Source organism: Micromonospora sp. CCTCC AA 2012012, assembly GCF_040499845.1.
GTDB lineage: Bacteria > Actinomycetota > Actinomycetes > Mycobacteriales > Micromonosporaceae > Micromonospora > Micromonospora mangrovi.
Genome location: NZ_CP159342.1, coordinates 5,351,256 through 5,801,621 on the forward strand (window position 1 = coordinate 5,351,256; position 450,366 = coordinate 5,801,621).

The 450,366-nt window shown below is 72.9% G+C and carries 438 protein-coding genes, 7 tRNA genes, 3 rRNA genes, 1 other RNA gene and 8 pseudogenes (2 of these 457 running past the window's edge); 217 read left to right on the plus strand and 240 right to left on the minus strand.

The genetic code is table 11. The features are described 5' to 3' along the window. On the minus strand, positions 1-1,334 hold the 5' portion of the coding sequence (locus ABUL08_RS23965; protein WP_350932222.1) for a glycosyltransferase 87 family protein. 109 nt of this gene lie to the left of the window's left edge; the window shows 1,334 of its 1,443 coding nt (coding positions 1-1,334); the start codon lies at positions 1,332-1,334; its stop codon lies off the left edge, out of view. Positions 1,335-1,537: 203 nt separating this feature from the next. Next, the gene (locus tag ABUL08_RS23970) at positions 1,538-2,083 is read right to left on the minus strand and encodes a DoxX family protein (protein WP_350932223.1); all 546 of its coding nucleotides are present in this window, start codon (positions 2,081-2,083) and stop codon (positions 1,538-1,540) included. Positions 2,084-2,230: 147 nt separating this feature from the next. Between ABUL08_RS23970 and ABUL08_RS23975 the strand changes: the two genes are divergently transcribed. Continuing rightward, positions 2,231-2,776, plus strand: a complete 546-nt coding sequence (locus ABUL08_RS23975) for a GNAT family N-acetyltransferase (RefSeq protein WP_350932224.1) — start codon at positions 2,231-2,233, stop codon at positions 2,774-2,776. A 31-nt stretch (positions 2,777-2,807) separates the two neighbouring features. Here ABUL08_RS23975 and ABUL08_RS23980 read toward each other — a convergent pair whose 3' ends face one another. The 3 genes and pseudogenes from ABUL08_RS23980 to ABUL08_RS30705 form a co-directional block, all read right to left on the minus strand. After that, the gene (locus tag ABUL08_RS23980) at positions 2,808-4,046 is read right to left on the minus strand and encodes an ATP-binding protein (protein ID WP_350932225.1); all 1,239 of its coding nucleotides are present in this window, start codon (positions 4,044-4,046) and stop codon (positions 2,808-2,810) included. A 137-nt stretch (positions 4,047-4,183) separates the two neighbouring features. Next, positions 4,184-4,600: an LppU/SCO3897 family protein gene (locus ABUL08_RS23985; RefSeq protein WP_350938811.1), complete on the minus strand. Its 417-nt coding sequence runs from the start codon at positions 4,598-4,600 to the stop codon at positions 4,184-4,186. A 481-nt stretch (positions 4,601-5,081) separates the two neighbouring features. Beyond that, positions 5,082-5,354: pseudogene (locus ABUL08_RS30705) on the minus strand (LppU/SCO3897 family protein); the annotation flags it as partial. A gap of 602 nt (positions 5,355-5,956) precedes the next feature. On the opposite strand from ABUL08_RS30705, the gene ABUL08_RS23995 reads away from it, so the two are divergent. Next, positions 5,957-6,976 (plus strand): EamA family transporter, encoded by a 1,020-nt coding sequence (locus ABUL08_RS23995; protein WP_350932226.1) that lies wholly within the window; start codon positions 5,957-5,959, stop codon positions 6,974-6,976. An 11-nt stretch (positions 6,977-6,987) separates the two neighbouring features. After that, entirely contained in the window at positions 6,988-7,680 is a 693-nt protein-coding gene (locus tag ABUL08_RS24000; protein WP_350932227.1) for an A24 family peptidase, read from the plus strand. Positions 7,681-7,688: 8 nt separating this feature from the next. Here the strand turns inward: ABUL08_RS24000 and ABUL08_RS24005 are convergent, their stop codons facing one another. The 5 genes from ABUL08_RS24005 to ABUL08_RS24025 form a co-directional block, all read right to left on the minus strand. Continuing rightward, on the minus strand, positions 7,689-10,883 hold the full coding sequence (locus tag ABUL08_RS24005; RefSeq protein ID WP_350932228.1) for a UvrD-helicase domain-containing protein: 3,195 nt from the start codon (positions 10,881-10,883) through the stop codon (positions 7,689-7,691). Between the two features lie 94 nt (positions 10,884-10,977). Next, positions 10,978-12,330, minus strand: a complete 1,353-nt coding sequence (locus ABUL08_RS24010) for a metallophosphoesterase (protein ID WP_377522511.1) — start codon at positions 12,328-12,330, stop codon at positions 10,978-10,980. An 11-nt stretch (positions 12,331-12,341) separates the two neighbouring features. Continuing rightward, the gene (locus tag ABUL08_RS24015; protein ID WP_350932231.1) at positions 12,342-12,587 is read right to left on the minus strand and encodes a MoaD/ThiS family protein; all 246 of its coding nucleotides are present in this window, start codon (positions 12,585-12,587) and stop codon (positions 12,342-12,344) included. 3 nt (positions 12,588-12,590) lie between these two features. Next, a complete protein-coding gene (gene moaA, locus ABUL08_RS24020) occupies positions 12,591-13,604 on the minus strand; it encodes a GTP 3',8-cyclase MoaA (RefSeq protein WP_350932232.1) in 1,014 nt (337 codons plus the stop codon). After that, a complete protein-coding gene (locus ABUL08_RS24025) occupies positions 13,601-14,515 on the minus strand; it encodes a fructosamine kinase family protein (protein WP_350932233.1) in 915 nt (304 codons plus the stop codon). Before ABUL08_RS24025 ends, moaA begins: the two co-directional genes overlap by 4 nt. A gap of 162 nt (positions 14,516-14,677) precedes the next feature. Between ABUL08_RS24025 and ABUL08_RS24030 the strand changes: the two genes are divergently transcribed. After that, a complete protein-coding gene (locus ABUL08_RS24030) occupies positions 14,678-15,733 on the plus strand; it encodes a DUF4192 domain-containing protein (protein WP_350932234.1) in 1,056 nt (351 codons plus the stop codon). Positions 15,734-15,792: 59 nt separating this feature from the next. Here the strand turns inward: ABUL08_RS24030 and fdhD are convergent, their stop codons facing one another. After that, positions 15,793-16,653: a formate dehydrogenase accessory sulfurtransferase FdhD gene (gene fdhD, locus ABUL08_RS24035; RefSeq protein WP_350932235.1), complete on the minus strand. Its 861-nt coding sequence runs from the start codon at positions 16,651-16,653 to the stop codon at positions 15,793-15,795. 84 nt (positions 16,654-16,737) lie between these two features. Between fdhD and mobA the strand changes: the two genes are divergently transcribed. The 3 genes from mobA to ABUL08_RS24050 all read left to right on the plus strand — a co-directional run bounded on the left by mobA (position 16,738) and on the right by ABUL08_RS24050 (position 18,780). Further along, positions 16,738-17,337 carry a molybdenum cofactor guanylyltransferase gene (gene mobA / locus ABUL08_RS24040; protein ID WP_350932236.1) on the plus strand — a complete coding sequence of 200 codons (600 nt, stop codon included), beginning with the start codon at positions 16,738-16,740 and terminating at the stop codon, positions 17,335-17,337. Continuing rightward, positions 17,334-17,591 carry a DUF6457 domain-containing protein gene (locus ABUL08_RS24045; RefSeq protein ID WP_350932237.1) on the plus strand — a complete coding sequence of 86 codons (258 nt, stop codon included), beginning with the start codon at positions 17,334-17,336 and terminating at the stop codon, positions 17,589-17,591. Before mobA ends, ABUL08_RS24045 begins: the two co-directional genes overlap by 4 nt. 85 nt (positions 17,592-17,676) lie before the next feature. Beyond that, positions 17,677-18,780, plus strand: a complete 1,104-nt coding sequence (locus tag ABUL08_RS24050) for a T3SS (YopN, CesT) and YbjN peptide-binding chaperone 1 (protein WP_350932238.1) — start codon at positions 17,677-17,679, stop codon at positions 18,778-18,780. Positions 18,781-18,856: 76 nt separating this feature from the next. On the opposite strand, the gene ABUL08_RS24055 is transcribed toward ABUL08_RS24050, so the two are convergent. Further along, on the minus strand, positions 18,857-20,716 hold the full coding sequence (locus ABUL08_RS24055; RefSeq protein ID WP_350932239.1) for a beta-propeller domain-containing protein: 1,860 nt from the start codon (positions 20,714-20,716) through the stop codon (positions 18,857-18,859). A gap of 55 nt (positions 20,717-20,771) precedes the next feature. Continuing rightward, a complete protein-coding gene (locus ABUL08_RS24060; RefSeq protein ID WP_350932240.1) occupies positions 20,772-21,230 on the minus strand; it encodes an Lrp/AsnC family transcriptional regulator in 459 nt (152 codons plus the stop codon). Positions 21,231-21,289: 59 nt separating this feature from the next. On the opposite strand from ABUL08_RS24060, the gene ddaH reads away from it, so the two are divergent. Then, a complete protein-coding gene (gene ddaH / locus ABUL08_RS24065) occupies positions 21,290-22,123 on the plus strand; it encodes a dimethylargininase (RefSeq protein ID WP_350932242.1) in 834 nt (277 codons plus the stop codon). A gap of 67 nt (positions 22,124-22,190) precedes the next feature. Here ddaH and ABUL08_RS24070 read toward each other — a convergent pair whose 3' ends face one another. Together ABUL08_RS24070 and ABUL08_RS24075 are read right to left on the minus strand one after the other, a co-directional pair. Beyond that, positions 22,191-23,384 (minus strand): ABC transporter substrate-binding protein, encoded by a 1,194-nt coding sequence (locus tag ABUL08_RS24070; RefSeq protein ID WP_350932243.1) that lies wholly within the window; start codon positions 23,382-23,384, stop codon positions 22,191-22,193. A gap of 48 nt (positions 23,385-23,432) precedes the next feature. Further along, positions 23,433-24,260 carry an alpha/beta hydrolase family protein gene (locus tag ABUL08_RS24075; RefSeq protein ID WP_350932244.1) on the minus strand — a complete coding sequence of 276 codons (828 nt, stop codon included), beginning with the start codon at positions 24,258-24,260 and terminating at the stop codon, positions 23,433-23,435. Between the two features lie 85 nt (positions 24,261-24,345). Here ABUL08_RS24075 and ABUL08_RS24080 point away from each other — a divergent pair, with 85 nt between their 5' ends. Further along, entirely contained in the window at positions 24,346-24,942 is a 597-nt protein-coding gene (locus tag ABUL08_RS24080) for a bacterial proteasome activator family protein (protein WP_350932245.1), read from the plus strand. Positions 24,943-24,982: 40 nt separating this feature from the next. Here ABUL08_RS24080 and ABUL08_RS24085 read toward each other — a convergent pair whose 3' ends face one another. The 3 genes from ABUL08_RS24085 to ABUL08_RS24095 all read right to left on the minus strand — a co-directional run bounded on the left by ABUL08_RS24085 (position 24,983) and on the right by ABUL08_RS24095 (position 27,561). Continuing rightward, on the minus strand, positions 24,983-25,795 hold the full coding sequence (locus tag ABUL08_RS24085; protein ID WP_350932246.1) for an HAD family hydrolase: 813 nt from the start codon (positions 25,793-25,795) through the stop codon (positions 24,983-24,985). Beyond that, positions 25,795-26,616 (minus strand): HAD family hydrolase, encoded by an 822-nt coding sequence (locus ABUL08_RS24090; RefSeq protein WP_350932247.1) that lies wholly within the window; start codon positions 26,614-26,616, stop codon positions 25,795-25,797. Before ABUL08_RS24090 ends, ABUL08_RS24085 begins: the two co-directional genes overlap by 1 nt. 186 nt (positions 26,617-26,802) lie before the next feature. Continuing rightward, the gene (locus ABUL08_RS24095; protein WP_350932249.1) at positions 26,803-27,561 is read right to left on the minus strand and encodes a hypothetical protein; all 759 of its coding nucleotides are present in this window, start codon (positions 27,559-27,561) and stop codon (positions 26,803-26,805) included. A 133-nt stretch (positions 27,562-27,694) separates the two neighbouring features. On the opposite strand from ABUL08_RS24095, the gene ABUL08_RS24100 reads away from it, so the two are divergent. The 3 genes from ABUL08_RS24100 (at position 27,695) to ABUL08_RS24110 (ending at position 29,432) form a co-directional block, all read left to right on the plus strand. Further along, positions 27,695-28,126, plus strand: coding sequence for an OsmC family protein (locus tag ABUL08_RS24100; protein WP_350932250.1), 432 nt, complete (start codon positions 27,695-27,697; stop codon positions 28,124-28,126). Positions 28,127-28,269: 143 nt separating this feature from the next. Continuing rightward, complete coding sequence (locus tag ABUL08_RS24105; RefSeq protein WP_350938813.1) at positions 28,270-28,614, plus strand: metallopeptidase family protein; 345 nt, start codon at positions 28,270-28,272, stop codon at positions 28,612-28,614. Positions 28,615-28,709: 95 nt separating this feature from the next. Beyond that, positions 28,710-29,432 carry an AIM24 family protein gene (locus ABUL08_RS24110; protein ID WP_350932251.1) on the plus strand — a complete coding sequence of 241 codons (723 nt, stop codon included), beginning with the start codon at positions 28,710-28,712 and terminating at the stop codon, positions 29,430-29,432. Between the two features lie 43 nt (positions 29,433-29,475). Here ABUL08_RS24110 and pheA read toward each other — a convergent pair whose 3' ends face one another. From pheA to ABUL08_RS24130, 4 genes are all read right to left on the minus strand, one after another. Then, entirely contained in the window at positions 29,476-30,432 is a 957-nt protein-coding gene (pheA, locus tag ABUL08_RS24115; RefSeq protein ID WP_350932252.1) for a prephenate dehydratase, read from the minus strand. 10 nt (positions 30,433-30,442) lie between these two features. Next, positions 30,443-30,973: a hypothetical protein gene (locus tag ABUL08_RS24120; protein ID WP_350932253.1), complete on the minus strand. Its 531-nt coding sequence runs from the start codon at positions 30,971-30,973 to the stop codon at positions 30,443-30,445. A 123-nt stretch (positions 30,974-31,096) separates the two neighbouring features. After that, positions 31,097-31,555, minus strand: coding sequence for a PAS domain-containing protein (locus ABUL08_RS24125; RefSeq protein WP_350932254.1), 459 nt, complete (start codon positions 31,553-31,555; stop codon positions 31,097-31,099). Between the two features lie 209 nt (positions 31,556-31,764). Beyond that, positions 31,765-32,502, minus strand: coding sequence for a hypothetical protein (locus ABUL08_RS24130; RefSeq protein ID WP_350932255.1), 738 nt, complete (start codon positions 32,500-32,502; stop codon positions 31,765-31,767). Between the two features lie 163 nt (positions 32,503-32,665). On the opposite strand from ABUL08_RS24130, the gene ABUL08_RS24135 reads away from it, so the two are divergent. Beyond that, positions 32,666-33,874 (plus strand): arginine deiminase, encoded by a 1,209-nt coding sequence (locus tag ABUL08_RS24135; RefSeq protein ID WP_350932256.1) that lies wholly within the window; start codon positions 32,666-32,668, stop codon positions 33,872-33,874. Positions 33,875-33,922: 48 nt separating this feature from the next. Here ABUL08_RS24135 and ABUL08_RS24140 read toward each other — a convergent pair whose 3' ends face one another. The 12 genes from ABUL08_RS24140 to ABUL08_RS24195 all read right to left on the minus strand — a co-directional run bounded on the left by ABUL08_RS24140 (position 33,923) and on the right by ABUL08_RS24195 (position 45,949). Next, positions 33,923-34,807: a DUF5926 family protein gene (locus ABUL08_RS24140; protein WP_350932258.1), complete on the minus strand. Its 885-nt coding sequence runs from the start codon at positions 34,805-34,807 to the stop codon at positions 33,923-33,925. Between the two features lie 96 nt (positions 34,808-34,903). Beyond that, positions 34,904-35,320 carry an ATP-binding protein gene (locus tag ABUL08_RS24145; RefSeq protein ID WP_350938815.1) on the minus strand — a complete coding sequence of 139 codons (417 nt, stop codon included), beginning with the start codon at positions 35,318-35,320 and terminating at the stop codon, positions 34,904-34,906. A 64-nt stretch (positions 35,321-35,384) separates the two neighbouring features. Beyond that, entirely contained in the window at positions 35,385-36,839 is a 1,455-nt protein-coding gene (locus ABUL08_RS24150) for a sensor histidine kinase (protein WP_350932259.1), read from the minus strand. An 83-nt stretch (positions 36,840-36,922) separates the two neighbouring features. Continuing rightward, positions 36,923-37,714 carry a glycerophosphodiester phosphodiesterase gene (locus ABUL08_RS24155; protein ID WP_350932260.1) on the minus strand — a complete coding sequence of 264 codons (792 nt, stop codon included), beginning with the start codon at positions 37,712-37,714 and terminating at the stop codon, positions 36,923-36,925. A gap of 15 nt (positions 37,715-37,729) precedes the next feature. Further along, positions 37,730-38,065 carry a rhodanese-like domain-containing protein gene (locus tag ABUL08_RS24160; protein WP_350932261.1) on the minus strand — a complete coding sequence of 112 codons (336 nt, stop codon included), beginning with the start codon at positions 38,063-38,065 and terminating at the stop codon, positions 37,730-37,732. Positions 38,066-38,092: 27 nt separating this feature from the next. Next, on the minus strand, positions 38,093-39,055 hold the full coding sequence (locus tag ABUL08_RS24165; RefSeq protein WP_449288910.1) for an LCP family protein: 963 nt from the start codon (positions 39,053-39,055) through the stop codon (positions 38,093-38,095). Between the two features lie 165 nt (positions 39,056-39,220). After that, the gene (locus tag ABUL08_RS24170) at positions 39,221-40,432 is read right to left on the minus strand and encodes an LCP family protein (protein WP_350932262.1); all 1,212 of its coding nucleotides are present in this window, start codon (positions 40,430-40,432) and stop codon (positions 39,221-39,223) included. Positions 40,433-40,638: 206 nt separating this feature from the next. Beyond that, complete coding sequence (locus ABUL08_RS24175) at positions 40,639-41,859, minus strand: LCP family protein (RefSeq protein ID WP_350932263.1); 1,221 nt, start codon at positions 41,857-41,859, stop codon at positions 40,639-40,641. A gap of 74 nt (positions 41,860-41,933) precedes the next feature. Further along, positions 41,934-42,914, minus strand: a complete 981-nt coding sequence (locus ABUL08_RS24180) for an NAD-dependent epimerase/dehydratase family protein (protein WP_350932264.1) — start codon at positions 42,912-42,914, stop codon at positions 41,934-41,936. A gap of 68 nt (positions 42,915-42,982) precedes the next feature. Then, positions 42,983-44,656, minus strand: a complete 1,674-nt coding sequence (locus tag ABUL08_RS24185; protein ID WP_350932265.1) for a solute symporter family protein — start codon at positions 44,654-44,656, stop codon at positions 42,983-42,985. After that, the gene (locus ABUL08_RS24190; RefSeq protein WP_350932267.1) at positions 44,634-45,002 is read right to left on the minus strand and encodes a DUF485 domain-containing protein; all 369 of its coding nucleotides are present in this window, start codon (positions 45,000-45,002) and stop codon (positions 44,634-44,636) included. Before ABUL08_RS24190 ends, ABUL08_RS24185 begins: the two co-directional genes overlap by 23 nt. A 194-nt stretch (positions 45,003-45,196) precedes the next feature. Further along, positions 45,197-45,949 (minus strand): flavin reductase family protein, encoded by a 753-nt coding sequence (locus ABUL08_RS24195; RefSeq protein WP_350938818.1) that lies wholly within the window; start codon positions 45,947-45,949, stop codon positions 45,197-45,199. 589 nt (positions 45,950-46,538) lie between these two features. Between ABUL08_RS24195 and ABUL08_RS24200 the strand changes: the two genes are divergently transcribed. Together ABUL08_RS24200 and ABUL08_RS24205 are read left to right on the plus strand one after the other, a co-directional pair. Continuing rightward, entirely contained in the window at positions 46,539-47,324 is a 786-nt protein-coding gene (locus ABUL08_RS24200) for a helix-turn-helix domain-containing protein (RefSeq protein WP_350932268.1), read from the plus strand. Further along, positions 47,321-47,518: a DUF397 domain-containing protein gene (locus ABUL08_RS24205; RefSeq protein WP_350932269.1), complete on the plus strand. Its 198-nt coding sequence runs from the start codon at positions 47,321-47,323 to the stop codon at positions 47,516-47,518. Before ABUL08_RS24200 ends, ABUL08_RS24205 begins: the two co-directional genes overlap by 4 nt. 192 nt (positions 47,519-47,710) lie before the next feature. Here the strand turns inward: ABUL08_RS24205 and ABUL08_RS24210 are convergent, their stop codons facing one another. After that, a complete protein-coding gene (locus ABUL08_RS24210) occupies positions 47,711-48,202 on the minus strand; it encodes an SRPBCC family protein (protein ID WP_350932270.1) in 492 nt (163 codons plus the stop codon). A 189-nt stretch (positions 48,203-48,391) separates the two neighbouring features. On the opposite strand from ABUL08_RS24210, the gene ABUL08_RS24215 reads away from it, so the two are divergent. Both ABUL08_RS24215 and ABUL08_RS24220 read left to right on the plus strand, forming a co-directional pair. After that, a complete protein-coding gene (locus ABUL08_RS24215) occupies positions 48,392-48,646 on the plus strand; it encodes a hypothetical protein (protein ID WP_350932271.1) in 255 nt (84 codons plus the stop codon). An 82-nt stretch (positions 48,647-48,728) separates the two neighbouring features. Further along, positions 48,729-48,986, plus strand: coding sequence for a hypothetical protein (locus tag ABUL08_RS24220; protein ID WP_350932272.1), 258 nt, complete (start codon positions 48,729-48,731; stop codon positions 48,984-48,986). A gap of 27 nt (positions 48,987-49,013) precedes the next feature. Here ABUL08_RS24220 and ABUL08_RS24225 read toward each other — a convergent pair whose 3' ends face one another. From ABUL08_RS24225 to ABUL08_RS24280, 12 genes are all read right to left on the minus strand, one after another. Continuing rightward, on the minus strand, positions 49,014-50,708 hold the full coding sequence (locus ABUL08_RS24225) for an ABC transporter permease (RefSeq protein ID WP_350932273.1): 1,695 nt from the start codon (positions 50,706-50,708) through the stop codon (positions 49,014-49,016). Then, positions 50,693-51,457 (minus strand): ABC transporter ATP-binding protein, encoded by a 765-nt coding sequence (locus ABUL08_RS24230; RefSeq protein WP_350932274.1) that lies wholly within the window; start codon positions 51,455-51,457, stop codon positions 50,693-50,695. The genes ABUL08_RS24225 and ABUL08_RS24230 overlap by 16 nt, the downstream gene beginning before the upstream one ends. Positions 51,458-51,537: 80 nt before the next feature. Then, the gene (locus ABUL08_RS24235; RefSeq protein WP_350932275.1) at positions 51,538-53,178 is read right to left on the minus strand and encodes a sodium/solute symporter; all 1,641 of its coding nucleotides are present in this window, start codon (positions 53,176-53,178) and stop codon (positions 51,538-51,540) included. A 1-nt stretch (position 53,179) separates the two neighbouring features. Then, entirely contained in the window at positions 53,180-53,620 is a 441-nt protein-coding gene (locus tag ABUL08_RS24240) for a DUF485 domain-containing protein (RefSeq protein WP_350932276.1), read from the minus strand. Positions 53,621-53,671: 51 nt separating this feature from the next. Beyond that, the gene (locus ABUL08_RS24245; protein WP_350932277.1) at positions 53,672-55,459 is read right to left on the minus strand and encodes a DUF4153 domain-containing protein; all 1,788 of its coding nucleotides are present in this window, start codon (positions 55,457-55,459) and stop codon (positions 53,672-53,674) included. Beyond that, positions 55,456-56,529 carry a HAMP domain-containing sensor histidine kinase gene (locus ABUL08_RS24250; protein WP_377522519.1) on the minus strand — a complete coding sequence of 358 codons (1,074 nt, stop codon included), beginning with the start codon at positions 56,527-56,529 and terminating at the stop codon, positions 55,456-55,458. The genes ABUL08_RS24245 and ABUL08_RS24250 overlap by 4 nt, the downstream gene beginning before the upstream one ends. Next, positions 56,526-57,203 carry a response regulator transcription factor gene (locus tag ABUL08_RS24255; protein WP_350932278.1) on the minus strand — a complete coding sequence of 226 codons (678 nt, stop codon included), beginning with the start codon at positions 57,201-57,203 and terminating at the stop codon, positions 56,526-56,528. Before ABUL08_RS24255 ends, ABUL08_RS24250 begins: the two co-directional genes overlap by 4 nt. A gap of 167 nt (positions 57,204-57,370) precedes the next feature. Then, a complete protein-coding gene (locus ABUL08_RS24260; RefSeq protein ID WP_350932280.1) occupies positions 57,371-58,063 on the minus strand; it encodes a DUF5701 family protein in 693 nt (230 codons plus the stop codon). Positions 58,064-58,129: 66 nt separating this feature from the next. Next, on the minus strand, positions 58,130-58,891 hold the full coding sequence (locus ABUL08_RS24265) for a LytR/AlgR family response regulator transcription factor (protein ID WP_350932281.1): 762 nt from the start codon (positions 58,889-58,891) through the stop codon (positions 58,130-58,132). A 31-nt stretch (positions 58,892-58,922) separates the two neighbouring features. Further along, entirely contained in the window at positions 58,923-60,146 is a 1,224-nt protein-coding gene (locus ABUL08_RS24270) for a sensor histidine kinase (RefSeq protein ID WP_350932282.1), read from the minus strand. A 33-nt stretch (positions 60,147-60,179) separates the two neighbouring features. Then, positions 60,180-61,691, minus strand: coding sequence for a sugar transferase (locus tag ABUL08_RS24275; RefSeq protein WP_350932283.1), 1,512 nt, complete (start codon positions 61,689-61,691; stop codon positions 60,180-60,182). A 328-nt stretch (positions 61,692-62,019) separates the two neighbouring features. Then, on the minus strand, positions 62,020-62,880 hold the full coding sequence (locus tag ABUL08_RS24280) for an Fpg/Nei family DNA glycosylase (protein ID WP_350932284.1): 861 nt from the start codon (positions 62,878-62,880) through the stop codon (positions 62,020-62,022). Between the two features lie 80 nt (positions 62,881-62,960). On the opposite strand from ABUL08_RS24280, the gene ABUL08_RS24285 reads away from it, so the two are divergent. After that, positions 62,961-64,235, plus strand: coding sequence for a glycosyltransferase family 4 protein (locus tag ABUL08_RS24285; RefSeq protein ID WP_350932285.1), 1,275 nt, complete (start codon positions 62,961-62,963; stop codon positions 64,233-64,235). A gap of 358 nt (positions 64,236-64,593) precedes the next feature. On the opposite strand, the gene ABUL08_RS24290 is transcribed toward ABUL08_RS24285, so the two are convergent. The 5 genes from ABUL08_RS24290 to ABUL08_RS24310 all read right to left on the minus strand — a co-directional run bounded on the left by ABUL08_RS24290 (position 64,594) and on the right by ABUL08_RS24310 (position 68,366). Further along, positions 64,594-65,316, minus strand: a complete 723-nt coding sequence (locus tag ABUL08_RS24290; protein ID WP_350932286.1) for a CDP-alcohol phosphatidyltransferase family protein — start codon at positions 65,314-65,316, stop codon at positions 64,594-64,596. Beyond that, positions 65,294-66,358, minus strand: coding sequence for an iron-containing alcohol dehydrogenase family protein (locus ABUL08_RS24295; protein ID WP_350932287.1), 1,065 nt, complete (start codon positions 66,356-66,358; stop codon positions 65,294-65,296). Before ABUL08_RS24295 ends, ABUL08_RS24290 begins: the two co-directional genes overlap by 23 nt. Further along, positions 66,346-67,077 carry a phosphocholine cytidylyltransferase family protein gene (locus ABUL08_RS24300; RefSeq protein ID WP_350932288.1) on the minus strand — a complete coding sequence of 244 codons (732 nt, stop codon included), beginning with the start codon at positions 67,075-67,077 and terminating at the stop codon, positions 66,346-66,348. Before ABUL08_RS24300 ends, ABUL08_RS24295 begins: the two co-directional genes overlap by 13 nt. Positions 67,078-67,158: 81 nt before the next feature. Beyond that, positions 67,159-67,920 (minus strand): hypothetical protein, encoded by a 762-nt coding sequence (locus tag ABUL08_RS24305; protein WP_350932289.1) that lies wholly within the window; start codon positions 67,918-67,920, stop codon positions 67,159-67,161. Beyond that, a complete protein-coding gene (locus ABUL08_RS24310; protein ID WP_350932290.1) occupies positions 67,917-68,366 on the minus strand; it encodes an NUDIX hydrolase in 450 nt (149 codons plus the stop codon). Before ABUL08_RS24310 ends, ABUL08_RS24305 begins: the two co-directional genes overlap by 4 nt. 113 nt (positions 68,367-68,479) lie before the next feature. Between ABUL08_RS24310 and ABUL08_RS24315 the strand changes: the two genes are divergently transcribed. After that, on the plus strand, positions 68,480-68,872 hold the full coding sequence (locus ABUL08_RS24315; protein ID WP_350932291.1) for a CBS domain-containing protein: 393 nt from the start codon (positions 68,480-68,482) through the stop codon (positions 68,870-68,872). A gap of 99 nt (positions 68,873-68,971) precedes the next feature. On the opposite strand, the gene ABUL08_RS24320 is transcribed toward ABUL08_RS24315, so the two are convergent. The 9 genes from ABUL08_RS24320 to ABUL08_RS24360 all read right to left on the minus strand — a co-directional run bounded on the left by ABUL08_RS24320 (position 68,972) and on the right by ABUL08_RS24360 (position 82,389). Then, positions 68,972-72,010 (minus strand): malectin domain-containing carbohydrate-binding protein, encoded by a 3,039-nt coding sequence (locus ABUL08_RS24320; RefSeq protein WP_350932292.1) that lies wholly within the window; start codon positions 72,008-72,010, stop codon positions 68,972-68,974. 217 nt (positions 72,011-72,227) lie between these two features. Further along, a complete protein-coding gene (locus tag ABUL08_RS24325) occupies positions 72,228-73,271 on the minus strand; it encodes a glycoside hydrolase family 26 protein (RefSeq protein WP_350932294.1) in 1,044 nt (347 codons plus the stop codon). A 146-nt stretch (positions 73,272-73,417) separates the two neighbouring features. Continuing rightward, positions 73,418-74,350, minus strand: a complete 933-nt coding sequence (locus ABUL08_RS24330; RefSeq protein WP_350932295.1) for a sulfotransferase family protein — start codon at positions 74,348-74,350, stop codon at positions 73,418-73,420. 28 nt (positions 74,351-74,378) lie between these two features. Beyond that, on the minus strand, positions 74,379-75,974 hold the full coding sequence (locus ABUL08_RS24335) for a lipopolysaccharide biosynthesis protein (RefSeq protein WP_350932296.1): 1,596 nt from the start codon (positions 75,972-75,974) through the stop codon (positions 74,379-74,381). Beyond that, a complete protein-coding gene (locus tag ABUL08_RS24340; RefSeq protein WP_350932297.1) occupies positions 75,971-76,834 on the minus strand; it encodes a sulfotransferase domain-containing protein in 864 nt (287 codons plus the stop codon). The genes ABUL08_RS24335 and ABUL08_RS24340 overlap by 4 nt, the downstream gene beginning before the upstream one ends. A 17-nt stretch (positions 76,835-76,851) precedes the next feature. Next, complete coding sequence (locus ABUL08_RS24345; protein WP_350932298.1) at positions 76,852-78,060, minus strand: hypothetical protein; 1,209 nt, start codon at positions 78,058-78,060, stop codon at positions 76,852-76,854. Continuing rightward, the gene (locus tag ABUL08_RS24350; RefSeq protein WP_350932299.1) at positions 78,060-79,541 is read right to left on the minus strand and encodes an O-antigen ligase family protein; all 1,482 of its coding nucleotides are present in this window, start codon (positions 79,539-79,541) and stop codon (positions 78,060-78,062) included. The genes ABUL08_RS24345 and ABUL08_RS24350 overlap by 1 nt, the downstream gene beginning before the upstream one ends. Next, on the minus strand, positions 79,538-80,539 hold the full coding sequence (locus tag ABUL08_RS24355; protein ID WP_350932300.1) for a DUF3048 domain-containing protein: 1,002 nt from the start codon (positions 80,537-80,539) through the stop codon (positions 79,538-79,540). The genes ABUL08_RS24350 and ABUL08_RS24355 overlap by 4 nt, the downstream gene beginning before the upstream one ends. Continuing rightward, entirely contained in the window at positions 80,536-82,389 is a 1,854-nt protein-coding gene (locus ABUL08_RS24360) for a Wzz/FepE/Etk N-terminal domain-containing protein (RefSeq protein ID WP_350932301.1), read from the minus strand. The genes ABUL08_RS24355 and ABUL08_RS24360 overlap by 4 nt, the downstream gene beginning before the upstream one ends. Before the next feature lie 498 nt (positions 82,390-82,887). On the opposite strand from ABUL08_RS24360, the gene ABUL08_RS24365 reads away from it, so the two are divergent. The 4 genes from ABUL08_RS24365 (at position 82,888) to ABUL08_RS24380 (ending at position 85,957) form a co-directional block, all read left to right on the plus strand. Next, positions 82,888-83,364, plus strand: a complete 477-nt coding sequence (locus ABUL08_RS24365; protein ID WP_350932303.1) for a UDP-N-acetylglucosamine--LPS N-acetylglucosamine transferase — start codon at positions 82,888-82,890, stop codon at positions 83,362-83,364. A gap of 97 nt (positions 83,365-83,461) precedes the next feature. Further along, positions 83,462-83,998: a glycosyltransferase gene (locus ABUL08_RS24370; RefSeq protein WP_350938822.1), complete on the plus strand. Its 537-nt coding sequence runs from the start codon at positions 83,462-83,464 to the stop codon at positions 83,996-83,998. Beyond that, the gene (locus tag ABUL08_RS24375) at positions 83,995-84,984 is read left to right on the plus strand and encodes a sulfotransferase family protein (RefSeq protein WP_350932304.1); all 990 of its coding nucleotides are present in this window, start codon (positions 83,995-83,997) and stop codon (positions 84,982-84,984) included. Before ABUL08_RS24370 ends, ABUL08_RS24375 begins: the two co-directional genes overlap by 4 nt. Before the next feature lie 52 nt (positions 84,985-85,036). Beyond that, a complete protein-coding gene (locus ABUL08_RS24380) occupies positions 85,037-85,957 on the plus strand; it encodes a glycosyltransferase family 2 protein (RefSeq protein ID WP_350932305.1) in 921 nt (306 codons plus the stop codon). A 57-nt stretch (positions 85,958-86,014) separates the two neighbouring features. On the opposite strand, the gene ABUL08_RS24385 is transcribed toward ABUL08_RS24380, so the two are convergent. Further along, a complete protein-coding gene (locus ABUL08_RS24385) occupies positions 86,015-87,694 on the minus strand; it encodes a hypothetical protein (RefSeq protein ID WP_350932306.1) in 1,680 nt (559 codons plus the stop codon). A gap of 103 nt (positions 87,695-87,797) precedes the next feature. Continuing rightward, the gene (locus ABUL08_RS24390; protein WP_350932307.1) at positions 87,798-88,682 is read right to left on the minus strand and encodes a 3'(2'),5'-bisphosphate nucleotidase CysQ; all 885 of its coding nucleotides are present in this window, start codon (positions 88,680-88,682) and stop codon (positions 87,798-87,800) included. A gap of 187 nt (positions 88,683-88,869) precedes the next feature. On the opposite strand from ABUL08_RS24390, the gene ABUL08_RS24395 reads away from it, so the two are divergent. Together ABUL08_RS24395 and corA are read left to right on the plus strand one after the other, a co-directional pair. Next, complete coding sequence (locus ABUL08_RS24395) at positions 88,870-89,964, plus strand: aminotransferase-like domain-containing protein (RefSeq protein WP_350932308.1); 1,095 nt, start codon at positions 88,870-88,872, stop codon at positions 89,962-89,964. A 323-nt stretch (positions 89,965-90,287) separates the two neighbouring features. Further along, complete coding sequence (gene corA, locus ABUL08_RS24400; RefSeq protein ID WP_350932309.1) at positions 90,288-91,436, plus strand: magnesium/cobalt transporter CorA; 1,149 nt, start codon at positions 90,288-90,290, stop codon at positions 91,434-91,436. Positions 91,437-91,517: 81 nt separating this feature from the next. Here corA and ABUL08_RS24405 read toward each other — a convergent pair whose 3' ends face one another. Next, positions 91,518-92,357, minus strand: a complete 840-nt coding sequence (locus ABUL08_RS24405) for a hypothetical protein (RefSeq protein WP_350932310.1) — start codon at positions 92,355-92,357, stop codon at positions 91,518-91,520. Positions 92,358-92,441: 84 nt separating this feature from the next. On the opposite strand from ABUL08_RS24405, the gene ABUL08_RS24410 reads away from it, so the two are divergent. Then, positions 92,442-92,972: a peptidylprolyl isomerase gene (locus tag ABUL08_RS24410; RefSeq protein ID WP_350932311.1), complete on the plus strand. Its 531-nt coding sequence runs from the start codon at positions 92,442-92,444 to the stop codon at positions 92,970-92,972. 25 nt (positions 92,973-92,997) lie between these two features. After that, positions 92,998-93,945, plus strand: coding sequence for a rhomboid family intramembrane serine protease (locus tag ABUL08_RS24415; protein WP_350932312.1), 948 nt, complete (start codon positions 92,998-93,000; stop codon positions 93,943-93,945). Positions 93,946-93,972: 27 nt separating this feature from the next. Here the strand turns inward: ABUL08_RS24415 and ABUL08_RS24420 are convergent, their stop codons facing one another. Then, positions 93,973-94,401: a PH domain-containing protein gene (locus ABUL08_RS24420; protein ID WP_350932314.1), complete on the minus strand. Its 429-nt coding sequence runs from the start codon at positions 94,399-94,401 to the stop codon at positions 93,973-93,975. A gap of 85 nt (positions 94,402-94,486) precedes the next feature. Here ABUL08_RS24420 and ABUL08_RS24425 point away from each other — a divergent pair, with 85 nt between their 5' ends. From ABUL08_RS24425 to ABUL08_RS24455, 7 genes are all read left to right on the plus strand, one after another. Beyond that, entirely contained in the window at positions 94,487-95,659 is a 1,173-nt protein-coding gene (locus ABUL08_RS24425; protein WP_350932315.1) for a thiolase family protein, read from the plus strand. A 75-nt stretch (positions 95,660-95,734) separates the two neighbouring features. Continuing rightward, on the plus strand, positions 95,735-96,874 hold the full coding sequence (locus ABUL08_RS24430; protein ID WP_350932316.1) for a phosphotransferase: 1,140 nt from the start codon (positions 95,735-95,737) through the stop codon (positions 96,872-96,874). Between the two features lie 180 nt (positions 96,875-97,054). Next, positions 97,055-97,567: a hypothetical protein gene (locus ABUL08_RS24435; protein WP_350932317.1), complete on the plus strand. Its 513-nt coding sequence runs from the start codon at positions 97,055-97,057 to the stop codon at positions 97,565-97,567. 69 nt (positions 97,568-97,636) lie between these two features. After that, a complete protein-coding gene (locus ABUL08_RS24440) occupies positions 97,637-98,329 on the plus strand; it encodes a response regulator transcription factor (protein WP_350932318.1) in 693 nt (230 codons plus the stop codon). Next, a complete protein-coding gene (locus tag ABUL08_RS24445) occupies positions 98,322-99,809 on the plus strand; it encodes a sensor histidine kinase (RefSeq protein ID WP_350932319.1) in 1,488 nt (495 codons plus the stop codon). Before ABUL08_RS24440 ends, ABUL08_RS24445 begins: the two co-directional genes overlap by 8 nt. Positions 99,810-99,864: 55 nt before the next feature. Further along, positions 99,865-100,467, plus strand: coding sequence for a hypothetical protein (locus ABUL08_RS24450; protein WP_350932320.1), 603 nt, complete (start codon positions 99,865-99,867; stop codon positions 100,465-100,467). Positions 100,468-100,764: 297 nt separating this feature from the next. Further along, the gene (locus tag ABUL08_RS24455) at positions 100,765-101,472 is read left to right on the plus strand and encodes a glycosyltransferase family 2 protein (RefSeq protein WP_350932322.1); all 708 of its coding nucleotides are present in this window, start codon (positions 100,765-100,767) and stop codon (positions 101,470-101,472) included. Between the two features lie 69 nt (positions 101,473-101,541). On the opposite strand, the gene ABUL08_RS24460 is transcribed toward ABUL08_RS24455, so the two are convergent. Continuing rightward, complete coding sequence (locus ABUL08_RS24460) at positions 101,542-102,438, minus strand: transketolase family protein (RefSeq protein ID WP_350932323.1); 897 nt, start codon at positions 102,436-102,438, stop codon at positions 101,542-101,544. A 1-nt stretch (position 102,439) separates the two neighbouring features. Then, positions 102,440-103,123 (minus strand): transketolase, encoded by a 684-nt coding sequence (locus ABUL08_RS24465; RefSeq protein ID WP_350932324.1) that lies wholly within the window; start codon positions 103,121-103,123, stop codon positions 102,440-102,442. 46 nt (positions 103,124-103,169) lie between these two features. Here ABUL08_RS24465 and soxR point away from each other — a divergent pair, with 46 nt between their 5' ends. Beyond that, positions 103,170-103,634 (plus strand): redox-sensitive transcriptional activator SoxR, encoded by a 465-nt coding sequence (soxR, locus tag ABUL08_RS24470; protein WP_350932325.1) that lies wholly within the window; start codon positions 103,170-103,172, stop codon positions 103,632-103,634. A gap of 4 nt (positions 103,635-103,638) precedes the next feature. On the opposite strand, the gene ABUL08_RS24475 is transcribed toward soxR, so the two are convergent. Both ABUL08_RS24475 and ABUL08_RS24480 read right to left on the minus strand, forming a co-directional pair. Beyond that, positions 103,639-104,613, minus strand: a complete 975-nt coding sequence (locus tag ABUL08_RS24475) for an NAD(P)H-quinone oxidoreductase (RefSeq protein WP_350932326.1) — start codon at positions 104,611-104,613, stop codon at positions 103,639-103,641. Positions 104,614-104,622: 9 nt separating this feature from the next. Next, entirely contained in the window at positions 104,623-105,162 is a 540-nt protein-coding gene (locus ABUL08_RS24480) for an AAA family ATPase (protein ID WP_350932328.1), read from the minus strand. A 94-nt stretch (positions 105,163-105,256) separates the two neighbouring features. On the opposite strand from ABUL08_RS24480, the gene ABUL08_RS24485 reads away from it, so the two are divergent. Beyond that, a tRNA-Ser gene (locus ABUL08_RS24485) sits at positions 105,257-105,343 on the plus strand. Positions 105,344-105,369: 26 nt separating this feature from the next. Here the strand turns inward: ABUL08_RS24485 and ABUL08_RS24490 are convergent. The 3 genes from ABUL08_RS24490 to ABUL08_RS24500 all read right to left on the minus strand — a co-directional run bounded on the left by ABUL08_RS24490 (position 105,370) and on the right by ABUL08_RS24500 (position 107,068). Next, complete coding sequence (locus ABUL08_RS24490; RefSeq protein WP_350932329.1) at positions 105,370-105,912, minus strand: DUF6036 family nucleotidyltransferase; 543 nt, start codon at positions 105,910-105,912, stop codon at positions 105,370-105,372. Beyond that, positions 105,909-106,499 carry a helix-turn-helix domain-containing protein gene (locus ABUL08_RS24495; protein WP_350932330.1) on the minus strand — a complete coding sequence of 197 codons (591 nt, stop codon included), beginning with the start codon at positions 106,497-106,499 and terminating at the stop codon, positions 105,909-105,911. The genes ABUL08_RS24490 and ABUL08_RS24495 overlap by 4 nt, the downstream gene beginning before the upstream one ends. A gap of 158 nt (positions 106,500-106,657) precedes the next feature. Next, positions 106,658-107,068 carry a hypothetical protein gene (locus ABUL08_RS24500; RefSeq protein ID WP_350932331.1) on the minus strand — a complete coding sequence of 137 codons (411 nt, stop codon included), beginning with the start codon at positions 107,066-107,068 and terminating at the stop codon, positions 106,658-106,660. A 153-nt stretch (positions 107,069-107,221) separates the two neighbouring features. On the opposite strand from ABUL08_RS24500, the pseudogene ABUL08_RS24505 reads away from it, so the two are divergent. Next, a pseudogene (locus tag ABUL08_RS24505) lies at positions 107,222-107,329 on the plus strand (VapC toxin family PIN domain ribonuclease); the annotation flags it as partial. Between the two features lie 123 nt (positions 107,330-107,452). Beyond that, entirely contained in the window at positions 107,453-107,986 is a 534-nt protein-coding gene (locus tag ABUL08_RS24510) for a YbhB/YbcL family Raf kinase inhibitor-like protein (RefSeq protein WP_350932332.1), read from the plus strand. A 36-nt stretch (positions 107,987-108,022) separates the two neighbouring features. Here the strand turns inward: ABUL08_RS24510 and ABUL08_RS24515 are convergent, their stop codons facing one another. Further along, positions 108,023-108,733: a class I SAM-dependent methyltransferase gene (locus ABUL08_RS24515; RefSeq protein ID WP_350932333.1), complete on the minus strand. Its 711-nt coding sequence runs from the start codon at positions 108,731-108,733 to the stop codon at positions 108,023-108,025. Positions 108,734-108,942: 209 nt separating this feature from the next. Here ABUL08_RS24515 and ABUL08_RS24520 point away from each other — a divergent pair, with 209 nt between their 5' ends. Then, entirely contained in the window at positions 108,943-110,727 is a 1,785-nt protein-coding gene (locus ABUL08_RS24520) for a hypothetical protein (RefSeq protein ID WP_350932334.1), read from the plus strand. A gap of 9 nt (positions 110,728-110,736) precedes the next feature. Here the strand turns inward: ABUL08_RS24520 and ABUL08_RS24525 are convergent, their stop codons facing one another. Beyond that, positions 110,737-111,519, minus strand: a complete 783-nt coding sequence (locus ABUL08_RS24525) for a ferric iron reductase (RefSeq protein WP_350932335.1) — start codon at positions 111,517-111,519, stop codon at positions 110,737-110,739. A gap of 310 nt (positions 111,520-111,829) precedes the next feature. Here ABUL08_RS24525 and ABUL08_RS24530 point away from each other — a divergent pair, with 310 nt between their 5' ends. After that, complete coding sequence (locus tag ABUL08_RS24530) at positions 111,830-113,359, plus strand: peptide deformylase (protein ID WP_350932336.1); 1,530 nt, start codon at positions 111,830-111,832, stop codon at positions 113,357-113,359. 111 nt (positions 113,360-113,470) lie between these two features. Here ABUL08_RS24530 and ABUL08_RS24535 read toward each other — a convergent pair whose 3' ends face one another. Further along, complete coding sequence (locus ABUL08_RS24535) at positions 113,471-114,589, minus strand: globin domain-containing protein (protein WP_350932337.1); 1,119 nt, start codon at positions 114,587-114,589, stop codon at positions 113,471-113,473. Between the two features lie 206 nt (positions 114,590-114,795). On the opposite strand from ABUL08_RS24535, the gene ABUL08_RS24540 reads away from it, so the two are divergent. After that, positions 114,796-115,557: a CPBP family intramembrane glutamic endopeptidase gene (locus tag ABUL08_RS24540; protein ID WP_350938824.1), complete on the plus strand. Its 762-nt coding sequence runs from the start codon at positions 114,796-114,798 to the stop codon at positions 115,555-115,557. A gap of 4 nt (positions 115,558-115,561) precedes the next feature. Here the strand turns inward: ABUL08_RS24540 and ABUL08_RS24545 are convergent, their stop codons facing one another. Then, a complete protein-coding gene (locus tag ABUL08_RS24545) occupies positions 115,562-117,238 on the minus strand; it encodes a hypothetical protein (protein WP_350932338.1) in 1,677 nt (558 codons plus the stop codon). 134 nt (positions 117,239-117,372) lie between these two features. Between ABUL08_RS24545 and ABUL08_RS24550 the strand changes: the two genes are divergently transcribed. Continuing rightward, positions 117,373-117,463 (plus strand) — tRNA-Ser (locus ABUL08_RS24550). Between the two features lie 36 nt (positions 117,464-117,499). Next, positions 117,500-117,572 (plus strand) — tRNA-Arg (locus tag ABUL08_RS24555). 73 nt (positions 117,573-117,645) lie between these two features. Here the strand turns inward: ABUL08_RS24555 and ABUL08_RS24560 are convergent. After that, positions 117,646-117,901: pseudogene (locus tag ABUL08_RS24560) on the minus strand (non-reducing end alpha-L-arabinofuranosidase family hydrolase); the annotation flags it as partial. Between the two features lie 268 nt (positions 117,902-118,169). Between ABUL08_RS24560 and ABUL08_RS24565 the strand changes: the two are divergent. Beyond that, entirely contained in the window at positions 118,170-118,877 is a 708-nt protein-coding gene (locus ABUL08_RS24565; protein WP_350932339.1) for a GAF and ANTAR domain-containing protein, read from the plus strand. Between the two features lie 97 nt (positions 118,878-118,974). On the opposite strand, the gene ABUL08_RS24570 is transcribed toward ABUL08_RS24565, so the two are convergent. From ABUL08_RS24570 to ABUL08_RS24580, 3 genes are all read right to left on the minus strand, one after another. Beyond that, a complete protein-coding gene (locus tag ABUL08_RS24570; protein ID WP_350938825.1) occupies positions 118,975-119,772 on the minus strand; it encodes an SDR family oxidoreductase in 798 nt (265 codons plus the stop codon). Further along, on the minus strand, positions 119,747-120,361 hold the full coding sequence (locus ABUL08_RS24575; protein ID WP_350932340.1) for an STAS domain-containing protein: 615 nt from the start codon (positions 120,359-120,361) through the stop codon (positions 119,747-119,749). Before ABUL08_RS24575 ends, ABUL08_RS24570 begins: the two co-directional genes overlap by 26 nt. Positions 120,362-120,539: 178 nt before the next feature. Then, a complete protein-coding gene (locus ABUL08_RS24580; protein ID WP_350932341.1) occupies positions 120,540-120,977 on the minus strand; it encodes a protealysin inhibitor emfourin in 438 nt (145 codons plus the stop codon). Between the two features lie 288 nt (positions 120,978-121,265). Between ABUL08_RS24580 and ABUL08_RS24585 the strand changes: the two genes are divergently transcribed. Continuing rightward, the gene (locus ABUL08_RS24585; RefSeq protein ID WP_350932342.1) at positions 121,266-122,735 is read left to right on the plus strand and encodes a M1 family metallopeptidase; all 1,470 of its coding nucleotides are present in this window, start codon (positions 121,266-121,268) and stop codon (positions 122,733-122,735) included. Positions 122,736-122,858: 123 nt separating this feature from the next. Continuing rightward, entirely contained in the window at positions 122,859-123,221 is a 363-nt protein-coding gene (locus tag ABUL08_RS24590) for a VOC family protein (RefSeq protein ID WP_350932343.1), read from the plus strand. Between the two features lie 7 nt (positions 123,222-123,228). Here the strand turns inward: ABUL08_RS24590 and argS are convergent, their stop codons facing one another. The 3 genes from argS to ABUL08_RS24605 form a co-directional block, all read right to left on the minus strand. Then, positions 123,229-124,947 (minus strand): arginine--tRNA ligase, encoded by a 1,719-nt coding sequence (gene argS, locus ABUL08_RS24595; RefSeq protein ID WP_350932344.1) that lies wholly within the window; start codon positions 124,945-124,947, stop codon positions 123,229-123,231. A 280-nt stretch (positions 124,948-125,227) separates the two neighbouring features. After that, positions 125,228-126,286, minus strand: a complete 1,059-nt coding sequence (gene trpS / locus ABUL08_RS24600; RefSeq protein WP_350932345.1) for a tryptophan--tRNA ligase — start codon at positions 126,284-126,286, stop codon at positions 125,228-125,230. Between the two features lie 89 nt (positions 126,287-126,375). Further along, a complete protein-coding gene (locus ABUL08_RS24605; protein ID WP_350932346.1) occupies positions 126,376-126,543 on the minus strand; it encodes a hypothetical protein in 168 nt (55 codons plus the stop codon). A 96-nt stretch (positions 126,544-126,639) separates the two neighbouring features. On the opposite strand from ABUL08_RS24605, the gene ABUL08_RS24610 reads away from it, so the two are divergent. The 5 genes from ABUL08_RS24610 to ABUL08_RS24630 all read left to right on the plus strand — a co-directional run bounded on the left by ABUL08_RS24610 (position 126,640) and on the right by ABUL08_RS24630 (position 133,682). Then, complete coding sequence (locus ABUL08_RS24610) at positions 126,640-126,924, plus strand: SCO4848 family membrane protein (protein WP_350932347.1); 285 nt, start codon at positions 126,640-126,642, stop codon at positions 126,922-126,924. Positions 126,925-127,586: 662 nt separating this feature from the next. Further along, positions 127,587-129,100 (plus strand): 16S ribosomal RNA (locus tag ABUL08_RS24615). 378 nt (positions 129,101-129,478) lie between these two features. After that, positions 129,479-132,592 (plus strand): 23S ribosomal RNA (locus tag ABUL08_RS24620). Between the two features lie 79 nt (positions 132,593-132,671). Then, a 5S ribosomal RNA gene (gene rrf / locus ABUL08_RS24625) occupies positions 132,672-132,788 on the plus strand. The 16S, 23S and 5S rRNA genes sit together here, the layout of an rRNA operon. Positions 132,789-133,055: 267 nt before the next feature. Next, entirely contained in the window at positions 133,056-133,682 is a 627-nt protein-coding gene (locus ABUL08_RS24630) for an NADPH-dependent F420 reductase (RefSeq protein ID WP_350932348.1), read from the plus strand. A 64-nt stretch (positions 133,683-133,746) separates the two neighbouring features. Here ABUL08_RS24630 and ABUL08_RS24635 read toward each other — a convergent pair whose 3' ends face one another. Then, positions 133,747-135,558, minus strand: coding sequence for a VanW family protein (locus ABUL08_RS24635; RefSeq protein ID WP_350932349.1), 1,812 nt, complete (start codon positions 135,556-135,558; stop codon positions 133,747-133,749). 208 nt (positions 135,559-135,766) lie between these two features. Between ABUL08_RS24635 and nudC the strand changes: the two genes are divergently transcribed. Continuing rightward, complete coding sequence (gene nudC, locus ABUL08_RS24640; protein WP_350932350.1) at positions 135,767-136,684, plus strand: NAD(+) diphosphatase; 918 nt, start codon at positions 135,767-135,769, stop codon at positions 136,682-136,684. Positions 136,685-136,704: 20 nt separating this feature from the next. On the opposite strand, the gene ABUL08_RS24645 is transcribed toward nudC, so the two are convergent. Together ABUL08_RS24645 and ABUL08_RS24650 are read right to left on the minus strand one after the other, a co-directional pair. Further along, the gene (locus ABUL08_RS24645; protein WP_350938827.1) at positions 136,705-137,847 is read right to left on the minus strand and encodes a polysaccharide biosynthesis protein; all 1,143 of its coding nucleotides are present in this window, start codon (positions 137,845-137,847) and stop codon (positions 136,705-136,707) included. A gap of 80 nt (positions 137,848-137,927) precedes the next feature. Continuing rightward, positions 137,928-142,346: an alpha-(1->3)-arabinofuranosyltransferase gene (locus ABUL08_RS24650; RefSeq protein WP_350932351.1), complete on the minus strand. Its 4,419-nt coding sequence runs from the start codon at positions 142,344-142,346 to the stop codon at positions 137,928-137,930. 169 nt (positions 142,347-142,515) lie between these two features. Here ABUL08_RS24650 and ABUL08_RS24655 point away from each other — a divergent pair, with 169 nt between their 5' ends. Genes ABUL08_RS24655 through ABUL08_RS24665 form a run of 3 tightly spaced genes read left to right on the plus strand, consistent with a single transcriptional unit; the run spans position 142,516 to position 146,345 of the window. Beyond that, the gene (locus ABUL08_RS24655; RefSeq protein WP_377521879.1) at positions 142,516-144,393 is read left to right on the plus strand and encodes a hypothetical protein; all 1,878 of its coding nucleotides are present in this window, start codon (positions 142,516-142,518) and stop codon (positions 144,391-144,393) included. A 7-nt stretch (positions 144,394-144,400) separates the two neighbouring features. After that, positions 144,401-146,113 carry a hypothetical protein gene (locus ABUL08_RS24660; RefSeq protein WP_350932353.1) on the plus strand — a complete coding sequence of 571 codons (1,713 nt, stop codon included), beginning with the start codon at positions 144,401-144,403 and terminating at the stop codon, positions 146,111-146,113. Positions 146,114-146,150: 37 nt separating this feature from the next. Next, the gene (locus ABUL08_RS24665; protein WP_350932354.1) at positions 146,151-146,345 is read left to right on the plus strand and encodes a hypothetical protein; all 195 of its coding nucleotides are present in this window, start codon (positions 146,151-146,153) and stop codon (positions 146,343-146,345) included. Here the strand turns inward: ABUL08_RS24665 and ABUL08_RS24670 are convergent. Both ABUL08_RS24670 and ABUL08_RS24675 read right to left on the minus strand, forming a co-directional pair. Continuing rightward, positions 146,330-147,526 (minus strand): glycosyltransferase family 4 protein, encoded by a 1,197-nt coding sequence (locus ABUL08_RS24670; RefSeq protein WP_377521868.1) that lies wholly within the window; start codon positions 147,524-147,526, stop codon positions 146,330-146,332. The genes ABUL08_RS24665 and ABUL08_RS24670 overlap by 16 nt on opposite strands. Before the next feature lie 88 nt (positions 147,527-147,614). Continuing rightward, positions 147,615-148,826: an acyltransferase family protein gene (locus ABUL08_RS24675; protein ID WP_350932355.1), complete on the minus strand. Its 1,212-nt coding sequence runs from the start codon at positions 148,824-148,826 to the stop codon at positions 147,615-147,617. Positions 148,827-148,937: 111 nt separating this feature from the next. On the opposite strand from ABUL08_RS24675, the gene ABUL08_RS24680 reads away from it, so the two are divergent. The 3 genes from ABUL08_RS24680 to ABUL08_RS24690 all read left to right on the plus strand — a co-directional run bounded on the left by ABUL08_RS24680 (position 148,938) and on the right by ABUL08_RS24690 (position 152,767). Continuing rightward, entirely contained in the window at positions 148,938-150,143 is a 1,206-nt protein-coding gene (locus tag ABUL08_RS24680) for a DUF3068 domain-containing protein (protein ID WP_350932356.1), read from the plus strand. Positions 150,144-150,524: 381 nt separating this feature from the next. Next, positions 150,525-151,130 (plus strand): DUF6230 family protein, encoded by a 606-nt coding sequence (locus ABUL08_RS24685; protein WP_350932357.1) that lies wholly within the window; start codon positions 150,525-150,527, stop codon positions 151,128-151,130. Positions 151,131-151,210: 80 nt separating this feature from the next. Further along, positions 151,211-152,767, plus strand: coding sequence for a DUF6114 domain-containing protein (locus ABUL08_RS24690; protein WP_350932358.1), 1,557 nt, complete (start codon positions 151,211-151,213; stop codon positions 152,765-152,767). A 63-nt stretch (positions 152,768-152,830) separates the two neighbouring features. On the opposite strand, the gene ABUL08_RS24695 is transcribed toward ABUL08_RS24690, so the two are convergent. Both ABUL08_RS24695 and ABUL08_RS24700 read right to left on the minus strand, forming a co-directional pair. Next, entirely contained in the window at positions 152,831-154,501 is a 1,671-nt protein-coding gene (locus ABUL08_RS24695) for a DUF885 domain-containing protein (protein ID WP_350932359.1), read from the minus strand. A 65-nt stretch (positions 154,502-154,566) separates the two neighbouring features. Further along, positions 154,567-154,716 (minus strand): hypothetical protein, encoded by a 150-nt coding sequence (locus ABUL08_RS24700; RefSeq protein WP_350932360.1) that lies wholly within the window; start codon positions 154,714-154,716, stop codon positions 154,567-154,569. Between the two features lie 162 nt (positions 154,717-154,878). On the opposite strand from ABUL08_RS24700, the gene ABUL08_RS24705 reads away from it, so the two are divergent. After that, entirely contained in the window at positions 154,879-155,865 is a 987-nt protein-coding gene (locus tag ABUL08_RS24705) for a DMT family transporter (RefSeq protein ID WP_350932361.1), read from the plus strand. A 96-nt stretch (positions 155,866-155,961) separates the two neighbouring features. Here ABUL08_RS24705 and ABUL08_RS24710 read toward each other — a convergent pair whose 3' ends face one another. Further along, complete coding sequence (locus tag ABUL08_RS24710) at positions 155,962-157,032, minus strand: PHP domain-containing protein (protein WP_350932362.1); 1,071 nt, start codon at positions 157,030-157,032, stop codon at positions 155,962-155,964. A gap of 78 nt (positions 157,033-157,110) precedes the next feature. Beyond that, positions 157,111-157,875, minus strand: a complete 765-nt coding sequence (locus tag ABUL08_RS24715) for a M23 family metallopeptidase (RefSeq protein WP_350932363.1) — start codon at positions 157,873-157,875, stop codon at positions 157,111-157,113. A 134-nt stretch (positions 157,876-158,009) separates the two neighbouring features. Between ABUL08_RS24715 and ABUL08_RS24720 the strand changes: the two genes are divergently transcribed. The 3 genes from ABUL08_RS24720 (at position 158,010) to ABUL08_RS24730 (ending at position 159,909) form a co-directional block, all read left to right on the plus strand. After that, positions 158,010-158,399, plus strand: a complete 390-nt coding sequence (locus ABUL08_RS24720; protein ID WP_377521866.1) for a hypothetical protein — start codon at positions 158,010-158,012, stop codon at positions 158,397-158,399. A 357-nt stretch (positions 158,400-158,756) separates the two neighbouring features. Beyond that, positions 158,757-159,284, plus strand: coding sequence for a tRNA adenosine deaminase-associated protein (locus tag ABUL08_RS24725; RefSeq protein WP_350932364.1), 528 nt, complete (start codon positions 158,757-158,759; stop codon positions 159,282-159,284). Between the two features lie 175 nt (positions 159,285-159,459). Further along, positions 159,460-159,909 carry a nucleoside deaminase gene (locus tag ABUL08_RS24730; RefSeq protein WP_350938833.1) on the plus strand — a complete coding sequence of 150 codons (450 nt, stop codon included), beginning with the start codon at positions 159,460-159,462 and terminating at the stop codon, positions 159,907-159,909. Between the two features lie 47 nt (positions 159,910-159,956). Here the strand turns inward: ABUL08_RS24730 and deoD are convergent, their stop codons facing one another. Continuing rightward, on the minus strand, positions 159,957-160,664 hold the full coding sequence (gene deoD, locus ABUL08_RS24735) for a purine-nucleoside phosphorylase (RefSeq protein ID WP_350932365.1): 708 nt from the start codon (positions 160,662-160,664) through the stop codon (positions 159,957-159,959). A gap of 75 nt (positions 160,665-160,739) precedes the next feature. Between deoD and ABUL08_RS24740 the strand changes: the two genes are divergently transcribed. Beyond that, positions 160,740-160,826 (plus strand) — tRNA-Ser (locus tag ABUL08_RS24740). A 53-nt stretch (positions 160,827-160,879) separates the two neighbouring features. Here the strand turns inward: ABUL08_RS24740 and ABUL08_RS24745 are convergent. From ABUL08_RS24745 to ABUL08_RS24770, 6 genes are all read right to left on the minus strand, one after another. Beyond that, a complete protein-coding gene (locus ABUL08_RS24745) occupies positions 160,880-161,362 on the minus strand; it encodes a hypothetical protein (protein WP_377521878.1) in 483 nt (160 codons plus the stop codon). A 32-nt stretch (positions 161,363-161,394) separates the two neighbouring features. After that, positions 161,395-162,009 (minus strand): hypothetical protein, encoded by a 615-nt coding sequence (locus ABUL08_RS24750; RefSeq protein WP_350932366.1) that lies wholly within the window; start codon positions 162,007-162,009, stop codon positions 161,395-161,397. 156 nt (positions 162,010-162,165) lie between these two features. Further along, entirely contained in the window at positions 162,166-163,944 is a 1,779-nt protein-coding gene (locus ABUL08_RS24755) for a glycosyl hydrolase (protein WP_350932367.1), read from the minus strand. A gap of 276 nt (positions 163,945-164,220) precedes the next feature. Next, entirely contained in the window at positions 164,221-165,123 is a 903-nt protein-coding gene (locus ABUL08_RS24760) for an alpha/beta hydrolase (protein ID WP_350932368.1), read from the minus strand. A 1,784-nt stretch (positions 165,124-166,907) separates the two neighbouring features. Continuing rightward, the gene (locus ABUL08_RS24765) at positions 166,908-167,603 is read right to left on the minus strand and encodes an HAD family hydrolase (protein WP_350932369.1); all 696 of its coding nucleotides are present in this window, start codon (positions 167,601-167,603) and stop codon (positions 166,908-166,910) included. Beyond that, positions 167,600-168,466: a GntR family transcriptional regulator gene (locus ABUL08_RS24770; protein ID WP_350932370.1), complete on the minus strand. Its 867-nt coding sequence runs from the start codon at positions 168,464-168,466 to the stop codon at positions 167,600-167,602. The genes ABUL08_RS24765 and ABUL08_RS24770 overlap by 4 nt, the downstream gene beginning before the upstream one ends. 409 nt (positions 168,467-168,875) lie before the next feature. Here ABUL08_RS24770 and ABUL08_RS24775 point away from each other — a divergent pair, with 409 nt between their 5' ends. From ABUL08_RS24775 to ABUL08_RS24835, 13 genes are all read left to right on the plus strand, one after another. Beyond that, complete coding sequence (locus ABUL08_RS24775; protein ID WP_350932371.1) at positions 168,876-169,121, plus strand: DUF6284 family protein; 246 nt, start codon at positions 168,876-168,878, stop codon at positions 169,119-169,121. Then, positions 169,121-169,495: an RRQRL motif-containing zinc-binding protein gene (locus ABUL08_RS24780; protein ID WP_350932372.1), complete on the plus strand. Its 375-nt coding sequence runs from the start codon at positions 169,121-169,123 to the stop codon at positions 169,493-169,495. The genes ABUL08_RS24775 and ABUL08_RS24780 overlap by 1 nt, the downstream gene beginning before the upstream one ends. Further along, entirely contained in the window at positions 169,492-170,490 is a 999-nt protein-coding gene (locus tag ABUL08_RS24785) for an ABC transporter permease (RefSeq protein WP_350932373.1), read from the plus strand. Before ABUL08_RS24780 ends, ABUL08_RS24785 begins: the two co-directional genes overlap by 4 nt. Positions 170,491-170,584: 94 nt before the next feature. Then, positions 170,585-171,055, plus strand: a complete 471-nt coding sequence (locus ABUL08_RS24790) for a DUF3307 domain-containing protein (RefSeq protein WP_350932375.1) — start codon at positions 170,585-170,587, stop codon at positions 171,053-171,055. A gap of 95 nt (positions 171,056-171,150) precedes the next feature. Then, positions 171,151-171,369 carry a hypothetical protein gene (locus tag ABUL08_RS24795; RefSeq protein WP_350932376.1) on the plus strand — a complete coding sequence of 73 codons (219 nt, stop codon included), beginning with the start codon at positions 171,151-171,153 and terminating at the stop codon, positions 171,367-171,369. A 250-nt stretch (positions 171,370-171,619) separates the two neighbouring features. Further along, a complete protein-coding gene (locus ABUL08_RS24800; RefSeq protein WP_350932377.1) occupies positions 171,620-173,788 on the plus strand; it encodes a P-loop NTPase family protein in 2,169 nt (722 codons plus the stop codon). 147 nt (positions 173,789-173,935) lie between these two features. Further along, positions 173,936-174,175 carry a hypothetical protein gene (locus ABUL08_RS24805; RefSeq protein WP_350932378.1) on the plus strand — a complete coding sequence of 80 codons (240 nt, stop codon included), beginning with the start codon at positions 173,936-173,938 and terminating at the stop codon, positions 174,173-174,175. Beyond that, positions 174,172-174,462, plus strand: coding sequence for a hypothetical protein (locus ABUL08_RS24810; RefSeq protein ID WP_350932379.1), 291 nt, complete (start codon positions 174,172-174,174; stop codon positions 174,460-174,462). Before ABUL08_RS24805 ends, ABUL08_RS24810 begins: the two co-directional genes overlap by 4 nt. Further along, the gene (locus ABUL08_RS24815) at positions 174,462-174,761 is read left to right on the plus strand and encodes a hypothetical protein (protein ID WP_350932380.1); all 300 of its coding nucleotides are present in this window, start codon (positions 174,462-174,464) and stop codon (positions 174,759-174,761) included. The genes ABUL08_RS24810 and ABUL08_RS24815 overlap by 1 nt, the downstream gene beginning before the upstream one ends. A gap of 29 nt (positions 174,762-174,790) precedes the next feature. Beyond that, positions 174,791-175,783, plus strand: coding sequence for a bifunctional DNA primase/polymerase (locus ABUL08_RS24820; RefSeq protein ID WP_350932381.1), 993 nt, complete (start codon positions 174,791-174,793; stop codon positions 175,781-175,783). Next, positions 175,780-177,339 (plus strand): hypothetical protein, encoded by a 1,560-nt coding sequence (locus ABUL08_RS24825; protein WP_350932383.1) that lies wholly within the window; start codon positions 175,780-175,782, stop codon positions 177,337-177,339. The genes ABUL08_RS24820 and ABUL08_RS24825 overlap by 4 nt, the downstream gene beginning before the upstream one ends. A gap of 481 nt (positions 177,340-177,820) precedes the next feature. Beyond that, entirely contained in the window at positions 177,821-178,030 is a 210-nt protein-coding gene (locus tag ABUL08_RS24830; RefSeq protein ID WP_350932384.1) for a helix-turn-helix domain-containing protein, read from the plus strand. 16 nt (positions 178,031-178,046) lie between these two features. Next, positions 178,047-179,258, plus strand: a complete 1,212-nt coding sequence (locus ABUL08_RS24835) for a tyrosine-type recombinase/integrase (protein ID WP_350932385.1) — start codon at positions 178,047-178,049, stop codon at positions 179,256-179,258. A gap of 59 nt (positions 179,259-179,317) precedes the next feature. On the opposite strand, the gene ABUL08_RS24840 is transcribed toward ABUL08_RS24835, so the two are convergent. The 3 genes from ABUL08_RS24840 to ABUL08_RS24850 form a co-directional block, all read right to left on the minus strand. Then, complete coding sequence (locus tag ABUL08_RS24840) at positions 179,318-179,797, minus strand: hypothetical protein (protein WP_350932386.1); 480 nt, start codon at positions 179,795-179,797, stop codon at positions 179,318-179,320. 36 nt (positions 179,798-179,833) lie between these two features. After that, complete coding sequence (locus tag ABUL08_RS24845; protein ID WP_350932387.1) at positions 179,834-180,031, minus strand: hypothetical protein; 198 nt, start codon at positions 180,029-180,031, stop codon at positions 179,834-179,836. A 510-nt stretch (positions 180,032-180,541) separates the two neighbouring features. Further along, positions 180,542-180,626 (minus strand) — tRNA-Ser (locus ABUL08_RS24850). A gap of 82 nt (positions 180,627-180,708) precedes the next feature. Between ABUL08_RS24850 and ffs the strand changes: the two genes are divergently transcribed. From ffs to ABUL08_RS24895, 9 genes are all read left to right on the plus strand, one after another. After that, an RNA gene (ffs, locus tag ABUL08_RS24855) (signal recognition particle sRNA small type) lies at positions 180,709-180,799 on the plus strand. A 107-nt stretch (positions 180,800-180,906) separates the two neighbouring features. Next, positions 180,907-183,717 (plus strand): DNA polymerase III subunit gamma and tau, encoded by a 2,811-nt coding sequence (locus ABUL08_RS24860; RefSeq protein WP_350932388.1) that lies wholly within the window; start codon positions 180,907-180,909, stop codon positions 183,715-183,717. Positions 183,718-183,826: 109 nt separating this feature from the next. Continuing rightward, a complete protein-coding gene (locus ABUL08_RS24865) occupies positions 183,827-184,135 on the plus strand; it encodes a YbaB/EbfC family nucleoid-associated protein (protein WP_350932389.1) in 309 nt (102 codons plus the stop codon). Between the two features lie 7 nt (positions 184,136-184,142). Further along, positions 184,143-184,736: a recombination mediator RecR gene (gene recR / locus ABUL08_RS24870; protein ID WP_350932390.1), complete on the plus strand. Its 594-nt coding sequence runs from the start codon at positions 184,143-184,145 to the stop codon at positions 184,734-184,736. Positions 184,737-185,007: 271 nt separating this feature from the next. After that, on the plus strand, positions 185,008-186,678 hold the full coding sequence (locus tag ABUL08_RS24875; protein WP_350932391.1) for an ABC transporter substrate-binding protein: 1,671 nt from the start codon (positions 185,008-185,010) through the stop codon (positions 186,676-186,678). Between the two features lie 101 nt (positions 186,679-186,779). Further along, entirely contained in the window at positions 186,780-187,787 is a 1,008-nt protein-coding gene (locus ABUL08_RS24880; protein ID WP_350932393.1) for an ABC transporter permease, read from the plus strand. A 76-nt stretch (positions 187,788-187,863) separates the two neighbouring features. Next, a complete protein-coding gene (locus tag ABUL08_RS24885; RefSeq protein WP_350932394.1) occupies positions 187,864-188,934 on the plus strand; it encodes an ABC transporter permease in 1,071 nt (356 codons plus the stop codon). 43 nt (positions 188,935-188,977) lie between these two features. Next, entirely contained in the window at positions 188,978-189,964 is a 987-nt protein-coding gene (locus ABUL08_RS24890; protein ID WP_350932395.1) for an ABC transporter ATP-binding protein, read from the plus strand. Then, complete coding sequence (locus tag ABUL08_RS24895; RefSeq protein WP_350932396.1) at positions 189,961-191,058, plus strand: ABC transporter ATP-binding protein; 1,098 nt, start codon at positions 189,961-189,963, stop codon at positions 191,056-191,058. The genes ABUL08_RS24890 and ABUL08_RS24895 overlap by 4 nt, the downstream gene beginning before the upstream one ends. Before the next feature lie 51 nt (positions 191,059-191,109). Here ABUL08_RS24895 and ABUL08_RS24900 read toward each other — a convergent pair whose 3' ends face one another. Together ABUL08_RS24900 and ABUL08_RS24905 are read right to left on the minus strand one after the other, a co-directional pair. Beyond that, positions 191,110-191,574 carry a hypothetical protein gene (locus ABUL08_RS24900; RefSeq protein WP_350932397.1) on the minus strand — a complete coding sequence of 155 codons (465 nt, stop codon included), beginning with the start codon at positions 191,572-191,574 and terminating at the stop codon, positions 191,110-191,112. Next, positions 191,556-192,212 carry an HNH endonuclease family protein gene (locus ABUL08_RS24905; RefSeq protein WP_350932398.1) on the minus strand — a complete coding sequence of 219 codons (657 nt, stop codon included), beginning with the start codon at positions 192,210-192,212 and terminating at the stop codon, positions 191,556-191,558. Before ABUL08_RS24905 ends, ABUL08_RS24900 begins: the two co-directional genes overlap by 19 nt. 108 nt (positions 192,213-192,320) lie before the next feature. Here ABUL08_RS24905 and ABUL08_RS24910 point away from each other — a divergent pair, with 108 nt between their 5' ends. Next, positions 192,321-193,760, plus strand: coding sequence for an MFS transporter (locus tag ABUL08_RS24910; protein WP_350932399.1), 1,440 nt, complete (start codon positions 192,321-192,323; stop codon positions 193,758-193,760). A 24-nt stretch (positions 193,761-193,784) separates the two neighbouring features. On the opposite strand, the gene leuA is transcribed toward ABUL08_RS24910, so the two are convergent. The 3 genes and pseudogenes from leuA to ABUL08_RS24925 all read right to left on the minus strand — a co-directional run bounded on the left by leuA (position 193,785) and on the right by ABUL08_RS24925 (position 197,208). Further along, positions 193,785-195,536, minus strand: coding sequence for a 2-isopropylmalate synthase (leuA, locus tag ABUL08_RS24915; RefSeq protein ID WP_350932400.1), 1,752 nt, complete (start codon positions 195,534-195,536; stop codon positions 193,785-193,787). A 277-nt stretch (positions 195,537-195,813) separates the two neighbouring features. Then, positions 195,814-196,338: pseudogene (locus tag ABUL08_RS24920) on the minus strand (nitroreductase family protein); the annotation flags it as partial. An 87-nt stretch (positions 196,339-196,425) separates the two neighbouring features. Next, entirely contained in the window at positions 196,426-197,208 is a 783-nt protein-coding gene (locus tag ABUL08_RS24925; protein WP_350932401.1) for a hypothetical protein, read from the minus strand. 248 nt (positions 197,209-197,456) lie between these two features. Here ABUL08_RS24925 and ABUL08_RS24930 point away from each other — a divergent pair, with 248 nt between their 5' ends. Then, the gene (locus ABUL08_RS24930; protein WP_350932402.1) at positions 197,457-198,722 is read left to right on the plus strand and encodes an aspartate kinase; all 1,266 of its coding nucleotides are present in this window, start codon (positions 197,457-197,459) and stop codon (positions 198,720-198,722) included. A gap of 4 nt (positions 198,723-198,726) precedes the next feature. Beyond that, positions 198,727-199,788: an aspartate-semialdehyde dehydrogenase gene (locus ABUL08_RS24935; RefSeq protein WP_350932403.1), complete on the plus strand. Its 1,062-nt coding sequence runs from the start codon at positions 198,727-198,729 to the stop codon at positions 199,786-199,788. A gap of 181 nt (positions 199,789-199,969) precedes the next feature. Here the strand turns inward: ABUL08_RS24935 and ABUL08_RS24940 are convergent, their stop codons facing one another. Further along, on the minus strand, positions 199,970-201,346 hold the full coding sequence (locus tag ABUL08_RS24940) for a GGDEF domain-containing protein (protein WP_377521864.1): 1,377 nt from the start codon (positions 201,344-201,346) through the stop codon (positions 199,970-199,972). A 231-nt stretch (positions 201,347-201,577) separates the two neighbouring features. On the opposite strand from ABUL08_RS24940, the gene ABUL08_RS24945 reads away from it, so the two are divergent. Next, complete coding sequence (locus ABUL08_RS24945) at positions 201,578-202,357, plus strand: phosphodiesterase (RefSeq protein ID WP_350932406.1); 780 nt, start codon at positions 201,578-201,580, stop codon at positions 202,355-202,357. Between the two features lie 696 nt (positions 202,358-203,053). On the opposite strand, the gene ABUL08_RS24950 is transcribed toward ABUL08_RS24945, so the two are convergent. Then, positions 203,054-203,860 (minus strand): alpha/beta fold hydrolase, encoded by an 807-nt coding sequence (locus ABUL08_RS24950; protein ID WP_350932407.1) that lies wholly within the window; start codon positions 203,858-203,860, stop codon positions 203,054-203,056. Positions 203,861-204,145: 285 nt separating this feature from the next. Between ABUL08_RS24950 and ABUL08_RS24955 the strand changes: the two genes are divergently transcribed. Continuing rightward, on the plus strand, positions 204,146-205,885 hold the full coding sequence (locus ABUL08_RS24955; protein WP_350932408.1) for a bifunctional metallophosphatase/5'-nucleotidase: 1,740 nt from the start codon (positions 204,146-204,148) through the stop codon (positions 205,883-205,885). Positions 205,886-205,959: 74 nt separating this feature from the next. Here the strand turns inward: ABUL08_RS24955 and ABUL08_RS24960 are convergent, their stop codons facing one another. After that, positions 205,960-207,243, minus strand: coding sequence for an MFS transporter (locus tag ABUL08_RS24960; protein WP_350932409.1), 1,284 nt, complete (start codon positions 207,241-207,243; stop codon positions 205,960-205,962). An 89-nt stretch (positions 207,244-207,332) separates the two neighbouring features. Here ABUL08_RS24960 and ABUL08_RS24965 point away from each other — a divergent pair, with 89 nt between their 5' ends. Next, a complete protein-coding gene (locus ABUL08_RS24965; RefSeq protein WP_350938837.1) occupies positions 207,333-207,827 on the plus strand; it encodes a hypothetical protein in 495 nt (164 codons plus the stop codon). Positions 207,828-207,837: 10 nt separating this feature from the next. On the opposite strand, the gene ABUL08_RS24970 is transcribed toward ABUL08_RS24965, so the two are convergent. Continuing rightward, positions 207,838-208,944, minus strand: a complete 1,107-nt coding sequence (locus tag ABUL08_RS24970) for a calcium:cation antiporter (protein ID WP_350932410.1) — start codon at positions 208,942-208,944, stop codon at positions 207,838-207,840. Between the two features lie 766 nt (positions 208,945-209,710). Between ABUL08_RS24970 and ABUL08_RS24975 the strand changes: the two genes are divergently transcribed. Beyond that, positions 209,711-209,851, plus strand: coding sequence for a hypothetical protein (locus ABUL08_RS24975; protein WP_350932412.1), 141 nt, complete (start codon positions 209,711-209,713; stop codon positions 209,849-209,851). 686 nt (positions 209,852-210,537) lie between these two features. Here the strand turns inward: ABUL08_RS24975 and ABUL08_RS24980 are convergent. Then, positions 210,538-211,281, minus strand: a complete 744-nt coding sequence (locus ABUL08_RS24980; RefSeq protein WP_350932413.1) for a hypothetical protein — start codon at positions 211,279-211,281, stop codon at positions 210,538-210,540. Between the two features lie 159 nt (positions 211,282-211,440). Between ABUL08_RS24980 and ABUL08_RS24985 the strand changes: the two are divergent. Further along, positions 211,441-211,725: pseudogene (locus tag ABUL08_RS24985) on the plus strand (tyrosine-type recombinase/integrase); the annotation flags it as partial. Between the two features lie 65 nt (positions 211,726-211,790). Here the strand turns inward: ABUL08_RS24985 and ABUL08_RS24990 are convergent. Together ABUL08_RS24990 and ABUL08_RS24995 are read right to left on the minus strand one after the other, a co-directional pair. Further along, positions 211,791-211,867, minus strand: a tRNA-Pro gene (locus tag ABUL08_RS24990). Positions 211,868-211,961: 94 nt separating this feature from the next. Beyond that, positions 211,962-212,855: a metallophosphoesterase gene (locus tag ABUL08_RS24995; RefSeq protein ID WP_350932414.1), complete on the minus strand. Its 894-nt coding sequence runs from the start codon at positions 212,853-212,855 to the stop codon at positions 211,962-211,964. 25 nt (positions 212,856-212,880) lie between these two features. Here ABUL08_RS24995 and ABUL08_RS25000 point away from each other — a divergent pair, with 25 nt between their 5' ends. Next, entirely contained in the window at positions 212,881-213,336 is a 456-nt protein-coding gene (locus tag ABUL08_RS25000; protein ID WP_350932415.1) for a GatB/YqeY domain-containing protein, read from the plus strand. Positions 213,337-213,400: 64 nt separating this feature from the next. Here the strand turns inward: ABUL08_RS25000 and ABUL08_RS25005 are convergent, their stop codons facing one another. Then, positions 213,401-215,854, minus strand: coding sequence for a penicillin-binding protein (locus ABUL08_RS25005; RefSeq protein WP_350932416.1), 2,454 nt, complete (start codon positions 215,852-215,854; stop codon positions 213,401-213,403). Positions 215,855-216,255: 401 nt separating this feature from the next. On the opposite strand from ABUL08_RS25005, the gene ABUL08_RS25010 reads away from it, so the two are divergent. Beyond that, entirely contained in the window at positions 216,256-216,576 is a 321-nt protein-coding gene (locus ABUL08_RS25010; protein WP_350932418.1) for a WhiB family transcriptional regulator, read from the plus strand. A 9-nt stretch (positions 216,577-216,585) separates the two neighbouring features. Here ABUL08_RS25010 and ABUL08_RS25015 read toward each other — a convergent pair whose 3' ends face one another. From ABUL08_RS25015 to ABUL08_RS25025, 3 genes are read right to left on the minus strand one after another with little or no spacing between them, the layout of a single operon-like run. Continuing rightward, positions 216,586-217,734: an ArsA family ATPase gene (locus ABUL08_RS25015; RefSeq protein ID WP_350932419.1), complete on the minus strand. Its 1,149-nt coding sequence runs from the start codon at positions 217,732-217,734 to the stop codon at positions 216,586-216,588. A 54-nt stretch (positions 217,735-217,788) separates the two neighbouring features. Next, positions 217,789-218,766: an ArsA-related P-loop ATPase gene (locus ABUL08_RS25020; RefSeq protein WP_350932420.1), complete on the minus strand. Its 978-nt coding sequence runs from the start codon at positions 218,764-218,766 to the stop codon at positions 217,789-217,791. 26 nt (positions 218,767-218,792) lie between these two features. Continuing rightward, entirely contained in the window at positions 218,793-219,377 is a 585-nt protein-coding gene (locus ABUL08_RS25025) for an Rv0361 family membrane protein (RefSeq protein ID WP_350932421.1), read from the minus strand. Positions 219,378-219,736: 359 nt separating this feature from the next. On the opposite strand from ABUL08_RS25025, the gene ABUL08_RS25030 reads away from it, so the two are divergent. From ABUL08_RS25030 to ABUL08_RS25060, 7 genes are all read left to right on the plus strand, one after another. Then, positions 219,737-220,228: a hypothetical protein gene (locus ABUL08_RS25030; protein WP_350932422.1), complete on the plus strand. Its 492-nt coding sequence runs from the start codon at positions 219,737-219,739 to the stop codon at positions 220,226-220,228. A gap of 54 nt (positions 220,229-220,282) precedes the next feature. Beyond that, positions 220,283-220,438 (plus strand): DUF4177 domain-containing protein, encoded by a 156-nt coding sequence (locus tag ABUL08_RS25035; protein WP_013736319.1) that lies wholly within the window; start codon positions 220,283-220,285, stop codon positions 220,436-220,438. 76 nt (positions 220,439-220,514) lie between these two features. After that, positions 220,515-220,976, plus strand: a complete 462-nt coding sequence (locus ABUL08_RS25040; RefSeq protein WP_350932423.1) for a RidA family protein — start codon at positions 220,515-220,517, stop codon at positions 220,974-220,976. A 120-nt stretch (positions 220,977-221,096) separates the two neighbouring features. Next, positions 221,097-221,930 (plus strand): MBL fold metallo-hydrolase, encoded by an 834-nt coding sequence (locus ABUL08_RS25045; RefSeq protein WP_350932424.1) that lies wholly within the window; start codon positions 221,097-221,099, stop codon positions 221,928-221,930. After that, the gene (locus ABUL08_RS25050; RefSeq protein WP_350932425.1) at positions 221,927-225,499 is read left to right on the plus strand and encodes an adenylate/guanylate cyclase domain-containing protein; all 3,573 of its coding nucleotides are present in this window, start codon (positions 221,927-221,929) and stop codon (positions 225,497-225,499) included. Before ABUL08_RS25045 ends, ABUL08_RS25050 begins: the two co-directional genes overlap by 4 nt. Positions 225,500-225,622: 123 nt before the next feature. After that, positions 225,623-226,114: a hypothetical protein gene (locus tag ABUL08_RS25055; RefSeq protein WP_350932426.1), complete on the plus strand. Its 492-nt coding sequence runs from the start codon at positions 225,623-225,625 to the stop codon at positions 226,112-226,114. A gap of 30 nt (positions 226,115-226,144) precedes the next feature. Then, complete coding sequence (locus tag ABUL08_RS25060) at positions 226,145-227,677, plus strand: serine/threonine-protein kinase (RefSeq protein ID WP_350932427.1); 1,533 nt, start codon at positions 226,145-226,147, stop codon at positions 227,675-227,677. Here ABUL08_RS25060 and ABUL08_RS25065 read toward each other — a convergent pair. Beyond that, a complete protein-coding gene (locus ABUL08_RS25065; protein WP_350932428.1) occupies positions 227,664-228,050 on the minus strand; it encodes a hypothetical protein in 387 nt (128 codons plus the stop codon). The two genes, ABUL08_RS25060 and ABUL08_RS25065, sit on opposite strands and share 14 nt — an antisense overlap. A 239-nt stretch (positions 228,051-228,289) precedes the next feature. Here ABUL08_RS25065 and ABUL08_RS25070 point away from each other — a divergent pair, with 239 nt between their 5' ends. Beyond that, on the plus strand, positions 228,290-230,080 hold the full coding sequence (locus tag ABUL08_RS25070; RefSeq protein WP_350932429.1) for an alpha/beta hydrolase: 1,791 nt from the start codon (positions 228,290-228,292) through the stop codon (positions 230,078-230,080). Between the two features lie 111 nt (positions 230,081-230,191). Here the strand turns inward: ABUL08_RS25070 and ABUL08_RS25075 are convergent, their stop codons facing one another. Next, on the minus strand, positions 230,192-231,073 hold the full coding sequence (locus ABUL08_RS25075; RefSeq protein WP_350932430.1) for an NAD-dependent epimerase/dehydratase family protein: 882 nt from the start codon (positions 231,071-231,073) through the stop codon (positions 230,192-230,194). 122 nt (positions 231,074-231,195) lie between these two features. Between ABUL08_RS25075 and ABUL08_RS25080 the strand changes: the two genes are divergently transcribed. Next, complete coding sequence (locus tag ABUL08_RS25080) at positions 231,196-231,876, plus strand: TetR/AcrR family transcriptional regulator (protein ID WP_350932431.1); 681 nt, start codon at positions 231,196-231,198, stop codon at positions 231,874-231,876. Here ABUL08_RS25080 and ABUL08_RS25085 read toward each other — a convergent pair. The 7 genes and pseudogenes from ABUL08_RS25085 to ABUL08_RS25115 all read right to left on the minus strand — a co-directional run. Next, entirely contained in the window at positions 231,870-233,033 is a 1,164-nt protein-coding gene (locus tag ABUL08_RS25085) for an acyl-CoA dehydrogenase family protein (protein WP_350932432.1), read from the minus strand. The two genes, ABUL08_RS25080 and ABUL08_RS25085, sit on opposite strands and share 7 nt — an antisense overlap. Continuing rightward, positions 233,030-235,051 carry an ATP-binding protein gene (locus tag ABUL08_RS25090; RefSeq protein ID WP_350932434.1) on the minus strand — a complete coding sequence of 674 codons (2,022 nt, stop codon included), beginning with the start codon at positions 235,049-235,051 and terminating at the stop codon, positions 233,030-233,032. Before ABUL08_RS25090 ends, ABUL08_RS25085 begins: the two co-directional genes overlap by 4 nt. A gap of 11 nt (positions 235,052-235,062) precedes the next feature. Further along, positions 235,063-236,664: an acyl-CoA carboxylase subunit beta gene (locus tag ABUL08_RS25095; protein WP_350932435.1), complete on the minus strand. Its 1,602-nt coding sequence runs from the start codon at positions 236,662-236,664 to the stop codon at positions 235,063-235,065. A 55-nt stretch (positions 236,665-236,719) separates the two neighbouring features. After that, entirely contained in the window at positions 236,720-237,916 is a 1,197-nt protein-coding gene (locus ABUL08_RS25100) for an acyl-CoA dehydrogenase family protein (RefSeq protein WP_350932436.1), read from the minus strand. Continuing rightward, positions 237,913-239,598: an acyclic terpene utilization AtuA family protein gene (locus tag ABUL08_RS25105; protein WP_350932437.1), complete on the minus strand. Its 1,686-nt coding sequence runs from the start codon at positions 239,596-239,598 to the stop codon at positions 237,913-237,915. Before ABUL08_RS25105 ends, ABUL08_RS25100 begins: the two co-directional genes overlap by 4 nt. Then, a complete protein-coding gene (locus tag ABUL08_RS25110) occupies positions 239,595-240,404 on the minus strand; it encodes a TIGR03084 family metal-binding protein (RefSeq protein WP_350932438.1) in 810 nt (269 codons plus the stop codon). Before ABUL08_RS25110 ends, ABUL08_RS25105 begins: the two co-directional genes overlap by 4 nt. Positions 240,405-240,544: 140 nt before the next feature. Next, positions 240,545-241,147, minus strand: a pseudogene (locus ABUL08_RS25115) (TetR/AcrR family transcriptional regulator); the annotation flags it as partial. Between the two features lie 131 nt (positions 241,148-241,278). Here ABUL08_RS25115 and ABUL08_RS25120 point away from each other — a divergent pair. Beyond that, positions 241,279-243,315: an aminotransferase class I/II-fold pyridoxal phosphate-dependent enzyme gene (locus ABUL08_RS25120; protein ID WP_350932440.1), complete on the plus strand. Its 2,037-nt coding sequence runs from the start codon at positions 241,279-241,281 to the stop codon at positions 243,313-243,315. Between the two features lie 23 nt (positions 243,316-243,338). On the opposite strand, the gene ABUL08_RS25125 is transcribed toward ABUL08_RS25120, so the two are convergent. The 7 genes from ABUL08_RS25125 to ABUL08_RS25155 all read right to left on the minus strand — a co-directional run bounded on the left by ABUL08_RS25125 (position 243,339) and on the right by ABUL08_RS25155 (position 248,551). Then, positions 243,339-244,109, minus strand: a complete 771-nt coding sequence (locus ABUL08_RS25125) for a class I SAM-dependent methyltransferase (protein WP_350932441.1) — start codon at positions 244,107-244,109, stop codon at positions 243,339-243,341. Positions 244,110-244,113: 4 nt separating this feature from the next. Continuing rightward, positions 244,114-245,187, minus strand: a complete 1,074-nt coding sequence (locus ABUL08_RS25130) for a radical SAM protein (RefSeq protein WP_350932442.1) — start codon at positions 245,185-245,187, stop codon at positions 244,114-244,116. Between the two features lie 28 nt (positions 245,188-245,215). Next, complete coding sequence (locus tag ABUL08_RS25135; RefSeq protein ID WP_350932443.1) at positions 245,216-245,998, minus strand: class I SAM-dependent methyltransferase; 783 nt, start codon at positions 245,996-245,998, stop codon at positions 245,216-245,218. Beyond that, a complete protein-coding gene (locus ABUL08_RS25140; protein ID WP_350932444.1) occupies positions 245,995-246,489 on the minus strand; it encodes a hypothetical protein in 495 nt (164 codons plus the stop codon). The genes ABUL08_RS25135 and ABUL08_RS25140 overlap by 4 nt, the downstream gene beginning before the upstream one ends. A gap of 2 nt (positions 246,490-246,491) precedes the next feature. Beyond that, positions 246,492-246,953, minus strand: coding sequence for a glycosyltransferase (locus ABUL08_RS25145; protein WP_350932445.1), 462 nt, complete (start codon positions 246,951-246,953; stop codon positions 246,492-246,494). Positions 246,954-247,018: 65 nt separating this feature from the next. Continuing rightward, the gene (locus ABUL08_RS25150; protein WP_350932446.1) at positions 247,019-247,762 is read right to left on the minus strand and encodes a metallophosphoesterase family protein; all 744 of its coding nucleotides are present in this window, start codon (positions 247,760-247,762) and stop codon (positions 247,019-247,021) included. 111 nt (positions 247,763-247,873) lie between these two features. Further along, positions 247,874-248,551 carry a Crp/Fnr family transcriptional regulator gene (locus tag ABUL08_RS25155; protein ID WP_007466162.1) on the minus strand — a complete coding sequence of 226 codons (678 nt, stop codon included), beginning with the start codon at positions 248,549-248,551 and terminating at the stop codon, positions 247,874-247,876. A gap of 143 nt (positions 248,552-248,694) precedes the next feature. Here ABUL08_RS25155 and ABUL08_RS25160 point away from each other — a divergent pair, with 143 nt between their 5' ends. From ABUL08_RS25160 to ABUL08_RS25185, 6 genes are all read left to right on the plus strand, one after another. Continuing rightward, positions 248,695-249,357, plus strand: coding sequence for an adenosylcobinamide amidohydrolase (locus ABUL08_RS25160; RefSeq protein ID WP_350932447.1), 663 nt, complete (start codon positions 248,695-248,697; stop codon positions 249,355-249,357). 88 nt (positions 249,358-249,445) lie between these two features. Beyond that, positions 249,446-250,633 carry a CapA family protein gene (locus ABUL08_RS25165; RefSeq protein WP_350932449.1) on the plus strand — a complete coding sequence of 396 codons (1,188 nt, stop codon included), beginning with the start codon at positions 249,446-249,448 and terminating at the stop codon, positions 250,631-250,633. Positions 250,634-250,685: 52 nt separating this feature from the next. Then, complete coding sequence (gene nth, locus ABUL08_RS25170) at positions 250,686-251,465, plus strand: endonuclease III (protein WP_350932450.1); 780 nt, start codon at positions 250,686-250,688, stop codon at positions 251,463-251,465. Then, complete coding sequence (locus ABUL08_RS25175; RefSeq protein ID WP_350932451.1) at positions 251,462-252,067, plus strand: TlpA family protein disulfide reductase; 606 nt, start codon at positions 251,462-251,464, stop codon at positions 252,065-252,067. Before nth ends, ABUL08_RS25175 begins: the two co-directional genes overlap by 4 nt. A gap of 58 nt (positions 252,068-252,125) precedes the next feature. Further along, positions 252,126-252,818 carry an NUDIX hydrolase gene (locus ABUL08_RS25180; RefSeq protein ID WP_350932452.1) on the plus strand — a complete coding sequence of 231 codons (693 nt, stop codon included), beginning with the start codon at positions 252,126-252,128 and terminating at the stop codon, positions 252,816-252,818. A gap of 63 nt (positions 252,819-252,881) precedes the next feature. Continuing rightward, positions 252,882-254,060, plus strand: a complete 1,179-nt coding sequence (locus ABUL08_RS25185) for a MarP family serine protease (RefSeq protein WP_350932454.1) — start codon at positions 252,882-252,884, stop codon at positions 254,058-254,060. Positions 254,061-254,120: 60 nt separating this feature from the next. Here ABUL08_RS25185 and ABUL08_RS25190 read toward each other — a convergent pair whose 3' ends face one another. The 4 genes from ABUL08_RS25190 to eccCa all read right to left on the minus strand — a co-directional run bounded on the left by ABUL08_RS25190 (position 254,121) and on the right by eccCa (position 261,123). Beyond that, positions 254,121-254,846: a phosphatase PAP2 family protein gene (locus ABUL08_RS25190; protein WP_350932455.1), complete on the minus strand. Its 726-nt coding sequence runs from the start codon at positions 254,844-254,846 to the stop codon at positions 254,121-254,123. Positions 254,847-254,876: 30 nt separating this feature from the next. Next, positions 254,877-255,689, minus strand: coding sequence for a phosphatase PAP2 family protein (locus ABUL08_RS25195; protein WP_350932456.1), 813 nt, complete (start codon positions 255,687-255,689; stop codon positions 254,877-254,879). 53 nt (positions 255,690-255,742) lie between these two features. Then, complete coding sequence (gene mycP, locus ABUL08_RS25200; protein WP_350932457.1) at positions 255,743-257,083, minus strand: type VII secretion-associated serine protease mycosin; 1,341 nt, start codon at positions 257,081-257,083, stop codon at positions 255,743-255,745. A gap of 74 nt (positions 257,084-257,157) precedes the next feature. Continuing rightward, a complete protein-coding gene (gene eccCa, locus ABUL08_RS25205) occupies positions 257,158-261,123 on the minus strand; it encodes a type VII secretion protein EccCa (protein ID WP_350932458.1) in 3,966 nt (1,321 codons plus the stop codon). Between the two features lie 100 nt (positions 261,124-261,223). On the opposite strand from eccCa, the gene eccD reads away from it, so the two are divergent. Next, positions 261,224-262,627, plus strand: coding sequence for a type VII secretion integral membrane protein EccD (eccD, locus tag ABUL08_RS25210; RefSeq protein ID WP_350932459.1), 1,404 nt, complete (start codon positions 261,224-261,226; stop codon positions 262,625-262,627). A 54-nt stretch (positions 262,628-262,681) separates the two neighbouring features. Here eccD and ABUL08_RS25215 read toward each other — a convergent pair whose 3' ends face one another. Beyond that, positions 262,682-263,185: an inorganic diphosphatase gene (locus tag ABUL08_RS25215; protein WP_350932460.1), complete on the minus strand. Its 504-nt coding sequence runs from the start codon at positions 263,183-263,185 to the stop codon at positions 262,682-262,684. Between the two features lie 201 nt (positions 263,186-263,386). Here ABUL08_RS25215 and dacB point away from each other — a divergent pair, with 201 nt between their 5' ends. From dacB to tilS, 3 genes are read left to right on the plus strand one after another with little or no spacing between them, the layout of a single operon-like run. Continuing rightward, positions 263,387-264,910, plus strand: a complete 1,524-nt coding sequence (gene dacB / locus ABUL08_RS25220) for a D-alanyl-D-alanine carboxypeptidase/D-alanyl-D-alanine endopeptidase (RefSeq protein WP_350932462.1) — start codon at positions 263,387-263,389, stop codon at positions 264,908-264,910. A gap of 57 nt (positions 264,911-264,967) precedes the next feature. Then, positions 264,968-266,035, plus strand: a complete 1,068-nt coding sequence (locus ABUL08_RS25225) for a zinc-dependent metalloprotease (RefSeq protein WP_350932463.1) — start codon at positions 264,968-264,970, stop codon at positions 266,033-266,035. An 8-nt stretch (positions 266,036-266,043) separates the two neighbouring features. Continuing rightward, complete coding sequence (tilS, locus tag ABUL08_RS25230) at positions 266,044-267,036, plus strand: tRNA lysidine(34) synthetase TilS (protein WP_350932464.1); 993 nt, start codon at positions 266,044-266,046, stop codon at positions 267,034-267,036. A gap of 22 nt (positions 267,037-267,058) precedes the next feature. Here the strand turns inward: tilS and ABUL08_RS25235 are convergent, their stop codons facing one another. Then, positions 267,059-267,541 carry a MarR family winged helix-turn-helix transcriptional regulator gene (locus ABUL08_RS25235; RefSeq protein WP_350932465.1) on the minus strand — a complete coding sequence of 161 codons (483 nt, stop codon included), beginning with the start codon at positions 267,539-267,541 and terminating at the stop codon, positions 267,059-267,061. A gap of 60 nt (positions 267,542-267,601) precedes the next feature. Here ABUL08_RS25235 and ABUL08_RS25240 point away from each other — a divergent pair, with 60 nt between their 5' ends. The 3 genes from ABUL08_RS25240 to ABUL08_RS25250 are packed head-to-tail and all read left to right on the plus strand — an operon-like array spanning position 267,602 to position 270,493. Next, complete coding sequence (locus ABUL08_RS25240) at positions 267,602-267,973, plus strand: VOC family protein (RefSeq protein ID WP_350932466.1); 372 nt, start codon at positions 267,602-267,604, stop codon at positions 267,971-267,973. A 39-nt stretch (positions 267,974-268,012) separates the two neighbouring features. Continuing rightward, positions 268,013-268,852 (plus strand): DNA-3-methyladenine glycosylase family protein, encoded by an 840-nt coding sequence (locus tag ABUL08_RS25245; RefSeq protein WP_350932467.1) that lies wholly within the window; start codon positions 268,013-268,015, stop codon positions 268,850-268,852. A 9-nt stretch (positions 268,853-268,861) separates the two neighbouring features. After that, the gene (locus ABUL08_RS25250) at positions 268,862-270,493 is read left to right on the plus strand and encodes a gamma-glutamyltransferase family protein (RefSeq protein WP_350932468.1); all 1,632 of its coding nucleotides are present in this window, start codon (positions 268,862-268,864) and stop codon (positions 270,491-270,493) included. On the opposite strand, the gene ABUL08_RS25255 is transcribed toward ABUL08_RS25250, so the two are convergent. Further along, the gene (locus ABUL08_RS25255; RefSeq protein WP_350932470.1) at positions 270,494-271,453 is read right to left on the minus strand and encodes a GlxA family transcriptional regulator; all 960 of its coding nucleotides are present in this window, start codon (positions 271,451-271,453) and stop codon (positions 270,494-270,496) included. It abuts the gene before it with no gap. 151 nt (positions 271,454-271,604) lie between these two features. On the opposite strand from ABUL08_RS25255, the gene ABUL08_RS25260 reads away from it, so the two are divergent. The 4 genes from ABUL08_RS25260 (at position 271,605) to folE (ending at position 275,513) form a co-directional block, all read left to right on the plus strand. Next, on the plus strand, positions 271,605-271,742 hold the full coding sequence (locus tag ABUL08_RS25260; RefSeq protein ID WP_350932471.1) for a hypothetical protein: 138 nt from the start codon (positions 271,605-271,607) through the stop codon (positions 271,740-271,742). Positions 271,743-271,841: 99 nt separating this feature from the next. Further along, positions 271,842-272,417: a hypoxanthine phosphoribosyltransferase gene (gene hpt, locus ABUL08_RS25265; RefSeq protein WP_242794821.1), complete on the plus strand. Its 576-nt coding sequence runs from the start codon at positions 271,842-271,844 to the stop codon at positions 272,415-272,417. Between the two features lie 388 nt (positions 272,418-272,805). Beyond that, positions 272,806-274,812, plus strand: a complete 2,007-nt coding sequence (gene ftsH / locus ABUL08_RS25270) for an ATP-dependent zinc metalloprotease FtsH (protein ID WP_350932472.1) — start codon at positions 272,806-272,808, stop codon at positions 274,810-274,812. A 35-nt stretch (positions 274,813-274,847) separates the two neighbouring features. Then, the gene (folE, locus tag ABUL08_RS25275) at positions 274,848-275,513 is read left to right on the plus strand and encodes a GTP cyclohydrolase I FolE (RefSeq protein ID WP_350938838.1); all 666 of its coding nucleotides are present in this window, start codon (positions 274,848-274,850) and stop codon (positions 275,511-275,513) included. Positions 275,514-275,577: 64 nt separating this feature from the next. Here folE and ABUL08_RS25280 read toward each other — a convergent pair whose 3' ends face one another. Both ABUL08_RS25280 and ABUL08_RS25285 read right to left on the minus strand, forming a co-directional pair. After that, on the minus strand, positions 275,578-276,279 hold the full coding sequence (locus tag ABUL08_RS25280; protein WP_350932473.1) for a hypothetical protein: 702 nt from the start codon (positions 276,277-276,279) through the stop codon (positions 275,578-275,580). A 117-nt stretch (positions 276,280-276,396) separates the two neighbouring features. Continuing rightward, the gene (locus tag ABUL08_RS25285; RefSeq protein ID WP_350932475.1) at positions 276,397-278,916 is read right to left on the minus strand and encodes an FtsK/SpoIIIE domain-containing protein; all 2,520 of its coding nucleotides are present in this window, start codon (positions 278,914-278,916) and stop codon (positions 276,397-276,399) included. Between the two features lie 175 nt (positions 278,917-279,091). Here ABUL08_RS25285 and ABUL08_RS25290 point away from each other — a divergent pair, with 175 nt between their 5' ends. Then, positions 279,092-279,655: an Rv0361 family membrane protein gene (locus ABUL08_RS25290; protein ID WP_350938840.1), complete on the plus strand. Its 564-nt coding sequence runs from the start codon at positions 279,092-279,094 to the stop codon at positions 279,653-279,655. 5 nt (positions 279,656-279,660) lie between these two features. Here the strand turns inward: ABUL08_RS25290 and ABUL08_RS25295 are convergent, their stop codons facing one another. From ABUL08_RS25295 to ABUL08_RS25315, 5 genes and pseudogenes are all read right to left on the minus strand, one after another. Further along, the gene (locus ABUL08_RS25295; RefSeq protein ID WP_350932476.1) at positions 279,661-280,260 is read right to left on the minus strand and encodes a hypothetical protein; all 600 of its coding nucleotides are present in this window, start codon (positions 280,258-280,260) and stop codon (positions 279,661-279,663) included. A gap of 13 nt (positions 280,261-280,273) precedes the next feature. Continuing rightward, complete coding sequence (locus ABUL08_RS25300) at positions 280,274-281,458, minus strand: M23 family metallopeptidase (RefSeq protein ID WP_350932477.1); 1,185 nt, start codon at positions 281,456-281,458, stop codon at positions 280,274-280,276. Next, the gene (locus tag ABUL08_RS25305) at positions 281,455-282,012 is read right to left on the minus strand and encodes a hypothetical protein (protein WP_350932478.1); all 558 of its coding nucleotides are present in this window, start codon (positions 282,010-282,012) and stop codon (positions 281,455-281,457) included. The genes ABUL08_RS25300 and ABUL08_RS25305 overlap by 4 nt, the downstream gene beginning before the upstream one ends. Then, entirely contained in the window at positions 282,009-283,952 is a 1,944-nt protein-coding gene (locus ABUL08_RS25310; protein WP_350932479.1) for an MFS transporter, read from the minus strand. The genes ABUL08_RS25305 and ABUL08_RS25310 overlap by 4 nt, the downstream gene beginning before the upstream one ends. Position 283,953: 1 nt before the next feature. Next, a pseudogene (locus ABUL08_RS25315) lies at positions 283,954-286,991 on the minus strand (ATP-binding protein); the annotation flags it as partial. A gap of 97 nt (positions 286,992-287,088) precedes the next feature. Here ABUL08_RS25315 and ABUL08_RS30710 point away from each other — a divergent pair. After that, entirely contained in the window at positions 287,089-287,334 is a 246-nt protein-coding gene (locus tag ABUL08_RS30710; protein WP_377521858.1) for a hypothetical protein, read from the plus strand. 343 nt (positions 287,335-287,677) lie between these two features. Here the strand turns inward: ABUL08_RS30710 and ABUL08_RS25320 are convergent, their stop codons facing one another. Both ABUL08_RS25320 and ABUL08_RS25325 read right to left on the minus strand, forming a co-directional pair. Beyond that, the gene (locus ABUL08_RS25320; protein ID WP_350932481.1) at positions 287,678-288,040 is read right to left on the minus strand and encodes a hypothetical protein; all 363 of its coding nucleotides are present in this window, start codon (positions 288,038-288,040) and stop codon (positions 287,678-287,680) included. Positions 288,041-288,053: 13 nt separating this feature from the next. After that, the gene (locus tag ABUL08_RS25325) at positions 288,054-288,368 is read right to left on the minus strand and encodes a hypothetical protein (protein ID WP_242794811.1); all 315 of its coding nucleotides are present in this window, start codon (positions 288,366-288,368) and stop codon (positions 288,054-288,056) included. Between the two features lie 355 nt (positions 288,369-288,723). Between ABUL08_RS25325 and folP the strand changes: the two are divergent. The 7 genes and pseudogenes from folP to ABUL08_RS25360 all read left to right on the plus strand — a co-directional run. Continuing rightward, positions 288,724-289,575 (plus strand): annotated as a pseudogene (gene folP / locus ABUL08_RS25330) (dihydropteroate synthase); the annotation flags it as partial. Between the two features lie 188 nt (positions 289,576-289,763). Next, complete coding sequence (gene folB / locus ABUL08_RS25335) at positions 289,764-290,123, plus strand: dihydroneopterin aldolase (protein ID WP_350932482.1); 360 nt, start codon at positions 289,764-289,766, stop codon at positions 290,121-290,123. Then, positions 290,120-290,647: a 2-amino-4-hydroxy-6-hydroxymethyldihydropteridine diphosphokinase gene (folK, locus tag ABUL08_RS25340; RefSeq protein WP_350932483.1), complete on the plus strand. Its 528-nt coding sequence runs from the start codon at positions 290,120-290,122 to the stop codon at positions 290,645-290,647. Before folB ends, folK begins: the two co-directional genes overlap by 4 nt. Positions 290,648-290,711: 64 nt before the next feature. After that, on the plus strand, positions 290,712-291,200 hold the full coding sequence (locus ABUL08_RS25345; RefSeq protein WP_377521876.1) for a DUF3180 domain-containing protein: 489 nt from the start codon (positions 290,712-290,714) through the stop codon (positions 291,198-291,200). A 118-nt stretch (positions 291,201-291,318) separates the two neighbouring features. After that, the gene (locus ABUL08_RS25350) at positions 291,319-292,539 is read left to right on the plus strand and encodes an ABC transporter permease (RefSeq protein WP_350932486.1); all 1,221 of its coding nucleotides are present in this window, start codon (positions 291,319-291,321) and stop codon (positions 292,537-292,539) included. Between the two features lie 57 nt (positions 292,540-292,596). Continuing rightward, positions 292,597-292,905, plus strand: a complete 309-nt coding sequence (locus ABUL08_RS25355; RefSeq protein ID WP_350932487.1) for a hypothetical protein — start codon at positions 292,597-292,599, stop codon at positions 292,903-292,905. A gap of 82 nt (positions 292,906-292,987) precedes the next feature. Then, entirely contained in the window at positions 292,988-293,488 is a 501-nt protein-coding gene (locus ABUL08_RS25360) for a hypothetical protein (protein WP_350932488.1), read from the plus strand. 42 nt (positions 293,489-293,530) lie between these two features. Here ABUL08_RS25360 and ABUL08_RS25365 read toward each other — a convergent pair whose 3' ends face one another. Further along, complete coding sequence (locus ABUL08_RS25365) at positions 293,531-294,532, minus strand: ABC transporter ATP-binding protein (protein ID WP_350932489.1); 1,002 nt, start codon at positions 294,530-294,532, stop codon at positions 293,531-293,533. Positions 294,533-294,534: 2 nt separating this feature from the next. Between ABUL08_RS25365 and ABUL08_RS25370 the strand changes: the two genes are divergently transcribed. From ABUL08_RS25370 to ABUL08_RS25385, 4 genes are all read left to right on the plus strand, one after another. Then, on the plus strand, positions 294,535-295,221 hold the full coding sequence (locus tag ABUL08_RS25370) for an ABC transporter permease (RefSeq protein ID WP_350932491.1): 687 nt from the start codon (positions 294,535-294,537) through the stop codon (positions 295,219-295,221). Next, positions 295,218-295,940: an ABC transporter permease gene (locus tag ABUL08_RS25375; protein WP_350932492.1), complete on the plus strand. Its 723-nt coding sequence runs from the start codon at positions 295,218-295,220 to the stop codon at positions 295,938-295,940. The genes ABUL08_RS25370 and ABUL08_RS25375 overlap by 4 nt, the downstream gene beginning before the upstream one ends. A 172-nt stretch (positions 295,941-296,112) precedes the next feature. Continuing rightward, complete coding sequence (locus ABUL08_RS25380) at positions 296,113-297,117, plus strand: glycine betaine ABC transporter substrate-binding protein (protein WP_350932493.1); 1,005 nt, start codon at positions 296,113-296,115, stop codon at positions 297,115-297,117. A gap of 125 nt (positions 297,118-297,242) precedes the next feature. Further along, positions 297,243-298,997 (plus strand): hypothetical protein, encoded by a 1,755-nt coding sequence (locus tag ABUL08_RS25385; protein WP_350932495.1) that lies wholly within the window; start codon positions 297,243-297,245, stop codon positions 298,995-298,997. An 11-nt stretch (positions 298,998-299,008) separates the two neighbouring features. Here ABUL08_RS25385 and ABUL08_RS25390 read toward each other — a convergent pair whose 3' ends face one another. Together ABUL08_RS25390 and ABUL08_RS25395 are read right to left on the minus strand one after the other, a co-directional pair. Continuing rightward, on the minus strand, positions 299,009-300,178 hold the full coding sequence (locus tag ABUL08_RS25390) for an NADH-quinone oxidoreductase subunit D (RefSeq protein ID WP_350932496.1): 1,170 nt from the start codon (positions 300,176-300,178) through the stop codon (positions 299,009-299,011). Then, on the minus strand, positions 300,175-301,416 hold the full coding sequence (locus ABUL08_RS25395; RefSeq protein ID WP_350938842.1) for an SAM-dependent methyltransferase: 1,242 nt from the start codon (positions 301,414-301,416) through the stop codon (positions 300,175-300,177). The genes ABUL08_RS25390 and ABUL08_RS25395 overlap by 4 nt, the downstream gene beginning before the upstream one ends. A gap of 236 nt (positions 301,417-301,652) precedes the next feature. Here ABUL08_RS25395 and ABUL08_RS25400 point away from each other — a divergent pair, with 236 nt between their 5' ends. From ABUL08_RS25400 to ABUL08_RS25445, 10 genes are all read left to right on the plus strand, one after another. Then, a complete protein-coding gene (locus tag ABUL08_RS25400; RefSeq protein WP_350932497.1) occupies positions 301,653-302,630 on the plus strand; it encodes a Rossmann-like and DUF2520 domain-containing protein in 978 nt (325 codons plus the stop codon). A 37-nt stretch (positions 302,631-302,667) separates the two neighbouring features. Next, entirely contained in the window at positions 302,668-303,516 is an 849-nt protein-coding gene (panC, locus tag ABUL08_RS25405) for a pantoate--beta-alanine ligase (protein ID WP_350932498.1), read from the plus strand. Positions 303,517-303,552: 36 nt separating this feature from the next. After that, positions 303,553-303,978 (plus strand): aspartate 1-decarboxylase, encoded by a 426-nt coding sequence (gene panD / locus ABUL08_RS25410; RefSeq protein WP_350932499.1) that lies wholly within the window; start codon positions 303,553-303,555, stop codon positions 303,976-303,978. Between the two features lie 87 nt (positions 303,979-304,065). Then, positions 304,066-304,959, plus strand: coding sequence for a septum formation family protein (locus ABUL08_RS25415; RefSeq protein ID WP_350932500.1), 894 nt, complete (start codon positions 304,066-304,068; stop codon positions 304,957-304,959). Positions 304,960-305,020: 61 nt separating this feature from the next. Continuing rightward, entirely contained in the window at positions 305,021-306,715 is a 1,695-nt protein-coding gene (locus ABUL08_RS25420) for an L-aspartate oxidase (protein ID WP_350932501.1), read from the plus strand. Further along, the gene (gene nadC / locus ABUL08_RS25425) at positions 306,712-307,608 is read left to right on the plus strand and encodes a carboxylating nicotinate-nucleotide diphosphorylase (RefSeq protein ID WP_350932503.1); all 897 of its coding nucleotides are present in this window, start codon (positions 306,712-306,714) and stop codon (positions 307,606-307,608) included. Before ABUL08_RS25420 ends, nadC begins: the two co-directional genes overlap by 4 nt. Before the next feature lie 9 nt (positions 307,609-307,617). Next, the gene (locus ABUL08_RS25430; RefSeq protein WP_350932504.1) at positions 307,618-308,376 is read left to right on the plus strand and encodes a type III pantothenate kinase; all 759 of its coding nucleotides are present in this window, start codon (positions 307,618-307,620) and stop codon (positions 308,374-308,376) included. Positions 308,377-308,480: 104 nt separating this feature from the next. Continuing rightward, the gene (gene lysS / locus ABUL08_RS25435) at positions 308,481-309,989 is read left to right on the plus strand and encodes a lysine--tRNA ligase (protein ID WP_350932505.1); all 1,509 of its coding nucleotides are present in this window, start codon (positions 308,481-308,483) and stop codon (positions 309,987-309,989) included. Positions 309,990-310,106: 117 nt separating this feature from the next. Then, positions 310,107-310,457, plus strand: coding sequence for a histone-like nucleoid-structuring protein Lsr2 (locus tag ABUL08_RS25440; RefSeq protein ID WP_350932506.1), 351 nt, complete (start codon positions 310,107-310,109; stop codon positions 310,455-310,457). Between the two features lie 525 nt (positions 310,458-310,982). Next, positions 310,983-313,514, plus strand: a complete 2,532-nt coding sequence (locus tag ABUL08_RS25445; protein WP_350932507.1) for an ATP-dependent Clp protease ATP-binding subunit — start codon at positions 310,983-310,985, stop codon at positions 313,512-313,514. A gap of 375 nt (positions 313,515-313,889) precedes the next feature. Here ABUL08_RS25445 and ABUL08_RS25450 read toward each other — a convergent pair whose 3' ends face one another. Further along, a complete protein-coding gene (locus ABUL08_RS25450; RefSeq protein ID WP_350932509.1) occupies positions 313,890-314,795 on the minus strand; it encodes an HhH-GPD family protein in 906 nt (301 codons plus the stop codon). Positions 314,796-314,891: 96 nt separating this feature from the next. Here ABUL08_RS25450 and ABUL08_RS25455 point away from each other — a divergent pair, with 96 nt between their 5' ends. The 3 genes from ABUL08_RS25455 to ABUL08_RS25465 all read left to right on the plus strand — a co-directional run bounded on the left by ABUL08_RS25455 (position 314,892) and on the right by ABUL08_RS25465 (position 316,834). Further along, positions 314,892-315,404: a glycine cleavage system transcriptional repressor gene (locus ABUL08_RS25455; RefSeq protein ID WP_350932510.1), complete on the plus strand. Its 513-nt coding sequence runs from the start codon at positions 314,892-314,894 to the stop codon at positions 315,402-315,404. After that, a complete protein-coding gene (locus ABUL08_RS25460) occupies positions 315,401-315,964 on the plus strand; it encodes a peptide deformylase (protein ID WP_350932511.1) in 564 nt (187 codons plus the stop codon). The genes ABUL08_RS25455 and ABUL08_RS25460 overlap by 4 nt, the downstream gene beginning before the upstream one ends. A gap of 105 nt (positions 315,965-316,069) precedes the next feature. Next, positions 316,070-316,834 (plus strand): hypothetical protein, encoded by a 765-nt coding sequence (locus tag ABUL08_RS25465; RefSeq protein WP_350932512.1) that lies wholly within the window; start codon positions 316,070-316,072, stop codon positions 316,832-316,834. A gap of 38 nt (positions 316,835-316,872) precedes the next feature. Here ABUL08_RS25465 and disA read toward each other — a convergent pair whose 3' ends face one another. The 4 genes from disA to ABUL08_RS25485 form a co-directional block, all read right to left on the minus strand. After that, positions 316,873-318,057 carry a DNA integrity scanning diadenylate cyclase DisA gene (gene disA / locus ABUL08_RS25470; protein ID WP_350932514.1) on the minus strand — a complete coding sequence of 395 codons (1,185 nt, stop codon included), beginning with the start codon at positions 318,055-318,057 and terminating at the stop codon, positions 316,873-316,875. Positions 318,058-318,199: 142 nt separating this feature from the next. Then, a complete protein-coding gene (gene radA / locus ABUL08_RS25475) occupies positions 318,200-319,654 on the minus strand; it encodes a DNA repair protein RadA (RefSeq protein WP_350932515.1) in 1,455 nt (484 codons plus the stop codon). 109 nt (positions 319,655-319,763) lie between these two features. Further along, the gene (locus tag ABUL08_RS25480) at positions 319,764-320,543 is read right to left on the minus strand and encodes a copper chaperone PCu(A)C (RefSeq protein WP_350932516.1); all 780 of its coding nucleotides are present in this window, start codon (positions 320,541-320,543) and stop codon (positions 319,764-319,766) included. A 136-nt stretch (positions 320,544-320,679) separates the two neighbouring features. Next, positions 320,680-321,519, minus strand: coding sequence for a UbiA family prenyltransferase (locus tag ABUL08_RS25485; RefSeq protein WP_350932517.1), 840 nt, complete (start codon positions 321,517-321,519; stop codon positions 320,680-320,682). Positions 321,520-321,564: 45 nt separating this feature from the next. Between ABUL08_RS25485 and ABUL08_RS25490 the strand changes: the two genes are divergently transcribed. The 4 genes from ABUL08_RS25490 to ABUL08_RS25505 all read left to right on the plus strand — a co-directional run bounded on the left by ABUL08_RS25490 (position 321,565) and on the right by ABUL08_RS25505 (position 325,303). Continuing rightward, complete coding sequence (locus ABUL08_RS25490) at positions 321,565-322,326, plus strand: class I SAM-dependent methyltransferase (RefSeq protein WP_350932518.1); 762 nt, start codon at positions 321,565-321,567, stop codon at positions 322,324-322,326. Between the two features lie 42 nt (positions 322,327-322,368). Further along, positions 322,369-323,535, plus strand: coding sequence for an acyl-CoA dehydrogenase family protein (locus ABUL08_RS25495; protein ID WP_350932520.1), 1,167 nt, complete (start codon positions 322,369-322,371; stop codon positions 323,533-323,535). 97 nt (positions 323,536-323,632) lie between these two features. Beyond that, a complete protein-coding gene (locus tag ABUL08_RS25500; protein ID WP_350932521.1) occupies positions 323,633-324,691 on the plus strand; it encodes a type III polyketide synthase in 1,059 nt (352 codons plus the stop codon). Positions 324,692-324,742: 51 nt separating this feature from the next. After that, positions 324,743-325,303 carry a hypothetical protein gene (locus tag ABUL08_RS25505; protein WP_350932522.1) on the plus strand — a complete coding sequence of 187 codons (561 nt, stop codon included), beginning with the start codon at positions 324,743-324,745 and terminating at the stop codon, positions 325,301-325,303. A 17-nt stretch (positions 325,304-325,320) separates the two neighbouring features. Here ABUL08_RS25505 and ABUL08_RS25510 read toward each other — a convergent pair whose 3' ends face one another. Beyond that, the gene (locus ABUL08_RS25510; RefSeq protein ID WP_350932523.1) at positions 325,321-326,043 is read right to left on the minus strand and encodes a hypothetical protein; all 723 of its coding nucleotides are present in this window, start codon (positions 326,041-326,043) and stop codon (positions 325,321-325,323) included. A 358-nt stretch (positions 326,044-326,401) separates the two neighbouring features. Here ABUL08_RS25510 and ABUL08_RS25515 point away from each other — a divergent pair, with 358 nt between their 5' ends. The 5 genes from ABUL08_RS25515 to ABUL08_RS25535 all read left to right on the plus strand — a co-directional run bounded on the left by ABUL08_RS25515 (position 326,402) and on the right by ABUL08_RS25535 (position 330,297). Then, the gene (locus tag ABUL08_RS25515; protein ID WP_089012187.1) at positions 326,402-326,887 is read left to right on the plus strand and encodes a CarD family transcriptional regulator; all 486 of its coding nucleotides are present in this window, start codon (positions 326,402-326,404) and stop codon (positions 326,885-326,887) included. A 53-nt stretch (positions 326,888-326,940) separates the two neighbouring features. Next, positions 326,941-327,636 (plus strand): 2-C-methyl-D-erythritol 4-phosphate cytidylyltransferase, encoded by a 696-nt coding sequence (gene ispD, locus ABUL08_RS25520; RefSeq protein WP_350932524.1) that lies wholly within the window; start codon positions 326,941-326,943, stop codon positions 327,634-327,636. Between the two features lie 16 nt (positions 327,637-327,652). After that, positions 327,653-328,135 carry a 2-C-methyl-D-erythritol 2,4-cyclodiphosphate synthase gene (ispF, locus tag ABUL08_RS25525; protein WP_350932526.1) on the plus strand — a complete coding sequence of 161 codons (483 nt, stop codon included), beginning with the start codon at positions 327,653-327,655 and terminating at the stop codon, positions 328,133-328,135. 39 nt (positions 328,136-328,174) lie between these two features. Next, the gene (locus tag ABUL08_RS25530) at positions 328,175-329,194 is read left to right on the plus strand and encodes a tetratricopeptide repeat protein (RefSeq protein WP_350932527.1); all 1,020 of its coding nucleotides are present in this window, start codon (positions 328,175-328,177) and stop codon (positions 329,192-329,194) included. Positions 329,195-329,256: 62 nt separating this feature from the next. Further along, the gene (locus tag ABUL08_RS25535) at positions 329,257-330,297 is read left to right on the plus strand and encodes an NAD(P)-dependent alcohol dehydrogenase (protein WP_350932528.1); all 1,041 of its coding nucleotides are present in this window, start codon (positions 329,257-329,259) and stop codon (positions 330,295-330,297) included. 52 nt (positions 330,298-330,349) lie between these two features. On the opposite strand, the gene ABUL08_RS25540 is transcribed toward ABUL08_RS25535, so the two are convergent. Beyond that, the gene (locus ABUL08_RS25540) at positions 330,350-331,516 is read right to left on the minus strand and encodes a homogentisate 1,2-dioxygenase (protein WP_350932529.1); all 1,167 of its coding nucleotides are present in this window, start codon (positions 331,514-331,516) and stop codon (positions 330,350-330,352) included. Between the two features lie 94 nt (positions 331,517-331,610). Between ABUL08_RS25540 and ABUL08_RS25545 the strand changes: the two genes are divergently transcribed. The 5 genes from ABUL08_RS25545 to ABUL08_RS25565 all read left to right on the plus strand — a co-directional run bounded on the left by ABUL08_RS25545 (position 331,611) and on the right by ABUL08_RS25565 (position 335,965). Beyond that, complete coding sequence (locus ABUL08_RS25545) at positions 331,611-332,477, plus strand: hypothetical protein (RefSeq protein ID WP_350932531.1); 867 nt, start codon at positions 331,611-331,613, stop codon at positions 332,475-332,477. Continuing rightward, positions 332,474-333,673, plus strand: a complete 1,200-nt coding sequence (gene fahA, locus ABUL08_RS25550) for a fumarylacetoacetase (protein ID WP_350932532.1) — start codon at positions 332,474-332,476, stop codon at positions 333,671-333,673. The genes ABUL08_RS25545 and fahA overlap by 4 nt, the downstream gene beginning before the upstream one ends. A 149-nt stretch (positions 333,674-333,822) precedes the next feature. Further along, positions 333,823-334,032 (plus strand): DUF397 domain-containing protein, encoded by a 210-nt coding sequence (locus ABUL08_RS25555; RefSeq protein ID WP_350932533.1) that lies wholly within the window; start codon positions 333,823-333,825, stop codon positions 334,030-334,032. A 110-nt stretch (positions 334,033-334,142) separates the two neighbouring features. Then, on the plus strand, positions 334,143-334,625 hold the full coding sequence (locus tag ABUL08_RS25560; RefSeq protein ID WP_350932534.1) for an SRPBCC family protein: 483 nt from the start codon (positions 334,143-334,145) through the stop codon (positions 334,623-334,625). A gap of 86 nt (positions 334,626-334,711) precedes the next feature. Beyond that, positions 334,712-335,965 carry an outer membrane protein assembly factor BamB family protein gene (locus ABUL08_RS25565; RefSeq protein WP_350932535.1) on the plus strand — a complete coding sequence of 418 codons (1,254 nt, stop codon included), beginning with the start codon at positions 334,712-334,714 and terminating at the stop codon, positions 335,963-335,965. A gap of 37 nt (positions 335,966-336,002) precedes the next feature. On the opposite strand, the gene hisC is transcribed toward ABUL08_RS25565, so the two are convergent. Genes hisC through hppD form a run of 4 tightly spaced genes read right to left on the minus strand, consistent with a single transcriptional unit; the run spans position 336,003 to position 340,045 of the window. Next, positions 336,003-337,106, minus strand: a complete 1,104-nt coding sequence (hisC, locus tag ABUL08_RS25570; RefSeq protein WP_350932537.1) for a histidinol-phosphate transaminase — start codon at positions 337,104-337,106, stop codon at positions 336,003-336,005. Next, on the minus strand, positions 337,103-338,095 hold the full coding sequence (locus tag ABUL08_RS25575) for an RDD family protein (protein ID WP_350932538.1): 993 nt from the start codon (positions 338,093-338,095) through the stop codon (positions 337,103-337,105). Before ABUL08_RS25575 ends, hisC begins: the two co-directional genes overlap by 4 nt. Positions 338,096-338,114: 19 nt before the next feature. Beyond that, positions 338,115-338,834 (minus strand): RDD family protein, encoded by a 720-nt coding sequence (locus tag ABUL08_RS25580; protein ID WP_350932539.1) that lies wholly within the window; start codon positions 338,832-338,834, stop codon positions 338,115-338,117. 11 nt (positions 338,835-338,845) lie between these two features. After that, on the minus strand, positions 338,846-340,045 hold the full coding sequence (gene hppD / locus ABUL08_RS25585; protein ID WP_350932541.1) for a 4-hydroxyphenylpyruvate dioxygenase: 1,200 nt from the start codon (positions 340,043-340,045) through the stop codon (positions 338,846-338,848). Between the two features lie 139 nt (positions 340,046-340,184). Between hppD and ABUL08_RS25590 the strand changes: the two genes are divergently transcribed. From ABUL08_RS25590 to ABUL08_RS25600, 3 genes are all read left to right on the plus strand, one after another. Further along, positions 340,185-340,670, plus strand: coding sequence for an Lrp/AsnC family transcriptional regulator (locus ABUL08_RS25590; RefSeq protein WP_350932542.1), 486 nt, complete (start codon positions 340,185-340,187; stop codon positions 340,668-340,670). Positions 340,671-340,848: 178 nt separating this feature from the next. Beyond that, entirely contained in the window at positions 340,849-342,246 is a 1,398-nt protein-coding gene (locus ABUL08_RS25595) for a hypothetical protein (RefSeq protein WP_377521875.1), read from the plus strand. Between the two features lie 66 nt (positions 342,247-342,312). Beyond that, positions 342,313-343,980 (plus strand): fumarate hydratase, encoded by a 1,668-nt coding sequence (locus tag ABUL08_RS25600; protein ID WP_350932543.1) that lies wholly within the window; start codon positions 342,313-342,315, stop codon positions 343,978-343,980. A gap of 65 nt (positions 343,981-344,045) precedes the next feature. Here the strand turns inward: ABUL08_RS25600 and ABUL08_RS25605 are convergent, their stop codons facing one another. Next, the gene (locus tag ABUL08_RS25605) at positions 344,046-346,445 is read right to left on the minus strand and encodes a DNRLRE domain-containing protein (RefSeq protein ID WP_350932545.1); all 2,400 of its coding nucleotides are present in this window, start codon (positions 346,443-346,445) and stop codon (positions 344,046-344,048) included. 212 nt (positions 346,446-346,657) lie between these two features. On the opposite strand from ABUL08_RS25605, the gene ABUL08_RS25610 reads away from it, so the two are divergent. Continuing rightward, positions 346,658-348,058, plus strand: coding sequence for a class II fumarate hydratase (locus ABUL08_RS25610; RefSeq protein WP_377521852.1), 1,401 nt, complete (start codon positions 346,658-346,660; stop codon positions 348,056-348,058). Between the two features lie 122 nt (positions 348,059-348,180). Then, positions 348,181-348,774, plus strand: coding sequence for a GNAT family N-acetyltransferase (locus tag ABUL08_RS25615; RefSeq protein WP_350932547.1), 594 nt, complete (start codon positions 348,181-348,183; stop codon positions 348,772-348,774). Here the strand turns inward: ABUL08_RS25615 and ABUL08_RS25620 are convergent. After that, on the minus strand, positions 348,741-349,286 hold the full coding sequence (locus ABUL08_RS25620; protein WP_350932548.1) for a CGNR zinc finger domain-containing protein: 546 nt from the start codon (positions 349,284-349,286) through the stop codon (positions 348,741-348,743). The two genes, ABUL08_RS25615 and ABUL08_RS25620, sit on opposite strands and share 34 nt — an antisense overlap. 86 nt (positions 349,287-349,372) lie before the next feature. On the opposite strand from ABUL08_RS25620, the gene ABUL08_RS25625 reads away from it, so the two are divergent. The 4 genes from ABUL08_RS25625 to ABUL08_RS25640 all read left to right on the plus strand — a co-directional run bounded on the left by ABUL08_RS25625 (position 349,373) and on the right by ABUL08_RS25640 (position 356,644). Further along, positions 349,373-350,338 carry an EamA family transporter gene (locus ABUL08_RS25625; RefSeq protein WP_350932549.1) on the plus strand — a complete coding sequence of 322 codons (966 nt, stop codon included), beginning with the start codon at positions 349,373-349,375 and terminating at the stop codon, positions 350,336-350,338. Between the two features lie 41 nt (positions 350,339-350,379). Continuing rightward, positions 350,380-351,069 carry an HAD family hydrolase gene (locus ABUL08_RS25630; protein WP_350932550.1) on the plus strand — a complete coding sequence of 230 codons (690 nt, stop codon included), beginning with the start codon at positions 350,380-350,382 and terminating at the stop codon, positions 351,067-351,069. Between the two features lie 89 nt (positions 351,070-351,158). Next, on the plus strand, positions 351,159-352,841 hold the full coding sequence (locus ABUL08_RS25635) for a S8 family serine peptidase (RefSeq protein ID WP_350932552.1): 1,683 nt from the start codon (positions 351,159-351,161) through the stop codon (positions 352,839-352,841). A 257-nt stretch (positions 352,842-353,098) separates the two neighbouring features. Next, on the plus strand, positions 353,099-356,644 hold the full coding sequence (locus tag ABUL08_RS25640; protein WP_350932553.1) for a hypothetical protein: 3,546 nt from the start codon (positions 353,099-353,101) through the stop codon (positions 356,642-356,644). 89 nt (positions 356,645-356,733) lie between these two features. Here ABUL08_RS25640 and ABUL08_RS25645 read toward each other — a convergent pair whose 3' ends face one another. After that, positions 356,734-357,720, minus strand: a complete 987-nt coding sequence (locus ABUL08_RS25645) for a hypothetical protein (RefSeq protein WP_350932554.1) — start codon at positions 357,718-357,720, stop codon at positions 356,734-356,736. 146 nt (positions 357,721-357,866) lie between these two features. Then, positions 357,867-358,535, minus strand: a complete 669-nt coding sequence (locus ABUL08_RS25650) for an IclR family transcriptional regulator (protein WP_350932555.1) — start codon at positions 358,533-358,535, stop codon at positions 357,867-357,869. A gap of 63 nt (positions 358,536-358,598) precedes the next feature. Between ABUL08_RS25650 and cysS the strand changes: the two genes are divergently transcribed. Beyond that, on the plus strand, positions 358,599-360,014 hold the full coding sequence (gene cysS / locus ABUL08_RS25655) for a cysteine--tRNA ligase (protein WP_350932556.1): 1,416 nt from the start codon (positions 358,599-358,601) through the stop codon (positions 360,012-360,014). Then, complete coding sequence (gene rlmB, locus ABUL08_RS25660; RefSeq protein ID WP_350932557.1) at positions 360,014-361,141, plus strand: 23S rRNA (guanosine(2251)-2'-O)-methyltransferase RlmB; 1,128 nt, start codon at positions 360,014-360,016, stop codon at positions 361,139-361,141. The genes cysS and rlmB overlap by 1 nt, the downstream gene beginning before the upstream one ends. 61 nt (positions 361,142-361,202) lie before the next feature. Here the strand turns inward: rlmB and ABUL08_RS25665 are convergent, their stop codons facing one another. Beyond that, the gene (locus ABUL08_RS25665) at positions 361,203-362,294 is read right to left on the minus strand and encodes an ABC transporter ATP-binding protein (RefSeq protein ID WP_242794747.1); all 1,092 of its coding nucleotides are present in this window, start codon (positions 362,292-362,294) and stop codon (positions 361,203-361,205) included. A gap of 362 nt (positions 362,295-362,656) precedes the next feature. On the opposite strand from ABUL08_RS25665, the gene ABUL08_RS25670 reads away from it, so the two are divergent. From ABUL08_RS25670 to ABUL08_RS25680, 3 genes are all read left to right on the plus strand, one after another. Further along, a tRNA-Thr gene (locus ABUL08_RS25670) sits at positions 362,657-362,730 on the plus strand. A 132-nt stretch (positions 362,731-362,862) separates the two neighbouring features. Beyond that, positions 362,863-363,870, plus strand: a complete 1,008-nt coding sequence (locus ABUL08_RS25675) for a tyrosine-type recombinase/integrase (protein WP_350932558.1) — start codon at positions 362,863-362,865, stop codon at positions 363,868-363,870. 570 nt (positions 363,871-364,440) lie between these two features. Beyond that, positions 364,441-364,623: a hypothetical protein gene (locus ABUL08_RS25680; RefSeq protein ID WP_350932559.1), complete on the plus strand. Its 183-nt coding sequence runs from the start codon at positions 364,441-364,443 to the stop codon at positions 364,621-364,623. A gap of 1 nt (position 364,624) precedes the next feature. Here ABUL08_RS25680 and ABUL08_RS25685 read toward each other — a convergent pair whose 3' ends face one another. Beyond that, positions 364,625-364,846 (minus strand): winged helix-turn-helix domain-containing protein, encoded by a 222-nt coding sequence (locus tag ABUL08_RS25685; RefSeq protein ID WP_350932560.1) that lies wholly within the window; start codon positions 364,844-364,846, stop codon positions 364,625-364,627. Positions 364,847-365,113: 267 nt separating this feature from the next. Between ABUL08_RS25685 and ABUL08_RS25690 the strand changes: the two genes are divergently transcribed. The 5 genes from ABUL08_RS25690 to ABUL08_RS25710 all read left to right on the plus strand — a co-directional run bounded on the left by ABUL08_RS25690 (position 365,114) and on the right by ABUL08_RS25710 (position 367,763). After that, complete coding sequence (locus tag ABUL08_RS25690) at positions 365,114-366,334, plus strand: helix-turn-helix transcriptional regulator (protein WP_350932561.1); 1,221 nt, start codon at positions 365,114-365,116, stop codon at positions 366,332-366,334. Positions 366,335-366,550: 216 nt separating this feature from the next. Continuing rightward, positions 366,551-366,709 carry a hypothetical protein gene (locus ABUL08_RS25695; protein ID WP_350932562.1) on the plus strand — a complete coding sequence of 53 codons (159 nt, stop codon included), beginning with the start codon at positions 366,551-366,553 and terminating at the stop codon, positions 366,707-366,709. After that, positions 366,706-366,900 (plus strand): hypothetical protein, encoded by a 195-nt coding sequence (locus ABUL08_RS25700; RefSeq protein WP_350932563.1) that lies wholly within the window; start codon positions 366,706-366,708, stop codon positions 366,898-366,900. Before ABUL08_RS25695 ends, ABUL08_RS25700 begins: the two co-directional genes overlap by 4 nt. Further along, positions 366,894-367,148: a hypothetical protein gene (locus ABUL08_RS25705; RefSeq protein ID WP_350932564.1), complete on the plus strand. Its 255-nt coding sequence runs from the start codon at positions 366,894-366,896 to the stop codon at positions 367,146-367,148. Before ABUL08_RS25700 ends, ABUL08_RS25705 begins: the two co-directional genes overlap by 7 nt. A 93-nt stretch (positions 367,149-367,241) precedes the next feature. After that, entirely contained in the window at positions 367,242-367,763 is a 522-nt protein-coding gene (locus ABUL08_RS25710; RefSeq protein WP_350932565.1) for a hypothetical protein, read from the plus strand. 134 nt (positions 367,764-367,897) lie between these two features. Here the strand turns inward: ABUL08_RS25710 and ABUL08_RS25715 are convergent, their stop codons facing one another. Further along, positions 367,898-368,179: a hypothetical protein gene (locus tag ABUL08_RS25715; protein ID WP_350932566.1), complete on the minus strand. Its 282-nt coding sequence runs from the start codon at positions 368,177-368,179 to the stop codon at positions 367,898-367,900. A gap of 60 nt (positions 368,180-368,239) precedes the next feature. On the opposite strand from ABUL08_RS25715, the gene ABUL08_RS25720 reads away from it, so the two are divergent. The 6 genes from ABUL08_RS25720 (at position 368,240) to ABUL08_RS25745 (ending at position 371,456) form a co-directional block, all read left to right on the plus strand. Next, on the plus strand, positions 368,240-369,538 hold the full coding sequence (locus ABUL08_RS25720; RefSeq protein WP_350932567.1) for a hypothetical protein: 1,299 nt from the start codon (positions 368,240-368,242) through the stop codon (positions 369,536-369,538). Positions 369,539-369,540: 2 nt separating this feature from the next. Further along, positions 369,541-369,690, plus strand: a complete 150-nt coding sequence (locus ABUL08_RS25725) for a hypothetical protein (RefSeq protein WP_350932568.1) — start codon at positions 369,541-369,543, stop codon at positions 369,688-369,690. Positions 369,691-369,764: 74 nt separating this feature from the next. Next, a complete protein-coding gene (locus ABUL08_RS25730; protein ID WP_350932569.1) occupies positions 369,765-370,109 on the plus strand; it encodes a hypothetical protein in 345 nt (114 codons plus the stop codon). Further along, entirely contained in the window at positions 370,109-370,345 is a 237-nt protein-coding gene (locus tag ABUL08_RS25735; protein ID WP_350932570.1) for a hypothetical protein, read from the plus strand. The genes ABUL08_RS25730 and ABUL08_RS25735 overlap by 1 nt, the downstream gene beginning before the upstream one ends. Beyond that, positions 370,345-370,956, plus strand: coding sequence for a hypothetical protein (locus ABUL08_RS25740; RefSeq protein ID WP_350932571.1), 612 nt, complete (start codon positions 370,345-370,347; stop codon positions 370,954-370,956). Before ABUL08_RS25735 ends, ABUL08_RS25740 begins: the two co-directional genes overlap by 1 nt. Continuing rightward, positions 370,956-371,456 carry a hypothetical protein gene (locus tag ABUL08_RS25745; protein WP_350932572.1) on the plus strand — a complete coding sequence of 167 codons (501 nt, stop codon included), beginning with the start codon at positions 370,956-370,958 and terminating at the stop codon, positions 371,454-371,456. Before ABUL08_RS25740 ends, ABUL08_RS25745 begins: the two co-directional genes overlap by 1 nt. A 63-nt stretch (positions 371,457-371,519) precedes the next feature. On the opposite strand, the gene ABUL08_RS25750 is transcribed toward ABUL08_RS25745, so the two are convergent. Next, positions 371,520-371,792: a hypothetical protein gene (locus tag ABUL08_RS25750; RefSeq protein ID WP_350932573.1), complete on the minus strand. Its 273-nt coding sequence runs from the start codon at positions 371,790-371,792 to the stop codon at positions 371,520-371,522. 112 nt (positions 371,793-371,904) lie between these two features. Between ABUL08_RS25750 and ABUL08_RS25755 the strand changes: the two genes are divergently transcribed. Together ABUL08_RS25755 and ABUL08_RS25760 are read left to right on the plus strand one after the other, a co-directional pair. Further along, positions 371,905-372,048 carry a hypothetical protein gene (locus ABUL08_RS25755; RefSeq protein WP_350932574.1) on the plus strand — a complete coding sequence of 48 codons (144 nt, stop codon included), beginning with the start codon at positions 371,905-371,907 and terminating at the stop codon, positions 372,046-372,048. Positions 372,049-372,156: 108 nt separating this feature from the next. Beyond that, positions 372,157-372,750, plus strand: coding sequence for a DUF4352 domain-containing protein (locus tag ABUL08_RS25760; protein ID WP_350932575.1), 594 nt, complete (start codon positions 372,157-372,159; stop codon positions 372,748-372,750). An 84-nt stretch (positions 372,751-372,834) separates the two neighbouring features. Here ABUL08_RS25760 and ABUL08_RS25765 read toward each other — a convergent pair whose 3' ends face one another. The 48 genes from ABUL08_RS25765 to ABUL08_RS26000 all read right to left on the minus strand — a co-directional run bounded on the left by ABUL08_RS25765 (position 372,835) and on the right by ABUL08_RS26000 (position 404,195). Next, positions 372,835-373,176 carry a hypothetical protein gene (locus ABUL08_RS25765; RefSeq protein WP_350932576.1) on the minus strand — a complete coding sequence of 114 codons (342 nt, stop codon included), beginning with the start codon at positions 373,174-373,176 and terminating at the stop codon, positions 372,835-372,837. Positions 373,177-373,218: 42 nt separating this feature from the next. Next, positions 373,219-373,572, minus strand: a complete 354-nt coding sequence (locus tag ABUL08_RS25770) for a hypothetical protein (protein WP_350932577.1) — start codon at positions 373,570-373,572, stop codon at positions 373,219-373,221. After that, the gene (locus ABUL08_RS25775; protein ID WP_350932578.1) at positions 373,551-373,988 is read right to left on the minus strand and encodes a hypothetical protein; all 438 of its coding nucleotides are present in this window, start codon (positions 373,986-373,988) and stop codon (positions 373,551-373,553) included. Before ABUL08_RS25775 ends, ABUL08_RS25770 begins: the two co-directional genes overlap by 22 nt. Continuing rightward, a complete protein-coding gene (locus ABUL08_RS25780; RefSeq protein WP_350932579.1) occupies positions 373,988-374,965 on the minus strand; it encodes a glycoside hydrolase domain-containing protein in 978 nt (325 codons plus the stop codon). The genes ABUL08_RS25775 and ABUL08_RS25780 overlap by 1 nt, the downstream gene beginning before the upstream one ends. A gap of 36 nt (positions 374,966-375,001) precedes the next feature. Continuing rightward, entirely contained in the window at positions 375,002-376,468 is a 1,467-nt protein-coding gene (locus ABUL08_RS25785) for a hypothetical protein (RefSeq protein WP_350932580.1), read from the minus strand. Positions 376,469-376,480: 12 nt separating this feature from the next. Then, a complete protein-coding gene (locus ABUL08_RS25790; protein ID WP_350932581.1) occupies positions 376,481-377,398 on the minus strand; it encodes a hypothetical protein in 918 nt (305 codons plus the stop codon). Beyond that, positions 377,398-378,588 carry a siphovirus ReqiPepy6 Gp37-like family protein gene (locus tag ABUL08_RS25795; RefSeq protein WP_350932582.1) on the minus strand — a complete coding sequence of 397 codons (1,191 nt, stop codon included), beginning with the start codon at positions 378,586-378,588 and terminating at the stop codon, positions 377,398-377,400. The genes ABUL08_RS25790 and ABUL08_RS25795 overlap by 1 nt, the downstream gene beginning before the upstream one ends. Positions 378,589-378,590: 2 nt before the next feature. Then, positions 378,591-379,547 (minus strand): phage distal tail protein, encoded by a 957-nt coding sequence (locus ABUL08_RS25800; RefSeq protein WP_350932583.1) that lies wholly within the window; start codon positions 379,545-379,547, stop codon positions 378,591-378,593. Then, the gene (locus ABUL08_RS25805) at positions 379,548-381,680 is read right to left on the minus strand and encodes a hypothetical protein (protein WP_350932584.1); all 2,133 of its coding nucleotides are present in this window, start codon (positions 381,678-381,680) and stop codon (positions 379,548-379,550) included. A 6-nt stretch (positions 381,681-381,686) separates the two neighbouring features. Further along, positions 381,687-381,935: a hypothetical protein gene (locus tag ABUL08_RS25810; RefSeq protein WP_350932585.1), complete on the minus strand. Its 249-nt coding sequence runs from the start codon at positions 381,933-381,935 to the stop codon at positions 381,687-381,689. A gap of 110 nt (positions 381,936-382,045) precedes the next feature. Beyond that, positions 382,046-382,612, minus strand: coding sequence for a hypothetical protein (locus ABUL08_RS25815; protein WP_350932586.1), 567 nt, complete (start codon positions 382,610-382,612; stop codon positions 382,046-382,048). Then, a complete protein-coding gene (locus ABUL08_RS25820) occupies positions 382,609-383,121 on the minus strand; it encodes a phage tail tube protein (RefSeq protein ID WP_350932587.1) in 513 nt (170 codons plus the stop codon). The genes ABUL08_RS25815 and ABUL08_RS25820 overlap by 4 nt, the downstream gene beginning before the upstream one ends. Continuing rightward, the gene (locus ABUL08_RS25825; RefSeq protein ID WP_350932588.1) at positions 383,118-383,318 is read right to left on the minus strand and encodes a hypothetical protein; all 201 of its coding nucleotides are present in this window, start codon (positions 383,316-383,318) and stop codon (positions 383,118-383,120) included. Before ABUL08_RS25825 ends, ABUL08_RS25820 begins: the two co-directional genes overlap by 4 nt. Positions 383,319-383,344: 26 nt before the next feature. Continuing rightward, positions 383,345-383,770, minus strand: a complete 426-nt coding sequence (locus ABUL08_RS25830; RefSeq protein WP_350932589.1) for a hypothetical protein — start codon at positions 383,768-383,770, stop codon at positions 383,345-383,347. Next, positions 383,767-384,165: a hypothetical protein gene (locus ABUL08_RS25835; RefSeq protein ID WP_350932590.1), complete on the minus strand. Its 399-nt coding sequence runs from the start codon at positions 384,163-384,165 to the stop codon at positions 383,767-383,769. Before ABUL08_RS25835 ends, ABUL08_RS25830 begins: the two co-directional genes overlap by 4 nt. Further along, complete coding sequence (locus ABUL08_RS25840) at positions 384,162-384,560, minus strand: DUF6093 family protein (RefSeq protein WP_350932591.1); 399 nt, start codon at positions 384,558-384,560, stop codon at positions 384,162-384,164. Before ABUL08_RS25840 ends, ABUL08_RS25835 begins: the two co-directional genes overlap by 4 nt. Further along, positions 384,560-385,120, minus strand: a complete 561-nt coding sequence (locus ABUL08_RS25845; RefSeq protein ID WP_350932592.1) for a hypothetical protein — start codon at positions 385,118-385,120, stop codon at positions 384,560-384,562. The genes ABUL08_RS25840 and ABUL08_RS25845 overlap by 1 nt, the downstream gene beginning before the upstream one ends. A gap of 64 nt (positions 385,121-385,184) precedes the next feature. Beyond that, a complete protein-coding gene (locus tag ABUL08_RS25850; protein ID WP_350932593.1) occupies positions 385,185-385,838 on the minus strand; it encodes a hypothetical protein in 654 nt (217 codons plus the stop codon). A 14-nt stretch (positions 385,839-385,852) separates the two neighbouring features. Further along, positions 385,853-387,037 (minus strand): SU10 major capsid protein, encoded by a 1,185-nt coding sequence (locus ABUL08_RS25855; RefSeq protein ID WP_350932594.1) that lies wholly within the window; start codon positions 387,035-387,037, stop codon positions 385,853-385,855. A 56-nt stretch (positions 387,038-387,093) separates the two neighbouring features. Continuing rightward, the gene (locus ABUL08_RS25860; RefSeq protein WP_350932595.1) at positions 387,094-387,831 is read right to left on the minus strand and encodes a hypothetical protein; all 738 of its coding nucleotides are present in this window, start codon (positions 387,829-387,831) and stop codon (positions 387,094-387,096) included. Between the two features lie 69 nt (positions 387,832-387,900). Next, on the minus strand, positions 387,901-388,248 hold the full coding sequence (locus ABUL08_RS25865; RefSeq protein ID WP_350932596.1) for a hypothetical protein: 348 nt from the start codon (positions 388,246-388,248) through the stop codon (positions 387,901-387,903). Next, complete coding sequence (locus ABUL08_RS25870) at positions 388,241-388,543, minus strand: hypothetical protein (protein WP_350932597.1); 303 nt, start codon at positions 388,541-388,543, stop codon at positions 388,241-388,243. The genes ABUL08_RS25865 and ABUL08_RS25870 overlap by 8 nt, the downstream gene beginning before the upstream one ends. Before the next feature lie 11 nt (positions 388,544-388,554). Further along, positions 388,555-389,613 carry a VG15 protein gene (locus ABUL08_RS25875; protein ID WP_350932598.1) on the minus strand — a complete coding sequence of 353 codons (1,059 nt, stop codon included), beginning with the start codon at positions 389,611-389,613 and terminating at the stop codon, positions 388,555-388,557. Then, positions 389,603-391,111 (minus strand): phage portal protein, encoded by a 1,509-nt coding sequence (locus ABUL08_RS25880; RefSeq protein WP_350932599.1) that lies wholly within the window; start codon positions 391,109-391,111, stop codon positions 389,603-389,605. The genes ABUL08_RS25875 and ABUL08_RS25880 overlap by 11 nt, the downstream gene beginning before the upstream one ends. A 3-nt stretch (positions 391,112-391,114) precedes the next feature. After that, positions 391,115-392,758 (minus strand): hypothetical protein, encoded by a 1,644-nt coding sequence (locus ABUL08_RS25885; RefSeq protein ID WP_350932600.1) that lies wholly within the window; start codon positions 392,756-392,758, stop codon positions 391,115-391,117. After that, entirely contained in the window at positions 392,755-393,378 is a 624-nt protein-coding gene (locus ABUL08_RS25890; protein WP_350932601.1) for a hypothetical protein, read from the minus strand. Before ABUL08_RS25890 ends, ABUL08_RS25885 begins: the two co-directional genes overlap by 4 nt. A 272-nt stretch (positions 393,379-393,650) precedes the next feature. Then, positions 393,651-394,046: a hypothetical protein gene (locus ABUL08_RS25895; RefSeq protein ID WP_350932602.1), complete on the minus strand. Its 396-nt coding sequence runs from the start codon at positions 394,044-394,046 to the stop codon at positions 393,651-393,653. Between the two features lie 182 nt (positions 394,047-394,228). Beyond that, positions 394,229-395,236: a hypothetical protein gene (locus ABUL08_RS25900; protein WP_350932603.1), complete on the minus strand. Its 1,008-nt coding sequence runs from the start codon at positions 395,234-395,236 to the stop codon at positions 394,229-394,231. Next, complete coding sequence (locus tag ABUL08_RS25905) at positions 395,233-396,300, minus strand: HNH endonuclease (RefSeq protein ID WP_350932604.1); 1,068 nt, start codon at positions 396,298-396,300, stop codon at positions 395,233-395,235. Before ABUL08_RS25905 ends, ABUL08_RS25900 begins: the two co-directional genes overlap by 4 nt. Positions 396,301-396,414: 114 nt before the next feature. Next, entirely contained in the window at positions 396,415-396,666 is a 252-nt protein-coding gene (locus ABUL08_RS25910; protein WP_350932606.1) for a hypothetical protein, read from the minus strand. Positions 396,667-396,668: 2 nt separating this feature from the next. Continuing rightward, positions 396,669-396,998, minus strand: a complete 330-nt coding sequence (locus ABUL08_RS25915) for a hypothetical protein (protein ID WP_350932607.1) — start codon at positions 396,996-396,998, stop codon at positions 396,669-396,671. Next, positions 396,995-397,714: a hypothetical protein gene (locus ABUL08_RS25920; RefSeq protein WP_350932608.1), complete on the minus strand. Its 720-nt coding sequence runs from the start codon at positions 397,712-397,714 to the stop codon at positions 396,995-396,997. Before ABUL08_RS25920 ends, ABUL08_RS25915 begins: the two co-directional genes overlap by 4 nt. Beyond that, entirely contained in the window at positions 397,711-397,989 is a 279-nt protein-coding gene (locus ABUL08_RS25925) for a hypothetical protein (protein WP_350932609.1), read from the minus strand. Before ABUL08_RS25925 ends, ABUL08_RS25920 begins: the two co-directional genes overlap by 4 nt. 55 nt (positions 397,990-398,044) lie before the next feature. Continuing rightward, the gene (locus ABUL08_RS25930) at positions 398,045-398,854 is read right to left on the minus strand and encodes a hypothetical protein (RefSeq protein ID WP_350932611.1); all 810 of its coding nucleotides are present in this window, start codon (positions 398,852-398,854) and stop codon (positions 398,045-398,047) included. A gap of 10 nt (positions 398,855-398,864) precedes the next feature. Beyond that, a complete protein-coding gene (locus tag ABUL08_RS25935) occupies positions 398,865-399,782 on the minus strand; it encodes a hypothetical protein (protein ID WP_350932612.1) in 918 nt (305 codons plus the stop codon). A gap of 121 nt (positions 399,783-399,903) precedes the next feature. After that, positions 399,904-400,095 (minus strand): hypothetical protein, encoded by a 192-nt coding sequence (locus tag ABUL08_RS25940; RefSeq protein WP_350932613.1) that lies wholly within the window; start codon positions 400,093-400,095, stop codon positions 399,904-399,906. Beyond that, entirely contained in the window at positions 400,092-400,394 is a 303-nt protein-coding gene (locus ABUL08_RS25945; protein WP_350932614.1) for a hypothetical protein, read from the minus strand. Before ABUL08_RS25945 ends, ABUL08_RS25940 begins: the two co-directional genes overlap by 4 nt. Continuing rightward, positions 400,394-400,603: a hypothetical protein gene (locus tag ABUL08_RS25950; RefSeq protein WP_350932615.1), complete on the minus strand. Its 210-nt coding sequence runs from the start codon at positions 400,601-400,603 to the stop codon at positions 400,394-400,396. Before ABUL08_RS25950 ends, ABUL08_RS25945 begins: the two co-directional genes overlap by 1 nt. Further along, positions 400,596-400,922: a hypothetical protein gene (locus ABUL08_RS25955; protein WP_350932616.1), complete on the minus strand. Its 327-nt coding sequence runs from the start codon at positions 400,920-400,922 to the stop codon at positions 400,596-400,598. Before ABUL08_RS25955 ends, ABUL08_RS25950 begins: the two co-directional genes overlap by 8 nt. Next, a complete protein-coding gene (locus ABUL08_RS25960) occupies positions 400,922-401,143 on the minus strand; it encodes a hypothetical protein (protein WP_350932617.1) in 222 nt (73 codons plus the stop codon). Before ABUL08_RS25960 ends, ABUL08_RS25955 begins: the two co-directional genes overlap by 1 nt. A gap of 1 nt (position 401,144) precedes the next feature. Then, the gene (locus ABUL08_RS25965) at positions 401,145-401,504 is read right to left on the minus strand and encodes a hypothetical protein (RefSeq protein ID WP_350932618.1); all 360 of its coding nucleotides are present in this window, start codon (positions 401,502-401,504) and stop codon (positions 401,145-401,147) included. Then, positions 401,501-401,803 carry a hypothetical protein gene (locus ABUL08_RS25970; RefSeq protein ID WP_350932619.1) on the minus strand — a complete coding sequence of 101 codons (303 nt, stop codon included), beginning with the start codon at positions 401,801-401,803 and terminating at the stop codon, positions 401,501-401,503. Before ABUL08_RS25970 ends, ABUL08_RS25965 begins: the two co-directional genes overlap by 4 nt. Beyond that, entirely contained in the window at positions 401,800-401,934 is a 135-nt protein-coding gene (locus ABUL08_RS25975; RefSeq protein ID WP_350932621.1) for a hypothetical protein, read from the minus strand. The genes ABUL08_RS25970 and ABUL08_RS25975 overlap by 4 nt, the downstream gene beginning before the upstream one ends. Beyond that, positions 401,931-402,143, minus strand: a complete 213-nt coding sequence (locus ABUL08_RS25980; protein WP_350932622.1) for a hypothetical protein — start codon at positions 402,141-402,143, stop codon at positions 401,931-401,933. Before ABUL08_RS25980 ends, ABUL08_RS25975 begins: the two co-directional genes overlap by 4 nt. Beyond that, on the minus strand, positions 402,140-402,736 hold the full coding sequence (locus ABUL08_RS25985) for a GGDEF domain-containing protein (RefSeq protein ID WP_350932623.1): 597 nt from the start codon (positions 402,734-402,736) through the stop codon (positions 402,140-402,142). Before ABUL08_RS25985 ends, ABUL08_RS25980 begins: the two co-directional genes overlap by 4 nt. Then, positions 402,736-403,485: a hypothetical protein gene (locus ABUL08_RS25990; protein WP_350932624.1), complete on the minus strand. Its 750-nt coding sequence runs from the start codon at positions 403,483-403,485 to the stop codon at positions 402,736-402,738. The genes ABUL08_RS25985 and ABUL08_RS25990 overlap by 1 nt, the downstream gene beginning before the upstream one ends. A gap of 174 nt (positions 403,486-403,659) precedes the next feature. Further along, the gene (locus tag ABUL08_RS25995) at positions 403,660-403,857 is read right to left on the minus strand and encodes a hypothetical protein (protein ID WP_350932625.1); all 198 of its coding nucleotides are present in this window, start codon (positions 403,855-403,857) and stop codon (positions 403,660-403,662) included. A gap of 89 nt (positions 403,858-403,946) precedes the next feature. Continuing rightward, complete coding sequence (locus ABUL08_RS26000) at positions 403,947-404,195, minus strand: helix-turn-helix domain-containing protein (RefSeq protein ID WP_350932626.1); 249 nt, start codon at positions 404,193-404,195, stop codon at positions 403,947-403,949. Between the two features lie 228 nt (positions 404,196-404,423). On the opposite strand from ABUL08_RS26000, the gene ABUL08_RS26005 reads away from it, so the two are divergent. After that, positions 404,424-404,990, plus strand: coding sequence for a helix-turn-helix domain-containing protein (locus ABUL08_RS26005; protein ID WP_350932627.1), 567 nt, complete (start codon positions 404,424-404,426; stop codon positions 404,988-404,990). A gap of 205 nt (positions 404,991-405,195) precedes the next feature. Here the strand turns inward: ABUL08_RS26005 and ABUL08_RS26010 are convergent, their stop codons facing one another. After that, a complete protein-coding gene (locus ABUL08_RS26010) occupies positions 405,196-405,660 on the minus strand; it encodes a carboxymuconolactone decarboxylase family protein (protein ID WP_350932628.1) in 465 nt (154 codons plus the stop codon). Positions 405,661-405,810: 150 nt separating this feature from the next. Here ABUL08_RS26010 and ABUL08_RS26015 point away from each other — a divergent pair, with 150 nt between their 5' ends. The 4 genes from ABUL08_RS26015 (at position 405,811) to ABUL08_RS26030 (ending at position 408,265) form a co-directional block, all read left to right on the plus strand. Further along, on the plus strand, positions 405,811-406,701 hold the full coding sequence (locus ABUL08_RS26015) for a sigma-70 family RNA polymerase sigma factor (protein ID WP_350932629.1): 891 nt from the start codon (positions 405,811-405,813) through the stop codon (positions 406,699-406,701). A 10-nt stretch (positions 406,702-406,711) separates the two neighbouring features. Beyond that, positions 406,712-407,113: an AraC family transcriptional regulator gene (locus tag ABUL08_RS26020; RefSeq protein WP_350932631.1), complete on the plus strand. Its 402-nt coding sequence runs from the start codon at positions 406,712-406,714 to the stop codon at positions 407,111-407,113. Positions 407,114-407,166: 53 nt separating this feature from the next. Beyond that, entirely contained in the window at positions 407,167-407,586 is a 420-nt protein-coding gene (locus ABUL08_RS26025) for a VOC family protein (protein WP_350932632.1), read from the plus strand. Positions 407,587-407,653: 67 nt separating this feature from the next. Then, entirely contained in the window at positions 407,654-408,265 is a 612-nt protein-coding gene (locus tag ABUL08_RS26030) for a histidine phosphatase family protein (RefSeq protein WP_350932633.1), read from the plus strand. Between the two features lie 128 nt (positions 408,266-408,393). On the opposite strand, the gene ABUL08_RS26035 is transcribed toward ABUL08_RS26030, so the two are convergent. Next, a complete protein-coding gene (locus tag ABUL08_RS26035; protein WP_350932634.1) occupies positions 408,394-409,053 on the minus strand; it encodes a type 1 glutamine amidotransferase domain-containing protein in 660 nt (219 codons plus the stop codon). A gap of 108 nt (positions 409,054-409,161) precedes the next feature. After that, on the minus strand, positions 409,162-409,623 hold the full coding sequence (locus ABUL08_RS26040) for a hypothetical protein (RefSeq protein WP_350932636.1): 462 nt from the start codon (positions 409,621-409,623) through the stop codon (positions 409,162-409,164). 170 nt (positions 409,624-409,793) lie between these two features. Here ABUL08_RS26040 and ABUL08_RS26045 point away from each other — a divergent pair, with 170 nt between their 5' ends. The 3 genes from ABUL08_RS26045 to ABUL08_RS26055 all read left to right on the plus strand — a co-directional run bounded on the left by ABUL08_RS26045 (position 409,794) and on the right by ABUL08_RS26055 (position 413,745). Continuing rightward, entirely contained in the window at positions 409,794-412,196 is a 2,403-nt protein-coding gene (locus ABUL08_RS26045; RefSeq protein WP_350932637.1) for a M4 family metallopeptidase, read from the plus strand. A gap of 99 nt (positions 412,197-412,295) precedes the next feature. Beyond that, positions 412,296-413,063, plus strand: coding sequence for an enoyl-CoA hydratase/isomerase family protein (locus tag ABUL08_RS26050; RefSeq protein WP_350932638.1), 768 nt, complete (start codon positions 412,296-412,298; stop codon positions 413,061-413,063). Between the two features lie 103 nt (positions 413,064-413,166). Then, complete coding sequence (locus ABUL08_RS26055; RefSeq protein WP_350932639.1) at positions 413,167-413,745, plus strand: hypothetical protein; 579 nt, start codon at positions 413,167-413,169, stop codon at positions 413,743-413,745. A 72-nt stretch (positions 413,746-413,817) separates the two neighbouring features. On the opposite strand, the gene ABUL08_RS26060 is transcribed toward ABUL08_RS26055, so the two are convergent. Both ABUL08_RS26060 and ABUL08_RS26065 read right to left on the minus strand, forming a co-directional pair. Further along, positions 413,818-414,261, minus strand: a complete 444-nt coding sequence (locus ABUL08_RS26060; RefSeq protein WP_350932641.1) for an HNH endonuclease — start codon at positions 414,259-414,261, stop codon at positions 413,818-413,820. A gap of 226 nt (positions 414,262-414,487) precedes the next feature. After that, complete coding sequence (locus ABUL08_RS26065) at positions 414,488-415,636, minus strand: hypothetical protein (RefSeq protein ID WP_350932642.1); 1,149 nt, start codon at positions 415,634-415,636, stop codon at positions 414,488-414,490. A 216-nt stretch (positions 415,637-415,852) separates the two neighbouring features. Between ABUL08_RS26065 and adhE the strand changes: the two genes are divergently transcribed. Then, on the plus strand, positions 415,853-418,441 hold the full coding sequence (gene adhE / locus ABUL08_RS26070) for a bifunctional acetaldehyde-CoA/alcohol dehydrogenase (protein WP_350932643.1): 2,589 nt from the start codon (positions 415,853-415,855) through the stop codon (positions 418,439-418,441). A 57-nt stretch (positions 418,442-418,498) separates the two neighbouring features. On the opposite strand, the gene ABUL08_RS26075 is transcribed toward adhE, so the two are convergent. Beyond that, positions 418,499-420,025, minus strand: a complete 1,527-nt coding sequence (locus tag ABUL08_RS26075; protein ID WP_350932644.1) for an FAD-dependent oxidoreductase — start codon at positions 420,023-420,025, stop codon at positions 418,499-418,501. Positions 420,026-420,069: 44 nt separating this feature from the next. Beyond that, on the minus strand, positions 420,070-420,549 hold the full coding sequence (locus ABUL08_RS26080) for an MSMEG_6728 family protein (RefSeq protein ID WP_350932646.1): 480 nt from the start codon (positions 420,547-420,549) through the stop codon (positions 420,070-420,072). Positions 420,550-420,635: 86 nt separating this feature from the next. On the opposite strand from ABUL08_RS26080, the gene ABUL08_RS26085 reads away from it, so the two are divergent. Continuing rightward, positions 420,636-422,417: a potassium channel protein gene (locus tag ABUL08_RS26085; protein ID WP_350932647.1), complete on the plus strand. Its 1,782-nt coding sequence runs from the start codon at positions 420,636-420,638 to the stop codon at positions 422,415-422,417. Between the two features lie 7 nt (positions 422,418-422,424). On the opposite strand, the gene ABUL08_RS26090 is transcribed toward ABUL08_RS26085, so the two are convergent. Beyond that, positions 422,425-423,669 carry an APC family permease gene (locus tag ABUL08_RS26090; protein ID WP_350932648.1) on the minus strand — a complete coding sequence of 415 codons (1,245 nt, stop codon included), beginning with the start codon at positions 423,667-423,669 and terminating at the stop codon, positions 422,425-422,427. 10 nt (positions 423,670-423,679) lie between these two features. Beyond that, positions 423,680-424,411, minus strand: coding sequence for a phosphatase PAP2 family protein (locus ABUL08_RS26095; RefSeq protein WP_350938845.1), 732 nt, complete (start codon positions 424,409-424,411; stop codon positions 423,680-423,682). A 141-nt stretch (positions 424,412-424,552) separates the two neighbouring features. On the opposite strand from ABUL08_RS26095, the gene ABUL08_RS26100 reads away from it, so the two are divergent. After that, entirely contained in the window at positions 424,553-425,764 is a 1,212-nt protein-coding gene (locus tag ABUL08_RS26100; protein ID WP_350932650.1) for a DUF4032 domain-containing protein, read from the plus strand. Positions 425,765-426,009: 245 nt separating this feature from the next. Here ABUL08_RS26100 and nagA read toward each other — a convergent pair whose 3' ends face one another. The 3 genes from nagA to ABUL08_RS26115 are packed head-to-tail and all read right to left on the minus strand — an operon-like array spanning position 426,010 to position 428,995. Then, positions 426,010-427,119 carry an N-acetylglucosamine-6-phosphate deacetylase gene (gene nagA / locus ABUL08_RS26105; protein WP_350932651.1) on the minus strand — a complete coding sequence of 370 codons (1,110 nt, stop codon included), beginning with the start codon at positions 427,117-427,119 and terminating at the stop codon, positions 426,010-426,012. A 32-nt stretch (positions 427,120-427,151) separates the two neighbouring features. After that, the gene (locus tag ABUL08_RS26110) at positions 427,152-428,069 is read right to left on the minus strand and encodes an ROK family protein (RefSeq protein ID WP_350932653.1); all 918 of its coding nucleotides are present in this window, start codon (positions 428,067-428,069) and stop codon (positions 427,152-427,154) included. Continuing rightward, positions 428,066-428,995 carry an SIS domain-containing protein gene (locus ABUL08_RS26115; RefSeq protein ID WP_350932654.1) on the minus strand — a complete coding sequence of 310 codons (930 nt, stop codon included), beginning with the start codon at positions 428,993-428,995 and terminating at the stop codon, positions 428,066-428,068. The genes ABUL08_RS26110 and ABUL08_RS26115 overlap by 4 nt, the downstream gene beginning before the upstream one ends. A gap of 190 nt (positions 428,996-429,185) precedes the next feature. On the opposite strand from ABUL08_RS26115, the gene ABUL08_RS26120 reads away from it, so the two are divergent. From ABUL08_RS26120 to ABUL08_RS26135, 4 genes are all read left to right on the plus strand, one after another. Then, a complete protein-coding gene (locus ABUL08_RS26120; protein ID WP_350932655.1) occupies positions 429,186-429,971 on the plus strand; it encodes a DeoR/GlpR family DNA-binding transcription regulator in 786 nt (261 codons plus the stop codon). 100 nt (positions 429,972-430,071) lie between these two features. Beyond that, positions 430,072-431,079 (plus strand): ABC transporter ATP-binding protein, encoded by a 1,008-nt coding sequence (locus ABUL08_RS26125; protein ID WP_350932656.1) that lies wholly within the window; start codon positions 430,072-430,074, stop codon positions 431,077-431,079. Next, entirely contained in the window at positions 431,076-432,089 is a 1,014-nt protein-coding gene (locus tag ABUL08_RS26130) for an ABC transporter permease subunit (protein ID WP_350932658.1), read from the plus strand. The genes ABUL08_RS26125 and ABUL08_RS26130 overlap by 4 nt, the downstream gene beginning before the upstream one ends. A gap of 132 nt (positions 432,090-432,221) precedes the next feature. Further along, positions 432,222-432,665, plus strand: a complete 444-nt coding sequence (locus ABUL08_RS26135; RefSeq protein WP_350932659.1) for a DUF3263 domain-containing protein — start codon at positions 432,222-432,224, stop codon at positions 432,663-432,665. 4 nt (positions 432,666-432,669) lie between these two features. On the opposite strand, the gene ABUL08_RS26140 is transcribed toward ABUL08_RS26135, so the two are convergent. Then, positions 432,670-432,882, minus strand: a complete 213-nt coding sequence (locus ABUL08_RS26140) for a hypothetical protein (protein WP_350932660.1) — start codon at positions 432,880-432,882, stop codon at positions 432,670-432,672. A gap of 133 nt (positions 432,883-433,015) precedes the next feature. Here ABUL08_RS26140 and ABUL08_RS26145 point away from each other — a divergent pair, with 133 nt between their 5' ends. From ABUL08_RS26145 to ABUL08_RS26200, 12 genes are all read left to right on the plus strand, one after another. Next, positions 433,016-433,909 (plus strand): hypothetical protein, encoded by an 894-nt coding sequence (locus ABUL08_RS26145; protein ID WP_350932661.1) that lies wholly within the window; start codon positions 433,016-433,018, stop codon positions 433,907-433,909. Positions 433,910-434,054: 145 nt separating this feature from the next. Next, on the plus strand, positions 434,055-434,564 hold the full coding sequence (locus ABUL08_RS26150; protein WP_350932662.1) for a GNAT family N-acetyltransferase: 510 nt from the start codon (positions 434,055-434,057) through the stop codon (positions 434,562-434,564). 296 nt (positions 434,565-434,860) lie between these two features. Continuing rightward, positions 434,861-435,322 (plus strand): hypothetical protein, encoded by a 462-nt coding sequence (locus ABUL08_RS26155; RefSeq protein ID WP_350932663.1) that lies wholly within the window; start codon positions 434,861-434,863, stop codon positions 435,320-435,322. Between the two features lie 2 nt (positions 435,323-435,324). Further along, entirely contained in the window at positions 435,325-436,539 is a 1,215-nt protein-coding gene (locus ABUL08_RS26160; RefSeq protein ID WP_350932665.1) for an SRPBCC family protein, read from the plus strand. After that, positions 436,536-436,964, plus strand: coding sequence for a gas vesicle protein GvpJ (gene gvpJ / locus ABUL08_RS30715; RefSeq protein WP_449288905.1), 429 nt, complete (start codon positions 436,536-436,538; stop codon positions 436,962-436,964). Before ABUL08_RS26160 ends, gvpJ (ABUL08_RS30715) begins: the two co-directional genes overlap by 4 nt. Before the next feature lies 1 nt (position 436,965). Then, positions 436,966-437,736 (plus strand): GvpL/GvpF family gas vesicle protein, encoded by a 771-nt coding sequence (locus tag ABUL08_RS26170; protein ID WP_350932666.1) that lies wholly within the window; start codon positions 436,966-436,968, stop codon positions 437,734-437,736. Positions 437,737-437,739: 3 nt separating this feature from the next. Beyond that, positions 437,740-438,078, plus strand: coding sequence for a gas vesicle protein GvpG (locus tag ABUL08_RS26175; RefSeq protein ID WP_350932667.1), 339 nt, complete (start codon positions 437,740-437,742; stop codon positions 438,076-438,078). Position 438,079: 1 nt separating this feature from the next. After that, positions 438,080-438,442 (plus strand): gas vesicle protein GvpO, encoded by a 363-nt coding sequence (locus ABUL08_RS26180; RefSeq protein WP_350932668.1) that lies wholly within the window; start codon positions 438,080-438,082, stop codon positions 438,440-438,442. A gap of 1 nt (position 438,443) precedes the next feature. Continuing rightward, positions 438,444-438,812: a gas vesicle protein GvpJ gene (gene gvpJ, locus ABUL08_RS26185; RefSeq protein WP_350932670.1), complete on the plus strand. Its 369-nt coding sequence runs from the start codon at positions 438,444-438,446 to the stop codon at positions 438,810-438,812. Then, positions 438,796-439,620 carry a GvpL/GvpF family gas vesicle protein gene (locus ABUL08_RS26190; RefSeq protein ID WP_350932671.1) on the plus strand — a complete coding sequence of 275 codons (825 nt, stop codon included), beginning with the start codon at positions 438,796-438,798 and terminating at the stop codon, positions 439,618-439,620. The genes gvpJ (ABUL08_RS26185) and ABUL08_RS26190 overlap by 17 nt, the downstream gene beginning before the upstream one ends. A 19-nt stretch (positions 439,621-439,639) precedes the next feature. Next, complete coding sequence (locus ABUL08_RS26195) at positions 439,640-439,930, plus strand: gas vesicle protein (RefSeq protein WP_350932672.1); 291 nt, start codon at positions 439,640-439,642, stop codon at positions 439,928-439,930. Continuing rightward, positions 439,927-440,280 carry a gas vesicle protein K gene (locus ABUL08_RS26200; RefSeq protein WP_350932673.1) on the plus strand — a complete coding sequence of 118 codons (354 nt, stop codon included), beginning with the start codon at positions 439,927-439,929 and terminating at the stop codon, positions 440,278-440,280. Before ABUL08_RS26195 ends, ABUL08_RS26200 begins: the two co-directional genes overlap by 4 nt. A gap of 22 nt (positions 440,281-440,302) precedes the next feature. Here the strand turns inward: ABUL08_RS26200 and ABUL08_RS26205 are convergent, their stop codons facing one another. Genes ABUL08_RS26205 through ABUL08_RS26235 form a run of 7 tightly spaced genes read right to left on the minus strand, consistent with a single transcriptional unit; the run spans position 440,303 to position 448,973 of the window. Continuing rightward, positions 440,303-442,645, minus strand: a complete 2,343-nt coding sequence (locus ABUL08_RS26205; protein WP_350932674.1) for an AAA family ATPase — start codon at positions 442,643-442,645, stop codon at positions 440,303-440,305. 46 nt (positions 442,646-442,691) lie between these two features. Next, positions 442,692-443,312: a hypothetical protein gene (locus tag ABUL08_RS26210; protein WP_350932676.1), complete on the minus strand. Its 621-nt coding sequence runs from the start codon at positions 443,310-443,312 to the stop codon at positions 442,692-442,694. Between the two features lie 45 nt (positions 443,313-443,357). Then, positions 443,358-444,140 carry a GTP-binding protein gene (locus ABUL08_RS26215; RefSeq protein WP_350932677.1) on the minus strand — a complete coding sequence of 261 codons (783 nt, stop codon included), beginning with the start codon at positions 444,138-444,140 and terminating at the stop codon, positions 443,358-443,360. Beyond that, the gene (locus tag ABUL08_RS26220; RefSeq protein ID WP_350932678.1) at positions 444,118-444,591 is read right to left on the minus strand and encodes a DUF742 domain-containing protein; all 474 of its coding nucleotides are present in this window, start codon (positions 444,589-444,591) and stop codon (positions 444,118-444,120) included. Before ABUL08_RS26220 ends, ABUL08_RS26215 begins: the two co-directional genes overlap by 23 nt. Further along, a complete protein-coding gene (locus tag ABUL08_RS26225) occupies positions 444,588-445,049 on the minus strand; it encodes a roadblock/LC7 domain-containing protein (protein WP_350932679.1) in 462 nt (153 codons plus the stop codon). The genes ABUL08_RS26220 and ABUL08_RS26225 overlap by 4 nt, the downstream gene beginning before the upstream one ends. Next, positions 445,046-447,817, minus strand: coding sequence for a sensor histidine kinase (locus tag ABUL08_RS26230; protein ID WP_350932681.1), 2,772 nt, complete (start codon positions 447,815-447,817; stop codon positions 445,046-445,048). The genes ABUL08_RS26225 and ABUL08_RS26230 overlap by 4 nt, the downstream gene beginning before the upstream one ends. Next, positions 447,804-448,973, minus strand: a complete 1,170-nt coding sequence (locus ABUL08_RS26235; protein ID WP_350932682.1) for a hypothetical protein — start codon at positions 448,971-448,973, stop codon at positions 447,804-447,806. The genes ABUL08_RS26230 and ABUL08_RS26235 overlap by 14 nt, the downstream gene beginning before the upstream one ends. 377 nt (positions 448,974-449,350) lie before the next feature. On the opposite strand from ABUL08_RS26235, the gene ABUL08_RS26240 reads away from it, so the two are divergent. Beyond that, positions 449,351-450,366, plus strand: the beginning of a protein-coding gene (locus tag ABUL08_RS26240) for an alpha/beta fold hydrolase (protein WP_350932683.1). 1,855 nt of this gene lie beyond the right edge of the window; the window shows 1,016 of its 2,871 coding nt (coding positions 1-1,016); the start codon lies at positions 449,351-449,353; its stop codon lies off the right edge, out of view.

The following is a 450,366-nucleotide window of genomic DNA, read 5'->3' on the forward strand; positions in this document are numbered from 1 at the left end:
GCCAGGGAGTTCTCCATCAGCGCGCCGAACAGCCCGTCCTGGTAGTGGGACACCTCGGGCAGCTGGTGCTCGTACGGCCAGATGGGCGAGATCAGGAAGAGCAGGTAGAGCCCGAGCGCGGCGGCACCGTGCCGCAGGCCGGTGAGCGTCGGGTACCAGATCGGTGGGCGCAGGGCGTTGACTCCGGGCACCCCACCGGCGGCGGCCGAGCTGACCCGGGGCAGCAGCCCGCGGCTCGCCTCGCGGCGGCGTACCGCGGCGTCGGCCAGCACGATGATCGCCGGGATGACCCACACCAGGTGGTGCGACCAGGAGATCGGGCTGATCACGTTGGCGGTGAGGCCGACCAGGGTGAACGCGGTCAGCTCGTCGCCGTCGGCCCGCGCGGTCGCCGCCCGGGACAGGCCCAGCGCGAGGACCAGCACGGCGAAGGCGAGCCAGAGCAGCTTGGGCGTCTCGATCGAGTCGTACAGGCGGGCCAGCAGGCCGGCGAGGGACTGGTTGGGGGTCATGTCGGCGGCCCCGACCCGCTCGGTCTGCCACAGCACGCTGGTGAAGTACGTCCGCGACTCCTCGCCGACCAGCGCGAACGAGCCGAGTGTGACGCCGATCGTGGTGCCGATCGCGGTCATCGCGGCCCGCCACTGGCGAGTGATCATGAGATAGACGACGAAGAGCGCCGGAGTCAGCTTGACGGCGGTGGCCAGCCCGATCCCGGCACCCGCCCAGACCCCGCTGTAGAGGAACCGGGTCGCCGCCGAGGTGGCCGTGTCGTGGTGGGTGCCCCGCTTCGCCCGCCAGCGCAGGCCCACCAGGTCTGCCATGATCAACGCGAAGAGCAGCAGGTTGACCTGGCCGTAGCCGAGGGTCTCCCGGGACGGCTCGATGGCCACCGCCATCGGCACCGCGATCGCCACGGTGAAGCGCAGCGACCAGCCCAGCCGGTCCACCACCGGGCGCAGCAGCGCGGTCAGGACGACCGCCAGCGCGGTGATGCTGGCCAGCGCGTTCAGCCAGCCGGCCGCCTCGACCGGCAGCCAGGACATCGGCAGCATGACCACGGCCGCGAAGGGCGGGTAGGTGAAACCCAGGGTCGTCGAGGGCGCGATGAAGTCATAGAGCTCGTTGCCGCTCGCCCACCACACCACCGCACCGTGATAGATCTTCATGTCGAAGAAGTTGTACGGCCGCCCGAATGCCCCGATGGCGAGCCATGCGGCATAGGCGACGGCGGCCACGATGCCGGTCCGTACGACTGTCCTGCGATCGATCCCACGCGTCACGCGATGGACTGGGGCGAGGCGGCTCATCCGTCTTGCGACGGTCGCCGGCATGACGTGGCCACCCCCGTACCAAGGTCGTACTACCCGTCCAGGTCCAGCACGGAGCCTAGAACGGCGCCTCACGTTGATGCCTCCCGCGTTATGCGACCGTGTCCGATCCCACACATGTTTGCGACGTTTCCACCGCGTTAACGGGTGTCTGGTGGTTCAGGTAATTCGCGGCCTTGCGGGGGTGGCGGCCGGATAGCTGCAGGTCAGCCGGGGAGTCGTCGGGCGGTGGCCGCCGAGCGTACGGCGATCTTCGCCTCTCGGCGGGCGGTCCGGACCGCCCGCTGCATCGAGCGTCGCGAGTGGCCGATCCGATGGCCGGTACGCCAGCGCAGCCCCGGCTTGCCCTCGGTGTCGGCGGCGGCGAGCAGCAGGCCGCCCACGAGCCCGAGGTTCTTGAGGAAGTGGATCTGGTTGTTGTTGCGCGACGCCGCGTCCTCGGAGTTCCAGAAGGGATGACCGGCGGCGGTGGTCGGCACCAGTGTCCCGGCGAGGACCAGGGCGGCCGGGCGGGTGAACTTCCCGGTGGCGAGCATCAGCCCACCGACGAGCTGGGTGGCCGCGTTGATCCGGACGAGGCTCTCGGTGTCGGTCGGGATGCGGGGGGAGAGGTTCTGGAGCAGCGGGGTCACCCGATCGGTGACCGGCTTCGCGGCGGGGACGAGCCGTCCGGCGTTCTGCAGATTGCGGGCGCCGCTGACCACGAAGATGCCGCTCAACAGGACACGGGCGAGGGAGCGCACGGGTTTCATGGATCAGTCATACCCCGCCGCGGACGCGGCTACCCCCGCAACACTCGAAAGGGATCGGCCGACATGGACGTCCGTCGGCGATGGTCGCCACGCCGAATTCCAGCGACCGTCGCGGATGGACCGGGTACGCGCGGTAACGTCGCGCGGGTGACGACGCTGCGGCTCCGCCCCGAGGACCCGGCCGACGAGGGACCGGTCGCCCGGGTGCTGGCCGCCGCCTTCGCCCGACCCGACGTGGCCACCCCGCCCGAGGTGGGGCTGGTGGAGGAGTTGCGGCACAGCGACGCCTGGGTTCCCGAGCTGGCCATGGTCGCCGAGTCCGGCGGCGAGGTGGTCGGCTACGCGCTGCTGACCCGGGTCCGGGTCCGCTCCGACGGCGGCTCGGCACCGGCACTCGCGCTCGGCCCGGTGGCGGTGGCCCCGCACCGGCAGCGGATCGGGCACGGCACCGCGGTGGTGCAGGCCGCCCTGGACGCCGCCACGGAGCTGGACGAGCGGCTGGTGGTGGTGCTGGGCGATCCCGCCTTCTATCGGCGGTTCGGCTTCGGCCGTGCCGACCGGATGGGGCTGACCAGCCCCTGGTCAGGGCTGGGCGACCCGTGGCAGGCGCTGGAGCTGCCGCCGTCGGTCAGCGGTGCGGGACCGGTGCCGCGCGGCGAGGTGGTCTTCCCGCCACCGTGGTCGAAGGTGTGAGCCGGCCCGGTTTCCGGGGCCGAGGTGCCGGTCAGGCCGGCTGGGTGCGCAGGTAGCGGCCGAAGTGCGGCACGGTGAACGCGACCGTGCCCCGCTCGCCGGAATAGATCAATCCCTTCTTGATCAACGCGTCCCGGGCCGGGGAGAGGCTGGCCGGCTTGCGTCCGAGGGAACGGGCGATCTCCGCCGTCGGGACCGCCGCGTCCATGTCGTCGCGGCCGGCGCTCTCCTCCCCCTCCACCAGCGAGAGCGTCGCCATCGCCCGCATGTACTCGCGCTCCGCCGGGGTGGCCCGCTCGAACCGGGAGCCGAAGAAGCCGACCGCCAGCTCCGCCTCGGCCTCGGGCGCGGCGACCCGGACGTCGGCGGCGGTGATCGGGGAGCGCGGCGCGTGGTCCCAGGTGGCCTTCCCGTACGCCTGCACGAAGTAGGGGTAGCCGCCGGACTTCTCGTAGAGCAGGTCGAGGGCCTTCTGTTCGTACTCGACCTCCTCCCGGTCGGCCGGCGCGCAGAGGGCCTGGTCGGCGGCGATCCGGTCCAGCCGGTCGATCCGCTGGTAGCGGAAGAGCCGTTCGGAGTACGACTTGGCGGCGCTGAGCACGGCCGGCAGGTGCGGCAGCCCCGCACCGACCACGATCAGCGGCGCGCCGAGCTGGGACAGCTCGTGGCAGGCGGCGCAGAGCGCCGAGACGTCCTCCGCACCGACGTCCTGCATCTCGTCGATGAAGACGGCGATCCCGGTGCCCACGTCGGCGGCCACCGCCGCCGCGTCGCTGAGCAGCTCGACCAGGTCGATCTCGATGTCCCCGGAGTCGGCCCGGCCGATGGTGGCCGGCACGTCGATGCCGGGTTGCCAGCGGTCGCGCAGCTTCGGGGCGGCCCCGGCCCGCCCGGTCGGCGCGGGCCGCTGCCCGAACGCCTTGAGCACGCCGAGGAACGCGTCGATCCGGTCCGGGGCGCGGTGTCGGGGAGCCAACTCCCGGACCGCCATGTGCAGCGCGGCGGCGATCGGGCGACGCAGTGACTGGTCGGGACGCGCCTCGATCTTGCCGGTGCCCCAGAGGTGGTTGATGGCCTGCGAGCGGAGGGTGTTGAGCAGTACGGTCTTGCCGACCCCGCGTAGGCCGGTGAGCATCAGGCTGCGTTCGGGGCGACCCCGGGCGATCCGCTCCAGCACCACGTCGAAGACGTCGAGTTCCCGCCCCCGCCCGGCGAGTTCGGGCGGGCGCTGGCCGGCGCCCGGAGCGTACGGGTTGCGGACCGGATCCACGTATCGCACCGTATCGGGCCGTCTAGCCGGAGGGCTAGAGATGGATAGATGCGGCTACCGGCGTGTCGGGGCTGTCGAGATGAAACTAGGGCTGTCTAGCGTCCACGCTAGACAGCCCTAGTTTTGGCTACGCCGGCTTACCTGCGCTTCTTCAGGCAGAGCACGAAGTCCAGCGAGTCCAGCGGGTTGTCGCTGACGTAGTTGGCCGTCGCCGTCGGCGCCGCCTTCTTGCACCGGTCACCGTCGGTGGTACCCGGAATCCGCAGCAGCACCTGGTACGTCCCCGGACCGCACTTCACCTTGCGCAGCGACGCGTCGGCGTCCGTACCGTCGTTGACCACGCAGTCGCCCTTGGCGAGGTCCTCCTCGGGGTCCTCGGTCGGGCTGGGCTCGGCGGTCGTGGGAGCCGCGGTCGGCTCGTCGGTCGGCACCACCGGGGCGCTCGTCGACGGCGTCGCGACCTTGTCCTTCTCCTGGCCCGCCTTCCACACCCCCCAGCCCGCCAACCCAAGGCAGGGGCAGAGCACGAGCAGCACCACCAGCGTGATGATCAGGGCGATCCGGCCGCCGCGCTTCGGCTTGGCCGGGGCGACCGGATAGCCCGGCGCGGCCGGAGCACCCCACGGCGCGGCATTCGGATCCCCGGCCGGCGGGAACGGTGCGGGAGCCGGACCGGCCGGCGGGAACGGCCCCGGGGGCGGGGGATAGCCGCCACCGGAGACGGGCGCCCCACCCGGCGGCGGGTAGCCGCCACCCGAGGGCGGATAGCCACCACCCGGCGGCGGGTAGCCGCTCCCCGGCGGCGGCGGGACCGCCCCACCGGGCGGGGGGTAGCTCCCCGCCGGGGGTGGCGGGTAGCCGGCGGTGGGCTGCTGGCCGGGGAAGGGAGTGGTCGGCGGCTCGGGGGGCGGCCCCCACTGCGGCAGCGTCGGGTCGACCGGCGGCGGACCGGCCGGGCGCTGGTACGGGTCGTCGGGGGGACCGGAGTCGTAAGGACCGTAGGTTGACATGCAGTTCCCAGGGGTGAGGGGCGGATCAGCGCTGCTTGAGGCAGAGCACGAAATCGAGGGTGTCCAACTCGCTGTCGAAGAAGTACCAGTTGGTGTAGCCGGTGACCTTGGCGCACTTCGCCTGGGCGTCCTTCTCACCGCTGGTGGCGCCGTCGAAACGCCGCAGCACCTGATAGGTCTTCGCCCCGCACGCGCTGATCAGCAGCTTCGGCTTGCCGCCGGCCGGACCCTCGTTGCGGACGCACTGCCCGACCTTGACGAAGCGCGGGTCGGCCGACGACTGCGGGGCGGGCGCGCTCGACGCCGGGGCGGCCGGCTCGGTCGCCGCCGCCGTCGGTTCCCCGAACACCGAGGGCAGCCCGGTCGGCGTCGTCCCCGCCGGCGGCGGGTCGTCCCGGCCGAGGAACGCCACGGCGGCCCCGCCGCCCAGGACCAGCACCGCCAGCGCGGCGAGCACCGCGATCAGCGGACCCCGCCCCCGCTTCGGCGGCGGCGTCGGCTCGGCGTACGGAGCCGCAGCCGGCCGGGCGTACGGGTCGGCCGGGTAGCCGGACTGTGGGCCGGTGGGGTAGCCGGACTGCGGGTCGGTCGGGTACGGCTGGTAGGGCGGGTACGCCGGGGCGGCGGCCGGCTGGCGGTCCGGTGGACCGGCGTCCCAGCCGTTGCCGGCGGCCGGCTCGTCCCAGCCCCCCGTCGACCGCTGGTACGGCGGCTCGTAGCGCGGGTCGGGTGCCGGGCGGCCGTACGAGTCGTCGGGCCGTCCGCCACCCCACGGCTCTCCAGAGCCGCCGGCCGGTGGTCCGAAGTTCGTCATCAACGCCCTCCCGGGTGCGCCAGTGTTGAGAGGCCGGCCACCAAGAGGCGACGCCGACGCCGAGGCCACCGTAGCGTGGTCCACCGATGAGCTCACGCCCCGCAAGTGCGACGCCGACCGGTCCCGGTTCCCTCGGAGCCGCGCCGGGGCAGGTCGCCACCCCCACCCGACCGGCCCTGATCTGGACCGGCCTGATCCTCGTCTACGTTCTCTGGGGTTCCACCTACCTGGCCATCCGGATCGCCGTCGAGTCGCTGCCGTCGCTCGCCTCGGCCGCCCTCCGCTTCGCCGCCGCCGCGCTCGTGCTGGCGGTCGTGCTGCTGCTCCGCCGGGGACCGGGTGCGCTCCGGGTCGACCGGCGCCAACTCGGCTCCGCCGCGCTGGTCGGGGTGCTGCTGCTCGCCGGCGGCAACGGCCTGGTCGTGCTCGCCGAATCCGGGCCGCCCGGCGTCGCGCTCCCCTCCGGGATCGCCGCCCTGCTGGTGGCGACCGTCCCGCTGCTGGTGGTGCTGCTGCGTACGCTCACCGGCGACCGCCCCCGACTCTGGACCTTCGCCGGGGTGACCCTCGGCTTCCTCGGCCTGGTGCTGCTCGTGCTCCCCACCGGTGGCTCCGGCGCGGTGCCGCTGGCCGGGGCGCTGACCGTGGTGGTGGGTGCCGCCTGCTGGTCGGTCGGCTCGTTCCTCTCCAACCGGATCCGGATGCCCGCCGACCCCTTCGTCGCCACCGTCTACGAGATGGTCGCCGGTGCCGCCGCGCTGGCCGTGCTCGCCCTGCTCCGCGGCGAGCTGCGCGACTTCTCCCCGGCCGAGGTGACCGGCCGGTCGTGGGGGGCGCTGGCGTACCTCATGGTGGCCGGCTCGCTGGTCGCCTTCACCGCGTACGTCTGGCTGCTGCACCACGCGCCGATCTCCCTGGTCTCCACCTACGCGTACGTCAATCCGGCGGTCGCGGTGGCGCTCGGCGCGCTCGTCGCGGCGGAGCCGGTCACCGCGCAGGTGCTGCTGGGCGGCGCGGTGATCGTGGCCGGGGTGGCGCTGGTGGTGAGCACCGAGCGGCCCCGCCGGCCGGTCGACGGGGCGGAACCGGCGGCGAACCGCCGGTAACATCCCGGCTCGTGTCCGCCGGACTGGTGACCGCCGTGGCGCTGCTCGGCGCCCTGGCCGGCGGCGCCGCTCCGACGGTGGCCCGCCGGTTCACCACCGCCCGGCCGCCCCACGCGACGCCGGACGGGCCACCGGTCCGGCCAGGGACGTCGCCGCCGACGGGGCGGCCCCGACCCGGGTGGACGGCGGTCGTCGGGGCAGCCGTCGGCGCGGTGGTCCTCGGTGGACTCGCCGCCGACCGGGGCGCCGACCCGGCGCTGCCGGCGTTGCTGCTGGTCGCGGCGGTCGGGCTGGTGCTCGTACCCGTGGATCTGGCCTGCCTGCGGCTGCCGGACCCGCTGGTGGCCGCGGTGGCGGTGGGCGGGGGTGCCGGGCTCGTCGGCGCGGCGCTGGTCACCGGCGCGGCCGACCGGCTGCCTCCGGCGCTGGCCGGCGCGGCGCTCTCCCTCACCGGTTACGTCGTGCTGGCGCTGCTGCCCGGCTCACGGCTCGGGTTCGGTGACGTGAAGCTCGCCGCCGCGCTCGGCCTGCCGCTCGGTTGGCTGGGCTGGCCGACCCTCGGACTCGGACTGCTCCTGCCGCACCTGCTCAACGGCGTGGCCGTGCTCGCGCTGCTCGCCACCCGTCGGGTACGCCGGGACACCCCGCTGCCCTTCGGCCCGGCCCTCCTCGCCGGTTTCTGGCTGGCGGTGCTGCTCGGCTGACCCGCCGCTCAGATAAGCCTGAGTTGCCGGTCCTTCGGGCGGCGCGGCTCCGCCTCACCGAAGCGTTCGAAGAGGCCGGGGTCGATCACGTCCAGGAACGGCGACGGGCGGCAGTCGCGTTCCGCCCCGTGCCGGACCCGGCGCGCGGCGTGGCTGACGTACAGCCGGTCCTGGGCGCGGGTCAGGCCGACGAAGAAGAGCCGCCGCTCCTCGGCGACCGCGTCCTCGTCCTGCTCGGTGCCGGGCCAGCGCAGCGGCAGCAACCCGTCCTCGGCCCCCACCAGGAAGACGACCGGGAACTCCAGGCCCTTCGCGGCGTGCAGGGTGAGCAGGGTGACCGCCTCGGCGCGCGGGTCGAGGGCGTCCACCTCCGCGCCGGTCGAAAGCTGGGACAGGAACAGCCCGAGGTCGTCGCCGCAGCGCCGGGCCAGCGGGGTGAGCAGGTCCACCGCCGTACGGACGTCCTCGGGGCGGACCGTGCCCGTGCCGTCCAGGGTCGGTACGGCGAACCGCTCCGCCAGCACCTGCCCGGCCAGCCGGACCCGGGCGGCCAACGCGCCGTCGAGGCCGTCGGCGTGCCGCAGTTCACGCGCGATGGCCAGCACCCCGGGCCGGTCCCGCAGCCGGTCGTGCGAGCGCTTCTGCACCGGGATGTTGGCCCGGGACAGGGCGTCCACGATGGGCGCGGCCTGGGAGTCGGTGCGGTACAGCACGGCGATGTCCGAGAAGGAGAGCGTGGTCGACCGGCCGTCGATCCGACCCGAGTCCAGCGACCGGTGGGACAGGCCGCCGACCAGCTCGTCGACGGTGCGGACCACGAAGTCGGCCTCGTCGGCGACGGTGGCCGCCGGATAGCGGCCGACCAGCGGGGCCTCCAGGTCGAGCCGGGCCGGGTCCAGTCGACGACCGCGCACCAGCGACGACGGCGCGATCGCCTGCACCGCCGCGGCCAGGATCGGCGCGGACGAACGGTAGTTGCGGTTCAGCCGGACCAGCCGGGCGTCGGTGAAGTCCTGCGAGAAACGCAGGAAGTAGCCGACGTCGGCACCCCGGAACGAATAGATCGCCTGGTCCGGGTCGCCGATCGCGCAGAGGTTGCCGTCGGCCGGGCTGAGCAGGCGCAGCAGCTCGTACTGCACGGCGTCGACGTCCTGGTACTCGTCGACGAAGATCCACCGCCAGCGGTCGCGGTACTCCTGGACCAGCTTCCGGTCCGCCTTCAGCAGCGCGACCGGCAGGGTGAGCAGCTCGTCCAGGTCGACCAGGTCGTCCTTGCGCAGCAGCGCCGTGTACCCGGCGTCGTCGGTGCCCGCCTCGGACCGGGCCTGCGCCCGTTCGGTGTCGTCGGCGATGCGGAAGTCCGCCGGCAGCCCCGCCGCCTCGGCGTTCTCCCGCAGGATGGCCAGCCCGAGGGAGTGGAAGGTGCCCACCGTGACGTCCTCGGCGACCGGCCCGAGCAGGCCGTCCAGCCGGTGCCGCAGCTCCTCGGCGGCCCGCCGGGTGAACGTGATCGCCAGGCACTGCTCGGGGAAGACGTTCAGCTCCGCGCAGAGATAGGCGATCCGGTGGGTCAGCGTCCGGGTCTTGCCGGTGCCCGGGCCGGCCACGATCAGCAGCGGCCCGCCCGGTGCCGAGGCCGCCACCCGCTGCATCGCGTCCAGCCGGTCCAGCAGGCCGGTGCCGACCTCCTCCATGCCGGCGAGCATCGGCTCGAACGGCTCGTGCGGGGAGGGCACCGGCGCGATCGGCGGGGGCGGTGGCGGCGCGGCCTTCCGCTTCGGCTCGGCCCGGGCCGCCGCCGGGCGCCCGGCCTTCGCCTTCACCGCCGGCTCCGCCGGTCGTCGCTGCGCCGGCACGGGTACGTCGAAGAGCGTGTCCTGGGTGCCCGAGGTCCCGCCACCGGCCAGCTCGGCCGGGTCGAAGAGGGTGATCACGCCGTACTCGCCGTCGTAGCCGGGAACTCGGCGCACGTCACCGCGGCGCAGCCGCCCGATCCCCTCGGCCAGCAGCTCCCCACCGACCCGGCCGATCTCGTCCAGCGGGGTGGCGGTGAGGATCTCCAGCTCCGGGCCGAGCGCGGCGACCAGGTCGTTGAGCTTCCCCTCGACCCGCTTCGACCGGGCGCCCACCTTGTTGAGCTCGCCGAGGATCTCGGCCAGCGGCACCAGGTGGGTGACCGGGCGGGCGTGCGCCGGCCGGTGCCCCTCGGGCCGGTCGGCCAGCTCCTCCACCCGACTGAGCACCCCCACGGTCAGCGGCTTGCCGCACTCCGGGCAGCGCCCACCCGCCGCGCGGGTACGCTCCGGCGCCCAGTTGACGCCGCAGAGCCGGTGCCCGTCGGCGTGGTACTTGCCCTCCTCCGGGAAGAACTCGATCGTCCCGGCCAGCCCGTCACCGGTCCGCAGCGCGTCCCGGATGGCGAAGTAGTCGCGGGCCGAGTCCAGGACGGTGGCCTCCCGGGCCAGCGCGGGCGGCGAGTGCGCGTCCGAGTTGGAGACCAGCTGGTAGCCGTCCAGGCTGCCGACCCGCCAGTTCATCTCCGGGTCGGACGACAGGCCGGTCTCCACCGCGAAGATGTGCTCGGCCAGGTCGGCGTAGCAGTCGGCGATCGCGTCGAAGCCGGACTTCGAACCCAGCGCCGAGAACCACGGCGTCCAGATGTGCGCCGGGACCAGGAAGCCGTCCGGGCTGGCGGTCAGGGTGATCTCCAGCAGGTCCCGCGAGTCCAGACCGAGGATCGGGCGGCCGTCCGAGCCGAGGTTGCCGATCCGCCCGAGCGCGGCGTTGAACCGGGCCACCGCGTCCAGGTCGGGCAGGTAGATCAGGTGGTGCACCTTGCGGGTCCGGTCGTCCCGCTTGTAGATGGTGGAGATCTCCACGCTCAGCATGAACCGGACCGGGTCGGCCTCGGCCGCGCTCGCCAGGCGCGGCGGCAGCCGGCGGGCGATGTCCCGCTCCGCGTCGGCGCTCAGCCGGTACAGCCCCGGCTCGGCCGGCTGGAGGGTCTCCCGGAGGTGGTCGTACCAGGCGGGGTGGGTGAAGTCGCCGGTGCCGAGCACGCCGATGCCCTTGCGCCGGGCCCACCAGCCGAGGTTCGGCAGGGTCAGGTCACGACTGCACGCGCGCGAATACCTCGAGTGGATGTGCAGGTCCGCGACGAACGACGGCAGGCCACCGGGGGGTACGGCGCTGAACGGAGGCACGCCGCATCCTGTCACGGCCGGTCCACTACCCGTGCGCCGCCACGCGTACGCGTGACCTGAGCAATCCGGTGCTGGACCGGGCGGCTCCGACACGCTATGGGGCGCGCAGCTCGACCAGGGTGACCTGCGGCGGCGCGCCGACCCGGACCGGCGGCCCCCAGAAGCCCGCACCGTTGGTCACGTAGACCTTGGTGCCGTCCACCTCACCCAGACCGGACACCACCGGCTGCTGGAGCTTCACGGCCAGGTTGAAGGGCACCATCTGGCCGCCGTGGGTGTGCCCGGAGAGCTGGAGGTCGACGCCGAACTTCGCCGCCTCGTGCGCCGCCACCGGCTGGTGGGCCAGCAGCACCACCGGGCGGCTCGGGTCGCGGTCGCCGAGCGCGGCGGCGTAGTCGGCCGGGGCGGCGAGACCGGTGCCGGCCGCGCTCACGTCGTTCACCCCGGCCAGGTCGAGCACGCCGCCCCGGGACCGGATCTCCAGCCGCTCGTTCTGCAGCACCCGCAGCCCGAGCCGGTCGACCTCCCGGACCCACTCCTCCACGCCCGAGTAGTACTCGTGGTTGCCGGTGACGAAGAAGCTGCCGTAGCGGGAGCGCAGGTCACGCAGCGGCTCCGCCGCCTCGCCCAGCTCGGCCACCGAGCCGTCGACCAGGTCACCGACGACGGCCACCAGGTCCGCGTCCATCCGGTTGATCATTTCGACGATCCGCTCGGTGTGCGCCCGTCCGCGCAGCGGTCCGAGGTGGATGTCGGAGACGGTGGCGATCCGCAGGCCGTCCATGCTGCGCGGCAGCTTGGCCAGCGGGATCCGTACCCGGTCGAGCTGCGGTGGGCCCATCGCGGTGCGGACGCCGTACCCGGTGACGCCGGCGGCGGTCAGGCCGGCGAAGATCGCCGCGCCCCGGGCCAGCAGCAGCCGCCGCGACGGGTCGTGGTCCGGCTGGTCCGCCGCCGCCCCTGCCGGCGCGGCGGGCGGCGGGTCTGCGGGGCCGGCGGTCCCGGCCGGCGCGGACTCGGCCTCGACCGGCGCGGACCCGGATCCGGGGCGGGCCGGTGCGGAGTCGGGGCCGGGTCGGGCCGGTGCGGACCCGGAGCCGACCAGGGCGAGCTCCGGCGCGGTGACGGCCGGCGCGGTGGCCGCCGCGCGGCGGCGCAGCACCAGCTTCGCCACCGCCACCGGCACCTCCAGCACCAGCAGGAGCACCAGCAGATAGAACATCAGCGCCAGCCAGAGGTAGCCCGGCCAGGCCAACCAGTACATGCCGCTGCGGGTGCCGGCCATGGTGGCCGGGACCAGCAGCGCCAGCAGCAGCGCCACGAGGCCGCCGAGGCGGCGCCAGCGGCCCGGCCCGGTGGTGTCCCGGACCAGCCGCTTCCACAGATAGAGGTGGATGAGGGCGGTGACGAGCACCGCGAAGCCCACGAAGGTCGCCATCGCCAACACCGTGCGCCTCCTCAGCCCCCGGCGAAGGGGGGCAGTACGTCCACCGTCGTCCCGGCCGGCAGCGGTGCCCGACGATCATGGCAGGCCACGCCGTCGACCAGGAAACTCGCCGCCTTCAGCACGGTGGCGAGTCGCTCGCCGTGCCGCTCGGTGAGTTCGTCGAGGAGTTCGTCCAGGCAGCGCCCGGCGGATGCGGACTCCTCGGAGCGACCGGCGGCGGCCCGTGCTCCGGCGAAGTAGCGGACGGTGAGTTCCACCGGTCAGCCTCCGATCGCCGACATCGGTCGGGCGGGTTGCAGGAAGGTCGGGTCGTCGATGCCGTGGCCGGCGCGCTTGCCCCACATCGCCGTACGCCAGCGGGCCGCCAGGTCGGCGTCGTCGGCGCCGGCCCGGAGCGCGGCGCGCAGGTCGGACTCGTCGGTGGCGAAGAGGCAGGCGCGCACCTGGCCGTCGGCGGTCAACCGGGTGCGGTCGCAGTCGCCGCAGAACGGCCGGGTCACGCTGCCGATCACGCCGACGGTGGCGGGACCGCCGCCGACCAGCCAGGTCTCGGCCGGCGCGGCACCCCGGGCGGCCGGGTCCGGCGTGAGATCGAACTCCCGGGCCAGGGCGGCCAGGATCTCGTCGGCGGTGACCATGGTGGCGCGGTCCCAACCGTGCTGCGCGTCGAGCGGCATCTGCTCGATGAAGCGCAGCTGGTAGCCGTGGTCCAGGGCGAAGCGCAGCAGCGCCGGGGCCTCGTCGTCGTTGACCCCGCGCATCAGCACCGAGTTGATCTTCACCGGGGTGAGGCCCGCCTCGGCCGCGCCGGCCAGGCCGGCGAGCACGTCGGCCAGCCGGTCCCGGCGGGTCAGTGCGGCGAACCGCTCCCGGTCGAGGGTGTCCAGCGACACGTTCACCCGGTCCAGGCCGGCGGCGCGCAGGGTCGGCGCGAGCCGGGCCAGCCCGATCCCGTTGGTCGTCACCGAGATCCGGGGGCGGGGCTCCAGTGCCGCCACGGCCGCCACGATGCCGACCACCCCGGGCCGGATCAGCGGCTCCCCGCCGGTGAACCGGACCTCGGTGATGCCGAGGTGCTGCACCGCGACCCGGACCAGCCGGACGATCTCGTCGTCGGTCAGCAGCTGCGGCCCGGCCAGCCAGGGCAGCCCCTCGGCCGGCATGCAGTACGTGCAGCGCAGGTTGCACTTGTCGGTCAGCGAGACCCGAAGGTCCCGGGCGACACGGCCGTACCGGTCGACGAGGACCCCGTCGGTGGTCGGGGCGGCGGTCACCTGTCGACCGTAGCGCGTCCGGCGCCACGCAGCGCGGCGCGGGCCGCGCTGCCCACCGCGTCCCGGTAGGCCCCGCCGAAGAGCGCGGTATGCACGAGCAGCAGGTGGAGTTGGTGCAGCGGCACCCGCGCCCGCCACCCGTCGGCCAGCGGCCACGCCTCGTCGTACGCGGCCAGGATCCGGTCCAGGTGCGGCGGGCCACCGAAGAGGGCGAGCTGGGCCAGGTCGGTCTCCCGGTGCCCACCGTGCGCCGCCGGGTCGACCAGCCACACCCGCTCGTCGACGCCCCAGAGCAGGTTGCCCGGCCAGAGGTCACCGTGGATCCGGGCCGGCGGCTCGTCGCCGCCGAACTCGGCGATCCGCTCGACGACCTCCTGCACCAGGTCGGTCTCGGCGGCGGTGAGGGCGCCGTTCTCCACCGACATCCGCAGGTACGGCTGGAGCCGACGCCGGGCGAACCACTCCCACCACGGGCCCTGCTCCGGGGTGTTGTCCTGCGGCAGCGCGCCGATGAAGCCGGTCCACTCCGCCCCAAACGCGGGCGCGCCGGCCCGGTGCAGCCCGGCCAGCTCCCGGCCGAACCGTTCGGCCGCCTCGGGCGTCGGCTCGCCGCTGTCCACCCAGTCCAGCGCCAGCAGCCCGGGCAGGGCCACCACCACCTCCGGTACGGCCACCGTGCCCGCCTCGCGCAGCCAGCGCAGCCCGGCCGCCTCGGTGGCGAAGAACCCCTCCGGCACCGGCCGTCCCGCCGTCTCCGGCCAGGTCTTGGCGAAGACCGAGTGGCCGTCGTCCAGGGTGAGCCGGGAGGCGGCACAGATGTCACCGCCGGACACCGGCGTCTCCCGGATCCGCTGATGGGTCAGGAAGGTCGGCAGGTGTTCCGGATGCGCCCGCAGATAGGCCAGGTCCATGAGCGCAACGTAGCCCGTCCCGCCCGGCGGCGTGGGTGGTGCCGCTCCGCGGCGGGTGCCGAATCGCTCCGACCTGCATCGATACTCTCCGTATCTGTGGACAACCAGCGTGTCGTCCACAGGGCCTGTCGGTGGGGCAGTTCCCCGTCGCAGGCTCCCGACATGACTCCGACCGACCGCCCCCGGCTCGCCGTCCGCTCGCCCGCCGACCTGATCGCCGCCGTGCCGTACCTGCTCGGCTTCCATCCCGCCGACAGCGTCGTGGTGGTGGCGATGCGTGGCCGGCAGGTCGTCTTCGCCGCCCGGGCCGACCTGCCCCCACCCGCGGCGGACCCTCAGCCGGCGGCGCGGCACCTCGCCGGGGTGATCTCCCGACAGGGCGCCGGCGCCGCCACCGTCGTCGGGTACGGCCCGGCCTCCCGGGTCACCCCGACGGTCGACGCGGTCGGCGAGGCGCTGGGCGAGGCCGGCCTGCTCGTCCTCGACGCGCTCCGGGTGACCGACGGGCGCTGGTGGTCCTACCTCTGCATCGAGCCGGACTGCTGCCCGCCCGACGGCACCCCGTACGACCCGGGGGCGAGCGAGGTCAGCGCGGCGGCCGTCTTCGCCGGGCAGGTCGCCCTCCCCGACCGGGCGGCGCTGACCGCGCAGGTGGCCCCGTTCGACGGGCCGGTCCGGGTCGCCATGCGGCAGGCCACCGCCCGGGCCCGCCGTCGGCTCGCCGCACTCACCGAGGAGGCGGACGAGACCCCGCCCGTCGGCGGGCGGTCGGTCCGCTCGGCCGGTGTCGCCGCGCTCCGGGTCGCGCTGCGGCGGCACCGGCGGGGCGAGCGGCTGACCGACGACGAGGCGGCCTGGCTGACCGTCCTGCTCACCCGGCTCCCGGTGCGCGACCACGCCTGGGAACGCACCGACGGGCGGGACGCCGACATCAGCCTCTGGACCGACGTGCTGCGCCGGGCCGAGCCGGAGCTGACCGCCGCTCCGGGCAGCCTGCTCGCCTTCGCCGCCTGGCGGGCCGGGTTGGGTGCGCTCGCGGCGGTGGCGCTGGAACGGGTGCTGGCCACCCACCCCGACTACTCGCTCGCGCTGCTCCTGGACGACCTGCTCCGCCGGGGCGTGCCCCCGTCCGAGCTGGACGGCTGGCCCGCGGTCGGCCTGCCCGGCGTGATCCGTCGACGGGCCCGCCGACGCGGTGTCTCCCGCCGGACGATCTGATGCCGACCCGGTGCCGCAGCGTGGCCCGGCGGCCGTCGTCGTGGCGTCACCCGGCCGGTTCAGTCGGTGCCGCTCAGCCGCTGCCCCCCGGTATAGACGTTCATCGTCCGGCCGCGCAGGAAGCCGACCAGGGTCATCCCCGCCTCGTCGGCCAGCTCGACGGCGAGGGTGCTGGGCGCCGAGACGGCCGCCAGCAGGGGCACCCCGGCCATCCAGGCCTTCTGCGTCAGCTCGAAGCTGGCCCGGCCGGAGACCAGCAGCACGTGCCCGGCCAGCGGCAGCCGGCGTTCCCGCACCGCCCAGCCGATCACCTTGTCCACCGCGTTGTGCCGGCCCACGTCCTCGCGGAGCACCACCAGTTCACCGGCGGCGGTGAAGAGCCCGGCCGCGTGCAGCCCACCGGTGCGGTCGAAGGCCCGCTGCGCCGCCCGCAGCCGATCCGGCAGCGCGACCAGCGTGTCGGCCGGCACGACCAGCGGGTCGTCGACGACGGCGAAGCGCGACCGGGTCCGCACCGAGTCGATGCTCGCCTTGCCGCAGACCCCGCACGAACTGGTCGTGTAGAAGTTGCGGGAGACGTCGGTGACGGGCGGCGGCACGCCCGGGGCGAGCACCACGTCGGCGACGTTGTAGGTGTTCGGGGTGTCCGCGCCCGCGCAGAGCTGGGCGGTGTGCACGTCGTCGGCGGAGCCGATCAGCCCTTCGGTGAGCAGGAAGCCGATCGCCAGGTCGAGGTCGTCGCCGGGGGTCCGCATGGTCACCGCGAGTGGCTTGCGCCGGCCGGGACCTCCCGGTCCCACCCGGATCTCCAACGGCTCCTCGACGGCCAGGGTGTCCTGGCGGCGTACCCGGGCGCGTCCGTCCCCCGCCGCGTCCAGGTCGATCCGCTGCACGCCCCGCCGGTCAGTCGCCCGTCCCATCCCGCCATCCTGCCCCGCCCACCCGGGGATCCGCACGGCGACCGTGGTCGGCGGCCACCGGGCGGCGCGGCTAGCGTGGGGCGGGTGACGACGTACGCGGCGGTGGTGCTCGCGGGAGGCGCGGCCCGGCGGATGGGCGGGGTGGACAAGCCCGCGCTCCCGGTCGGTGGCCGGCCGATGCGGGACCGGGTGCTGGCCGCGGTCGCCGACGCGGAACCACGCGTGCTGGTCGGGCCGGTGGACGGGGCGCCCCCGGGGGTGCGGGTGACCCGCGAGCAGCCTCCCGGCGGCGGACCCGTCGCCGCCACCGCCGCCGGACTGGCCCTGCTCGACCCCGGTACGACCACCGTGGCCCTGCTCGCCGGCGACCTGCCGCTGCTCACCGCCGATGCGGTGGCCGACCTGCTCCGGCGGCTCGCCGGGTCGACCGCCGACGGGGTCTGCCACCTCGATGGTGACGGCCGCCTTCAGCAGCTCTGCGGGGTGTGGCGGGTCGCCGCGCTGCGGGCCGCCCTGGACCGGCTCGCCGCCGAGCGCGGCGGGACGCTCGACGGGGCCCCGTTCCGGGCGCTGCTCGGCGGGCTGACCGTGCTGGAGGTGCCGTGGTCGGGCTCGGGTCCGCCGCCCTGGTTCGACTGCGACACTGACGAGGACGTACGCCGGGCCGAGGAGTGGACACGATGACGGTGATGGACGAGTGGGTCACGGCGGCCTGCGCCGAGCTGGAGCTGGACCCGGCCGAGGTGTCGGTGCCGGTGGTGCTCGACCTGGCCAAGGACGTGGCCCACCAGGTGCTGCGGCCCGGCGCCCCGGTCAGCGCCTACCTGCTGGGGCTCGCGGTCGGTCGGGGCGCCGACCTCGCCACGGCGGCCTCCCGGCTCAGTGGGCTCGCGGCGAGCTGGCCGGTGCAGCTCGACGGGACCAGCCTCGCCGGGTGACCCCGGGAGGGTGTCCGATCCCGGTCCGGGCTGATTCGACCCCCGTCCCCCGTGGGTAGGGTGGCGGTGACGGACGGAGGCGATCATGACGGCAGACCACCCCTCGGCACCTACCGATGACCGCGCCGGCGAGACGCCGGAGCAGTACGAGTCGATCCTGCTGGACGAGCCGACCACGGCCGACCTGCGGGCCAAGGTGACGGAGGCGTGGCGGGACTTCGCCCGGGCGCTCGCCGACCGGCTGCGGGCGCTGCCCACCGGCGCGCACGTCGAGCTGACCCTCGACCCGACCGCCTCCGGCACCGGGGACGCCGTCTATTCGATCAGCGTGGACGTCGGCGCGGAGGGGCGGCTCGCCGCGCGGGCGGTCGGCAACGCGACCCTGCCGCCGGGTTACCGGCTGGACCGGGCGGCGGTGGCCGACATGGTCGCGCTCGGCTGGTCCCCGCCCGGCGTGGTCGCGGGCTCGGGCGAGCACTTCGGCCTGGACGCTCCCACCAGCGAGTCGAGCCGGCTCGCGGCGGTGCTGTCCCGCACGCTCCGCGACGTCTACGGGGCGCCGCACCCGGCGTTCCTGGTCTATCTGGTGCACGACGCGGAGGGCGAGCCGCTGCCGGTGGAGCCGCTGGGCACCGCGCGCAGCGAGTTCGGCCCGGACCGGGACGTCGAGGCGGACCTCGACGAGGCGTTGGCCGCGGCGGCGACCGCGCAGGCCGGTGAGAACGACGTGCTGGCCTTGGAGGAGCGGGTCCGCACCGTCGTCTCCACCATGCTCAAGTCGCAGTCGGACCAGTTGCAGGTCGACTCCGACGGTGACATCAACATCCGGGCCGGCTCCGCGATGGTCTTCGTCCGGGTCCGCGACAATCCGCCGCTGGTGGACGTCTTCTCCCCGGTGCTCACCGAGGTCGAGCCGACCGAGCGGCTCTACGTCAAGCTCTCCGAGCTGACCAACCGGATGCCGATCGGCCGGCTCTACTGCGCCGACGACACGGTCTGGGCGTCGATCCCGGTCTTCGGGCGCAACTTCCAGGCCACCCACCTGATGCTCGCCGTGCAGGTGATGACCGGGTTGGCCGACGAGCTGGACGACCGGCTGCACGGCGAGTTCGGCGGCAAGCGCTTCTTCGGCGAGGGGGACAAGCCGACCCGTTCGTCGGACGAGCACCGCACCGGCATGTACCTCTGACCCCACCCGCACGAACCCCGACGCCACAGATTCAGCGAAAGCGCGTGTTTCGCTGGATCTGCGTGGGAGGTGTGCGTCAGGTCCAGGGGAGCCAGGCGAGGTCACGCGCGGTGGCCGGGTCGGTGGCCGCCAGCCCGGTCCCGGAGACGGTCCAGAGCGTGCCGTCCACCAGCAGCGACCGGGTGACCGCACCGCCCTGCCGGTGGGTGACCGTGCCGACCTGACGGATCGCCCGGTCGGTGACGGTGAGCAGGCGGAGGCCGCCGCCGGTGACGGGCAGCGCCACCAGGCCGGTGGCCGGCTCGAAGAGGAACGCGTGCGGGTCGAACTCGGCGGCCGAGGTGTCGTACGGCTGGTGGTGCCGGGCCAGCAGACCGGGGTGGGCGGGGTCGTGCACGTCGAAGAGGGAGAGCTGTAGTCCCTGTGCCCGCCCCAGGTCGTCGGCTTCCTGGCCGACGCCGAGCAGTCGGTCCCCGGGCACCGGGTGCAGGTACGCGGACCAGCCGGTGATCTTCAGTTCGCCGGTGAGCCGGGGCGCGGCGGGGTCGGTCAGGTCGACCACGTACAACGGGTCGGTCCGGCGGAAGGTCACCACGTAACCGGTGCCGCCGAGGAAACGGACGGAGGTGATCCGTTCACCCCGGCCGAGGTCGCCCAGTCGGCCCGTACCGGCGAGCCGGTCGCCGCGGCGGACGAGCACCTGCACGGCGGACCCGGTCACCCCGGTCCCCGGTTCGGTGGAGGTGGTCGCCACCCGCAGGTGGCCCCGCCACTCGGAGAGCGCGTACTGGTTGAGCAGCGTGCCGGGCACGCTGCCGGCGGCCACGTAGCGGGGGTGGCCGGGGCCGGTGGCGTCGAACTGGTAGATCGCGGTGCGTTCGGGCCCGGCCCGGCGTGGCCCCGTCCACCCGGGTTGCCGGACCGGCCCGGCCGGCCCGGCGAGGTAGAGGGCGTCGGTCGTGCCGTAGACGGTGTCGGCGTCGGCGGCGATGCTCACCGGGTCGCCGTCGCCGAGGCGACCGGTGGCGAGGTCGAAGCTGAGCACGGTCAGCAGCCCGACGCCGCTGCCGGTGGTCGGCCGGCTGAGCCGGTCGCAGCCGACCCGCCCGACGTGGCGTTCCCCGTCGGCGGTCCACTCGTAGCGGGGCAGCCAGGCGTCCAGGCCGGCGCGGGCGATCACCGCGCGGTTCGCGGCGGTCCGTTCGGCGTCGTCGCGCCGCTCGTCGTACGGGAAGGGGAATCGCGGCTGTGAGCTGACCACGACCCGGGCGGTCGCGCCGGTCTGCCGCGCGTCGAGCAGGCTCCCCTGGATCCGGTACGTCCCGACCACCGTGGGCCGGCCGGTCAGGTCGACCAGGAGCAGTTGTGGCCCGTCGGCGCGGGCGGGGCGACCTGCCGGGCCGTCGACCTCGGGTGCGCCCGGGCGGAGCAGCACCAGGGCGCGGTCGCCGTGCAGTAGCAGGTCGGCCTCGGGCCACCACCGGGCGGGCTGCCCGTCGACGAGGTCGAGTTGCCCGGTCTGTCGCCGGGTGGCCGGGTCGACCACCCGCAGCACGCCCCGGGTGACGGTGACGATCCGCCGACCATCGGTCTTCACCAGGTCCGGCTCGTCCGCGCCCGGCTCGTGACTGTTGGTCTGCGAGTGCTCGGGCGCGGTGCTGCCCGCCGCGTCGGGCCGGGCCGCGACGCCGGCCGGTGTGGCGAGGTCGTCGAGGAGGGCGGCGCGCCAGCCGGCGCCGAAGCCCCACGGCCCGACCGAGGCGGTGGCCGCCGCCCGCAGTCCGGCGAGCGCCTCCGCGCAGGAGTCGTAGGCGACGAGCCGGACGGTGGACGGGGCCGGGTCGGGTGCGGCCGTCCCGGGGGCGACGCCGCTGCCGGCGAGGAGGCTCAGGGCGAGCAGGGTTCCGGTCGCGGCGGAGGCGGTCACCCGTTTCATGTCCGGTTCGACGGCGTCCGACCCGCTCCGGTTCCCGTCCGCCCCGAGGCGGGGATCACGTGGTGGAGGGGCCGACGCCGGGCGACTCGACCAGCCGGGAGAGAACGATGGTGCTGCGGGACGAGGTCACGAAGGACTCCGCCCGCAGCCGTTCCAGCGCGTCCTCCAGGTGGGAGATGTCGGCGGCGCGGAGGTGGACGAGGGCGTCCGCCTCGCCGGAGACGGTGTACGCGCCGACCACCTCGGGGTGCCGGCGGGCCGCCGCGCCGATCTGGGCGGGGGTGGTCCGGCCGGCGCAGAACAGCTCGACGAAGGCCTCGGTGGTCCAGCCGACGGCGGCCGGGTCGACCACGGCGGTGAAGCCCCGGATGACGCCGGTGGAGCGGAGTCGGTCGACCCGTCGCTTGACGGCGGGGGCGGAGAGTGACACCCGGGTGCCGATGTCGGCGTACGACGCGCGGGCGTCCGCCACGAGCAACGCAATGATTCGCTGGTCGACCGCGTCTATCTGCAACGTTCCGCCTTCGGGAAGCAATGGTTGTGGCTGTTACCAAAGTTCTACCGTACCTACTCTTGGTGACCGTGAACCAGCAGCGAGTCCCGCGAAAGCGGACATATCTCATGTGCTCGCCTGAGCACTTCGCGGTCGAGTACGCCATCAACCCGTGGATGGACGTGACCGCGCCGGTCGACGCCGCGCTGGCGGTCAAGCAGTGGGACCGCCTGCGGGAGACGCTCGTCGGCCTCGGCCACGAGGTGCACCTGCTCACGCCCGAGGCGGGGCTGCCCGACATGGTCTTCGCGGCCAACGGCGCCTTCGTGGTGGACGGGACGGTCTACGGCGCCCAGTTCAAGCACGAGCAGCGGGCCGCCGAGGCCGCCGCGCACCGGGCGTTCTACGAGTCGCAGGACTGGCGGTTCATCGCGCCGAGCGAGACCAACGAGGGCGAGGGCGACTTCGCGTACCTGCCGGAGGCGCACGGCGGCCTGATCCTGGCCGGGCACGGCTTCCGGACCGAGCTGCCGGCGCACGCCGAGGCGCAGGAGGCGCTGGGCCGGCCGGTGGTGTCGTTGCGCCTGGTCGACCCGCGCTTCTATCACCTGGACGTGGCGCTCGCGTCGATCGACGACGAGAACGTCGTCTACTACCCGGGTGCCTTCTCGGCGGCCAGCCAGCGGGTGCTCACCCAGCTCTTCCCCGACGCGGTGCACGCCGACGACTCCGACGCCCTGGCCTTCGGCCTGAACCTGGTCAGCGACGGCCTCAACGTGGTGCTCAACAGCGAGGCCAGCCGCCTGGCGGGCAAGCTGAAGGCGGCCGGCTACCACCCGGTCCCGGTGGAGCTGGCCGAGCTGAAGAAGGGCGGCGGCAGCGTGAAGTGCTGCATCGCCGAGCTGCGCCACTGACCGACACGGCGAACGACGGGCCGGCCTCCGCGCGGGAGGCCGGCCCGTCGGCGTACGGGGGTCGCGCTCAGCCGAGCGTGGCCAACTCGCTGATCACCACGTTCGACAGCAGCTGGCCGTCCTTCTGCACCCGGCGCAGGTACCACTTCTGCTGGGGCGTACGCGGCTGGTTGAACTGCCAGGTGCCGCGCGGGCTGTCGATCTGGCCGACCTTGCCCAGCGCCAGGTTGAGCTGCTGGGGGTTGGGGTCCGCCCCGGCGATCCGGAGCGCCTTGTCCAGCACCTGTGCCGCGTCGTACGAGGCCATCGCGTAGGTGGTCGGCGAGTTGTTGTAGGTCTTGCGGTAGGCCGACGCGAAGAGCCGGTTGGCGTTGTTGTTCAGGTCGGCGGAGTAGTTCAGGGCGGTGTCGATGCCGTACCGCTCGATCGCGCTCGTCTCGCTCTCCAGCGCGTCGAGCACCGGGCCCTCGGTGAGGAACCCGGGGGCGAAGATCCGGCCCCGGTAGCCCTCGGCGTAGAGCTGCTTGATGAAGTTGACCGCCGCGGTGCCCGAGTAGTGGCAGAAGATCGCGGTCGGCCGGCGGTTCAGCGCGCGGACGATGTAGGGGGAGAAGTCGGCCTTCGATGTGCTGGTGCTGGTGAGGATCGGTGCCTCGGTGAGCCGCACCCCGCCCACCTCGTAGGCCCGCCGGAAGCCGGCGATCACGTCCAGGCTGCCCTGCCCCTCCGGCGCCATGATCATCAGCCGTTCGCCGGCCTTGAGGGTCTGCCGGAGGTAGTCGCCGAGCGCCTGACCGGGCTCGTCGAGCACGTACGACGTGCGCCAGATGTAGACGACGCTCTGCAGGCTGGCCGGGGAGGCGTTGGAGCCGATCAGCGGCACCCGGGCCTGCTCCACCATGTCGCGGATGCCGGACATCGCGGTCGAGCCGGCCACGCCGGTGAGGGCGATCACGCCCTCCTTGAGCAGCCGGTCGGCGGCGGACTGGGCGCTCTTGACGCTGGTGCCCTCGTCGGCGGGGACCAGGGTCACCGGGTGGCCGCCGAGGCGCTGGTCGTTGAGGGCGAGAAAGAGCTGGAAGCCGTTGGTGATCTCGTCACCGATCGGGTCGTTCCCGCCCGGCGCGATCAGCCCGATCTTGACGGGGCTGCCGGACTCCTTCGCGGCGCTTCCGGAGTCGCTGCCGCAGCCGGCGGCGAGTCCCGTGGTGCCGAGTGCGGCCAGCAGTTGGAGTGCCCGCCTACGGTTCATCTGCGACACCGGTTTCCTTCCACACGCGCTGGCAGGGCTGACCGCCCCACCGGCGTTCTACCTGCTTGGCGACGCTGCGTCAATGCCGGAAAGATCATCGTGCAGGGACCGCAACGCGTCGAGCACCGTCGGCCATGCCGTCGAGCCCGGTGCGATGAGCCCGAAATGCTCGGATTCGGGCAGCTCAACCAGCGTGACCGGGGAGCCCGCCGCCCGGGCTGCGGCGACCCAGGAACGGCTCATCCCGAGCGGGACCTGGCGGTCCAGCGCCCCATGCACGACTACTGTGCGTACACGGATCGGCACCAATGCCGATGGATCGGTCGCCGCGTACCGGTCCGGCACCTCGGCCGGGCCACCGCCGAGCAGCGCGGCCACCGCCCCACCGTCCAGGTCCAGCCGGTACGCCTCGGCCAGGTCGGCCACCGGGGCCAGCGCCAGCACCCCGCCGACCGTGGCCGGGGCCTGTGCCGCCGCGTACAGCGCCAGGTGTCCGCCGGCCGAGTGGCCGACCAGGATCGGCGGTGCGGCGCTCACCCGGCCGGGCAGCGCCTCGGCGGCCAGCCCGGGCAGCGCGGCCACCCCGGCGAGCACGTCGGTGAGCGTGCCCGGCCAGCCGCCGCCCGGTTGTCCGGTCCGGCGGTACTCGACCTGGGCGACCGGATGGCCCAGCGCGGCCAACGCCGCCGCCATCGGGCCGGTGTGGCTCCGGTCGTACTCCGTACGCCAGAAACCACCGTGCACGACGATCACCAGCGGGCGGGGCGGGCCGCTGCCGGCGGGTCGGCGCAGATCGGCAAGCTGGTCGGGGTGGTCGCCGTAGGCGACCGTCACGTCCGGCGCCGGGGCGGGCCGGGTCAGCACGGCGCGCGGGTCTGCGGACATGCCAGCGACGGTAGCGCGACCCGGGCGGGCCGGTCCGTCCCGGGAGCCGGTCCCGGCGGGTGTGCCGGGCGGGCGCTGGGTAAAGATGGTTCCCATGACCGACGCGCGCTCAGCTGGACAGAATGACGAGCCGGGCCAGGAGGGCATCCCCGGCACCGTGGTGGTGGTCGGCCCGGACGGCCGGCCGGTCGGCGCCGTGCCGACCGAGGAGGGCCACGGCGAGGACCCCACCCGCCTGGTCGAACAGCCGGCCAAGGTGATGCGGATCGGCAGCATGATCAAGCAGCTGCTGGAGGAGGTCAAGTCCGCTCCGCTCGACGACGCGAGCCGGCACCGGATGCGCGAGATCCACGAACGCTCGATCGTCGAGCTCAAGGAGGGCCTCGCCCCGGAGCTGCGCGAGGAGCTGGAGCGGCTCTCGCTGCCCTTCGCCGAGGACCAGGCGCCCAGCGAGGGTGAGCTGCGGATCGCCCACGCCCAGCTGGTCGGCTGGCTGGAGGGGCTGTTCCACGGCATCCAGGCGGCGCTGGTGGCCCAGCAGATGGCCGCCCGGGTGCAGCTGGAGCAGATGCGTTCCGGCCGGCAGGCGCTCCCCAGCGGGCCGGGCGGGATCATGCCGGGGATGCCCGGCATGGGCCAGCCGCAGGGTGGCGAGGGCCACAGCACCGGCCAGTACCTCTGACCTGGTCCGGGCGTCGCGCATCGCGCGGCGCCCGGCCCGCTCAGGCCAGCCCGAAGACCTTCTCCAGATACGCCGCCACCCCGTCGGCGGAGTTCGCCGCCGTCACCTCGTCGGCGATCTCCAGGACGGCGGGGTGCGCGTTCGCCACCGCCACCGCCCGACCGGCCCAGGTGAGCATCGGCACGTCGTTCGGCATGTCACCGAAGGCCAGCACGTCCCGCTCGTCGATGCCGAGCCGGGCGCAGTACCAGGCCAGCCCCGCCGCCTTGGTCACCCCGGCGGCGGAGATCTCGACCAGCCCGGAATACGACGAGTGGGTCGCCTCGGCCAGCCCCTGGAGCGCCCCGGCGACCACCCGGACGAACGCGTCCGGGTCCTGCTCACCCGCCCGCGCCAGCAACTTCACCGCCGGTACGGAGTGCAGCTCCTCCGGCGACCCGATCGCCCGGATGGCGTCGGCGTCGGCGTCCCAGCGCAGCGGATAGTGCGCCTCGTGCCGCATCTGCCGGCTGTCCACGATCTCCACCGCGAAGCTCACCCCGGGCACGGCGGCCCGCAGCCGGCGGGCCACCTCGGCGAGCAGTTCCGGTGCCAACGGGTCGGCCCGCAGCACCTCGTCGGTGACCGGGTCGTAGACCACCGCCCCGTTGGCGCAGATCGCCGGGAGCGGGGTGGGAAGCTGGTCGTACACGAGTTGCAGCCAGCGGATCGGCCGGCCGGTGACCAGCACGACGGGCGTGCCCGCCGCGGAGATCCGCTGCAACACCCCCGCGGTACGCGCGCTGAGCATCCGCTCGTCGTCGATCAGGGTGCCGTCGATGTCGGTCGCGACCAGCCGGGGTACCTCTCGCATCACCGGGACAGTAGTCGGTCCAGATAGACCGCGACCCCGTCGTCGTCGTTGCGCAGGGTCACCTCGTCGGCGGCGGCCCGGACGGCGGGGTGGGCGTTCGAGACGGCCACCCGGGCCCAGCCGGCCCACGCGAACATCGGCAGGTCGTTGGGCATGTCCCCGAAGACCAGCACCTCGGCCGGATCGACCCCGAGAGTGTGCGCGACCACGCTGAGCCCGGTGGACTTGTCCACCCCGGGCGGGCAGATCTCGACGAAGTCGAGGCCGGCCTGGGTGAGCGTGGCCACCTGCGGCGGCACGATCCGCCGGGCGACCTCCAGCAGCTCGTCGACGTGGTGGTCGGCGGTCCGGACGAACGCCTTGATCACGTCGCAGGACAGACACTCGGCCCGGCTGCGCGCCTCGAACCGGTCCTGGTAGGGCCAGCTCGGGTGGTAGTCGCCCCAGAGCGGCGCGTCGTGCTCGTCGGAGGCCTCCACCATCACGGTCAGCGGGCCGACCTCGGCCTCCAGGTCGGCCAGCAGCCCGGCGAGCACCTCGGCGGGGAGCCGTTCGTCGCGCAGCACCAGCGGGCCGGCCGGGTCGCTCTGGTCGACCACCCGGCCACCCCCGGCCATCACCAGGAAGTCGGCGGCGCGGATGTCGTTGCGGGTCAGTTCGGTGAGCCGCGGCCCCCGACCGGTGGCGCCCACCACCGGGATCCCGGCGGCCCGGACCCGGTCGAGCACCTCATGGGTGTACGCGGAGACGGTGTCGTCGCTGCGGACGAGCGTGCCGTCGAGGTCGGTGGCGATCAGCTTGGGCAGTCCCGGGCGGGTCATCGTTCCTCCTTCGCCCGCCGCCGTCACGCCGGCCGTGCTGGTCGTCGGTGCTCGGCCACGAACGGCGGGCAGCAACCGTACCTCGCGGAACGGGCCGCAACCACGGCTTCCCGACGAATCGGGCACCAACCCGGGGTGACCCTCCGGTGACCGGCGGGCGTCCCCGGTCCGTGGGCCGGTGAGCCGTCAGAGCGGCGGTTCGGGGCGGGCGAACGGCACCGTCGGCTGGACCGTCAGGTCGGCCGGCGCGGGCGGTCGGTCGTCGGCGCGCCGCCCCCGGCGACGCCGGTCCGGCACGGGCGGCTCGATCCCCCGGGCCCCCTCCGGCCGGTCGTCCGGCTCGCCGTCGGGCGCGGACTCCGCCGGGTCGACGGCGGACCGGCCGGACAGGTGCAGGGCCGCCGCCAGCAGCGCGGTCGCCAGGAAGGCGGTGACCAGGCCGCGTCCGTACTCGACCCGGAAGCCCTCCTCCGAGGAGTAGAACAGGGTGCGCTGGCCCGAGTCGTCCAGGGAGAGCGCGGTCGCGGCCAGGACGGCCAGCACGGCCGCCGCCAGACCGAGACCGGCCACCCGGGCGTTGCGCCGGACGGCGGCCGTCCCGCCGCAGAGCGCCAGCGCCACCGCGACCGCCAGGCCGAGCAGCCCCACCAGGTAGCCGACCCCGAAGCCGGCCACGTCGGAGACGCCGGCGGGCACCCGGATCGGGGTGTTGCCCTCGGGACCGCCGTTCGGGACCGTCATCACCAGCCACTCGCCGACCAGCGAGCCCACCGCGGCCACCGCGCCCAGCCCGGCCAGGACCGGGGGCAGCCGGCGGTCCCCGCGCAGGCCGGCGAGGGTACGCCCGAACCGGGCCGGGGGTGTCGCCCCGGTGTCCCCCCACTCCACGACGGTCGTGTCGTCGGACCGGCTGTCCTGCCTGGGAACGGGGAGATCCTGCGACATGGCCACCCTTCCGCGTGCGCGGGCCAGAGCCGAATCATGACACAGCCGTCAGGCGACCACAGGCACGGCAAGTCCGACGTGCGCGTACGTGCTGCCCGGTGCACCCGCGTCCGGTTTCGGCTAGCGTCGGGGCATGCCTATCCGTACCGCTTCCGCACGTTGGCAGGGCAACCTCACCGAGGGTGCCGGGACCGTCCGCACCGGTAAGGGTGGACTGACCGGAAACTACTCGTTCAAGTCGCGCTTCGAGGAGGGCGAGGGGACCAACCCCGAGGAGCTGATCGGCGCCGCGCACGCCGGCTGCTTCTCGATGGCGCTCTCCAAGCAGCTCGCCGACGCGGGCGCGACCGACACCTCGGTGGAGACCACCGCCAAGGTCCACTTCGACAAGACCGACGCGGGCATGACCGTGACCCGGATCGACCTGGAGACCGTCGGTCAGGTCCCGGGCATGGACGAGGCCCAGTTCGGCAAGCTGGCCGAGGCGGCCAAGGAGAACTGCCCGATCTCGCGGCTGCTCTCCCCGGGCGCCCAGATCACCCTGAACGCCCGCCTGGCCTCCTGACGTCGCGATCCGGGCGGGCGCGCGGCCCGCGCGGTTCCCGGGAGGGTGCCCGTCGCGATGTCGACGGGCACCCTCTTCCGTCCCGCTGCCCCGATCTTGGCGGGTACGCGCGACGCTGCGCGGGGGAGAATGGTCGGGTGGCCGTGGAGATGAGCCGTGAGCGGTTCGAGGAGCTGGTCGGCGAGGCCCTCGACGAGGTGCCCGAGGAGCTGCTCGGGCTGATGAGCAACGTGGTCATCCTGGTCGAGGACGACCCACCGCCCGGCGAGAACCTGCTCGGCCTCTACGAGGGGCACGCGCTGACCGACCGGGGCTGGGACTACTCCGGCGTCCTCCCCGACCGCATCCTGATCTACCGCAACCCCATCCTGCGCATCTGCGACACCGACGACGACGTCGTCGAGGAGGTCGCGGTGACCGTGGTGCACGAGATCGCCCACCACTTCGGCATCGACGACGACCGGTTGCACGCCCTCGGCTGGGGCTGACCGGGCCGGTCGGCCACCCCGCTCGGCCGATGCCACCCCTTGCGCAGGTCCCCTAACCTGCGGAACAGGCACACCCCGATGCAGGAGGAAGACCCATGCGCAGCGCGCTGTTCTCCGCGGAGAACCTTGAGAAGGAGTCCCAGCAGCCGGGCATGCGGCTGCAGAACTCCAAGATGCTGAAGATCGAGCTGAACGGCGAGGCGATGGCCCGGGTCGGGTCCATGGTCGCCTACCAGGGGCAGGTGCAGTTCCAGGCCCTCGGCTCCGGCGGCATCGGCAAGTTCATCAAGCAGCGCCTCACCGGTGAGGGCGTGCCACTGATGAAGCTCTCCGGCCGGGGCGACGTGTTCCTCGCCGAGCTGGCCAAGGACGTGCACATCATCGACCTGGAGCCCGGCGACGCCCTGTCGATCAACGGCTCCAGCGTGCTGGCCTTCGACTCCACCCTCCAGTACGACATCAAGATGGTCAGCGGGATGGGCATGGCGTCCTCGTCCGGCCTGTTCAACTGCGTCTTCACCGGCCACGGTCGGATCGCGATCACCACGAAGGGCACCCCGGTGGTGCTCAACGTGGACGCCCCGACCTATGTCGACCCGCAGGCGGCGGTCTGCTGGTCGGCCAACCTCCAGACCGGCTACCACCGGGCCGAGCAGCTCGGCCTGGGCACGCTGCTCGGCCGCAGCACCGGTGAGGCGTTCACGATGAGCTTCGCCGGTCAGGGCTTCGTCGTGGTGCAGCCGTCGGAGGAGCCGCCGGTGCAGGGCAGCGGCGTCCAGCAGCAGCAGGGTGGTCTGCTCGGCGGCCTGCTCCAGTGACCCCCGGCGCGTGGGACGCCCGGGCCGGGCGTCCCGCGCGCCGTCAGCTCAGCTCGCCGGTGCGCAGCCGGCCCAACCAGGCCGCCGCGTCGGCGTAGTCGGCGTCGGAGAGGCCGGCGGGCGCGGGCACCGGTCGGGCGGCCGCCGCCGTGCTCCAGCGGTGCCGGGGGTACGACCCCAGGAAGCGGACGTCCGCGCAGACCCGGCGCAGCCCCTGCAACGCCTCGCCCAGCCGGACGTCGGCGACGTGCCCGGTGCAGTCGAGGAAGAAGACGTACCGGCCGAGGGCCTCGCCGGTCGGGCGGGACTCGATCCGGCTCATGTTGACCCCCCGGACGGCCAGCTCCATCAGCACCGACAGCAGGGCACCCACCCGGTCGTGGGCGATGTAGACCGCCAGCGAGGTCATGTCGTCCCCGGTGGGGGGCGGGGGCGGGCCGGGGCGGGACACCAGCGCGAAGCGGGTCACCGCGTCGGGGTGGTCGGCGATCTTGTCGGCCAGCACGGTGAGCCGGTGTCGGGACGCCCCGATCGGGGCGCAGATCGCCGCGTCGTACTCGCCGGAGGCCGCGCCGGCCGCCGCGGCGCCGTTGGAGAGCACGTCGACCACCGTCGCGTCGGGCAGGTGGTCGCGGAGCCAGCCCCGGCACTGGGTGGACGCCTGCGGGTGCGCCGCCACGCCACGGACGTCGGCGAGGGACGTGCCCGCGCGGGCGGCCAGCACGAACTCCACCGGCAGGATCACCTCGCGGGTGATCACCAGTGGTTCCCCCTCGATCATCTCGTCGAGGGTCACCCCGACGGCACCGCCGATCGAGTTCTCCAGCGGCACCAGGGCCGCGTCCGCCTCCCCGGCCCGTACGCTGTCCAGCGCCTCGCCGACGCTGCGGGCGGGCGTACGGGTGCCGCGCTCGGCGGCGGAGACGGTGCGCAGCGCCTGCTCGGCGAAGGTGCCCTCGGGCCCGAGGTAGACGAAGCGGGTCGGCGGTGTTCCCGGCATGGCGACCAGCCTACGCACCCGGGGTGCCGTCGCAGGCTAAGGTCCGGATGCCGGGCGGCGCCGCGACGCGTACCTCCACCGCGCAGACGTCCGTCCCGGCGGTGACCAGCTCCAGTGCCGTCGACCGGCCCCGGGTGACCGCCTGGAGCTCCTCGTGCCCGGTCACCTCCAGCACGGTGTACTGCCAGTCGCCGGCGCAGAGCGGCCCGGTGCGGACGGTGACCCGTACCGCCGGGGGGAGGACCCCGTCGGGGCCGTGCAGCAGCCGGGTCACCTGCTTCCCGGTCGGGCCGTCGGTGCAGCGGGTGGCGATCAGGTCGGTCGGGGCGGACGCGACCGGCGGCGCGGCCGGAGTGGTCGGCGCGGGGGTCGGCGTGAGCCGGACGGGTGCGCCGGTGGCGGCCGGGGTGGTGGCCGCCGGGGGTGGCGGTTGCCGCAGTTCCGGCGGGGCGCCGCAGGCGGTGAGGGTCAGCACGGCGAGCAGCGCGACGGGGGCGGTGTGCCGGCGCGGACCGGCGGGGCGCGGTGCGGTGGGCGGCACGATCCGATCCTCGCATCGGCGGGTGTCGTTACGGCCGGAGGGCCGAGCCCATCGTAGGAGGATCACCGGGCGAGGTGAAGCTCGCTTGTGGAGGCACTGGGGACGGCTGACCGTCCCCGCTGGTCAGACCTTGGAGAAGAAGGTGAGCGACCCGGCCACGTCGCCGTCGGCGAGGACCGGTGTGGAGATCGCGTCGACGGTGGTGCCCGGGGCGTCGGTGTCCGGTTCCCGCACCCGCAGCAGTCCCCGGGCCAGCCGCCCGGAGTGCAGGGCGAGCAGCGGGGGGATCTTGTCGGACTCCTGCTCGGTCAGCTCGCTGCTGTAGGCGGTGAAGTCGACCAGGCGCAGCCCGCCGTCGAGCAGCGGCCGACCGATCACGTCCTCCGGGTGGCCGAGGCAGAGCAGCTCGCAGCCGGACGACGAGATCGCCACCACGGTGGTGTCGGCGTCGATCAGCAGGCAGGGCTCGGCGGCGTGGGTGACGGTGTGGGACCACTGCCCGAGGTTGTCGAACTCGTCCTCTGTCGGGGTACGCGCCGCAGGCACGAACACTTCAGAGAGCGAGAGTTCGACGTGGGCCACCGCGCCTCCTAGGTACACCGACGGTCTGTCCACGCTAGCCGGTCGCGGCGGCGACCGTGCTGGAGCCACCGGCCGCCGCTGTCGCGGAGGTGGCCGCGCCGGGCCGTGCCCTGGGGCGCCGATGCCCCGGTGGCCGGGCTGCTGGCGGCGGCGCGGACCGACGGAACTGCCGGGGCGGGGCTTCCGACCGCGTGGCGTCGTCGGAGACGTTACCGGCGGGCGGCCCGCTTGTCAGCGGCCGTTCGGCCCTCGTCGTACCACCGGTAGTCGGCAGTTGGACGGTACGTGCCGTTGAGCCACGTCCCGGGGTGCTGGGCGACCCGGGACAGCTTCTCGGCGGTGGCCGGGCTGATCCGGTTTCCCCCCGCGACGAGCAGGCGGTCCAGCTCCCGGTGGGTGGCCATGAGGCAGTCCTTCGGCAGGCCGTAGACGCTGATCACGCCGGAGCCGACGAAGGTCAGCACCGGCGTCACCGGGATCTGGAGCCCGACCGCGTCGGAGAGCGCCTTGCTGGCCCGCTTCGCGTCCCGGCGCGCCTCGGCCACATAGGGCGGGCGCTTCCCGTTGATCTGCACGACGTCACCGGCGACGAGCACCCGGGCCCGGCCGTGGTCGGCGATGGTGACCGCGAAGAGACCGCTCGGGCCGATGGCGAGGAACCCGGCGCGCTCCTCCTGGCCACGGTCCAGCAGGACGTCGGCGACGTCCGTGCGGGGCCACTCGATGACGTGCCAGGCGGGCCCGAGGTGGTCGAGCTGACCGAGGGCGCGGGCCCCGGCCGCCTCCAGGCGACGGGCACCGCGTTCGGCCCGACGGCGACGGGCCCACTCCAGGGGAGTGGGCCGGGCCGGTTCGAGCACCGAGGTGGGCTCGACCCGGGGGTGCGGCACCGAAGCGGGCGGCAGTGCCCGCGGGGGTACGGCTCGACGAGCGGGAAAGACAGTCATCGCGACCTCCGGCAAAAGGTCCCTCGAAGTTATGTCTCCACTACCCTACGTTGCCGACCCCGGTGTTCGGCAAGTTGGAGCGCCGGAGTGAGTGCGGATGAATGCCATATTCATCCACTGTTCTTTTCTCGAATGGTGCTGACGCCTGCCCTACGCTGCGAAGGTGACCCACTACGTGGACAGCGAGGTCGGTCGACTCGGCACGGTGCTGCTGCACCGCCCGGGGCCCGAACTCGCCCGACTCACCCCCCGCAACAACGACTCGCTGCTCTTCGACGCTATCCCATGGGTGGGACGGGCGCAGGAGGAGCACGACGCCTTCGCCGCCGCGCTGCGCAGCCGCGGCGTCGAGGTGCTCTATCTGGCCACCCTGCTCGCCGAGACGCTCGCCGTCCCCGATGCCCGGGCCGAACTCGTCGACCTGGTGCTCCGCTCGCCCCGGCTCGGCGACACCCTCCGCCGCCGGGTCAGCGACCACCTCGCCTACCTCGACCCGGTCGCCCTCGCCGACGTGCTGACCGCCGGGCTCGCCCACGAGGAGCTGCGGATCGGCCGGGACCGGCCGGGCGGTCTGGTCTGGACACTGATGGACCGGCACGACTTCGTCATCGACCCGCTGCCCAACCTGCTCTTCACCCGGGACTCGTCGGTCTGGATCGGGGACCGGGTCGGGGTGACCAGCCTGGCCATGCCGGCCCGCCGCCGGGAGACCACGCTGACCGACGCCATCTACCGGCACCACCCCCGGTTCGCCGGCACCGGGTTCGTCTACCACCCCGAGCTGGAGCACCTGGAGGGCGGCGACGTGCTGCTGCTCGCGCCGGGCGTACTCGCCGTCGGGGTGGGTGAGCGGACCACCCCGGCCGGTGCGGAGCGGCTCGCCCGGCAGGTCTTCGCCGCCGACCTCGCGCACACCATCCTGGTGGTGCCGATCGCCCAGGAACGCGCCACCATGCACCTGGACACGGTCTGCACGATGGTCGACGTGGACGCGGTGCTGATGTACCCGAACATCGCCAGCACGCTCTCGGCGTACACCGTGGTCGCCGGCGCGGACGGCGAGCCGCGGGTCGACGGCCCGGTGCCCTTCCTGCGGGCGGCGGCCGACGCGATGGGGCTGGACCAGCTCCGGGTGATCGACACCGGCCTCGACCCGGTCACCGCCGAACGCGAGCAGTGGGACGACGGCAACAACACCCTCGCCCTCGCGCCCCGGCTCTGCGTCGGCTACGAACGCAACGTGGAGACCAACGCCCAGCTGGAACGGGCCGGCATCGAGGTCATCCCGATCGCCGGGTCGGAGCTGGGCTCGGGCCGGGGCGGCCCGCGCTGCATGTCCTGCCCCCTGGTCCGCGACCCGCTCCGCGGCTGAACGGACGGTCCCCTGTCGACCTCGGGCGTCGACAGGGGACCGTCCGGCTCAGCGCAGGGTGAGTTGGCGACCGACGAGGCCCTGGCGGGCGCGGCGGCCCGCCGCGTCCAGCGGGTCGGTCTCCTTCAGGGCGGCGGCGTACCGCTCGGCGAAGGCGGCCACCGGCGCCTCCCACTCGGTCGCCGGGACGTCCTCGGGCAGGTCCCAGACCGGAACCAGCCGCCCGTGCGCCCGGAACATGCCGGCGAAACGGGTCTTCTCGCCGAGGGTCAGCGTGCCGGCCGCGCTCAACCGGGAGAGCGTGTCCAGCGCGGTGTCCTCGTCCTCCGGCAGCACCCAGCGCACGTGCGCCTTCTCCGGCACCTGGCACCAGTACGCCGCCCGGGCCGCCGCCAGCCGCACGGTCGGGTAGATCGCCGCGTTGGCCCGCTCCAGGGAGGCCTGCACGGTCGGGTCGTCGGTCGCCCCCGGGTCCAGCCAGAACTCGAACCCGTCGTGCATGGTGATCTCCAGCGGACCGTCCACCAGGACGTCCTGCAGACGCGGCCCCGGCCCGGGCAGCGGCGGCACACCGACCTGCCCACCCGGCTCGGTACGCAGCGCGCAGAGCAGCGCCTCGGCCAGGTCCCGGGAGACGTCGCCGGACTGCTGGTGGCGCTGGAGGCCGATGAAGACCCGCCCGTCCGCCTTCGTCATCGCCGGGGCGGCCATCGGCAGCACGGTCGCCAGGACGACCGGGCGGTCACCGTACTCCTCGATCAGCTCGGGGGTCAGCCGCAGCGGCGCGGAGGCGGCCGGGACCAGTTCGCGCAGCGCGATCCACTCCGGCTCGTCCACCAGCCCCTCGAACGGTCGGGGCACGAAGACGTCGCGCACCTTCTCCCGCTTCGGGACGGCCCCGGCGACCTGCTGGTTCTTCCGACGCTTGCTCATGCGGTCGCCCCGCTCCGTTCGCTCGGCTGGCTCATGGCGAGACAGCCTAGAGCCCGGCGCGGAGCCCGGTGGGGACGACCCGCCCCGACGGCCGGCTCAGCCGGCCGCGACCAGGTCCGGTCGCGGGTTGGCGGCCGGGTCGAACTCGGCCCAGACGCTCTGCCCGAGACCGTCCCGGTCGACGCCCCAACGGCTGGACAGGCCGGAGATGATGTGCAGGCCGCGCCCGTCGACGGCGTCGGGGCTGGCCGCCCGCATCAGCGGACCGGAGGTCGCGCCGCCGTCGGTGACCCGGAGCTGGACGCGCTGCCCGTCGGGCGTCGCGCGCAGCCGCCAGGCGACCCGGACCACCCCGCCGGGCAGCGGGTCGGCGTGCCGCACCGCGTTGCCGACCAGTTCGGCGAGGACCGCCACCAGGTCGGCCAGCAGAGCCGGGGGTACGAGGTCGGTCAGCTCGTCGGCGAGCCGGTGCCGGGCGAGGCGCGCACCGGTGGCGTGGTGGGGCACCACCACGCACCACGAACGCTCCGCCGAACCGGTCGACACCGTCGTCCCCTTCTCGCCCCCGCTGTCCGGGTCAGGCTCGCGGCAGGCGCACCTCTGCGACCGTACCGCCACCCGCTCTCGGTCTGAGGGATACCCATCCATTCTGCTGTTCAACGATCTGGCGGACGAGATAGAGACCGAGTCCCGCCCCCGGATAGCGCCGCCGGTCGCCGGACTCGCCCTGCCAGAACCGGTCGAACGCCCGTTCCACGTGCTCCGGGCGGATGCCGATGCCCCGGTCGGCGACCCGGAACGAGACCGTCCGCTCGTCCGCCTCGGCGGTCACCTCGATCGGGGTGTCCGGCAGCGAGTACTTCCCGGCGTTGGTGCTCAGCTCGGTCAGCACGGTGGCCAGGCTGCGCCGGTCGCCGAGCGCCTTGGCCAGGTTACCGGGGAGGTCCAGGACGATCCGGTGCCGGACGTCCGCCGGCAGGTCGGTCACCGCGGTACGGAGCGCGTCGGCGAGGTCGAAGGGGGCGGCCGGTTCGTTCCCGGGCCGGTGGTCGGTGGCCGCCGTGAGCAGTCGGTCCACCAGTCGGGCGAGTTCGTTGGCGCGCTGCCCGATGATCCGGGCCGCCTGGCGGCGGTCGTCGTCGCCGAGTGAGTTCCAGTGGTCGGTGAGGGTGTCCGCGTACCCCTTGATGACCGTGACCGGGGTGCGCAGCTCGTGGCTGGTCACCGCGACGAAGAGGTCCCGGTCGAGGTCGCGCCGCTGCTGGTCGGTGATGTCCCGGAAGGTGACCACCCGGAGCGTGCCCGGACCGGGCAGCTCGCCGGAGGTGATCCGCAGCCAACGGCCGTCCGGGAGTCGGTGGTCGAGCACCTGCCCGGAGGGAGGCAGCGGGAAGGGCAGCGGCCGGTTGAGCGCCTCGGTGGTGGGGCGGCCGGTGACCTGCGCGGCGGCCGGGTTCCACAGCCGCACGTGCTGCTCCCGGTCGACCACGGCCAACCCGTCGGCCAGCGCCGCGACGACCGGCCCGTCGCCGTGCACCGGCAGGCCGGTCTGGTCGCCGTACATGTGGGCGATGCAGGAGGCGACGTAGCCGACCACCGCCTGCTGGGAGCCGTCGAGCGAAGCACCGTCGGGATAGAGGGCGTGCAGGCTGCCGACGGTGAGCCCACCGATCTCGGCGCGGGCCACGATCATGCGACGCAGGCCCCGACCGGCCACCTCGTCGGCGAGCGGGCCGGGGATGCGGTCGACCCACACCTCGCGGACCGGCGGCCCGGAGAGGAGGCAGACGGTGGCCGGGTCGGTGGCGGGCAGCGGCCGGCCGATCGTCCACTCGGCGTCGCCGGTCGCGGCGATCACCCGGCCGCCGGCGGGGGCGAACTCCACGAACGCGAGGCTCTCCGCGCCGATCGCCGGTTGGACCACCTCGAGCAGGCGGGTGAGGACCGGCAACCCGGCCTCACCGCAGTTGATCATCTTGATCACGGTGGTGTGGCCGGCGATGAGGGCGGTGAAATCGGTCTGCTCCGGCATGTCCCGAGTGTGCCCCGCCGACCGGTCCACGGGACACCCCCGGCCGTCCGGCCCGCGCCGACCGGCGGTCCGGAGCGGTCCGCTCAGCGGCCCAGCCGGGCCAGCGCCCGGGCGGGCCGGTCGGTGATCACGCCGTCCACCCCGGCGTCGAGGACCAGCTCCAGGTCGTCCGGCTCGTTCACCGTCCAGACGTAGACCTGGTTGCCGGCGGCCCGGAGCGCGGGTACGAGCTGCGGGCGGGCCCGCACCAGCCCGACACCCGGCCCGGCGATCCGGGTGCCGAAGGGCAGCCGGCCCAGCGGCAGCCAGCGCGGCAGCACCTCCAGCAGCAGCACCGTCGGCAGGGCCGGGGCGAGTTCGCGGATCCGTCGCACGGCGAGCGGCGAGAAGGACATCACGGTGACCCGTACCGGGTCGTCGGGGCGCGGCTCGGCGAGCCCGTAGCGGCGCAGCAGGGTGATCAGCCGGCGTTCCACGTTCCGGCCGTACCGGGAGGGGTGCTTCGTCTCCACCAGCAGCCGGACCGGCCGACCGGCGGCCAGTACGGCGTCGAGCAGCCGCTCCAGCGTGAGCAGCCGGGTGCGCGAGTCGTCCAGCACCTCGTCGCCCTCGGCCGGCACGGCACCGGGGTGCCAGGAGCCGAAGTCGAGCGTCTCCAGCTCGGCGAGCGTACGCGCGCTGACCAGCCCGTGACCGTTGCTGGTCCGGTCGAGCCGGCGGTCGTGGACGCAGACCAGGTGCCCGTCCCGGGTGAGCCGGACGTCGCACTCCAGCCCGTCGGCGCCCTCGTCGAGGGCGCGCAGATAGGCGGCGAGGGTGTGCTCCGGCAGGTCGTACGAGGAACCGCGGTGCGCGAAGACCAGGGGGTGGTCCATCTGCCGCTCGGCCCGTTACGCGACCCGGCCCGGCTGCCCGTCGTCGGTGACCACGGGTCGACCGGCGGCGGCCCAGTCACCCATCCCGCCCCCGACGTTGCGCACCTGGTCCCAGCCGTTGCGCAGGAGATAACCCACGACCTGGGCGGAGCGTCCGCCGGAGCGGCAGATGACCGAGACCTCGCGGTCGTTCGGCACCTCGGCGAGCCGGCCGGGCAGCTCGGTCATCGGCAGGTGGTGGGCGCCGGGTGCGTGGCCGGCGCGCCACTCGTCGTCCTCCCGGACGTCGAGGAGGTAGGTGTCGTCGGGCACGGCCGACGCGGGCACGGTGGGAACCTGGGGTCCGAACACGGCTACGAGCCTAGCCCGGCCGCTCCGTCACAGGCGGGTGACCCAGCGGGGATTCGTGCCGGCCCAGTCCGGCATCCGGGTTCCCCGCACGGCCTCGAAGAGCCCGCCGCCGCCGTTGTCGAGCACCACGTAGGAGACCCCGTCGATGGTCTGCGGATAGGACGGCACCTGCACGCCCCGCAGGGCGTCCGCGGGCAGCGACCGGAACGCGAGGAGCAGGTCCTCCACGGGTACGCCGTTGGTGTCCACGGTCAGCGAGCCGCCCACCGCCCGCAGCACCCGGTCGAGCTTCACGGGGTCGCTGCGCAGGCGGGTCTCCCCCGCCTTGTCCAGCACGGCGCGGAGCATCTGCTGCTGGTGCCGCTGCCGGTCGTAGTCCCCGCCGGGCAGGTCGTAGCGCTGCCGGACGTAGTCGAGCGTGCGGGCGCCGTCCATCTGCTGACAGCCGGGGGTGAAGAGGGTCTTCGTGTGGATGGACCGGACCTGCGTGTCCACGCACATCCGGATGCCGCCCAGCAGGTCGATGACCTGCTTGAAGCCGGAGAAGTCGACCAGCGCGGCACCGTCGAAGCGGATCCCGGTGAGCCGGGTCAGGGTGGCCGAGAGCAGCCGCGCGCCGCCCGCCCCGCCGCCGCCGTGCTCGTACGCGGCATTGATCTTGTCCTGGCCGCCGCCCCACCCGCTGGCGGGCGGGATGGCGACCAGCAGGTCCCGCGGCACGGAGATCAGGTACGCCTGTTGCATGCCGGCCGGCACGTGCACGATGAGCACGGTGTCGGAGCGCTGGTCGTCCGGGTTGGCGCCCGGCCGGTGGTCGGAGCCGATCAGCAGGTAGTTCAGCGGGCCGGAGAGGTCGGTGCGACGAATCCGGGCGGTCGGGTCGAGGAGTTGCTCCTTGACCACCGTGCGGTCGTACCGGTTCGTCAGCCAGTGCAGTCCCGCCACGGCGACGCCGGCCAGCAGGGCGAGCACGAGGCCCGTGCCGAGCAACCAGCGGGGCCAGCGGGCGGGTCGACCCCGCCCGGGTGTGGTCCGTGCTGGCCTGGACGTGGCACCCTCCCCGCAGCCGTGACGTGAGACCCGCTCACGTCAGGCTACGGTCCTCGGTCGCCCGGCGGTGCCGCTTTCGCCGCAGCACCCGCCGGGCCACCGGGGTCACTTACGGGTGGAGAGCACGCTCGGGTTGGCCACCACGAACTCGGCGAGCTTGTCGTCCTTGACCGCCCGGAACATCTCCATGCTCAGCTCGTTGAGCGTCTCCCGGGTGTGGTCCGCATTGGGGCTGTACGTGCCGCCGTTGGTGCGCAGCGTGGTGAGGTCGTTGCCGTTGACGCCCTTCAGGGTGAAGATGAAGTCGTCGATCTTGGTGTTGCCCGTGTCCAGGACGAACGCCTTGCCGGCCGCCTTGATCAGCGCGTTCAGCTTGATCGGGTTGCTCAGCGTGCCGCTCTCGGTCGCCTTCTTCGCCATCGCCTTGATCAGCTGCTGCTGGTTCTGCTGGCGGTCGTAGTCGCTGTTCGGCAGGCCGTAGCGCTGGCGGGCGTAGTCGAGCGCCTCCCAGCCCTCCATCTCCTTGCAGCCCTTCTTGTGCACCACCGGGGTCATCGGCTTGCCGGTCTTCTTGGCGTCCGCGTTCCACATCGGCTTGCCGTCGACCCACGACATGTGGTGCGAGGGGACCTCGTGGCTGACGCAGATCCGGACGGTGCCGAGGGCGTCGATGACGTTCTTGAAGCCGCCGAAGTTGATGATCGCGGCGCCGTCGAAGCTGATCCCGGTCATCTTCTTGATGGTCTTGGCCATCAGCTGGGCACCGCCCTCCCAGCCGCCGCCGTTGCGGGCGCCGGCCTGGAAGGCTGCGTTGATCTTGTCGGTGCCGCCCTTGTAGCCGCTCTTCTCGAAGGCCGGGATCTGCGCCTCGGTGTCCCGGGGGATCGAGATCAGGTACGCCTGGTCGTGGCTGGCCGGGATGTGCAGGATGATGATCGTGTCCGAGCGGACGTCGTCGGCGGCCCAGCGGGCCCGCGCGTCGACGCCGAGCAGCAGCATGTCGATCGGGCCCTCGAGGCTGGCGCCGCCTTCGGCGTCGGTCTTGCCGGCGTCACCGAGCAGGTTGCGCTGGGCGATGTTGCCGGTGGCCTGGCCGATCACCGCCTTGCTGCCGACGATGGCGATGCCACTGGTCATCATGAGCACCGCGCCGAAGATCACCGTCAGGCGGGCCCAGAGCGGGTCCTTGCGACGCTTCTTCTTGGCGCCACCGTTCCCCCGACCGCCCGGGCCGGGCTGGGTGGGGATGACCGGCGGCACCCGGCCGGGTGCGCCGGGTTCCAGTGACTGTGGGCGACGGCTGGTCTGAACCGGCATGCGTGCTCCAGCTCGTGGATCGGGGGGCGGCACCACTGTACGTATCGCTTCCCGTTCTGGCGACCTCCTTGTCCGGCTATTCCCGCTTGTCCCGGCACTCGTTGCCGTGAATTGCCCGAACGGTCAATTGAAAGCATCCGGTCGGCGGTTGGCTCGCCATGGGACGAGCTTGACCGCCGACCGGTGAGGTGTTCCGCAGGGGTGCGTCAGTTGCCGTCGCCCGACTGGTTGGCCTTGACCCAGTCGGCCATCGTGTCCGCCGTCATCGCCTGGTACATCGCCAGCGCCTTCTGCCGGTCGGAGACCACCACCGACTCGCCGTTGATGGTCTGGCTGCCGACGTTGGGGCTGGTGATGAAGGTCAGGTTCTCACCGCGCAGGCTGCGGAACTGCACCGCCATGTCGACCACCGAGAATCCCTGGTCCACGGTGGCGGCGTCGGTGACCGACTTCAGGAATTCGTTCAGCTTCCTGGGGTTGGTCAATGTGCCACTGCTCGCCGCCTTGTCCATCAGCGCCTTGAGGAACTCCTGCTGGTGGCGCATCCGGGCGAAGTCGCCCTCGGGGAACTGCTTGCGCTGCCGGATCCAGTCCAGCGCCTCCGCGCCGTCCATGTGCTGCACGCCCTTGGTGAACTTCCGGTACGGCTTGTGGATGGAGGTGATGCTCTGCTCGACCTTCAGGTCGACCCCGCCCAACGCGTCGGTGACCTGCTTGAAGCCGGCGAAGTCGATCGCCATGACGTGGTCGATCCGGACGTCGCTGAAGCACTCCACGGTCTTCACCGCCAGCGGCAGGCCGCCGAACGCGAACGCCGCGTTGACCTTGGCCCGGCGGTCGGTGTCGCAGGAGGCACCCGGGTTCTCCGGGATCGGCACGTACAGGTCCCGCGGGATGGAGACCAGGTAGGCCTCCTTGTGGTCGGCGGGGATGTGCATGACGATCAGCGTGTCCGCGCGCCACTTGCCGGCGCTCTCCACCGGGGCGTCCGGGTCCCGGGAGTCGCTGCCGACGAGCAGGATGTTGAGCGCGCCGTCGACCGCCTTGGCCGGCCGTCCCCCGGTGATCTCCGAGAAGGGGTCGGTGCGGGCCAGGTCGCCGTTGAGGTTGCGGGCGTAGAACCAGGCGCCGGCACCGCCGAGCAGCGCCAGCACCAGCACCGCGATGCCGGCGACCAGGCCGATCCGGCCCCACCGGGGGCGGGGGCCGCGCGGTCCGGGGACACCGCCCGGACCGCCCGGACCGGCGGGCCCACCCGGGCCGCCGGGTCCGCCCCGGCGGGGCTCGTCGTCGTACGACGGGTACCACTGCGCCTCGGCGGAGCGGGCGCGCCCGGAGGCGCCCCGGCCGGGGCCGGGGACCTGGGCGCGACCCGCGCTCCGGTTCAGGCGGGGGAGGGGGACGCCGGCAGAGGTGCTAGCTGACATGTAACCGAGGGTAGGTCGCGTGGGCCACCACCGCCCTCAGGCGCGTCCCGGTGTCGGCGTGCCGCCGGCCGGGGTCAGTACCCTAGCCGCTCGCGGAAGTACGCGATCGTGCGTCCGAGACCGTCTTCGGGCGCCACGGTGGGCTCGTATCCCAGCAGCTCGCGGGCGAGGGTGAGATCCGGGCGGCGCATCTCCGGGTCGTCCGCGCTGCGGGTGATGTAGCTCACCTCGGACGTGCTTCCGGTGAGTGACACGATCGTCTCGGCGAGTTCCCGCATCGACATCTCGTGCTCGGTGCCGCAGTTGATCGGGCCGGTCTCGGTGGAGTCGAGCAGTAGCAGGATGCCGCGCACCAGGTCGTCGACATAGCAGATCGAGCGGGTCTGGTTGCCGGTGCCGTGCACGGTGATCGGCTCGCCGCGCAGCGCCTGCGAGATGAAGGTCGGGATGGCGCGGCCGTCGTCCGGGCGCATCCGCGGGCCGTACGTGTTGAAGATCCGCACGATCGCCGTGTCGGTGCCCTTGCTGCGGTGGTAGGCCATGGTGGCCGCCTCCGAGAAGCGCTTCGCCTCGTCATAGACGGCACGCACACCGATCGGGTTGACGTTGCCCCAGTACGTCTCCCGCTGCGGGTGCTCCTTCGGGTCCCCGTACGCCTCGGAGGTGGAGGCCATCAGGAACCGGGCGCCGTCCGCGGTGGCCCGCTCCAGCAGGTGCAGGGTGCCCACCGAGCCGACCCGCAGGATCTCCACCGGCAGCTTCTCGAAGTCGGTGGGGCTGGCCGGGGAGGCCATGTGCAGGATGGCGTCGAACCGCTCGGCCAGGGCCGGGTGGTCGGTCGGCAGGCCCTCGGAGATGTCCGCCTCGACCAGCGTGAAGGTCGGCTTCTCCAGCAGGTGGGCGACGTTGTCCTTGGAGCCGGTGACGAAGTTGTCCAGCACCACGACGGTGCAGCCACGGGCGATCAGGGCGTCGACCAGGTGCGACGGCACGAAGCCGGCGCCGCCGGTGACGAGGATGCGGTGTCCGGGTCCGAAGCGGGGCTCTACCTTCATGCCGGCCAGCCTACTCAAGGCGGTGGGCCGGAGCCGTTTGCGGCTCCGGCCCACCGGGTGCGGTGTCGTCAGTGGGCGCCGGCGCCGGTGAGGGCGCGCACCTCCAGTTCCGCGTACTTCTCCTCGTCGTGCTCCTTGGACACCAGGGTGCCGATCCAGCCGCAGAGGAAGCCGAACGGGATGGAGATGATGCCCGGGTTGGAGAGCGGGAACCACTGCCAGTCGTGGTCGGGGAACATGGCCGTCGGCGCCCCGGAGACCACCGGGGAGAAGAAGACCAGGAACACCGCGGCGAGCAGGCCGCCGTAGATGGCCCAGACCGCGCCGGAGGTGTTGAATCGGCGCCAGAAGAGGCTGTAGAGGATCGCCGGCAGGTTGCCGGAGGCGGCCACCGCGAAGGCCAGCGCCACCAGGAACGCCACGTTGAGGCTCTGCGCGTAGATCGACAGCGCGATGGAGACCGCGCCGATGACCAGGGCGGAGACCCGGGCCACCGTCACCTCCTGCCGCTCGGACGCCTGGCCGTCCTTGATGACGTTGGCATAGAAGTCGTGCGCCAGGCTGGACGAGGAGGCCAGGGTCAGCCCGGCCACCACTGCCAGGATGGTGGCGAAGGCGACCGCCGCGATGATCGCCAGCAGGGTCGCGCCGCCCAGGTCGCCGCCGAAGAAGTCCTTGCCGAGCGCCTCGGCGAGCTGCGGCGCGGCGGTGTTGCCGGCCTTGTCCTGCGCGGTGATCGCCTTGCCGCCGACCAGCGCCGCCGCGCCGAAGCCGAGGGCCAGGGTCAGCAGATAGAAGGCGCCGATGATGCCGATCGCCCAGAGCACGCTCTTGCGGGCCGCCCGCGCCGTGGGGACGGTGTAGAAGCGGATCAGGATGTGCGGCAGGCCGGCGGTGCCGAGCACCAGTGCGATGCCGAGCGAGAGCAGGTCGACCTTGTTGTAGAAGGTCTGGGTGGGATCACCGGCGACCTCCTTGCCGTAGCGGAGGCCGGGTTCGAGGAAGGCGCTGCCCTTGCCGGACGCGGCGGCGGCGTCGCCGAGCAGCGACGACAGGTTGAACTTGTACTTCGCCAGCACCAGCAGGGTCATCACGACCGCGCCGGTCATCAGCAGGAACGCCTTGACGATCTGGACGTACGTGGTGCCCTTCATGCCGCCCACGGTGACGTAGATGATCATCAGAGCGCCGACCATGATGATCGTGGCGACCTTGGCGGTGTCCGCGTCCATGCCGAGGAAGGTGGTGCCCGGCTTGATGCCGAGCAGGAGCGCGACCAGCGCGCCCGCGCCGACCATCTGGGCCAGCAGATAGAAGATCGACACGGTGATGGTGGAGACCGCCGCGGCCGTCCGGACGGGGCGCTGGCGCATCCGGAACGCCAGCACGTCGGCCATCGTGTACCGACCCGAGTTGCGCAGCAGTTCGGCCACCAGCAGCAGCGCCACCAGCCAGGCGACCAGGAAGCCGATGGAGTAGAGGAAGCCGTCGTAGCCGTACAGCGCGATGATGCCGGCGATGCCCAGGAAGGACGCGGCCGACATGTAGTCGCCGCCGATCGCCATGCCGTTCTGGAAGCCGGAGAAGGAGCGGCCGCCGGCGTAGAAGTCGGTGGCGGTCTTCGTCTGCCGGCTGGCCCAGACGGTGATCGCCAGCGTGATCGCCACGAAGATCAGGAAGAGCGTGATGGTGAGGTTCCGGGCGGTGGTGCCGCCCGCCTCAGCCGCGAGGACCGTGTTCATGGGTCACCTCCCCGATCTCGGCCCGGATCCGGTCGGCGACCGGGTCGATCCGCCGGTCGGCGAACCGCGCGTAGAGCCAGGCGATCACGAACGTCGAGACGAACTGGAGCAGGCCGAAGACGAGGGCGACGTTGATGTTGCCGAAGAGCTTCGTGCCCATGAAGCCGCGCGCGTAGGCGGAGAGGATGACGTAGAGCGCGTACCACAGGAAGAACGCGACGGTCATCGGGAAGACGAAGCCGCGCAGTGCGCGCCGCAACCCGGCGAACTCGTCCGACCGTTGTACGGCGAGGTACCGCTCGGCCGCCGACTCGGCGGGCGCGGACGCGGGTGTGTCCGTGGACATCTGTGGATCACCACCTTCACAGGCGTGGGGAGTTTCGCGCACGGTAGAGAGCGCGCTCCCCGCCGGGGAAGGCTGCGATCGAAGGAGGTCGACGGCTGCGCCGAACGGCGCTCCGGCTGCGCCGAGTGACCTGGGTCACTCCGTTGAGCGGTCGTCGCTGGTGGCGGCCCCGCTGAAGTCCCCGCCGGGCGGCCCTAGTCGGTCAGCTCGCGGTAACGGCCCCGGTAGTGCAGCAGCGGGGCGGTCTCCTCGGCCAGGTCGACCGCCTCGATGGTGGCCTCCACCAGCAGGCCCCAGCCGTACTCCCGGGCGGTGTCGAGCCGGCAGCCCGCCCACCCGCCGGCGTCCGACGGCACCGGGCCGTAGGGGGTCTCGGTCCACGGGCCGATGGCGAAGAGGCCACCGGGCGACGGGAAGAGGCCGGCGAAGCGGTCGGCGAGCTGCCGGTGCGTCGGCCCCAGCGGTGCCACCGCGAACCGTCCCGCCTCCTCGATCGCGGCCCACAGGTCGGCCTCAGGGTCGATCAGCCCGAGCAGCCGGTCCGGCTCACCCTCGGCTACCAGCGTGGACGAGACGGTCAGCCCGGCCGGCCCGGGCGCGGTCCAGAGCGTGACCGGGGCGGCGAGCCGCCCACGCAGCCGACGTACGGGGGACCGCTGCCCGGCGGGCACGGCGAACGGGTCGGTGTGGTGGATCTCGGCGCCCGGCTCATGATTCACGTGAAACATTGTGCCGCCCCGCGCCCGTGCCCAACCCAGGAAGCGCTCGTGCAGGTCGGTCGGGCGTCCGCCGAGCTGCGTGAGCTGGTCACCCGCCTCCGCCATCAGCATGCCCAGATGGAGCAGCAACGCCGTGCGATCGTGCCGGTACTCGGTCAGCAGCGCCAGTCGCGCCGGCTGGCACGGCCAGTGTGCACCGCACGACCGACACCGCCACAAGGGCCGCATCGCCACATGCGGCGCGAACCTCCTCACCGACCCCACCCCACCGTGCGAGCCGGGAGCCGATGAGATCGTGGACGATTCCGGCCCCTCCAGGGGTCCGTCTTCTCCACGATCGGTCGCCGGCTCACCAGCGGCCACCGTTCGCCCGCCAGGTCTGCGCCGGGGTCAGCCAGCCGGCGCGGCCGGGGCGCGGCACGGCCACCGTCGGGGCGTAGGCCCAGGCCGGTGCGGCGTTCACCCGGCTGACCGGGGGTGCCGGGCTCTTCCGGTACGACGCAGCGTCCGCCGGAAGCGGCGTGCCTTTCCGGTACGGCTGCACGTCTCCCGCCGGGGACGATGCGCCTCTCCGGTACGACTGCGTGGCTGCGTTCCTACGGCGGCGGAACAGGGCGAACACGGGCGCCTCCTCTGGTCGGGAAGGGGCCGCCCCGGTCGGGGGAGTGACCGGGGCGGCCCGCCGCAGGACCGACCGCCGGGTCGTCGCCTCCACCGGTCGGGCCGCGTGTCTCCACCCTGGACTCGCTGGCCCGGACAGGGGAGGATGCCAGGGCTTACTACGGAGCGCGGTCACGTACTTACCGGAGAGGTAAGGATGAACGTCGAGATGTGGATCAGGGCGTTGAAGGCCGCCCGGGCCGGTGCGGAGGTGTCCCAGGAGGGGCTGGCGACGCTGATCAAGTGGAGTCCGTCCACGGTGGCCGCCATCGAGACCGGCCGCAGGCGGCCGACGATGGAGTTCGCCGTCGCCGCCGACCAGGCCCTCGCCACCGGCGGCCTCCTCGCCGAACTGTTGACGGCGGCGGACCGGCAGCGCTTGCCCACCTGGTTCGTGCCGTGGCGGACGCATGAACAGCAGGCGGCGCGGCTGTGCGAGTTCGAGCCCTGCCTCGTGCCCGGCCTGCTCCAGACCGAGGACTATGCCCGGGCGGTCATCTCGGCGGGTGGGCTGCACACGCCGGGTGTGGTGGACGAGTTGGTCGCCGTCCGGATGGAGCGGCAACAGTTGTTCCTTCGTGACGAGCCACCGCTGTGTGTCTTTGTGCTCGACGAATCGGCACTGCTTCGACCGGTCGGTGGGCCGGCTGTGCTCGATGCACAACGGGGGCGACTGATCGAGGCGGCCGCCTTGCCCACGGTTCGCCTGCACGTGGTTCCGCTCGAGGTCGGGGCGCACGTGGGTCTCATCGGCGGGTTCCTGGTGGCCGAACTTCCCGACGGCGAGCGGGTCACCTATGTGGAGGACGTCGCTCGCGGGCACGTCATCGATGACCCGGAAGTCATCCGGTTGATCGACCGCAAGTGGGATAGCCTGCTGGGCGAAGCACTCTCCGTGAGCGCCTCGCTGGATTTGATCCGGAAGCTGAAGGTGACGCCATGACCACCACCGAGCCGCGTTGGCGCACGTCGACACGATCAGGTGACACGGGCGGCGCGTGTGTCGAGGTGGCGGACAATCTGCGCCGGGTGGTGCTGGTCCGGGACAGCAAGGACCGCACCGGTCCCACCCTCAGCTTCACCCCCCACGCCTGGCGCTCCCTGATCGAGGCCCTGCGGGCCCACCGCCCGATCTGACCCACAAGATCGCGCTCGATCCAGGAAGAAGTGCCTTCCTACCTGCGCCAATGCCACTGCTTCCGAGATCGAGCGTGATCTCGCAGGGTGACGGGGCCGAGCGCGATCGTGCCGGATGTTCGAGCCCGCTCTCTGCAGAATCGAGCGTGATCTTGCGGCTTGGGAGCGATCCTGCGGGGTGAGCGCGGGCGGTCAGTCGGCGGTGAGGGTGAGGCGGGCGGCGGCCAGCACCTCCGGGTCGGTGCAGCCGACGGCGTAGCCGGCGATGCGGCGGTTGATGTCCCGGCCGAGCAGCCAGACTCCGATGCGCTCGGCGATCGGGCGCAGGAATGCCGGACGGCAGCGGAAGTTGTATCGCCAGGTGGCGACCGTGTGGCCCGGCTCCGGGGCGGGTGCGAAGCGCCAGCCACCGGCGAACATCTCGAAGAACCAGGGGCCGCGCACCATCTTCATCCCGACGTGGCTGGGCGGGGCGAACGAGACGTACTCGCTGACCATCACGAGGCCGTGGCGGGACCGGGTGAACGTGCGGACGCCCTTGCCCGGGCGGGTGGCGCCATCGGCGAAATGCTGCTCGCGGACGAACGGATCCCAGCGGTAACGTACCGGCGCGACGGTCTGCGACACGGCGAACGCCAGCTCGGGCGGCACGGGAACGGTGGTCACCGCTTCGACGACGGGCATCGCCCCATTGTGTCGCCGCCCGCAAGGCACCACCCGCCCGCATGTGGCCAGAGGTGAAGGAGCGACATGCTCCCCGCCGAGGACCGCATCGGACTGGCGGATCAGCCGTCGGCGGGTCGTCCCCCGCCGCCGGCCGCTGCACCCCTGACCGTTCCGGGGCTGGTGCGTAGAGCGCCTATCGTGCCGGATATGGCACCCCTGACGGCGCAGAAGCTCGCCCAGACCCGGATCCTCGACGTTGACGCGCTGGCCCGCAACGAGGTGGACCTGCGGACCTACCCGCACCGGAACCTCGCCCTGATGGTCCAGCCCGGACTGATGGGCAGCGGCGTCACCCGGCTGCTGGAGGGCGTCGAATACCTGGGACAGTTCGGGTGGGAGCTGGTCAACGTCACCGACAACAGCCGGAACCCGTTCCTCTACGCGTTTCTGCGTCGCCGCTGACCGGGAGCGGCGGCACCCGGCCCCGCTACTGACGGGGATCGGCGGCGGGAGGACCGAGCGGGGACCGGCTAGCGTGTCGGGCATGTCGTTCGTGTCGCCGCAGCAGCTCGCGCAGGACCGGGTCGTCGGCGTCGAGGCCGTCCTCGCCGGTCAGGTCGACCTCCGTGCCTACCCGTACCGGCACCTCATGCTGAAGGCCCGCCACACCTTCAGCCGCAACGCCTTCCCCCCGCTCATGGAGGCGGTCGAGCACCTGTCGAACTACGGCTGGGAACTCGTCAACATCATGTCCGTCGGGGAGGGACACCACGTCTACGCCGCCATGCGCCGGACGGCCTGACCGGTCGACCCGCCCGGCCGAGCGGGGTCAGCGGCGCGGGGTGACCGCCGCCAGCAGCTCCGGCTGACGACGGTCCAGCACCTCGCCGGCCAGGTACGACCCGAGCAGCGCCGCGCCCGACCCGTACGCCAGCCCGACGGGCAGGGCCAGCCAGAGCCACAGGTCGCCGAGCAGCGCCGCCGCCACCACCAGTGGTGCCGCGGCCACCGCCGAGGCGAACATGGACAGCAGGGTGAGGAAGCCCTTCGCCACCCCGGCACCGCTGTTCATCGCGAACGGGTTGCTCGTCTCCGGCAGCGAGTACGCACCCAGCACCGAGACGAGCCCGTTGATCGCCAGCCCGGCCCCGTACGCGGCCAGCAGCGTGCCGGCCATCACGCCCAGCCAGCCGGGATGCCCCAGCAGCACCGCCAGGACGACCGCGACGACGGCCAGCATCGGCACCACGTACAGGGCGAAGGCGGTCATCCGGGCGCGTAGCTCCAGCCGACCCGGAACCCCGGCCACGACGTTCGCCGCGTAGGCGCTGCCGTCGAAGCCGAACTGGTTGGCCAGGGTGGTCGAGGCGAGCACCCCGACGAAGATCATCGAGAGGCTGACCAGGACCGGTGAGGTGTTGGCGGCAGCCTCGCCGAACGCCGCGTCGCCCTCACTGACGAACTCCGGCCCGCCCAGGTTGACCATCAGCGGCACGAAGATGCCCACCACCGCGATGGTGATCAGGTTCGCCCGGCGACGGGCGTCCCGCCACCAGTAGCGGCACTCGCGCGCCACCAGCGCCCCGAAGCGGTCCCGCCGGGCCCAGCCGACCGCGCGCGGGAAGAGCTGGGCGACGGCACCGCCGACCGGGCCACGTCGGTCGCGGGTCGGGCCGGCGCTGGACGCGCCCACCATCGCTGTCTCCAGCGAGCGGGACCACCAGAGCAGCAGCGCGCCGATGGTCGCCGCGGTGATCAGCAGCTTGACCGGGGCGGCCCACACCCGCCCCTCGGCCAGGTCGATGCCCGCCGTCCACGGCGCGCCGAGCGGGGTCCAGCCCAACACCCGGGCGACCCCGGTCAGCCGGTCCCAGTCGGCCTGGCGGACCGCCGCCAGCACCACGATCTGCAACGGGCCCAGCAGCGCGGCGACCACCGCCAGCAGCACGGCCGCCAGGTCGCGTACCCGGCGGGACCGGAGCATGGTGGCGAAGGCGCTGGTCACCGCGCGGGCGGTGGCGACGCAGAGGAGCAGCCCGGTGACCACCCCGAGCAGTTCGACGAGCGCGGCGGACCAGCCGCCCAGCAGGCCGGCGGTGACCACCAGCCCCGACATGGCCAGCAGGGTGGCCAGCACCGGCACGCTCACCAGGGCCGCCGCGAAGAGGCCGGTGACCAGGGTGCGGCGGCTCAACGGCAGCAGCGCGAACCGGGCCGGGTCGAGGGTCTCGTCCACGCCGAAGAAGACCAGCGGCAGCAGCAGCCAGCCGAGCACCAGCAGCCCCCCGCCAAAGGCGGCGGCCAGCAGGGCGAACCGGGGCTCGCCGGCCAGGCCGGGGGCGGCCAGCGCGAAGAAGCCGCCGGTGGCGAACCAGAGCCCGACCAGCACGCCGACCACGAAGAGTGCGATCCGCCAGCCCTGGCCACGGAAGTTGTTGGCGAGCACCCGCAGCTTGAGACGGACGAAGTGGCGGGCGGAGACCCGGCGGGCCGGTCCGGCCGGCGCGGTCACCGGGACAGCCACGACAACTCCTCACCCGTGGCGGTCCGCCCGCCGACCACCTCGACGAAGACCTCCTCCAACGAGCGGTCGCCGCGCACCTCGGCCAGGGTGCCGACCCGCTTGATGGTGCCGTCGGCCAGGATCGCCACGTGCGAGCAGAGCCGCTCGACGACCTCCATCACGTGGCTGGAGAAGACGACCGTGCCGCCGCCCACCACGTACCGGTGCAGGATGTCGCGGATCAGGGCCGCCGAGACCGGGTCGACGGCCTCGAACGGCTCGTCCAGCACCAGCAGCCGGGGACCGTGCAGCAACGCGCAGGCCAGGCCGATCTTCTTCTTCATGCCGGCCGAGTAGTCGACCACCAGCGTCCGGCCCGCGTCGCTGAGCGCCAGCACGTCGAGCAGCTCCGCCGCCCGCTGGTCGACCACCGCCGGGTCCATGCCCCGCAACAGACCGTGGTACGCCAGCAGCTCCGCCCCGCTCAGCCGGTCGAAGAGGCGTACGCCGTCCGGCATCACGCCGAGCAGGCCCTTGGCGCGGACCGGGTCGGCCCAGACGTCGTACCCGAGCACCCGGGCCTCACCGGCGTCGGGCCGCAGCAGGCCGACGGCCATCGAGAGGGTGGTGGTCTTGCCGGCGCCGTTCGGGCCGAGCAGCCCGTAGAACGACCCGGCCGGCACGTCCAGGTCCACCCCGGCCACGGCGACCTTGCTGTCGAACCGCTTGGCCAGGCCACGCAACGCGAGCGCGGAGTGCTCTTGGGTCATGTCCCGACGTTAGTCGCCCGGTGCCAACGCTTTCTCCCGCCGCAGGACGAGTCTGCTCTCCTCCCGGGGCAGGAGGACGGCTAGAGGCGCAGCGCCTCGGGGGCGTGCAGGCGGAGCATGGTGGCGCCGACGTCGGCGGGAAGGCGGCGTCGGGTGGCCAGCGAGACCGCGATCATCACGGTGAACGCCAGCGGCACGGTCCACGCCGCCGGCTGGGTGGTCAGCGTGGCCGGCCAGCCCGACAGCGGCGGCCCCAGCACCGTGACCAGCACCGCCCCGATCGCCGCCCCGCCCCCGACCAGCACCCCGGCGGCGGCACCGAGGTCGGTCAGTCCGCGCCACCAGATGCCCAGCACCAGCAGCGGGCAGAAGCTCGACGCGGCGACCGCGAAGGCCAACCCCACCACCTGCGAGACGTCCAGCCCGGAGACGTTCAGGGCGAGCACCGCCGGCACCCCGCCGGCGATGATCGTGGCCAGCCGGAAGCCGCGTACCGAGCCGCGACCGAGCACGTCCGTGGAGATCACCCCGGCGACGCTGGTGAGCAGCCCGGACGAGGTGGAGAGGAAGGCGGCGAACGCCCCGGCGGCGACCAGCGCGGCGAGCAGTCGCCCGGTCGGGCCGCCGCCGAGCGCCGCCCCCGGCAGCAGCACCACCACCGCGTCCGTCTGCCCGGTGACCAGCAGTTGCGGGGTGTAGATCCGACCGAGCACGCCGTAGATGGTGGGCAGCAGATAGAAGAGACCGACCAGGGCGAGCACCACCAGCGTGGTGCGCCGGGCCGCCGCGCCGTCCGGATTGGTGTAGAAGCGCACCAGCACGTGCGGGAGCCCCATGGTGCCGAGGAACGTCGCCAGGATCAGCGAGTACGTCGCGAAGAGGCCCCGGTCGTCGGCCCCGGCGGTGTCCGGCAGCAGCCAGTCGGTGGCCCGGGTCGCCGTGCCGGCGACCTCCGGCACCGGGTCGCCCGCCGCGAAGTCGAGGCGGTCGCCGGGGCGTACCTCCCGGATGTCACCGCCGGGCAGGGTGAGGGTCGCGCGGTGCTCGACCACGACGGTGGTCGCGGTCCGGAACGTCGGCCCGTCGGGCGGGGTCACCGCCGGGCGGGCGTCGGCCTGCCACTGCAACGCCAGGAAGATCGCGGGTACGGCCAGCGCGGTCAACTTGAGCCAGTACTGAAAGGCCTGGACGAAGGTGATCGCCCGCATCCCGCCCAGCGCCACGTTCGCGGTCACCACCACCGCGACCAGCAGCGCCCCCACCGGGTACGGCGAGCCGGCCACCGTGGCCAGGGTCAGCCCGGCGCCCTGCAACTGCGGCACCAGATAGAGCCACCCGATGAAGATCACGAAGACGGTGGCGAGCCCGCGCAGCCGCCGCGACCCGAGCCGCACCTCGCAGAAGTCCGGCAGGGTGAACGCCCCGGAGCGGCGCAGCGGGGCGGCCACGAAGAGCAGCAACGCCAGATAGCCGGCGGCGAAACCGACCGGGTACCAGAGCACGTCGACGCCGTACTTGAGGATCAGCCCGGCCACGCCGAGGAAGCTCGCCGCCGACAGGTACTCCCCGCCGATCGCGGCGGCGTTCCACGTCGGGCTGATCGCCCGGGAGGCGACCAGGAAGTCCGACGTGGTCCGGGCCAGCCGCAGCCCGTAGAAGCCGATCCCGACCGTGACCAGGGTGACCGCCACGATCGCCGGAACCACGTAGCCGTTGCCCACCTCAGCGCTCCGGCCGCTCGACCAGGTCGGTGAAGTCCTGCTCGTTGCGTTCCGCCCACCGCACGTGCGCCCAGCCGACCACGATCAGGAACGGGAAGGAGAAGACCCCGAGCAGCAGCCACGGCAGGTTCACGCCCAGCACGGTGACCCGGCCGACGGCGGGCGCGACGGCGAAGAGCCAGGGCAGCCCGCCGAGCGCGATCAGCACCACCAGGCTCAGCCGCAGCGCCAGCGCCAACTGGGCCCGTACCAGCCCCTGCACCAGGGCCTCGCCGACCCGGGTCTGCTGGGCGAGTTCGGTGCGGGTCCGGTCGGCGGGCCGGTCCCGGCGGGACACCTCGGCCAGCACGATCCGGGTACGCGGTTGCGGCGGGCGCGGCACCGGGACCGGGGCGGCCTCGGCGGCCCGCCCCGGTCGGTCGAGATCGTCCGCTCCGGCCATCCCCGGCAGTCTCGCCCGCCCGCCGGGAATGTCAAGAGGCGACGCTCAGGCTCACCAGCGTGGCAGCGGGCAGTACAGCGTCACCGGCTCGGCCCGCAGCAGCGCGCGGGCCCGCGCCCGGCCGAGGTTCCCGGTGCGCCACCCGTCGGCCGGCAACTGCCCGGCGATCTCCCGCAGCGCGCAGGACCGCATCGGTTCGGGCAGCCGGTCCAGCGCCGGTACGGCGTCCGCCGAGAGCTGCGCCAGGTAGTCCACGTCCAGCCGCTCGCTCCGCCGATAGCGGTCCACGTTCCAGTCCGCGATCAACCGGTCCGGGTTCACCACCGCCAGCCCGAGCAGCGCGACCACCGCCGCGCCGAGCACCAGTCGGGGCAGCCAGTCGCCCCGCAGGCGCATCGTGGCCACCCCGACGAGCACGAAGAGCAGCCCGAGCCACAGCTCGACCGTGGCCACCACCAGGCGCAGCCGGGTCGCCCCGTACGCGTCGATGTAGACCCGCATCCGACAGAGCGCGGAGGCGACGACCACCAGGCTCAACAGGGTGAGCCCGCCGATCAGCACCCGGATCAGCAGCCGGTCCGTACGGGTGCCGCGGGGTGCCCAGCGGTGGGCGCCCGCGATCACCAGCAGGGTCAGCGCGGAGACGGTGAGCAGCTGCCAGAAGCCGCCGCGGGCGTACTCGGCGTAGGTGAGGCCGGCGGTGCGCAGCACGTGACCGCTGCCGCCGAAGAGCACCGCGAGCTGCACCAGCACGAACGCGGCGAAGAGCGCGTCGAGCAGGGCCAGCGGCATCACCCACTCCAGCCGCCGGACCGAGCGGGCCGGTCCGGCGCGCAGCTCCAGGTCCGGCGGGGCGGCCAGCAGGTACGCCCCACCGAGCAGCACCCCGCCGACGAGCACCAGCCGGAACACCCAGCCGAACACGTCCGGTGGGGAGGCGGCCGGCAGCGCCCCGGTCACCAGGTCGGCGAAGACCGCGTCGGCGGAGGCGAAGAGCAGCCCGAAGAGCAGCAGCAGCGCGGCCGAGACGGCGACGCTGACCAGGGTCCGGCCGACGCCCGTACCGTCCGGGCGGGACCGGGACAGTCCGCGGGCCGCCCACGGCAGCGCCCGAAGGGCGGCGACCGGCGGCAACGCCCCCGCCGCCAGCATGCCGAGCGGGGTCCGGCCGCCGGAGACGGCGAGCGAGGCGGTGCCGACGGCGGCGAGGAAGCAGAGCGTGAAGAGCCAGCCGGCGGCGCGTACCGTGCCGACCGCGACCAGGGCGACGGTGGCCACGGCCCAGACCAGCCGGACCGCCCGGCCCGACGCCCCCGTGGCGCCGGGACGGACGGCCCCACCGGCCCCCGTCGTGGTCCCGCTCTTCTCCGGTACGCCCACAGCCGCCGGTGTCTGCTCCGCCGCCGGCATCGGGGTGGCCGCGCCTGCCGATGCCGGCGGCGTTGCCGTCGCGGTCGTGCCGAGCGGTGCCGGCGGGGCCGCGTCTGCCGGTGCCGCCTCCGGCCGGGTCGGCGTGGAGGTGGCCGACCCGGATCGGGGTGGCGCGACGGCGGCCGTGCCGAGGGCGGCGGCGCCGGCCAGGGCGGCCACCAGCCAGCCCAGCCCTGGCCGGTCGAGCGGCACCACCGACGCGGCCACCGTGGCGGCGACCGCCACGGCACCGAGCACCACCGGCCGGACCGTGCCGGTGGCCCCCGGCCACCGCCGCTCCCACGCCCACGGTTCCGCCGGTGGGCGGACGAGCGCGGGACGGGGCACCGGCTGCGGGTTCCCGACGGTGGGTCGGGGCAGCGCGAGACGCGGGTCGACCGGTGGTCGCGGTGGCGGTGCGGTGGTCATGCGTCCTCTTCTCGGGCGGAGGTGACATGGGGCAGGCAGACCCGGATGCGACAGCCGGGACGGGCACCGGGCGTGCGGGCCGGCGGATCGGCGACCCGGATGGTGCCGCCGTGCAGCTCCACCACCCAGCGGGCGATCGCCAACCCCAGCCCCGTTCCGCCGCCCGCGGTCCGTTCGCCCCGGGTGAAGCGTTCGAAGACCAGGGACCGTTCGGCGGGCGGGATGCCCTCGCCCTCGTCGGTGACCTCGACGTGCAGCTGGCCGGTCCGCTCCTCGGTGGTCACCAGCACCGTCCCGCCGGGCGGGCTGTGCCGGGCCGCGTTGTCCAACAGGTTCGCGAAGACCTGGTGCAGCCGCCACGGGTCGGCGTGCACGGTCAGCGGGGCGGCCGGCGGGCGGAGCCGGAACCGGACGTCGCGCCCGGCCCCGGCCGCCGTCGCGGTGGCGTGCTCCACCGCCTCGTCGAGGAAGTCCGCCACGTCCATCCGGACCCGGCGCAACGGCACCACACCCGCGTCCAACCGGGACAGGTCGAGCAGGTCGGCCACCAGGTGCCCGAGCCGTTCGGTCTGCGCGAGCGCCGCCCGCAGCGCTGCCGGCTCGGGGGTGGCCACCCCGTCCACCAGGTTCTCCAGCACCCCCTGGAGGGCGGTGATCGGCGTCCGCAGCTCGTGCGAGACGTTGGCGATCAGCTCACGCCGCCGCTGGTCGGCGGCGGCCAGGTCGGCGGCCATCTTGTTGAACGCCTGGGCCAGCTCGCCGACCTCGTCGCGGGAGGTGGCCCGGACCCGGCGGGTGTAGTCGCCCCGCGCCATCGCCCCGGCGGCGGCGGTCATCTCGCGCAGCGGGGAGGTCATGCCGTGCGCCAGCACCTGCGCGGTCACCAGCGCGATGCCGATGGCGGTCAACGCGGTGCCCGGCGGGAGCCAGCCGACGCCGTACCAGAAGTACCCCACCGCGACCGCCCAGGAGGCGACCAGCAGGACACCCAGCTTCATCTTGATCGAGCGGACCGGGTCCAGCGGCCGGGGCAGCACCCGGTTCAGCCAGTCGACCGTACGGGCGGTCACGCGGGCACCTCCAGGGCGTACCCGACGCCGTGCACGGTGCGGATCAGGTCGGCGCCGAGCTTGCGGCGCAACGCCTTGACGTGACTGTCCACCGTCCGGGTGCCGGCGCCGTCGGCCCAGCCCCAGACGTCGGCGAGCAACCGTTCCCGGGGCAGCACGGTGCGCGGTCGGCCGGCCAGGTGCACCAGCAGGTCGAACTCGGTGGGGGTCAGGTGCACCTCGACGCCGCCCCGGACCACCCGCCGTTCGGCCGGGCTGATCTCGATGTCGCCGAGCCGCAGGGCGGCGGGTGGAACGGTCGCGGCCCGTTCCACCCGCCGCAGCAGCACGTGCACCCGGGCGGCCAGCTCCCGCATGGAGAACGGCTTGGTCAGGTAGTCGTCGGCACCCACGGCCAGCCCGACCAGCAGGTCGGTCTCGTCGTCCCGGGCGGTCAGCATCAGCACCGGTACCGGGCGGTCGGCCTGGATCCGCCGGCACACCTCCAGGCCGTCGAAGCCCGGCAGCATGACGTCGAGGACGACCAGGTCGTACCGTCCGGCGCGGAACCGGTCCACGGCGGTGGGGCCGTCCCCGGCGATGTCGACGGCGAACCCCTCGGCGCGCAGGCGGGCCGAGACGGATTCGGCGATGGTCCGTTCGTCCTCGACGACCAGGACCCGGCGTTCGTTCATGGGTCCCGACTGTAGGGAGCAGCCGTGGAGATCGGTGGCTCAGCTTGTGAACAACCTGTGGAGAACGGCTCACCCCTGTGGATAACCCGGTGGATGAGCGGAGGTTCGCTGTGGACGACGCAGCGGGTGCGGGGGCGGGACCGGTCGGTTCCGCCCCCGCCGCCGGCTCAGTCGAGGCCGACGCGGACCGGGTGGGCGGTGGCGGAGCCGAGCCAGGTGTGCGGGTTGCCGTACCAGCACCAGCCGAGCTTGGGCGCGCCCTGGCTGATCCAGAGCGCCGGCACCCGCTTGTCCCCGCAGCGCGACCCGACCAGCGAGAAGCACCGGTTGGACGCCAGTGCCGCCGGGTGCAGCGTGACGAAGGCGATCCCCTCGTCGATGGTGAGCGGCAGCCGACCCCGGGCGGTCATCTGCTCCAGCGCGGTGGCCGGTGGCAGGTTGCGGAACTCCTCGCCCCGGTCGACGTCGAAGAGCAGGTACGCCGGGCCGGCCGGCACCTCCAGTTCCTTGATCGGCTGAAAGGTCGGCAGGTCGGCGGCGGGGAAGTTGCGGTCCAGGACACCGGGCCTGCGCTTCCCGGCCAGGGTGAGGAGCGGGAGGCGCTCCGGCACCGGCACCAGGTCACGGGTGACGACCAGCAGGAACGGCACCCGGGCGTCGGTGGGTGCCGCGGGGGCCGGGGCGGGGCTGCCCTCGGCGGCGGGCGGTCCGGCGACGGCTGCCGCCCGGAGCGGGGTGACCAGGTCGGTGAAGGCCTGCTCGGTGAGTCCGGCCAGGGCCGGGTAGCCGAGCCGGAGCAGCGTGCCGACCTGACGGTCGAACTCGGCTCCGGCGTCGAACGGGTCGGTGATGACGGGCACGGCGACCTCCACGCTTGTCGTACGGCTTACCGTACAGCGTACGACATCGCGCGGATTATTCCCGGCTCAGCGGTTCCAGTCCTGTTTCGCCGCCCGCACCAGCTTGTCCTTCAGCTCCCGGGTGTGCCGACGGCTCACCGGCAGCTCGGTCGAGTCGATCACCACCACGTAACCCGAGTTGACCAGGCGCAGCTCGGCGATCAGCTTCAACTGCACCAGGTACGACCGGTGCACCCGCACGAAGCCGGCATCCGCCCACCGCTCCGCGAGGGTGGCCAGCGAGACCCGGACCAGGTGGGAGCCCTCCGCGGTGTGCAGCCGGGCGTAGTCACCCTGCGCCTCCACCCAGCGCACCGCCGAGCGGGGCAGCATCCGGGTCGTCCCGGCCAGCTCGATCGGGATCGTCGGGTCCTCCTCCGCCCGCGCCAGCGCCGCCGGGTGCGACGGCACCACCCGGGCACCGATCACCCGACGCAGTGACTCGGCCAGCCGCTCGGCGCGTACCGGCTTGCGGACGTAGTCGGTGGCGCCCAGGTCGAACGCGTCCACCGCGCCGTCGTCGTACGCGGTGACGAAGACGATCGCCGGGGGCCGGGCGAACCGGCGCAGCACCCGGGCCAGCTCCATCCCGTCCAGCCCCGGCATCCGGATGTCGAGGAAGACCACGTCCACGTCACCGTCCCGCAGCACCCGCAACGCCTCGGTGGCGTCCCCGGCGGTGTGCAGCCGGGCCACCCGAGGATCCGCCCGCAGGTGGTACGCCAACTCGTCCAGCGCCGGCGGCTCGTCGTCCACCGCCAGCACCCGCAGGAATCCCGAGGCGTTCACCGTGCCGACCCGGTTCGCTCGCCGCGCCCGTTCACGAGCCCGCCCGTACGCCGGGGTGGAACTTCGGCACCCGCATGCTCACCCGCGTACCCGAACCGAGGCCTGTCTCGACGACCAGGCCGAACCGGTCGCCGAAGACCGACCGGAGCCGCTCGTCGACGTTCGAGAGGCCGACGTGCTGGCCCGGGTCCTCCGTCGGGTCGCTGCCGGCGCGGGCCAGCTCGGCGATCCCGGCGGTCAGCGTGGTCGGATCCATCCCCACTCCGTCGTCCTCCACCGTGATGTGGCACTCGGCGCCCGCGTCCCGGGCCTCGATGCTCACCATGCCGGTGCCCGGCTTGCGGGACAACCCGTGCCGGACGGCGTTCTCCACCAGCGGCTGGAGGCAGAGGAACGGCAGGGTCACCGGCAGCACCTCCGGCGCGATCTGCAGGCGCACTTGGAGGCGGTCGCCGAAGCGGGCCCGTTCGATGGTCAGGTAGCGGTCGATCGAGCGCAGCTCCTCGGCGAGGGTGGTGAACTCGCCGTGCGACCGGAACGAGTAGCGGGTGAACTCGGCGAACTCCAGGATCAGCTCCCGGGCCCGGTCCGGGTCGGTGCGGACGAACGAGCCGATCGCGGTCAGCGCGTTGTAGATGAAGTGCGGGCTGATCTGGGCGCGCAGCGCGCGTACCTCGGCCCGGGCCAGGCGCTCCCGGGACGAGTCCAGCTCGGCCAGGGCGAGCTGGTCACCGGCCCAGTGCGCGGTCTCCAGGGTGGCCTGCACCAGCCCGGGGGCGGGCGGTCCGTCGGCGATCGCCACCAGCGCCCCGACCACCCGGCCGTCGGCGCTGAGCGGGGCGACCACCGCGCCGCGTACCGGACAGTCCACCAGGTCGCACTGCAACTCCGACTCGCGCAGCACCGTCGACCGGCCCGCCGTGGCCGCCCGCCGGGCCGCCGCGAGCAGCTGGTCGCCGTGGTGCGCGCCGCGCCCGTCGAGGGCGAGCAGCGCCTCCCGGTCCGTCAGCGCCAGCCCGGCCGCACCCACCAGCGCCCGCAGATGGCGTACGGCCTTCGCCGCGCCCGCGCTGCTCAGGCCCGCCCGCAGCGGCTCGGCGGCCAGGCCGGCGGTGTGCAGCACCTCGTACGTGGCCCGCTGGGTGGCCGTGGCGATGCCCCGTCGGGCGCGCAGCCGGACCACCGCCCAGAGCGCCGCGGCCAGCGCGGTGACCAGTGAGACGACGCCGGCACCGGCGGAGAGGTTGCCACCCACGCAGCGATCCTGACGGGTGGCGACCCGTCCGCGCTAGTACGCGCCCTTGCGGGCCAGCACCACGCCCACCGTGCGCCACAGGATGCTCAGGTCGTACGCCAGCGACCAGTTGTCGACGTAGTAGAGGTCGAGCCGGACCGCCTCGTCCCAGGACAGGTCGGACCGGCCGGAGACCTGCCACAGCCCGGTCATCCCCGGCCGGACCAGCAGCCGGCGACGTACGTCACCGAGGAAGTCGCCGTCGTCGGCGGGCAGCGGACGCGGCCCGACCAGCGACATCTCGCCCCAGAGCACGTTGATCAGCTGCGGCAGCTCGTCCAGCGAGGAGGCGCGCAGGAAGCGGCCCACCGGGAAGACCCGGGGATCCTCCTTCATCTTGAACAGCATGCCGTCGGTCTCGTTCTGGTCGACCAGCCCGGCCAGCCGTTCCTCGGCGTCCACGTACATGGTGCGGAACTTCCAGACCCGGAAGGTCCGCCCCTCGTGGCCGACCCGGGGCTGGCGGAAGAAGACCGGCCCGGGGTCGGAGATCCGGATGGCGATGGCGATGGCGGCGAAGAGCGGCGCCAGCAGCAGCAGGCCCAGCCCGGCGGCGACCCGGTCCATCAGGTTCTTGACCAGCAGCGCCGGCCCGGAGAGGGTCGGCTCCTCGACGTACAGCAGCGGCAGGCCCTCGATGGGGCGGATGTGCACCCGGGGGCCGGCGATGTCGGTGAGCTGCGGGGCGACCACCAGGTCGACGCCGGAGCCCTCCAGCTGCCAGGCCAGCCGGCGCAGCTCGCCGGGCTCGGCGCTGGCCGAGCCGCAGACCGCGATGGTGTCCCCGCCGACCTCCCGGACCAGGGCCAGCACGTCCCGGCCGGCGTAGACCGGCACCGGAGTCTCGATGCCGCGCGCGGCGGCGTACCCGTCGGTGAGGTGGATGGCGACCGGGACGAGGCCCGCGCCGGTGTTACGGGTGACCGCGGTGTAGACCTCCAGCGCCTCCGGCAGGGTGCCCACCAGCACCATCCGGTGGCCGGCCTGACCCACCTTGCGGCGCACCAGGTGCAGCAGGAAACGGGCCATGAACCGCCCGAAGAGGATCAGCAGCAGCGTCCCGAGCAGCGCGAAGCCCACCGTCCACCGGGACAGCTCGGTCTTGGTGGCGAAGGCGATGAAGGAGACGGTCGCGGCGACCGCCACCCCACCCCGGACGACCCGCTTGAACTCGTCCGGGCCGAGGCCCAGATAGCGCCGGTCGTACGCCCGGTTGCCCCATAGGATGATCAACCAGCCGAGCGGCAGCAGCAGGAAGGACACGGTGTGGAACCAGGTCGGGTCCTCCTTGGTGCCGGAGAAGCCCGAGGCGGCCTGGTCGAAGGTCTGTACCGCGATCCAACTGGCCAGGGCGGCGGCGCCGAAGTCGACGACCAGGAGCAGCAGGATGTAGGGACGGTGCCAGCGCGACACCCGTCGACGGGCGCGGGCCCACGCCGACCGAGGTACGCCGTTGTGCGACGGCGGCGTCGGCGGCTGGATCTCGAAGCTGTCGACGTGCCGCACGCTCTTGCTCCGGCCTGTGTTGGTTACCGGGCGCTGGAGGCTTGTCGTCACCTCAACCCATGTCCTCCCGCATGACTCGGGCCGCTCACTCGCAGTGAGGGCCCGGGTCGCCCACCGTCCCAGTCTCCCACGCAGGTTCCGAACCGGGCGTTGTCCCGGGGGACAGCACCGTGCGTCGTCGCCTGCGAGGATCTGGCCGGCTCCGGATCGGTTGTGAAGCCGGGGACCGAGCCACTATACCGATGGATGGCGGCCCCGGTAGAGCCGTGGACTGGGAGCTTCGGCGATCGCGGGACGATTCCTCTCCGTAACCAGACCGTGTTGTTACTCACCGTACGAGTCGGGACAACCGACGGTCAGCGAGGGGCTTCCCGCCGGTCTGGCAGGTGGGGCAGTACTGGAGGCTGGAGTCGGCGAACGAGACCTCCCGCACCGAGTCGCCGCAGACCGGACAGGGCAGCCCGGTCCGGGCGTGCACCTTCAACCCCGACCGCTTCTCCCCCTTCAGCTCCGCGGCCCGCTGGCCGGCCGAGCGGCGCACCGCGTCGCCGAGCACCGCGCGGGTCGCCGCGTGCAGGGTGGCGAGCTGGTCGTCGGTGAGCCGGTCGGTGAGCGCGAACGGCGAGAGCTTCGCCGCGTGCAGGATCTCGTCCGAGTACGCGTTGCCGATCCCGGCGAGCACCGCCTGATCGGTCAGCACCCCCTTGACCTGCCCCCGCCGGCTGCGCAGCCGCTCGGCGAAGGTGGCCAGGTCGGCACCGAGCGCGTCCGGGCCCAGCTTGGCGACCCCGGGCACCTGCGCCGGGTCGGTCACCAGATAGGCGGCGAGCTTCTTCTGGGTGCCGGCCTCGGTCAGGTCGAACCCGGAGCCGTCGTCGAGGCGTACCCGCAGGGCGATCGGGCCCTTGCCGGGGCGCAGCGGCACCGTGGACGGGAACGCCTCCCGGTAGTGCAGCCAGCCCGCCCGGGCCAGGTGGACCACCAGGTGCAGGCCGCCGTCGAAGACCACGTCGAGGAACTTGCCGTGCCGGCCCGCGTCGACCACCGGCCGACCCGCGACCGCGCTCGGCGGCGGATCGTACGTCTTCAGGGCGTTGATCGAGGCGACCTCGACCCGGTCGACCCGCCGCCCCACGGCGCGCTCCCGCAGATAGCCGGCGAGCGCTTCCACCTCCGGTAGCTCAGGCATCACACAACGGTAGCCTTCTTTCCGGTGAGCGCGAGGAATGAGCTTGCGAGTCCCGCAGTCGCGAACGAAAGGCAAGCTCCGTGAGAATCGTGGTGGCGCACAACCGGTACCGGGAAGCCCAGCCGTCCGGCGAGAACACCATCGTCGACGCGGAGATCGAACAGCTCACCGCCGCCGGTGTGGAGGTGCTGCCGTTCCTGCGCAGCTCCGACGAGATCCCGTCGATGTCGAAGGCCGCGAAGGCACTGCTGCCGATCTCGCCGATCTGGGCGCCGAAGGCTCAGCAGGAACTCAGCGACCTGCTCGCCCGGCACCGGCCGGACGTGCTGCACCTGCACAACCCGTACCCCCTGCTCTCGCCCTGGGTGGTGCGGACCGCGCACCGGCACGGCGTGCCGGTGGTGCAGACGGTGCACAACTACCGGCAGGTCTGCTCCTCCGGGCTCTATTTCCGGGACGGGGTGATCTGTCAGGACTGCCGGGGGCGGGCGCTGGGCGTGCCGGCGATCGTGCACCGCTGCTACCGGGGCTCCCGGGCGCAGAGCGCGCTGATGGCCACCACGCTCGCGGTGCACCGGCCGACCTGGAAGTCCGTCGACCGGTTCATCGCGCTCACCTCGGCCGTCGCCGACCACCTGCGGGACTACGGCATCCCGGACGAGCGGATCGTGGTCAAGCCGAACGCGATCCCCGACCCGGGCTCCCCCGCGCCGCTCGGCGAGGGCTTTCTCTTCCTCGGCCGGCTCTCCCCGGAGAAGGGCCTGGACCTGCTGCTGGAGGCGTGGCGTCGGCACCCGGACGGCGCGCTCGGCCCGCTGCGGATCGCCGGTGACGGGGAGCTGCGGCCACTGGTCGAGGCGGCCGCCGCGGAACGGGCCGACGTGACGTTCCTGGGCCCGCTCGACCGCGCCGGGGTACGCGCCGCGCTGGACGCCAGCGCCGTGGTGCTGGCCACCTCCACCTGGCACGACGTGCTGCCGACCGTGATCATCGAGGCGCTGGCGAGCGGCCGGCCGGTGCTCGGCACCGCGCTCGGCGGCATCCCGTACCTGGTCGGCGCGGACGGCCCCCGCGAACCGGTCGGCACCGGTCCGGCCGCCGCCCACTCCGCCGTCGCGGGTTCCGGTGCCGCGCCGACCCCGCTGCCGGCCGGTACCACGCCGGGCGAGGCCGGCTGGGTCGTCGCCCCGGAGCCGGCCGCGCTGGCCGCCGCGCTGCCGGCGGCCCGGGCCGGTGCCGCCGCGTCGGCCTCCGCCGCGCGGGCCCGCTACGAGCGCACCTTCCACCCCGACGTGGTCACCAAGCGCCTCATCGACATCTACGCCGACGTGGCGCGGCAGGCGACCGCTCGCTGACCTCCCGTCCGGCGTGTCGTCGGGCCCCTCTCGCCCGGCGTGTCGTCGGGCCCTCCCATCCGGCGTGTCGTCGGCCCGGAAGGAACCCTGCTCCCCGCCTTTGCTCTGCTGCAGCGGACGCAACAGCAGGACCCGTCGAGTGTTGCGTCCGCTGCAGCAGAGCAAAGGGAGCGGGCAGGGGTGCCGTGCCGCCGACGCGGCTCGCCCGACGCGGCTCGCCCGACGCGGCTCGCCCCACGCGGCTCGCCCGACGCGGCCGAACTCCGGGACGCGGCCGAACTCGGGGACGCGGCCGAACTCGGGGGCGCGGGGGAACGACCGGGTGCCGCCGCCCGGCGGGACGCCGTCGGCGTGCGGATCAGCGCAGCGAGGCGCGGGCGGAGAAGGCGATGCTGGCCAGCAGGAAGCCGCCGTTGACGACGGTGAAGGCGACGATCACCCAGACCGTCAGCGCGGGCGCGAAGATCAGCACCAGGCCGGCCAGGAAGATGACCGCGCCATAGTCGCGGACCAGCTTCACCAGGCGTACGGGCAGGGAGGTCGAGGTGACCATGCTGGCCGCGTTGGGGCCGGCCTGCATCACCGAGGTGACCAGGTTGACCATCCAGGTGCCGGCGAAGACCGCCACCAGCCAGGTCGGCGTCGACGGACGCTGCGCCACGGCGGTCGCCCCGAGGGCGGTGACCAGGGCGATCTGGGCGGCCACGTCACAGAGCACGTCGACCCGCGCACCGGCCGGGCTGCCCTGACCGGTCACCCGGGCGAGCTGCCCGTCGGCGCAGTCCAGGGCGTACGCGACCTGCCAGCCGACCAGCGCGACCAGCCCGACCACCCAGGCCGGGACGGAACCGGCGGCGACCTCGGGGGCGAGCGCGACCACGGTGACCGAGGCGGCCAGGCCGAGCAGCAGGTTGGTGATGGTCAGCGCGGTCGGGCGCAGCCCGAGCCGCTGGGCGACCAGCGCGAAGACCGCGCCCAGCCACTGGCTGACCGACTCGCTGAACAGGCCGCCGCCCCGGTTCACCCGGTGGAAGTCGGTGACGGTGGGGCGGGACGGCTCAGCCAAGGTCGCGGAGTGCACCGGCGTAGTCTGCCAGCCGCTCCCGCGTCTCGGTAGGCGACATCGCCAGGTGCTCCAGGATGGTGTAGCGGTCCGGGCGGGTCGCCGGGGCGAACTGCACCGCCTCGACGAACTGGTCGTCGGTCAGTCCTACGTCGGCAGGGAGCCGGGGCAGCTGGTGCCGGGACAGGCAGGCCGACATCTCGGCGAAGCGGCGGTCGTCGCCCCGCAGGAACGTGCAGAAGAGCGCCCCCAGCCCGGCCAGCTCACCGTGCGAGGCGGTGCCGGGGAAGAGCGCGTCGATCGCGTGCATGATCTCGTGGCAGCCGCCGCTGGACGGGCGGCTCGTGCCGCAGACCGCCATCGCCAGGCCGCTGGAGATCAACGCCTCGGCGAGCACGGTGACGAACGCGTCGTCGGTCATGTCGCCCCGGTGCGCCAGCACCGCCTCCGCGCCCATCCGGGCCAGCGAGGCGGCCAGGCCGTCGACCGGCTCGCCGCGTACCTGCCGGGCCAGCTCCCAGTCGGCCAGCGCGCTGATGTTGCTCACCACGTCGCCGATGCCCGCCCGGTTGTGCCGCTCCGGGCCGGCCTCCACGAAGTCCAGATCCACGATCACCGCGATCGGGATGTGCACCCCGTACGAGCCCTTGATCCCGTCGGTGATCAGGCTCGCCACCGGGGAGGCGATGCCGTCGTTCGCCAGGCTCGTCGCCACGGTCACCATCGGTAGGCCGCGCCGGGTGGCGGCGTACTTCGCCACGTCGATGGTCTTGCCGCCGCCGATCCCCACCACCGCGTCGTACGAGCGGGCGCGCAGCTTCGCGCCCAGGTCGTCGGCGGCGTCCAGCGAGCCGCCGGCCACGGTGAACACGTCCGCCGAACGCAACGACGGCCGGATCAGCTCGGCGATCTGCTCGCCCTGCCCGGGGCCGACCACCACCGCCACGTCGCCGCCGGACGAGATCCGCCCGTCGACCAGGATCGCGGCCAGATCCGCCACCGCACCCCGCCGCACGTCGATGTGCAGCGGGGTGAGGATCGTCCGGGCTAGTAGCGGCACGCGATCTCCCGCGCCCGGGCCAGGTCGGCATGGTTGTCGACCTCGACCCAGGACACGTCACCGATCGGCGCCGCCCGCACCTCGCCGCCCCGCTCCGCGAACTCCTGGTAGCCGTCCTCGTAGTAGAGGTTCGGGTCGCGCCGCCAGGTCGCCTCCAGGGCGTCGGCCAGCGCACCGGCCACCTGCGGCTCGATCAGCGTCGCGCCGATGTACTCCCCGTACGCCTCGCCCGGGTCCATCAGCTTGGTGATCCGGGTGAGCTGACCGGCCGCGTCGAAGGTGGTCTTCATCTCCTCCTCGGCCAGCTCCTTGATGGTGTCGACGGCCAGCAGGATGCCCGGACCACGCTCGGCCAGCAGGGTCTTCTCCACGCTCACCGGGTGCACCGTGTCGCCGTTGACCAGCAGCACGCCCCGGGCGAAGTGCTCCCGGGCCAGCCAGAGCGAGTAGGCGTTGTTCCACTCCTCGGCCTTGTCGTTGTGCACCAGCGTGATGGTCACGCCGTACTTCTCCTCCAGGGCGGCCTGCCGCGCGACCACCGCGTCCGCCGCGTAGCCGACCACGATCACCACCTCGGTCAGCCCGACCTCGGCGAGGTTGCGCAGCGCGATGTCCAGGATGGTGATCTCACCGTCCACCGGCACCAACGCCTTGGGCAGGGTGTCGGTGTACGGGCGCAGTCGGCGCCCCGCACCGGCCGCGAGCACCATCCCGATCATGCCGGCACCTTCCTCAGTACGACTCCTCGTCACCGGTGGAGGATAGCGCCGCAGCACCGCCGGGCCGCCGCCAACCGTGCCTCACCCCGGCAGCGCCGCCAGGTCCGCCAGCATCGTCAGCCGCTCCTCGGCGGTCAGCACCACGTACGGGCCGGCGGCCCGCCGGTCGGTCTCCAACTCGATCGCCAGCAGCTCGGGCCCCGCCGGCAGCTCGGCGACGCTCGCCGCGGTGTGCCCCGCCGCACCCCACGCCGCCGCGTGCGCGTCCGCCCGGTGGTAGCGCAGCGTGCTCAGCCGGTTCAGCAGCAGCACCCCCGGCGGGGTGCCCTCCGGCTCGTGCGGTGGGGCCATCGTGCCGAACGCCCCCGGCCCCGCCGGCTCCGCCAGCACCAGCGCGTACGCGAGCAGCCGGCCGAGCGCCTCCACCAGGCGGACCACCCGGTCGTCGTGGCCCGCCCACAGCTCCTCGGTGACCTCGCCGTGCACCTGGTAGATCTCGGCCAGGAAGGCGATGCCCCGCTCGGTGGCGGCGAAGCCGCCGTCCGGCAGGCGGTGCACCATGCCGTGCGCCACGTGCCGGTCCAGCGTCCGCTGGCAGGCCGCCGGATCCCGGTAGCGGGTCACCGCCGCGAAGCCCGGCCCGTCGACCGTTCCGCCCGGCGCGGCCAGTCGGGTACGGAACTCGACGAGCAGGGCGGTCGCCGCCGGGCCGCCGTACCGTGAACTCAGCTCGGCACCGCCACCGTCGCGACCGGCGAGCATGCCGGCGACGAAGGCCCGGTCGACCGCCGGGGCGATCAGCCCGGCGAACCGGTGCGGCGCCAGCTCGACCTGGTCGTTCACAGACCGATCGAACGGAGCGCGGCGAAGGCGTCCTCGGCGATCCGCCGGAGCTGCCCGTCATCGACGTCCCGGTGCTCGTCCAGCACCCCCACGTCGCCCTCGCCCAACCAACGGAACTCGGTGTGCTTCCCCGCCTCCAGCCGCGGTCGGGCCAGGTCGCCGTCCACCCGGACGAGCAGATCCGTCTCCACCCGTTCCCGCCCGTCGTCGCCGGTCCAGCGGTATTCGCCCACCGTCCCGAGCACGTGGGAGACGCTCCAACCGGTCTCCTCGGCGACCTCCCGGCGCAGGGCGTCCTCGACGTCCTCGCCCGGTTCGAGGTGGCCGCCGACGATGTCCCAGCAGTTGGGGAAGAGGCGCCGCTCGGCGGACCGGCGCTGGAAGAAGAGGCGGCCGTCGTCGTCCACGATCAGCGCGCCGGCGCAGCGGAGAGGGTCGGTGGGCACGTCAAGACAGTAGCGAGCCGGGCCGATTCCGGCGATGCCCGGCCTTGTCCCGGTACGCATCGATGGCCCACCATGTCCGTACCGGTGCCGCGGTCCCAAAGGGGTGATGCGTGATGCAGGTTCGAGAAGCGATGTCCAGCGACGTGCTCGTGGTCGGTCCGGAGCACACGCTCCGCGAGGCGGCCCGGATGATGTCGGCCCGCGGTGTCGGGTCGGCGGTCGTGATCGACCCGGACTCCGAGGGAGTGGGGATCATGACCGAACGCGACGTGCTCAACGCGATCGGCGCCGGCCTGGACTGCGACGTCGAACGTACCGCCGCCCACCTGACCTGGGACGCGGTCTATGCCGGCCCGGACTGGACGGTGGAGGAGGCGGCCGCCGCCATGGCGCGTGGCGGCTTCCGGCACCTGGTGGTCCTGGAGGGCCGGGAGGTGACCGGGGTGATCTCGGTACGCGACCTGATGCGGGTCTGGGCCCGCGACCGCACCCCGACCCGGGCCTGAGCCGGCGCCGGCCGCCACGGCGGACGGCACCGGACCCCGGAACGGGCGATGGCCCGGCCGAATTCGGCCGGGCCATCGCGCTTCGTGCAGGTGTTCAGGTCACGGACCGACGAAGACCGCCGTGCCGCGCCAGTCCACGTCATCCACGCCCGGGCCGCTGCGCACCGTGGCGGCACCCGTCGGGGCCCCGCTCGACCAGCTCATCGTGGAGAGGTTGCCGGTGTTCCGGGAGACGACGTAGAGCGTGTCGCCGTCCAGGAAGACGCCACCGGCGTCGGCGAAGGCCGTGGTGCCCGTGACGGTGTTGCGCACCGCGCCGACGGTGCCGGTGTCCGGGGTGAACCAGCGCCAGAACAGGGTGCTCTGACCGGCCAGCGTGTAGTACATCCGGCCGGCGCTGTAGAACATGCCGGTCACGTTCGGGATCTCGGCGTAGAAGTTCGTGGTGACCCCGGCGTAGGTCTGCCCCTCGGGGGCCGAACCGGTCTGCACCAGGTCCCACTTGGCGTTGTGGTACGGGTCCAGCTTGGACGGGCTGCCGAAGTCGGTGCCGTCGAACGAGCGGCGGTAGAGCGCGCCGTTCATGCCGTAGAACAGGTCGCCACCCACCCAGAAGGCGCCCTTGACGGTGGACCAGGAGGTGCCGTCCGGGTTGGCGACCGTGGACGGCGAGCCGACCGTGGTCGTGCCGTCGTACGAGCGCTTGGTCACCGTGTTGGCCGTGGTGGCCGACGGGACGGCCGGGATCTTGACGATCTCGATGCCCTGGACCAGCGGGTTCTCGAGCACGCGACCGAAGTCGACGTCGACGTTGCCGTCACTGGTGACGGCGAAGGCGCGCATGGTGCCCCGGTTGGTGCCACCGGCCTCGGCGACCGGGTCGAAGTCGTTCAGCTTGAGTACGCCGTCGATGCTGACGTCGAACTTCCGCTTGCCCACCGTCGCGGTGCCGGCGTACCGGTTGGCGAGGTAGAGCCGCACCTGGACCTGCTGACCCGCGGGGACCGGGAAGTCCCACTCCATGTTCGGGTCGGTCACCTGGTCCCAGCGCTCGGCGTTGTAGAGCGCCACCGGGGTGCCCGCGGGCACCGTCGAGTCCAGCGTGGCGTTGGTGGTGTAGGCGGTCACGTCGCTGCCGGTGTTGTGGTAGGCGCTCGGCGCGGCGGTGGTGTCGCCGGCCCAGCTCGGCCCGCTGGACGCGGCCAGCGTGTCGCCACCGGCGTTGACCCGGTAGAGCACGTCGGACGCGGTCGGCGTCGGCGCGGTCTTGACCACCTCGATGCCCTGGACGAGCGGGTTCTCCAGGACGCGACCGAAGTCGACGTCGACCATGCCGTCACTGACCACCGAGAAGGACCGCATCGTGCCCTTGTCGGTGCCGCCCGCCGCGGCCACCGGGTCGAAGTCGTTCAGCTTGAGTACGCCGTCGATGCTGACGTCGAACTTCCGCTTGCCCACCGTCCCGGTGCCGGCGTACCGGTTGGCCAGGTAGAGCCGGACGTCGACCCGGGTGCCCGCCTGGACCGGCAGGTCCCACTGCATGTCCGGGGCGGTGTTCTGGTCCCACCGCTCGCTGTTGAACAGCGAGATCGGCGTGCTGCTCGGGACGGTCGAGTCGAACGTGGCGTTCGTCGTGTACGTCGAGACGGCGCTGCCGGTGTTGTGGAACGGGCTCGGCGCGGTGGCGGTGTCACCGGCCCAGTCCGGGCCGCCGTCGATGGCGTTGACCGTCGGGCCACCGGCGTTGATCCGGTAGAGCACCTCGGTCTGCGCCGCCCGGCCGGCCTGGTAGACGTTGCCCGGCAGGCCCTTGGTGCTGGTGGAGTGCGGGGCGTTGCCACCGGAGAGCGGGAAGAAGGCGATCTTTCCGCGCTTGGCGTCGAAGTTGCCGATCCAGTCCTGGTCGCTGCCGAGCCAGAGCCCCTCGGGGGTGACCAGCATCTCGGTCACGCCGTAGCCGCGGGGGTTGCGGCCCGGGTTCCACGACAGCGGCAGGCCGCTGGCCGGGTCGAGCGCGGCGATGCTGGCCCGGCCGACGGCGCCCGCCGCCGCCTGGTCCTTGCCGTACGGGTTGTTGGCCCAACGGAAGTGACCGCCGACGTAGACGGCCTCCTCGCTGATTCCGGTCGAGAGGAAGGTGTCGCCGCCGCTGTTGTTCACCCAGGTGGGCACCTGGCCGGCACCGGTGGCCGAGGTCTCCCAGCGGGCCGCGGAGTCGCAGAGCGTGCCCGGGTACGGAGCGCCGGTGGTCACCACGACGAAGAACTTGCCGCTCGGCGAGAACGCCACGTCCCGCACGTACGAGTCGAACGCGGCCGACTTGCAGGCGGGCGAGTAGCTGTCGGTGTTCCAGTCGACGATGCTGGTCGAGGTGTCGCCCAGCTTGATCCGGACGATCTGGTCGTGGACGACGCCGTCGGCCTTCTTGAAGTTGCCGATGACGACCAGTTGCGTGCCGTCCGGCGAGACCGCGAGCTTCTCCGGGCCGATGCCGGCGGAGGCACCGGTGCTGCCGGTGGTCCAGTTGTGGTGCTCGGTCAGCGACGTGGTGAGGTAGTCGTCCAGCGCGCCGGTGGTGGCGTCCACCGACGCCAGACCGTTGCGGGTGGCGGTGCCGGCGGTGCTGAAGATGCCGCCGACCAGCAGCCGGTCACCGACCTTGGCGATGTCGTTGACGGTGCCGTTGAACGCCGGCGCCTTGAAGGTGGTGACCAGCGAGCCGTCCGCGACGTTCAGCAGGGCGAGCTTGCGCTTGTTGACCCCGCTGATCGTGGTGAACTCACCGGCGACGTAGAAGGTCCCCGGGGTGGGACCGGCGATCACCGCGGTGACCGCCCGGTCGAGGACCGGCGCGAAGGCGGTGTCGATCTTGCCGGTCGCCTTGTCGAAGGCGAGCAGGTACTTCTGCGTCACGACGGGCTGCGAGGAGCCGCGGTTCTGCGCCTGGGTGAACGAACCGGCGGCGATGATCTTCGTGCCGGCGTCGTAGATCGCCACCACGTTGCCGTCGATGATGTTCGGCGACAGGCTGGACGAGACGTCCGAGACCAGCGTGTCGTGGCCGGGCCCCGCAGCGAGCGCGGGAGTGGGGGTGAACAGCGTGGCGATGCCGAGAATGGCGGCGCCGAGCGCGGACACCGAACGGTGTCTCAGTAACGAGGAAGCCACAGGCAACTCCGGGTGCACGTCGGAGACGCTGCGATCGGGACCGGAAATCGGCGCGGGGTGGGGCGCCCGGGCGGCCGACCGCAGACGTGAAAGCAACACCCTCTCGCATTCGGCCGCCCCGCGTCCACCCCGGAACGCCTTTTTGACCAAGCAATCCGTGCAGGTCACACGAAAAGACGAGGGGTGATCATCGAGCCGGGGTGGCCGACGCCCCGACGGACGGGGAGAGGTCGGGCGGCGGCTGCGTGAAGTACGGGTCGGTCGCCATCTCCCGGAAGACCTTCGCGCTCTCCGGGTCGTTGCCGAACGTGCTGTCGTACAGCGGTTTCTGGGTCTGCTTCGCGGCGAAGTAGAGGGCGGCCTTGATCTGCGGGTGCTTCTTCAGATAGGGCCCGACCTCGCGCAACCAGCCGGCCCGCTGCCCCGGCCGGCCCTCCTGGGTGAGACCGAACTCGCCGATCACCACGGGCCGGGGGTGCTTCTGGGCGAAGGCCATGAAGTGGTCCATCCGGTTGCTGAAGCTGTTCCACTCCGGGCTCGGATAGACGTCGGCGCAGAGCCAGTCCACCTGGTCGTCACCGGGGTAGTACGCCTCGGCGGCCCGCTCGTCCTCGGCGAAGCCGTCCGCGTGCGGGCACCACACCCAGCCGGCGTTGGTGACCCCGACCTCGGTGAAGATGGCCCGGATGTGCTTCCACGCGGCCACGTAGTCCTCCGGCGAGTGGATGCTCGCCGCCAGGTTGGGCCGGTCCATCTCCCAGCGGTACCGCAGCAGCACCGGCACGCCGAACGCCTTCAGCTCCTGGGCCCGCTGACGGATCATCGAGTCGTAGATGCCGCTGGTCGTGGAGCGGGTGTCGGTGCCCTGCCAGGAGATCATCTGGAGCTTGCCCAGGTTCTGGAAGGCCTGCTCCGTCGCGCCCGGGAACGGCTCGTTCCACTGGTGGAACATGTGCGCCAGCGCGAGCTTGCCGCCGGCGGCCCGGTCGAACTCCTCCAGCGCGGTGGCCCGCCCGGTCGCGGTGTGGAACTGCGGCTTCACCCAGGCACCCAGCCAGGCGCCCTCCGCCGGCGGCTCCGGTCCCAGCCCGGTGGTCCGCACCGGAGCCGTACGCGGCTCCACAGTGGGCGCCGTCGCCGTCGGGCCCGGCTGTTGCTGCCGGTCCGGCTGCTCCGAGTCGCACGCCGCCACCGCCGGGCCCACCAGGGCCAGAGTGAGCACAGCCGCCATCGTCCGCCGTAGTCGAGCCACCACCGCAACCTCTCCCCAGGATGGTCGTCGGCCCGGCTGTCAGGAGGCCCCGACCACCCCGCGACGGCGGGGTGCTCCGCCGGGGCGGGCGGACGACCTCATGCACTCTACTAGTGGGCCGGCGTTCACGTGGTGTAGCCGAGTTCCGTCAGCAGTGGTTCGGCCTGCGCCCGCACGTCGGCCAGGTCGTTCTCGTCGAGCCGGGCCCGCCACCGGCCCACCGAGTTCGGCCGGGCCTTGCCGAAGCGGGCGTGCAGCGCCTGCCGCCCCGCCGCGTCCTCGACCTGCAGGAAGTCCGCGACCACCTCGGCCGCCTCCGCGGGGCGGCTGACGATGTCCTCGTAGCGCAGGTGGCGCACCCGGTCGGCGGGCAGCTCGGCCAACTGGGTCAGCGCGCTGCCGGTGAACCGCCGCCACATCCAGGCCGAACGGGCCAGGTCGGAGACCCGGCTGAACTCCTCGTGCCGCTCCGGCTCCACCCAGAACCGGGGTGCGGCGCCCCACGGCGTACCGCCCCGGCCACTCCTGCCGGTGCCGGTGGAGGAGGCGTTCAGCCACGGCTGCTCGGCGTGCGACACCGCCACGTCCCGGCCGTCCCGGTAGACGTGCAGGAAGACCGCGTCCGGGAAGACCTCGGTGAGGAACGGCACGATGAAGCAGTTCTCCGGGTCCTTCTCCGCGAACCGCAGCCCGCCGTGCCCGGAGGCGGCCAGCAGCGCCCCGTAGTAGCCGCGGAAGTAACGGGCCGCCCGCTGCGGCGTCCAACTGCCCTCGTAGACGCAGCGCGCCACGGCCTTCGTCAGCCGCGGCTCGAAATGGTAGGACACCTCCGGCAGCGCGCCGACGCAGCTGCCCAGGAAGGTGGTGCCGGAGCGCGGCGCGCCGAGGATGAAGATGGGCCGCTCGACCTTCAGGCTCAGCTTCCGGTTGGTGGCGGGAACCGGCCGCTCCAACTCGCGGCGTTCCTTCCGGTCCGCCACCAGACCGACGGCGGCGAGCTTCGCGGCCTTCACCGCGGAGAGGCCGGTGTGCGGGGCGAGGGGCGTGCTGCTGGTCATCGGTGTCCCATCGGTACGCAGGGGCAGGTCACGACTGTGCGGCGGGCGTCGGGCCGGAACGGTTCCGGCCGCGCCGCAGCGTGCGGAGCGCGTCGAGGTGCAGGGTGGTCCGCCAGCGCCAGGCACCGGCCAGGTACGCCGCCGCGCCGGCCACGGCCACCACGGCGAGCAGCGGTGCCCCGGCACCGAGCAGGCTGGCCAGCCCCAACGGGAGGCCGAAGCAGACGACGGCGAGGGCCATCGCGGTACGGGTGCCGCGGCCGAACGGGTGCAGCCGCAGCGACCACCAGAGCTGGGCCAACGGCACCAGGTTGGTGACCAGGATGGACGCGGTCCAGGCCAGGGCGGCGCCGAGGACGCCGTACACCGGGATGAGCGCGACGTTGGTGACCACGTTGACCACCGTGCCGGCCATCGCGTTGTAGAAGGTCCACGCGGTCCGCCCGGCCATGTTGAGCACCATGTCCACCATGCCGCAGCCGGTCGCCACCAGCATGGTCAGCGCGAGCAGCAGCACCACCCGGCGGCCCGCGCCGTAGCCGGAGCCGAAGAGCGACAGCATCGGCCCGGCGAACGCCGCGAAGATCAGGTACGCCGGCCAGGAGAGCAGCACCAGCCAGCCCGTGGCGGCCTGGTAGAGCTGCCGCGCCTCGGCGGTGTCGGAGCGGGCGAAGGCGGCGGCCATCCGGTGCTGCACCGAGCCGGCCAGCGCCACGCTGGAGAGTTGGCCCAGCGCGAGGAACCGGGTCGCGGCCGTGTAGACCGCCGCGTCGGCCGGCCCGCGCAGCGCGCTCAGCAGCACGATGTCGAGTCGCTGCACGATGATGGCCGCCAGGCTGCTCAACGCCCGGGGCCCGGTGAACCGCCAGAAGGGCCCGGCCAGCTCGGCCGTCGGCACCGGCCGGGAGACCTCCCGTTCGGCGCGCCGGACCAGTCGACCCAGCCAGGCCAGCGCCACCGCGGCGGCGAACAGATAGGGGACCGCCCAGGCCAGCGGCAACGCGCGGGTGGCCGACAGACCCAGCCAGGCGGCCGTCGCGACCGCCACGAACTGGATCAGCGTACGACCGAGCCGCTCCACGGTGAGCAGCGGACGCATCTGCCCGAAGCCCCGGCAGGCGGCGAGCGCGTAGTCGCTGAGCGCGGCCAGCGGCACGAAGGCCAGCAGGACGCGCAGCGCGGTCACCGCGCCCGGACCGGCCTCCGGCATGGTCAGCCGGGCCAGCGCCGGCGCGGCCAGCCAGCCCACCCCGGCGAGCAGTGTCCCGACGGCCAGCACCGGCAGCAGCCCGACCAGGATCGTGCCCCGGATCCGGTCCCGCTGGCCGAGCGTGCGCTGCCGACTGACGAAATAGACGGTGCCGACGTCGGTGCCCAGCCGGGCCGCCGACACGGCGATCATGAAGGCGCTCGTCGCGGCGAAGAACATGCCCGCGTCCCGGACCGACCAGCCCCGGGTGATGACGATGTTCAGCCCGAAGCCGGCCACCGCCGCGATGCCGACCCCGACCAGGTTCGCGAAGCCCTGCCGGGCCGCGCCGCCCAGGCCCGCGCCGGGCGCGGCGGGTCCGCCGACGGCCGGCAGGATCACCGTCGGGGCGTCACCGGCGTCCGTCCTTGTCACCGCCGCCACGACGGCACGCGTCCCCACCAGGAGGCCAGCCGCTCGTCGTACGGGGCGAAGTGCTCCTCCAGGCGGCCACGCAGCTCGGCCGACATGGGCGACCGCGACCGCGAGTTGTGCTTGCCGAAGGAGATGTCCGCCCAGCGGGGCAGGCCGATGAAGTCGCAGACCGCGTCGAAGGACGGACGCGGGTCGGCGAAGAAGTCGTCGCTGTCGATGACGTGCAGCCGGTCGCGGCCGACCAGCGCCTCCAGCCGCTCCAACTGCTCGATGTACCGCCCCCGCGCCAGGTAGGCGTTGTGCTGGAGGTGGTAGCTCAGGTAGGTCGGGTCGGCGGTCATCCGCTCCCGCTCGCCGGCGGTCCGCTCCTGCTCCAGCTCCAGCGCCCGCTCGAACGACGACTCGGTCTCGTAGCCCCGGGCCAGCTCGTGCGAGTGCGCCGAGTACGCCCGCTCCACCGGGTCGCGCAGCAGCACCAGCAGCCGCACCCCGGGCAGGTCCGTGGCGATCCGCTGACCGGCCAGCGGGTGGAACATGTAGAACGGGCTCGACTCCCCGGTGATCCCCCGGACGCCGAGCTGCCCCCGGACCGCCTCCGCCTTCGCGGTGGTGGGGAAGTGCCCGAGGTACCAGTTCATCCCCCGGTGATAGTCGGTGTCGAAGTAGTGCACGCCCTTGTGGTAGGCCGGCGGCAGCACCCCCGGGTGCTGGGAGAGCGTCTTGAACAGCGACGTCGTGCCGCAGCGCTGCGCCCCCACGATCAGGAATCCGGGCGCCATCCGGCTCCCGGCGGTCAGCCGGCCGACCGTCCTGCTCATCGACTTCACCGCGCGGAGCGCCTGCTCCTTGGCCACCGTCACGTCCCCACTCCTCACTCTCACCGGGCCCGACGGGCCAGGTGCTCCTCGACGGCCGGCAGCAGCCAGGCGTCGACATGCCCCAGTCGCGCACCCGCCTCCGCCTGCCGGTCCCGCAGATAGCGGGTGGCCAGCTCCACCAGGTAGAGCACCGCCACCAGGTCGGCGTCCCGGCCGGCGGAGTCGAACGGCGCCAGCGTGCCCGCCGCGCCGGCGATCAGGGCCCGCGCCGCGTCCGTCGGCTCCAGACCGTCGTGACCGATGGCGGTCTGCACCGCGCGGTGCAGCGCGTCGTAGCCCGCCGGCACGTCGCCCTCGAACCGCTCCCAGTCCCAGACCAGCACCCGACCGTCGGCGAGGACCGCGCTGTTGCCGCCGTTCCAGTCGCCGTGCCAGGCGCCGAAGGCGACCGTCGGGTCGGCGTCCGCGACGGCCTTCAGCACCGCCTGCAGCCGGCCGGCCTCCGGCCGCCCGCCCAGCGCGTCGATCGCCTCGGCCAGCCGGGTCGCGTGCGAACTACCGGCGTACGACCGGCGCCGCACCCTGAGACAGCCGGCCACCGCCACCATCGCGGCCCGCTCCGCCGCCTCGGCGGCGGCCGGGGTGGCCCGGGGCAGCCGCACCGGCAGCGCCTCCTGCACCAGCAGCGCGTGCCCGTGCCAGTAGCCGTGGTACAGCACCCGCGCCACCGTCACCGGCCCGAGCGGCAGCTCGGCCAGCCGGCGCAGCGCCGCCGCCTCCACGTCCACCAGGGTCCGGGTGAGCGGGTCGACGCCCAGCTTGGCGAAGCCCAGCGCCCGCCCGTCCGAGCCGAGCAGTTGCAGCACCGGCTTCCGGTTCGCCCGGGCCGGCCCGATGTGCATGCTGACCAGCGCCGGGGTGCCCAGCACCTCGGCCAGGTACGCGTCGAGCCCGCCACCGGTCACGGCCACCCGGTCCCGGAACACCAGCGGCCCCAACCCCAGCCGGAACGCGGTGGCCAGCCCCTGCCGGACCAGCTTCGCCTTCCGGCCGACCGCCTCGGTCGAGTGCCGGACGGCGCTCGCCGCCGCCCGCCCCGACCCGGTGGGCACCAGCAGCCGCGGTCGGGCCGCCGACGGTACGACCACCCAGCCGTCCCGTCCGCCCCTGCGCAGCGTCGGTTCGGCCGGCGCGGGCCAGATCAGCCCGGCCAGGTCGGCCAGGTACGCGGAACGGCCGTCGCCGTCCGGCGGGACACGGAACACCATCAGTGGTCACCGGCTGCTTCGAGTCGGGCCCGCAACCCACCCACGGTGCCCTTCGGCTGCGCCGGCGCGACGGCCCGGCGCAGCCGGTCGTTGCGGGCGAGCAGGGCGACCGAGATCAGGCCGTAGGCGAGGGAGGCTTCCATCGCGCCATAGGTGAACTGGAAGAAGAGCATCAGGACGAGGACGAGGCTGCCGGCGATCCCGATCGCGCTGTGGTCGCGGCGGTACCGCCAGAGGCTGTAGAGGAAGAAACCGTTGTAACAGAGCGCGCCGACGTAGCCCTGGCTGACCAGCATCGCCCAGAGCTGGCCGTTGCTGCCCAGCTCCCGGTTGCCGCACTGCTTGCAGTCGTCGGTCTTGCCGATGGCGATGGACCGGTTGCTGCCGATCAGCGCCCGGTTGCCGCCGTACCCGAGGACGGGTGAGTGGTTCGCGGCGGTGATGGCCGACTCGGAGAGCGTGGTCCGGATGTCGTCGCTGTGGCCGTTCTGGAGCCGTTCGTCGAAGGTCTTGCCGAGCGGGGTGGCGATGATCAGGATGCCGATCAACCCGACCGCCAGGGCCAGCCCGCCGAGCACCGCCATCCGGCCGCGCATCGCCAGCCGGACCGCCACATAGACCGCGGAGATGCCGAGGCCGATCCAGAGGCCCCGGTTGAGCGAGTAGATGATCGGGAAGATCGCCGCCAGCGCGATCGCGATGCCGAGGATCCGCCGCACCGGGCCGCCCAGCACCACCCAGCCGACGATCAGCCAGATCAGCAGGAGCGCCGTGTTCTCGCCCCACGAGTTCGTGTACGCGAACGGCGCGGACGGTCGCGGCGAGCTGGCCTCGCCCACGATCACCTGTTGGACCTGGGCGAACTTGACGTCCATCAGCCCGGCGACGAAGGGCTGCGCGGCGATCGACTGCGGCAGGATGAAGCGCAGCGGCGCGACGAAGCCGGCGGTGGGGAAGAGCGAGCCCAGCCAGCCGCCGATCACGACGACGACGCCCATGAAGCCGAAGTTGCGGATCACCCGCCGCCGGGGCAGCTCCCGCTCGCTCAGGTTGAGCACGTAGAGCATGACCACGGTCATCGCCACGTAGTTCGCCAGCCGGATCGCCCAGCCGATGTACCGGCCGCTGCCGCTCGGCGGGAGCGTGTCCGGCGCGGTGATTCCGAGCATCACCACCGACAGCAGCACCCAGAGCAGCAGCACCAGCCAGATGCCGAAGCCCGGCGGGACCCGTACCGACCCGCGGCGGTAGAGCTGGATCGCCATCGGGACGGCGAGGATGACGACGATGAAGGTGGAGACGCCGAGCGCCCACCACACCGGATAGAGCAGGAACAGCGCCGTGAGCGGCCACCCGGTGGGCACCCGCAGCGACCGGGACCTGAACCGGGCGGGGGCCCGCGTCGACGCCGACGAGACCGGTACGCCCTCGACGACCGGCGCCGCACCGCGCGCCGGGCGGTTCGGGGTGACCGTACTCATCTGATGGTGACCTTGGCGGTGCTCGGCACGTAGAACACCCACGCGTTGCCCGGCGCGGGGTGCAGCAGGTCGCCGTTGAGGTCGGTGACGTTGCAGACCTTGTCGAGCCCGGGCTTGCGCCACTTGCCCTTCGCGCTGGACGGGCCGGAGACCGCCACCGCGGCCCCCTCACCGAAGACGTTCGCCGACGGCAACGAACGCGGCGACGGCTTCCGCACCTCGAGCGTCTTGTATTCCATGGTGAGGACCAGCACGCTGGCGGCGGTGACCGTGGTCGTGCCGACCTTGCCGACCCACGTCGACTTCGCCGCGTCGTACCGCCAGACCTGCGGCGGACCGCCCGGGACGCTGATGGTCAGCTCCTGGGCCGGCACCAGGTCCCGCCCGGCCAGCGCCGCCCCGGGGGTCCCGTAGTCGAGCACGGCCGGCGGCGGCTGGATGCCCTTCGGGGCAGCCTTGAGCAGCGCCGCCGTCGACGTCTGGTCGGAGGAGAAGACCTTGTCGCCGTCGTCGGCGGGGGTGACCCCGGGGAGCTTGGAGTTCTCGAACTGGCTGAGGAAACCGGTCGGGCCGCCGGCGTAGCCGACGAACGGGTGCAGCACACCGAGCGTCCGGATGTCGACCGGGCGGATCTCGGTGACCGGCCCGACCTTGGTCGCGTCCTTCGAGTGGAAGACGGCGGTCAGGTGCAGGCTGTCGGACTCGGCGAACTCGGCGTAGACCAGGTCCGCCGAGCCGAGCCCGACCGGCGTGGTGGCCGGGGTGACCCGGATCGGCACCGCGACCGCCGGCCGGGCCGCCACCGCCGCGGAGGCGACCGGCAGGCCGGTCAGCGGCGCCGCCGGCTGACTCGGCGTCGGGCTCGCACTGGGCGTCGCGGGCGTACCCGGGTCGACCACGTCGGTGCTGCCGGCCGGCTGCGGCTCACTGCAGGCCGTGGCCAGGCCGAGCACCAGGGTCGGGACGAGGGCGGCGCGGAGCATCTGCCGTCGGTTCACCCCAGGTCCTCGCCGGAGTCGAGGGCGTAGCTGCGGCCGGAGCCGTCGACCGAACCGGCGTCGCCGCGGGAGCGGTAGGTGCTGCCGTGACCGTGGCCGCTGCCGGTCACCGGCACCGGTCCCGCGGGGGCGGGCGGCTTGGCCTGCCCCGTCGGCTTGACCTGACCGGCCGGCTTGGGTGCGGTGGCCGGCTTGACCGTCCCGGCGGAGGCGCCCGTGGGGGACGGGGTCATCCGGGGCAGCACCATGGTGGACTCCACGGAGGGGGCACCCGCGGACGGGCCGGGGCTGGGTCGGGGCCGGGGCTTCGCGACCGTCGGGGCGGGCTTCGCCGGCGCGGCCGAGGCCGGCATCCGGGGTGCCAGCACCGCGCCGAGGACCGGGGCGTCGACCTGCTCGAACTGCTGGAGCGCGGCGCTGATCTCGCCGCTGCGGGTCCGGCCGGTCTCGGCCACCACGATCACCGCGTCGACGTGCCGGCCGAGCGCCTGCGCCTCGACCGCCACGGTCGGCTGGGCGGTCTCGATGAGCACGTGGTCGAAGCGGGCGGAGAGCTCGGAGAGGATCTCCAGCAGCGCCGCGACCGGCAGCTCCACGTCGGCCTCGAGGTCACCCGGAACGAGCACCCGGAGCTGGCCGAGCCCGGGCACCGGGGTCAGCGCCTTCAGCGCCGGGACGTCCCGCCGGAGCACCGCGGCCAGGCTGTGCCGGCCCTCGGTGACGCCGGTGATGGTGGTCAGCGTGGAGTCCGGCTTGGTGCTCAGCAGCGCCACCTGCTGCCCGGTCCGGGCGTACGCGGCGGCGAGGTTGGCGGCGACGAAGCCGGCGGCCGAGCCGGACGAGGCATCACAGAGCAGCAGCAGCCGCCCGCGTCCGGCCTCCCGGGGCGGAGGCACCGTGGAGAGCAGCACGTTGCGCAGCCGGCCCAGCTCCCGGGAGATCTTGTGGGTGGCGGGCAGCACGCCGACCGCCGACGTCTTCTGCGGCAGCTCCAGCAGCAGCGGCAGCCCGGTCCGGTCGCTGATGTCCCGACCCCGACGGACCCGGGTGTCGAGGCGGTCGAGCACCATCGCCAGCACGATGCCGAGGAGCAGGCCGGCACCGAGGCCGCTGGCCAGGTTGAGGGTGCGGTTCGGCGAGCTGGGGCTGTCGGGCAGCGGGGCGTCGGAAATGATCTCGCCCGGGTCGACGGCCTCGGAGAGCAGCGGGCTGAGCCGGTTGTTCAGCGAGGTGATGTTGTTGGTGAGCAGGTTCTGGTCGGCCTCGGCCCGCTTGCGCTCGACCGAGTTGGCCGGCGCCGCGGCGGCCTTGCCGGCGGCCGCGGTGAGCTGCCTGGTGAACTCGGTGATCTGCTGCTGGAGGCTCTTGACCTGGCTGTCCAGCGAAGCCTGCGCGGTGGCCCGGCGCAGGTCGAGGTAGGCCTGGGCGAAGGCGTGCGAGCCGGCCTGCGCCTGCTTCGGGCTGTCCGCCTCGTACGACACCTGGAGGACCTGGCTGTTCGGCGGCACGTTGACGCTCGCCGAATCGACCAGCTCGCTGACCGGGGTGCTGCTCTTCATCAGGACGCGGGCCCGCTCCCCGACGACGAGCGACCGGACCACCTGGGCCTCGGTGTCGAGGTTGACCTTCGCGTTCGGGTTGCTGTCACCGCCACCCGCGCCCACCGGCCGCACCAGCAGTGAGGTGGTGGAGGTGTAGCGGGCCTGCTGGACCTGGCTCACCGCCAGCCCACCGGCGGTGCCCAGGAGCGCTGCCAGCAGCAGGATCCACCAGCGGCGGCGGAGCCAGCCCAGATATGCCATCAGGACGGGTCCGTCGGAGTCGCTCTCGGCCAGGTGGGGTGAGGGCATCGGATTCTGTCGCTCCCTTTCGACCGAGCCGGGCAGTCCACGGCGCAGCTTGGACCGGACCGTGGACTCGAGTGTCCCCGATCCGAACGACGAGGGGAAGTCCGCTCACGCCCGGCAAGACTGCCCGGGTGTAGGCAGTCCGCGCAGTTCGGCCGACCCTCGTGTGACCATTCGGCGGGGCACCGGCCTCCGCGCCGACCCGCCACGGCGCGGCGTCCACGTCGACGCTCGTCCGGAGCGGGTGACGGAATCCTGACACACCACGTGAAGATTCGGGTGCTCCGGCCCCGGCACCGGGGCTGACCTCGCCGACCGGCCCACGCGGCGGGGTGGGTGCCCGGCCGTCGGGCCGTCCAGCGGACGGTGAGCCGACCGGCGGGAGCGGATCGGTCCAACGGCCCCTTCAGTTGTCCACCCACCCGCCAGTAGGTTGTCAGGGCGCGTCCGTGGGTCATTCACGAAAATCCGGACGTGTCATGACGGGACGGGGAGGAAACGTTGGTGGGCGGGTCAACCGAGGACTCGGGACAGGTCCTGCTGGTCGGATCCAGCGGCGGGCATCTCGCCCAGCTCCTGGCGCTGGAACCCTGGTACCGGGACCGGCACCGGGCCTGGGTGACGTTCGACACCCCGGACGCCCGGTCGCTGCTCGACGGTGAGGACGTGGTGTGGGCCTACCACCCCACCACCCGCAACGTCCGCAACCTGATCCGCAACGCCTTCCTGGCGTTCCGGGTGCTGCGCCGTCGCCGGGTGGACGCGGTGGTCACCACCGGCGCGGGGGTCGCCGTGCCGTTCGTGGTCGCGGCCCGGCTGCGCCGCGTCCCGACCGTCTACATCGAGGTGTACGACCGCATCGACAGCGCGACGCTGACCGCCCGGCTCTGCCGCCCGTTCCTGTCGGCGATGCTCGTGCAGTGGGAGGAGCAGCGCCGGATGTACCCGGAGGCGACCGTCGTGGGGAATCTCCTGTGAGCGCGAGGAGTGAGCCGGTCTTGCGAGCCCCGCAGTCGCGAACGAAGGAGTCCCGGTGAGCGCGTTCGTGCCGCGGCAGCGCGGCGCGGTGCCGTACGTGTTGGCCGTGGTCGGCACCGACGTGCACCGCTTCGACCGGCTGGTGGAGTGGCTGGAGCGCTGGCACGCCGGCCGTCCGGACGCCATCCGCGTGGTGCTCCAGTACGGTCACAGCCGCGCCCCGCGACTGCCCGAGGCCACCCCGTTCCTCGGCCACGAGGAACTCCAGCGGGCGATGGCCGAGGCGACGCTGGTGGTCAGCCACGGTGGCCCGGCCACCATCACCGAGGCACGCCGCACCGGCCACCTGCCGATCGTGGTGCCCCGGAACCCGGCCCACGACGAGCACGTCGACAACCACCAGCAGCTCTTCTCCCGTCGGCTCGGCGCGGCCGGCCTGGTCCGGCTCTGCGAGTCGGAGGCCGAACTGGTGGCCGCCCTGGACGAGGGCGTGGCCGAGCCGTCGCGCTTCGTGCTCGCCGCCGACCCGGACCGGCCGGACCCGCGGGCCGAGGCGGTGGCCCGGGTCGGTCAGGTCGTCGACGACCTGGTGGCCCGCCGGGTACGCCAGCGCGCCGGTGGACGGCGAGGGTGACCCCGGAGGCGACGCCCGACCTGCCCCGGGTGCTCTTCGTCGGCGGTCTCGGCCGCAGCGGCTCCACCCTGCTGGAACTGCTCCTCGCCCAGAGCCCGGACGTCTGCGCCGTCGGCGAGGTGGTGCACCTCTGGGAGCGGGCGCTCGGCGCGGACGAGCGGTGCGGCTGCGGCGAACGCTTCACCGCCTGCCCGTTCTGGCAGCAGGTCGGTGAGCGCGCCTTCGGTGGCTGGTCGCAGGTGGACCGGGACGAGACGCTGGCCCTGAAGGACCGGGTCGACCGGACCCGGCACATCCCCCGGCTGGCCAAGGGCTCGCTCGGTGCGGACGAACTCGCCGACGTCCGCCGGTACGCCGACCTCTACACCCGCATCTACCGGGCGGCGACCGAGGTGACCGGTGCCCGGGTGGTCGTCGACTCCAGCAAGCACGCCTCGCTGGCCTTCGCGCTGCGCTGGGCCGAGGGGCTGGACCTGCGGGTGCTGCACCTGGTGCGGGACAGCCGCGCGGTGGCGTACTCGTGGGGCAAGCAGGTCCGGCGGCCCGAGGTGGTCGACGGCGAGGACTTCATGCCCACCTTCTCCCCGTTCGAGGTGAGCAAGCTGTGGACGGCGCAGAACGCGGCGTTCCACCTGCTCGCCTCGCGGGCGTCGGTGCTCCGGCTGCGCTACGAGGACTTCACCGCGGACCCGGCCGGCACGGTCCGCCGGCTCCGCGACTTCGCCGGGCTGCCCGACGACCCGGACGCGCTGCGGATCCTCACCGATCCGCCGGCCGAGCCGGTCCGGGCGCACAGCATCGCCGGCAACCCGCTGCGCTTCAGCGGCGGCCCGTTGCAGGTACGCCGGGACGAGGCCTGGCGTACCCGGCTGCCCCGCCGCAGCCGGGCCATGGTCAGCCTGGCCACCCTCCCGCTCCGGGTCCGCTACGGCTACCTCGGGCAGCACGGGACAGACCCGCAGTCGCGAACCGAGGAGACACCGTGAGCGCGAGGAGTGAGCCGGGCTTGCGAGCCCCGCAGTCGCGAACCGAGGAGACATGACAGTGAGTGGTCCGAGCATCTCCGTCGTCGTACCGACGCGGGACCGTCCGGAGCTGCTGCGGGCGGCGCTGGACGCGATCCTCAGCCAGGCGCACCCGGGGCCGATCGAGGCGATCGTGGTCTATGACCAGTCGGAGCCGGACCGCTCGCTGGAGGCCGACCGCGGCGACCGGCGGGTCCGGGTCATCACCAACACCCGGACGCCGGGGCTGGCGGGGGCGCGCAACACCGGCATCGAGGCGGCGACCGGTGACCTGGTCGCGTTCTGCGACGACGACGACGAGTGGCTGCCCGGCAAGCTCGCCGCCCAGCTCGGCGCGCTCGACGTGCACCCGGACGGCGCGCTGGTGAGCTGCGGCATCCGGGTCAGCTACGACGACCGGACGGTGGACCGGTCGCTGGACCGGTCCCGGGTGTCGCTGGAGGCGCTGCTGCGGGACCGGCTGACCGAGCTGCACCCGTCGACGTTCCTGATCCGGCGGGCCGCCCTGATCGACGCGATCGGCCTGGTCGACGAGCAGATCCCGGGCAGCTACGCCGAGGACTACGAGTTCCTGCTCCGCGCCGCCCGGTACGCCCCGCTGGTCAACGTGGACGACCCGTACGTGCTGGTGCGCTGGCACAAGCGGTCGTACTTCGCGCAGCGCTGGGAGACCATCTCGACGGCGCTGCAGTGGCTGTTGCGGCGCTACCCGGAGTTCGCCACGGTGCCGCACGGCGAGGCCCGGGTGGCGGGTCAGATTGCGTTCGCCCAGGCGGCGATGGGCAATCGGCGGGACGCGGTCCGCTGGGCCCGGCGCACCCTGGCCCGCAATCCGCGCGAGCCGCGCGCCTACCTGGCGCTGGCGGTGGCCAGCCGGGCGGTGCACGCCGACCGGGTGCTGCGCACGCTGCACAAGCGCGGTCGCGGCATCTGAGCCGACGGAGAGGGCGGGTGACCCGACCGGTCACCCGCCCTCTTCCTGTCTGTCGGCTCAGGCCACGCAGAACGAGCGCCAGGCCTGGATGCTCGGGGTGTCCTGGAGGCGGAAGTCGCCCTGGCTGACCACCTGGTTGTAGTACGACACGAACTCGGGCCGCTGGTCGTTGAGATAGCTGGTCATCGAGCGGATCCACGCCGCCCGCCCGCTACCGGAGTCGCCCGGCACCAGGTCACTGCCGGTCTCGGCCACGCCCCAGGGCTTGCCCAGCTCCTTGGACTTGCTGATCATGTCGCCGTAGATCTCCTGCGGGGGCGCGTACCGCTTCCACTTGGCGCCCCAGTTGTAGCAGTCCCAGCCGAGGGTCTCGACCACGTCGCTGCCCGGGTAGAAGGCGTCGAAGCTGCGCCGCGACTTGGGGTCGAGCGTCCAGCACATCAGGATCAGCGTGTTGATCAGCTTCGGGTTATCCACCTTGTCGGCGAGCCCGGCGATCCGCCGCCAGGCCGACTTGTAGGCGGCGGCCGTGAACGCACCCCGCTCCACGTCGTCCTCGGGCTCGTGGAAGTACGACCAGTAGACGTTGTGGTCGCGGGGGATCGAGCGGAACCAGGCGCTCAGGCGGGCGTCGTACTTGCCGGTGTTGACCTCCTGCGGCGACGCCTTGAAGGAGACCACCACGGTCCGGTCCGCGACCTCGGCCCGGCTGTTGTCCCAGGCCGGCGGCAGCCCGGGGTAGAAGACCCGGGCCATCTTGAGGGTGCCGAAGGTGCGGTCCGAGCGGTTGAGCGCCTGGGCGAAGGTCTCGCCGCTCTGCACCGCGATGGATGCGCCGGGCAGGGTCTGGCGGGTGCCGGCGAAGCGCGGCGTCCGGTCGGCGGGGGCGGCGGTCGAGGGTGAGGCGTCGGCCGGCCGGCCGCCGAGGCCCTGGGTGCCGCCGGGGCCGGCGGAGGAGGCGGGGGCACCGTTCGCGCCGGGTGCGGGCGCGGTGGCCACGCCGCTCTCGGCCGTGCCGATCGACTGCGGCGGTGTCCGGTCGGGCCCGCGCAGGGTGGCCACGGCCACGCCGCCGCCGGCGAGGGCCAGGACGACCGCCGCCGCGACGATGATCGTCCAGCGACGCCGGTCGCCGCCGGACGGTGCGGGAACCGGCGGCGGGCCGGGGAACCGCGGGTCGGGGCCAGCCCCTCCCGGTGGGGGCGGGTAGCCGCTGTCCGTGCCGCCCGGCGCAAATGCGTCGGCCGGTCCGAGCTGCGCACGGGCGTCGTCGACCCCCACCGGCGGGTGGACGCCGTCGGGTCCGACCGCCGGGTGTGTCGCGTCCGACCAGGACGGTTCCTCGGCGAGGCCGACCGGTGGCGCTCCGGCCGACGGCCACGCCCGGTCCTCGAGGACGGCCGGACCGGCCCACTGCTGCGCGTGGCCGTGGGCCGATGCGGCACCCTCCGCCCACTGCTGGGCGTAGCCGTCACCCGCCGTCCACTGCTGCTGGTGGCCGTCGACCGGCCACGGCTGTCCGCCGTCGACCGGCTGTGTCGGCCGGTCGCCGTCCGGCCAGGGCAGGTACGACCGGGCGGCCGGCGGTGCCGGCCGGGCCGCGGCCGTGTCGTCCGGCCAGGGCAGGGCCGGCCCGGGATCGGGCGAGCCGTGTTGGCGCGGGATGTCCTGACCCGGCCAGAGGCTGGTCGGCTGCCCCGTTCCGGGGGCGCTGTGATGGTCTCGGTCGGCCGGCATGACCCTCCCTGGCTGGACAGCGGCCCGTCACGGGCGGTAGGTCGGCGGTGCGTTTCCGCCCGACACTATCTCCCGGTCACGTGGGCCGTGGGTACCGCAACACTCAACCGAACGCCTGGCCGGTGCTGCCGGTGACGGCCGAAGCGGGCATCTCGACCCCGGTACGGGCGATCGCGGCGAGCAGCCGGTCGGCCAGTTCGGGCCGACAGACCACCAGATCGGGCAGGCGCGGGTCGGCCCGGTTGTAGCGCAGCGGCGAGCCGTCGACGCGGCACGCGTGCATTCCGGCGCCCAGGGCGACGGCGACCGGGGCGGCCGAATCCCACTCGTACTGGCCGCCCGCGTGGACGTACGCGTCGACCTCGCCGGTCACCACCGCGCAGACCTTGACCCCGGCGGAGCCCATCGGCACGGTACGGGCGCCGAGCAGCTCGACCAGCTCGCCGACGAAGGCCGGCGGGCGGCTGCGGCTCACCGCGATGCGCAGCGGCCCGTCCTCGGCGGGCGGGGTCGGGCGGTCGGTGCCGAGGATCAGCGGCGCACCGTCCGACGTGGTCCGTGCCGGCATGCCGACGGCCCCGGCGACCAGCGCGCCGTCCGGGCCGGCCGACCGCTGCCAGAGGGCGACGTGCACCGCCCAGTCGGTCCGTCCGGCCTCGGAGAACTCCCGGGTGCCGTCGAGCGGGTCGATGATCCAGACCCGGTCGGCACTGAGCCGGGCGGGCGCGTCGCCCTCCCCGGCGGCCCAGGCGCGCCGGGCGTCGGCCTCCTCCTCGGAGAGCACCGCGTCCTCCGGCCGCCAGCGGGCCAGCGCGGCGGTCATCAGCTCGTGCGAGGCCCGGTCGCCGGCGTCCTTGAGGGCGGCCGGGTCCGCGAAGCCCTGCTGGGCCCGCAGGGCGGTCAAGGCCGCGCCCGCCCGGCCGGCCAGCCACTCCGCGAAGGCCTGGTCGTCGAGCTGACCGGTTCCGTCCTGGGTCACGTGCGCCACCACCTCGTCCTGGTCCGACAGCGACCAGCAATCCTCCGGTCGCCCTGTGATCGGACGCCAGCGTACGGTCCGATGGACGACAGGTCGCGAGCCGGATTCGGGTCTCCGGTGGGCTTCGGTTGCCCGCATGTTGAACTTGGCGTGTATGCCGGTCGGACCGGCCGGGCCAGGCCCTAGGCTCGTGCGCATGACCGCCGAGCAGCTGATCTCCTTCGCCCGTGGCGCTCCCTCGCTGGACATCGTCGATGTCGAGGGGCTCAAGGCCGCCGCCGTCCGCGCGTTCGACGCCGATCCCGCCGGGGTCACCGCGTACGGCACCTCCGTCGGTTACCCGCCCCTGCGGAAGTGGATCGCCGAGAAGCACGGGGTCGAGGCCGACCAGGTGCTGGTCACCAACGGTTCGCTCCAGGCCGACGCGTTCCTCTTCGACCACCTGGTCCGGCGCGGCGACGCGGTGGTGGTCGAGCGCCCGACGTACGACCGGACGCTGCTCAACCTGCAGAAGATGGGCGGCGAGGTCCACGGCGTGACGATCCAGCCGGACGGTCTGGACACCGCCGAGCTGCGCAAGCTGCTGGAGTCCGGGGTGCGTCCGCGGCTCGCCCACGTCATCCCGAACTACCAGAACCCGGCCGGCGTGACCCTCTCCCTGGACAAGCGCCGGGAGCTGCTCGACCTCGCCGCCGAGTACGAGTTCACGATCTTCGAGGACGACCCGTACGCGGACATCCGGTTCCGGGGCGAGCCGCTGCCGTCGATGCTGTCGATGGACACCCGGGGCGTGGTGGTGCACGCGTCCAGCTTCACCAAGACGGTCTGCCCGGGCGTCCGGGTCGGTTACCTGGTCGGTCCGACCGACCTGATCGCCAACATCGCCAAGAAGGCGACCAACCTCTACATCTCGCCGGGCATGGTCTCCGAGGCGATCGTGCACCAGTTCTGCGTCTCCGGTGACATCCAGCGCTCGATCCGGACGGTCTCGACGGCGCTCGGCGAGCGGGCCCGGGTGCTCGCGGAGTCGCTGCGCCGGCACATCCCGGAGGCCAGCTTCGTGGAGCCGGACGGCGGCTACTTCCTCTGGGTGGAGCTGCCGGAGGACGTCGAGGTGGACCGGCTGGCGCCGGCCGCGGCGGAGCGCGGGGTGGCCGTGGTGAAGGGGAGCGACTTCGTCCTGGAGGGCGGTCGGCACGCGCTGCGCCTGGCGTTCTCCGCGGTGACCGCCGACCGGATCGACGAGGGGGTCCGGCGGCTGGCCGAGGCGATGGCGGCCGTACGCGGCTGATTCTGTCGGGTTTCTGACAGTTGACCGACGCCGACCGGCCCGGGTCTCCCCCTGGGCCGGTCGGCGGCCCACAATGCTGCGAGCGCCGTTCACCTTCGTCGGTGGAGGTCCGCGCCGGGAGTCGTACCCTCGCTCCCCGCCGGACCGGCGGCGCGCGCAGCATCACTCCCGCCCCCAAGGGTGCCGGGTGGGCCGTGTCGCCCCTCACCCCCCTGACGCGGCCGGCCCGCCCGGCGCCACCCGCCCACCGGACGCTCGCCCACGTGGCGTCTCCGCCCCGGCGGCGTAACCTGCAAGCCGCACTGTCAGCGGAGGGGGGCGAGATGACGGACCGACCGGAACGCGACCGATCAACCGGGCAGAACGGCAACCGGGTGATCAAGCCACGCCCCTGGGCGGCCCCGGTCCGCGCGATGTCGCGCATCCTCAACGCCGACGGGTCGCCGCACACCCCCGCGCCGGAGGGTCCCGGGCGCAGCGGGGTCGTGGACTGCGGTCTCTATGTCGACGGGGAGCGCCAGCCCGGCGAGTGGCACTACGCCGACGCGCTGGAGGCGGCCCGCCGGGAGCGCAACGCGTTCGTCTGGCTGGGGCTGCACGAGCCCGAACTGGACGAGATGTCCGCCATCGCCGACACCTTCGGGCTGCACGAGCTGGCCGTGGAGGACGCGGTCAAGGCCCAGCAGCGGCCCAAGCTGGAGCGCTTCGGCGAGGTGACCTTCCTGGTGCTGCGCACCGCCCGCTACTGCGAGCACGCCGAGTTGACCGAGAACTCCGAGGTGGTGGAGACCGGCCAGGTGATGCTCTTCATCGGGCCGAACTTCCTGATCAGCGTCCGGCACGGCGACGCCTGCCGGCTCGCCCCGGTCCGCGCCGACCTGGAGGCCAAGCGGGACCTGCTGCTGCACGGACCCTGGGCGGTCGCGTACGCGGTCACCGACCGGGTCGTCGACCTCTACCTGGAGGTCGCCGACCAGCTCGAGGACGACCTCGACGTGCTGGAGGCGGACGTCTTCGACCGGCAGGGCAACGGCCGGATCCAGCGGATCTATCAGATGAAGCGGGAGCTGGTGGAGTTCAAGCGCGCGGTGATGCCGTTGCAGCGGCCGCTGCTGACGCTCACCGCGCAGGTCAACCGGGAGGTGCCGCAGGAGGTGCGGCGCTACTTCCGGGACGTGCAGGACCACCTGAGCCGCACCGTCGAGCAGGTGAACTCCTATGACGACCTGCTCAACTCGATCCTCCAGGCGCGGCTGGCCCAGGTCACCGTCGACCAGAACAACGACATGCGCAAGATCGCCGCCTGGGCCGCGATCGGCGCGGTGTGGACCGCGATCGCCGGCATCTACGGCATGAACTTCAAGAACATGCCGGAGCTGGGCTGGACGTACGGCTATCCGGGGGTGTGGGCCGTGAACCTGGGCCTGTCCTTCCTGCTCTACCGCTGGTTCCGCCGCAACGGCTGGCTCTGACGCCGGTTCCGGCCGGCCACACGGAAGCGCCGGCCACGCGGGGTGCACCCCCGCGCGCCGGCGCTTTCCGTGACCCGGCGGTCAGCGACGACCGCTGGTCTTCGCGGTGTTCTTGCCGTTGTTCAGCGCCTTGGTGATGTCGTCGGCCGGCCGGCCGGTGACATCGGTGGCACCCTCGGCGACCGACGGGACCTTGTCGTTCGGGTGGATCACCGGCTGGGTGCCGGGGGTGGTGGTGGAGGCGCTGTCGCCGCCGGCCACCGCCGAGCTGCCGGCCCCGGTCGGGCCGCCGGCCACGCCCGAGCTGCTCGACATCGTCGAGGCGTCGGTCACCTTCGCGGTCGGGTCGGGGGTCTCCACCACGATCGTGTCCACGTCCTCCCGCATCGGGTCCAGCTTGCCGGTCGGGTCGTACTCGGCCCACTCCTGCTGCTCGCGGCGGCGGCGCATGGCCATCGCCCCGGCGAGGCCGGCGACGGTGCCGGCGGCCAGCAGGCCGGTCATCATGCCGCCCCGCGACTTCTTCTGCTTCATCTTGGCAGCCTTCAGGTTCTTCGCCTTGGCCTTGCGGCTGACCTCCGCCTGCTTGGCGGCGGCGACCTTCCGGCCGGTGAGGGCCTTGCCGGCGGTCTGCGCCTGCGCGTTGCGCACGGCCAGCACCAGCGGCGCGATGGCCGCCACCGTCGACGCGACACCGCTCGACGCACGGTCCCGCACGACGACCGCGGTGGGCGCGACGGCACCCCGGGCTGCCTGGACCCGCGGGCCGACCGTGGCGCCGGCACCCTTCGCCGCGTACGTCGCGGCCTGCCTGAGGTGACCGATGCCCTGGTTCAGCTCGGCCTTGGCCAGCTGCCCCTGGGTCTTACGCCGCCCGATTCCAAACACGTTCCCACCTCCTGGGAGTCGATCCTTCGTCATCCTCCACCTTCGGATGCCTCCGCGATGCCAGATCGGGCACATGGGAGGATCCGCATGGAACTGACCAACAAGTGAGGAGTACCCGTGGCCGAGGCTGTCTACGCCACCTTGCACACCAACGCTGGCCCGATCCGGCTGGAGCTCTTCCCGAACCACGCGCCGAAGACCGTCCGCAACTTCGTCGACCTGGCCGAGGGCAACCGGGAGTACACCGACCCGCGCACCGGTCAGCCGGGCAGTGGGCCGTACTACGACGGCACCATCTCGCACCGTGTGATCAGCGGATTCATGATTCAGATGGGTGACCCGACCGGCACCGGTCGCGGCGGGCCGGGCTACACGTTCGCCGACGAGTTCCACCCGGAGTTGCGCTTCGACCGGCCGTACCTGCTGGCGATGGCGAACGCCGGGCCGGGCACCAACGGCTCGCAGTTCTTCATCACGGTTTCGCCGACGCCGCACCTGAACAACCGGCACACCATCTTCGGTGAGGTGGCCGACGAGGCGTCGAAGAAGGTCGTGGACCAGATCGCGAACACCCCGACCGGCCCGAGCGACCGGCCGCGGCAGGACGTGGTGATCGAGCGCGTCGAGATCGAGCGCAAGCCGGTCTGAGCGTCCCCCGGGTACCTTTGCCCACATGACTGAGCGCTCCGGGCAGGCAGGTGACGCCACCGGTGGGTCGGTGCCGACCACCCCGGTCTGCTACCGCCACCCCGACCGGGAGACGTACGTCCGGTGCACCCGGTGCAACCGGCCGATCTGCCCGGAGTGCATGCGGGACGCGTCGGTCGGGCACCAGTGCCCGGAGTGTGTGAGCGAGGGACGCCGTAGCGTGCGGCCGGCGCGTACCGCCTTCGGTGGCGGTGCCGCCGGCCGGCACGGCTACGTGACCAAGGTCCTGATCGCGTTGAACGTGCTGATGATGGTCCTCTCCATCGCCTCGGACCACGGTGGGGACGCGGCGGCCGGCGGTTCCGGCTTCGGCGGCCTGATGGGCGGCGGCACCCCGCTGACCGACTGGGGTTCGGTGCTCGGTCAGGCGGTCTTCCCCGACGGCACGGTCGGCGGCGTCGCCGAGGGGCAGTGGTACCGCCTGGTCACCGCGATGTTCCTGCACTACGGCGTGGTCCACCTGCTGCTCAACATGTGGGCGCTCTGGGTGCTGGGCCGGACCCTGGAGGCGGTGCTCGGTCCGCTGCGCTTCCTCGCGCTCTATCTGCTCGCCGGGCTCGGCGGCAACGTCGCGGTCTACCTGTTCAGCCCGGTCAACCAGCCTTCGGCGGGTGCGTCGACGGCGATCTTCGGCCTCTTCGCCGCCATCTTCGTGATCATGCGGCGGCTGGGCCGGGACACCTCGTCGATCGTGCCGATCCTGGTGATCAACCTGATCTTCACCTTCACCGTGCCGGGCATCTCCATCGCCGGTCACCTGGGCGGCCTGGTCGTCGGCGCGGTGACCGCGCTGGTGCTGGCGTACGCGCCCCGGATGCGGCGGGGCGTCTTCCAGGCGGCCGGCAGCGCGATCATCCTGGTGGCGTTGCTCGGGTTGGCCCTGGTCCGCACCGGGATGCTGACCGGCGGCTGATCCGCCGCTCAGGGCGGCGCGAACGGCTCAGCGGGCGGAGGCGCGGGCGGCGCGGAGCGCCTCGGCCACCTCGTCGAGCGGGGCGTCCAGGTCGTACCGCCCGTACAGGTGCAGCGACCCACCCGCGTCGATCTCCAGCGTCTCGCTGTTCAGGCCCCGACGGGACCGGCGCTCGACGGTGATCGCCTCGATCTCGGGCCAGGTCAGCCGCTGGTGCCCGGCGAAGCCGTGGGCCACCGTGATCCCGTCCGGGTCGACCGCCAGCCGGACCGGGCGGACCAGGTCGCGCAGCGCCCAGCCGACCAGCACGACGGTGCCCAGCCCGACCAGCACCGGTTGGACCGGATCGTCGCCGGCCAGGAGCAGCCCGAGCGCGACGAGCAGCACCGCGGCGACCAGCTTGGCGACGGGCAGGACGGTCGGGACCCGCCACTGCCGGGTCGGGGACGGATGCACCGACCCAGCATGCCAGCGCAGCGGGGTGCCCGGCGGGGCGGCCACGACGTAGGATCGGGACAGCCCAAGTTACCGGGGAGTAAACATGAGTGACGCGGTCATCGTCGGTGCGGTACGGACCCCGGTCGGGCGGCGCAAGGGCAGCCTCGCCGGCGTCCACCCGGTCGACCTCTCGGCGCACGTGCTGCGTGCCCTCGCCGAGCGCACCGGCATCGACCCCGAGCTGGTCGACGACGTGGTCTGGGGCTGCGTGTCGCAGGTCGGCGAGCAGTCGTGGAACGTCGCCCGCAACGCCGTGCTCGCCGCCGGCTGGCCCGAGTCGGTCCCCGGCACCACCCTCGACCGGCAGTGCGGGTCGAGCCAGCAGGCGCTGCACTTCGCCGCCGCCACCGTGCTCTCCGGCCAGGCCGACCTGGTGGTCGCCGGTGGCGTCGAGTCGATGACCCGGGTGCCGATGGGTTCCAGCGTGGCCGGCGGCATGCCGTTCAGCGACGCGATCCTGGAGCGCTACCGGGGCGTCGAGGGGGTCGCCGCCGACTCCCTGCTCCCCTTCAACCAGGGCGTCGGGGCCGAGCTGATCGCCCAGCGGTGGCACTTCTCCCGCACTCAGCTCGACGAGTTCGCGCTGGCCAGCCACGAGAAGGCCGCCGCCGCGCAGGACGCCGGGGCGTTCGACCCGGAGCTGGCCCCGGTGGCGCTGGCCGACGGCGGCAAGTTCGCCGCCGACGAGGGCATCCGCCGGGACACCACACTGGCCAAGCTGGGCGAGCTGAAGACCCCGTTCCGGTCCGACGGTGTGGTCACCGCCGGCTCCGCGTCGCAGATCTCCGACGGCGCCGCCGCGCTCGCCGTCACCACCAGCGAGTGGGCCAGCCGGCACGGGCTGCGCCCGCTGGCCCGGGTGCACACCGCCGTGGTCGCCGCCGACGACCCGGTGGTCATGCTCACCGCCCCCATCCCGGCCACCGCGAAGGCGCTGCGCCGCGCGGGGCTGGGCATCGAGGAGATCGGGGTGTACGAGGTGAACGAGGCGTTCGCCCCGGTCCCGCTGGCCTGGCTGGCGGAGACGGAGGCGGACCCGGAGCGGCTGAACCCGCGCGGCGGCGCGATCGCCCTGGGTCACCCGCTCGGCGGCTCCGGCGCCCGGATCATGACCACGATGCTCCAGCACATGCGGGACAACGGCATCCGTTACGGCCTGCAGACCATGTGCGAGGGCGGCGGCATGGCCAACGCCACCATCGTCGAGCTGCTCTGACCCGCTGACGCCGCGCCCGGTGGCGGGGCCGGAATCTCCTCGCCTCCGGCCCGGCCGCCGCCTAGTCTCCGGGGCGTGACGACGCCCCCCACCGACGCGCCGGAGCAGTCCCCCGCCGACGGCCCGGAGACGACCCCTGCCGGCGGCCTGGAGGCCGCGAATGCCGGCGGCCCGGAGACGATGGCCGCCGACAGCCCGGAGACTATGCCTGGCGGCGACCCGCAGGCCGCCGCAGCGGGACCGGACTGGTCGACCGAGCGGTGGCGGGACGCGGCGCTGGCCTGGATCGGTGCCGCGCTGGCCCGGGACGGCCGGCGGGTCACCGGTCCGGTCGAGCCCCGGGTCCGCCCGTGGTCGCTGGTCTGGCGGCTGCCCACCGATGCCGGCCCGGTCTGGTTCAAGGCCAACAACCCCGGCACCCGCTACGAGGCGGTGCTCCTCGCCGAGCTGCCCGGCCGCTGCCCCGGCGCGCTGCTCGACCCGATAGCGGTGGACGCGGAGCGCGGCTGGTCGCTGCTGCCCGACGGCGGTCCGAGCCTGCGCGACATCCTCGCCCGGCAGCCCGACCCGACCCACTGGGAACGGGTGCTGCCGGCGTACGCGGCGGTGCAGATCGCGGCCACGCCGGACGCGGTGCACCTGGTGGAGCGGGGCGTGCCCGACCAGCGCCCGGAGCGGATGCCGGAGCTGTTCGACCGGCTGCTGGCCGACGAGGCGGCGCTGCTGCTCGGCGAGCCGGACGGCCTCACCGCCGAGCTGTACGGGCGGCTGCGGGCGTACCGGCCGGAGTTCGTCGCGCTCTGCCGCCGGTTGGCGGCGACGGGGGTGCCGGCCAGCATCCAGCACGACGACCTGCACGACGGCAACGTCTTCGTGGCGGACGACGGGTATCGCTTCTTCGACTGGGGTGACGCCTCCGTGGCGCATCCGTTCGGCACCCTGCTGGTGACCCTCCGCTCGGTGGCGTACGCCGGTGGGCTGGAGCCCGGCGACCCGGCGCTGGCCCGGCTCCGGGACGCCTACCTGGAGCCCTGGACCGACCGGTACGACCGGCCGACGCTGCGGGAGGCGGCGGGCCTGGCGATGCGGGTGGCCACGGTGGGCCGGGCGCTGTCCTGGCGCCGTGCCCTGTGGACGACCGACCCGGCCCGCGCCGAGTACGCGTCGGCCGTGCCCGGCTGGCTCGGCGAGCTCTTCGCCGACCTCCCGGTCTGACCCCACGTCGGAGAGCCCGCCGGTCCGACCCGATGTCGGGGAGCCCCGCCGGTCCGACCCCGACATCGGAGCCGCGCCGGTCCGATCCGACGTCGGACAGTACGTGCGATGTGCGCGGTGGAAGTTGCAGAAATTGGCGGTGACCCATATCACGCCTGCTCAGCGGTCGTTGCACAGGGCATGGACGTCTTCTCCCGAACGTTCCTCCCGGCCGCCGCCGACACCGGCCTGGCGACCCAGACGGTCAGCCGGCACATGCCGATCTTCCGGCGCTGCGTCGGCTCCGGTGACGCCACCATCCTGGTCACCCGGTGCAGCCGTCCCGACCACCCGGTCGGCGGCGACTACCTGATGCTCCTCACCCACCGTCGGTTGGTGGTCACCCAGCAGACCCGCGTGCTGCACCGGCTGCGCCTGCACCTCAACACCGAACTCCGCGAACTGAGCAACGTGACGTGGAGCCCGGACCCGCGCTCGCAGAGCGTCGAGCTGGCGGCCACCGCCATCGACGGGATGCGCGAGCGGTTCCTCATCCGTACCCACCACCCGAAGCAGGTGTGGGAGCTGGACACCCTGCTGAACCACGCCTTCCGGACCCGGCTGCGGACGCCGGCCGAGCGGCTGGTCGCCACCATCGGTGAGCCGCCCGCCGCCGCGCGGCCGGTCGCGTTCCGCCCGGCCCCGGTGCGCTGACGAGTTCCTTACCGGATCCGAACGTTCCCCTGACCGCTGCGGCGGCCACCGGTCGGTAATCATGGGCCGGTGACCGTCGACGCCGCGCAGCGCGGGCTCGTCCTGGTGGTGGAGGACGAGCCGGCCATCGCCGACCTGGTCCGGCTCTATCTGAGTCGGGACGGCTTCGGCGTACACCTGGAACGGGACGGCTCGGCCGGACTGGCCGCCGCGCGGCGGCTGCGCCCGGTGGCCTGCGTGCTCGACATCGCGCTGCCCGGCCTGGCCGGTACGGAGATCTGCCGGCGGCTTCGTGAGGCCGGCGACTGGACGCCGGTCATCTTCCTCACCGCCCGCGACGACGAGGTGGACCGGATCGTCGGCCTGGAACTCGGCGCGGACGACTACGTGACCAAGCCGTTCAGTCCGCGTGAGCTGGTCGCCCGGGTGCGCGCGGTGCTGCGTCGCACCGCCGGGGCACCGGCCGGCGCGGAGCAGCCGCGCGTCGTCGGGCCGGTCACCCTCGACCCGGCCCGTCGGACGGTCACCGCCGCCGACCGTCCGGTGCAGCTCACCTCGACCGAGTTCGACCTGCTCGCCCACCTGATGGCCCGGCCCGGCCGGGTCTTCACCCGGGAGGAACTGCTCGCCGGCGTCTGGGGCTACGCCGCGCACGCCGGCACCCGCACGGTGGACGTGCACGTCGCGCAGGTCCGCGCGAAGCTCGGCCCGGCCAGCGTGATCCGCACCCACCGCGGCGTCGGGTACGCGGCCGATGCCTGACCCCGCCGGCCCACCGCCCGCCGGGCCGGACCGGGCGCACCAGCCGACCGTCGCGCTGCCCGTGATCGCGGCACCGGTCGCGCCGGCCGGCCCGCCGCGCCGCCGGTTCGCCCGCACGCTGACCGCCCGCGCGGTGCTGGTCACCTGCGCGGTGGCGCTGGTGTCGGTGCTGGTCACCGCCCTGGTCGCGGTGCCGCTGACGGTGCGCGGCACGGAACGGCGCGACCAGCAGGCGCTCGCCGCGCAGGCCCGCCTGGCCGCCGACGTGCTGCGGGGCCGCCCGGCCCGGCGGGACACCGCCGGGGAGCGGCTGATCCGCCAGCTCCGCCAACAGGAGATCGACGTGTACGTCATCCACGCCGGCCAGGCGGACCGCCCCGGGCTGCCCCAGCAGCTGGTGAACCGGGTGTCCGCCGGCCGGGACGTCTCCGGCTGGCGGCTGATCAACGGTGAACGGGCCCTCGTCGAGGGGCGGACGCTGCCCGGCGGCGACGGCGTGGTGCTGACCCGGGCGACCCGTACCGGCCCGTGGCGACAGGTCCTGCTCAGCCTCTGGCTGCCGCTGCTCGCCGGGCTCGCCGCCGGGGTGGCCGCCGGGCTGCTCCTCGCCGCCCGGCTGGCCCGTCCGATCCGGGTCGCGGCGACCGCCGCCGCCCGACTGCGCGCCGGGGACCGGGCGGTACGCGTACCGGTGGAGCCGCCGGACGAGGTGGCCGACCTGGCGTACGCGCTGAACGGGCTCGCCGCCGCGCTGGCCACCAGCGAGGGTCGGCAGCGGGAGTTCCTGCTCTCCGTCTCGCACGAGCTGCGCACCCCGTTGACCGCGATCCGGGGTTACGCCGAGGCGCTCGCCGACGGGGTGATCGACGCGGCCGACACGCCCGCCACCGGCCGCACCATGCTGGCCGAGGCCGAGCACCTGGACCGGCTGGTCCGTGACCTGCTGGCGCTGGCCCGGCTGGAGGCCGCCGACTTCCCGCTCGACCCGGGACCGGTCGACCTGACCCGGTTGGCCGTGGACGCCGAGCGCACCTGGTCGGACCGGTGCGCGGCGATGGGGGTGCCGTTCCGGGTGGAGCTGCCGGCCGGGGCGGTGCCCGCGTACACCGATCCGGGACGGATCCGGCAGGTGGTGGACGGGCTGCTGGAGAACGCGCTGCGGGTCGTACCCCCGGGGGCGCCGGTGGTGCTCGCGGTCCGGCCCGGGGGCGCGGACCCGGCGGGCGGCGGCGTGCTGGAGGTCCGCGACGGCGGACCCGGCTTCACCGACGACGACCTGGCGGTGGCCTTCGAGCGGGGGGCGCTGCACCAGCGCTACCGGGGGGTGCGCAAGGTGGGCAGCGGTCTGGGGCTGGCGCTCGCCGCCGGGCTGGTCCGCCGGCTCGGCGGCGACATCGCCGCCGGGCACGCGCCCGAGGGCGGGGCGGCCTTCACCGTCCGGCTGCCCGGTGATCCTTACCTGACCCGAACACCGGGCTGACGCTCCGCTCGCCCGGGCGCGGGACGCTGTGGTTCCACGGACGAGAGGACAACTGATGGCACGTCAGGGAATCGCCACCGGCGTCACCGCACTGCTCGCGGCGGCCGCGCTCGGCCTCGCCGGCTGCGGCCCGGCCCAGCTCGCGGAGGGTACGGCCAAGCAGACCGCGGTCGACGTCGCCGCCGCGATGGGCGCGGACGGTCAGGCGCTCACCGCGATGGGCTTCGACGCGGACGACCTGGACGTGGAGCCGGTCGCCGCCTCGGCGTCACCCGACCCGTCCGCCTCCGCCCAGCCGGGGAAGGGTCAGCGCGGCGAGCGCGGGCAGGAGTGGCGCAAGCGGCACCGGGCCCGGGTGCTGCTGCGGAAGAACACCCTGCACGGCGAGGTCGTGGTCCAGACGAAGGACGGCGGTACGAAGACCGTCGCCGTGCAGCGCGGCCAGGTGACCGCCATCGACGACAGGTCGATGACGGTGAAGTCCACCGACGGCTTCACCATGACCTGGACGTTCGGCGACAACCTGCGGGTGGTCGAGCGCCGCAGCACCATCCGGTCGAACGACGTCAAGGTCGGTACGACGGTCGGCGTGGCCGGCGCCAAGGAGGGCTCCGGCGGCGTCGCCCGCCTGATCGTGGTCCCGCTCAAGCAGAACTGACCGGTGGGGTCCCCGGCCGCCGGGCCGGGGACCCCGCCCCTACGGGCGGATGATCCGGTCGACGGGCTCGGCCGGACGGGCGGCGGCGTACGGCCGAGCGGTTCGCCCGGACCGGGCCGAAACGGCGAGGTGTGGGTGCCAGGACCCGCCTGACCAGGGCGGTGACCAGGCCCGCGGGCCGGGTTCGCCGGGTAGGGCGTCGAGGCTCACGCGCGCGCCGGGAGGTGGCGGGCTGCGTCCCGGCGAACGGCCAGGCTACGCTAGGGCCGATTTGCTGTCCCCACCGTGGAGATCCTCGTGAAGCTCTCGATCCTCATGCCGGTCTACAACGAGGAAGAACGCATCGCGGATGCCCTCAAGCAGGCATTGGCGGTCGACTACCCGTGCGAGATCGAGCTGGTCGTGGTCGACGACGGCAGCCGGGACGGCACGGGGGAGATCCTCGGCCGGGTGGACGACGCGCGGCTGCGCGTCATCACCCACCAGCGCAACGCCGGCAAGGGCGCGGCCATCAAGACCGCCGTGGACAGCGCCGAGGGTGAGTACATGGTCATCCTCGACGCCGACCTGGAGTACGACCCGCAGGACATCCCGCGCCTGCTGGAGCCGGTGCTCGACGGCCGGGCCACGGTCGTCTACGGAAATCGCACCTTCGGGAGCCACAGCTCCTACAGCTTCTGGTACGTGGTCGGCAACAAGGGCGTCACCCTGGCCGCCAACGTGCTCTACAACTCCTACATCGGCGACCTGGAGACCTGCTTCAAGCTGATGCCGGTCGAGCTCTACCGTTCGCTCCAGATCAAGTCGCGGGGCTTCGGCATGGAAGCCGAGGTCACCGGCAAGCTGCTGCGCCAGAAGATCCGCCCCTACGAGGTGCCGATCAGCTACCGCGCGCGCGGCCGCGAGGAGGGCAAGAAGATCACCTGGAAGGACGGCGTCGAGGCGATCTGGATCCTGAGCCGGGAGCGCGCCCGTCGCCGCCCGCTCGGTGCCACCGCCCGCTGACCCCGTAACACGTCCCAGGACCCCGCCACCGGCTCACCCCGGGGCGGGGTCCTGGCGTTTCTCCCGGGCTCAGGCCGGGGCCGGGACCCGGGCGAGGAAGGCGTCCACGCTGCGGCGGATGCCGGCCGGGTCCAGGCCGTGCCAGCGGGCGTGGTCGTCGGGCGAGCCGTACCGGCGCAGCTCCGTCCGGCCCACGCCGAGGGTGAGCAGCCGGTGCGGCCGGTCCGCCAACGCCTCGGCCACCACCCGCGCCGAGGTTCCCGCCAGGTAGGGCTCGACCAGGATCACCTCGCCACCGGCCAGCCCCCGCAGTCCGGCCGTGTCGAACGGGCGCGGCCGATGGGTGTACGCCACGGTCACCGGCCGCCCGTCGACCGCCGCGAGCGACGCGTCGAGCATCGGGCCGACCGCCACCAGGAGCGGCGCGTCCGGACCGGCGTCCCGGACCACCCGCAGGCTCCCGTCGCCCGGGTGCGCCCGGTCGTTGGTCAGCGTCGACAGCCGCAGATAGGCCGACCCGTCCGAGGCCACCGCGTCCCGCAGCAGTCGGGGCACCTCGTCCCGGTGCCCGGGTACGTGGACCGTCCAGCCGGCGAGGGTGTCGAGCAGCGCCACGTCCGCCGGACCCAGGTGGGTACGCCCCGCCGCCGCCCGGTCGTACGAGCCGCCGATGCCGACCAGCACCGCGCCGACACCCTGATGGTCGAGGTCCAGCTTGATCTGCTCGTACGCCCGCTCGACCAGGAACGGGGCGTAGCTGTGCACCACCGGCCGCAGCCCGGTCAGCGCGAGGCCCCCGGCCACGCCCACCATCAACTGCTCCCGGATCCCCACGTTGAGCACCCGGTCGGGGTGGCGTCGCGCCGCCGGGGCGAACGCGGCGGCGGAGATGTCCGCCAGCACCACCGCCGTACGCGGATCCTCGGCCAGCAGCCCGGTCATGGTGTCGATGAAGGTCTCCCGCATGTCACTCCCCGTCCCTGACGACCGCGACGACGACGTGCGGCCGGTGGTTGTCGTGCCCGGTGAGGGCGGCGTACAGGGCGGCGTGGTCCCGCCCGTCGACGGTGGCGGTGGTCCAGCCGTTGACGGCGAACCGGCTGGCCGCCCCGCCCGGCCACCCGTGGCTCGCCGAGCGGTTGTCCAGCACGATCGCGGTCAGGTTCGCCAGCCCGGTCGCCCCCGCGTACGCGATCGCCTCGTGGTTGCTGCCCTCGTCCAGTTCGGCGTCGCCGAGCAGGACGTACACCCGGGGGTCGAGCCGGCCCTGGGCGCGCAGGCCGAGCGCGGTGCCCACGCCGAGGCCGAGGCCGTGGCCGAGTGAGCCGGAGCTGATCTCCACGCCGGGCACCAGCAGCCGGTCCGGGTGGTCGCCGAGCCGGCTGTCGGGGCCGCCCTGGTCGTCGAGCCAGTCGACGGGGACGAAGCCTTTCGCGGCGAGCAGCGCGTAGTAGCCGGCCACGGCGTGCCCCTTGGAGAGCAGGAAGCGGTCCCGGTCCGGGTCGTCGACGGTGGCGGGGGTGATCCGGAGCACCCGGTCGTAGAGGACCTGGAGCACGTCGAGGGTCGAGTAGACGTTGGGGTTGAACTCGCGGCCGGCGCGTACCCGCTCCAGCAGCGGCCCGAGGTCGGTGGCGGTGGTCGTGGTCATGCGGCTAGCCTGCAAGTTGAAGGGCACTTCAACTCAAGGCGACGTGATGCACGAATCCCTGCTGACCATCGGTCAGCTCGCCGCCCGCAGCGGGGTGGCCCCCTCGGCGCTGCGCTACTACGAGCGGCTCGGCCTGATCCGGGCCGACCGCACCGGCGGCAACCAGCGCCGGTACGCCCGCTCCGAACTGCGCCGGGTGGCGTTCATCCGGATCTCCCAGCAGGTCGGCGTCTCGCTGGACGAGATCCGGGCCGCGCTGGACTCGCTGCCCGCCTCGCGTACGCCGACCGCCGCCGACTGGGCGGAACTCTCCACCGCCTGGCGGGACCGGCTGGAGGAGAAGATCCGGCTGCTCGGGAAGCTCCGCGACGACCTGGAGGGCTGCATCGGCTGCGGCTGCCTGTCGTTGCAGCGCTGCGCGCTCTACAACCCGGAGGACTCGCTGGCCGCCGAGGGCCCCGGCGCGCGGCTCGTGCTGCCGCACGCCGGAGCGGACCCGGCACCCGTCTGAGCCGTCACACCACCAGCAGCACCTTGCCCAGGTGGTCGCTCGACTCCACCAGCCGGTGCGCCTGCGCCGCGTCGGCGATCGGCACCCGGCGGTCCACGATCGGCCGGACCCGGCCCGAGGCGACCAGCGGCCACACCTGCTCGCGGACCCCCCGGACGATCTCCGCCTTCTCGGCGAGCGGCCGGGACCGCAGCGCGGTCGCCGCCACCGAGGCCCGCTTCGCCAGCAGCATCCCCAGGTCCAGCTCGCCCTTGCGCCCGCCCTGCATGCCGATCACCACCAGCCGGCCGCCGGTGGCCAGCGCCGCCACGTTCCGGGGCAGGTAGGCCCCGCCCATGATGTCCAGGATCACGTCCGCGCCCCGACCGTCGGTGACCTTGCGGACCTCCTCGACGAAGTCCTGCTCCCGGTAGTCGATCGTGTGCGCGGCGCCCAGCTCCCGCAGCCGCTCGTGCTTCGCCGACCGGGCGGTCACCACCACCGTCGCGCCGAGCGCCACCCCGAGCTGCACCGCGAAGGTGCCGATGCCGCTGCCGCCGCCGTGCACCAGCAGGGTCTCCCCCTCGGCGAGCCGGGCCAGCGCCACCACGTTCGACCAGACCGTGCAGGCCACCTCGGGCAGCGCCGCGGCGTCGACCAGGTCGACGCCCGCCGGCACCGGCAGCAGCTGCCCGGCCGGCACGGCCACCCGCTCGGCGTACCCGCCGCCGGCCAGCAGGGCGCAGACCTCCTGGCCGACCTCCCAGCCGGTCACGTCCGGCCCGAGCGCGGCGACCACCCCCGAGCACTCCAACCCGGGGTACGCGGGCGCGCCCGGCGGCGGCGGATAGTGCCCCTGCCGCTGGAGCAGATCCGCGCGGTTCACCGCGCTGGCCCGCACCTGCACCACCACCTCACCCGGGCCGGGCTCCGGATCGGGCACCTCCGCCCAGACGAGTGCCTCGGGTCCACCGGGTTCCGGAATCGTGATCGCGCGCATGGCCCAGTCTTACCCGATCCGGCCGTCCGTCCACGCCCGGGCCAGGATCTCCGTCACCGTCTCCGCCGGGGTCTGCGCCGAGGTGTCCAGCCAGAGCCCGAGCCGGGGAGTGTCGGCCCGGAACCCGGCGTCCAGGTCGGCGACCGGCCAGTCGCCGTACCCCCGCTTGGGTCGGTCCCGCTCGCGGGCCGCGACCACCTCCGCGCGCGGCGCGAGCACCACCACCGCCAGCGGCCGGTGCCGGATCCGCGCGATCATTGCCGGCAGCTCCGCCCCGAGCACCACATCCTGGAGTACGACGGTGAAGCCGGCCGCCGCGTACCCGTCGGCGGCCTGCGCGGCGAGGTCGTAACGGAGGCGCAGTTGCCGCCACGCCTCCTCGGACGGCTGCGCGGTCAGCTCCGCCCGGCCGTTCACCACCATCCGGCGGAACAGGTCACCCCGCAGGTGCACGGAGCGGGTCAGCCGTCGGGCCAGCAGCTCGGCCACTGTGGACTTGCCGGCGGCCATGATTCCGGTGATCAGGACCACCGACGGGGTCTCCCACACTCCGCCATCCTCGCAGCGACGGTGGGACACGCGCTCGCCCGACGGACGGCGCGTGGCAGACTAGGCACGTCGCGTACCCCTCGGGGCGCGGCCGGGAGGGTTCGCCTAGTGGCCGATGGCGCTGGTCTTGAAAACCGGTAAGGCAGCGATGTCTTCGTGGGTTCGAATCCCACACCCTCCGCAGCTCATCCTCGTCGTGAAGGTGCATCACGTGGCGGGGAGGTACCTGGCGATCCAGTCGTTGAGCCGCTTCCGCACCAGAGGATGGACGTCGACCATCTCGATCCGCTCGGCGACCACTGCCGGGTCGATGAGCCGGGCCCGCAGCAGAGCATCGGCGAAGGCGTGGTCCTTCTCCCGGCCGGCAACCAGCTTGGAGACCACGCAGTCGTGCGGTTCCAGGGTGTAGCCGCGCCCCGGCTGGGTGCTCTCGGACTCCACCAGAATCAAGCGCGTCCGCCATCCGTCGGGCAGCACCGCAGTCGACACGCTCACACCTTGGGCGTAGTAGCCGTTCATCTCGTGGAACGGCGAGAACTCGCCGATGGCTCCGTCGACCTGATCGGCCTTCCGATCCTCCGGGTCATTGAAGAACGCCACGTCGACCTCCATGGAGGCGGTGGCTTCGAGCGGAAGTCGGTTCTCCGGTATCGCGCCCAGCACCGACTGACTGCCGATGACGAGGACGTCGGGGTCCCCGGCGATCTGACACGCGGACCTCAGGACATGCTCGAGTTGTTCCCGCCTCACGCCGCTCGGTTCCAGCCACTACGGGTGAAGGACTCAAGAATCTTCGTACGCTGGGGCTGTGACAGCACCCCCGCGAAGGGCGAGTTCTGCCGTAGTTCGACAGATTCCGGGTCGTCCGACGTCAGCGCCCTGAGGACGCTGTTGACCCCCTCATCGATCTTGTCCTGCCAGCGCTTCAGCCAGACCCCGGCCATGGTGTCCGCATGCTGCCGGAGAAGCCGGTCGAGATTCTCCCTGGCCTTGCCCAACACCTCGTCGGGGTCGGTGACCAGACGGCCCGCCACCGCCTGGTGCAGCCACAGCGACTTCACTTGGTCACGGGTCAGACCGGGCCCGGGGTGAATCAGCGCCTCGACCTGGCTCCGCTCGATTCTCCGGTGCTTGCCCACCTTCACGAACGGCAGGTCGCCGCGTTCGCACAAGTTGACCACCTGCTGACGCGACGACCCCAGCAGCTTGGCGGCCTGCCCCGTGGTGAGGAGTTCTCCACCCGTCTCCATGATCGGAGCATGCGCCACAAACGCTAAAAACACAACTGATGCTATCCCCGTCGGCGGGTACACCTCGTCGAGCAGCAGGCCGGTCATGCGTCGCGGCGCCGGAGCAGGCCCTGTTCGATCTCCGTCGAGTAGGTGGCGTAGTAGCGGAGGGCGGTGGCGATCTGCTCCCGGCGGAGCCCGGTGACCTCCATCAGCTCGGCGGCCAGTTCCTCGCCTTCCAGGTCTGGGGACTCGGCCGGACGGCGTCAGCTACCCAGGCGTACGGTCACCAGCGTGCCCTTCAGGGCCGCCTCGGTGTACGCCCCGCCGTCCCGGCCGACGACCATCAGGCGGTAGCCGTCCTGTCGCGCGGGCACCTTCGGCACGCTGAACCAGAACCGGCACGTGCCGTCGGTGAGCGCCCTGCCGTCGGCCAGTTGGCCGGTTGCCATGGGCGGCTCGTCACCGGCGATGACGACCGGTGCGCCGTTCCGGAGGTCCGCGTACTGACCTGCACCGGCGCAGCCGCCGCGTCCGTCCCGCGTGAACGATCCGTTCCCGGCGATCGACACCGCCCCCGAGACGACGAAGCCCGCATCGGCGGGGGCGCTCTGGGCGGGGTGGGCGGCGTGCCGGACCACGCCGAGGAGCACGGAGGTGGCGATGGCGCCGGTCATGAGCAGCGCGATCCTGCCCGCCGTCCACCGCCGCCGCGGGGTCGGACGGGTGAGCCAGTCGAGATCATCTGTGGGGTCGATGGCTGGAGATCCTAGCGACCTGATCGACGGCCGTGGGGGCGGTCGCTCCAGGCGTACCTGCTGGAGCTGGTGGCCGCGCTGACCGCCGATCCGCACTGGGCCGCGCCGGGTCACCTCCTGGTTGAGGTCATGTCGGTGATCGGGGCAGAAGTCCTCCGGCGGAAGCTCGGCGCAGCCCGCGGCTGCTCGCACACTCCTGAGCCGCGAGAGTCGGCGGGGACACGGGGGGTTTTCGGTTCGGACCGAGGTGTGCAGGGGGTATGAAGGGGCGCAGGAAACCGCGTACCGGAAGGACCCGTCCCGATGACCCTGGAACGACCGATCGCCCCCGACCCGTACGAGCTGCTGCCGACGGTGCCGTCGTTCACCCTGACCAGCGACGACGTGCACAACGGCGAGCCGATGGACGCGCGGTACGCGCACGACAGCGCCGGCGGCGGAAACGTCTCCCCGCAGCTGGCCTGGTCGGGCTTCCCCGACGAGACGAAGAGCTTCGTGGTGACCTGCTTCGACCCGGACGCCCCCACCGGCAGCGGCTTCTGGCACTGGGTGCTGGTGGACGTCCCCGCCTCGGTCACCGAGCTGCCGACCGGGGTGAAGGAGAGCGACCTCGACGGCGCCTTCAGCATCCGCAACGACTACGGCGACACCGGCTACGGGGGCGCCGCCCCGCCGCCCGGTGACCGCCCGCACCGCTACGTCTTCGCGGTGCACGCGCTGGACGTGGAGCGTCTCGACGTCGGCCGGGAGGCCAGTCCCGCCTTCGTCGGCTTCAACCTGGCGTTCCACACCCTGGCCCGGGCGGTCATCCGCCCGACGTTCCACGTGAACGAGTAACCGGAGGCGGGGAGGGCTGACGGCCCTCCCCGCACCTCAGGCGGGGACGCGGGCGACGGCGAAGACCGACTGGCCGAACGGCGGGCGGACGACCTGCTCGGCGGCCTTGGTCGCCGGGAGGACCAGGGTGTCGTAGACCTTGACCATCGGCCCCTCCTTCGGCATCAGCCGGAAGACCTTGGTCGCCATGAAGTAGCCGATCAGGCCGAGCGCGTTCGCGTAGTGCATCTTCTCGACGGTCAGCCCCGCCTCGGTCATCGCGGCGGAGAGGCTCTTCTTCGTGTACCGCCGGACGTGGCCGGTGGCGATGTCCGCCGGGCTCATCGCGAACTGGAAGGCCGGCACGATGATGACCACCGCGCCGCCGGGCCGGACCAGGTCGCGCATGCTGCGCAGCGCGCCCACGTGGTCGTCGATGTGCTCCAACACGTTGTACGACACGGCCGCGCTGTAGTCGCCGCGCTCCGAGTGCGGCAGCAGCATCTGCCGGACCTCGATGCCGGGGTGCTCGGCGAGCCGCTCCTTGAGCTGGACCAGCCGGTCCGGGTCGGCCTCGGTGGCCGTGATCCGGGGCAGGTGCGCCGACCACTCCAGCGCGTAGTCGCCGAGCCCGCTGCCGATCTCGATGGGGTTGTCACCGAGGTAGGGCACCGCCAGCTCGACGAACCACCTGCGGTGGTTGACCGCCGTCGCCAGGCCTTCGAGCACCTCCGACTGGACGCGCTGATCCCCAGTGATTTCTGCCATGCGTCGATTCCTCACGATATGACTGACCCGCGCCTGGACCGACAGAGTGAACCATCCGAGGGGACGGCGGAAGAATCGGGGCACCGTGGTGGCCGAATTGCGGTCGGGGGTGGGCACGTGATCGGCGGTCGGCGAACCCGGCACATAGTACGCCAGTACCCAGAAACATGTCACGTCCCTGCCATACCCTGACTACGCTCCGAATTGTTATGACTACTCCTGAATCGGACGGCGGTGCGGACTCGGTCCGACGCTCCCGGGACGCCTGGGTGGACGCCGCCGCCGTGCTCAGCTTCGTGCTGGCCGCCTTCTGGGTGACCGCACGGTTCTGGGTGGACCCGGCCAGTGGCGTCCGGGACAACCGCACCGATCAGGCGCAGTTCGAGTGGATGATGGCGCACGGTGCGCGGGTGGTGACGGAATTCGCCTATCCGTTCACCTCGGACCGGATGAATGTGCCGGACGGCGTCAATCTGATGGCAAATACGTCCGTACTATCCGTTTCGCTGCCAATGACGCCGATCACCGTGCTCCTCGGTCCTCGTACGGCTTTTCTCGTCTTTCTCACCGCCGGGATGATCGCCACCGGCGTGGCCTGGTATTTCGTGCTCTCCCGGGTGCTGATCGGCAGCCGGGGGCCCGCCTGGCTCGGGGCCGGCTTCTGCGCCTTCGCACCCGCGATGGTGTCGCACGCCAACGCGCACCCGAACATCGTGTCGCAGTTTGTCGTACCGCTGCTGGTCTGGCGGACCCTGCGGCTGGCGGAACCGGGCCGCTGGCTGCGCAACGGGATCCTGCTCGGGCTGCTGGTCGTCTGGCAGGCGTTCCTCAACCTGGAGATCCTGCTGATGACCGCCATCGGGCTGGCCGTGATGGTGGTCGTGCTCGCGCTCGCCCGGCCGGAGCTGCGCCGGGGCGTACGGCCGTTCGCCGCCGGACTGGGGGTGGCCGCCGGCGTCGCCGGGGTGCTGCTGGCGTACCCGCTCTGGGTGCAGTTCTTCGGGCCGGGCGCGTACCAGGGGCTGTCGCCGCTGATCCGGGGCTACCGCACCGACCTCGCCTCCTTCGTCGCCTGGTCCCGCGAGTCGCTGGCCGGGGACGCCCGCGGCAGCGCCTGGCTGGCGAAGAACGCCACCGAGGAGAACGGCTTCTTCGGCTGGCCGCTGGTCGTACTCGTGATCGCGCTGGTCTGGTGGCTGCGGCGCAGCGCGGTCGTGCTCGGCCTGGCCGCCCTCGGCGTGCTTTTCGGCCTCTTCTCCCTGGGCCGCGAGATCGTCTACGACGGTCGGGAGACCGGGATCCCCGGGCCCTGGGCGCCGCTGGAGAACCTGCCGATCCTGCACTCGGTGGTGCCCACCCGCTGGTCCCTCGCGCTGACCCCGATCATCGGGGTGCTGCTGGCCCTCGGTGCCGAGCGGATGCGGCTGCTGGTCCGGCGGCATCCCGAGGCGCGTCGGCAGCTCCGCTTCGGTACCGCCACCGTGCTGACCATGGCGCTGCTGCCGCTCCTGCCCACGCCGCTGCCCGCGGTACGCCTCGACCCGACCCCCGGTTTCGTCACCTCCGGCGCCTGGCGGCCCTACGTGGCGGGCGGGCACAGCATCGTCACCCTGCCGCTGCCCGACACCACCTACGCCGACCCGCTGCGCTGGTCCGCCGAGACCCGGCTCGGGATGCCGCTGGCCCGGGGTTACTTCCTCGGCCCGGACACCCGGCCCGGCGCGCACCGGGTCGCCCTCTTCACCGCTCCGCCCCGCCCCACCAGCACCTTCTTCGGCACCATCCGCAAGACCGACGCGGTGCCCCCGATCACCCCGGCGGACCGGGTCGCCGCGGTCGACGACCTGCGGTACTGGCGGGCCGGCGCGGTGATCCTCGACCCGCGGCTGCGGCAGGCCGGTTCGATGCACCGGGGGATGACCGCGTTGACCGGGATCCAACCGGTGTTCACCGGCGGGGTGTGGCTCTGGGACGTCCGGCCGCTGGTCGACTGAGCGGGCGGGTCAGGAGGGGCGGACGCAGCAGCCCTGGCAGATCTTCGGCCGGGGCAGGGTGAAGGCGAGGCAGCAGGTGCGGCGCTGCACGGTCGGCTCGCCGGCCGGGCCGGGCACCAGCTCCACCAGGTCGGCCAGGTCGAGGGCGTCGAGGAGGGTGGAGATGCTCCGGGTCGACGAGCCGGGCAGCGCGTCGGCGGCCCGCAGGATGCCGTGCGCGACCCCCGAGGCGACCGAGCCGAGCAGGGTGCGGGTGCCGATCCGGACCTCGGCCTGGATCGCCGAGATCAGCGGGGCGAGGTGGGCGTCGAGCAGGGAGCCGCGCAGCGCCGCCAGGAGCGCGTCCTCGTCGGCGACGACCCGGATCTCCGGGGCGCCGGTCAGCGCCAGCGGGTCGGTCGGCAGCACCGCGACCGTCGTCGAGCGGCGCAGGCCGAGGGTGAGCAGCGGCCGGTGGTCCTCGAAGTGGACCAGCACGTCCGCCGGGTCGAGCAGCGGCACCCGCCGGGCCGAGGCCCAGCCGAGCACCACCGGCAGGGCCGCCCAGTAGCTGTACGACTTCCAGGCCAGCGCGGCGCAGGCGTGCGGCGTACCGCCCCAGCGGAGCGTCGCGGCGCGCAGGAAGCGGGGCAGGAGGGTGCCGTCGATCAGCCGGGTCGCCGGGCTCCAGTGCGGCTCCTCGGTGGCGACCAGCAGCCCGGGGGCGAGCCCGGGCAGGTCGTCGGTGCCGAACATGACACGCAGGGTGGCGGTCACCGGGGCGAGCGGCGCGGCGACGTCCCGCCTCGGCATCACCGCTGTCACCTGATCCGTCCCCTGTCTGGTCGCCGGGCGCGAGACCCGAACCGTCATCTGAGCTAAGGCTAGCCTAACCATGGCGGTCGGTCCGGGGAAGTGGTCGCGGGCGGTGGATGGAGAGGCCCCCGTCACTTCGCCTTACCCGGGCTCCCGCTAGGAAAACGCCCGGCCGGCGGAGCCGCGAGGCGGCGAAAGCATTGACGGGTATGGCTGAATTGTCAAGCCGACTGTCGAATATGAGGCAGTTTCAGTACGCGTTCGGGTACACACCGTGACACTGGAACTCCCGGCCGCGAGGAAGCTGATGACGACCTCACCCATCGAGCGGGCCGCCGACTCGTTCGCGGCCGAACTCGCCCGCCAGCGCACCGGCCGGGGGCTGTCCAAGAAACAGCTCGCCACCCTGATGGGCTTCGACCCGTCGTACGTCAGCCACGTCGAAGGCCGCCGACACCGACCCACCGAGGACTTCGCCCGTCGCGCCGAGGCCGTCCTGGAGGCCAGCGGCGCGATCTGGCAGCGCTTCCGGGAGTACGACGACCTGCGGCACGCCCGCACCGGCGGCGGCCAACGGGAACTGCCCGTGCCCGGCCAGTGGCTGCCCCCCGGCACCGGCCTGGTGGTCGAGCGGGAACTGGCCACCCTCACCCACACCGACGACGGCTACCGCTGCGTCATCCGCCGCGAGCTCTACAACGCCGGCACCGAGCCGGTGAGCCGCTACCTCGTCCGGGTCGCCGTCGACCGCTACCCCAACGACCCGGGCCGCTCCAACCGGCACCACCGGGAACACCCGCTCACCTTCGCCGAGCTGCACCTGCGGGCGTACCGGGACGACGGCGGGCAGCGGGAGCCGATGCACTGGCGGGCCAAGCACGACCGGGACGCCTTCAAGGAGATCTGGCTGCTCTTCGAGAACGGCGAGGGCCGCTTCCCGCTCTACCCCGGCGACCGGGTCACCATCGAGTACGCGTACCAGGTCGGTCAGGAGAAGTGGGGGCCCTGGTTCCAGCGGGCGGTCCGCCTGCCCACCCGGCACCTCGCCGTCCGGCTGGACCTCCCCGCCGGGCTGGACCCACAGGTCTGGGGGGTGGAGACCTCGCTCTCCGCCGAGGAGGGGCCGCTGCGTACCCAGATCCAGCGGCACGACCGGGGCGACCGGGCGGTCTTCGACTGGTCCACCGACGAACCACCGCTGAACGCCCGCTACCGACTCCAGTGGCGGTTCCGCAGCCAGCCGCCCGACCTGGAGCCGGACGCGTCGACGGGGGCCGCCCGGGTCCGGGCCAGCGACCGGATGCGCGACATCGGCATCGTCCAGCGCGGCGACGACCTGCTGCGGCAGCACGCCCGCCAGTTCGACCTGCCCCGGGAGGAACGGACCGCCCGGTCCGTGGTCGACCGGCTCGCCGCGATGCTCGACCGCCTCGACGAACTGCACCCGTTCAGCAAGGGCGTCGGCATCGCCGCACCCCAGCTCGGCATCGGCTGGGCCGCCGCCGTGATCCGCCCCGCCGACCGGGCCGCCGAGCCCGTCGTGCTGCTCAACCCCAGGGTGGTGGACACCGCCCACGACGCCGACGAGCAGTACGAGGGCTGCCTCTCCTTCTTCGACCACCGCGGTCTGGTGCCCCGCCCGCTGCGGATCGACGTCGAGCACGCCCAGTGGGACGGCAGCCGGATCATCACGTCCTTCGAGTACGCGATGGCGCGGCTGGTCGCGCACGAGATCGACCACCTGGAGGGGCGACTCTACGTCGACCGGATGGCCCCCGGCGTGCCGCTGGTGCCCGTCGAGGAATACCGCGAGACCGGCAACCCCTGGCGCTACTGAGACCCCGGTACGCGGGCCGGTTGCCGGCCCGGCCCGCGTACCGGCGATCGGGGGCCGGGTCGCGTGCCCCAGGGGGCGGGGGCACGCGACCCGGCTCGGGGGGAGGAATGTCTACAGGTTGCCGAAGGTGTCGTACCGGATGGTGTCCGGCGCGACGTCGTCCTCGGCCAGGACGCGCAGGGTCGACCGGACCATCCGCGCCGAGCCGGAGACGTAACAGTCGTGCGTGGTCCACGGCCCGTAGCGGCTCACCACGTCGGAGATGTCGCCCAGCTCGCCGTCGAACTCCGGGTCCTCGCTGCACGCCGGGGTCACCGACAGCCACGGATGCGCCGACACCAGCTCCTCCAGGCCGGCCAGGCCGTACAGCTCCTCGCGCCGGCGGGCACCGTAGAAGACGTGCACCCAGCGGGTCCGGTTGAAGCCGGTCAGCTCCTCGACCAGCGCCTTGATCGGGGCGAGCCCGACCCCGCCGGCCACGCAGAGGATGTCCCGCGTCGAGGACCGGTCCAGCGTCATCGAGCCCATCGGCGCCGCCAGCCGCAGCAGGTCACCCGGCTTCGTCCGACGGACCAGCGCGCCGGAGAGCCAGCCGGCGCCGGCCGGCGTACGGATGTGGAACTCCAGCACGTTGTCGTCGTTCGGCGCGTTCGCCACCGAGTACGTCCGCCACACCCGGGGCAGGTGCCGGGGCGCCTCGATGCTGACGTACTGGCCGGCCTTCCAGGCCAGCGGCGCCTGCAACGCGCGGACGGTCAACACGGCGGTGTCCGGGCCGTGCCGCTCGTGGGTCAGCACCTCCGCGTGCCAGAACGGCGGGTTCTCGTCCGCCGCCGCCCCGGCCAGCATCTTCTCGCAGATCCCCGCGTACGCGTCCCGCCAGGCCTGGTCGTACTCCAGGTTCCAGCCGTCGCCGGCGGTGCTGCGCAGCGCGTCCAGCAGCGCGACGCCCATCGTCTCGTAGTGCGCCGCGTCGACGTGGTACTTGCGGTGGTCCCGGCCCAGCGCGCGGAGGTATTCGTCGAAGCTCTCCGGGTCGCCGATGGTCTGGGTCGCGGTGACGATCGCCTCCAGGATCCGGTCGCCCTGCCCGGTCATCGTCACCGGGAAGAGCTTGCGCAGCTCCGGGTCGAGCAGGAACAGCCGGGCGTAGAAGTGACCGCTCAGCCGCTCCCGGTCCTCCTCGACGAGGGTCCAGCTCTCCTTCAACAGCCGCGCGAAGTTCTCCACGGGGGCACGCTCCTTCTCCTGACGGCGGATCGGGCGCCCATAGAATGTCCACGGAGTGTGCACACCGGTCGCACAGAATGTGCGATCGCCTCACGCCGATCGTGAGGGCGGTGTCACCGGGCCTTCGCATACGGCACAGTGGTCCCGTGAGCGCGAGGAGCGAGCCGGGCCTGCCAGTTCCGCAGTCACGGACAGAAGCCGGTCCCCTGAGGGCCGATCAGCTCACCCGCCGGACCCTGGGTAACGAGACGCTGCTGGTGCTGGGGCTCTCCCTCGGCCAGTCCGCGGTGTACGCGATCGTCTCGCTGGCCGCCAAGCTGACCGCCGCGGGTCCGCTGTCCAAGCAGACCGCGGCGCTGAACACCTCCCAGTCGGCCCGGCCCTACCTCGACCTGACGTACCAGCTCGTCGGCATCTTCTTCGCGCTGCTGCCGGTGCTGCTCGCCGTACACCTGCTGGCCCGGGACCCCGGCGACCCGGCGCGGGCGCTCGGGGTCGACCTGACCCGGCCCGGGTCGGACCTGACCCGGGGCGCCGGCCTGGCGGCGCTGATCGGCCTGCCCGGCCTGGCGCTGTTCTGGGCGGCGGCGCAGCTCGGCATCAACGCCACCCTGGTCCCGGCGGCGCTGCCGCACCTGTGGTGGGCGGTGCCGGTGCTGATCCTGGCCGCCGTGCAGAACGCCGTGCTGGAGGAGGTGATCGTGGTCGGCTATCTGGTGACCCGGCTGCGACGGCTGCGCTGGCGGCTCGGCGCGGTGCTCGCGGCGAGCGCCGTCCTGCGCGGCTCCTACCACCTCTACCAGGGCTTCGGCGCGTTCCTCGGCAACGCCGTGATGGGCGTGATCTTCGCGTTCTTCTTCCTGCGCACCCGCCGGGTGCTGCCGTTGATCATCGCGCACACCCTGCTCGACGTGGTCGCCTTCGTCGGCTACGCGCTGCTGCCGAAGGGCTGGTTCGACTGGCTCTGACCGGTCAGCGCACCCGCGCAGGTCGGTAGTGGCCGACCGCCCGGGCGGCCAGGCGTTCCGCGGCCGCCGCGTTCCCGGCAGCCGCCGCCAGCACCGCCGCTCCCGGCAGCAGCCGGGACGCCAACCGCAGTCCCAGCCAGCCGCCCGCCTGCGCGGCCAGGGGCACCGCCAACCGCCGGGCCGCCTCCGCCGCCCGCGGCCACGACGGCTCCCCGGCCCCGTCCGCCGACCGGGCCGCCGCCAGTGCCTCCCGCGCGCTGTCGGCGTCCGGGTGCACCCGGGTCAGCACCAGCAGCTCCACCGCCCGGTCCGGGTGCGCCGGGTCGTGCCCGTAGGCCGCCGCCAGGTGCAGCACCAGGCCGGCCTGCGTCCAGAGCACCGACGCCAGCTCCGCCACCGGCGCGAAGAGCCCGGCCACCGCCGACACCGCCCCACCGGCCCCGGCCAGCCGGACGAACCGCCGGGCCGCCAGCCGGGCCAGCCCGTCGGCGTCCGCATCCGGGTACGTCTCGCGCAGCCGCTCGGCCCACTCCCGGGCGCGCGGCCCGAGCGCCTCGACCGCCGCCAGGGCCAGCAGCTCCGGCGCCAACCCCGGGTGGTCCAGCACCCGCGCCCGCACCGCCCGCAACCCCACCCCCGGCGTACACGGCCCCGCCACTTCCACCTGAGGGGTACGCGCCACCGGCTCTTCCACCTCCGGCGTACCCGTCACCGGCTGCTCCACCACCGGGTCACGCGGCACCGCCACTTCCTCCCTGGGGGTGCGCGGTACCGGCTGGTCAACCGTCTCCGGTGGGGTCGGGGTCGTGACACCGGCCTCGGTGACCGGATCCTTCCGGACGGCTGCCGGCTTCCTCGCGGTGCTGCCGGTCCTCGTGGCGGAGGGCCCGGTCTTCGCGGCAGTGGTGCCGGCCTTCTTGGCGGCGGTGCTCGCCCTCGGGGCGGTGGCGCCGGCCTTCCTGGCGGTGGGGCCGGCCTTCTTCGCGGTGGTGTCGCGGGTGGCCGACTTCCGGGGCGAGGTCTCCGCTGCCGGAGCGGGAGCCGGGGCCGGCGTCGCCGGCTGCTGGGTGCCCGGATCAGCCGCCTCGGTCCCGTCGGCACCCGTCGAGGTGCTCGCCACCTGCCGCGCGGTGGTGGAGGTGACCGGTCCCGTCGGTTCCGTGGCGCCCGCCCCGATCCCGGTGTGCGGCAGCTCACTCGCGGCTTCCGTCGGCTCTCCCGCCGGCCGAGCGGCCCGCTTCCGGGGGGCCGGTGCCGCCTTCTTCGGCGCGGCCCGGCGAGCGGCCTTCCGCCCCTCCCCGGAACCCGGCTCGCCACCGACCGCTTCCTCCGCCGGTCCGGTCGTACGCTCCGGGAGGCCGCCCGCCGCCGCAGGGTCGGCCGTCGCGGGGGGCGCGCTGCGCGTACCCCGATCCTCGCCGGTCGGCGCGAGGCCTGCCGGCCTGCGCCGGGGTGCGGCGGTGGCCTGGTCCGCCTCGGGAGGCTGGAAGAGCACGGGCGGCGCGGGCCTCGCCCGGCGCGGCGGTGTGGCCTTCGGCTCCTCCGCCGCAGGCTGCCGGGCCGGCGGGACGATCGGCTCCGGGCTGGGTGGCGGGGTGAAGGTCGCCTTCGGGGAGCGGCTCCTTCGGGCCTGGCCGGTGGACTCCTGGCGGGCCGGATCGCCCGGCGGCTGCTCCTGCATATCGATGGAGCGTAGTCCCGACCGTGACCTGGCACACCCGGGAAACGCAGGGCCGGGACGCGGGACCGATAGTCGCTTTGCCCCCGATGGGTGGGGACCTGTATCCTCGGGCGCGGTGGTCTCCGGATCACCAGGGAGACTTCGCCTAGTCTGGTCTATGGCGCCGCACTGCTAATGCGGTTGGGGTCTTAAAGCCCCTCCCGGGTTCGAATCCCGGAGTCTCCGCGCGAAAGCCGGGTGTGTAGACTGGCCGAGCAGCAAGCGCCCGTAGCTCAATGGATAGAGCATCTGACTACGGATCAGAAGGTTAGGGGTTCGAGTCCCTTCGGGCGCACAGCAGGTGAAGGAGCCGGACTGCCGAGATGGCAGTCCGGCTCCTTTTTTCTTCCCCCCCCCCCCGGACGCGGTCAGCGTTGCAGGGTCAGCAGGCCGGGCCGGTAACCGTAGTCGCCGCCGGAGTTGGTCGCCCGCCCCTGGTAGAGCAGAGGGGTCGACGGTGAAGGTCTGGTCGGCGGTGGTGCGGATCAGCTCGCCGTGGCTGATGTCGTTGGTCCAGGTGGCACCGCTGTTGGCCTTGCCGGCGAACGGGTTGCTCTCGGTGGCGGCCTGCGGGGTCCAGGTGCCGCCCAGGCTGGAGGCGGTGAACGAGCGGAAGTACCGGCCTGCGCGGCGCGAAGTAGAACAGGGTCGGCGCGACCGTGCCGGAGGACATCCCTGTCCTGGGCTGCTCCCCCTGTGTGGCGTCACCGGCCGAGCGCGGGAAGACCTCCGCAACCGGTTCGCGCCATTCGCCAGGTGTCAGTCGGCCGCCGGTCGGGTACGACCAAGGGGTGACCCGTCGGTCGCGGGAGTGCGGCCCCACCATGAGGCGGGCGATTGCCGATGTGTCACCGACCTGCTGGCTGAGCCGGCGGACAAGGACCGATCTGTCATGCCGCAACACCCCGCGGATCCTGCCGACGCCTTCGCCGAGCTGGGTCGGATCCGACTGGACGAGACGACCATGGACGGCATGTTGCGCAGGGTCGCCGAGCTGGCCAACCAGAGCATTCCCGGCAGCAGGGACGTGTCGGTCACCCTGGTCGAGGGGCGGCAGCGGCAGACCGTGACGGCCACCGGCGACCTCGCCCGTGACCTCGACGAATGGCAGTACAGGCATGAGGGTGGGCCCTGCCTGGACGCCTCCGCGAGCGGCGACGTCATCTCGGTGCCGGACATGGCGGCCGAGGAGCGCTGGCCGGACTGGGCGACGAAGGCCCGCTCCGTCGGGGTGGGAAGTTCGATGTCGATCGGGTTGCCGATCCAGGCGTCGGTCGTGGGGGCGCTGAACGTCTACGGGGACGTGCCGCACGCCTTCGACCCGCCGACGATCGAGGTCGCCGAGGGATTCGCGGCGTACGCGGCCGTCGCGCTGTCCAACGCCCACCACTACGACAGTGCCACCACGTTGGCGGAGCAGATGCGCGAGGCGATGCGCAACCGGGCGGTGATCGAGCAGGCCAAGGGGATCATCATGAGCGAGCGTCGTTGCTCGCCGGAGGAGGCGTTCGCCCTGCTGTCGAAGGTCTCCCAGGACAGCAACCGCAAGGTCCGCGACGTCGCCGCGGCTCTGGTGAACCGGACAGTCGCCGGCACCTGAGCAGCGGGTGACGCTCGGCGGTGCCAGCGGGCCGGTGCGGTCTCCGGCCGCCCACGCCGGGGCGGGGCCGGCCGGCCGGCCGGCCGGCCGGTGGCACTCAGGCGAGCGGCTTGCCGCCGGTGACGCCGAGCACCTCTCCGGTGATGTAGCTGGACTCCTGCGAGGCGAAGAAGACGTACGCCGGGGCGACCTCGGCCGGCTGCCCGGCGCGCCCGAGGGGGACGTCCTTGCCGAACGACTCGACCTTCTCCTCCGCCATCGTGGCGGGGATGAGCGGGGTCCAGATCGGCCCCGGGGCGACGGCGTTCACCCGGATGCCCTGCTCCGCCAGGCCCTCGCCGAGGCCCTTGGTGAAGGCGATGATGCCGGCCTTCGTGGTGGCGTAGTCGAGCAGGTCGGGCGAGGGCTGGTAGCCCTGGATCGACGCGGTGTTGATGATCGTGGAACCGGGTGCCAGGTGCGGCACGGCGGCCCTGGAGAGCCAGAACATGGCGTACAGGTTGGTCTTGAGCACCCGGTCGAACTGCTCGGTGGTGATGTCGGTGATGCCGCCCGGCTGGGACATCTGGTGGGCCGCGTTGTTGACCAGGATGTCGAGGCCGCCCAGCTCGTCCACCGCCCGCGAGATGATCTCGGCGCAGTGGGCCTCGTCGCGGATGTCGCCCGGGACCGTGACCGCCTTGCGCCCGGCCTTCTCGACCAGCTGCGCGGTCTGCCGGGCGTCGTCCTCCTCCTCGGGCAGGTAGGCGATGAGCACGTCGGCACCCTCGCGGGCGAAGGCGATGGCGACCGCCCGACCGATGCCGGAGTCGCCGCCGGTGATCACCGCCCGCTTGCCGGTGAGCCGGCCGGTGCCCTGGTACGTCTCCTCACCGTGGTCCGGCTTGTCGGGCATCTCCCGGGTGGTGCCCGGGGCGGACTGCTGGCCGCCGGTCTGCTCCTCCGGCCCGCGGTACTGCTCCTGGGGGTCCTGCTGCTGGTACTGGTTGCCGCTCAAGGTCCTGGTCCTTCCGGGTTCTCGTTCGTGGGCGGTCGGGGATCAGCTGCGGGTCCGCCAGGTGTTGGCGCCGGGGCTGCCGTGCCAGGGCGAGTACCCCGTTCGGCGCCGCTCCATCGGTGTCCCCGGCGAGTTCGAACCTCGGCAGGGCGCCGGTGACCGCGAGGATGTGGGTGACCCACGGCGACGGGTGACGCAGGAAGAGCGCCACTCCGGCCCGGGCCGCGGCGTTCTGCGCCGCCAGCAGTGCCTGCACTCCGTGCGCGCTGAAGAACCGCACCGCGGAGAGGTCCACCGCGATCGCCGGCAACGGCGGACGGGAGGCGAACTCCACCAGCTCGGTCAGCAGGTGGGCGTTGCTCATGTCGATCTCGCCCGCGACGGTAACCAGCTTGGCCGAGCCGTCGCCGGTGAGGGCCAGCGACATGGTCGGCTCGGTGGGCCCGGCGTCGGGTCGACGGTTGACAGGTCTGGGCTCTGTCGACATGACGCCTCCGCTCTCCGCTGGACGCCCCACCTGTCTGTCGACAGGGAGAGCCCTGGAGGGCGCATGTCTTGACCCGTGACCGCAGCACTACCCCCATGGGATCGGCTCACACCCGCGGATTCGGAAACGGCGAACCGGCCGGCCCGCGGGTGCGGGCCGGCCGGTGACGGTCCAGGGTTCAGCCGGCGGTGGTGGCGGTGAGGTCGTTGGTGATCTGCACGGTGGTGTCGATCACCTGCCACAGCACGGCCGGGGCGTCGGCCCCGTCCATGGTGGTCACCGTCTTGGTCGCACCATTCGTGTACGACACGGTCACCGTGTAGACGTACCGGTCGGCACCATTCGAGCTGGGCAGGTACGACGGCGCGAGACTGCGGAATTCGCGCCCGTTCACCGTATACATCAGATCCGGGGTGGACGTGTGAACGGTGCTGGAAAGAACGGTGAAATCCTGCGTCAGCCCGGCGAATCCGCCGGTGCGGACGACGGTCACCGCGGAGGCCGTACGGTAGGCGGCTTGCGCCGGTCCGGCGACCGCCAGCGTTCCGGCTCCAACGCCGATGAGCAGTGCAAACGCCGTCATGGCCCGACCGATGACGCGCAGCATGGCAGACATGACTGAACCCCTTTCCTTGTGGGAACGGCGGAACGCGCAGGCGGTGCGTGACGGCGGTCACCGTTTCTGCGATAGCCCTGTGATTTGTGTCTCGGGCCTGCCTCGCGTTCCTCTGTCGCCTCTTTTCTAGCATCCGTGAAAACCGGCTTCCATGGGCCGTAAGTCCCTTCAGGACAGTATTAACGGTACAGTTTGTTTCGATTGTTTCCTTCGTTTCTCGAATAGCGACGCCGGTGGCCGGGAACGTCGTGCCCCCACGGGGCCCGCCGGCTCCCGTACGGTGCGCTGATGCGCCACCCCGTACTCCTGACCCTGCTCCTGCCGCCGCTGCTGGTGGCCGGCTGCACCTCGGCCCCGAAGACCCCGGCGACCGGCGACTCCGCCGCGTCGACCAGCCCCAGCCCCTCCGCGCCGGCGATCGACTACACGGCCTGGCAGGCCGGGAAGTCGACCCCGGTGGCCGACCCGGTCTATCCCGATCGCGGCACGGCCGCGCTGGACGTGCTGCACTACGGCCTGACCCTCGACTGGGCGCCGCCGACGAAGACCCTCACCGGCACCGCCACGCTCCAGATCCGGCCGACGAAGGACGCGCCGAACCTGGTCCTCGACTTCATGCCCTACCAGGTGGACGCGGTCATGCTCGACGGCACGACGGTCACCGGCGCGGTGGCGAAGGAGAAGCTGACCGTCGCCGCCCCGGTCACCGCCGACAAGCCGGTCACCCTGGTGGTGAAGTACCACGGCAGCCCGAAGACCACCCCGATGCCGTCGCACCGCAGCGACGTGGAACCGCTCGGGCTCACGGTCACCAGGGAGGGCGGCCTCTGGACGATGCAGGAGCCGTTCGGGGCGTTCACCTGGTACCCGGCGAACGACATGCCCTCCGACGAGGCGCTCTACGACATCGAGGTCACCGTCCCGGCGGGCTGGTCCGCGATCGCCGGCGGCACCCCCGGCCCGCAGTCCGGCAGCACCTTCACCTACCGCAGCACCGACCCGGTGGCGACGTACCTGACCACCCTCGCGGTCGGTAAGTACCAGAAGCTGACCGCGACCGGCCCGCACGGCATCCCGCTCACCTACTGGTACCGCAAGGGCACCGACGACAAGCTGCTGCCGTACCTGAAGAAGTCGCCGCAGTACCTCGCGTGGCTGGAGAAGCGGTTCGGGCCGTACCCGTTCCCGTCCGGCGGGATCGTGCTGGTGGACTCCGAGTCGGGCATGGAGACCCAGCAGATGATCACCATGGGTCGCAAGATCGAGAACAGCGCGGCCCGGCGCGAGCGCTGGGGCACCGACCTGCTGCACGAGTACGCCCACCAGTGGTTCGGGAACTCGGTCACGCCGACCACCTGGAACGACCTCTGGCTCAACGAGGGCTTCGCCACCTACGCCCAGGACCTCTGGACCCAGGAGACCCTGAAGCTCAGCGACGCCGGCCTGGACCGCTACCTGCGCCAGGCCGACGCCAAGCTGCGGGCGAAGCTCGGCCCGCCCGGTAAGCCCAACCCGAAGAACTTCGCCGAGGGGAACGTCTATCTCTGCCCCGAGGCGATGCTGCGGGAGATCCACAACCTGATCGGCGACAAGGCGTTCTTCGCCCTCGCCACCGCCTGGGTGCAGGAGCGCAGGAACACCCAGCAGGACCGGGCCGCGTTCATCGCCTTCGTCAACAAGCAGACCGGCCGCGACCTCACCAAGCTGATCAACACCGGGCTGGACTCGAAGACCACCCCGAAGTCCATCGCCGCCTGACGCCGGACCGACCGCGCGAGGCCCGGACCGCCGTACCCACGACGGTCCGGGCCTCTGTCGTACGTCCGCGCGGCCGAACCGGCACGGGCCGCGCGGGGACGCCGGCGCCGCTAGGGTCACGGCATGGCGCTGCACGCGCGCGTGGTGGCCGACGACTTCCCGGCGACCCTGCGCTTCTACACCGACCTGCTGGGCACCCCCGAGCGGCTCGTTCCCGAGTTCGAGTACGCGAGCTTCGACCAGGGCGGCGAGACCGTCCTGGCGATCCTCGGCCGGGCCGCGGCCGACGCCGTGCTGCCGGCCGGGCGGGGCGGCGGCGTGCTGCTGGTCCTGCCGGTGCCCGACGTGGACGCCACCGTCGCCGGGCTGCCGGCCGGGTCGGCGGTGCTGCCGCCCGCCGACCGGCCCGGCTGGGGTGTCCGCTCGGCCTACCTGCGCGACCCCGAGGGGAACCTCGTCGAGGTGCAGACCTGGGCGGCCCGCTGACCCCGGCTCACAGCCGCTCCGGCGTCCGGATGCCCAGCAGGTGCAGGCCCTGCCGCAGCACCCGGGCGGTCAGGTCGGCCAGCACCAACCGGCTGTCCCGCACCGCCTCGTCGGCCCGCAGCACCGGGCACCGCTCATAGAAGGCGCTGAACGCGGTGGCCAGCCGGTGCAGGTAGCCGGCCAGGTGGTGGAACTCCAGGCTCCGCTCCACCTCGGTCACCACCGCCCCGAAGCCGACCAGCTCGAACGCGAGGGCCCGCTCCGCCGGCTCCGCCAGACTGACCGCCGCCTCCGGCGGGACCGCCAGGCCGGCCCGCCGGAAGATCGACCGGATCCGGGAGTACGCGTACTGGAGGTAGGGCGCGGTGTTCCCGTCCAGCGACAGCATCCGCTCCCAGTCCAGCACGTAGTCGCGGTGCCGGTCGTTGGAGAGGTCGGCGTACTTGACCGCGCCGATGCCGACCGCCCGGCCCACCTCGGCGGCTTCCGCCTCGGTCAGCTCCGGGTTCCGCTCCCGGGTCAGCGCGGTCGCCCGGGCCACCGCCTCCTCCAGCAGCCGGACGAGTTTCACCGACTCGCCGGTCCGGCTGCGCAGCATCCGCCCGTCGGGCCCGAGGATCGAGCCGAACGCCACGTGCTCGGCGCGGGCCGGCGGGACCAGCCAACCGGCCTGCGCGGCGGCGGCGTACACCATCTCGAAGTGCCGCCGCTGGGGCAGGCCGACCACATAGAGCAGCCGGGTCGCGCCCAGCTCACCGGTACGGTGCCGGACGGCGGCCAGGTCGGTGGCCGGATAGCCGTACCCACCGTCGGACTTGCGGACGATCAGCGGCAGCGGCTCGCCGTCCCGACCGACCGAGCCCTGCGGGAAGACACAGGCCGCGCCCTCGCTCTCCCGGAGCAGCCCGAGCCGGTCGAGGTCCGCCACGACCGGGCCGAGCAGGTCGTTGTAGCTGCTCTCGCCGCGGAAGTCCCGGTCGGTCAGCGTCACGTCCAGCAGGTCGTACACGGTGAGGAAGTAGCGTTCCGACTGCTCCACCAGCAGCCGCCACAGCCGCAGGGTCCGCTCGTCGCCGCCCTGCAACGCCACCACCCGCCGCCGGGACCGTTCCCGGAACGCCTCGTCGGCGTCGAACTTCGCCCGGGCCGCCTTGTAGAACGAGTCCAGGTCGCCCATCGAGAGTTCCTGCGTCGCCTCGGCCTCACCCAGGTCGACCAGGTGCTCGATGAGCATCCCGAACGGCGTCCCCCAGTCGCCCAGGTGGTTGGCCCGGACCACCCGGTGCCCCCGCCACTCCAGCAGCCGGGCCGCCGCGTCACCGATCACCGTCGACCGCAGGTGCCCGACGTGCATCTCCTTCGCCACGTTCGGCGCCGAGTAGTCCACCACGACGGTCTCCGGCTCGGCGGTGACCGGCACGCCGAGCCGTGGGTCGACGGCCAGCGCCGACACCAGCCCGGCGAGGGTCCCGTCGGCGACGGTCAGGTTGATGAACCCCGGCCCGGAGACCTCCGCCGCGGCGCACAGGTCGTCCAGCTCCGCGCGGGCCAGCACCTCCTCGGCGATCGCGCGCGGCGGCCGGCCCAGCCGCCGGGCCAGCGCCAGCGCCGCGTCCGACTGGAAGTCCGCGCGCTGCGAACGCCGGACGACCGGGTCGACCGGGCCGCCGGCCACCGCCGAGAACGCCGGCGCCAGCCGGTCGGTCAACAACTTCTCCAGATCCATGGGTACGCCCGTCTCGCTCGGATCCGCCGCTGGCGGATCTCCGGGAAGTGCGGGGCGGACCGAGGGACGGCCGAGGTCGACCGGCGGTTCGATCCGCCGGTCGCAAGGAGGGTGAACTCAGCGCAGGCGGTCGCGGGACCGCCGGCGTCGCGCACCGACCGACACGTCGCAGGACGTCGGCACGAGGGTGCGGAAGCTGGTCACGTGGCCAGCGTAACCGGCCGGCCCGGGGGCGGCGCAAGGCCGTTCCCGAGCCGGCCCTTCCGGCGTACGCGAAAACTCAGGCCGGCGTGCCGACGGCCTTGCGGTAGCGCTCGGCCCTCCGCCGCACCTGGGTGTACGCGCTGGTCAGGCCCATCGCCCGACGCACCTCGACCAGGGTGCGGTGCACCTGCGCGCGGGTGCGTTCGGTGCCCGTCACGATCAGCTCGTCGACCAGCCCGCCGGCCGACGCGAACCGCTCCCGCCGCTCCCGGACCGGGTCGAGGAACCGGTTGAGCGCGCCCACCAACTCCTCCTTCACCTCCACGTCACCGACCCGCCCGGCCCGGTACCGCTGCTTGAGCTCCTCGACCTTCGCCCGGTCCGGGTTGAACACGTCGTGGTACGCGAAGACCGGGTTGCCCTCGACGGTGCCGGGCACGTCGGCGCGGACCCGGTTCGGGTCGGTGTACATGCCCAGCACCTTGCGGCGGACCGTCGCCGGGTCGTCGGAGAGGGCGATGGCGTTCCCTCTGCTCTTGCTCATCTTCGCCGCCCCGTCGGTGCCGACCAGGGTGGGCGTCTCCGACATGATCAGCTCGGGGACCGGGAAGACCTCGCCGTAGAGGTGGTTGAAGCGCCGGGCGATCTCCCGGGTCACCTCGACGTGCGGCGCGTTGTCCTTCCCGACCGGCACCACCTGCCCCTTCACGCAGAGGATGTCGGCGGCCTGGAGGACGGGATAGCCGAGCAGCCCGTACGGCATCTCCTCCTTGCCGGAGTCCCGGGCCATCTCCTTCAGCGACGGGACGCGCTCCAGCCGGGGCACGGTGACCAGGTTCTGCAGGAGGGTGTTCAGGTCGCCGACCTCGGGGATCGCCGACTGGAGATAGAAGGTCGCCCGGGCCGGGTCGACGCCGGCGGCGAGGATGTCGGTGACCATCTCGCGGGCGTTGGCGGAGACCTGCGCGATGTCCTCACGGGTGTTCTTCGTGGTGAGCATGTGCAGGTCGGCGATGATGAAGAAGCTCTCGTAGCGCTGGTGCAGCCGCACCCGGTTGGCGATGCTGCCGACGTAGTGCCCGAGGTGCAGCCGCCCGGTCGGGCGGTCGCCGGTGAGCATTCGTGCTGCGGACATGGTGGTACGCCTTTCGTGCCGAGGAAACGGTGGAGGGCGCGCGGGCGCGCGGAACGATCCGGGTGTGCCGGATCAGCGGGGTCGGCTCGTCAGAGCGCGAACCGCCATCGCCCGCCGGCGCGGAACCGCAGCCCACCGGCACGGAGCACGTCGAGGATCTGCTCCCGACCGTCGTCGACGCGGAGCGGGAGAACCGGCGCGGCAGCCACCGGGAGACCGTCGAGGGTCTCCGACGCGAGGCTGACCGGCCGGACCATGTCTGACACGGTAGTCGCTGATCGGCCTCCCGGCTGGCCCCTCGCCGACCGGTGGAGGCCCGGCCCGGCACCGGCACGCTGGCATACTGGTCACCCATGGTGCTGTCGCGTGGCTGGTCGCTGTTCCTGGTCGGGGTCGGGGTCTGGACCTGGGTGATCTGGCCGAGGTTCGCGCTGGCCATCTGGGACGACCCGCGCGCCTGGTCGACCGGCACGATCGGCGTGGGCAGCCCGACCGCCTTCCTCTGGGTGCACGCGTTGCTGATCGCGGCCTCACTGGCCATCGGCACCACGGTCGGCGTCCTGGGGATCCGGGGCAGCCTGGCCGCCCGTCGTCGGCGCCGCCGTCCTGCGGAAGATGCCCCCCGCGTACCGCGCTGACCAGCGAAGATAGCTCTGCGGAAATGATGTGACCGGGGACGCTACCCCCGGATTTGACGATCAAACCCGCAGACGCGTAACTTTCTCTCTGCCAGCGCGGAACGGGGCAAACGGGATGAAAGTCCTGGGGCACCGCACCGGACTGGCACCGGGTCAGCCAGGGGTTCGCTCCTGACCGACACGGTCCGGGCGGGGCTCGGCGGATCTGCCGCGAGGCGGATTTGGCGGAGCGGAAGCGACCGGGTAAGGTTCTCGACCGGCAGGGAAACGGACGAGCTCGCGAGAGATCGCAGAGCGGCCGTCCTGCCCAATCCGATGACCATCCGCAGGGGTTAGCCGCTGCGTGTGTTCAGCGGGCCGAACCGGCACGAAGCGTGACACACCGGGACAGACCGGTTGACACGGGGAGAGCGGTGAGGTAACGTAGTAAAAGTGCCCGGCGCGAGAGCGGCGGGCGCGAGACGAACGAAATGCCCCGGACGGGGTTCCACAAATGTGGAGCTTCCGGCGGTGTGTGGTTGTTCTTTGAGAACTCAACAGGGTGCTTGATAAGCCAGTGCCAATTGTTTTATACCCCGCACTGGTCGGTCTCTTCGGAGGTCTGGCTGGTGGGGATTCCTTTGGCAACATTTTGTTGCCGGGATGACTGTTTCAACAAGTTTTTGTTGGAGAGTTTGATCCTGGCTCAGGACGAACGCTGGCGGCGTGCTTAACACATGCAAGTCGAGCGGAAAGGCCCTTCGGGGTACTCGAGCGGCGAACGGGTGAGTAACACGTGAGTAACCTGCCCCAGGCTTTGGGATAACCCTCGGAAACGGGGGCTAATACCGGATATGACCTTATGCCGCATGGCGTTTGGTGGAAAGTTTTTCGGCCTGGGATGGGCTCGCGGCCTATCAGCTTGTTGGTGGGGTGATGGCCTACCAAGGCGACGACGGGTAGCCGGCCTGAGAGGGCGACCGGCCACACTGGGACTGAGACACGGCCCAGACTCCTACGGGAGGCAGCAGTGGGGAATATTGCACAATGGGCGGAAGCCTGATGCAGCGACGCCGCGTGAGGGATGACGGCCTTCGGGTTGTAAACCTCTTTCAGCAGGGACGAAGCGTAAGTGACGGTACCTGCAGAAGAAGCGCCGGCCAACTACGTGCCAGCAGCCGCGGTAAGACGTAGGGCGCGAGCGTTGTCCGGATTTATTGGGCGTAAAGAGCTCGTAGGCGGCTTGTCGCGTCGACCGTGAAAACTTGGGGCTCAACCCCAAGCCTGCGGTCGATACGGGCAGGCTAGAGTTCGGTAGGGGAGACTGGAATTCCTGGTGTAGCGGTGAAATGCGCAGATATCAGGAGGAACACCGGTGGCGAAGGCGGGTCTCTGGGCCGATACTGACGCTGAGGAGCGAAAGCGTGGGGAGCGAACAGGATTAGATACCCTGGTAGTCCACGCTGTAAACGTTGGGCGCTAGGTGTGGGGGCCTCTCCGGTTCCCTGTGCCGCAGCTAACGCATTAAGCGCCCCGCCTGGGGAGTACGGCCGCAAGGCTAAAACTCAAAGGAATTGACGGGGGCCCGCACAAGCGGCGGAGCATGCGGATTAATTCGATGCAACGCGAAGAACCTTACCTGGGTTTGACATGGCCGCAAAACCTCCAGAGATGGGGGGTCCTTCGGGGGCGGTCACAGGTGGTGCATGGCTGTCGTCAGCTCGTGTCGTGAGATGTTGGGTTAAGTCCCGCAACGAGCGCAACCCTCGTTCGATGTTGCCAGCGCGTTATGGCGGGGACTCATCGAAGACTGCCGGGGTCAACTCGGAGGAAGGTGGGGATGACGTCAAGTCATCATGCCCCTTATGTCCAGGGCTTCACGCATGCTACAATGGCCGGTACAATGGGCTGCGATACCGTGAGGTGGAGCGAATCCCAAAAAGCCGGTCTCAGTTCGGATCGGGGTCTGCAACTCGACCCCGTGAAGTCGGAGTCGCTAGTAATCGCAGATCAGCAACGCTGCGGTGAATACGTTCCCGGGCCTTGTACACACCGCCCGTCACGTCACGAAAGTCGGCAACACCCGAAGCCGGTGGCCCAACCCTTGTGGAGGGAGCCGTCGAAGGTGGGGCTGGCGATTGGGACGAAGTCGTAACAAGGTAGCCGTACCGGAAGGTGCGGCTGGATCACCTCCTTTCTAAGGAGCACCATCCGTCGAAAGACGGCATGGAGCCCGCGGCCCGCGAATGTCGGGTCGGGGTGCTCGAATGGCGGAGACACTGGCCAGTTTGTTCTCGGCAACGGTCGGGGGCGCCTAGTACAGCCACTTCGGTGGTGGGAACGGATGTCCTGGATGCGGCTGAGGAAAGGCGTAAAGCACCCTGTTGGGTCCTGAAAGAACAACCGAAGGTTGTCTTTCAGAGACTGCTGCGGAGCCCCTTTGCGGGTTTCGGGAGTCTGCCAGGCATGACCTGGTGTGGCATACCGCCGGCGGTTGTCGGGTCTGGTGTTGCACGGTGAGGGTTGTGGGTTGGTCGTTTGTTGAGAATTGCACAGTGGACGCGAGCATCTTTGTGGTCAAGTTGTCAAGGGCGAACGGTGGATGCCTTGGCACCAGGAGCCGATGAAGGACGTGGGAGGCCGCGATAGGCCTGGGGGAGCTGTCAACCAAGCTGTGATCCCAGGGTGTCCGAATGGGGGAACCCGGCACCAGTCATGTGGTGTCACCTGCACCTGAACACATAGGGTGTATGGGGGGAACGCGGGGAAGTGAAACATCTCAGTACCCGTAGGAAGAGAAAACAAATTTAGTGATTCCGTGAGTAGTGGCGAGCGAAAGCGGATTGAGGCTAAACCGGCTGCGTGTGATACCTGTCAGGGGTTGCGTGGTCGGGGTTGTGGGACCCCGCTGAGTGTACTGACATGCGCTCGAGGAGTTACAAAGTCAGTGGCTAGCCGAATGGTGTGGAAAAGCCAACCGTAGACGGTGATAGTCCGGTACGTGAAAGTTGCTGACCTTCTGTGGGTGTTCCCGAGTAGCGGCGGACCCCTGAAATCTGCCGTGAATCTGCCAGGACCACCTGGTAAGCCTAAATACTTCCTGGTGACCGATAGCGGACGAGTACCGTGAGGGAATGGTGAAAAGTACCCCGGGAGGGGAGTGAAATAGTACCTGAAACCGTTCGCCTACAATCCGTCGGAGCCTTGCGGGGTGACGGCGTGCCTTTTGAAGAATGAGCCTGCGAGTTAGTGGCATGTGGCGAGGTTAACCCGTGTGGGGGAGCCGTAGCGAAAGCGAGTCTGAATAGGGCGTATTCAGTCGCATGCTCTAGACCCGAAGCGGAGTGATCTAGCCATGGGCAGGCTGAAGCGCGGGTAAGACCGCGTGGAGGGCCGAACCCACCAACGTTGAAAAGTTGGGGGATGACCTGTGGTTAGGGGTGAAAGGCCAATCAAACTCCGTGATAGCTGGTTCTCCCCGAAATGCATTTAGGTGCAGCGTCGCGTGTTTCTTGCCGGAGGTAGAGCACTGGATGGTCTAGGGGGCCCACAAGCTTACCGAAATCAGCCAAACTCCGAATGCCGGTAAGTGAGAGCGCGGCAGTGAGACTGCGGGGGATAAGCTTCGTAGTCGAGAGGGAAACAGCCCAGATCACCAGCTAAGGCCCCTAAGCGTGTGCTAAGTGGAAAAGGATGTGGGGTCGCATAGACAACCAGGAGGTTGGCTTAGAAGCAGCCACCCTTTAAAGAGTGCGTAATAGCTCACTGGTCAAGTGGTTCCGCGCCGACAATGTAGCGGGGCTCAAGCACACCGCCGAAGCTGTGGCATTCACATTTTAACCTCGCTTGGACTTGATTCCTTGTGCAGGTGTGTGGATGGGTAGGGGAGCGTCGTGCCGGGGGTGAAGCAACGGGGTGACCTAGTTGTGGACGCGGCACGAGTGAGAATGCAGGCATGAGTAGCGAAAGAAGGGTGAGAAACCCTTCCGCCGGATGACCAAGGGTTCCAGGGCCAGGCTAATCCGCCCTGGGTGAGTCGGGACCTAAGGCGAGGCCGAGAGGCGTAGTCGATGGACAACGGGTTGATATTCCCGTACCCGCGAAAGAGCGACCCTGACGAACCTCGTTGTGCTAACCACCCAAACCAGCGGCGACCTTCGGGTCAAGGTTGGGGAGCGTGGGAACCTGGCGGGTAGTAGTCAAGCGATGGGGTGACGCAGGAAGGTAGCTGAGCCCGGCCGGTGGTTGTGCCGGGGTAAGCGTGTAGGCCGTACCGTAGGCAAATCCGCGGTGCATGAAGGCTGAGACGTGATGCCGAGCCGATTCAGGTGAAGTCAGTGATCCTATGCTGCCGAGAAAAGCCTCTAGCGAGTTCTTAGCGGCCCGTACCCCAAACCGACACAGGTGGTCAGGTAGAGAATACCGAGGCGATCGGGCGAACTGTGGTTAAGGAACTCGGCAAATTGCCCCCGTAACTTAGGGAGAAGGGGGGCCGGAGACGTGAAGCCCCGCGCGGGTGGAGCGTTGTATGGCCGCAGAGAGCAGGGGGAAGCGACTGTTTACTAAAAACACAGGTCCATGCGAAGAAGTAATTCGATGTATATGGACTGACGCCTGCCCGGTGCTGGAACGTTAAGGGGACCTGTTAGTCTTCTTCGGGGCGAAGCGGAGAACTTAAGCGCCAGTAAACGGCGGTGGTAACTATAACCATCCTAAGGTAGCGAAATTCCTTGTCGGGTAAGTTCCGACCTGCACGAATGGCGTAACGACTTCCCCACTGTCTCAACCACAGGCCCGGCGAAATTGCATTACGAGTAAAGATGCTCGTTACGCGCGGCAGGACGGAAAGACCCCGGGACCTTTACTATAGCTTGACATTGGTATCCGAATTAGCTTGTGTAGGATAGGTGGGAGCCGGTGAAGTCCATACGCCAGTATGGGTGGAGGCAATCTTGAAATACCACTCTGGTTGATTTGGGTATCTAACTTCGGACCGTTATCCGGTTCAGGGACAGTGTCTGGTGGGTAGTTTAACTGGGGCGGTTGCCTCCTAAAGGGTAACGGAGGCGCCCAAAGGTTCCCTCAGCCTGGTTGGCAATCAGGTGTTGAGTGCAAGTACACAAGGGAGCTTGACTGTGAGACTGACAGGTCGAGCAGGGACGAAAGTCGGGACTAGTGATCCGGCACTTGCGAGTGGAAGCGGTGTCGCTCAACGGATAAAAGGTACCCCGGGGATAACAGGCTGATCTTCCCCAAGAGTCCATATCGACGGGATGGTTTGGCACCTCGATGTCGGCTCGTCGCATCCTGGGGCTGTAGCAGGTCCCAAGGGTTGGGCTGTTCGCCCATTAAAGCGGTACGCGAGCTGGGTTTAGAACGTCGTGAGACAGTTCGGTCCCTATCCGCCGTGCGCGTAGGATACTTGAGAAGGGCTGTCCCTAGTACGAGAGGACCGGGACGGACGAACCTCTGGTGTGCCAGTTGTCCCGCCAGGGGCACGGCTGGTTAGCTACGTTCGGAAGGGATAACCGCTGAAAGCATCTAAGCGGGAAGCTCGCTTCAAGATGAGGTATCCCACCCACCTTGGTGGGGTAAGGCCCCCAGCTAGACGACTGGGTTGATAGGCCGGAAATGTAAGCCCGGTAACGGGTTCAGTTGACCGGTACTAATAGGCCGAGGACTTGACTACGAAGCTGCTACGCGTCCACTGTGCAACTCTGAACAATACGAACACCCCCATGTGAGTGTGTTTGACATGTTCATAGAGTTACGGCGGTCATGGCGGAGGGGAAACGCCCGGTAACATTCCGAACCCGGAAGCTAAGCCCTCCAGCGCCGATGGTACTGCACTCGGGAGGGTGTGGGAGAGTAGGACACCGCCGGACAATCTTCCAGTCGAGGCCACCCTTCGGGGTGGCCTCAGCTGCGTTTCCGGGAACTTCAGAAGCCCGTTCGGTGAATCGCCCCGGACGTCGACCCCTTTCTCGGTACGGTCGGTGCGGGACCCGCCCCTGCGGCGGCGTTCCCCACGATGGTGACCGGAAACGGGACGTGGCGTACGCCTCGTCCGCTATCGGGGCGGACCGGTCGGGGTACCTGCTGATGGTTCGGCCGGAACTGACCGCCAGACACTGGCGGAGGCAGGAGTGGGCATGAAGATCGGAATCATCGGGTCGGGGCACATCGGCGGCACCCTCACCCGTCGACTGAGCACGCTCGGGCACGACGTCACCGTGACCAACTCGCGTGGCCCGCAGAGCCTGACGGACCTCGCGGCCGAGACCGGCGCCACCGCCGGCACGCTGGAGGAGGCGGTGAACTCGGCGGAGCTGGTCGTCGTGGCCATCCCGCTCAAGGCCGTACCGGCGCTGCCTGCGGAACTCTTCGACGGCAAGATCGTCGTCGACGCCGACAACTACTACCCCCAGCGGGACGGCGACATCGCCGAGCTGCTGGACCGGAGCCTCAGCTCCAGCCGGTGGACCGCGGAGCACCTCAAGGGTGCCCGGGTGGTGAAGGCGTTCAACAACATCCAGGCGGCGCACCTGATGGAGAGCGGTCGGCCTGCCGGCTCCGCCGACCGGATCGCCCTCCCGGTGGCCGGCGACGACGCCCAGGCGAAGCAGACGGTGATGGAGCTGGTGGACGCGCTCGGCTTCGACCCGGTCGACGCGGGCACCCTCGACGAGAGCTGGCGGCAGCAGCCGGACACCCCGGTCTACGGCACCGACCGGGACGCGGACGGCGTACGCAAGGGGCTGGCCGAGGCGCGGCCCTGAGGTCGTACGAGAAGAAGAAGCCCCGCCGGCGACGACGCCGGCGGGGCTTTCTGCTGCCCGGACCTCAGGAGGGCGCGGGCCCGCAGACGTACTTCGGCTCGGCCTGGTAGGTCCAGCTGAACTTCTCCCGCTTGATCACCTTGCCGTCCTTGCGGATCACCCGGAACGCGTCCTGGGTGAAGCCGTCGATGCCGTTGCTCTCGATGCACTTCGGGCCGGGCTCCAGGTGGATGGTCTGCGGCTTGGTGATGTTGCGCCGGGGGCCGTACTCCGTCTTGACGCTGTCGTAGATCTTCGTGCTCCACATCGACACGGTGATCGTGTTGGCGGTGTACGACGTGTCGATGAGGACGCCGTGCGGGCTGGTGTTGCGGAACTTGAAGTCCAGGTCCGGCCAGAAGATGGTCGACTCGATCACCGCCGGGTACCGGTCGAACCAGTACGAGTGCGGCTTGTGCTCGACGTCCTCCATGCCGGCGTAGTAACTGGCGTTGAAGAGCGTCGTGGTGAACTGGGAGACGCCGCCACCCACCCCGGGGACCAGCTTGCCGTCGACGATCACGGGCGCGTCCTGGTAGCCCTGGTCGTAGCCGCGTTCCCCGGTGTGACCGTTGAGCGAGAACGTCTCGCCGGGCTTGACGATGGTGCCGTCCACGTCCTTCGCGGCCTGGATGATGTTCTGGCTGCGCGGCGAGGAGAGCCCACCGGGAAACTTCGTGGTGAAGGTCGAGACCCGCTCCTTGATGCCCAGCTCCGCCAGCTTCGCCTCGGTCAGCTCCGGCTGGGCCGCGGTGAGCCGGCCGGTGACCGTGCGCCCGTCGGTCCTCGGCAGCACGGCCAGCAGGTCCCGGGCGAGCGCGGCCGAGTCGACCTGCTGGCCGGCCCGGCCGGGCACCACCTTCGGCTTGCCGCCGGCGATGGTCAGCCCGGCGTCCTTCGGCTCCACCTCGATCTTGGCGAGGGTGTCGCCCAGGGCGCTGCGCAGCCGCTTCACGTCCACCCTCGGGGTCAGCTTGCCCGCCTCGTCGGCGGAGAAGCGCAGGCTCCGGGCGATGGCGGTCGGCGGGATGGTGACCGAGCCCTTGTCGGTGGTCAGGGTGACGGGGGCGGCCACCGCCGGCTTCGCCAACTCCTCGACCAGCGTGTCGACCTCCGCCCGGCTGGTGGCCGGGGCCTTCTCGACCAGCGGCACGGTCACCGGCCGGCCGCTCAGCCAGCCCTGCTTCACCACCTCGGCGGAGCGCGGCGGGTCCAGGCTGAGGCTCGGCTTCGGATAGACCGGCTTCGGCGTCGTCCCGGTGAAGATGATCGCCGGCAGGGTCATCTCCCGACCCTGCTTGCCGAGCGCGCCCCGCAGCACCGTGTCGAGCCGGGCGACGTCCACGGTCACCACCGGGTCGACCGTCCGGGAGCCGACGAGGCGGCTCACCGCGTGCGCGTCGGCCTTCGCGGCGGCGGCCACGGTCGCGTCGACGTCCACGGCGAGGCCCACGTCCGCCGGCTTCACCTCGGTGGCCTTCTCGCCCACCGTGACCTTCACCGGGGCGTTCAGCGTCGCCGCCCGGCGTTCCAGCGCCGACCGCAGCTCCCGAGCCGCGTCGGCCCGGCTCCGGCCGCCCAGCTCCGTGCCGAGCACGATGGTGCCGCGCGGGACGTCACCGGCGTACGCGTAGGCGCCGACGCCCACCCCGGCGGCCAGCAGCGCCGCGGTGAGGCCGCCGGCGAGCAGCAGCCGGCCGCGCCGGGAGCGTCCCCCGGGTCGGCCGGGGGCCGGTGCGGAAGCGGGATCCGGCTCGTCACCGGGCCAGGTCACCGCGGTGACCTGGACCGTCGGCCGGTCGTCGGCGGCCGGGGGTTTTTCGCCGTACAGCGTCACAGGAACCTCGATCGGAAGTACCACGTGGGGAACCCTCCCCCACCCGGAAGACACCTACGGTAACCAACGCTCGGGCCGGCCGGGAGTCTCCGGGCGGGCGGGGAGAGGCCAGCGTGTCGAGCGCCGCACCGCAGCGTGCCGCGTCCGTCACCGATGGCCCGGGGAGTCCGGTCCCCGGCCGCTCGGGAAGCCGTGGCACGGTATGGGGGTGCGGACCGACGAGCGGGGCCTGACGTACGGGGGCGGGTGGCTGGACCGGGCGGGCGACCGGCGGGCCGACCCGGAGTGGATCGCGGCGCGACTGGCCGAACCGGGCACCGTCGTGCTGCCGCTCTGGCGGGACCGCTGCCTGGTGACCGCCGACCGCCGACCGGTACGGGTGCCCGTCGACCTGGCCGCCGAGCTGCTGGCCGGCAGCGGGCAGACCGTCTTCCTCGGGCTGGACGACGGCACGGCCGTCTTCGCCGCCGACCTCTCCCCGTCGACCGAGGCGGCGGCGCTGGCGCTCGCCGGTGCCGTCGAGGCGGTGGACGTGCGGGCCGTGGTAGGTGGGCTGGGGCCGGCCGAGGCGGCCGTCCAGGCGTACGCCCGGGGGTTGCTGCACTGGCACCGGGGGCACCGGTACTGCGGCGGGTGCGGCGCGGCCACCGAGGCCCGGGACGGCGGACACAGCCGGTTCTGCGCACCCTGCGACCGGCTGTCCTTCCCGCGGATCGAGCCGGCGGTGATCGTGCTGGTCGAGGCGCCGGACGCGCCGGCCCGGTGCCTGCTGGCCCGGCACGGCGGCGCGCGACCGGACTCGTGGTCGACGCTGGCCGGCTTCGTCGAGGTCGGCGAGGCCCTGGAGGACGCGGTACGGCGGGAGCTGGTCGAGGAGGCCGGCGTCTCGGTGACCGACGTGGTCTATCAGGGGTCGCAGGCGTGGCCGTTCCCGGCGGGCCTGATGGTCGGGTTCCGGGCCACCGCCACCTCGGCGGAGACCCGGGTGGACGGCGTGGAGCTGCTGGAGGCCCGCTGGTTCACCCGTGCCGAGCTGCGCGCACGGGAGGCCGCCGGGCGTCCGCTGGGCCGCGTCGACTCGATCGACCACCGGCTGCTGCACACCTGGCTGGCCGAGGGCGACTGACCGGGCCGCCGGCCGGTCGGTCAGGCCGGGGCCGGGAGGCGTCGGCGGCTGGTGACGGCCATCGCCGCCAGGACGGCCACGGCGGTGCCGAGTGCGCTCCAGAGCAGACCGGTGAAGGTGTGCGGGGCGACGAACCCGGCCACCAGCACCAGCGCGACGGTGGCCACCCACAGCGGTGCCGCCGGCCAGCGCGCGCCGGCCGCCACCTGGGCGTTGAGCAGGACGAAGACCACGGCATAGAGCGCGCCGATCGCGGCGAAGGCGGGGGCGTGCGCGCCGAGGCGTACGTAGTCGGGGCCACCGGCGAGGCGGAACGCCAGCCCGCCGCCGAGCGCCGAGGCGAGCACCAGCAGCGCTCCGCAGGCCCCGGTGACGGCGAGCGCGACGGTCCGGCTGCGCCGGTCTCCCCGGGCCAGGCGGGGCAGCGCGAGCACCGTGACGACCTGCGGGGCCCAGAGCGCACCCTTCGCCAGCACCGTGCCGACCGCGTACGCCCCGGACTCGGCCGGTGGCAGCAGCTGCCGGGCCAGCAGCAGGTCGGCGTAGGAGACGACGAGCATCGCCAGGGTCGCCCCGCAGCCGGTGACGACCTGGGCGGCGGTGAGCGCCGGGGCGGGCACGGCCGGCCGGGTCGGCGGCGGTCCGGCGGCCAGCCGGGCCAGCAGCAGCGGGGCGAGGGCGGCCACCAGCGCGCCCACCAGCAGCGAGCCGGTGAGGCCGGCACCGAGCAGCAGGCCGGCGATCACCCCGCCGTAGCGGCCGGCGGCCAGCAGGGCCATCCCGAGGGCGAGGCGCAGGAACCGCTGTCCGCCCTGGAGTTCGCCGAGCCACCGTGACGAGAGCACGACGGCGACGGTGGTGACCGCCAGCAGGGCGGGGACCACGGCGGGCAGGCGCAGCGCCGGGGCGAGCAGCGGGGTGGCGGCGACCAGGACCCCGCCGGAGAGCGCGGCGGTGAGCACGGTGGCCCGGCGGGCCGGCGTACGCCCGTGCCGGGCGTGGTGCACGGCCACCGCCAGTTGCAGGCCGAGGCCCGGGACGCTGGCGATGGCGACCAGACCGAGGGCGGTGGCGAGCACCCCCAGCTCCGCTGCGTCGAGCCGGCGGGCCGCGAGCACCGGCACCAGGTAGGCCAGGGCGTTGCCGGCCGTCCCGGCCACCATGACGGCGACGCCGGCGGTGCCGAGCCGCCCCGCGTCGGCGTTCGCCGGTCGGGCTGCGGCGTCCCGCCGCTCCACCCGGCTCACGTGATCGAGGAGAGGTCGGTGCCGCGCCACGGGCCGGGCGCCTCGTCCGCTCCCCGGTCCGCGTCGTCGCCGGTCGCTTCGGCGGTCGCCTCGCCGGTCGCGTCGCCGGTCGCCTCGCCGGTCGCTTCGGCGGTCGCGTCGTCGGTCGTCTCGGCGGTCGCTTCGGCGGTCGCGGGATCGGCCGGTTCGACCGGCGCCGGGCCGGTCGGGGTCGCGGGGGCGAGGCGTGCCGGTCGGCGGCGGACGGTCGTGGTCAGCCAGAGGCAGCCCAGCGCGAGCAGCGCGGCGAGCTGCGGGCCGGCGGCCACGTGCCGTTGCGCGACGGTCAGGTGCAGCCAACCGGCGACGAGCAGCAGGGCGGCCGGCAGCCAGGCGACGGTGAGCCGGGTGACCAGCCGGGCCCGGCGGGGGCTGCGCGGCCAGGGCAACCGGATCGGGCCCAGCGTGGCCAGCACCAGCCCGGCCGCCACCAGCAGCACCCCCAGCAGTCCACCGGAGAGGATCACCGCGGCGGCCCCCGTCAGCAGCAGCGGCAGCGAGCCCCGGCTGCGCCGGGCCGGTCGGCCCACGGTCGTGGCGGCGGCGCGGCGGCGCTCCGGGAGCACCGCCAGGACGACCACGCCGATCAGCAGCACACCGCCCAGGAAGAGCCCGACCTGGTACGCCCGGTCCGGCACGAAGCGGAGCACCACCTCGCCCGACACGCCGGCCGGCAGCAACCAGCCCTGCTGCCAGCCGTCCACCACCACCGGGGTGAGCGTCCGGTCGGAGATCGTGGCCCGCCAGCCCGCGTTGGTGTTCTCCCGCACCGCGAGGATCCGGTCGACGGGGTGGTCGTCGACCCGTACCCGTCGCTCGGTGGCCGACCACTGCGCCACCTCGACGGCCGAGGCGGCCGGGGTGGCACGCGGCTGTGCCCCGCGCGGTTCCAGCGCGACGCGGGTCGGGCGGGCCAGCCCGCCGGGGAGGGCGACCAGCCGGGACTGGCCGACCGACAGGGCCAGCCGACCGGCACCCCGCCCACCGCACGGCTCGGCCGGCACCTCCCGCGCCTCCAGCAGGTCGCGCAGGGTGGCGGTGAGCGCGGTCCGGACCTGGGCACCGGCGATCCGCAGCGTGGGGCCGGTCCCGCAGGTGAGCTTCACCGGCGCGTCCAGCGGCGGCGTCCGGGCGGGAGCGGCCGGCAGGACGCTCACCTCACCGACCCCGATCGGCAGTGCCTGCGGCGGGTGCTCGCCGTACGGGTCCTGGCTGTACGCGGACGGCTTGTCGAGGAACTGGATGGTGATCTCGTCGGTCCGCATCGGCGGACTCAGGGTGAGCAGGCCGTTCTTGCCCAGCAGGCCGCCGCGTACGCCGTCGTCGCCGACGACCCGCACGCTGCCGACCTTGGAGGCGGCCACGCCCGGGGCGAGCGAGAAACGCAGCCCGCTGATCACCTGCGGCCGGAGCCAGGTCAGGTGCAGGATCGGGTTCCCGTCGCCCAGCGCGGGCGACCAGGCGGTCGCCGGATCGCCGTCGAGGATCACCCCCGGGCGGGCGGCCGGGTCGGGAACGGCGGTCGACGAGGCGGTCACCGTCGGGGCGAGGCGCAGCGGCTGCGCGGCGGCCACCTCCCGGTCGAGGACGGCGTCCAGGGCGCCGCCGGGCTCCGGGCGGGCCCACACCCGGGCGGTGTACGCGCCGTCGGCCGGCAGGGTGAACGTCCGGTCGATCGACCGGCCGTCCTCGGAGCCACGGGCGGCGTCGGCGGAGCACCGGGGTTCGTCGTCGACGAAGAAGCAGGCCGGTGTGGTCGGGGCGGCCGAGACGACGACGCCGGCCGGTTGACCGGTGGCCGGCGGTGCGGGCAGCAGGAGGGTACGACCGGTGTCCAGCCCGGGGATCTCGATCTCGGCGATCCCGACGGTGCCGGTGCCGGGCCGCTGCCCGAGGGTCGACTCGATGACGATCCGCAGGTCCCGGGTGACGTGCACGCCGGGCAGGTCGAAGGTCATGCTGTCGCCGAACGACTCCACCGCCACGCTCTCGTACCCGGCGGTGACGACCACCTTGGTCGGCACCGTGTCGGCGCCGAGGTCGAAGCGCACCCGTACCTGCCGGATCCGGGTGGGGGCGGCGAGGGTCGCCTCCAGCCACTGCGCCGACCCGGCGGTGTCCGGCGCGGACCGCCACGAGGTGGTGGGATCGCCGTCCAGCGCGGCGAACGGTTGGTGTTCGGGGCGGGTGCCGCCGCGTACCCCCACCTGGGCGAGGGAGCTGGACGCCCGGACGGCGCTGATGCCGTCGTACCGGGCGACGGTGGACCGGGCGGCGCCCCAGTCGGGCAGGTAGTCGTGCGCCGGAGCGGGCACGTCGAAGGAGTCACCGGCGGTGAGCGTGGCCGACGTGTTGTCCCGTAGCCGGCCGAACGAGACGTCCCGCCGACGCAGCCCGTCGGTGAGGGTGACCGGGCCGGTTGCGTCCGGCGCGTCCCCGGCGAGCACCGTCGGCGCGGCCGTGAGCTGCCCGGCGGCGGCCATGTCGAGCAGCGACTCGGGGCCGCCGACGACGGTGGTGACGTCGGTGCGGTCGTACGCGACGACCGGCTCGACCGGGCGGTCGACCCGGAACACCTCCAGGGCCCGGGTCGGCACGTCCAGCCCGTGGTCGCGGAACAGCCCCTCGGCGGTCTCGCCCCCGCGGACCGGGCCGAAGCCGGCGACCAGGGTCAGGCCGGGTGACCGTTGCAGGGCCTGGCGGACCACCGCCGGGCGGGTGGTGTCCGAGCGGCCGTGGTCGAGGTCGGCGCGGAACAGGACGTGGCTGACGCCGGACCGGGCGAGCAGGTCCGCCAGGCCGGCCGAGCCGTCGCCGGTGGCCAGCGCCGACTCCACCGCGTCCAGCAGCCGGATGGTGGCCGGGGGCGTGAAGGGGATGGCGTTGCGGACCGCCCAACGCCCCTTGAGCAGCGGCTGGGCGATCTCGTCGGTGGTGTTGCCCCAGTCGTAGGAGGGGAAACGGGCGCCGGGCACCACGAGCACCCGGCCCCGCCCGGTGTGGCCGTCCAGCCAGTCGGTCGCCTCGGTCCAGTAGCCGGGCACCTTGGTGACCCCGCGCGGGGTGGCCAGCCCGTCGCCGAGGGCGGGGCTGGCCACGCCGACGACGGCGGTGACGGCGACGCCCGCGGCGAGCCAGGCGACCGCGCCGGCCCGGCGGCGGCGCCGCGCCGGCACCGCCCGGGCCAGCCGGATGAGCAGACCGAGCAGGTGGGCCATGCCGAGGGCGAGCGGCAGTCGCAGCAGCACGTCGAACTTGTGTACGTTCCGCAGCGGCGCCCCGGCACCGTCGAGGAAGTCCCGCTCCGGCCCGGCGAGCACGTTGGGCAGCTCGCTGACGTGCCCGAGGCCGACGAGGGCGACGCCGAGCAGCAGGCCGGTGACCAGGAACCGCCGGTGCGGCATCCCCGGGCGGGACAGCCCGCCGACGCCGAGCAGCGCCACCACCATCGTCGCGACCACCAGCATCCGGTCGGTGGCGAGCTGCGCCCCGGCGGGCAGGGTCGGACCGAACGGCCCGCTCAGGTACGCCACCCAGTAGGAGGCGCCGCGCAGCACGGTCACCGCGTCGGTGACGCTGGTGGTGAACCGGGAACTCTCGATGTAGTCGAGGAACGGTGGGCTGTAGCGGCCCAGCACCAGCAGCGGGACCAGCCACCAGGCGGTGGCCAGGGCGACCGCGCCGCACCAGGCCGCGAGCGCGGTGATCCGGCGGCGTACGGGCCGGAGGGTGGCGAGCCAGAGCAGTGCGAGTGGGACGACGGCGAAGACGGCGGTCGCGTTGACCCCGCCGGCGCAGGCGACCGCGACGGCCGAACCGGCGATCGCCCGCCGGAGCGGACCGCCGCGTACGAGCCCGACCAGGGGGATCAGCACCCACGGGGCGATCGCGCTGGGCCAGGACTCGACGGAGGACCAGCCGAGCTGGGTGAGGATGCGCGGGGAGAGCGCGAACGCCACCCCGGCGATCATCCGGGCGGCCGGGGTGCCGATGCCGAGCCGGCCGGCGAGCCGGACCGCCCCCAGGTAGGCGACGCAGAACAGCAGCGCCCACCAGAGCCGCTGCACCACCCAGGCCGGGAGGCCGAGTTCCGACCCGATCAGGAAGAACGGTCCCATCGGCCAGAGGTATCCGTACGCCTGGTTCTGAAGCTGTCCGAAGGTGCCGGTCGGGTCCCACAGGTGCAGCGAACGGAGCAGCCAGCCGGCGGGGTTGACGTTGAGGTCGACCTTGGTGTCCATGACCGTGAGCCCGGGGGCCTGCTGAAACGCGAGCGCGGTGAGGACGATGCAGACGACGAGATGGCGGAACCGGCGGGCGGTACGTCGGGTGCGACGGCCCACCGGTTCGTTGTCAGTTGTCGCCTCTGCGCGCATGCGGCTCCCCGTCTCCGGCACCCCGACGCACCCGCCGGCTCCGGGCGCCATCGCGCGAGGTTAGCCGGGCCGGGTGATCTGCGGCGATCTGGGGCGCGACGCCTTCGGCGATCGGGCGAACGGCGGTGCCCACGGCGTGTAAGCGTGTGGCAGGCTGCCGACCATGTCAATGCCGGAAGTTGAGGCGGTGGCGCGTCCGGACGAGGCCGGCGCGGGTGCGGACGCGCCGGGCCCGGTGCTGCGCTGGGTGCGTGCCGACAAGGTACGCGCCGTCGCGTTCGCCCTGATCGTGGTCTCGGTGGCGTGGCGTGCGGGCATCGCCACGCGGGGCTGGTTCTCGCAGGACGAGTTCGTCATCGCCGCGCAGGCCCTCGCCTCGGATCTGACCGTCGACCACCTGCTGCGCACCTTCAACAACCACCTCACCCCGGGTGGCCTGCTGGTGGCGTGGCTGATGGTCCGGGCCGCCGGCTTCGCCACCTGGCCGTGGGTGCTGCTGCTGGCGGCGGGTCAGGCGGCGCTGGGGGTGGCCTTCTACCGGCTGCTGCGGGACCTGCTGCGGCCCGGTTGGGGGCTGCTGATCCCGCTGTGCATGCTGCTGTTCAGCCCGTTGACCCTGGAGGCGACCTCGCTCTGGATGGTCGGGCTGCTGATGCTGCCGGTGCTGCTGGCGATGGTGCTCGCCGTCGCGGCGCAGGTCCGGTACGTCCGTACCGGCCGGTTGCGGCACCTGGTCGCGGTCGTCGGGTGGGTCGTGTTCGGGCTCTTCTTCGACTCCAAGGCGCTGCTGATCGTGCCGCTGCTCTTCCTGCTCACCGCCTGCCTCTTCGCCACCGGCGGTCCGGCCCGTACGCTGCTGGCCACCGTCCGGCGGCACTGGCCGGCCTGGCTGGCGCTGGCGGTCGTGACGGCGGGCTACCTGGTGCTCTACCTGAGCCGCCCGATGGGCGCGCTGCGCGGGCCGCGGTCGTTCGGCGAGGTGCTGGCGTTCCTCGGTGACCTGATCGGGGTCACCCTGGTCCCGGGCCTGCTCGGCGGCCCGTGGCGGTGGACGTACGCCGGTGACGGCCCGCCGCTGGCGGACCCGTACGACGTGACCATGTGGCTGTCCTGGGCGGTGCTGCTCACCCTGGTGGTGGTGACGGTCCGCTGGCGGCCGTCGGCGCTGCGGGCCTGGACGCTGCTGCTGGCGTACGTCGCGATGGTCGCCGCGCTCTTCGCCTCGACCCGGCTCGGCAGCGTGCTCAGCCCGCTGGCCGGGTTGGTCCCCCGGTACGTGGCCGACGTGGTGGTGGTCGCCGCGATCTGCGTCGGGGTGGCCCTGCTGGGGCGCTCCGACGCGGACGAGGACGACGTCGCCTCGTGGCCGGTGCCGACGGTGCTGCGCGAGCCGGGGGCGTTCGCGGTCGGCCTGATCGCCGTGATCATGGTGCTGGCGACGGTGGGCGTCGGGACGCTCTGGAGCACCGCCCGGTTCGGTGACAACTGGCGGACGAAGAACGGGCGGGAGTATCTGGCGACCGCCCAGTCCGAGTTGGCGTACGCGCCGCCCGGCACCGTCTTCCTGGACCACATCGTCCCGGACCAGGTGATCGCCGGTTACTTCTGGCCGGACAACCTCCAGTCGCACTTCTTCCGCCCGGCGAAGCTGAAGCCGACGTTCGTGGCGGACGCGGAGAACCCGTCGATGTTCGACGACGCCGGCCGGATCCGCCCGGCCGGGGTGCAGGGCCGCCGCAACGTGCCCGGCCCGGACGAGACCTGCGGGCACCGGATCGACGGCGGCCGGACGACGCGCATCCTGCTGGACGGGCCGGTGCCGGAGTGGCCGTGGGTGGTCTACTTCGGCTATCTCAGCTCCGGCGACACGACGGTCACCTTCCGACTCGGGGACGCCAGCCACCAGTTCGCCGTGCGGCGCGGGCTCAACCAGGTCTTCTTCCCGCTGGAGGGGGGCGGTCCGGCGGTGGAGGTGACCGCCGCCGACCCGTCGGTGGTGATCTGCACCAAGGTGGTCACCGTGGGCGATCTCGTGCCGGCGCGCTGAGGCGCGGATGCCGTCCGCCACCGACGCCACCGAGCTGACCGGGCCGACCCGGCGGGAGCGGTGGACGTTGTGGGTCGTCGCGGCCCTGGTGGCCGCGGTGGTGCTCGCCCCGCTCGCGGCCCCGGGCTACGCCCTGCTGTACGACATGGTGTTCGTGCCGCGGCAGCCGCTGAGCTGGCAACTCGTCGCGCCGGCGGACAGCCTGCCCCGGGCCGTGCCGATGGACGCGGTGGTCTCCCTGGTCACCCAGGTCGTGCCGGGGTGGCTGGTGCAGCGGCTGGCGTTGGCCGGGGCGGTGGTCCTCGCCGCCGTCGGCGCCGGTCACCTGGTGCCGACCCGGCGGCGGGCCGTCCGGGTGCTCGCCGCGGTCGGGTACGCGTGGACGCCGTACCTGGCGGAACGGCTGCTGATCGGTCAGTGGGGGCTGCTGCTGGCGTACGCCGCGTTGCCCTGGATCGTGCGGGCGGCGCTGGGGCTGCGGGCGGGCCGGGCCGGCGCGCTGCCCCGGTTGGTGCTCGCCGCCGCACCCGCCGCGCTCACCCCGACCGGCGGCCTGCTCGCGTTCGCGACGGTGGCCCTGCTGGTCCCGGTGCGCGGGCGGCCACGGTCGTCGCTCCTCGCGCTGGGCGCGCTGCTGGCGCTGAACGCGCCGTGGCTGGTGGCGGCCCTGACGACCGGGGCGGGCGGCACCTCCGACCCGGCCGGGGTGGCCGCCTTCGCCGCCCGGGCGGAGAACTGGGCCGGACCGCTCGCGGCGCTCGCCGGCACCGGGGGGATCTGGAGCGCGCAGGCCACCCCGGGCAGCCGGTCGGCCGCCCTGGTCCCGCTGGCGACGCTGGTCCTGCTGGCGGTGGCCGCGTTCGGTGCCGGCCCGCTGCGCCGGCGGCTGCCCCCGGGGGTGGCGCTGCGGCTGGGGGTGCTCGCCGGGGGCGGCTTCGTGCTGGCCGCGCTGGGGACGCTGCCGGTCGCGGCGGACGTGCTGCGCTGGGCGGTGCTGCACGTGCCGGGCGCCGGGCTGCTCCGCGACGGTCAGAAGTTCCTCGCCGGCTACGTCCTGCCGCTGGTGCTCTGCGCCGCGCTCGGCGTGGAGCGCCTGGTGGCCCGGTGGGACCGGGACCTGGCGGCGCTGGTGCTGGGCGGGGCGGTGCTGCTGCCGGTGGCCGTGCTGCCGGACCTCGCCTTCGGTGGCGCCGGTCGGCTGCGGCCGGTCAGCTATCCGGCCGACTGGCACCGGGTCGCCGTGCTCACCGCCGACGAGCCGGGGGTCGTGCTGGCCCTTCCGCTCTCCGCCTACCGGGCGTACCCGTGGAACGCCGGCCGGGTGGTGCTGGACCCACTGCCCCGCTACCTCTCCGCCGAGGTGCTCACCGACGACACCCTTCCGGTCGGTGGGGTGACCGTGGCCGGGGAGAACCGCCGGGTCGGGGAGCTGCGACGACTGCTCCGGGACGGCCGGCCGGTGGCCGGTACGGGCGTGCGGTGGGTGGTGGTCCAGCACGGCTCCGGCGGCGCGGTCGACCCCGCCTGGCTGACCGGACTGGAGAAGGTCCACGAGGGACCGTCGCTGACGCTCTACCGCGATCCGAGCGGGCCCGTCGGGGCCCCCGCGGAGGGCCCGGGACCAGCGCGATGGGCGGTGGTCGCCGCCCTCGGCACCGCCCTCCTGGTGGTGGGTTTTGCTGCCCTTTCGGCGCTACGCCGACGGGCTACCAGGTGGTAACGTCCCGCTCGCATTGTTTCGACAGGGGAGGATTGGCATGCGCAAAGCCCTCACGCTGCTGGTGTCGGGCCTGGTAGCTGCACTGCTCGGGGTCCTGGCGCTGGGCGGGCTCGCCGCAGCCGCCACCTCCAGCGCCGCCGAGGCGAAGGAGAGCGCCAAGAGCGCCCGTGAGGCGGCCCAGCGGGCGGGCAAGCCCGACCCCTACACCCCCATCATCTACGGCACCAGGTAACAGGCCTCCACCGGCCGCTCACCGGCCCTGGCCACGGCACCCGCCGTGACCAGGGCCGCGAAGCGTTCCCCGGCCGCCGGCCAGGTGAACGACGCGGCGTGCTCGCGGGCCGCCGCCCCCATCCGCTCCCGCGCGGTGTCGTCGCAGAGCAGCTGCCGCACCTTGGCGACGTAGTCGTCGACGTCCTCGGCGAGCAGTCCGCTGACTCCGTCGACCATCGCCTCGGCGACACCCCCGGCGTCCCGGAACGCCACCGTCGGGGTGCCGGCCGCGCCGGCCTCCACGATGGTCAGTCCCCAGCCCTCCTTGAGCGAGGGGGTCAGCGCCACCCAGGCCGCGGCCAGCAGGGATGCCTTCTCCTCCTCCGTCACGAAGCCCCGGAACTCGACCCGGTCGGCGATGCCCAGCTCGTCGGCGACCTGGCGCAGGTGCGGCTCCCACCAGCCCTGCCCGGCGACCACGAGCCGCAGCCCGGGCAGCTCGTCGGCGAGCTCGGCGACCGCCTTCAGGGCCACCTCGACCCGCTTGTGCGGGACCAGCCGGCCGAGCGCCACCAGCAGCGGGTACGACGCCCGGGGCGTGTCGGTGCGGGGCAGCTCCGGGGTGCCGTTGTGGACCACCGTGACGCGTTCCGTGGTCACCCCGAGCGTCGCCAGCTCGGTGCGGGTGGCCTCGGAGACGGTGACGTAGCGGCAGTTCCGGTAGACCCGGACGGCGAGCCACGACTCCACCCACCAGCCGAACCGGGCCGCCCACCGGCCGAGCACCACCGGCCACTGCTCCCGGTGCACGTGGTGGACCAGGTTGAGCACCGGTCGGCGGGTCCAGAGCGGGGAGAGGAAGGGCAGGCCGTTGCAGACGTCCACCAGCACCTGCGGGCGGCGGCCGGAGCGTCGGGCCGACAGCGGGCCGAGGCCGACGATCCCGGCGAGGTAGCAGAGCGCGGCCCAGGCGTAGACCGTGTGCCGGCCGCCGCGGCGGACCAGCCGTACGCCGTCGGCGTTGGTCTCCTCGGCGGGCGCGGCACGGTGCGCGGCGCAGAAGATCGTGACGCGGTGCCCACGGGCGACGAGCTCGGCGGCGACCCGTTCGACGTAGACCTCGGAGCCGCCGCCCTCGGGGTTACGTGTGTCCCGCCAGTTCAGGAACAGCACGTTTCGTCCAGCGCAGGCATTGTCCACGCCGATCCTTACTCTCAGGTAACAAAGCGACCCGCGTCACACTAGGGGCAACCGTCGGCGGGGGCAATGGCCGTTGAGCCAGCGCTGGTCAGCGTGCGGTGCTGATCGCCGGCACCGTCCGGTCCGCCTCGGGTGCCGCCGCCCGGCGCGGGCGGCGCTGGCTGCCGAGCTGCTGGAGCGGGTGTTCGACGCCGTAGTAGCTGACCGCGGCGTAGAGCAGGCCGCCGGCCATGGTGAGCGCGAAGGTGCTGACCAGGCCGCCGGTGAAGAGGGGCCGGTCGTCCACCAGATAGATCAGTTCGAGCACCAGCGGGTGCCAGAGGAAGAGCCCGTACGACACCGTGCCGAGCCAGCGGGCGGGAGGCGCGCCCAGCGCCACCTTGACCCGGCTCGGCGGGCCGAACGCGACCGGCACCAGGATCAGCACCGCGACCGCCAGATAGAGGGTGAGCTTCACGGCGAACGCCGCCGGGGAGGGCTCGGTGAGGTCCCGCGGGCCGGCCACCGGGGTGGTGGCGATCGCGAGCAGACCGACCGCCGCCGCCCAGCAGGCGATCGGGGCGGCGGCGAGGTCGTCGAGGATCCGGAAGGCGGCCGGGGCGGTGCCGGTACGCAGTGCCACGTGCGCCGCGGCGAGCGCCATGCCGGCGCCGAACCAGCCGGCGTACGCGGGCAGCCAGGTGGTGTGCAGTCCCATGTCGAGCCAGCCGAGGGCCATCGCCACCAGCCAGCCGGCCGTGACGAGCAGTCCGCCGCAGGCGGCGAGCACGGTCCGGACGGGTCGCCAGGTCCGGCCGGCCATCGGGACCGCGACCAACGGCAGGATCAGATAGAACGCGACCTCGGTGGCGAGGCTCCAGGTCTGGCTGAGCCCGTTGCGCAGCAGTCCGGGGGCGTAGATCTGGGTGAAGGTCAGGTGGTGCAGCCAGTCCGCGAGCGGGGCGGGTCGGTTCTGCGGCAGCACGACCAGGCAGACCAGCACCGTCAGCCAGTACGCCGGCAGGATCCGCAGTCCGCGCCGCCACAGGTAGCGCCCGGTCCTCGGTCGCGGTCGGCCGGTCGCCACGCTGAGCGCCCAGGGCCGAAAGAGCAGGAAGCCGGAGAGCGAGAAGAAGATGGCGACCCCGACGTCCATCCGCGCCAGCCAGCCACCCCACTCGGCGTTGCCGGTCGCGCCGGTGTGGAAACCGACGTGGTGCAGCACCACCGCGATCGCGCCGATCGCGCGGAGCGCGTCGAGAGCGGGCAGCCGGCCACCGCCCGTAGGCTCCGGTGCCGATGACACGGCGGCTGATGACATCTGGACATCCAGGGGGTCGTAATACAGGTGACCGGGCGGTAACCTCCCGCCATGTTAGGGATCGAACGGCCCGTACGACAGGCGTCGGGGCGGCAGGTTACAGGAGGATGAGTGAAGCTTCGTGTGGGCGCCGCGCTCTTTGGGCTCGGCGTCTTGTTGCTGGTTGTCGCGATCGGGCTGCCGTTGTACATCGGCCCCGCGGTGACCAAGCTTCCTTATGATCTCGCCAGGACGACCTCGAAGGCGGAGGCCGTCAACGCCCGCGCCCTCAAGGTCACGGTCTCGGGCGACTCGGTCAGCATCGAGGTGCCGCAGGCGACGCTGCTCTCCAGCGTGGAGGTGATTCCGCAGCCCGAGGACACGGCCGACCTGCTGCCCAAGGACCTCGCCGGCAAGGCGGTCGTCTGGGACGTGTTCCAGACGGTGAAGAACAGCGCGAACGACGAGGTGTTCAGCCAGTACAGCACCGAACTCGCGCTCGACCGGGCCAGCGGTGCCGCCGTCGACTGGAGCGAGCAGTGGCTGAACGAGACCGGCGAGGACAAGACGCCGGTCGGCAACGTGTCGTACGAGGGGCAGATCTACAAGTTCCCCTTCGACACGAAGAAGAAGGACTACGACGTCTTCGACCGTGATCTGAAGCGGTCCACGCCGGCGAAGTTCACCGGTACGGAGAACGTCAAGGGCATCGAGGCGTACCGCTTCGAGCAGAAGATCGAGAACGAGACGCTGAACACCCCGGAGAGCAGCCTCAAGACGCTGATCAACCGGTTCGCCCCCACCGCCACCAGCGGCAAGGTGGTCTACAGCAACACCCGGACGCTCTGGGTGGACCCGGTCACCGGCGCCTACCTCGACCTGCGGGAGCAGCAGCACAAGGAGTTCCAGCCGGACACCGGTGCGGCCACGGTGCTGCTCGACGCGGACTTCCGCTACACCCCGGACACCGTCGCCAACAGCGTGAAGACGGCGAAGGACAACCGCTTCAAGATCGGCATGGTCCGCACGTACGTGCCGATCGGGGCGGGCGTGCTGGGCCTGCTGGCTCTGGCCGCGGGGCTGCTGCTGGTGCTCCGCAGCAACGCCGACTCGGCCGCCCGGCACCGCCTCGCCGCGGCGTCCGCCGGCGGTGCCGCTCCGGCGGTCGTCGACGCGACGGACGAGCGGGACACCGCCGAGCAGCCGACGGTGGAGCACGAGGGTGGCCCGTTGAGCGACGAGATCCCACCGGCGACGACGAACTGGCGTGCCGAGGAGGAGCCGACGGTGCCGACCCAGCGGTCGGGTGCCGACGAGGACGAGACCGAGCGGCGCTGACGACGTAGCGCGTACTCCAAGGGCGGGTCGACCGGTGGTCGGCCCGCCCTTCGCGTTTCCGCCGTCACGCTCAGCGTCCGTTACGGAATCGTAACGTGTCGATGGTTTAGCTGCGCAGCGTGATCCGTGGCGAGGTGGTTCGCCCGCATCAGCACCCTTTTCCCTGGTGGCGGCGGTGCACGCAGGGTGAACTCGGCGGCGGGTCGGCCGATCGCCGGGTTACCGACCAGTAGGCGGGGGCTTGTGACCCGCGCCTCACCGGGTGCACCATCAGGCCGCACGTTCGTTACCCGCCGGTAACAGGTGCTGCGGCCCGGCCCGGGGCCGCCACCGTCCACCGGCCACCCCGAAGAGCGCCAGCCCCCACCCGAGGAGGAAGCCGTGCAGGATCCGATCGACAACCCGGGGCGTACCCGGTGGTGGCGGTTCGCCGCGATGATGGTGCCCGCGACCGCAGCCGTCGGCGCCATTCTGTTCGGCATGCAGAGCGGTGCCATCGCCTCCGACATCACCGTCTCCGGCCAGACCTTCAAGATCGGCGCCGAGCGGCTGGAGGGTGACGGCTTCAAGCAGTACGGCGGCATCGTCAAGGAGAAGAACGGCAAGGTCCACCCCATCGCCCTCTCCGAGATCAGCAGCGCCGAACTGTACAAGCTCTGCCAGTCGGTCCGGGCGGACCTGCCCGGCCTGCCGGTGGTCCTCACCATCAACGCCGGCGACAAGGACCCGGCGACCGCCAAGGACCTGCTGATCGCGATGGACAGCCTGGAGGGGAACGCGACCTTCACCAACATCAAGATCGGTCGGGACGCCACCGACCTGAACCCGACGGCGCAGGCCGGGTCGTTCGGTCAGAACTCCGAGCACGTCACGGTCCTCGGCCTGCGGCAGGTGTCCCGCTACACCACCGCCGCCACCTTCAACCTCACCGGACTGCGGCTGAAGGTCAACGTCGGGGACGCCGCGAAGGACAAGGAGTGCTTCTGAGCTGAGCCGCGGCCCGCGGCGCGCAACCGCCGCGGGCCGCCCGCTGGTCCCTCGTCCCCCAGCTCCGCCAGGAGGAGTACGTGACAACCGCCGATCCGCAACACGTCCGCGCCGGTGGCGTCGGCCGGGCGTGGCAGGGCTTCCGCCGCTGGCGGCGGAGCCGGCCGTTCTGGGGCGGCCTCTTCGTCGTGCTGGCCGGCGTGGAGATGTTCGCCTCCACCCGGGTGACGCTCAACGGACTGAGCTTCCACAGCGGAGCGACCGGTCTGTACTCCCTGCTCATCCCGATCATCCTGGTGACCTGCGGGCTGCTGCTCTGGCTCAGTCCGGCGCAGCGGCTCTTCTACTCGATCGTCGCGACGGTCACCACGATCTATTCGCTGATGGGCCTCAACCTCGGCGGATTCTTCCTCGGCCTGCTGCTCGGTCTGGTCGGCAGCGCCATGGCCTTCGCCTGGGCCCCGATCAACCGGCCCGCCCCCGCCCGGGCCGTTGCCGGCGACGTCGCCGGAACGGCCTCGCTGACCGGCTCGGACGAGCCGACCGGGGTCGCCCGCGGCGACCTGATGGACGAACTGCTGCCCGAGCGGGACGTACCCCGGCCGCGCGACGAGGCGCCGCCGACATGGTCTCCGGTGGCACCGGGCGCGGGTGCCGTCCCACCCGCGTCCGGTGCCCCCGGTCCGGCGACCGGCACCGGGGGACACCCGGATCCCCGCCACCTCGGGGTGGTGCTGGTGGTGCTCGGCCTCTCCGCCGGCGGCCTGATGATCGCCCGACCGGCGCCGGTGCAGGCCGCCGCGGCGGCACCCGTCACCGCGCCGACCGCCTGCCCCACGCCCACCCGGGGCGCCCCGAAGCCGTCCGGCACGCCCACGCCGTCCACCTCGACCGGTCGTGGCACGCCCTCCGCCACGCCCACGCCCACGGCCGGCCCGAGCCCGTCGTCCGGCTCGGGCGGCAACATCCTCACCGACATCCTGCACGGCATCGGGGACCTGCTCACCGGCGGTCGGCGGACCGCGACCCCGACGCCGAGTCCCAGCCCCAGCGCCACCGCGACGCCCCGCGCCTCGGCCTCGGCTCCGGCGCGACCCACACCCACCGCCACCCGCCCGGGCAGTGCCCCGACCGGCTGCCCGCCGGTGAAGCCGAGCCGGCCCGGGACCGTCCAGCCGGGTCGGATGATGCCGAAGATCGCCCCCGAGCCGGGGCAGCCGAAGGTGGCGCAGCAGCCGTCCAAACTGACCGGTTCGAAGGTCACCATGACCCGGCTGCGGTTCGACGGGATCGTCGAGCTGCCCACCGCGAACGGCACCCTGAAGGCGCTGAAGTTCAGCATGGCCAAGGCGGTGACCGACGACTTCGTGCTGGTCGCCGACGGCCCCGCCGGGCGACACCAGAAGTACGCGACCGACCGGCTGACCGTGCAGGGCGACGTGGCCTTCTATGCCACCCGGTTCGTCGGTCGACTGCTCGGCATCAAGATCACGCTGACGCCGGAGCTGCCGTTCCCGAACGGCATCCCGATCACCTCGCCGATCCCGATCACCTTCACCGACCCGGTGATCGACCTGGCCTTCGTCGACTCCGACACGCTGACCGCCCGGCCCGCGCTGGAACTCAGCCTCGTCTGACCTCGTCCCACCACCACCGGGCACCGGGGGCGGGCCGATCCGCCCGCCCCCGGTCCCATCACCTCAGAGCCGGGCCAGCGCCCGACGCAGCGGGTCCAGTCCCAGCGAGCCCAGGTCGAGCGCCTGGCGGTGGAACTCCTTCAGGTCGAAGTCGGCACCCTTGCGGGCCTTCGCCTCCTCCCGGGCCTGCAACCAGATCCGCTCGCCCACCTTGTACGACGGCGCCTGCCCCGGCCAGCCCAGGTAGCGGTTCAGCTCGAAGCGCAGGTTCTCGTCCGGCACGCGGCAGTGCGCCCGCATGAACTCCCAGCCCAGCTCCGGCGTCCAGCGCTCGCCCGGGTGGAAACCGAACGGGTTGTCCTTCGGGATCTCCAGCTCCAGGTGCATGCCGATGTCGACGATCACCCGGGCCGCGCGGAACGCCTGCCCGTCCAGCATGCCGAGCTTGTCGCCCGGGTCCTCCAGATAGCCCAGGTCGTCCATCAGCCGCTCCGAATAGAGCGCCCAGCCCTCACCGTGCCCGGAGACCCAGCAGAGCAGTCGCTGCCAGCGGTTGAGCAGCTCGGCGCGGACCGCCGTCTGCGCGACCTGGAGGTGGTGACCCGGCACGCCCTCGTGATAGACCGTGGTCACCTCGCGCCAGGTGGAGAAGTCGGTGATGCCCTGCGGCACCGCCCACCACATCCGCCCCGGGCGGGAGAAGTCCTCGCTGGGGCCGGTGTAGTAGATGGCCCCGTCGCTCGTCGGGGCGAGGCAGCACTCGATCCGGCGGACCTGCTCCGGGATGTCGAAGTGGGTGCCGTGCAGCTCGCTGATCGCCTTGTCGGCGAGCGCCTGCATCCAGTCCCGGAACGCCTCCTTGCCCTGGATCGTCCGGGCCGGGTCGGCGTCCAGCTTCGCGACGGCCTCGTCGACCGTGGCGCCGGGACCCGCGATCCGACCGGCCACCGTCCGCATCTCGGCCTCGAGCCGGGCCAGCTCCGCGAAACCCCAGGCGTACGTCTCGTCCAGGTCGACCTTCGCGCCGAGGAAGTACTGGGAGGCCAGCTCGTACCGCTCCCGGCCGGCGGCCTGCTTCTCCCGACCCTGCGGGGCCAGCTCGGTACGGAGGAACTCGCCGAAGCCGGCGGTGGCGGCGGTGGCCGCGGCGGCACCCTTGCGCAGTTCGGCGCCGAGCGTGCCGTCCGCCCCGAGCCGCTCGACGAGGCCGTGGAAGAAGTTGTCGCCGGCCGGGTCGGTCCAGACGTCGCACTGCTTGGCGACCTCGACCAGCTGCACCCGGGAACTCACCCGACCGGCGGCCGCCGCCTCCCGCAGGGTCGTCTTGTAGCCCTCCAGCGCCCCGGCGAACTTGTTGAGCCGGGCTGCGACGTTGGCCTTCGCGTCGTCGCCCTCGGTCGGCATCAGGTCGAAGACCATGCGGATCTCGTGCAGCCCACTGGCGATCACGTTCACCTCGCTGGTGGTCTCGCCGGCTTCGTGCCGGGCGAGCTCCAGACCGAGGCGCTCCTGCATGGCCTCCTTGGCGGTCCGCTCCGACTCCGAGTCCGGCTCGGTCACGTCGAGGTCGGCCAGGGTGCGCCGGACCAGCTCGGCGCGGGCCGCGTAGCCGTCCGGGGAGAGGTCGTCGAGCTGGTCGTCGTAGCCGGCGATGCCGACGTAGGTGGCGCCGGTCGGGCTCAGCGGCGCCCAGTCGGCCACATAACGGTTGGCGAGGTCATCGATTCGTCCCACGCTGTGACACTACGGGAACCGGGTGCCCCGCTGTCGACCCTGTTTGCCGTGCCTGTCCGCCGTGTTCAGGGCAGCAGCTCCGCCGGATAAAAGTCGATCGGAAACGGCACACCGCTCTCGGCACAGCGGCGCGGCTTGTCGACGAAGTCCTGCTGTCGGCTCGCGGGAGAGACGAACTCCACCGCCATGGTGCAGTACTGCGCGGGGACCCACACTCGCCGTCCAGGTCGTACGACGGGTCGAACCCCTGTGGCACGGCCATCCCGCCCACCTCCTGAGCTGGTCAACGCCTCCCAGGTAAGGCGGCTGCTGTGGTGGTCGACACGGCGTCTGATTTTCGCGGGACTTCGTCGTACGGGTGGGGCAGAGTGTCAGGGGTGACAACGGACTTCACTCCTGACCGGGCGCCGCTGCGCAGCTGGCTGCCCGGGTTCCTGGCGCTCGGCGTGATCTGGGGTTCCAGCTTCCTCTTCATCAAGGTGGCGGTCGCCGAGCTGCACCCGTTGCACCTCACCCTCTACCGGGTGGCGACCGGCGCGGCGACCCTGCTGGTGGTGCTCGCCGTGCTCCGCGACCGACTGCCCCGCGAGCCCCGCGTGTGGGGGCACATGGTGGTCGTCGCCGCGTTCGGCGTGGCGATCCCGTTCACCCTCTTCGGCTTCGGTGAGCAGCGGGTCGAGTCGATGCTGGCGGGCATCTGGAACGCCACCACCCCGCTGATCGTGCTGCCGCTGGCGGTGCTGGTGTTCCGCACCGAGCGGTTGACCGTGCGGCGTGGCGTCGGGCTGGGGCTGGGCTTCCTCGGCGTGCTGGTGGTGCTGGGTGTCTGGGAGGGCGTGGGCGGGTCGCACTTCACCGGCCAGCTCATGTGTCTGGGCGCGGCGGCCTGCTACGGCGTGGCCATCCCGTACCAGAAGAAGTTCGTCGCCGGCAGCGCGTACTCCGGGCTCTCCCTCTCGGCGGCGCAGCTGCTGGTGGCGACCGCGCAGCTCGCGGTGGTGGCGCCGCTGGTGGCAGGCGCCCCGCCGATGCCGACCGGGCTCTCCGCCCGGGTGGTCGGCAGCGTGCTGGCGCTCGGCGCGCTCGGCACCGGGCTGGCCTTCGTGATCAACCTGCGGAACATCCGGGTGGCGGGCGCGAGCACCGCCTCCACGGTGACCTACCTGATCCCGGTCTTCGCGGTGCTGGTCGGGGCCGTGGTGCTCGGCGAGCGGATGAACTGGCACCAGCCGGTCGGTGCGCTCGTCGTGCTGCTCGGCGTGGCGGTCGCCCAGGGCGTCGTCGGCCGCCGCCGACGCCCGGCCACCCCGGTCAGCGCCGCCACGCCGGCCGTGCCCGCCGTCGAACCGGCCGCCCGCCCCTGACCCACCCGCTCCCGGCCGGCCCGCCCTTGGGTTGCCCGCTCCCGGCCGGCCCACCCTCGGCCCGCCCGCTCCCGGGCGGCCCGGGCGGGTCACGGGTCAGCGGCGGGTGTGGGTCCACTTCACCAGGCGGTCCGCCTTCCAGGTGTTGATCACGCGGTCGGCCGGTACGCCGCAGAGCGCGGCCCGTTCGCAGCCGAACCGCTGCCAGTCGAGCTGGCCGGGCGCGTGCGCGTCGGTGTCGATGGCGAACCGGCAGCCCGCCTCCAGGGCCCGGCGGATCAGCCGCTTCGGCGGATCCTGCCGCTCCGGCCGGGAGTTGATCTCGACGGCGACGCCGTGCTCGGCGCAGGCGGCGAAGACGGCGTCCGCGTCGAAGTCGCTCTCCGCCCGGGTACGCGGCCGGTGTGCCCGGTCACCCGGACCCTTCACCCCGGCCGGCCGGGACGCCACCATCCGACCCGTGCAGTGGCCGAGGATGTCCAGGTGCGGGTTCGCCACCGCGGCCAGCATCCGCCGGGTCATCTTCGCCCGCTCGTCGTTCAGGCCGCTGTGCACCGAACCGACCACCACGTCCAGCCGGGCCAGCAGCTCCTCGTCCTGGTCCAGCGAACCGTCGGCGAGGATGTCCACCTCGATGCCGGTGAGGATGCGGAAGCCCTTCGGCAGCGCGTCGTTCACCGCCGCCACGTGGTCGAGCTGCTTGCGCAGCCGGTCGGCGGTGAGACCCCGGGCCACCTTCAACCGGGGGGAGTGGTCCGTCAGCACCACGTACTCGTGGCCCAGCTCGACCGCCGCGAGCGCCATCTCCTCGATCGGCGACCCGCCGTCCGACCAGTCGGAGTGGGTGTGGCAGTCGCCGCGCAGCGCCTCCCGCAGCGCGGCCGCCGCGGCGTCCAGGTCGGTGCCCTCGGTGGCGACCAGTCGGCGCAGATAGACCGGCTCCTCGCCGGCCAGCGACTCGGCCACGCAGCGGGCCGTGACGTCACCGACCCCGGGCAGCTCGGTCAGCTTGCCGGTCCGCGCCCGTTCGGCCACCTCGGTCGCCGGCAGCGCGGCGAGCGCCGTGGCCGCCGAGCGGAACGCCCGGACCCGGTAGGTGGCCTCGTTGGCGCGCTCCAGCAGGAAGGCGATCCGGCGCAGGTCGGCGATCGGGTCCCGGGCGCTCATGTCCTGCAACCTACGCGCCCCGGCCGACGTTCGCGGGATGTCCCACGCCCGGCGTGTGCCGTCCCGAGTGGACGGCGGTCAGCCGGCGCCGCTGGTGGTGGTCGGGGCCTTCGGGCAGCCGTGCTTCCGCTGCCAGGCCACCACCTCGGGGCCGGGTGCCCGGTTGCCCCGCTTCCGCCACGAGTCCAGGTAACGGGCCGGCCAGATCACCCCGCGCCGGATCCACCAGTCGTCGTGGCCACGGCACGCCGGGGAGAGGCCGAAGTGCAGGTGGCAGACGTTGTTCGCGTTCCCGGTGTGGCCCACCCGGCCGAGCTGCTGACCGGCGCGCACCCGTACGCCGGCGTCGATCCCGGTGGCGATCGCGCTCAGGTGCGAGCCGTAGTAGCGGACCCCGTCGTCGCCCAGCAGCGACACCGAGAGCCCCCCGTTGTACGGCCCCAACGGGCCGCGCTTGTCGAACCGGTCCACCCGGCTGACCTCGAGGATCCTGCCGTCGGTCACCGCGACGACCGGCTCGCCGCAGTCGGCGAAGATGTCCGTCCCCGGGTACGCGGAGTGCGTCGGGTGGTAGGCGACGTTGTCGGCCCTGACGGGAAAGACGTGGCGCAGGTCGGTACGGGTCGGTGCCGGCGACGGGGAAGCCGCGCCCGGGGTCGGCGTCGCCTCGGTGGGGGCGGGCTGCTCCGCCGTCGCCACGGCCGACGGGCCGTCCCAGACGTTCGACGGCGACGCCGAGGGGCGGGCGCCGGACGCGCAACCGGCGACCAGCGCCGGGGCGAGCAGCAGCAGGACCGGGTACGCCGAACGCGCGCGGCGGCGTCCGATCGATCGCGAGCGCATCCGGACATCCTGACAGACCACTACCGTAGGGACGAAAGCCGAATGGCGTGGCACCGCGTCGACACCCGGACAGTCGCTCTGCGTCATCGTCCGTCGCCGTGTGTCGGGTACGGTCCGTGAAGGGAGCAGGGGCGATGAACTGGAACGCCGTGCCCGGTGAACCCTCGCCCGGCGAGGCCCGCCCGATGCCGCGCACCCCGTCGGGGCTCTTCCCGTCCGGGCCGCCGGCCCGACCCACCTGGCGCGAGCCGCACCCGGTCAGCGGCGGCGGCGTGGCCGCGGGTGGCGGGCTGACCGCCCTCTGGCTGATCGTGTTCGGCCTGCTGGGGCACGACGTGCCGAGCTACGCGTGGTGGACGGTGGTGGCCGGCGGGTTGGCCTGGCTGGTCGCCCTGACCCTCGTCCGGTACGGCGACCGGGGCGTGGCGACCGGGATCGCCATCGTCACCGCGGGCGGCTGGAGCATCGCCGCGGCGGTGCTCGCGGTGCGCTGGGCGCAGTCCGGCGACTGGCCACTCTGGTGACGTGGAGTGTCGGTTCCGCTGCGCAGCGAAGACCGTCTTGACGTACCCGCTGTGACGGTCCACGCTCGCAATATGGCCTGGGACACACCGCAGCTCGACCCCGAGCGATGCCGCCGCCGCCTGCAACTCCTCGCCGAGTTGGCCGGGGCGCGCACGGTACGTCAGCGCAACCGGCCACAGCGGGTCCGTACCGAGCAGCTGCGGCAGCTCATCGCCACCCGACGACCATCGCGGGTCGAGCCACTTTCTCCGGGATTGGCCGGCCCTTCGGGGCGTTGACCGGTCGCCCGCCGACGCGACCGGTTAACGTGCACGCGTAACGAGTCGGCGTGCTGCCGAGGCCATTTTGGGGGGACCGTGTCGTACTTCGCTGCTGCCGTGGCGCGCGACGAGGGCGGCTGGACCGCCGCGGAGGTGAACCTGCGGGGGGTCACCGACATCGACGAGGTCGCCGACCGGCTGCGCGACGTCGAGCTGGACGCCGACCTGTCGCTGCTCTTCGTCGAGGCCGACGACGCGTACCTGGTGATCCTGCGCCTGGACGACGGCGAGGACCTGCGGATCTTCGGTTCGGACTCCGCGTACGCGGAGGAGTCCCGGCTGGGCGCCCTGCTGGTCGGTGACCTGAAGACGTCGGTCACCGGGATCGAGGACGGCGACGAGCCGCGCCCGGCCAGCGGCGGCGACGACGAGACCGAGCAGCCGGCGGTGGACCCGGAGGCCGACCCGGTCGGTGACGCCGACATCCTCGCCGACCTGGGCATCTCCGCCCAGAAACTGCTGAACCTCTGCGCCCACGAGGGCATGCTGCCGGGCGACGTCACCGCGGAGATCTGCCAACTGCTCGGCTGCGCCGACGAGGTCGAGGAGCTGCGTGAGGTCTGAGCCGCCCGCGTTCGGACCCGTCGGTGGGGAACCGGCCGACGTCACCGACCCAGCGCTGGAGACCGTACGCCCGGGCCAGCCCACGCCCGGCGCGACCGGCCGGGTCGGTCCGGGCGCCCAGGAAGGGCTGGCCGATCCCGACGGTGCCGGCCGGCGGCAGCGGCACGAACGCTGGATGCGGCGGGCCCTGGAGGTCGCCGTCACCGGCCCGGACACGGTCGGCACGACCGGTCCGGACGCCGTCGAGGACATCCCGGTCGGCGCGGTGCTCTACGGCCCCGACGGCGCGGAACTGACCGTCGGGCGCAACGAGCGGGAGCTGACCGGGGACCCGACCGCGCACGCCGAGGTGCTGGCGCTGCGCCGCGCCGCCGAGCGGCTGGGCCGCTGGCGGCTGGAGGGCTGCACGCTGGTGGTCACCCTGGAGCCGTGCACGATGTGCGCGGGCGCGATCTCGCTGGCCCGGATCTCGACGGTGGTCTTCGGCGCGTGGGAGCCGAAGACCGGCGCCGTCGGCTCGCTCTGGGACGTGCTGCGCGACCGCCGCCTCACCCACCGCCCCGAGGTGTACGGCGGCGTGCTGGAGACGGAGAGCGCCGCGCTGCTGCGCGCCTTCTTCAGATGAGGAGGGGCCCCTCCCGTGCCGGAAGGGGCCCCGATGACACCTGACGGTCAGGCGATGACCGTGTCGAGGGCGATCTCGACCATCTGGCCGAAGGTCTGCTCCCGCTCCTGCGAGGTGGTCTTCTCGCCGGTCTTGATGTGGTCGCTGACGGTGAGGATGGTCAGCGCCCGGGCCCGGAACCGGGCCGCGATCGTGTAGAGCGCCGCCGACTCCATCTCCACCGCCAGGACGCCGTAGTCGGCGAGGGTGTCGTAGAGGTCCGGCCGGTCGGTGTAGAAGGCGTCCGCCGCCAGGATCGGTCCGACGTGCATGCTGATGCCGCGCCGCTCGGCCACCTCGACCGAGGTACGCAGCAGCCCGAAGTCGGCGACCGGGGCGTAGTCGATCAGCCCGTCGAAGCGCATCCGGTTCATGTTCGAGTCGGTGGAGGACCCGATCGCGGCGACCACGTCGCGCAGCTGGAGTTCCTCGGTGAGGGCCCCGCAGGAGCCGACCCGGATCAGCGTCTTCACGCCGTACTCGTTGATCAGCTCGTGGGCGTAGATGGAGGCGGAGGGCATGCCCATGCCGGAACCCTGGACGGAGACCTCGACGCCGTTCCAGCGCCCGGTGAAGCCCAGCATGCCGCGGACCGTCGAGTAGCAGGTGGCGCCCTCGAGGTAGGTCTCCGCGATCCACTTGGCCCGCAGCGGGTCGCCCGGCATCAGGACCCGCTCGGCGATCTCTCCCGGCTTAGCGCCGATGTGCGTACTCATGGCAAAGATCCTGCCAGGCCGACGTCGGGGATACCGGTTCGGCGTCCCAACCCGGGGTCCTGTACCCTCGTCGGCGGTGGCGTGTCCGAGTGGCCTAAGGAGCACGCCTCGAAAGCGTGTGAGGGTTTACGCCCTCCGCGGGTTCAAATCCCGCCGCCACCGCCGACCGAAGCGCCCGGGAACTCCCGGGCGCTTCGTCGTTTTCGGCAGGCCGCTCAACACGGACCGTAGCCCTCCTCGAAGAGGCGGCGGGCCCAGTCGGCGTATCCGGCGACGGTGTTGCGGACCGTCCGGCCGTCGTGCAGGAAGAGGTACGCGCGGTCCCCGGTGCGGGCGAGCAGTCCGTCGAACCGGTACGTCCCGCGCGGCGCCCGCAGCTCGGTGACCGACGGATAGCTGGCCCAGACCTGTTCGATCGGGGTGCCGACCGTTATCCCTTCCGGCGTGCTGACCTCGTCGTCGACCCAGAGCAGCACCAGCCGGTCGTCGACGAAGATCGGGCTGACCTCGCCGGGACCGGCGAGTGTCGGGCCGCACGCGTCGACGTCGGTGCGGAGCATGCCCCGGTCGGTCAGCTCGGCCTCGCTGTCGCCGAACTCGGCGTCGCGCAGCCCCCGCAGGTCCATCACCTCGCCGCCGGTGGGCACCACCGAGCCGGGTGGACGTGGCGCGCTGCCGGCGATCGAGGCAGCCACCACCAGCGTGGCAATAAAAGCAAATTGTCGCAATTTCATGGAATCCCCCAGTCCCCAACGGGACCGGGGCGATCAGGTTGCTGGTGTCGGCCGGATTGGTGGAGTTCCCACTCCTCGGCCAGCTCGTCCCAGTAGTCGGCGGACAGGCCGCGCCGGCCGTGCGCCAGCCAGCCGGCCGTGTCCCGTTCCAGGTGCAGGCCGAGTTCGGCGAACGGGTCGATCCACGGCCCCGGCTCGGCTCCCAGCCGGGCGAGCGCCTCGTTGATCGGCCACTGCTCACGCGGCCGGTCCAGGGTGTCGTCGAAGCAGGGACCCCAGCTCAGTTCGCCGCCCAGCCACACCGCCGATGCCTGGTGGCCCAGCCCGCCGGCGAACTCCGCCTCCAGATAGGCCACCGGTCCCCGCCGCGACCAGCCGGCCAGCAGCTCCGCCAGCAGCGGCGAGAGGACGAGCTGGAACGGCTGCTCGGCCGACGGCTCCCCGGTCGCGAAGTCCGGCAGCGCGCCGGTCAGCTCCTCGACCAGTTGCGTCGTCACCGGCAGCAGCGCGAAGTCCTGTCGCAACGCGCCGAGCACCGCGTGGTCCAGCCCGGCGGTCTGCTCACGGAGCAGCTCCACGTCGGCCACCACCGCGCTGAGCTGGTAACTCATCCGATCCTCTCGCCGTCCACAGGCTGTGGATGGAACATGTGTACGACGGATCCGCCACTGCCGGTCCGGGTGCCCCGGCACAGATCATCGCAACCGGGTCCGTACCCGCAAAAGGGCCGGCTCCGCGCGGAGCCGGCCCCTTTTGAGATCAGGTCGTCACCAGGCGGACATGTCCGGCAGTTGGTCGATGGAGATGGTCTTCGGGTTCGCCATCGCGGTCTTCCACAGGCCGGCCACGTCCTTGCCGCTGCCGGTCCAGTCCCGGGACGCCCACACCACGAAGTACGGCCACGGCGCGTCGGAGTTCGGGTTCAGCGGGCTGAACGTCTCCGCCACCCCGGTGGTCTTGCTGCCGCTGACCGCCTTGGTGGTGTCGAAGTCGCTCCAGCTCTGGAAGTAGTCGGAGGTGACCAGGTCGACGTAGGCGTCGCCCGGGTACCAGGACGCGAGCGAGCTGCCCTGGCCGCTGGCCATGCCGTTGAAGACCCAGACGATGTTGTGCGCCCCGGCGAGCTGGGCGCGCTGGTAGATCAGCCGCCAGAGCTGCTGGTAGGCGCTCTGGCCCTTCTTGGTCCACCACATGTAGTTGTTGTTGGCCTCGTGCAGCGGCCGGAACAGCACCGGCACCCCGGCGTCGCCCATCTTCTTCAGCTCACCGACCACCAGGTCGATGTCCTTGTAGAGCTGCGACGACGGGTTGTTCAGGTCGGGCTGGAAGTCGCAGGGGGCGGAGTAGTTGCCGCCGTGCGGGCAGTACCAGTGCCACTGGAAGGCGACGATGCCCTTGCGGGACTTCGCCCAGTCGATGACCTGCTGGGTCTGGATGCTGCCCTTGGTGTACTCCATGAAGTCGAACGCCACGATCGCCGGGTAGCGGCCGGTCAGCTGCTGCACCTTGTCGGCGTCCGGCAGGTCGGTCTGCCCGCTGACGTACTGGTGGGTCTTCAGGTAGCAGATCAGGTTGCGGACCTTGGAGTTCGCCTGCGGGTCGGCGGGGTCCTGCCCGCAGTTGGGGCCCGGCGGGGTGGGCGGCTTCACCGCGTACACCTCGAACTCGTAGAGCGAGTAGCCCCAGGCGGTGCCGCGTGCCGTGCCGGACATCCGGACGTACCGGCCGCTGCCGGTGACCGTGAGGGCGTCGAGCCCACCGTCGCCGGTGGTGGTGCTGTAGACCGGGGTCCAGGTGGTCCCGTCGGTCGAGGTCTGGAGCTGGTACGCCTTGCCGTACGCCGCCTCCCAACGCAGGTTGACCTGCGCGATCGGGTACGTGGCACCCAGGTCGACCTGGATCCACTGCGGGTCGGTGTAGAGGCTGGACCAGCGGGTCGCGCCGTTGCCGTCCACCGCGAGGTTCGACGAGAGGCTGGTGCTCTCGTTGGACGACGCGGTGGTCGGCCGGTTGAGCGCCAGGTTGCCGGCCGGCGCGGTGCCGGTCGGGCTCGGGGTCGGGCTCGGGCTGGTGGGGTTGGGGCTGGGCGTGCTGGTCGGGGTGCCGCTCGGGCCGGGCGTCGGGTCGCCGCAGGCCGCCCCGTTGAGGGTGAAGGCGGTCGGGGCCGGGTTGGACCCGCTGTAGGTGACGTTGAAGCCGAAGCTGACGGTGCCGCCGTTCGCCGGGATCCCGGCGCTGTAACTGACGTTGGTGGCGGTCACGTTGGCGCCGGACTGGGTCTTCGTGGCGTTCCAGATGTCGCCGACGACCTGGTTGCCGGGGAAGGTCCAGGCGAGGGTCCAGCCGTTGACCGGGGTGGTGCTGGTGTTCGTGATGATCAGGTTGGTGGTGGCGCCGGATCCCCAGTCGTTGGTGACCTGGTACTGCACCTGACAGGTGGCGGCGGCGGCCTGCGCGCTGGGCATGCTGACCAGGGCGGCGGACAGCACGGTGACGGCTGCCGCCGCGCCGGCCAGCAGGCCCCGGGCGCGTACGCGGTGGGTCATGTGGATCTCCTGGGACGGGTGATGGGTGCGGAGGGTCGCCCGGCCGGGTGGGGGTCGGGTCGCCCGGTGTCACCTGCTCTGCCCGGACAGGCCGACGGTCGGTTGCCCCCGACCGCCGCCCAGAGGAGACATAGACGATAGTTATGATTAACCGGTTAACTTGTCAACACCCACACCACCCCGATTCCTCGGATCGAGGCACGTCCAAGCCTGGGCTCGGCGGCGACAGAGCCTGAACCGGTCAAGCCGGACGGGGCGGATCGGCTGATCCGCCGGTCAGCCGGCGGCCTGGTCGAGGTGGGTGCGGAGGAAGGCCGCGACCGCGTCCAGGGCGGTCGCCGCCGGGCTCAGCACCGCAGCGAAGCTCTGGAAGACGTGGGGCGCGTTCGGAAAGGTCTGGAGGGTGACCGCCACGTCGGCGTCGGCCGCCTCGGCTGCCAGCCGGAGGGCGTCGTCGAGGAGGATCTCGTGGGTGCCCGCCTGGACCAGCAGCGGAGGCAGCCCACGCAGGTCGGCGAAGAGCGGACTGGCGAGCGGGGAGCGCGGGTCGGCGCCGGCGAGGTAGTCGCGGGAGCGGACGGCGAGGGCCTCGGGGGTCAGGGTCGGGTCGACCGCCGCCTTGGTCCTCAGGCTGCGGCCGGACTGGGTGAGATCCGTCCACGGGGAGAGCACGGCGGCGGACGTCGGCAGCGGGAGGCCCGCGTCCCGGAGCGCGACCAGGAGCGCGACGGCGAGTCCGCCACCGGAGGACTCCCCGCAGAGGGCGATCCGGTCGGCCGGGACGCCGCTGTCGAGCAGTCCCCGGTAGGCGGCCACGGCGTCGTCGACCGCGGCCGGGAAGGGATGCTCCGGCGCGAGCCGGTAGTCGACCGTGTAGGCGGTGGTGCCGGAGCGGCGGGCGACGTCGGCGGCCAGGTTGGCGCTGGTGGCGGCGGAGCCGAAGGCGTAGGCGCCGCCGTGGAGGAAGAGCACCGCCCCGGCCCCGTGGTCCGGGCCCGCCGTGACCTTCAGGGTGCGCACGCCGCCCAGGTCGACGGCGTCGGTACGCACGTCCTCGGGGAGCGGTATCGCGCCGAGCAGCTCCTCGAAGACGTCGCGCATCTTGCCCACGTCGCCGCCGATGTCCAGCGGGGACATGCGCAGGAGCGCGACGACGGAGCGCAGCTGGGTTCCGGTCATGGTGGTTCCGCCGCCCGTCCGGGGTCCTGGAGACGACTCAGGGCCGGTCCCCGTGGGGGCCGGCCCTGTCCGTTCTTCCTGCTCACGCGAGCGGAGGATACGAGATTCGAACTCGTGAGGGTGTTAACCCAACACGCTTTCCAAGTCTGCCGGCTTGAGTTCGCTAGGGGATTTGACAGTGCGGGCCAGCGGTGTGACGCCCGCCGGGGCCGTCACCGGCCGAACTGGTACGCAGATGAACGAGACTATGACTGAGACGATCGACGATTGGCTCGTCAGCCTGCAATCTAGTCTCGATCCCCCCGGTCCCGGCTCCTCCGGCCGAACAGACTGCTCGCTCTACCCTCGGCGGGCAAATCGGAAGCAAACAAGACGGCAACCGCCGTGCTAATTATTGCGGTCTGAACGGCTCCTGTTCCGGCTGCCTTCGGATCCACCATAGGCAGTTCATCATAAAACAGGCCGAAGAGCACCAAACCTATTGCTGGCACTAGTCGTCGAGTTAGCCCCGCTGCGCGTGTCCAAATGGTACGCGCATCCTGGCTGTTTGATTCCGGCCATCCGTCGAGGCATAAGGATTCGAGGTCGCTTGTCATTTGTTGAAGCATGAAATCAACCTGGTTTGGCCTGATGGAATCGAGGAGTTGAAATTCATGCTCTTTGAGACGACGTGAGATTGACTCTGCCCTTCCCCGATAAAGGTGCCTATCCGAAGCGCTGCCACCGTAGCTCTTAACGCAGCGATCGACTTCGGCTACCATTTCCTCCCGCGTAATTCGTATGGTCGAAACCAGTCTTTTCTTTACAGTTCTTCTACGCAGTTGAGACCTATGCTGGTCAATGCTTGAAATTAGGCGCAGGTACGATTCGACCACGATGTGTGCTGGAGGCGGGTACCCGTTGACCCGCCGGCTTAGGATTTCGCCAAGCGACCTGAATCCAGTCAGTCGCCACCACAAATCAAGAGCGGCAGTTGAGGCAATGTATAGCGTTAAGGTCACCATAAATGTTCGTACAACATCTATGGCGTCAGCCGCTTCTTCTGCCGTTAGCGCTGACTGGTCTAAAAGGTTCCTTAGTGTGAGGCTCCCATCTCCGCGGAGCATCCACCATGCGGCAAGCACCGCGCTCCCTAATTCCATTACACTGCCCATCAAGGGGATGAGTGAGAGTGGAGGAATGCGAGCTAAAAAACCAAATAAGAGGGTAAGGAGTACGCACAGCAGGGATGCCACCATTGCCAATACGATCTTTACCCCCACAGGCAGATGCACGTCGAGCAGTGCTGTGGAAATGGTTGGTATGGCGATGACCGCAGCTAATGCTACGAATGGTGCAGCGCCAGCGAGCAACGTTCTAAATATCCATTTATTGTGAATGGCTGACCGTGTCGCAACGCTTCGGCTCGCGAGAATCGTAGACGCTGCTGGTCCATGAGGGTTAGTGCTGTGGCGGCCTACGATTGCGGTCCAGTTGCCATTTAGGGTTCGAGCGAGTGGAAGTGCCTGAAATGCGGGCCAGTGTCTAGTAACCAACCAAAGCCCCAATGCGAAGGACCTCAGAGAATCGACTACATATTCCCAAAGTTCGTTGACAAGTACCGCAAGAGGGCTCCGGTGCATGCTTGGAATGTTAGCGCCTGCCGTCAATGCGACTGATGGTAATGGTAGAACTAATTCCTACTATACTGGTCCAATTTCGATCTTTGTCCGTATTGGACGCGCCGCAGGGCGGTACTGAGTCCGGCCCTGCTAGTTGCGCAGAATGATGACGCATGACTTGACTCACAACGTTGCACGCTCTACTAGCAAGTTGGCCACTATATCCATACCGGTTATTACCTGAGTCGCTCCAGCGGCGCGAAACGCGGCTACCTTAGCTGCCCGATTCGCATACCCAATGACTTGTACTCCGGCCGCTTGGCCCGCCTCAATGTCCGACAACGAGTCGCCAATTAGGACGCATTGGCCCGGAGCTGCGCTAAGAGCGCGGACGGCATTCAGGACAGGCTCAGGGTTGGGCTTCATGCGCGTAGGCTCGGCATAAGGACGTCCAACGATCGGTGAGATGTACGCAGCAAGTCGGTGCTTTTTCAGATAGGCGGTGACAGCATCAGCAGAGTTGTTGCTAACGACTGCCACGGCGACACCCAGTTGCCATGCCGCGACGATTACTTCTCGGCCATATGGCGTAGGCTGCGCTGTCTCGGCGGCTTGGCGTTCGGCAGCGCAGAGCGCGTCCTCAATAGCCCTTGTGTCGCCTTGGTTCCCAGTCGCCCCGGTGCGGCGCAGCACCTCAAGTGGGTCCTGCTCGCTGGCGAGGCCGGGCGGCACGTCGACTCCTCGCCGCCGGAGCACGTTGACCAGTTCGCCGGCAACCTGCGGCGCCGGGTGTCCGGCGAAGATACTGCACACCGGGCCGTCGAAGTCGAGCAGCACCGCTCGGACTCCACCGAGCAGGCGGCCGAGGTCGGCGCTCATCCGTCATACCGGTAGGCGATGGTCGACCACACCGAGTCGAACCACTGGCGGGACGCCTCCACGAACTGCGTGCCGTGCGAGGTGTCGTCGTCGGTCACCGCGTAGTGGAACAGCGGCACGTCCTTGCCCATCAGGTCGTAGATCGCCATGGGCTCGCCCTTGATCGAGACGGTGCGCTCAATGACCGGGTAGAAGCCGTAGAAGACTTCTTCGCCGTTCAGGATGTAGAGCTTGAACAGGGGCGATGCTCGATGCATCCGCACCTCCACCGTGGTTGAGCGGATCAGACCAAGGTCGCCCAACTCGGCTACCTGGTCGATGATCCCGTCTGCCGCCCGGCGCGTAATGCGCTCGGCCCGCTCTCGCACCGCTGGATCGTCCGCCTGAGTCTCGGCCCGAGCGGGCAGCGCCATGGGCACTGTCATGTCGGAGATCAGGACCCGCACCGCGATCGTCTCCGGCGCGAGCCTGCCTACCCGCACCTTGTCGAGCGCTTCAGCGAGAGCGTCTCGCAGCGTCTCGCCTGAGAATCCGGCGAAGTCGATGGTGACGTGCGGCCTCTCGAATGAGGCTTCGATGTGTGGCCGCAGTTCCACGGCACGCTGGGTCTGCGCGCGGACGAACGCTCCGCTGCCCTGCCGGGACACGATCAGCCGCTCTGCCCGGAGCAGGTCCAAGGCTCGCTTGACCGTCTCTCGCGCCACGCCGTAGCGGGCGGCTAGGTCTGGTTGCGACGGCAGTTTGTCGCCGGGGGCGAGCCGGCGCGTGAGGATGGCGGCCCGCAGCTTGTTCGCGATCTGCTGCGAGGCCTGTTTGGGGTCGTCGGGGTCCAGCTTGCCGAGGAAGTCAAGGTTCTCGCTCACCGGATCACGGTAGCGCTGACTAGCCAAGTTGGGAAAGTTCGCTGCGCCCTCTTGACCTGACTAGCCAAGCCGGCTTACGTTCGGCTTGTTGCACCTGACTAGCCAGGTGCAACAAGCCGAGCGGAAGCCGGGGAAGGTAGCGCCTGCGCTGCGCGCCCACGGGCCGGTCGTGTGGTCGTTCATTCAGAACTTCACAGCAGAAGCGCCGCGTGGATCCGTCTGCGGCATCCCTGCCTTGAGCCACACGGTGGCCGACCCCGGTAGATCCCGGGCGAGCAGGGCGAGCGGGCCGGATCTCGGCACGCGGCTTCGGCTTCTGCAACTTGCACAAAACGTCCTGGGACTGGCTGTCCGTATGACTCGAAGACACGGCAGCCTTCCCAATTCATCGACTCCCCCGGAGGTATCCGTGAGACAGCACCTCGCCCCCGTCACGACCGAGCCGACCGCCGCCGATCTGGCCGCGATCGAGGCGGAGTGGCCGCTGATCGCCGCCGAGCTGGACATGCTCGACGCCGAAATCACCCTGCTCTACGCCGAGGACCACGGCGGCCCGACCGCCCTGGACTGGCGCAGGTTGCGCCGGGCCGAGGCCCGCGTCACCCGCGCCGCCGCCGACCTGACCACCCGCACCACCCCGGGCCGCGCGGCCTGATGTCCCGCATCCGCACCGCCTACTTCGATCCGGCCGGCGCGCGGTACGGCATCCCCACCTACTTGTGGCGAGGTGCCCCACCCGGCTACGCCACCCGCCGCCAACTGACCGCCGCCGGTCTACGCCCCGGCGGTCAGCCGGTCGCCGCTCAGATCCTCTGGTCCGGCGTCGGCGGTACCCGCGCCGCCTACCTCTACCGGGTCGACCTCGCCGCGCCGAAGCGCACCGCCACCCCGGCGCAGCGGGCCGCGATCGGCAAGGCGCTCACGGCCCGGCGGACATGCCCGACGTGCGGCACTGTCCGGTCCTACTTCATCCCGCGCTCGCTGGGCGAATGCCTCGCGTGCGCCTTTCCTCAGGAGGACGCAGCATGACCGCCCCCACCCTGAACGGCACCAAGTACCCCCAGCCCATTGAGGAGCTGTTGCCCGCCGCCCGGAAGCTCACCGAGGAGTTGGGCGAGGTGCCCTCGCGGAACCGGCTGATGCAGACCTTCCGCATCGGTGCCCCGAAGGCGAGTGAACTGCGGAATCTGCTGACCGAGGAGGCCGTACACCGCGACCTCGACGAGGCTTTCGACCGCACGGGCACTGACGAGGAGCCGCCGGCCGACCCGTGGCTGTACGCCGAGCCGATCGGCCCGGACCCCGCGCCTCTGCTGCACCCGCCGTCGGTGCCGCTCGATCCGTCCGAGTACACAGCCCGGACCGTGCCGGCCCCGGTGGTGCCCGAGCCGGACCGGGCGGCCGACCGCGCCGAGACGCTGCGCACGGTGATGGCGCTGCGGGGGTCGTTCCTTACGCCCCGGACGGACCCGGCGGACACCCGGCCCGAGAACGTGACCGAGCCGGACCCGACGCCCGCCCCGGCGGTCCCGGCCGCAGAGCCGGTCGAGCAGGTAACGACGGTCGGTCACCCGGATACGCCTACCCCGCCGACGCCGTCCCGCCGGGCGGTGGCGTGGCCGGTGATGCTGCTGGCGCTGCCGGCGTTCGTGGCGATCTGGTCCGGGTGGGTCGGCCTCGGCGGACTCACCGGGTTCGGCATCGTCCATCCGCTACCCGGCATCGTCGACGGGTTCTCCATCAACTCGGCGATCACCCTGCCGATCGGGGTCGAGACGTACGGCGCGTACGCGCTCTACGTGTGGCTGTCCGGCCGCGTGCCCGCTCCGGCGCTGCGGTTCGCCAAGTGGTCCGCCCTCGGCTCCCTCATCGTCGGCGCGCTCGGTCAGGTCGCCTACCACCTCCTGGTCGCCGCCGGCATCGACTCGGCCCCCTGGTGGATCACCACCGCCGTCGCCTGCCTGCCCGTGGCGGTGCTCGGCATGGGCGCCGCACTCGCGCACCTCGTCCGCACGCACGACTAGCTAGCCCGGCGGCGCGGCCCATCGGCCTGGAAACCAGCGCCGCGCCGCCGGCCCTCCACCCCTCAGCCCTCAACAGACTTCGGGAGAGACACCCATGTTCGCAGCAGACCCCAGCGGCGTCCACGCCGCCACCTTCGCCGCCGTGTTCGCCGCCCTCTACGTCGCCCACCAGGTCGCCGACCACTGGGTACAAACCCAGCACCAAGCCGACTGCAAGGGCCTGCCCGGCTGGCCCGGCCGCATCGCCTGCGCCGCCCACGTCACCACCTACACCCTCACCGCCCTCGTCGCCCTAACCGTGCTGCTGCTGGCCACCGGGCTGCGGCTGGACCCGTGGGGCGTCGGCGTCGGGTTGACCGTGTCGGCGGTGTCGCACTACATCGCCGACCGGCGCACCCCGCTCAAGCGGATCGCCGACGCGCTCGGCTCGGCCCGCTTCCACGCCCTCGGCACGCCCCGCCCCGGCCACGACGACAACCCCTCCCTCGGCACCGGCGCCTACGCCCTCGACCAGTCCTGGCACTACGGGTTCCTGTTCATCGCCGCCCTGTTCTGCGCGATCTGACCACCCCCGCCCCCACCGGCCCGACCCCCACCGGCGGCCCGGTGGGGCGCGGAGGTTGCCAGACCCGTTGGCAGCCCGACAAGGAGGAACATCCCGTGGCGATCTCGTCCTGCAACCAGTGCGGCAAGGGCTTCCGCAGCGTGTCGATCGACGACACCGGCACCCTCGCGATCTGCACCGACGGGCACTACAACTTCGACCCCACCACCGCCAGCAGCGGCGGCACGGTGAACACCGGCAGCGTCACGGTCACCGGGCAGTGCGCGATCGGCAACGGCGCGACCGCCATCGGCCGCCGGAAGGGCCGGAGGTGATGGACAAGCCGACCGTCCCAAACACGATCAGCGACCGGCAGATGGCGGACCTGTCTCGCCGGGCGCAGAAGACCAACCCGCAGATGTTCACCGCCAAGGCGATCCAGCAGCGATTGGCGTCCCAGGCCCAGCAGCGCAAGGCGAACCACAGCTGACCGCGCCCGGCGGCGCGGCCTACGGCCTCGACAACCCGGCCGCGCCGCCGGCCCTCATCCCCAACCCTCACGGATCAGATGGAGGAACCCCCATCATGACGTCCCCCCACGATGACGACCGTTTCGACTGGCACGCCGCCGAGCGTGACCTGACCGACCCGGCCGGCCCGGACGCCGAGGTGCTCGACCTCGACGCCGCCCGCGCCGCCCGCACCCCCGACGGCGGGCCGATGCTGGTCGACTCGCTGGCCGCGCAGCGCTCCCCGCGGTTCACCCTCGACGGTGTCCGCGCCGGCCAGCGCCGCCCGATCCTGCCCGCGTGGCTGCGGTCCGGTGCCGAGCTGCGCGACGTGATGCGGTGGGCGGTGGGGCATCTGCTGCACACCGCCGCCTACCACGGCACCCGCCTGCCGAAGTACGCCGGCAAACTCGCGTTCCGCGCCCCGGCCGGTGCGGGCCGGCTGGTGTCGGGGGCGGTTCGGTGGCTGTTCGACTGGGAAGGCGAGCCGCACCGGCAGGCCACCTCCCAGAGCAGGGACGGTGAGCTGTACCTGAAGCTGTCGCGGCAGCGGGACCGGCGGGTGCGATGGCGCGGCATCGTCGCCACCTTCACCCTCGCCGTCACCCTCGCCGGTGGCGTCGCGGTCGCCCTGGCCCCGTTGTGGGCGCGGTGGGCGGTGCTGGCGCTGCTGGTGACGCTCTGCGGGCTGCTCGGTCAGCCGGCCGACAAGCCGCTGCTCGACACCGCCGTGGTCGTGCCCCGCGTGGCGCGGCTGACCTCGGACGTGGTGGTGCGCGCCCTGGCCGTGCTCGGCATCTCCGGCATCACCCAGGCCATCGCCAAGCAGGGTCACCGGGCGATCGGCTTCACCGCCCCGATCGTGCGCGACGGCCCCGGCTGGCGGGCGGACATCGACCTCCCGCCCGGTGTGACGGCCGGGGACGTGATTGAGCGGCGGGACCGGCTCGCCGCCGGCCTCACCCGCCCCCTCGGCTGCGTCTGGCCCGAAGGGCAGCCGGAGGTGCATCCCGGCCGACTGCTGCTGTGGGTGGGCGATCAGGACATGGCCGCGACGAAGCCGGCTGTATGGCCGCTGCTCAAGGCGTCCGGCGGGTTCGACCTCGGCCGGCCGGTGCCGTTCGGCACCGACCCGCGCGGCCGGATCATCTCCTTCGAGCTGCCGTACACGAACCTGCTGATCGGGTCGATTCCCGGCTACGGCAAGACCGCCGCCACTCAGGTGCCGATGCTGGCCGCCGCCCTCGACCCGTACGCGGAGTTGTGGTACTTCGACTTCAAGGGCACCGGCGGCCTCGACCCCCTGGAGAAGGTGTCGGCCCGGTACGCCTCGGGGCAGGACGACGACACCGCCGAGGAAGGGCTGTTGGCGTTGCGGGAGCTGCGCAAGGAATGCCAGCGCCGCGCCGCCATCATCAAGGGCCTGCCGAAGACGGTGTGCCCGGACAACAAGGTCACGCCGGAACTGGCCCGCCGCAAGAAGTTGGGCCTGCACTGGCTGGTCGTGGCCCTCGATGAGGTGCAGGAGCTGTTCTCCCACCCGGAGTTCGGCAAGGAAGCCGGCGAGCTGGCCGAGAAAATCATCAAGCTCGGCCGCGCCCTGGGCGTCATCCTCGTGGTCGCCACGCAGCGGCCGGACGCCAAGAGCCTCCCCACCGGTGTCAGCGCGAACGCGGGCACGCGGTTCTGCCTGCGGGTCATGGGCCAGATCGAAAACGACATGATCCTCGGCACCTCGGCCTACAAAAACGGCATCCGCGCCACGATGTTCGCCAAGAAAGACAAGGGCGTCGGCTACCTGGTCGGCGCGGCCGACGACGCGCAGATCGTCCGCACCTTCTACGTCGACGGACCGACCGCCGAAAAGATCACCGACCGGGCGCGCGCCCTACGCGAGGCGGCCGGCACCCTGACCGGGCACGCCATCGGCCAGGCAGCGCCGACCCCGGCGGCCCGCCGGGACACGCTGCTGGACGACATCCTCACCGTGGTCCCCGCGACCGAGCCGAAGGTGTGGGCCGAGACGCTGACCGAGCGCCTGGCCGACCTCAACCCCGAGGCATACGGGGACCTGACCCGCGACCAGCTCACCGCCGCGCTCAAGCCCTACGGGATCACCACGGGGCAGGTCTGGGGCACCGACCCGGCCACCGGCAAGGGCGCCAACCGGCGCGGCATCGACCGCGCCGACATCACCGACGCGGTCGCGGAACGTAACAAGCGGCGCGGAGACAAAGCCGCCTAACCCGGACAGCGTGTGGTCGCTAGGTCTAGCGGCACCCCCCGCTAGACCTAGCACCCCCGCTAGCGACCTATCCCAATCCTGGCCAGTGCCCTAGTTCCTAGTGGCGTCGACCGTCTGCACCCTCAAACCGGCTCGTGGAGGCGTTTCGTGACCACCATCGCCCTGCTCGCTAGCCTCACCGTCCTTGGTTACGCACTGTGTTACCTGGTCGTGTGTGTTGCCTCGCCGTGGGGGCGCTGCCGCCGCTGCCACGGCCGCCGCTACCACCGCACGGCCATCGGCACCCGACGCGACTGCCGCCGCTGCGACGGCACCGGCATCCGCGTCCGCGCCGGCCGCCGGCTGCTCGACCACATCCGCGCTGAGTACCGCGACGGCCACCGATGACCCGCCGACCGGAGCACCCTGCATGGTGCGGACGGGACCACCGCTGCAACCTCGGCGAGCATCGCTCCGAGGACATCGTGGTCGACGTCGCCGGCCGCGCCCGTGCCGTGCTGGTGCGGGTGCGGACCGGCGCCGGCCGGGAGCACGCCGAGGTGCGCGTCAGGGTCGCCCTCGCCCCCGGCGAGATAGCCGCCCGCCGCCAACTGGTCGGGCTGCTCGGCGACCTGCGCCAAGCCGTCACCCGCGCCGCCATCGCCGCCCGGCCGCGACCCGGCAGGGCCGCGTGATGCCCGCGCCGCGCCGCGACGGCGCATCCCCCCGCGACCCGCACCTCACCGGCGGCCTCGAAGTCTGGATGACCGGCACGCCGGCCGAGCTCGACGCCGCGACCGCCGCGCTGACCGTCGCCGGCCGGATGGTTCAGCACGGCACCCGCCGGCCGCTGACCGGTGCCGACGCCGGCCGCCACCGGCTCTACCTGCGCTTGGCCGTGGCGACCGGCAAGCAGCCGACCCGCGCCCCGGACAACACCGGGGGCGCGCTGATCGACCTCGACGCCGCCCGCGCCCACCGCCGGCCCGCCTGACCGCCGCTCGACGCTGGATAGGAGTTCCCATGTCTGACCTGCTCGCCGCTGCGCTCGCCCACGCAGGGCGCGGCTGGCACGTCTTCCCGCTGCGGCCGAACGACAAGCGGCCCGCGTTCCCCGACCACACCGCAGACGACTGCGCCGGCCGCGACCCACGCTGCCGTGCCGGGCACCTCGGGTGGGAGCAGCGCGCCACCACCGACCCCGACCGCATCCGCCGCGCCTGGTCGTCCCGCCCCTACGGCATCGGCATCGCGTGCGGCCCATCTGGGCTGGTGGTGGTCGACCTGGACGTGCCCAAGCGCCCCGACGACACCCCGCCGCCGGAGTGGGCGGGGGTATGCGACGGGTGGGACGTGTTCGCCACCCTCGCCGCCCGCCACGGCACCCCGATCAACCCGCTCGACGGGTTCGGCCTGGACGCCCCACCGCGCACCGGCGTCGACGCCACCTACACCGTGGGCACCGGCAGCGGCGGCACCCACCTCTACTACCGCCACCCCGTCGCCGGCCCGGCCCTGCGCAACACCACCGGCGACCGGGGCGGCCTCGGCTGGAAGGTCGACACCCGCGCCCACGGCGGCTACGTCGTCGCCGCCGGCAGCACCGTCGCCGGCTATCCCTACTCGGTGGCGCTGGACGTCGACCCTGCGCCGCTGCCCGGGTGGCTTGCCGGGCTGCTCACACCCGCGCCGCGACCGGCCCGGCCGGCAGCCGCGGTGACCCTGCCCGCCGAACGGCACGGTCGGTACGTCGCCGCCGCGATCCGCCGCCAGGTCGCCCGCCTGACCGCCGCCCCGGATGGGCAGCGCAACCACGCCCTGTTCACCTCAGCCGTGGCGCTCGGCCAACTCGCCGCCGGGGGCGCGCTCACTGACGACGACGTCACCGCCGTCCTGGAACCGGCCGCCCTGTCCATCGGCCTGCCGGCCGGGGAAGTCGCGCGCACGATCGCGTCCGGTCTGCGCGTGGGCACCCGCAACCCCCGCACCCTCGGCAACCTGGGTAGGGCCGCATGACCAGCCGACTCCAGATCGGGTCCGGCCCGGAAACCATCCGCGTGCTCAAGGCCGCGCTCATCGACGGGCTGTTGCCCGACACCTACGTGTCGGCCGGGGCGCTGGTCCACATGGAAGCCGTCTCCGGTGGCCTGCCCACCGCCGCCGACGAGGACTCCCCGCTGCCGGTGTCCGCCAGCGTGGTCAACCCCGCCGGCCTCGCCGGCCTGCTCGCCGAGCACGCCTACGTCTACAAGCTGAAGACCCGCAAGAGCGACACCGGCGACCCGGAGATGTTCGAAGACGAGGTGACCCCGCCCCGGGACATCCTGTCCTCGGTGCTCGCCGGGAAGACGTGGCCGGGCGTGCCGCCGCTGCGCGGGATCATCGGCGCTCCGGTGCTGCGCCGCGACGGCACCCTGTTGCAGCAACCCGGCTACGACCCCGCCACCGGCCTCTACCTCGCCTCCCGGGTGGCCTTGCCGCCCGTCCCCGACGAACCCACCCCCGAGCAGGTCGCCGAGGCGCGCACGTTTCTGCTCTCCCGGTTCCTGCGCGATTTCCCCTGGGCATCGGCTGCCGATCGCGCCAACTACGTGGCGCTGCTCGCCACCCCGATCCTGCGGCACTTCACCCGCTCGCTGACCCCCTTTGCGCTGATCGACGCCACCATGCCGTCGAGCGGTAAGACGATCCTCACCGCCGGCCCCGGCATGCTCTACGGGCAGCGCGTCATGCCCTGGGCCTACGCGGACGAAGAGCTGCGCAAGTCCATCACCGCCGTCCTCGCCGAGCAGGTCGGCGTGGTCATCTGGGACAACCTCGCCGAGGGCACCGTCATCGACTCCGCCGTGCTCGCCCAACTCGTCACCACCGGCGTGTGGTCCGACCGCCAGTTGGGCGCGTCGCGGAACATCGCCACCGTCAACGACCGGCTGTGGATGGCCACCGGCAACAACCTCCAGGTCGGCGGAGACATGGCCTCCCGCACCGTCCGCGTGCACCTCGACCCGAACATGCCCCGCCCCGAACTGCGCGACCAATCCGGGTTCGGCATCCCCCACCTCGACCAATGGATCACCGACCCCGCCAACCAACTCACCGTCCTGTGGCACCTCCTGGTCCTCGTCCTCGACTGGACCCGCCAAGGCGCACCCCGCCTCGGCGGGCTGTCCATGCGGCAATTCACCCCCTGGGCGCAAGCCCTCGGCGGGTTCCTGGCGCATCACGGCATCGACGGGTTCCTCACCAACGCCGCCGACGTCCGCGAGATCGATGAAGACGAAACGCGCTGGCGCGCGTTCCTCACCACCTGGCACGACCGCCACGGCGGCCGTGCGATGACCGCCGCCGAACTCCGGCAAGACGCCGAACCCCTGCACCTCGGCAGCGACGCCCACGACCCGTGGGACGGGCAGTTCATCACCACCGCCGCCGGACGACTGCCCAACCCCCTGCAACTCGGCCGGCTCCTCACCGGTCAAGCCGGGCGGTGGCGCGGTGAGCACGTCATCCGGGCCGGGAAACACGAGCGCGGCAACCGGGCCGTGTTCTGGGTCGAACACCACGAGGGCTGAAACCCGCTGAACCATCTCGGCATCTCGGCATCTCGGCAGAACCAACCCTTGAGCTGGGAGAACACCCTGCCGAGATCAAGGCAGTCGACAACCGTCGATCTCGGCATCTCGGCACCCTTCTGCCGAGATGACAGCCGGTTGCCGAGATGGCTCAGCGAACCCGGAACGATCTCGGCAGACGTTTGCCCAGCTCAACGGCACCTTTGCCGAGATGCCGAGATGCCGAGATGGTTCAGCCCCTCCCACAAACAAGCACCCACCACCGCAACCCAACCGCGCAAGCCGACCCGCTCAGAGCCACACAGCCGGTTCCGCCCATCGCCTAACACCGCCCCGCCCGAGATCTTGCCTCTACGGCCCTCTCAGCCGGCCACTCTAACGGCCTCCATCGATCCGCCCGCCACACCTAGCAAGTCACCCTCGCCCGCCGAAAACGCCAGCCACCGGCGCTCTCAACCCACCGGAACCACGGAGAGAAGACGTGCCCACGCCAGAAAACCGCGTCGTCCTGACCATCGAAGAAGCCGCCCACCGACTCGGCATCGGCCGCACCACCATGTACGCCCTCATCAAGACCGGCCAAATCCGCACCGTCACCATCGGCCGCCTCCGCCGCGTCCCCACCTTCTGCCTCGACGAATACGTGCGGAACCTGCTCGCCGAACCAACCCACCTCGACCACGCCGCCTGACGAAAGGAGCCAGCCAGTGGGACGCAAACCGAACGGCGCATCCAGCATCTACAAGGGCGGCGACGGCTACTGGCACGGCCGCGTCACCGTCGGCGTCAAGGACAACGGCAAGCCGGACCGCCGGCACGTCCAGGCGAAGACCGAGGCCGAGGTGATTCGCAAGGTTCGCGCCCTGGAGCGCGAGCGCGACAACGGCACCGCACGGAAGCCGGGGCAGCGCTGGACGGTCGAGAAGTGGCTCACGCACTGGGTCGAGAACATCGCCGGCCCGGTGGTCCGCACGAACACCCTCGACGGCTACCGGGTCGCCGTCCGCCGGCACCTGATCCCCGGCGTGGGTGCCCACCGTCTCGACCGCCTGGAGCCGGAGCACCTGGAGAAGCTGTACGTCCGAATGATGGCCAACGGCAGCGCGGCCGGCACTGCCCATCAGGCGCACCGAACCATCCGCACGGCGCTCGGCGAGGCGGTGCGTCGCGGGCACCTCGCCCGGAATCCCGCCGCGCTGGCCAGGCCGCCCCGCCTCCCGGATTCCGAGGTGCAGCCGTACACCGTCCCCGAGGTGCAGGCGATCCTACGCGCGGCGGCCTCTCGGAGGAACAGCGCCAGGTGGGCGGTAGCGCTGGCCCTCGGGCTGCGCCAAGGTGAAGCGCTCGGCCTGAAATGGCCTGATGTGGATTTGGAGAACGGGACGCTGACGGTGCGCCGCGCGCTTCTCCGGCCGAAATGGCGGCACGGCTGCGACGGGAAGTGCGAGCAGAAGTTGCCCGGCCAGTGCCCGGACCGGGTGAACGAGCGGCCGGTAGCGGCGGACACCAAATCTCGCGCCGGCCGCCGTTCCATCGGTCTGCCGGATGCCCTGATCGAACTACTCCGGCAGCACCGCAAGGGGCAGGACGTCGAGCGTGAAACCGCCGCACAGCTCTGGCACGATGAAGGGTGGGTGTTCGCCTCGCCAACCGGCCAGGCGATCCATCAGGCGACGGACTACGACGAGTGGAAACGGCTGCTCAAACTCGCCGGAGTGCGGGACGGCCGGCTCCACGACGCCCGGCACACCGCCGCCACCGTCCTCCTGGTTCTCGGCGTCTCCGGCCGCGCGGTGATGGGCATCATGGGCTGGTCGAACTCGGCAATGGCCGTGCGATACCAGCACATGACGGATCAGGTGCGCCGCGACATCGCGCAGCAGCTCGGCGGGCTGCTCTGGGGAGAAAGCTCGGAATAGCTTGGTGGGCCAGTTTCGGCTGGCCCACCAAGCCCACCCTAGCCAGGATGTTCGACCGACTAATCGGCGCTTTGTCGCCCGTAACTGTTACCCTTCTTGGTTTCCCTTACGCGTTGAAGCTGCATTGCGTCTGCAAGGGTGTAGATTGGCCCGCTCTTGGTCCTGGCGACAGGCGGCGGAAACCACGTCTGCTTCGACAGCTGCTGTACCCGTTGCCTCGAAACGCCTAGTTGAACGGCAATCTCGGCCAGCGTCACAAGTTCTGGGACCTGTTCCGGCGTGCCGTCCGGGTGAACGGAAACGGAAATAGGGTCGATCTCTGCTTCCGCGACCCGCTGAATCCACTCCACCATCCGCGCGGCTTTGGCGAGCGCAGACGATGCCGTTCTGCGACGTAGTGTCTGCGTTGCCACAAGGGTCGCGCCCGTTCGGCGCTCCACGAACTTCCAGTCCAAAGCTAGCCGATCGTTTCGCGCCTTGGATGCCCTGAGCGCATCTGGCGTGCTAGGAAAAACAATTCGAACAACCCAGTCTTCCATGAAGAAACCTGATTCCCTGGTCCTTGTCGCGTCAACTCACTGGGCAAGCCAGTAGCAAAGAAAGCCCTGGATGATGGGCAGGCTGGCGAGGGTGAGAAGTTCGTCTCCAGTGCGCCGGTAGACCAGATACGACGCGGCAGCGGTGGCGACAGCAATGACAAAGTTTCTGACCGTTATTGGGCGGCGCGGTCTCATGTTTTGGAGGTTCCAGAGGTCTTCCGAGTACTGTTCCAAGTCGCTAGGCTGCACAGTGGCTCCTGCTTGCTGATGGGTAGGGAGCATGGCGGCGCCCGAGGGACGAGCTCGGGCGCCGCTTCCTATTTTGCGTATGGTTCGCATCCAGCGCCGGACAGCGTGTGCGACTGAGATGAAGAGGTCTCTGAGTTGCGGGGTCTCAAGCTAAGTGGCCATTGTCGGTGACAAGTAAACGGTTGTCACCGACAACCCCTTAGGTAGCACGCTCCCGGCTTCGAGCGCCAGTCAGTAGGGGAGCCCGCCATATACCTCGCGGCGAGGGTGAATTGGCGCTCCTGGTAGCTGCCCTACGGGCGGCTGTCGCCCCCGGCGGCTCGGCGGACTGCTTCGGGCGTCCTACTGCCCTCCCTCAGGAGGGTGGGCGGACCTGCGGTCAGGCCGGATGGGCAGCCGCAAGTGAGACGACAACTGAGACGGCAGCGACCGTAGAGACGACTCAGGGCCGGTCCCCGTGGGGGCCGGCCCTGTCGTTCGTGCTGCTCACGCGAGCGGAGGATACGAGATTCGAACTCGTGAGGGTGTTAACCCAACACGCTTTCCAAGCGTGCGCCCTAGGCCTCTAGGCGAATCCTCCGCGAGCCAGGATACAGGTCCCGTGACGGCCGGCCACCCCACCACCCCCTGAAGATCCACGCCGGGTCGGGTAGGCTTGGCGGCACCCCCCGTGCGGCGTGCATCTCGTGAACCTCCCCAGGGCCGGAAGGCAGCAAGGATAAGCGGGCTCTGACGGGTGCACGGGGGGCCTTTCTGTCTCCGGGTGCCGGTAACGTCCCTGCGGGTCAGGTCACGGGGTGGTGGGTGGTCACCCGCGCCTGACCGGCGCAGAATGGCTCGGTCGAGAGGAGGCGGGACGGGTGGCACTGGCCCTTTACCGCAAGTACCGGCCCCGGACGTTCGCCGAGCTCATCGGGCAGGAGCACGTCACCGAGCCGCTGTCGCAGGCGCTGCGCAGCGGGCGGCTCAACCACGCGTACCTCTTCTCCGGCCCCCGCGGCTGCGGCAAGACCTCCAGCGCCCGGATCCTGGCCCGCTCGCTCAACTGCGAGCAGGGCCCGACCCCCGAGCCGTGCGGGCGGTGTGAGTCCTGCCGCTCGCTGGCCACCGACGGCGCCGGCTCGATCGACGTCATCGAGATCGACGCGGCCAGCCACGGCGGCGTCGACGACGCCCGTGAGCTGCGCGAGAAGGCGTTCTTCGCGCCGGCCAACAGTCGCTTCAAGATCTATGTCATCGACGAGGCGCACATGGTCTCGTCGGCCGGCTTCAACGCCCTGCTCAAGCTGGTCGAGGAGCCCCCGGAGTACGTCAAGTTCATCTTCGCCACCACCGAGCCGGAGAAGGTCCTCGGCACGATCAAGTCGCGGACCCACCACTACCCGTTCCGGCTGATCCCGCCGAAGGTGCTGCGCCCCTACCTGGAGCAGCTCACCGAGGCGGAAGGCGTCAAGGTCGAGCCGGCCGTCTTCCCCCTCGTCGTGCGCGCGGGCGGTGGCAGCGCGCGGGACAGCCTCTCCGTGCTCGACCAGCTCATCGCGGGCGCCGGCCCGGAGGGGGTCAGCTACGCCCGGGCCGCCGCGCTGCTCGGCGTGACCGACTCCGCGCTGATCGACGAGATGTGCGACGCGCTGGCCGCCGGGGACGGCAGGGCCGCGTACGCCACCGTCGACCGGGTCGCCGAGGCCGGGCACGACCTGCGCCGGTTCGCCTCCGACCTGCTGGAACGGCTGCGCGACCTGATCGTCCTCCAGCAGGTGCCGGACGCCGCCGCCAAGGGCCTGATCGACGGCCCGGCCGACCAGATCGAGCGGATGGCGGCCCAGGCCCAGCAGCTCGGCCCGGCCACCCTGTCCCGCTGCGCGGACATCGTGCACAACGGGCTGGTCGAGATGCGCGGCACCACCGCGCCCCGGCTGCTGCTGGAGCTGATCTGCGCCCGGATGCTGCTGCCCGGCGTGGACGACTCCACCGGCGGCCTGCTCCAGCGCCTGGAACGGATGGAACGCCGGCTCACCCTGGGTGGGTCCGAGCCGCCGCCGGCCGCCGCCGGTCCCGCGCCGGTCGCCCACCCCCCTGCGGTACGCCAGGAGTCTCCCGCCCCGACCGCGGCTGCCGCCGCGTCCGACCCGCAGACCGCCGGCCAGCCGGCGGCTGCCGACGCCCCCTCCGGTGCCGCCGCCGCCCGCGCCGCCCTGGCCGCCGGCTCCCGGACCGCCACCCCCGGCGGCTCCCGTCCCGCCCCGTCCACCGGTCCGGCCCCGGCCGCGGCCGGGGCCCCCTCGCCGACCGAGCGACCCGGTGGCTCCGCTCCGGCCGGTTCGGCGGGCAACGGGCCGGCCACCCCGGTCAGCAACGGGCCGGCCACCCCGGCACACCGGGCGGTGCCGCCGTCCGCCGTCATGCCCGATCCGGCCACCCCCGAGCCGCCCCGGCCCGGCTCCGCCGCCCCCGGCGCGCTGGACGCGGTCGCGGTACGCCGGGTCTGGCCGGACATCGTGGCGAAGGTCAACCGGATCAAGAAGCCGGCCGCCGCCCTGATGCGGGACGCGGTGGTCCGCGACATCGACGGCGACACCCTGGTGCTGACCGTGAAGTCCCCGGTCCTCGCCCAGATGATGGCCCACCACACCTCGGTCCTGGCCGAGGCGCTCTACGAGGAGTTCGGCGGCCGTTGGCAGATCCGCTGCGAGGTGGCCGGTGAGCGCGGTGGCGCCGCCCTCGGCGGACCACCCCGGTCGACCGCCCGCCCGGCCCCGGCGACCGCGCCCCCACCGACCGCGCCCCCACCGACCGGTGGCGCTCCCGTTCCCGGTGCCTCCTCCGCCGGCTCGTCCGGTCCGGGCGGCTCCACACCCGGCGGATCCACACCCGGCGGCCTCGACTCCGGTCCGGGCGGCTCCGCACCCGGCGGCCCCGACTCCGGTCGGGCGTCCGGCCCGGACGGTGCGAATGGTCCCGGCAGCCGGAACGGCGGGGGTCCCGCCACCGGCGGTGCGCCGACCGGGCTCGGCCCCGCGCACGGCGGTCCGGGTGGACCGGCCGGAGGTGGCCAGAACGGCACCTCGCCAACCGGCCCCGCCGACGTGGCCGATGATGACGGGGGTTGGCCGGAACCGGCCCGCCCCGGCGGTGCCGCCCGCCCCGGTGATGCCGCCGGTGGGGACGGCGATTGGCCGGAAGCGGCCCGCCCCGGCGGTGCCACCGCGGGTGCCGACTGGCCGGAGCCGGCGCGCCCCGGTGGGGCCACGGCGACCGCCGCCACCGCCACGGCGACCGTGACGGCGGCTCCTGTCGTACCGCAGGCGAGCGGGTCCCCGCAGCCCCCGGTGAGCAGCGCGATCGCGGCGGCCCGCGCGGCGGCGGCCGCGGCGACCGCCGGGGCCGGCAAGGGTCCGCGCACCGCGCCCGCCGCCCGGAAGACCGCCGACGCGGAGTGGGCCGGCGAGCCGCCATACGACCCGGACTACGACGGGCCGCTGCGGAGTGGCGGTGCGCCGACGGCCGCTACCCCGGCCACCCCGGCGTACGAGGGCTTCGACCCGGGCGACGAGCCGCTGGACGAGGTGATCGACGAGCGGACCGCCCGGCAGTCGAGCGAGGAGCAGGCGGTGCAGCTGCTCCGCGAGGCGTTCGGCGCTGAGAAGATCGACGAGGTCGACGCGCGCTGAGGCGCGCGGACGACCCCGAGGACGGGTGCCGCCGGCCGACTAGGCTGGGCGCGGCCGAGCAGACGAGTGCGAGAAGGAGCCATCCGTGCGCCCAGGTGGACAGCCGAACATGCAGCAGATGCTGAAGCAGGCGCAGAAGATGCAGCAGCAGATCGCCAAGGCCCAGGCCGAGCTGGCCGAGGCGGAGCTGACCGGGACCGCCGGTGGCGGGCTGGTCACCGCGACGGTCGCCGGCACCGGCGAACTGAAGGCGATCAAGATCGACGCGAAGGCGGTCGACCCGGAGGACGTGGAGACCCTGGAGGACCTGGTCGTCGCGGCCGTGCACAACGCCGCCGAGGCGGCCCGGGAGCTGACCGAGAAGAAGATGGGCCCGGTCAGCGGCGGCATGGGCGGCCTCGGCCTGCCCGGTTTCTGAGCGGCAGATGTACGAGGGTGCCATCCAGGACCTGATCGACGAGCTGGGACGGCTGCCGGGCGTCGGCCCGAAGAGCGCCCAGCGGATCGCCTTCCACGTCCTGTCGGCGGATCCGGCCGACGTCAACCGGCTGGCCGGCGCGCTGCGCAAGGTCAAGGAGCTGGTGCGCTTCTGCACCACCTGCTACAACGTGGCGGAGTCGGAGCAGTGCCGGATCTGCCGCGACCCCCGCCGTACGGACGAGGTGCTCTGTGTGGTCGAGGAGCCGAAGGACGTCGTGGCGATCGAGCGGACCGGTGAGTTCCGCGGGCGCTACCACGTGCTCGGTGGCGCGATCAATCCGCTGGAGGGGATCGGGCCGGACAACCTGCGCATCCGGGAGCTGATGACCCGGCTGAGCGGCGGCACGGTACGCGAGTTGATCCTGGCCACCGACCCGAACACCGAGGGCGAGGCGACCGCCACCTATCTGGCCCTGATGGTCAAGCCGATGGGCATCTCGGTGACCCGGCTGGCCAGCGGCCTGCCGGTCGGCGGTGACCTGGAGTACGCCGACGAGATCACCCTGGGTCGGGCGTTCGAGGGCCGGCGGGCCGTCTGAGCCGTCGCAGGGCCCCTGTCGTACCGGTGCGGCCGTCGCCACCTCGCGTGGCGGCGGCCGCACCGTCGTGTGCGCCGCCGCGCCCGGCCGGCCCGTCCGGGCTGTGACAGTCATTCCCACCTGCCGCTGACGGCTGTCAGAGCCGACTGCTTGGTGTCGGCTTGATAGCGATTGCCTAACGGGCGTTCCGCTTCGGTGAGTCGTGTCATAGCCTCCGGCTCACAGACTGAGCCACAACTCGGCGTGGTCATGCGCATGACAGAGGTGAGAGATGCAGGCAGGCAGGCTCAAGGCGGCTGTGGCCCTCGCGGCCGTTGCCGCTCTGGCGGTCGGGGCGTCCGGCTGCGCGAAGAGCGAGCGTGACGGGGACAGCGGTGGAGCCAAGACTGGCGGCACCTTCGTCTTCGCGGGCACCAGCAACCCCAAGAACTTCGACCCGATCTTCAACGATGACGGTGAGTCGTTCCGGCCGATCCGGCAGATGTACGACACGCTGGTGCAGAACAAGCCGGGCACGGCGGACCTCGTCGGCGCCCTCGCGGAGAAGTGGGAGCACGACGAGAGCGGCAAGGTCTGGACCTTCCACCTGCGCAAGGGTGTGAAGTTCCACGACGGCACCGACTTCAACGCCGCAGCGGTCTGCTTCAACTTCGACCGCTGGTACAACATGAAGGGCGCCGCCGCCCAGTCGCAGATGATCTACTACTCGGACACGTTCGGCGGGTTCGCCAAGAACGAGGCCGAGGGCGTCGGCAAGCCGGTCTACAACAAGTGCGAGGCCAAGGACGACGGCACCGCCGTCATCACGATGAACCAGTACAAGGGCGCCTTCCCCGGTGCCTTCGCGCTGACCGCCCTCTCGATCGCCAGCCCGGACGCGCTGAAGAAGTACGACGCCGACACGGTCAAGCAGAACGGCGACTCCTTCGAGTACAGCGCCTTCGCCAACGAGCACCCGGTCGGCACCGGCCCGTTCAAGTTCGGCGGCTGGGACAAGGCCAAGAACGAGATCACCCTGGAGCGCAACCCCGACTACTGGGGCGAGAAGGCCAAGGTCGACAAGCTGGTCATCAAGGTCATCCCGGACGAGAACACCCGCAAGCAGGAGCTGCGCGCGGGCACCGTCCAGGGCATCGACTTCCCCGCCCCGGCCGACCGCAAGGCGCTCTCCGGTGAGGGCTTCCAGGTCCTCGACCGGCCGGCGTTCAACATCCTCTACCTGGGCATCAACCAGAAGAACCCGAAGCTGAAGGACCTGCGGGTGCGCCAGGCGATCGCCTACGCCCTCAACCGTCAGCAGCTCGTCCAGACCAAGGGCCCGGGCGGCACCAAGGTCGCCGACGAGTTCATGCCCGACACCGTGGCCGGCTACGCCAACGACGTGCAGAAGTACGAGTACAACCCGGAGAAGGCGAAGCAGCTGCTGAAGGAGGCCGGGGCCGAGGGTCTGACCCTGAACTTCTACTACCCGACCGACGTCACCCGGCCGTACATGCCGAACCCGCAGGAGATCTTCACCGTCCTCGCCAACGACCTCCAGGCCGTCGGCATCAAGGTCAACGGTGTGGCCCGCCCGTGGAACGGTGGCTACAAGGACGACATCCAGCAGTTCGGCAAGCAGGACCTGCACCTGCTCGGTTGGACCGGCGACTACAACGACCCGGGCAACTTCGTCGGCACCTTCTTCGGTCGCGGCAAGGTCGAGTTCGGTGACCAGGCGATGACCGAGATGTTCGACGCGATCTCCAAGGCCGACGCCACCGTCGACGACGCCGGCAAGAAGGCCGCGTGGGAGCAGGTCAACCGGGACATCGCCAGCAAGTGGCTGCCGGCCGTCCCGATCTGGCACGCCCCGCCGGCCATCGTGGTCGCCAAGAACGTCAAGGGTCTGGTTGCCAGCCCGCTGACCGACGAGCGCTTCAACACGGTCAGCGTCTCCTGACAAGGACGCTCAACCACTGACGCCGTACGCGGATCGGCCCGGGCCGGGGCACAGACCCCGGCCCGGGCCGAACCGCTGATATCGAGAATCTGGTGTGAGAGATGTTGCGAGTCATAGTCCGCCGCCTGCTCCAGCTGGTGGTGACCCTGATGGCGCTGTCCGCGCTCATCTTCATCTGGCTGCGGAACCTGCCCGGCGGCCCGATCGAGGCGCTGCTCGGTGAGCGCGCCACCCCCGAGCGGCGCGCGCTGCTGACCAAGGCGCTCGGCTACGACCAGCCGATCCTGGTCCAGTACGGCAAGTTCATGCAACGGGTCCTGACCGGCGACTTCGGCAACTCCATCCGCTCCGGCGACGCCGTCACCGAGGTGATCGGCCGCGCCTTCCCGGCCACCATCGAGCTGGCGGTGGCCGCCCTGATCATCGCGATCGGGCTCGGCGTGCCGCTCGGCTATCTCGCCGCCCGGTACCACGGGCGGCTGCTGGACAACCTGAGCATCGCGGGCACCCTGCTCGGCATCTCGATCCCCATCTTCTTCCTGGGCTATCTGCTCAAGGACGTCTTCACCCAGAACATCCACTGGTTCCCGCCCTCGGGGCGGCTCAGCACCGGTCTGGACAACACCGAGATCACCGGGTTCTTCGTCCTCGACGGGCTGCTGACCCGGGAGTTCGACGCCACCGCCGACGCGCTCTGGCACCTGGTCCTGCCGGCGGTCACGCTCGCCACCATCCCGCTGGCGGTGATCGTCCGGATCACCCGGGCCAGCGTGCTGGACGTGCTCAACGAGGACTACGTCCGGACGGCCGAGGCCAAGGGCCTGCGGCACAAGACCATCCGGGGCCGGCACATCCTGCGCAACGCCCTGCTGCCGGTGGTCACCACGATCGGTCTGCAGACCGGCGCGCTGCTCTCCGGCGCGGTGCTCACCGAGAAGGTCTACAACTGGGGCGGCCTCGGCACCCTGATCTACGACTCGATCAGCGGTGGCCGGGACTACCCGGTGCTCCAGGCGCTGATCCTGCTGGCCGCACTGGTCTTCGTGGTGGTCAACCTCCTGGTCGACGTCTCCTACGCCTTCATCGACCCGAGGGTGCGTGTGCGATGAGCGAGCATCGCGAGCGAATGATCAAGCACAGCGTGGCGGAGCCCCGTGCGGCCGCCGAGCGAAGCGAGGTGGCCGCATGAGCGACCCGATCACCCGGCCCAACGTGCCGACTCCGCGGGACGAATCCGGCCTGCCCGAGTCCGACCTGACTCCGGCCGACGGGCCGGGCGTCGAGGAGAAGCGCGAGGGCGTGACGCCGCGCAACATCGCGCTGCTCGGCGAGCGGAAGAAGGAGCGGCTGGACGCGCTGGCCCGGGCCAGCGCTGACAAGGGGGGCGTGAGCCTCGTCCGGGACGCGTTCCGCCGGCTGCGGCGCAACCCGGTCGCCATCGTCGGCGCGTCGATCGTCGCGCTCTTCGTCCTGATCGCGATCTTCGCGCCGCTGCTCGCGCCGCACGACCCGGCGCAGCGCTTCGACGAGCTGACCCGCAACCTGACTGTCGACAACATCCCCGGCGCCACCGGCGACTTCCCGCTCGGCTCCGACCCGCTCGGTCGTGACTTCCTCTCCCGCATGATCTACGGCAGCCAGCAGACGCTCTTCGTCGGCGTGGTGGCCACCATGATCGGTCTGGCCCTGGGCGTGCTGATCGGCGCGCTGGCCGGCGCCTTCGGCGGCTGGGTCGACAACATCCTGATGCGGTTCACCGACGTGATGCTGGCCCTGCCCGCCCTGCTGCTGGCGATCAGCCTGGTCGCCATGGCCAGCCGGTCCAGCCAGTGGACGGTCATCTTCGCGGTGGCGATCGTCAACGTGCCGATCTTCGCCCGGCTGCTGCGCGGCTCGATGCTGGCCCAGCGGGAGAGCGACCACGTGCTGGCCGCCCGGGCGCTCGGCGTGAAGCAGCGGTCCATCGTGCTGCGGCACATGCTGCCCAACGCGATGACCGCGGTGATCGTGCAGGCCACGCTCACCCTCTCCACCGCCATCCTGGAGGCGGCGTCGCTCTCCTTCCTCGGCCTCGGCGACCCGGACATCAACCGCGCCGAGTGGGGCCTGATGCTCGGCGTGGACGGTCAGCGGTACTTCGAGGTCCGGCCCGAGCTGGCCTACTACCCGGCTGCCGCGATCATCATCGTCGCGCTCGGCTTCACCCTGCTCGGTGAGGCGATGCGCGAGGCGATCGACCCGAAGAACCGGCGGTGACGGCGATGGGAACCACGCACCAGCGCAGTGAGGAAGTGACCCGATGAGCCTGCTCGACGTACGCGATCTGAGCGTGGTGTTCCAGCGACGCGGTGAGCGGCCGTTCACCGCGGTCGACAAGGTCAGTTTCAGTGTGGAGCCGGGCCAGACCGTGGGCCTGGTCGGCGAGTCCGGCTGCGGCAAGAGCGTGACCAGCTTGGCGATCATGGGCCTGCTGCCCAAGCGGGGCAACAAGGTCACCGGTGAGGTGAGCTTCGACGGCACCGACCTGCTGCGGCTGCGCCCCGACGACCTGCGGGACCGGCGGGGCCGGGACATCGGCATGATCTTCCAGGACCCGCTCTCCTCGCTGAACCCGGTCGTCCCGATCGGTGTCCAGGTCGCCGAGGTGCTGGAGCGGCACCGGGGCATGAAGCGCAGCGCCGCCCTCAAGGAGTCCCGGGAACTGCTCGACGCGGTCGGCATCCCCGACCCGATGCGGCGGCTCAAGGAATACCCGCACCAGATCTCCGGCGGCATGCGGCAGCGCGCCCTGATCGCCATCGCGCTGGCCTGCAAGCCGCGGCTGCTGATCGCCGACGAGCCGACCACCGCGCTGGACGTGACCATCCAGGCGCAGATCCTCACCCTGCTCAAGCAGCTGGTCGACGAGACCGGCACCGCCCTCATCATGATCACGCACGACCTGGGCGTGGTGGCCGGCCTCTGCGACACGGTCAACGTGCTCTACGGCGGCAAGGTCGTCGAGCGGGCCGCCCGGCACGACCTGTTCGCCCAGCCGCGCCACCCGTACACGCACGGGCTGCTCAACTCGGTGCCGCGGCTGGACTCGCCCCGGGGCGAGCGGCTGCACGCCATCCGCGGCTCGGTGGCCGACAACATCCCGTGGGGCGAGGGGTGCGCCTTCGCGCCCCGCTGCGACAACGTGGTGGACGCCTGCCTGGAGGGCACGCCCCCGCTCGAACCCACCGCGACCGGCGGCGACCTGCGCTGCAACAACCCTGTTTCGGAGGAGGTGGCGGTAGCGTGACCGAGCGGACCGGACCACTGGTCGAACTGCGCGACGTCAAGGTCCACTTCCCGATCAAGAGCGGTGTGCTCTTCGACCGCACCGTCGGCTACGTCTACGCCGTCGACGGCGTCTCGCTGTCGATCAACGCGGGTGAGACGTACGGGCTGGTGGGCGAGTCGGGCTGCGGCAAGTCCACGCTCGGCCGGGGCCTGCTGCGGCTGGTCGAGCCGACCGACGGTGAGATCGTCTTCGACGGCACGGACGTCCGCTCGCTCAAGGGCGAGTCGATGCGCAAGGCCCGCCGCCGGATGCAGATGATCTTCCAGGACCCGCTGTCCAGCCTCGACCCCCGCCAGTCGGTGGAGTCGCTGCTGGTCGAGGGGCTCAAGGCGCACGGCCTCGCCGACGACAAGGCGGCCACCGCCAAGCGCCTGCGGGACGCCCTGGACGCCGTCGGCCTGCCCGCCTCGGCGCTCAGCAAGTATCCGCACGAGTTCTCCGGCGGCCAGCGGCAGCGCATCGGGATCGCCCGGGCCCTGGTGCTCGACCCGGACCTGATCGTGGCCGACGAGCCGGTCTCGGCGCTGGACGTGTCGATCCAGGCGCAGGTGCTCAACCTGCTGGAGGACATCCAGAACGAGCGCGGCCTGACGTACCTGATCATCGCCCACGACCTGGCGGTGGTCCGGCACATCGCCGACACGGTCGGGGTGATGTACCTCGGCGGTCTGGTGGAGGAGGCGTCCAGCGACGACCTCTACCGGGAGCCGATGCACCCGTACACGAAGGCGCTGATGTCGGCGGTGCCGGTGCCGGACCCGCTGGTGGAGGACCGCCGCGAGCGGATCCTGCTCGCCGGCGACCTGCCCTCGCCGACGAACCCGCCGGCCGGGTGCCGGTTCCACACCCGATGCCCGTGGGCGCAGCCGACCCGCTGCGCCGACGAGCGGCCGGCGCTGCGCGACGTGCTCGACGGACACCGGGTGGCCTGCCACTACGCGGAGGACATCGCGGCCGGCCGGATCCGGCCGCACGAGGTGGAGCCGACGCTGGTCCGCCCGGACGACGGCGCGGCGCCGGGCGACACCGGTGAGCTGATCCCGACCCCGTGACCACGGCACGAGGCCCCCTTCCCGATCCCGGGAAGGGGGCCTCGGCGCAGCTCAGCCCTCGGGGCGGTGGAGCAGGGCGACCGCGATGCCGTGCACGGCGTCCAGGTCGCCCGCGTCGGCCAGCGCCGCCTTCCCGCCGGTCACCACGTACCACTCGTCGGCGTCCTTGTACTGCACGTGCAGGGTGACCTGGCCGTCGGCGTACTCCGTGCGCAGGGTCAGCTCGCCGGTCACCACCCCGACCTCGTCGGTCATCACGCCGCCCGGCCCCGGGGTGATGTCGGCGGTGCGCTGCTGCGTACCCCCGGCGGGTGCCGCAGCCGGTGCGGCCCCGGCCGGGGCGGTGTCGGCGGCCATGCCGGCCCCGGAGACGTCGGCGGGTGCCGCCGGCGTGCCGTCCGCGGTCATCCCCGCCGACGTGGCGCCGGTGGCCGGCGTCGCGTCCTTCCCGGCGGCGGTCGGTGTCTGCTCCGGCGCGGGTGTCCCCCCGGCCCCGCTCACCGCTTGCTCGCCCATGTGCAGCCCTCCAACATGTCGGTGAGGGCGGCCTTCTCGGCACTGGTCACCGTCAGCCGCCAGTAGTGCTTGACCGTCACCCAGTCCGCGGCGTACTGGCACCAGTACGACCGGTTCGCCGGTTTCCACTGGGACGGGTCCTGGTCACCCTTTGCCCGGTTGGAGGTCAGGGAAACCGCGATGAGCTGCGGCCGGGTCAGGTCGTTGGCGAAGTCGCCGCGCTTCGAGTCGTCCCACTCGTCGGCGCCCGAGCGCCACGCGTTGGCCAGCGGCACCACGTGGTCGATGTCCACGTCCGACGGGTCGGTGAAGACCCGGCCGTCGTAGGCGCTCTCCCAGCGCCCGCCCACCACGTTGCAGCCGGAGAGCTTGATGCTCTCGCCGTCCCGCTGGAGCACGCTGTCCCGCACGTCGCAGTTCTTGCCGGTGTCCCGCCAGTGCGGGAACCGGGTCCGGCTGTAGCCCTTCATGGACCCGGCGGCGGCGACGGTCAGCTCACCGAGCTCCTGGGTGACGTTGCCTCCGCTCGGCGGCGGCGCATCCGGCTCGACGGCCGGGTCACAACCGGCGACGCCGAGGGCCAGCGCCGCGACGAGCGCGGCCACCCCCGCGGTGCGGGCTCCTGATCTGGTACGCACAGACGACACCTCTCCAGCTTGCGGGCTCCCGGCGATCCCGCACAGTACCCCGGCGCGGTTTCTCTGATTCGTGGCGTCGGGAGTGGATCCCGGGCAGAGTTGGTAGTCATGACCTCACCCGCGCCCGCGCTCCGGACGGGCACCGCCGCCGCGCGAGGCACCCTGCTGGCCGCGATCCTCGCCTCCGGCATGGTCTTCCTGGACACCACCGTCGTCAACGTCGCCCTGCCGCGGCTCGGCGCCGAACTCGGCGCGACCGTCGCCGATCTTCAGTGGACGGTCAACGGCTACCTGCTGATGCTCGCCGCGTTCGTGCTGCTCGGCGGGGCACTCGGCGACCGGTTCGGCCGCCGTCGGGTCTTCCTGCTGGGGGTGATCTGGTTCGCCGCCGCCTCCGTGCTCTGCGGACTGGCCCAGGGCACCGGCTGGCTGGTCGCCGCCCGCTTCCTCCAGGGCGCGGGCGGCGCCCTGCTCACCCCGGGTTCGCTCGCCGTCCTCCAGGCCAGCTTCCACCCGGACGACCGGGGGCGGGCGATCGGCACCTGGGCCGGCCTCTCCGGCGTCTCCACCGCGCTCGGCCCGCTGCTGGGCGGGTGGCTGATCGACGCGCTCTCCTGGCGGTGGATCTTCTTCATCAACGTGCCGCTGGCCGTCGGGGTGGTGCTCGCCGGGCTGCGCTGGGTGCCGGAGAGCCGGGACGAGGACGTCTCCCGTACCGGGGCGGGGCGGCGGCGCTTCGACGTGGCCGGGGCGCTGCTCGGCGCGGTCGGCCTCGGCGGCGTCACGTACGCCCTGATCGACGCCCCGGCGCGCGGCGTCGGCTCCCTGCCGGTGCTGGCCTCGGCGCTGGTCGGGTTGGTCGCCGCGGTGGTCTTCGTGCTGGTGGAACGGCGTCGCGGGGACACCGCCATGCTCCCCACCGGCCTCTTCACCAGCCGGCTCTTCTCGGTGCTCAACATCTTCACCGTGGGGGTGTACGCGGCACTCGCCGGGTTCAGCTTCTTCCTCGCGGTCTATCTGCAGAACGTGGTCGGCTGGTCGGCCCTGCTCACCGGCCTGGCGACCGTGCCGATGACGGTGCTGCTGCTGCTCGGTTCGTCCCGGGCGGGGGCGCTGTCGGCCCGGATCGGTCCCCGGCTGCCGCTCACCGTCGGCCCGGTGATCGCCGCGGTCGGCCTGCTGCTGCTGCGCCGGGTCGCGCCGGGGGCGTCGTACTGGGTGGACGTGCTGCCGGGGGTGCTCCTGTTCGGAGTGGGGCTGACGCTGGTGGTGGCGCCGCTGACCGCCTCGGTGCTGGCCGCCGTCGCCGACCGGTTCGCCGGGGTGGCGAGCGGATTCAACAACGCCGCCTCCCGGGCCGGGAGCCTGCTGGCGGTGGCCGCGCTGCCGCTGCTCGTCGGCCTCTCCGGCACCGGGTACGAGCAGCGGGGCGCGCTGACCGACGCGTACCGGGGGGCGCTCCTGTGGTGCGCCGGGCTGCTGCTCGTCGCCGCCGTGATGGCCGCCCTGCTCATCCACCGGCCGGTGAAGCAGGAGCCCCCGGGCTGACCGGGGGCTCCTGCTTCGCGGGGCTCAGCTTCGGGCGCGGTTGACGGCGCTGGTGACCGCCTTCACCGAGGCGGTGACGATGTTGGCGTCCGTGCCGACGCCCCACACCGTCCGACCGTCCACCTCGCACTCCACGTACGCGGCGGCCTGCGCGTCACCACCGGAGGAGAGGGCGTGCTCGTGGTAGTCGAGCACCCGTACCGCCACGCCCAGGGCCCCCAGCGCGTTGACGTACGCGTCGATCGGGCCGTTGCCGACCGCGGTGAGCGACCGGCGCTCGCCAGCGGAACCGACCTCGGCCTCGATCTCGACCTTGCCGTCGACGGTGCCGATGGTGTAGCCGGCCAGGGTGACGGCCGGGTCGACCTGGTGGTCCAGCAGGTAGTTGCGGGCGAAGATCTCCCACATGGTGCCCGGCTCGATTTCGCCGCCGTCGTGGTCGGTGACCTGCTGCACGACGCCGGAGAACTCGATCTGGAGCCGGCGCGGCAGGTCGAGCTGGTGCTCCGACTTCATGATGTACGCGACGCCGCCCTTGCCGGACTGCGAGTTGACCCGGATGACCGCCTCGTAGGTGCGGCCCAGGTCCTTCGGGTCGATGGGCAGGTAGGGCACCGCCCAGGTGTGCCGGTCGATCGGCACCCCGGCCGCCGCCGCATCCTTCGCCAGCGCCTCGAAGCCCTTCTTGATGGCGTCCTGGTGGGAGCCGGAGAAGGCGGTGTAGACCAGGTCGCCCGCGTACGGGTGACGCTCGTGCACCGGCAGCTGGTTGCAGTACTCGACGGCGCGCTTGACCTCGTCGATGTTCGAGAAGTCGATCATCGGGTCGATGCCCTGGGAGAAGAGGTTCAGGCCCAGGGTGACCAGGTCGACGTTGCCGGTCCGCTCGCCGTTGCCGAAGAGGCAGCCCTCGATCCGGTCGGCGCCGGCCAGCAGCCCCAGCTCGGCGGCGGCCACGCCGGTGCCCCGGTCGTTGTGCGGGTGCAGGCTCAGCACCAGGCTGTCCCGGCGGGGCAGGCGGCGGTGCATCCACTCGATCGAGTCGGCGTAGACGTTCGGCATGGCCATCTCGACGGTGGCCGGCAGGTTGATGATCAGCTTCCGGTCCGGGGTCGGGTCGATCACCTCGATGACCTTGCCGCACACCTCCAGCGCGTACTCCAGCTCGGTGCCCGTGTACGACTCCGGCGAGTACTCGTAGTGGATGTCGGTGTCCGGGGTGTGGATCTCCGCGTACTTCCGGCAGAGCCGGGCGCCCTGGGTGGCGATGTCGGTGATGCCGTCCCGGTCCAGGCCGAAGACCACCCGACGCTGGAGCGTCGAGGTCGAGTTGTAGAAGTGCACGATGGCCCGGCGGGCGCCGCGCAGCGACTCGAAGGTCCGCTCGATCAGGTGCTCCCGGCACTGGGTGAGCACCTGGATGGTGACGTCCTCCGGGACCAGGTCCTGCTCGATGAGCTGCCGGACGAAGTCGAAGTCGGTCTGGCTGGCCGACGGGAAGCCGACCTCGATCTCCTTGTAGCCCATCTGCACCAGCAGCTGGAACATCCGGCGCTTGCGCTCCGGGGACATCGGGTCGATCAGCGCCTGGTTGCCGTCGCGGAGGTCCACCGCGCACCAGCGCGGGGCGGCCTCGACCTGGCGGGTGGGCCAGGTGCGGTCCGGCAGGTCGACCCGGAACTGCTGGTCGTAGGGCTGGTAGCGCTGGAACGGCATCCGGCTGGGGCGCTGCCGGGCGATCGGATCGGTCTCGGCGTCAGTGGCGGTCTGTGCCATGGCGGAGTGCTCCCTGGGAACTTCGGGCGTCAGCAATCGGAAGTGTCGGCGCGGTGCGCGGCGGCGGTGCCGGGCGGTGCCGAGGTGAAGTTCGGATGTGCTGGACGGCGCGGTTCGACTCCGCGACGAGGTGCCGGCCGGTCAGGCCTCGTCGCGGCGACCAAGGAGAAGGTACGCCTGCCACATGACAGGGTCACCCTACGTGGTGAGACGGGGGGTGGGAAGGCAGGTCCGGAGTTTGAGATGGGCGTCGCAACCCGCCGACCCCGCCTCAGCGCAGCAGCAGGGCCGCGACGGGGTGCCGCCGGCGCAGCCCGGTCTCCCGGGCCCGCAGCTCCTCGGGGAGCGCGAACGGGTCGCCGAGCCGGCCGACGGCGGCGACGACCAGCGGCCGGACCCCCGGGTCGAGGTCGAGTTCGGCGGCCAGGCCGGCCCGGTCGAAGCGGCCGAGCTGGTGCACGTGCAGGCCGAGCGCGGTGGCCTGGACGGTCAGGTGGGCCATCGCCTGGCCCAGGTCGTAGGCGGCCCGCTCGGCGTCGCCACCGGTGTGCGCGCCCACCACCAGCGCGGACGCGTGCCGCGCCCAGCGCTGGTCGGCAACGGGCAGGTTGACCAGGATCCGCTTCCAGGTCTCCTCGTCGCGGTGCCCGAGGGCGAACCGCCACGGCTGGGCGTTGCCGGCCGAGGGGGCCCAGCGGGCGGCCTCCAGCAGGGAGGCCGCCTCCGCGCCGGGGAGGGTCGCCGCCGGGTCGAAGGCCCGGGGACTCCAGCGGAAGGCGAGCAGCGGGGTGAGGTCGGCCATGCGAAGACCGTCCCAGATGGGCGATTCGTCGCTTACGGCGGGCCGGGTGGATGTGGTTAATGCCACCCGTAACCGGACATCGCGTCGCTACGTTCCCGCGCTCGGACTGTCGCCCGGCGAGGGGGCCGTGCCGGTGATCGGCTCGCCCTCCACCGTCGGCCCGGCGAGCGGGGTCGTCGCCGGCCCCGGGCCCGGCGTACCGGCCAGGGTCAGGGTGCCCAGCGCGGCCCGTACGTAGGTGGGGGTGCCGTCCGGCAGGTAGCAGTAGATCCCCACGTCCAGCGGCGCGTTCAACGAGGCGGAGGTCGACTCCACCGAGTAGCAGTCGCCGGAGACCCCGGCCGGCGCGGTCGCGGGGGAGACCGCCAGCGGGGCGCGTCGATCGGTGAGCACCTCCAGCCAGTCGGTGAACGGGTGCTGCACCCGGGGATCGAGCCGGCGGGGGACGGTGTCGTCGGCGTCGCCGATGCGTACGCAGCTCGCCGGGTCGGGCCGGCCGGGCGAGGGGAGCGCGCACTGGAACAGCCCGTCCGGGGTGGTGGCGAGCGAGACGTCCACCGTGCCGCCCAGCCCCCAGGCCGGCACGTCGACCCGCCAGGTGCCGTCGTTCGCGCTGGTCACCAGCACCGTACGGTCCGGGCTGTCCGGCGTGACCAGCGTGTACCGGGCGGTCAGGTGGCGGTCGAGGGCGGCGGCGGCGAGCGCGGCCAACTCGTCCCGGGCCGCGTCGACCCCGGCCGGCACCGGATCGGCGGCGGCCGACGGCGGGGCGGGCCGGGGCCGGTCGGTGGTGCAGGCGGCGAGGAGTGCCGGCAGGGCGATCGCCAGGGCGGCGGTCAGCCCCCGGGCCGCGCGAAGATGAGCGTGCACCGGGTCATTCTGCGGTGCGGGGCCGACGGCCGGAGTCCGCCGGTCGGCTGCCGTCGCCGCGTGTCGCGGCCCGCCGGCCACGCCCCGGCGGGCCTGGTGAGCCGCCCCACCCCGGGCCGGATGGTGGGATCACCCGACCCGGCGCGTCGCGCCGCCCGATACCCTGAGGTGGTCTGACCCGCGCCGCCGGACCGAACCCGGCGGCGCGCGGCACGCTCAGGGTCGTCGCTGGGAGGGAGTGCACCGTCGTGGCACTCGTGGTGCAGAAGTACGGCGGGTCCTCCGTCGCCAACGCCGAGCGGATCAAGCGGGTGGCCGAGCGCATCGTCGCCGCCCGCAAGGCCGGCGACGACGTCGTTGTGGTGGTCTCCGCGATGGGCGACACCACGGACGAGCTGCTCGACCTGGCCAACCAGGTCAGCCCGCTGCCGCCGGGCCGCGAGCTGGACATGCTGCTCACCGCCGGGGAGCGGATCTCCATGGCGCTGCTCGCCATGGCCATCCACAACCTGGGGTACGAGGCCCGCTCGTTCACCGGTTCCCAGGCGGGCGTGATCACCACCTCGGTGCACGGCCGGGCGCGGATCATCGACGTCACCCCGGGCCGCCTCAAGGGCGCGCTCGACGAGGGCTCGGTGGTCATCGTCGCCGGCTTCCAGGGCGTCTCGCAGGACACCAAGGACGTCACCACGCTGGGCCGGGGCGGGTCGGACACCACCGCCGTGGCGCTCGCCGCCGCCCTGCACGCCGACGTCTGCGAGATCTACACCGACGTGGACGGCATCTTCAGCGCCGACCCGCGGATCGTGCCGAACGCGCGGCACATCAAGCACATCACCTACGAGGAGATGCTGGAGCTGGCCGCCTGCGGCGCCAAGGTGCTGCACCTGCGCAGCGTCGAGTACGCCCGGCGCGCGGGGTTGCCGATCCACGTCCGTTCGTCATACTCGACCAACACCGGCACCATGGTCACCGGATCGATGGAGGACCTTCCCGTGGAACAGGCACTGATCACCGGGGTCGCCCACGACCGCAGCGAGGCGAAGATCACCATCGTGGGGGTGCCGGACGAGCCGGGCGCCGCCGCGAAGATCTTCGACACCGTCGCGGGTGCCGAGATCAACATCGACATGATCGTGCAGAACGTCTCCACCGAGGGCACCGGCCGGACGGACATCTCGTTCACCCTGCCCAAGACCGACGGCCCGACCGCGATGGCGGCGCTCAGCAAGATCCAGGAGTCGGTCAAGTTCAAGGGCCTGCTCTATGACGACCACGTCGGCAAGGTCTCCCTGATCGGCGCCGGGATGCGCTCGCACCCGGGCGTCGCGGCCGGCTTCTTCGCCGCCCTCGGCGCGGCCGGCGTGAACATCGAGATGATCTCCACCTCCGAGATCCGGGTCTCCGTGGTCTGCCGGGACACCGACCTCGACAAGGCGGTCCGGGCCATCCACGACCAGTTCGAGCTGGGCGGCGACGCCGAGGCCGTGGTCTACGCGGGCACCGGGCGCTGACCCGATGGCGTCGCTGCCCACCCTCGCCGTGGTCGGGGCGACCGGTGCCGTCGGCACGGTGATGTGCCAGCTGCTCTCCTCCCGGCGCAACGTCTGGGGCGAGATCCGGCTGCTCGCCTCCGCGCGCTCGGTGGGCCGGCAGGTGCAGTGCCGGGGCGAGACGCTGACCGTCCAGGCCCTCACCCCCGAGGCGTTCGACGGCGTCGACGTGGCCATGTTCGACGTGCCCGACGAGGTCTCCGCCGAGTGGGCGCCGATCGCGGTGCGCCACGGCGCGGTGGCGGTGGACAACTCCGGTGCCTTCCGGATGGACCGCGACGTGCCGCTGGTGGTCCCCGAGATCAACCCCGAGCAGGTGCGCCACCGGCCGAAGGGCATCGTCGCCAACGCCAACTGCACCACCCTGGCGATGATCGTGGCGATCGCCCCGCTGCACCGCGAGTACGGCCTGCGCGAGCTGGTCCTCGCGTCGTACCAGGCGGCCTCCGGGGCGGGGCAGGCCGGCGTGGACACGCTGCATGACCAGCTCGGCAAGATCGCCGGGGACCGGGTGCTCGGCTCGCGTACCGGCGACGTGCGCCAGGCGGTCGGCGACGAGCTGGGCCCGTTCCCGGCCCCGCTGGCGCTCAACGTGGTGCCCTGGGCCGGCTCGCTCGCCGACGGCGGCTGGTCGTCGGAGGAGCTGAAGATGCGCAACGAGTCGCGCAAGATCCTCGGGCTGCCCGACCTCAAGGTCTCCGCCACCTGCGTACGGGTCCCCGTGGTGACCGGCCACTCGGTGGCCGTGCACGCGGTCTTCGCCACCGAGGTGGACGCCGAGGGGGCCCGCGAGGCGCTGCGCAACGCCCCCGGCGTGATCCTGGTCGACGACCCGGCCGCGGGCGAGTTCCCGATGCCGATCGACGCCGTCGGCACCGATCCCTCCTGGGTCGGCCGGATCCGCCGCGCCGTCGACGACCCGCGCGCCCTCGACCTCTTCGTCACCGGCGACAACCTCCGCAAGGGCGCCGCCCTCAACACCGCCCAGATCGCCGAACTCCTCGCCAAGGACCTCACCCGCCCCTGACCCCCGGACCCGCCGTTCCCCCGCCCTCGCCGTCCCGCCCGCACTTTCTCGGAAAGAGTGCCTACCCGGCCGGGATTGGCCACTCTTTCCGAGAAAGAGGGCCTGTCGGGCCGGGATTGGCCACTCTTTCCGAGAAAGAGGGCCTGGCGGGCCGGGGCGGCCGGGTGGGGTGGGTGGTGGGTCAGGCGGCGGCGAGGCGGACGCCGTCGCGGCCCTGGCGTTTGACGGCGTAGAGGGCCTGGTCGGCGCGGCGGAGGGTCAGTTCGGGTGCCTCGCCGGCGCGGGGCAGGGCGACGCCGACGCTGATCGTCCGGCCGGTACGCCGGGCCGCCTCGGTGAGCCGCTCGGCGATCCGGACGGCCTCGTCGGGGCGGCTCACCTCGATCACCGCCACGAACTCGTCGCCGCCCACCCGGTACAGCTCGTCGCCGTGGCGCAGCGCCCCCTCCAGCGCCCGGGCCAACCCCACCAGCACCCGGTCGCCGGCCTGGTGGCCGTACGTGTCGTTGACGGTCTTGAAGCCGTCCACGTCGATCGCCAGCAGGGCCGTACGCCCCGGGGTGGCCGCCGCGATCCGCTGCCCGAACGGGCCGGTGTGCCGCAGCCCGGTCAGCGGGTCCGAGCTGGCCTGCTCGCGCAGCCGGGCCAGGGTGCGCAGCCGGTCGAGGCAGGTCCACGCCTGCCCGGCGAGCAGCTCCATCAGGTTCACCGTGGTCGGGTCGGGGCGCAGCAGCCGCTCGTCGGCCACCAGCAGCACCCCGCCGCCCTCCGGCGGACCGACCGGCACCGCCACCAGGGTGCGTGCCCCGGCCCGGGCCAGCGGCAGATAGTCGTCGGTCGGCGGATGCCCCGCCTCGCCCAGCGTGTACGCCGAGCCGTGCCGGTGCGCCCGGGCGATCAACCGGCCCAGCGGCCCGGTGCCGGCCTCGGTCAGTTCGGCGCGGATCCGTGACTCCAGTTCGCCGGGGGCGCTGGTCGGCGCACCGAGTCGGGGTCCGCGTCGACCGGCGAGCACCAGCACGGCGGCGGAGAGGGTGGAGACGTCCCGGGCGGCGGTGATCGCCGCGGCCATCAGGTCCCAGTCGGTGGGGGCGGAGGTCATCGCGGCGGCGTGCCGGAGCAGCTTCTCGCTGCGGCTCTCGGCCGGTGGGCCGCCGAGCGCCACGATCCGCGCGCCCAACCGGGCGGCCAGCCGTTCGGCGGTCCGCTGCCACGCCGCCAGCTCGGCCGGGGCGCTCCACTGGAGGTCGAGCACGCCGATCGGCCGGCCCGCCGGGTCCAGCACCGGTACGCAGACCTCGGTGCTGACGTCCGGGCGGATCGGCAGGTAGTCCGGGTCGGCGGTGACGTCGGCGACGGCGGTGGGCGTACCGGTGGCGTGCACCCGGCCGACGATGCCGGCCTTCGGGGGGACGGTGGAGAAGACCTGCCACGCGCCGGTGGCGGCCACGCAGCGGAGCCGGTCGTGGACCTCCAGCAGGATCGAGACGGTCGCCGGGGTGTGGCGGGCGAGCGCGGCGACCGTCCACTGGCATGCCTCCAGGGCGGTCGACGCCATCGGAAGGCGGACCGTGACGTCTCGGATGACTCGCTCGTGATCCACGTCGTTCCTGGTGGGAGGGCGTCGGCGGGGCCGGCTGACGCGATCAAGGGTACTCAGCGACGGGTTCACCGACCTTCGTACACATGTGCTATCCACAGGCTGTGGACACGGCCTGTGGGTGACGCGGGGCCGCGCGAGGGAGGCGATCGGCGATAGCGTGAGGGTCCCGGTCCCGAGGAGGCGTCGATGCTCATCGCCCAGCTCAGCGACCCGCACGTGACCACCGGCCCGCTCGCCGCCGAGCAGGCGTCCGGGCTGCACCGGGCCCTCGGCCGGGTGCTCGCCCTGCGACCACGACCGGAGTGCGTGGTGATCACCGGTGACCTGGTCGCCCACGGCCGCCCCGACGAGTACGCGGCGCTCCGCGAGATCATCGGCCGCTTCCCGCTGCCGGTGCACCTGGCCGCCGGCAACCACGACGACCGGGAGTCGCTGCTGGACGCCTTCGGCGGCACGCCCTACCTCGGTGGCGGCTTCTCGGCCTACTACCACGTCGACCACGCCGAGGCGACGGTCGTGGTGCTCGACTCGCTCACCCCGGGCGGCAGCGGCGGGCGGCTCGGCGACGACCAGCTGACCTGGCTCGACGGGGTGCTGGCCGGCCGGCCGGAGGTGCCCGCCGTCGTGTGCCTGCACCATCCGCCGGTCGCGGTCGGCATCCCGGCCGCCGACGAGATCCGACTCGCCGACGGGGAGGCGCTCGCCGCCGTGATCGGCCGCCACCCCCACGTCGTACGCGTCACCGCCGGTCACCTGCACCGGGCGGTGACCACGGCGTTCGCCGGCACGGTGCTCACCACCGCCCCGAGCACCTGGGTGCAGGCCTCGCTGACGATGAGCGGTGACGAGGAGATCGGGCTGGTCGCCGAGCCGACCGCCTTCCTGCTGCACCGGTTGGCCGACGGCGGCTGCGTCACCCACACCGTCCAGGTCAGCCACGCCGCCGGGCAGACCTGCTGGTTCTGACGCCGGGGCGAGGTCGGCTGCGGTGCGACGCCCGGCCGACCGTGCTGGCCGCTGGCTGCCCGGCGGCCTCGATCAGGGACCTGGCCTCGGGATCCCGCCGCCCGCGCCGGCGTCCGCGCCGCGGTCCGAACCCCGCAGCACCCCGGGGCCGTCGATCGGGTCACCCGACGCCTGGCCGATCAGCCGGAACCGGCCGACCGGTCGGAGTGGACGGACCCGGCCGAACTCGTGGCCGGCAGGGCGCGACGGCTGACCGGGGCGGTCCGGACGGTCCAGTTCCTGGTCCCGTCCGGACCGGACGGAACCCGCCCGGCGGACATACTTGCCAACGGGAAGGCTCAGCGGCTCACAGTTGCCATCTGCAATCTATAGCGTCATCCCCCAGACCGGAGGCCGACGACCTTCGGCCGGCACCCCTGAGCGACTCCTGCTCGTGGGGCGGCGGCGACGCCTCCCGCCGACCTCACGCCGGTGCCACGGGGTCGGCTCCCCGGTCCCTGGGAGCCGGCCCCGTGCCGGGTGCGCGCGGGGTCTCGGCCCAACCGGGCAGCAAGCGGCCGAGCCGACCTCGTGCCGGGTGTGCGTTGTGCCGGCTTAACCGGGCAGCAAGGGGACGAGCCCACCCGTGGCGGGTGTGCGTTGTGTCGGATCGACGGGGCAGCGAGCGGCCGAGCCGACCTTGTGCCGGGTGTGGGTTCAGTCGAGCAGGAAGCGGCGGATCTCGGCGGCCAGGTCCTCCGGCGGCACGTCGTGGAAGCCGCCGGGCACGCTGCGGTGCGTGGCACCGGGGATCGCCCCCGCCGTCGCGCCGGCCGCTTCCCGCAACCACGGCGGGCTTCCCGTGCTGTCGACCACCACGGTCGGCGCGGTGACCCTGGCCAACCGGGCCGTGGGCAGGGCCCCGTCGCCGGTCACCGTGCAGTCGTAGGCCAGGGTATGGGCCAGTCCCTCCAGCCAGGACCAGCCGGGTGACCGGCGCATCCCCTCGACGCCCTCGGCGGGCACCCCGACCGCGGCGGTCAGGAAGAGCGCGACCGCGTCGCCGCGCCGGCCGGCCGACACCAGCCCGGTCAGCCGCTCCGCGAGATCGGCCGGGGCGCCACCGTCGTGCCCGTCGACCCGGAACGGCGGCTCGAAGAGCGCCAGGCCGGTCACCGGCAGCCCCACGGCCGCCGCCTCGGCGGCGAGGATCGCGCCGGACGAGATGCCGTAGACGTGCGCCCGGCCGCCGGCCGCCTCGATCACGGCGGCCAGGTCGTCGGTCTCCCGCTGCACCGCGTACGGTCCGGTGTCGCCGCTGTCGCCCCGCCCACGACGGTCGTAGCCGTACACGGTGAAGTCGGCGGAGAGGGCGGTGCCCAGCGCGCGGGTGGTGGACCGGTCGTTGAAGGCCCCACCGACCAGGACGATGGGCGGGCCGTCACCGGCCGTCTCGTAGGCGATGGGGGTGCCGTCGGCCGAGCGGGCCGAGTCCACCGTCCAGGTAGTCCGGACAGACGTCATGGCTACTTTCTAGTCCATGCCCCTGACAGCGGGGGCTCGTGAAGGAATTCACCTGCCCGTCATGTCCGACTCGTCGGACAGACCGGTACAGGTCGCCCCCGATACCGGCGGATCTGATCGACTGTCCCGGTCGACCGATCGCGGTACGGGTGGCAAGCTTGCCTCGGCGGGGCGGCGTCTCCCCCGACCGCCGCCACCCGCGATCAACCCCTGTCACGGCACGGATCAGGGTCCCGGGCGAACCATCGCCCGGACAACCACGCGCCGAACCTCACGAGGAGTTCCATGTCCGTCCCCGGGATGCGCCGGGCCTTCGTCGGCCTGGCCGCACTCGCCGCGACCGCGCTCGGCACGGTCGCCGTCAACCCCAGCCAGGCGGAAGCCGGCCCCAAGCCGGTCGACGTCAAGCTGCTCGCCATCAACGACTTCCACGGCAACCTGGAGCCGCCGACCGGCTCCAGCGGCACCATCGCCGGGCAGCCCGCCGGCGGTGCGGAATACCTCGCCACCCAGCTCAAGCAGCTGCGCGGCGCCACCGAGGAGGAGCAGGAGCACACCATCACGGTCGCCGCCGGTGACCTGATCGGTGCCTCCCCGCTGCTCTCCGCGGCCTTCCACGACGAGCCCACCATCGAGGAGATGAACCTCGCCGGGCTCCAGTTCACCAGCGTCGGCAACCACGAGTTCGACGAGGGCGCCACCGAGCTGCTGCGCATGCAGAACGGCGGCTGCCACCCGGTGGACGGCTGCGCCGACGGCACCCCGTTCGAGGGCGCCAAGTTCCAGTACCTCTCCGCCAACGCCTTCCGCACCGCCACCGGCCAGCCGCTGCTGCCGCCGTACGGCATCAAGAAGGTCGACGGCGTCAAGGTCGGCTTCATCGGGATGACCCTGGAGGGCACCCCGAACATCGTCAGCCAGCAGGGCGTCGCCGGCCTCACCTTCGCCGACGAGGCGGACACCGCCAACAAGTACGCCCGCATCCTGCAGCGCCAGGGCGTGCAGTCCATCGTCGTGCTGCTGCACGAGGGTGGCGTGCAGAACGGCGGCGGCATCAACGACTGCACCGGCTTCAGCGGCCCGATCGTCGACATCGCCAACCGGATGGACCCGTCCATCGACGTGATCGTCAGCGGGCACACCCACGCGGCGTACAACTGCAACATCAACGGCAAGCTGGTCACCAGTGCCAGCTCCTTCGGTCGCCTTGTCACCGACATCGACCTGAAGATCGACCGTCGCACCGGTGACGTGGTCCGCGCCGCCGCGAACAACGTCGTGGTCACCCGGGACCTCGCCAAGGACCCGGCGACCACCGATCTGATCAACCGGTACAAGACCGCGCTCGGCCCGGTCGCCGACAAGGTGGTCGGCGAGACCACCAGCGCGATCACCAAGGCGCCGGAGAACCTGTACCAGACCGGGGTGGACGCCAACGGCAAGCCGACGTACCAGACCGGTGAGTCGCCGCTGGGCAACATCATCGCCGACGCCCAGCTCGCCGCCACCGACAACGAGCAGAACGCGGTCGCCGCGTTCATGAACCCCGGTGGTGTCCGCGCCGACCTCGACGCCGGCCCGGTCACCTACGCCGAGGCGTTCACCGTGCAGCCGTTCGCCAACAACCTGGTGACGCTCGACCTGACCGGCGCGCAGCTCTACTGCATGCTGGAGCAGCAGTTCACCGTCGCCCGGGTGCTGTACGCCTCGTCGACCGTGCACTACGTGGTCGACCCGAACGGCACCACCGCCGCGGCCGGCGCGCCGTGCAGCGGCAGCCGGGTGGTCCGGGGCAGCCTCACCATCAACGGTGCCCCCGTCACCGACACCGCGACCTACCGGGTCACGGTGAACAACTTCCTCGCCGGCGGCGGTGACGGGTTCAGCGTCCTCAAGGACGGCACGAACCAGGTCACCGGCATGATCGACCTGGACGCGTTCGTGGCGTACCTGACCGCCAAGTCGCCGGTCTCCGCGCCGGCTCTGGACCGGATCCAGACCACCGCCGAGGTGCCCGCCGCCTGACGGCAGCCCGTACGACGACGGGCCCCGGAGCGTCTGCTCCGGGGCCCGTCCGCATCTGCGGGTGGGGGCGGCCCTCAGCGGGCGACGGCCTCGGGCTCGCGGGGTGGGGCCAGGGTGCCGCGCCCGTCCTGTCCGGGGTCGAGCAGCCGGCGCAGGGAGAGGGCGATCACCGAGGCGGTCAGGCAACCGCCGACCACGGCGACCACCCAGACCCGCCCGTGCGCCGCACCGATCAGCGGGCCGGCGGTGACCGGGCCGATCACCCCGCTGATTCCGAAGATCATCGAACTCATCGCGTTGTACCGGCCGCGCAGCTCGTCGGTGGCGAGCGCGTTGGTCAGCGCCGGCATCACCGGTGACAGCAGCGTCTCGCCGAAGCCGAAGATCGCCGAGCAGGCCACCACGCCGAGCGCCGCGAGCAGCGCGTTCCCCGTACCGACCAGGCCGGCGGCGCCGAGCACCAGCCAGGCGGTCGCGAAGACCGCGCCCACCGCGGCGAGCGCGCCGGTCCGGCTGCGCCCCTCCAGCCGACGGATCACCAGCAGCTGGGAGAGCACGATCATCACCGTGTTCGCGGCGAGGGCCCAGGCCACCACCCGCGGTGTCACCCCCACCACCCGGATCGCGTACGCGGTGAAGCCCACCTCGATCTGCGCGTAACCGCAGGTGGTGAGCACCAGCCCGAAGACGACCAGGCGGCGGAACGGCCGGTCCCGCAGCACGGTGAGATAGCCCCCGGTCGCCGGCCGCTCCTCGGCGCCCGTGGCGACGGCGAGCCGGTGGCCGACCTGCGGCAGGGTCAGCAGGATCACCGCCGGCATCAGATAGCTCAGCGCGTCCAGCAGATAGATCGCCTGGAAGGTCACCGGGCGGGCCACGTCGACCACCGCGCCGGAGACCAGACCGCCCAGCCCGATGCCGAGGTTGAGCAGGGCGAACTGGAGGCCGAAGACGCGCTGCCGCTCACCGTCGTCGGTCAACGACGCGAGGATGGTCGCCTGCCCGGACCAGAGCGCCGAGCTGCCCACCGCGACGAGTGTGAGGACCGCGAAGGCGGTGCCGGTCGAGTGGACCAGGGCGAGCAGCCCGGTGCCCACCGCCTCCAGCACGAGACAGGGCAGCACCACCCGGCGGGCGCCGAACCGGTCGATCAGCGTGCCGCCCACCGGGGACAGTGCGAGCGTCACCGCACCGCACCAGCCGATCGCCAGACCGGCTGTGGTGTCGCTCAGTCCCCGCAGGTCGGTGAGGTAGATGAAGAGGAACGGCAGGGTCAGGCCGCGCCCGACCGCCGAGAGCAGGGTGCCGAGGAGGATCCGACGGGCTTCCGGGCGGGTGGGGAGGGCGCGGCGCAGCATGGCTGGATTCTCTGCGTCGGGTACGACGGTGCGCGACCGGATAACCGACGATCCGGCCCTGGGCGGAGCCGGTGGGTGAGCAGGCCCACATGGTCTGCCATGCTGACCCGGTGAGCACGACCTGGCGACACCTGCCCGCCCCGGCCCGTGAGATCGCGGCGGCCGCCGCGGAGGCCGTCGCCGCCGCCCGGGAGCGGGACGCGGGGGCGTACGAGCTGGCGGTGGAGCGGCTCACCGCCGCCGACCGGGCCGGCCTGGTGCTCGGTGGGGTGGTACGCCTGCTGCTGGAGGAGAGCCACCCGGACGGGTTGGCCGGCGACGACGTACGCCAGGTCCTGGAACGCTGCGTGCGGTCGGTGACGCCGTGGTGGTCGCAGGTCGACCCGCACGTGCTGCTGGTGCTGCTGGCCAGCGCCCTCGGCGTCTACGACCCCGGCGAGGACGACGCGCCGCCCGGGCCGGGGGAGATCGCGCGACACGCCCCGCTGCTCGTGGCCGACCTGCTGGCCGTCACCGGCCGACCGTTGGACGACTACCTGGCCGCCGCGTTCGCCGAGGTCGCCCGCACCGAACTGCACGACTGACCCGAGCCGGTCACGGGCTGGCGGCGAGGAAGACGAAGGCGGCGAGCAGCACCAGGTGCACCCCGCCCTGGAGTACGGTCGCCCGGCCCGGCACGACGGTGAGGACGCCGGTCACGGCGGTCAGGGCGAGCAGCGTGAGCTGGGTGCCGCCGAGGCCGAGCAGCAGCGGGCCGTCGAGCCAGACGGAGGCGAGCGCGATGGCCGGGATGGTCAGCCCGATGCTGGCCATGGCGGAGCCGAGGGCCAGGTTCAGGCTGATCTGCACCCGGTCGCGGCGGGCGGCGCGGGCCGCCGCGAGGGTCTCCGGCAGCAGCACCAGCAGGGCGATGACCACGCCGACGAAGGCCTGCGGGAGGTTCGCGGCCGAGACGCCGGCCTCGATCGTCGGCGAAATGATCTTCGCGTTGCCGACCACCGCCACCAACGCCACCACCAGCAGCGCCACGCTGGTCCACGCGGTACGCGCCGACGGCGGGTCGGCGTGCCCGTCCCCGTCCACGTCGACGATCCGGCCGTCCTGGCTGACCGGGAGGAAGTAGTCCCGGTGCCGGCCGGTCTGCACCAGCACGAAGAGCCCGTACAGGGCGAGCGACGCCACGGCCGCGAACGCCAGCTGCGCGGGGGAGAACTCCGGGCCGGGACGGCTGGTGGTGAAGGTCGGCACGACCAGGCTGAGGGTGGCCAGGGTCGCCACGGTGGCCAGCGCCCCGCCGGTGCCCTCCGGGTTGAAGACGGCCACCCGGCGGCGCAGCGCCCCGAGCAGCAGCGACAGGCCGAGGATCCCGTTGCAGGTGATCATGACGGCGGCGAAGACGGTGTCCCGGGCCAGCGCCTGGGTCTTGTCGCCGCCGCTGATCATCAGCGTGACGATCAGGGCCACCTCGATGACGGTCACCGCCACCGCGAGGACCAGCGAACCGAACGGCTCACCCACCTTGTGGGCGACCACCTCGGCGTGGTGCACGGCGGCCAGGACCGCGCCGGCCAGCAGCGCGGCCACCACCGCGACCAGCACGCCGGGCAGGTCCCGCCCCCAGGCGGCGGCGAGCACGACCACCGCGATCAGGGGTACGACGAAGGTCCAGTCGGTCACGCGGGACTTGATCAGGGCCGTCATCGGTCAACAATGCCAGGAAAAGCGGTGAGGTGCCCCTCACCGACAGGTCGGGAGGCTCACCGGGACAGCCGGTTTCCGGGAATCACGGCGGGGTGGACGACATGCCGCGGGAACAGCGGAACGCCTGGGTACGCCTCGTCGTCAACCCCGGTGCTCGCCGATCGCGAGCCCGAATGTGCCCCACTCCAGTCACCAGCTAGCACCGGCTGTGGACGGGAAAAGTTGCCTGGCAACGCCGCCCGGACCGGCGAGGGCCGAGTGGGCCGGGCCGGGGAGTCGGCTCGGCGGAATCGAATGTCGAATCCGGACCGGCACGTCGGCCAACGGGAATGACGTGCTGGCGGCCGGGGTCGACCGCTGGTCCGTGACCGGGATCGCCGGGGTGCTCGATGCCTCGGGAGGAGCGGTGAGCCCTGGAAACGAATCAAGACCCCTCCGTGGAGGGGCCTTGACCTTCACTTACCTCTGGTCGGGGTGGCCGGATTCGAACCGACGACCCCTTCGTCCAGAAGGAACGATCGGCGGCTGCAGAGCTGGACATGTAGTACGCGGACAACTCGCGCTGACCGAGGCGGGACTGCGGCGCTCGTCCACTTTGTCAGGTCGAGCGCGCGTCCGATAAGATTGGGGGCGGTGTGATCTATCGACCGCTCTTCTGGATGGTTCCGGGCTGCGGGAGGCGCTGCAGCCCTCCTGGAGAGGGGCCCCCGAAGAAGGGACTGAAATGATCACGCCTGAAGGACAGGATCAGCAGACGGGTTTACTCGTGAACCTGGCTCTGGCCTGCGAGGTGATCGCGAACCTGAACGCGGCTACCGGCAGGGACGAGCCCGGCATCACCGAGCTCGTCCTGCTGGCCCTGGTGCTGGTCCTCGTCAACGGCGTCCACTCCAACGACGAGAACTAGCTCTTCACCTCTAGCCGGAGGGGCTGCGTGCAAGCGTGGCCCCTCCGCCTTATCTTCCAAACTAACTATACCTAACTTCTACCAAGTTAACATGTACGAGGTTAGACGGATCGTTGTGGCTGTTACCTGGGTCTCTGCCATCGTTCAAGCTGTTAGTCGAACGTCAGGACCGTAATGCTAGCGACGAAGCCCTCCGTAACCCGCCGCATCATGCTCCACGCCATCCCGTCGGCCTTCGTCCGCACGCTCGTGAAGTTGGCCAGGCCCCACCTGCTCGGCTTCGCCCGGACGGAGGTTGTCGGGATAGCGCCACCATCCCGGAGTGCCCGAAGACCCCGCCGGAGGCACCGTCCTTGAGTCGATCACCATCACAGCCCCAGAGCTGCCAGCAACCAAGGCGGCCCGGGTTTCTTCGTATGTCGCGCCGCCGGCGGGCTGGCAACCGCGTGCCGGCGGCCGAAGGCCAGAGGGCAACGCGGCGGGCCGATAGGCCCGGCCCAGGTTCGGCAGCGCGCGCGGCCTGCGAAGCGGGCCGCCTTGAAGACGTACAGAAAGTTCTCACCACCTGGCCGGTAGCCGGCCTTCCGCTGCCCGGACAGCAGGCGCGCCAGGCTGTGGCGTCGGTGCTGGGTGGTGACCACGAGGACGCCTACACCGCAGAGCTGCCTCGCCGGTAGCAGGTGTCCCTAGTTCCGGCGCCGGTACTGCGTCCCGTCCGGGTCTCGCTCGAACACAGGTAGATCCGGCGTGTGCAGTGCAGGAGCCTGGAGAGCAACCGCGCTCAGGACGTCTTGGTCGGACACATCGAATCGGGCCGGGAAGCGAATCGACATTGACTGAGGCCACACGGGCCGCCAGCGGTTCGAATCCCGCGTTGGCGGAGGCACGCCCCAGCCGTCGACGGTGTAGACCAAGAACGACAAGCTGCGAAAGGTTAGGCAGGTCCACAGAACGTTCCGAATATCACCGTCGTCCCACGGCCTGTCAGATCTACGCACCTGGACTGCCATCTGTTTGATATTGAAGTCCAACTCCCCGGCATGACGACCAAGCCACACTTTGCAGTCGGGGGGAGGAAGTAGCCGCTGGCGGAGGTAGTGGTAGCTGTCTGAATGACCCACAGTGGTCCCGGCGCTCAACGCCTGCATCCATGCGGTCTTCACTGCCCACGTGGAGAGCCGCGCCGCCTCGTCGGGCAGGATGCCGATGCTCCAGCCTCTGACGGCAGCATCCATGAGCGAGAGAACCAGCGGCTTGACCTGTCTCTCAAGCTGACTCATCCACCCGTTGTTGCAAGATCTACACACCTCTCGCGTCTTCATCGTCAGCACGGAGCCGAGTCGCTGTGTAACGACGGTGGGCATCTCCTTGACCGTGTCGACGGCGGTCTGCCCGAAGCCGGCTTCGTGGTTCCAGCGATGCGGTTCCACGTTCTCCGCGTAAGGGTGCAGCCATTGAGGCCAGACATGCTCCTTCGAGAATCCGTCAGTCTTGCTGCAGAAAACACACGATCGTCGTTTGGCTCGCACGTCCGTAGCTTCCTCCGCCTCGCCTAAGCCGCATACACGGCGGACCGGCACGCCCTCGGCCTGGTCTTCGTCACCACTGTCGGCACTGCCCTCGACGCGGCCAACGTCCGCCGAGTCGTCACCCTCGCCGGCATGGATCCGGCCGCCTGGACTCCCCGTGAGCTGCGGCACAGCTTCGTGTCGCTGCTCTCCGACAGCGGCGTGAGCCTGGAAGACATCGCCGACCTGTGCGGCCACTCGGGCACCACCGTTACGGAGAAGGTCTACCGTCACCAGCTCCGGCCGGTGATGCTCCAGGGCGCGGCAGTCATGGATCGCATCTTCGCGCCGGCTGCTGAGGCGTAGTCACTCAGTTGGTCACCCAGGATGCACTAGAGGGCACATCCATGGATCGGATGTGCCCTCTCACCTGGTCGGGGTGGCCGGATTCGAACCGACGACCTCTTCGTCCCGAACGAAGCGCGCTACCAAGCTGCGCCACACCCCGAGGCGTGCCGACAAATAGTAGCCCACCCGCTCCCGTGGTCAAACTCGGTACCCCCCGGCGTCGGCGGGACCCGGCCCGGGCCCCGCCGACGGGTTCAGCGCGGAATCAGGGTGAGGATGCTCGCCTCCGGCGGGCAGGCGAAGCGGACCGGCGCGGTGGGGTGCGTGCCGAGCCCGGCGGAGACGTGCAGCCAGGCGTCCGAGCCCGGCCAACGGTGCAGGCCGCGTGCCATGGAGCGGGGCAGTCCGCAGTTGGTGACCAGCGCGCCGTAGCCGGGTACGCAGACCTGCCCGCCGTGGGTGTGGCCGGCGAGGAGCAGGTCGAAGCCGTCGGCGGCCATCCGGTCGAGGACGGCCGGCTCCGGCGAGTGGGTCAGCGCGACGGAGAGGTCGGCGTCCGGGTTGGCGGGGCCGGCCACGGCGTCGTAGTCGTCCCGCTCGATGTGCGGGTCGTCGACGCCGAGCAGCTCGATCAGCCGGCCGCCGGCCTTCAGCGTGGTCCGTGCGTTGTTCAGGTCCGCCCAGCCGGCGCCGGTGAGGACGGTCCGCAGCTCGTCGTACGGCAGCGCGGTGCCGTGGGTGTACTCGCGCTCGGGCAGGAAGTAGGTGAACGGGTTCTTCCAGACCGGCCCGGTGTAGTCGTTCGAGCCGAAGACGAAGGCCCCGGGGAGGTCCAGCAGCGGTTGCAGCGCCCGCAGCGCTCCCGGTACGGCGTCCGGGTGGGCCATGTTGTCCCCGGTGACGACCACCAGGTCGGGGTCGAGGGCCGCCAGTGAGGCGACCCACTCCTGCTTGCGCCGCTGGTTCGGCATCATGTGCAGGTCGGAGACGTGCAGTACGCGCAGCGGTTCGGCGTCGGCCGGCAGCACCGGTACGTCGTAGCGGCGCAGGGTGAACATGTTGCGCTCGATGAGCGACGCGTACGCCAGGGTGGCCGTGCCCGCGGCGACGGTCCCGGCGGCGAGCCGGAATAGTGTGCGCTTTCGCATGGCGTTCAGGGTAGTTTGACCGACCATGAGCACGCTGAAGGACCGCCTCACCGCAGACATGCGCGCCGCTCTCAAGGCGCGCGACGAGCTGACCACCTCCACCCTCCGGATGGCCCTGGCCGCCGTGGGCAACGCGGAGGTCGCCGGCAAGGCCAAGCGCGAGCTCTCCGACGACGAGGTGCTCGCGGTGCTGACCAAGGAGGCGAAGAAGCGGCGTGAGGCCGCCACCGCCTTCGCCGACGCCGGGCGCACCGAGCAGGCCACCAAGGAGACCGCCGAGGGGGAGGTGCTGGAGCGCTACCTGCCGAAGCAGCTCTCCGACGACGAGCTGGCCGGGCTGGTCGCGGGGGCGCTCGCCGCGGGCGGCTTCACCGGCAAGGCGCAGATGGGCCCGGCCATGAAGGCGGCCCAGGCCGTGGTGGCCGGCAAGGCCGAGGGTGGCCGGGTGGCCGCCGAGGTACGCCGCCAGCTCGGTCTCTGACCGGTCCACGACGAAACGGGCGGGCACCCCTGGTGGGGTGCCCGCCCGTTGTCGGTGTCGCCGGTCAGCCGCGTGGTCGTCCGGGGCGGCCGTTGTTGGGCGGTGGCGGGAGTTGGACGCCGCCCGGTTTGACGACGGGGCCCGTCGGGGTGCCGGCACCGGCGCCGGAGCTGACCTCGATGGTCACCACGCCGCCCTTGATGGTGCGGCCGTCCGGGCTGGTGCCGGCGGCGGTGCCGGGCGGGCAGCTCGACGCGACCTTGTTGTCGCTGACGACCACCTCGAAGCCGGCGCCCTGCAGGCGTGACTTCGCGCTGTCGATGGACTGGCACGTGACGTCCGGGATGGAGCGCTGGTCACCCTCGATGATCTTGCCGCTCGGCGGGGTGAAGTCGATGCGCTCCTTGCCCTTCATGGCGTCGCGCAGCGTCTCGTAGACCGCCGGGTTGATGCCGTTGGGGACGTCGTGGCCCATCTTCTGGGTGGTCTGCGGCCAGTCGGGGTCGGCCATGATGCCGGCCACCGCGTACTGCTTGGTCATCGCGACCAGGGCGGAGGTCTTCTCTGAGTCGGTGGTGCCGGACTTGCCGGCGACCGGCGCGTTGACGATGCCGCGGACGTTGCGGGCCGTGGCGCCCTGGCACTTCGAGGTCGACGACTTGTCACCGACCGGGCAGCGCGCCGCGTCCACGGCGGCCCGGGCCACCTGGGTGCTGATCCGCTGCTCGCAGCGCGGGTTGGCGACGTCGAGCTTGTTGCCGTCGGGGTCGCGGATCTCCTGCACCGGGATCGGTTCGCAGTACTTGCCGTCCGCGGCCAGGGTCGCGTACGCGTTCGCCAGCTCCAGCGGGGTGGTGGCGGAGACACCGAGGGTGAACGCGCCCCACTGGTTGGCGCCGCCCTCCTTGGTGGCCCGGCGGGCGTCCTCGCTGTCCCGGAAGGTGATGCCGAGCTTCTGCGCCACCTTGATCACGTTGTCCGCGCCGACCTGCTGCTCCAGCGGCACGAAGTAGGTGTTGACCGAGTTGCCGAAGGCGGTCCACATGTTGTGCACGCCAGTCATGCTCTTCGAGGCGTTCTTCGGGCAGTAGAAGTGGGTGTTGGGGCAGGCCGCCGGGGAGTTCTGCTCGACGATGTAGTTCGACTTGAAGGTCTCCGGCGCGTTGATCTGGTAGCTGAGCGGGATGCCCTTCTCCAGCGCCGCGACCATGGTGAACATCTTGAACGTCGAGCCGGCCTGGTAGCCCTTGATGTCACCGCCGCCGGTGAGCAGTGGGTTGGTGGTGTTCGGATAGCTGCCCCGGAGGTTCTTCTTGGCCCGCCTCGGGTCGCTGGAGATGCCGTTCTGCGGGTGCTTCAGATCGTCGATCTTGAAGTTCCGGTTGACCGCGAGGGCCCGGACCCGCCCGGTGCCCGGCTCGATCACCGCGACCATCCGGGCCGCCTTGCTGGTCGCACCCAGGTGGTTACGGACGGCCTTGTCGGCACCGCGCTGCGCCTGCGCGTCGAGGCTGGTGACGATGGTGAAGCCGCCGCTCTTGAGCCGCCGCTCCCGGTCGTACGTGGTCGAGCCGAAGGTCTCCTGCCCCATCCACCAGCGGTAGAAGTAGTCGCAGAAGAAGCCCCAGCCCTTCTCCAGGGTGTCGACGCAGCCGTTCGGGGTGCGCTTGTCCTTCACCTTGAGCGTGATGGCCTTGGCCTGGTCGGCCTGCTGCTGGGTGATGGCCCCGATCTGCACCATGTTCTGGATGACGTAGTCGCGCCGGCCCACCGCCTGCGGGTAACCGCTGGGGGTGGTCGGGTCGAACGCGGTCGGCGCCTTCACCATGCCGGCCAGCATGGCCGACTGCTGGATGTCGAGCTTGCTCGGCGGCACGCCGAAATAGACCTGGCTGGCGGCGTAGATGCCGTACGCGCCGTTGCCGAAGGCGGCGATGTTGAGGTAGCGCTCCAGGATCTCGTCCTTGGAGAGCTCCTTGTCGATCTGGAGCGCGTACTTCATCTCGCGCAGCTTGCGGGCGCTGGTGTCCTCGGTCGCGGCGACCACGTCGGCCGGGTGGGTCGCCGAGTACGCGATGGCCAGCCGGACGTACTGCATGGTCAGCGTGGAGGCGCCCTGCCGGCCGTTCCCCCCGCCGGACTGGTTGTTGACGAACGCGCGGGCGACACCGTTGAGGTCGACGCCGTTGTGCTTGTAGAAGTCGTGGTCCTCGGCCGCGATGATCGCCTTGCGCATCAGCGGCGAGACGTCCTTGAGCTTGACGTCCTTGCGGTTCTCGTCGTACATGGTGGCGAGCGGCGTCTTGCCGTCCGAGGCGAGCAGGTAACTGATCTGCGGCGCCCGGGCCACGGTCAGCTCGCTGGGCAGCGCGCCGAAGGTCTCCGCCCCGGCCTTGGCGGCCAGTCCGGACATCGCCACCGCGGGGAAGGCCGCCGCCGCGACCACCACGCCGGCCAACAGGCCACAGATGAGTAGCGATGCGGCGTTGGTCAGCACATTGTGGTCACGTTTCCGCATCCAGGTCACCTCGACAGGGTACGCGAGTAGGGAACGAGGGGCGCGGCGCCATGTTTCCCCATTTCCTGCGCGCGCCGACCTCGTTGTGCTAAACGCACGAACCCTGGTGCGAGGTTGCGTGAACCCGCCGATGAGTCTCCTCCGAACGGGGGAACCCGCGCAGCGTTTTCACCGACTCCGACCGGGTAGACGGCGGGCGAAGGCCCGGGAAGCCGGGAGTGTCCGGAATGATGGATTTCGCCGACAACGTTGCGTAATCAGGCGACTACAGAGCATGATGATGGCGGCGACAGGAAGCCACATGTCGTCCGTGCCGCCCTGGGGAGGCCGGACGGACGACGGGGGGAATCGACGGCTGGTCGCGCGAAGTCGGTAGGTACTGCAAGGGGGGACGTGTACACATGGGCATGATCGCTGACTGGCCGTCACTGGCGGCATGTCAGAACGGGGACCCGGACGCGTTGTTCGTCCAAGGCGCCGAACAGAACGTGGCGAAGAGGATCTGCCGGAGCTGCCCAGTTCGGTACGAGTGCCTGGCCGACGCGCTCGACAACCGGATCGAGTTCGGGGTGTGGGGCGGCATGACCGAGCGGGAACGCCGGGCGCTGCTGCGCCGCCACCCGCAGGTCACGAGCTGGCGCAAGATGTTCGAGGCCGCGATGAAGAAGAACGCCAAGGAGAAGGCCGGCAAGGACAAGGTCCTGGTCACCGCCGCCGGCTGACCGCCGGCCTCACGGTCGGCTGATCGCCTCACCGATGGTCCGCAGCCCGTCGACGTCGTGCACGTCGGCGGGCTGTGCCGTCACCGACACCGCCGGCACGGCCGGGAACGCCTCGGTGAACCGGGCCGCCACCTGCTGCTCACGGGCCGCCTGTCGGGCCAGCACGGCGTGCGCCCGCAGCACGTCCGCGGTGGCCTCGTGGCCGCCCTCGCGCTCCAACCGCTCGGCGGCGGCCAGGCTGTCGGCCGCCGAGAGCGCCGACGCCGGGCGGTGCACCCGGTTGAGCACCAGGCCGGCCAGCGGCATCCGCTCCTCCCGCAGCCGGCCGGCGAAGTACGCCGCCTCCCGGACCGCGTCCGACTCGGGGGCCGCGACCAGCAGGAAGGCCGTCTCGTCCGCCTGCAGGATCCGGTACGTCTGCTCGGCCCGCTGCCGGAAGCCGCCGAACATCGAATCCAGTGCGGCGACGAAGCCGGAGAGGTCGGTGAGCAACTGGGCGCCGATCACCTTCTGCACGACCTTGGAGAACATCCCGAAGCTCGCGGTGACGAAGCTGAACATGCTCCGGCCCCCGCTGCGCGCCGGCGCGAGCAGCAGCCGCAGCATCCGCCCGTCGAGGAAGCGGGAGAGTCGGGCCGGCGCGTCGAGGAAGTCCAGCGCGGAGCGGGACGGCGGGGTGTCCACCACGATGAGGTCCCACTCGCCCCGGGCGTGCAACTGCCCGAGCTTCTCCATCGCCATGTATTCCTGCGTGCCGGCGAAGGTCGAGCTCATCGCCTGGTAGAAGGGGTTGGCGAAGATCTCCGCCGCCTTCGCCGGATCGGTGTGCTGGAGCACCACGTCGTCGAAGGTGCGCTTCATGTCGAGCATCATGGCGTGCAGCTCACCGCCGCTGGCCTCGACGTCGATCCCCTTGACCTGGCGTGGGGTGTTGTCCAGCTCGGTCAGGCCGAGCGACTGGGCCAGCCGGCGGGCCGGGTCGATGGTGAGCACCACCGTCCGCCGGCCGTGCCGCTCGGCGGCGCGCAACGCCAGGGCCGCGGCGGTGGTCGTCTTGCCCACGCCGCCCGCTCCGCAGCACACCACGATCCGCACGCCGGGGTCGGCGAGGATCTGGTCGACGTCCAGCTGCGGCGCCGCGTCTTCGGAAGGCACCAATCGAGCGTATCGGGCCGGAGGGTGTCTCTGCTCCGTGCCGGCCTCAGGTGTGAGTCAATCCGCCCGGACGAGGACGTCGGCCAGCGTCTCCAGGCCCGCCCGGTCCACCCCGTCGGGCAGCAGCGGCAGCTCCGTCACCGGCCGGCCGAGCTCCGCCAGGTCGCCCCGGAGCGAATCCTCCAGCTCCCGGCGGATGTGCTGGTCACGGGCCTCCTCGGCCAGCCCGGCGACGGTCTCCCGGTCGGCCGGCAGCCCGGCGGCGAGCAGCCCCCGCTTCAGCTCCGCCTGGGTCACCGCCCGGCCGGCGGGCAGCGGCGGCCGGGCGCCGTTGACGATGACCCGACCGACCGGGAAGCCGAGCTTGGTCAGCTCGGCGATCGCGTCCACCGTCTCCTGGACCGGCATCTCCTCCAGCAGCGTCACCACGTGCACCGCCGTCATCGGCGAGCGCAGCAGCGCGGAGACCCCCTCGCTCTGGGTCTTGATCGGGCCGACCCGGGCCAGCCGGGCGGTCTCGGCGGTCACGTTGAGGAAACGGCCGATCCGCCCGGTCGGCGGCGCGTCCAGCACCACCGCGTCGTACGTCCGGCGCTGCCCGCTGGTGCGGGTGGTCGCCTCCTTCACCTTGCCGGTGAGCAGCACGTCCCGCAGGCCCGGGGCGATGGTGGTGGCGAAGTCGATCGCGCCGAGCTTGCGCAGCGCCCGGCCGGCGGCACCGAGCTTGTAGAACATGTCCAGGTATTCGAGGAGGGCCTCCTCGGCGTCCACCGCCAGGGCCCGCACCTCGCCGCCGCCGGGGGCGTCGGTCAGGTGCCGCTCCTCGTACGGCAGCGGGTCGGTGCCGAAGAGCTGGGCGATGCCCTGCCGCCCCTCCACCTCGACCAGCAGGGTGCGCCGCCCGCCGGCGGCCAGCCCGAGGGCCAGCGCCGCGGCCACGCTCGTCTTGCCCGTGCCGCCCTTGCCGGTCACCACGTGCAGGCGGGCGGGCCATCCGGTGCCGGCCGGATCGGCCGGCTGCTCTGCTGCTGCCACCCGTCGAGCCTATCCAGCCGCCGGGCTCAGGCGACCTCGCAGACCCACCAACCCGTCTTCCGCACCACCGTGAAGCGCAGGTCCTGGTCGGCGACCTTCTCGTCGGTGGTGGTCATGGTGACCTTGGTGGTCACGGTGGCCCGGTCCCCGGTCTGGTTGTCGACCTTCGGGGTGGTCCAGCGGAACCGCGGGTTCTGGTACTCGGTGGAGTACTTCTGCACCTCGGCGACCTTGGCCGCGATCTTCTTGTCGTCCCGGGCGGCGGAGCAGACGAAGGTGGCCGCCCGCTTCGCGTCCCGGTCCTTGTAGACGGCGGTGAGGAAGCCGTCCACCGCGACCGTCGGGTCCTTGGCGCCCTGGCCGTCCTCCGCGTTGCGCAGGGCCAGGAACGCGGCCGTGCCGCCACCGCCGCAGAGCAGCAGGGCCGCGCCCAGCACGATCGAGACGATCAGCAGGCCGCGCTTGCGCTTCGGCGCGGCCGGTTGCTGGTACGGCGGGTGACCCGCCACGGGCGGGAGGACCGCGCCGGGGGTGTGGCCGGCGAGCGCCGGGTCCTGGTGCGACGGACCGGCGGGCGATCCGCTGGCGCCACCGATGGGCGGTTGGGTCATGTCGTTCCCCCGGGGTGCGGCGCGGTCGCCGCCCCTGGCGACCGACGCGGGTTCGAGCGTGGCGGGCGGGCGCGGGTGGCCCGTTCGACCGGAAGGGTAGCGGTCGATGGGCGGTTTGCCTGCCCCGCGTGCCGGTGCCCGTCGTCGCCGGTGCGGGACCACGGGCGGACGTGAGCAGGTTGTCACCTTCCGGACGAGGCATGTGTCGCATATGTGACTCAAGGTCATCAGGCGTGCGCGTCCCGTTGCCGGGACCGGCGCCGGGTCCTACGTTCGTCGCGATGCGGGGGCCGGACCGGGCGGGGAGTCCGAGCCGGACGGTGGTGACTCTGACCAGGTAAGACGCCCGGAGGCGACGTATGCGCGACGCGGAGAACATTCCCCGAGCCCAGTTCCCGGCGGGAGACCGGGCCGGGCGACCCGGTGAGGGCGAGGGCCCGGGGAGCGGCCTGCCGTTCAACGAGCGGTCGTACCGCCGCTGCGTCGAGTCGGCCGAGGTGATCCGCACGCTGATCCGCCCCGGCGAGCGCGGCCGGGACGACGAGGACCCGGGGTACGTCATCCACCTGCCGGTCCGGGTGGCCGATCTGGCCGCCGCCACCGCACTGGCCGGCACGGTGGCCGTCTCGCTCGGCTTCCTGAACGAGCTGGACGCCGGCGAGACCACCGTCTCGACCGCCGACGACCAGAACAACCGGCACCGGGTCTTCTGCGACCTGCTGCTGCCCGACCGCAGCCGCTGCCCGCAGCGGTACGGCCACGAGGGCCCCTGCGGCGAGCTGCCGGCGACGCCGGAGCCGCCCGTGACGCCCGTGACGCCCGAGCAGCGTCCCGCGCCCCACTCGTCCTGACGGACCGTAGGCTGTGCCTGAACAGTCCATGCCAGGAGAGGAAGCCCGCCACCGATGCAGAAGTGGGAATACGCCACGGTCCCGCTGCTGGTCCACGCGACCAAGCAGATCCTCGACAACTGGGGCGAGGACGGCTGGGAGCTGGTCTCCGTGGTCCCCGGTCCGAACCCGGAGCAGCTCGTCGCCTACCTGAAGCGGCCGAAGGCATGAGCGAGCGCAGCGAGCGAATCATCGGGCTCAGTGCACGGGTGCCTCATGCCGCCGCCGAGCGAAGCGAGGAGGCGGCATGAGCAACGGACCGCACGCGAAGCTCGCCGAGCTGGGTCTGAGCCTGCCCGAGGTGGTGCCGCCGGTGGCCAGCTACGTGCCGGCCGTCCAGTCCGGCCAGCACGTCTACGTCTCCGGCCAGCTGCCGATGGCCGAGGGGAAGCTCCTCGCCACCGGCAAGGTCGGCGCGGGCGTCTCCGCCGAGCAGGCGAAGGACCTGGCCGAGCGGTGCGCGCTGAACGCCATGGCGGCGATCGACTCGCTCGTCGGCCTGGAGAACGTCGTCAAGATCGTGAAGCTGACCGGCTTCGTCGCCAGCGCGCCGGGCTTCACCGGCCAGCCGGGCGTCATCAACGGCGCCTCGGACCTCTTCGGCGCCGTCTTCGGTGAGGCCGGCCGGCACGCCCGCAGCGCCGTCGGCGTGGCGGAGCTGCCGCTGGACGCCCCGGTCGAGGTCGAGGTCATCGTCGAGGTCGGCTGACGTCCCGTCCCCCGCGGTCCTGCGCCCGGCCGTCGCGGCGAAAGCCGTGAACGGGCACGAATCAGTGGCCCGGGCTGCAAGATCGCGGGGAGTGGCGGGCGGGGTCGTACGATCGCTGCCATGGGCGGGCGTGTGACGGGAGCGGCAGGGGCGCTGGCCGACGAGGTGCCGGGGTGGGTCACGCTGCTGCGGGCACCGAACCCGGGGCCGATGACCCTCGACGGCACCAACACCTGGGTGCTGCGGACGGCCCCCGGTGCGCCGGCCGTGGTGGTCGATCCGGGGCCGGCGCACGAGGAACACCTGGCCGCGATCGCGGCGCACGGGCCGGTCGGACTGGTCCTGATCACCCACGGCCATCCCGACCACACCGAGGGCTCCGCCCGCCTGCACGAGCTGCTCGGCGGGACGCCGGTGCTCGCCGTCGACCCCGCGCACTCCGTCGGCGCCGGGCCGCTGACCGCGGACACCCCGCTCGACGCCGCCGGTCTCGACCTCCGGCTGGTGAACACCCCCGGCCACACCGCCGACTCGGTCTGCTTCCTGGTCGGGCACGGCGACGAGCGGGTGGTGCTCACCGGGGACACCATCCTCGGCCGGGGCACCACCGTCGTCGCCCATCCGGACGGCCACCTCGGTGACTACCTGACCAGCCTGGAGCTGCTCTCGGCGTACCGGGGGATCCCGGCGCTGCCGGGGCACGGCCCGGCGCTGGCCGACTGCGGCGCGGCGGCCGACTTCTATCTCGCCCACCGCCGGGCCCGGCTCGACCAGGTCCGGCAGGTGGTCGCCGAGGGTGTCACCGACGCGCCCGACGTGGTCGCCCGGATCTATGCCGACGTGGACCGGTCCCTCTGGTGGGCGGCCGAGATGTCGGTCCGGGCGCAGCTCGCCCATCTCGGCGTCGACGAGCGGGAATCCGGCCCCGGGGCCGGCGGGTTGGAGCAGGCGTGACCTGCCCGGTCTGCGGAACCGTCGCCGTCCCCGGCGCGCGGTTCTGCCACAACTGCGGCGCGGCCCTGCCGGCCGCCGCCACCCTGCCCGCCGCCGAGCGGCGGGTGGTCACCGTGCTCTTCGGCGACCTCTCCGACTTCACCTCCTGGTCGGAGGACCTCGACCCGGAACGGGTCGGCGCGGTCACCGACCGGGTGCTCGCCGCCCTCGCCGGCGCCGTGAAGACCTTCGGCGGGCACGTCGACAAGCTCACCGGCGACGGGATCATGGCGGTCTTCGGTGCGCCGGTCGCGCACGAGGACGACGCGGAACGCGCCGTCCGGGCCGCGCTGTCCATGCAGCGGGCGGTCCGCCGGGTGCTCGACGACGAGCGGGGCGGCGGCGCGCCGCTCGGCCTGCGGGTCGGCCTCAACACCGGCGACGTGATCGCCGGCATCCAGGCCGCCATCGAGTACACGGTCATCGGCGACACGGTGAACACCGCCGCCCGGCTCGCCGACGCCGCCGCCGTCGGCGCCGTCTACGCCGGGGCGCGCACCTCCGCCGCCACCCGGCACGTGGCCTCCTGGCGGGCGCTGCGTCCGCTGCGACTCAAGGGCAAGCGCGAGCCGGTCGAGGCGTACGAGCTGCTGGGTCTGCTGGACGCGCCGGGCACCCGCTCCGGGCTCGGCGACGAGGCGCCCTACGTGGGCCGGGAGACCGAGATCGGGCGGGTCGCCGGCCGGCTCGCCGAGGTGATCGACCGGGGCGAGCCCCGGGTGCTGCTGATGACCGCCGAGGCGGGGATCGGCAAGTCCCGCTTCGCCGCCGAGGTGGAGCGCCTCGCCGCCGGCTACGACGTGGGTGCCGGCCGGTACGCCGCACACACCGGCGCCCGGGTGCTCTCCGTACGCTGCGCGGCGTTCGGTGAACGCCGCCGCCTCGCCCCCCTCGCCGACCTGGTCCGGGCGGCGGTCGGCCTGCCCAACGACGCCGCCACCGCGCTGACCCGACCGGCCGTGGAGGAGCGGCTGCGCCGGCTCGGCCAGCGCCTCGGCCGGCTCCCCGGCGACCTGCCGCCGCTCGCCACCGACCAGCTCCTGGCCCTGCTCGGGTACGCCGAACTCCCCGCCGCCGCCGAGAACGGCGAGTGGAACGTGGCCGCCCCGCCGCCGGACGCCGAGGCGGTGCCGAACGCGGTGGCCGAGCTGCTCAGCGCGCTCGCCGTGGAGGCGCCACTGGTCATCGTCGTGGACGACCTGCACGACGCGACCGCCGAGACCGTCAAGGCGCTCGCCCTGACGCTCAACCGGCTCAGCGGCCCGGTGCTGGTGCTGCTGCTCGGCCGCCCCGAGCTGGTGCGTACGGCGGGCGCGCTGACCCGGCTCGCGGACGCCGAGGTGCACGCGCTGCCGCCGCTGCGCGGCGCGGACGCCGCCCGGCTGCTCACCAGCTATCTGGGCGGCGGTCGACTGCCGCAGGCCGACGCCGATCGGCTGCTCGCCACCGCTCAGGGCAACCCGTTCTATCTCGCCGAACTGGTCACCCTGCTGATGGAGCGCGGGGCGCTGACCGCCGGCCCGGGTCGGGGTGCCGACGTCGGCTGGCGGCTGGTGCCCGGCTCGCTGGGCAGCCGGCTGCTCTCCCGGGACCTGGCCGCCGTGCTCGCGGCGCGGATCGACGCGCTGCCGGTGGACGCCCGTTCGGTGCTGCGGGACGCCGCCGTGGTCGGCGACACCGTGCCGGCGGGCGCACTGGAGGCGCTCCGCGACCAACGTGCCGGGCGGGACGGCCGGCCGGGGGCGGTGGTCGCGGTCGAGCTGGACCGGGCCGTGGAGGAGCTGCTGCAACGTCGGATGCTGCACCGCACCCGCACCGGGTACGCCTTCGCCACCCCGCTGATGCGGGAGGCGGCGTACGCCGGGGTGAGCAAGGCCGAGCTGGCCGAGCGGCACGCCGCCCTGGCCCGCTGGGCCGCGCCGGAGAGCGTCGACGCGGGCACCGTCGGCGGCTTCACCGAGACGGCCCGGGACGACTTCGTCGCCGAGCACGTCGAGCGGGCCGCCGCCCTCGCCGACGCGGTGAAGCTCCGCCCGGACGCGCCGGCCCGCGCGGTCGCCCCGCTCGGCGTCGCTGCCCTCGGCCGGGCCGCCCGCCGCTCGATGCGCGCCGGGGAGCCGGCCCTGGCCGTCGAGTACGCCGAACGCGCGGCCGAGCTGGCCCGCGACGGCGTACCGCCGGCCGACCGGGTGGTGCACGCGCGGGCGCTGCTGCAGATCGGCCGCCCGGCCGACGCGCTCGCCTCCGCCGAGAAGATCGCCGCCAACGCCGGTGACGCCGCCACCCGGGTCAGTGCCCTGCTGCTCGCCGGGCAGGCCCACCAGACCCTCGGCGACCAGGCGCGGGCGGAACGCTGCTGGCAGGAGGCGTTGCAGGTGGCCACCGACGGTGAGCTGCCCACGCTGCGGGCCTCGGCGATGCGCCGGCTCGGGATGGCCGACTTCATCGCCGGCCGGCTGGGTCAGGCGAGCAGCCGGCTCGCCGCCTCCTATCAGGTCAGCCTCTCGGCGAAGGACCCGCGCGGGCAGGCCTGGTCGTTGCAGAACCTGGCCTGGGTGACCACCACCCGGGGCGACTTCGCCGGCACCGACGCGGTGCTGGGCCGGGCCGCCCGGCTCTTCGCCGAGCTGAAGGACCCGTACGGGCGGGCCTGGCTGCGCGGCACCACGGCGTTCGCCCGGCTGCTCGCCGGCCGGCTGAAGGAGGCCTGCCGGATGGCGAAGGTCTTCCTCCCGTTCGGCGAGCGGGTCGGCGAGGCGTGGGCGGTGGGCACGCTGCGGGCGGTCGAGGCGTACGCCACCGCCGAACTGGGCGAGCTGGCCGAGGCGGACCGGGGGGCGCGCCAGGCGTACCGGGAGTTCGCCGAGGTCTCCGACGACTGGGGGCAGGGCTTCGCCCTGGTGGTGCGGGGGGTGGTGGCGCGCGGGCTGGGCGAGCCGGAGCACGCCGCCGACCTGCTCACCGACGCCCTCGGGTTCGCCGAGCGGACGTCCCACCCGCTGCTGACCGGGATGGCCGGCACGTTGCGCGGTTTCGTGGCGCTGGACATGGGCGACTGCGACACCGCCGAGCGGGACGCCCGCGCGGTGCTGACCACCGTCGAGCCGCACAACCCGCAGGCCCCGGCGCAGGTGGCACCCCGGGTGCTGCTCGCCATGGCCCGGCTCGCCGCCGGTGACGCGGCGACCGCGGTGGGGCTGCTGGCCCCGGTCGCCACCACCGCCGCGAACACCCCGTCGCTGCTCTTCTCCCGCCGCCAGACGATGGCCCGGTACGCGTCCGCGCTGCTCGCCCACGGCCGGCCGGAGCAGGCGCTGGACTGGGCGCAACGGGCGGTCGCCGCCCCCGCCGAGGACGTTCGCAGCCAGGTGATCGCGGCCATGGTGCTGGCCGAGACGCTGGCCGCCTGTGGCCGTCCCGTCGAGGCGCTGGCCAGCGCGGACGAGGCGGTCCGCCTGGCGTACGCGACGGAGCAGCGCAGCGAGCGGGCCGTCGCCGACGCGCTCCGTGCCGGTCTCGCGCACCCCTGATCCCCGGCCCGGTGCCGTCAGGTCTGGCGGTTCCGGGGATGTGGGCGTCGGAGGTGACGGCTAGCGTGTGGGCTGAGGTGAGGGGAGGCCGTCCGTCGGGACGGCTCGGGTGGGGGAGGACGAATGAGGCTGCCGCGCTCCGGCGCCGGCTGGACGATGGCCGTCTTCGGCGTCCTGGCGTTGCTGCTGGGGGCGCTCGGGCTGATCTGGCCGGAGGCGCAGCTGCGGCTGCTCGGCTTCGAGGTGCCGGCCCGCCGCGCCGCCGGGGACTACACCGGCACGTTCCTCACCGCGTCCTCGATGGCCTCGTTCAACATGGGCGTCTACTACCTGCTCTCCGCGGCGACGGAGTGGCGGTCGTTCTACCGTTTCACGGTGGTGTTCCGGCTGGTCACCTTCACCGTCTTCAGCATCGCGGTGCTCTCCGACATCGCCCCGGACCGGTTCTTCGGGGTGGCCGCGTGGGAGGGGCTGGGCGCGGTCGCCACGGCGGTCGCCCTCCGCTGGGACGCCCGGCACGCCGCGTCGACGACACCCGACGCCGGCCCGTCGGCCGGACCGGTCGGGGTGGACGATGCCGCAGGTGGCGCCGCGATGGCTGATCCGGCCCGCTGAGCCGACGGTGCAGACGGGTATTTTCGAGTCGTGACCGACACCCCGCCCGGCGCCCTGCGGTTGCCCATCGTGCCCGGTCTGACCGATCTGGAGGTCTTCGCCCGGGGCGGCTACGCCACCGTCTACCGGGCCACCCAGATCTCCGTCGGGCGGGAGGTCGCGGTCAAGGTCGAGAACCGCACCCTGGACAGTGAACGGGACCAGGCCCGGTTCCTGCGCGAGGCGCGGGCGGCCGGCAAGATGTCGTCCCACCCGCACGTGGTGGACCTCTTCGACGTCGGGGTCACCGTCGACCAGCACCCCTATCTGATCATGGAGCTCTGCGACGGCTCGTACGCCGAGCGGATGCGCACCTCGCCGCTGGGCCCGGCGGAGGCCCGCGACCTGGGCGTCAAGATCGCCGACGCGCTGGCCCACTCGCACGCGGCCGGGGTGCTGCACCGGGACGTGAAGCCGGCGAACATCCTCCACTCGCACTTCAACCCGGCGGTGCTGGCCGACTTCGGGCTGGCGGTGCTGGCCGAGGTGCGGGACGCCTCGGTGACCCTGGAGGTGCTCACCCCGGCGTACGCGCCGCCGGAGATGTTCAGCCACAGCCCGCCGTCGCCCGCGGTCGACGTCTACGCCCTCTGCGCCACCCTCTACGCGGTGATGCACGGCCGGCCGCCGCGCTGGCAGTCGGAGCGCAGTCCCAGCCTGGTGACCGTGCTGGAGATGTTCCACCAGCCGATCCCCGGGCTGCCCGGCGTGCCGGAGGAGCTGATCGACGTGCTCCGCGCCGGGATGTCCAACGACCCGGGCGAACGGCCGTCCGCCGTGGAGCTGCGCGGGCTGCTCGCCGCGCTCCCGCTGGACCCGGGGCCGGCCCCGGTCAGCGGCGCGCCCGTCTCCGGCGACCCGGTCAGCGGGGGGCCGACCTGGGGGGAGAGCACCACCGGCCCGTACGGCTGGGCGGGTCAGCCGGGGCCGCGCCCGCCGGTCGACGACGGCCATCCCACCGTGGCGACTCCGCAGCGTCGCTGGCGGCGGCGCTGGTTCCTGGGTGGTGCCGGTGTGCTGGCGCTCGCCGCCTCGGCGAGCGCCGGGGCGTGGCTGGCCGGCGGTGCGCCGCAGGTGGTGTCGCCGACGCCGGTGGCCAGCGCGATCGTCGACCCGATCGGGCCGCGGGCGCTGTCGGGCTGCTCGGCCGACGGTGACCTGATCCTGCCGGCGGGCGGGCACTGCGTGCCCGAGCTGGAGTGCTTCGGGCCGGTGCGGCTACGCCGCGACCACGCGGAGGCGACGCGGATCTCCTGCGACGGCCGGCACACCTGGGAGACGTACGCCGAGGGCGAGCTGCCGGTGGCGCTGGTCGGCGCGGGGCACACCCGGGTCAGTGCCGATCCGACCGTGCGGACGCTCTGCAACGTCCGCACGTTCCGGCTCACCAGCGGCATCCGTCAGGCGACCGGCTGGAACCTGGAGGTGCTGCCGCCGTCGGGGACGGATGCCGACCGCACCTACCGTTGCCTGGCGGGGCGGGGCGTGGACGCGCTCGCCGCGCCGACCCTCACCGGTCGCTGACGCCGTTCACCGACCGCCAGTCCTGGACCTGCCGCGGGTCGAGCGTCTCCAGCGTGTCCGCGTCGAGTCCGCGCCCGCGTCGGTCGCGCACCGCACGGGGGTCCAGCGCCTCCAGCGTGTCGGCGTCCACTCCGTAGTCGGCGGGGATCGGCTGGCCGGGTGGGTTGGCCGGGGTCGGCGTGGTGCGGGGGTTCTCCCGGGCCGCGGTCACGGCCACGCCCGCCGTCATGGTGAGCAGCACGAGGACGAGGGCCAGCACCACTGCCAGGATTCCCGCCGGCCGCCAGATCAGCAGCGTCACCAGCAGGGTGGCCGCGGCCAGTGTCGCGGCGGCGGCCCGGAAGCGCGCGTCGGGCTTGGGGAACGAGCTCACCCGACAAGCATGGCGTAGGTCACCGCGCTGTCAACCGCCGGACCTGACGGGGGTCCGACACCTGCCCGCACGCTCGGAAAGAGCCTGAGAAGCGTCGATCATGAAAATTTCGTTACATCGATCGGCAATTTGTCGCTTTGGCGGGCGTTTGGCGACCCGGTTTCCTGGCCCGCGGTCCCTAGAGTGACGGAGGTCGAGGTCTCCTCGACGTACCCCGTTCCCCACCGGAAGGCATCCACATGCCACGTTCACTCCGGTCCCTGGCCGCAACAGGGATCGCCGGTATCGTCCTGGCCGGATCGGCGGTCACGCCCGCCGTCGCGGCGCCGACCCTCGCCGGCCCGGCGCAACCGTCCACCTCGGACCGGACCAGCCCGGTCGAGGCCCGGCGCGTCGACAGCGTGCCGACCCCCAAGCTCGACTGGTACGGCTGCTACGACTACGCCGAGTGCGCCACCGTCCGGCTGCCGCTCGACTACGACAACCCGAAGGGCGCCACCACCGAGGTGGCGGTGCTCCGGGTCCGGGCCCGCGACCAGCGGCACCGGATCGGCAGCCTCTTCGTGAACCCGGGCGGCCCGGGCGGCTCCGGCACCGACATCGCCCTCGCCGCGCCGTACTTCCTCGGCGACGACCTGCTGGACCGGTTCGACATCGTCGGTGTCGACCCGCGCGGCATCGCCGCCAGCGACAACGTGAAGTGCTTCCCGACGGTGAAGGAGCAGACCAAGGCGTACGCCGGGCTGAACGTCGCCTTCCCGTGGACGAAGGCCGAGGAGAAGGCGTACGTCGCGTCGTCGAAGGCGGTGGGCCGGGCCTGCTCGACCAGCGGCAAGCCGCTGACCGGGGCGGCCTCCACCGCCGAGGTGGCCCGCGACATGGACGTGCTGCGCCGCGCGGTCGGTGACCCGAAGCTCAGCTACCTCGGCTTCAGCTACGGCACCGCGCTCGGCCAGTACTACGCCAACATGTTCCCGGACCGGGTCCGCGCCCTCGTCGTCGACGGCGTGCTCAACCCGAACGCCTGGGTCGGCCAGGGGCGGGCCCGCAACCAGCTCCAGGAGACCCGGCTGCGCAGCGCGGACGGCGCGTACAAGGCGCTGCACGAGATCCTGGTGCGCTGCGCCGAGGCCGGCACCGAGAAGTGCTCCCTGGCCGCCGGTGACCCGGTCGCCACGTACGAGCTGGTCGCGAAGCGGCTGCGGAAGAAGACGCTCGTGGTGGACGACCCCGACCTGGGGCAGTTCACCGTCAGCTACGCCGACTTCGTCGGCGCCACCCTGGGCGCGCTCTACGACCCGTACGGCTGGCAGCAGGTCGTCGGGCTCACCGAGGAACTGCTGGTGCTGACCGACCCGGCCGCCGCGTCGGCGGACCGGGCGAAGGCGCGTACCGCCGTCGCGCAGCGCGCCGCGAAGGCCCGGCAGCAGCGCGGCTACGACTTCCCGTACGACAACGGGCTGGAGACCTTCCTGGCGGTGGACTGCACCGACGGCTTCCACCCGAAGGACGCGGCGGCCTGGCCGGCGCTGGTCGCCCGGGAGGACAAGCGGGCCCCGTACTTCGGTCGGGCCTGGGCCTGGGGCACCGCGCCCTGTGCCCGGAACACCTGGACCGTGCGGGACGAGGACGCCTACCTGGGCCCGTTCAACCGGCGGACCAGCGCCCCAGTGCTGGTGGTCGGCAACTACTGGGACCCGGCGACCAACTACCAGGGTGCGGTCGGCTCGGCGGCGCTGCTGCCGAACAGCCGCCTGATCAGCAGCGACAGCTGGGGGCACACCGCGTACGGCACCTCGGCCTGCGTGACCGGGGCCGTGGACGCGTACCTGCTGAGGGGGGTGCTGCCGGCGAAGGGCATCCGGTGCGTCGGTGACGCGCAGCCGTTCGTGGAGGAGCCCGCCACCGCGCGGGCGGAGGCGTCCAAGAGCGCCCTGGCCCGGGCCGGTGAACCGCGCCGGGGCGAGCCGAAGCGGCTGCCGCCCGTGGTCGCCCCGCTCCCGGTGACCGGCACGCTGACCGTCCGCTGACGGACCCCGGGGTACGGCGGGCGATCGGGTCGCCCGCCGTACCCCTTGCCGAGTCGGATGAGGTTCGTGACCTCCTCGGCGGTGTCCACCGGCCGGCGTGGACCGAGGGCGTCATGAGGTGTAGTGGCCGGCCTCCAGGTCGTCGAGGAGCGTCGGGCCGACCGGTGCCCAACCCACCAGGGCGCGGGTCGCCCTGCTCGAAGCGGGTTGGTCCCCAGCCAGCAGCGCCCCGAACACACCCAGCTGAGCCGGGTCGACGGCTGCGGCGGGAAGGCCGGTCTTCGCCGCGATGACCTCGGCGACGGCACGCATGGGCACGCCTTCCTCGCCGACCGCGTGCAGGACCGAGCCCGCGGGTGCCTTCTCCAGGGCGAGCAGGAAGAGTCGGGCGGCGTCCCCGATGTGCACGGCCGGCCAGCGGTTTTCGCCATCGCCGACATAGGCGGCCGTACCGAGCTGACGGTCGAGGCCCACCAGCATCGCGATCAGGCCGTTCCGGTCGTTCTGGCCGTGGACGGAGCGCGGCATCCGCACCAGCCCGGATCGGATGCCGCGGCGCGACAGGGCCAGGACGGCAGCCGCGGTCCGGGCCCGGGCGCCGGCCGGGCCGGTGGGGTCCAGGTGGTCGTCCTCGGTCGCCACGTGTCCCGCCAGGATCGGGGTGCCGGACGCGGCGATGAAGGCCTTTCCGGTGCCCTCGTAGACCGCACCGATCTTGTCGATCACCTCCACCTCGTTCTCGACGGTCTCCTCGAACTCGGCGAAGTCGAGCGTGAACGCCAGATGCGCGACGGCGTCGGCCTTCTCGGCCTCGGTGACCAGCAGACCGTGGTCGTGCATGTCGCCGCGGACGGCGGTGCCGCCCGCAGCGGTGATCTTCTGAGCGGACGGCTCGGAGCGCGCCAGGCCGACGACCCGGTGGCCAGCCGCGACCAGCTCCTTCGTCAGAGCTGTCCCGATCCAGCCGGACGCACCGGTGACGAACACGTGCATGGTGGTTCTCCTCGGGTTGCGGCGCCGTTCCACGCTCCTGCACATGGAACACAAGTCATGTTACTCGGTCACATCACCCTACACGGTGATGGGTCCGAGTCACATCACGTAGGATGCTCACCATGGGCCGATGGGAGCCGAACGCGAGCGGCAGACTCCTGCAGGCCGCGATCGAGCTGTTCTCGGAAGCGGGCTACGAGGCCACGACGGCGGCCCAGATCGCCGAGCGCGCGGGCCTGACGAAGACCACGCTCTTCCGCCACTTCACCGACAAGCGCGAGATCCTGTTCCAGGGCCAGGAGCCGCTCGTCGCACTGGCCGTCGAGGGCGTCGAGAGCGCGGGTCCGGGCAGCACCCCGTTCCAGGCCCTCCGGGCCGGCGTCCTCGCGCTGTGCGCCGGGCACGCCGGACAGCAGCGCGAGACCTGCCGCCAGCTCGACGCGATCCTGTCCTCCAGCGCTGAGCTGCGCGAACGCGCCGTCTTCAAACGCTCCGCCATCACCCAGGCGCTCCACCAGGCACTGGCGGCACGGCTGGGTGACGCGCGTCAGGCTGCCGTTCTGGCCGACCTGGGAGTACGCGCCTACTACGACGGCTTCGCCTCCTGGATCGCCGCAGGCGACGACCGCTGCCTGACCGACGCCGTCAGCGGTGAACTCGACGCCTACCAGGCGATGCTGGTCTCGGTGACGTGGCCGCCGCCCGACGCGCCCACCTCCGGCCGGACGGCCGAGAGGTCCGGGACCGGGAGCCGCAGGGACGGAGCCCGGTCACCCGACGGTGGAGTCTCCCCGCCTCAGTAGGACTTGTCCTGGCCGAGGACGTGCTGGGCGACGAAGTTGAGGATCATCTCCCGGCTGACCGGGGCGATCCGCCCGGCGCGCACCGCGCCGAGCAGGGTCGCCACCCCGTACTCGGTGGTCATGCCGGCCCCGCCGAGCGCCTGGACGGCGGTGTCCACGGCGAGCGCGGCGGCCTCGCCGGCCGCGTACTTGGCCATGTTGCCGGCGACGCCGGCCTCCAGGTCGCGTCCCGCGTCGTAGAGGGTGGCCGCCTTGTGGATCATCAGGCGGGCCAGTTCCACCTGCACCGCCGCGTGTGCCAGCGGATGCGCCACGCCCTGGTGGGAGCCGATGCTCCGGCCACCCCAGACCTTGCGGGTGGCGGTGTACCCGCTGGCCCGCTCGATGGCGTACCGGCCGGTGCCGGCACCCATCGCGGCGACCGTGATCCGCTCCGGGTTGAGGCCGGCGAAGAGCGCCGGAAGGCCGGCGTCGAGGGACTCGCCGACCAGTGCGTCAGCCGGCAGCCGCACGTCGTCCAGGAAGAGCAGGAACTGGTTCTCCGGGGAGAGGATCTCCATGTCCAGCCGGGACTTCTCCAGGCCCGGCGCGTCGGTCGGCACGATGAACAGCGCCGGCTTCAGCTTGCCGGTGGAGGAGTCCTCGGTGCGGGCCACCACTAGCACGTGGTCCGCCTCGTCCACCCCGGAGATGTAGACCTTGCGACCGGAGAGCAGCCAGTCGTCGCCGTCGCGGCGGGCCACCGTGCCGAGCCGGTGGAAGTTCGAGCCGGCGTCCGGCTCGGTGATCGCGAAGACGATCTTCTGGGAGCCGTCGGCGAGGCCGGGCAGGTGCCGTTTGCGCTGTTCCTCGGTGCCGTGCTTGTTGATCACCGTGGCGGCGATCGCCGGGGAGACCACGAGCAGCAGCAGCGGGCAGCCGGCCGCGGCCAGCTCCTCGCAGACCAGGGCCAGCTCGGTGATGCCGCCGCCCCCGCCGCCGTACTCGGTGGGGATGTTGACGCCGAGGTAGCCGAGCCGACCGGCCTCGTGCCACAGCTCGGTGGTGTGTTCGCCGGACTTGGCCTTCTCGACGAAGTAGGAGTGGCCGTACCTGCGGCCCAGCGCGCGGACGGCGTCGCGGAGCTGGTCCTGCTCGGGGGTGAGGTCGAAGTTCACGGGGTGTCCTCCTCGGTGGTGACCACGGCCAGCACGGCACCCGTGTCGACCTGGCTGCCGGCTGGCACCGGCAGGTCGGCGACCACGCCGTCGGCCGGGGCGAGCACGGGGTGTTCGAGCTTCATCGCTTCCAGGGTCAGCAGCAGCTCACCGGCGGCGACCCGCTGACCGACCTCGACGTGCACCCGGGTCACCGCGCCGGGCAGCGGCGCGAGCAGCGACCCGGCGGCCAGCTCCGCGGTGGGCAGTGGGAAGCGCGGCAGCTCGGTGAGGGCCGCCGCCCCGTCCGGGCCGTCCACGAAGACCATCGACCCCGCCCGGCGTACGCGGAACAGCCGCCGCACCCCGGCCACGTCCAGCACCACCCGGTCGGGGGTGGCCTCGACCAGCCCCACGGCCGGTGTTCCGTCGGCGGTGTCGCCCGGCGGAGCGGCGTGGTCCGCCGTCCCCGGCCGGCTCCCGGTCGAGGTCGACCACTCGGCGAGCCCACCGGTACGGTCCAACCGGTACCGCACCTCGACCTCGCCGTCGGGCCCGGTGAAGCGGGTGACCTGCGGGAACGCCGGCACGTTCCGCCAGCCCGACGGGAGCCCGGCCAGCACCGGGACGGACGCCCGACGCCCGGCGGCGCCGGCCAGCGCGGCGGCCAGGGCCGCCAGTGGGACCGACTCGACGGCCAGCAGCGGGGTGAAGACCTCGTCGTGCCGCTCCAGGAAGCCGGTGTCGATCTCGACGGCCGCGAACTCGGGGCTGCGCAGCACCCGGACCAGCAGGTCCCGGTTGGTGGCGACGCCGTGGAACTCGGACCGGGCCAGCGCGCCCGCGAGGGCCCGGGCCGCCTCGGCGCGGGTCGGCGCCCAGGCGACCAGTTTGGCCAGCATCGAGTCGTAGTGGACGCTCACCACCGAGCCGTCCACGACCCCGGAGTCCAGTCGCAGCCCCTTCGTCGGGGCGAACGCGCCGGCCACCCCGGGGACCGCGAACCGGTGCAGGGTGCCGGTGGCCGGGCGGAAGCCCTGCGCGGGGTCCTCCGCGCAGAGGCGTACCTCGATGGCGTGACCGTCGGTCGGTGGGGTCGCCGCCAGCGGCAGCGGCTCGCCCTCGGCGACGAGGAGTTGCAGCCGGACCAGGTCCAGGCCGGTGACCGCCTCGGTGACCGGGTGCTCCACCTGGAGCCGGGTGTTCATCTCCAGGAAGAAGAACTCCCCGGTCGGGGCGAGCAGGAACTCCACCGTCCCCGCGCCCAGGTAGTCGACCGCCCGGCCGGCGGCGACGGCCGCCTCGTGCAACCGTCGCCGCAGCTCCGGCACGACGACCGCGGGCGCCTCCTCGACGATCTTCTGGTGCCGGCGCTGGATCGAGCAGTCCCGCTCGCCGAGCGCGACCACGGTGCCGCAGGCGTCGCCGAAGATCTGCACCTCGACGTGCCGGCCGCGCTCGACGTACCGCTCGATGAAGACCGTGCCGTCGCCGAACGCGGCGGCCGCCTCGCGGCGCGCGGAGGCGACGGCCTCGGCCAGCCCGGCGGCGTCCCGGACGATCCGCATGCCGCGCCCGCCACCCCCGGCGGACGCCTTGACCAGCACCGGGAAGTCGGTGATCGCGTCGGCGTCGGTCCAGGTCGGCAGCATCGGCACACCCGCCTCGGCGAGCAGCGCCTTGGCGGCCATCTTGTCGCCCATCGCGGCGATCGCCTTGGCGGGCGGCCCCACCCAGGTCAGGCCGGCGTCGGTCACCGCCGCCGCGAAGTCGGCGTTCTCGGCGAGGAAGCCGTAACCCGGGTGGACGGCGTCCGCGCCGGCCTTGCGGGCCGCGTCCAGGACCAGGTCGATCTTCAGGTACGTCTCGGCGGGCGTGTTCCCGGGCAGCCGGACGGCCAGGTCGGCGTCGGCGACGAAGGGCGCGTCGGCGTCGGCGTCGGAGTACACGGCGACCGTCTCCACGCCGAGTGCCCGGCAGGTGGCGAAGACCCGGCGGGCGATCTCTCCCCGGTTCGCGACGAGCAGTCTGGTGATCACAGGTGAACCCCTCACATCCGGAAGACGCCGAAGCCCTCGGCGCCCTCCACCGGTCCGTTGTGGATCGCCGACAGGCAGAGCCCGAGGACGGTACGGGTGTCCCGGGGGTCGATCACCCCGTCGTCGTAGAGCCGACCGGAGAGGACGAGCGCCCCGGACTGCGACTCGATCTGCTGCTCGACCATCATCCGCATCGCGGCGTCGGAGTCCTCGTCGTAGTCCCGCCCCCGGGCGGCGGCGGCCTGCCGGGCGACGATCGACAGCACCCCGGCGAGCTGCGCCGGCCCCATCACCGCCGACTTGGCGTTCGGCCAGGTGAAGAGGAACCTCGGCTCGTACGCCCGGCCGCACATGCCGTAGTTGCCGGCGCCGTAGGAGGCGCCCAGGTTCACCGTCAGGTGCGGCACCCGGGAGTTCGACACCGCGTTGATCATCAGCGCGCCGTGCTTGATGATGCCGCGCTGCTCGTACTCGGTGCCGACCATGTAGCCGGTGGTGTTCTGGAGGAAGACCAGCGGGGTGTCGGCGGCGTTGGCGAGCTGGATGAACTGGGCCGCCTTCTGCGCCTCCTCGCTGAACAGCACGCCCCGGGCGTTGGCGAGCACGCCGACCGGGTAACCGTGCAGCTCGCCCCAGCCGGTGACCAGCGCGGTGCCGTAGCTCGGCTTGAACTCGTCGAACTCGCTGCCGTCCAGCACCCGGGCGAGGACCTCGCGCGGGTCGAACGGCACCTTCAGGTCGGCGCTGGCGATGCCGAGCAGCTCCTCCGGGTCGTACTTCGGTGGCTGGGGGACCGGGTTGCGCGGGGGCGGGCCCTGCTTGCGCCAGTTGAGCCGCCGGACGCACTGCCGGGCCAGCCGGATGCCGTCCCGCTCGTCCTCGGCGAGGAAGTCGGCCAGGCCGGACTTCGAGGCGTGCATCGCCGCGCCGCCCAGCGACTCGTCGTCGGTGACCTCGCCGGTGGCCATCCTCACCAGCGGCGGGCCGGCCAGATAGACCTGCGACCGGTCCCGGATCATGATGGTGAAGTCGGACATCCCCGGCACGTACGCGCCCCCGGCGGTGGCGTTGCCGAAGACCACGCTGACCGTGGGGATCTTCGCCGCGGAGAGCCGGGTCAGGTCACGGAACACCCGGCCGCCCGGGATGAAGATCTCCGCCTGGGTGGGCAGGTCGGCGCCGGCCGACTCGACCAGGTTCACCATCGGCAGCCGGTTGGCCAGGGCGATCTCCCCGGCCCGTCGGGTCTTCGCCAGCGACCAGGGGTTGATCGCCCCACCGCGTACCGTCGGGTCGTTGGCGACGATCAGGCACTCCACGCCCTCGACCACGCCGATGCCGGTCACCGTGCTGGCCCCGACCGGGAAGTCCGTCCCGTACGCGGCCAGCGACGACAGCTCCAGGAAGGGGCTGTCCTGGTCGAGCAGCAGCTCGATCCGCTCCCGGGGGAGCAGCTTGCCGCGTTTGTGGTGCCGGCTGACGTACTTATCGCCACCGCCGGCCCGGGCCTGGCCGAGCGCGGCGTCCAGCTCGGCGAGGCGTTCCAGCAGCGCCTCCCGGTTGGCGCGGAAGGCCGGTGCGGCCGGGTCGATCGCACTGTCCAAGGTGGTCACAGAGGTGCCTCCGTTCGTGACTGCGGGGCTCGCAGACCCGACTCACTCCGCGCACTCACAAGCCCATGCCCTTCGCGATGATCTCGTTCATGATCTCGGTGGTGCCGCCGCCGATGCTCAGGATCCGGGCGTCGCGGTAGTGCCGTTCCACCTCGGCGTCGCGCAGGTAGCCGAAGCCGCCGTGCAGTTGCAGGGCCGCGTCGACCACGTGGTCGCAGGCGGCCACCGCGACGTTCTTCGCCATCGCCACCTCGGTCACCACCGGCTCGCCCGCGGCCACCCGCTCGGCCACGTCGTGCACGTACGCCCGGGCGGCCTCGGCCCGGGTGTGCATCTCGGCGAGCCGGTGCCGGACCAGCTGCCGGCTCGCGAGGGGCCGGCCGAACGTGGACCGGTCCCGGCACCAGCGGGTGGCCAGCTCGACGCAGCGCTGCGCGGTCGCGTACGCCTGCGTGGCGAGGGAGAGGCGCTCGGCCGGGAACTGCTGCATGATCGCCAGGAAGCCGGTGTTCTCCGCGCCGATCCGGTTCGCCACCGGCACCCGTACGTCGACGAAGGAGAGCTCGGTGGTGTCCGAGCAGTGCCAGCCGAGCTTCTCCAGCCGCCGCCCGACGGTGAAGCCGGGGGTGCCCTTCTCGATCACCAGCAGGCTGAGTTCCCCGCTGCCGGGGAAGTCGGTGCAGACGGCGGTCGTCACGAAGTCGGCCCGCAGCCCGCTGGTGATGTAGGTCTTCGACCCGTTCACCACGTAGTGGTCGCCGTCCCGGCGGGCGGTGGTGCGGATCGCGGCCACGTCCGAACCGCCGTCCGGCTCGGTGATCGCCAGCGCGCCGATCATGGTGCCGGCGAGCGTCGGGCGGACGTACCGGTCGACCAGGTCGTCGTCGCCCGGGGCCGACCCGGCGCCGAGCCGACGGCCGAGCGAGCCACCCGTCCGGGCACCGGCGGCGGCGACCATGTGCGGCAGCGCGATGCCGTGCGTGAAGAGCGCCGCCACCAGCCCGGACGAGCCGCCCGAGCGGATGATCTCCTCGGTGACGACGATCGAGTCGAGCAGGTCGCCGCCGCTGCCGCCGACCGACTCGGGGAAGCCGACGCCGAGCAGCCCGATCTTCGCCGCCGTCTCGTGCAGCGACCGGGGCACCTCGCCGGCGCGTTCCCAGTCGGCCAGGTGCGGCAGCACCTCCTTCGTCACGAAGGCCCGGGTCAGCTCGCGGAGCTGCCGCCGCTCCGGGGTGTCCACGATGCTCACGACGCAGCTCCGGGGATGAGGTCGGCCGGCAGGTCCACCACGCGGGAGCGGAGCAGCTCGCCGAGCGCCTTGGCCTGCGGGTCAAAGCGGGTGGAGGCGGCCACCCCCTGCCCGAGCAGCCCGTGGAGCACGAAGTTGACCGCCCGCAGGTTCGGCAGCTCGTGGCGTTCCACGGTCAGGGTCCGGGTCTCCGGCAGCAGTTCGGCCAGCCGCTCGACGGTGAGCCAGCCGCGCAGCCAGGCCCAGGTCGCGTCGGTGCGCGCCCAGACGCCCAGGTTGGCGTCCCCGCCCTTGTCGCCGGAGCGCGCCCCGACCAGCTCACCGAGCGGCCCCCGGCGGGTCGTCGGCGGCTCCGCGACCCCGGTCGACGTCTCCGGTTCCGCCGGGGCCACCCGCGCGGTCCTCGTCGGCGGGGGGATCGGCACCCGCACGCCGTCGGGCAGCACCGCGACGTGCGCGACGGCGTCCTGCGGCACGGCGTCGGCGGTGAAGACGCCGTACGGGGTGGCGTCGCCGGGCAACGTGGTCAGCGTGCAGCCCGGGTAGGAGGCCAGCGCCAGCTCCACCGCCGCCGCCGAGAAGGCCCGCCCGGCCCGCGCCTTGTCACCGTCGCGCAGGTGTACGTGCAGCAGCGCGCTCGCCGCCTCGGTCTCCGTCGCGTCCGGATGGTCGGTACGGGCCAACGTGAACTCCAGCCCCTCCGTGCCGACCGCCGCCTCGACCTGGCCCCGGACCAGGGCCGCCTTGGCCGGGATGTCCAGCCCGCAGAGCACGAACGTCATCGCGTTACGGAAGCCGCCGAGGTTGTTGACGCCCACCTTGAGGGTGTCCGGTGGCGGGGTGCCCCGGACACCGGAGACGCGTACCCGGTCCGGCCCGTCCGGGGTCAGGGTCACCGTGTCCAGCCGGCTCACCACGTCCGGCCCCAGGTAGGCCGGGCCGCCCACCTCGTAGAGGAGCTGGGCGGTGACGGTCTCCACGGTGACCGCGCCGCCGGTGCCGGGGTGCTTGGTGAGCACCGACGAGCCGTCCGGGTGCAGCTCGGTGATCGGGAAGCCGGGCCGGTGGCCGCCGTCGGGCAGCTCGGTGAAGAAGCTGAAGTTGCCGCCGGTGACCTGCGCACCGCACTCGATCAGGTGCCCGGCGACGGTCGCCCCGGCCAGCGCGTCCAGGTCGTCCCGCCCCCAGCCGAAGCGGGCGATGGCCGGCCCGACCGCCAGCGAGGCGTCGGTGACCCGGCCGGTGACCACCACGTCCGCCCCCGCGTCGAGGCAGGCCGCGATGCCGAACGCGCCGAGGTAGGCGTTGGCGGTGAGCGCGTCGGGACGTTGGAGGGCGTCGCCCTCGACGTACCCGATGCGGACGGTGAGGCCGAGCCGGTCGGCGAGCGACCCGATCGCGGCGGCCAGGCCGGCCGGGTTGAGCCCGCCGGCGTTGGTCACGATCCGCACCCCCCGGTCGAGGGCGGTGCCGAGGCAGCCTTCGAGCTGGCGGAGGAAGGTCTTCGCATAGCCGAGTCCCGGGTCGCGCAGCCGGTCCCGGCCGAGGATCAGCATGGTCAGCTCGGCCAGGTAGTCCCCGGTCAGCACGTCCAGTTCGCCGCCGTCGAGCATCTCCCGCCAGGCGGAGGAGCGGTCGCCGTAGAAGCCGGAGGCGTTGCCGACGCGCAGCACGCCGCTCATGCCCGGGTCCCCGTACTGCCGGTGGCCGCCTCGCGGCCCGCACCGGGCGGCCCGGCGAACGCCTGGGCGACGTCCAGCCACGCGTCGGCGGTCGGGCCGGTCGCGGTCAGCGCCAGGTCGGCGCGGTGCCGTCGCTGGGTGACCAGCAGGCAGAAGTCGAGCGCCGGACCGGTCACCCGGTCGGTCGCCTCCCTCGGCCCGAAGGTCCAGAGGGGACCGTCGGCGCCCGGGGGCGCGGTGAGTTCGACCCGGACCGGGTCCGCCGGCACCGCCCGGCCGTGCGCGGCGAAGCCGTGCCCGAGGGTACGGAAGCCGAGGTGGGCGACGTGCCGCAGGCGGGCGGTCGGGGTACGGGTGACGCCGAGCGCGTCGGCGACGTCCTCGCCGTGCGCCCAGGTCTCCATGATCCGGGCGGTGGTCATCGAGGCGGGTGACATGCGGGTCCCGTACCAGGGCAGCTTCTCACCGGGTGGGGCGGCGGCGAGGGCCGCGGCGAGCGCGGCCCGGCCGTCCCGCCAGCGGGTCAGCAGGTCGGCGGGCGGGGCGAGGAAGGACTCGGCCCCGTCGTCGACCAGCCGGGCCGGGTCGGGTGCGGCGAGGACGGAGGCGTAGAAGGCGTCCGGGTCGGTGGCGGCGAGCCCGGCGACGTGATCGGTCCAGGCCAGGTGGGCGATCTGGTGGGCCACCGTCCAGCCGGGCGCGGGGGTCTGTCGGGCCCAGTCCTCGGCCGGTAGCCCGCTGACGAGGGCGTCGAGCTGGTCGGACTCGGCGGCGAGATCCGCGAGCAGAGCGGTCGGGTCGACCATGGTGCCTCCGGGCTGGGGTGGGCCGGTCAGGGGCGTTCGGGTCGGTGCGGGTCGGCGCCGGAAGGCCCGGGCGCGGCCGGCTCGGTGGCTGTCCGGTCCGGGTCGGTCGGGTCGGTGGCTGTGGGGTCGGCGGCGGTGTCGGGGGTGAGCAGGGTGGCGAGCTGGCGTTTCCAGGTGTGCAGCAGGGCGGTACGCCGGGGGGAGTCGTCGCTGAGCAGGTTGGCCACCCCCAGCCCGCGGAGCAGGTCGAGGGTGGCCTGCACCGCCTCGCGGACGCCGGGGCGGCGTTCGTCCACGCCGAGCAGTTCGACGGTGAGCCGGTGCATCTCCCGGCCCACGGTGGCCTCCAGCGGCACCAGCGCGTCGCGCAGCTCGGCGTCGGTGCGGGCGGCGACCCAGAGTTCGAGGGCGGCGACGAAGAGCGGCCCGGTGAAGGCCGCACCGAGCAGGTCGATCACCCGGTCCAGCCGTTGCGGGCCGGCCGGCAGGGCGTCCGCCTCGGTGCGCAGCTCCACCGCCCGGCGCTCGGCGAGGTGGGCGACGGCGGCGGTGACCAGGGCGGCTTTGGTGGGGTAGTGGTGCAGCTGCGCGCCCCGGGAGACGCCGGCCCGGGCGGCCACCACGGTGGTCGTGGTGCCGGACCAGCCGTGCTCCACCAGGCACTCGACGGTCGCCTCCAGCAGCCGGGCCTGGGTGGCGCGGCTGCGCTCCTGCTGCGGGACGCGAGTCGATGCGGTCGGCACGGGGACAGCGTCCCGCCCGTGAAACAAACAGTCAAGACTGACTTTTTTCGAGCCCGCTCCCGGGCCGTAATCCGACACCCTCGGGCGGGCCCTTTCCGCGATACTGTCCTCCGTTCACGGGGAGGCACGACATGGATGAATTCGTGCTGGTCGGCGGGTCCGGTTTCCTGGGCACGGCGACCGCCGAGGCACTGCGGGCGGCCGGTGCGCGGGTGACCACGGTGGACCGGCACCCGCCGGCCCGGACGTCCGCCGGCGGTCCCGACTGGCTCCGCGCCGACCTGCTGGTCGACGACCCGCCCGAGCTGCCGCCCGGACTCGTCGTGGTGCTGCTCGGCGCGAGCGACCCGCGCCCCCGCCGCCCCTGGACGCTGCCACTGGAGAACGCGATCAGCACCGCCCGGCTGCTGCCCCGGCTCACCGGGCGACAGGTCGTGCTCACCTCCTCCGTCGAGGTCTACGGCGCCGCGGCCGGCCCGCTGACCGAGGAGACCCCGCCCGGGCTGCCGTGGACCGTCGAGGAACTCGACCGCTGGTGCGTCCGGGCCCGCGAGCTGGCCCGGACGCCCTGCCCGCCCTGGCGGGCCGCCCCGCTGGCCCGGGAACTGGCCGACGCCGATCCCACCGGCCGGTGGACGTACGCGCTGGCGAAGCTCGCCCAGGAACGGCTCGTCGCCGACGCGGTCGACCCCGCCCGGCTCACGGTGCTCCGGCTCGCGAACGTCTTCGGCGTCGGGCAGGACCGGGTCGTCACCCGGCTGGCCCGCCGGGCCCGGCAGGGGCTGCCGCTGCCGGTCACCGCGGAGACCGTACGCAGCTTCCTCCCCGCCGACGCCCTGGCCCGGATGCTGCTCGACGGGATCGATCCCGGGGTCTGGAACGTCGGCGGTGAGCCGGTGCCGCTGGCCGACCTCGCCACCGGGCTCCGCGACCTGTGCGGCTCGTCGTCCCCGCTGGTCACCATGCCCCGCCGGACGCCGGACAGCTCCGGCCTGGTGGTCACCGACCGGCTCGCCGCCGCCGGGCACCGGATCGGCCCGCTCCGCCCGCACCTGGCGAAGCTGGTCGCCGAGCTGGACGACGAACCGGCGCCGCTGTTCCGGCCGCCGCTGCCGGTCGTCGTACCGCCGCCACCGGCGCAGCCCGACCTGGTGGCGGCCCGCCAGCAGGAGGCGCTGCTCAGCGGCGAGGTCAAGCACGGCAACCGGTGGACCCGGGAGCTGACCGAACGACTCGGCAAGGAGCTGGAACTCGACGACGAGCACCGGGTGCTGGTCACCGCCTCGGGCACCGCCGCGCTGCGGATCATGGTGGCCGCCACCGTCGGCCCGGCCCGCCCCGGCGACGTGGCGGTGCTGCCGTCGTACACCTTCCCGGCCACCGCCGAGATCCTGGTCCAACTCGGGTACGCGCTGCGCTTCGTCGACGTGGACGCGGTGACCTGGACGCTGGACCCGGTGGGCGTCGCGGCGGCGATCGACCGGGGCGGGGTACGGCTGGTGCTCGCCGTCGACACCTTCGGCAACCCGTGCGACTATCCGGCGCTGCGGGCGGTCTGCGAGCCCGCCGGGGTGGCGCTGCTGGCCGACTCCGCCGCCGCCCTCGGCAGCCTGCACCAGGGGCGACCGGTGGCGCAGCAGGCGCTGGCCCACTCGTACTCGATGAGCTTCGCCAAGGTGGTCTCGGCCGGCGGGGCCGGCGGCGCGCTGGTGCTGCCCGCCGACGCCGCCGAGACGGTGCTCGCCTCGCCGGCCGGCTGGACCCGCTCCGAGCTGATGAGCGAGCTGCCCGCCGTCGTCGCGGTCGACCAGCTCGCCGAGCTGGACACGCTGGTCCGGTGCCGGGCCGAGGTGGCCGAGGTGTACGCGGCCGCCGCCCGCACCCTGCCGGTGCGGTTCCAGCAGGTCCGCCCCGGCGACCGGCACTGCTGGGTGCACTGGGTGGCCCTGCTCGCCGACCGGGACCGGGTGGGCAGGGAGCTGGCCGCCCTCGGCGTGCAGACCAAGCCCTACTTCGCGGCGGTCCACCGGGGCCCGCTGGGCGGCGGTGAGCACCTGCCGGTGACCGAGCGGCTCGACGCCGAGGCACTCGCCCTGCCGATGTCGTCGGAACTCACCGTGGAACAGGCGGAACGGGTCGTCGCCGCGCTACGCCACTGCCTGCGCTGAGCCGGCCGGCGCGGCCCGGGCGGTCAGGTCGGAGGGCGGCGGCCGGTCACCAGGAGTTGCTTGCCGGCGTCGGCGAGGACCGGCTCGTCGCCCAGCCGACGCTCCACCGCCAGCAGTGCGTTCCGGTCGGTCGCCAGCCGCCCGGTCAGCCCCGCCCGGCCCAGCGGCGCGGCGCTGACCAGCAGGCCGGCGCTGCGCACCCCGACCAGGCCGGCGGCGGCGAACGCGGCCTCCAACCGGGCCCGGTCCAGCAGGTGCAGGTCGGCGGCGTGCCCCGCGGAGCGCCACACGCCCCGCCGCCGGGCCAGCCGCTCCAGCGCCTCGTCGTGCCGGCCGACACCCAGCAGTTCCAGCACCAGGCCCATCAGCGAGTCGACCAGCACGGCCAGCACGCCGCCCGGGCGCAGCCAGCCGGCCAGGTGCGCCACCGCCCGCTCCGGGTCGGCGGTGTACTGGAGGGAACCCATCGCCAGCACCGCGCCGGCCGTGGCGGGCAACGTCACCTCCGTCATCGAGCCCTCGACCAGAGTGAAGCCGGGACCGGGCGGGCGGCGGCGCAGCTCGGCGACCATCCCCGGCGCCTGCTCCACGCCGGTGACCGGGTGGCCGAGGTCGAGCAGCCGGCGCGCCCAGCGGCCCACCCCGCAGCCCGCGTCCACCACCGGACCGTCCGGCGGCAGCAGTGCCGCCACCCGCTCCCAGGCCAGGTCGTCGTACGCGCGCCGGTGCGGCACCGCGAAGTGCTCCTCGTAGCCGGGGGCCAGCGCGTCGTAGAGCGGCTGGCTCGGGCGCATCGGCTCAGACAAGGCTGCGCCGACCGCGTCGCCACTGCCGGTCGGCCAGGTAGGTGCCCGGTCGCCAGCGCAGGTTGAGGCTGTAGTTGCTGCCGCAGCCGACGCACTCCTTGCGGAACAGCCGCTCGTGCTCGGCGCGGTATTCCGGGGCGTCGACGATCTCGGCGATCGGGCGCTGGCGTACCGACGCGGTCGGGTCGTGCGCCCAGCAGCCGCCGATCTCACCCCGGGAGTGGATCATCAGCTTGAGCTGCGACTCGGCGCAGGGCAGGTCGCGTTGCAGCAGGTCGTCGAAGTGCCCGCGCAGGTACCGCAGCTCCGAGTAGCGGGGCAGCCAGCGCCGGTCGGCCCGGGCCATCGCCTCCAGCTGCGCCAGCGCCGCGTCGAGCCGGTCACCGGCCACCTCGGTCTGCCCGGTGACCGCCTCGGTGCGGAACAGGAACGTCCGATCGGTGACCAGGTTGAGATAGAGCGTCACGCCCAGCTCCTGGGCCAGCGCCGCGATGCCGGGCAGGCTCTCCACGTTGTCCCGCATCACGGTGAAGTTCATCCGTACCTTCAGGCCGAGCCGGTCGCGCTGCGCGATCAGGTTCCGCAGGTGCCGGGTGGTCGTGTCGAAGGCGCCGAGCCGACCCCGGATCCGGTCGTGCACCAGGGCCGTCGGGCCGTCGACCGAGACGTTGAAGCTGCGTACGCCCGCGGCGAAGACCTGCTTCAGCACGACCGGGGTGAGCCGGATGCCGTTGGTGTTCAGGTGCAGGTGACGCACCCCCACCTTCCGGGCGTACGCCATCAGCTCCAGCGCGTCCGGCCGGATCAGCGGCTCCCCGCCGGTGAAGTTGACCTTGTGGATGCGCAGCGCGACGAGCTGGCGCAGCACGTCCCGCCACTCCTCGGTGGAGAGCTCGCCCTTGGTGTTGCTGGTCCAGCAGCCGCAGCTCGTGCAGCGCAGGTTGCAGTTGTCGGTGAGGAACAGCTCGGCGACCAGCGGCCGGACGTGCAGCCGGGGCGCGACCCGCTCCTTGACGGCGAGCCGGCCGAAGAACCAGGCCAGCCGCGCGGTGTCGGTGACGCTCACGGCAGCCTCCGGGAGGTGTGGACGGTGCTCACGGCAGCCGCCGGGCGGCGACGAAGAGGTTGGCCGAGCGGAACAGCCGGCCGTCGAGGTGGATGCCGCGTTCCAGCAGGCGGCGCAGCGGACCGCCGGTGAGCAGCGCGGGGATCTGCAACCAGCGCCAGAACAGGTTCGCCCCGGTGACCGTGGTCGGCGCGAAGCCCGCCGCGCGCAGCAGGTCGAGCAGGTCGGCCGTGCGGTAGTTGGTGTGCCGGTCCCGGCCGACCGACATGTCCCCGCGCAGGTCGTCGGAGAGGTCGGCGAACCGGCGGTGCCACACCTCGGTGCCGAACCGCCACGAGTAGATCCGGCGGTGCAGCCGGGGGAAGTCGAACTTGGCATTGTCCGGGTCGAGAAAGCTGAAGACGTGCCGGCGCGGCACGGTGAGCACCAGCAGCCCGCCGGGGGCGAGCACCCGGTGCGCCTCGGCGAGCAGCGCCGCCTCGTCGGGCACGTGCTCCAGCACGTCCAGCAGGCTGACCGAGTCGAAGCGGCCGTCCTCGAACGGCAGCGGTCGGCCCACCCGCAGCCGGTGCAGTGGCAGGTCCGGGTGGCGGGCGGCCAGCCCGGCGAGGTAGCCGGGGTGCGGGTCGGCGCCCTCGCAGGCCGGGCCGCCCTGTTGGTGCAGCACGGCGAGGAAGTCGCCGGGACCGCAGCCCAGGTCGAGGTGCCGGCCGGTACGACCGGCGAGGTGCGCCCAGGCGAAGGCGTACCGGCGCAGCGGGTGGGTGGCGAAGGGCGACCGGCGGGTCAGCTCGGCGGCGGCCCGGCTCATCGGACCAGCCGGGCGCAGAGCGCGTCCAGGGTGTCGACCAGCCGCTGGTCGTCGACCGCGCCGGGCAGCGGGCGTTCGGCGAGCAGCCGACGCTGCTCGGCGGAGTGCGCGGCCACCACGGCCGGCAGGTCGGCCACGTCCCACACGGCGAGCACCCGGCCCGAGCGCTCCTCCTCGCGCAGGTACGCCACCTGGTGGTCGTTGCCCATCTCGCCCCGCGCCGCCTCCCGGGCCACCGCGACCGGCACCCGACCGAGCCGCTGGACCAGACGTACGGTGTTCCCGGCGTGGGTGATCACCACGTCGGCGCCGGCCAGCCGCTCCCGCAGCTCGTCCAGGGGCAGGAACGCCGCGTGCGGGCAGGGCGGCACCACGGTCGAGGTGCCGGTCTGGACGAACACCTCGTGCGCGGCGCAGAGCGGCGCGACGGCACCGACCAGCCGGTCGAACGGCCACGGCCCCATGCCGACGGTCACCAGGACACGTGCCACGGTCAGTACAGCTCCCCGATGAGCACCGCGCGGGGCCGGGTGGCCAGCAGGGCCGGTCGCTGCACCAGCACCGCGGCGGCGAGGCGGGAGCAGAGCCCGGCGGCCGCCCCGGCGGGCCCGGTCATGTTGAACGTCTCCAGCCAGAGCGACGGCACCCGCAGCAGGCGGGCGGCGAGGAAGACGCCGACGGCCACCCCGGTGCCGGCCGACACCACCACGTCGGGCCGCTCCCGGCGCAGCAGCCGCAGCGCCCGCCAGGTCGCCGGCAGCACCCGCAGCCGGGTCCGGGTCGACAGCTCGGGCTGCCAGTGCACCCGCTGCCCGGCCAGCGCCACCTCGGTGTCGGGGGCACGGACCGCCACCCAGACCGGGTCGTGCCGCTCCCACCAGGGGCGGAGCGCGAGCAGGTCCAACAGGACACCACCGCTGCTGGAGACGAGAAGCACCCGGTAGCGGCGGCCCATCCGGCCACGCTATCGCAGAGTGGCGGATCAGGATGTCCCCTGTTCCACCGTGGACGATCAGGAGGTCAGCGGCCGTCGCCGGGGCCGAAGACGGCGAGCGCGTCGAGGTCGCTGTGGCGGGAGCGGAGGTATTCGTCGGCCCACTCGGCGGCGCCCGGGAACCCCGACCCGGCCGCCACCCGGGCGCAGGCGGCGTCCACGTCGAACCGGGTCCGGCGCAGCTGCACCCCCGGCCCGAGCAGCGCCCACCAGGCCCCCGCCCCGCCGTACGGCATCCCGACGCTGCCCGGGTTGACCACGAGGCGGCGGTCGACCAGGCGGGTGAACGGCATGTGGGTGTGCCCGCAGACCACCGTGCCGACCTCGGCGGGCAGCCCGGCGAACACCTCCGCCCAGCGTTCCGGCCGGGAGTCCACCAGCACCAGCTCCTCGTCGTCCCGGGGAGTGGCGTGGCAGAAGAGCACCTCGCCCAGCCCGGCGACCGGCAGGGTGACGGTCGGCGGCAGCGCCGCCAGCCGGGCGAGCTGGTCGTCGCGGAGCTGCGTGGCGGCCCAGTTCGAGACCTCGATCGCGGCGGGCTTCCCGGTGCGCGCCTCGACCAGTTCGCGCTCGCAGTTCCCGCCCACCCAGCGGGCGCGCTCGCCGAGCCCGGCCAGCAGGTCCAGCACCTCGACCGGCTGCGGGCCGGTGGCGATGTCGCCGGTCAGCACGATCAGGTCGGCGGCGGCCACGTCCGGCTCGGCCAGGACGGCCTCCAGCGCGGGCAGCGCACCGTGGATGTCGGAGAGGACGGCGACACGTGCGAACATCAGCCCACCGTGCCCCGCCGGCCGCCGCCCGTCGAGAGGGTTCTGCACCGGGCAGAAACAGCGACGGGGACCAGCCCCGGAGGGCGGTCCCCGTCGACGTCCGGCGGTCGGTCAGACCCGCGCGCGGCGGGCCAGTCGCTCCGGGTCGAGGATGATGATGCTCTTGCCGTCCAGCCGCAGCCACCCGCGGGAGGCGAAGTCGGCCAGCGCCTTGTTGACCGTCTCCCGAGAGGCGCCGACGAGCTGGGCGATCTCCTCCTGGGTGAGGTCGTGGGTCACCCGCAGCACGCCGCCGTCGCGGGTGCCGAAGCGGCCGGCCATCTGGAGCAGGTTCTTGGCGACCCGGCCCGGCACGTCGGTGAAGATCAGGTCGGCCAGCGAGTCGTTGGTCCGGCGCAGCCGACGGGCCAGCACCCGCAGCAGCTGCTCGGCGATCTCGGGACGGTTGTTCAGCCACGGGCGCAGCGCCTGCTTGCGCAGCCGCACCAGGCGGGTGTCGGTCACCGCCGTCGCCGTCGCCGTACGCGGACCGGGATCGAAGAGCGACAGCTCGCCGACCATGTCCGAAGGGCCCATCACGGCGATCAGGTTCTGCCGGCCGTCGGCGGCGCGACGACCAACCTTGATCTTGCCGGACAGGAGGATGTAGAGACTGTCGCCGGGCTCGCCCTCGTTGAACACGATCTCGCCCTTGCGGACCTCGATCGTCTCCATCTCCTTCGCGAGCGCCTCGGCAGCCTCCGGGTCGACACCCTGGAAAATTCCGCTGCGGGCCAGTACCTCGTCCATGCGCACCTCCGCCAGCGCGTGCCGTCCGTCGGCGGGGTCCGCCGTCCGCTGATCCCCTCGCGCGCAGCCAGTCTAGGCGCACGTGAGCAGGAATCAGAGGTGCACCCCCTATCCTTACCCACCCCGATCGTAGGGTCATCGTCGTGCTGAACGAGCCGATCCTGACCACCCGGTACGAGGACGGGTGGAACGTGCCGCTGCTGGTCTGGCGTGCCGACGCGCCGCTACGGGCGGTCAGCTCCGCCCCGCTGGGCGGCGGCGTCGGCGTGCGCGGGTGGGTGGTCAACGCGACGGTCCCGATGTCGTACGACCGGGACGACCCCGCCGCCCACCTGGCCGGACTGGCCGACGGGCTGGGCCTGGTCGGGCCCGGGATCGGCCTGCTCACCGGCGTGGACGTGACCGAGGTGGTGACCCGGAGCGACGCCGGCGTCCGGGTCTGGGCGACCGTCGGGCTCGGCACCCCGGTCTGGGCCGCCGCTGCCGCCCCGGCGCCTCCCGCGCAGCGGGTCGGCACGGTCAACATCGTCGCGTACGTGCCGGCCGCGCTCGGCGACGCCGCCCTGGTCAACGCGGTCGCCACCGCCACCGAGGCGAAGGCGCAGGCGATCTGGGAACTCGGCCTCCCCGCCACCGGCACCCCCACCGACGCGGTCACCGTGCTCTGCCCCGCCACCGGCGACCCCGCCCCGTACGGCGGCCCCCGCTCGACCTGGGGCGCCCCGCTGGCCCGCGCCGTGCATGCCGCCGTGCTCGCGGGCGGTGCCGGCACCGTCGTCCCCTGGTCCGATCGACGGGCGCGCTGAGCCGACCGGTCCGCCCGGCAGAACCGGACGGATGTTCCGACCGATCGGCCGTCGTCCGGGCGTTTCCCGCCGGGTAGCGTCGCGGACGATGTACTCTTCCGCCCGCTCCGTGCCCCGTACCCGTAGTCGGCTCGCCGCCCTGTGCGGCGCCCTGCTCGTCGCGCTCCTGGCGGCGGGCTGTGGCAGCGACGACCCGGCCGACCCGGTCTGGCGGCCCGCCGGGGGCGGCGGCTCGACCGGCGCGGCCGGCCCCACCGGCACCGGCACCGGCACCGACGGCACGGTCGAGCAGGCCGGCGAGTCCGGCGGGACCGGGAAGACGATCTCCCTCGCCGCCACCGGTGACGTGATCATGGGCAACGCGCCGAAGCGGCTCCCGCCGAACGCCGGCAAGGGCTTCTTCGACCAGGTCAAGAGCGCCCTCGACGCCGATCTGGTGATGGGCAACCTGGAGGAGCCGCTCACCGACGACACCGGTGCCGGCAAGTGCGGGCCCACCCCGAAGAACTGCTACCAGTTCCGCGCGCCCCCCGGCTACGCGGCGCACCTGCGCGACGCCGGCTTCGACCTGCTCAACCAGGCCAACAACCACGGCTACGACTACGGCCCGCAGGGCTACGAGAACACCCAGAGCGCCCTGGAGGGCCACGGCCTCAAGCACACCGGGGCACCGGGCGAGATCACCGTGGTCGACGTGGCGGGGATCAAGGTCGCGGTGGTCGGCTTCTCGTCGTACCCGTGGTCGAACAGCCTCACCGACATCCAGGCCGCCAAGCAGGTGATCACCATGGCCACCGGGATGGCCGAGGTGGTCGTGGTGCAGGTGCACATGGGCGCCGAGGGCGCCGACCAGAGCCGGGTCAAGCCGGGCACCGAGATGTTCTTCGGCGAGAACCGGGGCGACCCGGTCCGCTTCTCGCACGCCGTGATCGACGCCGGGGCCGACCTGGTCATCGGGCACGGCCCGCACGTGCTGCGCGGCATGGAGGTCTACCAGGGGCGACTGATCGCGTACAGCCTGGGCAACTTCTCCGGCGGCGGGAAGTCGTTGCAGTCCACCGGTCGGCTCGGCTGGGGCGGCGTGCTGAAGGTCGCCCTCAAGCCCGACGGCAGCTTCGTCGAGGGCACCTTCACCTCCACCGCGATGAACGGCGTCGGCCGGCCCTCGATCGACCCGGCCGGCAAGGGCCTCGGGCTGATCCGCGAGGTCAGCGCGGCGGACTTCCCGCAGACCGGGGCGCAGTTCGACACCGCCGGCCGGATCACCGCTCGCTGAGCCGGCGCGTGGCCCCGCCGGAGCGTCGGCCCCGCGACGTAGGCTGGCCGACGTGACCGCCAGCTCCCCCGAGACCGACCTCGGCCGTACGCGCCGCGCCCGGCGGATCGGCCGGGTGCTCACCGAGACGCACCCCGACGCGCACTGTGAACTCGACCACTCCAACGCCTTGGAACTCGCCGTCGCCACCATCCTCTCGGCGCAGTGCACCGACAAGAAGGTCAACGAGGTCACCCCGAAGCTCTTCGCCCGCTACCGCAGCGCCGCCGACTACGCCGGGGCGGACCGGGCCGAGCTGGAGGAGCTGATCCGGCCGACCGGCTTCTTCCGCAACAAGACCAGCTCCCTGATCAACCTCGGCCAGGCCCTCTGCGAGCGCTACGACGGTCAGGTCCCCGGCAAGCTGGTCGACCTGGTGACGCTGCCCGGGATCGGCCGCAAGACCGCCAACGTGATCCTCGGCAACGCCTTCGACGTCCCCGGCATCACCGTCGACACCCACTTCCAGCGGCTGGTGCAGCGCTGGAAGCTGACCACCGAGACCGACCCGGTCAAGATCGAGCACGCCGTCGGCGCGCTCTATCCGAAGCGCGACTGGACGATGCTGTCGCACCGGATCATCTTCCACGGCCGCCGGGTCTGCCACGCCCGCAAGCCCGCCTGCGGGGCGTGCACGCTCGCCAAGCTCTGCCCGTCGTACGGCACCGGACCGACCGAGCCGGTGGCGGCGGCGAAGCTGCTCAAGGGGCCCCGCGCCCGGGACCTCGCCGCGGCCGTCGGGCTCGACCCGGAGCTGGTGCCGCAGCAGGCGGTCGCGGCGGAGGCGCCGTGAACCGCCGACTCGTGGCCCTGCTCGTCCCGGTGCTGCTCGCGGTCGCCGGCTGCACCGCCGGTGAGCAGGAGGAGACCCGACCGGCGGCGACCCGGGCGGAACGCCCCTCCCCGTTCGCCGACTGCGCCACGCTGACCGCCGCGCCGGCCTCGGCCGCGCCGTCGCCGGCCGGCACGCCCGGGCCGGCCCTGCCCGACCTGACCCTCTCCTGCTTCACCGGCGGCGCCCCCGTCGCGGTACGCGCCGTGCGCGGCCCCGCCGTGATCAACGTCTGGGCGTCCTGGTGCCCGCCCTGCCGCAAGGAACTGCCCGCCTTCCAGCGCCTGAGCGAGCGGGCCGGCGGCCGGTTCCAGGTGATCGGGGTGAACAGCCGGGACAGCCGGGGCGGTGCCCAGTCCATCGGCGAGGACTTCGGGGTGCGCTTCCCGATGCTGGTCGACCAGGGCGACGCCTTCGAGCGGGCGCTCAACCGGAACTCCTTCCCGCTGACCCTCTTCGTGGACGGCGACGGCCGGATCCGGCACACCGACGCCACCGGCGCCCTCGACGACGCCCACCTCACCGAGCTGGTGCGCCGGCACCTGGGCGTCGAGGTCCCGTGAGCGCGAGGAGTGAGCCGGTGTTGCGAGCCCCGCAGTCGCGAACGAAGGCGGCCCCGGCATGACCCGGCAGCCGCCACCCTGGCTGGAGCCGCTGCTGGGCCGGCTCGGCACCGCGCGGGTGGAGGACTTCACCCGACTGACCACGCCCGAGAGCGGCGGTCGGGAGAGCGCGGTGCTGGTGCTGCTCGGCGAGGACCCGGGCAACGGGCCCGACGTGCTGGTCCTCCAGCGCGCCGCCACCCTGCGCAACCACGCCGGCCAACCGGCCTTCCCGGGCGGCGCGGCCGACCCGGAGGACGTCGACGCCAGCGCCACCGCGCTGCGCGAGGCGAACGAGGAGGTCGGCCTCGACCCGACCAGCGTCACCGTCCTCGCCGAGCTGCCCCGGCTCTGGATCCCGGTCAGCGACTTCGTGGTCACCCCCGTGCTGGCCTGGTGGCACGCCCCGCACCCGGTGCACCCCCGGGAGCCGGCCGAGGTCGCGCACGTCGCCCGGCTGCCGATCGCCGAACTGGTCGACCCGGAGAACCGGATGCGGGTACGCCATCCGAGCGGCTGGATCGGGCCGGCCTTCTCGGCCCGCGGCATGCTGGTCTGGGGCTTCACCGCCGGCGTGCTGGCCACCCTGCTGGAGATGGGCGGCTGGGCCCGCCCGTGGCCGCGCAACCGGGTGATCGAGCTGCCGCCGACCGGGGCCAGCCCGGCCCCCTCGGCGGGCACCGACGAGGTGGACGAGAGTCCGGTGCGCTGACCTGACGGTCACGTTCCGCGAGCGCTGAGCCGGAGACGCGACGTCTGCCCGTACCCTTGAGCCGTGTCCGCCGTGGATCTCGTTCTGCTCCTGCTCATGCTCGTGTTCGCGATCAGCGGATACCGCCAGGGCTTCGTCATCGGGGCGCTGTCGTTCTCCGGGTTCTTCCTGGGCGCGCTGCTCGGACTCCAGGTCGGCCCGCTGGTCGCCCGGCAGTTCACCGACAGCGGCACCCGGGTGCTGATCTCCCTGGTCGCGATCTTCGGGCTCGCCGTGCTCGGTCAGGCGCTCGCCGGTTGGCTCGGCTCCAACCTGCGGGCCGCGATCACCGACCCGGCCGGGCGGAAGATCGACGACATCGGCGGGGCGTTCATCTCGGTCTTCGCGGTGATGCTGGTGGCCTGGCTGGTGGCGGTGCCGCTCGGCTCGTCGTCGCTGCCGTGGCTGGCCTCGTCGATCCGGAACAGCGCGCTGCTGACCGTGGTCGACCGGGTGCTGCCGGACCAGGCTCAGGAGCTCTCCACCGCGCTGCGGGACACCGTCGACACCAACGGCTTCCCGGACGTCTTCGGCGACCTCGCGCCGACCCGGGCGCGGCAGGTCTCCCCGCCCGACCCGGCGCTGGCCGGCTCGCAGGTGGTGGCGAACAGCCAGCGGTCGGTGGTCAAGGTTTTGGGCTCCGCGCCGAGCTGCGCCCGCCGGATCGAGGGCTCCGGCTTCGTGTACGCGGACGACCGGGTGATGACCAACGCGCACGTCGTCGCCGGCACCCGCTCGGTCGCCGTGGAGCTGCGCGGCCAGCGGTACGACGGTGAGGTCGTCGTCTACGACCCGGAGCGGGACCTGGCCGTGCTGCACGTGCCGGGGCTGCCCGGCCCGTCGCTGCGCTTCGCGGCGGGGCAGGCCGGCAGCGGCGCGGACGCCATCGTGCTCGGCTTCCCCCTCGACGGCCCGTACGACGCCCGCCCGGCCCGGGTGCGGGACGTGGACCGGATCACCGGCCCGGACATCTACTCCTCGGGTGACGTGACCCGGCAGATCTACACCATCCGGGCGCTGGTCCGCAGCGGCAACTCCGGTGGACCGCTGGTCTCGGCGAACGGTCTCGTCCTCGGGGTGATCTTCGCGGCGGCCGCCGACGACCCGAACACCGGCTTCGCGGTCACCGCCGAGGAGGCCCGGCCGGTGGCGCTGGCCGGCGCGGAGCGTACCCGTGGGGTCGGCACCGGCGAGTGCACCTGAGCCTCCGCGCGGACGATCCTGGCAGGGGTGGGCCCGGCCAGGATCCCGGCCAGGGTGGGGTCAGCTCGCGGTGGCGGGGGCGGTGGTCACGTCGTCGCCCGACTTGCCGAGCCCGGGCAGCTTGGCGCGGCCCCAGGTGAGGCTCCGGTCGAGCACCGCCCGCGCCATGATCGCCACGCAGGTGCCGCCGTTGATGAAGGAGGCCACCACGTCGCTCGGGTGGTGCATGCCCCGGTACATCCGGGTGATCGCCACGCCGATCGGCACCAGCACCAGCAGCGTCCACCAGGTGACCTTCGCCGGGGTGCTCTTGGCCCGCAGGGCCAGCAGCACGGCGATGCCGACATAGAGGGCCACCGACGCCGAGGTGTGCCCGGACGGGAAGCTCGACGTGGGCGGCGAGACGTCCATGTGCTCGACGGCCGGGCGGCTGCGGTCGATGACCATCGTGGTGAAGAGGAAGACCAGCGCCTGGGCGGTGACCGCCGCGCAGAGGAAGAGCGGCTCCCGCCAGCGGTGCAGCACCAGCCGCAGCACCAGCGCCACCAGCACCGTCACCACGACGATCAGCTGGGTGCTGGCGAGCGTGCTGAACACCAGGGAGACGTCGTTCCACCCGCCGGTACGGTCGGCCGCCAACTCGCGGTTGACCGTGTCCTCGACGGTGAACGGCCAGGTGTGGGCGAGCACCTTGGTGACCAGGAGACCCAGCCCCACCATGACGGAGAAGAGCAGGGCCACCGGCAGCAGCACCCGCTTGACGACCTGCACCGCGACATCGGACATGGGCCGCGCTTTACCCCACTCGGCCGAGAACTACGCGTGCCCCCGGCGCGCCTCGTCCGGGCCGGGTTCGGCCAGTTCCGGCTCCACCCCTTCCCGGACGGGTCGCGTCGGCCGCCGCCCGGTCCGGCTCCGCCAGGTGGCGAACGCCGCCGAGGTCGCCGCCACCACCGCCACCCCGAGCAGCCAGCCGCCCAGCACGTCGCTGGTCCAGTGCACGCCGAGGGCGATCCGGCTCAGCCCGGTCACCACGGCGATCACCAGTGCCGCGGTCCAGAGGGCCCAGCGCAGCGGCCGCCGGTGCCGGGCGTACGGCAGCAGGACCAGCAGCAGCACCCCCGCGGCGAGGGTGGCGGTGAGCGCGTGCCCGGACGGGAACGAGAAACCGGCGGCCCGCGCCACCGGGTCGAGCAGGTCCGGCCGGTGCCGCCCGACCAGCAGCTTGAGCAGCGCCCCGAGCAGGCCACCCACCACCATCGTGGTGACCGCCCAGAGCGCCAGCCGCCAGGCCCGGCGGAACAGCAGCCAGGCCACCACGACGCCGACCGCGGTGCGCATCGGTCCCGGGCCGAACACGTCGGTCCAGCCGCTCATCAGGCGTACCCAGGCCGGATGGTCGAGGGCGTAGCCGTGCAGGGCGTCGGTCACCGAGGCGTCCAGCCGGAACAGCGGCGGCCAGGCGCCCAGCACCAGCAGGGCGAGCAGGGCGAACGGCACCAGCACCAGGAACGCGGCGACCGACGCGACGGTGAGCCGGAGACCCAGCGAATGCTCCCGGTCGAGGCGGCGGCTGCGCCACGACCCCTCCACCACGGACGCGGAACCGCGCCGACCAGACGTACTCATGGATCCAGCACTACCCAGCGGGCGGGCCGGTCAGACCGGCGATCCGACGCCGGTCAACGGCGGGACTGCCGGAACCTGCGGATCATCAGGGCGGCACCGGTCAGCAGGGCGGCGAAGAGGGCCAGCCCGGTCCAGAGCCGCTCCGGCGCCGGGTCGTCCACCGACCCGGCCGGGCGGGCCGCCCACCGGCTCTGCTGCTTGGGCGCGGTGAAGGTGAACGGGTCGGCGCCCCGCCCGGCGGCCCGGTCGCCCCGCCCCGTGCCGGGGGCCGGGCCGAAGCCGACCACGCCGGGCGAGTCGTTGTCGTCGAGCGGGTTGCGGCCGGCCGGGGCCACGTCGGAGGTGAGCGCCGCGACCGGGTCGACCAGGCCGTAGCCGAACCGGTCGTCCCGGCCGGTGGGGCCGATGTCCCGGGCGGTGACCAGCAGCCGGTTCACCACCTCGCCGGCGGGAAGCTGCGGGTAGCGGGCCCGGACCAGCGCGGCGGTGGCGGCCACCAGCGGCGCCGCGAAGCTGGTGCCCTGCACCCGCCAGTAGCCGTCTGGGGGTCGGGCGCCGTAGAGCGAGGTCGCCGGGGCGGTCAGCACCGTCTCGTGGCCGGTGATCGAACCGGACCAGAGGTTCTCGCTGCTGCGTTCCAGACCGGCGACCGCGATCACGCCCGGCTCCCGGGCCGGGTACCAGACCTTCGGGCTGTTCGAGGTGGCGAGGTTGCCGGTGCAGGCCACCACGACCACGTCCCGGGCGAACGCGTAGTCGAGGGCGGCGGCCAGGGCCGGGCTGTCGCCGCTGCCGCCGAGGGACAGGTTGATCACCCGGGCGCCGTTGTCGACCGCCCAGCGCACCCCCTTGGCGACGATCATCGCGTCGTCGTAGCGGTTCTCGTCGTCGAGCACCCGGACCGGCAGGATCTTGGCGTCCGGGGCGAGCCCCACGACGCCCCGGTCGTCGTCGTTGCGCCCGGCGATCAGGCCGGCGACCGTGGTGCCGTGCCCCACCGGGTCCGGCCCCTCACCGCCGCCGGGGGAGACCAGGTCGATGCCGGGCAGCACCTGGCCGGCCAGGTCGGGATGGGAACCGTCCACTCCGGAGTCGATCACCGCGACGATCACGCCGCGACCCGTGGACGTGCGCCACGCCTTGCGCGCCTGCAACTCGTCGAGCTGCCACTGCTCGTCGCGGACCTGGTCGACCCGGGTGGGCCGGTCCGGGGCCAGCCAGGCCGGCGCCCGCCCGGCGACCGGTCGGGTGACGGCCGGTGCGGCGTGGGCCGGCGGGGCGAGCGGGCCGGCGACCGTCGCCGCCGTCGCCGCCACACCGAGCAGCGCGCGTCCGACGAGCCGTCGGGCCGCGATCCGACCTCCGTGCCGATCCGTGGTCACATTCCCAGCCATTCATCGCGACAGAAACATGCTGCTCGGAGATTACCGGTTTTCCCGCCCGCCCCGGTGGAATCCGGGGAGACCACTCAACCCGGGGGCAGATGCGCCAACTGCACCAGCCGTACGCCCTCCCGGCGGGTGACCAGCCGACCGCGACCGGCGGGCAGCGGACCCGGTCGGACCTGACCCACCAACGCCCCCTCCTCCGGGCTGCCGGACATCACCAGACCGGCGGTGGAGAGCTCCCGGAGCCGCTGCACGATCGGCTCGAACTGGGTCCGGCCCGCGCCGCCCGAGCGGCGGGCCAGCACCAGGTGCAGCCCCACGTCGCGGGCGTGCGGCAGGTGCTCCTCCAGGGCGCGCAGCGGGTTCGTCGGCCCGCCGGCCACCAGGTCGTAGTCGTCCACCAGCACGAACAGCTCCGGACCGGACCACCAGGAGCGGCTGCGCAGCTGGGCCGGGGTGACGTCGGGCCCGGGGATGCGGTTCTGGAGATAGCCGGCGGCCGACTCGATCAGCTCGGTGGTGTACGGCGCGGCGGTGCCGTAACCGATCAGGTGCGGCGTCTCGATCGTCCCGATCAGGCTGCGCCGGTAGTCCACCAGGATGACCCGCGCCTGCTCCGGGGTGAACCGGCCGACGATCGAGGTGGCCAGCGCCCGCAGGAACGAGGACTTGCCGCACTCGGCGTCGCCGAAGACCAGGAAGTGCGGCTCGGTGGCGAAGTCCAGCACCACCGGGCGCAGGTCCGCCTCGGCCACCCCGACCGGGAAGGCCAGCCCGGTGGTCGCGGCCAGGTCCAGCTCGGCGTACGGCAGCACCGGCGGGAGCAGCCGGACCCGGGGGGCCACCGGCCCGGTCCACGCCCCGGCGACCGCCTTCACCAGGTCGCCCGTCCCGTCGCCGAGACCGGCGAGCCGGGGCAGGGCGGCGAGGAAGTGCAGCCCCTCGGCGGTGATGCCCCGGCCGGGCTTCTTCTCCGGCACGTTCGCCGCGACCGCCCGCTTCACCACCACCGAGTCGGCCGGGTCGCCGAGGTGCAGTTCCAGCCGTGAGCCGAACAGGTCGCGGATCGCCGGCCGGAAGTCCGTCCACCGCAGACCGCTCGCCACCACGTGCACCCCGTACGACAGGCCCCGGGTGGCCAGGTCGGTGACCAGCGGTTCCAGGTCGTCGTAGTCGGCGCGCAGGGTGTGCCAGCCGTCGACCACGAGAAAGACGTCGCCGAACGGGTCGGTGCCGGGCTGCCCGGTGGCCAGGGCGGCGGCCCGCCGCCGACGCCAGCTCGCCATCGACTCCACGCCCAGCTCGGCGAAGCGCCGCTCCCGCTCGGCGAGCAGGGTGGCGATCTCCCCGACGGTGCGCCGCACCGCCGTCGGGTCGGAGCGGCCGGTGACCCCGCCGACGTGCGGCAGGTCGCGGAGGCCGCCCAGCCCGCCGCCGCCGAAGTCGAGGCAGTAGAGCTGCACCTCGGCCGGGGTGTGGGTGAGCGCCAGCGCGCAGACCAGCGTCCGCAGCAGACCCGACTTGCCGCTCTGCGGCGCACCGACCACCGCGACGTGCCCGGCGGCGCCGTCCAGCGCCAGCCAGAACAGGTCGCGGCGCTGCTCGAAGGGCTTGTCGACGACGGCCACCGGCACCTGGAGGGCGCCGTGCAGCTCCGGGTTGGCGGCGGCCAGTCCGCGTACCGGGTCGGTGCCGACCGGGCCGAGCAGCTCGTCGAGGGAGGGGGACTGGTCCAGCGGCGGCAGCCACACCTGGTGGGCCGGCGGGCCCTGCCCGACCAGCCGGGCGACCAGCGCGTCGACCAGGGTCTCCCGGCCGGTCTCCTCCTCGGCGGCGGGGAGCGCGGCCGGGGTGGTCGGCTCCGGGACCGGCACCAGGTGGGTGGAGAAGGACAGCAGCCGGGGCACGCCGGCACCGGCCGCGCCCGCCGGGCCGCCGGGGCGGCGGACCGGCGCGGAGACGTACGCGGCCTTGAACCGGACCAGCGGGTCGGTGCCCGCGCGCAGGTAACCGTGCCCGGGGGTACGCGGCAGCTCGTGCGCGTCGGGCACCCCGAGCACCGTCCGGGACTCCAGCGCCGAGAAGGTCCGCAACCCGATCCGGTACGACAGGTGGGTGTCCAGCCCGCGCAGCCGCCCCTCCTCCAGCCGCTGGCTGGCCAGCAGCAGGTGCACCCCCAGCGACCGGCCCAGCCGGCCGATCTGCACGAACAGGTCGATGAAGTCGGGCTTGGCCGAGAGCAGCTCGGAGAACTCGTCGCAGATCAGCAGCAGCGACGGCAGCGGGGCCAGCGGGGTGCCCGCCGCGCGGGCCCGTTCGTAGTCCCGGAGGCTGGCGAAGTTGCCGGCCCGACGCAGCAGTTCCTGCCGGCGGACCAGCTCCCCGTTGATCGCGTCGACCATCCGGTCGACCAGCGGCAGCGCGTCCTTCAGGTTGGTGATCACCGCGGCGGTGTGCGGCAGCCGCTCGAAGGAGGCGAAGGTCGCCCCGCCCTTGAAGTCGACCAGCACGAAGTTGAGCTGCTCCGAGCTGTGCGTGGCGGCCAGGCCGAGGACCAGGGTCCGCAGCAGCTCCGACTTGCCGGAGCCGGTGGCCCCGATGAGCAGGCCGTGCGGGCCCATGCCGTCCTGCGCCGACTCCTTCAGGTCCAGCTCGATGGCGCCGCCGTCGGCGCCCACCCCGATCGGCACCCGCAGCCGGTCCCGCGCCGACCGGGGCGCCCAGCCCTGCTCGGCGGTGAAGCCGTCCGGGTCGCCGATGCCGAGCAGCTCGGGCAGGCCCAGCTCGGCGCCGGTCGCGTCGTCCGGTCCGCGTACGGTGCTGGCCAGCCGCAGCGGGGCGAGCCGGCGGGCGACCGCCTCGGCCTCGGCGACGGCCAGCGCGTCGGGGCTGCCCACCTCGGCCTGCCCGTCGGCGGCGTACGAGTGCAGCCCGCCGTCGACCACGTCGAGCAGCAGGGCGTACCGGTCGAGCAGGCGGGGCGGCGGGGTGTCCAGGTCGAGCAGGGTGACCGCGTCGATGCCGCCGTCACCGGCCAGGTCGGTCGACCCGGTCAGGTCGCCGCCGTCGAGGACCACCACGACGTGCGGGCCGTCGGTGGCGGAGCCGACCGGGCTGAACCGGGACCGGCTGGCCAACACGTCGTCGAGGAGGCGTTCCAGCTCGACGGCGGAGCTGGTGACGAGCCGGACCGGACCGAGCGCGTCGGTGCGGGTGGGGTGGTGGGCGTGCGGCAGCCACTTGACCCACTCCCACAGCTCCCGCCGTTCGGGCCCGGCGCAGACCGCGACGAGCAGTTCGTCGGGGGCGTGGAAGACGGCGAGCTGGGTGAGCACGGCCCGGGCGAGCGCCTGGGCGGCCGGTGACCCGGTGCCCCGCGCGCCGGCCGGGCCCCGGACGAAGACCCGGGCGAAGCTGCGCAGCGAGAGCGCCACCGGCAGGTCCGGCACCACCGAGTACGCGTCGAGGAAGCGCCGCAGCGCCCCGGCGGTCATCGGTTCCAGCTCCTCCAGCGGCCGGGTGACCGGCGGGACGAGCGGGGTGGCCAGGGTCTGCGGACCGACGCCCACCCGGACCACGGCGAAGTCCGGGTCGCCCGGTCGGCGCTCCCAGACCCGGTGGCTGTCCACCGTGGACCAGAGCCGGGCCGGGTCGGGGTGGCGGTAGTGCAACCCGGCCCGCTGTGCCCCGGCGGTCTGCCGGACCCGCCGCCGCAGCGCGGTGAGGTGCCGCAGGTACTCCCGCCGGGCGGCCATCATCTCCGACTTCTTCGGCATCCCGGAGGCGCTGCCCCAGGAGGTGACCAGCATGGCCACCGAGGAGAGCCCGAACATGCCGCCGACCACGTACGAGTAGGCGCCGCCGCCGCGCCCGAACATCATCGCCATGGCCACGGTCCCACCGAGCATCGGCAGCACCAGCAGGGCCTGCTGCCAGCGTCCACCGGCCACGGCGGGGATCTCCGGTGGCGGGTCGACGGGCAGTTCGCCGACCGGGATCTCCGGCGCCGGGCGGCGGGGCGGCCGCTTGATGACGACAGTGGACACGGCACCTCCTGACAGCGCTCGGTAACCCGAGCCTGGCTCATGGTAGGTAAAGTGCGACCGTCCGTCAGCCACCGTTCCCGCTCGATATGGAGTCACGTCGATGCAATCCGGGCTGGCCCGGGTCACGATCAGTGCGCCGCAGCGGCGACTCGACGTGGCCCTGCCGGAGCAGGTCCCCCTGGCCGAACTGCTCCCCGAGGTGCTCCGGCACGCCGGTGAGGGGCTGGCCGACGACGGCGAACGGCACGGCGGCTGGGTGCTGCGCCGTACCGACGGCGCGGTGCTGGCCACCGCTCAGGCGCTGCTGCCGCAGGGCGTCCGCGACGGCGAGGTGCTGCACCTGGTGCCGGCCCACGACCAGTGGCCGGAGCTGGAGTACGACGACGTGGTCGAGGCGATCGCCGACGGCGCCCGCCGCCGGGGCAGCGCCTGGTCGCCGGCCGCCACCCGGGTCGCCGTCCTGGCCGGGGCCGGCGTGCCGCTCGCCGTCGGGCTGGTCGCCGTGCTGGTCGCCGGGCCCGGACGACTCACCGGCTGGCCCGTCGCGCTCGGGGTGGCGCTGCTGCTCACCCTCGCCGGCACCGCCGCCTCCCGGGCGTACGGGGACGGCCCGGCCGGCGCCACCCTCGGCGGGTACGCCCTGCCCTACGCCGCGGCGGCCGGCGCGCTGGCGGTCGGCTCCGGCGACCCGGTCGGCCCGTTCGCGCCGCTGCGCTGGCTCGGCGCCCCCGAACTCCTGGCCGGCTCGGTGGCGCTGCTGCTGGTGGCGGTGCTCGGCCTGGTCGGGGTGGCCAGCCGGTCCCGGGTCTTCGTGGCCGGCACGACGGTCGGCCTGGTCGGCGCGGCGGCCGCGCTCGGCGGGCTCGTGCTCAGTGCCGAGGGCACCGCGGCGGTGCTGCTCTGCGTACTGGTCTTCGCGCTCGGCGCGCTGCCGCTGCTGGCGATCCGGCTCGGCAAGCTGCCGTTGCCGCCGATCACCCTCCCGTCGACCGCCCCGGCCGGTGGGCCGGACGGGGTCCGCGACCTGCCCGACCGGGGGCGGGTCCACGCGGCGGTGGCCCGGACCGAGGAGATGCTGACCGGGATGCTGCTCGGGCACGCCGTCCTCGCGGTGGCCGCCGCCACGGTGCTCGCCACGGCCGGCGGGGTGGCGGGGCGGCTGCTGGTGGCGGTCGGGTCCGCCGTCCTGCTGCTGCGCTCGCGGCTCTTCGTCGCGGTCCGCCACCGGGTGCCCACGGTCGTCGCCGGGCTGGCCGGGGCCGTCGTCCTCGGCGGGGTGCTCGCCGACCGGACCGGCCCGGACGGGCTGCTCGCGCTGGCCGTCGGCGGGCTGCTGCTGGCCCTGATCTCGGTCGCCGCCGGCACCACGTACGCCCGGCGGCCCGTCTCCCCGTACCTCGGTCGGCTGGCCGACCTGACCGACACCGCGCTGGTGGTCTCCGTGGTCCCGGTGGCCTGCGCGGTGCTGGACCTCTACGACCGGGCCCGGGGCCTGCTGGGCTGAACCGACGGACGAGGCCCGGGTCGCGTGGCGACCCGGGCCTCTCGCGTGCGGAGATCAGTGCGAGTCGCCGTGCTCCTCGGCGTCCTTGGCCCGCTGGTACGAGGCCCGGATCTCGGCCTCGGCCTCGACGCGACCCACCCAGGTCGCGCCCTCGACCGACTTGCCGGGCTCCAGGTCCTTGTACACCTCGAAGAAGTGCTGGATCTCCAGCCGGTCGAACTCGCCGAGGTGGTGGATGTCCCGCAGGTGCTCCTGGCGCGGGTCCTCGTAGGGCACGCAGAGGACCTTGTCGTCGCCGCCCTTCTCGTCCGTCATCCGGAACATGCCGATGGTCCGGCAGCGGATCAGGCAGCCGGGGAAGGTCGGCTCGGGGACCAGCACGAGGGCGTCCAGCGGGTCGCCGTCCTCGCCCAGGGTGCCCTCGATGAAGCCGTAGTCCGCCGGGTACTGCGTCGACGTGAAGAGGGTGCGGTCCAGCCGGATGCGACCGGTCGCGTGGTCCACCTCGTACTTGTTGCGGTGACCCTTCGGGATCTCAACCGTGACGTCGAAATCCATTTCCCACGCTCCCTCGTTTGCCCACGCTGGCTAACGGAACCAGTGGCGCCGCTCCCGGACAGGTGAATGTCACCCGTCGGCTCCGGCCGCCGCATAGTGTTCGGACCGAAGTAGTGTCACCCAAGGTGTTTTCCGGCGGGGGAGGAGGGGGTCGTGGGGAGGGAAGATTCACACTACCGCCCGGAGGGGGTTGACGGGCGGATGACGGAAAGTCCGGGTTCCGTACCCTACCCGCAGCCGTACGGTGCCGCGCCGGCTCCCGCCGCGGCCCGGTCGCGACGGCGCTGGCCGCTCGCGTTGGCGCTGGTGGCGGTGCTGCTCGTGGTGCTCGCCGGGGTCGGCGTCGTGGTGGTGCGCCCCGGCCCGGTGGCCGGCTGGCTCGGTGCGGCGTCCGCCCCGCCGGCGAGCGCGCGCGCCGCGGAACCCGACCCGTCGGCCGTCCTGGCCGGCCCGGACGCCAACGCCCCGCTGCCCACCCCCGAGGGGGTCCGCGCCGCCCTCGACCCGCTGACCCGCGCCGCCGTCCTCGGCGACCGGGTGAACATCTCGGTCGCCGACGTGTCCACCGGCACCGCGCTCTACGGCAGTGGGCAGGACACCCCGACGGTGCCCGCCTCGGTGACGAAGCTGGCGACCGCGGTGGCGGTGCTGGAGGCGCGGGGCCCGGCGTACCGGATCCCCACCCGCGCGGTGGCCGGGCCGAACCCGGGCGAGGTGGTCCTCGTCGGTGGCGGCGACCCGAGCCTGGCGGTGAACAACCACGGCTTCTATCCGGGCGCGGCACGCCTCGACGACCTGGCCGCCCAGGTGCGCACCGCGCTCGGTGGCACCGCGCCGACCCGGGTGATCGTCGACTCGTCCCTGTTCACCGGCCCGGTCTACGAGCCGGGCTGGGACGCCGACATCCCGACCGGTGGCTTCGGTGCCCCGATCACCGCGCTGATGACCGACGGCGCCCGCCGGGACCCGGAGACGGCCCGGAAGACCGCCGACCAGACCAACCACGCCGCCGAGCGGGTCCCACAGCCGGACCTGGCCGCCGGCCGGCAGTTCGCCCGGCTGCTCGGGCTGACCGGCGACGCCGTCGCGGTGCAGCGCGGCAAGGCGCCCGCCGCCGGACCGAGTGCGACGGCCGGGGCGCCGGCTCCCGGCGCCGAGCTGGGCAAGGTCGAGTCGCTGCCGCTGATCCGGTTGGTCGACATCATGATCAGCGACAGCGACAACGTGATCGCCGAGTGCATGGCCCGGCAGGTGGCGCTGGCCCGGAACAAGCCGGCCTCCTTCGCCGGGGGTGCCGCCGCGACCGACGAGGTGATCGGCGAGCTGGGGCTGCCGGCCGCCGAGATCAGCCTGGCCGACGGCAGCGGCCTGTCCCGGACCAACCGGATCAGCCCGTCGCTCCTGACCGACCTGCTCACCCTCGCCGGCAACGGCAGCCACCCCGAGCTGGGCGCGATCTTCGGCGGCCTGCCGGTCGGCGGCTGGTCCGGCACCCTCGACGAGCGCTACCAGGCAACCGCCACGAAGGCGGGGGCCGGCATGGTCCGGGCCAAGACCGGCACCCTGACCGGGGTCAACGCGATCGCCGGGCTGGTCACCACCGCCGACGGCCGACTGCTCACCTTCGCCGTGCTGACCGACCGGACCCCGCCGGACACCCTGGACGAGACGCGGCAGGCCCTCGACCGGATCAGTTCCGCGCTGGCCGGCTGCGGCTGCCGCTGACCCGGGCCGCGACGCGAGCCCCGGTTGGGGTGTTCCGGCGCGGGTACGGTGGGGTGCATGGCGCAGTTCGTGGACTGGGATCTGGCCGCCGCGACCGCGGGGGCACTGAGCAAGTCGGGCCCCCGGGTGTCGTACGCGGAGGCCACCGACGTGGTCGGCGAGCTGCGGCGGCTCACCGAGGAGGCGGCCGGGCACGTCGCCGACTACACCGGCCTGCGTTCGCAGGTGGCCCACCCGCCGGTACGGGTGGTGGACCGTCGCGACTGGGCGGCCGCCAACATCGCCGGGCTGCGTGAGGTGATCACCCCCCTGGTGGACCGGCTCTCCGGCGACAAGAAGCCGGGGCCGCTGACCGAGGCGATCGGCTCCCGCCTCACCGGCGTGCAGGCCGGCACCGTGCTGGCGTACCTCTCCGGCCGGGTCCTCGGCCAGTACGAGGTCTTCGCCGGCGACCCGGGTCAGCTGCTGCTGGTCGCGCCGAACATCGTCGAGGTGGAGCGCAAGCTGGGGGCCGACCCGCGCGACTTCCGGCTCTGGGTCTGCCTGCACGAGGTGACCCACCGGACGCAGTTCACCGCGGTGCCGTGGATGCGGGCGTACTTCCTCAGCGAGGTGCAGGCGTTCGTCGACGCCTCGCAGGGCAGCGAGCACCTGCTGGAGCGGCTGCGGCGCGGCGTGGCGACGCTCTCCGACGCGGTCAAGGACCCGGAGAGCCGGGCGAGCGTCCTCGACATCGTGCAGACCCCCGCCCAGCGGGCCGTCCTCGACCGGCTCACCGCCCTGATGACGCTGCTGGAAGGGCACGCCGAGTTCGTGATGGACGGCGTCGGCCCGCAGGTGATCCCCAGCGTGGAGTCGATCCGCGCCGCCTTCAACCGGCGTCGGGAGTCCGGCAACCCGCTGGAGAAGGCGATCCGCCGGCTGCTGGGCGTCGAGGTCAAGATGCGCCAGTACGCGGAGGGCCGCAAGTTCGTGCACGGGGTGGTCGACCGGGTCGGCATGGCCGGCTTCAACCGGATCTTCGGTTCGCCGCTGACCCTGCCCCGGCTGGAGGAGCTGGGCGACCCGGACGCCTGGGTGGCCCGGGTGCACGGGCCGGCCGGCGCGACCCCGGCCGCCGGCTGACGCGTCCCGTGGCCGCGCTCGCCCCGCCGGTCGCCACCGTCCGGACGGCGGTCCGCCGGGCGCTGGCCGGGCTGACCGGGGACGGACCGGTGTTGGTGGCCTGCTCGGGTGGGGCCGACTCGCTCGCCCTGGCCGCCGCCACCGCCTTCGTCGCACCGCGATCGGGTCGGCGGGCCGGCCTGGTCACGGTGGACCACGGGCTGCAACCCGGCTCGGCCGAGCGGGCCGGGACGGTTGCCGGCTGGGCCTGCGAGCAGGGCCTCGACCCGGTCGACTCGATCGCGGTGACCGTCGACGGTCGCCCCGGCGGCCCCGAGGCGGCGGCCCGTGAGGCGCGCTACCAGGCGCTCGTCGACACCGCCCGGCGGCACGGGGCGGCGGCCGTGCTGCTCGGCCACACCCGCGACGACCAGGCCGAGACGGTGCTGCTCGCGCTGGCCCGGGGCGCCGGCCCGCGCGGGCTGGCGGGAATGCCCGTCCGCCGGGAGTTGGCCGGGGTGCCGCTGCTGCGACCGCTGCTCGACGTGAGCCGGGAGGACACCCGCAAGGCCTGCGCCGCGCTGGGCCTCACCCCGTGGGAGGACCCGCACAACGCCGACCCGGCGTACGCCCGGGCCCGGGTCCGCGCCGACGTGCTGCCGGCGCTGGTGGCGGCGCTCGGCCCCGGGGTGCTGGAGAACCTGGCCCGGACCGCCCAGCTGCTGGCCGCGGACACCGCCGCCCTGGACGACCTCGCCGCAACCGCCCTGGCCGACACCCGCTCGCCCGACGGCGGACTCCGCGTCGACGGGCTGACCGCGCTGCCGGCGGCGGTACGCACCCGGGTGCTGCACGCCTGGGCCCGGGAACTGGGCGCGTCGCCGGCAGCCCTGTCGCACCGGCACGTGGTCGCCCTGGACGCGCTGGTGACGCACTGGCACGGTCAGGGCCCGGTCCACCTGCCCGGCGGCCTGCGTGTGGCGCGCCGGGCGACCCGGCTCACCGTGGTCGACCCGGTCTGAGGCGCGTACGGCCTCTTCGACCTCACGGGACGGGGTGCCCCTCCGCCGCCGGCGGCGGCCCGTCGGGCGGGTTGCCGAGCGCCGTCGCGCAGGCGGTGAGGTCGTCGCGGAGGCGTCGTCGGGCGTCGTCGGGCAGCGGGCCGGTCATCTGTCGCTCGATGCCGGCGACGATCCCGCTGGCCCGGGCCAGCAGGTCACGTCCGGTGTCGGTCAGCTCGGTGGGCAGGGCCCGTCCCCGGGCTGCGGTGGTGGCCCGGGCGAGGAGGCCGCGTTCCTCCATACCGAGCAGCAGGGCGTGCATCGACTGCCGGGTGACGAACGCGCCGCGGGCGAGTTCGGCCGCGGAGAGGCCGGGTCGTTGGCCGAGCAGTTCCAGGCAGGCGTACTGCGGGACCGAGAGTCCCAACGGTCGCAGGCCGGTGTCCATCGCCGCGCGCAACGCCGTCGCCGCCTGCTTCAACGCGTATCCGATCGACCGGTCCAGGTCACCCACGCCTTGTTCCATGTCAGCATCCTGACATAGAGTGGGCATGTCAGGAATCTGACATAGCCGAGAGGGAAGATCATGACAGTCACCGGTCCCGACTTCATCGCTCTGCAGGTGCGCGACCTCGCCGCCGCCGCCGAGTTCTACGAGAACCGGCTCGGGCTGCGCCGCGCCCCGTCCGGCCCGCCGCACGCGGTGGTCTTCGCCACCAGCCCGGTGCCGTTCGCCGTCCGGGAGCCACTGCCCGGCTTCGACCTCGACGCGGTGGGGCCGCAGCCCGGTGCGGGGGTGGCCCTGTGGCTGCGCGCCGACGACGCCCAGGCCGTGCACGACGACCTCGCCGCCGCTGGCGTGCCGATCGTCGCCGCCCCGGTCGACGGCCCGTTCGGCCGCACCTTCACCTTCCGGGACCTCGACGGCTATGCCGTCACCATCCACGACCAGGCCTGATACGAAGCAGCCATGAGAGAACACCGCACCGTCCGGAAGGTGGTTGGCCCGTGGTCGCTGGCCACCTCCCGCGCCTTCTGGGAGGGCTTCGCGCCTGCGGCCCTGCCCGGCCAGGACACGCCGGACATGCTGCGGACCGTGTTCCTGGTCGACCGCGACTGGTCCCGTGCGGTCGCCACCGTCGAGCAGCGTGCCGCCACCGCCCGGATCACCGTGGCCGGCATCGGCGACCTGGACGCCGCGGCCGCCCAGGTCGCCCGCTTCCTCTCGCTCGACGTGGACGCCACCGGATGGCCGGCGGTCGGCGACCGGGACCCGGTCATTGGCACGGCCCAACGGCAGATGCCCGGGCTGAGACCCTGCGGCTTCCACTCGCCGTACGAAGCCGCCTGCTGGGCGGTGCTGTCGCAACGGGTGCGCATCACCCAGGCCGCCCGGCTCCGCGCCGACCTGATCCGGGAGCACGGTCAGGACGGCGCCTTCCCCGCCCCCGCCCGACTCCGGGATCTCGACCTCGGTCTGCCCGGCCGGAAGCCCGAATACCTGCACGCGATCGCCGAGGCCGCGCTCGACGGGCTTCTCGATGGCAGCCGACTGCGCGGCCTCGAACCCGACGCCGCAATCGACCAGGTGCGGCAGGTGAAAGGGCTGGGCCCGTTCGCCGCCGAACTCGTCGTGCTGCGCGGTGCCAACCACCCGGACGGCCTGCCCCGCCACGAGGCGCGGCTGGAGGCCGAGATCGCCGAGTGCTACGGCTCGGGCAGCGCCCTCCCGGACGTGGCACAGGCCTGGCGGCCCTACCGCACCTGGGCCGCCGTCCACCTGCGAGTCCTGCGCGAGCGGCGCCTCGGCGGGCCCGGGAGCCGCGGGACGCGGTAGACATGGCTCATGGCGTACCCCCGGCAGCCGCTCTTCGCCCCCAACGGTGCCGTCGCGACCAGCCAGCCGCTCGCGGCGGCCGCGGGCCTGGCCGTGCTGCGGCGCGGCGGCAACGCCGTCGACGCCGCGCTGGCCACCGCGATCACTCTGACCGTGGTGCAGCCGCCCTCGAACGACATCGGCGGCGACCTGTTCGCGATCGTCTGGGACGGCGAGCGGCTACACGGGCTGAACGCCTCCGGGCGGTCCCCGGCCGGGCTGACCAGGGAGATCGTGCTGGCCGCGACGGACCGGCGGGGCGCGGAGCCGGTCGACGCGCTGGGTGGTGCGCAGGCGACCGGGCCGGCGATGCCGGCCCGGGGCTGGCTGCCGGTGACCGTGCCGGGCGCCCCGGCCGGCTGGCGGGACCTGCACGACCGGTTCGGCTCGCTGCCCTTCGCCGAGCTCTTCGCGGACGCGATCGGCTACGCCGAGCACGGCTACCCGGTGGCCGCCGGCACCGCCGCGACCTGGGCCCGGGCGGTCGCCGCCCATGCCGGACCGGTCGGCGAGGAGTACGCCGAGTTCGACCGGGTGTTCACCGTGGACGGCCGGGCGCCCCGGCCCGGGCAGTGGTGGCGCAACCCGGACGCGGCGGAGACGCTGCGGCGGATCGCGGCGACCGGGGCGGCGGACTTCTACCGGGGTCGGATCGCGGCGGCGCTCGACGCGCACGCGGCCCGGACCGGCGGCCTGCTCACCGGCGACGACCTGGCCCGGCACCGCTCCACCTGGGTCGATCCGGTCAGCGTCCGCTACCGCGGGCACGAGGTGTGGGAGCTGCCGCCGAACGGGCAGGGCGTCGCGGCGCTGCTGGCGTTGGGGGTGCTGGACGGGGTGGACCTGGCCGCGCTGTCGCCGGAGGAGCGGCTGCACTGGCAGCTCGAGGCGGTGAAGCTCGGCTTCGCCGACGCGCACGCCCACGTCGCCGACCCCGAGCGGGCGCGGGTGCCGGCCCCGCCGGCCCTGCTCGACCCCGGCTATCTCGCCGCGCGCCGGGCCCGGGTGACCGACCGGGCCGGTGACCCGGTGGCCGGCGATCCGGAGCGGGGCGGCACCGTCTATCTCTGCACGGCCGACGCCGACGGCATGATGGTCAGCCTGATCCAGTCCACCTATCTGGCCTTCGGCTCGCGCGTGGTGCTCCCCGGCAACGGCTTCGCCCTGCAGAACCGGGGCACCGGCTTCCGGTTGGACCCGGCGCACCCGAACGTGGTGGCACCGGCCAAGCGGCCGTTCCACACCATCATCCCGGGCTTCCTCACCCGCGACGGCGCGCCGGTCGGCCCGTTCGGGGTGATGGGCGGCCACATGCAGCCGCAGGGACACGTGCAGCTGGTCTCCGCGACCGTGGACGCCGGCCTCGACCCGCAGGCGGCACTGGACACCCCGCGCTGGTACTGGCACGCCGGTCGCACCGTGCTGGTCGAGCCCACGCTCGACCAGCGCGTGGTCGCCGCCCTGCTCGGTCGCGGCCACGAGGTCACCGTCGCCGGGGAGCCGGCGGTCTTCGGGTACGGCCAGGCGATCTGGCGCCACCCGTCGGGCGGGTACGTGGCCGGCTCGGAGTCCCGGGTCGACGGCGCGATGCTGGGCTGGTGATCAGGCCTCGACCCGTTCCCGGAACGTGGTCCGGTAGGCGTGCGGGGTGGTGCCGACCCGGCGGGTGAAGTGGTGCCGCAGCGCCGCCGCGTCCCCGAAGCCGGCCTGGTCGGCGACGGTCTCCACGCTGAGCCGGGTCTCCTCCAGCAGGCGGCGGGCCAGCAGCACCCGCTGGTTGGTCAGCCAGTCGTGCGGGGTGGTGCCGGTCTCGGCGCGGAACCGGCGGGCGAAGGTCCTGGGCGCCATGCCCGCCCGGGCGGCCAGCTCGTCCACGGTCACCGTGCGGGCGAGGTGGCCCATCAGCCACTCCAGCACCGGTTCCAGGGTGGGCGCCTCGGGGGCGCGGGCGATCGGCGCCTCGACGTACTGGGACTGGCCGCCGTCCCGGTGCGGCGGGACGACCATCCGGCGGGCCAGCCGGGTGGCCGTGGCGGAGCCGTGCTCCTGGCGCACTAGGTGCAGGCAGGCGTCGATCCCGGCGGCGGTGCCCGCGCTGGTCAGCAGCCGGCCGTCCTGGACATAGAGGGAGTTGCACCGGACCCGGGCCTTCGGGTGGCGCTGCTGGAGCTCGTCGACGTGGCGCCAGTGGGTGGTGCAGTCGCGCCCGTCGAGCAGCCCCGCCTCGCCGAGCACGAACGCGCCGGAGCAGACGCTGAGCAGCCACGCGCCCCGGTCGGCGGCGCGGCGCAACGCGTCGAGCACCGCCGCGGGCACGGTCGCCCCGTCCGCGTGGGCCGGTACGGCGACCAGGTCGGCGTCCTCGACCGGGGTCAGGTCGGCGTGCGGGGTGAGCAGGAACCCGGAGCGGCTGCGGACGGGTCCTCCGTCGACGGTGCAGACGTCGAAGCGGTAGCCGGGGAAGCCGTCGGCGGTCCGGTCGGTGCCGAAGACCTCGGCCAGGACGCCGAGCTCGAAGGCGGCGACCTGATCGAGTGCCACGACGGCCACGGATCGGAGCATGTGACGAGGGTAACCCGACGACTGGCAGGAAATCGATGGGCGCTGGCATTTCTGCCACTGTCCGGCCGGTCCGGACGATTGCAGACTGGGTGCAGTCCGGTGCGCACCGGCGGCGAAACCACCACCAAACCACGCGAAAGCGAGCGCCGCCATGGAGTTCCTGCTGCTCTTCCTCTTTCTGCTCGCACTGGCCGCCGCCGCGGCCGCCGGACTCGGCGCCGACACCCGCGACTCGGCCGACTGGAAGCCCACGGCCGACGGTCGACGCTGGCGCTCCGGCACCTGCTGAGGTGATTTGCCCCTTACGAGCCGAAAATCTCCGGCGGGACCGCGCCAAAAGGGGCGGCCCCGCCGACGAAGGCCATCCGGCGTACGGCAGGCTAGGAGCATGGCTGACGGCTCCTGGTACGACGCCGACATCGACCACGTGATCATCTCCGAGGCGCAGATCCGCGAGAAGACAGCGGAGCTGGCCAAGCAGGTCTCGGCGGACTACGCCCACGTGCAGGACGGACTGCTGCTCGTCTGCGTGCTCAAGGGTGCGGTCATGTTCATGGCCGACTTCGCCCGGGCGCTGGGCCGGCAGGGTCCCCCGGCCGAGCTGGACTTCATGGCCATCTCCTCGTACGGCCAGGGCACCACCTCCTCCGGGGTGGTCCGGATCCTCAAGGACCTGGACCGGGACATCGCCGGCCGGCACGTGGTGGTCGTCGAGGACATCGTGGATTCCGGCCTGACCCTCTCCTGGCTGCTGCGCTACCTGGAGTCCCGCTCGGCGGCGAGCGTCGAGGTGGTGGCCCTGTTCCGCAAGCCCGACGCGGTCAAGGTGCCGGTCCCGGTGAAGTACGTCGGCTTCGACATCCCCACCGAGTTCGTGGTCGGCTACGGCCTCGACTTCGGTGAGCGCTACCGGGAGCTGCCGTACGTCGGCGTGCTCAAGCCCGAGGTCTACGCCCGCGCCTGACCCCCGCCGAGCTGCCCGTATCGGTACTCGTCAAGCGGACGTTCAGCGGACTCTCAGCTGTTCGGACTACGGTAGGGGTCGGTGGCGTGGAGGCACCCTCCACGCCCGACCCTCGCACCGCCGGACCGTGCGGTCGGGTGGCCGGGCGCCGGAGCTCCCGCCACGCCGGCTGAAACCCCGGTTCGCCGTACGCGTAACAGCTGGGCTCACAAGCTCACATCTGGCCCGCACGGTGTACCGTCGAATGACCGCGGCGCGGCAGTTCGCGCGCTTCGGGGTCGAGGCCGGCCCGCACGGCGGCTCCGGCCGCCGCCCGAGGCGGCGACACCATTCAGACGGTCAGGACGTCGATCAGGAGGATGCGGGCGCCTCGGTGCCCGACAACAGTATGGAACGTACGCGTTTCTTCCGCCGACCGGTGGTCTGGATCATCCTGGTCATCCTCGGCGCCGTTGTGCTCAGTCAACTCTTCACCGCTGGTCCCAGCTACCACCGGGTGGACACATCCGTGGCGCTCGACCAGCTCCACACCTCGAAGATCAACAAGGTCGTCTTCCAGGACAAGGAGCAGACGCTCCAGCTCGACCTGGCCCAGAAGACCAAGTTCGGTGACACCACCACCGACAAGATCGAGGCCCAGTTCCCGTACGAGGCCGGCGACGACATCTGGAACCAGGTGCTCGAGGCCAAGGCCGCCAACCGGGTCACCGGGCCGGCCGACGCCAAGGTCTCGTCGGACAGCATCTGGGTCAGCCTGCTGGTCAACCTGCTGCCGATCGCGCTGCTCGTGCTCCTGCTGCTGTTCTTCATGTCGCAGATGCAGGGCGGCGGCTCCCGGGTGCTCAACTTCGGCAAGTCCAAGGCGAAGATGATCACCAAGGACACGCCGAAGACCACCTTCGCGGACGTGGCCGGGGCCGACGAGGCCGTCGAGGAACTGCACGAGATCAAGGACTTCCTGCAGAACCCGGCGAAGTACCAGGCCCTCGGCGCCAAGATCCCCAAGGGTGTGCTGCTCTTCGGCCCGCCCGGTACCGGTAAGACGCTGCTCGCCCGGGCGGTCGCCGGTGAGGCCGGCGTGCCGTTCTACTCGATCTCCGGCTCGGACTTCGTGGAGATGTTCGTCGGTGTCGGCGCCAGCCGGGTCCGCGACCTCTTCGAGCAGGCCAAGGCGAACGCCCCGGCGATCGTCTTCGTCGACGAGATCGACGCCGTCGGCCGGCACCGCGGCGCCGGCATGGGCGGCGGTCACGACGAGCGCGAGCAGACCCTCAACCAGCTCCTCGTCGAGATGGACGGCTTCGACACCAAGGGCGGCGTCATCCTGATCGCCGCCACCAACCGGCCGGACATCCTCGACCCGGCGCTGCTGCGCCCGGGCCGCTTCGACCGGCAGATCCCGGTCGACGCCCCCGACATGGAGGGCCGCAAGGCCATCCTGCGGGTGCACGGCAAGGGCAAGCCGTTCACGCCCGACGTCGACCTCGACGCGGTGGCCCGGCGTACCCCCGGCTTCAGCGGTGCCGACCTGGCCAACGTGATCAACGAGGCCGCGCTGCTCACCGCGCGCAAGGAGCAGCGGGCGATCAGCAACGACTCCCTGGAGGAGTCGATCGACCGGGTCATCGCCGGTCCGCAGCGACGGACCCGGGTGATGAGCGACCAGGAGAAGAAGATCACCGCGTACCACGAGGGTGGGCACGCGCTGGTCGCCTGGGCGCTGCCGCACGCCGCGCCGGTGCACAAGGTGACGATCCTGTCCCGCGGTCGCTCGCTGGGCCACACCCTGGTCCTGCCGACCGAGGACAAGTACACCCAGACCCGGGCCGAGATGATCGACACCCTGGCGTACGCGCTGGGTGGCCGGGCCGCCGAGGAGCTCGTCTTCCACGAGCCCACCACCGGCGCCGGCAACGACATCGAGAAGGCCACCGGGCTCGCCCGGGCGATGATCACCCAGTACGGCATGAGCTCCAAGCTCGGCGCGCTGAAGTACGGCACCAGCGGGGACGAGCCGTTCCTCGGCCGCAACATGGGCCACGAGCGGGACTACTCCGACGCGGTGGCTGCCGAGATCGACGGCGAGATGCGCGCCCTGATCGAGCTGGCGCACGACGAGGCCTGGGAGATCCTGGTGGAATACCGGGACGTCCTGGACAACATGGTCCTGGAGCTGATGGAGAAGGAGACCCTCTCCACCGCCGACATGGCCCGGATCTGCGCCCGCGTGGTGAAGCGTCCGCCGATGGCGCCCTACCACGGCTTCGGCAAGCGTCAGCCCTCCACCGAGCCGCCGGTCCTCACCCCGGCCGAGAAGGAGAAGCTCAAGGCGCAGGCCACCGCCGACGGCATCTCCGTCGGTGGCTCCTCGAACAACTCGGACGGTACGCACTGAACACCGGCACCGCGGCCAGCCCCGAACCCTCGGGGCTGGCCGCCTCGTCCACCGAACCCGACAGCGACGACACCCTCGACTACGTCGCCGCCCGCCTGATTAGCGGCAAGCTCACCGGCCGACCCGTCGAGGAGGCCATCGACCTCGGCCGGATCGAGAAGGCCGTCCGGGAGATCCTCATCGCGGTCGGGGAGGACCCGGACCGCGACGGCCTCCAGCAGACCCCGGCCCGGGTCGCCCGCGCGTACGCCGAGCTCTTCGCCGGCCTGCGGGTCGACCCGGCGCAGGTGCTCAGCACCACCTTCGAGGCCAACCACGAGGAGCTGGTGCTCGTCCGGGACATCGACGTGATGAGCCTCTGCGAGCACCATCTGCTGCCGTTCCGCGGCAGCGCGCACATCGGCTACATCCCCGGCCCGGACGGGCGGATCACCGGCCTGTCCAAGCTGGCCCGGCTCGTCGAGGTCTTCGCCCGTCGGCCGCAGGTGCAGGAGCGGCTCACCTCCCAGATCGCCGACCTGCTGATGGAGCGGCTCGCGCCGCGCGGCGTCGTCGTGGTGCTGGAGTGCGAGCACATGTGCATGGCGATGCGCGGCATCCAGAAATCCGGTGCCAAGACCATCACCTCGGCCGTCCGCGGCACCCTCAAGGACGACGCCAAGTCCCGCGCCGAAGCGATGGCCCTGATCATCCCCCGCTGAACCGTCGACGAAAGGGCCCTTCCTCCACCGGAGGAGGGGCCCTTTTCCATGGCCGGGACGGCGGTCAGCCGGCCAGCATCGCCAGCACGATCCCGGCCGCGGTCACCACCGCCGGGACGAGGCAGACCAGCGCGCCGAAGCGCGGCGTCCGGTCCACCCGGTCGGTCGGCCGGGGCCGGAACAGCCGCCCCACCGCCAGCCAACCCGTCATGAAGGCGACCGCCGGCATCGGCAACCCGATCACCAGCGCCAGGACGGTCACCGGACCGGTGCCGGTGACCAGGAAGAGCACCAGCTGGAGCAGCGGGACGACCAGCGCCAGCGGCCCGTACACGAGCAGGTTGCGGGGTTGCGACGGCCAGCGCGCGATCCGGGGCAGACCGCGCGCGGCGAGCGTGTCGTCCGCCGCGTCGGCCCACCGGCGGGCGGCCTGCAACGAGGTCAGCACCGCGGTCGGCCCGGCCGACATCGACCGTGCCGCCTCGGTCAGCTCCGGCGGCGTGGGCAGCAGCGAGATCGGCGCCACGCCCAGCTCCCGCAGCCGCGAACTCTGCGGTGCCAGCCGGGCCCGCACCTCGGTCAACTCCTCCCGGGCGGCCTGCACCGAACGGGCCTGCTCACCGGCGGCGGTCGCCGCGGCCCGGCGTACGCCGTCGAGCTGGCGGGCGGCCGCGACGTAGTCCGCCCAGGCCGCGCCGACCGGATCGGCCTCGGTCACCGGGCGACCCGGCCGGGGTACGGGCACCGCCGTGCCGCTGCCGCTCATGTCGGTCCGCTCTCTGTTCGCGACTGCGGGGCTCGCAAACCCGGCTCACTCCTCGCGCTCACGGGCTGCTCTCTGTTCGCGACTGCGGGGCTCGCAAACCCGGCTCACTCCTCGCGCTCACGGGGCTTCCTGCCCGAACGGCACCAGGACCGTGCCCTGCTCGTCGGGGCCGTCCCAGAGCACCGCCCGGCCCGGGCGCGGACGCCACAGCACCGGCCGGTCGAAGAGCTGCTCCAACCGGGCGCCCGGCAGGTCCGTCACCACCACCGCGGTCAACTTGTCCACCTCACCCTCCGGCCCGAGCAGCGCGGCCAGCGGCGTCGCCGTCCGCCACCAGCCCAGCAGGTGCAGCCCGGCCGGCGGACCGGCCAGCAGCAGCGAGCGCAGCCGCTCGGCCGGCAGCTCCGCCTCGCCCGGCACGTCCAACCCGAACACCACCAGGTAGCCGGGCTCGTCGCTCTCCATCGCCGCCCGCAGGCCGGCGACATCCACCGTCTCCACCGGGTGCCCGGCCAGCGCGGCGACCAGCTCACCGGCCGCCGCCGTCGACCCCTCCACCAGCGGGGCCAGCACGAACCGGGCGGACGGCTGGTGCGCGGCGACGCTCCGGGCCGCGGTCACCAGCAGCCGGCACGCCTCCGCGTCCCGACCCAGCACGGCCAGGTTCCGGCCGGCGGCCGGCCCCAGCGGCACCGTCGCCGTCGAGCGTCGGACGTCCACCGCCCGCCCCAGGAGCACGGCCGGGCCGTGCGCCCGACCGGCCAACGCGGCCCGGTAGCGGGGATCGTTCCCCAGCAGCGGCCGGGCGTAGCCGGCGAAGACCAGCGGTGCGGAGGCCTCCTCCGGCCGGGCCGACCAGAGCCGGTGCCGCAGCTTGGCGAGGGTGTCGGGGTCGGCGTGCGGGTCCGGGAACCGGATCATCCGCTCGTGGCCACGGGTCGCCCCCCGGGGCCCGCCCAGCCCACCGGCCGTGTTCACCACCGCGCTGCCGACGGGCAGGCCGGCCGCCGCGTCGTTCGTCGGCTCCAGCACCGCCGACCCGCCCGGCAACGCCACCCGCACCGGGAACTGGCCGAGCAGCGGGTCACGCGGGCCGCCGAGGCCGAGGTCACCCTCGCCGGCCAGCACCAGGTGGATCCCGTACGCGCGGGCGGAGCGGGCCAGCGCGTCGAGCCGGGTCAGGAAGTCGGTCGCCAACCGGTCGCGCTCGCGTACCAGCAGGGGGAAGTTGTCGATCACGCAGACGATCCGGGGCAGCCGCTGGTGCTGACGCAGCTCACCGAAGCGCTGGCCGCCGGCCCGGCGCCCCGCCTCCTCGCGGCGGCGCAGCTCCGCCTCCAGCTCGCCGAGCACGTCCACCACGTACTCCCGGTCGGCGGCCATCCCGGCGGCCCGGACCTGCGGCACCCACGAGCGGTCCCGCTCGGTCTGGAGGAACTCCACGAAGGACTCGCCGTCGGCGAGGTCGACCAGATAGAGGACCAGCTCGTCCGGGCCGTACCGGGCGGTGAGGCCGAAGAGCACGTTGGTGAGGAACGCCGAACGCCCCACCCCGGACCGGCCGCTGACCAGCCAGTGCGGGGTCAGCTCGGTGAAGCCGAGAGTCACCGGCCGGCCGGCGGCGTCACCGACCGTGGTGGCCAGGCCGTCGGCGGAGGTCGACTCCCACAGCTCCCCGGCGGGCAGCAGATCGGTCAGGGCCAGCCGGGAGCCGTCCTCGATCAGCCGGGCCAGCCGGCGACACACCCCCGTCACCAGCTCCGCCGGCGGGTCGTCGTCCACGAAGACGGGAGAGTTCAGACCGCCGGGTGGCTCCCCGCCGGGGCTGCTGAACGCCGCCTCCGGCGGATCCCCCACCAGCGCGTACGCGTTACGCACCGCGACCGGGGTGGCCCGGGGCAGCGGATCCCGACCGGAGGGCGGCCAGCCGGCCACCACCAGGTGCAGACCGGCCCGGGGACCCTGGTCGGCCAGCCCCTCGACCCGGGCCAGGTCCGTGGCGCCGGTGCCGGCGGGCAGCGCGGCCACCACCAGCAGCAGCGTACGGTCGTGCCCGCGCTGTCGCGCGGTGCCGGCGCCGACCCACTGCTCGGCCTCGTCGAGGACCGCGCGCAGCCCCGCCACGTCCACCGCGGGCGGCGGCAGCAGACCCGCGTCGGCCAGCGGCGTGAACACCCCGAACACGTCACCGGTCGCGTCCACCGCCCGCACCAGCAGCGCACCGGCCGGCGTCGCGGCCAGCACCCGCAGCAGGACCGCCCGGAGCAGCCCCGCCACCCGGGGCTCGGTGGCGTCCGCGTCGACGCTCAGGTGGCCGCTGCCGACCAGCGGCACCAGGGCCGGGAACCGGGCGTCGTCCAGCGGTGCGGCGGTGCCCACCCGGACCAGCGGCGGCGGTCCGTCACCCGGAGGGGTGTCCTGGGCCAGGCTCTCCAGCGGCTCGCCGGACCAGCCCGGGGCGGCCAGCGCCGCCGCCGCCCGCAGCCGCTCCGCCAACTCGTACTGTCGATGATGGTCGGCGGGGGCGGGCCGGATCTCGTCGAGGATCCCGGCCGCGGCGACCGCGGTGGCGGCGGCCCGCCGGTGCAGGGCGGCGGCCCGGCCGGCTCGCGCCTTCGGACTCGCCACGGCGTCCACCTCTCTTCCCGAGGCCGACATCTCCTCCCCGACCAGTGACGGTATCCCAGCCGACGGCCCGCACGCCGGATGTCGGTCGGCGCTGCGCCGGTCTTTGCCGGCGGTTCGCCACGATCCGCCGATCTCAGGCATTGGGTACGCGACGCGCAGCCGATAGCCTCAGGAGGTGGAATCAGTGCAGCCCCCCGCCGGTTCCCAGGTCTCCCGCGTACCGGCGCAGCGGACCCCGCCGTCCGAGCAGTTGGCGCCTCCCGCGCCCGCTCCGGCGCCCGAGCGTCCGCGTCGCCGGCTGCGTACGGTGCTGACCGTGGTCGCGGGGGTGCTCGCGCTGGTCTGCGCGGGCGGTGCCGTCGCCGGCTACGTCCTGTACGACCGCGCCACCGCCCCGGACCGCAGCGCCCCCGACGTGGTGGTCGACAACTACCTGCGTGCCTTTCTGGTGGACCGTAACGACACCAAGGCCAACCAGTACACGTGCGAGGGCAACAACGATCTCGGTGCTGTGCGCGATCTGCGGGCCGAGGCGCAGCAGCGAGAAGCGAATTTCAACGTGGTGGTGCGGGTCAGTTGGGGGCCGCTGACCAGGGCGAAGAATCAGGGTGGGGAGTCGGTGACGACGACCCTGACCATCGCCAGCGCTGCGAATGGGCAGACGCGCAGCAGCCGGCGCGAAGACTGGCAGTTCGAGGTGATCCAGAAGGACGGCTGGCGGGTCTGCAGCGGTCGCAAGGTGGACTGAGACCGTTACTCGATCCAGAGCAGGTGGACCGGGACCTCCAGCGTGGTGGGTGCCTGGCCACGCCAGGCCCAGCGGTACCACTCCAGCTCGGGGGTGACCCGCACGCAGATGTCCCCGTCGGCGCCGGAGTAGGTTTCGGTGACCGCTCGCAGGTCCCGGTGCTCGACCGATTCGGCGATGTGCACCACCCGTCGGCCGGTCACCGCGTCCGCCTCGAACACCGGGGTCGGTGCCCGACGGCTCGGCGCGTCGAGGGAGACCAGCCGGATACCGGACTCCGCCGACCGGGTGGTGGGCCGGCGGTCGCCCAGCGTCTCCACCCACACCCGCTCGACCGGCACCAGCGGCGCGAAGACCTCCACCTGCTCCGACTCCGCCCGGTACCACTCGTGTTCCGGGATGACCGGCACGTACGTCCGACTGCCCTGGACCACCCGCTCGTCGGCACGCAGGTCGCCCCGCCAGCCCAGTCCGGGCAACCCGACCAGCACCCGCCGGCCGCGCAGCTCGACGCGGCCGGTGGCGGGAACGATCTCGATCGGTCGGGGCGGCAGCGGGGCCCAGTCGGGCTGGTCCGCGAACGGGTCGGGCAGCGGGCCGGTCATGCGTCGTCGGGCCTCACGGGGTGCCGTCCAGCGGTGCGCCCCGCTCCCGCATGAACGGCACCGGGTTGATCGCGCCGTTGCTGGACCGGTCACCGTTCACGTGCACCTCGAAGTGCAGGTGCGGTCCGGACGAGTTGCCGCTGGTGCCGGAGAGACCGATCACCTGGCCGGCCTCCACGAGTTGACCCGGCACCACGTGCGGCCGCTCGATCATGTGGCAGTAGCGGGTGATGAAACCCCCGGCGTGCAGGATGTCGACGAACCAGCCGCAGCCGCCCTTGCCCGGCCAGCCGTCCCGGTCGCAGTCCCGCCGCCCCGAGTGGTCCGGGTCGCAGCGGGCCACCAGCACCCGTCCGGTCGCGGCGGCGTGGATCTCGGTGCGCTTCCGCGCGGCGATGTCCACCCCGTTGTGGCTTGGCCGGTCGGCGGTACGGAAACCGGAGCCCACCCCGCCGGGAATCGGCGCGGTCCATCCCGACGCCGCGATCCGGGCACCGGCGGCGGCGTCGCAGACCGCCCGGCCGGCGATCTCCACGGTGCGGGCCGCGCCACCGGCCAGCGCGTCCACGATCCGGCTGGCCAGCTCCTCGTGCTTGCGGTAGGCGCTGGGATAGGCGCTGACCTGTACGCGCTGCGCCACCACGGTCAGCGGCCGGCGCTCCCAGTTCGGGACCTTGAGCATCTTCTCGTAGAACTTGCGGGCCGTGTAGGTGGGCGTCATCCGCTGCTGGACGCTGCCCCAGCCGGGCCGCTGCTGGAACAGGCCGAGCGAGTCGTAGTCCGAGCCGACACCCTCGTGCGGCAGGGCCAGGGACGCCGGCACCGTGCTGTTGGCCAGGTTCCGCAGCGCGGATTCCTGCATCGCGGTGGCGATGGCGATCACCCAGCCCCGGGCCGGGACTTTCATGTCCTGGCCGACCTTGATGATCACGGCCGCGTTGCGGAGCTGGCCCTCGCCGTACTCGGCGAACCGCGGCATGTCGCCGGTGATCTTGACCTGCTGCCCGACGGTGCAGGCGAGTCCGGCCTCGGTCATCCCGTCCTTCTTCTCCCCGCCCAGTTCGGTCAGGAAGAACGCCGCCGCGCCGCCGACGCAGCACAGCAGGGTGAGGACCGTGGTCAGCGCGGCGGCCAGCACGCCCAGTCGCAGCTTGCGGCGCAGCGGCGGAGAACCGGCGTCCCCGGGCAGCGCACTCATTGCCGCTCCCAGTCCACCGCGTCCACGAGCCACCGGCCGTCGGGGGACACCAGTTCCAGTCGGAGCCGGCCGTTGTCGAGCGGGATCAGTGCCTCGACGAAGGCGTCGGTCCGGGGCCGAAGGGTGACCTGCCCGGTCACCCGCCGCGCCGGCACGGTCTTCGGATCCGCCCCGGCCAGCTCCTCGATCAGCGCGGGCGTGGAGAGTGGACGCAGCCGTGCCTGCCACTCCTCGCCGCTGCCGGCCGCGCCGCCCAGCCAGGCGGTGGTGAACCGGTCGGCGGTCTGCTCCGGTGTCAGCTCGCCGGGCCGGGTCTTCGGTGAGGCCGGGGCCGCCGACGACAGCACTCCGTCGTCACCGGCCTCCGGGTCGACCGTGCTGATCGGTTCGGCCGGTCGGTTGCTGAGACCGGTCGTCGGGTCGGTCGGGCCGGCGACCAGCCGGGCCGCGCCGATCACGCCGAACACCAGGACGGCGATCACCACCGCGACGCCGAGCCGAGACCGCAGGACCCGGGTGAACAGGAACTCCATCGCCCGTCGCATCGCACTCACCGGGCCTCGGAGCGCACCCGGGGGGTCGGGTTCGCCGGTGCGCGCTCGGCGGAATCCGGGCGGTAGACGGCGAAGGCGGGTGCCTCCTCCGGCACGTCCGGCTCGGTCCAGCTGGCCGGCTGACGGCGCCGGGGACGGGGCGCGGTCCGGCCGCCGCCAGGCTGACGCTCCGCTGGCGGAGCCTCGTCCGCCCGCTCCTGACCGTCCGGCCGTTGCCGTTCCGTCACGGTGACGGCGGAGTGCGACGGGTCCTCGTGCCGGGCCTCCGGCCGCAGGGTGCTCTGTTCCAGCATCGGTCCGCGTCGCCGACCGATCGCCGGTTCCACGGTTCCGCCGGGCTCCACCACGTCGAGCCGGGCCGCCACCCGCATGTCGCGGAAGAAGCGGCGGTGCCAGGAGCCGGCCGAGCTGACCGCCTCGCTGCTGTCCTTGCCGCCGAGCTGGGTGATCCGCCGGTACGGGCGCAGCAGCAGCCAGCCCACCACGCCGCAGAGCCACACCAGCACCACCTGCAGCCAGCCGGGCAGGGTCGGCGTGTTCATGATGAGGTCGACCGCGAAGAGGTAGATGGCCGCGCCGGTGCCGAAGATGGCGATGTTGAAGACGGCCGCGACCACCGCGTTCGCCAGCCGACGCAGGCCGGCGCTCGCCGGACGCATCAGACCGACGGTGCCGAGGATCGGAGCGGCGATCACCGCCCACCGGAAGATCATGAAGCCGAGCAGCACCAGCACCGAGGCGGTCAGGTCGAACATCGCGAAGAGCAGCGAGGCCAGCACCGCGATGAAGCCCGCCCCGATCCGGTCCATGTCCCGAACACCCTGGAGATACTGGTACGCCTCCGGATCCTCCGACTTGATCTGCTCGGCGACCCGGGCCCACTGCTGCTGCTTGGCCTTGATGGTCGCCTCGCGGGTCGCCGGATTCTGCCGTAGCTTCTCCAACTCCTCCCACGAGAGCGACTTGGCGTCGTAGAGGGCAGGACCGTACTTCTTGGCGGTCTCGCTGTCGGCGGAGCCGAGCACGCCGCGCAGCCAGTTCCGGTAGAGCATCGTCTCGGTGGCCGTGTCACTCGCCCGCACGGCCGGGGGGCGGTGGTCCTTGCACGCCTCAGGATGCGTGGGGTCGTCGCACTGCCCGGGTGGGAGGTCCCTGGTCGCGGGGCCGACGGCGTCATGCACCACGCCGAGCGAGGTGATAAGCGTGTTGTCCGCGATGTTCGCTGACTTGACCGGCCAGGCGGCCAGGGCGGTGACCGCCACCATCACCAGCAACGCCCAGCCCGCCGTGGTCATGGCGTTGCTCATGTCGGACTGGCGCGAGCGCCAGAGCAGATAGAGGCCGACCACGCAGAGCGTCACGATGCCGAAGACGCTGAACACCTTTTTGTAGACGGCCTTGGTGGCCTGCTCCACCAGTGGGTCCGCCCAGCGCCACATCGAACGGGGATCCCAGGCGCGCTCGCGTAGCGCGTTCGAGGCACCGATCACCGCGTCGGCGAACATGAACTCGCCGTTCGCCACCATCGTGGTGAAGCGGTAGTCCGGATGGAGCACCGACGACGCGCAGCCGCCGTCCACGTCGTACGTGGTGTAGCTGTAGCCGGCGTAGCCGTAGTCGCTGTAGAGCCCCTTCGGGCCGGGCAGCTTGGCGGAGTCCGGGCGGGAGGCGAACCAGCCGGCGAGGCCGGAGTCCGGCGCGTCGGGCACCGGGGCGTTGCGGCACTCGACCTGGTCCTGGCTGACCTCGTGGAGCTTGGCGACGCAGGCGCGGAAGTCGGCCTGCCACTCCTTGGTGCTGCACAGCTCGGCCCGGGCCTGGGCGACCGGTGTCGCGCCGTACGCCGGTGTCGCCCCGACCACCGGCCAGGCGACGGTGGCCACGGCGATGACGCCGAGCGCGAGGAGGAGCGCCGTGATCCGTGCCCGGGCCCTCGCCATGTCACGCCTCCAGGTCAGGCAGGATGGTCGGCAGTTGCCCGGCCGCCACCTGGGCGACCGCAGCGGGAGTGGTGTCGAGGTGTTCCAGCAGTCCTTCGACGTACGACACGTCGACCCGGACCTTCTGCACCCGGCCGTCGACGTCGCGCATGACGAACTCGCGGAACCCGAGCCGGGAGGCCGAGCCGGCGTCCGCCTGGGAGAGCGAGGCGAGGGTCGCCTCGTAGCCGTCGTTCACCGGCACCCGGAGCAGCCGTAGCGCCTCGGAGGCGATCTCGGTGTCCTCGGCGATCCGGCCGACGAATACGGTGGAGACCAGGTTCTGCACGTCGAGGCCGAGGATGTCCTTCGGGTTCTGCGAGGCGACCAGCGCGGCGAGGTTCCACTTCCGGGAGTCGCGGGCGAGCCGGACGAGGAAGGACCGGCCGGACCGCCAGCCCTCCATGAAGTGCGCCTCGTCCAGGCCGACCAGCTTCCGGGACGACATCGAGCCGCCGTAGCAGCGCCGGACCGCGAGGCGGTGCGCGGTGTGCAGCATCGGCAGGGCGAGCGCCTCCTCGGCCGACCAGTACTCCCGTTCGATCTTGAGGTCGGGCAGCCGCAGCCCGGCCATGGTGATGACGGTGAGCGCCGAGTCGGCGCCGAGCAGCCCTTCCGGCGGCCGGCCGAAGAAGAGCATCGCCAGCGGCATCTCGGCGGTGTCCAGCAGCAGGTTGGCCAGTTCCCGGCCGGCGTCGTCGTCGAGCCCCTGCAGGCAGGCGACCACGTCGTCCAGGGTGGAGGTCTCCTCCGCCGGCACCTGGCGTACGGCGTGCCGGAACAGGGTGGCGGTGGACGCCTCGCGGGCCACCTGCGGCGGCACCAGCATCATGCAGATGTCCTGCACCAGCATCCGCCGCTCGGCCCGGGCGTTGGAGACGGCGATCTCGAACTCCCGGTCACCGGCCGCCCCCGCGCCGAACTCGGTGCGCAGCGGCGTCGGGATCAGCGCGTACGGGGCGAGGGTGCCCTGTTCGGAGCCGGTCAGGTTGAGCACCCGCGAGTACGGCCGCAGCTCCGGCATCGCGCAGAGCCGGGCCAGCGGGCCGGACGGGTCCAGCAGGGTCACCTGCACCCCGCGTCGGGCGGCGAGATAGCCGAGCGCGCCGAGCAGGGTGGACTTGCCACCGCCCGGCTCGGCGACGAAGACCGCGAGCCCGGAGCGTTCGCGCACCTCCATCGGGAAGTGCAGGTCGAGGAAGACCGGCCGGCGGCAGGTGCCGGCGGTCCGTCCGATCAGGTCGCCCCGCCGGTCACCGACGGTGGAGGCGGCCTGGGGCAGTGCCGCGGCGAGCAGGTTGACCGGCATCCGCCGGACGTAGCCGGTGTTGGCGATCGGCTCGCCGGGGATGAACTCGCGGGCCAACCAGTCCTGGTTCTTCGGGTGCTGGAGGGAGATCCGCAGTTCGCGGGAGTAGAGCTGGATGAGCCGCCGGGCCCGTTCCAGGCACTCCTCGCGGGTCCGGCCACCGACCGCGATCCGGTGCCAGCCGTGGGCGCGCGCCGAGTCCACCGGCAGGCCGGTCGTCATCTCGTCGCCGATCACCAGCGCCCGCTTGGCGAGCCGTTCCAGCTCGGGCGGGGCGTCGATGCCGTGCTCGGCGTAGTCGAGCTGCTGAGAGCGGATCATCCGCAGCCGGTGTTCGAGGTTACGGAAGGAGTCGTTCGGGCCGAGGATGTCGACCCGGGTGGAGATCTCCATCGGCCACGGCAGCCGCTCGTGGAAGTGCAGCCACGGTTCGTGCCGTTCGGGGATCTCGAGCGGCTCCATCCGGCCGACGGCCAGCACGGCGACGTGCCGTTCCTCGCCGGTCATCCGGTTGACCAGCTTGACCGTCGAGCCGTACGGGGTGCGGTAGCGCTCGACCTGCTCGGTGAGGGCGAGCAGGTCGCCCCGTTCCCAGTGGCCGTTGGTCACCGGGGAGAGGACGGTGGGGGGAGCCATGCAGAGCGCGACGGAGCGGTAGAGCAGCCACTCCAGCTCCTGCGCGGTGACCCGGCGGCCGCGCATGCCGAACGCGCCGAGCACCTCGTCGAACTGCTCGACGGTGCGGCCGAGCTTACGCCGTTCGGCGTCGGCGGTGCCCCGGCCGAAGGTGCGCAGCAGTCGCTCGGTGAGCGAGTCGCCGAGCGAGCGTCGGGCGAAGGTGACCCCGAGGTAGGTCTGCCCCTCGGCGTGGTTGACGGCCATCAGGTGCCGCTGGGCGGCGACCAGGTGGTCGGCCCAGCCCTGGGTGCCGGGGACGTCGGGCAGCGGCGACGCGGTGTGCGCGTCGATGGTGCGGGCCCACTCGTCGGCGGGGAAGGGGCGGGTGGTGCGGCGCAGGTGCAGCCGGAAGCCGGCGAGGCCGGCGTACTGCTCGGAGATGGCGGCGAGCAGCGCCTCCCGCTCCGCGTCGGGGCGGAACGCCCACCGCACCTCGGGCAGCCAGTACCAGGCGGTGACGGTGTTGGGGGTGAAGGTGAGGTGGCCTGCGATCTCGGTGACGGCCAGGTCGATGGCCGGGTCACGGTCGCCGAACTTGATCTTCGGCGGTCGTACCCGGGTCGGCTTGACCGGCTTGTCGGTGCGCTCGGCGGCGGACCGCTGTCGGGGCGGCACCATCTCGCGGCTCGGCGGGGCGGCGACCTCGCGGACCGGCGGCGCGGTCAGCTCGTGGGCGGTCGCCGCAGCCATCTCGCGGCCGGTGCCGGTGGCCGCCGTCGGACCGTGCGGGACGGGCGGCAGTTCCGCCGGAGACCCCGGGTCGGCCAGGTCCGGATCGGCCAGGTCCGGCTCGACGGTCGGGCGGAGCACCGGGAGCCGGTCGCCCGCCTGGTGCGGCACCCGGGTCCGGGCTGCCCGCCGGTGTGCGGGGTTGGCGCTCCCGGCCTGGGCGTCCGGTGGGTCCGGTCGCTCGGGGGCGGCCGTCGGCGGGACGTCCGGCGTCCGGCGGAGCCGGCCCGCCGGTGCGTCCGGGTCGGCCGCGCGGGCGCGATCCACCGACCGGGCCGGGTCGGCGTCGCGGGACCGGCCCACGGACCGGTGCAGGTCGGTCTCCCGAGACTGGGCCGCCGACCGGTCGAGGTCGCTCTCGACGCCGACCGTCCGGTCGACGTGGGTGTGCTCGCGGGACCGGGCCGCGAGTCGGTCCTGCTCGATGGCGTGCCGGGCCGACGGCTGCTCCTGCGGGCCGTCCGGGAGCCGGCCGGGCCGGCGCTCGACCGGGGGCGCGGCGACCGGCTCCGCGGGCGCGGCGTGCTGGTGCGGGATCGGCAGCGCCTCGCGGCCCACCCCGCGTCGCGGCGGGGCCACCACCGGCTCGACGGCCGGCAGCGCGGCGGGTCGGGCGGCCGGCAGTGACGCCGGGCGGCGGGCGCCGGGCTGCGCCCCGCCGAAGAGGTCGAGGAAGGGCGAGTCGATATCGCCGCTGTCGGGGATCACGGGCGGCTCGCCGGTCGGCGCGACCCGGTTCGCCGGCGGTCGGGGCGGCTGGAAGACACCGACGCGGCCGTGCCCCGGGGTGCCCAGCAGGGCGGGGTCGAGCTCGACCTCGTCCAGCTCGTCATCCTCGGGGTAGTCGAACGATCGCGCTCGGTTACCGTACGGGCCGACCTGGCGACCTGCCGGGGAGCCCGGCGTGGACGAGCGATTCATGCGACCGCCTCACCCGTGTGCTGCGACTGCCCGTACGGCGTACGCCCGGTCATGCCAGTTCCTCCCGGATCCTGATCCGGCTCGCCCGCAGGCGCGGGTCGCGCAGCTCGGCGGCCGGCTCCCGGGTACGTCGCCAGTCCGTCAGCGCGGTGCGGATGACCATTCGCGCCGGACGGTCCGGGTCGACGTGCCGGAAGATGAACGAGGTCGTCACGATGGCGAGGGAGATCTCCCAGGCGGGGAAGAGATCCACCTGAAACGTGAACAACCAGTGGATGAACACATAGAGGGGTACGAGCAGCATGAACAGGCCGTACTGGGCGTACGGCAGGTGGACGGGAAGGGTGTAGCCGGGCGGCCCAAGATAGACCAGGCGGGCCCGGTAGATGTCGTCGTCGGTGCGCAGCCGCATTGTCGCCCGCGTCCTATTGGAAGATCAGGTCGATCAGGTAGTCACCGACGAAGAAGAGTGTCGCGGCGCCGGCGATGAAGGCCAGGCCGACGATGGCGATGGCCGAACTGGTCAGCACCTTGGAGATCTCGCCCCGGCTGGCGCGGCCGATGAAGATGACGCCGAGCACGGCGAGCAGGATCGGCGCGATCTTGCTGGCGAAGAAGGTGACGATGCCGTTGGTGTCGATGCCCTTGGGGGCCGGCTCGGCGAGTGGAGTCGACGCCAGGGTGTGGAGCGCGTGGTCGACGGTGGACGTCACCGTCCCCATGAGCTCGATGGCGATCACTGGAAACCTCCCCATGTCGCGGCCGGCGATGCCGCGGTGGTGCACTGGTCAAGCCTGGCGGGATTGTGCTCACTCTGCGCAGCGTCGTCGACGCTGCGTTCGTCACTCGCCACGGAGGGTGGTGAGCTTTGGGCGGATTCTTCCCGCTTCGGCCTCCCTCCAGGCTTCGCCATCTCGATGCTGGGCAATTCCAAAGCGTACGGGCCGACCCCCTTTGCGACAACCCGCGAAGACTCGACCCGATCCGACCCGGACGACCGATCGTACACCTGTTCCAATGCCCACGTCAGGGCTGCTTCGGGCGGTCCCGCCCCGGGCCGCCGGAGCCCCTGCTGACGACCGGTACGGTCTAGTCGTGACCGATCTGGTACGGGCGCAGGCCCCGGTGGTGATGGGCGTCCTCAACGTCACGCCCGACTCCTTCTCCGACGGTGGGAGATACGCCGATCTCGACGCCGCCGTCGGACACGGAGTGCGACTGCGCGAGGCCGGCGCCGACCTGGTCGACATCGGGGGCGAGTCCACCCGCCCCGGCGCGGACCGGGTCGACGCCGGCACCGAGACCGCCCGGGTGCTGCCGGTGATCCGCGCGCTGACCGCCGCCGGCATCCCGGTCAGCATCGACACCAGCCGGGCCCGGGTGGCCGAGGCGGCCCTCGCCGCCGGCGCCGACGTGGTCAACGACGTCTCCGGCGGGCTCGCCGACCCGGACATGGCCCGGGTGGTCCGCGACGCCGGCTGCCCCTGGGTGCTGATGCACTGGCGCGGCCACTCGCGGGGCATGCGCGAGCTGGCCAGCTACACCGACGTGGTCGCCGACGTCCGGGCCGAGCTGGGGCAGCGCGTCGACGAGGCGCTCGCCGCCGGGGTCGCCGCCGACCGGATCATCGTCGACCCGGGGTTGGGCTTCGCCAAGACCGCGGCGCACAACTGGGAACTCAGCGCCCGCCTGCCGGAGCTGCTCGACCTGGGCTTCCCGCTGCTGTTCGGGGCGAGCCGCAAGTCCTACCTGGGCCGACTCCTCGCCGGCCCGGACGGCACCCCCCGGCCGACCGCCGGGCGGGAGGCGGCCACCATCGCCACCAGCGTGCTCGCCGTCGCCGCCGGCGCCTGGGGGGTACGCGTGCACGACGTCCGGGGCACCGCCGACGCCCTCGCCGTCTGGCGCGCCACCGGCCGCCCCCGCCTGACCGACCCGGCCCGCACCCGGGTCGGAACCGGCGCAGCGGCCGGCACGGGAAGAGCGGCCGGCACGGGAAGAGCAGCCGGCCCCGGAGGACCGGGCGGCACGCGGAGGGCGGGCAGCACCGACGGCGCAGCCGGTCCGGAGAGCACGGCCGACACCGACAGGACAGCCGGCACCGGGGGACCGGGAGCCGGGAACGGGGGAGCGGAATGACCGACCGGATCGAGCTGACCGGCCTGCGGGCGCACGGCCGGCACGGCGTCTACGACTTCGAGCGGGCCCAGGGGCAGGAGTTCGTCGTCGACGCCGTGCTCGAACTGGACCTCGCCCCGGCGGCCCGCTCTGACGAGGTGACCGACACCGTCCACTACGGCGAACTGGCCGAGAAGCTGGTCGCGGTGGTCACCGGCGAGCCGGTCAACCTGATCGAGACCCTCGCCGACCGGCTGCTCACGGTCTGCCTGGCCGAACCGCTGGTCGGCGCGGCGACGGTCACCGTGCACAAGCCGGAGGCCCCGATCCCGCACGCCTTCGCCGACGTGGCCGTCACGATGCGGCGTACCCGATGACCCGGGCCGTGCTGTCGATCGGCAGCAACCTCGGCGACCGCCTCGCCCACCTGCGCGGCGCGGTGGCCGCGCTCGGCGACGCGGTGCGGGTCGTCTCGGGTGTCTACGAGACTCCACCGTGGGGGGACGCCGACCAGCCGGCGTACCTGAACGCGGCGGTCATGGTCGTGGACCCGGCGGCGGACGCGCGGGACTGGCTGGCCCGGGCCCGCGCCGCCGAGGCGGCGGCCGGCCGGACCCGCGACCCGGAACGCCGCTTCGGGCCGCGCACCCTCGACGTGGACGTCATCGCGGTCTGGGACGACGCGGGCCAGCCGGTGCTCAGCGACGACGCGGAGCTGACCCTGCCGCACCCTCGCGCCCACCTGCGGGCCTTCGTGCTGCGACCGTGGATCGACATGGAGCCGCACGGTCGGCTGCCCGGCCACGGTTGGCTGACCGACCTGCTCAACGCCGAGCCACTGGCGTCCAACGCGCTGGAACTGAGTCCCCGGCCCGATCTGGCGTTAGAGTCGGACGCATGACCCTGTGGAGCCGGACGGCATGAGCCAGGCGCAGTCCCCGCGCGGGGGCGACCCCGACTTCCGGATGGGCCCCACCCGGATCTCCACGCTGGTCGTCGCCGCCCTGGCCGCCGCGGCGTTGGCCTGGCTGCTGATCAGCACCTTCTACTACGACGTCACGCCAAACCTACCCTGGCTGCCGGTGGTCACGCTGGCCGGGCTCGCGGTGCTGGAGGCGTACGCGGCGGTCAACACCCGCGCCCGGATCGAGCGGCGGCCCGGCCGGGAGCCGGTCAACCCGCTGCTGGTCGCCCGCTTCGTGGTGCTCGCCAAGGCCTCCGCGCTGGCCGGGGCCATCTTCGTCGGCGGTTACGCCGCGCTGACCGGCTGGCTCTTCGTGGAGGACACCAACGCCGCGATCGGGGACCGGCCGTCGGCCGGTGCCGGGCTGCTCGCCTCGCTGGCCCTGGTCGCCGCCGCGCTCTGGCTGGAGCGGGCCTGCCGCGTGCCGGAGCAGGAGGACGACGAGGACCGCCCCGCCGGCGACCGGGAAAGGCGTCCCGGCCAGCGCTGAGTCGGGGGTTCCGCCCACCCCGGCCCGCAGGTACCGTCCCTGGCGACCGGAGAGCAACGGCCGCCGCCGGTCCGCCCGCGTCGGACCCTGGACGGCCGCGACGTGGGAGGCACCCACCATGGGGTACGACGAAACGGGCCGCACCGGGCCGGCGGAACCGTCGTCCGGAGTGCCCGCGGCGGTGCTGGAGAACGTCTTCGACGACCCCCTGCACGGTGAGCCCGGGCGGGACCGGATCGCCGTGCACGTGGTCTGGGAGATCGTGCTGCTGGCCGGGCTGGGCGCCGCGGCGTACCTGCTCTGGCGGGCGGACCCGGCCGTCCTGCGCGGTGCCGGCCTGAAGTCCCTGCTGGTCGACGTGGTCGCGCTCGGCCTGCTGGTCCTCGCCGCGGGGCTGAGCCTGCGCGTCGCCGCGGTGAACCTCGCGATCGGCCCGGTCGCGGTGGCCACCGGGCTGCACCTCGCCGAGCAGGGCGACCGGGGGCTCCGGGAGGCCCTGCTGCCCGCGTTGGTCGTCGCCGCGCTCGGCGGTCTCGCCCTCGCCCTGGCGGTGGTGCTGCTGCACGTGCCCGCCTGGGCGGCGAGCCTGGCGGGGGCGGCCGGTGTGATCGTGTACATCGAGCGGCGGGCCGCGCCGGTCGCGGTCCAGGGCGGGTACGACCCCCGCCGCACCGCCTTCTACCTCTTCGCCGGCTTCGCGGCGGTGGCCGTCATCGGCGGTCTCCTCGGCGCGGTCAAGGCGATCCGGCGGCTGGTCGGCCGGTTCCGTGCGGTCGCCGATCCGGCCCGCCGCCGGGGCGCGGTCGCGGCGGTGGTGACCGCGCTGGCGCTGGTGGTGTCGACCGTGCTGGCGATGCTGGCCGGTGTGCTGATCGCCGCCAACGGCGACGGGCCGGTCGCGCCGACCACCGGGCTGGACTGGACGGTGCTGGCGGTCGGCGCGGCGCTGCTCGCCGGCACCAGCGCGTACGGCCGCCGGGGCGGGATCTTCGGCACGCTCCTGGCGGCCAGCCTCGTCGTCGTCCTCCTCGCCTGGGCCCACGCCCGGGGCTGGGCGCCGAACCGGTGGGCGGTCGGCGGTGCCGTCCTCGGTGCCGGTCTGCTGGTGACCCGCCTGGTCGAGGCGTTCGGCCGGCCCCGGACTGCGGCCGGCGACACCGAGACCCTCCCGCCCGCCGACGGCACCATCAGCGCCGGTTGGTCGCTGGCCCGTCCCGGCCGGGTGGAGAACTGGCCCCCGGTGCTGCCGGTGCAGGCCACCGAGAGCCCGGTCGACCCGTGGGAGTCCGCCCCGCGCTGGGAGGCCGGCGCGCAGCGGTGGGACGCCGACGACCGGTGAACCGCGTCGCCCCGCGTCCGACGGGCCGCCGGTGATCTCGCCGGTTAGGCTCGGCGCATGACCGAGACTCCTGCCACCGGCGCCGGCGGCCGTACCTTCGACCAGCTCGACCAGCTCTCCACTGAGGAGCTGCGTGAGCAGGCGTTCCACCTGGCCCGGGAGCGGCGCGACGTCGGGTTCTTCTGGTCGGTGCTGCGGCACCTGCCCAACGCCGACGAGGCCGCCGCGCTGGACGGCGCCCCCAACTCGGTCGGCCCGACCATCGACGAGGCGTCGGCGCTGTGGCGGGAGCTGACCGGCCACGGCTACGAGGAGTCCGCGCCGCTGCTGCGGGCCGCCTTCATCGACTATCTGCTGAAGCACTAGGCGGATGGCCACCCGCCGACCCACGGCGGTGCCGCGTACCCGCAGGTTTGCCCGGCGGCGGGCGCCGGGAACTGAGCGCCCCATGGCCCTCACCAACCGCCCCCGGACCGTCAGCGGGTACGGCACCGCCGCGGGCACCGGCTCCCTGGCCGCCCTGCTGCTCGTCGCGGTCTGCGGCAGCCCGATGTACGTGAGCTGGGTGCAGGACCACACCGATCCGAACGGCGCCGGTGGCTGGTTCCTCCGGTTGCTCGCCTGGCCCGCCTGGAAGCTGCACTCCGACGACCCGCAGCACGGTGTGCTCGGCGACGACCTGCGCGCCATCCTGCTGGTGATCCTGGCGATCGCCTTCCTCTATCTGCTGCCCACCTCGCAGGTGGCCCGGGTGCAGGGCTCGGCCAGCCAGTTCTTCTCCGGCTGGGCCGCGTACGTGCTGGCCGCCGGCTTCGCCGCGCTGCTGGCCGCCCTGCTGGGCCCGGGCGGCTCGCTCTACGCCGCCTTCCAGGCCACCGGTGTCGGCGTCACCTACGGCTTCTTCGCCGGCTGGGTGATCGGCCTGGCCAGCCTCGGCGGTCGTGCCTGACCCGCCGGCCCGGCTCGTTCCGGGCCGACCCGGCCGGCATGGTCAGCGTTCCGGGTGGCCGAGGGCGAGCAGGCGCTGCCGGTCGAGCACCCCCACCGGGCGGTCGTCCTCGGTGACCACCACCCGCTCGGTGGCCGAGGTGAGCAGCACGGCCAGCGCGTCGTACGCCGAGCCGCCCAGCGGCACCGCCGGCAGGTCGGCCGTGTCGCCGGCCGGGACCGGGTCGAGCACCTCGCGGGTCAGCGGGGTCACCGCCAGCCGGCGGATGCCCCGGTCCGCCCCGACGAACTCGCGGACGAACGCCGAGGCGGGCGCGCCGAGCAGCGCGGCCGGGCTGTCGTACTGCTCCAGCGTGCCGCCCTCGGAGAGCACCGCGATCCGGTCGCCCAGCCGGACCGCCTCGTCCAGGTCGTGGGTGACCAGCACGATGGTCTTGCGGACCTCGGCCTGGAGCCGGAGGAACTCCTCCTGGAGCCGGGTCCGGACGATCGGGTCGACGGCGGAGAACGGCTCATCCATCAGCAGCACCACCGGGTCGGCGGCGAGCGCCCGGGCCACGCCGACCCGCTGCCGTTGACCGCCGGAGAGCTCGTGCGGGTAGCGGCGACCGAACTGGGCCGGGTCGAGGCCGACCAGCTCCAGCAGTTCGTCGACGCGCTGCCGGGTGCGGTCCCGGGACCAGCCGAGCAGCCCGGGCACAGTGGCCACGTTGGCGCTGACGGTCTGGTGCGGGAAGAGGCCGACGTTCTGGATCACGTAGCCGATCCGGCGGCGGAGCTTGACCGGGTCGACCTCGGTGACGTCGTCGTCGCCGAGCAGGATCCGGCCGGCGGTCGGCTCGATCAACCGGTTGATCATCCGCAGCACGGTGGACTTGCCGCAGCCGGACGGCCCGATCAGCACCACCAGCTCGCCGGCCTTCACCTCCAGGCTCAGCTCGCGGACGGCCTCGGTGCCGTCCGGGTAGCGCTTGCGGATGCCGTCCAACGTGATCGACGCCGCGCTCGGTCCGGCGTCATTCGTGGTCCCCGGGGTAACGTCCACGTGTGTCCTTCCACCTGAGCTACCGGGCCGCGCCGGGTAACCCGTGGTTCTCCTGGCAGTACGTGCGGGACAACTCTGACACGATCCTCGACGCGTTGCGCGAGCACGCCTGGCTCACCGCCCGGGCGGTGCTGATCGCGGCGGTGGTGGCGCTGCCGCTGGCGGTGGCGGCGTACTGGTTCCGGTCGCTGGCCGGCCCGATCCTCGCGCTGACCGGGGTGCTCTACACGATCCCGTCGCTGGCGCTCTTCGCCTTCCTCGCGCCCTATCTCGGCATCGGCGTGGTCACCGTGCTCAGCGTGGTGGTGCTGTACGCCCTGCTGGTGATCGTCCGCAACGCGGTGGCCGGGTTGAACCAGGTGCCTCCCGAGGTCCGCGAGGCGGCCGAGGGGATGGGGTACGGCCGCTGGGGCCGCCTCTTCCGGGTCGAGCTGCCGCTCGCGCTGCCCGGCATCCTCACCGGCCTGCGGCTGGCGACCGTCTCCACGGTGGCGCTGGTCACGGTCGGGGTGGTGGTTGGCCGGGGCGGGCTCGGCCAGCTCATCTTCGCCGGCTTCCAGAACAACTTCTACAAGGCCGAGATCATGACCGGCACGCTGCTCTGCGTCCTGCTGGCGCTGGTGCTGGACCTGCTGCTGGCGGGCCTCGGCCGGCTGCTCATGCCCTGGCTCCGGGGGCGCAGCTCATGAGTGCGATCGGGCAGGCGGTGCTCTGGCTCAACGACCCGCTGAACTGGACGAACCCGGGCGGCGTCCTGGACCGGCTCGGCGAGCACCTCTCGATGTCCGCCGCCGCGGTCCTGCTGGGCTGCCTGGTGGCCTGGCCGCTCGGCCTCTGGCTCGGGCACAGCGGCCGGGGCGGCGGCGCCGTCCTGCTGGTCTCCAACGTGACCCTGGCGATTCCCACGCTCGCCCTGCTGACCATCCTGCCGCTGACCTTCCTCGGTTTCGGCCGGCCGTCGGTGGTGGTCGCGCTGGCCGTCTTCGCGGTGCCGCCGCTGCTGGCCAACGCGTACACGGGGGTGCGGCAGGCCGATCCGGAGGCGCGGGACGCGGCACGCGGGATGGGGCTCTCCGGCGGGCAGGTGCTGCGCCGGGTGGAGCTGCCGCTCGCCGTGCCGTACCTGGCGACGGGGTTCCGTACCGCGTCGGTGCAGGTGGTCGCCACGGCGGCGCTGGCGTCGTTCGTCAACGGCGGTGGCCTCGGTCAGATCATCCGGGCCGGCTTCGGGCTGGACATCGCCGCCGGTGGCGGACAGATCATCGCCGGGGGCGTGCTGGTGGCCGGGCTGGCGATCGCCGTGGAGCTGGTGCTCGCACTGGTCGAGCGGGTGGTCACCCCGCGTCCGCTGCGCCCGGTTCGCCGCCGCGCGGCCCGCCGGGCGGCGAATGCGGTCGAAGGGACCTGATCCGTCCGGTACGCCCCGACGGCGGGTGACGATCCGGTGACGAAGATCCCCTCAAGTTGTCGGTGCCGCAGGGAAGATGTTGGGTGGAGATCGCGGGCGACCGATACGGATCGCTCGTCGGACACGCGGCCGACCCTCTCCGGGTCGCGCCGGGACACGGAAGGCGGGCAGGATGCGCGCACGTACACGGCTGGCGATCGGCGCGATGGGGGCCGTGACCGCGGCCGGGCTCCTCACCGGTTGCGGCGACGCCGGCTCCTCGGGCACCGACGCGCCGCAGAAGGGCGCCTCCGGGGCGGGGTGCGCCCCCGTCGCGGGTGACCAGCTGGTGGTCCTCAACGACGACAAGAAGCTCCAGAACACCGACAACATCATCCCGGCGGTCAACGCCAAGGTGGCCACCCCGCAGCTCCTGGCCGCGCTGGACAAGGTCTCCGCCGCGCTGGACACGCCGAAGCTGATCGGGCTGAACAAGGCCGTCGACGTGGACCGCAAGACCCCGCAGGTGGCGGCGAAGGAGTTCGCCGACGCCAACGGGCTCACCTCCGGCGTGGAGAAGGGCCCGGGCGGGTCGATCGTGGTCGGCGCCGGGAACTTCAGCGAGAGCCAGCTCCTCGCCGAGCTCTACAAGATCACGCTCACCTCGGCCGGCTACCAGGTCAAGGTGCAGACCGTCGGCAACCGGGAGCTCTACGAGCCGGCCCTGGAGAAGGGCGAGATCCAGGTCGTCCCGGAGTACGCGGCCACCATGGCCGAGTTCCTGAACACCAAGGCCAACGGCAAGGACGCCCAGCCGGTCTCCTCGCCGGAGCTGGACAAGACGGTGACCGCGCTCAAGGCCGAGGGGGACAAGGCCGGGATCAGCTTCGGCAAGCCGGCCGCCGCGCAGGACCAGAACGCCTTCGCGGTGACCAAGGCCTTCGCCGACAAGTACGGCGTGACCAGCCTCTCCGACCTGGCCGCCAAGTGCTCCGGCCAGGCCACGGTGCTGGCCGGCCCGCCGGAGTGCCCGCAGCGGCCGAAGTGCCAGGCCGGTCTGGTCCAGGTCTATGACTTCAAGGCCGGCTCGTTCAGCTCGCTGGACGCCGGTGGCCCGCAGACCAAGAACGCCCTGAAGACCGGGAACGCCAGCGTCGGTCTGGTCTTCTCCTCCGACGCGGCGCTCGCCGCCAGCTGAGGCGGTTCCGGCCGCCGCCGGGCCCCTTCGTGGGCTCGGCGGCGGCCGGACTCCCTGCTCACCGCGGCACTTCGGTGCTTTCGGCCCGTTCCCCGGGGCCCGAACTGTCGGTACTGTGCACAGCCATGCCCGCCCCGGTTGCTCTCGCCGAGAAGCGCAGTCCCGCCCTGCTCACCGTCCTGTTCTGGATCGGTGTCGGGCTCGCGCCCCTCGCCGCGCTGATCCTGCTCGTCGCCGACGGCAACGGCACCCTGCGGTTCGGTGCCGTGCTCGCCATCCTGGCCGTCGTCCTGATCGGCCTCTCCGTCGCGCTGCGTGCCGACGGTGGCGGTCCGGCCCGCTCCGGTGAGCTGGCCGACGAGATCGAGCAGTTGCGCCGGGAGCTGCGGGCGGAGATCGTGGCCGCCGCGCAGCGCGGCAACCAGGCACTCGACCAGGCGCAGCGGGCCGAGGACTCGATCACCGCGATGCGTCGCCGGCTCGACGCCGTGGCCACCGGCATCGCCGCCGCCGCGGGCATCACCGCTCCGGCGGCCGACGAGGCGGCCGGCGGTCGCGCCCGGGTCCCGGCCCCCGAGGCGTACGACGAGGCGGGTTCCCGGGGCCGCTACGCCGCGCCGGACGAGGCGGGCTCCCGGGGCCGCTACGCCGCGCCGGACGAGTCGGGCTGGGGCCAGCCGGCGGCCGAGCGCCGCGACGACGACGAGGCGGTCCGCCGCCCGCAGCCCGGCGGACGCTACGGCACCGCCCAGCCGACCGGCCCGGCCCAGCCCGGCGTCTACGGCGCCCCCGCCCAGCCCGGCCAGTACGGCCCCGCCACCCAGCCCGGCCAGTACGGCGCTCCCGCCCAGGCCGGCGTGTACGGCGCGGCGCGCCCGGCCGAGCAGGACGTCCGGCCGGAGCCGGGGCCCCGACCGGTCGGGGTGGTCCACCACACCGAGACGGTGCACGTCACCACCCGGCACACCATCGTGGACGGCGCGGGAGCCGACCCGGCCGCCAACCGCTACGGCCGCTGGTCCCCGGCGCCGGAGGAGCGGTCCTGGGGTGCCGCCGAGGCCGACGAACGCCCCCGGGTCGGGTACGGGGACGACCGTGGCCGGTCGGGTGAGGCCCGCAGCGGCCAGCACGACCGCTCGTGGTCCGCCGGCACGCCGGACGACCGGTCCTGGCCCGGCCAGCACGACGACCGGTCCTGGCCCGGTGAGCACGACGACCGGCCCCGCCCCGCGCAGGGTGCCGCCCGGGTCAGCCGTTCCTGGTCCGCCCCCGCCGACGACCGGGCCGGTCACGACGAGAGCCGTTCCTGGTCGGTGGCACCGGACGAGCGTGCCGCCCGGGACGACCGCTGGTCCGGTGGCGACGAGCCGAGCTGGGCGGGGCAGGCCTGGGGTCCGGCCGACGGCCGGTCCTGGGAGGGCCCGGATCCGTCCGCCCCCGCCACGGACGATCCGGAGGGGGAGTACTGGTCGCAGCTGCGTACCGGGGACCGGTGGGCCTCGGTCCGCGAGGACGAGCACGGCCGGGAGGTCCGGGTCGGTGAGCGGCGCGCCGCGGTGCACGCCGACGGTGCGGGCACCGAGTACCGCGTCGAGGACCGGTGGGCCTCCGTACGCCAGGCCGAGCCGCGCCGCGAGCCGGAGCGGGACGACGACGGCTGGGCGGGGGAGGGCCGGCCGGCGCTCCCGGTCGGCGGCGTGCCGGTGCCCGACGAGTGGCGTCCGCCGCGGCAGCGGGGCGCGGAGCCGCAGTGGCGGACGTCCGAGCCGGAGCCGGTCCGCTACGGCCAGCCGCGCGGCGGGGACGAGCGGTACGGCTACCCGCCCCGGGACGAGGTGCCCCGGGCCGGTGGTGCCCGCTCCAGCGACCGCTGGCGCTGACCGCCCTCGCCCTACTTGTCGATGTCGCCGACCACGAAGAACATCGAGCCGAGGATGGCGATCAGGTCCGGCACCAGGCACCCGGGCAGCAGGGTGGCGAGCGCCTGCACGTTCGCGTACGAGGCGGTGCGCAGCTTGAGTCGCCACGGGGTCTTCTCGCCCCGGGACACCAGGTAGTAGCCGTTGATCCCGAGCGGGTTCTCGGTCCAGGCGTAGGTGTGCCCCTCGGGCGCCTTGACCACCTTCGGCAGTCGGGTGTTCACCGGCCCGGTCAGCCGGTCGACCCGGTCCAGGCACTGCTCGGCGAGGTCGAGGGAGACGTACACCTGGTCGAGCAGCACCTCGAAGCGGGCGTGGCAGTCCCCGGCGGTCTTGGTGACCACGGGCACGTCGAGCTGGTCGTACGCCAGGTAGGGCTCGTCGCGGCGCAGGTCCAGGTCGAGGCCGGAGGCCCGGGCGACCGGTCCGGACGCGCCGAACGCGGCGGCCTCGGCGGCCGACAGCACCCCCACCCCGACGGTACGGGCCAGGAAGATCTCGTTGCGCCGGATGAGGTTGTCCAGGTCGGGCAGGCGGCGGCGTACCTCGCCGATGGCGACGCGGGCCCGCCCGGTCCAGCCGGCCGGCACCTCCTCCTTGAGCCCGCCGACCCGGTTGAACATGTAGTGGATCCGACCCCCGGAGACCTCCTCCATCACCGCCTGGATGGTCTCCCGCTCCCGGAACGCGTAGAAGACCGGCGTGATCGCGCCGATCTCCAGCGGGTAGGACCCGAGGAACATCAGGTGGTTGAGCACCCGGTTCAGCTCGGCGAGCGCCATCCGCAGCCAGGTGGCCCGCTCCGGCACCTCCATGCCCATCAGCCGCTCGACGGCGAGCACCACGCCCAGCTCGTTCGAGAACGCCGACAGCCAGTCGTGCCGGTTGGCCAGCACGATGATCTGCCGGTAGTCGCGTACCTCGAAGAGCTTCTCGGCGCCCCGGTGCATGTAGCCGACGATCGGCTCGGCGGCGACGACCCGTTCCCCGTCGAGCACCAGCTTGAGCCGGAGCACACCGTGCGTGGAGGGGTGTTGCGGGCCGATGTTGAGCACCATGTCGGTGCCGAGCTGCTCGCCGCCCGCACCGGTGCCGACGGTCAGTTCGCGGAGGTCGCCGGCGTCGGTGGTCATGCCCGTCATCGTGCCATGAGCGCGTCGGGGTCGATGCCGACCGGTTGGCGTAGCCACCAGTGTCCGCCGAGCCCGGCCGGGTCGGTCAGCTCGGCCACCGTCGAGGCGGTGGCGAGCGCCCGCACGTACCCGGCCGGGTCGGTGCCGGCCAGGCTGATCGGCGGTCGCCCACCGTCGGCCCCCAGCGCCAGCAGCGCCTCCCGCTGCGTGACCAGCGAGTACGCACACCCCGCGACCCGCTCACCGGCGGCGGCGACCGAGTCCATCGCCACATGCGCCGTCACATCACAGGACCCGTCCGGCACCGGCGCCACCTGCCGCCCACCCCGATACCCCGTCAACGTCCCCCCCACCGGCCGCGCCCCCCGCAGATGCCCGTAGTCGACCGCGAGCGCCACCCCCCGCTCCACCCGCCCCACCGCCCACCCCCAAGCCTCATCCCGCCCCCTCCCGATCTCCGCCCGCACCCCCGCCTCCACCGCGTTGATCAAGAAGTTTGCGTCGGATCCCAGGCGCTCCGGCGACGCAAACTTCTTGATCACCGGGGTCGAGGGGGCCTGGGAGGGGGGTGGGGTGGGAGAGGGGGTGGGAGAGGGGGTGGGGGTGGGTGGGAGGGGCCACCAGTGGGAGAGCCAGGTGGCGTCGGCGGGGGTCACGGGAGGGCCGAGGGATTCCTTGGCGGTGGTCGGGTCCACCAGGAGGTAGTGCCAGCCGGTGGGGGTGTGGACCGCCAGGTCGAGGGGGACGTTGTCCAGCCACTCGGTGGCCAGGAGCAGGCCGGTGATCCCGGCGGGGATGTCGGCCACCCAGTCGATCTCCGGCGGCAGGTCCGGGGGCCGGGGGGCCCGTTCGACGGCGGTGAGGCGTACCCGATCAGCCAACGGGGCCGGCGACGAGCGGCCGGTGGCCGTGGTGGTCGGGGTTTCCGGGGAGCCCGCCCGCGCAGGGATCAAGCCTGACCGCCCGGAGCGGGTGGGCTCCCCGGAAACCCCCACCGCGGACCCGCCGCCGGACCCAGAAGCGGACCCGGCAGCGGCCAGGAGGGCACGTAGCAGTTCGCCCCGGCCGGCGCCCACGTCCACGACGCCCAGCCGTGCCGGGTGGTCGAGGGCCGCGTCGACCTGGGAGAGGAGGCGGAACAGGGCCGCGGCGAAGACCGGGGAGGCGTGCACGCTGGTCCGGAAGTGGGCGGCCGGCCCGGCACCGGAGACGAAGAAGCCCTCGGGCCCGTAGAGCGCCCGCTCCATCGCCAGCCGCCACGGCAGTCGCTGCTCGGGGAACGTCACCGCCCGACCGTACGGCCACCGTCCCGGGCCGCCGTGGGAAGGCCGGCGGAACGTCGTCCGGGCGGGTCGGGTGGTGCCCGGAATTCCGGCTTCCACACCCCCGGTGAAGGTTTTCACACATGCTTGTTTTCGTTCCGTAACCCCGGCGCATACTTGCGATCGACCGGTACCCCCGCACGAGGACTGGATCGATTGCCATGAGCGCACCGTTGCGCCCGCGCCCGGCCGCCCCGCAGGGGCCCGCCGCGTCGTCGGGTGGCGCCATCGCCGGCGCCCCGCTCGTCTTCCCCCGTACCCTGACCGTCGGCGTCATCGGCGCCGGCCGGGTCGGTGCCGTCCTCGGCGCGGCGCTGGCCGCCGCCGGTCACCGGGTGGTGGCCGCCGCCGGCGTCTCGGGTGCCGCGAAGGCTCGGATCGCGCTGCTGCTTCCCGGGACCCGGAACCGTTCCGCGACCTCCGTCGCCCGCGCGGCCACCGACCTGCTCATCGTGGCGGTGCCGGACGACGCCCTGGCCGGCGTGGTGGCCGGGCTGGCCGAGACCGGAGCGCTGCGCCCGGGTCAGGTGGTCGCGCACACCTCCGGCGCGCACGGCCTGGCCGTCCTGGCCCCGGCCGCCGCGGTGGGTGCCCACCCGCTGGCCCTGCACCCGGCGATGACCTTCACCGGTACGCCGGACGACCTGACCCGCCTGCCCGGCATCTCCTACGGGGTGACCGCCCCCGCCCGGCTGCGCGCGTTCGCCGCCCGGCTGGTGGCGGACCTGGGCGGGGTGCCGGAGTGGATCGGCGAGGCGGACCGGGCGCTCTATCACGCGGCCCTGGCACACGGCGCGAACCACCTGGTCACCCTGGTCAACGAGGCGGCCGACCGGCTGCGCGACGCCGGGGTGGACCGGCCGGAGAAGGTGCTCGGCCCGCTGCTGCGGGCGGCGCTGGACAACGCGCTCCGGCTGGGCGACGACGCGCTGACCGGCCCGGTGTCCCGGGGCGACGCGGGCACCGTACGCCGGCACGTGGAACGGCTGGCGGCGACCGCGCCGGAATCCGTGGCCCCCTACCTGGCGTTGGCCCGACGGACGGCGGACCGCGCCATCGCGGCCGGCCGGCTGCGGCCGGTGGACGCCGAGTCCCTGCTCGACGTGCTGGCGGGGATCCATCGGGAGGTTGCCGCGTGAGCGCGGGGAGCCGGTCACGAACGAAGGGGAGGTCGGCGTGACGGAGCTGGTGCACACCCGCAAGGAGCTGGCGGCGGCGCGGGACGGGCTGACCGGCACCGTCGGCGTGGTGATGACCATGGGTGCGCTGCACTCCGGCCATGAGACGCTGCTGCGGGCGGCCCGGGAGCGGGCCGACCACGTCCTCGTGACGATCTTCGTGAACCCGCTCCAGTTCGGCCCGAACGAGGACTTCGACCGCTATCCGCGCACCCTCGACGCGGATCTGGAGATCTGTCGCCGGGCCGGCGCGGACGTGGTCTTCGCCCCTGCGGTGACCGACATGTACCCGGACGGCCAGCCCCGGGTGCGGCTGGACCCGGGCCCGCTGGGCGAGGACCTGGAGGGGCTGAGCCGGCCGGGCTTCTTCCACGGCGTGCTGACCGTGGTCCTCAAACTGCTCCAGCTCACCCGCCCCGACCTGGCCTTCTTCGGCGAGAAGGACTATCAGCAGCTGACCCTGGTCCGGCGGATGGTCCGGGACCTGGACGTGCCGGTGGAGATCGTCGGCGTGCCGACGGTGCGGGAGCCGGACGGGCTGGCCCTGTCCAGCCGCAACCGTTACCTCTCCCCGGCGGAGCGCCAGGTCGCGCTGAGTCTCTCGGCCGCGCTGCGGGCCGGCGCCGAGGCCGCCGACCGGGGCGGCGACGCGGGCACCGTCTTGGCCGCCGCCCACCGGGCCTTCGACTCGGGTACGCCGGGCGCCCGGCTGGACTACCTGGTGCTCACCGACGCCGAGCTGGAGCCCGGCCCGGTGGCCGGTCCGGCGCGGCTGCTGGTCGCCGCCTGGGTCGGCAGCACCCGCCTGATCGACAACGCGGCGATCCAGCTCGCCCCCCGTTCCTGAGTCCCCACCACCACACCCCGCTGAAAGGCATCCCGAATGTTCCGGACCATGCTCAAGTCGAAGATCCACCGGGCCACGGTGACCCAGGCCGACCTGCACTACGTCGGCTCGGTGACGGTGGACCAGGATCTCCTCGACGCGGCCGACCTGCTCCCCGGCGAGCAGGTCGCGATCGTGGACGTCACGAACGGGGCCCGGCTGGAGACGTACGTGATCCCGGGCGAGCGGGGCAGCGGTGTGATCGGCATCAACGGCGCCGCCGCGCACCTGGTGCACCCCGGTGACCTGGTCATCCTCATCTCGTACGGGCAGATGGACGACGCCGAGGCGCGTTCCTGGCAGCCCCGGGTGGTGCACGTCGACGCCGACAACCGGGTGATCGAGCTGGGGGCCGACCCGGCGGCGGTCGCCCCGGGCACCGCGGGTGACCCCGTCCCCAGTCCGCTGGCCGTCGTCGGCTGACGCACGTTCCGGTCTGTCACCGGAAGGTCATTTCTGGTTACCCTGAGCGGACCGTCGATTGACGGTCGTCGGCTGGGGGAGGCCGCGATGCGCCGTGCGATGACGACTCTGGTCGCCGCGTTGGTCGCGGGGGCCGTGCTGGGCGGCTGCGCCGCGACCGGCGGGCTGGACGGGGACCTCACCGACGACTGGGCCGCCCCGCCGGCGGCGGGCGCGTTCACCCCGGCCGCCGGGGTGTGCCAGGTCGTCGACACCGGTGGCACGCTCACCCTGGCCGCGTACGAGCCGGTGGGGTGCGACCTGCCGCACCGGGTGGAGACCGTGCACGTGGGCGTCCTCCCCACCGCGCGGGCGACGGTGCCGGTGGTGGGCTCGCCGGAGCTGCGCGGGGCCTTCGCCGACTGCGACACCCGGGCCAGCGGATACGTCGGCGACGACTGGCGGGCCGGGCGGCTGCGGCTGGCGGTGGCGCTGCCGTCGGCGCCGGGCTGGGCGGCCGGTTCCCGCTGGTACCGGTGCGACCTGACCGAGCTGACCACGGTCGAGGAGAAGGCCGAGGTGGTCACCCGGACGGGCAGCCTGCGGGACGCGCTGAAGGGGCCGTCCGCGCTGCGCCTGGGCTGCCAGCAGACCGGCCTCTCGGCGCGGCGGGTGCAGACCCTGACCCCGGTGACGTGTACGGGTCGGCACGACGCCGAGTTCGTCGGGGTGTGGAAGGCGCCGGACCGGCCGTACCCGAGGAAGGACGCCGACTGGGCGCCGCTCTACACCGGGTGCCGGGGCGTCGTGGCGACCTACGTGGGCGTGCCGAACGATGCGCTGCTGCGCTTCCGCAGCGGCGTGGTGGTCCGCCCGCCCGGCCCCGGCCGGTGGACCGCCGGCGACCGGGGGATCCGCTGCTACCTGTGGCTCAGCGACCGTACGGTGACCGCCTCGCTCAAGGCCGCCGGCCCGACCGGCCTGCCGGTACGGACGAAGTAGCCGGAACCACTCGTCCCGCCCCCGCCGCCCGGGACGAGGGACGTTCGGGTTGACTGTGCTCATGGAGACCGCGACCGTCGACCTGCCGGCCCTGCCCAGCCTGCTGGCCGCTCCCGCGCCCGGCTGGGTGGAGACCACCGACGTGATCGTGGTCGGTTCCGGCGTCGCCGGGCTGACCGCCGCGCTGCACCTGCGCGAGGCGGGGTTGCACGTCACCGTGGTCACCAAGGTCAACATCGATGACGGCTCGACCCGGTGGGCGCAGGGTGGCATCGCCGCCGTGCTGGACCCGGCGGACACCCCGGCCGCGCACGCGTACGACACGGAGGTCGCCGGTGTCGGGCTCTGCGACCCGGACGCGGTCCGGGTGCTGGTGCGGGAGGGCCCGACCCGGCTGCGCGAGCTGATGCGGATCGGCGCCGAGTTCGACCGGAACGCCGACGGCTCGCTGATGCTCACCCGCGAGGGCGGGCACCGGGCCGACCGGATCGTGCACGCCGGCGGCGACGCCACCGGCGCGGAGGTGCAGCGGGCGCTGCACGCGGCGGTCCGCCGCGACCCGTGGATCCGGCTGGTGGAGCACGCCCTGGTGCTGGACCTGCTGCGTGCCCCGGGTGACGGCCCCGGCGGGCTCGGCCCGGCCTGTGGCATCACCCTGCACGTGCTCGGCGAGGGCAGTGAGGACGGCGTCGGCGCGCTGCTGGCCCGGGCGGTGGTGCTCGCCACCGGCGGGATGGGGCAGGTCTTCGCGGCCACCACCAACCCGGCGGTCTCCACCGGCGACGGGGTGGCGCTGGCGCTGCGGGCCGGCGCGGCCGTCACCGACGTCGAGTTCGTGCAGTTCCACCCGACCGCGCTGATCGTGCCGGAGCACGCCCGGGTGCCCGGTGCCGGGCTGGCCCAGCAGCCGCTGGTCTCCGAGGCGCTGCGCGGCGAGGGCGCCCACCTGGTCGACGCCGACGGCAAGCGGTTCATGGTGGGCCAGCACGAGCTGGCCGAGCTGGCCCCGCGGGACGTGGTCGCGAAGGGCATCCACCGGGTGCTGGTCGCCACCGGCGCGGACCACGTCTTCCTGGACGCGCGGCACCTCGGCGGCGACTTCCTGGCCGGTCGCTTCCCCACCATCGTCGCGTCCTGCCTGGCGATCGGTGTGGACCCGGCCACCGACCTGATCCCGGTCGCCCCGGCCGCCCACTACGCCTCCGGCGGGGTCCGTACCGACCTGCACGGCCGCACCTCCATCCCCGGCCTGTACGCCTGCGGCGAGGTCGCCTGCACCGGCGTGCACGGCGCGAACCGGCTGGCCAGCAACTCGCTGCTGGAGGGGCTGGTCTTCTCCCGGCGGATCGCCGAGGACATCGCCGCCGGCCTGCCCGAGCAGGCGAAGCCGGCCGAGACCGGCGCCTGGGTGGGCGGTACGGGCTGGGTGGTGCCGGCCGCGGGCACGTCGACGCTGCAACGGGCGATGACCCGGGGCGCCGGGGTGCTCCGTTCGGCGGAGACGCTCGCGGCCACCGCCGCCACCCTGGGCGAGCTGGGCGCCGCCCGGGGCACCCCGCGGACCGCCGACTGGGAGGCGACGAACCTGATCACCGTGGCGTCGACCCTGGTCGCCGCCGCGTACGCCCGCCAGGAGACGCGGGGCTGCCACTGGCGGGAGGACTTCCCGACGGCCGACGAGCGGTGGCGCGGCCACCTGGTCGAGGCGGTCGGCGAGAACGGCCGGTTGGCACAGCAGTGGGAGGAAAGCAGATGAGGGACTCGACCCGGCGGGCGCTGGTCGACGGTGGGCTGGACCCGGAGCGGGTCCGGCGGGTGATCGTCGACGCGCTCGCCGAGGACCTGGGGCCGGACTTCCTCGACGTGACCAGCGTCGCCACCATCCCCGACGCCCAGACCGACACCGCCGACTTGGTGGCCCGCGCCGACGGCGTGGTGGCCGGGCTGGCGGTGGCCGCCGCCGTGTTCGAGCTGGTCGGTGAGGTGACCGGGTCGGGTCGTACGGTCGAGGTGTCGGTGGTGGCCCACGACGGGCAGCGGGTGGCGCGCGGCGACGTGCTGGCCACGGTGACCGGCCCGACCCGGCTGCTGCTCACCGCCGAGCGGACCGCGCTGAACCTGCTCTGCCGGATGTCCGGGGTGGCCACCCACACCCGGGCCTGGGCGGACGCCCTGACCGGCACGAAGGCGATGGTGCTGGACACCCGGAAGACCACCCCGGGGCTGCGCGCCCTGGAGAAGTACGCGGTCCGCGCGGGCGGTGGCACCAACAAGCGGATGGGCCTGCACGACGTCGCGATGATCAAGGACAACCACAAGCTGGCGGCCGGCGGGATCGCGCCGGCCTACCGCCGGGTCCGGGCGGCCTTCCCGGACGTGCCGGTGCAGGTCGAGGTGGACACCCTGGCCGAGGCGGTGGAGGCGGTCGACGCCGGGGCGGACTTCCTGCTGCTGGACAACATGACCCCGGCGCAGCTGCGCGAGGTGGTGGCGGCGGTCGGGGACCGGGCCGAACTGGAGGCGACCGGAGGGCTGACCCTGCCGGTGGCCGCCGAGTACGGCGCGACCGGGGTCGACTTCATCTCGGTGGGCGCGCTGACGCACTCCTCGCCCATCCTGGACATCGCCCTCGATCTCCGGTCCGAATAGGCTGCCGCTGTGCTGCTCTGCATCGACATCGGAAACACCAACACCGTGCTGGCGACCTTCGACGGCGACAAGCTGGTGCACTCCTGGCGGATCAAGACCGACGCCCGCTCGACGGCGGACGAGCTGGGTCTGATGTTCCGGGGGCTGCTGGCCGGTGACGCCGTGGAGATCACCGGGGTGGCCGCCTGCTCGACGGTGCCGGCCGCGCTGCGCTCGCTGCGCGCCATGCTGGCCCGCTACTACGCCGACCTGCCCCACGTGATCGTGGAGCCCGGGGTCCGCACCGGCGTGCAGCTCGCCATCGACAACCCGAAGGAGGTCGGCTCCGACCGGGTGGTGAACACCCTGGCGGCCTACACCCTCTACGGCGGGCCGTCGATCGTGGTGGACTTCGGCACCACCACCAACTTCGACGTGATCAGCGGGCGGGGCGAGTTCCTCGGCGGCGCGTTCGCGCCGGGCATCGAGATCTCCTTCGACGCGCTCGCCGCCCGCGCCGCCCAGCTGCGCAAGGTGGAGGCGACGAAGCCGCGCTCGGTGATCGGCAAGAACACCGTGGAGTGCCTCCAGTCCGGGCTCTATTTCGGCTTCGCCGGGCAGGTGGACCGGATCGTCGAGCGGATGACGGAGGAGCTGGGCGAGGTGAAGGCCGTCATCGCGACCGGCGGGCTCGCCTCGGTGGTGATCGGCGAGTGCCGCAGCATCACCCACCACGAGCCGATGATCACCCTGATCGGGCTGCGGATGGTCTACGAACGCAACACCTGAGGACCGCCTGATGGGCGCGGTGGTTATCCCGTAACGGTCGCTCAGGGGCTTGAGTACGCTCGGGCCTGACCCCGCCCGACAACTCCCTCCTGAGGAAGCGTGCCGTGACCGAGCAGAACGCCGTGCCAGTCGACCCCGCCGACGACCTTCCCGAGCAGCTGAAGGTCCGCCGGGAGAAGCGGGACCGGATGCTCGCCGAGGGCGTCGAGCCGTACCCGGTCGGCTTCCCCCGGACCAGCACCCTCGCGGAGATCCGCGCGACGTACGCCGAACTGCCGACCGACACCGCCACCGGCGACCGGGTCTCGGTCACCGGCCGGGTGATCTTCGTACGCAACACCGGCAAGCTCTGCTTCGCCACGCTGCGTGACGGCGATGGGACCGAACTGCAGGCGATGCTCTCCCTGGACCGGGTCGGCGCGGAGCGGCTGGACGACTGGAAGCGCCTGGTCGACCTCGGCGACCACGTCGGCGTCACCGGTGAGGTGATCACCAGCCGGCGGGGTGAGCTGTCCGTGCTGGCCGACGAGTGGGCGGTCACCGCCAAGGCGCTGCGCCCGCTGCCGGTGGCGCACAAGCCGCTGAGCGAGGAGGCCCGGGTCCGCCAGCGGTACGTGGACCTGATCGTCCGCCCGCAGGCCCGGCAGATGGTGCGGACCCGGGCGGCGGCGGTCCGCAGCCTCCGGGACACCCTGCACGGGCAGGACTTCATCGAGGTGGAAACCCCGATGCTCCAGTTGCTGCACGGTGGTGCCGCCGCCCGCCCATTCGTGACCCACAGCAATGCGTTGAGCACCGATCTGTATCTGCGAATCGCGCCGGAACTGTTTCTCAAGCGGGCCGTGGTCGGCGGTGTCGACCGGGTCTTCGAGATCAACCGCAACTTCCGTAATGAGGGCATCGACTCGTCGCACTCGCCGGAGTTCGCGATGCTCGAGACCTACCAGGCCTACGGCGACTACAACACGATGGCGGAGTTGACCCGCAATCTGGTGCAGCAGGCGGCGATCGCGGTCAGCGGCTCGACGGTGGTGACCCACGCGGACGGCCGCGAGTTCGATCTGGGTGGCGAGTGGCGCTCGGTGAGCCTCTTCGGCGTCCTTTCCGAGGCGCTCGGTGAGGAGGTGACGGTCCGCACCGAACGGTCCCGCCTCGTCGAGTACGCGGACAAGGTCGGTGTTTCCGTCGACCCGAAGTGGGGGCCCGGCAAGCTGGCCGAGGAACTCTTCGAGGAGCTGGTCGTGCCGGGGCTCCAGGCGCCCACCTTCGTGCGCGACTACCCGGAGGAGACCAGCCCGCTCACCCGGTCGCACCGGACCGAGCCGGGGCTGGCCGAGAAGTGGGACCTCTACGTCCTCGGCTTCGAGCTGGGCACCGCGTACTCCGAGCTGGTGGACCCGGTGGTGCAGCGGGAGCGGCTGGTGGCCCAGGCGCAGCTCGCCGCCCGCGGCGACGACGAGGCGATGCGGCTGGACGAGGACTTTCTCCGGGCCATGGAGTACGGAATGCCGCCTGCCGGTGGTATGGGAATGGGAATCGACCGGCTCTTGATGGCGCTGACCGGCCTGGGAATTCGGGAAACCATCCTGTTCCCGTTGGTCCGGCCGGAGTAGCCGGCAACAACCTTCTCCGGGTCGTTACCGCATCCTATTGACGCGGCAAGCATCGCGCGGGTTATTGTGCTCCTGGATTGTTGCAGGAGCACACCCTGCTCGAAAGGAATGTGGGACGTGGCCAAGCAGATCATTCACAAGCTGGTCGATGACCTGGACGGCGGGGACGCTGACGAGACCGTCAAGTTCGCGCTCGACGGAGTGCAGTACGAGATCGACCTCTCCGCTTCCAACGCTGCAAAATTGCGTGACGTATTCGCGCAGTACGTGGCGGCCGGCACCAAGGTCGGCCGCGGCGGCGTGGTCGTGGGCGGCCGGGCGGCGCGCGGTCGGGGCGGCGCGACCGCCGACCGGGAGCAGAACCGGGCGATCCGGGACTGGGCCAAGAAGGCCGGCAAGGACATCTCCGACCGGGGTCGCATCCCGCAGGAGATCGTGGACGAGTACCACTCGAAGGCGGGTCACTGACGCGACACGCGTACGGGCGACACCGACGCCGGACCGGAGGACACCTTCCGGGCCGGCGTCGCCGTATCCGCCGCGTTGCGCCGTCTGTCCGGTCCGGGGTCGACCCGGGCGGGGCCGTCGGCGGGCGGTGCGAACGCGGGGGTCCGGGTGGGAAGAACCGGGTCCGGACCGACGTTGTCCACAGGCGGTGGAGAGTGTGTCCACAGGCTGTGGACAACCGACGGACGGCACCGTTGCCGGCCGCCCGGAGCCCCGGGAACCGGTCCCGGGAGCCACGACCGGGCTTTTCCGCCGACGGTCGAATTTCGCTCTGCGCGTACAGGCAGGGGTACCGGAACACCTCCTGAGCGCGGACGGTTGTCAGAAACGACGCGTACACGGGCTTTCGCGGGGAGACACGACCTCAGCGGAGTCGGTCCGCGGCGATAGAGTAAGGAGGCACGGACGCCCGTCCCGGACGTCCGCGCACCGGCCCCGCCAAGATCTTGACCATCAAGGCGCACGGCACGTGAGGAGCACGAGGGCATGTTCGAGCGGTTCACCGACCGAGCGCGACGGGTTGTCGTCCTGGCCCAAGAAGAGGCCCGGATGCTCAACCACAACTACATCGGTACGGAGCACATCCTGCTGGGCCTCATCCACGAGGGTGAAGGCGTCGCGGCAAAGGCCCTGGAGAGCCTCGGCATCTCCCTCGAGGGCGTCCGCCAGCAGGTCGAGGAGATCATCGGCCAGGGCCAGCAGGCGCCGAGCGGGCACATCCCGTTCACGCCGCGGGCCAAGAAGGTGCTGGAGCTGTCCCTGCGCGAGGCGCTGCAGCTCGGCCACAACTACATCGGCACGGAGCACATCCTGCTCGGGCTGATCCGTGAGGGCGAGGGCGTCGCCGCCCAGGTGCTGGTCAAGCTCGGCGCCGACCTCAACCGGGTCCGCCAGCAGGTGATCCAGCTGCTCTCCGGCTACCAGGGCAAGGAGCCGGCCGCGGCGGGCGCCACGCCGGGCGAGGCCGCGCCGTCGACCAGCCTGGTGCTGGACCAGTTCGGCCGTAACCTGACCCAGGCCGCCCGCGAGGGCAAGCTCGACCCGGTGATCGGGCGCGAGAAGGAAATCGAGCGGGTCATGCAGGTGCTCTCCCGCCGTACCAAGAACAACCCGGTCCTGATCGGTGAGCCCGGTGTCGGCAAGACCGCCGTCGTCGAGGGGCTGTCCCAGAAGATCATCAAGGGCGAGGTGCCCGAGACGCTCAAGGACAAGCAGCTCTACACCCTCGACCTCGGTGCGCTGGTCGCCGGCTCCCGCTACCGCGGTGACTTCGAGGAGCGCCTGAAGAAGGTGCTCAAGGAGATCCGCACGCGGGGCGACATCATCCTGTTCATCGACGAGATCCACACCCTGGTGGGTGCGGGTGCCGCCGAGGGCGCGATCGACGCGGCGAGCATCCTCAAGCCGATGCTGGCCCGTGGTGAGCTGCAGACCATCGGCGCCACCACCCTCGACGAATACCGCAAGCACCTGGAGAAGGACGCCGCCCTCGAGCGCCGCTTCCAGCCGATCCAGGTGGGTGAGCCCTCGCTGGCGCACACCATCGAGATCCTCAAGGGCCTGCGCGACCGCTACGAGGCGCACCACCGGGTCTCGATCACGGACGCTGCTCTCGTGGCGGCCGCGACGCTGGCCGACCGCTACATCTCCGACCGCTTCCTGCCGGACAAGGCGATCGACCTGATCGACGAGGCCGGTGCCCGGATGCGCATCCGTCGGATGACCGCGCCGCCAGACCTGCGTGACTTCGACGAGCGCATCGCCCAGGTGCGCCGCGACAAGGAGTCCGCGATCGACGCGCAGGACTTCGAGCGGGCCGCTCAGCTCCGCGACAAGGAGAAGCAGCTGCTCGGCCAGAAGGCTCAGCGGGAGAAGGAGTGGAAGGCCGGTGACCTGGACGTCGTCAGCGAGGTCGACGACGAGCAGATCGCCGAGGTGCTCGGCAACTGGACCGGCATCCCGGTCTACAAGCTGACCGAGGAGGAGACCTCGCGCCTGCTGCGCATGGAGGACGAGCTGCACAAGCGCGTCATCGGCCAGGAGGACGCGGTCAAGGCGGTCTCGAAGGCGATCCGGCGGACCCGGGCCGGCCTGAAGGACCCGAAGCGCCCGTCCGGCTCGTTCATCTTCGCCGGCCCGTCCGGTGTCGGTAAGACCGAGCTCTCCAAGGCGCTCGCCGAGTTCCTCTTCGGCAGCGAGGACGCCCTCATCCAGCTGGACATGTCCGAGTTCCACGACCGCTACACGGTCTCCCGGCTCGTCGGTGCCCCTCCCGGCTACGTCGGCTACGACGAGGGCGGGCAGCTGACCGAGAAGGTGCGGCGTCGGCCGTTCTCGGTGGTCCTCTTCGACGAGATCGAGAAGGCCCACCCGGACGTGTTCAACACGCTGCTCCAGATCCTGGAGGACGGGCGGCTCACCGACGGTCAGGGCCGGATCGTGGACTTCAAGAACACGGTCATCATCCTGACCACCAACCTGGGCACCCGGGACGTGGCCAAGGCCGTCTCCCTGGGCTTCCAGGCGTCGGAGGACTCCGAGTCCAACTACGACCGGATGAAGCAGAAGGTCAACGACGAGCTCAAGCAGCACTTCCGGCCCGAGTTCCTGAACCGGATCGACGACACCATCGTCTTCCACCAGCTGCGTCAGCAGGAGATCCTGTCGATCGTCGACATCATGATCGCCCGCATCGAGACCCAGCTGCGGAACAAGGACATGGGCCTCGAGCTCACCGACAACGCCAAGAAGTACCTGGCGACCAAGGGCTTCGACCCGGTGCTGGGCGCGCGGCCGCTGCGTCGCACGATCCAGCGCGACATCGAGGACAACCTCTCCGAGCGGATCCTCTTCAACGAGCTGACCCCGGGTCAGATCGTGGTGGTGGACTGCGAGGGCGACCCGAGCAACATCGACAAGTCGAAGCTGGTCTTCCGCGGTGCGGAGAAGCCGGTCGAGGTCCCGGACGCCGTTCCGGCCGACCTCGGCGGCGCCGCCACTGCGGGCGCGGACGAGTAGTCGACACCTGATCCAGGGCGACGGCCCCGGTAGGCGAAAGCCACCGGGGCCGTCGCCTTTCCACACCCGTCCACGCTCCCGCCCGTCCCGCCGGCCCCGCCTGGCTCGCCGCGGCGGATGGCCACTGTTTCCGGGAAAGAGTGGCCATTCCGCGCCGGGAGGCCACTCTTTCCGGGAAAGCGCGCCGCGCAGGAACGTGCGCCGCGCAGGAACGTGCGCCGCGCAGGAACGTGCGCCGCGCAGGAACGTGCGTCGCGCAGGAAGGTGCGTCGCGGCAGGAGGGTGCGTCGCGGCAGGAGGGTGCGTCGCGTAGGAGAGTGCGTCGCGGCGGGAAAGTGCGTCGCGGGTCGGTTCGGGAGGGTGCGGGGTGAATGGTTATGGGTGGGGGAGCGGGACGGCGGGGCCGTCGCCGGTGAGGCGGAAGGACTCCTCGCCGACCGGTTCGACCAGGCCGTCGGTGACCAGCCCGGCCAGGGCCCGCGCCCGTTGCACGTCGTCGGTCCAGACCTGGTCGAGGCGCTGGTGCGGCACCGGGCCGGTGGCCTCACGCAGGACGGCCAGGAGGAGGCCGCGTACCTGCCGGTCGGTGCCCGCGTACCGCTGGGGGCGTCGGGTCGGGCCGGCCGGGGCGACCTGACCGGAGGCTCGCCACGCGCACACCCGCTCGACCGGGCAGGCCGGGCAGCGGGGTGACCGGGCGGTGCAGACCACCGCCCCGAGTTCCATGAACGCCGCGCTGGCCAGCGCCGCCGCGGCCGGCTCGGCCGGGAGTAGTTCCTCGGTGGCGACCAGGTCGGCGGGTCGAGTGGCCGGTCCGGCGTCCGGCTCGCCCGCGATCGCCCGGCAGACCACCCGACGCACGTTCGTGTCGACCACCGGGTGCCGCTGCCCGAACGCGAACGCCGCCACCGCCCGGGCCGTGTACGTGCCGACCCCGGGCAGCGCCAGCAGCTGGTCCAGCTTCTCCGGCACCTCGCCGCCGTGCCGCTCCACGATCGCCACCGCGCAGTCGCGCAGGCGTACCGCCCGGCGGGGGTAGCCGAGTCGTCCCCACATCCGGATCGCCTCGGCCGGGGTGTCCGCGGCGAGCGCGGCCGGCACCGGCCAGCGGGCCAGCCACGCCTCCCAGGCGGGCAGCACCCGGACGACCGGGGTCTGCTGGAGCATGACCTCGCTGACCAGGATCGCCCACGCGGTGGTGTCGGGCTTGCGCCACGGCAGGTCGCGGGCGTTCTCCTCGTACCACCGGCTGACCAGGGTGGCGAAAGTGGGTTCAGACATCGCGCTGCCGATGATGTCACGGTCCGGATTCCCGCTGGGTGGGCGGGCCGGGCGGGCCGACGGAGGCGGTCGCTGCCGGCGGGGCAGAATGTCCGGATGAACGAGCTCGCGATCACCGTCATCGGCCGGGACCGGCCCGGCATCGTGGCCGACGTGGCCGAGGCGCTCGCCCGGCTCGGCGCGAACCTCACCGACTCCACGATGACCCGCCTGCGCGGACACTTCGCGATGACGCTGATCTGCGTGGGCCCGGCCGCCGCCGACGTCGAGGCCGCGCTGGCCCCGCTCGCCGCCGACGGCCAACTGCTGGCCACCGTACGCGCGGTCACCCCCGACGGTGAGACGGCGCCGGCCGGTGAGCCGTACGTGCTGGCGGTCCACGGCGCGGACCGGATGGGCATCGTCGCGGCGATGACCCGGGTGCTGGCCGACGCGGGCGGCAACGTGACGGACCTGAGCACCCGGCTGACCGGCTCGCTCTACGTGGTGGTGGCCGAGGTGGAGTTGCCGCCGGGCAGCTCCGACGAGGTGGCCGGCCGGTTGGCGCGTACGGCTGCCGACCTGGGGGTCGGCGTCAGCCTGCGCCCGGCGGACACGGACCTGCTGTGACGGCGGAGGAGTACGTCGGCCTCGGCGGCTGGACCCCCGACGCGCTCGCCGCGCCGGGGGTGGTCCGTCCGGTGGTCTGCGCCCCCGAGGCGGTGCTGAGCCGTCCCGGGCCGGAGGTGGACCCGACCTCGGACGAGGTGATCCAGTTGGCAGCCGACCTGGTCGCCACGATGCGGGTTTCGCCGGGCTGTGTGGGTCTCGCCGCGCCGCAGGTGGGGGTGGCCGCCCAGGTCTTCGCGGTCGACGTGACGGGGCATCCCAAGGCGGTCACCGTGCACGGCGTCTTCGTGCTCTGCAACGCGCGGGTGGTGGAGGCCAGCCGGTGGAAGGCCGGGCGGGAGGGCTGCATGTCGGTGCCCGACCTGACCGGTGACGTGAAGCGGGCCAGCCGGCTGGTGGTCGAGGGCGCACTCCCCGGTACGGGCCGACCGGTCCGGCTGGTCACCGACGGCTTCGAGGCGCGGGCGTTGCAGCACGAGATCGATCACTGCGCCGGCCTGCTCTTCCTCGACCGGGTCGCCAGCGCACACGCCATCTACCAGCGCAAGGTCTATCTCTGACGGCTCCCGGACAGTCGACTGTGGACGTCGAGGGGTGGTCGGTTCCGTCGACTCCGGCGCGTCGCGCCGGCACCCCGTGCACCACGGGGCTACGGTGAGGGCATCATGCGTCTGACGGTCGGCCCCCTGCCATCCACCGTGTACTGGCGGCGTCGCGCCGTCGTACTCGGTGCGGGGCTTCTTCTCCTGATTGTCCTGCTCTATTCCTGCAACGGCACGGAGCGCAACACCGGCGCCACGCCGGGTTCGTCCCGTACTCCGTCCGCGTCGGCGGCGGCTCCGGAGCCTTCCGGGTCGGCGCTGAGCCCGCAGGCGGGCGGCGCGTCCGCCACCCCGGGTGACTCCGGTGGCGGACCGGGTGGCGGCGACTCGGGCGGCGGCCCGGGTGTCGGCGACAGCGGTCCGGGTGCCCCGGCCGGCGGTGGCACGGCGACGTCCGACCCGGGCGGTCCGGTCGCGCCGGTGGTCGACGACGGCACCTGCACGGACGCCGAGATTCTGGTGACTCCGGTGGCGCTGCCGGCGACCGCCCAGCGGGGCACGGTGGTCACCCTCCAGCTCAAGATCAAGAACAAGTCCCAGCGTACGTGCAGCCGGGACGTCGGGGCGGACGTGCAGGAGCTGTTCATCAAGGCCGGTGCGGAGAAGATCTGGTCCTCCGACACCTGCGGCACCGGCAAGGGCTCCGACGTGCAGTCCTTCACGCCCGGCTTCGAGCGCCTCTACGAGCTGGCCTGGAACGGCCGGGACGCCAGCCGGTGCGGCAACGGGGTGGCCGCCGGTGAGTTCGCGCAGATCGGGACGTACCAGGTCTTCGCCCGGGTGGGCACCAAGCTCGGCGAGCCGGTGAAGCTGACCGTCACCGGCTGACCGGCTGACCGGCGACCGGGCCGGCCGCCGCGGGCGGCTCAGACGTAACGTTCGAGGATGGACGCCTCGGCGAGCCGGGAGAGCCCCTCCCGGACGCCCCGGGCCCGGGCGTCGCCCACGCCCTCCACGGCCTGCAGGTCCTCGACGGTGGCGCCGAGCAGCCGCTGGAGGCTGCCGAAGTGCACCACCAGCCGGTCGACCACCGCGACCGGCAGCCGGGGCACCTTGGCCAGCAGCCGGAAGCCACGCGGGCTGACCGCCGCGTCGAGCGCGTCCGAGGCGGACGGGTAGCCGATGGCCTTCGCCACCGCGACCAGGTCGATCAGCTCGGTGGCGCCGAGCAGGTCCAGCTCGACCAGCGCCTCGTCGAGGGTGCGCGGCTTGCGGCCGGCCGGGAGGTAGTCCCGGATGACCAGGGTGCGGTCGGCGTCCACACCGGCCATCAGCTCGTCGAGCTGAAGGGCCAGCAGCCGGCCGTCGGTGCCCAGCTCGACCACGTAACCGGCGATCTCGTCGGCGATCCGGCGGACCATCTCCAGCCGCTGCACCACCGCGACCGCGTCCCGGACGGTGACCAGATCCTCGATCTCCAGCGCGGAGAGGGTGCCGGAGACCTCGTCCAGCCGGAGCTTGTAGCGCTCCAGGGTGGCCAGCGCCTGGTTGGCCCGGGACAGGATCGCCGCCGAGTCGTCCAGGACGTGGCGCTGCCCGTTGACGTAGAGGCTGATGATCCGCATCGACTGGCTGACCGAGATGACCGGGTAGCCGGTCTGCCGGGCCACCCGCTCCGCGGTGCGGTGCCGGGTGCCCGACTCCTCCGTCGGGATCGACGGGTCCGGCATCAGGTGCACGCCGGCCTGGACGATCCGGGTGCCGTCGCTGGAGAGGACCACCGCGCCATCCATCTTGCACAGCTCGCGGACCCGGGTGGCGGAGAACTCCACGTCCATCGGGAAACCGCCGGTGCAGATCTGGTCGACGACCTTGTCGTAGCCGAGGACGATCAGCGCGCCGGTGCGGCCGCGCAGAATCCGCTCCAGCCCGTCGCGGAGCGCCGTGCCCGGCGCCATGAGGGCGAGATTGGCCCGCAGCGGGTCACCGCTGGCCCCGCCGACGCTCCCGGTCACGCTGACGCTGATCGGACGGGCGGGGGAGCCCACGGCGCCGGTGCGGGCGTGCGGCGTCGTCGCGGCGGGCTTGGTGGCATCGCGGTCGATCGGCACGCGCACAGTCTACGGACTGCCCTGCGGTGGGTGCTCTCGTGGTTACTGTGATGTGTCACGATGCCCGGCTCCCTCCGTCGGCCACCCGGCACGCCGGCTGTCCGATATCGCCCAGCCGATCCCTCCCCGCGCTCACCGACGGTCACTCCGCCGACGCGCGGGCGGCAGCCTGGAGGGCCGCACGGACGTCGGTGACCTCGATCACCCGCATGTTCCCGGGGCCCGCGCCGCTGCTCTCGGGGCCGCACCCGGGCGGCACCAGGGCCAGCCGGAAGCCGAGCCGGGCCGCCTCGGCCAGCCGGCGCGGGACCGCGCCGACCCGACGCACCTCGCCGGTGAGACCGACCTCGCCGATCGCCACCAGGTGCGGGGCGATCGCCAGGTTGAGGCCGCCGGAGGCCACCGCGAGCGCGACCGCGAGGTCGGCCGCGGGCTCCACCACCCGGATCCCGCCCACCGTGGCCGCGAAGACCTCCCGGTCGTGCAGGGTGAGCTTCTCGGTGCGCCGCTGGAGCACCGCCAGCACCATCGCCAACCGGGCGCCGTCGAGGCCGGAGACCGTCCGCCGGGGAGAGCCGGCCACGGTCGCGCCGATCAGCGCCTGCACCTCGGTGACCAGGGCGCGCCGCCCCTCCATCGCCACCGTGACGCAGGTGCCGGGCACCGGCTCGGAGTAGCGGGTGAGGAAGAGGCCCGACGGGTCGGCCAGGCTGCTGATGCCACCCTCGTGCATCTCGAAGCAGCCGACCTCGTCGGCCGCGCCGAACCGGTTCTTCACGCCCCGGACCATCCGCAGCGACGAGTGCTTGTCGCCCTCGAAGTGCAGCACCACGTCGACCAGGTGCTCCAGCACCCGGGGGCCGGCCACCTGACCGTCCTTGGTGACGTGGCCGACCAGCACGGTGGCGATGCCGCGCTCCTTGGCGACCGCGACCAGCGCCGCGGTGACCGCCCGGACCTGGGTCACCCCGCCCGGCACCCCCTCGGTGCCGGTGGTGGAGATGGTCTGCACCGAGTCGAGCACCAGCAGGCCCGGCTTGACCGCGTCGAGGTGCCCGAGGACCGCCGACAGGTCGCTCTCGGCGGCCAGGTAGAGCTGGTCGTGCAGGGTGCCCATCCGCTCGGCGCGCAGCCGCACCTGACTGACCGACTCCTCGCCGCTGACCACCAGGGAGGGGCTGCCCGCACCGACCGCCCACTGCTGGGCCACGTCGAGCAGCAGGGTGGACTTGCCCACCCCGGGCTCACCGGCGAGCAGCACCACCGCGCCCGGCACCAGCCCGCCGCCGAGCACCCGGTCGAGCTCGCTGACCCCGGTCGGCCGGGCCCGGGCCGGGGCGGCGCTGATGGTCGCGATCGGCCGGGCCGGCTCGGCGGGCATCCGCGAACTGACCACCCGACCGGAGACCAGCGGCCCTGTCACCGTGCACTCGACCACCGAGCCCCACTCGCCGCACTCCGGGCACCGCCCCACCCACTTGGGCGGCTGGTGGCCGCAGGCGTCGCACTCGTAGGCCGGGCGTGGCTCGCGGGCGGCGGCCCGGCCGCGGCCGGTGCCCGTACCGGCGCGGGCGGGGGTCGATCGGGAGGTGGTCACCCCAGGACGCTAACCGCCCGGTACGACCAAAACCCAGCGGAAACGAGAACACCGTCGGCGTGGCGGTCACCACGCCGACGGTGTCGTCGACTCTCGTACGTCCGCGGGGTCAGCCGCCGTGGCCGCCCTCGCCCTCGCCCGCGCCACCCTCCCGGGTGACGATCGGCGAGGCGGGCGCGCCCGGCGTCAGCGGGACGCCGACCGGGGCGCCGGTGCGGATGGTCCGGCCGTTGCCGAAGTCGAAGGTCAGGTCGACCCGCTGCCCGGAGAGCAGCTTCTCCTTCAGGCCTACGAGCTGGAGGTACTGCCCGCCGCCGGTGGCGAGGAGCTGCACGTAGCCGAGGGCCGGGATCTCCAGCCGGGCCGGCTGCCCGGCCGGGGCCGACTCGCTCGGCGACGCGGACGGGCTGGCCGAGGCCGACCCACCGGCGGAGGGGCTGGCCGAGGCGGACTCGCTGGCGCCGAGCGACTGGCTCGGCGAGGCGCTGGGGTCGGTCGCGGTCGGCGACGCGGAGGCGGGCTCGGTCGGCGAGCCGCTGGCGCTCGGCTGCGAGCCGGCGGCCGGCGAGCCGGCGAGGACGATCTGCTGCGCGCTGTCGGTGGTGACCGTCACGGTGACCGGTTCCCGGCTGTCGTTGTAGATCACGACGTTCAGCCCGGCGTTGCCGCCGGCCTGGTAGCCCTCGGCGCCCGGGTACTGGACGTAGAGGCCACGCACCTTGAAGTTGTTGTCCGGAGTCTGGACGTTGACGCCCTGGACCGACGGGATCTTGTTGGCGGTCTCGGCCACCTGGCCGGCACCGCACCCGGACAGCAGCAGGCTCGCCGCCGTGGCCGTACCGGCCAGCAGCAGGGCCGCCCGTCCGGAACCCCTGATCGAGCGCGTCACGTCGGTCCTCCTCGTCACGTTCCACCCGGCCGTACGCCGGGCACGGTGGCCATACCCGCGCAGACCGCGCTCCAGGGTAGTTGGGGCTGATCGAGGGCCGCACGCCGACCCGGCAATGCCACCTCCCCGGGGGTGCTCAGACCACCCGACCGCTCGCCACCAGCAGCACCACGTCGATGAGGGCCACCACCAGCACCGACCGGAAGGCGGCCACCGGGCGCCCGCCGGTGCGGGCCGCCGCGCGGCCCGCGTACCAGCCGAGGAGCGGGACCAGCACGGCCGCGGCGACCGCCGACAGCCCGGCCCACGACGGCGGCCCGGGCGGCCCGACGACCAGGGTGACGGTCGCCGCGAGCAGCAGCGCGGCGGCGGCCACCCGGCTGCCGGCCGGCCCGAGCCGGTGCGGCAGCCCCCGGACCCCGGTCCGGGCGTCGTCGGCCAGGTCGGGCAGGACGTTCGCGAAGTGCGCGCCCGCGCCGAGGCAGGCCGCCGCGACCACCAGCCAGACCGGTGGGACCGGCGCGCCGGGCAGCGCCAGCACCACGAAGGCCGGCAACGACCCGAAGGAGATCGCGTACGGCAGCACGGAGACCGGGGTCGACTTCAGCGGCCGGTTGTAGAGCAGCGCGGAGACCAGCCCCACGGTGACGCAGAGCGCCGCCGCGACGCCCAGGGTCAGCCCCACCAGCGGAGTGACCAGCGCCGCCGCGACGGCGGCCACCCCGAGCGTCCGCCGCCGGAGCGCGCCGGTCGCCACCGGCTTGTCGGTACGCCCCACCGCGACGTCCCGGTCCGCGTCGATCAGGTCGTTGCTCCACCCGACGGCGAGCTGGCTGGCCAGCACGGTCAGTGCCACGGCGGCGACGCCCCCGGGGCGGTGGCCCACTCCCCACGCCAGCAGCCCGGCCACTGTGGTGACCGCGGCGGCGGGCTCCGGATGGCTCGCCCTGACCAGCCCTAACACCGTCGACGACATAAGGGAAGTCTGGCCGTTGTCAGGGAGCCGTGTCACGCTCGGTCCATGCCAGACGCGCCCCCGGTGTCCACCCCGCCCCGGGTGCTGCCTCCCAACGACCCCCGCCAGTACGACGACCTCGCCGACGAGTGGTGGCGGCCGGACGGGGCGTTCGCGATGCTGCACTGGCTGGCCCGGGCCCGTGCCGCCCTGGTGCCGCCGGCCACCCGACCGGGCGCGCTCCTGGTGGACCTGGGCTGCGGTGCCGGCCTGCTCGCCCCGCACCTGGCCGGCAAGGGCTACCGGCACGTCGGGGTGGACCTCACCCGGTCCGCCCTGCGGCAGGCCGCCGAGCACGGGGTGACCGTGGTCAACGGCGACGCGACCGCGGTCCCGCTCGCCGACGGCTGCGCTGACGTGGTCTCCGCCGGTGAGCTGCTGGAACACGTGCCGGACTGGCGGCGGGCGGTCGCCGAGGCGTGCCGGCTGCTCCGCCCCGGCGGCCTGCTGGTGCTGGACACCCTCAACGACACGCTGCTGGCCCGGCTGGTGGCGGTGGAGATCGGTGAGCGGCTCCCGGCCGTGCCGCGCGGCATCCACGACCCACGGTTGTTCGTGGACGCTCGCGCCCTGGTCGCCGAGTGCGCCCGGCACGGCGTCGACCTGCGGGTACGGGGGGTCCGTCCGGAGCTGCGGGGCACGGCGGGCTGGCTGTTCCGACGGATGCGGGGCCGGTCCGCCGACCGTCTGGGCGGGACCGGGCCGCGGATCGTGCCGACCCGGTCGACCGCGGTGCTCTATCAGGGCCGCGGGGTCCGGGGCGGGTAGCCGGGGCCACCCGGGGTAAAGGGACGCCGAGAAGGGGGCTAGATGACTGTGCACGCGCTGGAGGCGGCCCGCCGGTTGGCGCCGCGACTGGCCGCCCGCGCGGCGGAGCACGACCGGGAGGGCTCCTTCCCGGTCGACGACTTCGCCGATCTGCGGGAGGCCGGGCTCTTCGGGCTGATGGTGCCCCGGGAGCTGGGTGGCCTCGGTGCCACCTTCGCCGAGTACGCCGCCGTCGCCACCGAGCTGGCCCGGGGCAACGGTGCGACGGCGCTGGTGTTCAACATGCACGCCTCGGTCACCGGGGCGCTCGGCGCGGTCACCGAGGAGCTGGCCGAGGCGCTGGGCGTACCGGAGGAGGCGTTGGCGGCGCGGGACCGGCTGCTCCGCGCGGCGGCCGAGGGCTCCTGGTACGCCGTCGCGATGAGCGAGCGCGGCGCGGGTGCCCGCCTGTCCCAGCTCACCACGGTCTACGAACCGGTCGACGGGGGCTGGCACCTCAAGGGCAGCAAGACCTTCTGCTCCGGCGCGGGGCACCCCGACGGCTACCTGGTGGCCGCCCGCAGCGCGACCGACCCGTCGGTGGTCTCCCAGTTCCTGGTCCCGGCCGGTGAGGGGCTCACCGTCGAGCCCACCTGGGACTCCCTGGGCATGCGGGCCACCAGCTCGCACGACCTGCACCTGGACGTCACCGTGCCGACCGACCGGCTGCTCGGCGGCGTGGAGGGGCTGGCCCTGGTGGTCGCCCAGCTCATGCCGCACTGGTTGGTGGCCAGCTACGCCGCGGTCTACGTGGGGGTGGCCCGGGCCGCGATCGACGCGGCGGCCGAGCACCTGAACGCCCGGAACCTCGCCGGCCTGCCGGCGGTACGCGCCCGGCTGGGTCGCGCGGACGCGGCGGTGGCGGCGGCCGGGCTGGTGGTGGCCGAGGCGGCGCGCCGGGTGGACGAGGCCCCCGGTGACGCGGAGACCAACCGGTGGGTGTGGCGGGCGAAGCTGCTCGCCGGCACCACGGCCGCCGAGGTGGCGGCGTCCATGCTGGAGGCGGCCGGCACCTCGGCGACCCGCCGCGGACATCCGCTGGAGCGGCTCTACCGGGACGCCCGCTGCGGCTCGCTGCACCCGGCGACGTCGGACGTCTGCGCGGACTGGTTGGGCATCGCCGCGCTGGGCGGCGACCCGGACCGCGACGCATCGACGCCTCGTTGGTGAGTGCGAGGAGTGAGCCGGGGTTGCGAGCCCCGCAGTCACGAACGAACGCTGGCCCGCGAGTGCGAGGAGTGGGCAGGCAGGCAGCAGGCGACGAGAGGTGGGGATCATGGCCGTGCCGGTGATCGCGGGTCTGGGTGCGGCGCAGCCGCCGGGCGCCACGCAGGACGAACTCTGGGAGAACTTCTTTTCCAAGCACTTCTCCGGCACCACCCGCGCGCTGGCCGAGCGGATCTTCGCCAACTCGGGGGTGTCCCGTCGGCAGGCGGCGGTCAACCCGCTGCTGGAGGACGTCTCGGACTGGCCGACCGAGCGGCGGATGCGCCGCTACCAGGTGGAGGCGTTGCCGCTGGGCAAGGAGGCGGTGGGCCGGGCGTTGACCGCCGCCGGGCTGGACGCGGGCGACGTCGGGCTCTTCGTGGTCTGCTCCTGCACCGGGTACGCGACCCCCGGGCTGGACATCCTGCTCGCCCGGGATCTCGGCATGGCGCCGGACGCCCAACGGATGTTCGTCGGCCACATGGGTTGCTACGCGGCCCTGCCGGGGCTGGGCGCGGTCAGTGACTTCGTCACCGCGCGGGGCCGCCCGGCGCTGCTGCTCTGCGCGGAGCTGACCAGCCTGCACATCCAGCCGGCCGGTGCCCGGGTGGACACCCAGCAGATCGTCTCCCACGCGCTCTTCTCGGACGCCGCGGTCGCCGCCGTGGTCGTGCCCGGCGGCCCGGGGTACGCGTTGCGCGAGGTCGCCTCGGTCACCGACACCTCGACGGCGGACCACATGACGTGGGACGTCACCGACACCGGTTTCCGGATGGGGCTGTCGCCGAAGGTTCCGCAGGTGCTCTCCCGTCACGTGACGGGGCTGGTGGACGACCTGCTGGCCCGGCACGGGCGGACCCGGTCCGACGTGGACGGCTGGGCGGTGCACCCGGGCGGGCCGCGCATCCTCAACGTGGTCGAACGCGAGCTGGCCCTGCCGGAGGAGGCGTTGGCGGCGTCCCGGGCCGTGCTGGACGAGCACGGGAACTGTTCGTCGCCGACGGTGCTGTTGATCCTGGACCGGCTGCGGCGGGCGCCGACACCGCCGGAGCGGATCGTGATGCTGGCCTTCGGCCCGGGCCTGACCCTGTACGCGGCCCTGCTGGAGCGCACCGACTGAGCGCCCGACTCACGGCCGGTGCCGGCGGCGACCCGCGGTTACGCTGGCCGTATGGGCGCGGAGGCCACGGAGCGGGTACGCGGGGCGTTGCTGGCCGGGTCGGCCCTGGCCGTGCTCGTCGGGGGCGGTTGGTGGTGGCGGGAGTCCGCCCCGGCCACCGGTCCGCTCGTGGCGCGGGTCGCCCCGACGCCGACGGCCGGGTCGCCGCTCGACCGGCTGCTGGTGTCCGTCGACCCGGAGGACGGGGGTGTCCTGCCCGGTCCTCGGGAGACGCTGGTGCTGCAGGAGGAGCCGAGTGCCCCGGCCCGGGCGGAGGTCGCGTACCCGGTCTGGGCCGAGCGGTCCCACCTGGACGGGGCCGGACCGCCGCTGGTGCGGCAGACGGCCGCAGCGGCCGACGAGGACTACCTGCTCCTGGTGGGCTGCACCGGGCCGGGGAAGCTGACTGTCACCTTCTCGGGCACGGGTGACGGTGGATCGGGGCTGCCGGTCGACTGCACGGGCGCGTCGGCCACGGTGACCGTGACCGCGTCGGGCGGGCCGTTGCAGGTGCGCTTCGTCGCCACCGGCGGCGGGGTGGACCTCGACGCACGGCTCTCCGCGCTGTCCTGAGCGGTCGGTCGAGCCGGTCAGCCGGTGAGGCGGGCCAGGTCGGCCCGGTAGTCCTCGACGGTGCCGAGTTCGGGCACGACCCGGACCAGTTCGCTCTCCCGGTCGACCAGCAGGGCGGTGGCCGTGCCGGGGCGGGCGGGCAGGTGCAGGAAGGCGCGGAGGCCGCCGGCGGGGTCGGCGAGGGCGCGTACCCCCGGGGCGGGGGTGGGGTCGATGTCCCGGCCGTCGGTCACGGTGACCACGGTGACCCCGGCGGGCGCGGCGGCGGCCGCCTCGGCGACCCGCTCGCCGCAGGTGCAGGCGTCCACCAGGACGATCACCGCCGGCAGCAGGCTGCGCAGGGGGACGGGCGAGTCGTCGGCGTCGACCAGGTCCAACGCCGGCAGCGGCTGGTCGGTGAGCAGGGTCGCCGTCGGGTACGGGACCACGGTGGGGCTGCCGGAGGAGCGGGGAGCCCGCGGCCAGGTGACCGCCATCAGCCCGGCCAGCGTGGTGAGCACGGAGATGACCAGGATCAGCACCGGCAGGGCGAGCGGGGGTCGTCCGTCGGGTCGGGGGGCGAGGCCGAGCCGGCGACGCCAGCGGCGGGCGTTGGCCTGTCGCCGTAGCTCGCGGCGGAGCTGCCGGGCCTCCTCGGCGAGTGCGGCGGCATCGTCCGGTACGACCACCCGACCCCACTCCGGTGGCAGGTCGGGCAGTCCGTCGGAGGGCCCGTGGCCTTCTGCGTCAGGCATGCCCATCGGACCCCCAGGAACCGTCTCGGTGAGCGGACAAGCGTCCCCCTCCAGCGTCCCGCACCGGTCCGCGTACCGCTACACCTGGGCGCACCCGGGATTGACGGGATATCATGGGGGTGCGCATGCCCTGGATTGCGACGTTCAAAGATGTCGACGCTCCGAAGATATCGACGCTCCGATCACCCGTACCGGGTTGTCATCCGTTGCTCACGGAGCGTGTTCAAACCATCGGTTTGACCGCCTGTCAAGCTGAAGAAATACCTCTCACAGGGCCCCTGAGCTGCGCCAACGGTCAGGACAGCGGTGAGACATCGGTGCCTGAGCGTGTTACCCTAGACACAGCGAAAGGGGTTTCGAACCTATGGTTTTCAGTGTCGGCGAGACCGTTGTTTACCCCCACCACGGGGCCGCACTCATCGAGGCAATCGAGACTCGGGTCATCAAGGGCGAGCCTAAGCAGTACCTCGTCCTGAGGGTCGCACAGGGTGACCTGACGGTCCGGGTGCCCGCCGAGAACGCCGAGATCGTGGGTGTGCGCGAGGTGGTCGGCGAAGAGGGCCTGGGCAAGGTCTTCGACGTGCTCCGTGCACCGCACACCGAGGAGCCGACCAACTGGTCGCGGCGTTACAAGGCGAATCTGGAGAAGCTGGCCTCCGGTAACCCGCTGAAGGTCGCCGAGGTCGTCCGCGACCTGTGGCGTCGAGAGCGGGAGCGGGGCCTTTCCGCGGGTGAGAAGCGCATGCTCGCCAAGGCCCGCGACATTCTCGTCGGCGAGGTCGCGCTGGCCGAGAAGAGCACCAAGGACGAGGCGGAGTCGCTGCTCGACAAGGTGCTGGGCGAGGCCTAGTCCCACAGCATCGCCGTACCCGGGTAACAGCAGAGAATTCCGAGGACCGCGACGTGACCGCGCAGCTCAATCCGCGCGGTGACGTCGCGGTCCTTGTTCCTGCGGCCGGTGCCGGCGTACGCCTCGGCCCCGGCGCCCCCAAGGCGCTCCGACCGTTGGCCGGCGAACCGCTGCTGGTCCACGCCGTCCGCCGGATCGCCGCAGCGCCGTCGGTGCACACCATCGTGATCGCCGCCCCGGCTGCCGACGTGGAGTTCGTCCGGCGGCTGCTGGCGCCGGTCGCCCCGGTGACCGTCGTGCCCGGTGGGGCGGAACGGCAGGCCTCCGTGGCCGCCGCGCTGGCCGCCGTCCCCGCCGGGCCACGGATCGTGCTGGTGCACGACGCGGCCCGGGCGCTCACCCCGTCCGCGCTGGTCGAATCGGTCGCCGAGGCGGTCCGCTCCGGCCACGACGCGGTGATCCCCGTGCTGCCGGTGGTCGACACGATCAAGGAGGTCGACGTCGCCGAGCGCGTCCTCGGCACGGTCGACCGGTCCGCGCTGCGGGCGGTGCAGACCCCCCAGGGCTTCCGCAGGTCGGTGCTGGCCGCCGCCCACGCCGCAGCGGGGGACCCGCTGACCGACGACGCCGGGCTGGTCGAGAAGCAGGGCGTCCCGGTGTTCTGCGTACCGGGGTCGGAGCTGGCTCTGAAGATCACCCGACCGTTCGACCTGGCTCTCGCCGAGCACCTGCTGACCCTCGACTCGTGACGCGTACGCTCGGTTCATGATCGTTCCTCGGGTGGCCATCGGCACGGACGTGCACGCCTTCGCCGCCGGCCGGCCCTGCTGGGTCGCCGGCCTGCACTGGCCGGACCAGGACGGCCTGGCCGGCCACTCGGACGCCGACGTGGTGGCGCACGCGGCCTGCAACGCGCTGCTCTCCGCGGCCGGCCTCGGCGACCTCGGCGCGAACTTCGGGGTCAACCAGCCGGAGTGGGCCGGCGCGTCCGGGGTGGCCCTGCTCACCGAGAGCGCCCGCCGGGTCCGCGCCGCCGGCTTCCGGATCGGCAACGTCTCGGTCCAGGTGATCGGCAACCGGCCGAAGATCGGGCCCCGCCGCGACGAGGCGCAGCGGGTGCTCTCCGCGGCGGTCGGCGCCCCGGTCACCGTCTCCGCCGCCACCACCGACGGCCTGGGCTTTCCCGGCCGGGGCGAGGGCCTGACCGGCATCGCCGTGGCCCTGGTCTACGAGGCTCCCGCCGACTGAGGCGGGCGGACCGGATGGGTGCCGGTTAGGCTCGCCGGGATGTCGAGTGACGCCGCCCCTGACCAGTCCGCCGCCGACGGGCACCTCCAGCGGGCGCAGCTCCTCGCCGAGCTGGGCCGCTACGACGAGGCCGCCGGGGAGCTGGCTCCCGCGATCGCGGCGCACCCCACCGACTCCGTCGCCCTGACCATGCTGGCCCGGATCCAGCTCGCCGCCGGCCGGTCGACCGAGGCGCTGACCGCCGCCGACGCCGCCGTGGCGGCCGCCCCGGGCGTGATCCCACCGTTGGTGGTGCGCGGGCTCGCGCTGGTCGACCTGCGCGAGTTCCGCGCCGCCGCGGGCACCGCCGACGAGATCCTGGCACTGGGGCCGGTCGACGCGTACGCGCAGCGCAGCGCCGCCGCGATCCTGGCCGGCTCGCGCAACGGCCAGCCGGCGCTGGACGCGGCCTGGCGTGGGGTGGAGCTGGACCCCGAGGCACCGCAGGCGCACCTGGTGCTCGGCCTGGTGGCGGCCCGGCTGGAGCTGTTCGACCTGGCCGAACGCGCCTACCGGGAGGCGCTGCGGCTCGACCCGCAGCTGGCGGAGGCCCGGCACGACATGGGCGTCATCCGGTTGGAGCAGCGCCGCTACGCCGAGGCGTTGGAGCACCTGGCGGAGGCGGTCGCGCTGGACCCGGCGCGGCCGGACGCGGGTCGTACGATCTCCGACGGCCTGCGGTGGCTGGTGCTCTACGGCGCCGGTTGGTCGCTGATCGGCACCGTACTGGTCGCCTTCCTCGCTCCCGCCGGGCCCGGCACCTCCCGGCTCTTCGCGGCGTTGGCCGCGTTCGGTGGCGCGCTGGTGGTGTGGCGGTTCGCCGCCGGGCTGCCCGGGCTGGCCCGGACGATCCTGCCCGGCCTGCTCCGGTCGGACCGCGCGCTGGCGCTCGCCGTCGGCGCGGTGGCCGCCGGTCCGGTGCTGCTGCTGCTCTACGCGCTGGTCGGTACGCCGTGGCCGCTGGTCGCCGCGATCACGGTGACGGTGGTGGCCCAGTTCGCGGTCTTCGCCCGACGCTGACCGGCCGGGGCGTGACCGAGGCTACGGTGGTGAACGCGGGGTCCCGGGGTAAAGAGGAGTGCGTGCTTACCGTCAACGCTTACGCGGCACAGTCCGCGACCGAACCGCTCGCCCCGACGACCATCGAACGACGCGACCTCGGGCCGCACGACGTCCTGATCGACATCAAGTTCTCCGGCATCTGCCACTCCGACATCCACACCGCGCGCAGCGAGTGGGGTCCCACCACCTATCCGATCGTGGTCGGCCACGAGATCGCCGGCGTGGTCCGCGAGGTCGGGTCGGCGGTGACGAAGTTCGCTGTCGGCGACCGGGCCGGCGTCGGCTGCATGGTCGACTCCTGCCGGGAGTGCGACAACTGCCGCAAGGGCCTGGAGCAGTACTGCCTGAAGGGCAACGTCGGCACGTACGGCGCCGTCGACGCCGACGGGCAGCCGACCCAGGGCGGCTACGCCCAGGCCATCGTGGTCACCGAGGACTTCGTGCTGCGCATCCCGGACGGCATCGAGCTGGACGCCGCCGCGCCGCTGCTCTGCGCCGGCATCACCACCTACTCCCCGCTGCGGCACTGGAACGCCGGGCCGGGCAGCCGGGTGGCCGTGATCGGCATGGGCGGCCTCGGCCACATGGCGGTCAAGCTGGCGCACGCGATGGGCGCCGAGGTCACCGTGCTGTCGCAGTCGCTGAAGAAGCAGGAGGACGGGCTGCGCCTCGGCGCCGACCACTACCACGCCACCTCCGACGAGGAGACGTTCACCAAGCTGGCGGGTTCCTTCGACCTGATCATCAACACGGTCAGCGCGAAGATCGACCTCGACGCGTACCTGCGGCTGCTGGCCGTGGACGGGACGCTGGTCAACGTGGGCGCGCCCGAGGACCCGCTGTCGGTGCACGCGTTCTCGCTGATCCCGGCCCGCCGGTCGTTCGCCGGCTCGATGATCGGCGGCATCGCCGAGACGCAGGAGATGCTCGACTTCTGCGCCGAGCACGGCATCGGCGCCGAGATCGAGGTCATCCCTGCCGAGAAGATCAACGAGGCGTACGAGCGGGTGCTCGCCTCCGACGTCCGCTACCGCTTCGTCATCGACGCCTCGACGTTCTGAGTCGATCCGCAGGGGCCGCGTCCGTGCCGGGCGCGGCCCCTTTCCGCGTACGTCAGCCCTTCCGCGCCCAGGTCCAGGCGTAGCCGTCGTCCTCGCAGGCGGTGCCGGCGTCGCAGAGGTCCAGCGGACGGAAGGTGTCGACCATGACGGCCAGCTCGTCGAAGAAGTCCACGCCGATCGAGCGCTCGGCGGCACCCGGCTGCGGGCCGTGGGTGAAGCCGGACGGGTGCAGCGAGATCGACCCCTGTTCGATGCCGGAGCCGCGCCGCGCCTCGTAGTTGCCGCCGGTGTAGAAGAGCATCTCGTCGGAGTCGACGTTGTGGTGGTTGTACGGCACCGGGATCGCGTCGGGGTGGTAGTCGACCTTGCGGGGCACGAAGGAGCAGATCACGAAGTTCGGGCCCTGGAAGGTCTGGTGCACGGGCGGCGGCTGGTGGATCCGGCCGGTGATCGGCTCGAAGTCGTGGATGGAGAACGCCCACGGGTAGAGGTGCCCGTCCCAGCCGACCACGTCGAACGGGTGGTTCGCGTAGACGTACTTCGTCCAGCCGCGCCGGTGCTTCACCAGCACCTCGACGTCCTCCCCGTCGACCTGTAGCGGCGCGTCCGGTCCCCGGACGTCCCGCTCGCAGTACGGCGAGTGCTCCAGGAACTGGCCCCGGACGGAGAGGTAGCGCTTGGGCGGGCCGATGTGGCCGGCGGCCTCGACGGCGAGCAGCCGGACCGGCTCGTCGCCGGTGGGGACCAGCCGGTGGATGGTCGAGGTGGGGATGACGACGTAGTCGCCGGCCACCGCGTCGAGCACGCCGAACGGGGACTCGACCCGCAGCGTGCCGGACTCCAGATAGAGGCAGTGGTCGCCGGTGGCGTCGCGGAAGAGCGGGGACGGCCGGTCGGCCAGCACGTACGCGATCCGGACGTCGTCGTTGGCGAGCAGGTACTGCCGGCCGAGCACCGGGTCCGCGCCCGTGCCGTCGAGCTTGTGGGTACGCAGGTGGCGCGGCTTGAGCGGCAGGTTCGGCACCCGGCTGAAGGTCGGCGGGGTGAACTCCTCGGCGGCGACGATCGCGGTCGGCGCGTACCGGTGGTAGAGCAGGGACGAGTCGGAGGAGAAGCCTTCCTGGCCGACCAGTTCCTCGGCGTAGAGGCTGCCGTCGGGCTGGCGGAACTGGGTGTGGCGCTTGCGGGGCACCTCACCGACGCTGCGGTAGTACGGCATCTCGCCCTCCGTTATGTCCCGTTCTCCGGCCGGTGGCGTCCGATAATCGGACGCTGTTGTCCGTTCCTTGTAGCGTCCCGTAAATTCTTGTCTCGTGTCAACGCAGGTGCCCCGCCTCTTCGCCGGTCTCGTCGACGACGCCGCCGTCTTCCCGCCCGGCAGCGCGACGCTGCCCGACGCGGTGGCCGCCCACCGTCGCCACCGCGCCGCCTGGTACGCCGACCTGGTCGGCCCGCTGCTGCTGCCCGCCTCGGCGATCGCCGCCGGTGAGCTCGGCGCACTGGTGAACCGCAGCGAGGGCTTCGTCATCGGGCTGATCGGCGACACCGGCGTCGACCAGTTGCCCTTCGCGCTCTCCTTCCTGCCGCCGGACGGGGTGACCGCCCGGCAGATCGAGGCGCCGGTCGCCAAGCGCGGCGAGGACCCGCAGCCGGGGCTGGCCGAGCTGATCAAGCTCACCGAGAAGCTGGGCGGCACCCCCGTCTATGCCGAGATCCCGCTGACCTTCGGGCTGCTGGCCGCGCTCGACACCGTGGCCGAGGCACGTGCCGACGGGCTGCCCGTCGCCGCCAAGTTCCGCACCGGCGGGCTGGCCGCCGAACTCTTCCCGACCCCGGTGGAGCTGGCCGCGGTGATCTGCGCCTGCCGGGACCGGGAGCTGCCGTTCAAGCTGACCGCCGGGCTGCACCACGCGGTGCGGCACCGCGACCCGGAGACCGGCTTCACCCACCACGGCTTCGTCAACGTGCTCGCCGCGACCCTCGCCGCCGTCGACGGCGCCGAGGTCGACGCCGTGGCCGAACTGCTCGCCGCCACCGATCCGGTGCGCCTCGTCGAACCGGTCCGGGGCGGCCTCGACACGCCGCGCCCGCTCTGGATCGGGTACGGCTCGTGCAGCATGACCGAACCACTGACCGATCTGATCCGGCTGGGGCTGGTGAACGGGGGTTTTGAGGAATGAGCTGGGTTACTGGTGCCGACGGTTCCGGGTACGGGGTGACCAACCTGCCGTACGGGGTGTTCCGGCACGGCGACCGCGAGCCCCGCATCGGCGTACGCATCGGGGACTTCGTCCTCGACCTGGCCGGCGCGGAGGCGGCCGGCCTGGTGCTGGCCGGCGGTGCGCTCGGCCGACCCACGCTGAACGACTTCATGGCGCTCGGCCGTCCGCAGTGGACCGCCGTCCGGCAGCGGGTCGTCGAGCTGCTCACCGACGAGACCCACCGGTCGGCCACCGAGCCGCTGCTGGTGCCGCTGCGCGAGGTGACGCTGCTGCTGCCCTTCGAGGTGGCCGACTACGTCGACTTCTATTCGTCGGAGCACCACGCCTCGAACGTCGGGCAGATCTTCCGCCCCGGCCAGCCGCCGCTGCTGCCCAACTGGAAGCACGTGCCGATCGGCTACCACGGTCGGGCCGGCACGGTGGTGGTCTCCGGCACCCCGGTCGTCCGCCCCTGCGGGCAGCGGGCCACCCCGCAGGGCCCGACCACCGGCCCGTCCGTACGCCTCGACATCGAGGCCGAGGTCGGTTTCGTGGTCGGCGTGCCGAGCGCCCTCGGCGACCGGGTGGCGATCGACGACTTCGCCGACCACGTCTTCGGCGTGGTGCTGGTCAACGACTGGTCGGCTCGGGACATCCAGGCCTGGGAATACCAGCCGCTCGGCCCGTTCCTCGGCAAGTCCTTCGCCACCTCGGTGTCGGCCTGGGTGACCCCGCTCGACGCGCTGGCCGACGCGTTCGTGCCCGCGCCCGACCAGGACCCGCCGGTGCAGAACTACCTGCACGACACCCCGCACCTGGGCCTCGACCTGGCCCTGGCCGTCGAGTGGAACGGCGAACGGGTCAGCGAGCCGCCGTTCGCGACCATGTACTGGACGCCGGCCCAGCAGCTCGCCCACCTCACCGTCAACGGGGCGTCGCTGCGCACCGGCGACCTCTACGCCTCCGGCACGGTCTCCGGCACCGAGCGCGGCCAGGTCGGCTCGTTCCTGGAACTCACCTGGGGCGGCACCGAGCCGGTCAAGTTCGCCGACGGCGGGACCCGCACCTTCCTGGAGGACGGCGACACGGTCACCGTCACGGCCACCGCACCCGGCCCGGACGGCACCACCATCGCCCTCGGCGAGGTCACCGGCACCATCCTCCCCGCCCGCTGAGCCCGGCCCGTCCGTACGCCCGTCCCCGGTCGCACCCGCTGTGCGACCGGGGACGGCGCTTTCCGCGTTGATCGTCGCGGATTCCGCCGTCACGCCGAGCCTCCCCGGGCCGTCCCGTGGCGCGCGCACACGGACAGGAGGCAACGAGGATGACCGATCTCACCGGAGCGATCTGGCGTACCAGCAGCCGCTCCAACGACCAGGGTCTCTGCGTGGAGGTGGCGGCCAACGTGGTCGCCGCCCACGGCGTGGTCGGCGTACGCGACTCCAAGGACCGGCAGGGGCCGACGCTGACGGTCAGCCCGCCGGGCTGGACGGCGTTCGTCGACGCGATCCGCACCGGGCGGTTCCACGCCTGACCCGGTGCCCGCGGTCCGGTGCCCCGATCGGGGCACCGGTGGTGGAAATGTCACCGCGGGCTCCCCGTCGACCCGTCACTCGCCGTACCGTGGACGGCACGGGAGGTGCCATGTCGACGGTGACGGTTACCGAATTCATCGAGGCCCAGGCCGACGACGTCTGGCGGCTCCTCACCGACCTCTCCGCCCGGGGCGGCTGGCTCTCCGCGGTGGGCGCGGTCGAGGTGCTCACCGGGGACGGGTTCGGCCCCGGCACGGCCTGGCGGGAGACCCGGCACCGGCCGGACGGCGGGGAGCAGCCGGAGGAGTTCGTGGTGGTCGAGGCCGTCGCGCCGACCCGGCTGGTGCTCACCTCACCCGGTGCCGGGGTGGACTACCGGATCACCTGGTCGCTGCGGGCCGTCGAGCGTCGACGGCGTGGCTGCACGGCTGTCACCGTCGAGCAGGAGGCGCTCCCCACCGGCCCGTACGGGCGGGTGCTGGCGCTCATCCTCGGCGGGCTCGCCGCCCGCGCCGTGGAGGGCGCCCTCCGGCGCGACCTGGCCGACCTGGCCCGCGCCGTCGCCCCCGCCGACACCGCCGAGGCCGCCTGAGCCGACCACCCCCACCCGACACGGCAGCCCGCGCCGCGCGGTGGCCCGGTGCCGCCGGTGGGTAGGGTGCCGGGCGGAGGTGGGGCATGGGGAAGACCTCGGGGCGACGACGGCTCACGGTGGCGGTGGCCGGCGTGCTCACCGTCGCGGTGGTCGCCGCCATCGCCTATCGGGTGCTCGCCCCCGCCGAGGTCGACACGCCGGCCCGGGCCGCGTACCCGGCGGTGGCGAGCCCACCCGTCGGGGTGATCGGCCGGCTGCCGGTCGCGCCGCTGATCGTGGACGGCCGGCTCCGGGTCTACGCCGGCACCCGGCAGGTGTACGCCGACCAGCCGGTCGACGGCAAGCACCGGGTCACCCCGTTCTGGTCGTACCGGCGCTGGCCGGCGAAGCTGGTCGGGGTGGTGGCGAGCGGCGCCACCGTGGTCAGCCGCTGGTCGGACGGGACGCTCGTCGGGTTGGACGGTCGTACCGGCCGGGTCGCCTGGCGGGCCGACGGACCCGCGCCGGGGCCGGTCACCGAGCCCCGCCGCACCGGGGCCGGCACCGTCTGGGACCCGGCGGGGCTGCACGTCACCCGGGCCGTCGACGGCCGCGAGGTGCTGGTCGCCGTCGGTGCCCGGGCCGTGGCCGGCTACGACCTGGCCGGTGGCCGGGCGCTCTGGCGGACCGACGTGCCGGGCGGCTGCCGTACGGACGTGGCGACCACCGCGGCCGGCGAACTGGTCACCGTCGACGGCTGCGCCCGACCCGCGACGGTCGAGTTCCGGGACGTCGCCACCGGCTCGGTGCGTACCCGCTGGCGTCCGCCGGGCGCCCCCGACGATCTGGTGGTGACCCCGGTGGGCTGCCTGGACGCGCGGTCGGGGTGCCGGGGCCTGCGGACCAGTGGGCCGGGTGACGACGCCGGCCGGGGCTGGCTGACCGGTCCGGGGGAGCCGGTGCCCGAGCCCGCCCTCGACGGGCCGGACGCGGAGCTGGCCGGCGAGCGGGTGGTCGGTACCGCCGGGGGAGTGGTCACCGGCCGCTCGGCGCGCACCGGCGAGGAGCTGTGGCGGCGGGCCGACCTCGGGCCGGTGAGGATTCTCGCGATGCAGCCCGGGCGGGTGCACCTGTTGACCGGGCGGAACGACCTGGTGACCCTGAACCCGGTCACCGGTGCCGTGCGCTCCCGCTTCGCGCTGGACATCGGACACGACGGGATCGGCTGGGTGCCCGGCCGGGTGTACGCGGGGGGCGGCTATCTCGCGGTGGAGCGGCTGCGGGAGCGGGCCACCCCGGACGACGACGACCAGGCGTACTTCCTGATGGCCGAGGCGGTGCTGCTGGCCGCCACCTGAGCGGGGCCCGGCCGGACGCCGGGCCCCGACTCGCCGGTCAGGTGAGGGCGGCCTCGGCGGCGGCCAGGAAGGCGTCGTTCTCGGCGGGGGTGCCGATGGTGACCCGGACGCCGTCACCCGCGAACGGGCGGACGATCACGCCGCGCGCCTCGCACGCCTTGCCGAAGTCGACGGCCCGGTTGCCCAGCGGCAGCCAGACGAAGTTGGCCTGGCTGGACGGCACGTCCGGGACGAACTTGCGCAGCGCCTCGGTGACCCGGTCCCGCTCGGCGATGACCAGCGCGCAGCGCCGCTCGACCTCGTCGGCCTGGGCCAGCGCCGCCAGCGCCCCGGCCTGGGCGGCCATGCTGGTGGAGAAGGGGGTGACCACCTTGCGCACCGCGGCGGCCACGGCCGGCGCGGCGACCAGGAAGCCGATCCGCAGACCGGCCAGCCCCCACGCCTTGGACAGGGTGCGCAGCACGACCACGTTGGGCCGGTCCAGGTAGGTCAGGCCGTCCGGCACCTCCGGGTCGGTGACGAACTCCCGGTAGGCCTCGTCGATGACGACCAGGACGTCGTCCGGCACCGCGTCGAGGAAGCGGTCCAGCTCGGCCTTGCGTACCGAGGTGCCGGTGGGGTTGTTCGGGTTGCAGACCAGGATCATCCGGGTCCGGTCGGTCACCGCCGCGGCCATCGAGGCCAGGTCGTGGCCGTGCCCGGCGTCGTTGGGCACCCGCACGCTGCTCGCGCCGCTGGTCGCCGCGATGATCGGGTACGCCTCGAACGACCGCCACGAGTAGAGCACCTCGTCGCCGGGCAGGCAGGTGGAGCGGACCAGGTGCTCGGCCAGCGCCACCGAGCCGCAGCCGGTGGCGACCTGGTCGACGTGCACGCCGTACCGGTCGGCGAGGGCCTGGCGCAGCGCCACCACGCCCATGTCGGGGTAACGGTGCGAGCCGGCGACCGCCTCGGCCACCGCCTCCACCACGCCCGGCAGCGGGCCGTAGGGCACCTCGTTGCTGGCCAGCTTGATCGCCTCGGGCAGGCCCAGTTCCCGGGCCAGGTCGGCCGGGCTGCGGCCGGGCACGTAGTTGGGCAGCGCGTCGAGGTCGGCACGGGTCAGCCGCAGCGGCGGCTGGTGACGTCCGGCGTCGGTCATGGGGTGTCTCCCGGGGGGTCGGCACGGTCGTGCGGGGCGGTACGGGTGGCGGGGCCGCCGGAGCGCGGCACCTGCACCACCACGGTCTGGGCGCGTTTGTCGTGCAGCGCCTGGCGGAGCGGATGGTCGAAGAGCGCCGAGACGGCGTCGACGAACTGGAGCAGCAGGCCGAAGCCGCAGCAGTACCAGAGCAGGGTGGGCAGGCCCATCGTGCTCCACCGCCGGGTCGCCCGGCCGAAGCCGAGCGGCTGGTCGGCCTCGACCGGCACCGCCCGGACCCGCATCACCCGCTTGCCGAAGGTCTGCCCCCGGGCCGCCATCGACGGCACCTCGTAGGCGAACCAGAGCGCGGTGGCGATAAGCAGGATGGCGATCTGGAGGCCGGCGGCCTGCTCACCCGGCTGTGGCAGCCCGTCGGTGGAGGTGTTGCCGGCCAGCGACCGGCGTACCGACTCCCGCAGGTAGGGCGAGATCTCCTCGACGTACCGCCAGACGAACCAGCCGTTGACCAGGGCGTTGAGCAGGAACACCGCACCGAAGTCGATCAGGCGGGCCACCAGCCGGGCCCCGTACGAGGCCAGCGGCAGCCCGTGCGGGCGCGGCTCGGGCGGTCGTCCCGGCCAGCCGGGGTAGGGCCAGCCGGGCGGGGGTCCCTGCGCCGGGCCGTGGCCGGGCGGCTGTCCGGGGCCCCACTGCCCCGGGCCCCACTGTCCGGGGGCGGGCTGTGCCGGGCCCCACTGTCCGGGGGCGGGCTGTCCCGGCGGGCCCGTCGGGTGACCGGGGTGTGGCGCAGGGCCGGCACCGGGGACGGCACCGGTCGGGGCGGAGGTGGGCGCCGACGGGGGGACCGGGGCCGGTTCGGCCGGCGGCGGACCCTCGGGCGGGGTGGCGTCGACCGGGATCGGCGCGCCGATCCACCCCTCGCCGTCCCAGTACCGTCTGGTCTCCGGGTCGGCGGGGTCGACGTACCAGCCAGGTTGCACGCTCACCGGGTCATCACGCTCACGCTCACGGTGCAACCTTAACGACGACGGTGCCCGCGAACTTGTCGTGCAGGCACTGCTGCCAGGGCTTGTCCCAGAGTTGCCAGAAGCCGTCGAGATAGTTGAGGAAGGGCACCAGCGAGCCGGCCACGAACTCGATCAGGTAGCGCTTGCCGGCCATCCCCCGGGTGAGGGTCCGGGCCGGGTCCACCGGCACGATCCGGATCTTCATCGCCTTCTTGCCGAGCGTCTGACCCGTCCGGTGCGCGTACTCGACGTGGTAGAGCCAGTAGAGGGCCAGCATGACCAGCATCAGCCCCAGCTCGGCGAGGAAGATGGGCACGAAGAACTCGCCCATCATCCGGGCCGGGTCCGGCTCGGCCAGCCGGCCGTCGGCGTCGTAGCGGGTCATCTCGTCGATCATCCGCTGGAAGAGCCAGATGACGACCGGCACGAAGAGCACGACCGTGACCAGGGACGCCAGCGCGGTGTCGATGATCCAGGCGAGCAGCCGGTCGGCGAAGCTGGCCAGCGGCTGCCCGTTCGGCGCCACCGGGGGCGGGGCGAGGACGGGGTACGGCGGCCGGGCCGGGCCGGGCGCCGGATAGGCCGGGACCCCGGCGTACGTCGGCGGGACGTGCTGCGTCGGCGGGACGTACCCCTGGGGGGCGCCGGGCGGCGTGCCGCCGCCGCCCGTGGGCGAGGGCCCGACGGGCGGCGGCGTGGTGTTCGGAGGCTGCGTCACGCTCGACAGTGTTACAGGTTGCCGCGCGCTTCCTGCTCCCGCTCGATCGCCTCGAAGAGGGCCTTGAAGTTGCCCTTGCCGAAGCCCAGCGAGCCGTGCCGCTCGATCAGCTCGAAGAAGACGGTCGGGCGGTCCTGCACCGGCTTGGTGAAGATCTGGAGCAGGTAGCCGTCCTCGTCCCGGTCGACCAGGATCTTGCGGGCCTTCAGCTCCTCGATCGGCACCCGGACGTTGCCGATCCGGGCGCGCAGCTCCGGGTCGTCGTAGTACGAGTCGGGGGTGTCCAGGAACTCGACGCCCGCGGCCCGCATCGCGTCGACGCTGGCCAGGATGTCGTTGGTGGCGACGGCGATGTGCTGGGCACCCGGGCCCTGGTAGAACTCCAGGTACTCGTCGATCTGCGACTTCTTGCGGGCGATCGCCGGCTCGTTGAGCGGGAACTTGACCTTGCGGGTGCCGCTCGCCACGACCTTGCTCATCAGCGCCGAGTAGTCGGTGGCGATGTCGTCGCCGATGAACTCGGCCATGTTGCTGAAGCCCATGACCCGCTTGTAGAACTCCACCCACTCGTCCATCCGGCCGAGTTCGACGTTGCCGACCACGTGGTCGACCGCCTGGAAGAAGCGCTTCGGCTGGAGGCCGGCGTCGATCATCGGCTGCCGGTCCACGATCGGGCCGCGGGCCACGAAGCCGGGCAGGAACGGGCCGGTGTAGCGGGAGCGGTCGATCAGGGTGTGCCGGGTGTCGCCGTACGCGGCGATGGCCGCCAGCCGGACGGTGCCGTGCTCGTCGCTCACCTCGTGCGGCTCGACCAGGCCGGTCGCGCCCTGCGCCACGGCGTGGCGGTACGCCGCGTCGACGTCCGGCACCTCCAGCGCGATGTCGGAGACGCCGTCGCTGTGCTTCGCCACGTGCTCGGCGCCCTCGGCGTCCGGGCGCACCGCGCCGGTCAGCACGAAGCGGGCGGAACCGCTGGTCAGCACGTACTCGGCGTGGTCCCGGAAGCCCTGCTCCGGCCCCCGGTACGCCACGCAGGTCATGCCGAAGGCGGTCGAGTAGTAGTGCGCCGCCTGCTTGGCGTTGCCGACCAGGAAGTGCACGTGGTCGAGGCCCTTGACCGGGAACGGGTCATGGCTGATGTCGTGGTCGACAGCGCCGACGAGCGCGTCGACGTCGACGTCGTCGGTCGGTCGGTCGATCGCCTGGGTCATGGTGGTCTCCCTTGCGTACCGGCCGGCCTCGTGGGCCGCCGTTGGTTGGTCGTGTGGCGAGGATCGCTGGGCCGGCTCGGGTTGGGCAACTGGTGGCGAAACTGCTGGTCAGGTTGCGCAATCCGTAAAGTGAAAACCCATGAGTGCTGGTCAGGATGTACAACTCGACGACCTTGACGCCCGCTTGATCGAAATCCTCACCGAGGAGCCCCGGATCGGCGTGCTGGAGTGCTCCCGGCGGCTCGGCGTGGCCCGGGGCACCGTCCAGGCCCGGCTGGACAAGCTGGTCGAGCGGGGGGTGATCGGCGGCTTCGGCCCGGAGATCTCACCCGCCGCGATCGGCTTCGGGGTGACCAGCTTCGTCACCCTGGAGATCAGCCAGCGGCACGGGCACGACCCGGTCACCGCCCACCTGGCCGCCATCCCCGAGGTGCTGGAGGCGCACACCATCACCGGCTCCAGCGACCTGCTCTGCCGCATCGTGGCCAGGTCGAACGCCGACCTCCAACGCGTCATCGACCAGATCGTCAGCTCGGAGGGCATCCGCCGCGCCTCCACCATCATCGCGCTGGCCGAGCAGATCCCCTACCGCACGCTCCCCCTGGTCCGCTCCGCCGCCCGCTGACCCTCTCCGCCGACCCGGGGGTGGCGGTCGCGCGCATAACGGGGCCGATGGGGGCGAAGCGGGGGCGACAACTGCAAGATCGACGCGAATGGTGGGCGACACGCGCCCGCGGGGCCTCGGTGCAGCGGTGGTCGTCGCTACGGTGTGCGGTGTGAAGGGCCTTGGCGTACGCGGCTGGTTGCTGCTCGGGCTCGTCACCGTGGTGGTGCTCGCCGCGACCGGGGTGTGGAACCCGTTCCCCGGCATCTGGGACTGGGTCGACCGGAGCAAGCCGATCTCCGAGCCGGACGTGGTCTGGCAGCAGCGGGTCGGTGGCACCCCGAAGAGCGTCACCATCGCCGGCGACACCGTGATCGTCGAGCAGCGTACCCGGGTCGAGGCCCGCAGCCTGGCCACCGGCACCCAGCTCTGGGAGCACAAGGCCGACTGGGCCGCGGTGGCCGGCGGTGACCGGGACGCGGTCGTCGCCGTGGGCAAGCTCCTGGTCAAGGGGTACGAGCTGCTCGACCCCACCACCGGCGTGGTGCGCCGCCGCGACGGTGACGCGGTGGCCGTCTGGACGTACCGCAACGCGCTGCTCGACGTGCGCTGCGTCGAGGCCACCGACTGCACGTTGAGCGCCTGGGACCCGCGCGGCACCCGGCCACTCTGGACCGCGTTCCTGCCCGGCGTGCACAGTGGCCTGCTCGCCGACAACCCCGACCTGCTCGGCACCCGGCGGCTCGGCGCCCAGCGGATCGATCGGGGGGTGGCCGGCCCCGAGGCCGTCCCGCCGCTGCTCGGCTTCCCGGTGGACGGGCGGGTGCACGTGGTGGACACCGCCACCGGCCGGGTGCTCCAGAACGTGCAGCCGGGGCGGGATGAACGGCTGGCGGTGATCGGCGGCCGGCTGCTCCGGATCACCGCGACCTCCCGGGACGGCACCTGCTACTTCGCGATCTCCGCCCGGGACGCGGCCACCGGCCAGGAGGTGTGGCGGCGCACCGGGCTCAACCTGCGGACCGCCGACAACGCCGGGTGCGTGCAGCGGGAGGACCCGCAGGGCGCGCGGAACGTGCTGATCGGGGTCGCGCCGGACGGCCGGGAGGCGGTCGTCGATGGGTACGACGGCCGGTTCCTCCAGATCGGCGCCCAGGGGGAGAAGCTGCTCGCCGTCGACGACCGGTGGGCGGTGGTGCGCAGCGCCGACAAGCGCTCCATCACCGGCCGGGAGCTGTCGGCCGACCGGACCCGGTGGACCCGGGCCGCGGGCGGGAAGAGCGGCGCGGCGCTGACCCCGTACGCGGCGGTGATCGCCGAGGAGAAGCCGTCCCGGCTGATCGCGGTGGACCCGCGTACCGGCCGGGAGCTGGTGCTGCTGCGGACCTCGGCGAACGCCCTGGCGGTCGGCCCGAACGGCATGATCATCGGTGAGGGTCGGGAGATCGGGTACGTCCGCTGGGGCGCCGGTGCCGCCGTCCCGCCGCCCCCCGAGGAGGGTGGCGTCCCCGACCAGAACCCGGGCAGCACCTACCTACCGCCCTCGGACGAGGGCAGCTGCGGACCGAAGCGGGAACTCTGCCCCGACGGCGGATGAGAGCGGCGTCCCAGGACGGACCGGCGGGTGCCACCGATCGACCGGTCTGCCCTAGGCTTTTCGTTCATGAGCAGTGCCGCCGCGTTCTCGTACGCCCCCTTGCTGCCGACCGGTCCGGACCAGACGGAGTACCGCCTGGTCACCGACGAGGGCGTCGATGTCGTCAACGGCCCCGGTGGCCGTCGTTTCCTCACCGTGGAACCCTCCGCGCTGACCGCGCTGACCGCCGAGGCGATGCACGACATCGCCCACTTCCTGCGCCCGGCGCACCTGGCCCAGCTCCGGTCGATCATCGACGACCCGGCAGCCTCGCCGAACGACCGGTTCGTCGCACTGGACCTGCTGCGCAACGCCAACATCGCGGCCGGCGGGGTGCTGCCGATGTGCCAGGACACCGGCACCGCCATCGTGATGGGCAAGCGCGGCCGGCACGTGCTCACCGACGGCACCGACGCGGAGGCGATCTCGCGCGGCGTCTACCAGGCGTACACCCGGCTCAACCTGCGGTACTCGCAGCTCGCGCCGCTGACCATGTGGGACGAGCGGAACACCGGCAGCAACCTCCCCGCCCAGGTGGAGCTCTACGCCGAGGACCCGGACGGGCACCCGGACGCCTACAAGTTCCTCTTCATGGCCAAGGGCGGCGGCTCGGCCAACAAGTCCTACCTCTACCAGGAGACCAAGGCGCTGCTGAATCCGACGCGGATGATGCAGTTCCTGGAGGAGAAGCTGCGGCTGATCGGCACCGCCGCCTGCCCGCCCTACCACCTCGCCATCGTCATCGGCGGCACCTCCGCCGAGTACGCGCTCAAGACCGCCAAGTACGCCTCCGCGAAGTACCTGGACGCCCTCCCGACCGAGGGTTCGATGAGCGCCCATGGCTTCCGCGACCTGGCGCTGGAGGCCGAGGTGCTGGAGCTGACCCGCAACTTCGGCATCGGCGCGCAGTTCGGCGGGCGCTACTTCTGCCACGACGTGCGGGTGGTCCGGCTGCCCCGGCACGGCGCCTCCTGCCCGGTGGCGATCGCCGTCTCCTGCTCCGCCGACCGGCAGGCGGTCGCCAAGATCACCCCGTCGGGCGTGTGGCTGGAGCGGCTGGAGACCGACCCGGCCCGCTTCCTCCCGGACGTCACCGACGAGACGCTGGACGCCGAGCAGGTCGTCCGGGTCGACCTGAACCGGCCGATGGACGAGATCCGGGCCGAGCTGTCGAAATACCCGGTGAAGACCCGGCTCTCGCTGACCGGCCCGCTGGTCGTGGCGCGGGACATCGCGCACGCGAAGATCGCCGAGCGGCTGGACGCGGGCGAGCCGATGCCGCAGTACCTGCGCGACCACGCCGTCTACTACGCCGGCCCGGCCAAGACCCCGGAGGGCTACGCGTCCGGGTCGTTCGGCCCGACCACCGCCGGCCGGATGGACGCGTACGTGGAGAAGTTCCAGGCCGCCGGCGGTTCCCAGGTGATGCTGGCGAAGGGCAACCGGTCCGCCCAGGTGACCCGCTCCTGCCAGCAGCACGGCGGCTTCTATCTCGGCTCGATCGGCGGCCCGGCCGCCCGGCTGGCGCAGGACTGCATCAAGCACGTCGAGGTCCTGGAATACGCGGAGCTGGGCATGGAGGCGGTCTGGAAGATCGAGGTGGAGGACTTCCCCGCCTTCATCGTCGTCGACGACAAGGGCAACGACTTCTTCGCCGAGGTCACCAAGCCGGTCCTGACCGTCGGGCGGCGCTGACCCCTCGCGTACGCGGAAAGGGGCACCGGGTCTGCGGCCCGGCGCCCCTTTCGTCGTCGTGCGGATCAGCCCTGGTCGATCCAGATGTTGTAGTACCCCGAGCCGGAGGTCAGCCCGGCCGCCGTACGGCTGCGCACGGTCAGGCTGTGGCCGTAGGCCGACTCGGCGGTCCAGCCCACCCGGGCCGTGCCGGTCGCGTCGGCCACGACGGTCTGCTCCGGACCACCGTCGAACGAGTAGACGAACTCGGTGGTGCCGGCCAGTTGGGCGGTGAAGACGAAGTCACCCGTCCGGCCGACCGTCGCGCCGCCCTGCCAGCCGAAGACGTCCGAGGTGATCGTGGGGCTCTGCGGGTCCACCCGGAACGAGTAGTACTGCACGTCCGTGGTCACCCCGGCCGCCGTGCGGGCCCGTACCCGGACCTCGTTCCAGCCGCCCCACTCGTCGTCGGCGCTGCCCGCCGTCCACTCGATGGTGGCCGTGCCGTCCGGACCCGCCTCGACCGTGCGCTCCGGCTCGCCCCGGAACGTGTAGAGGTACGAGGTGATCCCGGTGCTCTGCGGGTGCGGCCGGAAGGTGAAGGTGCCGGTGACACCGGGGCCGCCGCCGGTCAGGTTGCGCGGGTACACCGCGGACTCGACGCTCGGGGCGACCGAGGCCACGTCGAACGTCAGGTCGGCGGTGGCCGACTCGACGCCGTCACCGGTCCGGCTGAACACCTGGATCGAGTGCTGGTACGCCTCGGTCGGCGTGTAGGCGATCGTCGCGGTCCCGTCCGCGCCGGCCGTCACGGTCTGCGGCTCGCCGTAGTCGAACGCGTAGACGTACTCGGTGACACCGTCCATCGCCGGCTTGAGGACGAAGCTCCCCGCCGTACCGACCGGCGCGCCGGTCGACCCGTCCGAGGGCCACTGGGTCGAGCTGACGAAGGGCTCGGTGCGGACCGTGAACCGGTAGTCGGCATCGCCGGAGAGCAGGCCGTCCCGGGTACGGCTGCGGACGTGCAGCGTGTTGTTCGCGGTCGTCGGCGTCACCGAGATCGCGGCCCGACCCTCGGCGTCGGCCGCGACCGTGTGCGCCGCGCCGCTGTTGAGCGACCAGACGTACTCCACCACGTCGGTCATGTTCGGGGCGAGGCCGAACTCGCGGGTCTCGCCCAGCCGCCCGTCCCGGTTGCCGTCGGTCACCGTCGGCGCGGTGTTGCGCACGGTGAACTGGTACGTCGTCACGGGGGACCGGTTCCCGGTCCGGTCCACGGCCTGGACGTAGAGCCGCTTCAGGCCGTAGTCGGTGGGGGTCCAGGTGATCGTCGCCGCCCCGGACGCATCGGCGGCGACGTAGTTGGTCGTGCCGCTGGGGCCCCAGCGGTAGCCGGCGACGTCGTCCGCGCCCTTCGCGGTGAAGGTGAACCGGCCGGGGATGCCCGGCCCGCCGTACCCGGGCCAGCCCCAGCCGGCCGGGTACTCGGCCGAGGTGACCGTGGGCGCCGGCGGAACGGCCGTGTCCACGGTGAAGCGGCACACGGGCGACCAGTCGGAGCTGGCGTGCTGGTCGGCGGCCCGGACCGCGAAGGCGTACGTGCCACCGTCGACCACGGCTTCGCCGGGCACCGAGTACGTGAAGCGGGTGGGCGCGTACATCGAGTAGGAGGTCCACTCGGTCCGCTCGTCCGGGCGGTCGACGGGCCACCAGGCGAAGGTGGCGGTCACCGGGTCACCCGAGTAGCCGTCCACCTTGTCCGGGTCGGTGACCTCGGCGTAGAGGGCCGGCGTCGTGGTACCGACCAGGAGCCCGTCGGCGCAGGCCAGGCCGGAGACGCTGAGCTTGCCCGGCACGTTCGGCGCGGCGTTGGCGTCCAGCGAGATGCCCGGCCGCTTGATCCGTCGGCCGAAGTGCTTGGCCTCCTCGTGGTCCCCGGCGATCCGGGCCATCAGGGTGAGCGAGTCCCGGCCGTCGGTCACCGCCCGCTGCACCGCCTCCGTGACGAGCAGCTCCAGGTAGCCGGCCGGGCAGCGGTCGGTGGCGATCGTGAAGTCGCCCACCTTCTCGTGCACCGCCGGGGCGTCCGTCCAGGTCGGCGCGGTGGCCGGGGTGTCGGTACGCCACAGCTCCAGCTCGCGCGGCTTGGTGCAGTCGTCGACCGACGTCTCGCCGGTCTGGAGTCCGGCCCTGATGATCTGCTTGCCCCGGTACGGGGCGAGGTCGAAGGTGAAGTAGGCCCGCGTGGTGTGCTTCTTGCCGTCGGCCTCCCAGGTGCCGACCGGCAGGTCCTCGGCGGCGGTGGTGGGGAAGGCCGTCGTCGGCTGTCGGGCGTCGGTCCAGCTGGTGCTGGTCGGCTGCACCCAGCGGACCGGAGCGGCGGCGGCCGGCTGGCCGGCGAACACCAGACCGCCGCCGGTGGCGAGCAGGGCGGCGAGTCCGGTGCCGAGCAGCCGGCGCGGTACGCGTCGACGGCGTGCGGGCACGCCGGTGGTACCCCCGTGAACGTGCAAGATTGATCCCTCCGATGGGAGTGGTCAGATTTTCATGATCTTAATTCGGTGAATGTAACCAGCGCCCCCGACTTTTGGCCGACGTCGATGCGCCGAGAGGCCGGAACCCCGAAGGCGGCGGTCGACCGCGACGAGTGTCGGGCGATCATCTGCGATCCGGCGACTGTCGCGGCAGGATGGAACGCGTGACGACTCCAGAGGCAGCGGGCTACCGGATCGAACGCGACTCGATGGGCGAGGTGGAGGTGCCCGCCGAGGCGTTGTGGCGGGCGCAGACCCAGCGCGCGGTGCAGAACTTCCCGATCTCGGGGCGGGGCATCGAACCGGCCCAGATCAAGGCGCTGGCCCAGATCAAGGGGGCGGCGGCCGAGGTGAACGGCGACCTCGGGGTGATCGACGCGGAGGTGGCGGCGGCGATCGTCGCCGCCGCCGCGCACGTGGCCGCCGGCGGGTACGACGACCAGTTCCCGATCGACGTCTTCCAGACCGGCTCGGGCACCTCGTCCAACATGAACACCAACGAGGTGATCGCCACCCTGGCCACCCGCGAGCTGGGCCGGGACGTGCACCCGAACGACCACGTCAACGCCTCGCAGTCCAGCAACGACGTCTTCCCGTCCTCGATCCACCTGGCGGCCACCCAGTTCGTGGCGGAGGATCTGATCCCCTCGCTGACGCACCTGGCGGGTGCGCTGGAGCAGAAGGCGGCCGAGTTCGAGACGGTGGTCAAGGCGGGGCGTACCCACCTGATGGACGCCACACCGGTGACCCTGGGCCAGGAGTTCGGCGGGTATGCCGCCCAGGTCCGCTACGGCGTCGAGCGGTTGGAGGCGACGCTGCCCCGGCTGGCCGAGCTGCCGCTGGGCGGCACGGCGGTGGGCACCGGCATCAACACGCCCCTCGGGTTCGCGGCGGCCGTGATCGGGAAGCTGCGCGACTCCACCGGGCTGCCGCTGAGCGAGGCCCGCAACCACTTCGAGGCGCAGGGTGCCCGGGACGCGCTGGTGGAGACCTCCGGCCAGCTCCGCACCATCGCGGTCGGCCTCTACAAGATCGCCAACGACGTCCGCTGGATGGGTTCCGGTCCTCGCGCCGGCCTGCGTGAGCTGCGCATCCCCGATCTCCAGCCCGGCTCGTCGATCATGCCGGGCAAGGTGAACCCGGTGGTCGCCGAGGCGATGCGCCAGGTCTGCGCGCAGGTCATCGGCAACGACGCGGCGGTGGCGTTCGCCGGCACGCAGGGCGACTTCGAGCTGAACGTGATGCTCCCGGTGATGGGGCGCAACCTGCTGGAGTCGATCAAGCTGCTGGCCGCGTCCAGTCGGCTCTTCGCCGACCGCCTGGTGGTCGGTCTGGTCGCGGACGCCGAGGTCTGCCTGGCGTACGCGGAGGGCTCGCCGTCGATCGTCACCCCGCTCAACCGTCACCTCGGGTACGACGAGGCCGCCTCCATCGCTAAGGAGGCCCTGGCCAGGCAGGTCTCCATCCGGGAGGTGGTGATCGCGCGCGGCCACGTGGACTCGGGCAAGCTCACCGAGACCCAGCTCGACGAGGCCCTCGACCTGCTCCGGATGACCCACCCCTGACCCGTTCTGCCGTGACCGGTGGCGGCCGGGCCAGGTCGCTCCGGCGTCGACCGGCTCGGCCGGCCGTCTTCGCGGGGCGCAATTCCCTCGACCGGTCTGCGGGGAGGCGGCATGATCCGGGCGTGCGGGACGGCGACGGGGTGCTGCTGGAGACGGCGCGGCTGCGGCTGCGCCGGCTCACCACGGCCGACGTGGATCACCTGGTCGAGCTGGACAGCGACCCGGAGGTGATGCGGTTCCTGACCGGCGGGCGACCCACCCCGAGGGCCACCGTCCGGGACGGGCAGCTGCCCCGGCTCCTCGCCGCGTACGACCGTCACCCCGACCTCGGTCGGTGGGCGGCGCTCGATCGCGCCACCGGTGAGTTCCTCGGTTGGTTCGCGCTCGATCCCTCCGACGACGGGAGCGAGGCCGAGCTGGGTTACCGGCTGCGCCGCTCGGCGTGGGGTCGCGGTCTCGCGACCGAGGGGTCCCGGGCGCTGGTGCGGCACGCCTTCGCCGTGGCCGGCGTGCGGCGGGTGTGGGCGCAGACGATGGCGGTCAACAGCCGGTCCCGGTCGGTCATGGCCAGGGCCGGGCTGCGTCACCTCCGCACGTTCCACCTGACCTTCGACGACCCGATCCCGGGGACGGAGCACGGCGAGGTGGAGTACGAGCTGCGCCGGGAGGAGTGGCGGACTCCTCAGGAGCGGCCGGCCGCCCGACGGGCCCGATAGGCGCTGACGGCGGCCCGGTTGCCGCAGCCGGCCTCGCAGAACCGGCGGGACCGGTTCTTCGACAGGTCGACCAGGACGTTGTCGCAGTCCGGGTGGTCGCAGGTGCGCAGTCGGCTCAGCTCGCCCATCCGGACCAGGTCGGCGAGCGCCATCGCGGCCTCGACCGCCATCCGGGTGGCCAGCGGGGCGTCCCGGGGCACGGCGTGCACGTGGTAGGGCTGGTCGTCGTGCCGGATGAGCTGCGGCAGGGCCCGCGACTCCCGCAGCAGGCCGTTGACGATCTCGACGATCCCGTCCTCGTCGGCCGCCCAGACCCGACGCAGCCGGGGTCGCAGCGCGCGTACGGAGCGCAGCTCGGCCTCGGTGTGCTCGTGCCGGCCGGTGAAGGAGTGCGCGGTGAGGAACGCGTCGAGGGCGGCCACGTCGGGCAGCCCCTCGCGGTCGGGGTCGGCGGTGTTGACCAGGGCCGTGGCGGTGACGAGGGCACATTCGGTGTCATGGGCGAAGAGCAACTTGACTCCTGTCGGGGTGCCGTCCTAGCGTCATCAGCATAAACCTTCTTCACTGATGACTGGCCATTCGATCGAGGAGCGTACCGATGCGTGAACGGTCCAGCGTGGGCCTCGGCCTCGCCCTGCTCTCCGCCCTGACCTTCGCCACCTCGGGCACCTTCGCCCGCCCGCTGGTCACCGGTGAGTGGTCCGCCGAGGCGATCGTGGCGGCCCGGGTCGGCATCGCCGCGCTGGTGCTGGCCGTACCCGCCCTGCTGGCCCTGCGCGGTCGGTGGGCGGTGCTGCGGCGCAACGCCGTCACCCTGGTCGTCTTCGGGCTGCTCGGCGTGGCGCTCGCCCAGGCCTGCTTCTTCAACGCCGTGCGCTACCTGCCGGTCGGCGTCGCGCTGCTGCTGGAATACCTCGGCATCATCCTGGTGGTCGGCTGGATGTGGCTGGTCCACGGCCAGCGACCGCGCCGGCTGACGGTGGTCGGATCGGTGGCCGCGCTCGGCGGGCTGGTCCTCGTGCTCGACCTGACCGGCGCCGGTCGCCTCGACCCGGTCGGGGTGCTCTGGGGCCTCGGCGCCGGGATCGGGCTGGCCGGCTACTTCGTCATCGCCGGCCGGGCCGACGCGAGCCTGCCGTCGGTGGTGATGGCCAGCGGCGGGATGGCGATCGGGACACTCGTGCTGCTCCTGCTCGGACTGGTCGGCGCGCTGCCGCTGCGGGCCGGCACGGCCGACGTGGACTTCGCCGGGCACCGGGTGAGCTGGCTGGTGCCGGTCGCCGGCCTCGCCCTGATCGCCGCGGTCGTCGCGTACGTCGCGGGGATCGCGGGGGCTCGACTGCTCGGTGCGCGGCTGTCGTCGTTCGTCGGGTTGACCGAGGTCATGTTCGCGGTCCTGATCGCCTGGCTGGTCCTGGGCGAACTGCCCAGCCCCGTCCAGCTCGTCGGCGGCGCGCTGATCGTCGCCGGGGTGACCCTGGTGCGGATCGACGAGCTGCGGACGCCCGAAGCCGAGACGGCGGCGGCCACCCCGGTCGAGCCGGCCCTGGCGACCGAGGGGTGAGCGGGTCGGGCCGTCCGACGAGGGATGAGAGGCTTGCCGGCATGCGTACCGCCGTGGTCTTCGACGCCGACGAGACCCTGATCGACCTGCGCCCGGCGGTCACCGGGGCGCTGGTGGCCGTACTGGAGGAGATGCGGCGCCGGACCCCGGCGGCGGCCGAGGTCGCGCTCGCGGACCTGGAGTCGGACTGGGGTGCGGTCTTCGGCGCGCTGAGCGCCGCGCCGGTGCAGGAGATCCGACGGGCCGCGCTGGCCCGGTCGCTCGCCCGGGCCGGGCTCGACGACCACCTGGACGAGCTCGCCGACCTTTTCTTCGCGCGACGCTTCGCGCTGACCCGGCCCTTCCCCGACGCGCTGCCGGCCCTCGCCGCCCTGCGCCCGCGGCACCTGCTCGGCTTCGCCACCAACGGCAACAGCCGCGCGGAACGCTGCGGGCTCGCCGGTGAGTTCACCTTCGAGCTGTACGCACACGTCGACGGCCTGCCGAAGAAGCCGGCACCGGAATTCTACCGGGCGGTGGTGGCGGCAACCGGGTTGCCCGCCGGACAGGTCGTCCACGTGGGGGACTCGCCCGAACACGACGTGGTCGCGCCGCAGCGGGCCGGGCTGCGGGCGGTCTGGCTCAACCGGTCCGGCCTGCCGCGCCCCACCGGCCTGCGGCCGGACGCCGAAGTGTCCACGCTGCTCGAACTCCCCGAGGTGCTGGCCGCCTGGCAGCCCGCGAAAGCCTGATAGCGGTCTATTACGGACGGTACCCTGGCGCAACTTGCTCCCGTGGTATGGGATTGCGACCACGTCCCTCAACGAGAGGATCTGATGTGGTGAGTAAGCGCTTCACCGTCGGCGCCGTCGCGACCGCAGCCGCGCTGGCACTCACGGTGACCGGGCTGGGTGCGCCGGCGAACGCCGAGCGGACCAGCTCCCGGACCTTCACCGTGGTGACGGAGGACGGCGTCTCCGCGGACGCGGCGATCGCCGCGATCACCGCGGCGGGCGGCACCGTCGTCTCCCGTACCGACGACGTCGGGCTGTTCCAGGTGACCAGCGACCGCGCCGACTTCGCCAGCCGGGCCACCGCGGCCCCCAGCCTGATCGGGGCGGCCGAGCAGAAGGCCATCGGCCGCAAGCCGAAGCTGGACCGGGTCGAGCAGGAGCACCTGCTGCCTCAGGCCGCCAAGGGCGTCGCCAACGGGCACGCCAAGAAGATGGACCCGCTGGACGACAAGCTCTGGGGCCTGGAGATGATCCACGCCGACCAGGCGCGCAAGATCGAGCCCGGCGACCGCCGGGTGACCGTCGGTGTCCTGGACACCGGCGTGGACGCCAGCAACCCCGACCTGGCGCCGAACTTCAACTGGGCGCTGTCGCGCAACTTCGCCCCCGACATGACCGACGTCGACGGCCCGTGCGAGGTGGCGAGCTGCCTTGACCCGGTCGGCACCGACGACGGCGGCCACGGCACGCACGTCGCCGGCACCATCGGCGCCGCCGCCAACGGCTTCGGCCTCTCCGGTGTCGCCCCGAAGGTCTCCCTGGTCGAGCTGAAGGGTGGCCAGGACAGCGGCTACTTCTTCCTCAACCCGGTGGTCAACGCCCTCGTCTACGCCGGCAAGTCCGGCCTCGACGTGGTGAACATGTCGTTCTACGTCGACCCGTGGCTCTACAACTGCACCGCCAACCCGGCCGACTCGCCGGAGGCGCAGGCCGAGCAGCGGGCGATCATCAAGGCCATGAAGCGGGCGCTCAACTTCGCCCACGCCAAGGGCGTCACCCTGGTCGGCGCGCTCGGCAACAACCACGAGGACCTCGGCGCCCCGCGCACCGACTTCTCCAGCCCCGACTACGGCTCGGACCCGTACGAGCGGCCGATCGACAACGACAGCTGCTGGGACCTGCCCACCGAGGGCCCGCACGTGATCGGTGTGTCGGCGGTCGGCCCGTCCGGCAAGAAGGCCGACTTCTCCAACTACGGCACCGAGCAGATCTCGGTCGCCGCGCCGGGTGGCTGGTTCCGGGACGGCTACGGCACCGACACCTACCGCACCGCCGCCAACGAGATCCTCTCCACGTACCCGAAGAAGGTGCTCCAGGAGGAGGGCTCGGTCGACGCCGACGGCAACGTCGTCGCCGGTTTCGAGGACTCGGTGTTCAAGCAGTGCACCGCCAAGGGTGAGTGTGGCTACTACACCTACCTCCAGGGCACCTCGATGGCGTCCCCGCACGCCGCCGGTGTCGCCGCGCTGATCGTCAGCCGGTACGGCAAGAAGGAGGCCCGGGGCGGCTTCGGCATGTCGCCGGACCTGGTCGAGCAGCACCTGTACCGCACCGCCGCCGAGCACGCCTGCCCGGAGCCGCGGCTGCAGAGCTACACCAACGAGGGCCGCGATGCGGAGTTCGACGCGTACTGCGCCGGCTCGCTGAACTTCAACGGTTTCTACGGGTACGGCATCGTCGACGCGTACGCGGCGGTCAAGACCCCGCTGAAGCCGAACGCTCGCCCGTAACACCACCGCGCAGGGCCCGGGTGACCGAGAGGTCACCCGGGCCCTGCGTCGTTACCCGGGGGATGGCAAGACGCGAAAAGTTGCCGATGGTAATCCCGTTGGGTGGCCGCCCGGTTCGCCCTTTATAGAATTTGTGCAGGTCAGAGCGGTGTGCGGGACTGAAGGCCCTTCCGGTAGTGGCTCCGATCGACTTGGATGATTACTGATAGTGATCGTCTGAGGTGGTCGTGGCGAGCGACCGCCGGGGAGGAGTAGCCATGACCGACCGCACCGTCCGAAAGGTGACCATCCCGCAGCAGACCACCGCCGCCGCGGCGACCCTGGGCCCCGCCGACCCACCCGACTACTTCGGGACGACCCCCAACTACGCCAACAGCCCGCTGCCGGTGCTCGTGGGCGGCACCGTCCAGGCCGGTACCGGCATCCGCAAGTTCGTCGACACGCTGCCCGGCCTCGGACCCACCAACGCCAACGACCTCGGCAACTATCTGCCCGTCGCGGTCCCCGACACCATCAGCTACCCGGGGAGTGACTACTACGAGATCGGGCTCCAGCAGTACAGCCAGCAGGTGCACAAGGACCTGCCGCCCACCCGGATGCGCGGCTTCAAGCAGCTCAACAACGGCACCGACGGGACCGGCCACAACACGATCGCCCCGCCCGCCAGGGTCTACTACCTCGGACCGGTGATCCGTGCCCGGCGGGACCGGCCGATCCGGATCAAGCTGGTCAACCAGCTGCCGACCGGCGCGGCGGGGAAGCTCTTCCTCCCCGTCGACATCACCCTCTGCGGTGCCGGCACCGGCCCGCTCAGCCCCACCGAGCTCTACACCCAGAACCGGTCGGTGCTGCACCTGCACGGCTCGGAGACCCAGTGGATCAGCGACGGCACCCCGTTGCAGTGGTTCACCCCCGCCGGTGAGGTCACGTCGTATCCCCGGGGTGCCGCCTACGCCAACGTGCCCGACATGCCGGACCCCGGGGCGGGCGCGGTCACGCTCTTCTTCCCGATGCAGCAGAGCGCGCGGATGATGTGGTTCCACGACCACACCGAGGGCACCACCCACCTCAACCCGTACAGCGGTCAGCTCGGGTTCCTCCTGCTCCAGGATCCGGTCGAGCGGCAACTCGTCGCCGACGGCGTGGTCCCCGCCGAGGAGATCCCGCTGGTCATCCAGGACAAGACCTTCGTCCCCGACCCGGCACAACTCGCGGCGCAGGACCCCACCTGGGACACCGTCAACTGGGGTGGCAAGGGCAGCCTCTGGTATCCGCACGTCTACATGCCGAACCAGAACCCCTACAACAGCGAGGGTGCCAACCCGATGGGCCGCTGGGACTACGGGCCCTGGTTCTGGCCGCCGTTCACCGGCATCGAACAGGGGCCGGTGCCGAACCCGTACTACGGGCCCGACCGGCCGTGGGAGCCACCGGTGCAACCCGGCACCCCACTGCCCACCATCACCCCCGAGGCGTTCATGGACACGCCGATCGTGAACGGCTGCCCCTATCCGGTGCTCCAGGTGCAGCCCAAGGCGTACCGGTTCCGGATCCTCAACGCCTGCAACGACCGGACGCTCAACCTCCAGCTCTATCACGCCGCCTCGAACGGGACGATGTGGAACCCGGACGGAACCCTGCGCGACGGGGCCGCCGGCGAGGTGCCGATGGTCGAGGCCTGCCCCAACCCGGCATTCCCGCCCACCTGGCCCACGGACGGCCGCGAGGGCGGCGTGCCCGCCCCGACGGCGGTCGGCCCGGACTGGATCCAGATCGGCAACGAGGGCGGGCTGCTCCCGGGCGTCGCGATCATCCCGCCGCAGCCGATCAACTACGAGTACGACCGTCGCTCGATCACCGTGCTGAACGTCTCCGACCACTCGCTGCTGCTCGGACCGGCCGAACGGGCCGACGTGATCGTCGACTTCTCGACGGTGGCGCCCGGCTCGACGATCATCCTCTACAACGACGCGCCGGCCCCGATGCCGGCCTACGACACCCGGTACGACTACTACACCGGCGACCCCGACCAGACCGACGTCGGCGGTGCACCCAGCACCCAGCCCGGGTACGGGCCGAACACCCGGACCATCCTCCAGTTCCGGGTGGTGGGCACGCCGGCCGCGCGGTTCGACCTGGCCCGCCTCCAGGCCCGGCTGCCGCAGGCGTACGGGCAGAGCCAGCCGAAGCCGATCGTGCCGGAGGAGGCGTACAACGCGGCGTTCGGCACCAGTTTCCCGAACACGTACGTCGCCATCCAGGACACCACCATCACCTTCACCCCGATGGGCGCGAGCAGCCCGGTCACCCTGGACCTCCAGCCCAAGGCGATCGTGGAGGAGTTCGACCCGGTCTACGGCCGGATGCTGCCCAACCTGGGGGTCGAGCTGCCGAAGACCAGCGCCTTCATCCAGACCTCCATCCCGCTGCCCTACATCAACCCACCGACCGAGATCCTCTACATGTCCAACCTGGCCACCCCGGTCGGCTCCACCGGTGACGGCACCCAGCTCTGGAAGATCACCCACAACGGCGTCGACACGCATCCGGTCCACTTCCACTACTACAACGTGCAACTGGTCAACCGGGTCGGCTGGGACGGGATGTACAAGCCGCCGGACGCCAACGAGCTGGGGTGGAAGAAGACCGTGCGGATGAACCCGCTGGAGGACGTCATCGTCGCCATGCGGCCCGCCCTGCCGGTGAACCTGCCGTTCAAGGTGGGCGACAGCGTCCGGCTGCTCGACCCCACCCAGGTCCCGGGGAGCAGCATGGGCTTCGCCCAGATCGACCCGGCCACCGGCGACCCCGCCACGGTCACCAACGTGCCCTACAACTTCGGTTGGGAGTACGTCTGGCACTGCCACATGGTCGACCACGAGGACTTTGACATGATGCGGCCGGTGGTGATCCGGGTGTCCCCCGGAGCGCCGACCAACCTCACCGCGACGGTCAATCCCGGCTCGGTCTCGGTGCCGCCCACCATCGTGCTGAACTGGACCAACCCGGCCGGTCTCCCGGCTGCCACCCAGATCGTCGTCCAACGGGCCACCAACCCGTCCTTCACCGCCGGGCTGACGACCTTCACCCTCGGGCCCACCCTCAGCACCTTCACCGACCCCGGCGCGGTGCCCGGGGTGACCTACTACTACCGGGTCCGTCGCGAGAACAGCGCGAGCTATTCCGCCTGGTCGAACGTGGTCTCCGCCGTGATCAACCTGGCGGCGCCCACCGGCCTGACCGCAGTGCAGGCCGGGGGAACCCCGATCCGGGTCGTGCTCACCTGGACGCTGCGGTCCTACTCGACCGCCGTCGAGCTGCAACGGGCCACCGACCCGACCTTCACCGCGGGCCTGACCACCTTCACCCTCGCCGCCGGTGCCAGCACCTACACCGACACCTCGGTGGTCGCCGGGACCACCTACTACTACCGGGTCCGGACCACCTTCAACGGCGGAGCGTCCCCCTGGTCGAACGTGGCCTCGGTGGCCGTCTACGGAGCACCGGCCGCGCCGACCAACCTGGCGGCCACGGCGATCCCGGTGGCGAACGGCACCGCCACGGTCAACCTCACCTGGCAGGAGAGCGCCACCAGTGTGGTGAACGGTTTCACCCTCCAGCGGGCCACCAACGTGACCTTCACGGCCAACCTGGCCTCGATCCCGGTGCAGCCCGGAACGGTCCGGAGCTACAGCGACACCGGACGGGCCCGATCCACCACCTACTACTACCGGATCCAGGCGTACAACGGGGTCGGTAGCAGCGCGTACAGCGGCATCATCGCCGTCACCACGCCGGCCTGACCCGGCACCTGCCCGATCGGGGCGGCCACCGGTCGCGGGTGGTCGCCCCGCCCGTCCGCCGGCGCGACCGGCTGGTGGTGAGCCGGTCGTCACGGCCGCCACCCGCCGGCCCGGAGCGCGGCGCACACCTCGGCCTGGACGGCGGGGAACTGCCGGCGCAGCCGGTGGTCGGTCACGGGCACCACCCGCCAACCCGCCCCGACCAGCCCGTCCAGCGGCTCGCACCCGAGGGGCGGCCGGTCGGCGAGCGCCCGCCGCCCGGCGTCGTACTGGATCGCGACGCGGAACCGCGGCCACGCCAGGCCGGGGCGCAGCACCACGCCGGTGCCGAGCCGCACCGGATGCCGGGCGACCGGACGAGGCAGCCCGCCCAGCACGAGCCGGACGCGCAGGTGCGACTCCGCCGGCGATCCGGACGCCGGATCGGTCAGCCCGAAGACCCAGCCGGCCCGCCGGCTCCCGGGCCAACCGGCCCGCCGATCGGCCACCTCGGCGAGCTCGTCCCGCCCCAGGAGCCCTCGGCGCAACAGGGTGTCGACGATGCCGACCGCCCGGAACGGCTCGATCCACACGGCCGTCTCCCAGGCGCACTCCGCCGGACCGGTGTGCGCAGGTCCGCCCGCGCCGGGGCTGCCCACCTCGGGGCTGCCCGCCCCGGGGCTGCCGGGGTAGCGCGCCGTCGACCGCCCGGCCGCGCCGCCGACCGGGAAGGTGGCCGGGGCGTGCCGGGGCGCGCCGAGGCGGTGCACCCGGAGCCCGGCCTGTGGGTCGACCCGGGTCGACCCGGTCACCAGCACGTGCACGTCGTCGTCGAAGCCGGCGGCGTGCTCCACGCCGTGCAGGTGGGCCGCGGACGGACCGGCGATCAGGGTGCCCGGCGGCAGCCGGAGCAGGGCCGCCCGGCAGGCGAGGCGGTGATCGCGGTCGAGGCGGGCGTCGGCGTAGACGTCCTGCCGGAGGCGGAGCCAGGACGCGCCCCGGAGCTGGTGCCGGGTGAGCAACCCGCGACGGACCACGTCCGATCCCCGGAAGACCTGCCCGGCCAACTCGGCCGGCCGATGCGGTGCAGGAGGCATGCCGACAGCCTGGCCGCACCGGACCGACCGGGAACACCCCTGTGGACAACCGCAGCCCGCCGCTGCGGCGTGCCCTGTGGACAACCGCCTGACCAGCTCCGCCTTGTGATAACGGGGGCGGGTGGCGACGGGAGCGGAACGCCGGGTCAGGCCAGGGCGGTGGCGATGGCGGAGGCGGCGGTGGTGACCTGGGCGCCGACCAGGTCGACGTCGAGCGGGGAGAGGGAGACCACGCCGACGCTCGCCTCCAACCCGGGCACCCCGAGCACCGGCGCGGCCACCCCGTACGCCCCGGACTCCAGCTCCCCGGCGGTGCTCACCGGGCCGGCGGCGCCGGACCGGCCGGCGAGGATGGCCCGCCCCGCCGCCCCGCGCTCCAACGGATGCCGGGACCCCGTCCGGTACGCCACGTGGAACGCCGTCCAGCTCGGCTCCACCACCGCCAGGGCGACCCCCTCGCCGCCCTCCACGACGGTGAGGTGCGCGGTCGCCCCGGCCTGCTCGGCCAGTCGCCGCAGGGCGGGCAGCGCCCCCTCGGCCAGCAGCGGCTGGGCGCGCCGGGCCAGGTGCAGCACGCCGGCGCCGAGGCGCAGCCGGCCCCCGCCGTCGCGGCGGAGCATGCCGTGCCCGGTCAGCGCGCCGACCAGCCGGTAGACGGCGGCCCGTCCGATGCCCAGCCGGTTCGCCGCCTCGGTGACGGTCAGTCCGCCGGGCGCGTCCGCGACCAGGTGCAGCAGGCGCAGCCCCCGGTCCAGGGTCTGCGCCGTCTCGCCGCCGCGTACCGCCGCCCCGTCCGCACCCGCCGCCGTGTCCACAGCACGCAGCGTACGACCCGGCTCCGGCCAACCCCGAAAAGCACGGACGGCTACCCTTGTACGGTGACGCTACGCCTGTATGACACCGCCACCCGATCGGTGCGGGACTTCGTCCCGCGGGAAGCCGGCAAGGTGGGGGTCTACCTGTGTGGTCTCACCCTCCAGGCCCCGCCGCACATCGGTCACCTTCGCTCCGGCGTCAACTACGACGTGCTGCGCCGCTGGCTGCTCGCCGCCGGTTTCGAGGTCACCTTCATCCGCAACGTGACCGACATCGACGACAAGATCCTGGTCAAGGCGATGGAGCAGGGGCGACCCTTCTGGTCGATCGCCTATGAGAACGAGCTGGTCCTCGCCGAGTCGTACCGGGCGCTGAACGTGCTGCCGCCGACGTACGAGCCGCGCGCCACCGGGCACATCCCGGAGATGCACCAGCTGATCGCCCGGCTGATCGAGACGGGGCACGCCTACCCGGCCACCGACGGCTCCGGCGACGTCTACTTCGACGTGGCCTCCTGGCCGGCGTACGGGTCGCTGTCGGGCCAGTCGCCGGAGGACATGCAGTCCGCCGGGGACGCCCCCGAGCGGGGCAAGCGTGACCCGCGGGACTTCGCCCTGTGGAAGGGCGCCAAGCCCGACGAGCCGGCCGACGCCTACTGGCCGTCGCCGTGGGGTCGCGGCCGGCCCGGCTGGCACATCGAGTGCTCGGCGATGTGCTGGCGTTACCTGGGCGCCGAGTTCGACATCCACGGCGGCGGGCTCGACCTGACCTTCCCGCACCACGAGAACGAGATCGCCCAGTCCCAGGCCGCCGACCTGCCCTTCGCCCGCTGGTGGGTGCACCACGGGCTGCTCAGCATCGGTGGCGCCAAGATGGGCAAGTCGCTGGGGAACGCCCTCGACCTGACCTACGTGGCCTCGCTCGGGGTGCGGCCGGTGGAGCTGCGCTACTACTACGCCGCCGCCCACTACCGGTCCCGCATCGACTACTCGGAGGACTCGCTGCGGGAGTCCGCCGTCGCGTACCGGCGGATCGAGGGCTTCGTGCAGCGGGCCGCCGAACGCGTCGGCGCCGGGCAGCTCGGCGAACTGCCGTCGGGCTTCGTGGCGGCGATGGAGGACGACCTCAACACCTCCGCCGCGCTCGCCGTGCTGCACGAGGTGATCCGGGACGGCAACACCGCGCTGACCACCGGCGACGATGTGACCGTCCGCACGACTCTGGCCGCCGCCCGCGCGATGCTGGATATCCTCGGTGTCGACCCCCTCGACCCGGCGTGGACCGGTGGTGGCCGCGCCGACGACCTGCGCGGTGTGGTGGACTCCCTGATCGCGCTGGCCCTGGAGCAGCGCGCACAGGCCCGCGGCCGCAAGGACTGGGCCGCCGCGGACGCCGTGCGCGACCAGCTCAAACAGGCCGGCGTGGTCGTCGAGGACACCCCCCAGGGCCCCCGTTGGACTATTGGAGAGCAGGACTGATGGCCGGCAACTCGCAGCGCCGTGGCCGGCGACTGACGCCGAAGGCGGGTGCCCCGAAGGGCTCCGGAGGCAAGAACAAGGACTCGCTCGCCGGGCGCGGCAGGACCCTGCCCGCCGACGAGCGCCCCTGGCACAAGGCGTACTCGGGCACCGAGAAGCTGCCCCAGCGCACCGCCTGGAAGCAGGACAAGGAGCGCCGCGCGGCGGCCGAGGAGGGGCGTGCCCCCAAGATCGGACAGCCGGGCAGCAAGGACACCACCTGGGGCAAGGGCACCAAGGGGGTCGCCCCGACCCGGGGTGGCGGCGGCGGCCGGGGCGGCAAGCCCACCGGCCGCTCGGGTCCGCGGGTCGCGCCGGGACGCAAGTCCAACCCGGCCAAGGACACCCCGGAGCTGCTGGTCGGCCGGAACCCGGTGCTGGAGTCGCTGCGCGCGCAGGTGCCGGCGACGGCGCTCTACACCGCGCAGGGCATCGACGCCGACGACCGGGTCAACGAGATCGTCCGGACCGCCGCCGACCGGGGCATCGCGATCCTGGAGATCAGCCGGGCCGAGTTGGACCGGATGACCGGCGGCGTGCTGCACCAGGGCGTCGGCCTCCAGGTGCCGCCGTTCGCGTACGAGCCGTTCGAGGACCTGATGGCCGCCGCGCTGGAGCAGGCCGCCCCGCTGCTGGTCGCGCTGGACGGGGTCACCGACCCGCGCAACCTGGGCGCGGTCATCCGCTCCGCCGCCGCGTTCGGCGCGCAGGGTGTCTTCGTACCCGAGCGGCGGGCCGCCGGGATCACCGCGACCGCCTGGCGGACCAGTGCCGGCGCGGCCGCGCGGGTGCCGGTCGCCCAGGTCACCAACCTGACCCGGTCGCTGAAGGCGTGCCGGGACGCCGGGTTCATGGTGGTCGGGCTGGACGCCGACGGCGACACCGACCTCTACGACCTGGAGGCCGCGGTCGGGCCGCTGGTCGTGGTGGTCGGCTCCGAGGGGCGCGGCCTGTCCCGCCTGGTCGGCGAGACCTGCGACCTCACCGTCAGCATCCCGATGGTCTCCGACGTCGAGTCGCTCAACGCCAGCGTCGCCGCCGCGGTGACCCTCGCCGAGGTCGCCCGCCGCCGGGCCGTCGAGGCCTGACCCCGCACGAGACACGAAAAAGGGGCGGTCCGCCGAAGCGGGCCGCCCCTTTCTGCGTACGTCAGATCCGGCTGCCGGTGGTGGCGTGGAACATGTGGCTCTGGCCGGCCCGCGGCTTCACGAACACGGTGTCACCCATGTTCGGCATGCTGCGCCGGTCGGTACGGACCACGAAGCGCTCGTTGTGGCCCTCCAGCGCGGCGTGGCCGTAGACGTTGGCGTCGGAGCCCAGGTCCTCGACCAGCTCGACCACGACCGGCATGCCGCCCTCGGTCGGGCTGACCATGTCGCAGTCCTCCGGGCGGAAGCCGACGGTCACCTTGCCGTTGCCGCCCTCGGCCTGGGCCGCGGCGACCTGCTCCCGGGTGAGCGGGATGTACATCTCGGCGAAGGCCGCGCCGTGCTCGGTCAGCGGCACGGTCTTGATGTTCATCGCGGGGGAGCCGATGAAGCCGGCGACGAAGACGTTGGCCGGGGTGTCGTAGAGCGCCCGCGGGGTGTCCACCTGCTGGAGCACGCCGTCGAGCATGACCGCGACCCGGTGACCCATGGTCATGGCCTCGACCTGGTCGTGGGTGACGTAGACGGTGGTGATGCCGAGCTTCGCCTGCAGCGACGCGATCTGCGTACGGGTCTGCACCCGGAGCTTGGCGTCGAGGTTCGACAGCGGCTCGTCCATGAGGAAGACCTGCGGCTCGCGGACGATCGCCCGGCCCATCGCGACCCGCTGGCGCTGGCCACCGGAGAGCGCCTTCGGCTTACGGTTGAGGTATTCCTCGAGCTGGAGCAGCCCGGCCGCCTCCTTGACCCGCCGGTCGATCTCCGACTTCGAGGTCTTGCGCAGCTTGAGCGCGAACGCCATGTTCTCGTACACCGTCATGTGCGGGTAGAGGGCGTAGTTCTGGAAGACCATCGCGATGTCGCGGGCCTTCGGGGGCAGGTGGGTGACGTCGCGGTCGTCGATGTAGATCGCGCCCTCGTCGACGTCCTCCAGGCCGGCGAGCATGCGCAGGCTGGTGGACTTGCCGCAACCCGAGGGGCCGACCAGGACGAGGAACTCGCCGTCGCCGATCTCGAGGTCGAGCTGGTTGACGGCGGGCCGCTCGGTGCCCGCGTAGATGCGGGACGCCTTGGCGTAGGTGACCGTAGCCATGATGGAGCGCTTCCTTTCACCGGCAGGAACGTGCCGGACGATCCGAGTGAAGGAGCGACCGGCACCCGTGGTGCCGGTCAGCGGACGTCACCCGGGCAGCCGAGGCCGACCGGAGTGTCGTCCGTGTCACTGCACGGTAAACGGGTTTTCCGTACCTGCCAAGGCGGGGAACACGGGGTGGGACGGACGGCATACGCATTTCGGTCAGCCGGGCACTCCCGGGCATCAATCCCCACAGTCCCCAGTCGATCCCGGGGACGATCCGTCGGCAGGCGGTCGGTAAATTGACGTTTCCCGTGCTCGGGAGGCCTGCCGAGCGGGAAATCCGGACGTCAGTCGCTATGCTGACGACGACGCCGCACGCCCCTGTAGCTCAGCTGGCCAGAGCACTCGCCTTGTAAGCGAGATGTCGCCGGTTCGATCCCGGCCGGGGGCTCTATATCCGCTCCACCTGCGCAAACGTCGGTAAGCCTCGACAAGAGGAGTACCGAACGATGCTCAAAGACCAATCGCTTATGGCCGCTGACCTGGTGTCACCCAGGCAGCGGGCGCGGGCACGGTGGATCGCATGACCCGCCACCCGAAGACCCGCCGACCCGACCCGGGCGCCTACCAGACCTGGATCAACTCCTGGCGCCTGAGCATGGAAGCCCAGGGACTCAGCGCCCGCACCGTCACCCTCTACGTCGACGTCGCCCAGTTCTTCGGCGGCTGGCTGACCGTCACCCACCCGAAGATCCGCGACTGGGACCAGGTCGGCCGCGACGAGCTCCGCGGCTTCTTCGCCTGGCTGCGCCAGGGCAGCGACGCCGGCAAGCCCTGCCCGCACGCCCTACGCGATCCCGCCGCCGCGCCGCCTGCGTGCCAGGGGTACGGCAAGGGCTACGTCAACAACGTCGGCCGGTCCCTGCAGCAGTTCTTCGGCTGGTACGCCGAGGAGGAGGAGCTGCCCAACCCCTTCGTCAAGGTGACCGTGCCCGCGGCTCCTCGCGCCGACGAGGCCCCACCGCCGGTGCTGACCCCCGAGCAGCTCCAGGCCCTCATCCGCGACGCCGAGCGCGGCCGCGACTTCGAATCCCGGCGCGACGCCGCGATGCTGCGGCTGTTCATGTGCACCGGCACTCGGCTGGCCGAGCTGGCACTGCTGCAGCTCGACGACGTCAATCTTCAGCGCCGCGAGGCGGTTGTCACGGGCAAGGGGAGCAGACAGCGGATCGTGCCCTTCGACCAGCGCGCCGCCCTGGCCCTCGACCGGTACATCCGGGTCCGGACCAAGCACCCCGCCGGGTACCTCCCGGCACTCTGGCTCGGCGTCCGCCGCAGGCAGGCGATGACACCCAACGGCGTCTACCAGATGCTCGTCCGCCGCGGCGAGCACCTCGGCATCCGGATCTACCCGCACCTGCTGCGCCACACCTTCGCCCACCGGTGGCTCGACGCCGGCGGCGCCGAGGGCGACCTCATGGCCCTCGCCGGATGGGACTCCAACCAGATGCTCCGCCACTACGGACGCTCCGCGAAGTCCGCACGGGCGCGTCGGGCCTACGACCGGATCGACGTGATGGGCGGAATTTGATCGACGTAGATATGGGCGTGAGCAGCGTTTTTAAGCGTGAGTCGAACCGCATGTGAGGGGGTTGTTACAAATTGCAGATAGCGCAACTTGCACATTGGTACGTGCTGATCACGGCGGGTAGGTTCCGGTGACCGCCGAGCAAACAGGAGGTCGCCTCACATGTGGCAGCAGATGACCATCGCGCTCTTCGCCACGCTCACCCTCTCCACGCCATCCGCCGACCCGTCACACCCAGTGCGAGACGTCATTGACGGGCTCTTTGGTAAGCCCTCCGCCACGTCTCCAGCGCCAGCAACTCCCGCGCCTACCCGGTCATCCACCACTCCGGCTGGAGCGGCCCCCTCGACCGCGCCGGCGGGTCGCGCTACCGCAGGCCCGTCTTCGGGGCGTCCGACGGTCGGATCGGCCCCCGTACGTCCAGCAGCACCGCCGGACCAGCAGCTGGCCGGCAAGAGGGGCGTTCCGCCAGCGGCCGCCCCGTCTGACGCCGGAGTCGCACCGGCTCCTGCTGCGGAAAGCAGCGGGCGGGCTGGTGATGCTGCTCGACCGGCCCCGGGCAACCGTCAGACCGTGCACCTCGCCCTGCTGTTCCTGGCTCTGCTCATCGCTGGGGTCTGCGCCGTGGCCATCCCGGTCGTGCGTCGCCGCGCCAGGAGCCGCGGCTTCGATCAGGGATTCCTCGAAGGCGCCGCCGGCGAGACACGTCCGGCGGAACCCGAGACACGGCTGCGGCTGGTCCAGGACGCGCAGTGACCTACCATGCCTCCGCCACGTACACGCCGACGCCGGCGCGGCCGACAGTGAGGCCTCGGTCGCGGGTCAGCTCCAAGGCGCGCTGGATGGTGGACACGCTGACCGAGTACAGGTCCGCGAACTCCCGCAGGCTGGGCAGCTTCTCCCCTGGCGGGTACTCACCCGCACGGATGCGCGCGGATAGGTCGTCCGCGATTTCCCGGGACGACATAGGTATGGGCATGGTGGATCTCCCTGGCTGGCACGCCGATTCGATCACGCACCGACATCCGCCTCAAGCAGTGATTGCACCTAGGTCACACAGTGGCCTAGCGTGAGCAGCGGGTTGACCGTCCCTGGCTGGCGTCCGGGTCGAGACACCCAGGCCGGGAGGCGACTCGATCGCCTCCCGGCCTTTCCGTGCTCCTGGGAGTACCGTCGAGAGTGGCGGGCCCGCCGGTTGTAGCGGTCGGCGGGCCGCCGCCCAGACCGCTACCTGGGAGAGCCGATCATGAGCACACCGACCACGGGCCAGCGTCTCGCCCGGATCCGCCGCAAGGCCCAGCTCACGCAGGAGGCGCTGGCCGAGGCCTCCGGCGTCAGCGTCGATACCATCCGCAAGCTGGAGCAGGGGGTCCGCCACAGCGCGCGGCTGGACACACTGCACGCGCTCGCTCGCCCCCTGGGCGTGGCCACCACCGCCCTGCTCGGCGACGCGTCGGAGGCCGCAGCGCGGCGCGAGCCGGATCACCGGCCGCTGTCCCTGGCCGCGATCCGCCGCTCGCTGACCCCGGCCCGGGGCCTGGGCGTACCGATCACCGTGGCAGCGGACGGACCGCCGCCCACCGTGGACGTTCTCCGCGGCCGGGTCGGCGCGGCCGACGCCGCCTACCATCGGGGTGACTACGCGACCGCGCTCGCCGCCGCGCCCCGGCTCCTCGACGATGCCCGGCGCACCGCCGAGGCGACCGGGGCCCCGCTCGCGTACGCGACCCTCGCGCAGGCCCGATACCTGGCCACCGAGTTGCTCATCCAGTTGCGCGCCGGGGACCTGGCGTACGCGGCTGTCTCTGGTGCGCTCGACGCCGCTCAGACGGCTGGTGACCCGGTGCTCGGCGCGTCTACGGTCAAGGGCACGTCGTGGCTGCTGCTGCGGCAGGGTCGGCTGGCCGAGGCGGAGCAGGTGGCCATTGCCACTGCCGACGAGATCGAGCCGCGGGTGCGCCGGGCCCAGCCAGCGGAACTGGCCGTGTGGGGGTGGCTGCTGCTCGCCGGTGCCGCCGCGGCGTCCCGGGACAACCGGCCCCGCGATGCCGCCGCTCTGCTGGACACCGCGTCGGCAGCCGCCGCCGCGCTCGCGGACCGGCCCGTCGATGGGCTGGCCATCCTCGGCGGGTTCCGGTCGGCCCGGGTGGAGATGATGCGCGTGGAGACGGCGGCGGTGGCCGGCGAGCCGGGCCGTGTGCTGGAGCTGGCCGAGCGGGTGCCGGTCGGGCAGGCGCAGCCGACGTCGTGGCAGCGGCACCGCTTGGACGTGGCGTGGGCACACGCCGAGCGTCGAGAGTACGGCGAGGCGACCGGCGTGCTGCTGGAGCTGCGGGATCGGGCGCCGGCGTGGCTGCGGCATCAGCGGTATGCGCGCCGGATCGTGGAAGGGATCGCGGCCGGCCGCCGGCGAGCGATGTCGGCGGAGCTGGCGGGCCTGGCGGAGCTGGTGGGCTGCGACCTGTAGCAGTCGCACATGACGTCCTAGTTTCCGCCTCGATGCCGGGTTGTCGCCTCCCCGGCCCCTGTTTGGTCATCGGTCATGCAGTCACCGTAGGTGTCGGGAATGGTTACCGGCCGCTGTCCCCGTGGCGACCGGCATCCGGCCCGACGGGTGGCGGCGGTGGTCCTTCCAACGCACGTCGAGCACCGCCGCCACCCCCCGATCTGAGGGAGGCGACTCGTGGCGACCCCGATCCGGACCCTGCTGCGCCGGCTAGCCGGCCAACCCGACCCGGTTCCGCCCGGCACCGGGCAGCGCATCCAGGAAGCCGAGCAGCGGCGAGCTAAGCAGCTGCTGCTGGAGTCCAACCGGATCCGCGAGCACCGGTGGTCCCGGTGAGCGTCATCGAGACGTTCGACGCTGACGCCGTGGTGCTGGTCGCCTCGATGGTCGTCGACGCCCACCAAGGCGGCCGGGCGTGCCCGCAGTGCACCGACGACGGCTGCGGACAGGAGGCGTGGGCGGCCGACATCCTCGCCCAGCACGCCGCCGACCGCGCCGCGTTCTGCGAGCGGGTGGCGGCGTGGTGACCGTGCCGGCCGGCACCCGGGTGTCCCTGCGCGCCGGGGAATGGGCGAGCCACCTGGGCCAGCTCGGCACCATCCACCTCGACATCAGGACCGTCGAGGTCGACGGCGAGCTGGAGGGCATGACCGGCTGGACGTGGGTACGCGGCCACGCTCTGGAGTGCAGCTGGGAGAGCTCCGACTGCACCCGCGACTGGTGCATCAAGGTGGCCGTGCAGGACACGGCGCTCTACGACGCCGCGAACAGGTAGCCCGGTGCGCTGGAGTCGAGCACCGCCGCCTCGCCGGTACACTGACCCGGCCCGTGAGCTGCCAAGATCCGCCAATTGATCAGGAGAGCAACCGTGCAGACCAGTCAGGCCCTGGACCTCATCGAGGCCCTCCTGCGAGCCGCCGAGCACCCCGACATCACCGCCATCGAGCGGTACGGTCGGGACGCGCAGCCTGGCGGCCAGTCTCCGGCGGGCGTGAAGGCGCAGCACCGGTCGTCGGACGCTTGGGCGTTGCTGTCGGCGGACGTGCCGCCGCGCACCGCCCAGCCCGCACCTCTGCCCACCGAGCCCCTGCCCCCGCGGTGGCGGGCAGCTCGGATGCTCGTGCTCGTGCACGAGCTGCTGGACGCCGCCCGACCCGAGCAGTTCGCCGGGTGGGAGCTGGTGCGCCAGGAGGGCACGCACAGCCCGGTCGCAGCCGGCATCCGCATCACCGCGCGAGACGGCTCGGTGATCTACCTGCGGGGCATGGCGGCGTCGGGGCAGCAGCGTGACCCCGAGATCGAACCGTACCCGGACTACCGAATCCCCCAAGGAGTCCAACAGTGGCACCACAGAGTCAGTGCTCCACCTGCGGAGCGCGTGTCGGCGTAGCCCCCGGCAAGTCCTGCCCTCCGCACCAGGCGATGGGCAGCCGCGGCACCTGCCCCGGCTCCGGCAAGCCCACCTACTGAGCAACGACGACGCCCCCCGACCGTGTTGGTCGGGGGGCGTCGCTGCGTCTGGGGCTACTGGTCGCCGTGCACTCGACGGCTCTCGGCCAGCTTCGTGAGCACGTCCTCGGGATGGCACTCGCGGTGCCGGCCCGTGCCGGCCTTGCGCCGGTAGCGGATCTCGGGCGGATCCGCATTGAGCATCCGGACGACGGTGCTCTTGGACGCGCCCAGCACCAGGGCGACGTCGCCCGGCCGCAGCCACTCGCCGTCGCGGAGCGCACGCTCCAGCTCTTCCACCGTCCTGGCCATCGTGCCGATCGTAGCGGGCGGGTCGAGTGTGTTGGTGATCGACACGAGCGCTCCCCTCACCGTGCCTAATGTGTCTGTCGTGCCTAGTGTGTCATACTGGCCGGCATGAAGCTGATCAGTCGGACTCCCCGGCTCTCCCCGGCCGAGCTCGCCCAGCTCGAAACCGCGCGGATCCGCGCCGAGGACGAGCGTCGCCGCCTGGCTGCCGACTTCGCACGCGATCAGGCCGCCGCCGCACGCGAAGAGCGCCGGCGGACCGAGCGCGAGCACGTCCGCGCCGAGCGGAAGCGCCGCAAGGCCCGCGAGAAGGCCAGGGCCCGCCGCCGGCGGCAGCTCGCCCACCTGGCCACGACCGGCCGCACGGTCGCCCCGCTCCTCGTCGTCAACGCGGCCACGGTCGGTGGCCAGCTGGCGTACACGTACGACCAGACCCCGGCCACCTGGCCGACCCCGGTGCGGGTGGCCGTGGCCGTCGGCGTGGCCACCGCCGCCGAGAGCGTCGCCCTGTACGTCGGCTGGCACGCCCACGACGCGCTACTCAAGCGCGCGTACGGCACGGCCGCGCGGCTCCGGCGAGCCTCGTACGCCATCGCCCTGGTCATGGCCGCCGTCAACTACAGCCACTTCACCAAAGGTCCGCTCGATCCCACCGCCCTCGCGGTCATCCTCGGCGTGCTCTCAAGCCTCTCGCCCTGGTTGTGGGGCCTGCACACGCGCCGAGCCCAGCACGTGCAACTGGTGCGCGAGGACCTGGTCGACGAGACCGGCGCCGTGTTCGGCCCGGACCGTCGCCGGGCATTCCCGGTCCGCTCGTGGCAGGCCCGCCGCTGGAGCATCGACAACAATGTCCGCGACCCCAAGATGGCCTGGAACGGCTACAAGGCCGAGCGTGAGGCCAAGCGGGCCGCAGCCCGGCCCGGGCGGTGGGGCACCGCGTGGGCCGGGCTGCGCGGCCGCGCCGAGGTGGTGCGGTCGACGCCGGCGCCCGTCGACGAGAACGACCCAGGTATCCGGCAGTGCCGGAAGGTGCAGCGGGAGATGGCCGCGGCGCGGGAAAGCATCATGCCGCGGCTGGCCCGGATCGTGCTGGCCGACCGGCTGGCGAACCTCCGGCCGGCCGGTGGCCAGCCGATTGGCCAGGCCGGTGGCCAACGGGTGAACGGTGGCCGGCCGCCAGCAGCACCCGACCCGGACGGCCAGCAGCCGGTACCGCCGCCGTCCGCGCCCGAGCCTCCGCCGCCGCCGGCGGACAGCGCCACCGCCCGGGTCGCCGCCGCCTACGACGAACTGGTGGCTGAGCTCCGACGGCCACCGTCCGGCCGGCAGGTGGCCAGACGCGCCGGCGTCAGCAAGACCACCGCCAACGACTGGCTCAACGAGCACCGCAGGAAGCAGGGGAACTGACCATGTCCCACCGCCTCGCGCTCATCGGGGTCGGCTTCAACGCCGGCGTCATCCTCCTCGGCGACGCCCGGACCACCCGCCTCATCGGCGTCGCCAGCCTGCTCCTGTGCCTGGCCATCGCCGCCGTCACCAGCCCCAACAACCGCCTGTGATAGCTGCCGGGGCGCGGTCGACCCGACCAAGAGCAGCCGCGCCCCGGCCCTCCCGGGATGGAAGGACCACCATCATGACGACCACCCACCTGATCCGCGGCCAGGTGCCGCCCGACTCGCCGCTGCGCGCCCTGGCCGGCCGCACCGTCACTACCCCGGCCAGCGACGTCACTGAGCTGGCCGGCCGGGTCCGCGAACTGCGGCTGGCGAACATCGACCCGGTGATCCTGCCGGCCCGCCGCGTGCCGTGGACGCCGATCGCGGTAACCCTGGCCGCCGGCGTGCTGGCCGCCGTGGCCACCGCGCTGGCCGCTCTCCTGGCCGGCCACCCGGCCGTGGCCTGGACGGCGGCCGGCGCGATGGTGCTCCTCGGCGTCGCCCTGTTCCCTGTCCTCACGCACCTGGAAATGGACCGCTGATGGCCGCCCTGCCGTACCGCCTGCACATTCACGACGGCCAGTACGAGGTCCTGCACAACCGTCGGCACATCGTCGTCCTGGACCTGTCGGTCCCCGGGTACGCGACGATCCTCAGCCAGCAGCTGCAGGCCCTGACCCGGGAGGCGCTGGCCGCGAACGAGCCGATGGACTCGCCCCGGCTCACGGTGCACGACGCGGCCACCGACACGTACGTGCTCGATTGGACGGGAGCCTGATGCTCTACGCGATCCTGGCGGCGGTGCCCACGCCGACGCCGAGCCCGACCAGGCCTCCCGCTCACGGCGGCCAGGCCGAGGCGTTCCTGCACACCATGTCCCCGACCACCGTGTCGGTGCTGCTGCTGCTCGCCCTGCTCGTCGACTGGATGAGCGTCGGCCCGAACAGCCTCCGGGACCGGCTGGCGTTCATCATCGCGGTGCCGACGATCAGGGAGGGCTTCGACGGCAGCCCGCTGGACGAGTGGACCGTCGGAACGCTGAGCAAGGTGATCCAGAGCCTGCTCGACTCCACCGGCGGCGCGTACATCGCCGGGACCAGCATCAACTACTTCATCGGCGCGCTGATCGGCTGCCTGTGGATCTACGCGGTGGGCTGCATGCTGCCGGTCAAGTGGAGCAAGAAGCTCGGCCGGTTTGCCACCCTGGCGTTTCCCTCCTCGGGGATGCGCCGGCTCAACACTCCGTTGTGGGTGGTGGCCGCCGCGCTCGGCATGATGTCCGACCTGCCGGGCGGTGTCGTAGGTGACATCGCCCGCTCGCTGATCGACGTCGCGGGGTCGCTCGTCGCCCCGCTCCCGGAAGTGCTCTTCGGAACTGGTGGTGCCTGATGACGACCGTACTGATTGCCGCTGACCAGGAATCGTCCCGCGGCTGGGGTGGCCCGATCGCTCTACTGGTAGCCGTCGTGCTCTTCCTGGTGGTCATCGGGGTCCAGGAGCATCTGCGTCCGGCCGGCGGCCGGGCCCCCTCCCCCACCGACGAGGGTGACCCCGACGATGGTGTCACCGCGCAGGTCAGCGAGGTGTCTGACACCGATGACACCGACCGTGACACCAGCCCGTGGGGGTGGATCGTCAACCGGGGCGGGCGGCGCGTCCGGGTCTACACCGAGCCCGGCCGGGATGACGAGCTGGACCTCGACCTGGACGCTGCGGCCGAGCAGGAGGCCGAGACGCTGGAGGACGTCGTCGACCGGATGGAGGAGGACGGCGTGGCGTACGCGGAGATCGTCCGCCGGCTGATGGCTGACCACCGGGTGTCGGAGTCGACGGCGAAGCGGGCCATCCGCCGCAGCCGGGAGGCCCGGGCCAAGCAGCGCGCCAGCTGACCCCGGACGCCATGAAGCGCCCCCGCCGGCTGGTGCCGCGCGGGGGCGCTTTCGTGTGCGGGGCTACTCCTGCGGGCTGTCGGCGCGGCGCTTGGCGCCGCCGGTGACGCCGCGGGCGATCTGGGAGGCGCGGGCCGGGTGAAGGTGCAGCTCCTCGCCGACCTGGTCCCAGGTGCGGCCCACCTTGAGCTCATTGACGGCCTCAGCCCGCAGGGCGCGGAGGGTGCTCTGGAGCTCGGGCACGGCCTCGAGGGCGGCGCCGAGGGCGCGGGCCCGGTCGGCGGGGTCGTCCGGCAGGCCGGCGGCCAGGGCGGCGATGGGGGTCGGGAGCGTCATGCGGATGAGGGTAGTGGGTACCCCTCCAGATTTCCAGTGGGTACCCACTTGCGTTCTCAGTGGGTACCCACTAGGCTATGAGTACAGGCAGGAACGAGCTAGGGAGACGGACATGGACAAGGTCGAGGCGAAGACGCAGGAGATCCTGGCGATGGACGCGACGATGAGCCCGACCCGGGCCCGGATCGCCGCCATGAAGGCCGTCGCCGCCCAGCAGCTCGCCGACTACCACCGCCGGGTGATGGACGAGAACTGAGCCCCCGGGGCCCGGGAAACCGGGCCCCACCCGCGCGCCGACGTGCTGAGGCGTCGGCAACTCGACACAGACCTGGCATGGTTGCCGATGGCCGATACGGTGCCCGACATGGTCCGTACCCGCCACCTCGCCACCGCCCTGGTCCTCACCACCGCCGCCCTGGCTGGCTGCGGCGATCAGGAGCCGGTCGGCGCCCCCTCGTCCACCGCTAGCTCGTCCTCACCGTCGCCGGCGGTCAGCTCGGCATCGCCGACCCCCAGCGCCAGCCCGACCGCGGCTCCCGACGTGCAGCTCGCTCTGGGCAAGAGCAAGGAATCACCCGACGGCGCGGTCATCTCCACCGTGTACGCCTACAAGCAGCCCGTCGCCAAGTCGGCGCCCCGCCCCGAAGAGCAGGCCGGCTACGAGTGGGGTGCAGCGGACGTGAAGGTGTGCGTCAAGAAGAGCTACACCGCGAACTCGGTCAGCGTCAGCAACTCCCCGTGGACCCTCGTGTACGCCGACGACTCCCAGATCGAGGCGTCGGGCACCGGCTACGAATCGTTCCCCGAACCGGCGTTCCCGTTCGGCGAGAAGACGTTGGCTCCGGGGCGGTGCGTGCGCGGGTGGATCACCTTCCCCGTGCCGGCGAAGAAGCGGCCCGCCGCTGTGGAGTACGCCGGCCAGAGCGAGCCGGTGCCGCCGCGCTGGGTGGTGAAGTAGGCCAGAACGAGTCCCGTGCCCGGGAACGCACGAAGCGGCCCGCCCCCGACCGGGGGCGGGCCGCAGTCTGTGCAGAGACGGGGCTTACCTGATGTGCGTCGCCGGGTCGGATCTTGGGGTGACCTGCGGGCGGATCCCGAACAGGGCGAAGCCGGCGACGACGGCTCCACCGATCGCGGCCACCGTCCCGTCCGAGACGTGGAAGCCGTACTCGGCGAGCAGCGACGCCGCCGCGGCCACCGCGCCGACGTAGAGGGCTGGCGCGACCGGCCGCGTCGCCCAGGCGGTGACGCCCGCCGTCACCAGCGCGGTGATGGCCGCAGCGGCACCAGCGGACAGGCCCGGCACGCCGAGGGCGGCCAGCACGGTGATGAGGGAACCGATCGCGCCGATGACCAGCGCAGGCTCCCGACCGAAGATCTTCACGATGCTCCTAGGGTGAGGGTGTGCGAACACCGGCGGCGGTGACTACCGCTCGTCGGACGGGTAGGTGCCGTTCATGCCGTCGCCGATCGGCACCATCGCCCGCAGCCGCGGCATCGTCATCGACGGCTCATGGATCGCCATGACCAAGGTGTGCAGCCGGGCCGCCAGCGCCTCCGCCTCACGGCGAACCGCCCGCATCTCCCGGCGTGCCTCCACCGCCTCGTTACGGGCCTCAGCCAGCCACTGCCGCTGCTCGGCTGAGTCCTCCCGATCGGCCGTCGCCTCGTCGCGCTTCTCCGCCGCCCGCGTCGCCCTGGTCGACGCGCGGTAGGTCAACCCCGCCGTGACCATCGTGCCGACGAGCGCCAGCAGCGCTAAGGCGAGGGATGCGTCCACTGTCGTTCCTTCCAGCCGCGCGGCGGCTCCGGCCAGCTCGCGATGATCGCCACGAAACCGGCGAAGCCACCGAAGATCACGGCGTTGAGATACCACTGGTCGACGCCGCCGATCACCCCGGACGCCACAGCCAGGAGCGTCCACAACACCTTGATGGCGATGGCGCACGCGAACGCGCCGGAGTCCTTACGTCGCCAGGAACGGGACAGGCACAGCAGGCCGACGCCGCCCCACAGGACCGCCCACACCGGCAGCGGCAGGAAGCTGGTGAGGAACGTCAGCCAGGGGGCCGAGCGGTCACGTTCGGACGGGAAGAGCAGCCGGTAGCAGTAGACGAGGTCCACCAGGGCCAGGAAGAGCAGAGTGGAACCGCGGTGGCCGACGCGCCGCCGCAGCCCGGCGGCCACCCGGCGCATCAGCTCTGCTGGGCGGCGTTGATCCGGCGGCCCAGCTCGCCGAGCACCTGGTCGACATCGGCGCCGCCGGCCGGACCCGGGTCACCCTTCGGGCCCTGCGGACCAACCGGACCGGCCGGCCCCTTCGGCCCCGGGTCGCCCTTCTGGGCGGCGGAGAATCGGCGCACGAACAGCGCCTGGACTCGGATGTACGAGTCCGCGTCGTACGTCCGCCCGTCCGACGTGACGCCCACCGACGCCTCCGCCTGCTTCAGCGCCGCCGCGGTGCCGTCGCCGTACACGCCGTCGATGGTGCCGGGGACGAACCCGCAGTTGTTCAGGGCGTACTGCAGGGCGCGGACATTCTCGCCCCGATCCCCGTATCTACAGAACATCTGAGCTACTCCCTCGAGTCGTTCTTTCTGTCCCCACTGGCCGAAGTCGGTCACCATGGCGCGGTTGAGATCGACGGTGCCGCCAGCCAGCTGCACCCCGTTTCGGTACTGCTGGAGATGTATCCCGGGCGCCCACCGGCCGCCGGACCAGGCGTAGGTCTGCCAGAACCAGCGGGCGGTACCGGCCGCCTGGGCGTGGCGGATGACGTTGTACCCGCCGTACAGGCCGACACGGGCTGCGCCGATGACGTCGGCCGCTCCGCGCAGCGCCTCGTCGACGTCGTCCATCTCGCTCGGGCGGACGTCCCAGTCCGCCGAGAAGTAGATCGGCCGGTCGGCCGGCATTCCAAGGCCCCGGAAGTGGCTGTCCGCCTGCTGTGCCCATGAGCGGCCCGCTGTGCGGCCGCGGAAGCCGCTCGCGGTTCCCTCAGCGTTCGCGACGACTGCGATACCGGCGGCCAGCAGCTCCCGGAGCTCAGCTGGCTGAAGCTGCTTGCCGTCGGACCCCGGCCCGCCGTACCTGACCACGAACTGCTTGCCGGCAGGCACCAAGCTGGAGATGGTCGGCCGGTCCCAGGCGTAGTCGATGCCCTCGATTGCCATGCTCGGCTCCTCGTCGGTGAGTTCTCGCGGCACCTCCTACGCGCTGAGGTCCCAGGTGACGCCGTCCAGCCAGATCGACTGGCCAGCGGTAAACGCCGCTTGGTAGGTGATCGTGCCGTCGGCGGCGATGTCGAATTTGTTGCCGCCGCCGGTGTATCTGACAATCGTGGTCACCCCGTGCAGCGGACGGTGCGCGGTCGTGGGGATCGTGGCGATGACCGCGCCGGAGGCGACCGCACCGGTGGCGGTGAGGGTGCCGCGCAGCCGGCCCGCGTCCCCACCGCGCTCCAGTCGCGTTGCAGCATGGGTCGACCCGTGCGACATGCCGGTGCCCGGGGTGATGTCGACGAACGCCGACGGCCCAGCCTCGTTGGAGCCGCCGCCCCCCGCTGCCGTGGCCCACGTGCCCGGCGTGCCGGCCGCCGTGCACAGGTACAGCGCCCCTGCCGAGTCAAGGACGACATCGCCGGCCGCCCAGGTGCCGGACGTCGGCGCGCCCGTGCTGGCACGCTGGCCACGGAAGGTGATCGCGGTCAGTCCGTTGTAGTTGCCGCCGGCGCGGACGCCGAGCAAGGCGCTGAGCACCCTGGTCGCCTCGACCCAGCCGGGTTTGGAGGAATGGCCGGTGCCGTACGCGCCGAGCAGCGCTTCCCTGTTCGCCGCGTTGAGCGGGTTGGTGCTCAGCTCGAAGAATCTGCCGGTCGACGGGCCGTTGCGGTTCTCGTACGCCTCGAAGATCCGCCCGGCGACCCGGTTGGGCAGGGAGGGGGCAGCGCGCACCTCGCCGTTCCCGTTGAACCAGCCAGTCTTGATGGACTGGCCGGTGGCGGACGTGGAGAAGAACTGCAGGGCGTCGGGGTTGTCGTCGGTGGCGCTGTACGGCTGGGTGAGCTTGAGCCACGGGTTACCGGACTGCCCTTGCGCCGGGTCGGGCGGCTGCGCGGTGTTGCCCACGTAGGTGGCGCCGGACGGCGGGGGATTGAGCAGCGTCGCCCCGGAGGCCACCGAGGGCGGCACCAGCCCGAACCCGCCGCCGGCGACGACGCCGAGCAGGTCGCCCACGTTCCGGCCGGCCGGTGGTGGTACGGCCACGTCGCTGAGGTTGGCCACTCCGGTGCTGTGCCCGTTGGCTTGGGCCTTGTGGGAGGCGAGGTCGACGGCGGTCGCCACGGCCTGGTCGCCGACGTCGGCGGGCATCCACACGCGGGGGCCGCCGCCGGCGGACGCCCACGCGCCGGTCACGTTGTCCGGGTACTGCACCCGAGGGATCTGGCCGAGCGCCCGGCCGTCGGTCGTGTCGGACGACTGCACCGACGTGACGGGCTGCCCGACGGAGTTGAGGAGGTCCTCGTACTGGGTGCCGCTGGTCTCGTCGTTGTACCACTTCACCTCGATGCCGCCGACGACCACCGCGTTCTTGCCGGTGACCGCGCCGACCGTGACCGTGTCACCCGAGACGATGGTGTAGTCGGAGGGCCCACCGCCGGCCGTGTAGCGAGTCATGCGTGTCCTTTCCTAGGTGGCGTGCCAGACGAGCGAGCCGTCCACCGTGCGGTCCTCGCCGACGGTGACGCCGGCCGGCGTCACGACGTAGATCCCGGCCGAGGTGACGCGCAGCCCGGCCGGCAGGCCGCCGGACCACCAGAGGACCGCCGACTGAACCGGGAAGGTCGGCGCGAAGCCGCTGGGCACGTTCGCGACCTTGGTGATCGCGCCGGCCGGGAACGCCGCGTTCGTGCGCTGGACCTTGAGGTTGAGGACGCACACGCCGCCGCGCCGCTGCAGGTTGTTCTCGGTCGCGCTGAAGCCGGTGAGCAGGGGCACGGCGAGGACCCCGGAGTCGTCGACGGCGTTACGCCAGTTGGTGCCGTCGGAGAGGATCCAGCGGCCGGTGTCGACCTCGAAGGCGCTGCGTCCCGGGTGGTGTGGGGGCCTGCGGTCGGACTCGCAGAGGATCTGCCCGTCCTCGTTGAGGTACCAGGCCTTGTCGGTGACGGTCGATCCGGCCAGCGTGGTGACGTTGTTCGCCACCGTCACGGTGGCCAGCTCGATCTCGTAGGTGGTGCCTGATCCGGTGCTCGGGTTCCGGGTCGCCGCGGGCGCGCCGGCGCCGGGCGTGCCCTGGACGATCTGCACCGTGACTGACCAGGTGGAGCGGTTGAGCCGCAGCACCACCAGGTCGACGCGCGTCGACCCGGACGTGTTCGCCGCCAGGGTCTTGGTGATCACGGCGGCGTCGTTGGCCCAGCCGTAGCCCTCGACGACGCCCTGGCGGGAGGCGCGGATGCGGATCTCGCGGGTGCCGGTGTTGTCGGCGTACACCAGGGCCTGGTCGTCGGGGTGGCCGAGCAGCCCGGAGGGCAGGGCCCGGCCGAGGAGCCGTTCGTGCTGCAGCTCGGTGACGCCCGGGTTCGGGTACGAGGTCTCCGCCATCAGATGGTCTCCAATCCGTCCACGCGGCGAGACAGGTCACGCAGGTACCTGAGCCACAGTTGGTCGCTGGAGGCCTCCTGCGTACCGACCAGCGCGGTGACGACCTCCCCGGCCTCGGGCGACACCTCCAGGTGCACGGCGCGGACCACGTCGGTGACCTGGACGCCGGAGGCGAGTTCCACCGAGACCCGGTCGCCGAGCTGGTAGTGCGTGCCGTACCGCTGGTCGGGGGTGTCCACGGTGACCGAGGTCAGGCGGGCGGTCTCCGCGCCGCGCGTCAGTGCCTCGTCGCCGGCCTGGTTGAGCTCGGTGGTGTCGGCGGCGGTGTCGGTGGACTGCCGCTGGTCGACGAACGTCTCCATCCGCCCCCACGACGTCGACGCCGTGGTGTTGACGCGCTCGACGACGACGCGGGAGGTGCCGACGTCCTTGCCGCCGACGATCGCCGCGGTGACTGTCGGGGCCTTTGGCTCATACCGGTAGGACCGGAGGTTCCCGAGGCCGGGCGAGAATCGCACCGAGCTGGCCAGGTCCTGCGGGGCGTAGACGTCGAAGAGCAGCTGGCCGGTGGCGATGTCCTGCCGGGTGCGCATCCCCAGCCCCCCGCCGGCGATCGCCGCCGAGCGCAGCGCGTCGCCGAGCGGCTCGAAGCGGCTGCCGACCTTGATGGTGGTGCCGAGGCCGGCCCCGCCGCCGAGGGCCAGCTGCGGCACCCGCCGTGCTGTCAGCGCGCCGGGGCCGGCGTTGAGGTTGACCAGGGACCGCATGATGTCGCCGGCGGCCGCCGTGGCGGTCCACCGGGCGGTCGACGTCTGCGCGGTCGCCGCGGCGGCCGGGTTGGGGTAGGTGATCCGGGCGACGACGGCCGCCAGGTCGTCGGAGAACTGGACCTCGCAGATGCCGGGCCCGGACGCCTGCCCGGAGACCGACCAGTCCTCCGGGCCGGGCTCCTCGATGGGGCCAGCGCAGAACACGGCTCCGTCTCGGATCACCACGACCCGGTTGCCCGGGGCGAGTTGCGCGGCGGACACGGCGGTCCGCGGTGCCCGCAGGACGCCGGTGGCCGGCTCGTTGAAGCGGAGGGTGATGTCCAGGTCGGTCCAGCCGCTGATCGGGTCGCCGATGACGTTGAGGTCCCGGTCGGTGACGAGGATGGTGATCCGCGCTGGCGCGGGCAGCGACAGGGGCATGGTCAGGCCGTCTCGTATCGAGGGACGTAGGACAGGGTGATCGAGGTGCCCGCGCCAGCGCCGGCCACGGCGAACTCGACGTCGTTGAGGCCCGGCTGCAGGCCCCACAGCACCGCCCCCGGCCAGGACAGCTTCCCGGTCCAGATCGCGTCACCGGGGCCGCGCACGGTTGGCGGGTCGGTGGTGATGGTCGCGACCTGGCCGGCGGTGAGCGTGCCGGTGAGGGTGAAGCTCTCGCCGGTGGTGTGGTTGGTCGCGACCACCGACGTGGCCGGGCCGACGATCGTCCACTCCGGCCACGCCTCGACGTCGCCAGCGTTGGTCGCTGTGGCGACGCCCAGCACGCTGGTCGGGCTCACCGTCAGGTACGGGCTGAGGTAGGACACCGGCGCGCCGGCGTAGGCGTACGGGATGCTCTCGGGGGTGACGTCGCGCCAGTAGGGGTCGGGGCAGTAGAGGCTGAGCACGGCCGTGTCGTACAGCCAGCCCTGGCCGGGCTCACCCTCAATGCCGCCCTGGTAGTAGCACTCGATCTCCCTGGCCGAGCCGTCCGGGCGCAGGATCCGCAGTTTCCCGGGGCCGAGCCGGCGGGTGGCCACGATCGGCCGGACGAAGTCCCGCCAGCCGCCCACCAGCTCCATGTGGGTGTCGGCGCGCACCCGCACCGGCAGCGTCATGGTGCGTGGCTGCGGCTGGACGTGCCCCACCCGGGTACCGCCGCGCGGGTGCGGGTAGGCGACGATGATGATCGGTGCCGCGCCGACCACGTTGGACCAGCCGTCGAGGGTGAAGTGCAGCTCGGTGTCGCTGGTCAGCTGCAGCTCGGTGCCGTCGGGCCCGATCCACACCAGCTGGAAGCGGCCGGGGTCGCGCGGCCGCTGCGGGGCCGGCGCTGGGGTGGGCGTCGGCTCGGGGGCCGGGGTGGTGGGCGGGCTGATTACGCCGACGTAGACGGGCATCTACCGAGGCCTCCCCAACCTGGCCAGCGCGTCCTGCCGGCGCTGCAGCGCGGACAGGTCGTGCACCGTGAAATTCGCCTGCTGCGGGTAGACGGCGATCCGGTTGTCGTTGGTCACCGACGGGCCCGGCCCCCAGCTGCCCTGGGGCACGACTCGCTGTCCGTACCAGCGGGCCGCCGTGGCGAGGATGTCCAGCGACCGGTCCCGGTTTCCGTTGCGCGGGATGAAGGCCTCGCCGCCGGTGGCGGGCTCGGCGAACGCGTACCGGGCCGGGGAGACGGCGCTGTAGACGGCGGCCTCGCGGAGGTTCACCAGGCCGTCCTGGGCGTGCTCGTAGACGCCACCCCACCGGTTCTTCAGCGACGTGCCGCCGGGCAACTTCAGGTCGCCGTTGGACTTGTAGTAGACGCCGACCGTGATGTTCTTGCTGTTGATCTTCCCGAGGCCGGCTTGCACCCGGGCGATCGCCGACAGGGCCTGCTCGCTGTTGACCGACACGGTGCGCTGGATGTTCGGGATGCCGAACAGCCGGTCGGCCAGGGCCTTCGCCTTACCGGCCTCCATGCCCATCGCGTCGGCGGCCTTGAGGAACGCGGCCCGGCCCCGCTCGGTCGCCGCGTTCGCGGCTTCCTGGGAGCCGGTCTCGGCCAGGGTCGCGTCCCGCTTGCGGTACGTGGTCTTGACGATCGCGTCCAGGGCGGCCTGGTTGGCCCGGCCCTTCTCGGTGCCGTCGGACAGGGCCTGGCCGTTGCGCTTCACCGACTCGGTCGCCGCGTCCACGGCCGCCTCGAAATCCCGGTTCGCCGCCCGGGCGTCGAGGGTCTTGCTGGACAGCTCGTCGAGGATGTCGCGCAGCGACCGCACCTCGAAGGTCGCCTCGGTGGCGGCGCCGTCGACCTTGAGCAGGCCACCCTGGATCTTCTGGCCGGCCCCGTCGCCGGCGTCGCCGCCGGCGTCGAGGGCGTCCTTCAGCTCGTGCATCCGGTCTCGGTTGTGCTCGACCTGGTCGCCGATGACCGGCAGCCACCCGTACAGCGAGTACGTGAAGTCGGCCGCGGCCACGCCGGCCTCGACGAGCCACCGGTAGAGGGTGGACATGCCGTCGACCAGCATCGTCACCCCGGCGATGGTGTCCTCGACGGCCAGGAAGATCAGGTGGATGGCGGAGGCGCCCTCGTCGGCGTGGTCGGCGACTGTGGACAGCAGCTCGGACAGCTCCCGGCCGACGCCAGGCAGGTCGTTTTCGACGACGGCGATGATCGGACCGGCGGCCGCCGCGGCGTCGGCGATACCGGGGGCGAGCTCGCGGACGAAGCCAGCCACCCCACGCGCCAGGGGCTCGACGTAGCGGGAGGTGGAGGCGAACACGTCGTCGATGTCGCCGGCGACGTCCTCCCACGCCGAGCGGAGGATCCCGATCCCGGCGATGGCCGGCTGCACGAACCGGCTGCCGGAGTCCTCCAGGTCACCGAGGACCGCGTCGGCGAGGTCCTTCCCGGCCGCCTGGACCCGCTGGTCCTTCGCGGCGATCTTCAGCCCGCCGACCACCCCGCCGACGCCGACCCCACCGACGATCGCGCCGGAGATCGTGGCGCCGATGACGGCGGCGGCCGGCACCGCGATGATGCCGCCCATCGCGGCGCCGGCCGGGCCGAGCGGCGCGTTGGACAGCATCCCCTTCAGCTTGTCGATGATCTGCGTGCCGACCGAGTCGGGGATGACGTCCTCGACGTCCTTGAAGTCGATCAGCTTGCGGATGCTGGTCTGCTGACGCAGCTTGCCCTGCTCGGCGGACAGCTTCTCGCTGAGCTTCGCCCGTTCCGCCTCATCGGAGGTGCGGGCGATCTCCCGAGCCAGTTCCCGGACGCTACTGGCGGTCTCGTCGATCTGCCGGTCGAGCCGGGCCGCGTCGTCGCGCAGCGACCCCAGCTTGCGGCCGGCGTCGCGGGCGGAGTCACCGAGCCCGTCGGTGGACTCGCTGGCCCGCTCGGTGCCGGTGGCGACGTCCTTCGCGCTGTCGGCGACGTCGTCGAGGCTGTCCTCCAGGCGCTGCGCCGCGCCGGTCGCGTTGTCCATGCCGCGCACGAAGGGCTGCTCGTCGACGTCCAGGCCGACCTTCGTCGTACGCGACACCGGATCTCACCTCCTCGGCACGAGACGGACCGCGTGGATCATCGCGGCCGGGAACTGCGGGTTCAGCGCGGCGGTGTCGCGCTCGGAGCGCTGCAGGGCGGCACAGCAGTGGCACTGCACCGGCGTGCCCTCCACCGGCCGGTACACCCCCGTGCCGCGCGGGTTGTTGAAGTCGTTCTCCATCGCCGTGGAGGCCTCCAGCGGCTCCCCGCACTGCTTGCACAGGCCGGCCTCGTACGCCTCCAGCGCGACCATCCAGGCCAGCTGCTCCGCGGTCCACTCCGTCTCCGGGGTGGAGCGGACCAGCCGGCCGTCGGCGTACTCGTGAACGGTGGACGGCTCCCAGCCCTCCAGCCGGCGCGGGCTTACGCCGAGGGTTCGGGCGAGCCGGAGTCGCTGCCGGAGGTCGGGCTCGTCAGCAATCCGGCGACGGAGAAAGGGAGGTCGACCTCGCGGACGTTGAGGTTCCAGCACTTGCGCCACCAGGTGCGCCACTGCTGCACGGCCAGCCGCCCGCTGTCCAGGTCGAGCAGCTGCTCCCACGTGGCCTCGGCCAGCGCCGGACTGACCGTCGACCGCCGCACCAAGGCGGGCAGGAACGTCGCCCGGTTGACGCCCATCCGCAGGTCGTCCTCGTCGTCGGTGCGCGCCGGGTGTTCCTCGACGAGCTCGTTCCACCGCTTCGGGGTCAGCCCCCGCAGCTGGAACTCGACGGTGGCCGCCTCCACCTGGTCGCGCAGCTCCTCCATCCGCTGCGCCAGCGCGGTGGTGCCGTCGCCGGCGACCCGCGGGTCAGCGGCCGAGCGGGCTTTCGCCTCGGCGAGCTCCCGGCCGAGCTGGGTCCACTGCGCGACCAGGTCGAGGCGGGTGCACACCTTCATGGTGTCCTCGGGCAGCCGCGCGCCGGTCAGCAGCGCGTCGACGTCGGTCACGCCACCACCGCCACGTCCATGTGCACCACGTTGGTGACGAACAGCCGCTGCGTGGCCGTGTGCACGCTGTTGGCGCCGTTCCAGTTCTTCATCGGCTCGCCGGCCTCGATCGGCCACACGTCGACGATGTCGGCGACCGCGTAGGCCTGCGTCGACGGCACCCCGTAGCGGGGCACGATGAAGCCCTTGACGCCCTCGGCGAGGGTCAGGTACGCCTCGTTGTTGTCCGGGCTGGCCGGGTTGTGCACGTACACGACCGTCAGCGACTTGGACTTGCGGCCGGGCTTCTCGAAGTCCTGGACGGTGGCGATCCGGCTGTCGGTGACGGTGGCCTGCTCGCCGCCCGGCTGCCAGCCGTCGCCGGTGATGTAGCCGTGCAGGTCCAGCGACGTCACCGCGTTGAGCTCGGTCAGCTTCGGTGCGGACGGGTCGGTGAGCGACACCACGAACTTGAAGGCCAGGGTGCCGTCGCTCTTGACGGAATCGGGCAGCTGCAGCGGCGACGTCATCGGGTCTGCTCCTTGCTCTTCGTGCCGGTGGTGGCGGCCGGGGCGGGCGGCAGCGGCTCACCCAGGTTGTTGACCGCCGGCTGGCCGGTGAGGATCTCGACGTCGCCGCGCTCGACGAGCTGCTCGGCCCGCCTCTTCGGCAGCGACGATTCGGTCTTGGCGGTCTTGTCGCGTACGCGCACGAACTCAGTCGGCACGACTCCTCCAGTGGGTGTGGTGCCGGTCAGCCCGGCAGGGTTTCGAGACGGAACAGGTACGTCTGGTCGACGACCAGGCGGCCGGTGGACTCGTCCGGCCGGGCCGGTGGCGAGTCGAGGTAGCGGATCGGGTACGACTGCCGGCCGGCGATGGTCGGGACGACGTCGAGCAGCGCGTTGACGACCTGCTGCGCTACCGCGCGGGCGGCGATGTCGTTGCCGCCGACGCAGTGGCAGGTGATGTCGAAGACGGCCCGGGTGGTCGCCGCGACGATCGACGGGCCGAGCGCGAAGCCGGGCCGGATCTGCGCCGCTACGTACGGCGGCTCCGCGCCGTCGGGGACGATCTGGCCGGTGTCGTCCGGCTCCTCGGGCGGGTACACCGGCAGGTCTGGGACGCCGCGCAGCAGGCCCAGGACCGCGTTGGCGTGGGCCTGGATGTCGATGCTCACGTCCGGCCGTCCAGGGCGTCCGCTGCGGCCTTGCCCAGGCCCTGCTCCCAGTCGGGGGTCCAGATGTCCAGCGCCGGCCCCAGGTGGGCGTACGGCGGGTTGTTGATGGTGCCGTACTCCAGGATGTTGCCCAGCGCGCCCTGGCGGCGTTCCTTCTCCGGGCCGATCTCCGCGCTGACCCCGTCGCCGACGCCGCGGTCGTCGACGTCGTAGGTGATCGCCTTCGGGTAGTCCGGGGCGTGGGCCAGGCCGGAGGCGAACTCCCGGCTGGTGTCCTTGATGCCGCGGGCGGTGAATTCGGTGGCCTTGACGATGTTGCGGTGCGCGTTGGCCGGCACCTGCTCCAGGTGCGCCACCAGGTTGTTGAGGTCCGCGGCGTCCAGGTCGATCTTCACGACGTGCGCTCCTTGACCTTCAGCCGGCGCGCGGTGGCGTCGGAGTGCCGGTGCGGGGCGTCGACGACGAACGTCCGGCCGACCAGGTCGGGGTCGCCGGCCGAGGCGGTGATCACGCACTCGTCGCCGGGCTGCGGCGCGGGCGTGCCGCTCATCGGGATGTGCACCTCGACGCCGACCATCACCACCACCGCCTCCCCGGCGGTGGCCGGTGCGGCGGTGGGTGACGGCTGCTTGACCCGGCACTTGCCGGCGTACCCGGCGGCGTACGTCGGGGTGATCTTGCCGGTGGTCGGGTTGGTGACGGTGCCGGTCTTGCGGCGGAACGCGCAGGTGTCGCGCATCCGCGCCTCGGCGACGCGGCGGCCGCGGGCCACGGCTCGGTCGATGCGCATCAGCGTCTCCGCCCGTACTGGCGGCGCAGGGCCGCGCGCAGCGCCGGCGTGCCGTCCATGTGGGTGGACATCGTCGCGTAGGTGGCGGACCAGTCGTCCTGGGACTCGGCCTTGAGGCCTTCCGGGTTACCGGGGATGTCGCGGATCAGGCCGAGGACCGCGGAGCGGGCCAGCTGCAGCTCCTGCGCGTCGGGTGGGTATCCGTGGCTGTAGACGACGGTGACCGGGATCAGGTCGTCGGGCTGGTCGGACCAGCCGCACCGCCGGTACAGGCGGGTGCCGTGCAGCCGGTACCCGGCGGCGCCGGACGTCAGCGGGCTGCCGTTGTAGTCCACCGAGGTGACCGACTGGACCGGGAACTGCGGCAGGGCCAGCCACTGGCCCGGGCCGGCGGTGAGCACCGCGGTGTCGTCGACGACCTGGATGATCCGCTGCCCGCCGGCGGCGGCCTGGACCACCGCGGTGGCGCACTCGATCAGCAGGGTCACCTGCGCGTCGTTGAGGCCCTGGTCATCGAGCAGGTTCTTCAGGTCGGCCGGGGCCGCCAGCTGGTCCGCCACCGCGTCCTCCTTCCCTCACGTCAGGCCCGGCCGGCAGAGCACACCTGCCGGCCGGGCCGGGCGTTCAGCTGCGGCTGCTGCCGGTGGCCTTGGCCGCGGTGGCCTTCGTCGCCTTGGCCGGGGTGGCCTTGGCCGAGGTGGACTTCGCCGGCGCGGCGGCCGCCGAGGTGTCGCCGGCGCCAGCGGCGAGCGGGTCCGGGTCGGGAACGGCCACCCCACCCGGGGTGACCGGGGCGATCACCAGGCCGTCGTCGGTGATGGCCTCGGGCACCGCCGGCGGTTCGGTCTCCTGCCCGCCCATGAGCTTCTGCAGCTCCGCGACCAGGCCCTGCCGGGTGTTGAGGCCCTTGGTCTGTTCCATGTCCAGGGCGACCCGGGCCCGGGCGAGGTCCTCGCCGACCCAGTCGAGGATGGCCTCGGCGGTGCCGGCGGTGATGATGTCCCGGTCGATCTCGTCCGGCTCGACCAGGCCCGGCACCGGCCGGCCGGCCGGCGTACCGAACCGGGTGGTCGGCCCCTCGGTGTCGGCCGGGGCGTCCTTGTCGTCCTGCAGTCCGATCGCGCCGGCGTCGAGCAGCCGCTGACGGTGCTCGTCCGACACGTCGCCGGGCAGGGGCGAACCGTGCGGGACGTCGACCTGGGCGCGGCCGGCGCCCACCTGCGTCTCCACGGTCACGTAGCCGGCCGTGACGACGTACTTCTCCGTGTCCTTGCCCATGATCGTGGGGCTCCTTACGCCTTGAGGTTGACGATCTTGCCGTGCTTGCGCTCGTTGCCGTATCCGAGCCCGACCTCGCCGTAGATCTGGTTCTTGTCGTAGGCGCCGGTCTTGGCCAGGGGCTCTTCGAACATGTGTCCCTTGCCGGGGACCTCCAGGTAGACCGGCTTGCACTCCTCGAGGGAGACGACCTGCACCACGTCGGCCGGCATGTGCCGGTTGAGCATGATGTTGAGGATCCCGAAGTCGGTCTCGATCCGGTTGACGGTCACACCGCCGACGGTGGAGATCTCCTTGGTGACGTAGCCGGCCGCCACGTAGGCGTTGGTGATCGCCAGCTTCTGGGACGCGCTGACCATGATCGTGGCGGTCTCGGACTGCATGATGCCGCCGTTGTTGAAGACGGTCATCAGCAGCGCGTCGACCATGGTCTTGGTGAGGGCGACGCCCTTGGCCCAGACCACGGTGCCGTCGACGGCGATATTGACCGCCGCGCCGCCCTTGGTCAGCGAGACGCTGAAGGTGTTCGCCGAGCTGGCCACCACGTAGTACACGTCGGTGGTGGTCAGCGGGGTGGCGGTGCCGACCGACGTGAACCGGACCGAGTCGCCGTTGGCCAGGCCGTGGGCGGTCAGGGTGATCAGGTCGGTCGCGGCGGCCGCGGTGCCGGTGGCGGTGGCGCCGCCGGCGGCGTCGACGACGTTGGACACCGTCGCGGCGAGGATGCCCCGGGTCTTGCGGGCAGTCAGGTTGTCCGCCGGCAGCTGGTAGATGCCGTTGATGAACGACCACTCGACGTCCCGGGCGATCTGCTGCAGCATCAGCTCGGTCTGCCAGTCCAGCTCGTCGACGACCGGGTTGGTCGCGCCGCCGGTGGCCAGCCCCGCCAGCCGGCCGGTCGCGGCCCGCTTGGTGTAGCTGACGCCGACGGTCTCGTGGTGGATCTGCGTGACGTTCTTCTTCTGCCCGCGGACCCGGTTCTGCGGGGTCGGCGCGTCCTGGCCCTCCAGGGCCGTGTTCTGACCGGCGGCGCGCAGGTCGTACTCCGACCATTCGAACTCGACGTCGGTGGTCTGCCCGCCGCCGGTCAGCCCGCCGATCGCCGAGAAGAACGGCGTGTCGGTCGGGGTGAGCAGGTGCAGGATGCCCGTGTAGTTGGGCAGGTTGTAGGTGGTGCCGAGCGCGGTGATACCAGCCATCGCTGGTCGCTCCCTTCGATGTCGTTCCGTGGGCGCGGCCCGCGCCGGCCCCTCGGTTACTGCTGGACGGTCGAGGCCAACTTCTGCTTCTGCAGACGGATGACCTCACGGACGTTGCCGGTCTTCTGCGCCGCGGCGATCTGCGCGTCGAGGTCCACCGGCGGTGCAGTGCCCCGGCTGCCCTGTGACGGGTCCGGAGCAGGATTACGCGGCCCGGCCGGCGCGGCGGGGAACAGCGTGAGCAGCTCGGCGGCGTCGGCCTCCAGCTCCTCACGCGTCGAGCCCTGCAGCCGGGCGGCCTGCTGGAGGGTGAGGCCCTTCGCGGCGGCGATCTCCGCCCGCCAGCGGGCCGTCCGCTCCGAGTTCAGCTCCTCCTCGTGCTTGGTCAGCCGCTCGGTGAGCTGCTCCAGCTCGGTCGGCGCGTTGCCGGTCGGCTTGCTGCCGAGCAGCTCCGCCAGCTGCTTGAGCGGCGCCAGCTCGCCGAGCTGCTTCTCCAGGGCCTTGCGGGCCTCCCGCTCCTCCCGCAGCGCCTTCTCCCCGCCCGGGCCGAGCGGCTTGTCGGTCGGGTCACCGGCTGGCGGCGGGGTGGTGGGCGGCTGGCCGGCGCCCGCGCCGGGATCCGCGGGCGGGTTCGCCGACGGCTGACCGGCCCCGGGGGCCGGGTCCGCGGGCGGGTCCGGAGCGGCGCCGAGCTGCGGCCACACCAGGCGACCGGATTGGGTACGGCCGATCGCGCGCAACGGGTCGCCCGTGCGCGGGTGCAGCAGGTACGGGTGGGTGGGCAGGTGGGTCATCGCGACCTCCGGTAGGTGGCCCGGCATCGCGCCGAACCAGGTGATGAGCGGTGGCCTGGCGCGCCGCGCTCAGGTGTGGTCGGGCCAGTGCCAGGTGCCGCCTCGAAGTGACGGCTCGATCCAGCCGCAGGCGCAGTAGCGGAAGGGGCTGCCGTGATGCGCCCGGTTCAGGCAGCGCGGGTCGCCAGGCGTCTCCGCGCCGTCGTGGTACTCCAAGCCGCCGTCGTCCGCGAGCGGGTGGAAGAACAGGCCGGTGGGGTTGGCCACCATCACGCCGACCCGGCCGGCTTCCCCGACCTCCGTGATCGTGGCCGCCCGGCACGCCGGCGGGAACTTCCCGTCCGCGCTGCCTCGAGCGACGTAGTGGACCGCGCGGCCGATGGCCGGGGGCTGCTCGGGGGCCGGCGTCTCAGGCACGAGGCGGCCAAATCCAGCGGCCCTGCTCGCCGGCCTCGCCCTCGGGACGGGAGGTCGCCCAGTAGGTGTCGTTGCCGTCGAGGAACACCTGCAGGTTGGCAGCGTCGGCGCCGAACACGCGGACGACCATGGCCGGGTAGGTGTCGCCGGCCTCGACGCGGTTGCCGACGTGGCCCACGAAGCCGGTGTTGCCGGGCGTCGACTGGTCCGCGAAGTCCTTCCGACGGCGGTTGACCGCCTCGGCGTCGAACGTGGTCAGGGTGTAGTGAACGATGCGGCCGATGGTGGGCTGCATGGGGTCTCCTCTCATCGGATGTAGCCGAACCGCTTGAGCAGTCGGAGCGCTTCGGCCTGGTCGTCGCCGGCGGCGGCGAGGATGCTCTCGGGCATCAGCCGGGGAGTGCGGGCCTCCCGGTACCGGCCGCCGTCCTTGACCCCTCGCTCCCGGGCGCCGAGCCGGACGCCGGCCAGGCCGCGGGTGGTGATGCCCTCGGTGGTGGTGTAGACCTGCCGGCCGTACACCGCGCGGGTGGCGAGCTGGCCGCGGTCGCGGCCGCCGCGCAGCATCCGCGCCTCGTCGGCGGTGATGCGGGCGCCGGCCGGTGTCAGCCCGTACGCGCCGCGGCGGGCGTTGACGACCTGGCTGATGTCGGCGCCGAGGCGGATGGCCGCGGCGCCGGCCTTGGTGAACTGCCGGTCCTGCTCTTCTGCGCTCAGGCTGTCGAACCAGGCCCGAGGGTTCGTGGCGATCGCGTCGACGGTGTCCTCGGCGGCGGGGACGTGGACGCAGTCGCAGCAGGGGTGCCGGTCGAATGCCTCGGACAGCTTGTAGCGGCGCCCGGCGAGGACCACGCAGCGGCCGCAGGTGGTGCCAACGACCATCCGCACGTAGTCGTCGACGCCACGGACGGCCATCGCGGTGACGTCGGCGACCCGGCCGGCGTCGGCGACCTGGGTACGCACCGCCGTCTCCAGGGCGGCGTACCCGCCGGCGAGAGCCCGCCGGGTGTCGACGCCGTCGCCGATCGCGGTCAGCGCGGTGACGGCCGGCTGGTAGAGCAGCGACGCCAGGGGCCGCCCGTCGGAGGCGACGCCGGCGAGCGCGGCCGCCACCACGGTCGCCCGGGGTGCCGGCGTCACGCCCTGGGCGGCGAGCACCGCGTCGAGGTAGGTGTCCGCGGTGATCGCCGCGGCGTACTGCGCCGCGGTGGCCACGGGCACCAGGTCGGCCAACTGGGTGGTCCAGCTGCGGGCGATGGCGTCGGGGTCGACGCGCGCCCACAGCTGACGGGACACCGTGACCAGCCGGTCGACGAGCCGGCGCCGGCGGCGGTGGTGCTCGCGGGCGACCTGCTCAGCCGACACCGGCCGGCACCGGCTCGGGCGCTGGGGCCGGCGCGGTTGGTGGCACCGGTGGCTCGACCGGGGCTGGCTGGCCGCCCATGCCCATGTTGATGATCTCCCGGACCGGGTCCTGTTGTGCGGCCGCGTCGTCCTCGGCCTGCATCCGTCGGATCTGGCCCTGGGTGTAGCCGAGGTCCTCGCGGGCCTGCCGCTTGGTGATGATCGGCTCGTCGCTGCCGAACAGTTTCCGGACGGCGTCGGCGGCCTGCGCCCGGGTCGGGGTGGCCGGGTCCTGCCAGATGGTTTCCAGCCGCTTGGCCTGCGGGTCCCAGTCGCCGTCCTGCAGCCGGCGCACGTGCCGGTTGACCCGCTTGTACGGGCCGGACATGGCTTTCTGCCGCCGCTCGGCCCGCTTGATCAGCCGGGCCTCGGCCGCCCGCCACGCCTCCGCGCTGGCCGGGGTGTCGGTGACCACTCCGAACGCGGTCGGCGGCAGGCCGACCAGGGCGGTGGCGTGCTTGGCCAGCTGCGTCAGGGACTGGTGGAAGTTGGCCAGGCTGGACGCGGCGAACTCGTGGGCCTTGATGCCGCCGCCGTCGGAGTCCTCACCGCCGCTGCCTTCCAGGGTGAGCAGCTTGCCCATGATGACCTGCAGCGCGGACTGCTTCTGGCCCTTGTCGTCGACCAGGTCGTCCTCACCGATGCCGAACAGCGCGCGCAGCGGGATCGCGTGGAACTCGGCGGCCACCATCATGTCGCTGGCCAGCTTGTTGGCGGCGTGCGACAGCGACAGCAGCGGGATGGTCAGTTCCGACTTGCCGTACCGGTCGGCCAGCCGGCCCCGGTTGGTCAGCGGCGTGACGAGGACCTCGCCGACGTTGTGCACGTCCCGGCCGGTCTCCCGCCAGCCCTGCGGCCCCCGGTCGTACCAGACGGTGTAGTTAGGCATGTAGAGGGTCGCGTACTCCTCGGGCAGCTTGATCAAGCTGTCCGGGTCCTCCACCCAGCGGCGCAGCGCCGCCCGCGGCTGCCGGGTGCGGGGGTCGATGTCGGCGTACATCTCCAGCGGCGACTCCACGGTCACCAGCGGGGTGTCCTCGTCGTCCTCGTTGGTGCCCACCGCCAGGTACGACCGCTTCATCACCAGGGCGTCGAGGCGTCCGAGCTGCGCCTCCTCGTCGAGGTCGTTGTCCTGCCACACTCGCATCAGGTTCTTGTCCGCCGTCGCCGACGCGAGCTCCGCCGGCGCGACGTCCGGATCGGGCCGCTCGTCGTCCTCCGGATACCGGAAGCCCAGCGGATCGAGACGTTCCTCGAGCGGGTCGACCGCGAGCATCGGCCACCCGAGGGACACGGCCTGGAGGCGGTCGCCGACCTCCCGCAGGATCTCCGGGTGGATGTAGTGCAGCGGCGCGCTGCCCTCGTAGAGGGCGTTGAGCTCTTGCAGCTGCGGCTTGTCCCGGTCGTGCCGGTTCGCCAGGTGGGTGACCCAGCCCAGGTCATCGGACGGCAGCGCCACGGGTCACCTCCTGACGATGATCTGCTTGCGTTTCTTGCGTTTCCAGCCGCCCTTGGCGAGGGCGTCCAGGCGGGCTCTCCAGGACAGGCATCCGGCCATGGCCAGGTCGATGTACTTCGTCGAGTCCGGCCGCACCTTGTAGATCGTCCAGAGCGGGGTCTCGTCGTCGTCGCGGATCTTCAGGTCGCCGCGCACCGAGTTGCCGATGTGCTCGGCGTACGTCGTGTCGCCGTTGTGGGTGAGCTCGCCGGAGGTCTGCGCGGTCCGGTAGGCGCGCATCGCCTGGCCGATCTGGCGGGGCCGGTTGGTGTACCACTCCAGCACCCGACGCTCTCCCCACCGGCCTGACCAGCGGGCCACGGCGGACTCGAAGCGCGGCGGGTCGGCGTACACCAGCCGCACCGCGTAGAGGTCCATCGCCTCGGTCAGGACGCCGTCGACGTCGTCGTCGGTGACCTCCCAGCCCTCGGCGTCGTCGGGGCGCACCCAGTAGCGCAGTGGCCACTGGAAGCCGGTCTCGATGTGCGTGGCGATGAAGCCGACGGCGTCGCGCCAGCGGGCCCCGTCGAAGCCGATGGTGATCGGCTCGCCGTGCTCGATCCGGACCTCGCGCCGGGCGAGGGTTTCCCACCGCGCCGGGTCGAAGGCGTTGCGCTCGGCCGAGCGCCGGCGGTTGAGCCACACCCGCTGGAAGTACATCTTGTCGGTGTCGGGCTGCTGATACAGCGACGCGATCGACTCGACCTGGCCCTCGAAGTCCGGCCACGCCGCGATCGCCGGCCCGGACGCCTCTCGGATCGCCGCCTTCAGCTGCTCCCGGTCCTCCAGGTCCTCGTCGTCGCGCCAGGACGCCTCCCGGTGGAAGAAGAACAGCGACGGGTCCCGGGCCTTGCCGGCGGCGATCATCTCGGCGTACTGGTGGGTGTCCTCCGCGCAGGAGCCCTGACCCTCGCCGTAGGTGGTGGTGGTCTCCAGCTCCCACGCGTCCGCGAGCACCCGCTTGGGCAGGTTGTTCCGCATGGTCTGCCGGGCGTCCTTGAGCCGCGGCAGGAGCATGCGGTGCGTCTCGTCGAAGTGCTGGAAGGTCGTGCGAGCACCGTCGGCCGCCGAGGGCGACCCGGCGACCGCCTCTGCCTTGCCCTCCCCGTCGATGCGGGTGATGTGCTCCTTGCCCGAGTCGAACAGGTCTGCGTCCGGGCCCTCGGTGCACATCACCAGCAGCGCCCCGTACGCCAGCTCCTCGGTCTGCTCCTCGGTGTAGGCCAGCATCGGGATGTACGGGTCGGTGACCGGCGCGCCGACCGGCTGCCACACCCCGTCGACCAGGTGGAAGCCGGCCGCGCGGACCGGCGCTTCCGGGTGCAGCTCCGCGTACGCGACCCACGCCGCGAGCTCCGTCTTCGCGGTGCCCTTGCGCAGGCTGATCGCGGCCCGCTTGAAGCGCCGGCGCCCGGCCCGGGGATGCCCTCGCGGGTACACCTCGTACGCCCGGTAGAGCAGCGCCCGCTTCTCCACGTCGATGCTGGCCGGCCGGCCGCGCAGGTCGCCCGGGCCGTGGATGGCCCGCTCTTCGAGGAAGTCGCACAGCTGCGGGCCGAGGCTCGGCCAGGGTTGCTCATCGAGGGGCGGGACGACGAAGACGCTCACACCGCACGCAGCGCGGCGAGCGGGTCAGCCGCGGGGGCACCCGACGTCGCCGCGGCTGCCGGCTGCTGCCGTTCGGCTCGCTCGGCTCGCTTGGCGGCGGTCTCGTCCTCGACGACCTCCCACCGCAGCCGCAGCATCGCCATCGGCGACAGGCCGAGCCGGTCCGACCACTGCCGGGCCTCCTTGGCCGCGGCGAGGTCGCCGAGCTCGGCGAGGACCTTGTGCCGCACGTACTGCGCGACGTCGCGCGTCCAGCGCAGCCGCTCCCACGCCACCGCCTGCGGCAGCCGCCACAGGTCCCGCCACAGGTCAGCCTCCAGCGCGCGCTGCGCCTTCATCTGCGCCTGGACGATGGCCAGCTTCTCCCTGGTCGCCTCCAGCCGCCGGCGGACCGACGCCTCCTTGCGGGTGCCCTCCAGCTCGGCCAGGTCCTCCTCCAGGTCGACCACCGCGGCGGCGAGCATGTCTCGCCGCGCGGCCATCACCACGTCGGGGACCAGCGGCCAGTTCGGTGCCCGTCGACCTCCGCGCCCCTCCACCGGCAGCCGGGTCGTCGCGACCGTGGCGTTGCGGCGGCGGCGCTGTCCCGCCGGCTTCGGCGCCGGCCCCATCCCACCCATGATCGGTTCCCCCTCGCGGCATCGCGCCGCAGACGGCCCGACCGTCACATCGCGTGACGGTCGCGGGGTGCCCCGGATCTCCCAGACCCGTACACCCCATTTTCTACCTCCCCGGCGGTACTGCTGACCTGGGGCCTTGGGGGTCACCCCCCACCCCTCCGGCGTTCATCACTCTGCGTGACATTCGCGAGGGGGGCGTCTGGTACCAGCGTCGGGCTTGCTCGACGATGCGTGCCGCTCGTTCGGCGTCGGCCTGCCTCGGGATGAACAGTTCATCGGGCATGCCAGCCTCCCGGCTGCTCGGCGGTGGTGTGCTTGCTGTGGCATCGGCCGCACAGGCCGCGGCCGCGGCGCGGGTCGTTGGGGTCGAGGCCTGCGGCGACCAGGTCGCGTCGGTCGCGGGGCCAGTGGTCGGCGTGCCGGGACGGGCGTAGGCACTGGGCGCCGTGGCCGTGGCCGTCGTCGGTGCACACGCACAGCGGGTTCTTCAGCAGGACCTGGCGGCGGAAGCGCCGCTCGTGCCGCCGGTCGTATCCCCGTTCCCGCGATGTACCCCGGACCTGCTCGGCCCGGGCGATGCAGGCCGGGCACCGGCCCGACGGCACCGGCTCGATGCAGCCCGTCCCGTCCGGGCCCGCACCCGAGCAGATCTTCCACGCCCTCGGCATCGGCCCCTCCACGACGAACGCCCCGGACGGAGGGCCGGGGCGTTCGCTGGGCTGCGGGGCTCGACGCCCTGCGGCCTGCCGCGTGCAACAGGTAGATCATCCAGTAGGTACACCTGTCCTACTGGAGGATGAGCGTACGCGCTGCTCCCGGGGTTGATCAAGCAGCCGGGTCGACCGGCGCGTCACCCCTGGGCGGCGGCTGCCTTCCGGGCCCGATCGGCAGCCCGCCGAGCCCGTTCCTCCTCGTCTCGCTGGCGCTGCTCGGCGATCTGGTCGAGCAGGTTCAGGACGTCCCCGAACTTATAGCGCGGCCGCTGCCACTCGTCGACGTCGAGCAGCAGCGGGCCCTCGACTCCGTCGTCCAGTGCGATCCGCGCCGCGACCAGGCGGCCGCGCTGGGCGAGGGCGCGCAGCTGCCCGGCGGTGCAGGGCCGGCCGAGCCGGGCGGCGGCGGTGGCCAGCTGCGTCGCGGTGCCGAGGACGTCGCGGGCCTCGTCGAGCAGCCACCGTACGCGGGGTCCGGTCTGGTGGGTGGTGTGGCAGCCGGGGCAGCGGACCCAGGTGACGCCGGGCCAGGCGTACAGGTCGGTCGGGCACGGGCGGTCCGGGTCGCCGTCGATCGGGGTGGCGCAGGTGCCGGCGTACCAGCGGTCCGCCGGGTTCTCGATGATCCGCTTGACGGCGTTCGCCGCGCCGAGCAGCTCTTCGGCGGCGTCGGCAGCATCGGGCTGGCGGCGGAGCCAGTGCAGGTGGTCGACGACGAACTGGGCGGCGGCCGCGACCGGGTGCTCGGGGCGGCGGTCGCGGATCACGTCGCACGACGGGTGGCCGCACCGGCCGGGCAGGGCTGCCCAGCCGGCGCCTGGGCACAGCGGCCCGATGGCGCGGGCACGCCGGCGCGGCAGCGGCACGCCCCGGGCGGTCGCGATGTGGTCCATCCAGGTGACCACGACGTGCGCGGCGGCCCACGCGGCCGCAGAGGCGTCGAGGTCGACGGGGATGGGCGGCTCGGCGGAGCGCGGGCCGTTCGTCGCGCCGTAGCGGGCCTGCCGGCTGACGTTGACGTCGGGCTCGCCAGCGAGGGTCACCATCTCCCGCAGCGCGAGGCCGACCGGCCGGTAGCAGGCGGGGCAGACGTAGCCGCCGGTCGGGTCGGGCTTCTGGCACCACTGGCACCGGTGCGCGGTCACAGGTCCTCCTCAGCGGCGGGTGGGGTGGCGGGGACAGCTCCGGGTGGCCAGACGTAGTGAGGCTCAGGTGGCGGCAGGGCCGGGGGACGGGACCGCCGGTGGTAGATGTCCGGGGAGTCCGGGGGCCGGGCCGGCTGGGTGGGGCGAGGGCTGGGATCGGGGTGATCACGGCGGTGCCCGACCCGACCCAGCTGGGTACCCCCCTCGACGCCCGCGGGCCGCTGTTCGTGCTGGTCGCCGCCGTGCTGCGGATACACCTGTCCTGTCGACTCGTCGTTTGGATCACCGTTTCGATCACCGTTGGGGTCGGTGACGGGATCAGTGATCGGATCAGCGCCCGATCGGTGATCGGTGGCTGTTTCGTCGGTGATCCGTTGGTGGTCGGGGAGGTCGTTGAGCACCTGGTCGCGGGCGGCCCACGCGCCGCGTTGTTGCGGGGTGGGCTCGGGCAGCAGGACCATGTCAGCCTCGTAGGGGGTGCGGTGGCCCTTGTACTCGTTGCAGCGGCCGCAGCAGACGACGAGGTTCGCGCCGTCCTCGCCGGCGGCCTTGTCGGGGTCGACGTGGTCGTAGGTGAGGACCTTGCGGCGGTCCCGGGCGCGGCCGGCCTTGGCCGACAGCGGTCCGGATCGGCAGTACCGGCAGGCGCCGCCGTCGCGGGCGTACACCATCGCCTTGAGCGGCGCGGAGCGCAGGTCTGCCCGCTGGGCGCGGTTGCGCTCGTACTCGGTGCGGGACGGGTTGCGGCGCAGGAAGTTATGGATCCGGTAGGCGTAGCCGTCGATCCACGTGTCGCCGAGGCAGGGGCAGTCGTCGTCCGGCCGGTGCAGCAGAGGCTGCTCGTCGAGCACCGGCGTGCACAGCAGGTCGAGCCAACGGCGGCGGCGGGCGTACCGGATCGCGGTCTGTTCGGTGAGGTAGCCGTCCTTCTTGATGTGACTGGCCTTGGCCTTGAGGCGGCAGTAGGCCGCCTGGAGGTGGTCGACGGCGTTAGCGTCGCCGCCGGCGAGGACGTCCCACACCGCTTCGTCCGCGAAGGTGTCAGATTCGAGCCAATACGGCATCAGCACACCCGCCTAATGATCAACTTCAATGAGTGTCCCTGCATGCGATGGCGCGGCCATCCGTCAAGGGATGGCCGCGCCGCGGTGAGCGAGGTGCGTGGCGGCGGGAAGCCGCTACACGGGTGATTCGGGCGGGTCGACGCGCTCGCGCCACCGCGCGGTCAGGCCGTAGTCGCTGCGTTCGATCAACGCGGTGCCAGGTGCTCCGGCCAGGTCGAGCCCCTTGACGAAGTCACGGATCACGCTGGCGTCCCAGCCGGCGATGCCGCGGACCACGACGTCCACCTGCATGGTCCGCATCGGCCCGTCCCCGTCGTTGGTGTACTGCCGCTCAACCTGGGTTGCGGTGCGGACGATCTCGGCCATAGTCAGCTCCTCGGCGGCGGGTTGAGGAACTCGGTGGTCGGGGCGAGCGCCCAGGCGATCGAGTCCTGCCGGAACTCCGCGGCGAGGCCAGCGAGGATCGCGCGAAGCCGGTCGACGGGCGCCGGGTCAGCGGGCAGTTGCAGGGCCCAGCAGGCGTTCTGCCATGAGTCGGCGGGCAGGGACATCCACTGGCCGTGGACACCGCCGCCCGCGTACTCGGACGCCTCCTGCACAGCGAGAGCGACCCGCCAGACGAAGTCCGCCCACTCCCGCTGGGTGAGCTTGTCGTCGGAGTTGCCGATGCTGATGTACGCCACGGGTGTCGAGGTCATGCCGTCTCTCCAGGGGTGTCGGTGGTCGTCGTGACATCCAAGTGACGGGCGGGTCGGGTCCGGGTGCCGAGCCTGCGCCACCAAGGCGTCAGCGGGGCCGGTCCGGCGGCCGCCGCAGGCTTCGCCGGAGGCTGTGGCGTGGCGGGTGCGGCGGGCAGCTCCCGGGCTGCCGGTCCGGACTGGGCGGGCCTCGGTGCCCGGTCGCAGTGCGGTCGGTGCAGCCGGTGCCCGGCCGGCACAGACGTCGAGAGGCCGCACGCGCAGTACGGACCCCATCGGCCGGTCGACGTCGGCTGGCCGAGCGTCGGCTCCCGGCCGTCGGTCATGTTGGCCAGCTCGCCGAGCAGGTGCGCGGCCAACTCGAAGGCGCTCGGCCCGGCCGGGGCGGCGTTGACGATCAGCGCGGCGACCAGGCTGGTCACCAGCCCACTGCGCAGGTCGGAGCCGATCGCCTGCCGCAGCTTGGTCTCCAGGTGGCGGTTGGCGGCCTGGACGGTGGCCAGTTCCTCGGCCAGTCGCAGGCGCTCCGCGTTCGCACGGTCGGCCTGCTCGCGGTACCGGTCGCGGTGCGCGTCGGCGGTCGTGACCGCCTGGTGCAGCTCGTCGACGCGGCCCCACGCGTACGTCAGGCCCTTCTGCTGCTCCTTACACACGCGGGCCAGGGTGAGCTGGTGGTCGAGCAGCGCGTCGACGGCCCGGCTGTCGGTGTGGGTCACTTCGGTCCTCCAGAGGTGGCGGGCTTGCAGGCGGGGCAGCGAGATCCGGGCAGGCCCCAGACCGGCCGGTAGCAGGCGACGCAGGCCACGTACTCGTAGCCGGCCGGCGGGGACGGCTCGGACGGCTCGGCGGCCTCGGCCGGTGCGTCGCCGGCGAGCGCGGCGTCGACGAGGGCGCGGCCGCGGCGGGCCCGCTCGGCGGCCTCGGTCGGGGTGCGGGCCTCCCGGGCGGCCAGGTCGGATTCCCAGGCGGGGCGGCGGCGGTGTGTGGGCATCGGGAGCCTCCTCATGCCGTGTGTGCTCGGAACGGGGCGGGGGTGGGCGGCGCGGTCACGGGGTCACCCGGGCTGCGGCGATCGAGCACTGCGGGAAGTGCAGGTAGGCGGTTTCTCCGCACTCGGGGCACACGTATGGCTCATCGCTGGGCTCGGCGGCGAGAGCGTCAGCGAAGTCGTCCGGGTCGTACTCGCGGTCGATGTGGCCGGGGTTGACGCCGTGCTTGACGAGCGTCTCGACTAGCCAGTCCTGCCACTCGCCGTTGAGGGCTCCCGCCTCGGGCGTCAGATCCCAAATGAGGTTGGGGGCGTCGGCCGGGTCGGCGAGCGCTGCGGCGGTGGTGGTGGCCGCTCCGGCGGCCAGGATGAGGTAGCCGAGGTCGAGGCGGGACCCGGCATGCGGGCCAGCCGCCAGGTGAGCGTTGATCTCGGTTTGGAAGACGGCGTAGGCGGCGAGGGCTTCAGCGGCGTAGTGCCGGATCCAGGCGTCGCGGGTGGCGGTGTCGCGGGTGGCGGGCTGGGGGGCGAGGCGGTGAGCGGCCTCGAACGGCGTCTCGGTGGTGGGGGGCAGCTCGTCGGAGTCCGCTGCGGTAGCACCCGCGCCTCGGGTCAGCTCGTTGACTCGGGTCTTCAGCCGCTCGATCTCGACGCGGGCGGCGTCCAGCTCGGTGTTGGTGGTGCCGTCGGGCCAGGTCAGGCCGATGCCAGCTTTCGCGATCAGGTCGGCGACCTCGTCGGCGAGCGACGCGTCCAGCTCGGCGGTGTCGTACGCCTGCCCGATGTGCGCCCACACTTCGGGGGCCGTGACGAAACGGGCGTTGCTGACCATCAGGTCGGCGGCGATGGTCTTCGGGTCGAGGTTCATGGCAGTCTCCTCAGGCCGTGTGAGCGCGGAGCGGGATCACCGAGGCCAGCTCGTGGCCGTCGTGATCGGGGTCGGGTAGTTCCTGGGGGCGGATCTCGCCGGCGAGGACTCGGCGAGCGAGGTCCGCGCCCGGGCCGCGGCGGGGGGCCTGCCGGGCGGCCAGGTCTAGGCGCCAGGCCGGCACCGGCCGGTCGTCGGCCGCCGTCGGGGGCAGAGCCGGGCGGGCGGCGGTGCGGACGGCCGTCAGGTGGTCGATGAGGTCGTCGTGGGTCAGGCTCCGGACGTACGCGCCGAGCGAGCGGGGCGGCTTCCGGGCAGCTGCTCGGATCTGCTCGATGACCTTCGTTGCCTCGTCGTCATCCACGCTCAACCGGTCGGCGACGTAGGCGACGGTCCCACCGCGCTGAGGATGATGTTGAGAGGTACTTCTGAGAGAGGAGTTGCGTTCCCCCGTGGGAACTACCGTGGTTCCCTCCTGGGAACCACCGGTCTCGGAAAGGGAACTAGCGGCGGCCGGAAGGGAACTACCAGCGGCGGCCGGTAGTTCCCCGGTGGGAACCACGCCGGGTTCGGTAGTTCCCTCCGGGCTGTCGTCGGTAGTTCCCTCCGGGGTACCAGCGGCGGCAGCTGGGATGGCCAGCCGGTAGAGCGTCGGTCGGCGCGGGATGACCCGGACGGGCACCAGCCAGCCCTTCTCGACCAGGAGCTGCTGGGTGGAGGTAACGAGCGCCCGCTTGCCGATGCTGGCCTGATCCATCGCCCGGTCGTAGGTCAGCCAGGACAGGTCGGCCGCCGGCGTGCGGTCGCCCTGGCCGTCGCGGACGTGCCGGGCATAGGCGAGGGCGAGGAGCTTGGCGCGCGGTGGCAGGGACGAGTCCCAGACCGCGTCCTGGTAGGTGTCCGCGTACCAGCGGACCGGGGCGGTCATCGCGCACCTGCAGAGGGTCGGCCGGGTGCGGTACGGTGAGGTTTCACATCTGGTCCTTCGGGATCACAGGCGGCGCGGCACCCATGCCCGGGTGCCGCGCCGTTGGTGTTGACGGTCAGGGTCATGCAGCCCGGCCCTTGGGGCGCAGGGCGTCCAGGAGTGCCCGACGGCGGTGCCGCTGAGGGCCATCCGTCGAGTCGGCCAGGCGGCGTACGGGCACCGGCGGTGGCGCGGACTGCTCGACGGCGACGTCGACGGGGCTGCCGTAGCGCTCGGCGAGTACCTGCTGGAGTTGGTCGTCGGGTTTTCTCATCGGTCGAGGAACCTTTCGGCTTGCTCGTCGACGTCGGCGAGGATGCGTCGTCCGAGCTCGGTCGGTTCGATCTGGTGCTGGGACCGCTGCTGGGGAAGGGCGGGGCCGATCCGGATCCACTCGGCGGCCAGCTGCTCCTTGGCGCGAGCGGTGACGCCGGAGGAGCGGCTCTGGCCGGTGGAGGTGTCTCGGAGCGAGAAGGAGTCCTCACCGCAGTCGTGGGTGACGTCGCCGGCGGCGGCTGCACGCAGCAACGCGATCCGGGTCTTGGTGCGGGCCAGCAGTCGCTGGTGGTCCATCAGGCCCCCTCGCTGGTGCGGACGTGGACACGGATGTACTGGCGGTAGCGGCCGGCGTCGGGGCCGGCCAGGACGTGCGGGTCGCCGACCTCGAGTAGCCGGCCGCCGCCGGCGAGCTGCGAGCGCAGCCCGGTCAGCTCGTCCCAGCTGCCGATGGCCCACACCTCCAGGCCGAGCGAGGAGTTGGCGCGCGGCTTGGCGCTAGGCACGGCGGCCGCCGAACGGCCAGGGCCGGCGCGGCTGGGTGGCGTCCAGGGCGGCGTACGCGGCGCGGGTGAGGCGGTAGCGGGCCGGCCGGGTGTAGCCGAGGCGGGCCAGCTCGGCAATCGCCATGCGCAGCAGGTCGTCCCGGACCGCCCGGCCGGTGGCGGCCAGGACATCGGTCACCTGGTCGCCCGGGCAGACACCGGCGTGCGGGCAGGCGTCGGCGTCGACGTGCTCGGCGGCGCCGGCGACGAGGTCGACCAGCGCGGCGCGGGTCTGGTCGAGGTGCGCGGTCACCGCCGGCGGCGGAGTCAGGTCGTCCATCACCACTCCCGCTCGCCGAGGATCCGGTCCTCCAGCTCCTGCGCCGCCGGCGGCGTCGGCGGCATCGCGGTCAGCTCGTCCGGGTGCTGGACGTCGCCAGCGCGGCCGACCTTGTGGCACTCCCGGCACGGCGCGAGCTTCGACCAGGGGTCCTCGGGCACGCCGTCCTGCCGCACGTACCGGTGCGGCAGGACGGTCGGCCGAGCGGGCCGGCGCGGCACCCTAGACACCGCTGGTGGCCTCGACGGTCAGGCCGAGCAGCGGCGCCAGGTGCTCGGCGAGCATCCGCGCCTGGTCGACCGGGACCAGGGTGATCGGACCGCCGCCGATCTGCACCGCGAGGTTGGTCTGCTCGTCGGCGACCTCGTCGAGGGTCCGTCGCTTCCGGTCGGCCTCGCCGTACCGCACGGAGCCGGGGCGCTGCAGCTGCGCCACCAGCAGCACCGAGTCGCCCATCGGCAGGACGAGGACGAGGCGCTGCGGCGGGCTGCGGTGCACGCCGCCGGCAGCCGGCAGGGTCGGCACCTCCGCGTCGCACAGGGCCGGCTCGCACCAGTCCGGGTGAGGCAGGGTCGTGATCATCGGGTAGCCGCCAATCCCGCGAGAGCGTGGAAGAGCCGGGCCGGTTCCTGGGCGGCGATACGCAGAACGCCCAGGTGCTCGTCGACGACCTCCCGGTACGGGGCGGCGGCGAGCGCCAGCGGCGTGCGGGCCAGCGGAGCGGCCTCGGCGAGGCGCATCTCGCGGAGCTGCTGCGCCCAGCCGATGCTGTCCGCGCCCTCGTGCTCCGGCTCCCGGGCGAACCGCTCACCGACGATGCGCTTCACGGCGGCCGCGGCCACCGCAGCGGTCCGGCCGGGCGTGGTCAGGTTGATGGTCATGCGCTGGCTCCGATCAGGAAGAGCAGGAAGGTCCACAGCAGCTGGAGAACACCGGCGGCGGCCGCCCACATGGCGAGGCAGATCAGGACGAGGGCGAGCAGCGCGCCGGCGGTGCGCAGGGCGTCGGTCACGTGCGCCCACCACCCACCCGCTTGCGCGGCTGGCGCTTCGGCGGAACCGACTCGACCAGGCCGAGGACCGGCAGCAGGTCCTCGTTGCCGGTGCGCTCGAGGTAGGCGCGGGCGTCGGCCTGCCGCTGCTCGCGGTGGATCCGATCAGCCGCGGCGCCGGACACCCGGGCGGTGTCGACGCCTCCGTCGATCATGTCGATCTGGCTCACGCTGCCTCCTGATCAGAAAGTCGGTCTCGCAGCCGCACGCGGGGGCGAGGGTGGACCGGACGGTCGTCCATCGACGGGTCGTAGGCGACGAGCGAGCCCTTCGCGGCGCGCTTGGCGCGGTACATCGCGGCGTCGGCGCGCAGCAGTGTGGTGGCCAGGTCGCCGGGCACCACGTCGGTCATGCCGACGGTGGCGGTGACGTGCAGCACGGGCGCGCCGGGCACGGGCAGCGGCACCGGCCACCACCGGTCGGGCCCGCCGGGCATCCGGCCGATCACGACCAGCTCGTCACCGCCGAGCCGAGCGGCGATCGGGTACCCGCACAGGCTGGCGCTGATCGCGGTGAGAACGGCGTCGCCGGCGGCGTGGCCGTAGGTGTCGTTGACGGCCTTGAAGCCGTCCAGGTCGAGCAGCGCCAGCTTGTAGTTGCCCTGGACCGCCCACCACGCCTCGGCCAGGCCGGCCCGGTTGTAGAGGCCGGTGAGGGGGTCCCGGCGGGCCGCGTCGAGAGCCTCCTGGAGCTGGCTCTCCAGCTCCGCGACTCGCGCCTGCAGCTGGGCGACCTGCCGGTCGCGCTCCAGCCCGGGCGCCATCACTGGGCGACCTTCACGCCGAGCGCCTTCGCGTGCTGCCGTGCGGCGGCCCGCAGCGCGGTGCGGGCCTTCGCCTTGCTCCGCCCGCAGTCGACCACCACCGGGTCGCCGCCGCCGTCCGGCCGGTGCCTCACCTTCCAGCCGTCCTCGCGGCTGTAGCGGGCCTCCGCGAGGTGGTCCGCGACCTCCGGGCTGTGGACGGTGTCGAGGGTGGCGACCGCGAACATCGGCGCGTCGCGGGCGTAGTCGTACTCGACGATCCGGATCTCGGCCGTGCCGTGCGGGCGCAGCGCCGGTCCGGCCGCGTCGAGCCGCCGGAACCCGGGGATCAGCCACGAGTAGTCCGGGCCGGTCTGGTCGGTCCACACCCGCATCGGCGCGTACTCGCTGGTCTGCTCGACCCGCTCGACGGTCTCCCACCGGTTCAACGGCGACACGAACCGCCACCCCTGCCACAGCCGCTTCGCCTGCGGTCGGGTGTCGTCACAGCCCAGGCAGTGCTTCCTGCCGCCGCAGCTGAGGCAGGTCGGCTCGCGGTCGTGCAGTACCTGGGCGGCCAGGCCGGGCCGGTGACGCAGGACCCGCAGCACCGGCGAGACCCAGTCGGCCGCGTTCGGGGCGATCTCCGCCACCGCGGACCGCAGCTCCGCCACGGCCTGGTCGAAGTCGTAGTTGCCGTCCGGCAGGTAGGGCAGCTTCTGGTTCGCCTCGTACTGCCGGGACCAGCCAGCGATATCCACGGTGCTCACGAGAACGTCACCTCGTCCTCGCGAAGCGCCGAGTCCTGCATTGGAGCCGGCCACGTCCACCGGGGCAGCTCCACCTCCGGTACGATCTCGGTCATCTGGATCTCCTGGTCTTGGCGGGTCAGGGACTGGCATTGCGGGCCCTCTGCCGTAGCCGCGGCTGAGGGCTCGTGTCGTTCAGGCCGCATCGCGGCTCCGCTTCTTCGCGCTCGCGAGGGCCATCCGGCGGTAGTGCGCCTTCTTGAGCCGGTCGACCGCAGCCGCCAGCTCGTCCGCGCTGAGCACACCGGCCGGGTCGGCCTGGCGCTCCCACTGCTTCTGGCGGGCCGCCCGGGCCGGCGCGAGCGCCTCCGTTCGCTGCTCCTGGCTGTTCACGCGAGACCAGCGAGTCAGCGAGCCGAGTGACGCGTGCAGCTGGCGCTGCGAGGGCGGCAGGGCGGCGTAGCCCTGCGTCTCGCGGCCCATCAGGCTGCTGCCGTGTCTGCTCGTAGCGCGTCTCTGTCGGTCAGCTGGAGGACCTGGAGCAGCGCCTTGTGCACCGTCGGGCTGACGCGCTTGGAGTGCCCGAGCTCCAGCTTCGAGATGTACGGCCTGGACACCTGAATTCGGCGTGCCAGCTCCGCTACCTCTATCCCTCGGTCGATTCGGATCCGTCGCAGGGCGGCCCCGTTGATCGGGACCGCAGTGGTGGGCCTTGCCCTACGTGTCCTCATGGCGGCCACTCTAGGCACAGGTAGGCACAACTAGCAACCAGGTACACCTAGGAACACCGAAAAACCTTCCCTACCTGGGGTGAGTGAACACGCGAGAAGGATTCACGGGCACGGATAGCGCGCCGTGTCTAACCAGGGGTTCGCGCGTTCCTGTGCGTTCCTGGCACACTGAGGGCTGCCGTGGGGGCAAAGAGGGCGACTCGCTACGCAACCGGGAGCGACCTAGGCATGGGCAGGCAGGCTGAGCGCCACCACGAGGCGTCCGACAGCAGCCGTGAGCGGCTAGACCTCGACGACCGCCGACAGGCCCTCGGCCGAGAGGTGCGCAACCGACGCCAGGCCGCCGGCCTGACGATCGACCGAGCGGCGAAGCAGGCGCCGATGAGTCCCGAGACGTGGCGGAAGGCCGAGACCGGCGAGCGCCTCAAGGCCTTCAGCTACGCGGGCGTCGAGCGGGTGATGCGCTGGCCGGCCGGCACCATCGAGAGGTTCATCAACGACGGCCAGGAACTGCCCGAGGGCGTGATGCCCTCGGGCTCCTACTCGGCCGCCACGCCTGTGTCCCCGGTGCTGGACGTCGACTTCCTGCTCGGACTCGACCGGCCTGACTCGGTCAAGGTGGTGTTGATCAGGGCCGTACGGGCAGGCGGCGACCCGCTGGACGCGGTCCTGGCGCTGGACGCTCCGGACGCGGACAAGGTCGCTGCGATCCGGACGCTCCGGGATCTCCAGCCGCCCGCCGGCGGGAGCGAGGGAGGAGCCGAACCGGTCGAGCCAGACGCTCGATCGGCCTAGTCAGCGACCATTCGCTTATCGGGTTTGCGCACGCGCTGATCACGCGGAAAGCCTGGAACCGAACGACGCTCGGCCGGTGTCTGCTTGTAAGCGAGATGTCGCCGGTTCGATCCCGGCCGGGGGCTCCAATTCCATCAGGCACCCGACCGGCAGTGGGCAGAGCGCCGCGCGGGTGGCCGGTGGTCACCACCCGCGCGGTTCCTGCTCAGCCCCAGTGCTGCGGGGCCGGCTGGCGGGTCGTCGCGTTGATCCGGTTGAAGAAGTTCGTGGTGGCGATCCAGAGCACCAGTGCCGCCAGCTCCTGCTCGCCGAAGTGGCGGGCCGCCTCGGCCCAGATCGCGTCCGGCACCGGGTCGCTCCGGTCGGCGAGCCGGGTCGCGGCCTCGGAGAGGGCGAGCGCGGCCCGCTCCGCCTCGGTGAAGTACGGCGTCTCCCGCCAGGCGGCCACCGCGAAGAGTCGCTCCTCCGTCTCGCCGGCCTTGCGGGAGGCGCGTGCTCCGGAGTCGACGCAGGCGCTGCAGCCGTTGATCTGGCTGGCCCGGAGGTGGACCAGTTCCAGGGTGGTGCCGGGTACGCCCGCCGAGTGCGCGGCCCGGTAGAGCAGGTTGATCGCCTTCACGGCCTCGGGGAGCAGGGTCGCCGGGTTCTGGATGCGCGCTTCCTGGGTCATTTCTGGTCCGTCCTGTCCTGTTAGGCTCGTCGGCGCCGGTCGCGCCGCCGCTCGTGCTCCGTCACCTGGATGTCGAGGCCCGGACGGGCGGCGTGACAGATGTGGCGACGGTCACTCTCGGGCTGCGAGGTCGGTCAGGATGGCGGGGGCGTGAGCGACACCGATCTGCTGGCCCGACGCTTCGAGGAACAGCGCCCGCGGCTGCGCGCGGTGGCCCACCGGATGCTCGGCTCCGCCGCCGAGGCCGACGACGCCGTGCAGGACACCTGGCTGCGGCTCAGCCGCGTCGACGCGGAGACCATCGAGAACCTGCCGGGCTGGCTCACCACCACGGTCGGCCGGGTCTGCCTGGACCGACTGCGGTCGGCCGCGGCGCGGCACGAGGAATCGGTGGACGTGGCCGGTGACGGACCGTCCGCCGACGTGCCCGGCGAACGCGATCCGGAGCAGGAGGCACTGCTCACCGAGTCGGTCGGTCGGGCGCTCGACGTGGTGCTCACGTCACTCGGCCCCACCGAACGGCTGGTGTTCGTCCTGCACGACATGTTCGCCGTCTCCTTCGACGAGATCGCCCCGGTGGTGGAGCGCACCCCGGAGGCCGTACGCCAGATCGCCAGCCGGGCCCGCCGCCGGGTGCGGAACGGCCCCACCGTGCCGGAGACCGACCCGGTCCGGCAGCGCGGCGTGGTGGAGGCGTTCCTCGCCGCCTCCCGCGAGGGGCGGTTCGACGACCTGGTCACCCTGCTCGACCCGCACGTCGTCCTGCGCCCCGATGCCGTCGTCGTCCGGAACGGCGCGACCGGCGAGCTGCACGGCTCCTCGGCGGTGGCGCGGTTCTTCTCCGGCCGGGCGCAGGCCGCCGTGCCGGCGTTCGTGGACGGGGCGCCCGGGGCGGTGGTGGTCGTCGACGGTCAGCTCCGCTTCGCGCTCAGCTTCGTCGTCGCCGACCGGATCCTCGCCGTCGAGGCGATCGCGGATCCGGCGCTGCTCGCCGCCCTCGACGTGGTCGTGGCGACCGGCTCCGGCGCCGACGAGCGGTAGCCTGACGGCGATGAGCCGCGCCGTGGAGGAGTCCAACCGGGCGATGCTGCGTGCCCGCGACGCGATGGACCGGTCGTACGCGCAGCCGCTCGACGTGCCGGCGCTGGCCCGGATCGCGCACGTCTCCGAGGCGCACTTCATCCGCACGTTCCGGGCCACCTTCGGCGAGACCCCGCACCGCTATCTGCAACGGCGTCGGGTGGAGCGGGCGATGGACCTGCTGGTGCAGACCGAGCAGTCGGTCACCGAGATCTGCTATGCGGTGGGCTTCGGCAGCCTGGGCACGTTCAGCCGGACGTTCCGGGACATCGTCGGCGAGTCCCCGTCGGAGCACCGGCGCCGCCGGGCACCGGTCACGGCGGTGCCGAGTTGCTTCGCCAAGGCCTGGATGCGCCCGAGCAGCGCCCGCTGACTGGTCAGTTTTGGATAAGCACCAGGTCAGGGCGTCGGTCTAGCGTTCTCGGCATGACGATGAACTCGATTACCCGCTCCCAGATCTATGTTCTCGACCAGGACCAGGCGCTCGACTTCTATGTCGGCAAGCTCGGCATGGAGGTCAACACCGACCAGGACCTCGGCTTCATGCGTTGGCTCACGGTCAACCTGCCCGGCGAGCCGACGCGGGAGATCCTGCTGGAGAAGCCCGGCCCGCCGGCCCTCGACCCGGCCACCGCCGAGCAGGTCCGGGAGCTGCTCACCAAGGGCGCGCTGGGCGGTTTCCTCTTCATGACCACCGACGACGCGCAGAAGACGTACGAGGATCTGGTGGCCAAGGGCGTGGAGATCACCGACGAGCCGACCGAGCGGCCGTACGGGATCGACTTCGGCATCCGTGACCCGTTCGGCAACAAGATCCGCATCGGCCAGATGTTCCCGCGCGCCTGAGCCGGCGGGGCGGCGCGACCGGTGGGCGCGGGCTAGGCTCGCGCCCACCGATCAGGCGAGGTGGCGAGTGGCGACACGGGTGCTCTTCCTGGCCCGGCACGGCGAGCAGGACCGGCCGGAGGCCGGCACGGACACCGGGCTCACCGGGCGCGGGCGGCGGCAGGCGACGCTGCTGGGCGAGCGGCTGCGCCGGACGCCGCTCACGGCCGTCCACCACGGGCCGCTCCGCCGGGCCGCGGAGACCGCCGGCCTGGTCGCCGCCGCACTGCCCGGTGTCCCGGTGTACGCCGACGAGACGGTCGGTGACCACCTGCCGCACGACACGGCTCCGGCGGGGCTGCCCCCGGCGTACGCCGGTCTGCTGGCCGGGTTCGACGAGCCTGACCGGATCGACGGGCCGCGCCGGACGGCGGAGGCGGTGGCCCGGTTCGCTGCTCCGCCGGCCGACGGTGACGTCCGCGAGCTGGTGGTCACGCACGCCTTCCTGATCGCCTGGTTGGTCCGGCACGCGCTGGACGCGCCGGAGCGGCGCTGGCTGGGCCTCAACTTCCACAACGGCGGCCTGACGGTGATCCGCTACAGCTCCGGCGGCCCACCCACCCTGATCGCCCTCAACGACGTCGCCCACCTGCCACCCGACCTACGCGCCACCGGCCTCCCCCCGCCCTACACCTTCTAACCGCCGCACCCGGGATCCGCCCGCGCCGCCGTTTCCCTTTTTCACGGAAAGAGTGGCCATCCGGCGTGGAATGGCCACTCTTTCCGTGAATTTGCGTCCGTCCGGCAGGGTGTGCGGGGCGGGGTGGGTCAGGCGTTGGTGAGGGTGACGATGGCTTCGGCGAGGGCGCGGGCCGACTGGGGGTTCTGGCCGGTGACGAGGCGGTCGTCGACGACCACGTGCTCGGTGAAGTCGGGGGCCGGGACGTGCTGGGCGCCGGCCTCGGTGAGCTTGTCGGCGAGCAGGAACGGCACCTGGTCGGTCAGGCCGACCGCCGCCTCCTCGTCGTTGGTGAAGCCGGCCACCCGCTTGCCGGCGACCAGGTTCGCGCCGTCGGAGAGCTTCAGGTCGACCAGCGCGGCCGGGCCGTGGCAGACCGCGGCGACCACGCCACCGCGCTCGTAGATCGAGCGGGCGATCCGGGCCAGGTCGGGGTTGCCCGGGAAGTCCCACATCGCGCCGTGTCCGCCGGCGAAGACGAGGATGTCGTATCCGGCCGGGTCGACCTCCGCCGCCTTCGGCGTGTTCGCCACGTCGGCGGTGGCGAGGAAGTCGTTCTGGGTCTTGTCGTTCTCCTCCCGGCCGTCCTGGGGCGGCTGCCCGCCGGCCACGGAGACGAGGTCGACGTCATAGCCGGCGGCCCGGAAGACCTCCCACGGCTCCGCGGCCTCGCCGACATAGAAGCCGGTCTCGCGGCCGGTCTCGCCGAGCTTGGAGTGACTGGTCAGAGCGATGAGTGCACGAGTCATGCCACCACTCTGGCGCGCTGTCACGGGGGCCGGCCATAGGTGAACGCCACACCGGCGACAGGTTTGCCGGGCCCCTTCACCGGCGCGGCGGGGAGGGGGCCCGGTCCGTCAGGCGGTGGCGCGGGTGAGCAGGTCGGCCACGGCGGCGGTGGTCGCCGGGCGGTCGGGGTCGGTGGGGCAGTCGACGAAACCGGTGGTGCGGCTGCCCGCCGTGAGCTGGTAGGTGAACGCGTCGGCGCAGTTGGTCGGGGCGGCGGTGTCGGCCGGTTCGGCGGCCAGCTTCGGGTCGGTGGTGAGCTGGCGCAACCGGTCGAGGTCGGCGGGGGAGAGCTGCCCGGTGCGGGTCGCGCCGGTCTTGTCGGCCACGGTCCAGCGACCGTCCGGCTCGACGGTGACCGTGTCCCGCAGGCCGGCGATGCCACCGGACTTCGTCAGCACCACGCGTACGCCGGTGGTGGCCGAGGGGGAGGCGGCGTTCGGGGCGGAGGGGGTGGAGCCGGTCGTCGCGCAACCGGTGAGTGCGATGAGAAGGGTGGCGGCGGTGGCCACCAGGGCGGGGGTCGGTCTCATGCCGGATCGGACGCACGACGGTGCCGCCCGGTTCCCACACCTGCGCCGCCTCATCCGTTCGGCCAGTGTGTCCGGCAGGAAAGCGTTGCCCCCTTCCGCTCCTCTCCGTATATCGCTATATCTACATGCGTGACTACCCCCGTCACAACTTTCCCCCGTCAGGAGGGCCCGTGAAAAGACCCCTCGCGGCCGTCAGCGCAGCGCTGCTCACCAGCAGCGTGCTGACCTGCGTCACCACCACGGCGTACGCGACGACTCCCAGCGCCCCCGCCCCGTCCACCGCCGCAGCTCGGGCGGACAGTCTGCTCCGTGCCCACCCCGGCGCCGTCCAGGGCGTCAGCGGTGAGGCGTACCAGGCGGTCCGCACGAAGGTCGACGCCAACGGCGCGGCGCACACCCGCTACACCCGGACCTACCACGGCCTGCGGGTCTACGGCGGTGACTTCGTCATCCACACCGCCCCCGACGGCAACCTGGCCGGCACCTCGGTCGGCCTGGCCGCGCCGCTGACCCTCGGCACCACCGCCAAGGTCGGCAAGGCGGCGGCGCAGGCGAGCGCGCGGAAGACGTTCTCCGGCTCGCTCAGCTCCGTGGGCACCCCGGAGCTCTTCGTCGACGCCAGCTCGGGCAAGGGTCGGCTGGCCTGGGAGACGGTCGCCTCCGGCATGAGGGCGGACAAGCAGACCCCGTCGAAGCTGCACGTCATCACCGACGCCACGACCGGCAAGGTGATCGGCTCGTACGACGAGATCGAGTCGGTCGCGGGCACCGGCAACAGCATCTTCTCCGGCACGGTCAGCGTCGACACCACGCTCTCCGGCAGCACCTACCAGATGGTGGACCCGTCGCACGGCAACGGCCGTACCTGCGACATGAACAACACCACCAGCGGCACCTGCACCACGTTCACCGACGCCGACAACACCTGGGGCACCGGGTCGAACTCCAGCCGGCAGTCCGCCGCGGTGGACGCGCACTTCGGCGCCGCCAAGACGTTCGACTACTTCACCAACGTGCACGCCCGGAACGGCATCTTCGGCAACGGCACCGGCGTGCCGAGCCGGGTGCACTACGGCAGCAACTACGTCAACGCGTTCTGGGACGGCTCCCAGATGACCTACGGCGACGGTTCGGGCAACGCCAACCCGCTGGTCGCGCTCGACGTGGCCGGCCACGAGATGAGCCACGGCGTCACCGAGAACGTGGTGCCCGGCGGCCTGACCTACTCCGGTGAGTCCGGCGGCCTCAACGAGGCCACCAGCGACATCTTCGGCACCATGGTCGAGTTCTACGCCAACACCACCGCCGACCCGGGTGACTACCAGATCGGCGAGAAGATCAACATCAACGGCAACGGTACGCCGCTGCGCTACATGTACAATCCGTCGCTGGACGGCTCGTCCGACTCCTGCTGGACCACCAGCACGAAGAACAAGGACGTGCACTACTCGTCCGGCCCGGCCAACCACTTCTTCTTCAACCTGGCCGAGGGCACCGGTGCCACCGCGTACGGCACCTCGCCGGTCTGCGGCTCGGCTCCGGCGGTGACCGGCATCGGCCGCGCCAAGGCGGAGAAGATCTGGTTCCGGGCGCTCGACGTCTACTTCACCTCGAACACGTCGTACGTCAACACCACCACCCCGTCGAACACCGCCCGGGCCTACAGCCTCAAGGCGGCGACCGACCTGTACGGCAACTGCTCCACCGAGTACAAGGCCGTCCAGGCGGCGTGGACCGCGGTGGCCGTCTCCGGCTCCGACGCGCCCTGCTCGTCGACCGGGAACGACTTCTCCGTCGCGCTCTCCCCGACCTCCGGCTCGGTGACCGCCGGTGGTTCCGTCTCCACCACCGTGTCGACCGCGACCACCAGCGGGACCGCGCAGACCGTGTCGTTCTCCGCGACCGGCCTGCCGAGCGGCGCCACCGCGTCGTTCAACCCGACCTCGGTGACCTCGGGCGGCTCGTCCACCCTCACCATCGCCACCTCGGCGAGCACCCCGGCGGGGACGTACACGGTGACCGTCACCGGCACCGGCGCGGTCGCCCACTCGGCGACCTACTCGCTGACGGTGAACGGCACGGGCGGCGGCTGCACCAGCCCCGGCCAGAAGCTCGGCAACCCGGGCTTCGAGTCCGGTAACACCGTCTGGTCGTCCACCTCGGGGGTCATCGGCCAGTACGGCGGCTCCGGCCAGCCGACCCACGGCGGCACCTGGAACGCCTGGCTGGACGGCTACGGCAGCACCCACACCGACACGCTCTCCCAGTCGGTGAGCCTGCCGAGCGGCTGCACGAACTACAACTTCAGCTTCTGGCTGCACATCGACAGCGCCGAGACCACCACCGGCACCGCGTACGACACGCTCAAGGTGCAGGTGCTCAACTCCTCCGGCACCGTGCTGGCGACCCTGGCCACGTACTCGAACCTGAACAAGGCCACCGGTTACAGCCTGAAGTCCTTCTCGCTGGCCCCGTACGCCGGCCAGACCGTCACCCTGAAGCTCACCGGCGCGGAGGACGTCTCGCTGCAGACCTCCTTCGTGGTGGACGACACCGCGGTCAACGTCTCCTGACCTGACCCCGGCCCCGGCGGGCCCGGCGGCCACCCCACGCGGGTGGTCGTCGGGCCCGCGCCGTTATGGTCAGCCGAACCGTCGGCCCTGGAGGAGAACATGTCGGACGCGGAGCTGACCGTCGAGGTGACCGGGGCGGTGGCGACGGTGGTGATCCGGAACCCGGCCCGCCGCAACGCGATGACGGCCGCGATGTGGCGGCAGCTCCCGGTGCTGCTCGACGGGCTGGAGGCGGACCGCGCGGTGCACGCGCTGGTGCTCACCGGCGCGGCGGGCACCTTCTGCGCCGGGGCCGACCTCGGTGACCTGGACGAGCTGCTGGACGCGGGTGACGCCAGCATCGCCGTCACCGCCGAGGAGCGGCTGGCCACCTTCGCCAAGCCGACGGTGGCCGAGATCCGGGGCGCCTGCGTCGGCGGCGGCTGCCAGCTCGCCGTCGCCTGCGACCTGCGGATCGCCGCCGCGGACGCCCGCTTCGGCGTACCCCCGGCGCGGTTGGGGCTGGTCTATCCCGCGCCGACCACCCGGCGGCTGGCCCGGCTGGTGGGTCCGTCGGCCGCGAAGCACCTGCTGTTCACCGGCGAGCTGATCGACGCCGAGCGGGCGCTGCGGATCGGTCTGGTCGACGAGGTGCTGCCGGCCGACGCGGTGGCCGCCCGGGTCGCGGCGCTCACCGGCGTGATCGCGGAGCGCTCGCGACTGACCGTCGCGGCGGCCAAGGAGATCATCGACGAGCGGGCCGACGCCGAGCGGATCGCCTGGTGGCACGGGCAGGTCCGGGCCAGCGGCGAGGCCCGCGAGGGGGTGGCCGCGGCCAACGAGCGGCGCCCGCCGCGTTTCGGCTGGACACCGCCGGCCGCTCACTGACCGCCGTGTGACCGGGCGCCGTCGGGGGTACGTCGAAGCCCTCGACGACCGACGGGGGACCATGGTGGACGGTGCCGAGCAGAGTCGGAACGACCGCTGGCGGATGCGACGCCGGGTCCTGGCGGGCGTCTGCGCCTTCGCCGTCCTCTCCCTCCTGGTCGGCCTGCTGGCCGCCTACGGCATGCCGCGCTGGTTCCTGCGGCACGGTGACCCGCCCGCTCCGGTCGCGGTGACCGGTGGCGTGCTCGCCGTACTCGGGCTGGTGATCGAGGTGGCCGCCCTGGTGCGGGCCGCGCGCAGCGGCAGCTTCCGTGCCGCCCGGGAGTCGGCGCTGCCGGCGGCCGGGCCGCGCCGCCGCGAGTTGCTCCGGGCGGTCCGGCGGGGAGAGGTGCCGACCGAGACCGACCGGCCGGTGCTGCGCGCGGTCGCCGAGCAGCTGATCCGGCAGCGTTGGGTCGTGCCTCTGTTCGGCGGCCTGGTGACGATGCAACTCGGGCAGGCGTTGCTGCAGTTCTCGCCGGCCTTCCTGGCGCTCTTCGGGCTGACCGGCGTCCTGTTCGTCCTCGCCTGCTGGCACATCCTGCGCGACGCCCGTCGCGGTGAGGCGTTCCTGCGGGCCCATCCGGCCGCCGACTCCGCCGCGGCCCTCGACGGCCCGGCCGGTGCCGGTCCGACGGCGTGACGGCGAGGACCGGCGGGCGCCGCGCCGGGGCGTACCCCCCGACGCGGCCCCCTGTGCCCGCCGGCCGGCCCGTCACCGCCCGGCGAGCGCCGCCCAGCCCGGCGTCACCGGCTCCCGCCGCAGCGGCATGCCCGCCTCGGCCGGGGTCCGGTCGCTCTTGCGCTGGTTGCACTCGTAGCAGGCGGCGGTGGTGTTCCGCCAGGTGTTCCGGCCGCCGCGGGAGCGGGGCAGGATGTGGTCGATGGTGCTGGCCGGGGCGTCGCAGTAGGCGCAGCGCCGGCCGTCGCGGCGCAGCACGCCGCCCCGGGACCAGGCCGGTCCGGCGGTGAACCGCCAGCGGGTCACCACGTACCGGACGAGGCGGACCACGCGCGGCATCGGAAAGACGCCGATGAGCTGGTCCGGCTCGGCCTCGTGGATCTCGGCGACCCGCCGGCAGAGCATCCGGATCGCGTGCTGGACGGTGACCCGGTGCAGCGGGCCGAGGTCGGCGTTGACGACGAGGACGGCGTCCACCGGGCACTCCCTTCTCACGACTGCGGTGGTGCGGTCCGGACAGCGAAAAGCCGCCCGGTCCGGCGATCGGACGGGCGGCGGGGACGCGTGCGGCACACGCGTCAGTCGGGCCACCCGACGGCGGGACCTTCGGCTCGGCAACCGTCGCGCAGCAGCCACGACGGCACGGTGGTGACGTGCGGTAGCGACATCGACGGCTCCCGGAGCGGTGGTTGACCTTGCCGGGTCACGGTAGATCCGCGCCGGTGAGGCGGGCAACGGATTTCGATCCGTCCCGCAGCGGGTGGCGTTGTCGGCCGGCGCGGCCGGCGGTCCGGGCGGTGGCCAGCGGACGGTTGACCCGGGCCGCCATCTGCACGGCCAGCTCGCTCTCCAGCAGCGGCCGGTTCACCTCGGCGGCCACCGACAGGGCCGGACCGGAGATCGTCCGCCAGATCGCGGTCAGCCCCGCGCCCAGGCCGAGCAGGGCCACCGCCGCCCGGGTGGCGGGCGAGCCGGCCGCCGCGGCGGCGCTCACCCCGACCACGGCCACGAGCACCACCAGCAGGGGTACGAGCACCGGCCAGAAGATCCCGCGGGCCGCCTGCACCACCAGCTTCCGGTCCCGGATGATCAGGTTCCGGGCGACCACCGCCCAGTTCTCCTCGTCGAGCAGGTCACCCGGGTGCAGTCCGCCGGTCAGCACGCCGCGCCACAGGTCGCCCTGGTTGCGCAGCTCACGGGCCAGTTCGGGCAGTCCCGCCTCGGTCGGGTCGCCGACGCCCGCGCGGGTGACCGCGCCCGCCCAGTCGGCCAGCGACCGGCGCACCACCGCCGCCGAGTACGGGGGAAGCACGCTGGCCAGCTCGTCCAGCCACCGGCTGATCTGCACCTGCCGCCCGCCGAAGCGTTGGACGAGCTGGTCGGCGTCGCCGCGCCGGACCGTGTCGGCGAGGGACCGACCGAGCCGGTAGGCCAGCCCGACCCGGTGGTTGGTGGCCATCGTCCAGCGCAGCAGGTCGACGTTCAGCTCGTCCAGGGCGAGCAGGAGCGGCTCCCGCTCACCGTCGGTGGCGGCGCGGGCGGCGGCGGTCGACGGGACGGGCCGGCCGGGGAGGGTCAGCGCCGCCACCTGGGTGATCGCGACCTCCGCGCCGTCCAGGTACATCCGGAGCCGGTCCGGGCCCGGCATCTCGGTCACGTTGGACAGCTTCGCCGGGGCGGTGGCGGGTGGCCCGTCGGCGGTCAGGTCGGCGGTCTGCGCGTGCTGGTACGCGTCGGCGAGCCACCAGCCGAGCCGCAGCGCGGTGACGATGCACGCCCGCTCGTCCCGGAGCAGCCCGTACGCGTCGTCCCGGCCGTCCTCCTCGACGGCCGGCCGCTGCGCTGCCCACATGCTCCTGACCTCCCGTGCCGCCGCCGGATCGACGTCAGTCGAGCGTAAGGCCGCTTTCGCGTCTTATGTAGGGATTCACATATCCCGACTAATGGGACGGAACGCGGGACGGGACCTTCGGCAGCGGTCCACCGGGTCCTTCCGCCCCACCGCCGCACCGCCCGGTCGCCCAGTCTGAGGTTGCCCCTGACGCCACAACCGCCGAGGTGAGAGAGCATGTCCACCGAACTCGACGTCACGATCGACAGCCTGGTCGCCGACGGACTCAAGGCGCTCGCCGACTATGACCGGTTCACCCAGGAGCAGGTCGACCACATCGTGCGGAAGGCGTCCGTGGCTGCCCTCGACCGGCACGCCGCGCTCGCCCAGCTCGCCGTGGAGGAGACCGGACGGGGCGTCTTCGAGGACAAGGCCGTCAAGAACATCTTCGCCTGCGAGCACGTGACGCACTCGATGGCGACGCTGAAGACGGTCGGCGTGATCAGCCGGGACGAGATCAACGGGATCGTGGAGATCGCCGACCCGGTGGGGGTGATCGCCGGCATCACGCCGGTCACCAACCCCACCTCCACCACCATCTTCAAGGCCCTGCTCGCGCTGAAGACCCGCAACCCGATCGTCTTCGCGTTCCACCCCTCGGCGCAGCGGTGCAGCGTCGAGGCGGCCCGCACGGTGCGCGACGCGGCCGTCGCCGCCGGGGCACCCGAGCACTGCATCCAGTGGATCGACCAGCCCTCGGTCGAGGCCACCACCGCGCTGATGCACCACCCCGGCATCGCCACCATCCTCGCCACCGGCGGCAACAGCATGGTCCGGGCGGCGTACTCGGCGGGGAAGCCGGCGCTCGGCGTCGGGGCCGGCAACGTACCCGCCTACGTCGAGGCGAGCGCGAAACTGAAGCGGGCCGTCAACGACATCGTGCTCTCCAAGTCGTTCGACAACGGCATGATCTGCGCCTCCGAACAGGCCGCCATCGTCGACGACACGATCTGGGACGCCGCGCTGGACGAGTTCCGCACGCTGCACGCGTACGTGGCCACGGCCGAGGACAAGCGCCGGCTGGAGGCGCTGCTCTTCCCCAACGGGAAGCTGAACCCGGACGTCGTCGGGCGGACCGCCGAATGGATCGCCGAGGCCGCCGGGCTGACCGTGCCGCCGCGTACCTCGATCATCCTGGCGGAGGTGGGCGGCGTCGGGCCCGACGAGCCGCTCACCCGGGAGAAGCTCTGCCCGGTCCTCGCCGTGCTCCGGGCCGGCACCCGCGAGCAGGGCCTGGCGTACGCGGAGCAGATGGTGGAGTTCCACGGCCTCGGCCACAGCGCGGCCATCCACACCGAGGACGAGGCGCTGGTCGAGGAGTTCGGGCAGCGGGTCAAGGCGGTCCGGATCATCTGGAACTCGCCGGCCTCGCAGGGCGGCATCGGCGACATGTACAACGCCTTCCTGCCCTCGCTCACCCTCGGCTGCGGCAGCTACGGCCGGAACTCGGTCTCCGACAACGTCTCCGCGGTCAACCTGGTCAACATCAAGCGGATCGGCCGGCGGACCAACAACATGCAGTGGTTCAAGGTCCCCTCGAAGATCTACTTCGAGCCGAACGCGCTGCGCTACCTCGCCGAGATGCCGGACGTGCACCGGGTCACCGTGGTCACCGACGCCACCATGACCCGGCTCGGCTTCGTCGACCGGGTCAACCGGATCCTGCAACGGCGGGCCGAGAAGATCGCCCTCCAGATCATCGACGACGTGGAGCCCGAGCCGAGCGTCACCACCGTCGACCGGGGTGCCGCGCTGATGCGGGCGTTCCGGCCGGACACCATCATCGCCCTCGGCGGCGGCTCCGCGATGGACGCGGCCAAGGTGATGTGGCTGAAGTACGAGCACCCCGAGGTCGTCTTCGACGACATGCGGGAGAAGTTCTTCGACATCCGCAAGCGCGCCTTCACCTTCCCCAGCCTCGGGGAGAAGGCCCGGCTGGTCTGCGTACCGACCACGTCGGGCACCGGCGCGGAGGTGACCCCGTTCGCGGTCATCACCGACCACGGCACCGGCAGGAAGTACCCCCTCGCGGACTACGCGCTCACCCCGAGCGTGGCCATCGTCGACCCGGTGCTGACCGCCAGCATGCCCCGCGCCATCGCCGCCGACAGCGGCTTCGACGCGCTCACCCACGCCATCGAGGCGTACGTGTCGGTCTATGCCAACGACTTCACCGACGGGCTGGCCCTGCACGCCATCCGGCTGATCTTCGCCAACCTGGAACGCTCGGTGGTCGACGGCGACGACGAGGCGCGGGAGCGGATGCACAACGCCGGCACCATCGCCGGGATGGCGTTCGGCAGCGCCTTCCTCGGCATCGTGCACGCCATGTCGCACACCCTCGGCGCGACCTTCCACATCGCCCACGGCCGGACCAACGCGGTGCTGCTGCCGCACGTCATCCGCTACAACGGCACCGTCCCGTCGAAGCTCTCCGGCTGGCCCAGGTACGAGAGCTACCGGGCACCCGAGCGCTTCGCCGAGATCGCCCGGCTGCTCGGCCTGCCCGCCGCGACGCCCGCCGAGGGGGTGGCGTCCCTCGCCGACGCGGTGGAACGGCTCCGCGACGCCGTCGGCATCGAGCCGTCCTTCGGGGCGATCGGGGTGGCGGAGGAGCGGTTCGTGGCGGCGCTGCCGCAGCAGGCGCTGAACGCGTACTCCGACCAGTGCGCGCCGGCCAACCCACGGATGCCGATGCTGGACGACATGCAGCAGCTCATGCGGGCCGCCTACCACGGCACCCGCTGGGACGGCGTCACCCGCTGAGCAACGGCCCCCGCCGAACGACGGCCCCCGGTGCAGGCGTCGACCGGGGGCCGTTGCTCACTTCCGGGCGAGCAGGCCGCGGGGGCGGATCGAGCGGACCGGTTCCGCCGCCGCGCCCGCGCCACGCAGGATGTGGTTCGCGGCGATGATGCCGGTGGCCGCCGACCGTTCCATCAGGGCGCTCGGGAACTCCGTGCGGATGCCGTCCCCGGCCAGATAGAGGCCGTCGGCGTCGGTGCGTACGCCGGGCCGCCAGGCGTCACTGCCCGGGGTGAACGCGGGCGCCTGCGCCTCCACCCGGGCGCGCAGCTCCCGGACCTTCAGGTCGGCCGCCTCCGGCCAGAGCCGGGTCAGCTCCACCCGCATCCGCTCGGCCAGCTCCTGCGCCGGCACGTCCGGCTCGCAGGCGTACGCGTGCAGTTCGATCACCGAGCCGCCGGTGCGCTCGGCCCAGCGCCGCGACTCGTTCTCCAGCCGGTGATAGAGGGTCACCGAGTCGAGCGTGGGCTGCCGGGACACCCCGTTGAAGACCGCCCGGTCGGCGCGCACGTCGCCGTCCATCCAGTAGCGGGCCACCGCGTACGGCGGACCGGGCCGGCCGAACGCGGGCATCCGCTCCACCAGCTCCGGCGCGGTCGCGACCAGGCCGGGCGAGGCCGCGACCAGTGCGGCAAGCGCCGGCGGGTCGACGGCGAGCACGACGTGCCCGGCGCGGTACGACGACCCGTCCGCGGCGGTGACCCGCCAGCCCTTCGGGTCGTGGTCCAGCCGGGTGGCGGCGACCCCGGTGACCACCCGGCCGCCGTGCTTCGACACGTGCCGGGTCAGCGGCTCCCAGATCGCCGTCGCGTAGTCCTCGTCGGGGCAGTCGAAGGCCAGCCCCTCCGGGTTGCCGAGCAGATAGAAGTGGAACTGCGCGATCATCTCGGCGGCCGACATCTCGGCCTCGTGGTTGAAGAACGAGTGCGAGAAGACCTCGAAGAGCATCGCCCGGGCGCGGTCCGGCAGCTTGAGCGACGTGAGCAGCTCGTCGGCGGTCGTGTCGTCGAAGTCGGCGTAGGTGCGGACCGGGTCGTAGGTGAGCAGCGGCAGCGCGGCGTCCCGGTCCATCCCGCGCAGGTCCGCCAGGCGCAGGCTGGGGCTGCGCAGCAGCAGGGCCAGCAGGTTCGCCGGCGGGGCGGGCGGCAGCTTGCCGAACTCCTCCGTCGGCCACTGCTCGGACAGGATCGGATAGCCGGGGATCGGCTTGAGGAAGCCCAGCCCCGGGTCGACGCGGCGCAGGATCGACCGCCAGTTGTAGTACTGCCGGAAGAAGGCGTGGAAGCCGTGCTCGTTGCGCTGCTCGCCGTCGGGCAGCGCCTCCGGCCAGGCGCCCAGTCGGCCGCCCAGCGTCGGCGCCGCCTCCAGCACCGTCACGTCCACCCCGCGCTCGGCGAGCACCACCGCGGCCGACATGCCGGCGATGCCACCGCCGACCACGACCGCCGTCGTGGGCTGCGGCACGCGGTCCGCGCCGCCGCCGCCCGGGTCCACCACGTGCTCCCGTACGCCGATGAGCCGACCGACCAGTTGCGACAACGCCATGAGCACCTCTTCGCCGACGGGTCCCCAGTCTGCCCGATCGCCGGTCAGGGCAGGCAGCGGCGGGGGCGGTCCGACGGCGGCCAGACGTACTCCAGGTCGGGCGGGGTGCCGGCGAACCGGGGGGCGTAGTGGTCGGGGTCCTTGCGCAGCAGCGAGGAGCGATGGCTCAGGTGCAGGTCCTCGCGACCCAGCCAGGGCGGCAGCTCACCGGCCCCCGCCAGCTCCTGCTGGGTGCGGACGACCTCGATGCCGCAGGCGGCGGCGAGGTCGGTGGCCAGGGTGGCCGCGCAGGTGTCCGCCCGACCCGGTTCGCACCAGACGGCACACATGTCCAGCCCGTACCGGGTCAGCGCCTCCTCGTAGCCGGCCCACATCTTCACCGCCGGGTGGTTGCGCCAGCCGTAACCCGGCCGGGTCAGCCCCCGCAGCACCTGGATGGCCTCCACCCGCTGCTTGCCCAGCCGTTTCTGGTCCAGCGTCCGGGCGCTCGCCAGGAAGTCCGGGTACGGCAGGAACGTCTGCATGTCGCTGCTCTACCCGCCTGGGCGGACGCCATGCGTTCATGATCGCGGGGCTGCGCGGGCTGCGAGCGGCTGACTACCATCCGGACATGGCCGACCCGCTGCGCGACCGTGCCCGCCGCGCGACCGGCTGGCGGTTGCGCATGAACGGCGACGCCCGCCCGCACTACGTGATCTGCGGCTCCGACCCGCTCGCCTACTGGGTGGTGCGGTCGCTGCTCGCCACCGAGACGCCCGCCGGCCAGGTCCGGGTCACCCTGGTCGTGCCCGAGCGGCGGCGTTCCGACGGCCCGGACGGCCGGGACCTCGACGGCGTCCAGGTGATCATCGCCGCCCGGCTGGACGAGGCGACCTTCCGCCGGGCCGGGCTGGCCGGCGCCGACGGGCTGGCCCTGCTGCACCAGGACGACGTGGGCAACATGCACGCCGCGCTCTGCGCCCAGGAGGTCGAGCCCCGGCTGCGCCTGGTGGTACGCATGTTCAACACCAGCCTCGCCAACGGCGTACGGCAGCTCTTTCCGGACTCGGCGGTGCTCTCCGACGCCTCGATGGCCGCCCCCGCCTTCGTCGCCGCCGCGCTCGGCGAGGTCGCGCCCACCCACTTCCGGCACGGCGGACGCACCCTCTACGTGGCCCGCCGCACCGACGTACGCCCGACCGACGTCATCTGCGGGCTGGCCGTCACCACCGATCCGGCGTCGACCCGGCTGCTGCCCGCCGAGGATGCGACGGCCGACGTGGTGCTCGCCGAGGCGACCGGGCAGCGGCCCGGCACCGAGCTGGCCGCCCGGCGGCTGGTCCGCGCCCGGCGGCGCCGGCAGCCGGTGACGGTGCTGCTCCGGGCGGTCCGCAGCTTCGCCACCCGCAAGATCGGCGTGGCCGTGCTCCTGCTGCTCGGGGTGATCGCCCTGCTCGGCTGGCTGAACTCCCGCGCCTCGGGCGTCGACTGGGCCGAGGCGCTCTATCTGACCCTGGTCACCACGCTCAGCGGCCAGGACCCGGACGTCAACAAACCGGCCGCCGCGCAGGTCATGCAGGTGGTGCTGAACCTCGCCGGGCTGGCGCTGATCCCGCTGATCACCGCGGTGGTGGTCGACGGCGTCGTGAACGCCCGGCTGGCCCTGCACGCCGGCCGGATCCAGCCGGCCCGGACCGGGCACGTGGTGGTGGTCGGGCTGGGCAACATCGGCACCCGGGTGATGGCGCAACTGCACGACTTCGGCGTCGAGGTGGTGGCCATCGACAAGGACCCGGACGCGCGGGGTGCCGCGCTGGCGCACCGGCTGGGCGTACCGCTGATCGTGGGGGACGCCGGGCTGGAGGAGACGCTCCGGGCCGCCTCCGTCGACACCTGCCAGGCGCTGGTGGTGGTCTCCACCGACGACGGCACCAACCTGCGGGCCGCGTTGAACGCCCGTTCGCTCGACGCCGACCTGCGGGTGGTGCTGCGCCTCTTCGACGGGGACTTCGCCGAGCGGATCCAGAAGGCGTTCGGCATCGGCATCTCGCGCAGCGTCTCCTACCTGGCGGCGCCCTCGTTCGTGGCGGCGCTGCTGGACCGGGCGGTGATCGCCACCATCCCGGTCGGCCGGCACGCCCTGCTGGTCACCGAGGTGCCGGTGGTGGCCGGTTCGGCGTTGGACGGCCGACCGCTCGCGGCGGTGAGCCGCCCCGGCGAGGTGCGGCTGCTCGCGTACGCCCGGGCGGGGCAGAAGACCGACTGGACCGCCGACCCGCGGATGATGATCTCGGCGGGGGACCGGCTGACCGTGGTGGCCCGGCGGGCCGGGCTGAGCGCCCTGCTCCGCGAGACCACCCCGGTCCCGCCCGAGCCGGCCGGCGCACCGGTGCCGAGGCAGCCGGAGGAGTGACGCCGGGTCAGGGGCGGCGGGTCACGGCGTGGCGCAGGGCGTACCCGGCGGCGCCGAGGGCGAGGACGCCGAAACCGGCGAGCACGCTGGCCGGGGGCAGGCTGACCGCCAGCACCAGGCAGCCGACCAGCCCGAGGGCGGCGAGGAGCTGCACCGGCGCCTTCCGGGTCGGGTCACGGCCGAGGGTGAGCGCGGAGGCGTTGGCGATCGCGTAGTAGACCAGCACCGTGCAGCTGGAGAAGCCGATCGCGCCCCGTACGTCGCCGAGCGCCACCACCACGGCCACCACGGCGGCGACCGCCACCTCGGCGCGGTGCGGGACCCCGTACCGGGGGTGCACGGCGGCGAGCGCCCCGGGCAGGTCGCGGCGGCGGGCCATCGCGAGGGTCGTCCGCCCCACCCCGGCGAGCAGGGAGAGCAGCACCCCGGTCACCGCCACGGTCGCGCCGGCCCGGACGACCCAGGTCAGGTCGGGCAGCCCGGCGGCGGTCACCACGTCGGCCAGGGGCGCGGTCGAGGCGGCCAGCCGGTCCTCGCCGAGCACGCCGAGCGCGACCACGGCCAGCACCAGATAGATCGCCAGCACCGCGCCGAGCGCCAGCGGCACCGCGCGCGGGATGGTCCGGGCCGGGTCGCGGACCTCCTCGCCGAGGGTGGCGATCCGGGCGTACCCGGCGAAGGCGAAGAAGAGCAGGCCGGCGGCGGTGAGCACGCCCCGGATCCCGGTGCCGGCGAGGCCGTCCAGCCGGTCGGGCGCGACGTGCGGCGCGCCGGTCACCGCGACCAGCGCGAGGACCGACAGCACCAGGACCACCAGCGCGCGGGTCGCCGCCGCGGTCTTGCCGATGCCGCGCAGGTTCACCGCGGTCACCGCCACCACCGCGACGACCGCGACGAGGCGCGCCCGGCCGGGCCAGAGGTACGCCCCGATGGTCAGCGCCATCGCCGCGCAGCTCGCCGTCTTGCCGACCACGAATCCCCAGCCGGCGACGAAACCGGCGAACGGGTGCAGCCGCTCCCGGCCGTAGACGTAGGTGCCGCCGGACTCCGGGTAGCGGGCGGCCAGCCGCGCCGAGCTGGTCGCGTTGCACCACGCGATGAAGCCCGCCAGGGCCAGCGCGATCAGCAGCCCGGCGCCGCCGGCCGCCGCCGCGGCCGGAGCGAAGACCACGAAGACGCCCGCGCCGAGCATCGAGCCCAGACCGATGACCACCGCATCGGGTACGCCCAGCCGCCGCCTCAGTCGATCCACGATCCGGACCCTAGGGGTACGAGATGAACGGGCGGTCCCAGTCGCGTAACCGGCCCGGCAGCGGCAGGTCGTCCCAGGGCACCCGGTGCAGGATCCGGTCCAGCAGCAGCCCCAGCAGCAGCCCGGCGAGCGAGTCGGTCAACCAGTGCCAGCCCAGATAGGTGGTGGTGCAGAGCACGACGACCGGCGGCAGAACCCGGACCAGGGTGACCAGCCGGGGCGGGACGGTCCGGCCGAAGGTGCGCAGCAGCGGGGCGAGCAGCAGCGCGAGCACGCCGTACCAGACGATCGAGTTGGCGACGTGACCCGACGGGTACGACACCCCGTAGGGCCCGTCGGTGTGGAAGAGCCGCACGGCGTCCCCCTCCGGCAGGAACGGCTCCTTGATGCTGGCGCTCGGTGCGGCGCGGTCGGTCCAGAGCTTCAGCGGACCGATGGTGAGGTAGGTGAGCACGAAGGCGGCAATCGGTGGCAGCACCGGACGGACCGAGTGGAGCCGGATCCCCACCAGCACGCCGACCCCGGCGGCCAGCAGGGTCAGCGGGGTGCCCTGGCCGAGGTAGTTCAGCACCCGCGCCGTCCAGTAGGCGGCGGTCGGCCGGTGCGTGTCGGCCCAGTCGGCGACCGCCCGGTCCAGGCCGAGCAGGTGACCGGTGGTGAGCAGGACGGTCAGCGCGACGAGGGCGGCCAGCAGCAGCGCGTCCCACCGCCAACCGGCCGGTCGGACGGGGCGCAGCCGCAGCTTCTCACGTACCCCCGAGGTCTGGCGCACGCGACCACGCTACCGGCCGCCCGCGGTGCCGGACCCGCGCGGGCGTCGGTCGCTGTGTGCCGGCCCACGAAGGGAAGCGCTCCGGCGGGGTGAGCCTGCACACTTGTCCCCGTGCGGATCACCTCGGCTCTCGTCGACCCGGCGCTGCTCGACCTCCCCTGGTCGACCCCGCTGGAGGAGTGGCCTGACCAGCACCTGGTCGCGCTGCCGCAGGGCATCTCGCGGCACATCGTGCGCTTCGTCCGCCTCGGCGACTACGTGTACGCGTTCAAGGAGACCCGCGAGCGGATCGCCGAGCGGGAGTACGACCTGCTGCGGGCGCTGGAGCGGATCGACTTCCCGTCGGTCGAGGCGGTGGCGGTCGTCGCCGACCGGCGGACCGACGACGGGGAGCCGCTCGAGTCGGTGCTGATCACCCGGCACCTGCAGTTCTCGCTGCCCTACCGGGCGCTCTTCTCCAACACGCTCCGGCCGGAGACGATGAACCGGCTGCTGGACGCGCTCGCCGCGCTGATCGTACGGATGCACCTGACCGGCTTCTTCTGGGGCGACTGCTCGCTGTCGAACACGCTGTTCCGCCGGGACGCGGGCGCCTTCGCCGCCTATCTGGTGGACGCCGAGACGGGGGCGCTGCACACCTCGCTCTCCGAGGGCCAGCGCGGCGAGGACCTGGAGATCGCGCGGGTGAACATCTTCGGTGAGGCGCTGGACCTCCAGGCCGCCGGGCTGCTGCACGAGTCGATCGACCCGGAGGTGGTCTGCGAGGAGGTCGTGGCCCGGTACGAGCGGCTCTGGCACGAGATCACCTATGAGCAGCAGATCGAGCGGGAGGCCCGGCACGACATCGAGGGCCGGATCCGCCGCCTCAACGAGCTGGGCTTCGACGTCGCCGAGGTCGCCATGTCGACCGCCGACAACGGGCGGTTCCTGGTCCGGCCGAAGGTGGTGGACGCCGGCTACCACACCCGTCGGCTGATCCGGCTGACCGGCCTGGACGCCGAGGAGAACCAGGCCCGCAAGCTCCTCAACGACCTGGACGCGTACCGGGTGGAGAGCGACCTGACCGACGAGCAGCAGGCCGCGCACCGCTGGCTGACCGAGGTCTTCGAGCCGGTGGTCCGGGCGGTGCCGGCGCACCTGCGCCGCAAGCTGGAGCCGCAGGAGCTCTTCGCGCAGATCATCGAGCACAAGTGGCTGCTCTCCGAGCAGGCCGGCCGGGACGTGGGCATGCGCCAGGCGGTGCACTCCTATCTGGCGGACGTGCTGGTGCACCGCCCCGACGAGCAGGCCGTCCTCGGCGTCGAGGTGCCCACCGCCGGCTGACCCTCCGTGGGCCGTTCCGTGGGCTTTCGGCGAGTCGTGGGCGGTGGGCAGGCTGGCGCCTCCGCCAGCCGCGGACTGAGGCGTTCTGTCGCCTGCGAACTTGATTACATCAATGAATCACCGGCCGCTGTCCGGCCCGGCCGGCTGCCGTCCGGTCCATCGGGTCCGGCCCGGAACGGTGACCCATCCATGTAATCAAGTTCGTAGCGTCTTCCGACTGCCCTCCACCGGCGTACCCAGCGGGGTCACTCCACCCAGGCGCCGGCCCGCATCACCCGGACCACGTTCAGGTCGTCGTCGAGGACGACGAGGTCGGCGCGGAGGCCGGGCTGGAGGGTGCCGACCCGGTCGCCGAGGCCGATGGCCCGGGCCGGGGTGGTGGCCACCATCCGGCAGGCGTCGGGCAGCGGGACCCCGGCGGCCACGGCGTGCCGGAGGGCGGCGTCCATGGTGAGGGTGCTGCCGGCGATCGCGCCGCCCTCGGTCAGCCGGGCCACCCCGTCGGCCACGGTGACGGCCTGGCCACCGAGTTCGTACTCGCCGTCGGGCATGCCGGCGGCGGCCATCGCGTCGGTGATCAGCGCGGCCCGCTCCGGGCCGGCGACGGAGGTGGCGAAGCCGAGCATGCCGTCGTGCAGGTGGACGCCGTCGGCGACCAGCTCGCAGACCACGTTCGGCGCCTCCAGCAGGGCCACCACCGGCCCGGGCTCCCGGTGGTGCAGCGGGCGCATGCCGTTGAACAGGTGGGTGCCGACGCTCGCGCCCGCCGCCACGGCGGCCCGGGTCTGCGCCCAGGTGGCGTCGGTGTGGCCGACCGCGGCGACCACGCCGTGCGAGACGAGCAGCTTGATCGCGTCCAGCGCGCCGTCCCGCTCCGGGGCGACGGTCACCATCCGCACGGCACCGCCGCCCAGCTCGATCAGCTCCGCCAGCTCGTCGGTGGACGGGTCGCGGAGGAACTCCGGGTTCTGCGCGCCGCAGCGGGCCGCCGACAGGTAGGGCCCCTCGAAGTGGACACCGGCCAGCACGCCCGACTCCACCAGCGGCCGGTACGCCGCGGTGGCGTCCCGCATCAGCTCGAACGGGGAGCTGACCAGGCTGGCGAGCAGGGTGGTGGTGCCGTGCGCGAGGTGGAACGCGGCGGCCTGTCGGGCGGAGTCGGCGTCGCCGGTGGTGAAGGTGTGCCCGCCGCCGCCGTGGGTGTGCATGTCCACGAAGCCGGGGACGATCCAGTGCCCGTCGCGGACCGACGGGTATTCGGCGACCGCCCGGATGCGGTCGCCGGTGACCTCCACGCAGCCCTGCCGGATCACGCCGGTCGGGGTCACCACCTTGCCGGTCACCCGCAGGGTCATCAGCTCTCTCCTCGTGTCGGGGGGTGGGCAGCTCAGGCTAGGGCGTCGAGCGCCAGCAGCGCCGCACCGAGGCAGCCGGCCTCGTCACCGAGGGCCGCGCCGACCAGGCGGGGTTCCCGGTGGAAGGTCATCCGCTCGTGCAGCGCGACGCGCAGCGGGTCGAGCAGGCGGGGGCCGGCCTGGGCCAGGCCACCCCCGATCACCACCGTCTCCACGTCGAAGAGGGCCTGCCCGGTGGCGAGTCCGTCGGCCAGGGCCGCCACGGTCTCCCGCCAGACCTGGCCCGCCGCGGGCTCGCCGGCCGCGGCGCGGTCCGCCACCTCGGCCGCGCTGACCGGGTCGCCGGTCAGTTCGGCGTACCGGCGGGCCACCGCGGCGGCCGAGGCCACCGCCTCCAGGCAGCCGGGGCGGCCGCAGCCGCAGCGCGGGCCGTCGGGGCGTACCAGGATGTGGCCGATCTCGCCGGCGGCGCCGTGCGCCCCGGTGACAGCCGACCCGTCGACCACGTGGGACGCGGCGATGCCGGTGCCGATCGCGACGAAGAGCACGTGGCGGGTGCCGCGTCCGGCGCCGAGCCGGGCCTCGGCCAGGCCACCGACGCGCACGTCGTGGCCGAGCGTCGTCGGCAGGTCGAGCCGCGCCGCCGCCAGGTCCCGCAGGGGTACGTCCCGGAAGCCGACGTTCGCCGACCAGACCGCCACCCCACGGGCGTCGTCCACCACCCCCGGTACGGCGATGCCGCAGGCCACCGGCTCCAGACCGTCGGCGCGGGCCTTGCCGGCCAGTCCTTCGGCGACCTCCAGGATGGTCCCGACCACCGCGTCCGGGCCGCGGGCGGCGCCGGTGGGGTGCCGTTCGGTGTGCACGGTGCTGCCGTCCGGGCGGACCAGGGCGCACTTCATCCCGGTGCCGCCCACGTCCAGTGCGACGACGACGGTCGGATCGGTCACGCGAGGACCACGGAGCGGGTCAGGTGGCGGGGCGCGTCGGGGTCGAGGCCGCGGCTGGTGGCCAGGGCGACGGCGAAGCGCTGGGCGAGGATCAGGTCGGCCATCGGGTCGACCGGGGTACGCCCGGCGGCCCAGCTCGTCAGCACGGTGCGGCAGCCGTGGGTGCGGCTGTGCACGAAGGTGGCGCCGGTGGCGGCGACGTCCTCGGGCAACCCGTCCGGGATCCCGCCGAACGCCCAGACCAGCCGGCCCGGCGCGCCCACCGAGATGGGCCCGTGCCGGTAGTCCATGGCCGGGTACGCCTCGGCCCAGAAGGTGGCCGCCTCGCGGCACTTCAGCGCCGCCTCGTGGGCGAGCCCGACGGTCCAGCCGCGCCCGAGGAAGGTGACCTGCTCGATCCGGGCCGGGTCGACCGGCAGCGGGACCCGGACGGCCACCTCGGCGTCGGCGGCGAGCCGGCCGATGTCGTCGCCCAGGTGCGCGCGGAGCAGTGCCAGCGCGGTGGTGGCGAAGCGGGTCTGCACCACCGACCGCTCGTCGGCGAAGGGCATGGTCACCGCCGCGTCGGCCAGCTCGACCGCGGGGGAGGTGGGGTCGCCGACGATGACGGTGGTCGGCACCTGGCCGCGCAGCGCGTTGAGCAGCTCCAGCACCTCGGTGGTGGTGCCGGAGCGGGTGATGGCGATCAGCCGGTCGTAGCGCCGGCCGGTGGGGAACTCGGAGGCCTGGAAGGCGTCCGTCTCGCCCTGCCCGGCGTGCTCGCGCAGCCCGGCGTACGCCGTCGCCATGAACCACGACGTGCCGCAACCGACGACGGCGACCCGCTCGCCGGGGCGCGGCAGGCGGTCGGCGACGGTCGGGGCGAGCTGCGCCGCCTCTCGCCAGCAGTCGGGCTGGCTCGCGATCTCCGCGTGCACGTACGCCATGACAACTCCTCGCCGGGGAGACGCTGCGCAATACGGCTCGTTATGGCCGTCTTTCGCGCGTTATTCTGCGCGAACCGGGGTGGCCGTGGCAACCAGCTCCCACATTGCGCAGTCGAAGGTTTTGCGCACACGTAGTTTCGCGCACTACTGTGCACGCAATCAATCACCGATCGTGCAGAGTCAGGGAGCCATGGACCGGTACGCCCGATGGAACGCCCTGCTGGAGATGCTGACCGACAGCGGGCGGGTGAGTGTGGAGGAGGCCGCGGCGCGGCTCGACGTCTCCCAGGCCACCATCCGGCGCGACTTCGACCAACTCGCCCAGCAGCAGATGATCACCCGTACCCGGGGCGGCGCGGTCGCCAACGGCGTCTCCTACGACCTGCCGCTGCGCTACAAGACCGCCAAGCACTCCGCCGAGAAGCAGCGGATCGGCGCGGCGGCCGCCGCGTTGGTCACCCCGGGCACCGTGGTCGGCCTCAACGGCGGCACCACCAGCACCGAGGTGGCCCGGGCCCTGGCCGTCCGGCCCGACCTGAACACCAGCGCCGAGGGTGCCCAGCTCACCGTGGTCACCAACGCGCTGAATATCGCCAACGAGCTGCTGGTCCGGTCCCGGATGAAGGTGGTGGTGGCCGGCGGGGTGGTCCGGCCCAAGTCGTTCGAGCTGGTCGGCCCGCTCGGCGGGGCGCTGCTGCGCGAGGTCACCCTGGACGTCGCCCTGCTCGGCGTGGACGCGATCGACCCGCAGCTCGGCGCCGCCGCCCACCACGAGGGTGAGGCCGCGATGAACAGCCTGATGGTCGCGCGGGCCAAGCGGGTGGTGGTCATCGCCGACTCGTCCAAGCTGGGCGGTCACGCCTTCGCCCGGATCTGCCCGGTGGACCGGGTGGAGACCCTGGTGACCGACTCGGGGGCGGCCCCGGCGGTGGTGCAGGCGTTCCGCGACGCGGGGGTGCAGGTCATCTGCGCCTGAGGTGAATCAGGGAAAACCCCGATGCATACCGGGTATTGTCAGCCGCTGCATACCGCGTATGGTGTCGAGCTGTCACCGCAACTCATCGGGGGAGGTCAGCTTGTCGGCTGTCCTGGAGATAGAAGGTCTCCGCAAGACGTACCGGAGTCGTCGACGCGGCACGCGACACGCGCTCGACGGCTTCGACATGCGGGTCGAGGCCGGGCAGGTGCACGGCTTCCTCGGCCCGAACGGCTCGGGCAAGACCACCACCCTGCGTACGCTGCTCGGCCTGATCCGGCCCGACGGCGGCCGGATGGCGATCCTCGGCCACGAGCTGCCCCGGGCGCTGCCCACGGTCGCCGGCCAGGTCGGCGCCATCGTGGAGAGCCCGCAGTTCTTCCCGCACTTCTCCGCCCGCGACACCCTCGGTCTGCTCGCCGGTGCCGGCGAACTGCCCCGGCAGCGGGTCGACGAGGTGCTGGAGTTGGTCGGGCTCCGGGACCGGGCCGACGAGCGGGTGAAGACCTACTCGCTCGGCATGAAGCAGCGCCTCGCCGTCGCCTCGGCCCTGCTCAAGAACCCGAAGCTGCTCATCCTCGACGAGCCGGCCAACGGCCTCGACCCGGGCGGCATCCGCGAGATGCGGTCGCTGATGCGCGACCTGGCCGAAGCCGGCATGACCGTGGTGCTCTCCAGCCACATCCTCGGCGAGATCCAGCTCATCTGCGACTCCGTCACCATCATCTCGCTGGGCCGCCGGGTCGCCTTCGGTCCGGTCGGGCAGGTGCTCGCGCAGCACTCCCAGCACGCCGTCCGGGTCCGCCTGGAGGCGGTCACCGACCTGCCGCAGGCCGCCGACACGCTCACCCGGGCCGGGCTGCGGGTCACCACCGAGCCCGACCACCTGATGCTGGCCGGGGTCGACAAGCCGGCCACCGTCAGCCGGCTCCTCGCCGAGCAGGGCCTCTATGTCAGCGAACTCTCCCCGGTCGCGGTCGACCTGGAGAGCGTCTTCCTCGAACTGACCTCCACCGCGCCGGTACCCGGCCAGCACCGGCAGGTCGACCAGTCCACGAAGGTCGGTGAGTCGGGCCAGCCCGGCAGCCGGGGAGGTTGGGGCGCATGAGCCTGTACGTCACCGAACTGCGCCGGCTGGCCAAGCGCCGGCTCACCCGGCTGCTGCTGGTGCTGCTCGTCCTCGGGCTGGCCGGCATCGCCACCGCCTTCACGTTCTCCAGCCACAAGCTCTCCCCGGCGGTGGTGGCCGAGGCGCAGGCCAAGTCCGACGCCGACTACCGCCAGGCGGTCAAGGAGTGGGAACGGTCGATCGCCGAGTGCGACGCCGCCGCCAAGCGGGGCGAGCAGACCGAGGAGCGGTACGGCCCGGACTGCGGCCGGCAGTGGCAGCCGCAGCCGGAGATGTTCGACCCGAAGTGGAACCTGCCCTACCAGTTCGACTTCCGCAGCGAGTACGCCACCTTCATCGGCGTCTTCGCGGGTGCCGTCGCGCTCTTCGCGTTCCTGGTCGGCGCCTCCTTCGTGGGGGCCGAGTGGAGCACCGGCGGAATGATGAACCTGCTGCTCTGGCGACCGAGACGGCTCGCCGTCCTCGGCACCAAGCTGGCCGCCGTGCTCACCGCCGTGCTCGGGGTGAGCGTGCTGCTCGGGGCGCTGTGGACGGTGGCCTTCTGGCTGATCGGCACCTATCGGGGCAGCACCGCGAAGGTCACCTCCGGGGTCTGGCAGTCCACCGCGATCAGCGGCGTACGGGCCCTGGCCCTGGTGCTGGCGGTCGCCGCGGTCGCCTTCGGGCTCGCCTCGCTCGGCCGGCACACCGCGATGGCGCTCGGCGTCGCGGTCGGCCTCGGCGTGGTCAGCGAGATCGGCATCCGGATCGCCGTGTCGATGGCGGGCGTGCGCTTCGGGGACCGGTACGTCCTGTCCACCTATGCGATGGCCTGGTTCGAGAAGCAGCGGAAGCTGATCGACTACCGGTCCTGCGACTTCGTGCAGGGGGAGTGCACCCCGAAGACGATGCTGGTGACCTGGCAGCACTCGGCGGTGGTGCTCGGGGTGGGCACCGCGCTGGTGCTGGTCGCGGCGTTCTGGACGATGCGGCGCCGGGACATCTCCTGAGGCGTGGTCGCCACGGTTCCCGGACCGTGACCGACGCGGACATTGCGTCCGGTGCGACCGGGGCGGGCCCTGGTTAGGCTGGGGTCCCCCCGGTCGGTGCCGTCGTGCCCGGCCCGCCTCCCGAGGAGCGCCATGCCCGCCGACGCCGCCACGGCCGCCGACCGGCCCGAGCCGTCCGGCCGGGTCGACGTCGAGCGCCGCGAGGGCGCGACGGTCGTCCCCCCACCCCGCTCCGCCCCCGCGGTGGAGGCCGATCCGACCCGGACCGTCGAGGCCGACCCGGCGGACGCGGCCTCGTCCCCCGCCGACGAGGTCGCTCCGGCCGACGCCGACGCCGGACCGGCGGCCGGGCTCACCGAGCGGGAACGGCGGATCCTCGCCTTCGAACAGCAGTGGTGGAAGCACGCCGGGGCCAAGGAGCAGGCGATCCGGGACACCTTCGGGCTCTCCGCGACCCGCTACTACCAGCTGCTCAACGCGCTGCTCGACCATCCGGCGGCGCTGGCCGCCGAGCCGATGCTGATCGGGCGGCTGCGCCGGTTGCGCTCCTCCCGGGCGCGCAACCGGCGTCGCTGACGCGTCATTTCTCGTACGTGCGCAGCCCGTTGCCGATGGCGAAGAAGGTCGGCGCCCACTCTCCGATGAAGATGCCCCAGCGGTCCGCCCGGGCGACCCCGGCCCGCTCCAGGTGCTTGGAGAGGAACCAGCTGGTGAAGGAGAGCCCGATGCTCACGAACCCGGCGAGGTAGGCGTGTTCCGCCCTGAGTCCTGACTCGTGCAACCGTTCCAACATGGCGTCCCCCCGTAGCGTCGACGACCTCCGCATCCGACGCTACCGCGAGTGACCGGGTGGCAGCGGCGAGTTGGCCGGGTCGCATGTCGCCGCCCGGGCCGGGTAGGTGGGCGGCGACGGAGGGAGCAGACGCATGGGGGCACCAGACCGCCGGTTCCTGACCGGGAGCCGGCCGGCGCGACCCGTCGGCGCGGCACCGGTGATGCGGGTACGCTCCGCCTCCGCCCCGGCGCCCGGCCGGCTGGAGAACGAGGATGTGGTGTTCCGGTTCGGCCCGCTGGTCGGGGTGTTGGACGGGGCGACCGTGCCGGACGGCTTCGACACCGGCTGCGTACACGGGCCGGCGTGGTTCGTGCGGCACCTCGCCGCCCGGATCGGGCTGGCCGTGGCGGCCCGACCGGCGGCGACCCTGATGAGCTGCCTCGCCGCGGCGATCCTCGCGGTCCGCGCGGACCACGGCGACGACTGCGACCTGGACCACCCGGGCACCCCGTCGACCACCGTCTGCCTGCTGCGTGAGGGCGGGGAGCAGGTGGACTACCTGGTGCTCTGCGACAGCCCGCTGGTGCTGGACGCGGGCGGCGAGGTGAGCGTGGTCGCCGACGACCGGCTGGACACCGCGATGGCGGACCTGCGCCGGCTCGCCGCCGCGCTGCCCGGGGACGACCCTTCGGCCCGCTTCCGCCGGGCGGTGACCGCGCAGCGGGAGCGGATGAACCGGACGCACGGCTACTGGGTGGCGGCCACCGACCCGGACGCGGCGTACCACGCGCTGACCGGGACGCTGCCGCTGCGCGGGCCGGGTGCGCTGCGCCGGGCGGCGCTGCTCAGCGACGGGGCCTCCTGCGCGGTGGACCAGTTCGGGCTCTTCGACTGGGCCGGGCTGCTCGACGTCACCGCCGCCGAGGGGCCGGCCGGGCTGATCGACCGGGTACGCGCCGCCGAACGCGACCACCCGGAGCGGCTGCGCCGGTTCAAGCGCTCCGACGACGCCTCGGTGGTGTTCTGCGAGTTCGGTCCGTCCTGATCGGCGGGGCACGGACCGGCACCGGTGACAGCGGAGCGTGACGCGCGACACGAAGCCGGTCCGACCGGCCGGTACGTTCCGCCGTACCGGCAGACCCTGCCGGATGGGGTGGACTGAGGCGGTTACGGGCGGCAGACTGCGGCACGTGGCAGGTGCGGTACGGCTGGAGCCGGTGAACGAGGGGAACCTGGAGCCGTTGCTGTCGGTAGCGGCGGCCGAGGCGGAGCCCGACGACGTCATGCCTCCGGTCGACGCGCCGGCCGGCTGGTCCACCGCCCGCCGGGACGCGTTCCGGGAGTTCCACCGCGCCCACTTCGCGGGCTTCGCCGGCCCCACGGGGACCCAGATGTACGCCATCCTCGCCGGCGGTGAGGTGGTCGGCATGGTGCGGATGGCCCGCTGCGACGAGCCGGGGACCGTCGAGACGGGCATGTGGCTGGGCCGGTCGGCGCGGGGGCAGGGCCTCGGCGCGGCGGCGTTGCGGGAACTGCTGAACCTGGCCGCCGCAGCCGGAATGCAGACCGTCGTGGCGCGGACGACGCCGGACAATGCAGGTGCCATTTCGGTGCTCCGCAAATGCGGTGCGAAATTGCGCGAAGATGGCGGCACGGTGCGTGCGCAGATTTGTCTGGACGCCGCTCTGCCGGCCGTTTGAGGTCATTCCTCGCCCGAGGGCGAGGAATGTGAAGTCCCTGATCAGGGCGATCTCTCTGACCGTTTTGTCCAGGCAAGGCCCCGCTGTCAGGGCGCATCCCGTTAGCCGGTGACACGCCTCTCCGGCGCTGCGCGGAAATGTTTCGTGGGTAGGCCCACGGGTATCGACGGCCGGGTCCGCTAAAACGGAATCACCCGACCCGCAGGCCATTTTGTGGCTATTCCCCGGTAGCTGTTCCGCCGGCCTGTCCTCGTGTGGCGCGGGAGTTCCGTACGCCGGGGAGCGAAGGAGAACTGATGAAGAGCGGAGCTCGGATCGCGCTGGCGGTCGGCCTCGGTTACGTCCTCGGCCGTCGGAAGAAGTTGCGTACCGCCCTCACCCTCGGCGCCGCGGTGGCCGCCGGACGGGCCAGCCGGAATCCCGGCGGGCTGCTGAAGTACGGCACGGACCTGTTGAACGCCAACCCCCAACTGGGCAACCTGAGCAAGCTGGGCGCCCCGCTGGCCACCGCCGGCAAGGCCGCCGCGACGGCCGCCGCGGGCAGCGGCATCGACGCCCTCAGCGGCCGGCTGCGCGGCAGCGCCGACGCGCTGCGCCGCAGGTCCGGCGGTGACCAGCCGGACGACTCCTCCGACGAGCGTTCCGCGCCGGACGAGGAGCAGGAGCTCGACGACCAGCCCGAGGCCGACGACGACTCGGACCAGGACGACTCGGACGAGCGGCAGCCGGCCGTCGCGCGCCGGCAGCGGGGGCGATGACCATGGCAGCGACCTCGAACCTCGCCGACCGGGCACGCGACCAGCTCGGCGGCGAACTGCGCAATCTGGCCTCCGCGATCGGTGAACGGGCCATGACGGTGGTGACCGAGCGGCTCACCGGCGCGACCGGCCGACTCAGCGAGTACGCCAAGTCCGGCGGCGGACCCGGTCTGATCGCCGCCGCCACCGGCGCGCAGAAGCTCGCCGAGGGCAGCTCCCCGATGAAGGCCATGTTCCATGCCGGCCTGGCCGGCGGTAAGGAGAAGCTCATGTCGGCGTTCGGTGGTGGCGGCGGCAAGGGTGGCAAGAGCGGCGGCAAGAAGCTCAAGGTCACCAACATCGTCGAGACCATCGAGGTCGGCGTGCCGGTCCGGGTGGCGTACAACCAGTGGACCACCTTCGGTGCCTTCCCGAGCTTCATGAAGAAGGTGGAGCTGGCGGAGAACGCCTCCGACGAGAAGATGAACTGGAAGGCGCAGATCTTCTGGTCGCACCGCAGCTGGGAGTCGACGATCATCCGGCAGATCCCGGACCGGTTGATCCACTGGCGGTCGAAGGGCGTGAAGGGCTCCGTCGACGGCACGGTCAGCTTCCACGAGGTCGGCCCGGAGCTGACGAAGATCCTCGTCGTCCTGGAGTACCACCCGAAGGGCCTCTTCGAGCACACCGGCAACCTGTGGCGGGCCCAGGGCCGGCGGGTCCGGCTGGAGATGAAGCACTTCGTCCGGCACGTCATGACCGTGACCGTGCTCGACCCCGACTCGGTCGAGGGCTGGCGCGGCGAGATCGAGGACTCCCAGGTGGTCAAGGACCACGAGACCGCGCTCCAGGAGGAGCAGGAGGCCCGCGAGCAGCAGGAGCAGGGCCAGGTCGAGGAGCCCGAGGAGGCGGAGGAGCCCGAGGAGGAGCCGGAGGAGGAGCGCCGGCCCGCCGAGCGTGGCCGCCGTCGTGCGCCGCAGCGTCGTCGTCCCCCGCAGGAGGAGGAGTACGACGAGTACGAGGAGGGCGAGGACTTCGACGAGGGCTACGACGAGGAGGAGGAGCCCGAGGAGGAGAAGCCTCCGGTGCGCCGCCGTCAGCCGGAGCGGGCCCGCCGCCCGCAGCCGCGGGAGGAGCGGGAGCCCCGCGAGGAGCGTCCCCGCCCGGCCGCCCGTCGGGCCCCCGAGGCACCCCGTCGGCCGGTGGTCCGCCGCCGCCGTGAGGAGCGTGGCGAATGACGATCGCGACGACGAGCGGCGGTCAGGGCGGTGGCGCCCTGGAACGCGGCGGTGGTGGCGGGGGCGGGGGAACCCTCGCCGACGTGGTGGAGACGGTGCTGGACAAGGGCGTGGTGATCGACGCGCAGGTGTCGGTCGCCGTGGTCGGCATCAACCTCCTGGAGATCAACGCCCGGATCGTGATCGCCAGCGTCGAGACGTACCTGCGGTTCGCCGAGGCGGTCGACCGGTACGACATCACCCCGAAGGGCACCAAGGGGCTGCCCGACCTGGTGGGCGACGCGGCCGGGGCGGCGACCAAGGGCAAGGCCCTCTCCGGCCTGGGCAAGGCGGCGCAGGAGATCAGTGGCGCGGTGGCCGACTCGATCAGCGACCGCTCCGAGCGCAAGCGGGACCGCCCGCGCCGCCGGGACGAGGAGGGCTGAGATGACCGACGAGCAGCCGGCCGGCGAGAGCGGCCTGTTCATCTACGGCATCGTGCCGTCCGACGTGGAGCCGACCCCCGACGCGGAGGGGGTCGGCACCCCGCCGGGGGAGATCACCGCGATCCGGCACGGCGACCTGGCCGCCCTGGTCAGCGAAGTCGGGCTGGAGGAGCCGATGGGCCGGCCCGCCGACCTGACCGCGTACCAGACGCTGCTGGACGGCACGGTGGTCGTGGCGCCGGTGCTGCCGGTCCGCTTCGGCACGGTGGTGACCGGGCCGGACGCGGTGGCCGACCTGCTGGAGGCGCACCACGACCGGTTCGCCGCCGCGCTCGACGAGTTCGAGGACCGGGTCCAGTACACGGTCCACGGGCGGTTCGAGGAGGCGGAGCTGATCAGCGAGATCCTGGCCGCCGACGCGGGGGCCGCCGCGCTCGCCGACCAGGTGCGCGGCCGGTCCGAGGTGGAGAGCCGCGAGCAGCGGATCCGGCTCGGCGAGATGATCAGCCAGGCGGTGGAGCTGCGCCGCGAGGCGGAGAACCGCGAGCTGATCGAGGCCCTCACCCCGTACGTGGTGGCGAACTCGCCCCGCCAGCCGAGCAGTGAGCTGGACGCGATGAACGTGGCCTTCCTGGTCGGCACGGACGACGAGGAGGAGTTCGTCCGGGCGGTGGAGGACTTCGCCGAGCAGCGTCGGGACCTGATCCGGATGCGGCTGCTCGGCCCGCTCGCCCCCTACGACTTCGTCAGCGCGCACCAGCTGGTGGAGTGACCCGTGGACATCCTGTGGGCGTTGCTGACCCTGCCGTACGCACCCGTGCGGGGGCTGACCTCGGTGGTCAAGGTCATCGCCCGGGAGGCGGAGGAGCGGCAGTACAACCCGGTCAACATCCGGCGGGAGCTGGAGGAGCTGGACCGGGCGGCGGCGGCCGGCGACATCACGCCCGAGGAACGGGACCGGGGGCAGCAGCAGGTGCTCGACCGGTTGACCACCCCGGCCGGCGGCTCCGGGCGTACGCCGTCCGGCTCCGCCGGCCGGGCCCGCCGGCCGCCCCCGGCCCGGCGCCGGTCCACCGACCGACGAGGTGACCAGGACCGCCGGCGAGGGAGATGAGATGACCGGAGCAAGGATCCGCGGCGACGGTGACCGGGAGCGGTGGCGCGACCGGGGCGGCCGGGAGGAGAACGACCGGTACGCCGACGACGACGAGGACTACGAGCCGATCACCGCGGCCGAGGCGGCCCGGGAAGGGCTGCGCCAGATCGTCGGGCTGACCGGCCGGGACGCCCTCGGGATCACCTCGATCCAACCCAGCGACGACGGCTGGCTGGTCGGGGTGGAGGTGGTCGAGGACCACCGGATCCCGGCCTCGACCGACCTGCTCGGCCTCTACGAGGTCGAACTGGACATGGCGGGCAGCCTGCTCGGCTACCGGCGGCTGCGCCGCTACCAGCGCGGCAAGGGGGACGTGAGCTGAGATGACCACTTCACGGCAACCCTCGGTGGTGCAGAACACCGGCCAGGTGATGGGTGCCGGCCACGAGCCGGCCAACCTGGGCGACATCCTCGAACGGGTCCTCGACCGGGGCATCGTGATCGCCGGCGACATCCGGGTCAGCCTGCTCGACATCGAGCTGCTGACGCTCAAGCTGCGGCTGGTGATCGCCTCGGTGGACACCGCGCGGCAGATCGGCATCGACTGGTGGGAGCACGACCCGTGGCTCAGTTCCCGGGCCCGGCCGCCCGTCGAGCCCGGCCCGCGCGACCCCGAGGAGGTGGAGGCGTCCCGGCGTCCGCGGGTCGCCGCCCGCGCCGCGAGGGAGGAGCGGAATGAGTACGACCGCTGAACCCACCCCGGCCGACGCCGCCCTCGGGGTCGGCGCCTGGCTGCACGGGGTGGTCCGCGAGGCGGACCCGGCGACGCTCGCCGGCATCGCCGGGATGGACGGCACCCCGGTGCGCGCGGTCCGCGCCGCCGGCCTGGTCGCCGTGGTCAGCAACGCCCCGCTGACCGAGTACGGCGAGGAGCCGTTGCGCCGCAACCTGGAGGACCTGGCGTGGCTGGAGCGGGCCGCGCGGAGCCACCACGCGGTGGTGGACACGCTCTCCCGGGCGGGTGCGGTGGTGCCGGCCCGGCTGGCCACCGTGCACCGCGACGACGAGCGGGTCGCCCGGGTGCTGGTCGAGCGGGAGGCGGAACTGAGCGCCGCGCTGGCCCGGCTCACCGGCCGCGAGGAGTGGGGCGTCAAGGGGTACGTGGTGCCCGGCGCGACGCCCCGGACCGAGGAGCCGGCCGGCGGGGGCGGCGCCGGGGCGGCGTACCTGCGGCGGCGGCGGGCCCAGCTCACCGCCCGCGAGGAGGGGCAGCGGATCGCGGCGGAGGCGTCCACCGCCGTGCACACCGCCCTCGCCGACCACGCCGTGGCCGCCCGTCGGCACGCCCCGCAGGACCGGCGGCTCTCCGGGGCGGCCACCGCGATGGCGCTCAACGGCGCGTACCTGCTCGACCGGGCGGCGCTGGACGGCTTCTCCGCGCTGGTCGGGGAGCTGGCCGAGCGGCACCCGGAGCTCCGGCTGGAGCTGACCGGCCCGTGGCCGCCGTACTCCTTCGTGGCGGAACCCTCGACGGAGCCGGCACCCCCGGAGCCGGCGTGACCGCGGTGCGGGGGTCGGCATGGCGGTGAGCCCGCTCGCGCCGAGCAGCGCCGACGGCGCGGTTCCCTACCAGCAGGTGGCCCTGGTCGACCTGCTCGACCGGGTGCTCGCCACCGGCGTGGTGATCAGCGGTGACCTCACCCTCGCCATCGCCGACATCGACCTGGTCCGGATCTCGCTGCGCGCGCTGGTGGCCTCCGTCGGCGCGCTCGCCCCGCCGGAGCTGCCCGACCCGCTCGCCGCGCCGGAACTCCCCGGCGGGCCCGCCGCACCGGAGCTGCCCGGCGCCGGCCGGGAGGTGGCGTCGTGACCGAGCGGGACGAGGCGGCCGACCTGGCCGCCGCGCTGGGGGAGCCGCAGTGGGAGAAGCCCCGGGTCCGGCCGCTGGACCGGCGGCTCGCCGTCGACACCGACTCGGTCGAGCGGGGCCTGGCCAGCCTGGTGCTCACCGTCGTCGAGCTGCTGCGGCAGCTGATGGAACGCCAGGCGCTGCGCCGGGTCGACCTCGGCGACCTCACCGACGAGCAGATCGAACGCGTCGGCGCCACCCTGATGGCCCTTGAGCAGCAGATGGCCCAGCTCCGCGACTACTTCGGCCTCTCCCCCGAGGACCTCAACCTCGACCTCGGCCCCCTCGGCCCCCTCCTGCCCAGGGACTGACCCTCACGATCACCGACAGGGGTCAGGGTTGGTGGGTGGCGGCGTAGGCGGCCAGCCAGGCGACCTGGTCGGGGTCGAGGGAGGGGCGGACGCGGGTGCGGGCGGACGCGACGTGGGCGGTGGTGACGGTGGCGGCGGTCAGGGACTCCCGCATCGCGGCCAGGGCCGACTCGCGGACCAGAGCGGCGCAGTCGGCGGCGGAGAAACCCGCCAGCTCCTCGCCGAGGGCGGCCAGGTCCACGTCGGGTGCGAGCGGGACGTGCCGGGCGGCGGCCCGGAGGATCTCCGCGCGGGCCGGCCCGTCCGGCGGTGGCACATAGACCAGGCGTTCCAGCCGGCCGGGGCGCAGCAGCGCCGGGTCGACCAGGTCGGGGCGGTTGGTCGCGCCGACCACCACCACGTTCCGCAGCGTCTCCACCCCGTCCAGCTCGGTCAGCAGCGCGGCCACCACCCGGTCGGTCGTACCCCCGTCGGTGGCCTGGCCGCGCAGCGGGGCCAGGGCGTCCACCTCGTCCAGGAAGATCAGCGTGGGCGCGGCCTCACGGGCCCGGCGGAACAGCTCCCGCACCGCACGCTCGCTCTCGCCCACCCACTTCGACAGCAGCTCGGCGCCCTTCACCGACAGCACGTTCGCCCGCCCCGACCCGGCCAGCGCGGTGACCAGATAGGTCTTGCCGCAGCCGGGCGGACCATAGAGCAGCACGCCCCGGGGCGGCTGCACACCCAGCCGGGCGAAGGTGTCCGGATAGGTCAGCGGCCAGAGCACCGACTCGGTCAGCCGCTCCTTCACCTCGTGCAGGCCACCCACGTCGTCCAGGGTCACCGAGGCCAGCTCCAGGCTCGCCGAGCCGGCCATCGTGGTGGGGCGGACCACCTCCCGCGCGGCGTCGAAGTCGACCATCGCCACCGTCGGTGACTCCGCCGACTTCTGCCGCAGCGCCGCCCGCACCCCGGCCTCGCGGACCAGCGCCGCCAGGTCCGCCGCGACGAACCCCGGCGTACGCCCGGCCACCTCGTCCAGCCGGACGTCCTCGGCGAGCGGCACCTGCCGGGTCAGCACGGTCAACTGCTCGCGGCGCATCGGCTGGTCCGGCAGCGGCACGGTGATCCGCAGCGAGAGCAGGTCGGGTGCGCGCAACGCCGGATCCACCGACTCCGGCCGGCCGGTGGTGCAGACGACCGCCGCCCCGGCGCGTACGGTCTCGGCGAGCACCTGCCGGAAGACCGTGGCCAGCGGGCCCGGATCGTCGGCCGGGGCGAGCGCCTCCACGTCGGTGACCAGCAGGACGGCCGGCCCGTCGGCGCGTACCGCCTCGGCGGCGGCGCGCAGTCGGGCCGCCGCGGCGTCGTTGGTGAGCGCGGCCAGCTCCGGGGCCCAGAGCGGGCAGACCCGGGCCCGTACCCGGGCGGCCACCGCCCGGACCAGCGCCGACTTGCCCGAGCCGGCCGGCCCGCTCAGCAGCACACCCAGCGACACGGTGGTGCCCAACCGGCCCAGTACGTCCCGGTGGTGGAAGCCGAGGTCGAGCAGTTCGGTCAGCTCGTCGGCCTGGGCCCGCAGCCCGGGCAGCTCGTCCACGCTCGGCGCCTCGTCCGGCTCGATCAGCTCCGGGGACGCGGCCGGCTCGCCGGACGACGCCGCACCGGTCAGTCGACCGCCGCTGTCCTGCCCGACCGGGCCGGAGCCGCGGGTGGTGGCGCCCTGCTCCCAACCGACCACGGTGTCCATCGTGACCAGCACGCCGACGGCCGGTCCGGCGGCGACCTCTTCGGCGGTGGTCGGCTCGACGGCGGCCCGTTCTGCGGCGACCGGTTCGATGGCGGCGACCGGTTCGACGGCGGCGGCCGGTTCGACGGCGGCCACGGTGAGCAGGGTGCTGGTCCAGGCGTAGCCGACGGCACTGGCCAGGCTGCGCCGAGCCGCCTCGACCAGGCTGCGTACCGGGGCGTCGGGGAGCACGTCCCGGGGCAGCAGCGACACGTCGTCCCCGGCGGTGACGACCTTGCCGAGCAGGGCCAGCCGCAGCATCTCCGGGGAGACCGCCGCGACGATCCCCGCCGGGCCGGTCAGGGTGACCCGGCGGGCGGGGGTGACCGGCAGCGGGCTGACCGTCACCTGCCCGCCGTCGCGCAGACCCAGGTTGCCCAGCAGCAGGTCGTCGGCGTAGAGCAGGGCGGTGCTCGCGGTCGGCTCGGCCGGGGCGACGATGCCGGCGGTCACCCGCCGGCCGGCCAGGCGTACCGGGTCGCCGGGGCGCAACGCGAGCGCGGTCAGCACCTCGGGGTGCAGGCGGACGACGCCGCGCCGGGCGTCCAGCGCCGCCGGCCGCAGGCTCGCGGTCAGGGTGAGGTCGGGTTCCGCCACCGCCCGACAGTAGCCGCCGACGGCACGCCGTGCCGGTCGTGCCCGGTCAGGGCAGCGGTCCGGTGTCCTCCAGCAGCGACGGGTCGCGCCGGATCATCTCGGCGAGCCGGGCGGCCGGGTCCACGCCCGGCCCGTCCCGACCCGGCGTCCAGGCCGGCACGGTCTTCGCCGACATCGGCCAGGCGGGCGGCGGCTTCGCCACAGCCTCCTCGCCGACCGTCACGTCCGGCCCGGCCCAGGACACCCGCAGGGGGTACGCCCGCCCGTCGTGCTCCACCCGCAGGGGGTACGCCCGCCCGTCGTGCTCCACCCGCAGGGGGTACGCCCGCCCGTCGTGCTCCACCCGCAGGGTGACGGCCAGCCCGGGATGCTCGGCGACCACCCGGCGGACCGCCTCGGCCACCTCCTCCACCGGATCCCGCACGGCCGGCGTGTTCCCGCCCGGCTCCCGGACGACGGGCGGCTGCCCGACCGGCTCCAGGACCGGCGTGCTGCCGACCGGCTCCCGAGCAGCCGGCGGGGTCCCGCCCCGCAGCCGGTACGCCCCGCGCGTCGGCTCGGCCGGCCCGGTCACGTCCCCCTCGTCGTCCGGAGTGCCCACCCGACGCCGCAGCGCCTCCTCCCGGCGGGCCATCCGGGCCAGTGTCTCGTCCAGATCACCTCTCATCACGTCCACCCCTTTCCAGGAAACGGGTCGAGCCGGTCGATCGGTTCAGGCGTCCCGCTCCCGGGTCGCCCGTTCCAGTGCGCGGTCCAGGACGACCAGCAGGGCGTCCCGGACGGAGAGCCGCTCGCGCGCGTCGAACTGCACCAGCGGCACGTGGTCACCGATGGCGAGCGCCCAGCGGACCGAGGCCAGGTCGTGCGCGAGCCGCCCGTCGAAGGCGTTCACCCCCACCACGAAGGGCAGCCCGGCCCGCTCGAAGAAGTCGATCGCCGGATAGCAGTCGTCGAGCCGGGCGCTGTCCACCACCACCAGCGCGCCGAGCGCGCCCCGGGCCAGGTCGTCCCACATGAACCCGAACCGGGCCTGACCGGGGGTGCCGAAGAGATAGAGCTTCAGGCTGCGGTCGATGGTCACGCAGCCGAAGTCCATCGCCACCGTGGTGGTCGTCTTCGTCGACCGTACGCCCGGGTCGTCGACGCCGATCCCGGCGCTGGTCATCTCCGCCTCGGTGGTCAGCGGGGCGATCTCGGAGATCGCCCCCACCGTGGTGGTCTTGCCGACGCCGAACCCACCGGCGATGAGGATCTTCACCGGGATCGGCGGCGTACGCCCCGGGGTGCCCGTGACGGTCGGCGCGGACCCCGCCGGCGGCCGGTACGGCGGCGGCGGTGCCGGCGTGGGCGCGGGCGGCGCGGGCACGGGTGGCGGCACGGCCCGCCCGGGGGCGGAACCGGGACCGGCCGGGGTGCCGTACCGGGCGGCGGCGCTGTTGGCGGCGAGCCCGCCCGCCGCCGGGACGGGCCATTCAGGTGATCGCACGGAGTCCATCAATCAGTCGCAGGATGATGTCGGGGTCGAGGGCGTCGTCGGTGGCGCCGACGTGCACGTCGAGGTGGCCGGCGGCGCGCAGGTCGCCGACCAGGACCCGGGTCACGCCGAAGTGCATCCGCATCCGGGCGGAGATCTCGGCGACCGAGATCGGCTCCCCGCAGAGCGCGACGATCGCCTGGAGTTCCGGGGCGAGCCGGGACGACACCGCCCACGAACCGGTCTCCGGCCGGGCGGTCACCTGGGTCTCCAGGCCGATCCCCGGGTCGGCGCCGGCCGTCCGCCCGGCGGTCAGCACGAACGGTCGCGGGCTGGCCGGTCGCTCCGGACCGGCCTCGGTCGCCTCGGGTTCCGCCGGCGGGGGAGCGCCGACGGGAAACGACCGCAGGTAGGGCCGGATCCGGACCCCGGGGTCCGGATCCGGCTCCTCGCCGGCGACCTCCGGGGTCATTGCTGAACGGCGTTCTTCAGCTCGGCGATGAGGCGCGGGCTCAGCGCGCCACCGGCCCGCCCGGCGAAGAGCGTCATCTCGTACGCCACGGTGCCGAGGTTCGCGGACCGGTCCGCGACGACGCCGAGCACCGAACCACTGCTGATCGCGCTGATCAGCAGGTAGCCCTCGGCCATGTCGACGATCACCCGGTTCAGTCCGCCGAGGGCGTACCAGCTGGCGGCGCCACCGGCGAGGCTGGTCATCCCGGAGACCACCGCGGCGAGTCGTTCCGCGTTGGAGCGGTCCTTGATCGCGGACATGGCCATCAGCAGGCCGTCCGAGGAGACCGCGATCGCCTCCATCACCCCCGCGGTGCTGGAGGTGAACGAGTCGAGCAGCCAGTTGAAGGTGCGGGCCTCGGGGCTGAGTTCGCCCGGGTGGCTGTCGAGGTTGTCGTGCAGGAACGGGCTGGTCACCGTGATGATCCCTCTTCGTTACGGCGGTCTGGACTGACTTCGCGCAGAGCACGGGCGACGCCCGCCTCGAACTGGGTGATGAGGTCGCGTACCTCGGTGGGGTCGCCGGGATGCTGGTGGGGCGCCGGTGCGTGCGGCGGCGCGACCGCCAGGTTCGCCCCCGGCACCCGCCGGCTCAGCCGCGGCCGGTCCGGGGTCGGCCCGGCGCTCTCCGCCGGACCCGGCATCGGCGTCTCCGTCCGGGTCGGCAGGACGCTGCCGGCCGGGGTGGGCAGTGGCATGTCCGCCTGGAGTGGCCCGGTGGTGCCGGTCGGGGCCGGCCCCGCGCTGCGCGCCCGGGTCTGCTCGGCCCGGAGCACGCCGGACTGGAACTCCTCGACCAGCGCGCGGGCGGCGGCCGGGTCGGCCAGGGTGGCGTCCACCGGACCGACCACCGGGGCGGTACGCGGCAGGCTGGCCCCGGGCACCCGCTGTCGGATCAGCGGGCGTGTCCCGCCGGCCGGTGCGCCGGTGAAGGCCGGCGGCGGTGGCGCGGCGGGAGTGCCCGTCGCCGGGAGGACGGGGACGGGCGGTGCCGTCGGATAGCCGCTGCCGACGCTCGGCCCGGCGGTGAGCGGGGTCGGCCCGACCGTCCGTCGCGGCAGCACCGCCCCGTCGGCCCCGGTACGGCCGGTCGGGTCGTCCGTCGGGGCAGCGTCGGCCGGTTCGACGGTACCGAAGGCGTCCCACGGCTCGCCGGCCGCCATGCTCCGGGTGGCCCGGCTCAGCAGCGCCGGGTCGAAGCCGGGCAGTGCCAGCTCCGGGGCGGTCGGCGCGGCCACCGGTGCCGGGTGCTCGACCGGCACGGCGCTCCGGTGCTCCAGGGCGCGCCGGTCCCGGGCCGGTACGGCGGCCCGCGCGACCGTCACCCCGGCGCGCTCCGGCCGGCGGATCACCAGCAGTGCCCGGGGGATCTCCAGCCGGGCGGTCACCCCGCCACCCGCGGTGGGGACGAGGTCCACCGTCCAGCCGTGCCGGCGGGCCAGCCGGCCGACCACGAAGAGCCCGAGCACCTCGGTCGGGGCGAGGTCGAGGCGTTCCCGCCGGGTCAGCCGGGCGTTCTCCTCGGCGAGGCGTTCCTCGGTCATGCCGATGCCCCGGTCGATCACGGTCAGCCGGGCACCCCCGTCGGTCAGCTCACCGGCCACCACCACGCGGGTGTGCGGCGGGGAGGAGACGGTGGCGTTCTCCATCAGCTCGGCCAGCGCCAGCACCAGGTCGCCGACGGTGGCCGGCGCGGCCGACACGCCGGGCGGGACCTGCACGTCGACCCGGGTGTAGTCCTCGATCTCGCCGAGCGCCAGCCGGACCACGTCGGCCAGCGGCACCGGGGCGACGTGCCCGTCGGTGCCGGCCGAGCCGGAGAGGACGACCAGGCTGCCGGCGTTGCGGCGCAGCCGGCTGGAGATGTGGTCGAGGCGGTACAGGTCCTCCAGCCGGCCCGGCTCGGTCTCCTGCCGTTCCAGCCGGTCGATCAGGGCGATCTGCCGGCCGACCAGGTTCTGCGTACGGCGGCCGACGTGGCCGAACATCTGCGCCACGTTGCGTCGGCCGGCGACCTGTCGTTCGACCAGCCGGGCGGCGGTGCTCTGCACCCGTTCGAAGGCCCGGGCCAGGTCGCCGATCTCGTCCCGGGCCCGGACGTCCACCGGGTCGAGTCGGACCGGCTGGACGGATTCGGCCTCGTCGTCGACGACCCGGACCAGTTCGGCCTCGGCGACCCGGGCGACCCGGTCGGCGGAGCGGGTGAGCCGGGTCAGCGGGCGGGCCACCGTCCGGGCGACGGCCATGCTGAGCAGCACCACGATCAGCAGGACGAGGGCGGCGGCCCCGCCGACCAGCCAGGCGACGGTGAGCGCGCGCCGCTGGTCGGCGGTGGTCTCGGCGATGACGTCCGCGACGATCTTCTTCTCCACGAACTGGCCGAGCGTGATCATGGAGCGGACGGCCGGGAAGAGCGCGTCCAGCGGCACCGGGGCGATCGCGGCGACCGGGTCCCGGACACTGTCCACCAGGAAGGTGGGCGAGGTCCGGGCGGCCACCGCCGCGTCGTCCAGCATGGCGAGCTTGTACTGCTCGCGGTTGATCAGGCCACGGAACCGCTGGTTGTCCACCTGGAGGGCGGACATGCAGGCGATGTAGGCCGCCGCCACCTTCGGGTCGCTCGTCGCCTTGACCAGCACGATCAGGGTGGCGCACGCGCCCAGCCCCTCGTCGGCGCGCAGCAGCGCGTCCAACGCCAGCACCTGCTGACCGGCGGAGGTGTTCGTGTCCACCTGGAACGGCAGCCGCAGCGCCTCGATGAGCGCGGTGTCGACCGGCCCGAAGTCCGCCATGATCAGGTCCGGGGTGGCCCTCCCGGCCAGTACGGCGGTCCGCAGGTCGGCCAGCTTGCGTACGCCGTCGAGGGCCGCCGCGACCCGGTCCGGCAGCGGCTCGGCGCGCAGGTCGGCGACCCGGTCGTCCACCATGGCCGACTTCTGGATCAGCTCGGTACGGCTCACCCGGCCCAGCAGCAGCCCCACCGAGAGCAGCCGCTCCTGTTGGAGGTCCTGCACCAGGCTGCCGATCCGGCTGGCGACCCGGACGGTGGCGGCGATGTCGCCGGCCCGCTGCGCGGCGGCCACCCGGTCGACGACGACCGGTACGGCGAGCCCCACCATGCTGAACAGCGGGATGATCACGAGCAGGGCGAGCTTGCCCCGGATCCGGAGCCTACCGAGCAGCATCGAAGGGCCCCCACCGTTCCGGCTCGGCACGACGGGCCGGGCCGACGGGCTGGAGCTGACGTGGCTCGGCGGGCGGTTGCCACGGATCGGGCAGCGCGGCGGCCTCCTGCCTCTCCCGCCACTCCTCGGCGGCCCGGTGGCGGGCCCGGCGTACCGCGGCGAGGAGCACCCCGGCCAGTGCGGCGACCAGCAGGGCGGCCAGTGTGGCGGCGCCGAGGGCCAGCCTGCGGTCCCGGTCGAACCGGTCGATCCGCTCGGCCAGCAGCGCGTCGAGCTGGTCGAGGATGACGTCGCGCAGCTGCTTGGCGGCGGACTGGGCGGTGCCGCCGCTGCTGGAGAGCCGGGCCGGGTCGGGTGTCGCCGTGCCGGCGGCCGGCGTGCCGTACGCGCCGAACGCCTCGATGGAGCGCTGGTAGGTGTCCAGCGGGGTCAGCACGTTGGCGCCCAGCTCGGTGCTCTCGGAGCTGTCCACCGCGGCCCGCAGGTCGTCCACCAGGTCGGTGGCCGGGACGAGGGCGGCCACGCGGAGTTCCGCCAGCTGGAGGAGGGCCTTGGGCCGCTCGGCGGCGGGGCGTCGGGGAGCCAGCCGGGACACGTCCACGAGCCGGCCGGCGTACACCGTGGCGGTGGGGAGGTCCCCGGTGATGGCGTCCTGGAGGAAGAAGGAGTCGGACTGCGGGTCGCGGATCAGCCCGGAGCTCTCCCGCACCTTCCGGTACAGGTCCAGCAGCAGGTCGGTGGCCTCCCCGTACGCGACGAAGGCGGCCTCGGGGTTGCTGATGGCCCGGTCGGGCAGGGCCTCCAGCTTGGCCCGGAGCCCGGCCCACCGCTCGTGGCTGCGCAGCTCGTCGCCGACGGCACTGTCCACGGTGGCCACCTGCTCCACGGCGGCGGTGAGCGCGCCGCGGGAGACCGTCCCGCCGCCGACGGTGACGGACTGGGCCTCGACCAGCGCGTCGGTCACCGGGCCGAGGGCGCGCAGGTAGCGCACGCCGAGCCGTTCCCGCGCGGCCAGGTCCCGGTCGTCCCCGGTCAGCCGGTAGGTCTGCGTGAAGAGCAGCCCCACCGGGGCGACCAGCGCCACCACGAGCAGCAGGGGCAGGACTCGACCCGACAACCGGGGCCGTCGACTGACCCGCGACGCGGGGACTGTCATGTTCGGTCTCCTCCGGCGACGGCGGGGGACTTCTCCGGGTGGGCGGGGGTCGCCGATGCAGTCCCGTACACCGGACCGGAAACTAATCCAACCGCGCGCCGGTGTGAGCGCCGTCGCGGAGTCGGCTTCGCGTCACTTGGCGCGATGTCACATCATGTCCATCCGGCGGGCACCCTGTGTTCCCCCGGCCGGTCGAGATGGGGACATCGATGGCGGTTTGCGAAGGTAGATGTGAATTCACGTGATCCGAATTCATCTCGCTGGGACGCGCTGGACCTTGCGCGGTCGATCGGACTCGCGCACCCGATCGGCGCAACCGGACAGCCGTACGGCGGATCTCAGGCAACGCTCAGCTTGCGGCCCGTACCGTGTGCCGCATGAGATCACCGCTGTCGGCCGCGCGGGTCCGGCGTGCCCTCGCCACCCGCCGACGCCGCGTCGTCGCGGCCTCGGCGGTGCTCGTCCTGGCGGCCGTCGCCGTCGTCTGGGCGACCCGCCCGGGGCAGCCGGCCTTCCGCACCGAGTCGGCGACGGTGACCGTCCGCTCCGGGCCGGACGGCAACGAGCCGGTCGACCTGGACACCACGCTCTATCTGCCGGCGGACGCCTCCGCCGGCCGCAAGGTGCCGGCGGTGCTGCTGGGGCACGGCTTCGGGGGCACCAAGGAGTCGGTCCGCTCCGACGCGGAGGACCTGGTCGGGCGCGGTTACGCGGTGCTCGCCTGGAGCGCCCGAGGCTTCGGCCGCAGCGGCGGTCAGATCCACCTGGACAGCCCCGACTACGAGGTGCGGGACGCCCAGCGGCTGCTCGACCGGCTGGCCGCCCGCCCGGAGATCCGTACCGACGCACCCGGTGACCCCCGGGTCGGCGTGGTCGGTGGCTCGTACGGTGGCGGGCTGGCCCTGCTGCTCGCCGCCCAGGACCCCCGGGTCGACGCGATCGTCCCGATGATCACCTGGAACGACCTGTCCCGCGCCTTCCTGCCGGAGAGCACCGGGAAGGCGCCCACCGAGGGCGTGTTCAAGAAGGGCTGGGCCGGGATCTTCTTCGGCAGCGGCGGCAGCGCCGGCTCCGGCCCGGCCGGCGTCTCCGGCGGCACCTCCGGGCAGCCGGAGGGCGCACCGGCGTCGGCCGGACCGCCCAGCCCGCAGCCCGGAGCGGGCCCCGGCACCGGCTCCGGTCGCGCCCCCGGTGGCGCCGCCGACCCGTCCTGCGGCCGGTTCGCCGCCGACGTCTGCGCCGCGTACCTGCGGATCGCCACCACCGGGCGGGCCGACCAGGCGGCGGTGGACCTGCTGCGCCGCTCCTCGCCGGCCGGCGTGCTGGACCGGATCAAGGCGCCCACCCTGCTGGTGCAGGGAGAGGCGGACACCCTCTTCCCGCTGGCCGAGGC

Bases quoted from the DNA above. Each gene is read 5' to 3' on its own strand.
- soxR (WP_350932325.1), top strand. From the start codon at position 103,170: ATGCACGAATCCCTGCTGACCATCGGTCAGCTCGCCGCCCGCAGCGGG.
- ABUL08_RS25225 (WP_350932463.1), top strand. From the start codon at position 264,968: ATGGCGCAGTTCGTGGACTGGGATCTGGCCGCCGCGACCGCGGGGGCA.
- ABUL08_RS25295 (WP_350932476.1), bottom strand. From the start codon at position 280,260: ATGACCGGCCCGCTGCCCGACCCGTTCGCGGACCAGCCCGACTGGGCC.
- ABUL08_RS24750 (WP_350932366.1), bottom strand. From the start codon at position 162,009: ATGAGTTACCAGCTCAGCGCGGTGGTGGCCGACGTGGAGCTGCTCCGT.
- ABUL08_RS24350 (WP_350932299.1), bottom strand. From the start codon at position 79,541: ATGAGTACGGTCACCCCGAACCGCCCGGCGCGCGGTGCGGCGCCGGTC.
- ABUL08_RS25380 (WP_350932493.1), top strand. From the start codon at position 296,113: ATGCGCGCACGTACACGGCTGGCGATCGGCGCGATGGGGGCCGTGACC.
- ABUL08_RS25320 (WP_350932481.1), bottom strand. From the start codon at position 288,040: ATGCGGCTGCGCACCGACGACGACATCTACCGGGCCCGCCTGGTCTAT.
- ABUL08_RS24075 (WP_350932244.1), bottom strand. From the start codon at position 24,260: ATGTCCGCAGACCCGCGCGCCGTGCTGACCCGGCCCGCCCCGGCGCCG.
- argS (WP_350932344.1), bottom strand. From the start codon at position 124,947: ATGGATCTGGAGAAGTTGTTGACCGACCGGCTGGCGCCGGCGTTCTCG.
- ABUL08_RS25195 (WP_350932456.1), bottom strand. From the start codon at position 255,689: ATGAGTACGTCTGGTCGGCGCGGTTCCGCGTCCGTGGTGGAGGGGTCG.
- folB (WP_350932482.1), top strand. From the start codon at position 289,764: ATGACCGACCGGATCGAGCTGACCGGCCTGCGGGCGCACGGCCGGCAC.
- ABUL08_RS25925 (WP_350932609.1), bottom strand. From the start codon at position 397,989: ATGCCCACACACCGCCGCCGCCCCGCCTGGGAATCCGACCTGGCCGCC.
- ABUL08_RS25215 (WP_350932460.1), bottom strand. From the start codon at position 263,185: ATGGATTTCGACGTCACGGTTGAGATCCCGAAGGGTCACCGCAACAAG.
- ABUL08_RS25135 (WP_350932443.1), bottom strand. From the start codon at position 245,998: ATGAGCCGGGCCGCCGCCGAGCTGACCCGCCGGTCGCCCTTCGCCACC.
- ABUL08_RS24100 (WP_350932250.1), top strand. From the start codon at position 27,695: ATGCCTATCCGTACCGCTTCCGCACGTTGGCAGGGCAACCTCACCGAG.
- ABUL08_RS24815 (WP_350932380.1), top strand. From the start codon at position 174,462: ATGCCCGCGCCGCGCCGCGACGGCGCATCCCCCCGCGACCCGCACCTC.
- hppD (WP_350932541.1), bottom strand. From the start codon at position 340,045: ATGACCCAGGCGATCGACCGACCGACCGACGACGTCGACGTCGACGCG.
- leuA (WP_350932400.1), bottom strand. From the start codon at position 195,536: ATGGCACAGACCGCCACTGACGCCGAGACCGATCCGATCGCCCGGCAG.
- ABUL08_RS24970 (WP_350932410.1), bottom strand. From the start codon at position 208,944: ATGACGGCCCTGATCAAGTCCCGCGTGACCGACTGGACCTTCGTCGTA.
- ABUL08_RS24810 (WP_350932379.1), top strand. From the start codon at position 174,172: ATGACCCGCCGACCGGAGCACCCTGCATGGTGCGGACGGGACCACCGC.
- ABUL08_RS26035 (WP_350932634.1), bottom strand. From the start codon at position 409,053: ATGACTCGTGCACTCATCGCTCTGACCAGTCACTCCAAGCTCGGCGAG.
- ABUL08_RS24650 (WP_350932351.1), bottom strand. From the start codon at position 142,346: ATGCGCGCAGAGGCGACAACTGACAACGAACCGGTGGGCCGTCGCACC.
- ABUL08_RS26050 (WP_350932638.1), top strand. From the start codon at position 412,296: ATGTCGGACGCGGAGCTGACCGTCGAGGTGACCGGGGCGGTGGCGACG.
- ABUL08_RS24155 (WP_350932260.1), bottom strand. From the start codon at position 37,714: ATGGACCACCCCCTGGTCTTCGCGCACCGCGGTTCCTCGTACGACCTG.
- ABUL08_RS25730 (WP_350932569.1), top strand. From the start codon at position 369,765: ATGACGACCACCCACCTGATCCGCGGCCAGGTGCCGCCCGACTCGCCG.
- ABUL08_RS24660 (WP_350932353.1), top strand. From the start codon at position 144,401: ATGCCGTCCGCCACCGACGCCACCGAGCTGACCGGGCCGACCCGGCGG.
- ABUL08_RS24475 (WP_350932326.1), bottom strand. From the start codon at position 104,613: ATGCGCGCGATCACGATTCCGGAACCCGGTGGACCCGAGGCACTCGTC.
- ABUL08_RS25870 (WP_350932597.1), bottom strand. From the start codon at position 388,543: ATGCAGCCCACCATCGGCCGCATCGTTCACTACACCCTGACCACGTTC.
- nagA (WP_350932651.1), bottom strand. From the start codon at position 427,119: ATGACCCTGCGGGTGACCGGCAAGGTGGTGACCCCGACCGGCGTGATC.
- fahA (WP_350932532.1), top strand. From the start codon at position 332,474: ATGAGCTGGGTTACTGGTGCCGACGGTTCCGGGTACGGGGTGACCAAC.
- ABUL08_RS24175 (WP_350932263.1), bottom strand. From the start codon at position 41,859: ATGTCAGCTAGCACCTCTGCCGGCGTCCCCCTCCCCCGCCTGAACCGG.
- ABUL08_RS24210 (WP_350932270.1), bottom strand. From the start codon at position 48,202: ATGCCCGTCGTCGAAGCGGTGACCACCGTTCCCGTGCCGCCCGAGCTG.
- pheA (WP_350932252.1), bottom strand. From the start codon at position 30,432: ATGCCGGGAACACCGCCGACCCGCTTCGTCTACCTCGGGCCCGAGGGC.
- ABUL08_RS25725 (WP_350932568.1), top strand. From the start codon at position 369,541: ATGTCCCACCGCCTCGCGCTCATCGGGGTCGGCTTCAACGCCGGCGTC.
- ABUL08_RS25840 (WP_350932591.1), bottom strand. From the start codon at position 384,560: ATGCGCATCGACCGAGCCGTGGCCCGCGGCCGCCGCGTCGCCGAGGCG.
- ABUL08_RS25665 (WP_242794747.1), bottom strand. From the start codon at position 362,294: ATGGCTACGGTCACCTACGCCAAGGCGTCCCGCATCTACGCGGGCACC.
- ABUL08_RS25400 (WP_350932497.1), top strand. From the start codon at position 301,653: ATGAGCGCACCGTTGCGCCCGCGCCCGGCCGCCCCGCAGGGGCCCGCC.
- ABUL08_RS24140 (WP_350932258.1), bottom strand. From the start codon at position 34,807: ATGAGCAAGCGTCGGAAGAACCAGCAGGTCGCCGGGGCCGTCCCGAAG.
- ABUL08_RS25810 (WP_350932585.1), bottom strand. From the start codon at position 381,935: ATGGTCGCGCTGGAGGCGTACGAGGCCGGCCTGTGCAAGCAGTGCGGG.
- ABUL08_RS25035 (WP_013736319.1), top strand. From the start codon at position 220,283: ATGCAGAAGTGGGAATACGCCACGGTCCCGCTGCTGGTCCACGCGACC.
- ABUL08_RS25415 (WP_350932500.1), top strand. From the start codon at position 304,066: ATGCGCCGTGCGATGACGACTCTGGTCGCCGCGTTGGTCGCGGGGGCC.
- ABUL08_RS25915 (WP_350932607.1), bottom strand. From the start codon at position 396,998: ATGACCTCGACACCCGTGGCGTACATCAGCATCGGCAACTCCGACGAC.
- ABUL08_RS25800 (WP_350932583.1), bottom strand. From the start codon at position 379,547: ATGCCCGTCTACGTCGGCGTAATCAGCCCGCCCACCACCCCGGCCCCC.
- ABUL08_RS24995 (WP_350932414.1), bottom strand. From the start codon at position 212,855: ATGCGAAAGCGCACACTATTCCGGCTCGCCGCCGGGACCGTCGCCGCG.
- ABUL08_RS25560 (WP_350932534.1), top strand. From the start codon at position 334,143: ATGTCGACGGTGACGGTTACCGAATTCATCGAGGCCCAGGCCGACGAC.
- mycP (WP_350932457.1), bottom strand. From the start codon at position 257,083: ATGGCTGGGAATGTGACCACGGATCGGCACGGAGGTCGGATCGCGGCC.
- ABUL08_RS24465 (WP_350932324.1), bottom strand. From the start codon at position 103,123: ATGACCACGACCACCGCCACCGACCTCGGGCCGCTGCTGGAGCGGGTA.
- ABUL08_RS24030 (WP_350932234.1), top strand. From the start codon at position 14,678: ATGACTCCGACCGACCGCCCCCGGCTCGCCGTCCGCTCGCCCGCCGAC.
- ABUL08_RS26180 (WP_350932668.1), top strand. From the start codon at position 438,080: ATGACCGGAGCAAGGATCCGCGGCGACGGTGACCGGGAGCGGTGGCGC.
- ABUL08_RS25465 (WP_350932512.1), top strand. From the start codon at position 316,070: ATGCGTCTGACGGTCGGCCCCCTGCCATCCACCGTGTACTGGCGGCGT.
- ABUL08_RS24720 (WP_377521866.1), top strand. From the start codon at position 158,010: ATGAACTGGAACGCCGTGCCCGGTGAACCCTCGCCCGGCGAGGCCCGC.
- ABUL08_RS26145 (WP_350932661.1), top strand. From the start codon at position 433,016: ATGGGGGCACCAGACCGCCGGTTCCTGACCGGGAGCCGGCCGGCGCGA.
- ABUL08_RS24380 (WP_350932305.1), top strand. From the start codon at position 85,037: ATGACAGTGAGTGGTCCGAGCATCTCCGTCGTCGTACCGACGCGGGAC.
- ABUL08_RS25735 (WP_350932570.1), top strand. From the start codon at position 370,109: ATGGCCGCCCTGCCGTACCGCCTGCACATTCACGACGGCCAGTACGAG.
- ABUL08_RS24760 (WP_350932368.1), bottom strand. From the start codon at position 165,123: ATGACCGGAACCCAGCTGCGCTCCGTCGTCGCGCTCCTGCGCATGTCC.
- ABUL08_RS26075 (WP_350932644.1), bottom strand. From the start codon at position 420,025: ATGGCGTTGTCGCAACTGGTCGGTCGGCTCATCGGCGTACGGGAGCAC.
- ABUL08_RS26210 (WP_350932676.1), bottom strand. From the start codon at position 443,312: ATGAGAGGTGATCTGGACGAGACACTGGCCCGGATGGCCCGCCGGGAG.
- ABUL08_RS25310 (WP_350932479.1), bottom strand. From the start codon at position 283,952: ATGGCGAGGGCCCGGGCACGGATCACGGCGCTCCTCCTCGCGCTCGGC.
- ABUL08_RS24095 (WP_350932249.1), bottom strand. From the start codon at position 27,561: ATGTCGCAGGATCTCCCCGTTCCCAGGCAGGACAGCCGGTCCGACGAC.
- ABUL08_RS26020 (WP_350932631.1), top strand. From the start codon at position 406,712: ATGAGCCGCGCCGTGGAGGAGTCCAACCGGGCGATGCTGCGTGCCCGC.
- ABUL08_RS25345 (WP_377521876.1), top strand. From the start codon at position 290,712: ATGGGCCCCACCCGGATCTCCACGCTGGTCGTCGCCGCCCTGGCCGCC.
- ABUL08_RS24530 (WP_350932336.1), top strand. From the start codon at position 111,830: ATGACGACCTCACCCATCGAGCGGGCCGCCGACTCGTTCGCGGCCGAA.
- ABUL08_RS25385 (WP_350932495.1), top strand. From the start codon at position 297,243: ATGCCCGCCCCGGTTGCTCTCGCCGAGAAGCGCAGTCCCGCCCTGCTC.
- ABUL08_RS24515 (WP_350932333.1), bottom strand. From the start codon at position 108,733: ATGGCAGAAATCACTGGGGATCAGCGCGTCCAGTCGGAGGTGCTCGAA.
- fdhD (WP_350932235.1), bottom strand. From the start codon at position 16,653: ATGGGACGGGCGACTGACCGGCGGGGCGTGCAGCGGATCGACCTGGAC.
- ABUL08_RS24425 (WP_350932315.1), top strand. From the start codon at position 94,487: ATGAGTGACGCGGTCATCGTCGGTGCGGTACGGACCCCGGTCGGGCGG.
- ABUL08_RS24630 (WP_350932348.1), top strand. From the start codon at position 133,056: ATGAAGATCGGAATCATCGGGTCGGGGCACATCGGCGGCACCCTCACC.
- ABUL08_RS25935 (WP_350932612.1), bottom strand. From the start codon at position 399,782: ATGACCGCCCCGGTCCGCTGGTACGCGGACACCTACCAGGACGCGGTC.
- ABUL08_RS24345 (WP_350932298.1), bottom strand. From the start codon at position 78,060: ATGGTGTTCCGTGTCCCGCCGGACGGCGACGGCCGTTCCGCGTACCTG.
- ABUL08_RS25955 (WP_350932616.1), bottom strand. From the start codon at position 400,922: ATGGACGACCTGACTCCGCCGCCGGCGGTGACCGCGCACCTCGACCAG.
- ABUL08_RS24820 (WP_350932381.1), top strand. From the start codon at position 174,791: ATGTCTGACCTGCTCGCCGCTGCGCTCGCCCACGCAGGGCGCGGCTGG.
- ABUL08_RS24415 (WP_350932312.1), top strand. From the start codon at position 92,998: ATGACTGAGCGCTCCGGGCAGGCAGGTGACGCCACCGGTGGGTCGGTG.
- ABUL08_RS24940 (WP_377521864.1), bottom strand. From the start codon at position 201,346: ATGGCGTCGACCGCCCTGGAGGCATGCCAGTGGACGGTCGCCGCGCTC.
- ABUL08_RS24055 (WP_350932239.1), bottom strand. From the start codon at position 20,716: ATGAAACGGGTGACCGCCTCCGCCGCGACCGGAACCCTGCTCGCCCTG.
- ABUL08_RS24450 (WP_350932320.1), top strand. From the start codon at position 99,865: ATGGCACGTCAGGGAATCGCCACCGGCGTCACCGCACTGCTCGCGGCG.
- ABUL08_RS26080 (WP_350932646.1), bottom strand. From the start codon at position 420,549: ATGCAGACGTTCCTGCCGTACCCGGACTTCCTGGCGAGCGCCCGGACG.
- ABUL08_RS24655 (WP_377521879.1), top strand. From the start codon at position 142,516: ATGCCGGAAGTTGAGGCGGTGGCGCGTCCGGACGAGGCCGGCGCGGGT.
- ABUL08_RS24130 (WP_350932255.1), bottom strand. From the start codon at position 32,502: ATGACTGTCTTTCCCGCTCGTCGAGCCGTACCCCCGCGGGCACTGCCG.
- ABUL08_RS24495 (WP_350932330.1), bottom strand. From the start codon at position 106,499: ATGACCGGCCTGCTGCTCGACGAGGTGTACCCGCCGACGGGGATAGCA.
- ABUL08_RS26140 (WP_350932660.1), bottom strand. From the start codon at position 432,882: ATGTTGGAACGGTTGCACGAGTCAGGACTCAGGGCGGAACACGCCTAC.
- ABUL08_RS25755 (WP_350932574.1), top strand. From the start codon at position 371,905: ATGGACAAGGTCGAGGCGAAGACGCAGGAGATCCTGGCGATGGACGCG.
- ABUL08_RS25600 (WP_350932543.1), top strand. From the start codon at position 342,313: ATGAGCAGTGCCGCCGCGTTCTCGTACGCCCCCTTGCTGCCGACCGGT.
- ABUL08_RS24605 (WP_350932346.1), bottom strand. From the start codon at position 126,543: ATGGTCCGGCCGGTCAGCCTCGCGTCGGAGACCCTCGACGGTCTCCCG.
- trpS (WP_350932345.1), bottom strand. From the start codon at position 126,286: ATGTCCGCAGCACGAATGCTCACCGGCGACCGCCCGACCGGGCGGCTG.
- ABUL08_RS25145 (WP_350932445.1), bottom strand. From the start codon at position 246,953: ATGGGCCGCCGCTACCGGGTGCTTCTCGTCTCCAGCAGCGGTGGTGTC.
- ABUL08_RS26170 (WP_350932666.1), top strand. From the start codon at position 436,966: ATGACCGACGAGCAGCCGGCCGGCGAGAGCGGCCTGTTCATCTACGGC.
- ABUL08_RS25820 (WP_350932587.1), bottom strand. From the start codon at position 383,121: ATGACGTCGCCGCTGCAGCTGCCCGATTCCGTCAAGAGCGACGGCACC.
- ABUL08_RS25120 (WP_350932440.1), top strand. From the start codon at position 241,279: ATGGATGAATTCGTGCTGGTCGGCGGGTCCGGTTTCCTGGGCACGGCG.
- ABUL08_RS24545 (WP_350932338.1), bottom strand. From the start codon at position 117,238: ATGCAGGAGCAGCCGCCGGGCGATCCGGCCCGCCAGGAGTCCACCGGC.
- ABUL08_RS24885 (WP_350932394.1), top strand. From the start codon at position 187,864: ATGAGCGACCCGATCACCCGGCCCAACGTGCCGACTCCGCGGGACGAA.
- ABUL08_RS24780 (WP_350932372.1), top strand. From the start codon at position 169,121: ATGTCCCGCATCCGCACCGCCTACTTCGATCCGGCCGGCGCGCGGTAC.
- hpt (WP_242794821.1), top strand. From the start codon at position 271,842: ATGGCTGACGGCTCCTGGTACGACGCCGACATCGACCACGTGATCATC.
- ABUL08_RS26055 (WP_350932639.1), top strand. From the start codon at position 413,167: ATGCGACGCCGGGTCCTGGCGGGCGTCTGCGCCTTCGCCGTCCTCTCC.
- ABUL08_RS23970 (WP_350932223.1), bottom strand. From the start codon at position 2,083: ATGAAACCCGTGCGCTCCCTCGCCCGTGTCCTGTTGAGCGGCATCTTC.
- ABUL08_RS24180 (WP_350932264.1), bottom strand. From the start codon at position 42,914: ATGAAGGTAGAGCCCCGCTTCGGACCCGGACACCGCATCCTCGTCACC.
- ABUL08_RS25190 (WP_350932455.1), bottom strand. From the start codon at position 254,846: ATGTCCGATGTCGCGGTGCAGGTCGTCAAGCGGGTGCTGCTGCCGGTG.
- ABUL08_RS24960 (WP_350932409.1), bottom strand. From the start codon at position 207,243: ATGCTGCGCCGCGCCCTCCCCACCCGCCCGGAAGCCCGTCGGATCCTC.
- ABUL08_RS25080 (WP_350932431.1), top strand. From the start codon at position 231,196: ATGGGCCGATGGGAGCCGAACGCGAGCGGCAGACTCCTGCAGGCCGCG.
- ABUL08_RS24325 (WP_350932294.1), bottom strand. From the start codon at position 73,271: ATGGCGGCTGTGCTCACTCTGGCCCTGGTGGGCCCGGCGGTGGCGGCG.
- ABUL08_RS24500 (WP_350932331.1), bottom strand. From the start codon at position 107,068: ATGACCGGCGCCATCGCCACCTCCGTGCTCCTCGGCGTGGTCCGGCAC.
- ABUL08_RS25000 (WP_350932415.1), top strand. From the start codon at position 212,881: ATGAGCACGCTGAAGGACCGCCTCACCGCAGACATGCGCGCCGCTCTC.
- ABUL08_RS25750 (WP_350932573.1), bottom strand. From the start codon at position 371,792: ATGACGCTCCCGACCCCCATCGCCGCCCTGGCCGCCGGCCTGCCGGAC.
- ABUL08_RS24360 (WP_350932301.1), bottom strand. From the start codon at position 82,389: ATGCCCTCACCCCACCTGGCCGAGAGCGACTCCGACGGACCCGTCCTG.
- ABUL08_RS25450 (WP_350932509.1), bottom strand. From the start codon at position 314,795: ATGTCTGAACCCACTTTCGCCACCCTGGTCAGCCGGTGGTACGAGGAG.
- ABUL08_RS26085 (WP_350932647.1), top strand. From the start codon at position 420,636: ATGGCCGACCCGCTGCGCGACCGTGCCCGCCGCGCGACCGGCTGGCGG.
- ABUL08_RS25010 (WP_350932418.1), top strand. From the start codon at position 216,256: ATGGGCATGATCGCTGACTGGCCGTCACTGGCGGCATGTCAGAACGGG.
- ABUL08_RS24730 (WP_350938833.1), top strand. From the start codon at position 159,460: ATGCGGCGGGCCCTGGAGGTCGCCGTCACCGGCCCGGACACGGTCGGC.
- ABUL08_RS25360 (WP_350932488.1), top strand. From the start codon at position 292,988: ATGGCCCTCACCAACCGCCCCCGGACCGTCAGCGGGTACGGCACCGCC.
- ABUL08_RS25780 (WP_350932579.1), bottom strand. From the start codon at position 374,965: ATGGCAATCGAGGGCATCGACTACGCCTGGGACCGGCCGACCATCTCC.
- ABUL08_RS25495 (WP_350932520.1), top strand. From the start codon at position 322,369: ATGACTGTGCACGCGCTGGAGGCGGCCCGCCGGTTGGCGCCGCGACTG.
- ABUL08_RS25910 (WP_350932606.1), bottom strand. From the start codon at position 396,666: ATGGCCGAGATCGTCCGCACCGCAACCCAGGTTGAGCGGCAGTACACC.
- ABUL08_RS25940 (WP_350932613.1), bottom strand. From the start codon at position 400,095: ATGAGAAAACCCGACGACCAACTCCAGCAGGTACTCGCCGAGCGCTAC.
- ABUL08_RS24585 (WP_350932342.1), top strand. From the start codon at position 121,266: ATGCGCCACCCCGTACTCCTGACCCTGCTCCTGCCGCCGCTGCTGGTG.
- ABUL08_RS25850 (WP_350932593.1), bottom strand. From the start codon at position 385,838: ATGGGCAAGGACACGGAGAAGTACGTCGTCACGGCCGGCTACGTGACC.
- ABUL08_RS24565 (WP_350932339.1), top strand. From the start codon at position 118,170: ATGCCGCAACACCCCGCGGATCCTGCCGACGCCTTCGCCGAGCTGGGT.
- ABUL08_RS24710 (WP_350932362.1), bottom strand. From the start codon at position 157,032: ATGAGCGCCCGGGACCCGATCGCCGACCTGCGCCGGATCGCCTTCCTG.
- ABUL08_RS24445 (WP_350932319.1), top strand. From the start codon at position 98,322: ATGCCTGACCCCGCCGGCCCACCGCCCGCCGGGCCGGACCGGGCGCAC.
- gvpJ (WP_449288905.1), top strand. From the start codon at position 436,536: ATGACGATCGCGACGACGAGCGGCGGTCAGGGCGGTGGCGCCCTGGAA.
- ABUL08_RS24935 (WP_350932403.1), top strand. From the start codon at position 198,727: ATGGCGTCGCTGCCCACCCTCGCCGTGGTCGGGGCGACCGGTGCCGTC.
- ABUL08_RS24765 (WP_350932369.1), bottom strand. From the start codon at position 167,603: ATGAGCGCCGACCTCGGCCGCCTGCTCGGTGGAGTCCGAGCGGTGCTG.
- ABUL08_RS24900 (WP_350932397.1), bottom strand. From the start codon at position 191,574: ATGGGCGAGCAAGCGGTGAGCGGGGCCGGGGGGACACCCGCGCCGGAG.
- ABUL08_RS24800 (WP_350932377.1), top strand. From the start codon at position 171,620: ATGACGTCCCCCCACGATGACGACCGTTTCGACTGGCACGCCGCCGAG.
- ABUL08_RS25350 (WP_350932486.1), top strand. From the start codon at position 291,319: ATGGGGTACGACGAAACGGGCCGCACCGGGCCGGCGGAACCGTCGTCC.
- ABUL08_RS24460 (WP_350932323.1), bottom strand. From the start codon at position 102,438: ATGCGGGAGACCTTCATCGACACCATGACCGGGCTGCTGGCCGAGGAT.
- ABUL08_RS26130 (WP_350932658.1), top strand. From the start codon at position 431,076: ATGAGCCTGTACGTCACCGAACTGCGCCGGCTGGCCAAGCGCCGGCTC.
- ABUL08_RS24590 (WP_350932343.1), top strand. From the start codon at position 122,859: ATGGCGCTGCACGCGCGCGTGGTGGCCGACGACTTCCCGGCGACCCTG.
- ABUL08_RS24190 (WP_350932267.1), bottom strand. From the start codon at position 45,002: ATGTCCACGGACACACCCGCGTCCGCGCCCGCCGAGTCGGCGGCCGAG.
- folK (WP_350932483.1), top strand. From the start codon at position 290,120: ATGACCCGGGCCGTGCTGTCGATCGGCAGCAACCTCGGCGACCGCCTC.
- ABUL08_RS26215 (WP_350932677.1), bottom strand. From the start codon at position 444,140: ATGGACTCCGTGCGATCACCTGAATGGCCCGTCCCGGCGGCGGGCGGG.
- ABUL08_RS25565 (WP_350932535.1), top strand. From the start codon at position 334,712: ATGGGGAAGACCTCGGGGCGACGACGGCTCACGGTGGCGGTGGCCGGC.
- ABUL08_RS24875 (WP_350932391.1), top strand. From the start codon at position 185,008: ATGCAGGCAGGCAGGCTCAAGGCGGCTGTGGCCCTCGCGGCCGTTGCC.
- ABUL08_RS24170 (WP_350932262.1), bottom strand. From the start codon at position 40,432: ATGCCGGTTCAGACCAGCCGTCGCCCACAGTCACTGGAACCCGGCGCA.
- ABUL08_RS25985 (WP_350932623.1), bottom strand. From the start codon at position 402,736: ATGGCGCCCGGGCTGGAGCGCGACCGGCAGGTCGCCCAGCTGCAGGCG.
- ABUL08_RS24220 (WP_350932272.1), top strand. From the start codon at position 48,729: ATGTCGTTCGTGTCGCCGCAGCAGCTCGCGCAGGACCGGGTCGTCGGC.
- ABUL08_RS26120 (WP_350932655.1), top strand. From the start codon at position 429,186: ATGGACCGGTACGCCCGATGGAACGCCCTGCTGGAGATGCTGACCGAC.
- ABUL08_RS25125 (WP_350932441.1), bottom strand. From the start codon at position 244,109: ATGCGCCCGAGCCAGCCGCTCTACGACGCGCTGGCCCCCGGCTACGAG.
- ABUL08_RS25105 (WP_350932437.1), bottom strand. From the start codon at position 239,598: ATGAGCGGCGTGCTGCGCGTCGGCAACGCCTCCGGCTTCTACGGCGAC.
- ABUL08_RS24050 (WP_350932238.1), top strand. From the start codon at position 17,677: ATGACGGCAGACCACCCCTCGGCACCTACCGATGACCGCGCCGGCGAG.
- ABUL08_RS26000 (WP_350932626.1), bottom strand. From the start codon at position 404,195: ATGAGGACACGTAGGGCAAGGCCCACCACTGCGGTCCCGATCAACGGG.
- ABUL08_RS25515 (WP_089012187.1), top strand. From the start codon at position 326,402: ATGGTTTTCAGTGTCGGCGAGACCGTTGTTTACCCCCACCACGGGGCC.
- ABUL08_RS25745 (WP_350932572.1), top strand. From the start codon at position 370,956: ATGACGACCGTACTGATTGCCGCTGACCAGGAATCGTCCCGCGGCTGG.
- ABUL08_RS25280 (WP_350932473.1), bottom strand. From the start codon at position 276,279: ATGAGCGGCAGCGGCACGGCGGTGCCCGTACCCCGGCCGGGTCGCCCG.
- ABUL08_RS24665 (WP_350932354.1), top strand. From the start codon at position 146,151: ATGCGCAAAGCCCTCACGCTGCTGGTGTCGGGCCTGGTAGCTGCACTG.
- ABUL08_RS25760 (WP_350932575.1), top strand. From the start codon at position 372,157: ATGGTCCGTACCCGCCACCTCGCCACCGCCCTGGTCCTCACCACCGCC.
- gvpJ (WP_350932670.1), top strand. From the start codon at position 438,444: ATGACCACTTCACGGCAACCCTCGGTGGTGCAGAACACCGGCCAGGTG.
- ABUL08_RS26040 (WP_350932636.1), bottom strand. From the start codon at position 409,623: ATGAGACCGACCCCCGCCCTGGTGGCCACCGCCGCCACCCTTCTCATC.
- ABUL08_RS24330 (WP_350932295.1), bottom strand. From the start codon at position 74,350: ATGACCAGCAGCACGCCCCTCGCCCCGCACACCGGCCTCTCCGCGGTG.
- ABUL08_RS24865 (WP_350932389.1), top strand. From the start codon at position 183,827: ATGCAGCAGATGCTGAAGCAGGCGCAGAAGATGCAGCAGCAGATCGCC.
- ABUL08_RS25675 (WP_350932558.1), top strand. From the start codon at position 362,863: ATGACCCGCCACCCGAAGACCCGCCGACCCGACCCGGGCGCCTACCAG.
- ABUL08_RS25625 (WP_350932549.1), top strand. From the start codon at position 349,373: ATGCGTGAACGGTCCAGCGTGGGCCTCGGCCTCGCCCTGCTCTCCGCC.
- ABUL08_RS24525 (WP_350932335.1), bottom strand. From the start codon at position 111,519: ATGCCGAGGCGGGACGTCGCCGCGCCGCTCGCCCCGGTGACCGCCACC.
- ABUL08_RS26005 (WP_350932627.1), top strand. From the start codon at position 404,424: ATGGGCAGGCAGGCTGAGCGCCACCACGAGGCGTCCGACAGCAGCCGT.
- eccD (WP_350932459.1), top strand. From the start codon at position 261,224: ATGCAATCCGGGCTGGCCCGGGTCACGATCAGTGCGCCGCAGCGGCGA.
- ABUL08_RS25540 (WP_350932529.1), bottom strand. From the start codon at position 331,516: ATGCCGTACTACCGCAGCGTCGGTGAGGTGCCCCGCAAGCGCCACACC.
- ABUL08_RS24205 (WP_350932269.1), top strand. From the start codon at position 47,321: ATGACCACCACCGAGCCGCGTTGGCGCACGTCGACACGATCAGGTGAC.
- ABUL08_RS24090 (WP_350932247.1), bottom strand. From the start codon at position 26,616: ATGACCCGCCCGGGACTGCCCAAGCTGATCGCCACCGACCTCGACGGC.
- ABUL08_RS24195 (WP_350938818.1), bottom strand. From the start codon at position 45,949: ATGCGGCCCTTGTGGCGGTGTCGGTCGTGCGGTGCACACTGGCCGTGC.
- ftsH (WP_350932472.1), top strand. From the start codon at position 272,806: ATGGAACGTACGCGTTTCTTCCGCCGACCGGTGGTCTGGATCATCCTG.
- ABUL08_RS25420 (WP_350932501.1), top strand. From the start codon at position 305,021: ATGGAGACCGCGACCGTCGACCTGCCGGCCCTGCCCAGCCTGCTGGCC.
- ABUL08_RS25895 (WP_350932602.1), bottom strand. From the start codon at position 394,046: ATGCCGAGGGCGTGGAAGATCTGCTCGGGTGCGGGCCCGGACGGGACG.
- ABUL08_RS25490 (WP_350932518.1), top strand. From the start codon at position 321,565: ATGCCAGACGCGCCCCCGGTGTCCACCCCGCCCCGGGTGCTGCCTCCC.
- ABUL08_RS24150 (WP_350932259.1), bottom strand. From the start codon at position 36,839: ATGCCGGAGCAGACCGATTTCACCGCCCTCATCGCCGGCCACACCACC.
- ispF (WP_350932526.1), top strand. From the start codon at position 327,653: ATGATCGTTCCTCGGGTGGCCATCGGCACGGACGTGCACGCCTTCGCC.
- ABUL08_RS24575 (WP_350932340.1), bottom strand. From the start codon at position 120,361: ATGTCGACAGAGCCCAGACCTGTCAACCGTCGACCCGACGCCGGGCCC.
- ABUL08_RS25645 (WP_350932554.1), bottom strand. From the start codon at position 357,720: ATGCCTCCTGCACCGCATCGGCCGGCCGAGTTGGCCGGGCAGGTCTTC.
- ABUL08_RS24950 (WP_350932407.1), bottom strand. From the start codon at position 203,860: ATGACGTCTGTCCGGACTACCTGGACGGTGGACTCGGCCCGCTCGGCC.
- ABUL08_RS26220 (WP_350932678.1), bottom strand. From the start codon at position 444,591: ATGACCCCGGAGGTCGCCGGCGAGGAGCCGGATCCGGACCCCGGGGTC.
- ABUL08_RS24255 (WP_350932278.1), bottom strand. From the start codon at position 57,203: ATGAACGAACGCCGGGTCCTGGTCGTCGAGGACGAACGGACCATCGCC.
- ABUL08_RS26235 (WP_350932682.1), bottom strand. From the start codon at position 448,973: ATGACAGTCCCCGCGTCGCGGGTCAGTCGACGGCCCCGGTTGTCGGGT.
- ABUL08_RS24675 (WP_350932355.1), bottom strand. From the start codon at position 148,826: ATGTCATCAGCCGCCGTGTCATCGGCACCGGAGCCTACGGGCGGTGGC.
- ABUL08_RS25455 (WP_350932510.1), top strand. From the start codon at position 314,892: ATGAACGAGCTCGCGATCACCGTCATCGGCCGGGACCGGCCCGGCATC.
- ABUL08_RS25740 (WP_350932571.1), top strand. From the start codon at position 370,345: ATGCTCTACGCGATCCTGGCGGCGGTGCCCACGCCGACGCCGAGCCCG.
- ABUL08_RS24200 (WP_350932268.1), top strand. From the start codon at position 46,539: ATGAACGTCGAGATGTGGATCAGGGCGTTGAAGGCCGCCCGGGCCGGT.
- ABUL08_RS24385 (WP_350932306.1), bottom strand. From the start codon at position 87,694: ATGCCGGCCGACCGAGACCATCACAGCGCCCCCGGAACGGGGCAGCCG.
- deoD (WP_350932365.1), bottom strand. From the start codon at position 160,664: ATGAGTACGCACATCGGCGCTAAGCCGGGAGAGATCGCCGAGCGGGTC.
- ABUL08_RS24240 (WP_350932276.1), bottom strand. From the start codon at position 53,620: ATGGCCGGAGCGGACGATCTCGACCGACCGGGGCGGGCCGCCGAGGCC.
- ABUL08_RS24840 (WP_350932386.1), bottom strand. From the start codon at position 179,797: ATGGAAGACTGGGTTGTTCGAATTGTTTTTCCTAGCACGCCAGATGCG.
- ABUL08_RS24910 (WP_350932399.1), top strand. From the start codon at position 192,321: ATGACCTCACCCGCGCCCGCGCTCCGGACGGGCACCGCCGCCGCGCGA.
- ABUL08_RS25300 (WP_350932477.1), bottom strand. From the start codon at position 281,458: ATGAGTGCGCTGCCCGGGGACGCCGGTTCTCCGCCGCTGCGCCGCAAG.
- ABUL08_RS26010 (WP_350932628.1), bottom strand. From the start codon at position 405,660: ATGACCCAGGAAGCGCGCATCCAGAACCCGGCGACCCTGCTCCCCGAG.
- ABUL08_RS25375 (WP_350932492.1), top strand. From the start codon at position 295,218: ATGAGTGCGATCGGGCAGGCGGTGCTCTGGCTCAACGACCCGCTGAAC.
- recR (WP_350932390.1), top strand. From the start codon at position 184,143: ATGTACGAGGGTGCCATCCAGGACCTGATCGACGAGCTGGGACGGCTG.
- ABUL08_RS25005 (WP_350932416.1), bottom strand. From the start codon at position 215,854: ATGCGGAAACGTGACCACAATGTGCTGACCAACGCCGCATCGCTACTC.
- ABUL08_RS25775 (WP_350932578.1), bottom strand. From the start codon at position 373,988: ATGCGCCGGGTGGCCGCCGGGCTGCGGCGGCGCGTCGGCCACCGCGGT.
- ABUL08_RS24755 (WP_350932367.1), bottom strand. From the start codon at position 163,944: ATGACCCACCGCGTACGCGCCCGGGGCCTGCTGGCCGGCGCGGCGGCA.
- hisC (WP_350932537.1), bottom strand. From the start codon at position 337,106: ATGACCGACGCCGGACGTCACCAGCCGCCGCTGCGGCTGACCCGTGCC.
- ABUL08_RS25555 (WP_350932533.1), top strand. From the start codon at position 333,823: ATGACCGATCTCACCGGAGCGATCTGGCGTACCAGCAGCCGCTCCAAC.
- dacB (WP_350932462.1), top strand. From the start codon at position 263,387: ATGACGGAAAGTCCGGGTTCCGTACCCTACCCGCAGCCGTACGGTGCC.
- ABUL08_RS26160 (WP_350932665.1), top strand. From the start codon at position 435,325: ATGGCAGCGACCTCGAACCTCGCCGACCGGGCACGCGACCAGCTCGGC.
- ABUL08_RS24315 (WP_350932291.1), top strand. From the start codon at position 68,480: ATGCAGGTTCGAGAAGCGATGTCCAGCGACGTGCTCGTGGTCGGTCCG.
- ABUL08_RS24300 (WP_350932288.1), bottom strand. From the start codon at position 67,077: ATGATCGGGATGGTGCTCGCGGCCGGTGCGGGGCGCCGACTGCGCCCG.
- ABUL08_RS25445 (WP_350932507.1), top strand. From the start codon at position 310,983: ATGTTCGAGCGGTTCACCGACCGAGCGCGACGGGTTGTCGTCCTGGCC.
- ABUL08_RS25250 (WP_350932468.1), top strand. From the start codon at position 268,862: ATGGCGTACCCCCGGCAGCCGCTCTTCGCCCCCAACGGTGCCGTCGCG.
- ABUL08_RS25025 (WP_350932421.1), bottom strand. From the start codon at position 219,377: ATGACCCAACCGCCCATCGGTGGCGCCAGCGGATCGCCCGCCGGTCCG.
- ABUL08_RS25355 (WP_350932487.1), top strand. From the start codon at position 292,597: ATGACCGAGACTCCTGCCACCGGCGCCGGCGGCCGTACCTTCGACCAG.
- ABUL08_RS25260 (WP_350932471.1), top strand. From the start codon at position 271,605: ATGGAGTTCCTGCTGCTCTTCCTCTTTCTGCTCGCACTGGCCGCCGCC.
- ABUL08_RS25390 (WP_350932496.1), bottom strand. From the start codon at position 300,178: ATGACGGGCATGACCACCGACGCCGGCGACCTCCGCGAACTGACCGTC.
- ABUL08_RS24945 (WP_350932406.1), top strand. From the start codon at position 201,578: ATGCTCATCGCCCAGCTCAGCGACCCGCACGTGACCACCGGCCCGCTC.
- ABUL08_RS24230 (WP_350932274.1), bottom strand. From the start codon at position 51,457: ATGACCCAAGAGCACTCCGCGCTCGCGTTGCGTGGCCTGGCCAAGCGG.
- ABUL08_RS24405 (WP_350932310.1), bottom strand. From the start codon at position 92,357: ATGACGAAGGATCGACTCCCAGGAGGTGGGAACGTGTTTGGAATCGGG.
- ABUL08_RS24715 (WP_350932363.1), bottom strand. From the start codon at position 157,875: ATGCGCTCGCGATCGATCGGACGCCGCCGCGCGCGTTCGGCGTACCCG.
- ABUL08_RS25165 (WP_350932449.1), top strand. From the start codon at position 249,446: ATGTACTCTTCCGCCCGCTCCGTGCCCCGTACCCGTAGTCGGCTCGCC.
- ABUL08_RS26190 (WP_350932671.1), top strand. From the start codon at position 438,796: ATGAGTACGACCGCTGAACCCACCCCGGCCGACGCCGCCCTCGGGGTC.
- ABUL08_RS24280 (WP_350932284.1), bottom strand. From the start codon at position 62,880: ATGCCTGAGCTACCGGAGGTGGAAGCGCTCGCCGGCTATCTGCGGGAG.
- corA (WP_350932309.1), top strand. From the start codon at position 90,288: ATGACGGACCGACCGGAACGCGACCGATCAACCGGGCAGAACGGCAAC.
- ABUL08_RS26025 (WP_350932632.1), top strand. From the start codon at position 407,167: ATGACGATGAACTCGATTACCCGCTCCCAGATCTATGTTCTCGACCAG.
- ABUL08_RS25075 (WP_350932430.1), bottom strand. From the start codon at position 231,073: ATGCACGTGTTCGTCACCGGTGCGTCCGGCTGGATCGGGACAGCTCTG.
- ABUL08_RS24880 (WP_350932393.1), top strand. From the start codon at position 186,780: ATGTTGCGAGTCATAGTCCGCCGCCTGCTCCAGCTGGTGGTGACCCTG.
- adhE (WP_350932643.1), top strand. From the start codon at position 415,853: ATGTCCACCGAACTCGACGTCACGATCGACAGCCTGGTCGCCGACGGA.
- ABUL08_RS24435 (WP_350932317.1), top strand. From the start codon at position 97,055: ATGGACGTCTTCTCCCGAACGTTCCTCCCGGCCGCCGCCGACACCGGC.
- ABUL08_RS26135 (WP_350932659.1), top strand. From the start codon at position 432,222: ATGCCCGCCGACGCCGCCACGGCCGCCGACCGGCCCGAGCCGTCCGGC.
- ABUL08_RS26230 (WP_350932681.1), bottom strand. From the start codon at position 447,817: ATGCTGCTCGGTAGGCTCCGGATCCGGGGCAAGCTCGCCCTGCTCGTG.
- ABUL08_RS25790 (WP_350932581.1), bottom strand. From the start codon at position 377,398: ATGGCGGAGACCTCGTACCCGAACCCGGGCGTCACCGAGCTGCAGCAC.
- ABUL08_RS24215 (WP_350932271.1), top strand. From the start codon at position 48,392: ATGGCACCCCTGACGGCGCAGAAGCTCGCCCAGACCCGGATCCTCGAC.
- ABUL08_RS24790 (WP_350932375.1), top strand. From the start codon at position 170,585: ATGTTCGCAGCAGACCCCAGCGGCGTCCACGCCGCCACCTTCGCCGCC.
- ABUL08_RS25630 (WP_350932550.1), top strand. From the start codon at position 350,380: ATGCGTACCGCCGTGGTCTTCGACGCCGACGAGACCCTGATCGACCTG.
- ABUL08_RS25795 (WP_350932582.1), bottom strand. From the start codon at position 378,588: ATGCCCCTGTCGCTGCCCGCGCCAGCGCGGATCACCATCCTCGTCACC.
- ABUL08_RS25890 (WP_350932601.1), bottom strand. From the start codon at position 393,378: ATGGGTGGGATGGGGCCGGCGCCGAAGCCGGCGGGACAGCGCCGCCGC.
- ABUL08_RS25590 (WP_350932542.1), top strand. From the start codon at position 340,185: ATGAGTGCTGGTCAGGATGTACAACTCGACGACCTTGACGCCCGCTTG.
- ABUL08_RS25485 (WP_350932517.1), bottom strand. From the start codon at position 321,519: ATGTCGTCGACGGTGTTAGGGCTGGTCAGGGCGAGCCATCCGGAGCCC.
- ABUL08_RS24825 (WP_350932383.1), top strand. From the start codon at position 175,780: ATGACCAGCCGACTCCAGATCGGGTCCGGCCCGGAAACCATCCGCGTG.
- ABUL08_RS26195 (WP_350932672.1), top strand. From the start codon at position 439,640: ATGGCGGTGAGCCCGCTCGCGCCGAGCAGCGCCGACGGCGCGGTTCCC.
- ABUL08_RS25930 (WP_350932611.1), bottom strand. From the start codon at position 398,854: ATGAACCTCGACCCGAAGACCATCGCCGCCGACCTGATGGTCAGCAAC.
- nadC (WP_350932503.1), top strand. From the start codon at position 306,712: ATGAGGGACTCGACCCGGCGGGCGCTGGTCGACGGTGGGCTGGACCCG.
- ABUL08_RS25055 (WP_350932426.1), top strand. From the start codon at position 225,623: ATGAGGCTGCCGCGCTCCGGCGCCGGCTGGACGATGGCCGTCTTCGGC.
- ABUL08_RS24025 (WP_350932233.1), bottom strand. From the start codon at position 14,515: ATGGACCTGGCCTATCTGCGGGCGCATCCGGAACACCTGCCGACCTTC.
- ABUL08_RS24890 (WP_350932395.1), top strand. From the start codon at position 188,978: ATGAGCCTGCTCGACGTACGCGATCTGAGCGTGGTGTTCCAGCGACGC.
- ABUL08_RS24785 (WP_350932373.1), top strand. From the start codon at position 169,492: ATGACCGCCCCCACCCTGAACGGCACCAAGTACCCCCAGCCCATTGAG.
- ABUL08_RS24245 (WP_350932277.1), bottom strand. From the start codon at position 55,459: ATGACCACCGCACCGCCACCGCGACCACCGGTCGACCCGCGTCTCGCG.
- ABUL08_RS25505 (WP_350932522.1), top strand. From the start codon at position 324,743: ATGGGCGCGGAGGCCACGGAGCGGGTACGCGGGGCGTTGCTGGCCGGG.
- ABUL08_RS23995 (WP_350932226.1), top strand. From the start codon at position 5,957: ATGAGCTCACGCCCCGCAAGTGCGACGCCGACCGGTCCCGGTTCCCTC.
- ABUL08_RS24955 (WP_350932408.1), top strand. From the start codon at position 204,146: ATGTCCGTCCCCGGGATGCGCCGGGCCTTCGTCGGCCTGGCCGCACTC.
- ABUL08_RS25235 (WP_350932465.1), bottom strand. From the start codon at position 267,541: ATGGAACAAGGCGTGGGTGACCTGGACCGGTCGATCGGATACGCGTTG.
- rlmB (WP_350932557.1), top strand. From the start codon at position 360,014: ATGGCCGGCAACTCGCAGCGCCGTGGCCGGCGACTGACGCCGAAGGCG.
- ABUL08_RS25180 (WP_350932452.1), top strand. From the start codon at position 252,126: ATGACCCGGCAGCCGCCACCCTGGCTGGAGCCGCTGCTGGGCCGGCTC.
- ABUL08_RS25395 (WP_350938842.1), bottom strand. From the start codon at position 301,416: ATGGAGCGGGCGCTCTACGGGCCCGAGGGCTTCTTCGTCTCCGGTGCC.
- ABUL08_RS25530 (WP_350932527.1), top strand. From the start codon at position 328,175: ATGTCGAGTGACGCCGCCCCTGACCAGTCCGCCGCCGACGGGCACCTC.
- ABUL08_RS25640 (WP_350932553.1), top strand. From the start codon at position 353,099: ATGACCGACCGCACCGTCCGAAAGGTGACCATCCCGCAGCAGACCACC.
- ABUL08_RS25510 (WP_350932523.1), bottom strand. From the start codon at position 326,043: ATGGGCATGCCTGACGCAGAAGGCCACGGGCCCTCCGACGGACTGCCC.
- ABUL08_RS25150 (WP_350932446.1), bottom strand. From the start codon at position 247,762: ATGTTCGCACGTGTCGCCGTCCTCTCCGACATCCACGGTGCGCTGCCC.
- ABUL08_RS25255 (WP_350932470.1), bottom strand. From the start codon at position 271,453: ATGCTCCGATCCGTGGCCGTCGTGGCACTCGATCAGGTCGCCGCCTTC.
- ABUL08_RS26115 (WP_350932654.1), bottom strand. From the start codon at position 428,995: ATGGCGTACGTGCACGCGGAGATCGCGAGCCAGCCCGACTGCTGGCGA.
- ABUL08_RS24645 (WP_350938827.1), bottom strand. From the start codon at position 137,847: ATGGTGGCCGGGACGGCCGGCAACGCCCTGGCCTACCTGGTGCCGGTG.
- ABUL08_RS25785 (WP_350932580.1), bottom strand. From the start codon at position 376,468: ATGACTCGCTACACGGCCGGCGGTGGGCCCTCCGACTACACCATCGTC.
- ABUL08_RS25860 (WP_350932595.1), bottom strand. From the start codon at position 387,831: ATGACCCACCTGCCCACCCACCCGTACCTGCTGCACCCGCGCACGGGC.
- ABUL08_RS24185 (WP_350932265.1), bottom strand. From the start codon at position 44,656: ATGAACACGGTCCTCGCGGCTGAGGCGGGCGGCACCACCGCCCGGAAC.
- ABUL08_RS25040 (WP_350932423.1), top strand. From the start codon at position 220,515: ATGAGCAACGGACCGCACGCGAAGCTCGCCGAGCTGGGTCTGAGCCTG.
- panD (WP_350932499.1), top strand. From the start codon at position 303,553: ATGTTCCGGACCATGCTCAAGTCGAAGATCCACCGGGCCACGGTGACC.
- ABUL08_RS25720 (WP_350932567.1), top strand. From the start codon at position 368,240: ATGAAGCTGATCAGTCGGACTCCCCGGCTCTCCCCGGCCGAGCTCGCC.
- ABUL08_RS25905 (WP_350932604.1), bottom strand. From the start codon at position 396,300: ATGCCGTATTGGCTCGAATCTGACACCTTCGCGGACGAAGCGGTGTGG.
- ABUL08_RS24965 (WP_350938837.1), top strand. From the start codon at position 207,333: ATGGTCTGCCATGCTGACCCGGTGAGCACGACCTGGCGACACCTGCCC.
- ABUL08_RS25030 (WP_350932422.1), top strand. From the start codon at position 219,737: ATGCGCGACGCGGAGAACATTCCCCGAGCCCAGTTCCCGGCGGGAGAC.
- ABUL08_RS24085 (WP_350932246.1), bottom strand. From the start codon at position 25,795: ATGCGAGAGGTACCCCGGCTGGTCGCGACCGACATCGACGGCACCCTG.
- ABUL08_RS24570 (WP_350938825.1), bottom strand. From the start codon at position 119,772: ATGCCCGACAAGCCGGACCACGGTGAGGAGACGTACCAGGGCACCGGC.
- ABUL08_RS24110 (WP_350932251.1), top strand. From the start codon at position 28,710: ATGCGCAGCGCGCTGTTCTCCGCGGAGAACCTTGAGAAGGAGTCCCAG.
- ABUL08_RS25685 (WP_350932560.1), bottom strand. From the start codon at position 364,846: ATGCCCATACCTATGTCGTCCCGGGAAATCGCGGACGACCTATCCGCG.
- ABUL08_RS25970 (WP_350932619.1), bottom strand. From the start codon at position 401,803: ATGACCATCAACCTGACCACGCCCGGCCGGACCGCTGCGGTGGCCGCG.
- ABUL08_RS25945 (WP_350932614.1), bottom strand. From the start codon at position 400,394: ATGGACCACCAGCGACTGCTGGCCCGCACCAAGACCCGGATCGCGTTG.
- ABUL08_RS24045 (WP_350932237.1), top strand. From the start codon at position 17,334: ATGACGGTGATGGACGAGTGGGTCACGGCGGCCTGCGCCGAGCTGGAG.
- ABUL08_RS24080 (WP_350932245.1), top strand. From the start codon at position 24,346: ATGGTTCCCATGACCGACGCGCGCTCAGCTGGACAGAATGACGAGCCG.
- ABUL08_RS24395 (WP_350932308.1), top strand. From the start codon at position 88,870: ATGACCGCCGAGCAGCTGATCTCCTTCGCCCGTGGCGCTCCCTCGCTG.
- ABUL08_RS25690 (WP_350932561.1), top strand. From the start codon at position 365,114: ATGAGCACACCGACCACGGGCCAGCGTCTCGCCCGGATCCGCCGCAAG.
- ABUL08_RS25045 (WP_350932424.1), top strand. From the start codon at position 221,097: ATGGGCGGGCGTGTGACGGGAGCGGCAGGGGCGCTGGCCGACGAGGTG.
- ABUL08_RS25070 (WP_350932429.1), top strand. From the start codon at position 228,290: ATGCCACGTTCACTCCGGTCCCTGGCCGCAACAGGGATCGCCGGTATC.
- ABUL08_RS25240 (WP_350932466.1), top strand. From the start codon at position 267,602: ATGACAGTCACCGGTCCCGACTTCATCGCTCTGCAGGTGCGCGACCTC.
- ABUL08_RS26065 (WP_350932642.1), bottom strand. From the start codon at position 415,636: ATGTGGGCAGCGCAGCGGCCGGCCGTCGAGGAGGACGGCCGGGACGAC.
- ABUL08_RS24610 (WP_350932347.1), top strand. From the start codon at position 126,640: ATGGTGCTGTCGCGTGGCTGGTCGCTGTTCCTGGTCGGGGTCGGGGTC.
- ABUL08_RS25855 (WP_350932594.1), bottom strand. From the start codon at position 387,037: ATGGCTGGTATCACCGCGCTCGGCACCACCTACAACCTGCCCAACTAC.
- ABUL08_RS25110 (WP_350932438.1), bottom strand. From the start codon at position 240,404: ATGGTCGACCCGACCGCTCTGCTCGCGGATCTCGCCGCCGAGTCCGAC.
- ABUL08_RS24520 (WP_350932334.1), top strand. From the start codon at position 108,943: ATGACTACTCCTGAATCGGACGGCGGTGCGGACTCGGTCCGACGCTCC.
- ABUL08_RS25965 (WP_350932618.1), bottom strand. From the start codon at position 401,504: ATGATCACGACCCTGCCTCACCCGGACTGGTGCGAGCCGGCCCTGTGC.
- ABUL08_RS24580 (WP_350932341.1), bottom strand. From the start codon at position 120,977: ATGTCTGCCATGCTGCGCGTCATCGGTCGGGCCATGACGGCGTTTGCA.
- ABUL08_RS25155 (WP_007466162.1), bottom strand. From the start codon at position 248,551: ATGGACGAGGTACTGGCCCGCAGCGGAATTTTCCAGGGTGTCGACCCG.
- ABUL08_RS24510 (WP_350932332.1), top strand. From the start codon at position 107,453: ATGACCCTGGAACGACCGATCGCCCCCGACCCGTACGAGCTGCTGCCG.
- ABUL08_RS26155 (WP_350932663.1), top strand. From the start codon at position 434,861: ATGAAGAGCGGAGCTCGGATCGCGCTGGCGGTCGGCCTCGGTTACGTC.